Genomic DNA, 461373 nt, shown 5'->3' with positions numbered 1-461373 from the left:
TACTTCATCCAACACTTGATAATAAAGAGGCGAGAAGCTTTGTCGTTGGTGTCGGTATTAATAATAATCAAGTGTATAATTTTCCTTTGACAGATCGCGAATTCTCAAGGCCGTATGGTTCAATTAAGGTGCCAGAATAGCAAGTGTAATAAGTGTCCGCATTTATTTTTTTTGTAAATATATAGCTTAATCTTTTGTTTCCTGACGTTGGGGTGGCTAATAGATTGAAATTTTTCATCTTATTTCTGTTTGTTATCGTTGGTGTTCTATTTCTACCTGAGGCTTTTATTCACATATCTGTTAAGCCTTTTATTCTTATTAGTGATGATGAGAAATATGCGGTGGATAATTTTGAAATGATCTCACTGCTAATAAAGGCCTTTATGTACGCTGCCGGAGCTGGAGTAGTCATCACTCTTTTTTGTACTCGCTGAGTACCCCGATTAAACCTGCAATGTGCTCGTCGGCAATAGCGTCATGGACAGCAGGTTATCCCATGGAGTCAATATCATGAGTCTGACCGATACGCTTAAAAATACCCTGTCTGCATTAACTGAAAGTGGGCTGAACCGCTACCGCCTGGATATTCCATCCTGCACAGCAGCACTGGATGTGGAAAGTTTCACCGGCAAGGAGTTTATGAGTGAGCTTTACTACTATCAGGTTATCTTTACCAGCAGTGACCTGAATATCAGTTCAGCGCAACTGCTGACCAGGCCTGTCACGCTGACCATTGGGACAGGGCCGCTGATGGGGCTGACCGGGCAGAAAGTGGTACATGGCGTGGTGACGCATTTTAAGCGTATCAGTGGTTCACGTGACCAGGCGACATACCAGATCATTATTGAGCCGTTCTTGTCGCTGCTGCGCAAACAATTCCGTACCCACCGCTTTTTCGTCAATAAGTCGGTCCCGGAAGTTGTCACCGAAGTATTGCAGGAACATGGCCTGAAAGGCTGGGAGTATGAGTTCACCCTCAAAGCCGATTATCCGAAGCGTGAGCAGATAAACCAGTACAAGGAAAGTGACCTCGCTTTCATAGAGCGCCTGCTGGCCGAAGTGGGGATTTTCTACTTCTTCAGCCTGCAGCCGGAAACGCAAACCGAAGTGGTACACTTCGCGGATAAACAGAGTGCATGGACCTTCGGTAAAACGCTACCTCTGAACAGCCCGTCAGGGATGAATGACAATAAAGCCGATTCTGTATGGGGCGTAAACGTCCGGCAAAATGTGGTTGAGCGATCTGTCACCGCCAGTGATTACAACCACCGTGAAGCCCAGAATGTCCTGAGCTCTGTACCGGCGGACATGACCCGTGGTGAAGGTGATGGTGTGACTTACGGCGAGGTTTATCACTACCTGCCGCGTCATCTTGAACGTGGCGACAAAATCACACCTTCAGCGGAAACCGGCAACTTCTGGGCCCGCCTCGAGCACGAGCGTTTTCTGTCGGGGCAAACGACTGTCAGCGGATGCAGTAATGATGCCCTGCTTTCTCCGGCTCAGGTGCTGACCATCAGTGAACTGGCGATCCCGCCGACTTTACCCTCAGAAACGGATAATGGCATTATCATTACCCGCACGGGTTATATTGCCAGCCGTAAGAATGCTCTGTTAGTGACGTGGGAAGGTATGCCTTATTACGAAAACCGTTGCTGGCGTCCGGCTCCTAAAAAACGCCCTGTGGTTAGCGGTACCCTGATGGCGCGCGTGACCAGCGCCAAGGATAACGACATCTACGCCTGGCAGGATGCATCTGGCATGTACCGGGTGAAATTCGATGCTGATCGCGACGATAAACGCCAGGGCATGGAAAGTATGCCCGTACGCTTTGCCAAACCTTACGGTGGTGACAAATACGGCTTCCACTTCCCGCTGATACAGGGTACTGAAGTCGCCATTGCGTTCCACGAAGGCGATCCGGATCGACCGTATATCGCCCATGCCCTCCACGATTCCCGCCACGTTGACCACGTCACTGAGGCCAACAGCACGCGCAATGTTATCCGCACAGCTGGCCTGAACAAGCTGCGAATGGAGGACAAGCGCGGCGAAGAGCACGTTAAACTCAGTACTGAATACGGAGGTAAAACGCAGCTCAATCTGGGGCATAATGTCAATGCAGACAAAGGATTACGTGGTGAAGGTGCAGAGCTGCGAACTAATGACTGGGTCAGCGTTCGTGGAGGCAAGGGGGTTTTGCTTTCTGCAGATGCTCAGCCTGACGTCGGCAGTAAAATGCTTGAAATGGACAGGGCTGTAGAACAACTGGAGCAGGCACTCACGCTGGCAAGAAGCCTCCAGGCTGCTGCGAAAGGGGCACAGGCGACAGTATCTGACATCGACAGCCAAAAGACGCTAAACAGCTCACTGAAATATCTGAAAATGCCAGGATTGCTGGCAAGTGCTCCCGCTGGAATAGGCATTCTCAGTCCTGAGGCTGTCCGGCTTGCTTCAGGCGGGGCAAGTATTGGCCTCATGTCAGGTAAAAACACGGATATCAGTACCGGGCAATCATTCACTGTAGCGGCAAGCGAAGCTGTAAGTTTGTTTGCACAGGCCGCAGGAATGAAAATGTATGCTGGAGCTGGGAAGGTTGATATTCAGGCGCAGGCGGATGCCATGAATGTCTCAGCATTACAGGACATTGCTGTCGCCAGTGGTCAGGGGAGCGTGAAGGTAAATGCCAGCCAGGGACTGGTTTTAAGTTGTGGGGGCGCTTATATAAAGCTTAGCGGCGGGAATATTGAACTGGGATGTCCGGGGAATATCTTGCTGAAAGCGGCCAATGTTAACCAAACAGGACCTGCCACACTTGATACTCCACCTCTTACTTTCCCTAAGGGGTATGGCGGAACGTTTACTGTTACCGATCCTGAATCAGGTGATATCAAACCATTCACGAGTTATAGAGTCATCTCTTCAGATGGTGAGGTATATGAAGGAATATCTGACTCGTCAGGGAAGACTGCACCTTTTTATTCATCGACACCTGGTAATGTAAAAATTGAGTTTCCACGTGAGCAAAAGGATGAAGGTCTAGGTCATTGGGTTACCGTAGAACATGATTATCATGGTTTGAAAAATGCTGCCATCATGTCTATCAATCGACTTACATCAATGGGTGATTCTGGAAGGGCATTTTTTACTGAAGGTAAAGATTTTATGCATACAAAACGGGATAAAATTCAAGAATGGAGTCCGTTACCTTCTGATGCTGATGAAAATACGATAAATAATTCGGCGGTTCATCGTTATGGAGAGCAGAGACGGATAACGCAAACATTTCTTGAGGGGGATGATGCATGGCAAGTTAGTGGGACATCATGGCACTGGATGCCAGTTGTTGCAGATGAACTCTATGAGATCAAGGATAGCAAGTGAAACTAAACTTCAGTAAAGTCTGTTTATTCTGGGGGGGGATGGATGCTTTTTATGTCATCCGTTTTATTTGGTTAAACATAGAACAAGGGCTTATTCCTTTTGCTGATGATATTGTAAATTTCAATCAGCTTTACTCAGAGTATGGAGGTGGGGGTTGGATTTTATTAATGTTTGTTTTATCAATGATGTTAAACATGTCTATAGTGGTGTCTGCTATTCTTCTTATAATAAGTTGGAGTAAAATACGTTTTTTAGTGTTTTTGCAAATACCATTTAGAGTGCTGTTGATTGTCCCATCTATTTCCGTTATTCCTTGGCTATTGAAACAGTTCCATGTTAATAGCATAGTGTTTATTATTATTTTGCTTGTATTCTCTGAATCCACTAAATTTTTATCTTTTATGTTAACCAAGAACATAAAAAAGTAAGGGGGGCTCATGTCCAATAATTTTTTGATCACCTCTATTACTCATAGTAACGCTGTTGCGGTGTCTGGAAAGCAGAAACCGTATTGGGTCGAATTTCAATTGGTTGATGAGCAGGGTGACCCCGTGGCGAATATGCCATGGACTGTTGAAAGTTCGCATCCTGTTTCCGGACCAGTCGATAACTTTACGTATACAGGTCAAAGTGACTCAGATGGACTTATTCGAGTTGATATGCCCCATGGACTAGAATTGGTTCTGAAATTAGAATCGACTGCTTTAGTAAATGAAATGGAGAAGAGAGCGCTTCGCCCAAGTAGAGATGCAGAAACCGATTCTTTAGTTAGACAGCCTGCAGTAGATGCCGGTCATATCTGGCATTACGCCGTAGTCGGTGAACTTAGTACAGGTTATCCTAATATCGAATTACATAAAGGCGAAACCTTACCATCCTTCCATTTTCCACCTAACAAGTCTTTCAAAGGGCTTACCGTCCGGACAAATGAACTTGAAAAGCGGCATATTATTGAAATTTGCCCTTTTAGAGCATGGGAGTTGTTATTGCATCACCAGAATGAATATTCAATGGCAAATGCCATCAACCTCGGAGCAAGTGCCTCTCTGGCTTATGCCGATGATAAAGCACTCCGGCCGGAATCAATAACACGATTTTATATAAACCAGTGCCAAGATTTATCGCGTTTACCTCTGACCTGCCCCCAGGATTAGATACAAGGCTCAGTTAGTAATGTCGGATCCTTCACTCTCAGAATTACCCTTTCTCCAGCTCGCTGCAAATTCAGACGGCGTCTGATAATTCAGCGTGGAGTGCGGGCGACATTCGTTATAATCCTGACGCCATTCGCTGATGGTTTTCCTGGCATGATTGACGTCGCTGAACCAGTGTTCATTCAGGCATTCATCGCGAAAGCGTCCGTTAAAACTCTCAATAAATCCGTTCTGCGTCGGCTTGCCGGGCTGGATAAGTCGCAGCTCCACTCCATGCTCAAAGGCCCACTGATCGAGCGCGCGGCAGGTAAACTCCGGGCCCTGATCGGTTCTTATCGTAGCCGGATAGCCGCGAAACAGCGCAATGCTGTCCAGAATACGCGTGACCTGCACGCCTGAAATCCCGAAGGCAACAGTGACCGTCAGGCATTCCTTTGTGAAGTCATCGACGCAGGTAAGGCACTTGATCCTGCGACCAGTAGCCAGCGCATCCATGACGAAATCCATCGACCAGGTCAGGTTGGGCGCCTCCGGGCGGAGCAGCGGCAGACGTTCTGTTGCCAGCCCTTTACGACGACGTCTGCGTTTAACGCCCAGCCCGTTCAGATGATAAAGGCGGTACACGCGCTTGTGATTAACCAGAAGCCCTTCACGGCGCAGTAACTGCCATATGCGGCGGTAGCCAAAACGCCTGCGCTCCAGTGCCAGTTCAGTAATGCGCCCTGATAAATGGGCATCAGCCGCCGGACGCTGAGCGTCATAGCGGCAGGTCGACAGGGACAAACCTGTGAGTCTGCAGGCACGACGTTGCGACAGACCGGTCGCATCACACATCAACACCACGACTTCGCGCTTCTGGTCTGTCGTCAGTACTTTCGCCCAAGAGCCACCTGAAGCGCCTCCTTATCCAGCATGGCCTCGGCGAGCAGCTTCTTGAGTCTGGCGTTCTCTTCCTCAAGCGACTTCAGGCGCTTAACCTCAGGCACCTCCATGCCGCCATACTTCTTACGCCAGGTATAAAACGTGGCGTCGGAAATGGCGTGCTTACGGCAGAGTTCACGGGCAGAAACTCCGGCTTCAGCCTCGCGGAGAATACTGATGATCTGTTCGTCGGAAAAACGCTTCTTCATGGGGATGTCCTCATGTGGCTTATGAAGACATTACTAACATCGCGGTGTATTAATCAACGGGGAGCAGGTCACCTCAGCTCCATAAAGGCGGTTTTAGTTACAATACACTAGTGCAGGATGTACCATTTAGCGAGCGATATAATCCTCCTGTTTTCATGGATACCTCTAGAGACACGTCGAAGACTGATAATAAAAGTGGCAGCACCTCTGAAGGGGGGAATTCAGCAAAACCAGAGGGTGATACTCAATTGTATTATGTTTACAATACAGATAAAGTCATTGTCGCATGGAGAGGGACTGCAGGCTTGTACGATGTCGGAACGGATCTGGCATTTAGTCCTGTTAGCACTGAGGTATGTGATGTAAATAAAACTATGTGCACAAACTTGAGTCCTGCTGGAAAAGTGCATGATGGATTCCTAAGTGGATATAGTAGATCTGAACGGCTTTTTCTTCTGAGTTTGATGAGCTCTTAACTTTGATTAGAGCACGAAATTTATTTGTATGCGGCCATAGTTTGGGTGGAGCGCTTGCATTAATTTACTCTGCTGCGCTAAAGTCCGAAAAACCTTTGCTCTATACATATGGTATGCCCCGTACCTTTACCAAGGCGGCAGTACAGCAGTTATCAGAAATCACCCATTTCCGTCATGTAAATGATAATGATCCCGTTCCAGCAGTTCCACCCGAAGTGAGTCTAGATAATGCATTATATAACCTCTGGGGACCACTTGGGAAAACTTTAGGGATGTTGTGGTCTGTAGGAGAACTTCTGGCTTATCAAGCTATGTCTTGGGGGGATTGCTTCTGGCACCATGGTAATCCAGTTGTATTTCTGACTGCGACACAAAGTCGTGAGTGGCAAGAATGTAAAACAAGTTTGCCCGTACCGGCTGGTTGCATAAATTTAAAAAGGCTTCTTCCGATAAAAGCTAAATTATATCTTGTTCCTTCTTTTTCAGACCAAGAGATGCAAACTGCAGGCCGTAAACAAAAGGAGTTCAGAAAGTCCCTAACGGCTAGCAAGTTGGAAGAGATTTTTCCTGACGGACAAAACCCCGACCGTGGAGTAGATTTAACGTTTGGCGATCATTTCATGACTTCGTATATGCCTTACATGAATAATAAATTATTGGAACTAATAGATAACGAAGGATTGGTTGAAAAGCGGAATTTTACTGAGCATCTATATAATGTAGATCGTTTTAAAGAGCAAATGTTGGTACATAAAGATGAAATCCCTGAAAAGGAATATGAAAGAAATGAGATATTCCTTGATATAGAAGGGTTATTGAAAGCATCACTATCACCCACTCTCTCTGAATCTTATGGGAATGATGCGCTAGTTCGATTTGCCATTTATGGTGATGAGGTGATTGAAAATGCGTAATAAAAATAAATTCATTTTTTTACCGCTTGTCTTTTTTATAGTCGGAGGTTGTAGTCATGCCACAAGCAATGCAATTTCCCCTCCAGCGGATACCAAATGGGTAACTGTTGAGGTTAGTAATCCTTCAAAATACACAAGACCATTTCCTCTTGAAGTTAGATATATTTCACGTGAGTGCCAGAAAAAAAGAGTGAACGGATTTGATGGTTCTGTGGATGCGGAATCAAGCTATAACATTATTAAAGTACCTTTGCAACAGCAGAATGGTGATAAATGGAAAGGTACAGTCGCTATGACTGGCGGGGGGGAGTGTGTATGGAGCTTAAGCGCAATCAATGTGGGTATTGAATATATAGATGCTACACATCTTGGGAATGATTTAGTACCTGGGACTGCGGTTGGTGTAACTATTGCTTTTGATGCTGATGCTGCGCGGAATGGACAATTTGATACAGTGGCGGGGAATGATTTTAATTACACTCCAAAATACTATCCTTTTATAAAAAAATGGAATGATAGCCCTCAGTCTACTATGCGGGATAAATTATATCTTTTCGGTAAGGAAGAGGCGTTTTGGAAAGTGAAGTTGGACTATAAACCTAACGAAAATGTTTTAATAAATTACAATCCCTCTATAGACGAAAGTAAAAAAGTAATGATGATATTCCCTAATAAGAAGGGGAAAGATGCCATGTACTCTTTTGTCTATCCAGATGGGAGCGTCATTTCATCAAAGAACACAGCACCTGATTTTAACAAAGTCAACGGTTCTGGTGGGAAATAATCTGCGAATCAACTTTGTTTTTTCTCTTTGGAAGAGACGTGATTTTGCTTACCAGAATAAAATTAATGATGCTGCTTCTGGCGATTTTTATGGCAGGAGGGTGCAGTCGAGTGACCAATGGAGCACTCTCGCCGCCTGTAAATGCCAAATTTATAGCTATAGAAATCGCAATCCCTCTCATTACACTAAACCGTTTCCGCTTGAGGTCAGATACATCTCGTATGAATGCATGAAAAAGAGAATCAGTGGATTTGATGGCTCAGTTGTTACAGAGCCAAGCGATAATGTTATTGGGGACCTCATGCGGCAAGATAGCGGGGAGGCCTCATTCAGGTAAAAACAGGGATATCAGCACCGGGCAATCATTCATAGTAGCGGCAAGCGAGGCTGTAAGTTTGTTTGTACAGGCTGTAGGAATGAAAATGTATGCAGGGGCAGGGAAGGTTGATATTCAGGCACAAGCTGACGCCATGAATGTCTCAGCATTACAGGACATCACTGTCGCCAGTGGTCAGGGAAGCGTGAAGGTAAATGCCAGCAAGGAACTGATTTCAAGTTGCGGTAGTGCTTATATAAAGCTTAGTGGTGGGAAGACTGCACCGTTTTACTCATTGACACCTAGTAATGTAAAAATTGAGTTTCCACGTGAGCAAAAGGATGAAGGACCTGGGCATTGGGTTACTGTTGATCATGATTATCACGGGTTGAAGAATAGTGCAATTATGGCAATCAACCGCTTAACTTCTATGGGAGATGAGGAGCGTATTTTTAATTCTGAAGGGACGAATTCCATTAATGGATGATATATTTCCTTTTTACGGTATTTATCCTCAGCAAAAGGCATATTCGCTAGTCCTTTTTTCATTTTCATTACTATTGAATATATCGATTGTATTTGTCTGCTATTATTTTTTAAAAAAGTGGAAGTATGTGAATTGGATAGTTCATTTTCAAACACCATTCAGATTGTTCTTCATAGTTCCCTCTATTTCGATATTGCCATGGATGTTCAAAACTATGTCAATCAAAGTCGGAACGATATTTATTGTCGATGTATTCTTATTAGATGTAATTAAGGTTGGAACATTTTATCTTACAAGAAATAAGAGTTTGTGATTTTTTATCAAACCTGAATAAAGAGGGAGATTTATGGCAGGTAATTCATTAGTGACATCTGTGACACATACTGAGGCAAAAGCTACTGCGGGAAAGCAAAAACCTTATTGGGTCGAATTTCAATTAGTTGATGAGCAGGGCGATGCTGTGGCGAACATGCCATGGACTGTGGAAAGCGCTCATCCTGTTTCCGGGCCGGTGGAGGGGTTCACTTATTCTGGTCAGAGCGATGCTGACGGGCTAATCAGAGTTGATATGCCGTATGGTCTTGAGCTGAAACTGACACTTGACAGTAACCAACTGACAAAGGAAATGGAAAAGCGCTCTCTTGGCGTGGGTAGAGACCCTCTAAAAGACTCGATTGTTCGCCCAAAAGCCGAGGGAAGAGGCTATGTGTGGCACTACGCTGTTGTGGGCGAATTATGTCATGAAAAACCTGGTTTAGAGCTAAGAGACGGGGAAGAGTTACCCTTATTTCATTTTCCAGTCAGTAGTTCATTTAAGGGCGTTAAGGTCAGAACAAATGAACTTGAAAAACGCCATGTGATCGAAATTTGCCCGTTCAGAGCCTGGGAGCTAGTGCTCCATCACCAGAACGATTACTCTATGGCCAATGCCATCAATTTAGGGTTGGCCTCTGATTTAGCATATGATGATATAGATATCATTACGAAGTATTTTATTAATAAATGTCAGGACCTGTCGACGATACCATCCAGAAAAATCGGCAAATCGACAATTAATGCTTTAGTTGTAGATGTTCCCTATTCTAATAGATATTTTCTTCCAATAGATATTGATTCGACCAAAGCTGATGATCCTGAAGGAGATACGCAGCTTTATTATTTCTACAACAACAATAAAATAGTCATAGCATGGCGCGGGACTGCCAGTCTGACTGATGGGATAACTGATGCTTCTTTCAGGCCAGTAGAGTCCGATAGTTGTAATATCAAATCTGAATGTACTTCATTAGTTCCTGCTGGGAAAGTACATACGGGATTTTGGGCAGGCTATACCTTAATTGAAAGAATGTTTGAAAATCAGCTTAATGAACTTAGCAATAAAATAGAAGGTAGGGATTTGTTCATTTGTGGTCATAGCTTAGGAGGAGCGTTGGCATTAATCCACTCGGCAAGATTAAAGGAAAGCAAACCGCTTCTTTATACTTATGGTATGCCAAGAACGTTCACTAAAAATGCTGTAGATGCATTATCAAGTATTACTCACTATCGGCATGTAAACGATCAAGACCCAGTGCCATCAGTTCCACCTGAAGCTGATCTGGATAATCAGTTATATAAATTATGGGGGCCTTTGGGAGCAACGCTTGGTTTTTTATGGTCTGTCGCTGAACTTACTGCCTGGCAAATTGTAGAGTGGGGTGACTGTTTTTGGCACCATGGTAATACGGTCGCATTTTTAACAATAACCCAAAGCAGAAAATGGCAGCAGTGTAGTATTGAGCTTCCTTACCCAAGAAATTGTATGACCATTCAGGCAAGACTTCCTGAAAAAGTTAAGCTCTATCTTGTACCGTCGCTGGCACTCCAGGAAGCTAAGCAATCCGGGCAAGATCAAAAGGCTTTTAAAGCTTCGCTTACTAAGGAGGATCTTCAAGAATTTTTCCCCGAAGGCATGAATTCAAATAGAGGGATGCCTGCGAATGTTGGAAATCACCTTCTGACATCATATATGCCCTATATAAATAATAAATTGTTAGGCTTAGCTTATGAAAAAGGGTTTAGCGATGGAAAGTCCTTCACTGAACATGCCGAGAAAGTAGCATCCTTTAATTTACAAATGGCCCACTATTCAGGTGAAATCCCTAAGAATGAGCTTGACAGAAATAAAAAGTTTCTTTCGATCGAGGATTTGCTAAAAAATTCGCTTAGCTCAACCCTCTCAGCAGCATCCGGTTCTGATGCTCTTAAAAGATTTGGCCATTATGGTGAAGAGGACATGGAAAATGTTTAAGAGATTAAATTCATTCGTCTTGCTCCAGTTTGCTTTATTGCTAAATGGATGCGCTCAGGCAACTGACAGAACATTATCACCACCATCGAATTCTGATTGGGTTAATATTGAGATAAAAAATCCATCTTCGTATACAAAGCCTTTTCCTCTTGAAGTGCTTTACACATCAACGACGTGTAAACGTGAGTTGATGAGTATGCGGGATGGCAAACAATATGAGAAGGTGGGGTATAATCCAGTGAAAATCCCACTTCAGAATCAACATGATTCAGATATTTGGATCGCAAAAATAGCAAAAGATGGTGGTGGAAAATGTAACTGGAAACTGAGTGAATTCAATCTGGGTATTGAATACGTTGACGCTACTCATCTTGGTAAGGGGCTAGTGCCAGGAACCGCGGTTGGCGCGACAATGGCGTTTGATGACAATGCAACAAAATGTGGTCGATTTGATATATTTAAAGGTTCGGAACTTATTTTGGCTCCTGCGTATTACCCTTTAATAGATAGTAATAAAGATATCAGTGTGGATGATACCTTAAATTTATTTGGGAAGGTAAATTTTATACAAAAGAAGATAGTATCTTCTGCCAAAAATCTTCATATAAAGTTTGCGCCAACTCTTGATGAGTCTAAAATAGTCAGGATGATTGCTCCAACAGAACAAAAAGTTGGGGTGTACTATAAAATTATCTACCCTGATGGCACGATTGTGTCTGATGGAACAACTCACCCTGATGTAAACAGATTGAAGGATTAATATCAGCAGCATCCGGTTCTGATGCTCTTAAAAGATTTGGTCATTATGGTGAAGAGGACATGGAATATGTATAAGAGATTAAATTCACTCGTCTTAATCCAGTTTGTTTTATTGCTAAATGGATGCGCTCAGGCAACTGACAGAACATTATCACCACCATCGAATACTGATTGGGTTAATGTTGAAATAAAAAATCCTTCTTCGTATACAAAGCCTTTTCCTCTTGAAGTATTGTACGTATCTACGACGTGCAAGCGTGAGTTGATGAGTATGCGAGATGGTCAGCATTATGAGAAGGTGGGACTCAATCCAATAAAAATACCTCTTCAGGAAAAGAACTCATCCGGTGTATGGATCGCAAAAATAGCAAAAGATGGTGGTGGTAAGTGTAACTGGAAATTAAGTGAGTTCAATTTGGGTATTGAATATATTGATGCTACTCACCTAGGGAAGGGTTTAGTTCCGGGAACTGCAGTTGGCGCAACAATTGCGTTTGATGACAATGCAACCAAAAATGGTCTATTTAAAGTATTTGAAAATCCTGAACTTCTTTTATCTCCAACGTACTATCCCTTGGTACAAAATAATAAACGCATCAATGCAAACGATATGTTGAATTTATTTGGTGAGAAGGATTTCATGCAAATAAAAATGGTTTCTCCCGCCAAAGTTATTCAGGTGATATTTAAACCAACTCTTGATGAATCTAAACTTGTTAAGATGATTGCTCCAAAAGAGCATAAAGTCGGAGCGTTTTATAAAATCATCTATCCGAATGGAACTGTCGTATCTGATGGAACGACTCACCCTGATGTAAACAGATTAAAGAATTAATTTATGCGTAAGTGTATAAGTAAGGTATTCCTCAGCACGCTGACGTTCTCTATTGTTGGCTGTGTCAATGCGGATGATCGTACACTGTCACCCCCTGTGAATACTCAGTGGATTAATGTTGAAGTAAGGAATCCCTCATCATATACACAACCATTTCTTCTTGAGGTTTTGTATGTTTCGACTTCATGTAAGCGTAAGTTTATGAGTATGCGGGATGGTCAGCATTATGAGAAGGTGGGGTATAATCCACTTAAAATCCCATTTCAGAAACAAAGTGATTCAGATATATGGGTCGCAAAAATAGCTAAAGATGGCGGTGGTAAGTGTAATTGGCAATTGAGTGAATTCAACTTGGGTATTGAATATATTGACGCAACTCACCTTGGTAAGGAAATGGTGCCGGGAACTGCAGTTGGCGCAACAATTGCGTTTGATGATAATGCAACAAAAAATGGTCTATTTAAGACGGTTCATGGTGATATTAATTTGTCTCCGATATATTATCCATATATAAGGGAGGGAAGATTAAACTCTACAGAAACTACTTTGTCACTTTTAGGTGAGAAAAGTTTTATTTCCTTGAAGGCTGATGGTACTAATAAGATTAGTTTTATTCCTAGGTTAGATGAATCAAAAGTTACTCGGTATATTGGAGTGGCAAAGAAGGAGCCTGGCTCATACGCGAAGATAATTTATCCGGATGGAAGCGTAGCGCCAGAAGGTACAATAATTCCTGGTTTTAATAAAATCAATGCAAAGTAACTGCTAAATAAATATAGGTGTTTATTATGTCCAATGGCATCGTATTGATCGGAGACAAAAATTCTCACGGCGGAAAAGTGATCTCCGCCTCTTCCAATATTACTGTCGACGGGAAAAAAGCCGCATTGGTGGGTGATATGGTGAGTTGTCCGGTAGATAGGCATGGAACTAATCCTATCGTGGAAGGATCACCGCACCGGACATTTAACGGCCGGGCTGTTGTCGTCGATGGCTGCAAATGTCAGTGCGGTTGTACTGTAATTTCAAGTGCTCAGAACAGCACGGTAGGATAATCAATGGGCTGGGAAAGGACGAAAGCAACAACTATGGAGTTGCCTCCTGAGCCATCCTTTATGGGATGGCTGTTAGCAGGAGGTGTTGCCGCAGTTGTGGGTGTTTTGCTGTTTATCCTGCATGCGTCAGGCATGGTTAAGGCTCTGGCTGCATTCAATATCTGGTGGCTGGCATCCAGCCCGGTTCTTGGCTGGTTTTTCCTGTTTTGTTTACGGGGGTGGCTGTGGGGCAGAACCGTCAATGAACATCAGTTTTTGCAGAAGGAAGCTGAATATGGACAGCAACAGTGGGAGGCCTGGGCTGGACGCTATCTGACCGTACTTGGAAGTAGCATACTGCTACCTTCCGGAGTGACCTCTGACGCTATTGCTAAATCAGATGCTGCAGATGCACCGCAATTTCTTTCACTGACCAGCCATTTTGATGCGAAATCGACAGCGTCCACCTTCTTGCTCGAACTGGGTCTGGCCGGTGTACAAAATGCGATTGCGATCTTGCCTGCGGCAGTGCCGTTCAACGTCACCATTGTGAGCGACATGATTTCGTCTGACTTCGAGACTCAGTTTCGCGAATCATGGGGAAAAATTTACCCGGGGCATGAGGTAACAGGCTCGGTTTCATGTTGTGAAACTCTTTCTTTTGCCTGGGTCGAAGAGCGCCTTAAAAATCCCGTTTTCGATATTGATTTAATCCTGATATTGCAGCACCAGGGTGCTGAACAGTATTCCGATGCACTCGCAGCGATGGTAATTACCAGCGATGATGTTGCTGAAAAATATCACCTTCCTCACTCTGCCCGCATATTGCGACCGATGCCACTGGACATGGCAAATTTCAAGGCTGATATGGGATTGTTCCTTGAAACACAAACGATCGCCTGTCAGACATCAAACGTGTTTTGTGACTACGGGCACTGGAATGACGGGTTTGCTGATCTAATGACTGCATCTCAATCGCATCTGACACCGTGGGTGCCGCAGGAAATTGATGTACTGGAAAAATATAACGGTATTCCAGGGGCCGGGAGTGCGTGGCTTTTAGCCACATTACTGGCCGACATCGTGTCCGTCAGCAACAAACCTGTTTTAGGGTTGTTTACCTCAGGTACTGATCGTTTTGTCAGTACTGTTACCTCAGGGAGTGGAAATAATGATGCCGGGTAGTACATGGAGCAGAGGGGGACTTGCCGGCATAATAGCCTGCATCTCAGCGATTATAGTGGCCGTGATCCTTCATTTCGGCCCCTCGCATGGCCTTGATACCCGACTGAAGCAAGTGCTAGCATTTGTTGCCGTATGGATAGTCTTGCTGATTGTTTTCTATACGCCGTTTATGTTCCTGTTTATGAAGGAAAAGTACCATCGCTGGCGGGAACAGAAGAACAATGCGTTGCCTTCTGATGAATCAAGAGTTGCCCGGACTCTGCCACGCAATGTCACCGTTGATTCCATCCGTGACGCCATGCGTAACCTCTACGGTCGTCGCTGGGGGCGTAAAACACGCATCCTGCTGGTCACTGGCACCGTCTCTGAGGTGGAGCAACTGACTCCGGGTCTCACAGCTCAGTTCTGGCAGGAAGATCGGGGCACGCTGTTGCTGTGGGGCGGAGACCTCAACACGCCAGCCGACAGTGCCTGGCTGACCGCGCTGCGCAAACTGCGACGCCGTCCGGTGGATGGTCTGGTGTGGGTCACTTCGGCCTTTGACCAGCTCTCAGCACCAGGGCTGGAACAGCCGCTGCCGGTACCATCAGAAAGCAACATGGATTCCCTGTCTCATGCCATCAGTGCACGTATGGATAAGCTTGGCTGGCAGCTCCCGCTGTATGTGTGGTCCCTACACTCTCGCGCCGGTAAGCAGGAAGGGCGCATTACTCAGGCGACCGGTTGTCTGTTGCCTGCCGGTTGTCGTACCGAAGGGCTGGCAGAGCAACTCACTGCCCTGACGCCTGATTTGACTTCACGGGGGGTGCAACAGACCTGCAGCGAGGTGAAACATAACTTCCTGCTGATGCTTGCTGACCAGCTTATTCGCGAGCCACAGAGCGTGACTGCGCCGCTGTCGGTGATGCTCAATCCGTATCGCCCGCTGCCACTGGCTGGCGTGCTGTTCAGCCAGCCTTCTGCGGGTGCTGAACGTGCTGTGACGCATCACTGGGGCATGGATAAGCGCTGGGATATTCTGCCTGAATCTGTCCGGATGCTTCCTGCTGGACTGCGTCCGCGCAAACCGGGCATTCCATGGCGTAAAGTGTTTGCATCGGTTGTCGCCCTGGCGATGGTGGGCTGGGCTGCGTGGATGGGCATCGCGTATGTCACCAACCGCAGCCAGATAGATGGCGCTAATGTACAGGCCTCGACGGCTGCTCGACAGAATCAGCCCCTGGAGCAGCGTTTGCATGCCCTGTCGGAACTGCAGAAAACCCTGGCCCGCCTGCAGTACCGCTCACAACACGGCGTACCCTGGTATGAGCGTGCCGGGCTAAGTCAAAATGATGCGCTACTGGCCGCACTCTGGCCGCGTTATCAGGACAGCGCGCAGCCCCTGTTGCGCGATGCCGCAGCCCGCCATTTGCAGGCGCAACTGAATACCTTTAATGCCCTTCCACCAGGCAACCCGCTGCGTGAGCAGAGGGCTAAAACCAGCTATGACCAGTTGAAACTTTACCTAATGCTGGCCCGTCCGGAGCACATGGACGCCGCCTGGTTCAGCACGGCGCTGCTGAAAGACTGGCCAAAGCGTGACGACGTGAAAGACGGTGTCTGGCAGGGCATGGCCCCGTCACTGCTGTCGTTCTGGGGCGCGCAGCTGGCAACGCATCCGGAGTGGAAGCTCCGTGCCGATGATAGCATGGTCAGTCAGGCCCGCTCTCTGCTGGTTCGCCTGATGGGGATGCGTAACAGTGAATCGACCCTGTATCAGAAGATGCTCGCTCAGGTTGCTCATCTGTATGTCGATATGCGTCTGGAAGACATGACCGGCGACACCGATGCCTCCCGCCTGTTCAGTACCACCGAAATCATACCGGGGATGTTCACCCGCCTGGCCTGGGAGCAGGCCGTGCAGCCCGCCATCGAGAAAGTGGTGAAAGCGCGCCGGGACGAGCTCGACTGGGTGCTGACTGACAGTAAACGTCAGGCAACGACACAGGATGAAACCTCGCCGGAAGCGCTGAAAAAGCGTCTGATGGAACGTTACTTTGCGGACTACGGCGGCGCATGGCTTGAGTTCCTCAACAGCCTGCGCTGGAACCAGGCCACTACGCTGTCGGACTCCATTGACCAGCTGACCCTGATGGCCGACGTACGTCAGTCACCTCTGGTGGCACTGATGAACACCCTTAACGTGCAAGGCCGCACCGGGCAAACAGGTGAGGCGATTTCAGATTCCCTGGTGAAATCGGCGAAGAATCTGCTCGGGGGTGATAACAAGGATGCCATTGACCAGAGTGCCGGCGTTCACGGTCCGCTGGATGCAACCTTTGGTCCGGTCCTGGCGCTGATGGATAAGAACCGCACGGGAGCGCAGGAGCAAAGTCTGCAGTCATACCTGACCCGGGTGACACAGGTGCGTCTGCGTCTGCAGCAGGTGACCAATGCTGCCGACCCGCAGGCCATGACCCAGACCATTGCCCAGACCGTATTCCAGGGTAAAGCTGTTGATCTGACCGAAACCCGTGACTATGGCAGCCTGATTGCCGCCGGACTGGGCCAGGAGTGGAGCGGCTTTGGCCGCACGGTGTTTGTGAACCCGATGGAGCAGGCCTGGCAGCAGGTTCTGACCCCGGCGGCCGACAGCCTCAATGCCCAGTGGCAGCAGGCGGTGGTGGCTGAGTGGAACAGTGCCTTTGGTGGACGCTATCCGTTTAACAACTCCAGCAGTGATGTTTCCCTGCCTCTGCTGGCCAAATACCTTAACGGGGATTCCGGGCGTATCGCCCAGTTCCTGCAGACCCGCCTCAAAGGTGTGCTGCACAAAGAGGGTAACCACTGGGTACCGGACAGTATCAACTCGCAGGGGCTGGCGTTTAACCCGGCGTTCCTCAATGCCATCAACACGCTAAGTCATATCTCGGATGTCGCCTTCACCGAAGGCAGTGCCGGCATGAACTTCGAGCTGCGTCCGGGGACCGCCGATGGCGTGATGCAGACCGACATGATTATCGACAGCCAGAAGCTGACCTACGTGAACCAGTTACCTGCATGGAAGCGCTTCTCGTGGCCTGCGGATACGGAGGCTCCTGGTGCGAACCTGAGCTGGATCAGCACCCAGGCCGGAACCCGTCAGTACGCCGATATTCCTGGCGCCTGGGGCTGGATCCGCCTGCTCGATAAAGCCGCGGTCAGTGCTTACCCGGGTGTGGGCAGCAGCTACAGCCTGAGCTGGAAAGCCGAGGACGGCCGCATGCTTAATTACACTCTACGTACCGAAGCGGGAGAGGGGCCGCTGGCACTGCTGAAGCTGCGTAATTTCCGTCTGCCGGAAACCATCTTCAGCACTACCGGAGTTGCACCGTCAGACCAGGTTGCCAGTGCGAACAGTGATGCAGAGGAGGTCTACTGATGAGCACGCTCAATACCTTACTCAGTGCCTGCCAGACAGAACAGGAACCATTACTTGTAGCAACCCGTGAGCGTGTGGCGCAGTGGGACAGATGGCTTCAGCCGCTGTCCGGGCAATCGCCCGCTGGCGAAGACCCGGTCTATGACGATGACTTCCAGCAGATGCGCGAAGAGGTCAACAAACTTTCCGGTGCAGATACAGAACTCATCTGCCGGCTGGCAGAGAAGCTGCTAACTACCACCGCCAAAGATATCCGTGTTGCCACCTACTACTGCTGGGCGAAGCTGCATCGCGAAGGTGAGCAGGGCCTGGCCGAAGGACTCGAACTGCTGTGCGGCTTGCTGGAGCGCTTTGGTACTCAACTGCACCCGCAGCGTGACCGCAGTCGTAAGGCGGCGCTGGAATGGCTGGCGGGTTCGCGTATGACGGATTCGCTCTCACTCTACCCGGAAGTGGTCAGGATCGATGCGATGCGCACCACAGGCGCGCTGCTGCTGATAGCACAACTGACCGAAAATGAGCCGGAAGAAACCCATCCGGAACTTAACTCGTTATATGGCGCGCTTGAAATTCGTCTGCAGAAAGCGGGGGGCGTGGATGCGGTGGTACCGCAGAACGCCAGAACCAGCGAACCTCCTTCGTTTGCCAGTCACGACGATGGCCCGCCTATCGGGCGGATCACCTCTGGTCAGGATTTGCTGGCTCAGGCCCGCACACTCACCGAATATTTGCGTGAGCAGCCGGACGGCTGGCTGTCAGCACACCATCTGATGAAAAGCCTGCGCCATGACACCCTGCGGGCCATCCCTGCCCCGGATGCGCAGGGTCGCACGCGCATCGAGCCACCAAGGGCGGATCAGCGTGCGTTACTCAAACGCCTCTACCTGCAGCAGAACTGGGCTGAGATGCTGGAAGCGGCCGATAGCACCTTCTCCCGCGGTGCCAATCACCTGTGGCTGGATCTGCAGTGGTATATCCATCAGGCGCTGACGAAGTCCGGCCAGGAAACGCTGGCCGACATTATTGCCGCTGACCTGAAAGGGCTGCTGTCTCGCCTGTCCGGGCTGGAGACGCTGGCGTTCAGTGACGGTACCCCGTTTGCGGACGAAGTGACGCTGAACTGGATCCATCAGAGCGTGCTGGACAGCGTCGGTGGTTGGGGCAATAGCACCTCATCTGCCCCAACCACCGCCGATAACGATGGCATTCTGGCGCTGGAGCCGGAAGCCGTGGCACTGGCCGACAGTGAAGGACCGGATGCCGCGCTGGGCTGGTTACAGACCCGGCCGGGTATAACCACCGATCGTCAGAAGTGGCTGTTGCGTCTGCTGATGGGCCGCATTGCTGAGCAGTACGGTAAAAATGAGTTGGCGGTGCATCTGTTTGCAGAGCTGGGCGAGCGGGCCGATGAGCTCACTCTTACGAACTGGGAGCCTGAGCTGCTGTTTGAGGTTCAGGCCCGCCATCTGAAACTTCTGCGGCTGAAAGCCGGTCGCAGTGAGGCTGATAAGGTCCGCCTTACACCGGTAATGGATCTGCTACTGTCCGGACTTATTCACCTTGATCCGGCACGAGCTGCTATTTTATGTGGATGATGAATAACGAATCAAAGTGTAGGGACACGTTACCTGGATGGGTGGAAAAAAACATTTATCTATAAAGGGAATGCAACGCGTCAGGATTTTTGGTCTTTCGCTCTAATGAATGTAATTGTGGTTTTAATTATTGCTGCAGGAAGTTACTTGATCTTGGTTGAGGTTATCGCTGATTATACCAGTAGAGGTGGCATGGCGCTGGTGTGGATTTATTTTGTTTATCTACCTCTTTGCAGTATTGTTCCATTGATTTTATTTCTGCCCATTCTGTCTCTTGGTATAAGGCGTATGCATGATATTGGGAAGTCAGGATGGTGGTTTGGTGGTGCATTACTCTTTGAATTTGTGGGATGGCCCATCATTATTTCTGCTATTAATTATCTTTTGGTAAAATTTCTCAGTGAAGAAATAACTCTGTTAATGTTAAATGTAATTAATATGATATCTTCAGCCATTATTGTCCTTGGCGTTCTTTGGTTATGTTGTCAACCAACCAACCAAACAAGACCTTTCTGTATCACATACTGAATTGTAAATTTTTAGTGTTTCTCTTGAAAGTTAATTTTTTGTTGATAAGGATATTTACATGATTCGCAAGAACAGAATTTTGGCATTGTAATTGGCATTTTTTTTTGGTTTCTTAGGTCTGGATCGTTTTTATCTAGGTAAGATCAAAACTGGAATATTAAAACTCATAACCTTAGGCGGCTTTGGCATTTGGTGGTGTATTGATGCCACCCTGTTACTTTTGGATGCATTCCTTTATTCCTTGGGAAAAGACCGTGGGTTTGTGAAGGATAAACGCGGACAGGATCTTAAATATGGTCTTTCTGCTTATCGCTTTAAAGAGGGGTCATTCCAGCAGGACTGGTTTGCAGATGATTCAAATACTGGAGATAAAGAACCTATAGTCTCACATGGGGATGCTCAGTCTAAGGCGATACCTAAAAACTGGCTGGGGAGAAACTGGAAATGGGCAATTCCCTTTACCTTTGCTTGTCTGATGGCTGGTGTCTTTAGTGGCATAATATCAATGATGAAAAGTAGCGAAGTATACAAAGTGTCTATGGCGGCAGTGAAAGATGATTCCCGTAGTACGAATTTACTGGGTACCGATATCTCTGATGCATTTTTAGTTTCCGGGGAAGTCAGCGACAGTGCAGCCAGCATAAAGATCCCGGTCAGTGGAAGCAAAGGCAAAGGGAATGTTTATGTAAAGGCCACAAACACCACCGGGCATTGGAAATACCAGATTCTGACGCTGCATACTGAGAATGAAGACATCGATCTTCTGACAAAAAAATAATTCCTGACGTAATGTCAGTGAAGTGACATTCCCGGCGTTATTTAATCACGGGATCTCAAAGAAGTTGATTTCTACGGAAATACAAATGAAAGACCTTACCCTGCGTTATTACGACGCGGAAATGCGCTACCTCCGAGAAGCGGCCAAAGAATTTGCTCTGACCCACCCGGACCGGGCCGCGATGCTGGATCTGGATAAGGCCGGCACACCCGATCCGTATGTAGAGCGCTTGCTTGAAGGCTTTGCTTTCTCAATGGGGCGACTGCGCGAAAAGATTGATGACGACCTGCCGGAACTGACCGAAGGGCTGGTCAGTATGCTCTGGCCACATTACCTGCGTACCATTCCGTCACTCTCAGTGGTGGCGTTCACACCTGCGCTTCAGGCCGTGAAGATGGCGGAAGTGATGCCCGCGGGTCTGGAAGTGTACTCCCGCCCGGTGGGGTCAAAGAACACGGTCTGCCGCTACCGCACCACCCGCGATGTGATGCTCAACCCACTGAACATCTCAGGGGTGACCATGACCACTGAGCCCGACGGGCGCTCGTTACTGCGGATGCGCTTTGCCTGCAGCCCCCAGGCGGACTGGTCACATGCGGACCTCAGTCACCTGAGTCTTTATCTCGGCGCGGATGCGCCCGTCAGCAGTCAACTGCATCTGATATTGACCAAACGGCAGGCTGCTTTGTATATGCGTCTGCCCGGGCAGACCGACCGTATTCGCCTCGACGGATACTTCTCGCCGGGGGGATTTGCGGAGGAAGACGGGCTGTGGCCAAAAGGTGATACCGCGTTCAGTGGTTACCAGCTGCTGCTGGAGTATTTCACCTTCCGCGACAAGTTTATGTTTGTCCACCTCAACGGCCTGGACGGCATTGCGCCACCTGCCGGAGCAGAGTACTTCGACATTGAAGTTGTGTTCAGTACGCCGTGGCCATCAGACCTGCCGGTCACCGATGACGCGGTTCGTCTGCACTGTGTGCCGGTGATTAACCTGTTCACGCTGGAAGCTGACCCGCTCACCATCACCGGCCTTGAAAGTGAGTATCTGCTGCGCCCTAAGCGTCTGCAGGATGGGCATACTGAAATTTATGCGGTGGATTCGGTTACTGGCTCAAACCGCACCAGTGATGCGGAATACGTGCCGTTCAGCAGCTTCCGCCACAAAGGAGGGATGATGCGTCGTCATGCACCCCCGCGTTATTACCACACCCGTGTTAAGCGTGGCGTCACCGGTCTGTATGACACATGGCTTATCCTCGGCGGGCACCAGTGGGAAGATGACCGTTTGTTTGAGCGTGAGGCCGTGTCGCTGCAAATCACCGGCACCAACGGTCAGTTACCGCGTCGGGCATTGCAGAGCACGCTGCTCGACCGCTGTGAGCAGGTGGTGCAGACGCCGCTGACGGTAAGAAACCTCTGCAAGCCGACGCTGCCGGTTTATCCGCCTGCGGAAGACCGTTTCCACTGGCGGGTGCTGAGCCACCTCGGCTCCGGATTCCTGAACATGATGAGCACCGCCGAAGTGCTACGCGGCACGCTGGCGCTCTATAACTGGCAGGAAGATGAACTGAACACCCGCCGTCTGGAGGCGATTCAACATGTGGCACATCATCGCCTGCAGCGATTCGAACAGGGATTCCTTCTGCGCGGCCTGGATATTGAGGTGACCCTCGATAGCAACGGCTTCATCGGTGAGGGCGATATTCACCTCTTTGGTGAAATGCTCAACCGGTTCTTTGCACTCTATGCCGATATGAATCAGTTCAACCAACTTACCCTCATCGTACAGCCAGAAGGAAAATGCATCCGGTGGAAAGAGAACCACAGTCCACGTCTGCCCGGCTGATAGCGCAGCTGGGGGACCGGCTGCCACATATCAACTTTTACCGCTTCTGTCAGTTGCTGGAGCAGAGCCAGCCGGACAAACCGGTTACGGGCAGTACCTGGCAGGTACGTCATGAACCGGTACGTTTTCGGCCACACCCGGGGATGGGCTTCCCGGCATCTGAAATCAAAGGGATTGAGCAGCCTGAGCATTCGCACTTGCCGCCGACGGTACGCATCACCTTTATGGGGCTCTACGGCGCGGAGTCCCCGCTGCCGACGCACTATATCGATGACATTACCCAGCGACGGGAAGGGTATGAGGCCACCGCGGATTTCCTCGATATCTTCAACCACCGGCTGATTGCCCAGTACTACCGTATCTGGCGTAAATACTCATACCCGGCGAGCTTCGAAGCTGGCGGTAAGGACAATATCTCGCAGTATCTGCTGGGGCTGGCAGGGCTTGGTATCGACGGCTGCACGGACAGCATCGCGACCCCGGTTTCACGTTTTCTGGCACTGCTGCCGGTCATGTTGCTGCCCGGACGTACCGCAGAAGGTATGGCCTCGCTGGTGCGTCTGCTGGCACCCGGCACGCAGGCGAAAATCTGGCACCACGACAAACGCCGTGTGCCGCTGAAGAAGCTCCTGGCCATGAGCGTGCGCCAGCCTGTCACCCTGACAACCCGGCCGGTGATGGGCAGCTATGCCACCGACGTAAACAGCCAGGTACTGATGCGCCTGACTACCTCTGACCCAGCTGAAGTGCAGGGCTGGTTACCGGGCGGGGAGCTTCACATGGATCTGACGGCGCTGCTGCACGTGTATCTTGGGTCTCGCCTGGATGTCCGCCTGCAGTTGTGTGTCGACCGTAGCCTGCTGCCGGATGCGACAATGAGCGCTAAACCCAACGACGGAGCAGTGCAACTGGGCCGCACCGCCGTGATGCGGCCGCTGAATACAGCGAACACCGTCACGCACGCCAAAACTATAACCATCAATCTTGGCCGCTATGAGCGGGTACAGGAAAATATTCACCGCAGGGAGACCGATGAAGATGGCGATTACCGCTGCTAAATTTCCTCTGGCTGCGCTGGCCGTCGGTATCACATTGATACTGGCTGGCTGTGGGCTGACTCAAAAAGTAACAGATGGCACTGTTGCTGTGACCAAATCGATCTTTTATAAGCAGATAAAAACCCTGCATTTGGATATTCGCGCCCGCGAGGCCGTCAACAGCAATGCTGGCGGGGTGGCGTTGTCCACCGTGGTGCGTATTTATCAGCTTAAAGACCGGAAAACATTCGACACGACGGACTACCCGTCACTGTTTAAGGCTGACAGCCAAGCCATTAAAGCAGACCTGGTGGCAGAGAAAGATATCCGCCTGCAGCCGGGCGGGGCGGTCACGGTCGATATGCCGATGGATGAAAATGCGCAGTACGTGGCGGTGGCCGGGATGTTTATGTCCCCGGACCAGGCGAACAACACCTGGCGGGTGGTGCTGAGCCGCGATGACCTTGATCCGGATAAGGCACGCGTCATCGAAGCGGGCAACAACAGGCTGACCCTGCAGGCGCTGAAAAATGAGTGAGTCACCACGTCCGTCCCTGTATGAAATCCTGTACGGCAATTTCGCCGGCGGTCTTGATCTGCACAGCGTCAGCGAGGAAAACCAGGTCATTCTGTCGGTACTGGATAATATGCAGCGCATCCTCAACTGTCGCGCCGGTACGCTGGCGCATCTGCCTGACTATGGCCTGCCAGACATGACAAAAATCCTGCAGGGAATGCCGGGTTCTGCGCATCAGCTGATCACCACGCTGTCGGCGGTACTTCTGAAGTACGAACCGCGCCTGAGCAGAATTACGGTGGTTATGCTTGATCAGACCCAGCCCGGCGAACTGCGCTACGCCATTGACGCGGAACTCAAAGGCATCGGCCTGGTGCGTTACGGCACCGAATTTATGCCCGAAGGCCGGGTACTTATTCGCCATCTGAAACAGCAGCAGTATCTGGATGCCCGCTCCGCAATATAGTCTTTACTCTGGCTGAACCATCATGATAACTCTCTCTGAACGTCACCTTAAAACCGGTGGCGACCCGCGCACGCATGCGGATTTTGCCGCTTTGCGTAATGAAATGAACAAACTGACTCATCCGGCGCGTCCGGATGTGAACTGGCAGCAGGCGGAAAACCTCTGCCTGGCGCTGTTTGAACACAACGGTGTAGACCTTCAAACCGCCGCCTGGTACACCCTCGCTCGCGCACACCTGGCCGGGCTGTCTGGTCTGAATGATGGGCTGTCGATTCTGGTGGCGCTTATCACCCGACAATGGAGCAATCTGTGGCCGCAACCGGTGCCTGCCCGGATGGATATTCTCGGCACGCTCAGTAACCGGGTGCGTTGAAAGTACGTATGTTCCTGAGCCTGAACCGCTTCCGGAATACCTGCCCCCCGCGAAACCCTGGAAGCCTTTTGCTGCTGGTATGGCGACCATGCTGGTGCTGGCTGGAACCCTGGCATGGGGATGGGAGACGATGCGCCAGCCTGACCCGGTCCAGGAACAGATTGCCACAACGCTTTCTGCCGATCGGCGACAGCCGCCTCAGTCACCTGAGGCTGTTATTCGCCAGACACAGCAGTTATTGCAGTTAAAGCCGGACTGGGCTCTTAGCTATGGCGATAGCCTCGTGCAGCAGTTACTCATGCAGTGGCCTGAACAGGGCAAAGCCCTGGCGCAGCAGTGGCAACAGCAGAAGGCGGCTATTGCCCTGGCACCGGAAAACCTGACCGGCTGGCAGCAGGGAATGACACAGCTTGAGCAGCTGGCGAACCGGCTTAACGCCCTGGATCAACAGAAGGGTAAGTATATGACGGTCAGCGAACTGAAATCGGCGGTGTTCGCCATCATGCAGTCGCTGAATCGCACCGTACCGGTAGAGGAGCAGTTGCGTCAGCTCTCTGAGATCCCCGCAGAGCAGGACAATAACGCCGTCCGGCAGCGCCAGGTGGAACAGCATCTGCAACAGCTGATTGCCTCCTGGGCTGCGCTGAAATCAATCCAGACTGAATAAAGCCGAAAAGATGACAAGGACGACAACGTGTCAGCCAGAGAACGTTTTTTTAAAAAAGTGCAGGATAAAAACAACAGAGTTACGTCGGGCAAAAAATCCGCTGACGCAGAAGTCAGGGCATTCTGCTCACGAATGGATGAGCTTGCGCAGCAAATAAGCCAGTGGTTTGCGGGTTCAGGAATTGAGGTGACATTTTCCACCAGACACCTCCATGACCTGAGCGCGGTGGGCTACAGCCTGAACAGCGGGATATATCGGTATGACATCACCGCGATCCAGTTAAAAAACGGTGACCGTAGCGTCCGACTTCTTCCCGAGCAGCTCTGGAATGGCACCGAGACGGGTCTTGTGATCCTGCAAGTCGATGCGCCCGGTATCAGGCAGGTCTTTTATCTGAGCATGGCGCCAGAGACCGGATGGTTTATTCGGCGTCAATATCAGAGCGCAAAAGATAACGTCATCATGACGGAAGCGCTGTTTTTTGAGGCTGTTGACAGGCTGGCGTGAAGCCCGCGAGCCTGTCAACTCACTGACTGGCCTACTTCTGCAACAGTTCAGCAAATTTCGCCAGCCACTGCGGATGCGCAGGCCAGGCGGGGGCGGTAACCAGATTATCATCGACATACGCCTCATCGATACCGATGTCGGCATAGTACCCGCCGCTGAGTCTGACTTCCGGCGCACAGGCTGGATAGGCGCTGCAGGTGCGACCCTTCAGAACATCAGCGGCAGCCAGTAATTGCGCGCCATGGCACACGGCGGCGATCGGTTTACGCGCCTGGTCAAAGGCCTGCACCAGTTTGATGACCTGCTCGTTCAGCCGTAGATATTCCGGCGCCCGTCCGCCCGGAATTAACAGGGCGTCATAATCCTCTTCTTTCACATCAGCGAAATTGGCGTTGAGAATAAAGCGATGGCCTGGCTTCTCGCTGTAGGTCTGGGCGCCGTCAAAATCATGGATCGCCGTCATGATAAAGTCACCTTTGGCTTTGTCAGGACAGACCGCATCAACCTGATGGCCAATCATCTGCAGTGCCTGAAACGGCACCATCGTTTCGTAATCTTCAGCGTAATCCCCGACCAGCATCAAAATCTTCTTGCTCATCTTAACCACTCCTCAAGGAATATATTGAAAGACAGATGGCGACATCACGCCGCCAGCACTTTATTACGACCATCATTCTTGGCGCGATACAGCGCATCGTCCACGCGCTTAAACAGATCGTCAATACTCTCATCAGGGTTATGCCGCGCCACTCCAATGCTGACGGTAAAGCGGGGCAGGCCGGGGATGGTAATGCGGGCGATCGCCGCACGCAGGGTTTCTGCGATCTGCATTGACGCGTCCAGCGACGTGCGGGGCAGCAGCAGCACAAACTCCTCGCCACCCCAGCGGAAAACGTAATCGTCCTTCCGACAACAGCTTTCCAGCATCCGCGAGAGGGCAATCAACACCTCATCCCCTTTTTGATGCCCAAACAGATCATTAATACGCTTGAAATGATCCGTGTCCACCAGCAGCAGGCTGAACTCCTGCTGGGCCGGAAGATGATTCGGTGAGGCCTGATCGGTAAGGTGATAAAACTGGCGGCGATTGAGCAGCCCGGTTAACGAATCGCGTAGTGCGGCGTGTTCCAGCTCCTGCTCGAGCCGTTTTTGCTCGGTAATATCGTGAATGATGCACAGCATCAGTTTATCGCCGTAGATCTCAATCGGGCCGGCATAGGTCTGAACATGCCGGGTGGTGCCGTCAGCAAGTCGATGGACAAAGTTGAGCGGCTTATGGCCGCCGGGCAGGCGTGAGATCTCCGTCATCACCGGCATAATATTGCGCCCGAGGGTATTGATCTCCCAGGTGTGCTTGCTGCACATCTCCTCATGGGTGTAGCCATAAAAATTGAGCGCCGCGAGATTGGCATCAACCAGCAGACCGTCCCGGGCGGGATCGATTAACAGCATTGGCGCACTGTTGGTCTGGAAAAAGCGGGCGTAGAACCCCTGTTTTTTGCGTTGATAGGTGCCAGAGCTGGTGGCCTTGAGGCCCGTGACCGGCTGTCGGGCAATGCCTTCAAAAATAATCACCTCACCACAGCTGTCAAACACGGCCAGCGAGAGTCGACAGCTGAGGCTGGTCTGCTGGTTATTGACCAGCACGCTCCAGATCTCGATGATCTCTTGCTGGGTTTTTAAGTCGGGCACATACATCGCAAGCGTTGCCTGGGCATGTGCCGAGCAGACCCCTTTGCGCAGGCTGTCCAGCGTCGCGTCCTGCATGATCTTTTTTGCGGCTGTATTGGCGAACAGGACATCCTCCGTAACCGGGGATACCACCCATACGGGCGTTTTAAGCATATCCAGTGCAGCAAACCCTGTAGGCGACATAGCTCAGTCTCATTTATCGGCACATCAAATGTCTGAGAACCACGGCGGAGCGGAACGCGTGGGCTTCTTTGAAACATACTCTACTTCATTCGCTCAGGCAGGATTTTTTTGTGATATTCGTATGAAATTCGTATTAATTTTACCAACTGGAATAGTTTTATTCTCAACGGGTCGGCAGCATTGATTAAATTAATTTTCCTGTCTGCCCGAAGGAAAGGTAGTGCTGTTTTATACGAAAATGTGTTTAGTATCGGATTGAGGTTAAGAAAACATTAGGCTTTTTTTCAAAAAAATTATAAAAAGCATATTCGACACAAAATAGTTTAAGCCCGGCTAACGAATACAGCCTTAAAGCGTGCGTGCGGCTTAAGTGTATAATTAATCAGGGCCACTACTTTTCAAGGCATTAAGCATGCAATCTTCTTATTGTCAGATGTTAATGCATGGGAGTCCCGATCAAACAGGTTTTATCTCCTCCTTAAGGTAAATTCCAGAGCCTTTAAGATTAATAAATTGTCTCTACGAAATGAGGGTGAAAAATTAAAATCAGAATGCTATATATTCCCTATCATATGAAAATACCGCTGTGGGATATATTATGCTCAGAAACATTAGCGTAAGAACCTTTATTCTTTCTTATCTATTAGTCGTGCTTCTGGTAATTGATGGAATAGTCATTCTTTTAGCACCGCAAACATCTTTGTTAATTGCACTTAATATTTTATTCGTCGTCGCGTTCGTGCTCCTGCGGGTTTACATGACCCAATACCTGGTCGTGCCCATCAATACGGTTAAGAGAAGCATAGAAGAGGTGGTCTCCGGCAATCTGGGTGTCACGATCCCGGAATTTGGTGATAACTGCGCGGGGCGATTGATTCCGGGCATCAACACGCTGTCGAGCAACATCGCCACGCTGGTGCGCGAGATCCGTTCTTCCTCTGCGACCGCAATGAGTCTCTCTGAACAACTGGCCGCTCGCAGCTCAGCTCTGGCGGCAAAAACAGAGCTGCAGTCCGCATCGCTGATCCAGACCTCTGCCAGTATGGAACAGATGGCCGCCACCACTAAAAACACTGCCGATAACACCCGCCTTGCTAACGAGAAGGCCAACGTGGCGACCCGACAGGCGCAGAAAGGCGGGGAGCTAATGGGGCAGGTCGCCACCAACATGAACTCCATCACCGAATGCGCTCAGCAGATGACCGAGATCATCACCATGATCGACGGTATCGCCTTCCAGACCAATATTCTGGCGCTCAATGCGGCGGTCGAAGCGGCCCGCGCCGGTGACCATGGCAAAGGCTTCTCGGTCGTGGCCGGGGAAGTGCGCAGCCTGGCGCATCGCAGTGCCGAGGCGGCAAAAAGCATCAAATCCCTGATCGCCGTTACCAGCAGCAACGTTAACCAGGGGGCGATGGTCGTCGCTGAAGCCGAGAAGAACATGCAGGAGATCGTTAGCGGCTCCGGGCAGGTCAGCAAACTGATGGATGAGATCTCCACTTCAACCTATGAACAGGAGAAGGGCATCGCGCAGATCACTCAGGCGTTAACCGATCTGGAAAACGTCACCCAGAGTAACGTGGGGATGGTGGAGGAGCTGTCCGGCTCCTCGGCGGTGCTGAAAAATCAGGTAGTTGAGCTGCAGGCCCGCACGCGAAACTTCCATCTGGAACCGGCATCACTATACGATGGGCAGTTCAAACCCGCGCGAGCCTGATATCACAAGAGATATAAGAGCCTGGTTCGCCAGGCTTTTTTGTGCGTCAGGGTCCATTCAGGAATAGTCTCTTTTATGAATAAATTCAGCGCGATGGCGAGGTAAATGGTTGCTTAACCTGCCGGGGTGGCTAGACTGACAGCAAAGAACAGCTACTGGCGGAGGCGCTGTGGAAGGCTTAAAAGGATCGGAAGTTAACGTTCCTGACGCAGTTTTTGCGTGGATACTCGACGGTAAGGGCGGGGCAAGACCGCTCACCAACAATGATGTTATCGATCAGCAACATCCCTGCTGGCTGCACCTGAACTATACCCAGCCGGAGAGCGCTCACTGGCTGGCCTCAACCCCGTTATTGCCCAATAACGTCCGCGACGCGCTGGCCGGAGAAAGCCTGCGCCCGCGCGTGACCCGCATGGGCGAGGGGACGCTCATTACCTTGCGCTGTATTAATGGCAGCACCGATGAGCGGCCGGATCAGCTGGTGGCGATGCGCGTCTATATGGATGAGCGGCTGATTGTCTCCACCCGTCAGCGCAAAGTGCTGGCGCTGGACGATGTCGTCGGGGATTTAAAAGAGGGCACCGGCCCGGGCGATTGCGGTGGCTGGCTGGTGGATGTTTGCGACGCGCTCACCGATCATGCCAGCGAGTTTATCGAAGAGCTGCACGACAAAATTATCGATCTGGAGGATAACCTGATCGATCAGGTCATTCCCCCTCGCGGCTTCCTCGCGCTGCTGCGCAAACAGCTGATCGTTATGCGCCGCTACATGGCCCCGCAGCGCGATGTTTATGCCCGACTGGCGAGTGAGCGTCTTCCCTGGATGAATGACGATCAGCGCCGCAGAATGCAGGATATTGCCGACCGGCTCGGACGTGGACTCGATGAAATTGACGCCTGTATTGCCCGTACGGCGATACTAACCGACGAAATCGCTCAGGTCATGCAGGAGTCGCTCTCCCGCAGAACCTACACCATGTCGCTGATGGCGATGGTCTTTCTGCCCAGCACCTTCTTAACCGGGCTATTTGGTGTCAACCTCGGGGGGATCCCCGGCGGGGAGTTCCGCTTTGGCTTCTCACTGTTTTGCATCATGTTAGTGGTTTTAATAGGTGGTGTTGCATGGTGGTTACATCGCAGTAAATGGTTGTAAATTTGCACAATTTTGTCGTTCTGACAGGTCTGAAACGCCATTTTAATTGAGCGAGGTCAATAAACCCTTTACCCATAAGGTGCAATATCTCTTCCGCAGGTGAATGCAACGTCAAGCGATGGGCGTTGCGCTCCATATTGTCTTACTTCCTTTTTTGAATTACTGCATAGCAAAATTGATTCGTACGACGCCGACTTAAATAAGTCGGCTTTTTTTTGCCTGCAACCCAGCAGCGACTACCCTAAAAGAGTCATCCCGCTCTTCTGGAGGGTAATATGAGCATGCTTTTAACACTGCTGCTGCAACAGACGCGGCAATCGGACCCGGTCCCCACCGATCCGGTGCCTGTTCCCGAACCGATCCCACGCCCACAGCCGATGCCGGATCCGCCACCGGATGAAGTGCCCATTAAAATGTCGCATCAGAGGCGGAGATCTGCGAGGATACGCGCCTGCTGACTGTGTGTCTTTTACCGCGAGAATAACTGTGACTGCTTTTTCAACGCTGAACGTACTGCCTGCCGCCCAACTCGATAACCTTAACGAGTTGGGTTACCTGACGATGACCCCTGTACAAGCTGCCGCCCTGCCAGCGATCCTGGAAGGACACGATGTCCGCGTACAGGCGAAAACCGGCAGTGGCAAAACGGCAACGTTTGGCCTCGGGCTGTTACAGCATATCGACGCCACCCTTTATAAGACCCAGTCTCTGGTGCTTTGCCCGACGCGCGAGCTGGCGGATCAGGTCGCGGCTGAGTTACGTCGTCTGGCGCGTTTTCTGCCCAACACCAAAATTTTAACCCTCTGCGGTGGTCAGCCGTTCGGCGCCCAGCGCGACTCGTTGCTGCATGCGCCGCACATCATCGTCGCCACCCCGGGGCGTTTGCTCGATCACCTGCAAAAGGGCACCGTCTCCCTCGAGGCGCTGCAGACGCTGGTGCTGGATGAAGCTGACCGGATGCTGGATATGGGCTTTAGCGAGGCCATCGACGAGGTGACCCGCTTCGCACCGCCGTCGCGTCAGACCATGCTGTTCTCTGCTACCTGGCCAGAGGCGATTGCCGCCATCAGCGGCCGCGTGCAACAAAACCCGATCGCCATCGAAATCGACACCGTCGACGCGCTGCCGGCAATTGAACAGCAGTTCTTCGATACCACCCAGCGAGGCAAAATCCCGCTGCTGCAAAAGCTGCTCAGCGTGCATCAGCCGGCCTCATGCGTGGTGTTCTGTAATACTAAAAAAGATTGCCAGGCGGTATGTGATGCCCTGACCGAAGCCGGACAGAGCGCACTGTCGCTGCATGGCGACCTGGAGCAGCGCGATCGCGATCAGACCCTGGTGCGTTTTGCCAACGGCAGCGCCCGCGTGCTGGTGGCGACCGACGTGGCCGCCCGCGGTCTGGACATCAAATCCCTCGAGCTGGTGGTGAACTACGAGCTGGCGTGGGATCCGGAAGTTCACGTTCACCGTATCGGCCGTACTGCCCGTGCCGGTAACAGCGGTCTGGCGATCAGCTTCTGCGCCCCGGAAGAGGCGCAGCGCGCCAATATCCTGGCGGAAATGCTGCAAATTAAGCTCAACTGGGTCGATGCTCCGGCCAACGTCAGCGTTGTGCCGCTGGTTGCCGGGATGGTGACGCTCTGTATCGACGGCGGTAAAAAAGCCAAAATGCGTCCGGGTGATGTGCTGGGTGCGCTGACGGGTGATATTGGGCTGGATGGTGCCGATATCGGCAAAATCGCGGTGCATCCGGCGCACGTGTATGTGGCGGTGCGTCAGTCAGTGGCACAAAAAGCGTGGAAACAGCTGCAAAACGGCAAGATTAAAGGCAAAACCTGCAAGGTTCGTCTGCTGAAATAAGCGGGCGGGAGAGCGTCTCAGCGCGATCGCTGAGACGCTTAACGATTACTTCACTTCAATAACGTTCAGACGCATCTCGTCCAGCTGAGTGTCATCTTCTTCCGGCTGCCAGCCCGCTGGCTGCATCGGGATCTCTTCGCGATCGAATGCCAGATCGCCACCGTTCACCACTTCTGAACCGTGCTTAATGCCTTTGAAATCAAACAGGTTAATATCACTCAGGTGCGAAGGCACCACGTTCTGCATCGCGCTGAACATGGTTTCGATGCGGCCCGGGTAACGTTTGTCCCAGTCGCGCAGCATATCGCCAATCACCTGACGCTGCAGGTTTGGCTGGGAGCCACACAGGTTGCACGGAATGATCGGGAAGGCTTTCGCCTCGGAAAAACGCTCGATGTCCTTCTCGCGGCAGTAGGCGAGGGGACGGATCACAATGTGCTTCCCGTCATCGCTCATCAGCTTCGGTGGCATGCCTTTCATTTTGCCGCCGTAGAACATGTTCAGGAACAGCGTCTGTAAGATGTCATCCCGGTGGTGACCGAGAGCAATTTTGGTCGCGCCCAGCTCGGTAGCCGTGCGATACAGAATGCCACGACGCAGGCGGGAGCAGAGCGAGCAGGTGGTTTTGCCTTCGGGGATCTTCTCTTTGACGATGCCGTAGGTGTTCTCTTCGACAATTTTGTACTCAACCCCCAGCTGCTCCAGGTATTCCGGCAGGATATGTTCCGGGAATCCTGGCTGCTTCTGATCCAGGTTGACGGCAATTAATGAGAAATTGACCGGTGCGCTTTGCTGAAGATTGCGCAGGATTTCGAGCAGGGTGTAACTGTCTTTGCCGCCAGACAGGCAGACCATGATGCGGTCGCCTTCTTCAATCATGTTGTAATCCGCAATGGCTTCGCCTACGTTACGGCGCAGACGCTTTTGCAGTTTGTTGAGGTTGTACTGGTCTTTCTTGGTAATTTCTTGATTTTGCGACATTTAATAGTGGCTCAATTCGTTTGTGGCTAAAGCCGCCCAGGCGGCCCACCGTTAAGATGGGGGGCAGCAGGTCAACATGAAAAAGTATGGCGTGTATGGTACGGATTACGGCGGTGAATGTCAGCACGTTTTACAGCAAACGCCTGCCGCCTGGCTGGTTTTAAACAATAGACGCTATAGTTGTAGTCCATCCATAAAACGGGAGGTAGTCATGCAGTATGTTGAAAAAGATGACCCACGCGAGGCCCCGGAGTCGGGCGATAAAAAGCCCCAACCCGTCAAAAAATAGCTGACCGTGCGTCATGCCCACGCCACCGGCATTTGCTGGTGGCTTTTTTATGCCTTCACCCGCCCGCGCCACCCTGACGGCGCTCAGTAAGTAGTGCTGTATCGTCCTTGCGTACTCATCAAAAAGGCCCATGTGTTGTTGAAGATCAATTCTGTACGATAGAGAAGAGACAGGTACTGAAGGCGATAGTCAGCAAAAACACGACTGATACGATGAGGTGCTAACGATGGGTAAACAGTGGCAATTACTGATAGGTATGTTTGTTTTACTGGCAGTATTTTCATCCGCAAAAGCAGATACCACGGCGATGGGACTGACGTTAGGTAAAACCACGCTGCAGCAGTTCATTAAAGCCTATCCTTCCGCCCAGCATGAGGGGCGTAGTAAGTGGAGCGACGGTGATATTTTCTCTATTCCCAATAATGAACTGGGATTAGAGGGCGCAAAAAATAATGCGGTTATCTTCAATCAAGCGGGAAGGATCACCGCGATTATGCTTGAGCTGGATAAGACACGATTTGATGAAGTTCAGAGTATGCTCGAGCATAAATATGTGGCGCTGAAAAAACAGATCTCTTTCGCCGGTGACAAATACGCCAAATACCAGAATGAAAATGATTTAATCGAGCTCGATGCCCCGTATTTAGCACCCGTCATGAAACTCACCTACTCAGAACAACTCTTCCAGGAGGCCTGGCTGAAAAAGAGCGCGCAGGAATTTAGCCGCCGCTGATAACGGCGCAGGGGGGGAGGCTGGCTTACACTTAGCCGGTACGCGGCGTTCCGTCACGCCGTTCAGGCGAGTCATGCTTATCGGAAAGGAGCCAGTTATGGCAAATAAAGTCTCTGGCCAGTGCCACTGTGGTGCGGTCAGGTTTACCGTTGAACTCTCGGACGGGTTCAACACTATCCGGCGTTGTAACTGCTCGTTCTGCCGGATGCGCGGGGCAATCGCGGTCTCCGCGCCGTTATCCGGGCTGGACATTATTCAGGGCGCGTCGCTGCTGACCGAGTACCGGTTTAACACCCGGGCGGCAGTGCACTATTTTTGTTCGGTCTGCGGGATTTACACCTTCCACCAGCGTCGTTCAACGCCAGATCAGTATGGCGTCAACGTCGCCTGCCTTGAGGGCGTCTCGCCGTTTGATTTCCCGGAGGTGCTGGTGATGGAGGGAAGAGACCACCCTAACGACGGGGGTGGCGGTGTGGCCGGTGTGCTGAGCTATCGCGCTACCGACTGATAGTGCAGACATTTATCAGGGCAGGTCATGAGCACAGGGGATGTGCGATCAAGCAATTTTTCTCTCTTTGAATTTGCCTTTCACTACCCCGTCATAGAAACGTCCCTTTGAAACCACACTCAGGAAATCGTTAAAAATACGCACAGGCACGGACTGATATTGCCAGGCGCTGTGATCCCGAAAACGGACTTCCAGCGTCTCGTTGCTTGTATCGTAGGCAATCGAGGCGATGCGCGAAGATTTAACAGAATGGTGGTTCACGATAGCGAGTCCTCTACAGCCGGGCAGACATGAGATTTATCTTGTATCAGAAAGGTTAAGCGGCGCAACAAAATTTGAAGGCAAGGCGGCAAGGGATATAAAGCGTTAGCCCGCGCCGTAACGCGGGCTAATTTCATCAGAACTGGTAAACCAGACCGACGGCGACGATGTCATCGGTGCCGATGCCATTGTCTTTGTAGAACTGCTCGTCTTCATCCAGCAGGTTGATTTTATAATCAACGTAGGTAGACATATTTTTGTTGAAGTAGTAAACCGCACCGACTTCAGCATATTTAACCAGATCCTGATCGCCCTGACCATTGCCCAGGTCTTTACCTTTAGACTGCAGGTAAGAGACCACCGGACGCAGGCCGGAATCAAACTGGTACTGAGCCGTTACTTCGAAGTTCTGGGTTTTGTTTGCTACCGCGTCATCCTGGTTGCCGTACGGGGTCATGTTACGGGTTTCAGAGTACATGGCTGCCAGGTAGATGTTGTTGGCGTCGTATTTCAGACCAGTAGTCCATGCGTCCGCTTTGTCGCCGCCTGCGGTGGTTTCGTTAACCTGTGCATTGGTACGGTCAGAAGAGGTGTAGGCCGCCGCCGCGCTGAAGCCCATACCGAAGTCGTAGGAGGTGGAGATACCGAAACCGTCACCGTTCTCATGACGTACGTCACGGCCATTGTTGGTGCCTTCGTTACCGTTACCGCTGTCTTCGTTGTTACCCTGGTACTGCAGGGCGACGTTCAGGCCTTCAACCATGCCGAAGAAATCGCTGTTACGGTAGGTCGCCACGCCGTTCGCACGACCGGTCATGAAGTTATCGGCTTTGGTGTAGGTGTCGCCGCCGAATTCTGGCAGCATATCGGTCCAGCCTTCCACGTCGTACAGCACGCCGTAGTTACGGCCATAATCAAATGAACCGTACTGGTCGAATTTCAGACCAGCAAACGCCAGACGGGTCCAGGACTGATTTGATGAACCTTCGGTGTTGTTTGCCTGAATATTATATTCCCACTGTCCGTAACCGGTGAGCATATCGTTGATCTGGGTTTCGCCTTTGAAGCCGATACGCATATATGTCTGGTCGCCATCAGCACTGCTATCGTCGGAGAAATAGTGCAGACCGTCAATTTTACCGTAAAAATCTAATTTGTTGCCGTCCTTATTATAAATTTCAGCGGCATTTGCTGCGCCTGCCATTAACAGGGCAGGGATTATCAGAGCCAGTACTTTTCTTTGCATTGTGACTATTCCTTATGCTGTTTTTATATTTAATATTTTTAAACTTTCCATTGAACTTTCTGCGTTGGAAAGTGGTCTCATGCTAAATCACTCTTCCTTCCAGCGATAAAGCATAATTGTTACCAATTAAGTGAAATCTCAAGTATTTGCTGCCAGTGAAACAGTCATAAGTTCAGTGAATGCATTAAATAAAACTATATAAAACAAAAATTACTCATTTCTCAATAAACTCAGTAGACTCTGGTTTGTTATATGCCTGTAGTATTTTGTCCGTTTATTTGATAAATACTTTTCTGATTCATAACTGATATTTATTGCTGAACAGGATCACCCGCCAGTACTTTCCTGGCGGGTTTTTTTATAGCCAAAGAAAAGCCCGGACATGCCGGGCTATATATGTTATTCGCTGACCGACTTTTCGGCTTTCCCGGCTAGCTGCGCCAGGAAGTCGTAGCGTTTTTGCAGATCGGCGGCGGCATCCTTCCACAGCTGCTCTGCCACTTCGGGCTGCTGGGCGTTGAGGCGACGGAAGCGTTGCTCCTGCATCAGCGTCTCTGCCAGCGCATCCGACGGTGGACGGGAGTCCAGTGCCAGCGGCAGCTTACCCTCATCGGCACGACGCGGATCGAAGCGGTACAGCGGCCAGAAACCGGTAGCCGTCAGCTGGCGCATCTGATCGTGGCTCAGGGCCAGATCGTAGCCGTGCTCCTCGCATGGGCTGTAGGCGATGATCAGCGACGGACCCGGATAGGCTTCTGCCTCCTGAATCGCCTTCACGGTCTGGTTCAGCTGTGCCCCCAGTGAGATCTGCGCCACATACACATGACCGTACATCATCATGCTGACCCCCAAATCTTTGCGCGCCTTGCGTTTGCCGTGCTCGCCGAACTTGGTTACCGCCCCCAGCGGCGTCGCTTTTGACGCCTGGCCGCCGGTATTGGAGTAACACTGGGTATCCAGCACCAGAATATTGATGTTCTCGGTCAGGCTCAGGACATGATCCAGCCCGCCAAAGCCGATGTCATAGGCCCAGCCGTCACCGCCAATCAGCCAGATCGATTTCTCGACCAACGCATCGGCATCGGTTAACAGCTGCTCAGCGCCATCAACGCCCGCCAGATGCTGACGCAGCTCCGCCACCTGCTGACGGCGCACATCCGGCGTGGCCTCGCTGTGCAGGGTGCTGTTGAGCTCTGCCGGGATGTTGTCGGCAAACTGTTCCAGCAGACGCATCACGCGCACCCGGTGCTGATCCACCGTCAGACGGAAGCCCAGGCCAAACTCGGCGTTATCCTCGAACAGCGAGTTCGCCCACGCCGGCCCGCGACCGTTAGCATCGGTGGTGTACGGCGTTGACGGCAGATTGCCGCCATAAATCGACGAACAGCCGGTGGCGTTGGCGATCAGCATCCGGTCGCCATACAGCTGGGTCAGCAGCTTGATGTACGGCGTTTCGCCGCAGCCGGAACAGGCCCCGGAATATTCGAACAGCGGGGTGATCAGCTGCGAGGTACGAATATCAATGCGCTCGAGGCTGTTGCGATCGATTTCCGGCAGGTCGAGGAAGAAGTCATAATTCACCTTCTCCTCTTCCACATGCTCAAGGCGCGACATCATATTGATGGCCTTGATCTCCGGGTTCTGGCGATCTTTCGCCGGGCAGACTTCCACGCACAGGTTACAGCCAGTGCAATCTTCCGGTGCCACCTGCAGAACATATTTCTGGCCGCGCATGTCGCGGGATTTCACATCCAGCGAGTGCAGGCTGGCCGGGGCGCTCTCCATTGTCTCAGGCGAGACGACTTTGGCGCGAATAGCGGAGTGCGGGCAGGCCGCCACGCAGTGGTTACACTGTGTGCACAACTCCTCTTTCCAGATCGGGATCGCTTCGGCGATATTGCGTTTTTCCCAGCGGGTGGTCCCCATCGGCCAGGTGCCGTCCGGCGGCAGGGCGGAGACGGGCAGGGCATCGCCCAGACCGGCCAGCATCGCGGCGGTAACGGTTTTGACAAAATCCGGCGCGGCATCGGAAACTACCGGCGGGCGGTTCGGGCTCTGAGCATTCACCGGCTGCAACGGCACTTCCGCCAGCGACTCCCGCGCCAGGGCCAGCGCCTGCCAGTTGCGTTCCACCAGCTCCTGGCCTTTGCTGCTGTAGCTTTTGGCGATCGCGCCTTGCAGTTCCATCAGGGCGCTGTCGCCTGGCAGGATCTTCGTCAGATGGAAAAACGCCATCTGCATAACGGTGTTAATACGTGCCGCCAGGCCGCACTCACGGGCGATTTTTGCCGCATTAACGATATAGAATTTGGCTTTTTTCTGATTCAGCACCGCCTGTACTTCCTGCGGCAGCCGCCCCCAGACCTCATCGGCACTGTAGGGGGTATTGAGCAGGAATATGCCGCCCGGTTTCAGGCGCTCGGCCATCTGGTATTTGTCGATAAACTGCAGCTGGTGGCAGCCGACGAAATCGGCCTGCGACACCAGATATGCCGAGCGGATCGGCTGCTCGCTGACGCGCAGGTGGGAAACCGTCAGGCCCCCGGCTTTCTTCGAGTCATAGACGAAATAGCCCTGGGCATACCACGGCGTGGAGTTACCGATGATCTTGATGTTGTTTTTGGTGGCCGACACGCTGCCGTCGCTGCCCAGACCGTAAAACAGCGCTTCAAGCTTCGCGGTGGAGGGCAGGGTATTTTCCGGCAACGACAGCGACAGATTGGTCACATCGTCATAGATACCGACGGTGAAACGCGGCTTCGGCTTCGCGGCGCTCAGCTCGTTGAAGATCGCCAGCACGCACTCCGGACCGAACTCTTTGGAGGAGAGGCCATAGCGTCCGCCAATCACCCGCGGCAGGGTCTCGCGCTCGCCGCCGTTGAAGGCCTCGGCCAGGGCGGTCATCACGTCGAGATAGAGCGGTTCGGCCTGGGCGCCCGGCTCTTTGGTTCGATCCAGCACCGCCACCGACCGCACGCTCTCCGGCAATACCGCCAGCAGGTGTTTCGCGGAGAACGGGCGATACAGGCGCACCTTCAGAACCCCCACTTTTTCACCCCGGCTCAGCAGCTCGTCCACCACCTCTTCACAGGTACCGATGGCCGACCCCATGATCACAATCACGCGCTCCGCCTGCGGATGGCCGTAATACTCGAACGGTTTGTACTCGCGTCCCGTGGCGGCGGCAAAGTCGGTCATCGCCTGCTCTACGTGGTCATAGACCGCGTTGTACCACGGGTTGGTAGCTTCCCGGGACTGAAAGTAGGTATCCGGGTTGGCGGAGGTACCGCGGATCACCGGATGTTCCGGATTCAGTGCGCGGGCGCGGTGGGCGTCAATCTCCGCCTGCGGGAGCAGGCTGCGGATGGTGTCGTCGGAAATTGACACGATCTTGTTAATCTCGTGCGAGGTACGGAACCCGTCGAAGAAATGGATAAACGGCACCCGGCTTTTCAGCGTCGCCATATGGGAGATGAGGGCAAAATCCTGCGCCTCCTGCACGCTGGCGGAACAGAGCAGAGCGCAGCCGGTCTGGCGCACGGCCATCACATCGGAGTGATCGCCAAAAATCGACAGGGCGTGGGTGGCGATGGTGCGCGCTGCGACGTGCAGCACGAAGGGGGTGAGTTGTCCCGCCAGCTTGTACAGCGTCGGGATCATCAGCAGCAGCCCCTGCGACGAGGTGAAGGAGGTGGACAGCGCCCCGGTCTGCAGCGCGCCGTGGACGGTGGCAATCGCCCCGGCTTCTGACTGCATTTCGACCACGCGAGGGACATCGCCCCAGACGTTCTTCAGCCCGTTTCCGGCCCAGGCATCCGCCTGTTCAGCCATGGTTGAGCTGGGTGTAATGGGATAAATGGCGATCACTTCACTGGTGCGAAACGCGACGGACGCGACTGCGCCATTCCCGTCAATAGTTTGCATATGACACCCTTACATTGCGCAAAGAAAAAGGGACCCGTGACACGTCGACGCGTCCTGTTGTTATCTTTTTATTTTAGCAAAGGCCCGCTGAAACGATTTTCGCTTTTGTGTCCTGCTTATTAATGCCATCAATGGTTTGATCAAACTTTTGCCTGAAAATAGTCTGCAATTGTTTTGACAGCGCAGAAAACCGCGCTTCGGCTCTCGACGGCAGAGCGTGGGATGCCTATTATGCATAGGTTTTGCAATTCAATATGGGGAGAGAATATGCGCGCAGCATTTTGGGTAGGGTGTGCCGCTTTGTTACTGTCGGCCTGTAGCAATGAACCAGTACAGCAGGCTACCGCCGCGCACGTCGCGCCGGGGATGAGAGCGGCAATGTCCAGTTCCGGCGAGGCGAATTGCGCCATGATTGGCGGGTCGCTGTCCATTGCGCGTCAGCTGGATGGCTCAGCCATCGGCATGTGTGCGCTGCCTAACGGCAAACGCTGCAATGAACAGTCGCTTGCCGGCGGTTCGTGCGGGACTTACTGATTACTCAGCGCGCTTAAAGACCAGCGTCGTCTCTGCCGTCGCCAGGGTTAACACGTCTTCCGTCAGATCGACCTGCGTACCGTTACGCAGCATCGTGCCGATCGCGTGGTCCAGGTCATTGAGCTGTGGCTCGGTACACAGTTTTCGCGTCATGGCGAGCGCTTTTACCTTGAGCTCGCCATCTGACAGCTTGCCCTGTCCGCTGAAGCGGTTACACATCGCGCCGGATACGGCCAGGTCTTCCCCAAAGGCGATTTCTGGCGGGGTAGTAGCCGGGTTGATGGCGGTGCCATTGATGCTTTGCAGCACAAAGCGGTGCTGCTGAAGCTGTTCTTCCTGAACAGAGGCTTTTCCTGGATTGACACAGCCTGCCAGCGCCATGCTGAGGATCGTTACTGCGACGAGCGTTTTCATGGTTCTTCTCAATATATTCACTTCATAAATATCTAATGCATAGTCTATTGCGCTGGCGGGAATTGTCTTGCGGGAAAATCTGAAAACCGGGCGGGGTTTGTTCCCTCTCCCTTGAGGGAGAGGGGGAATTACATCACTCAGAACAACGCATTCGGACTCGCTTCGCCTTTCTCCAGCTGGCTCAGGTTCCCCAACGTGGTCTCCGAAATACTGATCAGCGCCTCGGCGGTCAGGAACGCCTGATGGCCGGTAAACAGCACGTTGTGGCAGGCGGACAGGCGACGGAACACGTCATCCTGGATCACGTCATTAGACTTATCTTCAAAGAACAGATCCCGTTCGTTCTCATATACGTCCATCCCCAGCGCGCCGATTTTTTGCGTTTTCAGCGCTTCAATGGCCGCCTGAGAGTCCACCAGGCCACCGCGGCTGGTGTTAACAATCATCACTCCATCTTTCATCTGGTTAAATGCGCTCTGGTTAAGCAGATGGTAATTGTCTGCGGTCAGCGGGCAGTGCAGGGAGATGACGTCTGACTCGGCATACAGGGTCGCGAGGTCGACATACTCCACGCCCATCTCCAGCGCGGCAGCGCTTGGATACGGGTCGAACGCCAGCAGGCGCATACCAAAGCCTTTCAGGATCCGCAGCGCGGCGATACCGATTTTACCGGTGCCGATCACCCCTGCAGTTTTGCCGTACATGGTGAAACCGGTCAGCCCTTCCAGCGAGAAGTTGGCATCACGGGTACGTTGATAAGCACGGTGAATACGACGGTTTAAGGACATCATCAGGCCGATGGCATGTTCAGCCACAGCTTCCGGGGAGTAGGCCGGTACGCGTACCACCTGCAGACCCAGCTCTTTGGCCGCGTCGAGGTCAACATTGTTGAAGCCCGCGCAGCGCAGCGCGATGTACTTCACGCCCTGTCTTTTTAACTCTTCCAACACTGGGCGACTGCCGTCATCGTTAACAAAAATACAGACCGCATCGAAGCCGTGGGCGGTTTTGGCTGTTTTTTCGTTAAGCAGAAAGTCGAAAAATTCAAGTTCGAATCCATATCCCTCGTTAACATGTTGCAGATACTTTTTGTCGTACTGCTTTGTGCTATATACCGCGAGTTTCATAAGACTTTCTCCAGTGATTTTGGAACTACGTTAGCATGATTAAAATAATCATACAAATTATAAAATATTATTGAATTCAATAAGTTCTGAGAATGATTTTACACCATCCCACCTCCCGCAGGTGAAATAGAGAAGGCGCGCTTTTCATCTCACAATAAAGCTAAATAAAACAAAAGCATAAAATTAATTTACTGCCGTCTCGCTCGATATAACTATAAGCGTAACTTATAGTTTCAGGGTGGCGACTTGCTGCATCTACAATCGGAGTTTCAAAATGAAATCCACCGCACAACATGTCTCAAAAGAACAACCTAAGCAGCCGCAAAAGAATCAAGATGAGCAGACCAAACAGAAACCAGGTAAATCGAAATAACCTCTCATAACGCAGTTTGACGGAGGCTTTATGGCTGATCGTCCCGACTATATTGATCCCATTCCTGATGATGAACCACTTCCTGGTGGCAGCGATCCCCTCCCGGGTGACACCGATCCACTCCTCCCGGGTGATGACATACCTGATGTGAATGACCCGCTGGATCCTGATGACCCTGATGTGATCAGAAGATAGGGTCAGAAACTGCTTTTCAAAACCGCCTCCGGGCGGTTTTTTGTTGCCCTGAATGGGCGTGGGCGGAGATTAAAAACGCTCACATTCATAATTAACACATCTATTCTTAAACAGGCCTTCGCTTCACCTGCCTGACGAAACATGCCACAATATTCCATACTGTCGGCTAATTTTTTGGCTAAATCAGGATATTAACTGCCCATGAGGGGTAAATACAAAGCCGCAATCGCGCTACTGCTGCTGATCGTTCTTTTGCCGCTGACGCTGCTGCTGACCCTTGCGCAGTGGGTCCCTACGCTTGCCGGGATCTGGCTGCCTGCCGGTACACGGATCGCGTTTGAAAAAAGCCCGCGCCTGACCCGCAACGCGCTGGTGATCGCCGATCTGCGCTATCTGGTAGACGACTGCGAAATCGCCCGCATCGAAGACGCTACCCTCAGCCACCCGAGCCGCTGGAAAATCGACATCGCCGGACTGGATCTCAACAGTGCCTGCCTGAGTAAAATCCCCGCCAGTGAATCCACGCCCGCCGCACCGCGAACGCTGGCCGAGTGGCAGTCGCTACTGCCCAATACCTGGCTGACCATCGATCGCCTGACGCTCTCTCCCTGGCAACAGTGGCAGGGGAAGCTAACCGCCTCGCTGACTCCGACGCGACAGGAGATCGCTTACCACGGAGATCAGTTTAGCCTGCGTGGCACACTCCGGGGACGTTCTCTGACCGTCAGCGACGTCACGCTCAATTTGCCCGATAACCCGCAGCCCGTGACCCTGGTGGGGGAATTTACCCTGCCGCTGGTGCCGGACGGCCTGCCGGTGCAGGGACATGCGGCAGCGACCTTCTCGGTGCCGCAGCTTCCGTCGCTGGTGGATGCCGATCTGGCGTGGCAGGACAATCAGGGCCAGCTGGTGATGGTAGAACGGGATAGCGGCGAGCCGCTGCTGGATCTCCCCTGGCAGATCACGCCCGACCAGTTGACCATCAGCGACGGGCGCTGGCGCTGGGATCGCGCGGGTATTCCGTTGAGCGGTCGCCTGGGGCTGAAGATCGATAACTGGCAGCAGGGCACGGAGCGCGCCGTTATCAGCGGGCGGATGAACGTCCTGACTCAGGGGGATGCCGGGAAAGGCAACGCGGTACTCACCTTTGGCCCCGGCAAGCTAAGTATGGATAACAGCGCCATGCCGCTGCAGCTCACCGGCGTGGCCAAACAGAACGATCTGATCCTCTATATCGGGTTGCCCGCCATGCTGACCGGTAGCCTGGCCGAGCCCCGGCTGGCCTTTGCGCCAGGGGCGCTGCTGCGCTCCCGCGGGCGAATTATTGATTCCCTGAATATCGATGAAGTGCGCTGGCCGCTGGCCGGGGTAGCGCTGACCCGCAAGGGTATCGACGGTCGCCTGCAGGCCATTTTGCGCGCCCATGAACAGGAGATGGGGGATTTCACCCTGCACCTTGATGGCCGGGCGAATGATTTCCTGCCGGATAGCGGCTTATGGCAGTGGCGCTACTGGGGTGAAGGCAACTTCACCCCGATGCAGGCCCGCTGGGACGTGGCGGGCAGGGGCGAGTGGCGCGACAGCGTGATTGAACTCAGCGAACTCTCAACCGGGTTCGACCAGCTGAAGTACGGCTCGATGCATGCCAGCGCCCCGCGAATGGTGCTGGACAGCCCGATCCGCTGGCAGCGCGATCCCGCCCGGACACACTTCAGCGGCGCATTATCCTTTGACGCCGGGGAAACCACCTTCACCGGCGGCAGCGTATTACCGCCGTCGACGGTCAAATTCAGCGTGGATGGCAGCGATCCTACCCTGTTCCAGTTCAAAGGCACCCTCAACGCCGAAGCGATCGGCCCGGTGCAACTGAACGGGCGTTGGGATGGGGAGCGTCTGCGCGGCCAGGCCTGGTGGCCGAAGCAGTCCCTGACCGTCTTCCAGCCGCTGGTGCCGCCGGACTGGAAAATGACGCTGCGCGAAGGAGAGCTGTACGCTCAGGTGGCGTTCTCCGCGGCGGCCGATCAGGGCTTTGAGGCCGGGGGCCACGGAGTAGTAAAAAGCGGCAGCGTCTGGATGCCCGATAACAAAATCAATGGCGTCGATTTCGTTCTGCCGTTCCGCTTCAGCGAAGGCACCTGGTCGCTGGGCACCCGTGGTCCGGTGACGCTGCGGATCGGCGAAGTGATCAATCAGGTTACGGCCCACAACATCACCGCCGATTTGCAGGGCGACTACCCCTGGAGCGAAGCGAATCCGCTCCTGCTGACCGACGTCAGCGTGGATCTGCTGGGGGGCAAAGTGACCATGCAGCAGCTCCGCATGCCGCAGCACGACGCGGCTCTGCTGCGGGTGAATAACATCTCCTCCAGCGAGCTGATTAGCGCCATCAATCCGAAACAATTTGCCATGTCCGGGCCGTTCAGCGGGGCGCTGCCGTTCTGGCTGGACAACGAGAAGTGGATCATCAAAGATGGCTGGCTGACCAATTCTGGCCCGATGACCCTGCGTCTCGACCAGGACACCGCTGATGCTCTGGTTGCCGATAACAGTGCCGCAGGGGCGATTAACTGGCTTCGCTATATGGAAATTTCGCAGTCGTGGACGACACTCAATGTAGATAATCTGGGTGAATTAACCCTGGCATCGACCCTCCGTGGCGCCAGCCGTTCCGGGGGCCAGACGCAAGCCGTTAACCTTAACTACACCCATCAGGAGAACCTGTTCACCCTCTGGCGCAGCCTGCGTTTTGGCGACAATCTGCAGACCTGGCTGGAGCAACACTCAGCATTACCGGATAACCGCTGCCCGACAGGCAAGGAATGTAAGGAACAACCATGAAAAAGCTGGCCGGTGGGTTCACCGCGATTGTGATCCTGACGCTGACAGGCTGTACGCCGAGGATCGAAGTGGCGGCGTCGAAAGAGCCAATCACCATCAACATGAACGTTAAAATTGAACATGAAATCCATATCAAAGTGGATAAAGACGTCGAGACGCTGCTGAAATCACGCAGCGATCTGTTCTGAGGTAGCCATGAAAAAATTCATCCCGCTGATGATATTGACGCTGGGGCTCTGTGCGCCCGCGCTGGCACTGACCCTCAACGAGGCCCGCAGTGCCGGACGGGTCGGTGAAACCCTGAGCGGTTATATTGCGCCACGGAGTCAGGATCGCGAGACGCTGGCGCTGGTGGAGCAGATCAACAAGGCCCGTACCGACAGCTATCAGAAGCTTGCCGACAGCAATAACCTTCCGGTGGATGAAGTGGCGAAAATGGCCGGGACAAAGCTGGTATCGCGCGCTAACGCCGGCGAATATGTCCAGGGGATAAACGGCAAGTGGATGCAGAAGTGATCAGCGGTGGCGTTTGCGGTACTCGCCAGGCGACACGCCAAAACGCTGCTTGAAGGCCGTGGAGAAGTGGCTGTGATCGGTAAACCCCCAGCTGTAGCCAATGCCCGCCAGCTTTTCATCGTCGCCGGTGGCGCGCAGCATCTGCGCGCACAGATCCAGACGGCGATTTTTAATGTACTGCGCCACCACCAGCCCTTTCTCGGCAAACATCCGGTACAGGCTCCGGACTGACATTCCGCACTCCGTGGCAATCCACTCCGGACGCAGGTGCTCGGCCTGAATATGGTCGTCGATCAGGCTCAGCACATGGGTGAACTGACGTTCCTTGCGCGGCGTCACGCTGTCACGCTGCTGCAATACCGGGCGCAGCAGGCAGACCATCGCTTCGAGGGCGGCTTCGCTTTCGGTTTCGCTTAATGCCGGGTTGTTCATGCTGTCCTGCAGCAGGCGATAGCTGAGCTGGACGGTGGGCAGGCTGCGGGAGAGCTTTTGCGCGCAGGTCACTTCCTGAAAGCGAAAGTGTTGCTCAAGGATCTGACGTGGCAACAGGAGCGAGATCTGACGTGATTTTTCCGGCCAGTAGATTGAGCAGGGGCGGGAGGCGTCAATCAGGGTGATATCCCCGGCGTTGAGCACAATCTGGCGGTCATCCTGCTCCAGTCCCGCTTCGCCTTCCAGCTGAAACACGGTGTAGAACCAGGCGTCGTTGCTGGTCTTGATCTCCTGACGGGTACGAAACAGATTCACACCGCCGGCAGTAACGGTGCTCAGTTTCAGATTGCCGGTCCAGGTCGACTCCAGCTCGCCATAAAACTCGCCGCTCATCGGCCGGGCAGCAAAACTGCCGCAAACCTGGTTAATCTGCGCCAGCCAGCGCTGGTAGTTGTCCTGTTCGTCTGCAAACATGTCATACCCGCTACGTCGTCAATGTTTAAACATTGTTGCATTTATGTTTCGAATTACCCGTGACATGGGGCGAAATCCAGGCAAAAACTCCGCTGCCCAACAGAGCGAAACGGCGGTATTGTCGCGTTTTGCGGTGCCTGTCACAGCGGACAAAGCGAATGTCACAGAGATAAAAGCGCATTCGGCAAAGCCATCTTAGACTGCGTTGACACCCTGCGAATAATAAGGAATCGCTATGTCTGATACACAGGTCGACGTACTGCCCAGCGTGCAGCAATTTCTGGATCGCCAACATGGCCTCTGGATTGAGGGACGCCAGTCCGCCTCCGACAGCGAAAAGCGTCTGGAGATCTTTAACCCGGCCACCGGCCAGGTAATTGCCTCGACGGCCGATGCCAGCGCGCAGGATGTGGACCGCGCGGTGATGTCCGGCTGGCGCGCTTTCGTGGCCCGCAGCTGGTCAGGTAAACTGCCTGCGGAACGTGAACGTATTCTGCTGCGCTTTGCCGATCTGGTGGAGCAGCACACCGAGGAGCTGGCCCAGCTCGAGACCCTGGAGCAGGGTAAATCCATTAACATCTCCCGCGCCTTTGAAGTGGGCTGCACCCTGAACTGGATGCGCTACACCGCCGGGCTGACCACCAAAATTTCCGGCAAGACGCTGGATCTCTCCATTCCGATGCCGCAGGGGGCCCGCTATCAGGCCTGGACCCGCAAAGAGCCGATTGGCGTGGTGGCCGGGATCGTGCCGTGGAACTTCCCGCTGCTGATCGGCATGTGGAAAGTGATGCCCGCCCTGGCCGCTGGCTGCTCCATTGTGATCAAACCGTCGGAAACGACACCGCTGACGTTGCTGCGCGTGGCCGAACTGGCTAGCGTTGCCGGGATCCCGGACGGCGTCTTTAACGTGGTGACCGGCAGCGGGGCGGTGTGTGGCACCGCGCTGACCAACCATCCGCATATCGCCAAAGTGAGCTTCACCGGCTCGACCGCCACCGGTAAACAGATTGCACGCGCGGCCGCCGATCGCCTGCTGGGTGTGACCCTGGAGCTGGGAGGTAAAAACCCGGCCATCGTCCTGAAAGATGCGGATCCGGCGTGGGTTATCGAAGGGCTGATGACCGGCAGCTTCCTGAACCAGGGCCAGGTCTGTGCGGCAAGCTCGCGCATTTACATCGAAGCGCCGCTGTTTGATACCCTGGTGAGCGGCTTTGAGCAGGCGGTAAAATCCCTGAGCGTCGGGCCAGGTATGTCCCAGGAGGCGCACATCAACCCGCTGGTCTCCCGTGCCCACTGTGACAAAGTGCAGACCTTCCTCGACGAGGCGCAGTCGCGTCAGGCCGAGCTGATCGTCGGTAATCGCGGCCCGAACGGTGAGGGCTACTACGTTTCGCCGACGCTGGTGGTCAACCCGGACGCCAGCCTGCGTCTGACCCGCGAAGAGGTGTTTGGTCCGGTGGTGAACCTGGTGCGCGTCGCCGACGGCGAAGAGGCCCTGCGCCTGGCGAACGATACCGAATACGGCCTGACCGCCAGCGTCTGGACGCAAAACATCAGCAAAGCGCTGGAGTACACCGACCGCCTGCAGGCCGGCACGGTATGGGTCAACAGCCATACCCTGATCGACGCTAACCTGCCGTTCGGCGGCATGAAGCAGTCCGGCACCGGCCGCGATTTCGGCCCGGACTGGCTGGATGGCTGGTGTGAAACTAAATCGGTGTGCGTGCGATATTAGGTAAAAGCAAAACGGTCACCTCGGTGGCCGTTTTTAGTGTTTGCGCCCTCTCCCTGTGGGAGAGGGTCGGGGTGAGGGCATCAGGCCGCACAATGCCCGTAGGCCGGGTAAGCGCAGCGCCACCCGGCAATTTCTCCGGAAGTAAGTTACGGTGTCACAATATTGAACCAGAACTCAAACTTATCCATATAACCCAGCATGGTATCCAGTTTCGTCCCGTCCCCGGTTACCTTCACCGCACCGCTCTCCTCAGCCTGTTTCAGGGTGGTCTCCTTGAGGATGATTTTATTTAGCGTATCGCGGTTAAGCGTAATGGTGGCGTCAGCATCGGTGGCTTCGGCATTGGCGGTGTGGTTCAGCACCCCGTTCTCCAGCTCCAGCTTGTACTTCCCGCCGTCACTGCCCAGATCGATATTAAATACCGATTTCGCCGTCCCGGCTTTGTCGCCGTTAATATGCACCGCCAGATAGTCGAAGAACATCTCCGGCGTCATCGCCCGCACTGTATCCGGGCTGGCAGTATTCGGGGTCGGGCCTTTCACCACGCCGTTACGCAGTTCCTGCGCCCCGGTGAGATAGAAGTTACGCCACGGGCCAGACTCCGCCTGATAACCCAACTGCTCCAGCGCATCCGCCTCCAGATTGCGTGCCGCCTGGTTGTTCGGATCGGCAAATACCACTTTACTCACCACCTGCGCCACCCAGCGATAGTTCCCCTGGTCGAAGTCGGTTTTGGCCTTCTGCAGAATGGCATCCGCGCCGCCCATATACTCAACGAATTTCTTCGCGCCTTCTTCCGGTGGCAGCTCGTCCAGAGTCGCCGGGTTGCCGTCGAACCAGCCGAGATAGAGCACGTAGGTGGCCTTCACGTCATGGCTCACCGAGCCGTAGTAACCGCGGTTCGCCCAGGTGTGCGCCAGCGAATCCGGCAGCTTAAAGTTGGCGGCGATTTCGTCCCGGGTCAGCCCCTGATTCGCCATACGTAAGGTCTGATCGTTGATATAACGGTAGAGATCGCGCTGGCTTTTTAGCAGATTATTGACGTTCTCTTTGCCCCAGGTCGGCCAGTGGTGTTGGGCCATCAGGACTTCTGCTTTATCACCCCAGCGCACAATGGCTTCGTTGATATATTTCGACCACGGCAGCGGCTCGCGGATCTTCGCCCCGCGCAGGGAGTAGGTGTTGTGCAGGGTGTGCGTCACATCCTCGGCAGTCTCGATCAGCTTTTTCTCTTCGATAAACCACAGCATTTCCGACGGCGCTTCCGAGCCCGGGGCGAGCATAAAGTCATAGGTCAGGCCGTCGATGGTCTCCTTCTGGCCATCTTTTTCGATGATATTGGTCGGCGCAAGCAGGGTAACGGTCCCGGCGGAAGTGGTGGTACCCAACCCGGCACCGACCTGGCCTTTGGCATCCGGTTTCAGCAGGTTGCCGTACATGTAGCTGGCGCGGCGGCTCATCACGTTCCCGGCCATAATATTCTCTGCCACCGCGGCTTCAATAAAGCCAGCCGGGGCGTAGATTTTCACCTTCCCGGCTTTAACATCGGCCTCATCCACCACCCCGCGCACGCCGCCGTAATGGTCGACGTGGCTGTGGGTATAGATCACCGCTACCACCGGCTTCTGCCCGCGGTTTTTAAAATAGAGATCCATCCCGACTTTCGCCGTTTCCGCCGATACCAGCGGGTCAACGACGGTCACGCCGGTGGTGCCTTCGATAATGGTCATATTCGACAGATCGAGGTTGCGGATCTGATATACCCCGTCCGTCACCTCAAACAGGCCGCTGATATTAATCAGCTGCGCCTGACGCCATAAGCTGGGGTTGACGGTATCCGGCGCTTTGTCGCCCTCTTTAATAAACGCGTATTGTTGCGGATCCCAGACCACGTTGCCTTGTTCACCTTTGATCACCTCCGTGGGGAGCGGGGCGATAAAGCCTTTATGAGCATCGGTAAAGTCGGTGTTATCGGAGAAGGGCAGTTGACTAAAGAGGGCGTTATTGGCTTGTTGGGTGGCAGCGGCGGCGTCTTTTGGCGCTTCTGCGGCAAACGCAGGAGTGCCAGCAGAAATAAAAAAGCCTGCAAGCGCAAGGCTTCTTGCTATCAGATTGAATCTCATCCTGAAAACCTCTCAATGTGCATACAGCGGCGTAGGGGAAACTTCGCGTGATGACCAGAAAAACGTTTTAAGAAAGGCAACCCGGACGGCATGGGTATGATTAACTATAAGCAGGCAAATACATTCAGCAAATAAATCCGTTAATGATAATTAATTATCGTGCGGCGGAATTGCCCGGCAGCAAGGTAAAAGCAAAACGGTCACCTCCGGTGACCGTTTTTTGTGTTTGCACCCTCTCCCTGTGGGAGAGGGCCGGGGTGAGGGCATCAGGTCGCACAGTGCCCCGACAATGCCCGGCGGCGCTATGCTTGCACGGGCCTACGGGTTTACTGCCCCTCTTTCTTCTTGCCCAAAGACGGCGTTTCGTCGAAGAAGTTCCAGGGTTTGAGCAGGGTATGCACCCACTCGGTTGGCATGATCGGCCACTCCTCCGCCCGCGCCACGTGGGTCGTACCGGTGGTCATCCACACCACGTTATCCTGCTTATCCAGCGACTCGTTATCCTTGCTGAACTGGCCCAGCCCCTGATCCTGGCTGGAGCGGTTCGGGAATTTCCCTTCCGGGTACATCTCGTTCGGATGGTATCGGGTCACCCACAGCTGTTTATCCATAAAGCTCAGACGGTGATAGATCCACTCGTCCGGAGCGAACTTCGCGCCGGTGGCCACCGGGTGCGTACCGCCCGCATACGGGATGATCTGGTAGGAGACCGGGTTGCCCATGCGGTTCTCCTTGCTGGTGTTGCTCAGCAGACGAATGGTGCCCGGGTCAAATTTTTGCGCCGCCTGCTGCTCGGTATCGATGTTGTACTGGTTGATTTGCAGGGTACTGGTACGTGGGCCGCCCGCGGTGTTCGGCTTCACCTCCGGATCCATCGCCACCAGGCTGTTGCTGGTGCCATCCACGTCCATATCCAGACGGAAGTTATAGATGTGCTGATGGGTGGTCCCGACGATGTTGTGGTCGATCAGGGTCCCGTATTTGGTATCCTCTTTGGCGCTCGGGTCGTGCATGGTTTTCGCCGTCACCCCTTTCACCGCTTCGATACCGGTCGCCCCGGCATCGATGCCGATGGTGCCGTTTTCGTGGAACACCCAGTCGAAGATGTAGTCGTAGTTGCCGACGGTACTGATCCAGCGCACTACCAGCTCACGACGCTCGGTGCTGACGTTCGGCTGATTCATCTCCTGATGCTTATACTCCGGCCCGGCGTAGCGTTCGAAAATCGCCATCGCCCGTGGGATCTCCATCGGCGCCCCGGTGTAATCCGGGATGGTCTGATTCAGCAGCACGGCATTGGACGGCACATCTTTGCCGCGCACCAGCGGGGAGGTCAGAGTGCCCATCCCGTAGTCGCCGGAGTCGAGATAAGCTTTGAAGTACCAGCCCACGTCCGGGTCGCCGTAAGGCACGATCATCCCCCCCAGCGATCCTTCATACATCACCTGGCGTTTTTTGCCGTTGTCGTTAAAGGTCACGGTGGAGATGATGGGCCCGACGCGGGAGTCGAGGCTCAGATGGAAGTCCCAGTTCTGCCAGTGGATCATATTGCCGGTGATGGTGTAGTTCTTGCCTTCCGGCTCGGTGATCTCCAGCGGTTTATGGGCGACCGGCTCGCGGTCGCGGCCGTCATAAGGACGAGGTTCCATCGGTACCGGGACAATCGCACCTTCTTCGATTTTGACGATCTTCTTCTCGATCAGATCCACCACCGCCACCAGGTTTTCAATCGGGTGCGCCCAGTAGTTACCGTCGCCCGTGTCCAGATAGCTCACCACTTTCAGCAGGCGATCTTCCTGCTTCAGGCCATCTTTGCCGTCAAAGTAGCCGACGGTCAGCGGGGTGGTCATCACCTTGCCCGGGTCATTGATCCCGCGTGTTTTCAGCGCGTCGGCATACTCCTGGCTGCCGGTGACGATCTTCTGTACCGCCATAAAGTCATCCAGCAGCACCATGCCGTGGGCATCTTTAATCGGCTCCCAGTGCATGATTTTCTTATCTTTCAGATCCACCAGCGCTTCGATAACGAATTTGCCGTCCAGCATGGTGACATTGGCCTGACGCGGCGCATCCACCGCCGTGCCGTTCAGCACGAAGTCCCACACTTTGGCTTTTTCCGGCTCGGCCAGAGCGATCTGGGTAAAGCGGGTATTGGGTTTAAAGTCCGGCGAGGCTTTCACAATCTCGACAGCCTGTTTAATTTCATCTGCGGACAGGGCGTTCAGCGGGTGCGGGGTCTTCTCCACCTGGAAGGTCTGGTCGAGGCCGGACTGGAACACATCGTTGACAAAGGTATCGGCGATCCAGGCCTTATTGTCCTTCATCACCACCGGTGCCTGTAGGGTGAGCGGTTTACCGTTGACGATGGCAGTGGTTGCGCCCGGCTTCACTTTGATGAAGGCCCCGTCTTTGCTGATGGTGTAGATCCCGGCATAGTCGTCCCATTTCACATCAGCGCCAAACTCGGCCAGGGTTTTGTCCATCTCGACCATATGCGCCGCGCTACCGTGAGCCAGCACCTGACCGGAAAAGAGACAAGCAACGGCCAACGCCAGCGCCGTTTTACGTGGAGAAAAGATTGAGGAGCTTCCCATGATTAACCTCTGTTGTATGTGTTGTTATCCACTCGGGACCGCTGTTCTGCGCGCGGTTTATTCATAGCCAACATAGCAATATCGCTGTGCGTACCGTTTGCCTGCATTTGCCAGATGTTTTGTCAGATGTGCCAGAAGCCGGGTAACGTGCGCGACGTTACCCGGTGGGAGGGGGATCAGGCGTCAAAATCGCCGTGCTGGCGGGAGACGAGGGTCAGAATCGAGTAGAGCGCCACCGGCTGCTGGTGCTGGTTGACGATCTCAACCGACCACTCGACCACGCCGGTCGGTTTCTCTTCCGCCGTGCGCTGTTTCTTCAGGGTCTTGCGCTTACAGGTCAGACGCACCTGGATGGTATCGCCCGGTTTCACCGGCTCGATAAAGCGCAGGTTCTCCATGCCGTAGTTGGCGATCACCGGCCCGACGCCCGCATCGACGAACAGCCCGGCGGCGGCGGAGATCAGGAAGTACCCATGCACCACGCGCTCGCCAAAAATCGACTCCGCCGCGCCAATCTTGTCCATGTGGGCGTAGAAATGATCTCCGCTCAGGCAGGCAAAGTTAACGATATCGGTCTCGGTCAGGGTGCGGCGCGGGGTCAGCAGGCTGTCGCCCGGCTGCAGCTCTTCGAAGTATTTGCGGAACGGATGGACGCGATCCTCCTGCACTTTGGCGCCACGCACCCACTGCTGGCTGATGGCGGCCAGCATGCTCGGGCTGCCCTGGATCGCGGTGCGTTGCAGGTAGTGTTTCACCGCCCGCAGACCGCCCAGCTCTTCGCCACCCCCGGCACGGCCCGGACCGCCGTGCACCAGCTGCGGCAGCGGGGAGCCGTGGCCGGTAGACTCTTTGGCCGACTCTTCGTTGAGGATCTGGATACGCCCGTGGGCCCGCGCGGCCCCGGCGATGAACTGACGCGCCAGGCGCAGATCGGCGGTCACCAAAGTCCCGGCGAGGCTGCCTTCCCCGGCGCGGGCCAGGGCCATGGCGTGTTCGCGGTCCTGATACGGCATCAGGGTGGCAACCGGGCCAAAGGCTTCGGTGGCGTGTACGGCCGGGGTTTCGTCCGGCTGCGGGCAGAACAGCAGCGTCGGCGGGAAGAAGGCCCCGGCGGCGTTCAGGTCGGCTTTACCGCCCAGACGGATCTGACAGCCTGCCGTCACTAAGGCATCCACCTTCTCCTGCACGTCAGCGCGCTGGTCGGCGTTGACCAGCGAACCCATCTTGATCCCTTCCTGGGCCGGGTCACCCACGGCCACTTTCTCCAGCCGGGCGATCAGCGCCTGGCTGACGGCTTCCACCTGCGCCTGCGGCACAATAATGCGGCGGATGGCGGTACATTTCTGTCCGGCTTTGGCCGTCATCTCCCGCACCACTTCGCGGATAAACAGGGCAAACTCCGGCTGCTCCGGAGTGACGTCATCCCCCAGCACGCAGCAGTTCAGGGAGTCGGCTTCCATGGTAAACGGAATCGATCGGGCGACGATGTTCGGGTGGACGCGCAGCATCTGGCCGGTGACGGCGGAGCCGGTAAAGGTCACCACGTCCTGATGATCGAGCTGGTCGAGAAGATCCCCCGCGCCGCCGCAGATCAGGCTGATGGCGCCGTCCGGCACCAGGCCGCTGTCGACAATCGCTTTTACCATCGCCTGGGTCACCTGGGCGGTGGCGGTGGCCGGTTTGATGATTGCCGGCATCCCCGCCAGCCAGGTTGGAGCCAGTTTTTCCAGCATTCCCCAGCAGGGGAAGTTAAAGGCGTTGATGTGGACGGCCACGCCGGATTTCGAGGTCAGGACGTGACGGGCGGCAAAACCGCCTTCTTTCGACAGGGGGATCAGTTCATCTTCCGGCCACAGGGTATCGTCCGGCAGTTCGCGGCTACCGAGGCTGGCGAAGGTGAACAGCGTCCCAATCCCGCCCTCGATATCTACCCAGCTGTCGGCGCGGGTCGCTCCGGTCTGCGCGGAGAGGGCATAGAACATCTCTTTCTGGCTCATCAGATGTTTTGCCACCGCTTTCAGCATTGCGGCGCGCTCGATAAAGGTCATGGCGTGAAGTGATTCACCGCCTTGCTCAATGGCGTAACGACGCGCGGCGGCCATATCCAGCCCTTCGCTGGTGACCTGCCAGAGGGTTTCGCCGCTGATGGCGTGCTGAATAGTGCGCTCACGGCCCCGGCCAGACTGCCAGGTGCCGGACAAAAAGCTGGCTAACTGCTGCATTTTTCTCTCCGAGTGGTTCGTAATTTCACTATAGATAGTTTGATTATGAATCATAAAATGCAAGGGATGTTTTAATGATTTGTTAACAGTGTGATCTTGTCTGACTATTCCTGCTTCCTGTTTTCCGCCGCAGAAGGGGCTCAGCAAAAGCCTTGCGAGCCACATCACAAAATAAACAAACACTCCTTGGGGTTATATTTAACCTTTGTGTAACTTTTAAGAAACTAAGTGATTCATCATTGAATGAAATTTACCAGTTAAACGAATCATAAGGGTGATGACGTGACGGAAGAACAACGCTTTGAACAGCGAATCGCGCAAGAGACGGCCATCGAGCCGCAGGACTGGATGCCTGACGCGTACCGCAAGACGCTGATCCGCCAGATTGGTCAGCACGCCCACTCCGAAATTGTCGGCATGCTGCCGGAAGGGAACTGGATCGCCCGCGCCCCGACGCTGCGCCGCAAGGCCATCCTGCTGGCGAAAGTGCAGGATGAAGCCGGACACGGCCTCTATCTCTACAGCGCGGCGGAGACGCTGGGCTGCGCCCGGGAAGACATCTACCAGAAGATGCTCGACGGCAAGATGAAGTACTCCTCGATCTTCAACTACCCGACCCTGAGCTGGGCCGATATCGGCGTGATTGGCTGGCTGGTGGATGGTGCGGCCATCGTTAACCAGGTGGCGCTGTGCCGTACATCGTATGGTCCTTATGCCCGGGCGATGGTGAAAATCTGTAAAGAAGAGAGCTTCCACCAGCGTCAGGGCTTTGAAGCCTGCATGGCGCTGGCTCAGGGCAACGAGGCCCAGCGGCAGATGCTGCAGGACGCCATCAACCGTTTCTGGTGGCCAGCGCTGATGATGTTCGGGCCAAACGACGACAACTCGCCGAACAGCGCCCGCAGCCTGGCCTGGAAGATCAAACGCTTTGGTAACGACGAGCTGCGTCAGCGCTTCGTCGATAACACCGTCCCGCAGGTGGAGATGTTGGGGATGACCGTCCCGGATGCGGATCTGCACTTCGATGCTGAAAGCGGTCACTACCGTTTCGGCGAGATCGACTGGCAGGAGTTTGACGACGTTATCAATGGCCGTGGGATCTGCAATCACGAGCGTCTGGCCGCCAAGAATAAAGCCTGGGAAGAGGGGACGTGGGTGCGCGAAGCCGCCCTGGCGCACGCAGAAAAACAACACGCCCGCAAGGTTGCGTAAGGGGAATCACGATGAGCAAAACATACTGGCCGTTATACGAAGTGTTTGTCCGCAGCAAACAGGGGTTGTCTCACCGTCACGTCGGCAGCCTGCACGCCGCCGACGACCGCATGGCGCTGGAAAACGCCCGCGATGCCTACACCCGCCGCAGCGAAGGCTGCTCCATCTGGGTGGTGAAGGCGAGTGAAATCGTTGCCTCGCAGCCGGAAGAGCGCGGTGAGTTTTTCGATCCGGCGGAAACCAAGGTTTATCGTCATCCCACTTTCTACACCATCCCTGATGGCATCGAGCACATGTGAGGTCCGGGATGAAAACGTTAACGCACTATGTTCTGCGTCTGGGTGATAACGGCCTGGTGCTCTCTCAGCGTCTGGGGGCCTGGTGTGGCCACGCCCCGGAGCTGGAGATTGACCTCGCGCTGGCCAATATCGGCCTCGACCTGCTGGGCCAGGCACGCAACTTCTTAACCTACGCCGCCGAACTGGAAGGGGCGGGCGATGAAGATACGCTGGCCTTCCAGCGCGACGAACGCCAGTTCAGCAACCTGCTGCTGGTGGAGCAGCCGAACGGCAACTTCGCCGACACCATTGCCCGACAGTACTTTATCGACGCCTGGCACGTGGCGCTGTTTACCCGTCTGACGAACAGCCGCGACCCGCAGCTGGCCGCCATTGCCGCCAAATCCATCAAAGAAGCGCGCTATCACCTGCGCTTCAGCCGTGGCTGGCTGGAACGCCTGGGGAACGGCACGGCGGTTTCCACGCAGAAAATGCAGCAGGCGATCAACGACCTGTGGCGTTTCACCGCCGAGCTGTTCGAAGCCGACGAGATCGACTTAGGCCTGGTGGCCGAGGGTATCGCCGTCGATCCGCGCAGCCTGCGTGACGAATGGGAAGCGGAAGTCTTTGCCGGGCTGAACGCGGCGACGCTGAGCGTGCCGGAAGCGTCGGCCTATCGCAGCGGCGGCCGTAAAGGGCTGCACACCGAACATCTGGGACCGATGCTGGCAGAGATGCAATATCTCCAGCGCGTCAATCCCGGCCAGCAGTGGTAGAGCAGGAGAGCACCATGCAACGTTTCGCTGAACCCGCACCCGCCGCCGTCCCGCAGATCTGGTCCCTGTTAAGCCAGATCCCGGACCCGGAGATCCCGGTGCTGACCATTACCGATTTAGGGATGGTGCGCAGCGTTACCCCGCAGGGTGAGGGCTGGGCCATCGGCTTTACGCCAACCTATTCCGGCTGCCCGGCCACCGACCACCTGATGGGGGCGATCCGCGACACGTTGACCGCTCACGGCTATGGACCGGTGCAGATCTCCATCCAGCTTGACCCGGCGTGGACCACCGACTGGATGACCCCGGACGCCCGGGAGCGTCTGCGCCAGTACGGCATCAGCCCCCCGGCCGGTCACAGCTGCCACGCGCATCTGCCCGCCGAGGTGACCTGTCCGCGCTGCGCCAGCACCCGTACCACGATGATCAGTGAATTTGGTTCTACGGCCTGCAAAGCGCTCTACCGCTGCGACAGCTGCCGGGAACCCTTCGACTATTTCAAATGTATCTGAGGTCGCCATGACAACGTTTTATTCCTTAACGGTGGCAAAAGTAGAACCCGAGACCCGCGATGCGGTGACCATCACCTTCGCGGTTCCCCAGGCGTTGCAGGAGGCGTATCGCTTCCGTCCGGGCCAGCATCTGACCCTGAAAGCCCATCTGGCGGGCGAAGAGTTGCGCCGCTGCTACTCCATCTGTCGCAGCGTTCAGCCGGGCGAGATCAGCGTGGCGGTGAAAGCCATCGACGGCGGGCGCTTCTCGCGCTATGCCCGGGATGAGATCACACAGGGGATGGCGCTGGAGGTGATGGTGCCCCAGGGTCACTTTGGTTATCAGCCTCAGGCGGAACGCGAAGGCTGCTATCTGGCGATTGCCGCCGGTTCCGGCATCACCCCGATGCTGGCGATCGTCTCCAGCACCCTGAAAACCGAACCCACCAGCCAGTTCACCCTGATCTACGGCAACCGCAGCAGCCAGAGCATGATGTTCCGCCAGGCGCTGGCCGATCTGAAGGACAGCTATCCGACCCGCCTGCAGGTGGTCAATATCTTCAGCCAGGAGACGCTGGACAGCGAGCTGCTGCAAGGCCGCATCGACGGCGAAAAATTGCAGGCGCTGGCGAAACATCTGATCGACTTCAGCCAGTTTGACGAAGCCTTTATCTGCGGCCCGGCGGCGATGATGGACGAGGCCGAGCAGACTCTGAAAGCGCTGGGCATGCCGGAAAAATCCTTGCATCTGGAACGCTTCAACACCCCGGGCACCAGCGTAAAACGCGCCCACACCGTGCAGGTGGAGGGCCAGAAAGTGACGGTGCGCCAGGACGGACGCGACCGCGAGATCACCCTTACTGCCGACGACGAGAGCATTCTCGACGCCGCCCTGCGTCAGGGGGCGGATCTGCCGTACGCCTGCAAGGGCGGAGTCTGCGCCACCTGCAAATGCAAAGTGCTGCGCGGGAAAGTGGATATGGCGACCAACTACAGCCTCGAGCCGGACGAACTGGCGGCGGGCTACGTTCTGAGCTGTCAGGCCCTGCCGCTGACCAGCGACGTGGTGGTGGACTTTGACGCGAAGGGGATGGCATGAGCGACCTGATTGTTACCCGTCAGGGTCGGGTGTTGCACCTGACTCTCAACCGCCCGGCGGCCCGTAACGCCCTCAACAATGGATTGCTGAGCGAGCTGGCAACTACTCTGGAAGCCGCAGCTGACGACCGCGAGATCTCGGTGTGTGTGATCTCCGGCAACGAACGCTTCTTTGCCGCCGGGGCCGACCTCAATGAGATGGCCGAGAAAGATCTGGTCGCCACCCTGAACGATATTCGTCCCCAGCTGTGGGGGCGCATCAACGCCTTCAGCAAACCACTTATCGCCGCGGTCAACGGCTACGCGCTGGGCGCAGGCTGCGAACTGGCGCTGCTGTGCGATGTGGTGATTGCCGGGGAGAACGCCCGTTTCGGCCTGCCAGAAATTACGCTGGGCATCATGCCCGGCGCGGGCGGCACCCAACGCCTGATCCGCAGCGTGGGCAAATCACTGGCCAGCAAAATGGTGCTGACCGGAGAGAGCATTACCGCCCGTCAGGCGCTGGCCGCGGGTCTGGTGAGCGACGTTTATCCCGAATCTCTGACCCTGGAATATGCTCTCCAGCAGGCGGCGCTGATGGCGCGTCACTCCCCGCTGGCGTTGCAGGCCGCGAAGCAGGCCTTACGCCAGTCTCAGGAAGTGGCCCTGCAGGCCGGGCTGGCCCAGGAGCGTCAGCTCTTTACCCTGCTGGCAGCCACCGAGGATCGCCGCGAGGGCATTGATGCCTTTCTGCAAAAACGCACCCCCGACTTTAAAGGACGCTAACCATGGATTTCATTCTGAGTCACGTTGAGCAGGGGGTAATGACCATTACCCTGAACCGCCCGGAGCGTCTCAACAGCTTTAACGAGGAGATGCATCTGCAGCTGGCGGCGTGCCTGACCCAGGCCGAGCGCGACGACAGCGTGCGCTGCCTGCTGGTGACCGGTGCCGGACGCGGTTTTTGCGCCGGACAGGATCTCAACGACCGCAACGTCGACCCGAACAGCCCCGCGCCGGACCTCGGGATGTCGGTGGAGAAATTTTATAACCCGCTGGTTAAGCGCCTGGCAAAACTGCCCAAGCCGGTGATCTGCGCGGTGAACGGCGTCGCTGCCGGGGCCGGTGCCACCCTGGCACTGGGCTGCGACATCGTGATCGCCGCCCGCTCGGTGAACTTTGTGATGGCCTTCAGCAAGCTGGGTCTGATACCAGATTCCGGCGGGACCTGGCTGCTGCCGCGCCTCACCGGCCGCGCCCGGGCGATGGGCCTGGCCCTGCTGGGGGAGAAGATCAGCGCTGAACAGGCGCACGCCTGGGGGATGATCTGGCAGGTGGTGGATGATGCTGAACTGAACGACACCGCCCACCAGCTGGCGTTGCATCTGGCCGCGCAGCCGACCTTTGGCCTGGGGCTGATCAAGCAGGCGATCAACTCCGCCGAAACCAACACCCTGGACGTACAGCTGGATCTGGAGCGTGACTATCAGCGCCTGGCCGGACGCAGTGCCGACTACCGGGAAGGCGTCAGCGCCTTCCTCAACAAACGCGTGCCGCAGTTTACGGGGAAATAAGATGACGACAATTCATACCGTGGCGGTGATTGGCAGCGGCATCATGGGGGCGGGGATTGCCGAAGTGGCGGCCAGCCACGGGCATCCGGTGCTGGTGTATGACATCAATGCCGGGGCCATCACCCGCGCCATTGACGGCATCCGCACCCGTCTGGAGTCCCGCGTGGCGCGGGGCAAGCTGAGCGCCCAGGCCTGCGAGCAGACGCTCCAGCGACTAAACCCGGTCACCGACATTCACGCCCTGGCGGCGGCCGACCTGGTGATTGAAGCGGCCTCTGAGCAGATGGAAATTAAAAAAGCGCTCTTTGCTGAACTGGCAGAGATCTGCCCGGCCAACACGCTCCTGACCAGCAACACCTCCTCTATCTCGATCACCGCAATTGCCGCCGACCTGCGCCACCCCGAGCGCGTGGCCGGGCTGCACTTTTTTAATCCGGCCCCGGTGATGAAGCTGGTAGAGGTGGTGAGCGGGCTGGCGACCTCGGAAGAAGTGGTGGCGCAACTGAGCGAGCTGGCGGTGAACTGGGGTAAACAGCCGGTGCGCTGCCAGTCCACTCCGGGCTTTATCGTTAACCGCGTGGCGCGTCCGTACTACGCCGAAGCCTGGCGGGCGCTGGAAGAGCAGGTGGCCGCCCCGGAAATTATCGACGCGGCGCTGCGCGACGGCGCGGGCTTCCCGATGGGGCCGCTGGAGCTGACCGACATGATCGGCCAGGACGTCAACTTCGCCGTCACCTGTTCAGTATTTAACGCCTTCTGGCAGGAGCGCCGTTTCCTGCCGTCGCTGGTGCAGCAGGAGCTGGTGCTGGCCGGGCGCTTCGGTAAGAAAAGCGGCCAGGGCGTCTACAACTGGCGCAGCGAGAGGCCTGCCGTGAACTGGCTGGAGACCCTTGGCGACACCTGGAGCGCCATGAGCGTGCAGCGAAGAAGTGACGGTGTCACCGAAATTGACGGCCTGCTGCTGATCGAGACTCAGGGCGAGACTGCCCAGGCGCTGGCAAACCGTCACGGCCAGCCGGTAGTGGTCATCGATCGGCAAGAAGGGGATGTAGCGGTGATTGCCGCCGCGGCCAGCAACCCGGCCTCCGCTACCCTGAAAGCGGTCCGGCATCTGCAGCAGCAGGGCAAGCGCATCCTGCAGGTGGCGGATTATCCCGGCCTGCTGATCTGGCGCACGGTGGCGATGATCGTCAACGAAGCCCTCGACGCCCTGCAAAAAGGGGTTGCCAGCGAACAGGATATCGATACCGCCATGCGCCTCGGGGTGAACTACCCGCGCGGCCCCCTGGCGTGGGGAGAACAGCTTGGCTGGCAGCGTCTGCTGATCCTGCTGGAAAACCTGCAACGCCACTACGGCGAAGAGCGTTACCGTCCGTCATCCCTGCTGCGCCAGCGCGCGCTTCTGGAGAGTAGCTATGAGTCATAACGCCTGGCGCAACGCCCGCGCCATGTATGAAAACGATGCCTGCGCCCAGTCCTGTGGCATCGACATTATTGAGATGGATGACGGCGTCGCCGTGCTGACCATGACCGTCACCCCGCAGATGCTCAACGGTCACAAAAGTTGCCACGGCGGCCAGCTGTTTACCCTTGCCGATACGGCCTTCGCCTACGCCTGCAACAGTCAGGGGCTGGCGGCGGTGGCCTCGGGCTGCACCATCGATTTTGTGCGTCCGGCCTTTGCCCATGACAAGCTCACCGCCACCGCGCAGGTGCGCCATCAGGGGAAACAGACCGGCGTGTACGACATTGAAATTGTTAACCAACAGCAAAAAACCGTTGCCCTGTTCCGTGGGAAATCCCACCGCATCGGCGGCACTATTACAGGAGAAGCATAATGCGTGACGCCTTTATTTGTGACGGGATCCGTACCCCTATTGGCCGCTATGCCGGGGCATTATCCGGCGTGCGCGCGGACGATCTGGGCGCCATCCCGCTGCGCGAGCTGCTGGTGCGTAACCCGGGTCTGGATGCGGAACGCATTGATGATGTGATTTTTGGCTGTGCCAACCAGGCGGGGGAAGACAACCGCAACGTGGCGCGCATGTCCCTGCTGCTGGCCGGGCTGCCGCAGACCGTCTCCGGCACCACCCTCAACCGCCTGTGCGGCTCCGGCCTGGATGCGCTGGGCTTTGCTGCCCGCGCCATTCGCGCCGGTGATGGTGACCTGATGATCGCCGGGGGCGTGGAGTCGATGTCCCGTGCGCCCTTCGTGATGGGAAAAGCCACCAGCGCCTTCCAGCGTCAGAATGAAATCTTCGATACCACCATCGGCTGGCGTTTTGTGAACCCGCTCATGGCGCAGCAATTTGGTTCTGACAGCATGCCGGAAACGGCAGAGAATGTAGCGGAATTGTTAAAGATTTCCCGTGAAGATCAGGACGCCTTTGCTTTCCGCAGCCAGCAGCGCACCGCTCAGGCTCAGGCCAACGGCATCCTGGCCCAGGAGATCGTCCCGGTGATGATTAAAGGCAAAAAAGGGGCGGTGACTGAAGTGATGCATGATGAACATCTGCGCCCGGAGACCACCCTCGAGATGCTGGCCGGGCTGAAAGCGCCGTTCCGCGCCGGTGGCGTGGTCACCGCAGGTAATGCCTCCGGCGTGAACGACGGTGCCGCAGCGCTGATTATCGCCAGCGAGGAGATGGCCGCGGCGCAGGGCTTAACCCCGCGTACCCGCATCGTGGCGATGGCCACCGCCGGGGTGGAACCGCGTCTGATGGGGTTGGGCCCGGTGCCGGCCACCCGCCGCGTGCTGGAGCGCGCCGGGCTTAGCATCAACGATATGGACGTTATCGAACTGAATGAAGCCTTTGCTTCGCAGGCGCTGGGCGTGCTGCGCGAGCTGGGGCTGCCGGACGATGCTCCCCATGTGAACCCTAACGGCGGCGCGATTGCTTTAGGCCATCCGCTGGGGATGAGCGGGGCCCGTCTGGCGCTGGCCGCCAGCAACGAGCTGCACCGTCGGAAAGGGCGTTATGCGCTCTGCACGATGTGCATTGGTGTCGGTCAGGGCATTGCCATGATCCTTGAGCGTGTCTGAACAATTATAAAAATGTGAGTACCCTACAATGAAAATCACAACGACAACGAAGCTGGATCCGATCGAAACCGCGTCCCTGGATGAACTGCAGGCCCTGCAAACCCAGCGCCTGAAGTGGACCTTAGAACACGCGTATAACAACGTCCCGATGTACAAACGCAAGTTTGATGCGGCGGGTGTCCATCCTGACGATTTCAAAGAGTTAGCGGATATCCGCAAGTTCCCGTGCACCACCAAACAGGATCTGCGCGACAACTATCCCTTCGACACTTTCGCAGTACCGATGGAGCAGGTGGTGCGTATTCATGCCTCCTCAGGCACTACCGGCAAACCGACCGTGGTCGGCTACACACAAAACGACATTGATAACTGGGCCAACATTGTGGCGCGCTCTCTGCGGGCTGCAGGCGGCAGTGCGAAAGATAAAATTCATGTGGCTTATGGCTACGGACTGTTTACCGGCGGACTGGGGGCGCACTACGGTGCCGAGCGTTTAGGCGCGACAGTGATCCCGATGTCCGGCGGCCAGACCGAGAAACAGGCCCAGCTGATCCGCGATTTCCAGCCGGACATGATCATGGTGACGCCATCCTACTGCCTCAACCTGATTGAAGAGCTTGAGCGCCAGATGGGCGGCGATGCCAGCCAGTGCTCCCTGCGGGTCGGCGTGTTTGGTGCCGAACCCTGGACCCTGGCGATGCGCCGTGAAATCGAAAAACGCCTCGGGATCACCGCCCTCGACATCTACGGCCTTTCGGAAGTAATGGGCCCGGGCGTGGCGATGGAGTGTATCGAAACCGCCGACGGCCCGACCATCTGGGAAGATCACTTCTACCCGGAAATTGTCAACCCGAACGATGGCACGCCGCTGAACGACGGCGAGCAGGGCGAACTGCTGTTCACCACCCTGACCAAAGAGGCGCTGCCGGTGATCCGCTACCGCACCCGCGACCTGACCCGCCTGCTGCCGGGTACCGCCCGCACCATGCGCCGTATGGATCGCATCAGCGGCCGCAGCGACGACATGCTGATCATCCGCGGCGTGAACGTCTTCCCGTCCCAGCTGGAAGAGGAGATCGTCAAGTTCGAGCACCTGTCGCCGCACTACCAGCTGGAGGTAAATCGTCGGGGCCATCTTGATTCGCTTTCGGTGAAGGTGGAGCTGAAACAGAGCAGCTTAACCCTGACCCACGAGCAGCGCTGCCACGTGTGCCATGAGCTGCGCCACCGCATCAAGTCGATGGTAGGGATCTCCACCGACGTGACCATTGTCAACTGCGGCAGCATCCCGCGTTCCGAAGGCAAAGCCTGTCGCGTCTTCGACCTGCGTAAGGCCGCTGCCAACGGCTAATCCCGGCCTGCTGACCCTCTCCGTATTGGGGAGGGTCAGGCTTTTGGGGCTATGCTATGATTCATCCGACATAATAATCACAACAGAATGAATCACATGAGTAAACTCGACGCCTTTATCCAGCACGCGGTCAGTTCCGTTCCCGTCAGCGGCACCTCGTTGATCTCCTCCCTGTACGGTGATGCGCTGTCGCATCGCGGCGGCGAAGTCTGGCTGGGAAGCCTGGCGGCACTGCTGGAGGGAATGGGATTTGGTGAACGCTTCGTGCGCACCGCGCTGTTCCGCCTGAACAAAGAGGGCTGGCTGGATGTGGTTCGCATCGGCCGACGCAGCTTTTACCGCCTGAGCGACAAAGGGCTGCGCTTAACCCGTCGCGCCGAGGCGAAAATTTACCGCGCAGAACTACCGGCCTGGGACGGCAAATGGTTGCTGCTGCTCTCCGAAGGAATGGACAAAGCCACGCTGGCGGATGTGAAAAAGCAGTTGATCTGGCAGGGGTTCGGCACTCTGGCACCCAGCCTGATGGCCTCGCCGTCGCAGCAGCTGGCAGACGTGCAGACGTTACTGCACGAAGCGGGGGTGGCCGAGAACGTCATCTGCTTTGAGGCGCATTCGCCGCTGGCGCTCTCCCGCGCCGCGCTGCGCTCCCGGGTGGAGGAGTGCTGGCAGCTCAGCGAGCAGAACGTCATGTATGAAACCTTTATCGACTCGTTCCGTCCGCTCCTGCCGCTGCTGCGGGAGGCCACCCCGGATGAGCTGACGCCGGAACGCTGCTTCCAGATCCAGCTGCTGCTGATCCATTTTTATCGCCGGGTGGTGCTGAAAGATCCGCTGTTGCCGGAAGAGTTACTCCCGTCGCACTGGGCAGGCCAGACGGCCCGCCAGCTGTGCATCAACATTTATCAGCGCGTCGCGCCGGGTGCGCTGGCGTTTGTCAGTGAGAAAGGCGAGACCAGCGTCGGCGAACTGCCGTCGCCGGGCTCTTCTTACTGGCAACGCTTCGGCGGCCTGACGCCTGCGTAAAGGAGGTAGTGTGCCTGTATATCAAATTGATGGGATGACCCCGGTTGTTCCGCCAGAGAGTTATGTCCACCCGACCGCGGTGCTGATTGGCGATGTGATCCTCGGCAAGGGGGTTTACGTAGGGCCCAACGCCAGCCTGCGCGGTGATTTTGGCCGTATCTTGGTGAAAGACGGAGCCAACATCCAGGATAACTGCATCATGCACGGTTTTCCGGAGCAGGATACGGTGGTGGAGGAGGAGGGCCATATTGGTCATGGCGCGATCCTGCACGGTTGCATCATCCGCCGCAATGCGCTGGTGGGGATGAATGCGGTGATCATCGACGGGGCGGTGATTGGCGAAAACAGCATTGTTGGCGCGGCCGCGTTTGTGAAAGCGAAGGCGGAAATGCCGGCCGACCATCTGATCATCGGCAGCCCGGCCAAAGCGATCCGGGTGCTGAGCGAGCAGGAAAAGGAGTGGAAAAAGCAGGGCACCCGGGAGTATCAGACCCTGGTGGATCGCTGCAAACAGACGATGCATCAGGTGGAGCCGCTGCACGAGGTGGAACCGGACCGTAAGCGGCTGGTGTTTGATGAAAATCTGCGGCCCAAATCCGCCGGTTGAGCGGCAAAACCCGCTTCATAACGAGATTGGGATCACGTAAATATCTGTTTTTATGATATTAAACAAGAAAATATAATAGGCCTCAATCTGAGGGTTGACACTGCGTCTATAATGAGTAAATTAGAACTCAGCACCACAGAGAAATAAATGTTTCACGGTGCGGTAATAGAGCAGTAACGAGATGCGATAAAGGCCACGAAGTAGTGTAGTTTGGGTCCTGGTAATAAGTAAACGCCAGCGTGAACACGCTTTCAGGCCATGCAGTAAATCAGTACGATCGCATGATGGGGAAGTTAACGCGATGATGTAAGGCCTTGTTTCAAAGAGTAATGGTCGCGACTTGGGTACGTAAGTATGGCGTTAAGAATATCGCGACGCAATTAAGGCAACGCATCAAGAGTATATATCGCGTGGGTGATGTACACGACAGGAAAAAATGTTATTTCACATACTTATCGAAGGAGGTAGCGTTAACTGGTTTAAACGGTAATCCTGTGAGAATAAGTACATCTTTGAAGTTGTAGTGTGTAATTAAGTTGATGAATGTTAATTATTAATTTGGTAGTACCCTAAAAGCCCCGGCAAAATATTGCTGGGGCTTTTTCATTTCTGTGGAGCTAATTCCCGTCCCGCTGTTGATGGTGTAAAAACGACCATTAATGTGCAGCCAGTTCGTAAAAAAAGAAATGCTAACTCTACGAGGCGTCTCGTAAAGATGCGGGAGAAGGCAGGGGAAATAAAAAACTCCCACCGGGCGGTGGGAGTGGGAAGTCTTATGCAGCGACCAGACCGTCGATCGCGGCTTTAGCGTCGGACTGGGCTTTGGTTGCCACTTCCGGACCGTATGCGATACCTTCAGCAAACACGAAGTTCACGTCGGTAATGCCGATGAAGCCCAGGAATACGGACAGGTACGGGGCAATCAGGTCAGTTGGGGTATCTTTGTGAATACCACCACGGCTGGAGAGCACAACCGCACGCTTACCGGTAACCAGACCTTCCGGCCCTTTCTCGGTGTAGCGGAAGGTGACGCCAGCACGGGCAATCAGGTCAAAATAGTTTTTCAGCTGCGTCGGGATGTTAAAGTTATACATCGGGGCGTTAATCACGATCACGTCGTGCGCCTGCAGCTCAGCAATCAGCTCATCAGAGAGCGCCAGCGCTTCCTGCTGACGTGGGGTCAGCGGCGCATCGCCTGGACGCAGAGCACCTACCAGTTCACCATCCAGTACCGGGATTGGCTGAGCGGCCAGATCGCGGACGGTGATTTCGTCACCGCTGTGCTGTTCACGCCACTGTTCAACGAAATAATCAGACAGCTGACCAGACTGAGAGTACCCTGCCAGAATACTGGATTTAAGAACTAATACTTTGCTCATGGGTGATTCCTTTTATGTATTTGATGAGGGGGGTTGCCCCGTTGCTTGCTGACACTTTATTCACAATCCTGTCGCAGGGATAGCGCAATATATCGAAGCCTATGTTCGAATTTTTTGAATAAGGCGCAAAAAGCACCGATGTGGTACTCTATATCAATCATTAAAAAGAGATTTTATCCGGCAGTGCACTGCCCGTTAACGCTATGACAGAACAACAGAAATTAACCTTCCCGATGCTGATGCAACAGTTGGAATCGCTGATGCTGCGTGACAAACAGCGGTTTGCCCGCCGTCTGCACGGGGTCAAGAAGGTTAAAAATCCTGATGCACAACAGGCTATCTACCAGGAGATGGCGAAAGAGATTGAACAGGCTGCCGGTAAGGTCGTGCTGCGCGAAGCCGCGCGTCCTGCGATCACCTACCCGGAAAACCTGCCCGTCAGCCAGAAGAAACAGGAGATCCTCGAAGCCGTACGCGATCACCAGGTAGTGATTGTGGCGGGGGAGACCGGCTCGGGTAAAACCACTCAGCTGCCAAAAATTTGTATGGAGCTGGGCCGCGGGCTCAAGGGCCTGATCGGCCACACCCAGCCGCGGCGTCTGGCGGCGCGTACCGTGGCAAACCGTATTGCCGAAGAGCTGCAAAGCGAGCCGGGCGGCTGTATCGGTTATAAGGTGCGATTCAGCGATCACGTCAGCGACAACACCATGGTCAAACTGATGACCGACGGGATCCTGCTGGCGGAAATTCAGCAGGACCGGCTGCTGATGCAGTACGACACCATCATCATCGATGAAGCGCACGAGCGCAGCCTGAACATCGACTTCCTGCTGGGCTATCTGCGGGAGCTGCTGCCGCGTCGTCCGGATCTGAAAGTGATCATCACCTCGGCCACCATCGACCCGGAACGTTTTTCGCGCCACTTCAACAATGCGCCAATCATTGAAGTCTCCGGTCGAACCTATCCGGTGGAAGTGCGCTACCGTCCGATGGTGGAAGAGGCCGACGACACCGAGCGCGATCAGCTGCAGGCCATCTTCGATGCGGTGGACGAGCTGGGCAACGAAAGCCCGGGCGATATCCTGATCTTTATGAGCGGCGAGCGCGAAATCCGCGATACTGCCGACGCGCTCAGCAAGCGCGACCTGCGCCATACCGAAATTTTGCCGCTGTATGCCCGTCTGTCCAACAGCGAGCAGAACCGCGTGTTCCAGTCCCACAGCGGCCGCCGCATCGTGCTGGCGACCAACGTGGCGGAAACCTCCCTCACCGTGCCGGGCATTAAATATGTCATTGACCCCGGCACGGCGCGTATCAGCCGCTACAGCTACCGCACCAAGGTGCAGCGCCTGCCGATTGAGCCGGTATCCCAGGCCTCGGCTAACCAGCGTAAGGGCCGCTGCGGACGCGTCTCGGAAGGGATCTGTATTCGTCTCTATTCGGAAGACGATTTCCTGTCGCGCCCGGAATTTACCGATCCGGAAATTCTGCGTACCAACCTCGCATCAGTCATTCTGCAGATGACCGCTCTTGGGCTGGGGGATATCGCCGCCTTCCCGTTTGTCGAAGCGCCGGATAAACGCAATATCCAGGACGGCGTGCGCCTGCTGGAAGAGCTGGGGGCAATTACCACCGACGAGCAGGCCACGGCCTACAAGCTGACCACGCAGGGTCGTCAGCTCAGCCAGCTACCGGTGGACCCGCGTCTGGCGCGGATGGTGCTGGAGGCGCAAAAACACGGCTGCGTGCGCGAGGCGATGATCATCACCTCGGCGCTCTCCATTCAGGATCCGCGCGAGCGTCCGATGGACAAGCAGCAGGCCTCCGACGAGAAACACCGACGCTTCCACGACAAAGAGTCCGACTTCCTCGCCTTTGTGAACCTGTGGAACTACATCGGGGAGCAGCAGAAAGCGCTCTCCTCGAACCAGTTCCGCCGCCAGTGCAAGCTGGATTTCCTCAACTACCTGCGGGTGCGCGAGTGGCAGGATATCTACACTCAGCTGCGCCAGGTGGTGAAAGAGCTGGGTATTCCGGTGAACAGCGAACCGGCGGAGTACCGCGAGATTCACATCGCGCTGCTGACCGGTCTGCTGTCGCATATCGGGATGAAAGATGCCGATAAGCAGGAATTTACCGGCGCGCGTAACGCCCGTTTCTCCATCTTCCCGGGCTCCGGCTTGTTCAAGAAGCCGCCGAAGTGGACGATGGTGGCCGAGCTGGTAGAGACCAGCCGCCTGTGGGGACGCATTGCTGCACGCATCGATCCGGAGTGGGTCGAGCCGGTGGCCCAGCATCTGCTGAAGCGCTCGTACAGTGAACCGCACTGGGAGCGGGCGCAGGGCGCGGTGATGGCCACCGAAAAGGTCACCGTCTACGGCCTGCCGGTGGTGGCCGCGCGTAAGGTTAACTACAGCCAGATCGACCCGGCGCTGTCCCGCGAGCTGTTTATCCGCCACGCGCTGGTGGAGGGCGACTGGCAGACCCGTCACGCCTTCTTCCGCGAAAACCTGAAGCTGCGCAGCGAAGTGGAAGAGCTGGAGCACAAAACCCGTCGCCGCGACATCCTGGTGGATGACGAGACGCTGTTTGAGTTTTATGACCAGCGCATCAGCCACGATGTGGTCTCGGCCCGCCACTTCGACAGCTGGTGGAAAAAGGTCAGTCGCGACACCCCGGATCTGCTCAACTTTGAAAAGAGCATGTTGATCAAAGAGGGGGCGGAGCAGGTCAGCAAGCTCGATTACCCGAACTTCTGGCATCAGGGCAACCTCAAGCTGCGCCTGAGCTACCAGTTTGAACCGGGCACCGATGCCGACGGCGTGACCGTTCACATCCCGCTGCCGCTGCTTAACCAGGTGGAAGAGAGCGGTTTCGAGTGGCAAATTCCCGGCCTGCGCCGGGAGCTGATTATCGCCCTGATCAAATCCCTGCCGAAGCCGGTGCGGCGTAACTTTGTCCCGGCCCCGAACTACGCCGAGGCGTTTTTGGGCCGCGTGACGCCGCTGGAGCTGCCGCTGCTGGATTCGCTGGAGCGCGAGCTGCGCCGGATGACCGGTGTGACCATCGACCGCGAAGACTGGCACTGGGATCAGGTGCCCGATCACCTGAAAATCAGCTTCCGCGTGGTGGACGAGAAGAACAAGAAATTGCAGGAAGGCCGTTCCCTGACCGACCTGAAAGACGCCCTGAAAGGCAAAGTGCAGGAGACCCTCTCCGCCGTGGCCGACGACGGGATCGAACAGAGCGGGCTGCATATCTGGAGCTTTGGTCAACTGCCGGAAAGCTACGAGCAGAAGCGCGGCAACTACAAGGTGAAAGCCTGGCCGGCGCTGGTGGACGAGCGCGACAGCGTGGCGATCAAGCTGTTCGATAACCCGCAGGAGCAGCAGCAGGCGATGTGGCGTGGGCTGCGCCGTTTACTGCTGTTGAACATCCCGTCGCCGATCAAGTATCTGCACGAGAAGCTGCCGAACAAAGCCAAGCTGGGACTCTACTTTAACCCGTACGGCAAGGTGCTGGATCTGATCGACGACTGCATCTCCTGCGGCGTGGACCAGTTGATCAACGCCGCGGGCGGGCCGGTGTGGACCGAAGAGGGCTTTGCGAAGTTGCACGAAAAAGTGCGCGCTGAGCTTAATGAGACGGTGGTCAACATTGCGAAGCAGGTCGAGCAGATCCTCACGGCAGTGTTCAATATCAACAAGCGCCTGAAAGGGCGGGTGGATATGACCATGGCGCTGGGGCTGTCGGATGTGAAGGCCCAGATGGCCGGGCTGGTCTATCGCGGGTTTGTCACCGGCAACGGCTACAAGCGTTTAGGGGATACGCTGCGTTATCTGCAGGCGATTGAAAAACGTCTGGAGAAGATGGCCATCGATCCGCACCGCGACCGGGCGCAGATGCTGAAGGTGGAAGCGGTGCAGCAGCGCTGGCAGCAGTGGCTGAATAAGCTGCCGCCGGCCCGTCGCGATGACGAAGATGTGCAGGAGATCCGCTGGATGATCGAAGAGCTGCGCGTCAGCTTCTTTGCGCAGCAGCTGGGAACGCCGTACCCGATCTCCGACAAGCGTATTTTGCAGGCGATGGAGCAGATCTCCGCCTAAAAAACGCCGGGCGGCGCATTCGCTTGCCCGGCCTACGGAGTCCTGTAGGCCCGGTAAGCGCAGCGCCACCGGGCATTTCCTCAGCCGTTGACCACTGCCAACGTAAACCCATCCCACCCCTTTACGCCCACCGTCTGGAGCGCCGTGGCGGTCAGGCGCGGGTTATCGCCAATCATCTCAATAAAGCGTCGCACGCCGTGCACCCGGGCATCATCGCTCTGGCCGTTAATCACCTCCCCGTCACGCACCACGTTGTCACCGATGATCAACGTTCCCGGTCGGGAGTAGTGTAGCGCCCACTCCAGATAGCCGGGATTGTTTGGCTTGTCGGCATCAATAAAAATCAGATCGAACGGGGGAACCTCGCCAAGCTGGTCGAGGGAGAGCAGCGCCGGGCCTTCAATCAGCTCAATGCGAGAGTCCAGCCCTGCCAGGTGGATGTTCTGGCGCGCGACCTTCGCGTGAACCGGATCGGCCTCAAGGGTAATCAGCTGCCCGTCCGGCGGCAGGGCGCGCGCCATCCAGATGCTGCTGTAGGCCCCAAGGGTGCCAATCTCCAGAATGCGCCTGGCCTGGGTCATGCGCACAAACAGCGCCAGCAGCTGCCCCTGATTGGCGGTGACGTCGTGCGCCGGTAAACCTGCGCGCTGGTTATTTTCCAGCACCTGCTGAAGCACCTCATCCTGAGGAATAAGCTCGGAAATCATGTAATTATCTACGGCAGACCACTGTTGTTGCATAGATTGACCCCTTAGTGAGAGTTTTGCCCGGCGGCGCTACGCTTGCGCGGGCCTACGATCCGATTATGCCGACCACCCACCCCCCAGCGCCTTATACAGATCGATCTGCGCCAGCAGCAGATTATTTTTCGCCTGCACCACGCTGGTCTGCACCGAGAACAGCGTCCGCTGGGCGTCGAGCACGTCCAGATAGGACGAATAGCCGTTGTTATAGCGGTTCTGCGCGATCCGCAATGTCTCCTGGGCGACCTCCTGCTGGGCCACCAGTTCGGTCAGCTGCTCGCCGTAGCGGGTGATAGCATCCAGACTGTCATTCACCTCTTTAAAGGCGTTGCGCACGGTTTTTTCATAGCTGTAGAGCGCCTGATTACGCTGCGACTGGCCGATATCCACCTGGGCATTCAGCGCCTGGCGGTTCAGGAGCGGGGCCAGAATACTGCCGCCGATGCTCCACAGCTCCAGCGGGTTGTCCAGCAGGCCGGGCAGGGTACGATCCTGGATCGAACCGGTTGCGGTCAGGTTGATCGACGGCAGCAGGCTGGCGCGCGCGGATGCCAGGGAGGCATCCGCAGCGATCAGCTGGCGTTCCGCCTGCACAATATCCGGGCGGCGATTAAGCAGCGACGAAGGCAGCTGCGATGGGATACGCAGCGGGGTCAGGGTGTCGAAATCCGCGCTGCGGGCGATGGCTCCCGGGTTGCCTCCCAGCAGCAGGGTCAGGGCGTTCTCCTGACGGGCAATCTGGTTCTGCACCTGCGGGATCTGCGCCCGCGTCGAGCGCAGCTCGGAGTCGGACTGCATCAGCTCCAGACGCGAGCTGTAGCCGGTCTGATACTGCCGTTGCGCCAGGTTGAAGGCCTCTTCCCGCGCTTTGAGGGTCGACTGCGTCACCCGGAGCTGCTCGTCCAGCGCCAGCAGGGTGACATAACCCGAGGCTACCGAGGAGGCAACGGTCAGATCCGCCGCGGCCGCCGCCGCTTTTTGCGCCTCGAGCGAGGCCCGGGCGGCATCGGTGGTGCGGCGGTTCACCCCCCAGATATCCACATCATAGCTGGCGGTCAGGCTCCCTTTGTACAGCGCGCCGTAGGTGGGCAAACCGGTGGCCGCCGACTGGGACCGGGCGCGACCCGCATTCAGATCGGCATCGAGGGTCGGAAACAGGTTGCCCTCACTGGCGTACACCCGGGCCTGATACTCATTGATCCGCTCCCGGGCAATCAGCACATCGCTGTTGTTGCGCAGGGCCTGATCCACGTAAGCGTTGAGAGGATTGTCGTGAAAATTGCGCCACCACATCTGCTCTGCCGGGCTGGCGGGGCCGGTGCTGGCCCGCCACTGGGCGGGGATCTGCAGGGTGGGTTTCGCCGGGGCGACATCCACCGACTGGCAGGCGCTCAGGGCGGTGGCAATCAGCAGGGCGATGAGCGGGCGGCGGATCATTCTGCCTCCCGGGTATCAATCGTCACCTGCACCGACATTCCCGGGCGCAGCCGTGCCGCGTCTTCGGCCTTGCCGAGCACCTCTATGCGCACCGGGATCCGCTGGGCAATCTTGACGAAGTTGCCGGTGGCGTTATCCGGGGTAATAGCGCTGAACTCTACCCCGGTGGCGGGGGAAATGCTCTGCACCCGGCCTTCATAGGCCTGGTCGTTCAGGGCATCGACGGTAAATTTCACCGGCTGGCCGACACGGAGGTTCGCCAGCTGAGTCTCTTTGATATTGGCGATCACCCAGTGCTGCGGCGGCACCAGGGTGGTGAGGTGGGTCCCGGCGGTAACGTAGGCCCCCAGACGTACGGCAATCTGCCCCAACTGGCCGTCGCGCGGCGCAACGATGCGGGTGTTCTGCAGGTCGATCTGCGCCAGCTCCAGCGCCGCCTTCGCGTTTTCGACATCGGCCTCCAGCGCAGCGCGGTTAACGATCGCGGTCTGCAGATCCTGGCGCGACATCTCCAGGGTGGCTTTCGCCTGGTCGATGTCGGCGCTGCCCTGGGCGGCGCTTGCCAGCGCGGCATCCCGCTCACGGATCGACAGCGAACCGTCGGCGGTAAGGTCCTTCACGCGCTTTAAGTCGGCCTGGGTTTTCTGGCTCTGGGCCCGGGCGTTTTTCAGCGCCGCCTCGTTACGCTGGATCACCGCTTCGGCGCTTTTGCGCTGTTGCAGGTTGTTGTTGAGGGTAGCGATTTTCATCGCCAGCTGGGCTTCGGCCTGATGCACCCGCTGGCGGTAGATGCGATCGTCGATCTGCAGCAGCAGGTCGCCTTTCTTCACCTGCTCAAAATCCTGCACCTTCACCTCGGTGATGTAGCCATTCACCTGGGGGCTGATAAAGGTGGTCTGGCCGCGCACGTAGGCGTTATCGGTAAACTGAACGTGGCGGGTAAAGGGCGGTAGCTGCCAGGCGTACAGGATCACCAGCACGCCAACGATACCGATCGCGGCGGCGGCGAACACTGACACCACGCGCAGATTATTACGGGTATTGGCCTGCTCTTTAGCGGCATCCTGCTGACTCATAACTTCTCCAGAAACATCATTAATTTTTATCCATTACTGACTGCCGGTGGCCTTTTTCAGCGCCAGACGGGCAGTGATGCGCAAGCGCAGCAAGCGCCATAAAATCCAGACCAGCGTGGCGGTGGCAATGCCAGCCGTCAGAAGATAAGTATCGTTGTAAGCGAGAATATTTGCCTGCAGCGTGCTGGCGGTTTGCAGCTGGAGCGCCGACTGGGTGCTCAGCAGGGCGCTGTCGCCAATCTGACTCTGGTACATCTGGCTGTACATTTGCAGCCGTTCAGTCACCAGCGGGTTGAGGCTGGTGAGCTGTTCAGCCAGCAGGCCAGAGTGGTACTTCTCGCGCCAGGTCTGAAAGGTGCCCAGAATGGCGGAACCCAACAGGCCGCCGAGGTTCTGACTCATGCCGAACAGCACCGAAAAGCTGACCAGGTTACGCGGGTCAGCAATGACGCCCCCAATCCCGGCCAGCATCGCCGGGGCGAGGAAGAAGGCGCTGCCGAACCCGAGCAGGAACTGGCTCAGCATCAGCTGATCCGGGCGGGTGAGGCTGGTGGACTGGCTGTCGAGCAGGGAGGCGATAATCATCAGCACCAGCGAGGTCACTATCGGCCAGGCCAGTCGGGTCGGTTTGATGGTCAGGCAGCTGACGGCGATGCCGCAGGCGATCCCGGCAAAAATCGCCCACGCCAGATGGGTCATCTGTTCGTTCTGCAGGCCGACATACTGCAGCCAGCCAATCACCCCAGTGTTCTGCTCCGCCAGCACGATGCGGATCAGCAGCATGATCAGCCCCAGGCGCAGGATGCTGCCGCTAGAGAGCCAGCGGGTGTTCAGCAGCGGGTTGCTGCGGTTATGCTCGAAGAAAATCGCCGAGACGATCAGCACCAGTGAACCCGCCAGCGCCCAGCCGATCCACGGCGCTTCAAACCACCAGTCGACGCGCCCGAGCGACAGCACCGCGCACAGCAGCGCCATCCCCGGGGCCAGCAGAATAAAGGTGATAAAATCTTTCTTCTCGAACACTTTGCGCCGGTCGCCGGGAGGCAGCTTGAGGGCGATCACGCAGCCCAGTGAGATCAGCGCTAGGCCGAGTTCGAAGAGGTAGAGCCCGCGCCACTCGTCCAGCTGCAGCAGCTCGGTAGAGAACAGCCGCGCAATGGGGATCGCCAGCGACGAGCCGGTGATGCCGATGGTCAGCGCCTTCAGGCGATGTTTCGCCGGCCAGGCCTGGATCTGATAGTAGATGCCCAGCGAACTCAGCGCTGCAGCCACCATGCCGTGGGCGGCGCGCACCATCAGGGCCGAGCTGAGATCGTTGACGAACAGGTGAAAGAAGGTGACCAGCACATACAGAACCAGAAAGCCTTCGGTGAAGGCGCGCAGGCCAAACTGCTGGCGAAACTTCACCAGCAGCAGGTTGATCGACACGTTGGTCATCACGTACACCGCCGGTAGCCAGGCGATCTCGGTGGACCAGGCGGAGAAGGTGCCCTGCAAATTTTGCAGGTTGGCCGCAACCATCGCATTGCCCAGCGCCCCGGTCAGGCAGACCAGCAAACCCACCACCCCATAGGCGATGCGTTTCGGGGTGCTGTGCACCGGCGTGGACGGGGAGCCTAACAGCATCGGCTTTTCGTGAGGCTGCCACTCGCGAGGAGCATAGGGGTCGCGTTGGGGCAGTCGCATAGCGGTAATTACCTGTCGCATTAATGAATGGTTAGTGGGCTAATGATTCTACGTCTGACGTAAAGACTGTTTCAAGTGAATATGATCATGCGAGGTTACGCAAATGTGAGCGAAAATATTTCAGAGGGATCCTCTGTTAACCCGTAGCCTATGCGTTACTCTGAACTTACTTGCTGGAAGGAGGTAACGATGAGTCTCACAATCTTCCCATCTCTGCCGGATAAAACCCTGGCTGCGGTCAATACCGTCGGGGCCTGGCTCGCTGAGGATAATCTGCCCTTCAATCCACCCGCGCTGCAGCCGGATCTGGTGGTGCTGGCCGGTAATGCGGTGATCCCCTCCATCGACGCGGCCTGTCGTCTGGCGTCGGAGCTGGCCATCCCTTTGCTGATCAGCGGCGGCATCGGCCATTCAACCACCTTTTTATACGCCGCCATTGCGCGACACCCGCGCTACAACAGGGTGCGTACCACCGGCAAAGCCGAAGCCACCATCCTGGCGGAGATCGCCCGGGAGTTCTGGCATATTCCACCGGAGCGTCTGCTGGTGGAAGATCAGTCCACCAACTGCGGTGAAAATGCCCGATTCAGCGCCGCCACCATCACCCATCATCACCTGACGGTGAAGCGCGGAATTGTGGTCCAGGACCCCACCATGCAGCGCCGTACCATGGCGACCTTTGCCCGGGTCTGGCGCGATAAGCCCGATGCTCCGGCGTGGACCAGCCATCCCGGCATCGTGCCGCAGCTGCAGAACAGCGAGGACGGGCTGGTATTCCGCGGCGGCGGTGAGGGGCTGTGGCCGGTGGAACGCTATCTCTCCCTGGTGCTGGGTGAGCTCCCGCGCCTGCGCGACGACATCAACGGCTATGGCCCGCTCGGCCGCGATTTCATCGTTCATGTCGATATTCCTGCTGAGGTTGAGACCGCCTGGCAGATCCTGCGCAACGACGTCATTCTCACCGAGGCGCTGGTCAGCCGCTCCCTGCTGTAACGCGTTGCCCGTTTGCGATGACTTTCCCGCAAACGGGCACGCTTTTGTTGTCGACTTGTAATAATTTCCGCCTGCTGACCCGTTTCTTTTATGAGATATCTCACAAAAACAGCGCGATAGACTGGGATTGCGGATCGGGAACTGTAGTTTTTAACAATAATTTTACTTGTTAAAAACAGTGCAATTACAGGAGCAGGTCATGACAGTACCCGTACAACATCCTATGTATATCGATGGACAGTTTGTAGCCTGGCAGGGTGATGCCTGGATTGATGTGATCAACCCGGCCACCGAAGAGGTCATTTCCCGTATTCCCGACGGCAGCGCCGAAGAGGCCCGCAAGGCCATCGACGCCGCCGAGCGCGCCCAGGCTGACTGGGAGGCGCTGCCGGCCATCCAGCGTGCGGGCTGGCTGCGTAAAATCTCCGCCGGTATTCGTGAGCGCGCCAGCGAGATCAGCGCTCTGATCGTGGCCGAAGGCGGCAAAATTCAGCAACTGGCGGAGGTGGAAGTAGCGTTCACCGCCGACTATCTCGACTACATGGCCGAGTGGGCGCGCCGCTACGAAGGCGAAATTATCCAGAGCGATCGCCCGGGTGAAAACATCCTGCTGTTTAAACGCGCCCTCGGCGTGACCACCGGCATTCTGCCGTGGAACTTCCCGTTCTTCCTGATTGCCCGCAAGCTGGCCCCGGCGCTGCTGACCGGCAATACCATCGTCATTAAGCCGAGCGAGTTCACGCCGAACAACGCCATCGCCTTTGCCAAAATCGTCGACGAGATTGGCCTGCCGAAAGGGGTCTTTAACCTGGTGCTGGGCCGCGGCGAAACCGTGGGTCAGGAGCTGGCGGGCAACCCGAAAGTGGCGATGGTCAGCATGACCGGTAGCGTGGGCGCAGGCGAGAAGATCATGGCCGCCGCGGCGAAGAACATCACCAAAGTGTGCCTGGAGCTGGGCGGTAAAGCCCCGGCTATCGTGATGGACGATGCGGATCTGGAGCTGGCGGTCAAAGCGATTGTCGACTCACGGGTGATCAACACCGGGCAGGTGTGTAACTGCGCCGAGCGCGTGTATGTGCAGAAGGGCATCTACGACCGCTTTGTGAACCGTCTTGGCGAGGCGATGAAAGCCGTGCAGTTTGGCAACCCGGCCGAGCGCAACGACATCGCCATGGGGCCGCTGATCAACGCGGCGGCGCTGGAGCGCGTGGAGCAGAAAGTGGCCCTGGCGGTGCAGGAGGGGGCGAAAGTGGTGCTGGGCGGTAAAGCGGTAGAGGGTAAAGGCTATTATTACCCGCCAACACTGCTGCTCGACGTGCGTCAGGAGATGACCATCATGCACGAAGAGACCTTCGGACCGGTGCTGCCAGTGGTGATGTTTGACTCTCTGGAAGAGGCGCTGAAGATGGCCAATGACAGCGACTATGGCCTGACGTCATCGATTTACACCCGGGATCTGAACGTGGCGATGAAAGCCATCAAAGGGCTGAAGTTCGGCGAAACCTACATCAACCGCGAGAACTTTGAAGCGATGCAGGGCTTCCACGCCGGCTGGCGTAAATCCGGGATCGGTGGGGCGGATGGCAAGCATGGCTTGCATGAGTACCTGCAGACTCAGGTGGTCTATTTGCAGTCCTGAGCCTGAAGATGCCCGGCGGCGCTTCGCTTGCCGGGCCTACAAAACTCACAAATCGGCACCGATCCCGTAGGCCGGGTAAGGCGTAGCCGCCACCCGGCGTTACAGGCTACACCTTTGTCGCAATCCAGTTCATCATCAACTCTGGCCAGACGGCCACCGGCAACCCCTGGGCATCGCGGATGCCGAACCCGTGTTTTCCTCGCTCGAAGATATGCATCTCCACCGGCACCCCCAGGCGGCGCAGGGCGTTGAACATCCCCAGGCTATTCTCAACGTTTACTGCCGGGTCGTCGGCGGCGTGCAGCAGGAAGGTTGGCGGCGCATCGCGGGTGGCGCGCTCCTCCAGCGAGTAATGGTGGATCTGCGCCTCTGTCGGGTTATCCCCGATCAGCTCATGACGTGAACCCGAATGATGATGCGCCTCGCGCATGGTGATGACCGGATAGACCAGCGCCATAAAGGCCGGACGGGCAGGGAACGCATCGGCGGCGTCCATTGGGGCATACACCGCTTCATCGTGCCGGGTGCCGAGGCTCGCCGCCACGTGCCCACCCGCAGAGAAACCCAGTACGCCAATGCGGGCCGGATCCAGCTTCCACTCCTGAGCCCCGGCGCGGATCACCCGCATCGCCCGCTGAATGTCGGCCAGCGGCGCGTCGGCCCCTTCTTCGTGACCATCCCCCGGCATACGGTAGGTCATCACAAACAGGGTATAACCGCGGGCATTAAAGAACGCGGCCAGCGCGCTGCCCTCTTTATCCAGCACCACGCGGCGATAAGAGCCGCCGGGCGCCACCAGAATACCCACGCCGTTAGGGCGGGCAGGGGCGTACACGGTGATCTCCGGCGCGCGGATGCCAGTAACGGCGCGATCGTAGTCGGAGGTCCCGGTATGGCGGGGTTCAGGGGTAAAAACGGCGTCGCTGGTGCGTGCGCCAGGGGCTTCATTATCGGGCCAGATGGTAAAGGTGGTCGATCGACCCACGGCTTGCGCCATCTGTTGTTCTAATGTGTCGCGGCTCAGTGCTTCCATGATAAGGCTCCCTCTCTGGAAAGCCTTTGTTATATCAGGGTTAACAAAATGAAAACCAGCACCGACTCACAGGTTGCGGACAGCAGGGCTGTCCGCGGCGTGTTTACAGGGCAGCGAACTTATCCAGAGTACGCACCAGCTGGGTGACAAACCCATATTCGTTATCGTACCAGGCCACGGTTTTCACCAGCTGGACGTCGCCCGCGTCGGTGACTTCCGTCTGGGTGGCATCGAAGATCGAACCAAAGTTTGAGCCGATCACATCTGACGAGACTATCTCTTCGTCGGTATAGCCAAAGGACTCGTTGCCTTCGGTGGCTTTTTTCAGCGCCTGGTGGATCTCATCCACGCTCACCTTTTTCTCCAGAATCGACACCAGCTCGGTCACGGAGCCGGTTTTGACCGGCACGCGCTGGGCATGGCCCTTCAGTTTGCCGCTCAGCGCGGGGATCACCAGCCCGATGGCCTTCGCCGCGCCCGTAGTGTGCGGGATGATGTTTTCCGCTGCGGCGCGTGAGGCGCGCAGATCTTTCCCGCGCGGGCCATCCACCAGCGCCTGGGTGCCGGTGTAGGCGTGGATGGTGGTCATGGTGCCGGCTTTGATGCCAAACGAATCGTGCAGCACTTTCGCCAGCGGTGCCAGGCAGTTGGTGGTGCAGGAGGCAACCGAGATAATGGTATCGCTGGCCTCGATGGTGTCGTCATTGACGTTAAAGACGATGGTTTTCATCTCCCCGGCCGGGGCGGAGATCAGCACTTTTTTGGCACCGGCATCCAGATGCGCCTGCGACTTCTCCTGGGAGGTGTAGAACCCGGTGCACTCCACCACCAGATCCACCCCGGCGGCTTTCCACGGGATATGTTTCGCCTCTTTCTCGGCGTATACCGAAATGGATTTACCGTCGACGATCAGGGAGTCTTCCGTAAAGTCCACGCTCCAGGGGAAGGGGCCATAGTTGGAGTCGTGTTTTAACAGGTAGGCCAGCACTTTCGGTGACGTTAAATCGTTAATTGCCACGACGCTGTTACTGTCCTGAGTTTCCAGTAACCGACGAAGAACCAGTCGGCCAATGCGACCAAATCCGTTAATGCCAATCTTACTCATGATCTTCTCCTGTGTGATGGACGGGACGTTGAACTCATCCAGGATTAGACCATGAAGCCCAGCGAGGCAATTGAAGATGGCTCATCTGCGCGGAAGTTTTTGAAAAGGCGGGGACAATAAATAATGAATTTTTAACTGAAGCTGGTTATTTTACCTTTTTGTTAGCCTTCTATTCAGGAAAGACTATGCGCAATAAATACACCGGCCTGCAGATTGCAATTCACTGGCTGGTTTTTCTGCTGGTGATTGTGGCCTACTGTGCCATGGAGTTTCGCGGCTTTTTCCCGCGCAGCGACCGCCCGCTGATCAACATGATCCACGTCTCCTGCGGTATCTCAATTCTGGTGCTGATGGTGGCACGCCTGCTGGTACGTCTTAAGTATCCTGCGCCGCCGATCGTGCCGAAGCCAAAACCGATGTACATCGGCTTATCCCATCTGGGCCACCTTGCCATCTACCTGCTGTTTATTGCCCTGCCGCTGATTGGCCTGGTGATGATGTATAACCGGGGCAACACCTGGTTTGCCTTTGGCCTGGGGATGCCGCACGCCGCCGAGTCCAATTTCGACCTGGTGGACACGTTGAAAGCCTGGCATGTCACCCTGGCGAACCTGGGATACTACATCATCGGCATTCACGCTTTTGCCGCGCTGCTTCACCACTACTTCTGGAAAGACAACACCCTGCTGCGCATGATGCCGAAAAAGCGTTAAGGGCAGCCGGTGTCTCATCAACAGCGTAAGGTGCTGGTTGCCACCGGCATCGGCCATTTTGTCGAATGGTTCGATTTTGGGCTCTACGGTACGCTGGCAACTATCATTGGCATGCAGTTCTTCCATACCAACGACCCGGCGACGGCGCTGCTCTCATCGTTTGCCGTGTTTGGCGCCGGGTTTGTGATCCGCCCGCTGGGCGGGCTGTGGTTTGGCTCCCTCGGAGACCGGATCGGGCGGCGCAAGGTGCTGGCCACCGTGATCCTGCTGACCTCCGGCGCCACCTTTACCATTGGGTTACTGCCCACCTACGCGCAGGCCGGGCTTTTCGCCACGGTCCTGCTGGTGCTGGTGCGGATGATCCAGGGGTTTGCCGCCGGAGGCGAAAGCGCAGGCGCCACCACCTTTCTGGCCGAATTTGCCCCCGCCAGTCGCCGGGGCTACTTCACCTGCTGGACCGACAGCTTCGGCTTTATGGCCTTTGTCGCCGGATCGGGCCTGGTGCTGCTGCTGACCGCACTACTGGGGGAGGCGGCGATGAACGACTGGGGCTGGCGCATTCCGTTCCTGCTGGCCGGGCCGCTGGGCTGGATTGGCCTCTATCTGCGCAACCATCTTCAGGACTCCCCCGAATTTGAGGCGCTGCGGAAAAGCCATCAAACGGAACCTGCGCCGCTGCACAGAGCCTTGACCACCGGCAGGCGGGCGCTGGGCTTCTGCATCGGGTTTGTGGCGATCAAGGCGGTGGTGCACTGGATGCTGCAAACCTTTATTCCTGCTTACCTGGTGGCGACGCTGCACTTCCCGGCGCTGGATGCGTATACCATCACCACCCTCGGGCTGTTGGCCGTCGCCGTGCTGGTGCCTTTTATGGGCTACTTGTCGGACAGGGTTGGCCGTAAGCCGCTGATGCTGGCGGGATGCCTCGGGTTGATCCTCTTCGCCTGGCCAGCCATGAAGCTGATGGCGAGCGGGGAGGTGTTCCCGGCGGTGCTGGGGCTGCTGCTGGTGGGGCTGTGCATTGCCGCCTTTGATGGGGCCAGCAATGCGGCGATGGCGGAGCTGTTCCCGACCCGGATCCGCTATGGCAGTATGGCGATCGCCTATAACCTTGCGGTGGCGTTGTTTGGCGGGATAACGCCGTGGTTGCTGGCCTGGCTGCTGACCGCGACCGGCAATCCGCTCTCGCCGGCGCTGTACGTGATGGCGGCGGCGCTGATTACCCTTCTGACGGTGCTGCGTGCCAGAGAGACTGCCGGGCTGCCGCTGCGGGCATAAAAAAGCCCGGCGGGGAAGGCCGGGCGAACAACAAAGCACAACAAGTTTTGCATCACTTAACAGATACTTACTTCAGGTCGCGGCGCGCCATGGCGTTGACCAGATACGACTGACGCTGGCTGAGCCTCACCTCACTGCTGGCGTCATTATCTCTTCTGAGCTGGAGTGCCGGACCGCTATCCGGTGAACGGGTACGCTCAGCGTCTCCCGGAATTATCCAGCCGACATCATCACTGGTGCGATGATTATTACGGGCATTGCGAACTCGTCTTCTTAAATGCAGCATATAACCTCCGCATAATTCATCGAACTGCCTGTTAATGGCGCGGTATTTATACCGCTCTGTTCGCCTCAACTATATTGTCTGACAAAAGAGGTCAGACCGAGAATATATTGTGAAACTTACGCCGCGGGTTTACGACCACCGCCCCGGCTATTTTGTCCGCCTTTTTTTCCCGCTTCGGATGCGCGCTGCGGGTCATTTTTAAAATTCCCGCCGCTGCTTTGTCCACCTTTGCGGCCGGCCTGGGATGCACGCTCCCGGTCTTCTGCGAAATTGCCGGAACCGCCTCGATGTTTAGTCATAACATGTCTCCAGTGTTTCGTTGAAAATATTTACTGAGAGGAAATTAACCTCTTCAAATGTGTGCACAAATAAATGTAGACAGAACGGCAGAAAGTTCAATAAGCCATTCGGCGCGATTTTATTCGCGGTCTGCATATATTTTAGGCGATTTCGGCGGTGGGGGAGAATATATCGGCGCTAATAAATAAGTTAGCAAAAGTTACATGCGGGCCGAATAATTTCAGCCTTAATTTTTACTGTGATACAGATCCGGAAAAATAAGCCTTATGGACATAATTAAGACAACTCTTAATAAGCCAGACCCTGCTTAACGGCTCTGCTCCAGCTCCACCGCCGCGCGGACCTGCATTAACGCCTGGCGTAAATTATCCACCGTCACCGACCCCAGGGCGATGCGGATCGCCTGCGGCACCGTGCCGGAGGTGGAGAACGGCTCGGCGGTCGAGACGGAGATGTTGTTGTCCATCAGCGCTTTCACCACCCGATCGGCTCGGGCCTCGTCCGCGAGGGGCAGCCACGCAAAGTACGATTCGGGATGGGTGATGCAGGGCAGATCCCCCAGCACCGCGTTGAGGACGGCTTGCCGCTGCCGGGCGTCGCGTCGTTTCAGGGTTTCAAACCGGGCCACGGTGCCGTCCTGGATCCAGTGACAGACCATGGCGGTCATGACCGAGGGGGTATTCCAGGTGGTGGCCCGGATAGCTCTCTCCAGCGCCGGGCGCAGATCCGGCGGACAGACCACCGCCCCGACCCGCAGACCGGTCGCCACATTTTTGGAAAAGCCGGTGACGTAGACCGTCCGTTCCGGAGCGAAGCTGGCGACAGGGGGCGGCGGGCGGCGGATCAGCCAGCCGTAGGCGGTGTCTTCGACGATCAGCAGATCGTGCTGCCGCGCAATCTCTGCCAGCGTCCTGCGCTGCTCCCGGCTCAGCACCCAGCCCAGCGGGTTGTGCAGGGTGGGCATGGTGTAAACCGCCCGCACGTGACGCCGCTGACAAAGCTGGCGTAGCGCCGTCAGGTCCGGGCCGGTTTCCGTGCAGGGAATGGCGAGCAGTTCCAGATGATAGAGCGCCGCCAGGGCCTTAAAGCCCGGGTAGGTGAGGGCATCCACCGCCACCACGTCGCCGGGCCGGAGCAGCCCCATCACGGTGACGGTCAGGCCATGCTGAGCCCCATTCACGATCAGCACGTTATCCCCCGAAGGTTGAAAATGTGGCCCCGCGAGGTGCGCGGCGACAATCTCCCGCTCGGTCTGCCTCCCGGCATGGGGCTGATAGCGCAGATGCGCTTCAATATCGCCCCCGGCGGCGACCTGCCGGAGCGCCTCCCGCAGCAGCTCACCCTGGCCCGGCAGGGCGGGATAGTTGAAGTTCAGATCCAGCACATCGCTGGCAACCGCATGCTGATCGATCCCCTGACCCGACGGCAACAGGATCTCCCTGACGAAGGTGCCGCGCCCGGTTTCCCCGCTCACCAGCCCCATCTTCTCAAGCTCGGCGTAGACCCGCGTCGCGGTGGCGAGGGAGATATGTTCCCGGGTGGCGAGCGTGCGGTGGGTGGGCAGGCGAGTACCTGCCGGGATCTGCGCCGAGCGAATCAATCCGGCGTAGCGATCCACAATCTCTTTGTAGCGCGCTTTCATCAAATGTATCCATGACAATAATTTGATTGTATTGAATGGGCGAGACTACCATCGGCTCCACAGAGGCTCAAGATCGGGAAGATAAGGGTAATGAATATTGCAGTAGATAAAAACGCGCTTTCAGGCTGGCTCAACGGCCTGCTGGGCGTCGTCATTTTCAGCGGTTCCTTGCCCGCCACGCGGGTTGCGGTGCAGGATTTCGATCCCTTTTTCCTGACCTTTGCCCGGGCCTCCCTTGCCGGGATGGTGGCCCTGATCCTGATCCTCGGGTGGCGGGAAAAACGCCCGCCAGCCGCGCGGATTGTGCCGCTGATGATGGTCTCCCTGGGCGTGGTGGTCGGTTTTCCGCTGCTGACCGCCCTGGCGTTGCGGCATGTCACCGCCGCCCACTCGATTGTCTTTCTCGGGCTGCTGCCGCTGATGACCGCCATTTTCGCGGTGCTGCGCGGCAAGGAGCGTCCTGCCCGGGCTTTCTGGATCTTCTCGGTGCTGGGCAGCCTGCTGGTGATGGGATTTGCCCTTACGCAAGGCGCATCGCTCTCCCTGACGGGCGATCTGCTGATGCTCGCGGCGGTGATCGTCTGCGGCCTGGGCTATGCCGAAGGGGCCGCGCTCACCCGCGAGTGTGGCGGCTGGCAGGTGATCAGCTGGGCGCTGATCCTGGCGCTGCCGTTTATGGTGGTGGCCTCCCTGCTGATGATGCCTGTATCCTTCAGCGACATCGGTATTCCAGCCTGGGCCGCGCTGGGTTATGTGTCGCTGTTCAGCATGCTGATCGGGTTTATCTTCTGGTACAAAGGGCTGGCCCAGGGCGGGATCGCCGCCGTCGGGCAGCTGCAGCTGCTGCAGCCGTTTCTCGGGCTGGCGCTGTCCGCTACGCTGCTGCATGAGAGGGTTAGCCCGCTGATGATGTTTATCACCCTGGGTGTGATTTTGTGTGTGATTGCCTCGCGGAAATATGGCCGCTGAAGGTAGAGCTGCTCCCTCTCCCTGAGGACTATACGGGCCGGGAACATGCGACCTCGCTGTTTTGCGAGACACCTTCCGGTAATGTTTTTCCTGGCTTGTCGCCTCGATCTTCCCGCAGTATCTTTTTGTTGCGCCTGCAAAGGACGCTGTCATTTGGTGGTTCCTCTCGTTCCTGGCGTAACTTGTCGGTTAGCCATTTGTCAAAGGCTATGATTTATTACTCATATCCCAATATGGGACTAAAGGATTGCTGAAGTCCCATATTGGGACTATCATTTGTGCATGAAGATCATCTCGGTGAAAATATTAAGGGATTTCTGGGCGGAGAACCCCGATGCTGAACAACCGCTAAGGGCTTGGGTGGATGAGGCTACAAAAGCTGACTGGAAAACCCCAGCAGAAATTAAAGTACAGTACCGCAGTGCCAGTATTCTTAAAGACAGGCGAGTGGTCTTCAATATCAAGGGAAACAGTTACCGGTTAATAGTTGCAATTGCCTATCAGCGTGGATGGATCTTCGTTAAGTTTATCGGAACGCATAAGGAATATGATGCAGTAGACGCGGATACGATTGACCTGGAGTAAACGATGAACATTAAACCTATCCGAACTGAACAAGACTATGAAGCGGCCCTGCGAGCGGTCGAACCGATGTTTGAAAATGAACCTGCACTGGATACACCAGAAGGTGACTATTTTGAAGTGATGTGCCTTTTAATCGAAGATTATGAGAAAAAGCACTATCCGATTGAGCCACCTTCCCCGGTTGAGGCCATTAAGTTCCGCATGGAACAGCAAGGTCTGAGTGCTAAGGATCTCGAGCCGGCCATCGGTAAGTCGAATCGTGTTTACGAAATTTTGAACGGAACGCGGACTCTCACTTTACCGATGATCCGCCGTTTGCATGCTCAACTTGGCATTCCTCTTGAAAGCCTGGTGGGTGTGTAACAGCGCAGTAGAAGCAAAAAACTAAGGTGCATGGAGCCGTCCCGTTCATGCAGGTGAGGGGATACCTCCATGCAACGTCCTGAAATATTTACAAAATCAATATTGTTAAACACATTAATCACTTATAAGCGAAGCGGTTAAGCAATAAACAGCTGCCGCTGCCCCATGACTTGCCTGCGCCCCTCGCTACGACTACTGTATATAAAAACAGTATTCGAGGAACGAATCATGGTGTTTTACCAACTTGCAGCATTGCGCGAGGTGATCGCGCTACCCCTTTTCAGCGATGTCGTGCAGTGCGGCTTCCCCAGTCCGGCGCAGGACTACGTGGAACAGCGTATCGACCTGAACAAATTGCTGATCCAGCACCCCAGCTCAACCTATTTCGTAAAAGCCGCCGGGGATTCAATGATTGATGCCGGCATTGGCGACGGCGATCTGCTGATTGTCGACAGCGGCAGAACGGCGCAGCACGGAGATATTGTGATCGCCGCGGTGGAGGGGGAGTTTACGGTAAAGCGCCTCCAGCTCAGACCCCGGGTGCAGCTTAACCCGATGAACAGCGCCTATTCACCGATTGTCGTGAGCAGCGAAGATTCGCTCGATATTTTTGGCGTGGTGACCTATATCGTCAAATCGGCGGATTAGCCTGCATGCAACGGCTCTTGCCCATCGCATATCGCTAAAATTTGCTCCCTCATCCACAGATGCCCGGGTGAGTTACCCAGCGCAGGACTGTAATACGCCTTCAGGGTGTACTGCGGTGTCGGGAAGGGGGGAGCAAAAACCACCAGATCTTTCATATCAAAGACCGACGCTATACCTCTTTTCGGCAGGGTGATCACCAGATCGGAGCGGGAGACAATAAGCGGGGCGATCATCAGGCTGGGCAGTTCAACAACGATCCGACGGCGGACCTGCTGACTTTCCAGATAACGATCGATCATCCCGCGAGTTTCCATCCACGGCCGCACCACCACATGCCCGGCACTCAGATAATGCTCCTGCGTCAGTGAATCCTGAATATCCGGGTGACCATGGCGCACGGCAACCACATAATCATCGGTAAAACAGGTCATGGATTCGATGCCGCGCCGGGGGGGTTTTTGCTCCTCTTCGAAACCCAGGGCGAAGTCGACCTTACCTGACAGCAGATCGTCGTCGGCATTAAAATCCCGCGAATAGACAATCTTAATGGTGATGCCCGGTGCCAGCCGGTTTACGCGCGCCACCAGCGCGGGCAAGATCACCGCGGCGGTGTAGTCCGTTGCGGCAAAGGTGAATGTCTCCCGGCTTTTTCCCGCCTCGAAGTGCCCGGGCTCGTGCAGGCAGGAAGAGAGGCTGCCTAACGCCGCGGAAACCTTCGCCGCGATGCTCTCCGCTCTGGCGGTGGGCACCATCCGGCCGCCGGTACGCACGAACAGTTGATCCTCAAGCGCCATTCGCAGGCGATTCAGGGCATGACTCAGCGCCGAAGGGCTAAGGGCCAGCTCATTGGCGGCATCCGTTACGCTGCCGTGACGGTAGAGAGAGTCGAAGACCAGCAGCAGATTCATGTCGATCTTACGTAAGGGCGAGTACATGTTTTTCCTGAATTCGGTTAACTGCATGTTATGCAGTTAATTATTGCATAACATGCAGCGCAAACATGCCAGGAACAAAGTAACCTGTCGCCCACAAAATAATGAAAAGGCAAAAACATGACCACTCCCGTATTCCGACAGGCAACCCCAGCTGACGTCGATCGTTGCTATGAAATTGAAATGACTTCCTATGAAGGGGATGAAGCGGCAACGCGCGAAAAAATTGCCACCCGCATTCACCGCTATCCGGAAGGCTTCCTCTGTATGGAGCTGGAGGGCAATGTCATCGGATTCATTAATGCGGGCTGTGCATGGGAAGTGGTGATGTCCGACGAGGAGTTTAAAGAGCTGGTGGGCCACGATCCGGATGCGCCAAACGCAGTGATCATGTCCGTGGTGGTTCACCCGGATTATCAGGGGAAAGGCTACTCGTCGCTGCTGATGCGTGAGTTCGTGTCACGCCTGAAGGCGATGAACAAAAAGACAATTCACCTGATGTGCAAAGATCGCCACGTCGATCTGTATGCCCATTTTGGCTACCGCTATATCAAGCCGTCGGCGTCCGATCACGGCGGGATGGCGTGGCATGAAATGATGATGATGCTCTGATTTAAACCGCCCGGGACGAGTATCACGCGATCCCGGAGGAGGATCACGTCAGGGAGAATTTTAATTTATCAATAAAAGTACTCACCCGGAGGGGAAGGTAACGTGTTGTCGGTAAAACGGCCCACACGGATAGATCCTGAGGACGGGCATCAGATAATTCAATTTCAACCAGCGTGCCTTCCTGAATCTCTTGCATGACATCCCAGCGAGTTAATTGCGCGATACCCAACCCCAGAACACACATCTCTCTGACACCTTCCACATTATCTGAACTGAAACGACCCTCAACGCCGACGCGCAGAATATCGCCATCACGCTCGAGGATCCATTGCGGTACGCTACTGAGTCTCAGACAGTTATGCTGCGTTAAATCCTCCACCGTCACAGGCTTACCCTTCGCGGTCAGATAGGCGGGTGAAGCACAAATGATCCGTGGATTATCGGTGATTTTGCGCGCGATAAGGGTCGAGTCCTTCAGCGGTGCAATACGGATAGCAACGTCGATACCTCTGCCAACGATATCAACCACGTCTTCGCTTAACTGCAGGTCGATGCTGAGCTCCGGATTCTCTGAGAGAAGTTCAGGGACCAGCGGCAAAATATTACGCCGCCCGAAGCCCGAGGGGGCTGTTATCCGCAGTAACCCTGAAGCCCCTTGCGTTGATGGCGAGAACAATGCCCTGGCGCCGGTCTCCGCATCAATGAGCGCCCGGGCATAAGGGATAAACTCCATACCCTCCTGAGTTAACGACACCGAACGGGTGGTTCTTTGTAAAAGGCGCGTTCCGAGCGCCTGCTCAAGCGAGGCGAGTCGTCTTGAAACGGCCATCGCTGAAATACCCTGCCGTTTCGCCGCCTGTGTCAGGCTGCGCATTTCGGTGATAACCAGAAAGAGGGACACATCCTGTAAATTCATGGCGACTCCGGTAGCGGAAACACAAAATAAAAAAACCACATTATAACTAAAATCGTTATACAGCCTTATCATTTTGGTCTGTTTATGGCCTTGCATACAATCATTATATTGTCTTTATGATTTAAACCTGTTCAGGAAAACCCATGAAGACATTGTCCTTATTCACGCCCGGTCATATCGGGAACGTCGCCTTAAAAAACCGCCTCGCGGTCGCCCCAATGACCCGCGTAACAGCGTCAGAAGAGGGCATAGCCGGTGAGCGCATGAAGACCTATTACGAAGATTTTGCCCGTGGCGGTTTCGGCCTGGTGATATCGGAAGGGATTTATATTGATAAAGCCTGGTCCCAGACGTATGCCTTTCAGGCGGGATTGACCAGCCCGGAACAGGTTGCGGGCTGGCGCAAGATTACTGACGCCGTCCATCAACAGAATGGCCGGATTTTTGCTCAAATCCAGCATTCTGGCGCGCTTTCTCAGGGGAACCATTTTCTGGACGGGACCGTTGGTCCCAGTGCCGTTCGCCCTGTTGGCAAACAAATGACGTTTTATCGTGGGGAAGGTGAATATCCCGTTCCACGAGAACTCAATGAAGAAGAGATTCAGAGCATTATTGATAGCTTTGCCGATGCCGCATCCTATGCTGTTTTCGACGCGGGCTTTGATGGCGTGGAGATCCATGGCGCAAATGGTTACCTGCTTGATCAATTTTTTACGGATTACACCAACCAGCGTACTGACTACTGGGGCGGAGACATTGCAGGACGTCTGCGCCTGAGTCTTGAGGTTATCAAGGCTGTCAGAAAGCGTGTAGGTCAGGCGATCCCGGTGGGTATTCGCATCTCGCAGGGAAAAGTGAATGACTTCTTCCATAAATGGGCGAACGGTGAAGACGATGCGCGAGTCGTATTTACGTTGCTCGCTGAGTCCGGGATTGATTATCTGCATCTGACTGAGTTTGAAGCATGGCAGCCAGCATTCCCTGAGAACCCACGCTCACTGGTTGAGCTGGCACGGAAATATGCGCCGCGGTTAACCATTATGGCTAACGGGAGTCTGCATGATGTATCCCGGGCACAGCAGGTTATGGATATGGGAGCGGATCTCATTTCACTTGGCCGCGGCGCGCTTGCGAACCATGACTGGCCTGAACGCGTGGCTGCCGGTGAAGCGGTACGTGAATTTGATAGCGCCATTCTGGGGCCCATAGCCGATATCAAAGATGCCGAACTTCCTGGGTGAGAGTAAATCCCTGGCCGGGCAAGCCACGCGCCGCCCGGCAAAAGGTGTTACTGAATACCGCCACCGAGCGACTGCCACAGGGTGATACGGTTTTCCAGGTCGGTTTGTTGTAACGCGATCAGCGACTCCTGAGCCGACCATAGCGACCGCCGCGCGGTAAGTACCGTCAGATAATCCCCCACGCCTGCCTGATAGCTGCGCGTTGCCACATCCAGCGTTTTTTGCTCCGCCGCGACATATTCGCGCTGGGCATCCAGCTGCTCGCTCAGGGTTTCACGACGGGCCAGCGCGTCGGCCACGTCCTTAAACGCGCTCTGGATGGTCTTCTCATAGGTGGCGATCAGCCCCTTCTTCTCCGCTTCCGCATAACGCAGTTGTGCCATGTTGTTCCCGCCGCTGAACAGCGGCAGGGTGATGGACGGCGCGAATGACCAGACCTTCATGCCGTGGCTGAACAGGGACGAGAGCGAATCGCTGCCGACGCCCGCGCTGGCGGTGAGCGAAATCGTCGGGAAGAAGTTAGCGCGTGCCGCGCCAATATTGGCGTTGGCGCTCAGCAGGTTATGTTCGGCCTCCTGAATATCCGGGCGACGCAGCAGCGTGCTGGAGCTGACGCCCGCCGGGATCAGCGTGATGGCGTTATCGCTCAGGCTTTCCAGCGTGCCGGGCAGCAGGTTGTCCGGCACCGTGTCGCCCGCCAGCAGATTGAGGGCATTTTTGTCCTGCATCACCAGCGTCTGATAGCTTGCCACGCTGGCGCGTGCCTGCTGATAAACCGCCATCGCAGAGCTGACGTCCGTGGCCGCCGCCACGCCGACCGCCTGCTGGCGCTTCACAATCTTGAGCGAGTTCGCCGCGCTCTCCATCGTTGATTTTGCCAGCGCCAGGTTGCTGTTATCGGCCGCCAGCGTCACCCAGGCGGTGGTCAGCTCGCTAACCAGCGTCAGGCGCGTATTCTGCGCGGTGAACTCGCTGGCGAGCCAGGTTTCGCGCGCCGCGCGCGACAGGCTCTGGTTGCGGCCAAACAGATCCAGCTCGAAGCTGGATACCGCGCCGTTGGCTTCATCGCTGGTCGCGACGCCGCTTGCCAGCGTGCGGCTGCGGGTGTGGCTCAGCTCCGCGTCCACCGTCGGGAACAGGGACGATCGCGTTTCGCCGTACTGGGCGCGGGCGGCGTCGATATCGGCAATCGCTTTTTGCAGGTCGCGGTTGCTGTTGAGCGCCATCGTCACCACGCCTTTCAGGCGTGCATCGTTCATCACCTGCTGCCACTGGCTCACCACGGCGGTGGCTTCGCCGTGTGCGCCGGGCAGGGTGGCCGGGACGGGGGCGTCCGGGCGCTGATACGTCGGGTCTAACGACACGCAGCCTGCGCTCAGCAGGGCTAAGACTAAAACAGATACACGAAACATTATGACCTCCGGTTTGCGTGCTTACCGGAGAACAGACGTTTCACCAGTACAAAGAATAAGGGAACGAAGAAGATCGCCAGCAGCGTAGCCGCCAGGGTTCCGCCGATGATGCCGGTTCCGATCGCCACGCGGCTGTTGGCCCCGGCACCGGTAGCAATCGCCAGCGGCGTGACGCCTGCAATAAACGCCAGCGAGGTCATGATGATCGGACGCAGACGCGTCTGGGCCGCTCGCAGGGCAGCCCGCGTCAGGGAGTAGCCTTCGGCGACTTTGGCCTCGGCAAACTCCACGATCAGGATGGCATTTTTCGACGCCAGGCCGATGGTGGTCAGCAGTGCTACCTGGAAGTAGACATCGTTGTTCAGGCCGCGCAGGGAGGCGGCCACGGCCGCACCCAGCACTCCAAGCGGGATCACCAGAGTGACCGAAATCGGCACCGACCAGCTCTCATACAGCGCCGCCAGACAGAGGAACACCACCAGGATCGACAGGGCGTATAGGCTCATCGCCTGACCGCTGGCCAGTTTTTCCTGTAACGACAAACCGCTCCATGCCCAGGTGCTGCCCGCCGGCAGGTTGTTGGCCAACTGCTCCATTTTGCTCATCGCCGTACCGGAGCTGGCGCCGCTGGCGTTCTCACCCTGGATTTCATACGCCGCCGAGCCGTTGTAGCGCACCAGACTTTCCGGGCCATACTCCCAGCGGGTGGTGGCGAAGGCGGAGAATGGGGTCATGGTGCTGTCGCTGCCGCGCACAAACCATTTATTGAGATCCGACGGCACGGCGCGGGTGTCGCTATCGCCCTGGATGTAGACCTTTTTCACGCGACCGCGATCGATAAAGTCGTTGACGTAGGTCCCGCCCCAGGCGCCGGAGAGGGTGCTGGTGACGTCACTCAGGGAGAGCCCCAGCGACACGGCTTTGTTGTTATCGATATCCACCTGCAGCTGCGGCATCTGCGGCAGATCGTTGGCGCGGACCGCGTGCAGAGAGTCATCCTGATTCGCTTCGCCAATCAGCTGGTTACGCAGCTTCAGCAGGGCGTCGCGGTCGGTGGTGCCGCTGGCCATCAGCTCAAAGGTGAAGCCATTGCTCTGGCCTAAACCGTCCACCGCCGGTGGCGTCATGGCAAAGATGGTGGCATCGCGGATGGTGCTCAGCTCCTGGGTGGCGCGCAGGGCAATGGCCTGGGCGGTGTTTTCGTCACCCTTACGTTCGGACCAGTTTTTCAGGGAGACAAATGCCATCCCGGCATTCTGGCCGCTGCCGCTAAAGCTGAAACCCTCGACGGTAAAGATCACGTCGGTATTGGCTTTCTCTTTGTTGAGGAACCACTCGCGCACCTGACGGCTGACCTCGGCGGTACGCACCGCGGTTGCGCCTGCGGGCAGGGTGTACTGCACCATGATTTCGCCCTGATCTTCCGTTGGCAGGAAGCTGCCCGGCAGTTTCAGCATGGCGAGCCCCATCGCGCCGCAGAGCAGGGCGTAGACCACCAGCATGCCGCCGGAGCGGCGCAGGGCGCGCAGCACCTTGTTCTGATACCCGTGCTCGGTTTTACTGTAGAAGCGGTTGAATGCGCCGAAGAAACCTTTTTTATGCGGGGTCGTGTGGCTCAAAATCGAGCCGCAGAGCGCGGGCGTCAGGGTCAGGGCTACCACCACAGAGAGGAACATCGCCGAGATAATAGTGACCGAGAACTGACGGTAGATCACCCCGGTGGAGCCGCCGAAGAAGGCCATCGGCAGGAACACCGCCGAGAGCACCAGCGCAATGGCGACCAACGCCCCGGAGATTTCGCCCATCGATTTCTCGGTGGCTTCCCGGGCGGGCAGCCCTTCGTCGCGCATAATACGCTCGACGTTTTCCACCACCACGATGGCGTCATCCACCAAAAGCCCAATCGCCAGCACCATCGCAAACAGCGTCAGGGTGTTGATGGAGTAGCCGAACAGCGCCAGCACGCCGAAGGTGCCCAGCAGAACCACCGGTACCGCCAGCGCCGGGATCAGCGTCGCGCGGATGTTCTGCAGGAACAGATACATCACCACCACCACTAAAATGATGGCTTCGAACAGGGTCTGAATCACATCCTCAACCGAGATCTTGATGAACTCGGTGCTGTCTTTCGGGTAGGCCACGTCGTAGCCTTCCGGCATCGACTTTTTGAACTCGGCGATTTTATCTTTCACCGCCGTGGCGGTGTTGAGCGCGTTCGCACCCGGTGAAAGCATCACCGCCATACCCGCGGCCGGATGACCGTTGAGCTTCGCGGTAGCGGTGTAATCTTCGCTGCCCATCTCCACGCGGGCCACGTCGCTGATGTGCACCACCGCGCCGTTGGACTGGCTCTTCACGATGATGTTTTTAAACTGCTCCACCGTCTGCAGGCGCGACTGGGCGCGGACCGTGGCGGTCAGCTGCTGCGCGTTAGAGGAGGGCAGTGCGCCGATTTTGCCGGCAGAGACCTGTACGTTCTGCGCTTCAATGGCGCTTTGCACGTCGGACGGCATCAGCGCGTAAGAGGCCAGCTTCGCCGGGTCGAGCCAGATGCGCATGGCGTATTCTGCGCCAAATACCTGCAGGCTCCCCACGCCCTCCACGCGCGCCAGCGGGTCCTGCATATTACTCACCAGCCAGTCGGCGATATCCGAACTGCTGGCCTGGTCCGTTTTGTCATACACGCCCATGATCAGCAGGAAGTTACTTTGAGATTTTTCCACCGTGATGCCGGACTGCTGCACCTCGGTCGGCAGGCGCGACTCCGCCTGCTGGACTTTGTTCTGCACCTGCACCTGGGCGGTGTCCGGATCGGTTCCCTGCTCGAAGGTGACGTTAATGCTCACCGACCCGTCCGAACTGCTGGTGGAGCTGAAGTAGAGCAGGTTATCCAGCCCGGTCAGCTGCTGCTCGATAACCTGGGTGACGCTGTTCTCCAGCGTCTGCGCGGAGGCACCGGTGTAGGTGGCGGAGATTTTGATCGACGGCGGGGCGACGTCCGGATACTGCGCCACCGGCAGCGAGCGGATCGCCAGCATCCCGGCGAGCATAATCAGAATGGCGATCACCCAGGCAAAAACCGGGCGGCGCACGAAGAAACGGGAAAACATCAGGCGTTTCCTCCCGTGGTTTTCATCTCTTCGGCTTTCACTTCCTGACCGGCGGTGACTTTGTCGGTGCCCTCCACGATCAGCTTATCGCCCGCCTTCAGGCCGCTCAGCACCAGCCATTTGTCGCCGTAGGTATCGCCCGTTTCCAGCTGACGCTGTTCCACTTTGTTACTGGCATTCACCACCAGGGCAGTGGCCGCGCCTTTGGCATCGCGGGTGATGCCCTGCTGCGGCGCGAGGATCGCCTCGTTCATGATGCCTTCGTCCACCTTAGCGCGGACAAACATCCCCGGCAGGAGCTGATGCTGCGGGTTGGGGAAAACGGCGCGCAGGGTGACCGAACCGGTGGATTCATCCACTGCCACTTCGGTCAGCGCCAGACGGCCCTTTTCGCTGTAGGCGCTGCCGTCTTCAAGGGTTAACGTCACGCCCAGCGTATCGCTGTTGGTGGCCAGCGTTTGTTTGCGTAATCGCAGCAGATCGGTGCTGGAGCGCGTCAGATCGACATACATGCGGTCCAGCCCGCGAACGGTGGCCAGCGCGGTCTCCTGCTGAGCGGTGACCAGTGCGCCCGGCGTGACGGAGGAGATGCCGATGCGCCCGGCAATCGGCGCGGTGACGGTGGTCCAGTTGAGGTTAATGCGGGCGCTCTCCTGCGCGGCTTTCTTTGACTCGACGCTGGCCTTGTCCTGGGCGCAGGTGGATTTTGCATCTTCTGCATCCTGACGCGACACGCCGTCGTCTTTCACCAGCTGCGCATAGCGCCGGGCTTTCTGACAGTCGGCCTGCACCAGCGCCTGGGCCTGTTTCAGCGCGGCCGCTGCTTCGTTGTACGCGGCGCGATAGCTGGCGGGATCGATCTGATACAGCGCCTGTCCGGCTTTCACGGTATCGCCTTCGGTAAAGAGCCTTTTTTGAATAATGCCGCCTACCTGCGGGCGCACTTCGGCGCTCATGGCGGCGGCGGTGCGACCAGTCAGCTCGCTGACCACGGGCACCGGCTGGCTCATGAGGGTGACAATCCCCACTTCCGGAAGCGGGCGATGGGGAGCAGACGTTTGTGCATTATCGCACCCGGTCAGGAGGAGTAATGCTGCGATGGAGGTTGTTATGGTCTTCATAATCTTTTTCCAGGGTGAACGAAGCCTGCCCTGCTAATGGCTTAACAGGGAGGAGGGCTATTTAAAGGCACAGCGATCCCGCATCTCCGGCAGCGCCGGAAATGACAAAAGGGGAAATTATTTATTTCCGCTAATTATTCACATGCGATTACTTCGCAGAGAAAAGTAGTTTTAAAATATTCTGATAAATGGGCTCTAATTGTTCTGAAGGGACTTTTAACGGCGTGAGTCGACGGTAAATGGTCCCCTCGATCATCACCGCGGTGATTTCCACGCAGCAGCGAATATGTTCATCGCTCAGGTGGGGAAACTGCTTTTTCAGGTGCACGCAGGCGTTGGCAAACATCCTGGCTTCGGCTTCAACCAGCATCGATGCCACCTGCGGGTTGCGCGTGGCCTCGGCGGACATTTCAAGCATCAGGGCATCATCGTCTTCGTTGAGGGTCTGTCGCCAGGCAAGCGCCTGCGGCATCCCTTCCACCAGGGTTTTGCCCTGCATCTCCTCGATGCGCGAGTCGATGATGCGGCGGATCATCTCTTCGATAATCGCATCTTTATTACTGAAATAGCGATAGATTTGCCCGACGCTGAGCTTCGCTTCGCTGGCGATTTGCGACATGCTGGCGGCATGAAATCCGCTGGCGCGAAAGCAGCGGCGCGCGGCAACGATGATCTCGTCCTGACGCTGTTTCTGTCGTTCTTCCAGCTTTGTGCTCATAAGGGCTGCCCTGTAAAAGTGAGAATGATCGTTCTCATTATGCATTTTGGGAGCCTATTGGAAAGACTTTTTTTATTTGCATAATGAATGAATATTTCCGGATTTAAAAAATGGAAGAAATAAGGATTTGTTATGAAGGTTAAGCCAGAGGGCAGGAAGAATATGAATAAAGTATGGGCATTAATAATACCGGCAGCTGTATAAGTTTGCGTTGAACTTAACGTAAGGAGTTAATGACAATGGCCTTAATAAGGGCGGCAGCGTTAAAAGACATTCCCTCCCTGCAAACGCTTTTTCTCCAGTTGGGCTACCAGACAGACCCTGAGAATCTGACGCGACACATTACCGAAGCGAATACCAGCTTCAACCTGTTAGTGGCTGAAGCAGAGCAGGACGTTTGCGGCGTAATTGTGGTGAACTTTATCACCCCCGTGCATGAGAGTGGCCTGTGGGCATTGATCTCCGCCCTGGTGATCAATGAGTCTGCGAGAGGAACAGGCATAGGCCAGAAACTCCTTATCGCCGCTGAGCAGCACGCCCTTGATAAAGGCTGTACGCAGATGGAGCTTTCAAGCAGTGAGAGACGCGTCAGGGCGCACCATTTTTATGAAAATAACGGCTATAAGGAGGTCAGGAAGCGCTTCGTCAAGTTGCTTGCTGATCCTCCTGCTGTGTGATTCCGGACGACTACGCCCCAAACGCCCCGTCGATGGTGTGCATCGCCCCTGTGACAAACGACGCCTCAGGGCCTGCCAGCCAGGCGACCATGCCCGCTACCTCTTCAGGACGCCCATGCCGTTTGATGGCCATAAAACTGTGCATCAGTTCCTTCATCGGGCCACTCTCTGGATTCGCATCGGTATCGATGGGGCCGGGCTGTACGACGTTGACCGTAATGCCGCGGGCGCCCAGGTCCCGCGCCAGGCCGCGCGCCAGCCCCTGCAGTGCGGATTTGCTGACGGCATAAGAGGCCATTCCCGGAACGGGCATACGATCGCCATTCACGGAACCGATGACAATAATCCGTCCGCCGTCCGGCATTTGCCGGGCCGCCTCGACCGCAGCATGGTAAGGGGCGTGAATGTTGATACGGAACAGACGATCGACGGCATCGCTGTCCTGCTCAAGCGCATCACCGAACAGAGCGATGCCCGCGTTAACGATCAGCACATCCAGCGGCCCGCTGTCACGCACCAGCTTTATTACCGCCTCCCGGTCGGCGCTGTCGGTCTGTACCGCTACGCTTCCGGTTTCAGTGGCGAGTTGCGCGGCGGCCTCTGGCGAGCCGGCGTAGCTGAAGACCACCGACGCGCCATCGGAAACAAAGCGCCGTACGATAGCCGCGCCAATCCCACGACTCCCGCCTAAAACCAGTACCGCTCTCTTTTGTAATGCAGCCATAATCTGTTCCTCATGATATTGTAGTGAGGATTACAATATTCGTCGGCAACGCATGCCGTCAAGGAGTAATGTAGTGATCACTACAAAAAATAGCCGTACCCCAGGGCGGCCTCGTCGGTTTGATCCTGAGCAGGCCGTTGAAACCGCGCAATATCTCTTTCATTCCCGAGGGTATGACGCGGTCAGTATTGCGGACCTGACTAAAGCGTTCGGTATCAATCCGCCCAGTTTCTATGCGGCCTTTGGCAGTAAATTCGGGCTCTATACCCGCGTGCTGGAGCGTTATAACCATACCGGCGCGATCCCCTTTACGGCGCTGTTGCGTCGCGATCGTCCGGTGGCTGACTGTTTGATAGACGTTCTGAACGAGGCGGCAAGACGCTACGTTGCCGATCCAACCGCCGCCGGGTGCCTGGTGCTGGAGGGCACCCATTGCAACGATCCCGAGGCGCGCGAGGCGGCGTGCGATCTGCATACTGCTGCTGAAAATAGTATTCGGGCTTATATCGCCGAACAGCACCCGCAGGACGCCGTTCGGCTGACTGACTTTATCAGCACGCTGATGTCGGGTCTGTCTGCGAAAGCACGGGCGGGGGATAGTCTCGAACGCCTTCAGGAAACCGTTCGTCTGGCAGGGCTGGCCCTGAAGCAATTACTTCCGCGCTGATGTGGGGAGATGGCTGGGAACCGCGTTTAACGACCTGCCCGGCACATTTAACGGTTATCCGACATACTGATCTTATTCCCGATCATGTTATTGCAGGAGACCATCATCAGCGGCTTCCTCTCTGTGGCAGTAATGCTGACAACATTGCTGCTCTTAAGCTTTCATGAGCCTGCGCACGCCGCGGACAAGTTGGTTGTGGCCGCAGCCTTTTTGCAAAGCGGCACAACATCCGATCCCGTTGCGCGCGCGCTGCAACGTTTTGCCCAACTTCAGTCTTACCAGGTGATGGTGCGCTCCGTCTCCTCGCAGGATGAAACCAAAGTCATTCGCTATAGCTACCGTAAACCGGGTCATGTGCGGATGGATTTTTCCACTCCACATGCCGGAGCGGCGCTCATCTATAATCCGGGTAATGGCAAGGTGAAGCTCTGGCCCTTTGGCGTAGGGACGTTCCCGGTTCTGAATCTGTCGCCCACGGATTCACTGATAACGGATGAAAATGGTCATCGGGTGGATCAATCCGACCTTGGCGTGTTGCTGAATAACATTCGGCATCTGCAACAGGGAGGCACAACCACCACCCTCGGGGAGGCGATTATCGCCGGGAAACCAACGCTGCATTTGTCGGTGGTCGGCCCCGAAGGAAAGACCGTCGATGCGGTTCATCACTATGAGATTTGGTTCGATAAGCAATCCGGATTGCCCATCAAAGTGGTCAGCTATGGACTGGCGGGCAAATTACTGGAAACCGTCCTGATGGAGGCCATGGCGATCAACGTGCGTTTCCCTCCTGATTTCTTCGCACCCTGACGGGAGACGAACGCTATGGCTGACTATCAGTTTTCCACCATCTGGCGGGTTGAGGCTTCTGTCCAGGAGGTATGGGATATTTTGTGTCATCCGGATTTGTGGCCCGAATGGTGGGAAAGCCTGGTGCAGATCGTCGAGTTAAAGAAAGGCGATGTGCGGGGGATTGGTGCTCTGCATCGCTATACCTGGAAGGGCGCGCTCCCGTATCACATCACCTTTGATATTCATGTCTTAACTATTCAGCCGCTGTCGCTTCTGGAAGGAGAAGCCAGCGGAGAGGTAGTCGGGCGCGGCGTGTGGTCGTTGTCCGATCACGGGCAAGAGACGATTGTCCGCTATGACTGGGATATACGTACCAACACCCGCTGGATGAACCTTCTTGCGCCGCTGGCTGGGCCCGTTTTTCGCTGGAACCACCATCAGGTGATGCGCGACGGCGCTAACGGGCTGGCCCGGAGATTAGGCACGCGTGTTGAAGTGTATGCCGGATGAAAGACCAGTGAACCGTATCCTTCCGGATACACATCGGCGGGCGAAGTTGCCCGCCAGAAACGACCGACTATGTGCAATAAATTACAGGCCGAATACTGCCTCAATTTCAATTGAGAGGTCGGGTGAGAAGAGGCGGCTGACTTCCACAAGCGAACTGGCAGGCAGGTGATCGCCGTAATTTCGGTATAACACTTTACGTAGCGCGTCGATCTCCGCAAAAGAGGTGATGAATATAGTCACTTTAATCAGGGCGGAAAAATCAGCGCCTTCTGCACTGACGATTTTCCTGATTTGGTTGAATATTTCTTCAGCCTGCTCGGTAATACCTTCATGTTGAGCCGCTGTGCCAAAGGCAGTAAGGCCGGAAATATAAAGCGTATTGCCATGCTTTACTGAATGGACATAAGGCGCCTTTACTTCCCCTAATTCAGGATAATTCTTTCTTATTACATTACTCATGCGGCAGGCCTTCTTAAAAGTGAACAAGCCACCACCTTAGCAGAAAAAAATCGCCAGATTGGAAAGTAAGGTCTAGATTGAATTCAGTTGCCACTGGTATGACCACATAGATAAGGCTCAACGCATGAATTCAATAATAATACCCGTAAATGAAGGCGGATTTCTGGCGGCCACGATATGGGAAAGAAGCGATGCCAAAGCGATGGTTATCCTTCACCCCGCAACGGCGGTTGTGCAGACATTTTATAAAGGATTTGCAGAGTACCTTTTTAACAGGGGATTCAGTGTCCTCACGTACGATTACCGTGGCACGGGCCTTTCAAAATCCGGGAAAGTCCGGAGCTACAGCGTCTCAATGTCAGACTGGATCGAGCAGGACGTCGGATGCATCACCGCCTGGGCTAAAGCGCGCTGCCCCGGTCTTAGCCTGCTGGCGGTAGGGCACAGTGTGGGTGGGCACGCCGTTCTGCTTTCGCCAGCTACGCACGCCCTGCAGGCCGCGGTGATAGTGGCCTCACATGCCGGGGTGACAAGCACCATAAAACAGACGACAGAAAAGGTGCGAGTCTGGTGCTTATTGCGCGTTCTGGCCCCGGTTCTTTGCCGACTCTTCGGGTACATGCCTGCCAGGCGTCTTGGGCTGGGCGAGGATTTGCCGGCGCCAGTGATGCTTCAGTGGGGGCGCTGGAGCGCAATGCCGGGCTATTTCTACGACGATCCAGACTGGGATGCACGCCAGCGGGCAAGCGAGATAACCTTACCCGTGCTGGTGATGGGGTTTGATGACGACCCCTGGGCTAACCCTGAAGCCATTACGCGGCTGATGGCGCCAGTGCGAAACGCCAAAATCGAACGCCGCGAGATACGGCGCGCCGATTTCGGTATTCCGGCCATTGGCCATATGGGCTTTTTCCGTAGCCGATGTGCGGAGAAATTATGGCCCGTCGTCGGTCAATGGCTGGAGAGACAGTGCCCGGATTGAACGATGCGGGCAGGGGGGCTCTGCTACCAGCGTGTCGCCTGCATATCAATCACAAAGCGATACTTAACGTCCCCTTTCAGCATGCGGGCAAAGGCAGCCTCAATATCCTCGCCGCCGATCGTTTCAACCTCGGCGGTAATATTGTGTTCGCCGCAAAAGTTCAACATCTCCTGGGTTTCCTGAATGCTGCCAATCGACGACCCGCTGATGCTTAAACGTCGGAACACCATGGGGGTAATATTCGGCGAGTTGTGTGGCTGGTCCGGAATGCCGACCAATACCAGGCGGCCATTGGTTTTCAGCGTTGCCAGATAAGGGTCCAGGTCGTGCGGGGCCGCTACGCAGTCGATGATAAAATCCAGCGAGGTCTGGCAGGCAGCCATTTGCGCGGCATCCCGCGATACCACGACCTGTTTTGCCCCCAGACGACGGGCATCGTCGCCCTTCCCGGGGGAGGTGGTAAACAGCGTCACTTCCGCCCCCATCGCACTGGCAAGCTTCACGGCCATATGGCCTAATCCACCCAGGCCCACCACACCCACACGATCGCCTGCTTTGACGTTGAAATGGCGCAGCGGCGACCAGACAGTCACGCCTGCACATAACAGCGGTGCAACTCCGGCAAGCGGCAGGTTTTGCGGTACAGAAACAACAAAATGTTGATCGACAATGATGCTCTGGGCATAGCCGCCCCGGGTTCTGTCGCCGGTATATTTATCAATGCCATTGTAGGTTGCCGTAAACCCCGCCTCACAGTACTGCTCTTCGTGGTGTTTGCAGAAATGGCACTCGCGGCAGGAGTCGACCATTACCCCCACACCGACGATATCACCGGGTTTAAAATGGCTGGCTTCGTCTCCAGCCTCCACCATGCGTCCGACGATTTCATGCCCCGGTACCAGGGGATACTCACTCACCGCCCATTCGTTACGCGCCATATGGAGATCGGAGTGGCACACGCCGCAATAGAGGATCTCGATTTTGACATCCTGCTTTTGTAAGGCGCGCAGCGAAACCTGGCCTGATACTAAAGGTTGTGCCGCGTCATGTGCGACTAAAGCGTTGATTTTCATCTTACCTCAGGAATGTGCTGGTGTTGGTTAACTCAAGGGGGCAGACTATAGTCAACAGGGTTCCATATTGATAGTAGTTACCATTTGGTGACCATAAGCAGAGGGAAGAACAATGCCAGCCTGGGTTGAGGGTAAACTCTTTTTCTATGCGGACTCGCCGCCGCGCCGCCTGATGGAGCTCTTTTCAGTGAAATGGAGCACGATGGTGCTGCACGCGCTGTACCACTGGCCGGATGAACGTGCCCGCACGGGTGAGTTACAGCGCAGCCTGCAGGGGATTTCGAAGAAAATGCTGTTCCAGACGCTGAAAGAGCTGGAGCAGCGAGGGTTGATCGCCCGCCATGTGTATGACGTAATCCCCCCCAAAGTCGATTACCGTCTGACCCCACTTGGCAGAACCTTTGCCGAACCCATTGAGCAAATGTACCAGTGGGGGTTAGAAAATCAGTCCGCGCTGGATGAAATGGAAGCCTGTTATCAGGCGGCGACGTCCAGCTGACTGCTTTGCAACAGCGGCCTGCCGCCTGGTGGGCTTATTTCAGTTTGAACCCCCGCGCCATCACCGTGTCGCGCAGGTTCTCTCTTCCCCCCATGTAATCGATGCTGGTTGCTGATTCCACCACCGAGCCCTGCCAGGTTTTCGCACGCATATGTTGTCGGACGCGGAAAGCCTGCCAGGCCTCCTCATAATCTTTAAGGTAATCGCGATAGCGGCCCTGATCGTACTGATTGTAATGCAGGATCATTGGCTGAGCAGGTCGGGGACGAATGCTGCTGGTTCGGCTTGCATCGGGTCGTCCTACAGCCATACCAAAAGTCACATAGCTAAGTGGCGGAAGATTGATCATCTCTGCGATCTCTTTCGCTATGTTGCGCATCACGCCCAGATAAACGATGCCTAATCCTGCCGATTCTGCCGCAACGGCGGCATTCTGCGCCGCGAGCGCTGCATCAATGGAAGACATCAGGAACGAATCAAGGTAATCGAAAACAATGGGCTCTTTGCCAGCCTCTTTAGTGATGTCGGCACCGCGGGACAAATCGGCTACCCACAGCAACAGGGCAGGGGCTTCTTCAATCCACGGGATCCGATCGACCGGCACTGAGCGAGCTACCCTGTCTGCAATACGCTGTTTTAACGCCGCATCCGTTACGGCAACCAGGCTCCACTGATTCAGGGCCGAGGAGTTAGAGGCCGACTGTGCCGCTGCGACCATCGTCTCAATCGCCCCCTCAGGCAGAGGATCAGGCAAAAATGTTCTGACAGACTTGTGGCGCAGGAGCGCTTCGACTTGTGGGGTCCAGATAATATTGTCTGGCTTCTGTTGCGCTGCGCCATAGCGTTCTTCCAGTAGTGCCTGCAGCTCGTTTTTCGTGGCGGTCATAATGTCATCGTCCTCATACGAATGTGATGACCGCAGAATACTGAGATTACGCGTGCAGATAATCCCTGTTTTTCCGACTTCAGTTTCCATGTGTGTGCACAATCCAGAAGCCTGGGATAGAATGGAGGGATGGATCATCTTCTCGCAATACGTACATTCCAGCGCATCGTTGAAACGCGCTCATTCACTAAGGCCGCTGCACACCTGGGGTTGCCACGCTCTACTGTCAGCAAAGCGCTCAAGGATCTTGAAGCGCACCTTGGCATCAAGCTGATACAGCGCACGACGCGATCGGTTACCTTAACGATTGAGGGCGCTGAGTATTACCAGAGAATCAGCAGGCTTGTCGCCAGGCTGGATGAGACTGAAACTGCCATGCGGGACAGGGGCGCTGCGGCTAAAGGAAGGCTGCGAATCGATCTTCACTCTTCACTCGCCAACTTTGTGTTGCTCCCCATTCTCGACGAGTTTCGGGAACGCCATCCTCATATCCAGCTCGCGCTGGGGATCGGCGACCGGCCAGTAAACCTTATTGAGGAGGGAGTAGACTGCGTTATTCGCGCAGGCGAGCTGGCGGATTCGTCTCTGATTGGCCGAACCTTATATAAAGATCGCTTAGTGACCTGCGCAAGCCCTGACTATCTTGAAAAGTTTGGTGTACCCAGGCGTGTCGCTGACCTTGAAAACGGGCACAGGGTGGTGGGTTACTTCAGCGCGGCGACAGGAGAAGCCTGGCCTCTTCGTTTCCGGAACCGGGGCGGTGAAAAGCAGGTGCTTAACTTCGATATCGCCACGAATGACAGTGCTGCGCTGATCAATATGCTTGTGCGCGGCATGGGAGTAGGGCAAACACACGCTTCTGTAGCAAAAAACTTTCTTCAGTCAGGACAGCTCGTTCCCCTTCTTGAAGACGCGACCCATACACGATTTCCTGTATCAATAATTTATCCGCCAACCAAGCAATTGAATGCGCGTCTCCGGCTTTTTATTGACTGGATGGTAGAGAGACTTTCCGGGTATCACGCCTGAAAAGCGTATCCGGCAACCATACCTCCCATAAAAAAAGCCGCGAGCGGTTTCCCACTCACGGCGACAGGTTCAGTGATGATCTGTTCTGGCGATCAGGCTGCTTTAACGGCTCTGATTTTTTTACTGCCAGCGGTATCTGCATCTGACTCTGTTTTATCTGTTGCAGGGGCGGCATTCAGCTCAGGGAGCTTGCTGGTACGCAGAATATGTTGCACGGCCTCTTTCTGCTCGGCCAGATACAGCCCAAGATTCTCAGCCTGGGTTTCATCCATCTGCATTTCGCTTTGCAACAGCCAGTCGGTGAACGCTTCTGCCAGGTCGAGCAGTTTGTCGTGAGCGTCAGCCTCTTTCTTACTGGCAAATGTCATTTTCTCTTCACCTTTTCTTACGACAACAAATTTTGTTTCAACAGCCATTATGCGCCCTCCGTACTGTAATTATATACAGTATAACAGCTCCGGGTTTTAGTTGCAGCAAAAAATGACATCGTCAGGTAGAAGGTGAGGAGACCGCTTGGGTTGGCATTCCTTTACAAATTGCCGCTTGCCCGCAGGCGTGCGGCTCACTATTCTCATTGCCCATGAATATCCTGACGGGTTCGGCTCATCAAAAAAACAGGCAACTGAAAGCCATCGTGCTTCTGGTGGTTGCCTGTTTTGTCATGCTGATCTGCCTGACTCAGCGGGCGAGTATCCTGCATAACATGCAGGTGAAAGCCGCCGCGCTCTCCCTGAGCGCTGAAAACAGCGTGCAGGAGCGCGTGTCGCCCGCCTTGTCCCCCTGTGAGCTCAGCGCCCACTCGCTGCTGAACGCCCAACCCCTCCATTTCGATACGCTTCTGCTGTTACCCGGTCTGCTGGTTCTGGTATTAGCGGTGCTGATCAAAATCAGCGTCCTGCCGAGACCGGTGATCCTTTTCCGACCTCCTTTACTTCGAATACACCTCAAAAACTGCGTTTTCCGTGAATGACTGAACTGGACGTTCCTGTTTAGTTAATTTTTTACGGAGAAAATAGATGAAAACCTTTTTCAGGAGCCTGTGGTTCCTGTTATTCAGCTTGTCTGCGGCCTCAGCTGCGGTACCGGGCTGGTCGATGAAGCCTGAAAATTCCCATGCTCAGGTTCACGTCTGGCATGATGCGCCCGCAGAGGGGAAAGTTCGTCTGCTGCTGGACGTGACCCCTAATGAAGGGTGGAAAACCTACTGGCGTACCCCCGGTGACGGCGGCTTTCGGCCGGTGATCGCGTGGGAGCCGCAGGCCAAAACGCAGTGGCACTGGCCCCGGCCTGTCCGCTTTGATTCTGCTGGCTTCAGTTCAGTCGGCTACGATCGCCGCGTTGTGTTTCCGCTCGAAGTGGCCACCGATGAGCAGCAGCGATTACGCGGGAAACTGACGCTTTCGCTGTGCAGCACGCTCTGCGTGGTCAATACCTTCCCGCTGGATATCAACCTGGCTTCCGGTCCGTCAGCGCAGTTTGCCGATGCCTGGGACAACGCGATGCGCGCGGTTCCGCCAGATAACGGCCCTGTGGCGGTCAAATCCGTCGCCGCTGACAATGACACGCTGACCGTCAAACTGACCTCCCCGGAAGGCTGGTCCCATCCCGATCTCTTTCCTGACAACCCGACGGGGGTGAATCTGTCGTCGCCGCAGACCGCGATCCTCGGTGACACGCTGACCGCCCGGTTTAACGTCAGCGATAGCCAGGGAAAACCGCTGGAGGCCTCCGGGTTGCAGCCGCTCTCTCTGCTGGTCAGCGATGGTGCGCAGAGCCAGCAGCTCAGGGTAGATATCAGCCCGTCCACCACGCTGTGGCAGATCATGGCCGTGGCGTTAGCGGGTGGCCTTATCCTCAACCTGATGCCCTGTGTTCTGCCTGTCCTCGGGATAAAACTCGCTTCGCTGATGACCCTGGCAGAAAGCAGCCGCCGTCAGACGCGGGTGCGTTTCCTGGCAACGGCGGCCGGGATAATGTTCTCGTTTCTGGTGCTGTCGGCGGTCATTACCGGCCTGCGGTTATCCGGGGCCTGGATTGGCTGGGGGTTTCAGTTCCAGAGCCCATGGTTCATCGCCGCTATGGTGCTGGTGACCTGGATTTTTTGTTTCAGCCTCGCCGGCCTGCTTGAAATTCGCCTGCCTTCCACTCTGTCCACCCGGCTGGCTACCGCCGGTGGCAACGGTATCGGCGGGAGTTTTCTGGAAGGCGCCTTTGCGACCCTGCTTGCCACGCCCTGTACGGCGCCATTCCTTGGTACTGCCGTCACCTTCGCGTTAGCGGCACCGGTGCATCAGCTGTGGCTTATCTTCCTGGTGCTGGGGCTTGGGATGAGTCTTCCCTGGCTGGCGATCAGCATTGTTCCCGGCGTGGCGCGCTGGCTGCCTAAACCCGGCCCCTGGATGGGAAAACTGCGTCTGGGGCTGGTGCTCCTGATGCTGGGCTCCTGTATCTGGCTGATGTCGCTGTTGGTAAAGGAGTGGGGCGCACGCTATGTGCTGATCGGCGGCGGCCTGATGGTGGCATTTTTCCTTTTCCGTTGCGCGAAGGCCATGCCGAACCACAAAGAAAATCTGCGCAGTCTGATGTTTAGCGTGCTGTTTGGCGCGGGGCTGTATGCTTTTCTGGCTCCCCAGCCCCAGGGGAAGGACGACTCCCCCCTGAACTGGCAACCGCTCAGCGAAGCGGCACTCAGTGAGGCGCTGAATGCCAGAAAGCGCGTGCTGGTGGATATCACCGCCGACTGGTGCCTTAACTGCCGGGTGAACGAAGTGCTGGTTCTTCATCGCCCTGAGGTGATCGCTGCCTTAAACCGCGACGACGTTGTATTGCTGCAGGGAAACTGGAGTCAGCCTTCTGCTGAAATCGAACGATTCCTGCGCCGCTACGGCGCCAGCGGCATTCCTTTTAACGCTGTTTTTGGCCCTGCAATTCCGCAGGGGCACGTGCTGCCATCCCTGCTTAGCAAAGACGCGCTGCTGACCACCCTGATGGGTGCGAATGCGGCTACATCACCTGATTACACTGAGGAAAAATAATGAACAAGATCCTGACCCTGTTAATTTTACTGATAAGCGCCACCACGCAGGCGCAGACCACTGATTTACCTGAACCGGTTAAACAAATGCAGAAGCAGGGCATTGAAATTATTAAGCCGTTCAGCGCCCCCGGTGGCGTGGAAGGCTGGGTGGGTAAATATCAGGACATGGGCGTCACGCTTTATCTTACCCCGGATAAAAAGCATGTGATTTCAGGCTATATGTATGATGCCGAGGGAAATAACCTGAGCGAGAAAATCATTAATGATGAGATTTATATTCCCGCCGGGCGCGAGATGTGGAAGCAGCTTACCGCCGCGCCAGGGATCGCCGAAGGCAGCCCGGACGCGAAGTGCCAGGTGGTGGTATTTGCCGATCCCTTCTGCCCCTACTGCAATAAGTTCTGGCACCAGGCCCAGCCTTTTATCAAGGATAAAAGCATCAACACCAAAACCTTGCTGGTTGGCGTGATCCGCCCGGACAGCGCCCAGTATGCAGCGGCAATTCTCTCCGCGAAGGATCCGGCTAAAGTCTGGTATGACCTGGAAAGCAGCGACGGAAAAACCAAACCGGCGCTGCAGGGCGACACTCCGCCTGCTGTGTTTAAACAGATCCAGCACAGTCAGCAACTGATGGAAAAACTCGGTGCCAGCGGCACGCCTGCCATTTATTACCTGAATAAGGCGCAAGTTCTGCAACAAATCATCGGCATGCCTGATGCTGCGCAAATGGCCGATCTGGTGGCCTGTAAATAAGCCACTCTGGCCATACGTCCTGTCCGCGCCAGAAGAAAGGTTGCGGACAGGACCTTGATTTATCCATCAATTCATGAATACTGTATAGATATACAGTTAAATGGATTTGATATTATGCAACTCATCTTTTCGCGCGTTATCGCGCCAGTCAAAGCGCGCCAATAATCATGTTTGCGCTGGTAGACGTGAATAGCTTCTATGCCTCCTGCGAAACCGTGTTTCGCCCGGATCTGAAGGGGCGCCCGGTGGTGGTGCTGTCGAACAACGATGGCTGCGTTATCGCCCGCAGCGCCGAAGCGAAAGGGCTGGTGACGATGGGGGCACACTATTTCAAGCAGAGAGAGATTTTTCGCCGCCACGGGATTGTCACCTTCAGCAGTAATTACGAACTGTACGCCGATATGAGCCACCGGGTGATGACCACCCTGGAAGAGATCACCCCAGGGGTTGAGATCTACTCCATTGATGAGGCCTTTTGCGATCTCACCGGCGTCAGCAATTGCCTCAATCTGGAGGCCTTTGGCCGTGAAATTCGACAAACGCTGCTGCAACGTACGCACCTGACCGTTGGGGTGGGTATTGCCCCCACCAAAACCCTCGCCAAGCTGGCGAATTTCGCGGCCAAGAAATGGCAGCGGCAGACCGGCGGCGTGCTCGATCTCTCCAGCGTCGAGCGGCAGCGTAAGCTGATGGCGGCGCTGCCCGTCGAGGAGGTATGGGGCGTTGGGCGGCGGTTGAGTAAAAGGCTGGATGCCATGGGGATTAAAACCGTGCTGGATCTGGCCGACACCCATACCGCCGTGATCCGCAAGCATTTCAGCGTAGTGCTTGAGCGCACCGTGCGGGAATTGCGCGGCGAATCCTGCCTGGGGTTTGAAGAGTTTGCCCCGCACAAACAGGAGATTATCTGCTCCCGCTCGTTTGGCGAGAAGGTCTCAGACTACGAGGCGATGCGCCAGGCCATCTGCAGCTATGCCGCCCGCGCCGCCGAAAAACTGCGGGCCGAGCACCAGTACTGCCGGTTTATCTCCGCTTTTGTGAAGACCTCGCCGTTTGCGCTGAACGAGCCTTACTATGGCAACAGCGCCTCGATTAAGCTCCTGACGCCCACCGAAGACAGCCGGGATATTATTAACGCGGCGACTCGCTGTCTGGACGCCATCTGGAAAGAGGGGCTGCGCTATCAGAAAGCCGGGGTCATGCTGGGGGATTTCTTCAGTCTTGGCGTCGCGCAGCTTAATCTGTTTGATGAAAATCCTCCCCGACGCAACAGCGCAGAGCTGATGGCGGTTATCGACCAACTCAATAAAAAAGAAGGGCGCGGAACCCTCTGGTTTGCCGGGCAGGGGATTGAACAGCAATGGCAAATGAAAAGAGAGATGTTATCTCCCCGATATACCACGCGTTTTTCTGATTTATTGCGGGTGAGATAAATCCTTATCCCAAAATTAGTCTGCTTATAAAAAAGAAATATAGGTGCAAAGAAAGTTATTTATACGATATATCCCTGTTCGATTAATAATTACTGTATGGTGGTGTTTCTACTCACTTGCCCGGAGGGGCTATTCCCAACCTAAAATTTGAGTGCCCGGTTTGCACAAGTACGCGATTTCGTTTTACCACGTTTAGCCCAACGCAAACCCAACCTCATGGTGCTGTTTGTTCCGTTTGTGGAACCCGACTCACCCCTCACTCATGCGTGCCACTCCCGAAAAGGAGACGCTGGCCAAAACAGGTTGTTTAAGTGTAAAGCGGGGGCCCAATCTGGGCCCTCCTGGATTATTTTTTACCGCTTCGCTTACGGCACTTTTATATTAATTGAGTGTTAGTAAATTCCAGTAAATAATAGTAACAAGTCATCCGCTTTATTTTACGCGTCGCTGATGTCATCAATTAATTCTGGCCCCTGGTTTTTTACATTCCCCACGGCCTTTGTAACGGCATGCCAGTGGAATGCGTCCGCGGGAACTGCACCCGTCTGCGCAATCTCTTCTGCTTCTTGCCCGCTCACCGACTCGCGCAGCCATTCCCGTGCTGCCTCTGGCGTTAACACCAGCGGACGCCGATCGTGAATATCCACCAGCCCTTTATCCGCCGCGGCGGTGACGATCAGGAATCCTTCCGCCTCATCTCCACGTTCAAAGGGCGTGCTGCCGATGGCCGCCATAAAGATGGGTTGTCCGTCGGCGCGACAGATAAAGTAAGGCTGCTTTTTATCCCCCTCTTTTTTCCACTCGAACCAGCCGTCGGCAAAGACAATTGCCCGACCATGGTTCCACAGCGGTTTAAACATCCGGCTGCTGGCAGCGGTCTCCTGCCGGGCATTGATCAGCGGCGGCTTGTCCCACCAGCCAGGGGCGTAACCCCAGAATACCGGGTCGAGATGCAACAGATCCTCGCGCTCGCTGAGCAGTAACACTTTGGTGCCGGGCGCCACGTTATAGCGGCCGATGGGTTGCGGGTCGTAGGGGATGTCGCAATCCGCTTCATCGGCCAGAAAGGCAAGATACTCTTCCCGGGTCTGCGCCTGGGCAAAACGTCCACACATAGTCACCTCCGGTGGTATATGTAAGTATTATAGGTTGTCTATTTTCCGGAAACGGGCAGGTTGCACTTGTGAGAGAGGGTATGACAGGAAAAATAATACTCACCATGCTGGCGTTTGCGGCGAACTCCGTCCTGTGCCGGGTGGCGCTGACGGACGGGCACATCGATCCGGCGACCTTCAGCGATGTGCGGATCGTCAGCGGCGCACTGTTCCTGGTGATGCTGATGAGCGTCAGAAAAAAGCCAGCATCGAAAATACATTATGACTGGCGGAGCGGTCTGGCCCTGACGCTGTATGTGCTGGCGATGTCCTGGTCCTATCTGCGGATCGATACCGGGACCGGGGCGCTGTTACTGTTCGGGACCGTGCAGACGGCAATGGTCATCTATGGCTGGCGGCAGGGAGAAAAAATTGGTGTGCTAAAGGGCGCGGGGCTGTTGCTGGCTGTCGCTGGAACCCTGCTGTTGCTGCTCCCCGGCGCGCATGCCCCGGAACCAACCAGCGCGCTGATGATGATCGGCTCCTGGCTGGCCTGGGCGTACTACTCGGTGAAAGGGAAAAGCATGCCGGAAGCCATACCGGCGACGACGGGGAATTTTATTCTCGCCGTCCCTTTCACCGTTGTTCTCTCGCTCTTGCTGTCCGGGGAAAGGTTTACCAGTACACCCGGACTGTTATTAGCCATGACGTCCGGGGCACTGGCATCAGGCGCGGCTTACGCCCTGTGGTATACGCTGCTGCCGAAGATGAAAGCCATGACCGCAAGTACGGTGCAGCTTAGCGTTCCCTGTCTTGCCACTCTGGGCGGCGTGGTACTGCTCGGCGAAACCTTCAGCCTGCGCATGCTGGTGTCGATGTGTGCCGTGCTGCTCGGCATTACGCTGGTCATTCGGGCCCGTGATGCTCGCTGATGGCCTGCGCCGCGCAGATGAGGGCGAGATGGCTCAGGCCCTGGGGCATATTGCCCACCCATTCGCCGGTGCGGGTATCAAACATCTCATTGAAGGTTTCAACGTTGCCGCGGTGGCACAGCGTCTCCAGAATTTCCTCCATCATCTCCTCGCCAACTGCTGGCTCGTCCATCGAGGCCCAGGCCTCTGCCAGCCAGAATGAACAGGCGATGAAGGTACTCTCCTCCTGCTCGACGCCGCTGTACCGGTAGACCATCGCGCTGTTATGGCCCAGCTCGCGATGGATAGCCTCATAGGTCAGCTTCATGCGTTTCGGGTTCACTTTCATGCCGTAGCGTGAAACCAGCGCCAGGGAGGCGTCCAGCTGCCCGCCGTCCCCGACGTAAAAGCAGTAGGACTGATGGGTTTCGGACCAGCAGTGCTCTTCAACCCAGTCGCGGATGCGGTCCCGCTCGCGTTCCCAGCGCGCCTTCCATGTCGGTTCGATATGGCTGTGCTCCGCCAGCACCACGGCGCAGTCCAGCGCCAGCCAGCAGGACATTTTCGAGTGGGTATAATGACGCTCTTCCGGCAATTCCCAGATCCCGGAGTCCTTCATGCGCCAGCGGTCGGCGCACTGATTGGCAAGATGCCCGAGGAAGCGCGAGGTGCCCGTATCCAGAATATGGCCCGCTTCGACAAACAGTTTTGCCACACCAAGCATATCGGCATACATGCTCAGTTGACGCTGGTCGCGGGCGTTATTGCCAATGCGTACCGGCTGCGAACCCCGGTAGCCCTGGAGTTCCGCGTAACGCTCTTCCGGTACCAGCTCGCCTTCGAGGGTGTAGCAGGCCTGCATCTCCGGGCCGTGTTTGATAATGGTTTTCGACAGCCAGGAAAACGCCGCCTTACACTCCTCAAGGGTGCCGAGGAAGGTAAAGGCTTTAATGATCAGGCAGGCATCTCTCACCCAGGCGAAGCGGTAGTCGTAGTTTTTCTCGCCGCCGATCCCTTCCGGCAGGGAGGTGGTGGCCGCCGCGGCTAGCGCGCCGGTTGGTGAATACCAGAGGAACTTCAGCGCCAGCGCGGAACGGATAACGTGATCTTTATAGAGGCCGTCGTATTTGAGCCCCTTCACCCAGTCCTGCCAGGCGGTGTGGCTGGTTTCAATGCGGTTATCAATCGCCTGAATGTCCGGCACCGCCAGCGGCTCGCTCTGGGTGACGAGCAGGGCGACAACTTCCCGGCTTCCCTTTTTGAGGGTGATCTCCGCTTCGATCTCTTCGTCATCAGCGTGAGTAATAACGACGTTTTCGCTGGTGTGCAGCATCGCCATCAGATCGCCGATATGGTAAACGCTCCCCTTGAAGGTATCTGACCGCCAGGGGGAGCGCGTTTCGACCATCGTCCCGAAGCGCAGATGGAGCCGGAAAGGCACGGTGCCGCGGACGCCTTCCAGCCGCCGGGCCAGTTCACTCCAGGGCAGACGCCCCGCCAGGGTGCTGTTAATCGATTCGGTTAACAACACCGTGCCATCTTTGGTCTCAAAACGGGTTTCCAGCACGTTGCTGTCCTCGCGATAGGCGCGCGAGACGGAATAGTCCACCGCAGGGGTCAGGCTGAAAAAACCGCCGATGGTCGGGTCCAGTAGTCGATCGAAAAGGGGCGGCGAGTCGAGATTGGGCGCGCTCCACCAGTCGATCGAACCATCCGGGGCGATGAGCGCCACCGAGCGGCCCTCACCGATCGCGGCATAATCCCCCAGACCAATAAATCCTTCCTCGCGCAACGGCATAGTGTATTTAGCATTTTTCAAATGAGTCATCCCTTCGTCTGGCGCAGCAGGCCGCGTTGTCTTTTCGTTACGGATAATTAAAGCGTGCCGTTGCCACCGTCTGCGCACCATACCTGGCCCGAACAATAGCTACTTTCATCGGAGGCAAGGGTCACGTAAAGCGAGGCAATTTCTACCGGTTGTCCCGGGCGATCCATCGGTGTGCCGGAGCCCATGCTGACGATCTTCTCCTGCGGCTGGCCGCCACTCACCTGCAACGGCGTCCAGTAGGGGCCTGGCGCCACGGCATTTACGCGTATGCCTTCGCTACCCAACTGTTTGGCCAGCGATTTGGTAAAGGCCACGATAGCAGCTTTGGTCTGGGCATAGTCCAGCACGATAGCGTCAGGATCGAAGGCCTGAACGGAGGAGGTATTCACAATCGCCGAGCCGGCCGAAAGATGGTTGAGGGCGGCGCGGGTGATCCAGAACATGGCATAGACGTTGGTTTTGAAGGTGGCGTCAAAGTCGGCGGTAGAGAGAGTGCGAATCGAGGTGGAGAACTGCTGACGCCCGGCATTGTTCACCAGGATATCAAGCCCGCCCAGCTCTGCGGCCGCGCGCTCCACAAGGGTTTCGCAGAAGGACTCGGTGCGAATATCGCCAGGGATAGCGACGGCTTTACGGCCTTCCGCCTGGATGAGTTTGATCACTTCCGCCGCGTCGCTCTCCTCTTCGGGCAGATAATTAATGGCCACGTCTGCGCCTTCACGAGCATAGGCAATCGCCACCGCCCGGCCAATCCCCGAATCACCGCCGGTGATAAGCGCTTTGCGGCCTTTGAGTCTGCCAGTGCCGCGATAGCTGGTCTCGCCATGGTCGGCCTGAGGCGTCATCTGCGAGGCGAGCCCCGGCCAGGGCTGAAGTTGCTCGGGGAAAGGAGGGCGAGGGTACTGATCCGGTGAGGTGTGATGCGACATAGCAGGCTCCTTATATTTCGGTGATGAATATAAAGCCTGGCATAATGTGATGGATATCGCGCTTTCAGGGGGAACATTTGAGAATTCAGCCCGTTAACGGGCTGAAGTTCAGGCGGGTTATTTATCTGCTGCCATTTTCATCTGCTCGGCAGACTTCAGATGCTGCTCAACCACCGGCGTATGTGCATCCGCCAGGGCCTTCACATCGGGATCCTTGATGTTTTTGGCGTCACTTTGCAGTTTCGACAACACCATCTTGTGGTCTTTGGTGCCGGCATTCTCCATATACATCTTGTCAAACGCGTCGCCGCTCTCTTTTTCCAGCTTATCGGCCATGGCTTTATGGGCTGGATCCGGCTCAGTCGGGAGTGTCACCCCTTTTTGTTGGGCGACCGCCTGGACTTTGGTCAGGGCAGCGCCGTGGTCATCGACCATCTTCTGGGCGAAGGCTTTGACGTCGCTGCTGTCTGCCTTGCTCAGCGCGATCTTAGCGGCGGCAACTTCATTGATATTAGCCTGCGCCATGTCCTTCAACGCTTTTTCGTCCCCGGAACTGAGCTTAGCCATGGAGCCGGTGGAGCTGGTCTGGGCTGCGGCGTCACTCTGGGCGGCGCTCGTCGACTGGGCCTGCACGCCGACAGTGCCGAACATGGCGGCGACTGCTGAGGCAATCAGCAGCACTTTCAGGTTGTTACGCTTTTGCATGTTGTTCTCCTGATGGTCATGGGTAGGGTTGATGTCAGATCATTAACCGTGCATTTCCTGCTGTCCAAATTACAACTGCAATGGTCAGTATAGTGGATGGGTGGGGTGTGGCAGCAGATTAAGCTATTGTCCTGGTCGGCGGGCGGCAGGAAATGACGGAAGGGAGAGGGCGGGAATAGCGTAGTGCGGCGTTCAGTGATTTAGTTCACATTTTTAGGGATGCTTGTTGTATTAAAAATCTGTCGAATTATATTTTGTAATCGATTACTTTTTAATGAGAACGATAATGATTAAAAAAACGCTTTTTTGTGGTGTCCTTATGATGGCAAGCATGGTGGGGTATGCCCACACCGAAGCACAGGACGATATAGCTCTTCAGATGTACACACTCAGAAATGTTGGTGATGTAGATACGCAGTTCGCAATGGCCAGAAAAGCGGGATTTTCACAGGTAGAGCTTGTCGGTGATCACCACCTGGATTTACCGACAATGCAGAAAATGCTAAAAAAATACCAGCTTAACGTTATTGCATCGCATGTACAGCTATCTGATCTTGAGAGCGACCGCGAAAAAATTGTTGCGTTTAACAAAGGCATAGGAAACTCTCACCTCGTTGTTCCATGGATTGAAGCTAATGAACGACCCACGACAAAACAAGGATGGATAGATTACGCCATGAGGCTTGATCGTATGGGAGAGACGTTAAGAAATGAAGGAATGTCGTTGTCTTACCATAATCATAACTTTGAGATGAAGAAGTATGATGATATGACAGCCCTGGATTTGATTATGAAATATACCCACCAAAACAATCTTAGCCTTGAGCTCGACGTGGCATGGGCTGCACGTGGAGGACAGGATCCTGGGTCAATAATTACAAGGTATTCAGGACGCATTTACGCGATTCATGCAAAAGATAACGCTGCTATCGGGATTCGTGATGACGAAATGAATTTCACTCCGGCGGGTGAAGGGTTGCTGGAATGGCGCTCAATCATCAATGCGGGGAGACGCAGTGGGGTTGAGTGGTATATTGTCGAGCATGACGCGCCAAAAGATCCCTGGGCTATCATTACGACATCACGTCATAACCTTAAGGAAATGCTTCAAAAACAGCCATAACAGGTTATGAAATACAGGCTCAGGTGATTTGCGAATCCCTGAGCCTGATTCAGGCTGAAACTGCATGTGTTAGTTCTATTTCTTCTCGCAGAATTTCGATGAGTTCCTTGAGCCCCTGGGGAACAAGGTTCAATCATTTGATGCTGTTCTTCCTTTAAGGAAAGCGACGGAAATCACTCTGCCTCGTAAGGGGCGTGAATAACGTCGCGTTAATTGTCTATATTGCTATCTGCCGTTCCGCGAGAGCATGTCTTGCTGCACTTGATGCCCATTCATCGGATTGGTCCAGGTGTTCAATCTCTGACTCTGCTATCGGCGTTACACGAATGAGCGGAACGGAACCGAAAGGCAAATTATCAATCCTGCGGCTATCACGGTTGAGGATGATTCGGGTCATTGGTTTATATTCGTCTGTAAGAGTGCAAAACAGGATTGCGCCATTTTTTTCTACATCAGCCGCAACCTGATATCCATCGGCAATGAGATCCCCCAGGTTAATCAAGAGATGAGCCCAGTCATCAATCTGCTGGCTGGTAATACTCGAAGCGTCTAATTCCATGAAAAGTTCGCATCCTACGCCATTTTCCGGGTCTGCAATGCCAGCCCAGGGCGTTGAGAGGCCATCAGTGGCCAGCGTTAATGTGGTGTTCCTCTTAATATTGAGCACCCGGCGATGGGGCCCGAACCATTTCGTCTGGTTGTGTACGTTCGCGTCATCTCGTTCAACCGTAAAGCCATCTGAGACGCTGCCATACCTTTCCCAGAAGGCTCGCCTTGCTACAGCAGCAACCTCATAAATCGGGTCATGAGGACCACGCGGCACAATTGTCTCATCGAATAATGTCTCAACCGTAACGCGCCCCCGTATTAACGGTATTTTAGACCTTGTCCAGTGAACGATAACCTTATTGAAGGGCTGTACCCGTGCTGCTTCGAGTTTCTCGACAACCTCCCGGACCTTCTGTAAGGCGTGGTTACCCTCTGCAACGTGACTCCCGTCGGCATACATGTAACCTCCGGTTTGTGAGGAGACGCCTGCCTGTTCGGTGATAAAGAACCATTCTCCTTTCACCGCACCAGCGGGCGCCTTGTCTAAGGCCGGGCGTAAGTCCCTTGCCGCATCAGAATTGGAATATGCTGTCATGTCTGTCCTTTAGCTTTATGTCTTATGCTCAGCCGATGCTTTCGTCAGCGTTGCGTCCGGCAAGATGAAAATCCGACCAGCCGTAGCCCTTTCGCAACCACTCTTTTAAATTCTTCGCAATCGGTATGCTCTGGCTGCGTACACTGCGCAACATGCTTAAGCCCTCGACTTAAAAGCTGCAGTTTGCGAATGGTCGCGTCAATCTCCCTCGATCGTTGATTAAGTTGCTGGCGATCTAACGCTATCTTACCTTCCGTCCCGAACATCGAGGCAATTTCATCCAGAGTAAACCCAGCAGCCTGTCCCAACGCAATCAGTTGCAGTTTACCAAGCACATTTTCATGGTACTGCCGTCTCAGACCATTACGGCCAACAGGTTTGATTAACCCTTTTTTTTCGTAATAGCGCAACGCTGAGGGGCTAACCCCGGAGAGCTCCGCAATTGCTCCGATATCCAGCTCTTTCATCATTGACTTAAACCACGCTTTAAGTTGCACACTGGCAACCAGCTTATCATTTCACGGAAAAAAGGGATCAGGCATTGGATATGATGATTATTGTTAAAACTGTCATCGTGGGCATTGGCGCAACGCTGGTGATGGATTTGTGGTCATGGTGTCAAAAATACATCCTTAAGGTTCCGCCACTGAACTATGGCCTGGTGGGGCGCTGGATATTAACTTTGCCCGAGGGAAAGTTTTACCATCATACGATTGCCTCAACGTCGCGAATGCCGGGGGAGTTATTGACTGGCTGGGGTTTCCACTATCTGATCGGGATAATTTTTGCTTTTATACCGCTTTTGCTGAACGGTACTCTCTGGCTCAGCGAGCCCTCTGTGTCAACAGCACTCCTCACAGGTCTGTTGACGTTACTGGCACCTTTCATGATCCTGCAGCCCGCGTTTGGTTTTGGCATTGCCGCGTCACGGACACCCCGCCCGTGGCTGGCACGCTTGCTTAGTCTGCTCACGCATATGGCATATGGATTCGGGCTGTATGTCGCGGCCTTTGCGATCGCTGCCTGACTTTTCGGGGAACAGCCGGGGGCGCTTCGCTTGCCGTTAGCAACCTGGCGGGATAACGGCGCCATTCCGCAGTTGGTCGGCGGGCGGCAGTAAATGACGGAATGCACCGGTTAATCGGGTTTGTACATATATTTATGAGCACTGTCAGCCCATTGGTGAACAGTTTTTTGTTGGGTGATTTCTCTTTATGCAAAGCATTAGCAAAGCAGCACAACACACTGATAACAATGGAACAAGCAGCGTCATTTTAAACCCTGCTACTTGCGCCATCAGACCGGCAATACCATTGCCAGTCATCATGCCTGTGCGCATGGCATTGGAGTGAAATGCTGATGCGAAGCCGCTACGTTCAGGCAACGCGTCCTGAATAAGAGAAATGCCTAAGCCGACAAAAATACCAAAGAATAATCCGTTGAAAAGTTGCAGCACAATCAGTTCGGTCATGTTAGTGGCCAGCTGAAGCAGGCTGTAATAGACGGCAGCAAAGAGAAATCCGACCATAATCAGTGGCTCTTTCCCTGTTTTCTCTGCCAGATGAGCTGCGGCAAGCATAACGGGAATCTCCATTATCGCGGTTGCACCCAGCAGAAAGCCCGGAAACGAAGCGGGTAAATTAAGCTCGTGTACCAGGTAGAGCGGCATAATGGTCAGGTACATGTTATTGGATAAATTTGCCAGCATCATTACTGCGCCCAGGGCCCAAATCATAGCCGTGATAGGGGCTTTACTGGCTTGAGCTGTTTCTGTTCTGCCTGTACTGACAGTTTTTTTATCCTTCGAAAGCAGAAACTGGCTTGCAAGTAAGGTTATGGCCGCAAGCAGGGCAGAGGCCAGAAAATTAAAGGTGAAGCCAAATCGGTCGGCGAAGACAAATGCCAGAGCCGGTCCGGCAATCCATACAATTGACACGCCTGAACGCATTTGCGTATTGAGTCGCGTAGCGTTAAGCCCTGCCGTCAGTGAATGCTTTCGGATCATCGACAGAAGTAACGGGATAGACGCATTGCCTGGCCCCATCAAGAAAATGCCGATGGCCAGCGCCTCAATAGGTTCACGACAGAAACTGAAGGCTAAACCCGCCAGAAAAAGCGACGTAACAGAAATCATGAAAAGCTGCCTGACTGAATGTCCCTTATCTGCAAGAGATCCCATCAGCTGGCTGAAAAACAATCCTGACAGGGCAAACCCCAGGCTGTAGAAAGTGATAAAAATTGGGCTAGCATGTAACCCATTTATTAAAAAAAGACTCATTACAGGCAATATGAAGGCGTATGAAATGGCGGTCATTACGTTAATGAGGAACAACCGCCCAGTGATTCCGGAAAAAAAAGCCATAAATAACAACATCTCCATGTAAGGTAATCTTCTTTTTAACACGGAAACGTCTCAGGATAGTGCACTATTTCACTTCATATGAGATGTGATGGTTTTGGGCTCTTAGAGCTTCGTCAGAAGATTTGTGTCCAGCTCCTGAGATATGCTGACTGAATGTCCGCTTGTCGCTCACAGCGGACATTCATGGTTTCTCATACGCAAAAATGGCTGTTGTCAGCTTACAAAATCTCGAATACCAGAACGTTCCAACCCTAATTCATTACATAAGGTTATTTCAGACTTTGCGAGGACCCTTTCAGAAAATCCATGCCAGGAGGCATTTAATTTCGGTCTGAGCGCGTTGCCAGAAAGACCACCGCTGCCCCAAGGGCGACGATAAGCGTGTCTTCAATCAGGCCACTTCGGGTCTGGCCTATCTGTGCCATGGCTTTTTTACGTGCCGCAAGCGTTGCATAGGCCATTGGCACCGCGGCAGAGATGGCGATAGCGGCCCCGATTTTTTCTTCTCCTCTGGGTGCCAGCGCAGCCCCCGCAATCCCTGCGCTGGCCACGCGTGCGGACAAACCCAAAAAGACGGTGCGGTCTGGCGCTGACTTCATCTTGTCGCCAAAGAGTTCACCTGCACCCATCGCTAATGCGCCAAATTTGAATAGCGGACGGTCCAGCAGCAAGAGCTTGCCCGAGGTGTCGCGCCCACTAAGGCGTGCTGCAGCAATGGCCGCCATCGGCGTCATGGAACGGCAGCTGGCGACAAGGCCAATCAGGGCGGAATAAACAAATTCGGTCATTTTCATCAGTGATCTCCCGGATAAATAAGATTTTTGTATTCCTTAAGCTTTTGAGGTGTCAACCAGCCACGATTTGCTTAATGAGCGCATCCACACGTCCCCATCATTCCAACGCGTTTTGTTTTTAGTGATTTATTACTGCTCAAGATATTTAAAGAGTAGCCATCCGCGCCAGGATGGCTATTTTTTTAATGGAGTGAAATACGGGCTACGCTGTCCGGCCCTTTGGTGGTGTTATCTTCGTTGAAATCCTGCTTCACGGTGACGTAAAGGGTGTCGCCATTAGGGGAGACGAGCAGGCTGTTCGGATGGTTGTCGAATTGCCAGGTGTTTTTCACCGCATAGCTACTCGCATCAATCTGGAGCACCTTTTTCGACTCGCGCTGGCTGATATAAATCTCATTGCGCTTAGCGTTAAATTTAATGCCGAGGGCATCTCCTGCCAGGCGCTTGATCACCTTGCCGCTCTTTTCATCAAATACCAGCGTAGTTTTCGCTTTCGAATCATCCGTTACGAACAGACGCCCTGAGGCAGGGTCTTCCGCCATGTTGAGAAACAGATAGGTGTTGTTGTCCCCTGGCGTCCAGCGCTGTTCAATTTTGTGCGAGTGGGGGTTAATCACCAGAATTTCGCCGCCGCCGTTTGCTGCATAGATACGATCGTTAAACGATGAGTAGATTATCCCGGTAACCCACTTACCCGCATTCTCAATGCGCGTTTTTAGCGTCATGGTGTCGGCGTCCACAACCGAGATAAAGCCCGGATCGGCAACCCCACCAATAAACAGTTGGCCCTTGTGAAACAGGATTTCACGTGCGCCGACGGGGTCACCGTCTTTATCCTTGCCTTTAAACATCAGGCGTTGCAGCACTTTACCGCTCTGGGCATCTACTTTTGAAACCCCGCCGTCCAGAGTGTTTGTGGTGTAGTAAAGTTTGCCGTTGTCATCAGCGGCCATACCAAAGTTTTTCAAGTCGGTGTGGGTTTCACCTTTCGTGGCGAGCGTTGTTGGGTCCAGCTGATAAAGCACGCCACCATTGACGCCCTTATAACCCTGTGCGCTCGCGACATATACCGCGTTTGCCGCCGGGGAGTACACCATTTCATACAGGCCGTCTGACACTTCTCGCTGGGTAAGGGAAGCGGGAGCCATTGCCACAGGTGTCGCGGCCAAAGCCATCTCTGACACCATGCCTGCACTCAGGGTTAACGCAGCGGTGAGGGCGCTGACAGCTAAAACCTTGCCTTTAATATGTTCAAACCTGTTTCTCATCTTCTTCCTGCCTGTGCAACGTGCTGAATTACGATAAATATACATTTGCTTACATTTCATTGACAAAACCACCTGCACATAATAAAGCAAATAATTATCATTACCATTCCTATTTAAGGGACTACATTACATAAAACAACAACATTCAACAGGTTAAATAATGACAACTTCTGGCAAGGATATCCGTGGGACATCGCCCGCAGCGGCGTTGCGTAAACCGTTTTCTCTTTCACTTTTGGCGCTGGCAATGAATGCCGTGCTCTCGCCTGTTCATGCGGCGCAGGACACCAGTGAACAGGAAATCGTGGTGAACGGTGAGGGGAGTGGAGGCGGCGATACGCAGCAGGATTACACCGTGAAAACGACCCGTGCCGGGACGAAAATGCTGATGGCGCCGCGTGACATTCCGCAATCCGTTAGCGTAGTGACACGACAGCGTATTCAGGACCAGGATTTGCAAACGGTCGATGAGGTATTAACCAACGCCACCGGTATCTCATCCCAGCAGGTCGACAGCGAACGCTCCAGTTATTTTTCCCGTGGCTTTGGCATTACCAATTTCTCCTACGATGAAATTCCCACGTCCATGGGGGATGCCTGGAACTACGGTGATGCCGCGGAAGATACGGCAATTTATGACCGCATCGAAGTCGTACGTGGTGCGACTGGCCTGATGACGGGGGCAGGCGACCCCGGTGCCACGGTGAATATGGTGCGCAAACGCGCTGACAGCAAAAACGTCACCGGCAATGTGAGTGCCAGCTACGGCAGCTGGAATAAACAACGCTACGTGGGTGATGTTTCTGCCCCGCTAAATTCAGACGGCAGCCTGCGTGGACGCGTGGTGGCGGGTTATCAGGACCAGGACAGCTGGCTGGATCGATATGGTAAGCGCAAGAAATTTCTCTATGGCGTCCTCGAAGGCGATCTCACAGAAAATACCACCGCTTCACTGGGGTGGGATTATCAACAAACGAACACAGCTAACCCGACCTGGGGAGGATTACCCAGCCTGTACAGTGACGGAACTCGCACCCATTACGATCGCAACGTCAATACGTCGGCGAACTGGACCGGTTACGCCGTCGAGTCGCGTAAGGTATTCGCTGACCTGACGCACAACTGGGATAACGGCTGGTCTTTCCGCTTAAACGGTACGCATGGCGAACAAACCTTTAACGATACCTTGCTCTACATTATGGGCAATCCGGATGCCGGTACCGGGGAAGGAACTACCGGCTGGGGCAGTAAGGATCGTGGCAAGCGCACCGTGGATTCCTTCGACTCTTACGCCAGTGGTCCATTCGAACTACTCGGGCGTCAGCATCAGCTCATGGCAGGAGCCAGCTACAGCCGACAGCATAATGCGACGTTCAGTAAAGATGGCCCGCTGGACAGCGACCAAATCGGCATATTTAACAATAACTGGGACGGCAGTGTAGCGGAACCTGAGTGGGGTGACTGGTACCGAAATGCAGACGATATTGTCAGGCAAAAATCGGCCTACACGGCAGTGCGTTTTTCGCTGGCCGATCCGCTGTCACTGATTGTCGGGGCTCGCTATACCCAGTACAGCTCAGACGGTAGCAGCGGTAATATGCGCAAGTACAACACCACGCCTTATGGCGGGCTTGTTTACGATATTAACGACACGCTTTCCGCTTATGCGAGCTACACCTCTATTTTCGCACCACAGACGAAACGGACCAAAGAGGGAGCATGGTTGTCGCCGGTGACCGGCAAAAACTATGAAAGCGGTCTTAAGGCCGACTGGGTGGATGGTCGCCTGACCACTAACATCGCTCTATTCCGTATTGAACAGGAAAATGCGGCGCAAGCCATCAGCGGCGAGTTTGTTAATGGCTCCAGTGAGCAGGCTTATCGCGCGACAAAAGGGGCGGTGAGCAAAGGGGCTGAATTTGAAGTGAACGGCGCCGTCACCGACAATCTGCAACTGACCTTCAGCGCCACCAGGTACGTCGCCAGCGATTCTGATGGGCGCTTTAATAGCTTCGCTCCGCAGACGCAGCTGAAGCTCTTCAGCCGCTATCGGGTGCCGGTGCTTCCTGAGCTCACCGTGGGCGGCGGCGTTAACTGGCAGAACCGTGTTTATAAGGATGTCTCAGGCCCGGATGGTGAGACCCAGCGCTTGTATCAGGGAAGCTACCCGCTGGTCGATCTGTTCGCGCAGTATCAACTGACTAAACAGCTGGCGGTGCAGGCGAACATCAGCAACCTGTTCGACCGGGAGTATTACGCCTACCTGGATAACTCGGCAGTTTACGGCGAACCGCGTAGCGCCTCGGTCAGCATGAGTTACACATTCTGATTTTTGAACATCTATTCGTATGCCTCTGAGACGGAAAATCAGGGGCAGATTTGAGCGAGAGTTGGACCTGATGTTGAACGATTGAGTTAACCGACGAATGACAAAACGCCGGAGTCATAATGTCCGCTTCGTGCCAGGAGCGGACGTCGCTGATGTCGTTCTACGAGCCCTATTGCTTTCTGTTAATAATCCAGTCAAATCTGTTGTCGGAGATCCGTTATCAACACGAAGTGAGATCAGTACGATCTCCGCGAGTTGTCGGATGAGAGATGACAATAAATTCTACGGGTGATTGGCTGTCGTTTCTGGCTTGATGTTTTGCTCCCGGGGGGATCTCAATCCCCTGCCTGGTCTTGACTTCATGTTTATCACCTTCCAGTTCCATCGTCAGGTTTCCTTCAAGAACGTAAAAAAACTGTCTGGCAATAGAGTGAAAATGTCGCTTTTCATGCGTACCTGGAGGCATTTTTTCATGAATAATTAACATGTCCTGCCGGTTAACCAGATACCAACCGTCGCAATTATCACCCCAAATATAATGCTCGGCATTGTCTTTTGAAATCATCGTTTTTGTCCTGTGCAATCGTTTCTTATTTATGGTCCTTTAGATACAGGCAGACTAACGCGATAAAGCCAGAGAGCACTACCACCATATTTAGAGTTGACTGCACTGGTTGAGATACCCGTCAGGAGAAGAACGGGGCAGAGGCAAGCAGAAGCGGACGTAAGCAATATCTGTATATATTTGTCGTTGGTGAGAACGGCGAAATTATCACCAACGATTTTTAATACCCCTAAATCAGGGTGTATCCTGACACCAGGCAAGTTGTTACAATCTTTTATGAATCAAGTTCCCCAGCGTCACTCGTTTTTAATGAGCCAGGAAGGCCCTGGAATAACGATGTCTCACAGCTTGCAGTTTCTCTTACCCTTAATGTACACAACCAGTCTGGCAAACTATGGTAAGTACGGCGCAAGTTGCGCCATGCCTGTTGCTGGATTCAAACTGTTAAAGAAACCTTCATAATGAATAAAATTTTGCTTCTGATCGCTGCACTTTTGGTCAGCAATTTTGCTCTTTGCAATGTCAACACCAGAATTCATCTTAAGACAGGTGTTAACAACTTTGATTTAAACAATGATGGTATAGCTGACTCCATCTTTATGGCGACTTATGACAACAATACATCTCATCCCAGTGAAACGCTTACCGTTTTTGTAAAAAGTGGAAAAAACTGGTTCATCGTACCGGTTCCTGATGATGATGGTTTCACGCTTGCAGATTTCAAATTGTCTGGCTCAGCTCTCAGGGTAAACAGCGTCGAACTGCACCGGTTTAAAGGAATTGCTTACCTAATCAGAGGGGTGAAATACGCCGGTAATGGCGATATTAGCGACAGGTCAAAAGTGAAATTTACTCGTTACAGGTTAGTAAGCAACAATGATGATCCTGGAACGTCAGCATTTTACTGGGAAGCAGCGGGTAGTTATTTCACCGCACAATTATTCAACAGTGTTGATGATGCCTTTCAGACGCTGAGTATGGAGACGTTTCGTTGAAACGCATGACATGGCTTATATTATTTTTAATAGCGCCTTGCTGCATGGCAAATAGCGAAAAAGTGTATCGCAGGCTTATAGAGAAATCTTTAAACCAACAGCCTCTGTGTTTGGGTGAAAAGCACTGGCCGGTATCTATAAAGCCTGGCAGTGACCAGTGGATTAATGCAAAAATGGAGGCGCTTGTCGATGCTGGATTAATAACACCCCATATAGAAACGGGAAAAAAGATTTGGAACTTAACAGAGTATGGACGCAGATTATTCAGTAAAAAGCATGATTTTTGCTATGGAACAATACGGGTGAGAGCAATATCTAAAAATCAGACAGGGAAGGGCGGAATAACTCTGGTTGAATTTACCTATTATATTGATGCTCTACCAGCCTGGGCAAAAAACCATTCAATACGTGTTGCTAACACCGATCTTGACAACCTTGTGACTGGGATTGACTCAGTGCGCTACATGGCTAAATTTTCACAGGATAGCCGGGGTAAAATGAAAATGCTCAACGAACCAGAACAACTGGATTTGTATTATTGAAGATGTAAGAAATTTTTCTTCCTCCCGGTCTGGCTAACAATTTTCTATTAAATACGCAACGGCAATGCCGTTCACTCACTGAAGGAGTTAATGGTAATGACTGTTTCTATAGGTGTGCTCGCAGGTATGGGACCCCGGTCTACGGCCCCGTTCATTGATATGCTCGTGACAGACTGTCAGATCGGCTATGGCGCGAGATACGATATGGATTTTCCTAAAATGCATATTATCTCGTTACCAACCCCTTTCTGGCCCGGTAAGGAAATTAATGATAATGCGATGATCGCTGCGCTGAAACAGGGGATAGATGAGCTCGTCAAGGCGAAGGTAAGTCTGATCGTCATTCCCTGTAATCTGGCACACTGCTACTTTACCGAAATGGAAGAGGTAAGCGCAGGTACCCCACTTCTGCATATCGCAGATAGCGCACTTGAATCTCTGCCGACTGATGCAACTAAAGTAGCCGTACTTGCTACAGAACCTACCCTGGCGGCCAGATTTTACCAGACGCGGATAGAAGCTTCTGGCAAAGAAGTTATTGATTCCCTGGCGCTGCGTGAAATGACTACATCGCTTATTGAGTTTGTTAAAACAAAGGGCTTTGGTGACCCCGGTGTACAGTCAATGTGGAGAAACTTAATGTCGTTAGCGGAAAGCCATAAGGTGGAGGCTGTTCTTGTTGCTTGTACAGATCTCAGCCCCCTGATAACTGAAAATCCCTTTAGCTTTGTCATCGTTGATACGGCGGCAAGCCTTTCCAGAGCGACCATTCAAAACTACAGGAGACTCGTCAACGGCAGTGAAAAGCGACAACAGTAACATCTGCCAACCTGTAGTCCGCTTCTCGCTCAAAGCGGACCCTTAGCGCCACATCCCCGTCCGCTCAATAACCATGAGAAGATCTGACCGACGTTATTCCACAAGATCGCCAATCCGTTTTTTCAACCTGGTCGACAGATAGGGCGCGCTGCAGCTCCCGGGCAAGCTTAATGCGCTGGCATTCACCGCCGGACAGCTCGGTGGCCGGCTGGCCAGGCTTCAGGTAGCCGAGGCCGGGCGAGGCAAGGGAGCGCTGGATGGTGTCGTTACAGATTTGAACGCGGCGTACGTCCGATAGGCCGTTGATCGATACTGACCAGACAATAGAACTTCAAGGGTAGACCTGAGAAGCGCATCGAACAATTGTCTGTTCCGGTAATACAGTCGTGACGAAATGGAATGTAAAGAAAAGCCGGGCGCGCTTCGCTTGCCCGGCCTACGTTCGAACTAAATCTTACAGCTCTCTGCGAATAATCTCCGCGCCGGCGCTTAACGCATTGAGCTTGCCGTTAGCCACCTGGCGGGACAACGGCGCCATTCCGCAGTTGGTGGAAGGGTAGAGCTTGTCAGCATCAACGAACTGCAGCGCTTTACGTAAGGTATTGGCAACCTCTTCCGGCGTCTCGATGGTATTGGTTGCCACGTCGATGGCGCCCACCATCACTTTCTTACCACGGATCAGCTCCAGCAGATCCATCGGTACGTGGGAGTTATGGCACTCCAGCGAGATGATATCGATATTCGAGGTCTGCAGTTTCGGGAACGCCTCTTCATATTGCCGCCACTCTGAGCCCAGGGTCTTTTTCCAGTCGGTATTGGCTTTGATGCCATAGCCGTAGCAGATATGCACCGCCGTTTCGCATTTCAGCCCTTCGATGGCGCGTTCTAATGCGGCGATGCCCCAGTCATTGACCTCGTCGAAGAACACGTTAAAGGCCGGTTCATCAAACTGAATAATGTCCACACCCGCCGCCTCTAACTCTCTGGCTTCCTGGTTGAGGATCTTTGCGAACTCCCAGGCCAGTTTTTCGCGGCTTTTATAGTGGTTGTCATAGAGGGTGTCGATCATCGTCATCGGACCCGGCAGCGCCCATTTAATCGGCTGGGTGGTGAGCTGACGGAGATATTTAGCATCCTCAACAAACACCGGCTTCTGGCGGGCGACAGCACCCACCACCGTCGGCACGCTGGCATCATAGCGATTACGGATCTTAACCACTTCGCGCTTCTCAAAATCGACGCCGCTGAGGTGCTCAATAAACGTGGTGACGAAATGCTGACGCGTTTGCTCACCATCGCTGACGATATCAATCCCCGCCCGCAGCTGATCGTCGAGGGATAAACGCAGCGCATCCTGCTTACCGGCGAGTAATTCCTCGTTTTCCAGCTTCCAGGGGGACCACAGGGTCTCAGGTTGGGCAAGCCAGGACGGTTTAGGCAAGCTGCCGGCTGTAGACGTGGGGAGCAATGTTTTCATAACAGGTGACCTTATATTTTTAATGAATCAACGAGCGTACTGAGCAGACCATTGCTCAAGAATATTCTTGTACGGGGTGATGAAATGTTTCTCAGTAAATTTGCCCTGCTCAATCGCTAACTGGCTACGCTCTTCGCGATCGTAAACAATCTTGGTTAAGGAGTGATCCTGGTTCGTCAGGCTGGGCTGGTAATAGTGCCCGGCAACCGAGTTCGCGTTATAAATCTCAGGCCGGTAGATTTTCTGGAACGTCTCCATGGTGCTGATGGTGCCGATCAGCTCAATAAAGCTGTAGTCATTCAGTAAATCGCCGATGAAAAAGAACGCCAGCGGGGCGGCACTGTTTGGCGGCATAAAATAGCGCACCTGCAGGCCCATTTTTTTGAAGTACGCTTCCGTCAGGGAGGACCCCTGCTGCTGATATTCGATGCCTAACACCGGATGTTCATTCCCGATGCGTTGATAGACATTTTTATTGGAGACGCTAAGGCAGATCACCGGCGGCTTGTTAAAGTTCTGCTGGTACGCTTCTGAATTCACGAAATGCTTGAAGATATTGCCGTGCAACGCGCCAAAATCCTGCGGAATGCTGAACTCGGTCTGCTGCTTATTGTGATCCGGCAGCAAGACGCTGAAATCATAATCCCGGACGTAGGAAGAGAAGTTATTCCCGACAATACCTTCAATACGCTCGTTGGTTTGTTTATCGACAATATTAGTTTTTAATATTTCGATTGCCGGGAAGGTGAAGCGGTTATCTTCCGCAGCAATATTCATCTCGACAGAGATAATGTCCAACTCAACGCTATAACGATCGCCTTTGGGGTTGTCCCAGTGGGCGAGGGCGTTAAACCGATTATCGATCATCGCTAAGGTATTACGCAGGTTCTGCTGGCGGTTGTCGCCCCGGGCCAGATTGGCAAAGTTAGTGGTAATGCGCGTGTTTTCTGAGGGATTGTAATTCTCATCGAACCGACTGCGTTTGATCGTAAAGGTGAAGTCTTTATTCATCGTCATCTCACTTCCTGAGCTCTGGCATAAAGAGTGAAACGATTTCATGTCACTCTTTATGTTACTGATACATTAATGCATCTTTTATGCCAGAGCCCCGGAACGAGTGAAAGCGACTAAATTTCACTACAACATGAGCCATCTTCATGATCGCTGAACCGATCAGTCAATTTTCTCCGAACGCTGCTCCAGATCCAGCGAGCTGGCGCTGGCCGGATCGAATAATGAGAGACTTTCAATTTGATCCAACATAATCACTTTTCGAAAGGCCATCGCGCTTCGGGGCTGGGAGTCGAGGGTAACGTCATGGTCGGCATACCACTTGCTGTAGTTGTGCTCAATGCACAGGTTTAGCGTCGTACCGTCACGGTAGCCGCTGAGCATCGGGATCAGCACGATATTGGCCGTCTTTTCGTATTCCAGCGTCGCGGTATGGATCATGCCGACGTAAATACGTCGCGACTTGAGGGTCACCAGCGCCAGCTCACCTTCCTCCATACACTGATACAGCAGCTGCTCAATACCGCTTGATTGCGACAGGCGTTTATACAGCTGTTTCCGGCCTTCGCCGTCCAGCCTGGCGCTGCCCGCCCAGTTAGAACGATAGAGACAAAACAGGATGGCAAAGGCCAGCATTACTACCACCGGCGCCTGGATGCCCAGAAAGCTCCAGTTCATAAAATCCACTTGCCAGTTAGCGTCGGGCTGCGCAGTAAGATGGAAGGTATTGGCAGCCCAGGAGGCACCGAGCAGCAGCAGCCAGAGCAGGCCGGTGGCGATCACCCCCTGCAGGACGAAAATACAGCCATACAGCGCGACCAGAAAATAGACATCCCAGCCAAAAGAACGCTTAATTTTAAACCGGGTGGAGAGGTCGCGGCTGGTGTACCAGTACCCGCACACCATCAGCACCATAAATATCGCCGTTCCCATTTCAGGCCCTCTTCAGCGCGTTAACATGGCGCAGAAAGTCCTCACGCACCTCTTTGCTCTTGTAGTTGACCGAGGCGTTACCGTCCTGATCGATAATAATACGGTCGCCGTCCTCGACGGCTTCAATGATTTCCTGCTGACTCATTACCTGCAGCAATGACTCCGGGCTGGAGAAGATCGACATGACCAAACGTCTCATCGCGGGGCATCCTTATAAACAAAAAGGTTAAGTCTGGCCGATCCCGGCTGCGGCTGCCTTAAGGTTATGCTGAAAATTTTCCTTACGGGCACACCTGAATAAATCCCGCTTCACACCCTCATGACGCGCGAAACCCACCATAATTAGTAGGGTTAAACAACACCAGGGGATAATCATGAAGGTCACAATCGATGAATTTAAAACGCACTTCCAGGGGGAAGTGCTTCTTCCGGACGATGCCGGCTACGACGAGGTGCGCCAGATCTGGAACGCCATGGTCGACCGCAAACCCGCAGTAATCGCACGCTGCGCGTCAACGGAAGATGTTATTCGGGCCATTCAGTTTGGTCGCACGCAACATCTGCTCATTTCGATCCGCGGAGGAGGACACAACATCGCCGGCAACGCCGTGTGCGACGACGGGCTGATGATCGACCTCTCGCTGATGAAGGACGTGCAGGTGGACCCGACCACCCGAACGGCCAGCGTCGGGCCAGGCTGCACGCTGGGAGATTTTGATCGGGCGGTGCAGGTCCATGGCCTCGCCACACCGCTGGGCATCAATTCGACCACCGGGGTGGCCGGCCTGACGCTCGGGGGCGGTTTTGGCTGGCTGAGTCGCAAGTACGGTATGACCATCGACAACCTGCTCTCGGCAGAAGTGGTCACGGCAGATGGCCGACAGCTTTATGCCAGCGAATCAGAAAACGCGGATCTCTTCTGGGGCCTGCGCGGCGGGGGCGGTAACTTCGGGGTGGTAACGCGCTTTGACTTCAAGCTCCATCCCGTTGGGCCGGATGTGCTGAGCGGGCTGATCGTCTTTCCGTTTAAAGAGGCAAAGCAGGTGATCACCCAGTTTGCCCGCTTCACCTGTAGCATGCCGGAAGAGCTCAATGTCTGGATGGTCACCCGCAAGGCACCACCGCTGCCTTTCCTGCCTGAGGCGTTTCACGGGAAAGAGATGGTGGCGCTCGCCCTGTGCTATGTCGGCCATCCTGAAATGGGAGAGCAACTTATCGCCACGCTGCGCGACTTCGGGACGGTGATTGGCGAGCACGTCGGCGTGCAGCCCTATGTCGCCTGGCAGCAGGCGTTCGATCCGTTGCTGGCGAAAGGGGCGCGCAACTACTGGAAGTCACACAACTTCACGCAAATCAGCGACGGGGTGATCGATGCCATCGTCGACTACGCGGCCAGACTGCCGTCACCGCACTGTGAAATATTTATCGGGACGATTGGCGGTGAGACGACCCGCATCGCCCCCGAAGCCATGGCCTACTCCAGCCGGGATGCGAATTACGTGATGAACGTACATGGCCGCTGGGAAACCGCCGCCGAGGATGAGCGCTGCATCGCCTGGGCGCGGGCGTTCTTCGCCCAATCCCAGCCCTTTGCTAGCAGCGGGGCCTATATTAACTTCCTCACTCAAGAGGAGACCGACCGCATCGCCTTCGCCTACGGTGCAACCTGGAACCGGCTGGTGGAGATCAAGAGCAAGTATGACCCGACAAATCTGTTCCGGATGAATCAGAACATCAAGCCGGTATGAGGTCGGTCAGAATGTATCAGCTAAGCCAGTCCGCAGCGAGTCGGACTGGCGTTTAGCGTTAACCGGGATCAGTTCTCTTCAGATTCACTTTCCGCGTCGTTATCGCCACCAAAACTGAGCAGTTCGGAGACTTTCATATTGCCGATCTCCTCCGCTTTCTGCTTAACGCTGTCGATTTGCTTGTTCGTCTCTTCCGACAGGGTAGAGGTGAGGGCGCTCTGTTTAGCTTTTTCCATTTCGCTGTTCACGGAGTGGGTTAACGCCTCTACCGAGGCATTCGCCTCTTGGGTCGTCTCTTCAACTTTGGATTTCGCTTCCTGCGAGAGCTCCATATCACAGCCCGCGAGGAGAACGCTTCCCGCAAGAAGGAGTGCCGGGGTAAGTTTGATCATAGTGGTGCAGGCCTTTTTCATTATCCGGACGTGTCGCAACGTCGTGGTGGTGGTATTTGCCAACATGATGACATGCCGCTTTGATATTTATTCGAGCGATAAAGTAAGAAAGCGCAAAGTTGGGTAAGCCAGTGGGACGCCACCTTTACCGGGCTGCGCAGAGATCACGGTTTACATCGCTGTAGCAGATCGCATACCATACCCCCCTACAGTATCCAGGAGCCCCTCCCATGCCACATTCACCTGAAGATAAAAAACGTGTCCTGACGCGCGTGCGCCGCATTCGCGGGCAGGTCGATGCCCTGGAGCGGGCGCTCGAATCCGGCGAACCCTGCCTCGCCATCCTGCAGCAGATCGCCGCGGTGCGCGGGGCGGCAAACGGGTTGATGGGCGAGATGGTTGAAATTCACCTCAAAGATGAGCTGGTGACGGGCGAGACTACCGCCGATCAGCGGGCCGTCAGAATGGCAGAAGTCGGTCATTTGCTGCGCTCTTATCTAAAATAAACACCTGACATCACTAAAAGGAAAGCAAGATGAAATCACGTGCAGCTGTTGCATTTGGCCCAGGCCAGCCGCTGAAAATTGTTGAGATTGATGTGGCACCGCCAAAGAAAGGCGAAGTGCTGGTCAAAATCACCCATACCGGCGTGTGCCACACCGATGCGTTTACCCTGTCGGGTGACGATCCGGAAGGCGTTTTCCCGGCGGTGCTCGGCCATGAAGGCGGCGGCGTGGTGGTGGAAGTCGGTGAGGGCGTCACCAGCCTGCAGCCGGGCGATCACGTCATCCCGCTGTACACCGCCGAGTGTCGCGAGTGTAAGTTCTGTAAATCCGGCAAAACCAACCTCTGCCAGGCGGTTCGCGCCACCCAGGGTAAAGGCCTGATGCCGGACGGCACCACCCGTTTCTCCTATAACGGCGAGCCGATCTATCACTACATGGGCACCAGCACCTTCAGCGAATACACCGTGTGTGCAGAAATTTCTCTGGCGAAAGTGAACCCGCAGGCACCGCTGGATAAAGTCTGTCTGCTGGGCTGCGGCGTCACCACCGGGATTGGTGCCGTACACAACACCGCTAAAGTAAAAGAGGGCGATACCGTCGCGGTATTCGGTCTGGGCGGGATCGGTCTGGCGGTGATCCAGGGTGCGGTGCAGGCGAAAGCCGGACGCATTCTGGCCGTGGATACCAACCCGGAGAAATTCAAGCTGGCCGGGGAAATGGGCGCGACCGATTTCATCAACCCGAACGACTACGACAAGCCGGTGCAGGAGGTGATTGTTGACCTCACCGACGGCGGCGTCGACTTCAGCTTCGAGTGCATCGGTAACGTCAACGTGATGCGTGCGGCGCTGGAGTGCTGCCACAAGGGCTGGGGCGAAAGCGTCATCATCGGCGTGGCCGGAGCCGGGCAGGAGATCAAAACCCGTCCGTTCCAGCTGGTCACCGGTCGCGTCTGGCGTGGTTCTGCCTTTGGCGGCGTCAAAGGCCGCACCCAGCTGCCGGGCATGGTAGAAGATGCGATGGCGGGCAAAATTCAGCTCGATCCGTTCATTACCCACCGCCTGCCGCTCGACCAGATCAACGAAGCGTTCGATCTGATGCATGAAGGTAAATCTATCCGCACCGTTATCCATTTCGGCGATAACTGATCCATCTTCTCTCCCGCTGTGCCTTTATGGGCAGCGGGACGACATTTCTTTAAAAATCATGCGAAAGTGTGACCAGTGTTGCGATTTTAGCCGTAATCAAATTCCTTGTAGTGCCGATGACTATTTTACAGGCGTGTTTGCACGCATCTTACCTCTAAGAGAGTCAACGGCTATGGACAAAACAACAACAGTTCGGGCGCAACATAAGCTGGGCTTCCTGCATCACATCAGGCTGCTTCCGCTTATCTCCTCGATTTTGGGTGGTATTATTTTGCTGTTTGCCCTGAGCGCCGGGCTGGCAGGCTATTTTTTACTGCAGGCCGATAAGGATCTGCGGGATGTGACCGCTGAAATCCAGGTGCGTACCGGGTTATCCAACAGTTCAAACCACCTGCGCACGGCGCGTATCAACATGATCCACGCGGGTGCCGCCAGCCGTATCGCGGAAATGGAGGCGATGAAAAAGAACATCGCCGAAGCTGAACAGCGTATTAAACAGTCCCAGGCAGGCTTTGCCGCCTATATGGATCGCGGCGTTCGTACTCCGGCGGATGAAGCGCTGGATGGCGAGCTGAAATCCAACTATCAGGCCTACATCGACGGTCTGCAGCCGATGCTGAAATATGCCAAAAACGGCATGTTCGAAGCCATCATTAACCATGAAAATGAGTCGGCGCGTCCGCTGGATGACGCCTATAACGTGGTGCTGCTGAAGGCGATCAAGATCCGTACTGACCGCGCAAATATGTTGACCGAAGAGGCGCACACCCGCACCCAGATGGGGCTGATCTTTATGGTCGGTGCCATTGGTCTGGCGCTGGTGATGACGGTGCTTACCTTTATCGTGCTGCGTCGCACGGTGATTAACCCGCTGCAGCGCGCGGCGAATCGCATTGCCCATATCGCCAAAGGCGACCTGACCCTGGCCGACGATCTCACCGGACGCAGCGAAATTGGCCGTCTGACCCACGACCTGCAAACCATGCAGCGTTCACTGGTGGGCACCGTTGGCACCGTGCGTCAGGGCGCGGAAGAGATCTACCGCGGCACCAGCGAAATCTCCGCCGGGAACACCGATCTCTCATCCCGTACCGAACAGCAGGCTGCGGCCATTGAGCAGACGGCAGCCAGCATGGAGCAGCTGACCGCCACCGTGAAGCAGAACGCCGATAACGCGCATCACGCCAGCAAACTGGCGGAAGACGCTTCCGGTAAAGCCAGCCGTGGCGGCCAGATGGTCTCCGGGGTGGTGAAAACCATGGGCAACATCTCTACCAGCTCGAAGAAAATCTCTGAGATCACCGCGGTGATCAACAGCATCGCTTTCCAGACCAACATCCTGGCGCTGAACGCCGCGGTGGAAGCGGCCCGCGCCGGTGAGCAGGGCCGTGGGTTTGCGGTGGTTGCCAGCGAAGTCCGTACGCTGGCCAGCCGCAGCGCCAACGCTGCGAAAGAGATTGAAGGGCTGATCAACGAGTCGGTGTCGCTTATTGACCAGGGCTCCGGGGAAGTGGTTGCTGCCGGTAACACCATGAGCGAGATCGTGGAAGCGGTGAAACGCGTGACCGATATTATGCTGGAGATCGCCGCCGCCTCAGACGAGCAGAGCCGTGGCATTGTGCAGGTCAGCCAGGCGATTTCGGAGATGGATAAAGTGACCCAGCAGAACGCCTCGCTGGTGGAAGAAGCCTCCGCCGCCGCCGCCTCGCTGGAAGATCAGGCTGCCCGTCTGACCGAAGCCGTGGGTACCTTCCGTCTGCACGGTATGACCCAGACCCGCAGCAGCAGCACAGTTGTCCCGGCCACGGCAGCTGCACCGCTGCGCCCGGCCGTTGCCGATGGGGATAACTGGGAAACCTTCTGATCCCAGCGCGTATCCTGCCCGGTGGCGGCTACGCCTTACCGGGCCTACAAAACCGTAGCCCGTGCAAGCGAAGCGCCGCCGGGCAAAAAGGGTTCATGTTTCGACATGAACCCTTTTTTTATTCCCCGCTATGCTGGTTGTAAGGGCTGAAGAGGAACAGGCGATGAGACAATGTATGCAGGTGGTTTGCGCCGCGTGGCTACTGGCCGGATGCGCATCAGGCGGCAGCGTGGGGATTGGCGGTGTAGGGATCGGCGGAGGCGGGGGGAGCAGCGGCGTAGGGGTTGGTCTCTCTTTTCCGGTGGGCGGCAGCACGTCGACCGCAGACAGCGGCCAGGCGGACTGCGACGGCGATGTTTATCGGGTACAACCTCGCTATCCAGAGCAGGCCGCGGCGCAGAACTACTCCGGCAGAGTCACGGTGTCGTTTAACGTCAAGCTGAACGGACGGGCGGCGGACTACGAGGCGGCGGGGGATAAACCCTTCTTCGACGAGACAAAGCGGGCGGTGATGCGCAGCTGCTGGCCAGCCGGGGTCAGGCAGAATCTGGTGGCAAGTTACCAGAACGGCAAGACGGCGATCTGGGTTGAGAACTCTCTGTCCGGCACACCGTAAAGACAAAAAAAACCGGCCACATCAGTGGCCGGTTTCACAATTACTGCTTATCAGGCAACGCGTACGCGATGATGTAATCCCCGCGATCCGGTGACTGACGTGCGCCACCCGCATTGATGATGATGTACTGCTTCCCGGTTTTCGGTGACACATAGGTCATCGGCCCGGACTGGCTGCCCACCGGCAGACGGTCTTTCCAGATCTCTTTCCCGTTGGCGGTATCGAACGCGCGCAGGTAGAAGTCCTGAGTTCCGGCGAAGAACAGCAGGCCGGACTGGGTGGAGAGCGACGCGCCCAGGGTCGGCATGCCGATTGGGATTGGCATATGCATGCGAATGCCCAGCGGACCGGTATCTTCCACGGTACCCACCGGAACCTGCCACACCAGTTTGCCGGACTTCAGATCGACCGCAGACATAGTGCCGAACGGCGGTTTCTGGCACGGAATACCCAGCGGCGACAGGAAACGCTCACGCATGGCGCCAAACGGTGTACCGTCCATCGGGACGATCCCCATCTCAATCCCGCTGGCGTTTTTAGCCACATTGGCGCGCGGCACCATGTAGTTCGCCAGCCCCAGACGCATATCGTTGACGAACATCAGGCTATTGTTCGGGTCCACCGACACGCTGCCCCAGTTCATCCCGCCCAGCGAGCCCGGGAACTGCAGGGAGCGATCCAGACCCGGCGGGGTATAGACGCCCTGATGGCGCATCTCTTTAAACTGGATGCGGCACAGCAGCAGGTCAACCGGCGTCGCACCCCACATATCCGACTCGTGCAGGGTCTGGTTGCCAATCATCGGCATGCCCACCGAGTACGGCTGGGTAGGGGAATAACGCTCGCCCTCGACATTCCCGGCAGGCACCGGACGCTCTTCCACTTTTGCCACCGGCTCGCCGGTTTCGCGGTTGAGCATAAAGATCATGCCCTGTTTGCTGGTCTGCACCAGCACCGGGGTCGAGCCGCCTTTATCATCCGGCAGATCGTACAGCAGCGGCTGAGAAGGCAGGTCGAAATCCCACAGATCGTGGTGGGTGGTCTGGAAATGCCAGCGGACCTGACCGGTTGCGGCATCCACCGCCACAATCGAGGAGCTGTATTTATCGTCCAGCTCGGTACGTTCGCCCGCGTAGAAGTCTGGCGTAGCGTTACCGGTCGGGAGGTAGATCAGGTTCAGCTTCGCGTCATAGGACATCGCTGACCAGACGTTCGGCGTCCCGCGGGTGTAGGTCTGGCCTTCCGGCGGCAGGCCGGTGAGGTTCGGGTTGCCTGGATCCCAGGCCCACGCCAGTTTCCCGGTATGCACATCATAAGCACGGACCACACCCGGCGGTTCACCGGTGGAGAAGTTATCCGCCACGCGTCCACCCACGACCACCACATTACCCGCCACCAGCGGGGTGGAGGTCTGCTGATAGTAGCCAGGCTTGATTTCACCCATGCCCACGCCAAGGTCAACCACGCCGTGGTCGCCAAAGTCGTCGCACAGCTGGCCGTTATCGGCGTTAAGCGCAATCAGACGGGCATCGGTGGTCGGCAGGAACAGACGGCGCGCACAGGCGGCAGGCTGAGTCTCTGTCGGTGACGTTGTCACCTTCGTAGTCTCTTCGAAATAGCCCAGCCCACGGCAGCGCTGCCAGTTGGGCGCAGTGGCTTTCGAATCGTAACGCCACTTCTCTTTCCCGGAGTCCACGTCCAGCGCCAGCACTTTGCTGTACGGGGTACAGACAAACAGCGTATCGCCAATCTGCAGCGGGGTGTTCTGGTCTTCCGCGCCGGAGCCGTTGCTCTGCGGAATGTCGCCGGTATGGGCAACCCAGGCCACCTTCAGATCGTTTACGTTCTGCTTGTTAATCTGGTCCAGTGCGGCAAAACGGTCGCCGTGGGTGGTGTTACCCCAGTGCGCCCAGTTCTTCTGCTGTTGACCTTCGGCGACCGGTTTAACCGGAACAGGTTCGTTAGCCGCGACCAGGGTTTGTGGCTTAAACATCCAGCCGATGCTCACCAGCATCACCACCGCCAGCACGGCAGCAATGGTGAACGCCGGGGCTTTGTTCACCGGTTGATCTGCGCCACGCAGGAACGGCCAGACGATGGCGGCGAGGAAGGCCAGCACCGCAAAGGTGAACAGGCGCGAGAACAGCGGCCAGAAATCCCAGCCCGCGTCGCTCACGGCCCAGACCAGCGAGGCGATAAACGCCACCGCGTAAAGGATGATGCCGCTGGCGCGAAGGCGCGCAATGAGGAACGCGGCGATCAGCATCACCACACCCATGATCAGGAAGTACCAGCTTCCCCCTACGGTGGCGAGCTTAAAGCCCAGCCCACCGACCGCCAGCCCGATGAGTGCCATCAGACCGACCAGCAGCCACAGCAGGATCCGGGGGAACCCACGTAGCGAATTACCTAAAGCCATTTCTGTCTCCTGAAATAATCTTGTCTTCGCTGGCCAGACAGCATTGCATCTGAACCAAATGGGTAACAGGAGAGAAGATTCATGATGAAAAAGTCGGACATAACGCCTTTAAAGCGTCTTAGAGATCACCGCTGCGTTATTTGAATGAACCATTTGGTGAAATCGGCGGGTATGATAAATCTGTTAAATTGTTTTGCGCAATTGTTAATGAATGATTTCGCATTATTTGAGTAACGGAAACAAAAAGCCCGTCATCAAGACGGGCATAGAGGAAGTGTGATCACACCGGCATGGATTTACGTATCGCGCTAAGCAGCGTCTGGGTGGCGGTGGAGAGTGGGGCCTCCACGCGGGTTAATACCCCAATCGGTTCGCCGGGGCTGGAGGTGGTTACCGGCAGCGCCACCAGCGTGCCCTGGCGCAGATCCTCTTTCACCGCCCCGGAAGGCACGAACCAGACATAGTCATAATCGACGGTCAGCTGGCGCGACAGGGAGGCCGACAGGGTTTCGATACAGCCCGACGGCAGTTTACACCCCTGCGTTTCCAGCAGTGTTTCTGCGGTCTGGCGCGGAACGGTGCCTTTCGGGGAGACCACTACCGGCCACTCCATCACCCGGCTGAGGGTCACGGTATCATTGAGGATCGGATGACGCGGGCGGACCACCAGCTTCAGGGATTCGAGAAACAGCAGCTCATAGTTGAGGCCGCTCATCAGCTCCGGGTCCGACATTCTGCCGATCCCCAGATCCAGCTCCCCGGACTTCAGCCCCGCCAGCAGCATGGTGTTATTCATGGTCGCCACCTGCAGCGTGATGTTGCGCTGCTGCTTGTGGAACTGGCCGATAACCGCAGGCAGAATGCCCAGCGCCGCGGTAGGGAGGGCCCCAATGCGCACCACATCCCCCGGCACGTCGTTGCGCCGCGTCAGGGACTGGCCCGCCGTATTCAGGGCATCAAGCACTTTAACAGCGTGGGTGAGGAACTGCTCGCCCACCAGCGTCAGCTGTGCACCCAGTCGTCCCCGGTCGAACAGGCGGGTACCGGTCAGCTGCTCCAGCTCGTTCAGCGTTTTGGAGAGCGCAGGCTGGCTCAGGTTAAGCGTCTCAGCCGCACGCCCCAGCGTTCCCTGTTGAGCGACGGCCACAAAAGTGTGCAGATGGCGCAGACGAATGCGCTGACTAAACAAACCATTTTTTTCCATAGGCGATGTTAAAAACAGAGGTAGCGAAGTGACAAGTAAAGTTGTTTAATTTTGATAACCTGCTAGCAAAATATTATTAACATTCAATCTAATTGAGTAACAAGCATTTTTTGAAGATGTCCATAAAGAGTTGTGCAGACGCCTGAATCGGTTAACGTCGTCACCACTCAGGAAATGAACAGCGCTCCATCTGGATCACAAATCGTAAATTCTTCCCGACGGCCGCAATGGCCTTCTCTACACTCCAGGTAATATTCACTGGAGGCATTAAATCATGGCGAACAACATCACGGCTGATGATATTCGGGAGAACTTTTCACAGGCGATGTCGGCAATGTATCAGCAGGAAGTTCCGCAATACGGAACGCTGCTGGAGCTGGTCGCAGATGTGAATCTGGCGGTACTGGAAAATAACCCGAAACTGCATGAGCAACTGGCCAACGCGGATGAACTGGCTCGCCTCAACCTCGAACGCCACGGGGCAATCCGTGTCGGTACGGCCCTGGAGCTGGCCACCCTGCGGCGGATGTTCGCCATTATGGGGATGTTCCCGGTCAGCTATTACGATCTCTCCCAGGCCGGGGTGCCGGTCCACTCCACCGCGTTTCGTCCGGTTGACGATGCCGCCCTGTGCCGTAACCCGTTTCGAATTTTCACCTCGCTGCTGCGCCTCGATCTGATCGACAACGTTTCCCTGCGCGAGAAGGCGGCAGAGATTCTGGCCCGCCGCAACATCTTCACCCCCCGTTGTCTGGAGCTGATTACCCTGCACGAGGCGGAAGGGGAATTCACCCCGGCGCAGGCTGAGGAGTTTGTCCATGAGGCGCTGGAGACGTTCCGCTGGCACCGCCATGCCACGGTGGATCACGACACTTACCAGGCGCTGCACAACGAACACCGGCTGATTGCCGACGTGGTCTGCTTCCCGGGCTGCCATATCAACCACCTGACGCCGCGCACCCTGGATATCGACCGGGTGCAGGCCCTGATGCCGGAGTATGGCATTGAGCCGAAGATGCTGATTGAGGGGCCGCCGCGCCGGGAGGTGCCGCTTCTGCTGCGTCAGACCAGCTTTAAGGCGCTGGAGGAGCCGATTCTGTTTGCAGGCGAACATCGCGGAACTCATACCGCTCGCTTCGGTGAGATCGAGCAGCGCGGCGTGGCGTTAACCCCGAAAGGACGCGAGCTATACGATCGCCTGCTGGCCGAGTCCGGTACCGGCAAGGATAACCTGACTCATCAGCTGCATCTCCAGGAGGTCTTCCGGGCCTTTCCCGACAGCGATATCTTCCTTCGCCGTCAGGGGCTGGCATGGTTCCGCTATCGCCTGACCCCGGCGGGCGAGTCGCACCGGCACTCTTTTGGCCCCGGGGACGATCCTCAGCCGCTGATTGAGCGCGGCTGGGTGGTGGCCCAGCCCATCACCTATGAAGATTTCCTTCCGGTGAGCGCCGCCGGGATCTTTCAGTCGAATCTCGGGAATGAAACCCAGGCCCGCACCCACGGCAACGCCAGCCGCGATGCCTTTGAGGAGGCGCTGGGGTGCCCGGTGCTGGATGAGTTCACCCTCTATCGGGAGGCGGAGGAGCGCAGCAAGCGGCGTTGCGGTTTGCTCTGAAAACGGTACTCTGCGGGGATGAGTCAGCAATGTAAGGTCAGTATGGAAAACGCCTCATCTCAGATAATTACCACGCGCCAGGGGGCGCTAAACGGCATCACGGATGGCGATGTGCAGAACTGGCGCGCCATTCCCTACGCCGCGCCGCCGGTGGGCGCATTGCGCTGGCGCTCGCCGCAGCCAGTTGAAAGCTGGCAGGGCGTACGTCAGGCCACCGCATTTTCACCGTCGAGCTGGCAGAGCAGTGAGTATTGCCAGCAGCTGGGCGGGGGCGATCCGGGGCGTTTCTCGGAAGATTGCCTCTACCTGAACGTCTGGTCGCCGGTTCAACGTCCGGAACCCCTCCCGGTGATGGTCTGGCTGCACGGGGGCGGCTTTACCATCGGCGCGGGCGGGTTGCCACCCTATGACGGGAAGGCGCTGGCACAGCGCGGCGCGATAGTGGTGACGCTGAACTACCGGCTGGGCCATCTGGGCTTTTTTGCCCATCCGGCGCTGGAAGGGGAAGAGGAGCGGGTGGTGCATAACTTTGCCCTGCTCGATCAGATCGCCGCCCTGGAGTGGGTGCGGGACAACATCGCCCGGTTTGGCGGTGACCCGCACAACATCACCCTGTTCGGCGAGTCCGCCGGCGCGCGCAGCGTGCTGTCACTGCTGGCCTCACCGCTGGCAAAGGGTCTGTTTCATAAGGCAATTGTTCAGAGCGGATATACTCTGCCGGATACGCCCCGGGAGCAGGCACTCAGAAAGGGCGAGGCGCTGGCGGCCCATTTTGGGCTGCAAAACGCTACCGCCGAGCAGCTGCGGGCGATCCCCCCGGAGGCGCTCTGGCCGCTGACGGCCCCGCTGAACGTGGCGCCTGCGCCCATCGTCGGGGATTGCGTGTTACCCGAGCCGATGCTGGAGGTCTTTTTCGCCGCCCGCCACCATCCGGTGCCGATCATGGTGGGCTCCAACAGCGACGAAGCCAGCGTGATGGCGGTGTTTGGTATCGATCTCGCGGGGCAGATTCAGAAGCTGCGCCGGGAGCGGCGGCTGGGGCTGGGGTTAATCAAGCTGCTCTATCCGGGGGTTAAGGATGATACCGAGTTAGGGCGCCAGGTGTGTCGGGATATGGCCTTCACCACCCTGGGGTTTGTGGTGATGCAGGCGCAACGGCGGGTAGGGCAGCCATGCTGGCGCTACTGGTTTGACTATGTCGCCGAAGCCGAGCACGCCACCTACGTTAACGGCGCATGGCACGGCAACGAGGTGCCGTATGTGTTTGATACGCTTACCCTGGCCGAGCCCGCCCGGCACTACGTGAATAACAACGACCTGGCGTTCTCAGCCCAGGTTGCCGATTACTGGGTTAACTTCGCCCGCCATGCCAGCCAGACGTGCGATATCCTGGATGGCCCGACGCGCTGGCCTGCCTGTCACCACGGGCGGGACGTACTGCTGCGCATCGGAGTGAATAAACATGCGGGATTTAAGCTTGAAAACCGCTTTATGCGCGCCAGGATGGGGCTGTTTAAACGGGTGATGAAGCACCACGTCAGCCTGGATTAAGCAGACACTCGCGAAAGGCGGCCAGTCCGGCCGCTTTGTCGCGCGACTCCCGCAGCACCAGTCGGTAGCTGGCCCCGGTTCTGACGCTGCTGGCGTAAGGCCGCACCAGCCGCCCGGCGCGGATGTCTTCCGCCACCAGCGTCTCGTCGGCAATCGCCACCCCGAGCCCCTGAATGGCGGCGGTGATCGCCAGATCCATGGTGTCGAAGTGTTGATTTTTGTGCATGACAGACGGCTGTGCGGTCTGTTTTTCCAGCCACAGCGACCAGTCGGTCTTATCCCGGGTCGGGTGCAGGAAGGTGAGCGACTCCACCGCTGAGCCCTGGCGCAGGGGGCTTAACACCGGGGTTAACGCCTCCTCAAACAGCAGATCCCCGGCGCTGAGCTGAGTGCCAAACACAATGGCGGCATCATAGGATTCGGTTTTGAAATTAACGCTGTGCTCGTTGGTGGTGGTCAGGGCGATCTGCAGCTCGGGCTGCTCGCGCTCCACCTGCAACAGCCGCGGCACCAGCCAGCGCATGGCGCAGGTGGGGACTTTAAGACGCACCACGGTTTGCTGGGCGCGGGCCTGATCCACCACCGTCAGAATCTGTTCATACGAGGCGCGCAGATCCGGCAGCAGGGCGCTGCCCTGGGAGGAGAGGCGTAACCCGCGGGCGTGGCGCTCAAACAGCGGAAAGCCGAACCAGCTTTCGAGGGCGGCAATCTTGCGGCTTACCGCCCCCTGGGTGAGGCACAGCTCTTTGGCGGCATGGGTCAGATTCAGATGCCGCGCGGTGACGATAAAGGCCTCAACGGCGGTAAGCGGGAACGAACGTCGCGACACGGAACCTCCAGGTATGATTTTTTGTCATGGCTATTATGACAACAATTCGATTGTCGCCACAATAGCCTTCGGGTTGAATAGTTATGCACTCTCTACCAGAGGAATTTCCGATGACGCTGCGTACTCCGATACAACCCCGTTCCAAACTGCCGGACGTTGGCACCACCATTTTTACCGTTATCGGTCAGCTCTCCGCTGAGCACAATGCCATCAATCTTTCCCAGGGTGCGCCGAACTTCGAATGCGATCCGGCGCTGATTGCCGGCGTCCACCGGGCGATGCAGGCGGGCCATAACCAGTATGCGTCGATGACCGGGCTGGCACCGCTGAAAGCGCGCATCGCCGATAAAATCGCCTCGCTGTATGGCACGCAATACGATCCCGCCAGCGAAGTGTTGATCACCGCCAGCGCCAGCGAAGGGCTCTACTCGGCCATCAGCGGGCTGGTGCATCCCGGCGACGAGGTGATCTACTTTGAACCTTCGTTCGACAGCTATGCGCCGATTGTGCGTCTGCAGGGCGCGACCCCGGTCGCTATCAAGCTGACGGTGCCGAATTTCGCGGTGAACTGGGATGAAGTCCGCGCCGCCATTACCTCGCGCACGCGGATGATCATCATCAACACGCCGCATAACCCGAGCGGGCAGGTCTTTTCTGCCGAGGATCTGCAACAGCTGGCAGCCATCACCCGCAACACCGATATCATTATTCTCTCTGACGAAGTCTATGAGCACGTGGTGTTTGACGACGTGCCGCATCACGGCATGGCGACCCATCCCGGGCTGGCGGAGCGCAGCGTGATCGTCTCGTCGTTTGGCAAAACCTATCACGTTACCGGCTGGCGCGTTGGCTACTGTGTCGCTCCGGCGGAGCTGATGGACGAGATCTGCAAGATCCATCAGTTTTTAATGTTTTCAGCCGATACGCCAATGCAGTACGCTTTTGCCGAGCATATGGCCGACCCGCAAACCTGGCTTTCGCTGGCGGCGTTTTACCAGCGTAAACGCGATCTGCTGGTTAACCTGATGGCGGATTCACCCTTCCGTCTGCTGCCGAGCGCTGGCTCGTTCTTCCTGCTGGCGGATTACAGCCACTTCAGCGACGAGCGCGACAGCGAGATGGTGAAACGGCTGATTGTTGACCACGGCGTTGCCACCATTCCGCTGTCGGCGTTTTACACCGACGGGACAGATAACAAATTAATCCGCCTCTCTTTTGCGAAAGATGAGGCAACATTACGGGCAGGTGCGCAGGCCCTGTGTCGGGTAACACCACGCTAAGGAGTTCAGTTATGAAATTAAAAGCCTTCGTTGTCGGCCTGGGATTGCTGTGTTCGTTCTCTTCCATCGCCGCAACAGAATTACGTTATGGCGTAGAAGCCGAGTATCCGCCGTTTGAGAGCCGTAACGCCTCGGGTGAGCTGGAAGGGTTTGATATTGAGCTCGGGAACGCCATTTGCGCCGCCGCCGCGCTGAAATGCAGCTGGGTGGAGACCTCGTTTGACGCGCTGATCCCGGGGCTGGTGGCCAAGAAATTCGACGCCATCAACTCGGCGATGAACATCACCGACCAGCGTCGTCAGAGCATCGACTTTACCCAGCCGATCTATCGTATTCCTTCCCAGCTGGTGGGCAAGACCGGCACCGCGGTCGATGCCACACCGGAAGGGCTGAAAGGCAAGACCATTGGCGTGTTGCAGGGCTCCATTCAGGAGACCTACGCTAAGGAGCACTGGGAAAAGCAGGGCGTTACCGTGGTGTCCTATAAAGATCAGAACATGGCCTGGGGCGACCTGCTGAACGGGCGTATTGACGCCTCGCTGGTGATGTCTGCCGCCGGGCAGGCCGGATTCCTCAGCAAGCCACAGGGGAAAGGCTTCGGCTTTATCGGCAAGCCGGTGGCGGATGACACTATCCTCGGAAGTGGGATCGGTTATGGTCTGCGTAAAGGCGACGAGGCCACTAAGAAGCAGCTTGATGCCGCCATTGATAAAGTCCGCGCTGACGGCACTATCGATAAGCTGGCGAAGAAGTACTTCCCGGGTATCGATGTCAGCGTAAAATAACAACAATTTCATCTTTTAGCCCCTGCCGACGATGTCCGGCAGGGGCTTTTTTATACTTTTCTTTACCTCCGTTTCGGGCAATTCTCCTCGACAGAAAAATCTTTCCCCCTTTGGGCAGATTCTCACCTGTCAATAATTGGATTCTTAATCATTTTTGTTTAGGCTGTGCCCTCTTAATGATGTTCTTTCTTGCCGTTGTTTCGCCGATGCGAAACCCACTCCCCACGACCATAAGGACGTTTTCCCAGGCATGAATCGCAGACGTTTTTTAAAAGGCTCAATGGCCGTTGCCGCACTGAGCGGGACTTCCGGACTCGCCGCGCTCTTTTCCCGGGCGGCCAGTGCGGCTGAATCGGATATTGCGGACGGTACGAGCCGTCGTTTCGACTTTTCCGTGCTGCAGTCCATGGCGCACGACCTGGCGCAAACACCGTGGGGCGGTGCGCCGCGTCCGCTGCCGGATACCTTAGCGACCCTGACGCCGCAGGCCTATAACAGCATCCAGTACGATGCGAAGCAGTCGCTGTGGAATAACATCGAAAACCGCCAGCTCGACGTGCAGTTCTTCCACGTCGGGATGGGCTTCCGCCGCCGGGTGCGCATGTTCTCTCTGGACAGCCAGAGCGCCCAGGCGCGTGAGATTCACTTCCGCCCGGAGCTGTTCAACTACCATGACGCGGGCGTCGACACCAAACAGCTGGAAGGCCAGAGCGATTTAGGCTTTGCCGGTTTCCGCGCCTTTAAATCTCCGGAGCTGGCGCGTCGCGACATCGTCTCCTTCCTCGGCGCCAGCTACTTCCGCGCGGTGGATGATACCTACCAGTACGGCCTCTCGGCGCGTGGCCTGGCGCTGAACACCTACGCCGATACGCAGGAAGAGTTCCCGGACTTTACCTCGTTCTGGTTTGAAACCGTCAAACCGGGCGCGACCACCTTTACGGTCTACACCCTGCTCGACAGCCCAAGCATCACCGGGGCCTATAAGTTTGTGATCCACTGCGAGAAGACTCAGGTGATCATGGACGTCGAAAACCATCTGTATGCCCGCAAGGATATTCAGCAGCTGGGCATTTCGCCGATGACCAGCATGTTCGCTTGCGGCAACAACGAGCGCCGCATGTGCGACACCATTCACCCACAGATCCACGACTCCGATCGTCTGGCGATGTGGCGCGGCAACGGGGAGTGGATCTGCCGTCCGCTGAATAACCCGCAGAAGCTGCAGTTCAACGCCTATACCGACAAGAACCCGAAAGGGTTTGGTCTGTTGCAGCTCGACCGTGATTTCTCGAACTATCAGGACATTATGGGCTGGTACAACAAACGCCCAAGCCTGTGGGTCGAGCCGCGTAACCAGTGGGGCAAAGGCACCGTGTCGCTGATGGAGATCCCGACCACCGGTGAAACCCTGGATAACGTGGTCTGCTTCTGGCAGCCGGAAAAACCGGTGAAAGCGGGGGATAAGCTGGACTTCCAGTACCGTCTCTACTGGAGTGCCAAACCGCCGGTCCGTTCTCCGCTGGCCAACGTGCTGGCGACCCGCACCGGGATGGGCGGTTTCCCGGAAGGCTGGGCCCCGGGCGAGCACTTCCCGAAAGTGTGGTCGCGCCGTTTCGCGGTCGATTTTGTTGGTGGCGATCTGAAAGCGGCTGCGCCGAAAGGGATCGAGCCGGTGATCACCCTCTCCAGTGGGGAAGCGAAGCAGATTGAGATCCTCTACGTGGAGCCGTTCGACGGGTATCGCATCCTGTTTGACTGGTACCCGACCAGCGACTCCACCGATACGGTGGACATGCGCATGTTCCTGCGCTGTCAGGGCGAGGCGATCAGCGAAACCTGGCTGTATCACTACTTCCCACCCGCAGCGGATAAACGCCAGTACGTCGATGACCGGGTAATGCGTTAAGCCTTTTGCGCCCTCTCCCTTGAGGGAGAGGGCTGGGGTGAGGGGGAGCATGCAGCTCCGGTATTACATTGCCGGGTGGCGGCTACGCCTTACCCGGCCTACAAAGGCTGACCGATGAACACCATTACCGAAGAAGAAATTATCCCCGTCAATGCGCATCTCGAACTGCGCGCCACCGATGAGCGTTACACCACCGAGCTGCACAATCTGGTGGTCAAAAACCGGGCGTATCTGCAGGACTACCTCAACTGGCCACAGTTCGTTGGCTCAGAAGAGGACACCCGCCAGAACATCCTCAGCAACCAGATGCTGCATCAGCGCGGTTACGCCAAAATGTTCCTCATCTTCAGGGATAACGTCCTAGCAGGCGTGCTGTCGTTCAATTCCATCGAGCCGCTGAACAAAACGGGTTATATCGGCTACTGGCTGGATGAAGCGCATCAGGGGCAGGGGATTTTATCTCAGGCGCTGGAGGCGTTTATCCGCCACTACGCCAGACGCGGCGAGATCCGCCGCTTTGTGATCAAGTGCCGGGTCGACAACCCCGCCAGTAACCAGGTGGCGCTGCGCAACGGCTTCCTGTTGGAAGGGTGCCTGAAAGAGGCCGAGTTCCTCAACGGGCGCTATGACGACCAGAATATCTACGCCCGGATCTGCACCTCATAATGCCCCGAGCAACGGCGTGCGCGTAATGTGCTGCGCGCCGTTAATCATCTTCTCGCCGCGCAGGTGAATCACGTCTCCGTGTGACGCTTCAATCACCGCGTCATCGGTAATTTCAATATGATGCTCGATCAGCACTTCCCCGTGAATGCGCGCCCGACCCTGGATCACCACTTTATCGTCAATCAGGATCGGCCCGCCGCGCAGCCAGGCGTTGCCGCCAATCAGGACGTGATGTTTGATCACGCAGTTACCCTCGACCAGCGCGTTTTCCGCCACCTGGGAGCTGTAGCGCAGGGTGGGGATGGCATCTTCTTCCAGCCCGGCGAGCAGGCGGGCGTTGCCATACACTTTGGCGCAGTCGCACACCCAGACGTTATTCACCTCGTTGCCCTCGAGCAGCGCGTTCTCAAACACTTCGGCACGATGCTCGACAAAGGCATAGCTGACGATGGCATTGCCGTAGATCTGCGCCTGGTGCACCACCCGCGACTGGCTGACGGTGGCCTCGCCGAAAATGCGCAGGATCTGATGCGGGTCTGGGGTCAGGCCTTTGGCGGCAATCACCATGCTGTTATGCAGGATGCGGGCGTTGTCGAACAGATGACACTCCCCGCGAACCACCGAAGACTGCACCGTGACGTTGTCACTTAATCGGGCGCCATAGCCGATCTCAGCCCCATCCACCCAGACGTTATCGCTTACAAAAGCCTGATGGCTGATAACGCAGGGCTGGGTGATCCGCGCATTGCCGCTGACCTGCGCGCCGGCGAAGACCACGCTGTTCTCATCGTAGATCCAGCAGTCGTGCTCGTGAGACAGGGCCGATTCGTCATCGATCCAGCCACCCCGGGTGCCTGATTTCACATCGCTGAAATCACGTTCGGCGATAATCTGGCGCACCTTTACCGCTGTTTTGGTCTCACCGTCCTGCCAGTGGTGCAAACGGCTTTCATCGCTAAGTCGATATTTTTTCATCACTGTGCCCGCAGTTGTCGTCTCCACTAAACGTAGCAAACTTTAGCTTGATCGAAACAGTGGCATCCGCAAATGAAACACCTTAAACTAGTATTTCAAATATATTTTATAGATTAAAATTTATGTATAAAACGCAACCGACTGAACGCGTTCTTAATTTACCCGCGGGTTACTACGGGATGGTGCTGGGAACCATAGGTATGGGCTTTGCCTGGCGTTACGCCAGCACCCTCTGGCCGGTGACGCGTTGGCCGGGGGAGATCCTGGTGACGCTGGCGATGGTGATGTGGCTCCTGCTGACCGCGGCGTTTCTCACCCGCGCGATACGCTTTCCGCGCAGCGTACTGGCGGAGATGCGCCACCCGGTGATGAGCAGCTTTGTTAGCCTGTTTCCGGCTACCACCATGCTGGTGGCAATTGGCTTCGTGCCCTGGTTTCGTCCGCTGGCGTTGGCCCTGTTCACCGTCGGGGTGGTGGTGCAGCTGAGCTATGCGGCGTGGCAGTCTGCCGGACTCTGGCGCGGCAAACACCCGGAGGAGGCGACTACACCGGGCCTCTATTTGCCGACGGTGGCGAATAATTTTATCAGCGCCATGGCCTGCGGGGCGCTCGGGTTTCACGATGCCGGGCTGGTGTTCCTCGGGGCCGGGGTTTTCTCCTGGCTGAGCCTGGAGCCGGTGATTTTGCAGCGTCTGCGCAGTGCCGGCGAACTGCCTTCGGCGATGCGCACCTCCCTTGGGATCCAGCTTGCACCCGCGCTGGTAGCCTGTAGCGCCTGGTTGAGCGTCAACGGCGGCGAAGCCGATACCTTCGCCAAAATGCTGTTTGGCTACGGCCTGCTGCAGCTGTTATTTACCCTGCGCCTGATGCCCTGGTATCTGTCGCAGCCGTTTAATGCGTCGTTCTGGAGCTTTTCGTTCGGCGTCTCGGCGCTGGCCACCACCGGTCTGCATCTGGGCCAGAGTAGCCCGTCCGGTTTTTTCCACGCCATCGCCATCCCGCTATTTATTTTTACTAACGCCATCATTGCGCTATTACTGGTGCGCACGTTTATCCTGCTGATGCAGGGGAAACTGTTGGTCCGTGCAGACAAAGCAACGCTTATGCAAGCTGAGGAAAGAGAATGACTGTGTTTGATGAGAACTACTTCACCGAAAAATATGGCATGACCCGCACCCACTCTGAGGTGGTGTATAGCGCAGGGATGGTTAAACCGGGCAAAACCCTGGATCTCGGCTGCGGCAACGGGCGCAACAGCCTCTATCTGGCGGCGAACGGCTTTGATGTCACCGCATGGGATAAGAATGCGGCAAGCATCGATAACATCGAGAGCATCAAGGCGAAAGAGGGCATTACCAACCTGCAGACCGCGATTAAGGATCTCAACACCCTGCGTTTTGACGGCGAATACGATTTTATCCTCTCGACCGTGGTGCTGATGTTCCTGCAGGCAGAAACCATTCCTGGCCTGATCGACAATATGCAGCGCCGCACCAAACCGGGCGGCTATAACCTGATTGTCGCGGCGATGGATACCGAAGACTATCCGTGCAACGTCGGCTTCCCGTTTGCGTTTAAAACCGGGGAGCTGAGCGGCTACTATGCGGGCTGGGAACAGCTGAAATATAACGAGGACGTCGGCGAGTTACACCGCACCGACGCCCAAGGGAATCGTATTAAACTGCGATTCGCCACGCTGCTGGCGCGTAAACCGGCTTAACCCTCTTTGCTCCCTCTCCCTTTGGGAGAGGGTTGGGGTGAGGGGATCAGGCCGCACCGATTCCTCTGCGGCGTTAACGCCCGGCGGCGCTTCGCTTGCACGGGCCTACAAGGTCACTACGTAGGCCGGGTAAGGCGAAGCCGCCACCCGGCTTAACGTGCCGCCAGCAAACAGAGCTGTAGCGCCGTATTATACGAGGCCTCGAACGATTTCAGCGGTAAAAACTCAAACTTCGAATGGAAGTTATGGGCACCGGTGAAGAAGTTCGGGGTCAGCAGCCCTTTTGCCGAGAGTGCCGCGCCGTCGGTGCCGCCGCGCATAGGGGTCGGTTTCGGCGTGATGCCTAAGCTCTCCATCGCCTCAAACATCAGATCTATCGCGCGACGGTCTTCACCCACCGCGTTACTGATGTTGCTGTAGGTATCTTCAATGTGCCAGCTCACCTTTGCGGTAGGGTGCTGTGCGGCAATTTTCTCCGCTACGTCGCCAATCTGCGCCTTGCGGGCGGCGAAGCTGTCGCGATCGAAATCACGAATATTGGCTTTCAGCACCGCCTCGTTTTGCCCGGCCTGGATGCCGTTAAACCAGATGTAGCCTTCGCGGCCTTCGGTGTGCTCCGGGGTTTGCAGGCGATCGAAGTGGCTGATGTAGTCGGTGGCCATCAGCAGCGGGTTCACCAGCACGCCTTTGGCCGACATCGGGTGCGCCGTCACGCCGGTAAAGCGAATTTCTGCCGCCGCGGCGTTGAAGTTCTCATAAACAATCTCTCCCAGCTCGCAGCAGTCGATGGTCCAGGCAAAATCGACGTCAAAACGCGCCAGATCCAGCGCTTTCGCTCCGCACAGACCAATCTCTTCGTCCGGCACAAAAGCCACCACGATATCGCCATGCCGATGCTCTGCAGTGAGGTTTTCCAGCACCGTCATTACCACGGTGACGGCCGCTTTGTTGTCGGCACCCAGCACGCTGGTGCCGTCGCTGAAGATGATCGCTTCGTTGGGGTAGGCCTGAATTTCCGGGTGCTCGCTGACCCGCAGCCAGATATCTTTTTCGGCATTCAGGCAGAGATCATCGCCTGTAAAAGTGAGGATCTGCGGATAAATATCCGGTGACAATCCCACGTCGACGGTATCGATATGGGTGATAAAACCGACCCGCGGCGCGCCGGGCACGTTGCCCTTTTTGACCGCCGTAACGGTGGCAAATTCGTCGATCACAATGTCGTCCAGACCCAGCGTTTGCAGCTCCATCGCCAGTGCCCGAGCCATCTCGTGCTGGCCGGGTGTGGAGGGCAAGGTTTTCACCTTCGGATCGCTCTGACTGGTGATAGCCAGATAGCGAAAGAAGCGTTGGGTTAATTGACTGGCGAGCGCGTGAGCCATGGTTGATCCTTCTTTATTTGTGTTATCAGGTGTTTGCACAATCACTTTAATGATATTTATGGTTTGGCACGACAAAAATTCATTAGCCGTCAAATTAAAAGACAGGAAAACGCGATGAAAAGCAACCTCACAACGTTGGCACTGACCGTCGCCGCGCTGACGGTCAGTTCCACCGTCGCCGCTAAAACGCTGGTCTATTGTTCGGAAGGATCGCCGGAGAACTTTAACCCGCAACTCTATACCTCGGGCACCAGCGTGGATGCCAGCGCCGTACCGGTGTACAACCGGCTGGTGGATTTTACTCCGGGCACGACCGATCTGGTGCCGAGCCTGGCCGAAAGCTGGGAGGTCAGCGAGGATGGTAAGGTCTATACCTTCCATCTGCGCAAGGGCGTTAAGTTTCAGAGCAACAAGCTGTTCACGCCGACACGAGACTTTAACGCGGATGATGTGATCTTCTCGTTTATGCGGCAGAAAGACGCTAATCATCCGTATCACAACGTCTCCAATGGCAACTACTCCAACTTCGAGAGCCTGGAGTTTGGCAAGCTGATCACCGCCATCGACAAAGTCGACGACCATACGGTGCGCTTCACCCTGGCCCACCCGGAAGCGCCGTTCGTGGCTGACCTCGGCTGGTATTTCGCCTCGATTCTCTCTGCCGAATATGCTGACGCGATGCTGAAAGCGGGCACCCCGGAGAAGGTGGACATGGAGCCGATCGGCACCGGGCCATTTAAGCTGGCGAAATACCAGAAGGACTCGCGGATCCTCTATACCGCCTTCCCGGAGTACTGGCAGGGCAAAGCGAAGCTGGATCGGCTGGTGTTTACCATCGTGCCGGATGCCTCCGTGCGTCTCGCCAAGCTGGAGAAAAACGAGTGTCAGGTGATGCCATTCCCGAACCCCGCCGATCTGCCGCGGATGAAGGAAAATAAAGACATCAACCTGATGAGCAAGGCGAGGCTGAATACCGGTTTCCTGGCGTTTAACACACAAAAGCCGCCGCTGGATAACGTCAAGGTGCGCCAGGCGCTGGCGATGGCGATCAACAAACCGGCCATTATCGAGGCTGTCTTCCAGGGCACCGGCACCGCCGCCAAAAACCTGCTGCCGCCGGGTGTCTGGAGCGCAGACAGTTCGCTGAAGGACTACGATTACGATCCGGATAAAGCCAAAGCGCTGTTGAAGGAGGCCGGGTTTGCCAACGGGATGACCATTGACCTGTGGGCCATGCCGGTGCAGCGTCCGTATAACCCCAATGCCAAACGGATGGCCGAGATGATCCAGTCCGACTGGGCAAAAATCGGCGTGCAGACCAAAGTGGTCACCTACGAGTGGGGGGAATATCTCAAGCGGGTGAAGGGCGGGGAACATCAGGCGGCGCTCATGGGCTGGACCACGGCGACCGGCGACCCGGATAATTTCTTCGGCCCGCTGTTTACCTGCACCTCGGCCAACGGCGGTTCCAATTCCGCCAAATGGTGTTATCAACCATTCGATAAAATTATTGCTGAAGCGAAATCTATTACCGATCACGATAAACGCGTGGCGTTATATCAGCAGGCGCAGCAGATGATGCACGATCAAATGCCTGCGGTAATGATTGCGCACTCAACAATATTCGAGCCGGTGCGTAAAGAGGTGACAGGCTACGAAATTGATCCGTTCGGTAAACATTTATTCTGGCAAGTGGATATAAAATAAACGTTTAATTCTGCCCGTCATTAAGACGGGCAATTTTTTTTCAATTTGTGCTGTCTTCATCATTTTTTGTCACTTTTCTTTCAGCCAACTTTTGCTATAACTTCAATTGCATATTTGCACTTAACAGGGATACACCCATTATGCGTACTAATACTTTATTTAAAGTTGCCGCGCTCTCCGGCCTGTTGCTTCTTGCTGGCTGTGCATCAAAAGTGGCTGCGCCTGAACAATATTCAGGTTTTTTAAAAGACTACTCCGGGCTCCAGCAAACCACCTCTGCTTCGGGTAAACCGACACTGCGTTGGGTTGATCCGTCTTATAACGAATCAAACTACGACAGCATTATCTGGAACAATATCACCTATTATCCAACGCCAAAGCCAACCACCCAGATCGGTCAACGCACGCTGGATGAACTGTTAAATTACACCAACACCAAAATGAAGACCGCAATCGGTCAGCGCAAGCCGATTGTGACCACGCCAGGCTCACGCAGCCTGATCTTCCGCGGTGCCATCACCGGTGTGAGCTCGCAGAAAGAAGGCCTGCAGTTCTATGAAGTTGTTCCTGTGGCGCTGGTCGTAGCCGGCACGCAAATGGCAACCGGTCACCGTACCATGGATACCCATCTGTTCTTTGAAGGTGAGCTGATTGACTCTAAGACCAACAAGCCGGTCATTAAAGTGGTCCGTAAGGGTGAAGGGAAAGAGCTGAATAACGAAAATACGCCAATGACCTTCGCGACGCTGAAGCAGGTTGTTGATGACATGGCGACCGATGCCACCATGTTTGATGTCAATAAAACCAAATAACAACAGACCGGCCTGCATCGAGCAGGCCGGTTTTTTTTACGCCATTCGCAGCCGCTTAAACCAGTTCTCCGGCCGGGCAAACATCACCAGATTCCCGGTTAAGATCAGCAGAAGCCCCGCAATCCCGTTGCTGTGCCAGACGTACCCTTCGTACATCGTCGAGAACGAGAGCGCCACCAGCGGGAACAGCAAGGTGCTGTATGCCGCTTTGCCCGCGCCAATTCGTCCGACCAGCGTGAAGTAAGCGCCAAAGGCAATCACCGAGCCAAACAGCGCCAGATAGAGCAGGGCGCCCATATAGCTCACCGACCAGACCGGCGTAAAGTCATCCCCACGGATCAGCGCAATCGCCCCCATCACCAGGGTGCCGTACAGCATCGCCCAGGCGTTGGTGGTCATGGTTTCCAGTCCGTTGCGCTGGTGACGCAGACTGATCATATTCCCGAGTGAGAAGCCGTAAGTGCCCAGCGCCGACAGGGCAATGCCGAACAGCAGACCGGCGCTCCAGCCGCTGGCTAACAGGTCGTTCCAGAACAGGGTAATAATGCCGAGCAGCCCCAGCGCCGCCGCCAGATAAAAACGCGTCGGCGGGCGCTGGCCAAAGAACAGGAAGCTGTTCAGGGCGTTATACAGCACCGCCATCGAAAAAATCACCGATTCGAGGCCGGTGTTGATATACCCCGCGGCGGTATAAAAGCACCAGAAATTAAAGCAGAACACGCAGCAGCCCTGCAGGGCGCAAAACAGGTGGTCGCGCAACGCCAGCGGGCGCAGACGGCGCAGGATTAACAGCACTGTCATGATGGTGGCGGTGGCGACGGCAAAGCGCCAGAAAATCGAGACCGGGGCGGGCACCGGCCCCTGTTGTAAGAAGATGGCAATCCACGTCGTTCCCCAGATAACAACTACCAGCGCGTACAGTAATGCGTTCATCGTTTTTTCTCTTATCAGCAAAGTCTGGAACCAGTATGGCGGCAGGGAGAACGGCCTTCTTTCACAGACTTGCGCCGGACTTGCATATTCTTGCGCTTTTTTCCCGCCGGGAAGTCAACAGGGCTGGCACTGAAGGGAAGATCTTTTTAGACTCAATGGTTCTTATTTATCAGGGTGTGAGTCGCTATGGCTGAGATGTACGGTGCCTTTGAAAATCTGCGCAAGCATAAAGCGGTATTGCACAATGCCGTGGCGCTGAATTCGGGTATCCAGCTGGCGGCCTGGTCTAATAAACGCGACACCATCACGCAATATTGCGATCACCATACCCTGAGTCTCTATATCGCCGACGGCTACGAGAGTTATCACAAAACCAGCGCGGGCTGGAAAAACGGCGGCGGCCCGGACCGTTTCTGTCTGATGCCGAAAGAGAGCGAGTCAAGCTGGGATATTCGCGACGATCTGTCGTTTATCCACCTCTACTGTACCGACGATCATCTGCGCAACGTCGGGGAGCAGATCTGGGACAAAAGCCCTTACAGCTTCACCCTCAACGAAAATCTGTTCGGCGATGATGCCAGCATTACCGCCCTGTACCGCCATTTTATCCTCGGCTGCGACTGGCAGCAGCCTGCCAATCAGCTCACGCTGAGCACCGCCTCCACACTGTTGCTGACCCATCTGGTGCAGCGGTACAGCAACGTGCAGTGGACGCTGCCAACGGTCACGGGCGGCCTGTCGCCTTTTGTGCTGCGCAACGTGCTCGGGTTTATCGAAGAGAATCTGGCCCAGCCGCTGACCCTGGCGGATCTGGCGGGTCAGGCGAGCTTAAGCGAGTTTCATTTTGCCCGCATGTTCCGGCAATCGATGCAGATGGCACCTCACCAGTATGTCATGCAGCGGCGGATGGAGAAGGCCAAAACGCTGGTGCGCTACACCCGCCAGCCGCTGACCGAGATCGCGCTGGCCTGCGGATTCAGCTCTGCCAGCCACTTCAGCAACCGCTTTCGCGTCGCCACCGGGCTGACGCCGTCCCAGCTACGCGCGTCGGGTGCGTAACAGCAGGGCATAGCAGACGCCACCCGCCACTAATCCCCAGAACGCCGAGCCGATCCCGGCAAGCGTCGCGCCGCTGGCGGTGAGCAGAAACGTCACGATTGCCGCATCGCGTTCGGCCTCATTGTGCAGTGCCTGATGCAGGCTACCGCCGATGGTGCCCAGCAGCGCCAGCCCCGCCAGGGTCTGGATCCAGCTTAACGGCAGGGCCGCCATCAGCCCGCTAATCGAACCGCCGAAAATCCCTGCCATTAGATAAAAGACGCCTGCCGCCGCCGCGGCCAGCCAGCGCTTGCTGGCATCCGGGTGCGCATCCGGGCTCTGGCAGATGGCGGCGGTGATTGCCGCGATGCAGATCGAGTAGACTCCAAACGGCGACAGCAGCAGCGCCAGCCCACCGGTAAAGACCATCAGCGGCGATACCGCTACCGGATAACCGGAGGCTTTAAGCGTCGCGAACCCCGGCGCATTCTGCGAGGCCATGGTGACCAGGAAGAAGGGCAGACCGATACTTACAAGCGTGGTCATATTAAAGGTTGGGGCGATAAATTCGGGCATCACCACCGCGAAGCTGAGCTGCTCGGTGACAACGTCACCTTTCAGCGCCGCCACCGCGCCTCCCACCAGAAGGGTTGCGACGATCGCATAGCGCGGCGCAAAGGCTTTAGTCACCAGCCAGGCCAGCAGCATACTGCCGCACAGCAGCAGATGCCCCTCGAGGTTGCTGAAGGCCTGCAAACCAAAGCGCAGCAGGACGCCTGCCAGCATTGCCGCCGCCAGCGAATGAGGAATGATCTTCATCAGCCGGGCAAACAGACCGCTGATGCCGCAAATCAGGATCAGGGCATTGGCAAAGATAAAAATGCCAATGGTCTCTGAGAGCGTTACTCCCTGCAAGCTGGTCGCCAGCAGGGCGGCACCGGGCGTCGACCAGGCGGTGAGCACCGGCGCTTTATACCACCACGACAGCGCCAGGGTGCTGATCCCCATGCCGATCCCCAACGACGTCATCCAGCCGGCAATCTGCGGTGCCGTTGCGCCTGCCGCCGCCGCGGCCTGCCAGATGATGGCCGCAGAGCTGGCGTAGCCCACCAGAACGGCAACAAAACCGGATAACAGGGTGGGAAAGGTGAGCGAGGATGGGCGCATGGGAACTCCGCTGTGCGTTATAACAGCCGCAAATGTATCACTGTGCGTTATAGCATACAAGTGCTACACTCGCGGCAACGGGAGGGACCATGGACATCACACAACATCTTGCCATCACACTGAAAACGCTGCGTCAGGCCCGCGGCTGGAGCCTGTCGAAGCTGGCTGAAGAGACCGGGGTGTCGAAAGCGATGCTCGGCCAGGTGGAACGCAACGAATCCAGCCCGACGGTCTCGACGCTATGGAAGATCGCCACCGGTCTGAACGTGCCGTTCTCCACCTTTATCAGCCCCGAAGCGGATAACCCGCCGGTGTTTGACCCGCAGCAGCAGGCGATGGTAGTCAAACCGCTGTTCCCCTGGGACGACACGCTGAAGTATGACCATTTCTCAATTACCCTCGCGCCGGGGGCACTCAGTGAATCCACGCCGCACGAAGCCGGGGTGATTGAGCACGTGGTGGTGATCAGCGGTGAGCTGGAGATGCAGATCGACGGCATCTGGCAGACGCTGGCCCCCGATACCGGCCTGCGTTTTGCCGGAGATAAACCGCACGCCTACCGCAACCGCAGCGGCCAGACGGTGCACTTTCACTCGCTTATCCATTATCCCCGCTAAAGGCACGCAAAACTGTTTCACTGGCCCATACTTCTGACTACAATAGCCGCCATTTTGACCATAACGGATAACGACGAAGTATGCGCCTGCCATCCCATCATCTTGAACTCTTAAGCCCGGCTCGTGACGCCGCCATTGCCCGTGAAGCGATCCTTCACGGTGCCGATGCGGTCTATATCGGCGGCCCTGGATTTGGCGCCCGCCATAATGCCAGCAACAGCCTGCGCGATATCGCCGACCTGGTGCCATTCGCCCACCGTTTCGGGGCGAAGGTGTTCGTGACCCTGAACACCATTCTTCATGATGATGAACTGGAGCCAGCGCAGCGTCTGATTACCGACCTGTACCAGACCGGCGTTGATGCGCTGATCGTTCAGGATATGGGTGTCCTCGAAATGGATATCCCGCCGATTGAGCTGCACGCCAGTACCCAGTGCGATATCCGCAGCGTGGAGAAAGCGAAGTTCCTCTCGGATGCCGGATTTACCCAGATCGTGCTGGCCCGCGAGCTGAACCTCAATCAAATCCGCGATATTCGCCAGGCGACCGACGCGACCATTGAGTTCTTTATCCACGGCGCCCTGTGCGTGGCCTACTCCGGACAGTGCAACATCTCCCATGCCCAGACCGGGCGCAGCGCCAACCGTGGCGACTGCTCTCAGGCCTGCCGTCTGCCGTACACCCTGAAAGACGATCAGGGCCGCGTGGTGGCCTTCGATAAACATCTTCTGTCGATGAAAGACAACGACCAGACCGCCAACCTTGGCGCGCTGATCGACGCCGGCGTGCAATCCTTCAAGATTGAAGGTCGCTACAAAGACATGAGTTACGTGAAGAACATCACCGCCCACTATCGTCAGATGCTGGATGCCATTATCGAGGATCGCGGCGGTCTGGCGCGCAGCTCAGCCGGGCGCACCGAGCACTTCTTTATTCCGTCCACCGACAAGACCTTCCACCGCGGCAGCACCGATTACTTTGTTAATGCGCGTAAAGACGACATCGGCGCCTTCGACTCCCCGAAATTTATCGGCCTGCCGGTAGGGGAAGTGCTCAAGGTGACGAAAGAGTATCTCGACGTGGAAGTGACCGAACCACTGGCGAACGGCGATGGCCTGAACGTGATGATCAAACGTGAAGTGGTGGGCTTCCGCGCCAATACGGTTGAGAAAACCGGCGAAAACCGCTATCGCGTCTGGCCGAACGAAATGCCCGCCGACATGTATAAAGCACGTCCAAATGCGGCGCTGAACCGCAACCTCGACCATAACTGGCAGCAGGCGCTGATGAAAACCTCCAGCGAGCGTCGTATCGCGGTGGACATTGAGCTGGGTGGCTGGGAAGAGCAGCTGATCCTCACCATGACCTGCGAAGATGGCATCAGCGTGACCCATACCCTGGACGGGATGTTTGAGGTAGCTAACAACGCCGAAAAAGCGCTGAACAGTCTGAAAGACGGGGTGGCAAAACTGGGTCAGACGATCTATTACGTCCGGGACATTCAGGTCAATCTGGCGGATGCGCTGTTTATCCCGAACAGCCTGCTGAACCAGTTCCGCCGTGAAACCGCCGAAATGCTCGACGAAGCCCGTCTGGCGAATTACCCGCGCGGCAGCCGCAAAGCGGTCTCTGTACCGCCGCCGGTTTACCCGGAAACGCACCTCTCATTCCTGGCGAACGTCTACAACCATAAAGCGCGGGCCTTCTATCAGCGCTATGGCGTTGAGCTGATCGATGCCGCCTATGAAGCGCACGAAGAGAAGGGCGACGTGCCGGTGATGATCACCAAGCACTGTCTGCGCTTCGCCTTTAACCTCTGTCCGAAGCAGGCGAAGGGCAGCATCAAGAGCTGGAAGGCGACCCCGATGCAGCTGGTGAATGGCGATGAAGTGTTAACCCTGAAGTTCGACTGCCGTCCGTGCGAAATGCACGTCATCGGCAAGATGAAAAACCACATCTTGAAAATGCCGCAGCCGGGCAGCATTGTGGCCTCGGTCAGCCCTGACGATCTGCTGAAAACGCTGCCGAAGCGTAAAGGCAGTTAATTAACGAAAGTGAGTATCCGGTTTGCGCGACTTCTGCCAGTGGTGGTGTTCGCGCAAACCTTCTGCTGAATCCTCTACCACCGCACGCAGCTCATCGCTGTCGGCTTCATGACGTAACTGCTGATCCACGTTCTTCACCCAAAAAAACTCATGTCCCTTGTGTCCTGCCATCAGCTGACCGGAAAATAACGCACAGGTCAGTAACACTATCGATAACGCTTTCGTAAACATTCTGCCACCACCCGGTTACGTTGAGCGGTCATCATGCCGATAGTTCAGTTAGGTTATTATTAGGATCTTCAAAGGCGCGAAAAGGTTTTGTCAGATTATGTCGGTGAATGGCGCACCGGACTATTCCCTCTCCCCTATGGGGAGAGGGTTAGGGTGAGGGGAAACATGCGGCTGTAGAGGTGGTTCCGTTCACCTTACGGTCCTTGCTTTTCTGTCACTACAGAACCGGTGAACGTGCTAAGGGGGCTCGCCGCCGCCCCCTTAGCAATCCCGGCTCCCGGCAATGAAAATCGCCGCTTCGCGGTGCCTTCGGCTTATTCCCTTCGGCTATCGGGTCGGGCGTGATCCTACATCCCTGTAGGTCACGCCCTCTCGGCGCATCCATGCGCCTCGCCCCGGCCTGCGGTCAACGCCTCAGCGATTTTCAGCCGGACCAGGGAACCGCTGTAAGTTATTTATTATCCTTGAATTTCTTTATTGCTTTATGGGTAAGTAACTCATGATTAATGCGCCTTGAACCCCGCTGCGGTCATCAGCACACGGAAGAACATCCCGACCAGCGTCAGCGCCAGCACGCTCCCGCCCCAGATAATCACCATCCACATCAGACGTTTCCAGACAGGTTGATTCATCAGTGATAGCCCTCCCCAGGCTGGACTTTGCCGCGAAACACGTAATAGCTCCAGAAAGTGTAGACAAGGATGATCGGGATAATGAATAACGCCCCCACTAACATAAAGCCCTGGCTCTGCGGAGGTGCCGCAGCCTGCCACAGGGTAATCGACGGCGGAATGATATGTGGCCAGATGCTGATCCCCAGCCCGCTAAAGCCGAGAAAGATCAACCCGAGGGTCAACACGAACGGCAGATGGTGGCTGCGCGGGTTACTCAGGCTGCGCCACTGCCACAGGCCCAGCACCACCACCAGCACCGGAACCGGCAGCAGGAAGAAGAGGTTCGGCAGGCTAAACCAGCGGTCGGCAATGGCGGGCTGGGAGAGCGGCGTCCAGATGCTGATCGCCGCGATAATCCCCAGCAGCGCCAGCAACAGACGTTTCGATACCTGCCGCATCCGCCCCTGCAGCGGGTTTTCGCTTTTCATCACCAGCCATGTGGCGCCTAAAAAGGCATAGGCCACCACCAGCCCCAGACCGCAGAACAGGTTGAACGGCGTGAACCAGTCGAACGGACCGCCGGCAAATGCGCGTCCGCTGACCGTAAAGCCGTTGATCACCGCTCCCACCACCATGCCCTGGGTAAAGGTGGCCAGTACCGAGCCGCCGATAAAGGCCTTATCCCAGAAGGGCCGGTGCGCGGGTGTGGCCTTAAAGCGGAACTCAAAGGCCACGCCACGGAAAATCAGCCCAATCAGCATTAAGGTCAGCGGGATGGTCAGGGCATCGATGATCACCGCATAGGCCAGCGGAAACGCGCCAAACAGTGCCGCTCCCCCCAGCACCAGCCAGGTTTCGTTCCCGTCCCACACCGGGGCGACGCTGTTGACCATCACATCCCGGTCGTCCGCGTCCTGGATGGCGGGAAACAGAATGCCAATACCCAAATCAAACCCGTCCATCACGATGTACATCAGGGTGGCGAAGACGATTATCACAAACCAGATCAGGGAGAGATCGATACCCATTATGGTGTCTCCTTGGTAGTAAATTCAGCGTTCGCTGCCGAGAGCGGGCGCGCCGGGCGACCATCGTTTTCGGTCGGGAAGGACTCTTCTTCCTGCGGACCCTTTTTAATCAGGCGCACCATGTAGCTGTATCCGACGCCAAACACCGAGGTGTAGACCACAATGAAGGCCAGCAGGCTGACGCTCATATGCAGATTGCCATGGGCCGATACCGCATCTTTGGTACGTTGTAGACCGTAGACGACCCACGGCTGACGGCCCACTTCGGTCGTCACCCATCCGGCGAGAATGGCAATTAATCCCGATGGACCCATCAGCAGGGCAAACCACAGGAAAGGCCGGGAGTGGTAAAGCCGCTGCTTATAGCGCAGCCACAGGGCGACGGTGCCCAGCAACAGCATCAACATCCCCAGCCCGGCCATAATGCGGAACGACCAGAAAACAATGGTGGAATTAGGTCGATCCTCTTTCGGAAATTCTTTCAGCGCCGGAACCTGCTTATCGAGGCTGTGGGTGAGGATCAGGCTGCCGAGCGCCGGGATCTCCAGACCGTAGCGGGTGCGTTCCTGCTCCATATCCGGCCAGCCAAATAGCAGCAGCGGAGTAGGTTCGCCGGGCGGGTTCTCCCAGTGACCTTCGATGGCGGCGATTTTGGCGGGCTGATGTTCCAGGGTGTTCAGGCCGTGCATATCCCCGACCATCGCCTGAATGGGGGCGACGATCAGCGTCATCCACAGCGCCATGGAGAACATGCGGCGAATGGCGGAGGTGTTATTGCCCCGCAGCAGGTGCCACGCCGCCGAGGCCGCAACAAACAGGGCGCTACTGAGAAACGCGGCAATCGACATGTGCAGCAGGCGATACGGGAAGGAGGGGTTAAACACCACCGCAAACCAGTCCACCGGCACCACCTGGCCGTTGACGATCTCAAAGCCCTGCGGGGTCTGCATCCAGCTATTGGAGGCGAGGATCCAGAAGGTCGAGATGATGGTGCCCAGCGCGACCATGCAGGTGGCAAAGAAGTGCAGCCCAGGTCCGACTTTGTTCCAGCCGAAGAGCATCACGCCAAGAAAACCCGCTTCGAGGAAGAAGGCGGTCAATACTTCATAGGTCAGCAGCGGGCCGGTAATGCTCCCGGCAAACTGAGAAAATCCACTCCAGTTGGTGCCAAACTGGTAGGCCATCACCAGCCCGGAGACCACGCCCATGCCAAAGTTGACGGCGAAGATCTTCGACCAGAAATGGTACAGCGACCGCCAGACGGGGTTTTTGCTTTTCAGCCATAACCCCTCCAGCACCGCCAGATAGCTGGCGAGGCCAATGGTGATCGCCGGGAAAATAATGTGGAAGGAGACAGTAAAAGCAAACTGGATCCTCGCCAGGTGAAACGCATCTAAACCAAACATGCACAACCTCAGGGTAAAACGGTGTGGCTGTTATGGTAAAGGGGCGGGAAGTCGAGTATCAGAGACAGTAAAGGGGAATTTAGCTATAACAGTTTGGGAGAATAGTATTAAAATACAACGCTGTTATGTCTTTGAAGCCCATGCTTGTAAATGTTTACGCCTTATTCAGGCCTGAGAATGTAATAATTCAAGGAGATGACGGGGCTAAAGCCCCGTCATAGTCAGCGGGCTAAACGCTTATGCTTATAACGGGCGAAAAGCCATATTAAAAAAGTCGTTAACAGCAGAGACAAAACCGATAAAGTGAAAATATAACGGTCGTACCATTGTGCTTCTGTCAGAAAACCAAACTTATCCGTGTAAATGTCATAGAGATAAATATCGGGCATAACGATGCATAACAACGAATAAACAAGGCACAGAAGCGCTAACTCCATCAGCCATATAACGACGCTTGTGCTAGGTTTCATCAATATACCTGTATAGTACCAAATGCTTTAAGCTCAGAGGTAATGAGTAAAGAACCGTTGCTTAATAATGCATGATGAAGGATTCGATAATGAGAATGGTTTGGCAATGTAATACAGCCTTCACTGATTCCAGAAGTGCCAGCAGGATGTAGACGAAAAGCACCACGTTCCACGTTACCAATAAACGTTGAATCATCTATAGCCCCATCATCCCGGTAAAGCGCAAACCAAAAGTCACGATTTGAACCGCTCTCCAGTTCTTTGAGCATATCGTGCCATCGGGACCCGGTGCCTCCGCGCGAACGGGTTACGATGAAATATTTTCCGGGAGGCAAGGGACCTTTCTTTTTCAGGGCAATAGCATCCGGATTATTTCTGTTGGCACCGGCATGTCCAGAATATGCCGGAAAGAATCCCAACCCAGGACAGCTTAAGGTAGACATCTGCCCACCGTTTAAATGAAAAGTGCAGCGGATCATCTCTCATTCCACGCATCAGAAAAAATAATATTTCCATCACAATGCTTCCATGTGATTTTTTCGTAGCGCAAAGCGATAGACTCGAGATGATTATGTTTTTCAGTGGAAGGATTTTTCACATCATGCATAAGAGGACAAACGGAAACGACCTTCACCCCTTCGAGGAGCATATTAAAGTACTCTTCTTCAAATCCGGCATCATTTATACGATACCATTTAAATTCTGCTGATTTGAGCGTTTGCCCGTGAGCAACGGCTTTATAGAGGTATGGACTGGAAGAGTCGAATTCTTTCTCAAAAACAAGTGCGCTATGAATGCGTGTACCGGTTATCTTTCCAGTATTGCTGTCCGTAGGTAAATGAAGCCCGTGACCAAATCCAAATATCTCAATACTTCCTTCACGTTCCTGAACATCTACAGAACCACGGATATCCGCGCCACCATCATCCTTTAACCACAGATAGGCCGGTATTGCCATGTCAAACTCCTTTTGTCAGTTAGCTTAAAAAACAGGCATTACTTAACAATGGTTTTATGACAAAGGCCAGGCATAACGTGCCATAGTTATTGTAAATATTTCATGTAGTTATATGCGAAATAATGATTGGGGGTAGTAAACGTCTCGCATAATATTGCCTACACGAGACGTTATTCCTTTATTCGTCGCGCCAGCCCATAGCGGGTGCAACATGCTTCAGAATCGACTCAATCACGTGCACGTTATACTCCACGCCCAGCTGGTTCGGCACGGTGAGTAACAGCGTATCCGCTTCGGCAATCGCTTCGTCCTGTTTCAGCTGAGCAATCAGTTTGTCAGGTTCGGCGGCATAGCTGCGGCCGAAAATGGCACGGGTTTTCTCATCCAGGTAACCCACGCTGTCGCTTTCGTTACGGCTGGAACTGAAGTACATCCGGTCGCGATCGTCCATCAGGGCAAAGATACTGCGGCTGACCGATACGCGCGGCGTGCGGGTATGACCCGCTGCGGCCCAGGCGTCGCGGTAGGCGCGGATCTGTTTTGCCTGCTGGATGTGGAAAGGCTCGCCGGTTTCGTCGTCCTTCAGGGTTGAGCTTTGCAGGTTCATCCCCAGCTTCGCGGCCCACACGGCGGTGGCGTTCGAACCCGCCCCCCACCAGATCCGATCCCGCAGTCCTTCGGCGTGCGGCTCAACGCGCAGCAGGCCCGGCGGGTTAGGGAACATCGGCTGCGGATTGGGTTTGGCAAATCCTTCGCCGCGCAGGGCGTCTAACAGCACTTCGGTGTGGCGACGCGCCATATCAGACTCGTTTTCACCTTCGCCTGGCACGTAACCAAAGTAGCGCCAGCCATCGATCACCTGTTCCGGAGAGCCACGGCTGATCCCCAGCTGCAAACGTCCGCCGGAAATTAAATCGGCAGAACCCGCGTCTTCCGCCATATAGAGCGGATTTTCATAGCGCATATCGATAACGCCAGTGCCGATCTCAATCTTGCTGGTTTTCGCGCCAATTGCCGCCAGCAGTGGGAAGGGGGAGGCGAGCTGGCGAGCAAAGTGGTGCACGCGGAAGTAAGCGCCATCTGCGCCCAGCTCTTCGGCGGCTACCGCCAGATCGATGGATTGCAGCAGGGCGTCGGCGGCGGTACGGGTGCCCGACTGCGGCGACGGCGTCCAGTGACCAAATGACAAAAAGCCGATCTTTTTCATGTCGGGTTATCCTGGTTTCAAATGATAAGCGTGGCCTTTACTTTACGGATTGCCTGAGGAATGAAAATGGGCTTTATTTCACAGAAGCCATCAAATAATTTGACCGATAACAATGACAGTTGGCTAAAGCACAGAATTTTATCTTTGAAAAGCGCTTGCATCCTTCCATCGGTTGTGCGTAAATGGATTTTCGGTTTGAATGCCAAAAGAATATCCGTCGCAGTCCCTTAAAGCATCTCTCAACACGTTGTGCCTCTCCGCAGCCTCTCTTGGGTTTTTTCTTTACGCTCTGAACGCTCTGATTAGTTTTTGTCTCAGACCTCTAATGCCGCTAAGGCCCAATTTAGTATTTGACGTTTTTACGTTCAGGAGATTTACATGAGTTCACATATCCATTTTCGTTGTCCTTGCTGTCATGGTTCGCAGTTCCGTACTTCCGCTTTCGACGTGTCTGAAAAAAATCCATTCGGTGCGAAGTGCATTTTCTGCAAATCCTCGATGATCACGCTGGATCATTTAGCGGCCTCCCGCCATGCGCGTCAGGTGCCGTTTGAGTTGCGTAAGTAAGTCAGTCGGGCGCCGTCACGCCTGCTGAAATCCTCACTACTATCTATAACAGTTTATTAATCCTACCTTTTTTCTCCTGCTGATATACACTGTGATGCAGCAAGGAGAACCCGATGAAAAAATACCAGCGCCTGGCGCAGCAAATCATTTCGCAGATCGAGCTCGGTGTCTGGCAGCCCGGCGATAAGCTGCCCTCCCTGCGTGAGCAGGTGACCAGCAGCGGAATGAGCTTTATGACCGTCGGTCACGCGTATCAGATGCTGGAGAGCCAGGGGCGCATTGTCGCGCGCCCGCAATCAGGTTACTACGTGGCGGCCCGTCCCACCGGGCAGCAGCCGATGCCGCCAGCGCAGGTGATGCGCGATGAAGCGGTGGATATCAATACCTATATCTTCGATGTCTTACAGGCCAGCCGCGATCCCTCAGTGGTCCCTTTTGCCTCGGCCTTTCCCGATCCGCGTCTCTTCCCCTTACAACAGCTGAACCGCTCTCTGGCCAACGTCAGTAAAACTGCCACCGCCATGAGCGTCATCGAGAATCTGCCGCCGGGCAACGTCGATCTGCGTCATGCCATTGCCCGCCGCTATGCCCAGCAGGGGATGAACATCTCCCCGGATGAAATTGTGATTACCGCCGGGGCCCTCGAAGCGCTGAACCTCAGCCTGCAGGCGGTTACCGAGCCGGGCGACTGGGTGATCGTCGAAAACCCCTGTTTCTACGGGGCCTTACAGGCGCTGGAACGTCTGAAGCTCAAGGCGCTGTCGGTGGCCACCGACGTGCGCGAGGGGATCGATCTCAACGCGCTGGCCCAGGCGTTAAACGACTATCCTGTGAAAGCCTGCTGGTTAATGACCAACGGCCAGAACCCGCTGGGCTTCACCCTCAGCGCCGACAAAAAAGCGCAGCTTATCGCCTTGCTCACTGAGCATAACGTCACCCTGATCGAGGACGATGTTTACAGCGAGCTCTACTATGGACGCGAAAAGCCGCTCCCGGCGAAAGCCTGGGATCGCAGCGACATGACGCTGCACTGCTCCTCTTTCTCTAAATGCCTGGTCGCCGGGTTCCGCATTGGCTGGGTGGCCGCCGGGAAACATGCCCGCCGCATTCAGCAGCTGCAGCTGATGAGCACCTTATCCACCAGTTCCCCGATGCAGCTGGCGCTGGTGGATTATCTCGCCACCAAACGCTACGACGCCCACCTCAGACGTCTGCGCCGCACGCTGGCGGAACGTAAACAACAGGCGTGGCAGGCCCTGCTGCGCCATCTGCCCGCAGAGGTGAAAATTCACCACAGCGACAGCGGCTACTTTTTATGGCTTGAGCTACCCGCGCCGCTGGATGCCGGGGAGCTTAGCGCCCGGGCGCTGGAGCATCACATCAGCATTGCCCCGGGGAAAATGTTCTCCACCTCCGATACCTGGACGCCGTTTTTCCGCTTTAATACCTCCTGGGCCTGGGGAGAGCGGGAAGAGCTGGCGGTGATCCAGTTAGCGCAAATAATTAGCGCCATGTTGAAAGGACAAAAATAGTATTTTCTCGCTATTGAACACCGCGCCTGAATAATTGTTTCTTATCCCGTTAATAACGCCGCAATTAATTTGCGGCGTTTTTTTATTATCGCTCATAGGAAATATGCATAACCTCTGCGCCAGCTAACCCCTTGTCTATAATCCACTTACCGGGGAATGCGCCCCCGGTCACAACCTGGTGAAATTTCTGCAGACCGCCGGGTGCGCGGCAATAGCGCGGTCTACGTTTAATTAAGGAGATATTCTACCGGCACGGCTGCCTTCTGATTTCATTACGACAGGAGTAATACGTATGAGCAAAAAATTTGCCCGTAGCAGCCTGTGTGCGCTCGGCATGACGGTGTTGACTGCGCAAGCGGCGGAGCCGCCAAAAGAGATCGGTCAGGGCGAAGGACGGCTGGATATTATTGCCTGGCCGGGCTACATCGAGCGCGGCGAGACCGATAAAGCCTATGACTGGGTCACCGCTTTTGAAAAAGAGACCGGCTGCAAAGTGAACGTCAAAACCGCCGCCACCTCTGATGAGATGGTCAGCCTGATGGCGAAAGGCGGTTATGACCTGGTGACCGCCTCCGGCGACGCCTCCCTGCGTCTGATCATGGGCAAACGCGTTCAGCCCATTAACCCCGACCTGATCCCCAATTGGAAAACCATTGACCCGCGGATCGTCAAAGGCGAGTGGTTTAACGTCGACGGCAAGGCGTACGGCACGCCGTATCAGTGGGGGCCAAACCTGCTGATGTACAACACCAAAACCTTCCCGACCCCGCCTGACAGTTGGGGCGTGGTATTTAAAGAACAAAACCTCCCGGACGGCAAAAGCAACAAAGGGCGGGTTCAGGCCTACGATGGCCCGATCTACATCGCCGATGCGGCGCTCTACGTCAAAGCCACCCAGCCCGATCTGGGGATCACCGATCCCTATCAGCTGACGGAGGCGCAGTACGCGGCGGTGGTGAAAGTGCTGAAAGATCAGCGTCCGCTTATCCACCGCTACTGGCACGACACCACCGTGCAGATGAGTGATTTCAAGAACGAAGGGGTGGTCGCCTCCAGCGCCTGGCCGTATCAGGCTAACGCCCTGAAAGGCGAGAATCAGCCGATTGGCACCGTCTTCCCGAAAGAGGGGGTAACGGGCTGGGCGGACACCACCATGCTCCATGCCGACGCCAAACATCCGATGTGTGCCTACAAGTGGATGAACTGGTCCCTGACGCCAAAAGTGCAGGGCGATCTGGCGGGATGGTTTGGTTCACTGCCGGTGGTGGCGGAAGGCTGTAAAGCCAGCACCCTGCTGGGCGACAAAGGCTGTGAAACCAACGGCTACAACTATTTCGACAAGATCATGTTCTGGAAAACGCCTGTCGCCAACGGCGGCAAGTTTGTGCCTTACAGCCGCTGGGTGCAGGACTACATCGCCATCATGGGCGGTCGTTAAGCGCCAGGGAGCGGATTATGACGTACGCAGTAGAGTTTAACGATGTCTCGCGCCTGTATGGCGACGTGCGTGCGGTGGACGGGGTAACGATCCGCATTCGTGACGGGGAGTTTTTCTCCATGCTGGGGCCTTCGGGCTCCGGCAAAACCACCTGCCTGCGCCTGATAGCAGGTTTTGAACAGCTGAGCGGTGGCACCATCTCAATTTTTGGCAAAGACGCCAGCGAGCTCCCGCCCTGGGAGCGCGACGTTAACACCGTCTTTCAGGACTACGCCCTGTTTCCCCATATGTCGATCCTCGAGAACGTGGCCTACGGGCTGATGGTCAAAGGGATCAACAAACCTACCCGTCAGGCCCAGGCGCGGGAAGCCCTGGACAAAGTCGGCCTTAGTTTCGCCGAGGCACGCAAACCCTCGCAGCTTTCCGGCGGCCAGCGTCAGCGGGTGGCGATTGCCCGGGCGCTGGTCAATCAGCCCCGGGTGCTGCTGCTGGATGAACCCCTCGGTGCGCTGGATCTGAAGCTGCGCGAGCAGATGCAATTTGAACTGAAAAAACTGCAGCAGGAGCTGGGCATCACCTTTATTTTCGTCACCCACGATCAGGGCGAAGCCCTGTCGATGTCGGACCGGGTGGCGGTATTTAACAACGGGCGGATTGAGCAGGTGGATACCCCGCGCGAACTCTATCTGCGCCCGCGCACACCGTTTGTGGCCAGCTTCGTCGGCACCTCGAACGTTTTCACCGACGCCCTGGCGCAGCGCGTCTGCGGCCTGACGGGGAGTTACTCCCTGCGCCCGGAGCATATCCGCCTCGACGGGGAGGGGGAAATCCAGGTTCAGGGCCGGGTCCAGGCCGTGCAGTTCCAGGGGGCCGCCACCCGTTACGAGCTACGCCTTGCCGAGGGGGAAAAGCTGCTGGTGAGCCAGGCGAACCTGACCGGTTCCGGGCTGGCGACAGGCGTGGAGCCCGGGCAGATGGTGACCGCCTCCTGGGCGCGCGACGCCATGGTGCCGCTGCATGAGGAGGGGTGATATGGACATGAGCGTTTCGCCTCCTCCGGCATCGCACGGCCTTGCGGGCCGCTTGTCAGCGCTGTTCTGGCGCAGACCGGCCCTGGGGCTGTTCTTACTTCTGCTCGGCCCGCTGATGTGGTTTGGCATCGTCTATCTGGGGTCGCTGTTTGCTCTGCTATGGCAGGGGTTCTACACCTTCGATGACTTCACCATGTCGGTGACGCCGGACCTGACCTTCGCCAACATCCGCGCCCTGTTTAACCCCGCCAACTACGACATCATCCTGCGAACCCTGACGATGGCGATCGCCGTCACTATCGGCAGCGCAATCCTCGCTTTCCCGATGGCCTGGTATATGGCGCGCTACACCCGCGGGAAGTGGAAAGCCTTCTTCTATATCGCGGTGATGCTGCCGATGTGGGCCAGCTATATCGTTAAGGCCTACGCCTGGACGCTGCTGCTGGCGAAAGACGGCGTGGCGCAGTGGTTTCTCAGCCATATGGGGCTGGAAGGGGTGCTGACCTCGCTGTTGACGGTACCCGGCATCGGCGGCAGTACGCTCTCCACCTCCGGGCTGGGACGTTTCCTGGTGTTCGTCTATATCTGGCTGCCGTTTATGATCCTGCCGGTGCAGGCGGCGCTTGAGCGTCTGCCGCCGTCTCTGCTGCAGGCTTCTGCCGATCTGGGCGCGCGCCCGCGGCAGACCTTCCGCTACGTGGTGCTACCCCTGGCCATTCCGGGTATTGCCGCGGGGTCGATCTTCACCTTCTCCCTGACGCTGGGCGACTTTATCGTCCCGCAGCTGGTGGGCCCGCCGGGGTACTTTATCGGGCAGATGGTGTACTCCCAGCAGGGGGCGATCGGCAATATGCCGATGGCGGCCGCCTTTACGCTGGTGCCCATTGTTCTCATCACTGTCTATCTGGCGTTCGTGAAGCGCCTGGGAGCGTTTGATGCACTCTGAACGCGCGCCGCTGTTCCTGAAAATTGCCACCTGGGGTGGGGTGATCTTCCTCCACTTCCCGCTGCTGATTATTGCCATCTATGCTTTTAATACGGAGGACGCCGCGTTCAGTTTTCCGCCCCAGGGGCTGACGCTGAAGTGGTTCAGCGCGGCGGCGGGGCGCAGCGACATTATCGAAGCGGTGACGTTGTCACTAAAAATCGCTGCGCTCTCAACGGTGATTGCGCTGGTGCTGGGCACCCTGGCGGCCGCAGCGTTATGGCGGCGGGAGTTCTTTGGTAAGAACGCGGTGTCGCTGATGCTGATCCTGCCGATTGCCCTGCCGGGGATCATCACCGGCCTGGCGCTGCTGACGGCGTTCAAGACCATCAATCTGGAGCCTGGTTTCTTCACCATCATTCTCGGTCATGCCACATTCTGCGTGGTGGTGGTGTTCAATAATGTGATTGCCCGTTTCCGACGCACCTCATGGAGCCAGGTGGAAGCGTCAATGGATCTGGGGGCTAACGGCTGGCAAACCTTCCGCTACGTGGTGCTGCCCAACCTGGGCTCGGCACTGCTGGCGGGGGGCATGCTGGCCTTCGCGCTGTCGTTCGACGAGATCATCGTCACGACCTTTACCGCCGGACATGAACGCACCCTGCCGCTGTGGCTGTTAAACCAGCTCGGCCGCCCGCGTGATGTCCCGGTGACCAACGTGGTGGCCCTGCTGGTAATGCTGGTGACCGCGATACCCATTCTGGGGGCCTGGTGGCTCACCCGTGACGGCGAAACCATTGCCGGCAGCGGGAAATAACGTTGATTTCAACAGGACAATACTATGCAAACTCAACTGCTGATTAATGGTGAACTGGTCAACGGCGAAGGGGAAAAGCAGCCGGTCTATAACCCCGCGACCGGCGAAGTACTGCTGGAGATCGCCGAAGCCTCCGCCGAACAGGTCGATGCTGCCGTGCTGGCCGCCGACCGGGCCTTTATCGAGTGGGGGCGTACCACCCCGAAATCCCGCGCCGAGTGCCTGCTCAAACTGGCCGACACCATCGAAGCCAATGCCGACACGCTGGCCCGGCTGGAGTCGCAAAACTGCGGCAAACCGCTGCACTGCGTACTGGGAGATGAGATTCCGGCGATAGCCGACGTGTTTCGCTTCTTTGCCGGGGCGGCGCGCACCCTGCACGGCTCGGCGGCAGGGGAATATCTGGAGGGGCACACCTCGCTGATCCGCCGCGACCCGGTGGGGGTTGTCGCCTCGATTGCCCCCTGGAACTACCCCCTGATGATGGCAGCCTGGAAGCTGGCCCCGGCGCTGGCCGCCGGGAACTGTGTGGTGCTTAAACCTTCTGAAATCACGCCGCTCACCGCTCTCAAGCTGGCGGAGCTGGCAAAAGAAATTTTCCCTGCCGGGGTGCTTAACGTGCTGTTCGGGCGAGGTAAAACGGTCGGCGATCCGCTGACCGGGCATGAAAAGGTGCGGATGGTATCACTCACCGGCTCTATCGCCACCGGGGAACACATCATCGGCCATACCGCCTCGTCCATTAAGCGCACCCATATGGAGCTGGGCGGCAAAGCGCCGGTGATCGTTTTTGATGACGCTGACCTTGACGCGGTGGTGGAGGGGGTACGCACCTTCGGTTTCTACAACGCCGGGCAGGACTGCACCGCTGCCTGTCGCATCTACGCGCAAAAAGGCATTTACACAAAGCTGGTGGAAAAACTGGGTGCCGCAGTCGCCAGCCTGAAGATCGGCGCCCCGGATGATGAGAGCACCGAACTCGGCCCGCTAAGCTCGCAGGCGCACCTCGACCGGGTGTGTAAAGCGGTGGATGAGGCCAAAGCCCTGGGTCATGTGCAGGTGATCGCCGGTGGCAGCAAGCACGACGGCAAAGGCTATTACTTCCAGCCGACCCTGCTGGCAGGCGCGAAGCAGGAGGACGCCATCGTCCAGCGGGAGGTGTTTGGCCCGGTAGTCAGCGTCACCGAATTTGACGATGAGGATCAGGTCCTGGAGTGGGCCAATGAATCCCAGTACGGGCTGGCCTCCTCGGTCTGGACCCAGGACGTGGGCCGCGCGCACCGGATCAGCGCCCGCCTGCAGTATGGCTGCACCTGGGTGAACACCCATTTTATGCTGGTGAGTGAAATGCCTCACGGCGGGATGAAAATGTCGGGCTACGGCAAAGATATGTCGGTGTATGGCCTGGAGGATTACACCGTGGTCAGGCACGTGATGTTTAAGCACTGATAAGCCTCACCGCCGGTTCAGGGAGACTGAGCTGGCGGTGATTTAATATATTCTCTAAGCGAATATATTAAATATTTATCTTTTATATCCCCGCGAGAATATATCGTCAGCTTTTTTTAACTATTACCCTAAATTAAATCGCCAGGCCGCCGATACCGAAGTAAATCCATAATAAAATCGCCCTGACCATGCTTGCAATTAATCATAACGAGATTGCCGGGCTCTCGCTTAAGTCCCGGAATACCAACAGTACTTTACTGTCCCAGACCATTGAACGGCTGTCGTCCGGCTTGCGTATTAACAGCGCGAAGGATGACGCAGCCGGGCAGGCGATTGCCAACCGCATGACCGCCAACATTAATGCGGATGGGGTGATATCCCGTGGGCTGGATGACGCGATAAGCCTGGCGCAGACGGCAGAAGGGAGTCTGAGCGATATCGGCGCTATGCTGATCAGAGCCAAAAGTCTGGCCATTCAGGCGGCAACTGGCACTTTATCGCAGTCTGACCGCAACAGTATCAATCAGGAGTATCAGCAGATCCTCGGGACGATTACTCAAGTCTCTGAGCAAACTGAAATATTTGGTCAATATCCGCTGGCAACGGATAAACCGGTATTACCGCCGCAATTAATTGGCGATGTTGCACCGCTGGACCGTAAATTCCCGGTGGCCGGAACAGATTACTCTTTCAGTTCCGGTGTTATTCCGCTGGCCTATATTCCCGCCGGATCGACCAATATCAAGATTGATATTGATTCACTGGGCCTGGATGACGATCTGCAGATATTTACCCGGGATGGCAAACATCTCGCGGGCACGCCTTTATCCGGCCCGGACGCGGACTATACCTGGGTCAGCCGTGGCATTACCGATGGCGCCAAAGCCACCGCTTCGGTGCTGACGGCCAAAAACGGATTCGACAGCGGAGCGGCGTATGACGACTCGCAGCTGATTTCTGGCGGAGCCAGCTGGAGCCTCAGCGGTGAAACGCTCAACTATAACGGGATGAACATAACCTACAGCGGGGATGGGGATCGTTATGAAGATGTGGCCTCCGGAGCCTGGAACGACGGCGCTAACGGCTCAAACCGCATCGAACGCGTTACGCTGGATACCGTTACGGAAGATTTGCTGGTGATGGTGGTCGGGAGCGGCTCCTTTACCAGCAATATTACCTGGGGAACCTTGCCGACACCGACGATCACCCCGGCAGTTCCGCCGAAGCAGAGCCGCCCCGTTGAGATAGTGACCAGCGCCAATTTCGGTGAAGCCATGCAGTCCACGACCATCGAGCCAACGCCGACAGATCTGAAGACGCTGCAGCTGGACAATACCGACATGATCACCGAGGCGGGCGCTCGCAAGTGCATGGGGTTACTGGATGCCGCGCTGGAGAAGGTGAGTGGCTATCGCGCGCAGTATGGCGCGGCGATCAACCGGTTCGAATCCAGTAAGGCGGTGCTGTCCCAGCAGAGCATCTCCCTGCAAACGGCCCGCAGCCGCATTCAGGATGCCGACTACGCCGCCGAGGCCAGCCAGCTTGCCCGGGCGCAGATCCTGGAACAGAGCCAGAATGCGGCCCTGAAAATGGCGAATCAGGTGCCGCAGACGGTGCTTGAACTGCTCAAAATGTAACGGGGGGCGGCTACCAGCCGCACACCTCGTGCTCATTCTCTGTGTCGTAGGCGCGCACCGTATTCACCAGGTCTTTTACTACCTGAGCGGCGACGTCCGGGATCATCAGCTCCATCGGGGCGTCCGTCTCGTAATCCACCGATACGCCGTTGCTGTTGTTGGTCACGGTGACGGTATAAGTTGCTTTGCCCATGATGTTACTCCTTCTCTATTTGCGACGTCTCAGTACGTCGGGTTCAACAAAAAAGTCGATATTGAAATACGTATCGTCGGTCATCACTTCGATATGGTGCCAGCGTTCAGGCGGGAATACGCCGAAATGCCCGGCTTCAATGATCAGAACGTTGTCGGGATCGGGCGAGGTTTCGTCAGCATAACCGAGGTAACGCACCGCACCCTGCATCACGCTGAGACGAGGATAGACGCCGGGCTGCGTCCCGGTATCGAGATGGCGTTTAAAAATCCCCGGCGGGGCGGTCTCTTTGGTCCAGAATGGGGTGGAACGGGTGTGAATACAACTTTGCGGAATACGCAGCATAACGTCCTCCTTATAAAAAGTGAGGATATTACAGCACGGATCGCCTACCGGGACTTAACAGAAAGTGCATTTAAAATGCGGCTTTAAAGTAGTACTCCTCAGTTGGGCTATACTTACTCATTCCGAAGGCCATAAAGGAGAGTCTTATGCTACACGTCGATAAAGACAAATCCCGTAAAGTACCCGACTCGGGGAACAAGAAGCCTCAGCCGGTGAAGAAGTAGTCCCGGAAATCAGGGCCGCATAGTGCGGCCCTTTTAGTTCAAAGCGTCACGCCAGAGATGTAGCTAAAGCTACTCAATTGTTAGTAACCATAAAATATATGTGGCTAATATGTAACAAAAAACTTGATCTGGTTCAACATTTGCCGCATATTGCGCGCGGTTATTGAACAGCAGATTGGGTGAATGAGATGACGTTGTACCAGAAAATGTTAATGTTTTACGCCATCATGGCGACCATCTGTGCGCTTATCACCTGGTTTCTCTCTAAAGATCGCAAACGCATCCGCTTCCTGAGCGCCTTCCTGGTGGGCTCCACCTGGCCGATGAGTTTCCCGGTTGCGCTGCTGATCTCTCTCTTCTAAAAGCCGCCCCTGCGCGGCTTTTTGCCGGATGCGGTGCAAGCACCTTATCCGGCCTACAAAATCTGGCAATGGTATTCCTCTGCGAAGAACTGTATAAATACACAGTCATCTGAAAAGGAGTGCATATGAACAGCTTTTATTCTCAACAGGCTTGCTGCGCTGTGCGCTGGCAGGATCTTCCAGGACACGGCGAACCGCTGGTATTTATTCACGGGCTCGGCTGTGCCTCTTCTTACGAATATCCCCGTATCGTCTGCGACCCTCAGTTCGGTTCCCGCCGGGCCATTCTTATCGATCTTCCCGGCAGCGGTTACAGCGATAAGCCTGAGACCTACGGCTATCAGACTTCAGCCCAGGCACAGGTCGTTATCGAACTGCTCAATCATTTAGCCATATCGTCATTCTGGCTGTATGGGCACAGCATGGGCGGCAGCATTGCGATCGAAACGGCAGAACTGGCCGGTAATCGTCTGCTGGGCCTGATCGTGTCCGAACCCAATTTCCATGCTGGCGGTGGCGCGTTTAGCCGGAATATTGCCGCCCAGACGGAAGAGGATTTTGTCACTACCGGATATCAGGCCATGCTGGAGGCTGAAACTTCATCCTGGAAAGGGAGCCTGCAAAGCAATGCCCCCTGGGCGGTATGGCGCGGAGCAGCGAGTCTGGTTAAAGGTGTACAGCCCAGCTGGAACGAGCGATATCTGCAATTAGCTTGTCCGGTATGGCTGATTTTTGGTGAGCTTTCACTTCCCGACAGCGATATGAAGGAGATGCGCCAGCAGGGTATTGAGGTAAAAATTATCCCCGATGCCGGACATTCAATGTCGTGGGAAAACCCGTCGGCGCTGGCGAAGGTGCTGGCTGATTGTATCCAGCAGGGTCAGGCGGGCCGATGAGGTTGCCGGATGCGGTGCAAGCACCTTATCCGGCCTACAAACTGCATGGTCCGTAGGCCTGATAAGCGCAGCGCCATCAGGCGAGCATGGCCTGCAACGCCTTGCGATCCTCCATCGACATATCGTGCGGATGCTGATACCCGATGTTATCAATCGCCTGGGTGTACAACGCCACCAGCCAGTCATAGACATAGGCCGTGGCCGCATGCACAGGCTGCTCGCCGAGGCGGGTCAGGCGGGGCGCACTGCTGTTGACCGTTGGGGTTACAAACACCGGCTGGCCTTTACGGATGCGGCTGGCAGGGCGGTCAGAAGCGGGCGTTTGCGCATAGCCGACCCAGCCCACGAAATTCCCCAGCGCGGCATGCAGTTGCGCGGCACTGCTTTTATCGGTATCGACAATCTTCTTCAGCTGAGCGAGCAGGTTCAGTCGATAGCTGGCGATCACCAGCACATCGCTAATCTGCTGTAACACCGCATTATCGAGACCCAGACGGCTGGCGACGGCTTCATCGCGGCTCCACTGTCGCAGGTGATTCACCCAGACCTGATGGGCGAGGCGGGCTTTGTCCGTCGGCTGCCAGATCTCATCGGCATCCTGGGCGCTGTCGGCAAACAGGTCGATGGCGTCGGTAAACAGGCCGTTGACCTGCTCTTCGCGCGGTTGTTGCACTGCGAGTAGCGTTTCAAAGGCGCGCAGCGGCGGGAGTAACCCTTCCAGCAGCTCGCCGTGACGGGCGGCGCTTCCCTGCAGGGTACGCACCATCGCTTCGGCGGCACCGCGCTGGGCTGCAGGATCCTGAGTCAATGGCGCCAGATACCCCTGCATCAGCTGATGCAGGTCGCGCTGATGGTGCTGGCGGAGGGCCAGCAGACGCGTTTGGCGCTGGGATGGCAACGTCGCCTGGGACAGCCACTCGATCACCCGCTGCATGCTGCTGCTGTCCAGCGCCTGCAGGGTGCCCCAGTGCTGACCGGGTTTGCCGAGCAGCTGCTGCACCGCTTCGTCGAGATTAGTCCGGCGGGTAAAGCGCGCATCCTGTGGGGTGATCGCCCACACCAGCCCCGGCAGGGCGGCGTCATCACCCGGCTGGGTCTCTTTCACCCAGTTGAGCAGCGTTTTTGCGGTTTTTGCCGTCTCGCCGTGGTGGGCGGTAGCGTTGCAGATCACCAGCACGTCCGGCTGGAGATGCTGGCGATAGTGCTCCAGCAGCCACTGCTGTTTGGCCTGGGCCAGGGGTAAATCAGGCTGGGTTGACGGGGCCGGAATATCGATAATATCCACTCCGGCCAGGGCGCTGTTTTCTACCGGCAGGATCAGCTCGCGGGTCAGCAGGGCCAGCACGTCCAGCGGGATGCTGATGGCGTTAAGCAGCTCGCCGTTGTGCAGCGGGTGCAGCACGGCCTGCTGCACGTCCGGCAGGGCCATGTCGCCCCGGGTGAGGAAGCCCTCGGTCGGCAGACCAAAGTTATCCACCAGCAGGCTCAGCGGCGCGGCCAGCGCCCGGGCATGACTGGTCTGATGCAGAATATGCGCCAGCTTCAGCCACTGCTGAGTCAGCTCCTGCTGTTCGCCCCACAGCAGCGACCAGACGCTGGCGCGGGTGCTCAGATCCAGCGACGGCAGCAGCAGGGCAAACTGGTGCCACAGGGCATCGTCCATCTGCTGGGCTGCGGCGGGCACCGTATCGCGCCAGTAGTGGGCGATGGTGCCAACCTCGGCGGGCGTGATCCCCGGTACGCTCTGGGGCTGACGCAGGGCGCGCCACTTCTCCAGCCGGGCTTCAATCACGGTTTTGTCTACCGCCGGCAGCGTGGCACGGGCCAGGAAGACCTGCACCAGTTCTGCCTCGGTGAGCAGACTCAGGCGCAGCGGAAAGGCGTCGTCCGCGATCTCTGCCGCGTTCGGGCTGAAGCGCAGCGCCATGTTGGTCAGAGCATGGCCGGGGTTGATGTGTGAAAAATAGTCAAAGGTCCGCTGGCCGACAATCACGTTCATGCGCTGATTGTCGCTGCCGCACAGGGTGGCGAGCAGGTGGGCTTTTGCCGCCTGGGCGTGACCGTACAAGCCGATGGTGCTTCCTGAGGAGAGCGCCCGCTCGATGGCGTGCTCCCGCGCGTCGGCTATCGCCAGTCTGGCCAGCAGGGCGTCGGCGTCGTTATCGAGGATCGGGGCGTGCTGGCGCGTTGTGTTGATCCACCCGATTAACGCCTGAGTTGTGGTCGTCGTGGCTATCATTTCAGGTATACGCTCCCGCTGTCGATCCAGTAGTGGCTACCGCTGTGTCGGCGGTCGGCCAGGGTATTCAGTTTAAAGGTCAGGGCATCGGGTGGCACCGGGGTGCCGTCCTGCAGCCAGGCATCGCTTAGTTCAAAGGCTTCCGGGCCATCATGTTTGTTCCCGCCGCACAGCTTCAGGCGCACGTTCAGAACCCCATCCCCGGCGATGGATTTCGCCAGTTCCGCCGAGTTGATGCTCAGGGTGTAGAGCGGGGTGGCAGGCCAGCGGGCATTCGCCAGCTGACGGAAGCCGAGAGTCACGTTACCGCGCAGCGGGAAGTGCAGGCGGGTATCCAGCTTCGCCCCCGGTTTGTCGAGATCGATATCCTGATACCAGACGTTCTCGTCGCGCAGGGTGTTGACGGTATTATCCAGCACGCCGAGATAACGCACGGTGGAGTAGGCCCCGATATCCGCCGCCTTAAAGTTGAAGCGCGGCAGGCGCAGATCCAGCGCCAGGCTACAGAGCATCGCCCCAACCGCGGCGGTGGATTTCGGGTTGCCGATCCGTCCCTGCTGGCTGAACGGATACCACTCGTGTACCCGGTACTTATCCAGCCACACCATCCGGCTGACCGGCACCGGCTGCAGATGGCGGATCAACGCCTGAACGCCCGGCAGACAGCCCGGACGCCCGGTGATCAGCAGGATATCGCAGGCGTAGTGGGAGATAGCTTCCGCCACCGCATGCAGTGGCGCGGCGAGGGTAAAGTGCCCGGCCAGCATCGCATCCTGCATCTCGCGGAAGTTAACGTGCAGCGGCACGGCGAACAGGTCGAACGGCTCAGATCCCGCAGGCAGAGCGTGTTCGATGGCCTGCTGGAGATAGTTCATCACATTGCGCGTCGGCTTGCGGGTGAGCAGATCGCCAAAGGTGGCGTGCAGCCCATCGAGCGGATTATCGATATCGCTGGCTTCCCACGCGGCGAGGATCGCATGCCCAATCGGCATAAACAGCTGCAGCGCCGTCTGCTGGCGCAGCACCGCCTGGGTGTCGATACGCCCGGAGTCGCCAAACAGCGAGGCCATCAGCAGTGAGGCATCGGCAATGCCGGACTTCTGCAGCTGCGTCTGCAGGGCCGGCAGGACATAACGCTGGATCACATCCAGCAGGGTGTCATCGCCCGCCACCTTAAAGCCTTCGCGGAACAGCAGTTGGGGGGTGATTTTGACGTTACTGCCCGAGCCATCGTCGAGCTGGTAATGGGTGATCGCCATATCGGTGGTGCCACCGCCGATATCAATCGAGGCCACGCGCAGGGCGCGACCCGTGGCACAGCCTGGCTCCGGCTCGCGATCCGGTCGGGCTACCGCCGCGAAGAAGGCTTCGGTCTGGCCGTTGTAATGGGAAATCGCTTCGTTATAAAGCCATACCAGCTGGCCGCAGCTGGCTTCGTCCCACTCCATCTGGATCTCCGGCACCGGCACCACGCTTTTCTCCTGCTGCTTACGGCTGGAGAAGTCGTCATCCTGCGGATGCCAGCCCATCGCTTTCCAGACGATGGCGATGGCTTCGAACATGCGGCGGCGGAAGATCTCGCGCTCCTGCTTCGGCATTGCCGACGGCAGGGTGAGGATCAGGGTGCGCAGCTGACGCGGCGACGCCGGGAAGCCCAGACGCAGACGGGTGGCGACGCTGTTGATCTGCCCCAGCGCCTGCGCCAGCAGTTCGCACAGCATGTGGGTCATCAGGGTGCTGCGGCTGTACTGCGGCGAGAAGACCGGCAGACGCTCATCCTGCGGCAGGGTGAACAGCGGCTGGCCGTCATCGTTCATCAGGTTCATCAGCGGGAAGGCGGTCGCCAGCGGTTCGCGCTGGGTTTTGCTGTTCATCTGGCTAAAGCGCCAGTCCTGCACCACCGGGGTTTCATCCCACAGGTAGCGGCGCGGGCTGGAGATGCCGCTGTTACCTTCGGTGCCCAGTCGCTGGGTGGCCAGCTTCCGCGCTTCGTCGCCGACGCGCACGATGGAAGGCCAGACAAAGGCGTCTTCCCGACCGCTCTCCACCGAGAAGTGCTGCTTGCCGAAGCGGGCTTCGGAAAACTCCAGACGGCTGGTAAACAGCGGCTCGTTGAGGAACTGCGGTTCGCTCAGTGAACGCACCTGCAGCTCGGCGGTCTGGCGCAGGCCGTCGTTGGCATCGCCGTGGTCTTCAATGATCACGCCGCAGGTGTGGGTATTGCCGACATCCAGAATCAGATCCACCGGGATCGCCGGGGTGCTGAGGGTATGGGTGACAAATTTCACTTCCGGCACGGTGAGCTGTTCGCCCAGCATCGCCATAATGTTCAGCCAGTGGGCCTGATACTCAAAGTTACGCATCGCCAGCTGGAGATCGCGCTCGGCGCGGTTCTCTACCCCCGCGGCATACTGGGTGAAGGCCTCGCGCAGCCAGCTGTCAATCCAGGTCTGGTCGAGGAAGTTCGCCACTTCGTCATCGCGCCAGGCCAGCGCGAAGCGGGTCCCGTTAAGAATGTCGTTCTCCACCGGCGACAGAGGGCTGGTGGCGTGGGCGGCAATCTGGCTGTCCAGCGCCAGGGTCACGCGGTGGCTGTTCCCGGCGTTGTCCGGAGTCTCCAGCTTGCGCACCTGCACCCGCGCCCAGTTATCCGGACCATCAACAAAGGTGCGCGGCGGGTTAAAGCGTAAAAACGGCACCGGCAGCCAGACGCCATCCAGCACCGCCAGCGACTGCTGGAGCAGAATGGTGCTTTCGGGTTTGACCACCTCCGGCTGTCCGCCGCCGGTGGTGGGCAGGGTGTAGCGGCCATTCACCAGATCGAAGTTCAGGCGCAGCAGGGGGCCGTTCGCGGTTTTACGCACGAAACGTCCGCTCTGGGCGGAGTCCTGTGGCGTCAGGCCAAAATCAAGAAACTGAACGCCGCTGTTCGCAATCAGCGTGACGCTCTGTTTGTAGTCGCAAAGGTTTACCAGCATAGGATCACGCACCTGCCTTCCTGAATGTCAATGGAACTACGGTTTTCGCGTCGTAGCGCGCGCTGCATTCCGCCACGTCGTTGGTACCGGCTTTACAGGTAATTTCCGGCATCGGGTAGCGCGAGCCGTCGGCGCAGCGGGCGTTGCCCCGGGTCTTGATCAGCAGCTCACCGTTGCTGTGCAGGCCGGAGAAGACCTCCACCCGGCAGACCACGTTGTCGCCGTGAACGACGCGGGCCGTCCCTTTATTGTTCTGGATCTGATAGCGCAGTGACGGCGGTTTGCCGGTGATCGGATCGGTTACATCCAGCATGACGCGCCAGCTGCCGTTAAGAAAACGGGTGGAGCCGGATTTCACCTGACCGGCCTCCATCACCATCGCCTCTTTCGGGATCGCGGCAATCACCACCGGTTCGGCCGCGACCGGGGCCGGGGCTTTCACGGCGGCGACTTCAGCCTGGTGCAGCGGTAAATTCAGCGGCAGAGGTTCGACGGCGGCAACCGGTTTTGGCTCGATCGCCACCGGGGCGGCCGCCACGGCTTTTACCGGCTCAGCGGTAGGGGCGTGCTTCTGCCACAGCAGCGGGCCGGCAACGGCAGCAACCACGACGGCGGCAACCGGCAGCGGCCAGAGTGGAAGGCGGCGTTTTTTCGCGGCCACCACCACCGGGGTTGGTTCCGGCTCAGGCTCGCTGGCGGTCATCACCGGAGCGGGATGGGCCTCGTACAGATCGTCGGCGGTGATATGCACCGTTGAGGGGGCAGCAACCAGCGGTTCATCGGCTTTTTCAAAGACGATGGCCGGTTCCGGCTCGGATTCAGGCTCGGGCTCAACAACCGGGGCAGGCATCGGGGCCGGCAGCAGGGAGGCGCGCAGGCAGTCGAGGATATCCTCCCGCGCATTTTCATTGAGGTTCACAAACCCCCAAAAGGTGATCACCGGCTTGCCGTCCACCAGGAACAGGAAGTTCTCGCCGGGAAACTGAAACGCTTTAGACAGCAGGGAACCAAACAGCTGCTGGGCGGTTTTTGGCGACTGGAGCGATTTTTTGCTCAGGGACTCGACGCTGGACAGGGTGCTTTCCAGCAGGCGCAGGGCCCGGAAGCGCGCATCTTCGTCGGCGGCTTTCCAGCTGGTCACGGTGCCTTCCGTGGGCGAGTACCAGTCTACCCGGTCGCCTTCATCATTGACCTGCGGGATCGCCAGGCAGTCAACAATCGACTGCTGTTTGCGCAGGCGCAGGGCCTCACGGATTTGCAATGCTGATTCAAAAACGGCCTGTCCGCCGCCGCCAACGGCCTGAAAATCATCAAGATTGCCGCTGCGTAAAAGGGTTTTTGCCACGATTTGGTCCCATAGACTTTTTCACGCGTCTACTTTACGAAATCTGCGGGCAAGCAAACGGCAGAAGAGACGGCAAAAGCGGCGATTTCTTACAGCATTGAGGCAGCGGAAAGTGCTTGACGTTGAATGTACCTTAAGGCAAATCACTCTCCCGCGGCTGGTGGTAAAATCAGCGGAAATAACTGCTTTAGAATAACCTGATAGTGTTTCGTTATTTGCCAGGGGAGAGGGGCTGTGCTGTTATTACCCTTCTATATAATAAAACCAAACAGGTAATAAACATGTCTACAGGGAAAACGCTCCTCGCGCTGGCATTAAGCGCGTTGTTACCGGCAGGTGCCGCCTCGGCGGCGAAAAACGACACCATTATCTATTGCTCAGAGGCTTCGCCTGAGTCATTCAACCCGCAGATCGCCAGCTCCGGCCCGACCTTTGTCGCCAGTTCGCAAGTACTGTATAACCGCCTGATTAACTTTGATCCGGTCAAAAATACCCCGGTACCGTCGCTGGCAGAATCCTGGACCATCTCGCCAGATGGCAAAACCTATACCTTTACCCTGCGCAAAGGGGTGAAGTTCAACAGCAATAAATTCTTCAAACCGACCCGCGACTTTAATGCCGACGACGTTATTTTCTCGGTGCTGCGTCAGAAAGACCCTAATCACCCGTACCACAAGGTCTCACAGGGCAACTATGAATACTTCAATGACGTCGGGCTGGATAAGCTAATCCAGGAGGTGAAGAAGGTAGATGATACCCACGTTCAGTTTGTATTGAGCGAACCGAATGCCGCGTTCCTCGCTGACTGGGGGATGGACTTTGCCTCGATCCTCTCTGCGGAATATGCCGACGCGATGCTGAAGAAAGGCACCCCGGAGAACGTCGATACCTGGCCGATCGGTACCGGGCCGTACGTGCTTCAGCAGTACAAAACCGATTCCCAGATCCGCTATCTGGCTAACCCGAATTACTGGGATGGCGAGGTGCCGACCAAACATCTGATCTTCTCCATCACGCCAAACGTTGAGACCCGTCTGGCGAAGCTGCAGACCAACGAGTGCCAGATTATCCCTGCGCCATCACCGGTGCAGTTTGATGTGATTAAGAAAAACAACGATCTGACCCTGCATTCGGTGGATGCGCTGAACGTCGGTTATCTGGCGTTTAACACCGAGAAAAAACCGTTTGATAACGTACTGGTGCGTCAGGCGCTGAACTACGCCACCGATAAAAAAGCGATTATCAACGCAGTGTTTATGGGCTCTGGCACGGTGGCAAAATCGCCGATCCCGCCGAATATGATGGGCTTTAACAAGGATCTGCAGGACTACGGTTACGATCCGGAAAAAGCGAAAGCGCTGCTGAAACAGGCCGGGCTGGAGCAGGGGGCGGAAGTAACCCTGTGGTCGATGCCGGTGCAGCGTCCCTATAACCCGAACTCACGCCGTATTGCCGAGATGATCCAGAGTGACTGGGCGAAGATAGGGATTAAAGCGAAGATCGTCTCCTATGAGTGGGGCGAATATCTCTCCGGGATGCGTAAAGGCGAGCACGACAGCGCGCTGTTTGGCTGGATGTCGGATAACGGCGACCCGGATAACTTCGCTGATGTACTGCTGGGCTGCAACAGTATTAAAACCGGCTCCAATGCTGCGCGCTGGTGCGACAAGGGCTATGATGACCTGGTCCAGAAAGCGAAGCTCACCAGCGACCCGGCTGCCCGCGCGAAGCTCTATAGCCAGGCGCAGGAGATCTTCTACCAGCAGGCGCCGTGGATTGCGCTGGCGAACGGCAAAACCTTCTATGCTACCCGCAGTAACGTCAGCGGGTATAGCGTCAGCCTGATGGGAAGCGATTTCTCGAAGGCGAAGCTTAACTGAGTCTGGTGCGGCCTGAGCCCCTCACCCTGACCCTCTCCCCATAGGGGAGAGGGAAAAAAATATAAGGAGTGACAATGTCACATTTAGAGGAAGTGATCGCCCGCGTTGATGCGGCGGTTGAGGAAAGCGTGATCGTTGATATGAACGAGCTGCTAATCGAATTAAGCGAAGATACCGAACTCAGCCGGGAAGATCGCTATACCCAGCAGCAGCGGCTGCGCAATACCATCGCCCATCACGGTAAACACTATAAAGAGGAACAAGAAGCCCGCGAGGAGAGCCTGACCAAAGGCGGAGTGATCCTCTGATGTCAGAATGAGCGCCTTGCCACCAGCCAGGCGCCAATGACCAGCAGCACCGCGCCGCAAACCGGGCCGATCAGCGCCTTCAGCGGCACCCCCTGACTGCGCACCACGTCCATTACCAGACCGCCAATCAACTGGCTGGCAACCAGCACCGCAATGGTCGTCGCGGCCCCGACATACTGATACCCGCTGATGCTGGCAAAAACGAAAAACGACCCCAGCAGGCCAGGGATTAAGGTCCACCAGCGCACCGTATGCACCAGCTCGCTGAACCCGGCCACGCCGTTTTTAATCAGCAGGATCGACACAAACAGCACAATCCCCACCAGCGAGTTGAGCAGCATGGCGATAAGAATGGTGCTCGAGGTCTGGGTAATGCGCACCATCAGGGTGTTCTGCACCACCAGGCCAATGCCTGCCGCCACCAGAAACACCAGCGTCAGGGAGTGATTCATCCGATGTTATCCGGGTCACTGCGCTCGTCGAGCTGTAACTGCATGAAGGTCAGATCCAGCCAGCGGCCAAACTTGGTGCCCACCTGCGGCATCTGTCCGGTGGTGACAAAGCCCAGCGTCTCATGCAGATGAAGGGAGGCGCTGTTCTGCGCTTCAATGCCTGCCACCATCACGTGTTTGCCAATGCGCCGCGCTTCTGCGATCAGGACCTTCATCAGCTCGCGACCAATGCCTTTGCCCTGGTGGTCCGGGTGAACGTACACCGAGTGCTCCACGGTATGACGAAAGCCGTCAAAGGCGCGCCAGTCACCGAACGAGGCATAGCCCGTCACCACCTCATTCTCCTCGCTTACCAGCACCGGATACCCCACCAGCTGGCGCGCTTCGAACCATGCGATACGGTTATCAGTATCCACCGTGGCATCGTTCCAGATCGCGGCGGTGTGCAGCACCGCGTGGTTATAAATTTCACCGATGGCGGCGCAATCCTCTTTGCAGGCGTGACGAATAATCATAGGGATCCTCGGGCTGAATGTGTTCACTATAGTGGTACGTATTGTCAAAATATTACACAGAGTGGCTGACTTAGCACTATGCTATAAGTCATATCTTTTTGTTATGTAAAAAAGCGCCTTGTAATCCATTACTTTCACTATAGTATTACGCGATGACAACTATGCCAGACAATATCAATCAACGGATCAGCGCCCGCATCCGGCTGGAGCGTGAAGCCCGCGGCTGGTCGCTGAGCGAGCTCGCGGAACGCGCCGGTGTTTCACGAGCGATGATCCATAAAATTGAACGCGCAGAGAGCAGCCCGACGGCCACGCTGCTGGCCCGTCTCTCCGGCGCGTTTGGCATCAGTATGTCAACGCTTATCGCGCGCGCTGAACTGCAGGAAGGCAAGCTGTTACGCTTTGCCAACCAGCCGGTCTGGCGCGACCCGCAAACGCACTATCTGCGTCGTCATGTCTCACCTCGCAGCGATCTGCCTATTGATATGGTGCAGGTTGAACTTCCCGGGGGGAGCGATGTACCGATGCCTGCCTCCTCTTATGCCCTTGCACGCCAGCTGATCTGGCTGCAGTCGGGTGAACTGGTCTTTCAGGAAGGCGATACCCGCCACGAAATGCGCGCCGGGGATTGCCTGGAACTGGGGCCGCCGAACGACTGTCGTTTTATCAACGAGAGTCGCGAACCCTGTGTGTATCTGGTGGTACGGCTCAATCAATCCGGCTCGTAATGCGAAGGCAGGCTGGAGGATATGCAGCTAGTCTCTAAGGACATTTGTGTAATCTGGAGTCATATATGAGTCAGCCTTCTACACCAAACCGTCGTTGGGTTCTCGCTTCGCGTCCAAAGGGCGCCCCGGTTGCCGATAATTTTCGCCTGGAGGAGCGTTCTGTTCCTCCGCTGGCTGAAGGGCAGATCCTGCTCCGTACCATCTGGCTGTCGCTGGACCCCTATATGCGTGGCCGCATGAGCGATGCGCCATCCTACTCGCCGCCGGTGGAGATCGGGGCGGTGATGGTGGGCGGCACGGTCAGCCGCGTTGAGCAGTCTAATCACCCGGACTATAAAGCCGGTGAATGGGTGCTCGGCTACAGCGGCTGGCAGGAGTATGACGTCTCCGACGGCAAGGATCTGGTCAAGCTGGGCGATAACCCTGAGCGTCCCTCCTGGGCGCTGGGAGTGCTGGGAATGCCTGGCTTTACCGCCTACATGGGGTTGCTGGATATTGGCCAGCCTAAAGAGGGCGAAACCCTGGTGGTGGCGGCCGCAACCGGTCCGGTGGGGGCTACCGTCGGGCAGATTGGCAAGCTGAAAGGCTGCCGGGTAGTCGGTATTGCCGGGGGCGCGGAGAAATGTCGCCATGCGACCGAGGTGCTGGGCTTTGACCAGTGTATCGATCACCATGCCGCCGATTTTGCTGACCAGCTGGCTAAGGCCTGCCAGACGGGGATCGACGTCTATTACGAAAACGTGGGCGGGAAGGTGTTCGACGCCGTACTGCCGCTGTTAAACACCGGGGCGCGGGTGCCGGTGTGTGGTCTGGTGAGTGGGTACAACAACGACGCCCTGCCGGACGGCCCGGACAGGCTGCCACTGCTGATGGGGACGTTGCTGAAAAAACGTATTCGCATGCAGGGCTTTATCATTAACCAGGACTATGGCCATCGCATCAAAGAGTTTCAGCAGGAGATGGGCCGTTGGGTCAACGAGGGCAAAATCCACTACCGCGAGCAAGTGGTTGATGGGCTGGACAATGCCCCGCAGTCGCTGATTGGTCTGCTGGAAGGTAAAAATTTCGGCAAAGTCGTGATACGCGTCGCGAAGGATAACTAATAGTACTTGTAAGGGCGGGTAAAACCGCCCTTACGGACTATGCAAAATTCTGAATAACGTCTTTAATAATACATGTCTACAATAACTCAGCCGCAAAATTGACGGATGAGATACCTAAAGAAATCAATTAATTTTAGTTCTGTTTTTATGCGGTCAAGAATACCAGGCATGCCGATACAGGATATATCATCACGCGTCGCTTCACGCCTTTTGCCCATTTGGCAAAGCGCGTTTTGCATCTGTTACAGGAATTGAACATGCTTGATTTGGATAATATTGAAAAAGCGCAGCGCATGAGTCTGACGACTCAGGTGGAAGTGGCGCTAAAAGGGGCGTTAATTGCCGGTTCGCTTAGGCCAGGGTCACGTCTTGTGACGAAAGAGATTGCCGATAAATTAGGCACCAGTATTACTCCGGTTCGTGAAGCACTACTGCGGTTGGTCTCCGCAGGCGTACTGCACGCTGCACCGGCTCAGGCCTTTCTGGTGCCTGAAGTGACACAGGTAGGGTATGACGAGGTCAACCGCATCCGTCGGGAGCTGGAGATGTTGGCCGTTGCCGCCGCCTGCGAACGCATGACGGACAGCAAGCTAGAGGAGTTGCGTAAACTCAGTGAGGCGTTTCACGACGCCATGAGCAACAACGATGTGGAGAAGTCTCTGGAGGCCAACCGCATCTTCCGCTTTACCCTGTACAAACACGCAGAAATGCCAACGCTTTGTACCCTGATCGAACAGCTGTGGATGCGGATCGGTCCCTGCTTTAGCTACTGGTACGATCAGGATATCGAACTTCCTGCGACCACCTATCGCTATGATGAATTGATCGACGCGCTGGAGAAACGCGATGTTGAACGGTGCCGCGCCGCCGTCGCTGAGGTCGTGGACAAAGCGAATAACCTGCTGCTGCAACAATATTTAGCTTAATATTTAACCGCCAGCGAAACGCTATATTTTTTAATATTACCGCTTCGCTTGTTTATACCCGGCAGACGAATGCCTGCCGGGTAGTTTAATTACTCAAAGCGGTAAGAGATTGATAACCCAACGCCATAATTACGTCCTGGCGCCGGTTCGTAATAACGTCCATTGGATTCATTAACGATCACCGACCCGATATATTCTTTATCGAACAGGTTATCCACGCGACCAAAAACATCCATCCCCCAGTTACCCAGATTCATCTTATAGCCGGTGTTCAGACCCACGACGGTATAAGAGGGCGCTTTGGCGTTATTCTCGTCATCGGCCTCGATGTCACTCATGTAACGCACATCCGATCCCGCATACCAGCCCTCTTCAGGCTGCCAGCCAAACGAGGCATAGCCCATGTTGCGCGCAATGCCTGGCATCCGGTTGCCGTTACAGTCTGCGTCGCCGCAGACGTTGCTGCGGTAGGTAGCATCCAGGTAGGTCCACGCCATTTTCAGCTTCCAGTTCTCGGCAAACTGCTGGTCAAGGCCGAGCTCCACGCCCTGACGACGGGTTTTCCCGGCGTTTTTGTAGCTGGTGCGTCCGCCTGCGCTGGCGTCCACCACGATCTCATCGTCAGTATCGGTACGGAACAGTGCCGCGGTGAACAGGCCGTTGCCGATCCGCGTTTTGCTCCCCACTTCATACGTGTTGTTGGTGGACGGCTTGAGGCCGAAGTTCAGGCCGCTCTGATTATCGGTGCGGTAGGAGAGTTCGTTGATGGTCGGGGTCTCAAAACCACGGCCTGCGGCGGCATACAGGTTCCATGCGTCGGTCACGCGGTACTTCAGCGCACCTGCCGGGAGCCATTTGTGATAGCTGGCTTCGCCGCTGTCATCGCCGTTGGCACCCTGCACATAGTGGTCGTTCGAGTCGAACCATACGGAGCTGTAGCGCACGCCTGCGTCGAGGGAGAGCTTATCCGTCAGCTGCCAGTTGGTTTGCAGGTAGGGATCGACGTTCCACATCAGGTTGCGCTCGTCGCGGCGTTTCGCCCCTTTCACGCCGTAGTCCGGAGTCCCGTTGTTCATCACGTAGTTTTCATAGCCGCGACGATCTTCACTCAGGTTTTCGTAGTTCAGGCCGGTGGTGAAGGTCATCGGTACCAGCAGCTCCCCGCGGTGGGTCCAGCGGGTGTCGATCCCCTGGTAGTGGCGCTGCATGTCGATCACGCCGCCCGCGTGGGTAGGACGCAGCTGGGGCTGGTACGGAATCGACTGGTACTGAGTCATCTCGCGTTCGCCCGCATAGGCCATCACGCTGAGGTCGTCCTGCGCGCTCAGCTGGCGCTCATAGCGCAGGCCAGCCTGGGTCTGCTTGATGGTCTTACGGGTGTTGTACTGATCCCCGCGCGGGGACTGGCGCGGGTTATCCCGCCACTCCTGATAGTCCAGGCCGCCGGGATCGTTGGCTTTCATATCCACGCTGTTGAAAATCAGGGTCAGCTTGCTGGCGTCGTCGATACGCACGCCCAGTTTGGCGTTGGCGAGGTTTTTACGCGCGCCGCTGTGATCGCGATAACCGTGGGTGGTGAAGCGGGTGGTGGAGACGGTGTAATCCACATCCCCTGGCTGAGTGCCGTCGCCCATCGCGCCGGTGGCCTTCATGCCGTAGCGCCAGCTGCCGTAGCTGCCGTAATAGCTGCTGGCCTCCACGGTATTAGGCTGGCGTCCGGTTTCGGTGGTCATGTTTATCACGCCGCCCGAAGCGTTGCCGTACAGGGCGGAGAACGGCCCGCGCAGGACCTCGACGCTCTCGATGCTGTTAAGATCGATATTGGACGTTTGCCCCTGGCCGTCCGGCATGGTGGCCGGGATCCCGTCGACATAGAGGCGAATACCGCGCACCCCGAAGGTGGAACGCGCACCGAAACCACGGGTCGATAACTGCAGATCCTGGGCGTAGTTCTGTCGGTTCTGGATTTGCAGTCCCGGCACGCTGCCAAGCGTTTCAGAGAGATTAATACGCGGGGTGGCGTGGCGCATATCGTCGCCGTTGACCACGCTGACCGCAGCAGGGGTATCCAGCTCAGAGAGCGTTTGTGGCGACGCGCTGACGATCATGGTCTGCTCTTCTGCCGCCAGGGTGGTGACAGGAGACAAAATAACAGGAACCAACAGCAGGGGAAGCGTTGCCTTACGGGCAGAAAAGATTTTCATTAATAAAAGCCGCTTAAGGAAATGACGAACCAAATGGAACATGTGCTTACATGGTAAATCTTTTGTAAATGTTTTGAAAACCATAACAGCACATAGCGTTAAGCAAAGTGTAGGTTAAATCGGCGGATCGTCCTGACGCGATCAAGAATTACTCCACATTGCGATAAATAATGATTACTATTCTCATCCATAATCAGGCGAAGCGATGACTTTGCCAGCCGGAAGCGATGTCAGCGATACCATTTACGTTAAAAGGGAGTTGTTATGAATTTACGTCACCTGTGCTCGCCGCGTCTGCGTGGCTCACTGCTGTTAGGTACTCTGCTGGTCGCCGGGACCTTTAATGTTCACGCTGCAGAAGAGATGCTGCGTAAAGCGGTTGGTAAAGGCGCGTATGAGATGGCCGTCAGCCAGCAGGAGAACGCGCTGTGGGTCGCTACCACGCAGAGCCGCAAAACCGATAAGGGTGGGGTGGTTTACCGTCTCGATCCGCTGACGCTGGAAGTGACCCAGGCGATTCATAGCGATCTGAAACCTTTTGGCGCGACCATCAACAACGCTACCCAGACGCTGTGGTTTGGTAACACCACTAACAGCGCGGTGACCGCAATTGATGCCAAAACCGGTGACGTGAAGGGCCGTCTGGTACTTGACGATCGTAAGCGCAGCGAAACCGTTAAACCGCTGCAGCCGCGTGAGCTGGTGGCCGATGACACCACTAATACCGTCTATATCACCGGCATCGGTAAAGAGAGCGTGGTTTGGGTAGTGGATGGCGAAACGCTGAAGCTGAAAGAGACCATTACCGGCACCGGTAAGTTCAGCACCGGTCTGGCGCTGGACGCGCAGGCGAAACGTCTGTACACCACCAACGGTGACGGCGAGCTGCTGACCATCGACACCGCGACCCACAAAATCATCGAGCGCAAGAAACTGCAGGACGACGGGAAAGAGCACTTCTACCTGAACCTGAGCCTCGACGTGAAAGGCCAGCGCGCGTTTATTACCGACTCTAAGCAGCCGGAAGTGCTGGTTGTCTCCCTGAAAGATGGCAGCGTCATCAGTAAAGTGGCCGCGCCGGAATCACTGGCTGTGCTGTTTAACCCGGCACGCAATGAAGCCTACGTGACCCACCGCGAAGCGGGCAAGGTGAGCGTGATTGACGCGAAAACCTATAAAGTGACGAAGACTCTCGACACCCCGACCTTCCCGAACAGCCTGGCGCTCTCCGCCGACGGTAAAACCCTGTTCGTGACCGTGAAGCAGAAGTCTTCCCGCCAGCAGGAAGCCACCCAGCCGGATGATGTGATCCGTATCGCGCTGTAAGGTGAGTGCCGTGCCGGGTGGCGGCTTCGCCTTACCCGGCCTACAACACCACGTAAACCCCAGGCCCGTGCAAGCGCAGCGCCGCCGGGCAAATGTGTTATTCCGGACGCTGGCACAGGCCGCTCGCCAGCTGCGTAAATACCGTAATAATGTCCGGCAGCGCTTTCTGTGGGTCCTGGCTGGCCGCTATCCACAAGGCAGCGCTCATGGCGGCGCTGTTTAACATATAGGCCGCGGCAGCTGCGTCCACGGGGTTTATCACGCCGCGTTCGAGCATTCTGATGATGCTCTGACGGGTCGACTCCAGGCAGCTCAGCTGACCCGGCCACTGGGCGGGATCGCCCAGAAACGCCGGGCCATCGAGCAGAACGATGCGTTGCACCTCCGGATCCAGCGCCATTTTGATATAGGCGACCCCTTCGGCTAACAATCTTTCCCAGTCATCAACCACTCCAGAGGCCTCAGCCTTAGCCCGTTGCGCCATTTCTCCATCAATCTGGTCGACAACTGCCGCGAGAAGTCCCTTTTTATCGCCAAAATTGTGGTACAGCGCCCCACGGGTCAGGCCGACGCTGGCCGTGAGTTCATCCATTGATGCCGCGACAAAGCCCTTTTCGGCAAAGGCTTTACGCGCTGCCGCGATCAGTTTTTCGCGGTTCTCTTCCATCGTTTCGCTGCGGCGTTTGGCCATCACAGGTTCTCCATCTTCATTTGACATACGCGGCGTATGTGTGATTAATTTGACATACGCCGCGTATATTAAATCATCCCTACGCGTTTTTCACCCTTAATACAGTACAGGAGACGCTATGATCCAGCGCGAACCGGTTTTCCCTGCCAACCGACATGCTCTCTATGAGGAGCACGGTTATTCTGCCGCGATCCGTTCCGGCGATTTGCTGTTTGTCTCCGGTCAGGTGGGCAGCCGCGCCGATGGCACGCCGGAGCCGGATTTTGCAGCTCAGGTGCAGCTTGCCTTTGATAACCTGAAAGCGACCCTTGCCGCGGCGGGGTGTACGTTCGATGATCTGATTGATGTCACGACCTTCCACACCGATCCGCAAAATCAGTTTGCAACGATCATGGAGGTCAAACAGGCTATTTTCCCCCAGCCGCCTTATCCGAACTGGACCGCCGTTGGCGTGACCTGGCTGGCAGGATTTGATTTCGAAATTAAGGTGATCGCCCGCATTCCGCAGTAACCGTAGGCCCGGGCAAGCGTAGCGCCGCCGGGCAAAAAGGTAGGTGCGGTCTGATGCCCTCACCCCGACCCTCTCCCACAGGGAGAGGGAGCACAGATAAAAAAACGGTCACCTGAGTGACCGTTTTGCTTTTACCTTGAGGTCTCTTCCACCAGCGGACCATCGCGCTTTTCATCGTCCGGATGAACCGGCGCGGTGCTGTGGATCTCATGCACGCGCTTACGCACGCCAAACCAGCCAGCCACCAGCAGGACTGCCAGCAGAGGGATCGTGGCGATGGTGTAAGTGCCGTTCGGGTAGTCGAACGCCATCAGCACCAGCACGCTGAACAAGAACAGGAGGGTCAGCCAGGAGGTGACCGGTGCGCCCGGCATTTTGAAGCTCACGTCAGCCGCGGTACCTTCTTTAATCGCTTTGCGCAGACGCATCTGGCACACCACGATAAAGGCCCAGGAGGCGATAATGCCCAGCGCCGCCACGTTAAGCACGATCTCAAACACCTGCGACGGCACCAGATAGTTCAGGAACACGCCGAAGACATACACCACCAGGGTCGCCAGAATGCCCGCGTACGGCACCTGCTGCTTGCTCATCTTCGACATAAACTTCGGCGCAGAACCGCCCATCGACATGGAGCGCAGGATACGGCCAGTAGAGTAGAGGCCGGAGTTCAGGCTGGAGAGCGCCGCGGTCAAAACCACAATGTTCATGATGCTGCCCACGTACGGCACGCCCAGCTTCGAGAAGAAGGTCACGAACGGACTCTGACCCGCCTGATAGGCGTTCCACGGCAGGAGCAGAACCAGCAGCACCACGGAGCCAACATAGAACAGGCCGATACGCCAGATCACGCTGTTGATCGCTTTTGGCACCATGTTCTCGGGATCTTTACATTCCCCCGCCGCCGTACCCACCAGCTCGATGGAGGCAAAGGCGAACACCACGCCCTGAACCAGCACCAGCGCAGGCAGCAGGCCGTGCGGGAAGAAACCGCCGTTATCGGTGATCAGGTGGAAGCCGGTCATGTTGCCGTCCAGCGGTTTACCGGTGCCAAGGAACACCGTACCCACCACCAGGAAGATGACAATCGCCAGCACCTTAACCAGCGCAAACCAGAACTCCATCTCGGCGAACCACTTCACGCCGATCATGTTCATGGTGCCGACAATCGCCAGTGCGCCAAGGGCAAACACCCACTGCGGCACATCGCCAAACGCGCCCCAGTAGTGCATGTACAGGGCCACCGCCGTGATATCCACGATCCCGGTCATCGCCCAGTTAACGAAGTACATCCAGCCCGCAACATAGGCGGCTTTTTCACCGAGGAACTCACGAGCGTAGGAGACGAAGCTGCCGCTGGACGGACGGTGTAATACCAGTTCGCCTAGGGCACGGAGAATGAAGAAGGAAAAGATCCCGCACACCAGATAGACCAGGGCGAGGGCCGGGCCAGCCATCTGCAGACGGGCGCCTGCACCTAAAAACAGCCCCGTACCGATAGCGCCGCCGATGGCGATCATCTGCACCTGACGGTTGCCCATCGCCTTGTGATAGCCCTCTTCGTGGGCGTTCAGCCAGCGACGTTTCGCGGCCTGATGATCGGCTGCGCTTTTATTGCTTGTTTTCATTGAGTTACCTGTTTACCTGTCAAAATCACTTTCATGATGTCCGTACCCGGCAGTCGCAATACAAACGATTGCTCTTGCACGGAAATGTGCTGCCTTTCCAGTCATTCTGCGTATGGATAAGGCAAAACATGGCGAAGCATCCTACCTGCAATTAATAATCGACGCAAAAAATAACGGGGCGAAAGTGATGTGTGTCGACGTAAATATCAGGCGCTGGAGATTGGCTGGAAAAAGTTACTGACGACCCGTATCCGCAGCCGTAAACCATCTCTTTTTAATCAGGTGCAGAAGCGACACGTCCGTGGGGTGAACCACCGCATGCAGCGCCCGGGTATAGTCCAGCACCAGCCCGGGTGTCCAGGCCATATTAGTGGCGCGCTTGCGCAGTTGCGCGGCGATCCACAGCTCCGGAATAAACAGCAGTCGCACAAAACCGCCCCGGGAGCAGCGCTCTTTTAAGGCCCCGTCGAGGGCCGCTTCGAGGGCATACGCCACGCTGCTGGAACAGTTGCGCCGGGTCAGATTGTAGGTTTCGGTTTGTCGGTACTGGGTCCAGAAATGGGTTAACGATGCCACATTGAAGGTGGAGAAGTGGATTTTGCGGTCAGACTCGCACCACATATTGGCTTCAAAGCGGTAATCCGGTTGATACTTGCCCGCCACCGTATTCGCTTCTACCGCTTTCAGAAGGTTGAAAAACTCCGAAGGCGAACGGTCGATCTCCGCCGCCGGATAGAGACTGATATAGAGGGCAGGAGGAACCTCAAGCGCCGCATGGCCGGTTGAGATCACCCCGTTGGCGTCGACAGCGGCGATATAGCGGTTGATCACCGGGCGCGGCAGGGTTTGCTGTTTAGCCGAACCTTCCGGGGTCCAGACGTGGACGATCAGCTGATGGCCCGGGGTGTTCGCTACCGCCTGGGGCAGCGTCTCACGCCGGGCGGTCATCAGCGTCTGCGGGGCGAGAATATCGAACACCGAGCGACCCTGGCGGATCTGGCGCATCCGCAGGGAGAGGATCACCGATTGCAGCCCGCCGGTGAGCATCACCATGCCGATAAACTGTGAGACGGTGCCGTCATGTTCGGTCGGAAAGGGCAGGAACAGGAAAATGGCAAACAGGATCTGTAACACCCCGGACAGCAGGGCCCGACGCCAGTGGGTAAAGCGCACCACCACCGCAGAGGCGATGGTAAACAGGCCGGTGATGAAGTATGCAATCCCGAAGACGATTGCCAGCACCAGGGTGCCATCGTGGCGACCTGACAGGATCAGAATGGCGATTAGCAGGAACACGCCGCCCTTGAAGTAAAAAATGCCGCGCTGAGTCCCTTTGGCCGCCGAGCCCAGTGTCAGCGACACCAGGCTGTCGAGCAGCAGAAACAGGCCAAAGACGTGTAGCGGGAAATGCAATCCGCCCTGCAGGCCATCAATAAAAATGGCTAGCCCCAGCCCGCCCCAGAGCATGCCTGCCACCATAAAGAAGGGGGCCGCTTTGCGGACAAACGCCGCCCCGGCGAGTAAAAAGGCGATCTGCAGCATGGTTATCCCTCCTCCTGCGGTGCGGGCTGAAACAGGCTTCCCTGGTCCTCAGACCAGAATGCGACAATCACCGGGCGATCCTTATCGCTCATCATCAGCATATTTCGCTCTGTTAAGATGATGGGCGGGTGGCCTGCAATCGCCAGCGTAAAACGAAACGTCTCTGCAACGGGCTGGTTGTTCGCCACCGCCTGCCAGCGGGCGGCCATCCGGGCCTGCTGTTGCGGATCGGGCACAAGGGCCAGCAGCGCTTCCCGGTGGGTGACCGGGGCTAACGCGGCGGCGAGAGTTGGGTCCGCATGGGGATCCCAGCTCATCCGGCCCGTTTCGGGATCGAGGGAGTAGGCCATCGCCCGGGAATGACGATCGGCCGTGCCGTGCATTTTCTGAGCGCGGATAAACACCAGCAGCAGGGCGGCGGCAGAAAGATAAGATTGCGCCAGTAGGACCGACTCTTCCGGCGTCAGACGGGCAAAATAAAAGGGGCCGGTTTCCCGCCAGGAGGCATAGATCACCCCGGCGCTAAACAGGATAAACGCCAGCGACGCCAGCCGATTCCCGCAGATAACGGTGGCGGCAGTCAGCAGAACCAACGGCAGGCAGGCCAGGGCGTAAATCACGGCGACATTGTCGCTGGGATCGGGCACGTCGCTGAAGATATACAGGGTCGCCAGCAAGACGGCGAAAACTAAACAGACACCCGCCAGCGACTCACGCCGCGCCTCTTTATCAGCCGGGGCCAGCAGACCCATCAGCGGCGGAGTAACAAACAGCGTGCCGGTGACGTTGGCGCTCCAGGCGATCCACAGCCACTGCATCTGCACGCTCCCGGCCAGCAGGGAGAGCCAACCGACCCCCGCCAGCGCCGCCAGGGCGCTGATGACAATCGTCGAGATCACCCAGGTAACGATTTTGTGCAACTGGTCGTAGCCCCGGGAAAAGTAGCGCACGCACCAGGCAATCCCCATCTGGCTGGTAAGCGAAAACAGGGCCACCACCAGCGAGACGTGAAACGTATGATGAAAGGTCAGCCCCAGCGCCAGGCGAGCGAGGAACAGGGTAAACCACAGCGCGAGCCACTGCTTTCGCGTAGCGATCAAAAAGGCGGCGACAGCCACGCCCGAGGGCAGCCAGATAAAAGCCACCCGACTCTCCGGGCCGTCGAGGAATAAGGAGATCCAGCCCAGCAGATAGTAGAGCGCCCCCCAGGCGAGTAACGAGACCGCAAACGTCAGTTTATCTGCTTTCATCCAGGCTCCCGGCAGCGACCGTCGCTTTAAAAAAGATATGACCTTTTCGCCGGGTTAGCCATTTTGCCGCGGCGTCAGCCGTTAAACACCGCAATCGCCTGCTGCAGGCGGGTGGTGCGCTGGGTAAGATGGTTGGCCGCCTGGGTGACGTGCTCCACCATCCCGGTGTTGTTATGGGTCATCACTCCGATACGGGAAATGGACTCATTAATCAGGGTCAGCGCCTGGGTCTGCTCCTGAGTGGCGTGGCCGATCTCTTTAATCAACGCCGACATGTTCAGCACGTTGCCGATCATGGTGGTTAGCTGGGTTTCAGTTTGCTCGACCATATTGACCCCGGCATTGACGCTGGCGACGTTCTTCTCGATAAGCGATGCGATCTCCTTCGCCGCCGACGCTGAGTGCTGGGCCAGATTACGCACTTCGGCGGCCACCACCGCAAAACCGCGGCCTGCTTCCCCGGCGCGGGCGGCTTCCACCGCGGCATTCAGCGCCAGGATATTGGTCTGGAAAGCGATACGGTCGATCACCGCGATGATATCGACTATCTGGCCGTTATCCCGCGACACCGACTGCATCACGCCGATGGTCTGCTTCATCACCGCTTCGCCGCTGTAAGCGCTGGCGCTGGTCTGGTCGGCCATGCGGATTGCGTCCTCCGCCGTCTGGGCCGTCTGTTGAACCGCGCTGGCAATCTCTTCCACCGCCGCGGCGGTCTGCTGCAGATCTCCCGAGGTCTCCTCCGAGCGGGCCTGCAGAGCGTCGCCTTCTTTAGCGACCTGCTGACTGATGGCGCGGATGCCGCTGATTTGCGTCCCGACATCATCCACCAGTGAATTCAGGTTTAATCCGGACTGATTGACCAGCCGCATCATCAGGCCAATCTCATCGACGCGATCGAAGTGGTAATAGTCGGTCTTGCGGCCCGAGACGACGCGCTGCATCTGTTTAACAATGGTTTTCACCGGGCGGCAGATCTGGGCATTAAGAAATATCGCCAGCAAAATAAACAGCACCGCCAGACTACCGGACTGCATTATTTCATCAGGAAGTAATAAAGGAAGGGCGAGGGCAACCAGGGCGGTAATACCAAGGGAGTAATTAACCCGTTTTGCAGTGCTGAGTCGTTTGAAAATAGAGAGAAAGGAGAATATACCCCGACGCACCAGCACACCTTTATAAAAGCGATGGCTTTTTAATTCGTTATTTCGTACCCGCTGATAAAGCGCTTCACTGGCATCGACCTCACGACGCTCAGGAATATTCCGCACCGAAATATAACCGGTCAAAGTGTCATTCTGGTAGACCGGTGTAACGTTGGCCCGCACCCAGTAGTGATCCCCGTTGTGGCGGCGGTTCTTTACCAGCCCGGTCCAGCTCTCGCCCTGCTGGAGGGTAAACCACATATCGCCAAACGCCTCCGGAGGCATATCCGGATGGCGGATCACATTATGCGGTTCACCAATAAGATGTTCTTCTTTATAACCACTGGCATCAATAAAGGCCGAGTTCGCATACGTAATATGACTCAGGGTATCGGTGGTCGACATTAAGGTCGACCCTTCGTTAAGCAAATACTCGTTTTGTGTAACGTGATTGTTACGCCTCATGAATAACTCCATGGTGATGTCTGTGTAAAAGAGTAGCCGCCCGATAAAAGAGTCAGGCAAGATTGTATATTTATTCTGTAATATTACGGCTGGCGTATTCTCCACAAAAAGTAATGAATTAGAAAGCGCCGCAATTAACTATTTTTTCGTATTAATGAGTATCCAGGTCATAAAAATGCAATCAGCGGGATGCAGAAAGTAAAGCAGGCGGGAAATAAACCGCCTTAAGGTAAATATTAAGAAAATAATGAATCCGTGGCCTAAACCATACCGCCGAAATCGTGTTTCATTAACAATGATAAAACATTATCATTGTTAGCCCGTTTTCCCCAACTCATCAGGAAATGTGATGAAAATCAATCTGGTTGGTACCAGCGGCAGCGGCAAGAGCACGCTTGCCCGCCGGATCGCCGCCGAACTGGCGCTACCCTGTATCGAAATGGATACCCTGTACTGGCGTCCCGACTGGCAGGGCACCCCGGACGACGTCATGTTCGCCAGGCTGGAGGCGGCGCTCAGCGCCACGCCTGGCTGGGTGCTGGACGGCAACTACAACCGCACCCGTCCGATAAAATGGCGCCACGTCGATCTGGTGGTGTGGGTTGATTACGGTCTGGCCCGCACCCTGCGTCAGGCGGTGACGCGGGCGGTAAAACGCGCCTGGACTCAGCAGGAGCTGTGGCCCGGCACCGGCAACCGGGAGAGCTTTCGCCGCACCTTTTTTAGCCGCGAGTCGATATTACTGTGGACGATCAAGACCTGGCGCAGCAACCGCGCACGCTATGAAGCCGACATGCAGAATCCGGCTTTTGCCCACATCCGCTTCGTGCGCATCACCTCCCGGCAACAGGCCGATGCCCTGATCGCTGAGCTTCGTGCAACGCTGTAATCTGACGCCTTATATCTGAAATCCGGCAAACCAAATGTAAATTAATTGTTTCTCAGCGGTGAAATCGCCCCTTAATAATGGCGACATGTTTAGTCAAACGAGATTGCAACATGTCCTGGCGAATCAGCATTCTGGATAAAAGTCCTGTCGCAGAAAACGAAACGGCCGCCGATGCGCTGGCGCGCACGCTGAGCCTGGCGCAGCAGGCCGAAACCCTGGGTTATCACCGCTTCTGGATTGCCGAACACCACAACACCCCACAGCTGGCGAGCCCGTCACCCGAGCTGCTGATTGCCTGGATCCTCGGGCAGACGAAACGCATTCGCGTCGGCTCCGGTGGGGTAATGCTGCAACACTACAGCCCCTACAAAGTGGCAGAAAACTTCAACCTGCTGGCGGCTATCGCCCCTGGTCGTGTGGATCTGGGCGTCGGCAAAGCGCCGGGCGGCCTGCCGCTCTCGACCCGGGCATTACAGCTCGGCCTCAGCCAGCAGGAGAAGGGCGACTTCGCCACCCAGCTGGCGCAGCTGAATGGCTGGATCAACCCAACATCACAGGAGGAGGCGGTTCGTGCCACCCCGTTACCGCAGGTGGCGGCGGCTGGCTTCCTGCTGGGGGCCAGCGCGGAGAGCGCGCGTCTTGCCGCCAGCCTCGACTGGGACTTTGTCTTTGCCGCCCATCTGAATGGCGACCCGGAACTGCTGCGTGAGGCGATCGTCACCTGGCGCGCCCATAGCGCCCGGGAGGTGATTGTCGCGGTGCAGGCCATTGTTGCCCCAACCCAGGCCCAGGCTGATGAGTTGGCGAAATCAGTGGAAGTGTGGGGCGTTGAGCTGGCCAACGGCCAGCGGGTCACCGTGGCCAGCGAAGAGCAGGCTTACGCCTTTGCCCGTCAGGCAGGCAGCGAGCCGCTGCGTATCGCCCGTCGCGCCCAGTCGCTGCTGGCAGGTACCGCCGAGTCGGTGCTCGCACAGCTGGAGGCGCTGCATCAGCAGTGGGGCATCGACGAGTTCATCATTGATACGCCGGTCGCGGAGGGCACCGCCCGGGTGCAGTCCCTGCGCCTGCTGGCCCAGGCCCGACAGCCGCGGGAGGTGGCAGTATGAGCCTCGAACAACAGCTGATCGCCTGGCGCCGCGAGCTGCACCAGAACCCGGAGCTCTCCGGGGAGGAAGTCCAGACCACCGCCCGACTGCGTCAGTGGTTAGGCGACGCCGGTATTAAGGTTCTGCCTTACGATCTGGCCACCGGCGTGGTCGCCGAGGTGGGGAAGGGTGATAAACAGATCGCCCTGCGAGCCGATATCGACGCCCTGCCGATTGAGGAGCGCAGCGGCGTAGCCTTTACCTCTCAGCGCCCCGGCGTGATGCACGCCTGCGGCCACGACATCCACACCAGCGTGATCCTCGGCGCGGCCCTGAAGCTGAAAGAACGGGAAGCCTCGCTGAACGGCCGGGTGCGGATCCTGTTCCAGCCCGCAGAGGAGAATTTCGGCGGCGCCAAAAGCCTGGTGCGCGCCGGGGCCCTGCGCGACGTCAGCGCCATCTTCGGCATGCATAACGAACCCGGTCTGCCGGTGGGCAGTTTCGCCACCCGTGGCGGACCGTTCTACGCTAACGTCGACCGCTTCGTGTTCCGCATCACCGGCAAAGGGGCGCACGCCGCTCGTCCGCATGAAGGCAACGACGCCATCCTGCTCGCCAGCCAGCTGGTCACTGCCCTGCAAAGCGTCGCCAGCCGCAACGTCAATACCCTCGATTCGGTGGTGCTGAGCGTGACCCGCATTACCGGGGGCAACACCTGGAACGTGCTGCCGGAGAGCGTCGAGCTGGAAGGCACCCTCAGAACCCATCGCACCGAAGTGCAGCAGAACGTGAAGGCCCGGGTGGCCGAAATCGCTGCTGGCTTTGCTGCCGCCTTTAACGCGCAGATCGACATCACCTGGTATGCCGGGCCTACCGCGCTGGTTAACGACGCCAACTGGGCCGAGTTTGCCACCTCGGTGGCTAGCGAAAGCGGCTATGAAACCCGGCATGCAGAACTGCATATGGGCGGGGAGGATTTCGCCGTCTACCTGCAGCAGATCCCCGGGGCTTTCGTCAGCATCGGCAGCGCCAGCCAGTATGGCTTACATCATCCGGCCTTTAACCCGGACGAAGCCTTAATCGAACCCGCCGCGCGTTACTTCGCCCGACTTGCGGAAAAAGCACTGAATCAACTTTAAGGGTAAGGAGGGAATATGTCCGCACCACGACAGCTGCGCCTGGGCACGATTTTGCACGGCGCCTCGGGGAATATGTCCGCCTGGCGTCATCCGGCAGCCCCGGCCGATGCCAGCATCAATTTTAACTTTGTCAAAGAGACGGCCCTGAAGGCTGAAGCGGGCAAGCTCGACTTTATCTTTGTTGCCGATGGTCTCTACATCAACGAGAAGTCGATCCCGCATTTTCTCAACCGTTTTGAGCCCCTGACCGTGCTGTCGGCGCTGGCGACCGTCACATCACGGTTGGGGCTGGTGGGGACGTTGTCCACCTCCTACAGCGAGCCGTTCACCGTGGCGCGCCAGTTCGCCAGCCTCGATCATCTGAGCAACGGCCGGGCGGGCTGGAACGTGGTGACCTCGCCGCTGGAAGGGTCAGCGAAGAATTTCTCCCGCGACAAGCACCCGGAGCACGCCCTGCGTTACCGCATCGCCGATGAGTATCTCGACGTGGTGAAAGGGCTGTGGGACTCCTGGGAGGGCGACGCCTTTGTGCGTAACAAAGAGACCGGGCAGTTCTTCGACCCTAAAAAGCTGCACACCCTCGATCACCACGGGGATTTCTTCAAGGTGGCCGGGCCGCTGAACATTGGCCGCACGCCGCAGGGCAGGCCAATCGTCTTCCAGGCCGGGGCCTCGGACGATGGCAAAAAGCTGGCGGCGAAACATGCTGACGCCATCTTTACCCACCATGAAACCTACGAGGAAGCCCAGGCCTTCTGGCATGACGTCAAAAGCCAGCTGAAACAGCATGGTCGAAGCGAGGACGAGCTGCACATCTTCCAGGGGGTGAGCGTGATCGTCGGAAAAGACGCCGACGACGTGGAGGCGCAGTACCAGACCACTGCCGCGCTGGTCTCCATCAACGATGCCCTGAACTATCTCGGTCGCTATTTTGAGCACCACGATTTCAGCCAGTATCCGCTGGATGAAGCCTTCCCGGACATTGGCGACCTGGGAAAAAACAGCTTTCGCAGCACCACCGATGAGATCAAGCGTAACGCCCGGGAACGCAACTTAACCCTGCGTCAGGTGGCACTGGAAGCCGCCTCACCGCGCCCGCGTTTTTCCGGTACCCCGGAACAGGTGGCCGACGGCTTACAGCAGTGGTTTGAAGGCTATGCCGCGGACGGTTTTATCATCCAGGGCGGCACCCCGGATACCTTCCCGCGCTTTGTGGATCAAGTGGTGCCGCTGTTGCAGGCCCGCGGCCTGTTCCGCACCGAATATCCCGGCACCACCCTGCGTGAGAGCCTGGGGTTAGACCAACCAGCAAATCAGTTCACACAACAATAAGAGAACCTGCCATGCAAAAATCATCGCTTATTCTGGCGCTCGCGCTGGCCTTTACCCCTGCCGTCTGGGCAGAGAACGTCAATATTAACGGCACCGGGGTCAGCCTCGAAGCCAACAAAACGCCGATCAATACCGCGAAAAACCCGCAGGCCATCGCCCAGCTTCCCGCGAGCTTTAAGCCGGTGGTACCGGGGAAATTCACCGTGGCGATTTCTGCGCAGAGCCAGCCGCCGCTGACGGTGTTTGCCGATGACAACAAAACCCTGATCGGCAGCGAGGCCGATATCGCCCGTCTGGTGGCCGACAGCCTCGGGCTGGAGCTGAACGTGGTGCCCACCTCCTGGGAAGACTGGCCGCTGGGCGTCGCCTCCGGGAAATACGATGCGGCGATCAGCAACATCACCGTCACCAAAGAGCGCAAACAGAAGTTCGATTTCGCCACCTACCGGAAAGATTCCCTGGGCTTCTACGTGAAATCCACCAGCCCGATTAAGAAACTTGAGAAGGCGGAAGATATCGCCGGTCTGCGGATTATTGTCGGCTCCGGCACCAACCAGGAGGCGATCCTGCTGGCGTGGGATGCAGAAAACCAGAAGAAGGGGCTGAAGCCGTTCACCCCGATCTACACCAAGGATGATGCTGCCCAGACGCTGGCGCTGCAGTCCGGTCGTGCGGACGCCTACTTCGGCCCGAACGTGATTGGCGCGTGGAAAGCGGCTCTCACCGGCAAAACCAAACTGGTGGGCAGCGTTGACGGTGGCTGGCCGAAAGCGGCGCACATCGCCGTGACCCTGAAGAAAGGCAGTGGTCTGGCCGAACCGGTGCAGACCGCCCTCAATGGGGCGATCAAGAATGGCGACTACGACAAGGTGCTGAACCGCTGGGGTGAAGGCGTGGAGCGCATCCCGAGCTCAGAAGTGAATCCGGCTGGCCTTGGCGACTAAGGAGAACCTATGAGCGACCTTTTTCGTGACGTTTCGCCGGAGGATGCCGAACTTCAGCCCATCATCGAGGGGCTGTTCGGGGAATACGCCGCGCGCTACGGGGACTACTTCTCCAAAGATGCTGAGATCGAACTGACCGAGTGGTATCTGGCGCCGCAGGGGCTGTTTATTGTGCTGGAGCGCGACGGGAAAATCATCGCCACCGGGGCGTACAAACCCTTCGATGATCACACCGCCGAGATCAAACGGATCTGGACCGACAAATCCCTGCGCCAGCAGGGGCTTGCCGCCCGGGTGGTGCAGGAGCTTGAACGCCGGGCGGTGCTGGCCGGTTACAGCCAGATCTACCTCACCACCGGTTTCCGTCAGCCGGAAGCGGTGCGGCTCTACCTGAGCCAGGGCTACGCGGCGCAGTTCGATCTCGACCGCGACCCGGAAGAGTACAGCCAGCCGCCGTTCGACGGGCGGCTGCGCTTCACCAAAACGCTGGTACGCGAAGCGTTCAGTAAATCGGCATGAGGAACGACCATGAACAACGTTGAAACCATCAAAGTGGTCCCGGCGCGCTACCCGCTGCGCACGGTGGGGGCGATTGTGGCGCTGTTTGTACTGGCGGTTGTCGTGCAGTCGGTGGCTTTTAACCCCCGCTGGGAGTGGAGCGTGTTCGCGCGCTGGTTCTTCGACCCGGTGATCCTTGAAGGGGTGGGGCAGACGTTACTCCTGACCCTGATCGGCACCGCGCTCAGCGTGGTGATCGGCGGCCTGTTAGCCCTGGCCCGGCTGTCGTCCTCGTGGCTGCTGAGTAGCCTCGCCTGGGGCTATATCTGGCTATTCCGCTCCCTGCCGCTGATTGTGGTCCTGATCATCCTCTACAACTTCTCCTATCTGTACGACACGCTCTCCCTCGGCGTGCCGTTCACCGGTATCACCTGGGGCAGCTTTGAGACCATCAACGTGCTGGGGCAGTTCTCCACCGCGGTGGTCGGGCTGACGCTGGTGCAGAGCGCCTATACTGCAGAAATTATCCGCGGCGGTTTCCTCGGGGTCGATCACGGCCAGTATGAAGCCGCTGCCGCGCTGGGTTTACCGGCCTCGCGCCGTACCCTGCGCATCATCCTGCCTCAGGCGCTGCGCACCATTCTGCCGGCCGGGTTCAACGAAATTATCAGCCTCGCCAAGGGCACGGCGATGGTTTACGTCCTCGCGATGCCGGAGCTGTTCTACACCATCCAGATGATCTACAACCGCACCCAGGAGGTGATCCCGCTCCTGATGGTGGGTGCCGTCTGGTATCTGGTGATCACCACTGTGCTCTCCGCAATCCAGCATCTGGTGGAACGTGCCCTGGCCCGCAGCGAGCGCCGCTCGGCGGTGAACACCACCCGCGCCACCCGCACCCGTTCCGTGACCACCCAAACCACACAGGAGCCTGTCCATGCAAGCCTCTCCTGAAGGACATATTTCCATTACCGGCGTGAGCAAGTTCTTTGGTCGCCACAAGGCGCTGGATAACGTCTCGCTGGAGATCCCGCCGGGCTCGGTGACGGTGATCCTCGGCCCGTCCGGCTCCGGTAAATCGACCCTGCTGCGCACCATTAATCACCTCGAACGCGTTGACGAAGGTTTTATTCAGATTGACGGGGATTACATCGGCTATCGCCGGGAGGGCAACACTCTGTATGAGCTGAAGGAGAAAGCGATCCTCAAACAGCGCATCAACGTCGGGTACGTATTCCAGAACTTCAACCTGTTCCCACACCTGACGGTGCTGGAGAACCTGATCGAAGCGCCCATCGCCCACAAGCAGCTGAGCCGTAAAGCGGCGGTTGAACGGGCCTACGATCTGCTGGACGTGGTAGGGCTGCGCGATAAGGCCGACGCCTGGTCCCGGCATCTCTCCGGCGGACAACAGCAGCGCATCGCCATCGCCCGCGCTCTGGCCCTGCGCCCACGGGTGATGCTGTTTGATGAACCGACGTCGGCGCTGGATCCCGAGCTGGTGGGCGAGGTGCTGGACGTGATCAAAAAGCTGGCCCGCTCTGGCACTACCCTGGTGGTGGTGACCCATGAGATCGGCTTTGCCCGGGAAGTGGCGGACCAGGTGGTGTTTATGGTTGATGGCAAAATCGTCGAACAGGGGAGCAGCGACGAGGTGCTGAACCGTCCGTCACATGCGCGAACGCGGCAGTTCCTGTCGAAAGTGCTGTAAGGAGAGAAGATGAAAAAGGGATTACTGGCGTTGTTGTTGGTGGCCTCTGCGAGCCACGCCGCGATTGATTTACAGGCTAACGAGCAGCCGCTGCCGGTGACGGTGGATAAGCAGGCGGTGGCGAAGATCCCCGCGAACTACAAGTTTGTCGAACCGGGCACCTTAACCGTCGCTATTTCGGCCCTCAACTCGCCGCCGCTGGCGCTGCTGGCCAGCGATAACCGCACCCGCATCGGCAGCGATCCGGATATCGCCCGGCTGCTGGCGGGCAGCCTGGGTTTAAAACTCAAGCTGGTGCCGACAGCGTGGGAGGACTGGCCGCTGGGCATCACCTCCGGGCGCTACGACGTGGCGCTGGTCAACATTGCGGTGACCGAGCAACGCAAACAGAAGTTTGATTTTGCCACCTATCGCGTCGATAACCTGGCCTTCTCGGTGAAATCCACCAGCGAGGTGCAGTCGATCAACAGCGCTGCCGATCTGTCCGGTAAAAAGGTGATTGTCGGCTCCGGCACTAACCAGGAGCGCATTCTGCTAGGCTGGAACGAGGAGAACAAAACCGCCGGACGCGAGCCTGCGCTGCCGGTCTACCTGACCGACGACGCCTCCGGCAATCTCTATATTCAGTCCGGCAGGGCGGATGTGTTCTTCGGCCCGCAGTCGGTTTCCGCCTACAAAGAGGCCCTGACCGGCAAAACCCGGGTGGTGGGCTTAGGGCCGAAGAAGGCGTATGTCGCCACCACCACCAAAAAAGGCAACGAGCTGGTATATGCCCTACAGGCCGCGCTCGACGGGGCCATCCAGCGGGGTGACTACCAGAAGGTGCTGGCCCGCTGGGGCGAGCAGGGCGAAGCGGTGGCGCAGTCGGAGGTCAACCCGCCCGGGATAACCTACTGAGGCTGCTCTACACTTAAGGCTTTGACCGAGGTATAGCCGATGATCAAAGTCTATGGCGTTCCCGGCTGGGGCTCAGCCATCAGCGAAGTGATGCTGACCCTCGCCGACATTCCGTATCAGTTTATCAACGTCGACGGGTTCGATAAGCCTGGCGAAACGCGTGAGCTGCTGGAAAAACTCAACCCGCTGTGTCAGGTCCCGACGCTTGAGCTGGAAAATGGCGAGATCATGACGGAAACGGCGGCGATTGCCCTGATGATCCTCGATCGCCGTCCCGATCTGGCCCCTCCGATCGGGAGTAGCGAGCGTCAGCAGTTTCAACGCCTGCTGATCTGGCTGGTGGCTAACGTCTATCCCACCTTCACCTATGCCGACTACCCGGAACGCTGGGCACCGGATGCCCCGGAGCAGTTGCAGCATAACTGCCGGGAGTACCGTAAATCGCTCTACCTGTGGCTGGATAACCACCTCAAAGCCACGCCGTACGCCTTTGGCGAGCAGATCACCCTTATCGACTGCTATCTGTGCGTGATGCGCATCTGGGGACCGCGTCCGGACTGGTTTGCCGCCAACACGCCGAAGATCACCGCCATTGCCGATAGCGTGGGTAAGCTCCCGAAACTGCACAAGGTGCTAAAAGACAACGACATACTCTGCTAGTCTGGAACCATTACTCAAAAGGAGCCCTGCCCATGCCACACGTTGATATTAAATGTTTTCCCCGCGATCTGAACGACGAGCAAAAAACCGCCCTGGCGGCGGATATCGCCGAGGTGATTACACGCCATCTGAACAGTAAAGATCGCTCTATTTCCGTGGCCCTGAACGAAGTCCAGGAAGCCGACTGGAAAGCGCAGGTCTGGGATACGGAAATTGGCCCGAAGCTGGATGAGCTGATTAAGAAGCCGGGTTATTCGATGTAAAAGCGTAAGTTATTCCCTCATCGTTGCGGTGAGGGAATAAAGACTGATTAAACCGTACTGGTATTTACCCGCTTGCCAATATCTTTCAGCTGAGAATATTTTTCCAGCAACTGCGGTCCGTCATCCAGACTCATTGCAAACATCCACATATAGGTCATTACCGAATAGATATGACCGGCATCCAGTCCGCCTTTGAACGACATGGTCAGGATGGTGCTGGCGAATAAAATGGCGGTCACCGTGCCGATGGCTAAATAGCCAAAAGCTTCCCGATCTGACAGTTTAACTCTGAGTCGCGCCAGCACATCGTAGTGCCTGGAGAGCGATGTCCTGGAGGCGTTGTTCACAAACGCCACCTCTTTTTCCAGCCGGTCGTTCAGTCTCAGGAATAACGCTTCGTTCCTGCGGGTAAATCCCGGTAAAAACAGGGCAAAGAAGACCAGGATAAGCAGACAGGCGACGCCGGTCCAGAACTGCAGCAGGAGCAACATCACCGCAGCGCCGATGATGGACGCGACAGAGGTCACCAGCACCGGCAGATGTTTCTCGAAGAAATCGACAAATTCACGCGACAGCGCCACGCGGGCAGCAATCGTCGACGCGCTGTGCTGCTCTTCACGTTGCGCAAGGATGACCGGAACCGCCAGTTCGGCATAGATGCGCGCAAAGGTGCGGGTGTCGATACTGCGTCTTGCCGCGCCGATCGCCCACATCACAAACACCATCACCGCATACAGCACGGCATGTAACGCCTGGCCGGAGATGATGGCGTTGATCGCAAACCCAGCCAGCAGGGGATAAAGCAGCATGGTGATGTTTTCAGCTGCCACCAGTAAGAAGGTCAGGACGAGTTTTCGGCTATGGCGTTGGCCCAGCAGTTTGAGCGTTTTGACCGCACTATTTGAGACTGCGGCAGGAGCCGCATTTTTTAAGGTAAGCATACAATTTTCTGTTAAGATAAATTTGAGCGGTTGCTCAAATTTGTAGGGCGAGTCTATTTGAGCACTTGCTCAAAGTCAACGTGGGCGTGTAGATGAAAGAAGCAAAAGAGGCGGTAAAAGCCAGGATTCTGGACGGGGCGATCGCATTATTTCTGGAGAAGGGGATCGCTAACGTCACCACGCGTGAGTTGACCGAGTCGTTAGGGATCTCTCGCAGCCATATTTACCATTACTTCAGCAACTGGCAGGCCCTGTGTATTGCCGCGCTGGATCGTTTTATGCGCGACGAACTGGAGACATTTACCCGTGAGGTGGCGTCGTTACCCTCCACGCAAAAAATGGAGCGCCTGGTGATCGATTTTTTACCCTTTGAGCCGGATGCCGCCTGGCAGCTGTATGGGTCAACGTGGCAGTTAGCGCTGCATAATGACGTTTACGCTGAATTTGTGGAATCCATCACGCAAGCATGGAACGAAATCGTCCGCGGCATTATTGAGGAGGGCGTAGCGAATGGGAGCTTTCGCGAGTGTGACGTCAGCCGCACCACGCGACAGCTGATTTCACTGTTGAATGGTTATGACGAGTTTCTCGGGGTCAGGCCTTCGGCAGAAAAGTGCGCCATGGTTGAAGCCGATATCGCCGATTTTATCCAACGATTTATTTATAAGGCGTAGGTCCGTGCTCTCGTAGGCCGGGTAAGGCGCAGCCGCCACCCGGCATTGCTGACCGCACACCACTAAACATACAGCTCCGGATGCGCCTCCAGCATCGCCAGCATATTATCCCGAATCTCATCCTGCGCGCCGGCCATCCACACCGCCTCGAGCGGCATCCCCATCTTTTCCGCACCGTTCAGCTTCACAAATTTCACTCCCGGCATCAGATAGCGGCTGCTCCAGGCCGGGACAATCGCCAGCCCAATCCCCGCCGCCACCAGGTTGATGATGGTCTGCTTCTCGTCCGCCATCTGTGACACTGTCACCTCAATCCCGGCGGTATGAAACAGATTCATGGTCAAATCATGGCTGTGCGGGCGGGAACGCCGCTCCGGCAGGATCATCGGCATGCCTTCCAGCTCGGCAATATCGACGGTTTCCCGGTCGGCAAACGGGTGGCTGGCAGGCAGAGCCAGAATCCCCGGCTCATTGCAGAGAAACGCCCGGCCAAACTGAGCGTCGAGCTGCGCGGGAGGGCGAATAAACACCAGATCCAGCCTGCCGCTTTTCAGTTTCGGCAGCAGATGGACGGTCTTATCCTCAAAGAGCTGGATCTCCACCGTCGGGTAGTGCTGGCGGAACAATTGTAGCAATCCCGGCAGCAATCCGATGGCCGCGCTGTCGATGGTGCCGACGCGCAACAGCGGCTGTGAACGGCGAGGATTTTGACGAAATTGCAACATAATCGCGTCGGCATGAGCGAGCAGTTTACGTGCCTCTTCCCGCAGCAATACCCCGTTCTCGGTGAGCGCCACCCGGCGGGTCGAACGGGTAAACAGCCGGGTGCCAAGTGTCTCTTCTAAAAGGCGAATATTCCTTCCCAGGGCAGAGGGCAGCATATCCAGTTTTTGGGCCGCCTGACCGAAATGCAGGGTTTCGGCTACCGCCAGGAAACAGCGCAGGTGTTTTAGTTCCATTTTGGCTCGCTCGCGATTATTGCATTTTTTTGTATAAACCGATGCGCATGATCATGCAAGAAATATCAGCATACTCATCAAGGCAGCCCGACTGCGTACCCTACAAAATAATTATGAGGAACACCTCACATGACCTGCACAATCGAACAACGGGTAATGCGCAAGATCACCTTGCGCATCGTCCCCTTCATCATGCTGTTGTACTTCATCGCCTTCCTCGACCGCGTCAACATCGGCTTCGCGGCGCTGACCATGAACGCCGATCTCGGCTTCTCCCCGGCGGTCTTCGGCTTTGGCGCCGGGATTTTCTTCCTCGGCTACTTCCTGTTTGAAGTCCCGTCCAACCTGATCCTGCACAAGGTCGGGGCCCGCATCTGGATTGCCCGGGTGATGATCACCTGGGGGCTGGTCTCCGGTGGGATGGCCTTTGTCCAGGGCACCACCAGTTTCTACACCCTGCGTTTCCTGCTCGGGGTGGCGGAAGCAGGCTTCTTCCCGGGGATCATCCTCTACTTAAGCTACTGGTTCCCGGCGCAAAAGCGCGCCCAGGTGACAGCAATCTTTATGGCTGCAGCGCCAATCTCTACCGCGCTTGGCTCGCCGATCTCCGCCGCACTGCTGGAGATGCACGGCCTGATGGGCTTTGCCGGCTGGCAGTGGATGTTTGTCCTCGAAGCGGTACCGGCGGTGATCCTCGGCGTGGTGGTGCTGTTCTGGCTCACCGATCGCCCGGAAAAGGCGAAATGGCTCAGCGAAGAGGAGCGCGGCTGGCTGATTTCCACCCTGCAACGTGAGCAGGCCGCTAAACAGGGCACGGCGCAGCACAGCGTCTGGAAAGGGCTGCTGGATAAACGCGTTCTGGCCCTGTCGCTGGTCTACTTCGGCACCTCCGCCGGGCTCTATACCCTCGGCATCTGGTCGCCGCAGATCATCAAAACCCTCGGCGTCTCCTCGATGACCGTCGGCCTGCTGAATGCGATCCCGGCGGTGATGGCGGTGGCGGCGATGGTGCTCTGGGCGCGTCATTCGGACAAAACCGGCGAACGCTCGTGGCACGTAATTGCGGCCTGTATCGTCGCGGCGGCCGGGCTGTTTATGGCGGGCAGTACGGCGAGCATCGTCGGGGTGATCCTCGCGCTGACCATCGTTAACTGCGGCATCAGCGCCTCTAAACCACCGCTGTGGAGCATGCCGACCCTGTTCCTGTCCGGGTCGGCGGCCGCGGCGGGTATCGCCACCATCAACTCACTCGGCAATCTGGGCGGCTTTGTTGGTCCGTTCATGATTGGTCTGATTAAGCAACAGACCGGGAGTTACACCTGGGGGCTGTGGTTTGTCGCCGGGCTGCTGATCCTCTCTTCACTCGTGGTGCTGTGGCTCTCGGCGTCCAGCCGCAAGGCGCAGGCCAACGACACATTAATTCAGTCAAAACATTAATTCAGTCAAAACATTAATTTAAGGAATAACAGATGAAAGATTACGCCATTGCAGCTATCCCCGCAGACGGTATCGGCCCGGAAGTGATCACCGCGGGTGTGGAAGTGTTACACGCGCTGGCCCAGCGTCAGGGCGATATGCGTTTCTCGGTGCATACCTTCGAGTGGGGCTCGGATTACTACAAAACCCACGGAGTGATGATGCCGGAAGACGGGCTGGAGCAGCTGAAAGCCTTCGACGCCATCTATTTTGGCGCGGTGGGGGCTCCGGACGTACCGGATCACATCACCCTCTGGGGGCTGCGCCTGCCTATCTGTCAGGGCTTCGATCAGTATGCCAACGTCCGTCCGACCAAAATCCTGCCGGGCATTCAGTCTCCGCTGCGTAAGGCGGTGCCGGGCACCCTCGACTGGGTGATTGTGCGTGAGAACTCCGAGGGGGAATATTCCGGCCATGGCGGTCGCGCGCACCGCGGCCTGCCGGAAGAGGTGGGCACCGAGGTTGCGATTTTCACCCGCACCGGGGTGACGCGCATCATGCGCTACGCCTTCCGTCTGGCGCAGACCCGTCCGCGTAAGCTGCTAACCGTGGTCACTAAATCCAACGCCCAGCGTCACGGGATGGTGATGTGGGACGAGATCGCCGCCGAAGTGGCGCGCGAGTTCCCGGACGTCACATGGGACAAAATGCTGGTGGATGCCATGACCGTGCGCATGACCCTTCATCCGGAGTCGCTGGACACCATCGTGGCGACCAACCTGCACGCCGATATCCTCTCCGATCTGGCCGGTGCCCTGGCGGGCAGTCTGGGGGTGGCCCCGACCGCCAACATCGATCCCGAGCGCCGCTTCCCGTCGATGTTCGAACCGATCCACGGCTCGGCGTTTGATATCACCGGCAAAGGCATCGCCAACCCGGTCGCCAGCTTCTGGACCGCGGCGCAGATGCTTGAGCATCTGGGCGAGGGCGAGGCCGCCATTCGCCTGATGGCCGCGGTGGAAAAAGTATGTGCTGAGGGCATCATGACCCCGGACGTGGGCGGCACGGCCAACACCCGCGAGGTTACCCAGGCGGTGATCCGCGCCATCGCAGAAGGCTGACCTATGGCACAACACGACGACAGCGCCCTGCGAGGGGCGCTTACTGAGATCTTCATGGCGGCGGTGAAAAGTGCCGACCCCCATGAAGCGCTGCTCAAAGCCCTGCCGGAGAAACCGCGTGGGCGTTGCATCGTGGTCGGGGCAGGGAAAGCCAGCGCCGCCATGGCTGCCGCGCTGGAAGCCGCCTGGCCGGATGTCGATCTGCAGGGCGTGGTGGTCACGCGCTACGGTCATGCGGCACCGACGCAAAAAATCCGCATCGTCGAGGCGGCGCACCCGGTCTCGGATGCGATGAGCGAAGTGGCCTCGATGCTGATGATGGAGCAGGTCAAAAATCTTACCGCCGACGACTGCGTCATCGCGCTGATCTCCGGCGGCGGCTCATCGCTGCTGGCTCTGCCGCGCAAGGGGATCACCCTGGCCGATAAGCAGGCGGTGAACAAAGCGCTGTTGAACAGCGGGGCGACCATCCACGAGATGAATACCGTCCGCAAGCAGTTGTCGGATATTAAAGGCGGACGGCTGGCACTGGCGGCCAGACCCGCCCGGGTGATCACCCTGATTATCAGCGATGTGCCCGGCGACGATCCCCAGAGCATCGCCTCCGGCCCGACGGTGGCGGACAGCTCCACGGCGGAAGAGGCGCTGGAGATTATCGCCCGCTATGGCCTGGAGCTGCCGGAGCCGGTGTTGCGGGTGCTGAACACGCCGCGCGCGCCGGTGACTGCTAAGGAGATAGACGACGATATCCGCCTGATCGCCACTCCTTCCGGTGCGCTGGCCGCCGCTGCAGCCGTAGCGCAGCGGATGGGCTACACCCCGTTGATTCTGGGGGATGCCCTGGAGGGCGAAAGCGCTCAACTGGGGATTATGATGGCCGGGATCGCCAAATCGGTGAAGCAGCACGGCCTGCCGGTCAAAGGCCCGGCGGTGCTGCTCAGCGGCGGAGAAACCACGGTCACGATTGGGAACGCAGGTGCCGGACGCGGCGGGCGTAATACCGAGTTCTTGCTCGCGCTGGCCTGCGCCCTGAAGGGCGAGGCGGGGATTTACGCCATCGCCGGAGACAGCGACGGGATTGACGGCACCGAAGATGCGGCGGGAGCGATTGTCACCCCGGATACGCTGGGTCGTACTTCGCTGGATGCGAAGGCGATGCTGCGCGGGCATGACAGTTACAGCTACTTTGCCGAAGCGGGCGATCTGGTGGTGACCGGCCCGACGTTAACCAATGTGAATGATATTCGGGTGATAGTGATCACCTGACGTGGGTTATGCCGGGCGGCAGCTGCGCTTTGCCCGGCCTACCACACCGATCCCGTAGGCCGGGTAAGGCGTAGCCGCCACCCGGCGTTGTTGTTTCGGAGCGGCTTGTTCCCCCTCACCCTAACCCTCTCCCTCAAGGGAGAGGGAACCGTTTGTGCCTCACCCGGCGTTGCAGCGCGGCCTGGTTCCCTCTCCGTAAATCACCCGTCCCCCCTTTGACAGGGCACTACACTGATCTACATACCTGCACGCGCTACCCCAGCGCGTGATTGTCATGTCCATTGAATAAGGATGCATCATGATCCGGTCCATTCCTCTCGAGCGTTATCGCAACATCGGTATCTCGGCGCATATCGACGCCGGTAAAACCACCACCACCGAGCGCATCCTGTTTTATACCGGGGTGAGCCATAAGATGGGGGAGGTCCACGATGGCGCGGCGATCACCGACTGGATGGCGCAGGAGCAGGAGCGGGGGATTACCATCACCTCGGCGGCGGTAAGCTGCTTCTGGTCCGGGATGGACCGCGGGTTTGAGCCGCACCACATCAACATCATCGACACCCCCGGGCACGTCGATTTCACGATTGAGGTGGAGCGCTCCATGCGGGTGCTGGACGGGGCGGTGATGGTCTATGACTCCGTCGGCGGGGTGCAGCCACAGTCAGAAACCGTCTGGCGGCAGGCCAATAAGTACCGGGTGCCGCGCATCGCCTTTGTCAACAAGATGGACCGTCCGGGGGCTGACTTCTTCCACGTAGTGCAGATGATGATCGACCGGCTGAAAGCCCACCCGGTGCCGATTGTGATCCCTATCGGTGCCGAGGAGCACTTCACCGGGGTGGTGGATCTGATCCACATGCGGGCCATCATCTGGGATGACGCTACTCAGGGGATGACCTTCAGCTATGCCCCGGTGCCGGACGATCTGCAGGCCACCGCCAAAACCTGGCGGGAGAAAATGGTCTCAGCGGCGGCGGAAGCCAGCGACGAGTTAATGGATAAATACCTCGAAACCAACGAACTCGACGAAGCGGAAATTATCCGCGGCCTGCGCAAACGCACGGTAGCCGGGGAGATCCAGCCGATGCTCTGCGGCAGCGCGTTTAAAAACAAAGGGGTGCAACGGATGCTGGATGCGGTGATTGAGCTGATGCCATCCCCCCTCGACGTGCCCGCCATCGACGGCGTGGATGAAAAGGGGCAACACGCCGAACGTCACCCCAGCGATGACGAACCCTTCTCAGCGCTGGCGTTCAAGCTGATGTCCGACCCCTACGTCGGGCAACTGACCTTTATCCGCGTCTACTCCGGGGTGCTGAAAAAAGGCGATGCGGTGTTTAACCCGGTGAAGGGTAAGAAAGAGCGCATCGGGCGCATCGTGCTGATGCATGCCAACGATCGCCACGACGTCGAGGAGCTGCGGACCGGGGATATCGCCGCCTGCGTCGGACTGAAGGATGTCACTACCGGTGACACCCTGACCGACCCCGGGGCAGTGATCACCCTCGAGCGGATGGAGTTCCCGGACCCGGTGATATCCCTCTCCATCGAGCCGAAAACCAAAGCCGATCAGGAGAAAATGGGCATCGCCCTGCACCGGCTGGCGGCGGAAGATCCCTCTTTCCATCTGCATACCGATGAAGAGTCCGGCCAGACCATTATCTCCGGGATGGGGGAGCTACACCTGGAGATCATCGTCGACCGCATGAAGCGCGAGTTCGGTGTCGAGGCCAATATCGGCCGTCCGCAGGTCACCTACCGGGAAACTATCCGCAAAGGGGTGAGCGACATCGAAGGTAAGTTTGTTCGCCAGTCCGGCGGGAAAGGGCAGTACGGCCATGTGGTTCTGAGCCTCGAGCCGCAGGCGCCGGGCAGCGGTTTTGCCTTTGTCGATGCCACCAAGGGCGGGGTGGTGCCGCGGGAGTACATTCCATCGGTGGAAAAAGGACTGCGGGAGGCGATGAACAGCGGCGTGCTGGCGGGTTATCCGGTGGTCGATATCAAAGCGACCCTGACCTTTGGCTCCTATCATGACGTCGACTCCTCGGAGATGGCCTTCCGCATGGCGGCGATCTTCGGCTTTAAGGACGCGGCGCGCAAAGCCGATCCGGTGATCCTCGAGCCGATGATGCACGTCGAGGTTGAAACCCCGGAAGAGTACGCCGGGAATATTATGGGGGATCTCTCCTCCCGACGCGGGCTTGTGCAGGGGATGGAGGAGCAGTTCGGCAGCCAGATTATTCGCGCCGACGTGCCGCTGGCGGAGATGTTCGGTTACGCCACCACGCTGCGTTCCATGTCTCAGGGACGGGCCACCTACAGCATGGAGTTCCACCATTACGCCGAGGCGCCGCGTGTCGTGGCTGATGAGATCATCGCCGGGCGGTCGAAAAAGTAGATCCTGGGGTGAACCATGAAGCGTCTGCATCTTGCTCTCGCCGCACTCATGGCACCCCTTACACTGCTGGGGTGCGTGGTGATGTCCGGCACCAGCCGCACTGACTTTTCCGCCACGAAGCAGGCGGATTTAGTCTTTATCGGCCTGCCTGCGCCACTGAACTGGCTGGCGGCGGGGATGCAGGGCACCACCTTTCCGGTCTCAAGCCAATTTTCCCTTACCGCCGCCCATGTCGCCGTGCCGCTGCTCAAGCCGGTGAGGGCGCAACATCCTGTTTGCGATGTGGCGGTGATTGGCGATAACAACCGCGGCAAGATCGTGCATCAGCTGGCGTACGCCAGGGTCGGGCGCAACGTGACTCTGTTCGGCTACAGCGCCATCAACAGCCTGCCCAAATCCAGCATGGGGAAAATCGACGGCTTCGTGAAACGTGACGGCTGTTACTACGGCATCATCACCGGCGCGGGGGCGGTATCCGGCATGTCCGGCGGGCCAGTGGTGGACAGCATGACCGGGGAGACGGTGGGGATCATCACCAACGTCATCCCCGGCAAAGGGGCGGTGGCATTCGTCGCGGTACAGGATTTTACTAACCTGCTGGACCGGCTGCGTATTCCCTATAAGAGTTACTGACCCGGCGCTTTGACCTGCTTCCCGCTGGTCACAAAGGTTCCCGCGCCGAGATGGTGCAGGGTATTGCGCTTATCGTCGTCAAACTGCCATCGCCCGTTTACGAATGCCCGTTCATCCGCTGCGGCAGAGACCACCTCGCCAAACAGGGTGTCATACTTTTCCGCCGCCGAGGTGGCAGGCAGCAGACGGCACTCCATCCACGCCAGACACTTCTCCTCAATCACCGGTAGCCCCAGCACCGGGCCGTTGAACGCCGGAATGCCGTAGCAGTTGAACTTATCCTCATCCCGGCCGCTGACGCTGCCCACTGCATACGTCCAGTTGGTGGCCGCCACGCCGGGAATGACGATCCCGAACCTGCCGCTGCGCTCGATCAGATCCCGCGACCAGGCGCTTTTATCCACCACGATGGCGATCCGTGGCGGCTCGAACTCCACCGGCATTGACCAGGCGGCGGCCATCACGTTGCGGCGGTCGATGGTCTCGTCGCGGCTGGTGATCAAAACGGTCGGGCCGTGATTCAACAGGCGGCTGGCGTGCATTAACTCAACGGGGCGGAAGTGGCTCATCGATTTTCCTCATAAATAGCGTCAGAGCATTAAACGGCTGAAAGCCATTGGAAATCAAGCTGCAACAAATGCGTAATTTATTCGTCACACAAGCTGCCTACAGTGGCGAGCATCAAATCCCAAAGAGGATAACAATATGCTCACTTCCATCACGCTCAAAGGCGTCTCGTACGCTTTTGGCGCGAACACCGTTTTGAATCAAATCGATCTGAATATCGAGCCGGGTAGCGTGGTTGCGCTGCTGGGGCCGTCGGGCTGCGGCAAAAGCACCCTGTTGCGTCTGCTGGCGGGGTTAACCCAGCCCGCAGAAGGGGAGATCCATTTTGGCGATCGCCTGGTGGCGAAAACCGGATGGGCCTTACCGCCGGAAGCCCGGGACATCGGCATGGTGTTCCAGGATTACGCCCTCTGGCCGCACATGACCGTGGCACAGAACGTGTCGTTCCCACTGCGAATGCGCCATATCCCGCGTCAGGAATGCGACCGCCGGGTAGCGCAGGCGCTGGCCCGCGTCGGGTTAAGCGATTTCGCCGACCGCAAACCGGCCGGGCTCTCCGGCGGCCAGCAACAGCGCGTGGCGCTGGCCCGGGCGATTGTCGCCGAGCCGCGGGTGCTGCTGTTTGACGAGCCGCTATCCAACCTCGACAGCGAACTGCGTGGCACCTTGTGTCACGAGATGGCCACGCTGCTGCGCCAGCTCGGCACCACCGCCGTCTATGTTACCCACGACCGCCGGGAGGCTGAAATTCTGGCCGATCGCATCGTGCATTTGTCTGCTGGCAGCGTCGCTGCCGATCGTTTGATTACATCCTCAGGGGAGTTCGCATGAAAGCTGCAATGTCCGTTAAAAAAGGAGTGCTGTTAGCCATGGCGTTATCGTCCGTTATGATGTCCAGCGCCCACGCGCTGACCGTCTACACCGCAGGCCCGGGGTCGCTGGCTAAAAGCCTCGCCAGCGGTTTTGAAAAGAAAACCGGCGTGAAGGTGGATATCTTCCAGGCGACTACCGGCAAAGTGATGGCCCGCCTTGAGGCGGAGCAGGCGAATCCGCAGGCCGATATTCTGATCTCCGCCTCCTGGGATACCGCAGAAGATCTGCATAACCGCGGCTGGCTGCTGCCGTACCAGAGCGCCAATGCGGCGAAGGTGCCTGCGGATCTGAAATCTGACGACTACGTCGCGCAGGGCATTTCGGCGTTGGGCATCGTCTGGAACACCAAAAGCGGCACCCCGGAGCCGAAAGAGTGGCGCGATCTGACCACCGGGGCCTTCAAAGATAAAGTCACTACCCCGGACCCGGCGCTGTCCGGCGCGTCGCTCGATCTGCTGATCGGGCTGCAAAATGGGATGGGCGATAAGGCCTGGACCCTGTTTGATGAGCTGAAAAAGAATGGCATGGTGGTCAGCGGCCCGAATGCCCAGGCGGTGACGCCGGTGATGCAGGGGGCCAAAGCGGCGGTGTTTGGCGCGGTGGACTATGTGTCGTATGGCAACATCAGCCAGGGCGAATCCCTGAAGGTGATCTTCCCGGCCAGCGGGACGGTGATTGCCCCGCGTCCGATGATGATCCTTAAATCCACCCAACACGCGGAGGATGCCAAAGCCTTCGTCGATTACGTCCTGTCGCCAGAAGGCCAGGCGATGGTGGCCGATGCCTGGCTGATGCCGGCCCGTGGCGACGTGCAGGCTAAACGCCCGCTGCTCAACGATTTGAAAATCCTGCCGACCAAAAGCGACGGTACCAGCGAACGCAGCGATATCCTCAAGCGTTTCAACACGCTCTTCACCTTATAATCACCTGACGGGGGCAACCCCGTCTTCAGGACTGTTTTGTGAACCCTAAATTCTTGTCGGTGACGACGCTGGCGCTGCTGGTGATCCTGGTGGCGTCTCCGCTCACGTTTATTCTGCTGCAGGCGGTATTTCCGCAGTTCAGCGCCGGCGTTTTCGCCGGGGCCTTTAGCGGCGTCGCGACGCTGCTGACCGAGCCGCAACTGCCCACCATGCTGGGCGGTACGCTACAGGTGGCGGTCGGCGTGGCGCTGGTCAGCGCATTGATCGGTTTTCCCCTCGGCGTGGCGCGCGGGCTGCTTAATCTGCCGCTGCCCCGGCTGTGGGATCTGCTGTTTCTGATCCCGTTTTTAACCCCGCCCTATATCGCCGCGCTGTCGTGGATGCTGGTGCTGCAAACCAACGGCTATCTGCAACAGCTTACCGGCCTCAACCTGAATAATCTGCTGTTCAGCCAGACCGGGATCGTGCTGGTGATGGCCCTGAATATCTTCCCGGTGGTCTATTTTGCGGTGTCGCGTAGCCTGCTGGCCAGCGGACAACGGCTGGCGCTGGTGGCGCGGGTACACGGGGCCAGCCCTGGCCGGGCCTTCTGGCATATCACCCTGCCGATGCTGTCGCCGTCGCTGGCGGCGGGGATGCTGCTGGCCTTCACCCTGGCGATTGAAGAGTATGGCGTGCCCGCGGCGCTCGGGACCCGTGCCGGGGTACTGATGCTCACCACCGATATCGAGAAAAAACTCGCTGAATGGCCGATCGATCTGTCGGGGGCGTCGATGCTCTCGGTGGTGCTGGTGACCATCGCCCTGAGCGCCTGGTGGCTGCAGAAAAAGCTGACCGGCAATCAGGACGTGACCAGTATTACCGGCAAACCGACGGAGAACATGGGCGCGGATGCGGGGGGCTTTACCCTGCCGATAGTAGCGCTGCTGGCCCTGACCGGGTTTATCGCGGTGATCCTGCCGGGAGCCTCCATGGCCTTGTCCGGGGTGCTGGGCACCTTATCGGGCGGAGTGACGCTCGCCAATCTGACTACCTCCCACTATGCGGCGTTGTTCAGCCAGCAGGGGGATGCCCTGTCGGCGCTGGGCACCAGCCTGTCGCTGGCCCTTGGCGCGGCCTGTATCACCGGCCTGCTCGGGCTGCTGGCCGCCTGGCTGGTGGTGGTGCAGAAGATCAAAGGCCACGGGCTGGTGGATGCGCTGTCGCTGATGCCTGCCGCGCTGCCCGGCGTGGTGGTCGGGGTGGGGCTGATCCTGCTGTGGAACCAGCCGTTCTGGCCGGTCTCACCTTACAACAGCTGGGCGATCCTGCTGCTCTCCTATTGTTGCCTGCTGCTGCCGTGGCCGGTGCGCTATGTCGGCAGCGCGCTGCGCCAGCTGGGGGGCAACCTCGAGCCTGCCGCGCGGGTGCATGGCGCGTCGGCATTGCAGGCATTGCGCTTTATCGTCCTGCCGCTGGTTTCTCCGGCAATGCTGGCGGCGATGCTGATGGTGTTTGCCATCGCCTCGCGGGAGCTGGTTACCTCGCTGCTGCTGGCCCCGGCGGGGACGCAGACCGTGTCGGTATTCATCTGGCGGCAGTTTGAGCAGGGATCGGTCGGGCAGGGAATGGCGATGGCGACCCTGACGCTGCTTACCGGGCTGGTATTAATGCTCACGGCGCTGGGGATCATGCAGCGCTCGGCTCGGGGATAAAAAGCACTTTTGCGACAGTGGACGGGTAAAAATAGTTTATAAACAAGGGAGACTGTAAAAGGAAACTGATTATGACCCCGTTTTTAAGCGCCTATTTCGCCCGTACCGGCTGGCAGCAGCCGGTCTCTGTGGACATCAACACCCTGCGGGCGCTGCATTTGCAGCACAACAGCGCCATTCCGTTTGAAAATATCGATGTGGTGCTGCCGCGGGAGATCCAGCTCGATGAGCAATCCCTGGTGGATAAGCTGGTCACCGCCCGACGCGGGGGCTACTGCTTTGAGCAGAACGGCCTGTTTGAGCGGGTGCTGCGAGAGGTGGGCTTTAACGTCCGCAGCCTGCTGGGCAGGGTAGTGCTGGCGAATCCGCCCCACATGCCGCCGCGCACCCATCGTCTGCTGCTGGTGGAGCTGAACGATGAACGCTGGATCGCCGATGTCGGTTTTGGTGGGCAAACGCTGACCGCGCCGATTCGGTTGATCGCCGAGGAGGAGCAGGCGACGCCGCACGGGGTCTACCGGCTGATCAACGATGGCCAGGACTGGGTGCTTCAGTTCCGCCATCATGACAACTGGCAGTCGATGTATCACTTCGATCTTGCCGCCCAGTATCAGACCGATTACGTGATGGGCAACTTCTGGTCCGCACACTGGCCGCAGTCCCATTTTCGTCATCATCTGCTGATGTGCCGCCATCTGCCGGACGGTGGCAAACTGACCCTTACCAACCTGCACTTTACCCACTGGCAGGACGGGCACGTAGTGGAGCAGATTAATTTGCCGGATGCCGGGGCGCTGTATCAGCTGATGCAGGAGCGGTTCGGGCTGGGGGTTGACGATCCGAAGTACGGTTTTTCGCTGGCAGAACTGACGGCGGTGATGGCCGGGTTTGAAACCCATCCGCAGGCGGGGAAATAGGGCGGGAAGGGGCGTTAGCCCCTTTCTGTTAGCCGATTAAAACCTTAGCGCGCATTCTCACGGCATCCAGTTCTTCGGCGGTTGCCGTTCCCTTTTTCACCGCGTTACGCGCCCGCCAGTCCAGATTTTTAATCTGATCGGCGAGGGCGACGTTGCGGCGTGAACCGCTAATAACCACTTCGAAGGGATAATTTTTGATCTGCGACGTGAGCGGACAACAGAGCATTAAACCGGTACGTCCATTGTAGGTGGCGGGTGAAATAACCAGCGCCGGGCGATGTCCTGCCTGTTCATGTCCTGACTGCGGATCAAAATCCAGCCAAACGATATCGCCCGCTTCCGGGATGTAGTCCATTACAGCAGCTCCTTACCTTGCGGTTCCCCGAAGGTGACTTCGTGATGCAGATTGTCGTCGGTGATCGCCGCGAGCAGCGATTCCAGCGTCGGTTCGTCCTTTCTGACCGGTGTCAAAATAATACGTCCTTCTTCGTCTACGTTAACGTTCACCACATCGTCAACGTGCAGTTCTGCCTCACGCATAACCGCGACAGGGAGCCTGACGGAAGGGCTGTTACCCCATTTTTTAACGGTGACCTGCGGCATAAAAACACTCCAGATGTTGATACAAAGTATCGCCATCTTAGGCGGGGTCATTCTGGTGTGTCAACATTGTCGATACAGTGGAAATGTTGCAATGCCGGGCGGCGCTGTTGTGCGGTTTGATGCCCTCACCCTAACCCTCTCCCACAGGGAGAGGGAACAAACATCAAAAACGGCAACGGGGTTGCCGTTTTGCTTTTACCTCCGCCACCCGGCGGGATGTATTGACCCGGACCTCCAGCGAGTATCTCTTCGCATGTCGCTGATGTTGAGTACAATAATGCCGCCTGGATAATAAACCAGGACGCTTATACTCATCATCACAAGGCATATTGATATGGAAATCTTGTCGCAGAATAAATTTAGCTCACTGGGCATGTTGCTGGGCGCTATCGCCCTGGTGCTTGGGATAGTGCATTTCTCTTTTGGTCCTTTCTCTTCACCACCTCCATCCCTGGAAACGGTGGTTGCTGAGCAGGTCGCTGCCGTTAAAAAGGGCATTATTGCTGGCATAACCGGGAAAACGCCTGCAATCGCAGAAAACCGCACTCTGGATGTTGACCGGCTTCTCCATAATGGTGGGATTGTTCTTGCCATCGCCGGGTTGGGGCTCGCGTTCATCGGCGGTATGCGAAAGGAGAATCGCTGGGGCATACGTGGCGCTATGGCGTTTGCCGGAGGCACCTTGATCTTTCATACCGTACTGTTTGGCATCGGGGTTGTTTGCGCCATTATTGTGCTAATGGTGATCCTTTCCATAGTGAGTGGTGTTTTGCCGGGTATCTAGCCAGTCGGTAACGCCGGGCGGCGCTGTCGCTTGCCCGGCCTACGGTGTAACGCGGTTTGTAGGCCGGGTAAGGCGTGGTTGTGCGGTCTGATGCCCTCACCCTGGCCCTCTCCCACAGGGAGAGGGAACAAACATCAAAAACGGCAACGGGGTTGCCGTTTTGCTTTTACCTCCGCCACCCGGCGTGGCTTAGGCCTACCGTCGGGATCTCACCAGCTGATAGCGCCGGGTGATGTATTCGAACGGCGCACTCCAGACGTGGACCAGTCGGGTGAAGGGGAAGAGCAGGAAGATGGTCATCCCCAGCACCAGGTGGACGCGGAATATAAATGCTACCCCGGTCAGCATTTCAGACGAGCCCCCGCGGAAGGTGAAGATCCCCTGCGCCCAGCCGACCAGCTTCAGCATTTCGCTGCCGTCCGGGTATTGCGCCGAAAACGGAATGGTCGTCAGGCCGAGCACGCACTGGGTCAGCAGAATGCTCATGATGATAATATCCGGCGTGGTGGAGGTGGCGCGCACCCGCTGATTAAACAGGCGACGATACAACAGCATCGAGCCGCCAATCAGGGTCAGCACCCCGCAGATCCCCCCGGCAATCATCGCCAGCTGCTGCTTGACCGCCATCGGCAGGAACCAGGCGTACATCCAGTGCGGGGTTAACATCCCGAACAGGTGGCCGAAGAAAATCCCAATAATGCCGATGTGGAACAGGTTAGAGCCCCAGTTCATGCCGCGCTTGTCCAGCAGTTGGCTGGAGGAGGCGCGCCAGGTGTACTGGCCGTAGTCATACCGCAGCCAGCTGCCGAGGAAGAAGACCGCGGCGCAGATGTACGGATAAATATCAAAGAAAAAGACGTTCAGATGGTGTGTCATTTTGGGCCTCCGGCGCTGACGTCTACGTACTGCGGCGCGACGTCCTGGCTAAAGCGTCGTTGATATTGCTGCATGGGCGAGCTGTCGCACGCCGTGGCGTTATCCTCAATAAATTTCACCTGCTCCTCTTCCCAGACCGCATCCAGCGCCTGGCGGGTATCGTCCCGTTTTTCACCTGCCACCTGCTGCGTGACACTGTCACTGGAGAGTTTGCTGCCCGCGAACCTGAGCAGGGCGTCGAACAGCTGATAGTGCGCCACCTGGCGCTGTTTCAGCCGTCCGCCAATCAGGGCCAGGATCGGCGCGACGTTCTGCAATCCCTCCCGGGCCTGCGCCTCTGGCACAATGCTCAGATACTCCAGATAGAGCGGCAGATAGTCCGGCAGCTCGCGGCAGTCGAGCTGAAGCCCGGCCTGCTCGTACTGATTCATCAGGTCGACCATCGCCTGACCGCGATCCCGGGATTCGGCATGCACATGTTCAAACAGCAGCAGCGAGGTGGCGCGCCCACGTTCGAACACCTCGCACCACTCCGCCTGGCGATCGAGCAGCGGGGCATTAAGGTACTGCTGCGCAAACGGCAGCAGCCCCGGCGCGTCCTGCGCCACCAGTGAGATCGCCTCGTCGCGGCTCTCCCACAGCGCCTCGTCCGGATACTCAATCAGCAGGGCGATAATTTTGAGGATCTGCATCACTCTCCCTCCCCGTGTTCGCGCACCTCGGTGATGTTGATGGCATCGATGCGGCTGCTGTTGAACAGGTTGAATTTAGTGTCGGAGCCGTGGCAGCCGTCGCCGAAGGTAAACCCGCAGCCGTTTTTCTCCGGGAAGGCGTCACGGGCCATCTCCCGGTGGCTGGTCGGGATCACGAAGCGGTCCTCGTAGTTGGCGATGGCAAGATAGCGGTACATCTCCTCCACCTGCTCGACGCTGAGGCCCACTTCCTCGATGGCGCGGGTATCGGTCACGCCTTCCACGGTCTGGGAGCGTTTGTAGTGGCGCATCGCCATCATCCGTTTCAGGGCGCGCAGCACCGGGCCGGTATCGCCCGCGCTGAGCATATTGGCCAGATACTGCACCGGAATGCGCAGGCTTTCGACCGCCGGGAGAATGCTGTCGGTCTGCGGCAGACCACCGGCATCGGCATAGGACTGGATCGGTGACAGAGGTGGCACATACCAGACCATCGGCAGGGTGCGGTACTCAGGGTGCAGCGGCAGGGCCAGCTTCCAGTCCATCGCCATTTTGTAGACCGGGGAACGCTGCGCCGCGTCAATCACATTCTGCGGAATACCTTGTTTAACCGCCTCTTCGATGATTGCCGGGTCGTGCGGGTTGAGGAACACGTCGCACTGACGCTCATAGAGATCGGTTTCGTGTTCAGTGCTGGCCGCCTCTTCAATACGGTCGGCGTCATACAGCAGCACGCCGAGGTAGCGGATGCGTCCGACGCAGGTTTCCGAGCAGACGGTCGGTTGACCGGATTCGATACGCGGGTAGCAGAAGATGCATTTTTCTGACTTGCCGCTCTTCCAGTTGAAGTAGATCTTTTTGTACGGACAGCCGCTGATGCACAGACGCCAGCCGCGGCACTTGTCCTGGTCGATCAGTACGATGCCATCCTCTTCGCGCTTGTAGATCGCCCCGCTCGGGCAGGTCGCCGCACAGCTCGGGTTCAGGCAGTGCTCGCACAGGCGCGGGAGATACATCATGAAGGTGTTTTCGAACTGACCGTACATCTCCTTCTGCATCCGGTCGAAGTTGCGGTCCCGGGCGCGCTTCTCGAACTCGCCCCCCAGCAGCTCCTCCCAGTTCGGCCCCCATTTGATTTTGTCCATCCGTTTGCCGTCAATCAACGAGCGCGGGCGGGCGGTGGGCAGGTGATTGCCCTCCGGGGCGCGGTGCAGATCCTGATAGTCAAAGGTAAAGGGCTCGTAGTAGTCGTCGATCTGCGGCATCTGCGGGTTGGCGAAGATTTTTGACAGCACCCCCAGCTTGCCGCCGAGGCGCGGGGTCAGCTTGCCGGAGATGCCGCGGATCCAGCCGCCTTGCCACTGCTCCTGGTCCTCCCAGTTTTTCGGGTAGCCGATCCCCGGCTTGGTTTCGACGTTATTAAACCAGGCGTACTCCATGCCTTCGCGCCCGGTCCAGACGTTCTTGCAGGTCACCGAGCAGGTGTGACAGCCGATGCATTTGTCGAGATTGAGCACCATGCCAACCTGTGAGCGTATTTTCATTTTTTCGCCTCCTGTACCTGATCCCGACCTTCGCCATCCAGCCAGTTAATGTTTTTCATTTTGCGGATCATGATGAACTCGTCGCGGTTCGACCCTACGGTGCCGTAGTAGTTGAAGCCGTACGCCAGCTGGGCGTAACCGCCAATCATGTGGGTCGGTTTCGGGCAGATGCGGGTGACCGAGTTGTGGATCCCCCCGCGTCGTCCGGTCACTTCTGAACCCGGAATGTTCAGAATGCGCTCCTGGGCGTGGTACATCATGGTCATCCCCGGCGGCACGCGCTGGCTGACCACCGCGCGGGCGGTGAGGGCGCCGTTGGCATTGAAGCACTCGATCCAGTCGTTATCCTCAATGCCCAGCTCGCGAGCGTCGGTTTCGCTGATCCAGACAATCGGCCCCCCGCGCGACAGGGTCTGCATCAGCAGGTTTTCGCTGTAGGTGGAGTGGATGCCCCATTTCTGGTGCGGCGTCAGGAAGTTCAGCGCCTTCTCCGGGAAGCCGTTAGGTGGGATCTCGCGCATGTGGGTCACGCTGCGGGTATCAATCGGCGGACGATAGGCCACCAGACTCTCACCAAAGGCGCGCATCCACTGGTGATCCTGATACAGCTGCTGACGTCCGGAGAGGGTGCGCCACGGGATCAGCTCGTGGACGTTGGTATAGCCCGCGTTGTAGGAGACGTGCTCGCTCTCGATGCCGGACCAGGTCGGGCTGGAGATGATTTTGCGCGGCTGGGCCTGAATATCGCGGAAGCGGATCTTCTCGTCTTCCTTGTTCAGCGCCAGATGAGTGTGCTCGCGGCCGGTGAACTCGGCCAGCGCCTCCCAGGCTTTCACCGCCACCTGCCCATTGGTTTCCGGGGCGAGGGCGAGGATCACCTCCGAGGCGTCAATCGCCGTCTCGATGCGCGGACGGCCTTTCGCCGGGCCGTCGAGCTTGACGTAGTTGAGCTTGCCGAGGAAATCGACCTCGTCCTGAGTGTTCCACGAGATGCCTTTCCCGCCGTTGCCGAGCTTGTCCAGCAGCGGCCCGAGGGAAGTAAAACGCTCGTAGGTGTCCGGGTAGTTTCGCTCCACCACGGCAATGCCCGGGGCGGTTTTGCCCGGGATCAGGTCGCATTCTCCTTTGCGCCAGTCGGCAATGTCGAACGGCTGGGAGAGCTCCGCCGGGGAGTCGTGCTGCAGGGGCTGCAACACCACGTCGGTTTCGGTCCCCAGATGCCCGACGCAGACCTCGGAGAAGACTTTGGCGATGCCCTTATAGATCTCCCAGTCGCTGCGCGATTCCCAGGCCGGGTCCACTGCGGCGGAGAGCGGATGAATAAACGGATGCATATCCGAGGTATTCATATCGTCCTTCTCATACCAGGTGGCGGTCGGCAGGACGATATCCGAGAACAGGCAGGTGCTGGACATACGGAAATCGAGAGTTACCAGCAGATCCAGTTTCCCCTCGATGGCGGCGGTCTGCCACTCCACCTCTTCCGGCTTCACGTCATCGGTATTACCAAGGTCATCGCCCTGGATACCGCTCTCGGTGCCCAGCAGGTACTTGAGCATGTACTCGTGGCCTTTCCCGGAGGAGCCGAGCAGGTTTGAGCGCCAGACGAACAGGTTGCGCGGGTGGTTTTTCCCGTTGTCCGGCTGCTCGCAGGCCATGCGGATATCGCCGGATTTCAGCCCCTGGGCGGTGTATTCTTGCGGCGATATACCTGCCGCCTCCGCCTGGGCTTTGATGTGCAGCGGGTTAAGGTTCAGCTGCGGCGAAGAGGGCAGCCAGCCCATGCGCTCGGCGCGCACGTTAAAGTCGATCAGGTGTCCGGTGAATTTTGAGGCGTCCGCCAGGGGAGAGAGCAGCTCCCGGGCGGTGAGTTTTTCATAGCGCCACTGGCTGGCGTGATTGTAGAAGAACGAGGTGCTGTTCATCTGGCGCGGCGGACGGTTCCAGTCCAGCGCGAAGGCCAGCGGCAGCCAGCCGGTTTGCGGACGCAGCTTCTCCTGGCCGACATAGTGCGACCAGCCGCCGCCGCTTTTGCCCACGCAGCCACAGAAGACCAGCATGTTGATCATTCCCCGGTAGTTCATGTCCATGTGATACCAGTGGTTGACCCCGGCACCGAGAATGATCATCGACCGGCCATGGGTTTTGTGCGCCGTGTCGGCGAACTCCCGGGCGATCTGTTCGATGTGGCGACGCGGCACGCCGGTGATCTGCTCCCCCCAGGCCGGGGTATAGGCTTTGATCTCGGCGTAATCTTTTGCCGCGAGCTCATCCCCCAGGCCACGATCGAGGCCGTAGTTGGCCAGCACCAGATCGTAGACGCTGGCGACCTGCAGCTGGCGGCCATCGGCAAGGGTCAGGGTTTTCACCGGCAGCTGGCGGACCAGCACCGGCTCCTGCTTCACGCTGCGGAAATGCGGGTTCTCATTGCCGCCAAAGTAGGGGAAGGCCACGCCGGCGACGCTGTCGTGGGTGCCGAGCAGGGAGAGCGTCAGCTCGGTCTCCTGACCTGCCGCCTGGGGTTCGAGGTTCCATTTGCCTTTTTCGCCCCAGCGGAAGCCGATAGAGCCATTCGGCACCACCAGATCGCCGGTGGCGGTAAAGGCGACGGTTTTCCACTCCGGGTTATTGGCTTCGCCCAGCCCGTCGGCGAGGTCGGAGGCGCGCAGCATTCTGCCGGGTACCAGGCTGCCGTCCTCACGCGGATCGAGCATCACCAGCATCGGCATGTCGGTATAGCGACGGCAGTAGTTGAGGAAGTAGTCGCTCGGGTTATCGAGGTGGAACTCTTTCAGGATCACGTGGCCCATCGCCATCGCTAAAGCGCTGTCGGTACCCTGTTTCGGTGCCAGCCACTGGTCGCTGAGTTTCGCCACTTCCGAAAAGTCCGGGGTGATGGCGATAGTTTTGGTGCCTTTGTAGCGCACCTCGGTAAAGAAGTGGGCGTCCGGGGTACGGGTCTGCGGCACGTTGGAGCCCCAGGCGATGATGTAGCTGGAGTTGTACCAGTCGGCGGACTCCGGCACGTCGGTCTGCTCGCCCCAGGTCATCGGCGAGGCGGGCGGCAGGTCGCAGTACCAGTCGTAGAAGCTGAGGCAGGTGCCCCCCAGCAGGGAGAGATAGCGGGTGCCGGCGGCGTAAGAGACCATCGACATCGCCGGGATCGGCGAGAAGCCCGCCACCCGGTCCGGGCCGTAGTGTTTGATGGTCCAGACGTTGGCGGCGGCGATAAGCTGGTTCAGCTCTTTCCAGTTCGAGCGGATAAATCCGCCGTGACCGCGCGCCTGCTTGTAGCTCTGGCTCTTCTGCGGGTCATTCTGGATGGCATTCCAGGCCAGTACCGGATCGCTGTGCTGGGCCAGCGCCTCGCGCCACAGCTCAATCAGCTTGCGGCGCACCAGGGGGTACTTCAGGCGGTTGGCGCTGTAGAGATACCAGGAGTAGCTGGCCCCGCGCGGGCAGCCGCGCGGCTCGTGGTTCGGCAGGTCGGGGCGGGTGCGGGGGTAGTCGGTCTGCTGGGTTTCCCATGTCACCAGGCCATTCTTGACGTAGATCTTCCAGCTACAGGAGCCGGTACAGTTTACGCCGTGGGTGGATCGCACAATTTTGTCGAACTGCCATCGCTGGCGATAGCTATCCTCCCAGTCGCGGTTGGTGTGCATCACCTGACCGTGTCCATCCGCGAAGGTCTCGCCTTTGAGTTTGAAATAACGAAAGCGATCCAACAATTTACTCATGACGTTTCTCCTGACGGAGCGACTCCCGCCCCGTGGTTACACTGCTCACAAAAAATTGAACTACTCGTTATGATTTGACGTGCTTCTGACGACGGCCATACACCAGCCAGGTGATGAACACGCAGACGATGTAGAACACCAGGAAGACCTTCATCGCCCCTACCGGCGAGCCGGTCATTGCCAGCGAGGTGCCGAAGGCTTTGGGGATGAAGAACCCGCCGACGGCGCCGATGGCCGAGATAAAGCCCAGCGCAGCGGCGGTGTCGGTAACAGCCTCTTTCTGGGCCTGCTCGTCCGTGCCGCCGTGCAGTTTGACTCTATAGACGGTGATTTGCCGGAAGATGACAGCGATCATCTGGAAGGTGGAGCCGCTGCCGAGCCCGGCGGTGAGGAACAGCCCCATAAACACCAGATAAAAGGCGGTAAAGTTGCCGGAGCCGGTGCCCGGCAGGGTGAAGAACAGCAGGGCGCTGAACACCGCCATAAAAACGAAGTTCACCAGCGTGACGCGCACTCCGCCGAGCTTATCGGAGATCACCCCGCCGGCAGAGCGCGCCAGAGCGCCGATCAGCGGGCCAAAGAAGGCCAGATGCAGGATATTGACGTCCGGGAACTGGGTTTTCGACAGCATGGCGAAGCCGGCGGAAAATCCTATAAAGGAGCCGAAGGTTGCCAGATAGAGCAGGCTCAGCAGCCACAGGTGCAGGCGCTTCAGCACCGGCAGCTGGCTGGCTATGGTCGCCTTCGAGCTGGCGATATCGTTCATGCCGAAGAAGGCGGCAAGGGTCGCCAGCAGCAGCAGCGGGGCCCAGATCCAGGCGGCATTGGCGAGGAACAGCGTCGAGCCATCCTCCTGCGGTACGCCGTGGACCCCGAGGAAGGTAAACATCGGCAGGAAGATCACCACCGGGGCCGCCATCTGCATCACGCTGACGCCCAGATTGCCCAGCCCGCCGTTAATGCCCAGCGCGCTGCCCTGTTTGGCTTTGGGGAAGAAAAAGCTGATGTTGCCCATGCTGGAGGCAAAGTTCGCCCCGGCAAAACCGCACAGCAGGGCGATAGTGATAAATACCGCATAAGGGGTAGCCGGGTTTTGCACCGCAATACCGAGCCAGACGCAGGGAATAATCAGAATAACGGTGCTTAATACTGTCCAGTAGCGGCCACCAAATATGGGCACCATAAAGGAGTAGGGGACGCGTAATATGGCCCCGGAGAGTGAAGGCAGGGCGGTTAACATAAACAGCTGATCGGTGGTGAAATTAAAACCCACCTTATTCAGATTTACCGCCACCGCGCTAAATAACATCCAGACGCAAAATGCCAGCAGCAGACAGGCAACCGAAATAACTAAATTTCGTCGCGCAATCGGTTTGCCTTTATTTTCCCAAAATGCCGCGTTTTCCGGTTTCCAGTTGCTTAACAAATAATGATTATTCTTCTCAGCTTGTTGTGACATATTACCCTCTTGCGTATCCGTAAATGGCAGAAAGAGAAATACAATCAGGCAGTTGCCTGAATTTTTGATGAGAAATTATTAGATGTGTTTTGGGAGTCTTCTGAAAGGATAGAGAAAAAAAGCGAACCCATGAGTTTATAAGGGAGAAGAGGGTCCGCTTAATGTGTTACAAATCGTAACAGTTAAGTAAGGCTGATGATTAACCCAGTTCCAGGGTAATAAGCGTCTCAAGATGTCGATTAAACGCGGCGTCATCCATTTCCGGCATGGATAAAACGTATAAGCCATCCAGCCCGCAGACCAGACCAATCAGCCGCCAGGCAATGTTTTCAGGAGTGTCTTTCAGCCTGAAGGCGTTCTGTTGTTCACCCGTCCGTATGATGGCGACCGTCTCCTGATGCCACATCTCCATGGTTAACACATAAGCGCCTTTTATTTCTGCATCGCGGGCGGCTAGCAGCTGGGCTTCCCGCCACAGACGAATATAGGGTTCAAAACTACGGTCGTCGCTGCCGAGCATGGCATGCAGCTTTTCGCGCCAGCTGGCGTTTTCTGCCACCACCTCAGCATCCAGCAGATCGCGGATCAGGCGGATAAAGGCCTGTGACTTGAGTTCGCCTGCGGAGGCAAAATGGTGATGGACCTGACCCGTCGCCACTTTCGCTTCGGTGGCGATCCGTCTTACGGTCATCGCGGTAAAGCCGTCGCTCAGCGCCACGCGCATCGCCGCCTGCATGATCTCTTCCCGCCGCTCGACCTTGCTCAGATAGCTCATTCTTTTCACTCTCAACTGGGGGACAACGAGTGTAACAAAAAAGCTGGACACGCGTTCAACTTTCCGTAGGATCGCAAACTGGACATGTGTCCAGGTTTGGAAAATAAGGATAGTTATGTTTCGTCAGTGGTTAGCGTTAGTGATTATTGTGCTGGTCTACATCCCGGTTGCGATTGATGCCACAGTGCTCCACGTCGCCGCCCCGACGCTGAGCATGACCCTGGCTGCCAGCGGCAATGAATTGCTGTGGATCATTGATATCTACTCGCTGGTGATGGCCGGGATGGTATTGCCGATGGGGGCGCTCGGGGATCGCATCGGCTTTAAGCGGCTGCTGATAATGGGCAGCACCCTGTTTGGCCTCTCGTCGCTGGCGGCGGCGTTTGCCCCGACTGCGGGGTGGCTGATTGCCGCGCGGGCCTCGCTGGCCATCGGGGCGGCGATGATCATTCCCGCTACGCTTGCCGGGATCCGCACGCTGTTTCCGGATGCGCGCCAGCGCAATATTGCCCTTGGGGTCTGGGCCGCGGTGGGGTCCGGCGGGGCGGCTTTTGGCCCGCTGGTGGGCGGGATGCTGCTGGCGCACTTCTACTGGGGATCGGTATTTTTGATCAACGTGCCGATTGTGCTGCTGGTGGTCTCCCTGGCGGCGCGGTTTGTTCCGGCCCAGCAGGGGCGACCTGAGCAGCCGCTGAACATCACCCATGCCCTGATGCTGATCGTGGCTATTTTGCTGCTGGTCTTCAGCGCCAAAACGGCCCTGAAAGGGGAGCTCTCCCCGTGGCTGGTGGCGGGCACGCTGCTGATCGGGGCGGCCATGTTGTGGACCTTTGTCCGCATCCAGCTGCGCGCCCCTACACCGATGATCGACATTCGCCTGTTCGGCCACCGCATTATTCTCAGCGGCGTGGTGATGGCGATGACGGCGATGATCGCCCTGGTGGGGTTTGAACTGCTGATGGCCCAGGAGCTGCAGTTCGTGCACGGCTTCACCCCGTTTGAGGCGGGGATGTTTATGCTGCCGGTGATGGTTGCCAGCGGCTTTAGCGGCCCGATTGCCGGGGTGCTGGTGGGCCGTCTGGGGCTGCGGATCGTGGCGACCGGCGGCATGGGATTAAGTGCGCTCAGCTTTACCGGGCTGTCGACGCTCGATTTCAGCACCCAGCAGTGGCAGGCCTGGTGCCTGATGGTGCTGCTGGGCTTTAGCGCGGCGAGCGCGCTGCTGGCGTCGACCTCGGCGATCATGGCCGCCGCGCCGAAAGAGAAGGCCGCCGCGGCTGGGGCGATTGAAACCATGTCCTACGAGCTGGGAGCCGGGCTGGGGATCGCGATCTTTGGTCTGCTCCTGACCCGCAGTTTCTCGGCGTCGATAGCATTGCCGTCGGGGCTGGATGCTTCACGGGCGGAACAAGCTTCATCTTCCATCGGTGAGGCGGTGAAGGTGGCTCAGGATCTGACGCCGTCGCTGGCGGAGTCGGTGATAGAAGCGGCGAAAACCGCGTTTATCACCTCGCACAGCGTGGCGCTGGGCAGCGCAGGCGCGATGTTAACGGTGCTGGCGATCGGGATTTGGTTTAGCCTGGCGAGGGTCGCGCAGCGGTAAAAACCTGCCCGGCGGCGCTGCGCTTGCCGGGCCTACGGTGTGCTCCCTCTCCCTGTGGGAGAGGGCTGGGGTGAGGGCAACCGGCCGCACAAAATTACGAATCGTAGGCCGGATAAGCGCAGCGCATCCGGCGTTTTATTCCGGGAAACTTCAGACCATGAATACTTCAGGTCCTTTTACATCAATGATATTGATGATACGTAGGGCCGCTTTGTTGGGCTTACTTTCATTGCGCTCCCATTTGGACACGCTTTCAACCGACATTCCGGTTGTTATTGCCAGGGCCGCCTGAGACATGTTGTAGCGCGTTCGGACTTCTTTAATCTCTCCACCGGTCATTTCGCGTACCGCCGGGATGTTACGGGCAGCCACTGCGGCATCGATGGATGCCACCGTCTCATCTTTCACAACACCTAATTTGTTGTAACGCTGAGCCATGCCCTGAATACGTTTCAGTCGTTCAGTCATCACAAGTTACCTCTAATCATGAAAAAACACGATTGCCCGCGTGCAATCATGCAGACTGACGCCTGGCAGGGCAAGCCGCTTTTTATAATTATATTTACTTAAACAGTGATACGTTTTTTGCCCGGCGACGCTGCGCTTGCCGGGCCTACGAAGGCAGAAACGGCGCGAACTGTAGGCCGGATAAGCGCAGTGCATCCGGCGTTTTTTTACGGCTCCTGCGCTGCGCTCAGCACGCTATGCAGCAGCACATTGGCGCCTTTCTCTGACCATTCCGGCAGGATCTTTTCCGCTTCGTTATGGCTGATGCCCTTCACGCAGGGGATAAAGATCATGCTGGCCGGCGCGATTTTGCTGATATAGCAGGTATCGTGCCCGGCACCGGACACCATCGGTTTTGCCGAATAGCCTAATGCAGCCACTGCCTGCTCGCTGCGCGCCAGGCAGGCGGCATCAAAGTTGATGGGCGCATAATCGAAAATACGCTCCACCTCTGCCGTGATGCCGCGCGCGGCAAGGCTCTCCGCCGCCTGGTGCAGGGCGGCTTCCATCGCCACCAGCGCCTCGCTTTGCGGATGACGGAACTCGACGCTGCACACCACCCGGGACGGAACCACGTTGCGCGAGTTCGGGGTGATTTCCGCCATCCCAATCGTCGCCCGACCGTCAGGCGCATGCTGATAGCCAATAGCTTCCACCTTCAGCGCCAGCTCCGCAAAGGCGGTTAAGGCGTCACGGCGGTTGTGCATCGGTGTGGTACCCGCATGGGCAGCGAAACCGTCGAGGGTGATGGTAAACCAGCGCTGGCCCATTGCTGCACGCACCAGCCCGATATCCACGGCTTCATCTTCCAGGATTGGCCCCTGTTCGATATGCAGCTCGTAGCAGGCGTGGATCGGGAAGGCGCGGGCAGGGCGCTCGCCGCGATAGCCGATAGCTTCCAGCGCTTCACGCACCGTGATTTTTGCGCTGTCGGTACGGGCATAAGCAAACTCCTGCGAGAGTTGCCCGGCCCAGACGCCGGAGGCCAGCATCGCCGGGGCAAAACGCGCCCCTTCTTCGTTGGTCCAGTTCACCAGCACGATATCGCGCTCGGTTTCAACCTGATGGTCGTTCAGGGTGCGCAGCAGCTCCAGCCCGGCCAGCACGCCGTAGATCCCGTCATAGTTACCGCCGAGGGGCTGGGAATCCACGTGCGAGCCGGTCATCACCGGGGGGAGAGTGGGATTCTTGCCCGCACGGCGGATAAACATATTGCCCATGCTGTCGACGTCACAGGAAAACCCCGCCTCCCGCGCCCAGTCGCGCAGCAGGTTGCGGGCTATCCGGTCTTCATCGCTTAACGCCAGACGGGTGACGCCTCCGGCGGGGGTGCCGCCGATGTGCGCCATCCTCTCCAGCGTCGACCATAGCCGGTCGGCGTTCACGCGGATCATGCTTTGTCCTTCGTGCTGCGGTAGCGGAAGTCACAGCACTTGCCGCCCTGCATGATGGTGGTGGTGCGGGTCAGCTCCACGTCCGGCGCGTAACCGACGATGAATTTCTCATCACGGGCGCACGACAGCAGGTGGCCGATCTCGCCCAGGCCCATCTCGTGATACATCTCGGCATAGCGGCAGCGGGTGACGTTGTAGTTGTACTGCTGGTCGTCGGCGTCGATCACCTTCACGTCCAGCGCGTTATCTTTCTCCCACAGATATTGCAGGGCGATAAAGCTCTTCACGTCCGCGCCGTTCGGCTCCTGGTTGGCAAATTCTTTGCCGGCGTTAATGGCGGCCTGCTCAAGGGCCTCACCAATCACCGCCTGGGCGCGGGTCTTGCCGATCTCGCGCACCAAGATCTCGTAAATTGGCTTAATAATTTCTGCTTCAATTTTGCGGCGGGCGAGAATGCCCAGCTCATTATTATCACTCATCACATTGCCTCACTGCGTTACTTAGCTTTTGCGCCGCCGAGTACGGTTTGCGGCTGCCATTTGCCGTCGACCACTTTATAGACGGTGAACGACGGGGCTTTCAGGTTGCCCTGATCATCAAAGGCGATCTGCCCGGTGACGCCGGAATAGCTGATGGCGCGCAGGGCCGGCAGGTACTCGGCCGGATCCACCGAGTCGGCTTTCTCCATCGCCGCCACCAGCACGCGCGTCGCGTCATAGGCGAACGGGGCGTGCAGTTCGATATGGGTGTGGTAGCGGGACTGATACGCCTGTTCGAACGCTTTGCCGCCAGGCATCTGGTCCACCGGCAGGCCCGGCTCCAGCGCCACCACGCCTTCACCCTCTTTTTGCGCCAGCTGCAGGAAGGTCTGGCTGACAAAGCCGCCCGCGCCCATCAGGGTGGCGTTCATCCCCAGCTGTTTGATACGACGCGCCAGCGGTGCCGCCTGGCTGTCCACGCCGCCGAAGAAGATCAGGTCGGCGTTTTTGCTGCGAATGGCGGTCAACACGGCGCTAAAGTCGACGGTTTTGTCGTCAACGTACTGGCGGTCGACAATCTTCACGCCCTGAGCTTCCAGGGATTTAATAAACTCGTCGGCCAGCCCCTGACCGAAGGCGGTACGGTCGTCGATCACCGCAATGCGTTTGGCTTTCAGGGTGTCGATGGCGTACTGCCCGGCAAACTGGCCGCCGTCATCGTCGTGGCCCATCACGCGGAAGCTGGTGTCGAAGCCCTGTTTGGTATAGGCGTGACCGGTCGCGACTGGAGCCACCTGGGCGATACCAGCATCGTGATAGACGCGTGCCGCCGGGATGCTGGTGCCGGTGTTCCAGTGTCCGACCACGCCCGCCACGTCACTGTCCACCAGACGCTGGGCCACGGCCACTGCGGTACGGGGATCCGACTGGTCATCTTCGGACTGCAGTTTGAAGGTCACCGCTTTGCCGCCGATGGTCGGGTGCTGCTTGTTGATGTCGTCAATCGCCAGCTGGGCGCCGTTCTCCAGATCCTTACCGATACGGGCAGACGGGCCGGTGAGCGGGCCCGCCAGGCCAATCACCACGGTTTCGCTGTCGGCGGCCCAGGCTCCGGTTGAGGCAAACCCGCTGAGCAGAATAGCGGCGCTGAGGGCGCTGATTTTTACGGTTTTCATTGTTATTCCCTGATGTTGGTGTGTTAAACGGGCATTTCGCCCAAATAAATCTGTGCAATCTGGCCATCGTCGAGCATCGCTTTCGATTCGCCATGATGAACGATGCTGCCGCTGTCCATCACCCACGCCTGGTCGGTCACTTCCAGCGCCAGGCGGGCGTTCTGCTCGATCAGCAGCAGGGCGACGCCGCGCTCGCGCAGCCCGGCGATCACCGCAAAAATGTTCTCCACCATCTTCGGCGCGAGGCCCATCGACGGCTCGTCGAGGATCAGCAGGCGCGGTCGGCTGAGCAGGGCGCGGTTTAGGGCCAACAGCTGCTGTTCCCCGCCGGAGAGCAGCCCGGCCAGCTGGTGCTGACGTTCGCCGAGGCGCGGGAAACGGTCGAAAATCTCGTCCATCTCCTGCTTGACTGTGACAGTGTCACGGCGCAGCCAGGAGCCCATCTGCAGGTTCTCCAGCACCGTCATGCGTGCGAAGATGCCGCGGCCTTCCGGGACCATCACCAGCCCGTCGCGCAGCAGCGCTTCGGCTTTCTGTTTGCGCACCGGCTTGCCGTTAAATTCGATATTGCCGCCAAAACGCTCCAGCCCGGTGATGGCCCGTACGGAGGAGCTTTTACCCGCGCCGTTAGCACCGATCAGCGTGGCCTGTTCGCCTTCACGCAGGCTAAAGGAGACGTCGCGGACCGCCTGGATCCCGCCGTAATGCACGTCGAGACGTTCCACTTTGAGTAATTCAGACATGGGCATTGCCTCCCAGCCAGGCGGCGATCACCGCCGGGTCGCGTCGCACGCTGTCCGGGGTGCCGCTGGCCAGCGTTTTGCCGTAATCCAGTACCGTCAGGCGATCGCAGATGCCCATCACCAGCTTCACATCGTGTTCAATCATCAGCAGGGTTTTACCGTCATCACGTATGCGGATCAGCAGTTCGCCGAGGGTGCCTTTTTCGGCGGCATTCATCCCAGCGGCGGGTTCATCCAGCGCCAGCAGCAGCGGATCGGTAGCCAGCGCCCGGGCGATCTCCAGCCGCCGCTGATGGCCATACGCCAGATCGCAGGCGCGGTAGTGGGCGAACTTCGCAATGCCGGTGTACTCCAGCCAGTGCCAGGCCTGCTCCAGGGTCTGCGCCTCTTCTTCCCGGGCGCGCTTGTGACGGCTCAGCGCCGCCCACAGCCCGTTGCGGGTCCGCACGTGGCGACCCACCATCACGTTTTCCAGCACCGACATCTCGTTAAACAGCCGCACGTTCTGGAAGGTGCGGGCGATGCCTGCGGCGGTAACTTTCTCGATCTGCGTCGGGAAGTAGGGTTTATCGGCAATGGCGAACTCCCCGCTGTCGGCCGGATAGAGCCCGGTGATCAGGTTAAAGCAGGTAGTTTTGCCCGCGCCGTTAGGGCCAATCAGGCCGTAGATCTCGCCCTTGTTAATCGACAGCGAGACGTTATCGACCGCCGTCAGGCCGCCAAAGCGTTTGGACATATTGTTTACGGTTAACAGGCTCATGCTTGCACCTCCTTGTGGCGCTTCGGCCAGATTCCCGACGGGCGAACCAGCATCACGCCCACCAGTGCCAGGCCGTAGAACAGCTGACGCAGGATCTCCGGGTCAATCAGCACCGAACCAAACAGCGCCTGCTGCACCGGGGCCGCCTGGCTGCGCAGTAGCTCCGGCAGGGCGGTGAGCAGCACCGCGCCGAGGATCACGCCCGGGATATGGCCCATCCCGCCCAGCACCACCATCGCCAGTACCGCAATGGACTCCTGTAACGTGAAGGATTCCGGGGAGACAAAGCCCTGGAAGGCACCGAACAGCGCCCCGGCCACGCCGCCAAAGGAGGCACCCATGGCGAAGGCCAGCAGCTTAAAGTTGCGCACGTTGATGCCCATCGCCCGGGCGACGTCTTCATCTTCGCGGATGGCGTGCCACGCCCGGCCAATGCGCGAGTGTTGCAGGCGCAGGCAGACAAAAATGATCCCGACAATCACCAGCATCAGCAGGTAGTACCACAGCCACAGGGCCGGGACTTTGACGCCGAACCAGTGGTAAACCCCGCTGAACTTGAGGCCGAACAGGTTGAGGGTATCGACACCGGTAATGCCTTTGGCGCCGTTGGTGATGTTCACCGGGCGGTCGAGGTTACGCATCAGGATGCGGATGATCTCCCCGAATCCGAGGGTGACGATGGCCAGATAATCCCCGCGCAGCTTCAACGTCGGGGCACCGAGCAGAATGCCGCACACCGCCGCGACCAGCGCCGCAATGGGGATAATCAGCAGATAAGAGGTGTGCAGCCCGTCCGGGAACCAGAGGTTGAGGATCGGGAACACCTCCGCCAGATGCGGGGAGGCCAGCAGCGCCGCCAGATAGGCCCCGACGGCGTAGAAGGCGATAAAGCCCATATCCAGCAGGCCGGTGTAGCCGACCACGATATTCAGCCCCAGGGCCAACATGATGTAGAGCAGGGCGAAGTCGATCACCCGCACCCAGTAGTTGCCGCCCAGTTGGGTAGCCACTACCGGTGCAAGGATCAGGGCAAGGACAAACAGCGTCATGCCGGACCAGAGTTTACGGCGGGTTGCCGGTGTTTTGAGTTCAATGGCAGTCATATTTTTCCCTTACGCCCTGTGCGCCACGCGCTCGCCCAGCAGACCCGCCGGACGGAAGACCAGCACCAGAATCAGCACGATAAAGGCAAACACATCCTGATAATTACTGCCGAACACGCCGTTCGTCAGCTCGCCCAGATAGCCCGCGCCCAGCGCTTCGATAATGCCCAGCAGGATCCCGCCAATCATCGCCCCGCGAATGTTGCCGATGCCGCCAAGTACCGCTGCGGTAAAGGCTTTGATCCCGGGCAGGAAGCCCATCGAGAAGCTGGCGTTGCCGTAGTTGCTGGCCATCATCACCCCCGCCAGCGCGGCAAAAATGCCGCCGATGGCAAAGGTCAGGGTGATGATCGCATTAGGATTGACCCCCATCAGGGTGGCGACCCGTGGGTTTTCCGCCACCGCGCGCATACCGCGGCCGAGGCGGGTGTACTCCACCAGCAGCCACAGGCCGGTCATGACGATCAGGGCCAGCGCCACGGTCACGATGCCGGTGACGGTGACAATCGCCGGAGGATGCGCTTCGCTGCCCGCGGTGATGGCAATCGGGTCCATCGGCAGGATCTGCGGGAACATCAGCGGATTACGTGACCAGACAATCATCGCCACGGTTTGCAGCAGCACCGATACGCCAATCCCGGAGATCAGCGGTGCCAGCCGTGGGGCATTACGCAGGCGGCGATAGGCAAAGCGCTCAACCGCCATCGCCAACAGGGCGCAGACCGCCATGGCGATCAGCAGCGCAAAGCCGAGCTGCAGCAGCTGCGGCATGGCCGGGAAATAACCGTTGAGGAGATTCAGGGCCGACAGGGTGGTCAGCGCCCCGACCATCAAAATATCGCCGTGGGCGAAGTTAATAATGCGCAAAATGCCATACACCATGGTATAGCCCAGCGCGATCAGCGCGTAGATGCTGCCCAGCATCACACCGTTGATCAGTTGTTGTATGAGAGTGTCCAACGTTCCTACCCGACAAATTGCTCTTTTCAGCGGGTAACATCTAATAATTGAATTAAATTGTGAAATACGCATATATTCTTTCTTATTATTTTTGGAGCTTGCGTTATCTGATTGATTTTCAAGGTAACGCTAAATGGCTGAATAACCTGATTATCCATAACAGATCAATATATGAATAAAACAGAACAATCCCTGGCGTTGTCAGCCTTTGCCGAGAGCCGACTGGCGAACGATCCGCCGCTGCGGGCAGTACGGGCCTTCGAGGCGATAGCCCGGCTGGGCAGCGTGACCCAGGCGGCCCAGGAGCTGGCCATCTCGCCCTCGGCAGTCAGCCATCAGCTGAAAGTGCTGGAAGGGTATTTGCAGATGCCGCTGACCGAACGCCAGGGACGTGGACTGATCCTCAGCCAGCAGGGGCGGGACTATTACCGCTCCATCCGCGCGGCCTTTAACGTCCTGCGTCAGGCCACCGGGCATCTGCTTGAGCAGGTGCAGACCCGCCAGGTGACCATCAGCCTGATCCCGCTGTTTGGCATGGGGTGGTTTATCCCGCGCCTGCCGGGGTTTATGCGGGCGAACCCGCAGACCGAAATTAACGTGGTCTACGCCAACCACCGCAACTACCTGAGCGATGCCTCGGATATGTCGATCCGCTTTGGTAACGGGCAGTGGGCGGGCTATCAGAGCGAGAAACTGATCTCCGGGCAGATGGTGCCGGTCTGTAGCCGGGCCTTTTTGCGCCTGCACGGGCATATCGATACCCCCGAACAGCTGCTGCAGATGCCGCTCCTGCACGACGAGGAGCGCACCACCTGGCAGCAGTGGTTTATCCAGCAGGGGGTAAAACGCCCCCTGCGCCGCAGCGGACCGATGTTTGAAGACGGGCTGTTAACCCTGGCGGGGGTGCAGGCGGGACTGGGCTGCGCGTTGATGCGCGAGCCGCTGATTGCGCCCTATCTGGAGAGCGGTGAAATGGTGAAGATTTTTGACCTGCCGATCGACGATGGCCGGGATTACTACCTGTGCGTGCGTCAGGACGGCGAGATGAGCCAGGACGGCAAGCTGCTGCAAAGCTGGCTGCGGCGGGTGGCGGGGCAGGAATAGTTACACCACCGGTGCAACAACGCCGGGTGGCGGCTACGCCTTACCCGGCCTACAAATCAACAAACGGTACCAAACCGTAGGCCGGGCAAGCGCATGCGCCGCCCGGCGTTGCCCTCAACCCCTCCGCGTGCGGGTAGCGTACCAGCACAGCAGCGACCCGGCGCACACCATCATCGCTCCCTGCCAGAAGCTAAACGACAGGGGCGCATTGAGTAGCACCGCCGCCAGCGCCGCTGACAGCACCGGGGTAAAATAGGAGGCCGCTGCCAGGAGCGTCACGTTGCCGTGCAGAATGCCGATATTCCACGACGCATAACCAAACCCCAGCGCCACGCCGCACATCAGCAGCTTGATCATCACCGGCACGCTGAACACCATCTCCGGCTGATCGCTGAAAACATATTTAACCCACAGGGTCAGGGCCGTCAGCAGCACAAACAGCGTGATCCCGTTCTGCCCATTCGCATATTTACTGGTCACGGTGCAGTAGGCCGCCCAGATAAAGGCCCCGACAAAGGCCAGGCCGTAACTCAGCGGGTTGGAGATGACGTTGCGGGCAATCTCCGTCGGATTGAGCCCATTTTCGCCGCCCAGTACCCAACTGACGCCCAGCAGGGAGATAAGCAGCCCCGGGATCACCCACAGGGTCGAGCGCTGGCGGTTAAACAGAATGGCAAACACGATGGTCAGGCTCGGCCAGAGATAGTTAACCATGCCTACCTCAATCGCCTGGTGCCGGGTAGTGGCGTAGCCTAACGACAGGGCGAGACAGATCTCATAGCTGACAAACAGCACGCTACCGGCGATCAGGTAGCGGGGCGAGAAACGTCGCAGATTGGGAAACCCGACCGTGACCAGACAGAGTAAACCGCTGAGCGTGTAGATCATCGCCGCGCCGCCTACCGGGCCCAGCCCCTCACTCACTCCCCGGATCAGGCCGACCATCGTGCTCCAGAGCACAATTGCGGCCAGCCCGATGAGTGTGGCTTTCTTTCTGTCCATCTTATTTCCACAGTCTTTACATTTTCAGGGGCAAATTTATAGCACTGTTTCAGTACCTTCCGCGAATTAATCTCCTCAACGCTACTCCTTAAGCAGTAACAAAACGGCTTCCCGCTGACTATTAAGAGGGCGAAGTTTTCCGATATTGATTTGCCGCAAAAAAAACAGGGGCTTTGCTGTTAGTTTTCCGCCGGAATTCTCATAGTTCTAACGAGGACAACGATGGACGTCAGCCGCAGACAGTTTTTTAAAATCTGCGCGGGCGGTATGGCCGGTACGACAGTGGCTGCTTTAGGGTTCGCTCCCAAAATGGCGCTGGCTCAGGCGCGCAACTATAAGTTGCTGCGCGCGAAAGAGATCCGTAACACCTGCACATACTGCTCCGTGGGATGCGGGCTATTGATGTATAGCCTGGGTGATGGCGCGAAGAACGCCAAAGAGTCGATTTATCATATTGAAGGCGACGCGGATCATCCGGTCAGCCGTGGGGCGTTATGCCCGAAAGGGGCGGGGCTGCTGGACTATGTCCACAGCGAAAACCGTCTGCGTTACCCGGAATACCGCGCGCCGGGTTCCGACAAATGGCAGCGACTCTCCTGGGATGAGGCCTTCACCCGGATTGCGAAATTGATGAAAGCCGACCGCGACGCCAACTTCGTCGAGACCAACGACCAGGGCGTGACGGTGAACCGCTGGACCTCCACCGGGATGCTGTGTGCCTCGGCGGCAAGTAATGAAACCGGCATGCTGACGCAAAAATTTGTGCGCTCCCTCGGCATGCTGGCGGTAGATAACCAGGCGCGCGTCTGACACGGACCAACGGTAGCAAGTCTTGCTCCAACATTTGGTCGCGGTGCGATGACCAACCACTGGGTTGATATCAAAAACGCCAACGTCGTGATGGTGATGGGCGGTAACGCCGCTGAAGCTCATCCAGTGGGATTCCGCTGGGCGATGGAAGCGAAAAACAATAACGATGCGACGCTGATCGTCGTCGATCCGCGCTTTACGCGTACGGCATCGGTGGCTGATATCTATGCGCCCATCCGCTCCGGCACGGACATTACGTTCCTCTCCGGCGTGCTGCTGTACCTGATCGAAAACAACAAAATTAACGCCGAGTACGTTAAGCACTACACCAACGCCAATCTGCTGGTGCGGGAAGATTTTGCCTTCGAAGACGGGCTGTTCAGCGGCTACGACGCCGAAAAACGCCAGTACGATAAATCTTCCTGGAACTATCAGTTCGACGAGAATGGCTATGCCAGACGCGATGAAACCCTGACCGACCCGCGCTGCGTGTGGAACCTGCTGAAACAGCACGTCTCCCGCTATACGCCAGAGGTGGTGGAGAACATCTGCGGCACGCCAAAAGCCGATTTCCTGAAAGTGTGCGAAGTGCTGGCCTCCACCAGTGCCGCGGACAGAACCACGACGTTCCTGTACGCGCTGGGCTGGACGCAACACACCGTCGGGGCGCAGAACATCCGTACTATGGCGATGATCCAGTTGCTGCTCGGCAACATGGGCATGGCCGGTGGCGGGGTCAACGCCCTGCGCGGACACTCCAACATCCAGGGTCTGACCGATCTCGGTCTGCTGTCGACCAGCCTGACCGGCTATCTGACGCTGCCGTCCGAGAAACAGACGGATCTGCAGAGCTATATGACGGCGAACACGCCGAAAGCGACGCTGCCTGACCAGGTTAACTACTGGAGCAACTATCCGAAGTTCTTCGTCAGCCTGATGAAATCTTTCTACGGCGATGCGGCACAGAAGGAGAACGACTGGGGCTTTAACTGGCTGCCGAAATGGGATCAGTCTTACGACGTCATTAAGTACTTCAACATGATGTCGAAAGGCCAGGTCACAGGCTATATCTGCCAGGGCTTCAACCCGGTGGCATCGTTCCCGGATAAGAACAAGATTGTCGCCAGCCTCAGCAAGTTGAAGTACATGGTGGTAATCGATCCGCTGGTGACCGAAACCTCGACCTTCTGGCAGAACCACGGCGAGATGAATGACGTGGATCCCGCCTCGATTCAGACCGAGGTCTTCCGTCTGCCGTCCACCTGCTTCGCGGAAGAGGACGGCTCTATTGCTAACTCCGGCCGCTGGCTGCAGTGGCACTGGAAAGGACAGGATGCCCCGGGCGAAGCGCGTAACGACGGCGAGATCCTGGCCGGGATTTACCATCGCCTGCGCGAGATGTACCGCACCGAAGGCGGCAAGGGCGTTGAGCCGCTGCTGCGGATGAGCTGGGATTACAAACAGCCGGATCATCCGGAATCGGAAGAGGTGGCGAAAGAGAACAATGGCTACGCGCTGGCGGATCTCTACGACGCTAACGGTGTGCTGATCGCGAAGAAAGGCCAGCTGCTGAGCAGCTTCGCCCAACTTCGTGATGACGGTAGCACCGCGTCGTCGTGCTGGATCTACACCGGGAGCTGGACCGAGCAGGGCAACCAGATGGCCAACCGCGATAATGCCGACCCGTCAGGGCTGGGCAATACGCTGGGCTGGGCCTGGGCGTGGCCGCTCAACCGCCGCGTGCTCTACAACCGCGCCTCGGCGGACATCAACGGCAAGCCGTGGGATCCAAAACGGATGCTGATCCAGTGGAACGGGACCAAGTGGACCGGGAACGATATTCCGGACTACAACACCGCCGCGCCGGGCAGCAACACCGGGCCGTTTATCATGCAGCCGGAAGGGCTGGGACGTCTGTTTGCCATCGACAAACTGGCAGAAGGGCCGTTCCCGGAACACTACGAGCCGATGGAAACGCCGCTGGGCACCAACCCGCTGCACCCGAACGTGGTCTCCAGCCCGGTGGTGCGTGTCTACGAGGAAGATGCCGTGCGGATGGGCAAGAAAGACAAGTTCCCGTACGTCGGCACCACCTATCGCCTGACCGAGCATTTCCACACCTGGACCAAGCATGCGCGACTGAACGCTATCGCTCAGCCGGAACAGTTTGTCGAGATCAGCGAGACCCTGGCACAGGCCAAAGGGATTGCCAACGGCGATCGCGTCAAGGTCAGCAGCCAGCGCGGGTTTATTCGTGCCGTGGCGGTGGTTACCCGTCGTCTGCAGGCCCTGAACGTTCACGGTCAGCAGGTGGAAACGGTGGGTATTCCGCTGCACTGGGGTTTTGAAGGGGTGGCGCAGAAGGGCTATATCGCCAACACCCTGACGCCTGCGGTAGGGGATTCCAACTCGCAGACGCCGGAGTATAAGGCGTTTCTGGTCAACATCGAGAAAGCATAAGGAGCGAATACATGTCGATGGAAACACAAGACGTCATCAAACGCTCCGCCACAAACGGCATTACGCCCGCGCCTCGCGCGCGGGATTACAAAGCTGAAGTGGCAAAGCTTATCGATGTCTCCTCCTGCGTGGGCTGCAAAGCCTGCCAGGTGGCCTGTTCCGAGTGGAATGATATCCGCGACGAAGTGGGCCATTGCGTCGGGGTGTACGACAACCCGGCAGATCTGAGCGCCAAATCCTGGACGGTGATGCGCTTTAGCGAAACCGAGCAGAACGGCAAGCTGGAGTGGCTGATCCGCAAAGACGGCTGTATGCACTGCGAGGATCCGGGCTGCCTGAAGGCCTGCCCGTCCGCCGGGGCGATTATTCAGTACGCCAACGGCATCGTCGATTTTCAGCAGGATAACTGCATCGGCTGCGGGTACTGCATCGCCGGGTGTCCGTTTAACGTGCCGCGCCTCAATAAAGAGGATAACCGGGTCTACAAATGCACCCTGTGCGTGGATCGCGTCAGCGTCGGTCAGGAGCCGGCGTGCGTGAAGACCTGTCCGACGGGCGCCATTCACTTTGGCACCAAGAAGGAGATGCTGGAGGTTGCCCAGCAGCGGGTCGATAAGCTGAAAGCGCGCGGCTACGCCAATGCGGGCATCTACAATCCGCAAGGGGTGGGTGGGACGCACGTGATGTATGTCCTGCACCATCTCGACCAGCCGGAGCTGTATCACAATCTGCCGAAAGATCCGGCGATCGATACCTCCATCAACCTGTGGAAAGGCGCGCTTAAACCGCTCTCTGCGGCGGGCTTTATCGCCACCTTTGCCGGGTTGATTTATCACTACATTGGTATCGGGCCGAACAAAGAGGTGGATGACGATGAGGAGGAACACCATGAATAAGTCAAAGATGATCGTGCGCACGAAGTTTGTTGACCGCGCCTGTCACTGGACGGTGGTGATCTGCTTCTTCCTGGTGTCACTGTCGGGGATTTCGTTCTTCTTCCCGACGCTGCAGTGGCTGACGGAGACTTTCGGCACACCGCAGATGGGGCGCATTCTGCATCCGTTCTTTGGGGTGCTGATTTTCGTGGCGCTGATGTTTATGTTCGTGCGTTTCGTACATCACAACATCCCGGACAAGCAGGATATTCCCTGGCTGAAAGGGATTGTGGAAGTTCTGAAGGGCAACGAGCATAAAGTAGCGAAGGTGGGTAAATACAACGCCGGACAGAAAATGATGTTCTGGACCATCATGAGCATGATTTTTGTGCTGCTGGTGACCGGGGTCATTATCTGGCGTCCGTACTTTGCGCACTATTTCCCGATGCAGGTGGTGCGTTATAGCCTGCTGATCCACGCTACCTCGGCCATTATTTTGATCCACGCCATTTTGATCCATATGTATATGGCGTTCTGGGTCAAAGGCTCGATTAAAGGGATGATCGAAGGGAGGGTGAGCCGCCGCTGGGCGCAGAAACACCACCCGCGCTGGTATCGGGACGTGGAACGTCTGGAAGCGAAAAAAGATGTTAGTGAAGGGATGAAGTAAGTGCCCCCCCGCTCCGGACGATGTTTCGGAGCGGGTTTTTGGGAGGTCAGGTGTTGGTGACTAAGGCATCGATTGCAGCAACCACCCGGGCCCTCGCACTTTGCATATTACTGACGAAATATTTACTGGTGAGCTTCTTTTTCTCCACGCTGGTAATGCCAGGCGTATTCATAAATAACGTCTGGAAATCGATATTAATGACAGCGGATGCCGGATTAATATGCCCCGATAGATTATTCCGATAACTTAACGGCAGGATTAAACGGGTCGATAAATCATCGTAATAATCATGCTGAATCACCATCAAGTAGGGATGTAATTCACTGGTTCTGCCCGATGGGTTTCGGTAGACGTCAAACTGAAAGCACATTAAATCCCTCCGAAAAAGGGATCGTCAGACAGTAAGCCGGCCTTAGCAACAAACTCATTCATAGCTTGCATGAATTCCTTATCGCGTTTGCGTTGTTCGATAAGTACTTCTGTCGTGAGTGCCGGACGTTGTACCACACCGGTTAAATGCTCGTTGACTGTGCTGCTCTGCGGGGTGTTCCGTTTCATTGTTATTATCTCCTGTGTTGGTGCAGCCATTATCAGTCGCCAACAATAAAAAACAATACCGAACCGCCTGGTAATTCAGGAATTGCGAGCATGCTTCCAGACAAAAGCAATACGGTGAAATCAGGCAAGATTATTGGGGAACACCCTCCCGATAAATAACCAGGAGGGCAGTAAGAGTCAGAACTTCTCTTTAATATAACGGAACGGATAAGCGGTTGGTTTAATTTTGCCGATTTTACGTTTCGGTAATTTGACCTCTTCTTCTGGCAACTCTTTATAGGGAATTTGCGTCAGCAGATGGGAGATAATATTCAGCCGCGCGCGCTTTTTATCCTCGGAGCGGGCAACAAACCACGGTGCCCAGGCGGTGTCGGTGGCGGCAAACATCGCATCGCGCGCCTCGGTGTACTCATCCCAGCGATTAAAGGATTTGATGTCCATTGGCGACAGCTTCCAGGTTTTGCGCCCGTCGTTGATGCGGTCGCGCAGACGCCGCTCCTGCTCTTTCGGCGTCACTTCCAGCCAGTATTTGATCAGAATAATGCCCGCATCGACCATCGCTTTTTCGATGATCGGCGCACCGTCGAGAAACTTCTCGACCTGGTCTTCCGTACAAAATCCCATCACGCGCTCCACGCCCGCGCGGTTGTACCAGCTGCGGTCAAATATCACGATCTCGCCCGCTGAGGGCAGATGCGGTACATAGCGCTGGAAGTAGAGCTGGCTTTTCTCTTTCTCGGTCGGGGCCGGCAGTGCCACCACCCGGAACACGCGCGGGCTGACGCGTTCGGTCAGGGCTTTAATGGTGCCCCCTTTACCCGCGCCGTCGCGCCCTTCGAAGACGACGCACACTTTCAGGCCCTTACTCACCACCCAGCGCTGCAGCTTCACCAGCTCCACATGCAGGCGGTGCAGCTCTTTCTCGTACTCCGTACGCTTAAGCGGGGCGGGGGGCGTTAGCTTCTCTACAGGTTTGGTTTTCTTCTTATCTTTATCTGCCATGATGCGTTCCTTTACAGGGGATCTGACGGTACGGTGCGACATAACACTTTGAAGTGTAATCAGGGCTGAGCTAGCTTGCGGAAAATATTCACAGCTCATCACCGTAACGTGAAAGATATCCTCTGCATCATTTACTTTTCCCGCGAGCGGATAGTTGTTCTTTGGTCGCCTTGGGCGGCACGTATCCCACATCCTCCACCAGTTTTTGCCCCTGCGGACCTAAGAACCAGTCGATTAGCGCCTGCGTCCTGGCCGACGGCGGGTCAATAGTGACCATATAAGCGTCCACCGTGAACGGATAGCTGCCGTTGCGGATATTCTCCAGGGTAGGGGCCACACCATCGACAGAGAGCAGACGCAGCCCCTCTTTTTTGTCCATCTGGCTGGCGTAGTAGCGGAAAGAGTAGCCCAGCGCGTTGGTGACGTTTTGATAGTTGGCGACGCGGCGCACCAAGCCGCCCATGCCGCTAACTTGTTCGCTCTGCATCGGTCTGCGCATCTCGAGTCCCTGCATCACCTTAGAGAGCATGACGGTCTGGCTGCCGGAGTTGACCGGGCGCTGGAAAGGAATGATGCGCTCATCCCGCCCGCCGACCTCGCGCCAGTTGTTGATTTTCCCGCTATAGATATTGCGGATCTGCTCGACGCTAAGATTACTCACCGGGTTGTCCTGACTAGCGACAAAAACAAACGCTTCCCGGCTAAAAGGGATCTGCTTCAGCTTAAGATTCTTATCGGCTGCGTCTTTCTTTTGTTCTGCCGACGGTTGCGCAACGAAAATCAGGTCGACTTTACCGTCAATCAGCCGTTGCCAGGCCTCCGCCGTTCTGCTGCTTTTAAGGTATTTATTCGCCGAATCCGCGTCCAACCCCTGATAAATCGCCTGCGCGGCAGATGCGTAAACTGGCCAGGCCGCCGTCGCGCCATCCAGGCGCGGCCATGCCTTGTCAATTTTCAGCGTCGGCTTGGTGACCGGTGTTAGTAGGTTGTTGTCAATAAACGGCCGATAGTCTTCCAGCGCAAAGTAGTCATGAATCGTTTTCTCACTCTCTTCAGCGATCAGGATGTTCTCACGGTGATAACCCTGATAGCCGACAACCAGAAGCAGAGCGCAAAACAAGCCGAACGAATTCCTGTACGCCTTGTAATCTCCCAGCGACTTACCGGCGCCTGCAGCGCCAGAAACGAACGCCACCATAAACAACGTGTATGTCACCAGAGGAACACAGAGCACAATCCACATTTTTCCACCGAAAAATGCCAGAAAAGTCGAGACAACGAACGGGATCGTGCCTATTCCCATCCAGACAAAGGCTTCATGGGTGAAGTCTCCGTCGCTGATAAACATGACCATGATCCAGAAAAGCAGGATATAAAAAATGGCAATCAGTATGGGCGTATAGCGTGGCCAAAAGCGGTCAGGCAGATGCATATATCGTCCCCATAAATATCCCACCGGTAAAATGCAGGTAGCCGCCGCGATCAGGGCAGAAATGACAGCCCCTCCCAGGTGCAGCGATTGAAGGATTAACATCCAAAGTAGCGTTCCAGCCTGGGCTAATGCAGGCAATACGATAAGGATCATAAGCAGAGAAAGTAGCCAGTATTTATATTTTTTGTTCATCGTTAAACATCCCTGTGGCGCTGTAAAAAATCAGAATCGAATTTATCTCACCCCTCCTTAAAAACGTCACTCAGAACTGTAATGAAGACGATGAAAATAAGAAAAATGCTTTCAGGCATCCATCATGTGCGCTGAATGTATTCACAAACCAGTGCGAATAAATGGAGAAATTCGCCGGACTACTGTTTTGAACTGGCTCACCATACAAGATTGTTCAATAATGCTGGTTGCAATTTTTTAACAACTGGTTGTGGTATGAAAAAGACGGTGTTTTCGTTAGCACTTGGCACCTTTGGCCTCGGCATGGCCGAATTTGGCATTATGGGTGTGTTAACCGAGCTGGCGCGGGATGTGGGGATCACCATTCCCTCCGCCGGAAATATGATTTCGTTTTACGCCTTCGGGGTGGTGATAGGGGCGCCGATCATCGCGCTGTTCTCCGGTAAGTTCTCCTTAAAGTCGATCCTGCTGTTCCTCGTAGCGCTGTGCCTTATCGGTAATGCGATTTTCACCTTCTCCACCTCCTATACCATGCTGGCGATTGGGCGGCTGGTTTCGGGTTTTCCCCACGGGGCGTTCTTTGGCGTCGGCACCATTATCCTGTCGCGTATTGCGCCGCCGGGCAAAGTGACGCTGGCGGTGGCCGGTATGGTCGCCGGGATGACGGTGGCTAATCTCGCGGGGGTGCCGTTCGGGACCTGGCTCGGGCATCATTTCAGCTGGCGCTACACCTTCTTCCTGATCGCCGCGTTCAACCTGTTGGTCATGCTGTCGATTGTCCTCTGGGTGCCGCAGACGTTTGATACCACCCAGCGTCGTCTGAGTGAGCAGTTCCACTTTCTGAAAAAACCGGAGCCGTGGTTTATCTTCGCCGCCACCATGTTCGGCAACGCCGGGGTCTTCGCCTGGTTCAGCTTCGTGAAGCCGTTCATGATCAACGTGTCGGGCTTTTCCGAAGGGGTGATGACCGCCATCATGATGCTGATGGGGCTGGGGATGGTGCTGGGCAACCTGTTCAGCGGCAAGCTCTCCGGGCGCTACAGTCCGCTGCGCATTGCGGCGATCACCGATCTGGTGATTGTCCTGTCGCTGCTGCTGTTGTTTGCCTTCGGTCAGATGCCTGCGGCCTCGCTGGTGATGGGCTTTATCTGCTGCGCCGGGCTGTTTGCGCTGTCGGCACCGCTGCAGATCCTGCTCCTGCAAAATGCGCAGGGCGGGGAGATGCTCGGAGCGGCGGGGGGACAGGTGGCGTTTAATCTCGGCAGCGCTATTGGGGCGTACTTTGGCGGGATGATGATTACCCTGGGCTTCAGCTGGAGCTACGTGACCTTGCCTGCGGCGGCGCTGTCGTTCTGCGCCATGTCGTCGCTGTTGATGTATGGGTATCTGAAAGGCCGCCGTGCTGGGGGGAATGCCCAGGCGTTAGCCTGAGAGTGAATTGCCGGGTGGCGCTGCGCTTACCCGGCCTACAAAATCAGTAGGCCCGTGCAAGCGCAGCGCCGCCGGGCAAAAAACACTCACATCACGCTTTCAAGATTGTGCAGGAAATCGTCGATCTGATCTGACGAGGCGGTATCTGCCTGATAGAGAATATCCAGCCTGACGTTCTTCAGGCCGCAAAAACCAAAAACACCTTCGACTAACTGGGTGCGTATCGCCGTCGAATAACCATGTTTATCGAAACCTGTAAGATCGCTACCCCCCGTCGCGATCAGGCGGACCGGAACATCGCGTAAATTTCCCACAATCCGGCCATCTTCCGCCACTTTGTAGGCCCAGTTCAGGGTGAGCACCCGATCAAACCAGCCTTTCAGCAGGCCAGGCACCGACCACCAGTACACCGGGAAGACAAACACCAGCATATCGGCCCGCTCCACACGCTGTTGTTCACGCAGAATATCGGCGGGAAGGGCACTGGCATCCCCGTGATACAGCGCAAGATCGGCACGTTGCATAGCTGGTGTAAAGGCTTCGGCATGCAGATCGGCCATCTCGACCTGAGTACCTTGTTCACGCAAGCGCGCAGCAATGCGCGCCGCCAGGGTGTGGGATAACGAATTTTCGACAGGGTGAGCCGTAACGATCAGCGCATTATCTATGACATCTGTTCCAGACATAACCACCTCAGCACGGAGTTAACGTGCTACCTATATTACTATTGGTAACTTATGTGTCAATCCGTCGGCAGCACTCATTTTGTGCTATTGGTACAGGTGTTCAGTACGCCAAACATCGCGCCGCTGAGCGTATTCTCCGCGACGTTACGCGCCAGTACGCCGTTGCTCGCGGCGGTGCTGAGCGCATCCGCTGCACCAATGATGGCCGTCAGCGCCGCTTCACCCTGCACCCCTTTCAGGGTGATATAGGGGGACAGCGCCATGCGCAGGCAGTCTGCACAATCGGCGACGCAAGCCTCGCGAAAGGTCTGCAGCGCCCGGGAGCCGGAGAGTGCAGCGGCGATAGGCCCGGTCTCTGGCCCGGCGCTGATCGCGCAATCAATATAGGCGGCACTGAAAAAGCGGACAGTCTTTTCCAGCGTTTTGTTATCGACCTTCAGCGTCTCACGGAATTTTTTTAACTGTTGGTCGCTGTAATCCTGATACAGCGCCATCAACAACCCTTCACGGTCGCCAAAGTGATCGTAGGGGATAGGCTTGGTGACATTCGCCCGCTCGGCCAGATACCCCAGCGTCAGTGCCTCGGTGCCTTGTTGACGCACAATCCCACGAGCAACCTCCAGCAGCTGCACCCGGCGATCCTCTTTTCTTAACCGCTTAACAACCATATTTCCCTCGCGCCCGTTGTCTACTAAAAGTAGTTTACACGGTTTATTGGCGAGGCTGAATTATAAAAGGCTCCCGTAGCGGGAGCCTGAATGCATTCATGGCAGCGAGGGCTCACCCAACGTTAACATCAGCCGGTTAGCCCAGGCGAAGAACGCTGCGGACTGGACCAGATCCAGCTGGGCGAGGGTATCCAGCCCCTGACGTTCCAGCTCGGCCAGATGCCCTGGTGTTACCGCAGGCGGGGTGACCGACAGCGCGGCAGCAAAATCAATTCCCGCCTGCCAGCGCGGGGACTGCCCGCTGCTCAGCGACTGCCCCGGCTCGACCGCCAGCAGCCTCTCCACGGCAGCGTTGTCCTTCGACAGCTGGCTGGATTTCCGCGCATGAACGGACGCGCAGTAGATGCAGCCGTTAATTTTACTGGTCACCGCGGCGGCCAGCTCTCGCTCCGCCCGGGACAGGCCGCCCGAGGTATAGAAAATGCCTTTATCGGTTAAGGTGCGCTGCTCCAGCACCGGCAGGTTGCGTCCCAGCAGGCGGAAATAGTCCGAGTCGGTATGGCCGAATCTGGCAAGGATCGCCTGCTCATCGGGGGTAAATTCCGCCAGCGGTTTGGGGGCCAGCCACGGCTCCCAGCCTAACTCCAGCTGAGTAAATTCCACCGGGGCCGCTTTGCCGTTTTTGGTCAGCGGCACGGTGTGCCAGTGGCCCGCGACCACCGGGGCATCGCTGGCCGGCACCGGTTTGTCATTGAGCAGACGCAGGCCGACAATCAGGCGGCTCTGGAAGCTGACAAAGGCGATCAGCTGCGCAAGGGTAACAATGCCTTCTTTGCTCCAGCCCGCCAGAGTGAGGGCGTTGATCGCCCCTGGGGTAGCCTGAACCGGCGAGAAGGTCAGCAGCCGGGCAAAGGTCAGGGCGGGGGTCAGGCGCACGGACGTCGGATCCGCCAGGCCAAACCCGGCGTAGTGGGCCGCCAGCGCGTCGGCGTTGTGCCATTTCGCCACTTTTGCTGCCACCGCAAAGCGCTCGTCCAGCGCAAAGTCGGCGTCCTGCTGACTGAATAACGTTTCGTAGCTCCCCTGCGCGTGACGCGTTGCCGCCTCGCGGGTGAGTCGTGCCTGTGCCAGCGGGGAACCCGGGGCGATCTCCGCCAGTCCGGCGAGAATATCCTGACTTAAAGCCATGGTGACTCCTTATAAAAGATGAGGGGCGATCTGCTCTGCGATTAACTCAATCGAACGCAAGGTGTCCTGATGCGAAGGCTCAACCGAATGCACCTGGAACGAAATGTCGGTGGCGCGCGTCAGGACTGAATCCTGCGCCAGCGAAGCGAGCACCGTTTGCGGCGCGCCAATATGGGCATCGAACTGGCGGATATAATCCGTGACAGTGTCACCAGTAAGGGCGTGCCCGGCGGCCTGATGCTGCTGCGCCTGACGGGTCAGCCCCGGTTCGGCGACCTTAAGGGCATAGGCATCGCTGTCGGCGACAAACGCGGTGCGCGAGGCCAGAATGCGAGGAGCAATCCCGGACGGCAGGGCGTCGAGATAGGCGTCGATTATCGGGTTCTGGATCGCATCCAGCGGCAGCGCAAGATTGTCAGCCGGGCGCGGTTGGGTGCGGGAGAGCATCAACCCATGGCCCTGCCGGGCGGCACGCACGGCGCCCTCCACCGAGAAGGTGGCGATCCATACCCGCTCCGTCAGCCCGGGCGCAGGCGGATAGAGATGGTTATCCGGATGGGCCAGGGAATCCCCGCGCCAGGCGCTGTTGATCAGGTGCAGGTGATCGGCAAAGGTGGCCGCCCGCTCGTTAATGGTCAGCCCGAACGGCAAAAACGAGGTCGGCGTCCCGCCGGAACCAAACCCCACCTCCAGCCGCCCGTCGGATAAGAGATCCAGCACCGCGGTGTCTTCCGCCACCCGCAGCGGGTTCTCCAGCGGCAGGGTGATAATGGCGGTGCCCAACCGAATGCGGGTGGTGTAGGCCGCTATATGGGCGAGGAACACCAGCGGCGATGGCAGGCCGCCCTCACGCTCGTGGAAGTGGTGCTGGGCGATCCAGGCGGTATCAAAGCCGTAGCGCTCGGCATGGCGGATCTGCTCTGTCGCCAGGCGATAGCGTTCTTTGGCTGGCACATCGTCCAGCAGACGGGTGAAGAATCCCAGGCGTTTACGCGTCATGCGTACTCCTTCTGTGAAAAGTGGGGAATGGCGGCGATCAACTCGCGGGTGTAGTCGTTCTGCGGGGCGGCGAACAGTGATTCCACCGCGCCGTGCTCCACGACCTGACCGCTGCGCAGCACGGTGACGCTATGGGCAATACGCCGGACGGTCGCCAGGTCGTGGGTAATAAACAGATAGGTCAGGCCCAGCTGCTGTTGTAACTGCTGGAGCAGGGCGAGGATCTGCGCCTGTACGGTGACGTCCAGCGCCGAGGTGGCCTCGTCCAGCACCAGAATGGTCGGCTCGAGGATCAGGGCCCGGGCAATGGCCACGCGCTGCCGCTGTCCGCCCGACAGTTCCCGCGCGGTGCGGGTTAACAGCTCCGGCGGCAGGGCCACCCGCCGGGTGACGCTCTCCACCCGTGCGGCGCGTTCGGCCTTGCTGACTGGGGCAAAATTTTTCAGCGGCTCTTCGATGATCTCAAACAGCGTCTGGCGCGGGTCCAGCGAGGCAAACGGGTTCTGATAGACGAACTGGATCCTCTGCCGCAATTGACGACGCGCCTCGTGGCTGAGGGTAGTGGCGTCGATGTCATCGATAATTACCTGGCCGCCGTCGGCCTGCTCAAAGCCGAGCAGGATCCGGGCGAGGGTGGTTTTACCCGAACCCGACTCACCTACCAAAGCGTGGGTGCTGCCGCGCTGCACGGCAAAGCTGACGTCATCCAGGGCCTGCAACTGATGACCTTTGCCCAGCGCAAAGCGTTTGCTGATCCCAATAGCCTGGATGGCCGGAGAGGCCAGAGCACGACCCGACACCGGGGCGATGGTTAACCGCTGGCCGTTCAGATCGCTCAGTAGCTGGCGCGTATAGGCGTGCTGCGGGGCGCGCACCACGTCGGCGGTAGCACCATGCTCCTGCACCTCGCCGTGGCGGAACACCAGCAGCCGATCGGCCCGCTGGGCCGCGAGGGCGAGGTCATGGGTGACAAACAGCACCGCGGTGCCGGATTCCCGCCGCAGGACGTCCAGCAGATCGAGAATGCGTTTCTGCACCGTGACGTCCAGGGCGCTGGTGGGTTCATCGGCAACGATCACGTCCGGGCGCAGGGCGATGGCGATAGCAATCAATACCCGCTGCTTCATGCCGCCGGATAGCTGATGCGGAAACTGCTTCATCCGCTGCTCCGGGTGGCTGAGCCCGACCTTAGTCAGCAGAGCCAGCACCTGTTTATCGCCCTCGGCCTTGTTGATTTTTTGATGCAGACGCAGGATTTCGCCCACCTGGGCACCGACGGTTTTCACCGGATTAAGGGAGTTACCCGGATCCTGCGGCACCAGGCTGATGCGCGCCCCGCGCAGGCTGTCGAGGCGTTTGGCCGACCACTGGCTGAGATCTTCCCCGTTCAGGCGAATGCTGCCCCCGTCGCGGCGGGCGTTATCCGCCAGCAGGCCGATAATCGCTTGCGCGGTGGTGGTTTTGCCCGAGCCGGACTCGCCGACAAAGGCCAGCATTTCGCCGCGCCCGAGGGTAAAGCTGACGTTGTGCACCACCTCGCGCCACTCCCGTCCGGTGCGGTAGCTGAGGGTCAGGTTTTCCACTGATAACACGGTCATGAGCGACCTCCGCTTAACTGACGGCTGATACGGTTGGTGGCCAGCACCACGGCGATCACCACCAGGCCGGGGAATGTGGTTAACCACCAGGCGGTGGAGAGATAGTTACGCCCTTCGGCAATCAGCAGGCCCCACTCCGGGATCGGCGGTGGGGTGCCGTAGCCGAGGAAGCTGAGGGTCGACAGCGCCAGGATGGCCTGACCAAACTGTAAGGTGGCAAAGGCCAGCACCGCGGTAAGGGAGTTGGGCAGAATGTGGCGCCACAGTACCGTCCAGAAAGTGCCCCCGCTGCCAAACGCTGCTTCGACATAATCGGTGTGGCGGATACGCACCACCTCTCCACGCGCCAGGCGGGCAAAGCTGGCGATCGACGCCACCCCAACGGCGATGGCGGCGTTAACCGTGCCAAAGCCCAGAAGAATGATCACCGTCAGCGACAACAGCAGCGAGGGGATGGCGAGCAGAACGTCCACCAGCCGCATCAGCACCGACTCCACCCGTCCGGCAAAGGCCCCGGCAATCACGCCGATAGCGGTGCCAATAAACAGCCCCATAGACACCGCCACCAGCGCGGCGCTCAGGGAGTGCGAGGCACCGTAGACGATGCGGGTATACACATCGCGTCCCAGCTGATCGGTGCCGAGCCAGTAGTCCGCCTGGGGAGCCAACCGCTGCGCCCCGGCAATGCCCTCAATTGGGCTGAAGTGGGTGAACAGACCCGGCGCGATGGCCGCCAGCGCGGCGGCGGCAATAATGGCCCAGGCCGGCCATAATCCCGGCTGCCAGCGCACTCCGCGCCAGGCGGGAATGCGCTTACGCGCCGCGGCAGCATAATCAACAAGGCTCATGCAGCACCTCCGGTAACGGTTTGCAGGCGGGGATCGAACAGCGGCATCAGCAGATCCACCAGCAGGTTAATCAGCACAAAACCGAGGGCAGAGATCATCACCACCGCCTGTAACACGGCGATATCCTGGTTATTCACCGCCTGCTGGGTCAGTAGCCCCAGCCCGCTGCGGCCAAACACGGTTTCGGTGATCAGCGCTCCGGCAATCAGCTCGCCCAGCAGCAGCCCGGCGATGTTCAGCACCGGCAGCAGGGCATTGCCGGTGACGTGTCGCCAGAGGACGGCGGTTTCGCTCAGCCCTTTGGCCCGCGCCACGGCGACAAACGGCTGGGCAGCCACCTGATCCAGACAGCGCATCAGGATCTGCGCCAGCGGGGCTGAGATCGGAATGGCGACGGTGATTATCGGCAGGATCAGCCCCTGCAATGGGGTCGGGTTAATCACCGGGATCAGCCGCAGCTGGAAGGAGAACAGCTGAATCAGAGCAATCCCCAGCCAAAAAGTCGGCAGGGAGATAAACAGCACCGGCAGGGACTGAATAGCGTTGCTGAGCCAGCGCAGCCCTGGCAGGCGCGAGGCCAGCGCCAGGGAGAAGGCCAGCACCACCGCCAGCGCAAAGGCGGGCAGCGCCAGGCTTAAGGTATCCGGCAGATTGGTGGCGATAAGCTCGCTCACCGCCACCCCCGCCTGAACGGAGAAACCAAAATCGCCGCGCAGCATCGCCCCGAGGGTGTGCAGATACTGTTGCCACAGCGGGCTGTCGGCCCCGTAAGCAATCCGCATCTCTTCGATTTGCGCCGGGCTCAGACCCAGATCCGGGTTCTGAAACTTGATCAGCACCGCGTCGCCCGGCAGCACCTGAAGCAGCACGAAGGACAAAGTAAACGCCGCCCAGAGCACCAGCAGCCCCAGCCCGGCCCGTCGCAGCAGATAATGGCTCATCATTGTCCCCTTAGTGTTTTTCGAGCCACGCGCCGTAGAACGACGGGCGACCGACCGCTTCAAAACTCACCCCTTTCAGCCAGGGCGCACCGGCAAACACCTGAGGCTCCTCGAAGATCGGGATCACGTAGGCGTTATCCAGCAGGTAGCGCTGGGCATCGCCGGTGAGCTGGAGGCGCTTCTGCGGGTCCACTTCGGCGGAGATGTTCACCAGCAGGTCGTTGAGCTTGTCGTCGCGGAAGCTGTTGACCTTGTCGCTGGAGCCGCCTTTTTGCAGCAGGGCGTCGCGGTTATTTGGGTAGAACATGCTCTTCACCACGTCCGGGTCGGCACGGCCCACTTCCGAGACGGTGAGCGGGGTTTTCAGCGGATCGAGGTTATCGAGAACGTGACTCCCGGCATCACCGGCCTTCACGTTGAGGGCAACGCCCACCTGACGCCACTGCTGAGCCACCAGCTGCAATACCTCTTTATTCTGCGGCTGCGGCAGGGATTCGTAGATGGTCAGGGCCAGACGCTGACCGTCTTTAGCGCGGATGCCGTCGCTGCCTGCTTTCCAGCCTGCTTCATCCAGCAGGGCGCTGGCTTTGGCCGGGTCGAAGGTCAGCTTGTCGCTGAGATCGACATACCCAGCGGCGGAATCGGCAATCACCGATTTGCCCTGCGGGTAGTTCGGCGAGAACAGGGTCTCAACCACCTGCTTCGCATTGGTGGCGTGGAGCAGCGCCTGGCGTACCCGCAGGTCGGCCACCAGTGGGTTATCCGGGCGGAAGCTGATGCTATCGTTTACCCCGCGAGTTGGGGCGGCATAGATGTGATATCCCTGCTCGGTGGCCTGTTTTTCGTCATAGGCCTGCACCTGACGGATAAAGTCGGCCTGTCCGGCCAGCAGCGCCCCGACGCGAACGCTGTCTTCCGGGGTCACCAGATAGGTGATGCCATCGAGGTTAGCCGGGCCCTGCTGGGCGAGGTTTTTCGGGCCCCAGGCGTAGTCTTTCCGCGCCTGAAGATTCACTTCCCGGCCCAGCTTCTCATCTTTCACCACAAACGGGCCGGAGCCGATGATATGTCGGGCGTCGCCCAGCTCTTCAAAGTTACGTTGTAACGTGCTCAGCGAGACCAGTCCCGAGCCAATGGTGGCGGTGCCCTGCAGGAAGCCCGGGGATGGTTTTTTGAAGTAGAACTTCACCGTCTGTGGGTCGATCACTTCGCTGCGATCGTAGTTGTTGATCACTTCAGACACCGGCAGGCGCTGGGCCTTATTGCCTTTTCCGTAGGTATCGAAGTTCTTCGCCACCGCGGTAGCATCCAGCGGCGTGCCGTCGGAGAAGGTCACCCCCGGACGGATTTTAAAGGTGTATTCGGTTTTATCGGCGTTGGTGGACCAGCTCTCGGCGATCCACGGCTCCACTTCCAGGGTCTTCGGGTTCTGCCAGGTGAGCTTGTCAGTGATTTGATTCAGGATCCCGCCGTTGGGGTAAAACCCGCCCGCCGGGGGATAGAGGTTGGTGTGCGCCTGCTGCTCCAGATAGACCAGCGTGCCGCCTTTAACCGGCGTATCGGCAGCATAAGCTGCCGTTGTCGCAAGAATAAGCGCCGTCAGCAGCGGCAGGCGAAATGGGGTTTGCATGGTGAATTCCTTATGTTTTTTCTTGTTAGCGTCGAAAGCATCTTCGGGCGGGGAAGAACAGAAAGGAACCAAGGAATTGAGCTAAGGATTTGCGGAAAGTGGAAATAATAAAACCGCGCCGGGAGTGGCGCGGTTTACGTAGGCCCGGCAAGCGTAGCGCCGCCGGGCATGCAACTTATGAACGGAAATCAATCACCATACGGCCGCGGATCTGGCCTTGCTCCATCTCTTTGAAGATGGCGTTGATATCCCCCAGCGGACGCAGCGCCACTTTCGGCACAACCTTGCCTTCGGCGGCAAACTGGAAGGCTTCGGTCAGATCCTGACGGGTGCCGACCAGCGAGCCCACCACCTGAATGCCGTCCAGCACCAGACGTGGAATATCGAGGCTCATCGCTTCCGGCGGCAGACCGACCGCCACCACGCGGCCACCGGCACGAACGGCATCCACCGCCGAGTTAAAGGCCACTTTCGCCACCGCCGTCACCACTGCCGCGTGGGCACCGCCGGTTTTTTCCTGAATGAATTTCGCGGCATCGTCGCTGCGGGAGTTAACGACCAGATCGGCCCCCATGCTGGTGGCCAGCTTCAGCTGTTCATCATTGACGTCAACGGCGATCACTTTGGCGTTAAAGACATTTTTGGCGTACTGCAGCGCCAGGTTGCCCAGCCCGCCGAGGCCATAAATGGCAATCCACTGGCCGGGTTTAATCTCCGACACTTTCACTGCTTTATAGGTAGTCACCCCGGCGCAGGTGATACTGCTCGCAGCGGCGGACTCCAGTCCATCCGGCACTTTTACCGCATAGTCGGCGGTGACGATGCACTCTTCGGCCATCCCACCGTCCACGGAATACCCGGCGTTCTTCACCGTACGACACAGGGTTTCGTTGCCGGAGTTACAGTATTCACAGTGGCCACAGCCTTCGAAGAACCACGCCACGCTTGCGCGATCGCCCGGCTTCAGCGAGGTCACGCCCGGGCCGATCTCCTTGACGACCCCAATGCCTTCATGGCCGAGGATCACCCCGGTCTTATCGCCAAAGTCGCCGTTCTTAACGTGAAGATCGGTGTGGCAAACGCCACAGCACTCCATCTTCAGCAGCGCTTCGCCATGTTTCAGCGGGCGCAGGGTTTTCTCGGTCACTTCTACCTGATGGTCTTGAGTCACGACAGCAGCTTTCATATGTATCTCCATTTTCATATTGAGGATCTGCGGGGCAGGTATGCGTCCAACAGCGCGACATACTCCTTAAGGATTAATTTTTTTAATGGTTGAGGCAAGGGCTGTGAAACATAATGTCATCATTTAAATGAGGTTTAGCGGAACGGTGATAGCAGAATAAGTAATAGCCTTAATGAGTGCGTGGGCAATATTTCTGCAGTAAATCTGTCATGTTTCTGACATTTCGAAACCGTAAGGTGTTGTCTTCTTAAAAACCGAAGAGTTAACAAGACAATGCATCTGGTAAAAAAACTTCTCGCTGTTAGCGTCCTCCTGTCCGCTTCTGTGCAGGCGCAGAATATCCTCGAATTTCCACAGCCTGATAACAACCCGGAAGAGTTTTATGCCGTCACCGAAATTCCGGCGGGTGGGATTATTAAATATGAAACGGATGCCAAAACCGGTTTTATCATTGCCGACCGCTTCCAGTCGATGCCGGTGGCCTACCCGGCGAACTACGGCTCGCTGACCCAGTCGCTGGCGGGGGATGGCGATCCGCTGGACGTGATCTTCTATACCCGCGCCCCGATGGCCCCGGGTACTCTGATTAAACTGCGCGCCATTGGCGTGCTGAAGATGATCGACGGCGGTGAGAAAGACGACAAAATTGTTGCCGTTCCGGCCAGCAAAATTGACCCGACCTATGACGACATCAAAGAGCTGAGCGATCTGCCGAAAATTGAGCAGCAGCGTCTGGAGTCGTTCTTCCGCGTCTACAAACAGCTGCCGGAAGGGCGCAAGTCGGTGGAGCTGAACGGCTTCAATGATGCCGCCACCGCGAAGCAGGAAATTAAACAGGCATGGGATGCCTGGAAAACGAATCAGCCGAAGTAAAAAAAATGGCCCGGCGGCGGCTACCCACCGGGCGATTTCCTACAGCTGCGCCGTCAGCGCGGCAATCTCCTCCTGCCACTGGGCCTGAAGCTGCGGCTTCTGATGCTTAGGCTTACGCAGCCGATCTTCTTCCAGCAACGTCTCCAGCATAATCAACCGTTCCAGCAGATCCTCATGTGACTCGGGTTCCTCTTGCCGCACGGCCTGAACCGGCACGGCGCTGACCCCGCTGCCATCCCGCAGGCGGGTAAACACCGCGTCGGCATCGTGCCATTCGCTGAGCTGGCCATGTTCAATCAGCCAGAAGCGGTTGCAGCTCTGGGTGATTAACTGCCGGTCATGGCTGACCAGCAGCACGCCGCCTTCGAACTGTTGCAGCGTTTCGGCCAGCGCCTCTTTGCCTTCCATGTCCAGATGGTTGGTCGGTTCATCGAGCATCAGCAGGCTAAAGCGGGCCAGCGTTAAGCCAATAAACAGCAGCCGGGATCGTTCACCCCCGCTGAGGGTGCTGACCTTTTGCCCGTGCCGGGCCCAGGCGAATCCGGCGGAGATCAGCGCCATCTTGCGATGCTGCGGGTCAGGCGCGAAGGGCTCAAGGGCGTCGATTAGTGTGGCGTCATCCGCCAGTTGATGCAGGGTCTGGTCGTAATAGCCCATGGCCACGCGTGGGTGGATCTTCAGCCCGGCATGCGTTTCGCTGGCAATACACTGCCGCCAGATCAGCCGCATCAGGGAGGATTTCCCGCAGCCGTTGCGCCCGACAATCGCTACCCGATCGCCGCTTTTAAGCCGGAGGTTTTCTGCCGAGAACAACGCTGGCAGGCCCGGCGCAGGCGGAACGCTGAGCGTGTCGATCTCCAGCAGCCGGTCCGCCCGCAGCGCATCGCCGCGCAGGGTCAAGGTCCAGGGCGTGCCGTTTGTCAGCGCCGTCTGGCTCTCCTTCAGCCGCTCCACCTGACGTTCCATCTGCTTGGCTTTGCGGGCCAGATCCTCGTTATCGTAGACCTTGCCCCAGGTCGCCAGCCGTTTGGCGCTGGCGGTGACCCGGTCGATCTCCTTTTGCTCGGCTTTATGGCGCAGGGCGTCGCTCTCGTCCTTCTCCGCCAGGGCCTGACGCGCCCGGGTGCAGGGAAGGGCGAAGTAGTGCAGGGTTTTATCGCGCAGGATCCAGCTGCCGTTGGTGACGGCATCAAGCAGTTGTCTGTCGTGAGAAACCAGCACAAAGCTGCCGGACCAGTTTTGCAGGAACTGCTCCAGCCACAGCAGCGTCGGCAGGTCGAGGTGGTTGCTGGGTTCATCCAGCAGCAACAGATCCGGCTCGTTAATCAGCGCCCGCGCCAGCAGCAGTCGGGTGTGCTGTCCGCCGCTGAGGGTAGCCGATTGCAGGCCGGTGTCCTGCGGGGTAAAACCCATGCCCGCCAGCAATGTTTCTGCCCGCCAGCGCAGGCTTTCGCGCTCGGCCACCGGCAGCTGGGCCAGCACCGCGTCGATCATGGTCAGCGGATAGACGGATTCAGGGAGATGTTGCTCAACCCGTGCCATCAGGCAGTGCCCGGCCAGCGCGACCGTCCCGGAGAGGGGCGTGTCTGTGCCGTCGAGGATCTTCAGCAGGGTACTTTTGCCGCAGCCGTTATCGCCCAGCAGACCAATGCGGTCGCCTTTTTTCAGGCTAAAGGTGAGGTCGTTGAATAGCGTGTCAAAGGCGGTATCAACACGGAGAGAAAGTGCAGTCAGTAATGTGCTCATTTGCTTACTCAAGAGTTACAGTCATGAAAATGCCTCGTCATACATCGCTGACGATAACCCGGTAAGCCCGAGAGAAGGGATTCAGTCTTAGGTGTCTTCGCTCAAGCCGAAGTTATCGCAGCACGAAACCGATAACGCTTGAGCAGGTGCGATCACCAAGGTGAAGTGAAATTTCAAAGATTTCACAGCACAGCATAATTAGCCTCCTTTTATATTCAGTGGGTTGATGAATGAAAGGAGTGTAGCGGGGTTTTGTATGGCCAGCAAGGGCACCAGCATAAAGCTGGTGGTTGCATTTTAAAACCACCTGACCTACCTTTAAATGGTTTTATTTTGAAACCATGTTACAGGAAGCTAACAGCATGAATGTGCAACCGAGCGCGCGTATATCACCCAGCCTGGTGTGGCTGTTCGCCATCGCCAGCGGCCTGAGCGTGGCGAATGTCTATTACGCCCAGCCGCTACTCGACGCCCTGGCACGGGATTTTGGCATCAGCCAGGCGGCGGTGGGAGGGGTGATCACCGCCACCCAACTGGGTTGCGCGCTGGCGCTGCTGTTTCTGGTGCCATTGGGGGACCGGGTGGATCGCCGTCGGTTGATGGCGATACAAATGGTGGCCCTGATTGTCGCCCTGATTGCGGTGGGGATGGCGCAGTCCGCCCCGGTATTGCTGGGAGGTATGCTCGCCGTTGGGCTGCTCGGCACGGCGATGACCCAGGGGCTGATCGCCTATGCGGCCAGCGCCGCTGCGCCTCATGAACAGGGGCGGGTAGTGGGAACAGCCCAGGGCGGGGTATTCATTGGACTGCTGCTGGCGCGGGTCTTTGCCGGGGGCATCAGCGACCTCGCGGGCTGGCGCGGGGTCTACTTCTGCGCCGCGCTCCTGATGCTGGCGATTGCGATCCCCCTGTGGCGACGGCTGCCGGTTCTGCCTCCGGCCTCGCGTACGCTGAGTTATCCCCGTTTGCTGGCCTCGATGCTGACCCTGCTACGTGATGAGAAAGTGTTACAGGTGAGGGGCATGCTGGCCCTGCTGATGTTCGCTGCCTTTAACATCTTCTGGAGCGCGCTCGTCCTGCCCCTGAGCGCGCCGCCCTACAGCTTTTCGCACACGGCGATTGGTGCGTTCGGGCTGGCAGGCGTGGTCGGCGCGCTGGCCGCGGCCCGGGCCGGGGAGTGGGCGGACAGAGGATATGCCCGGCGCACCAGCGGGATAGCGCTTCTGGCGCTGGTGCTGGCCTGGTGGCCGCTGTCGCTGATGGAGGTCTCACTCTGGGCGCTGGCGATCGGCATCGTGCTGCTGGACCTGGGCGGCCAGGCGCTGCATGTCACCAATCAGAGCCTGATCTTCCGCACCCGCCCGGACGCGCATAGCCGGCTGGTGGGGCTGTACATGCTATTTTACGCCGTCGGCAGCGGACTGGGCGCCATCGGCACCACCGTCACGTATGCGCATTTTGGCTGGCAGGGGGTATGTCTGCTGGGGGCTTTAGTCAGCCTGCTGGCGCTGGTGTTCTGGTGGCTGACGCAGCGTCAGGTCGCAGAAACCATGGTCTGCGCCACTGAACGCAGGTGAAATCCCGGCCGTACTGACGTAAAATTAGTTTTTTGCCACAGGTAACTTCAGCAATGGCTCTGATCCCTAAAAACTACGCGCGGCTGGAAAGCGGCTACCGCGAGAAAGCACTTAAAATCTATCCGTGGGTATGCGGACGTTGCTCGCGGGAGTTCGTTTATTCGAACCTGCGTGAATTAACGGTTCACCATATCGATCACGACCATACCAACAACCCGGAAGATGGCAGTAACTGGGAGTTGCTGTGTCTGTTCTGCCACGATCATGAGCATTCCAAATACACGGAAGCGGATCTGTACGGCACCACCGTGGTAGCCGGTGAAGACGCGCAAAAAGATGTCGGTGCGGCGACCTACAACCCCTTTGCCGATTTACAGGCGATGTTGAATAAGAAGAAATAATTGTCGAAACGCCGGGTGGCGCTGCGCTTACCCGGCCTACGAAAAATAATGCGCTGGTATTCCCGATTATTCTCGTTATTTTTTTTCGGGTCGTCGGTATGGCTAAGATAAATTTGCTTATTGACACTGGACGTGCATTAATAAAATCTTCGGTTCGACATACAAACGAACGTAAAAATTTTACTAAGTAGTTCTCATAACCTGGCGCTATCGCTGATATCCCCTCCCTTTGAGCCCAGACGTTTAATCCATTACGTTTATTATGAACGCTCACCTCTATTGATGCTCAACAGGAGTCAGTATGTCCGCAAGAATTACAGGCCTGGTAAAATGGTTCAAAGAAGACAAAGGTTTTGGTTTTATCTCCCCGCTGGACGGGAGTAAAGATGTCGCCGTACATTTTTCTGCGCTGGAAGATGATAACGTCGAAACGCTCTTTGAAGGGCAAAAGGTTGAATTTACCATCCGCAGTGACGACAAAAGGCCTACCGCCACCAGAGTAAGACTGTGCGACAGATAAACCGCATCACAGGTCTGCTTTAGCGATCGAACGTGAGTTATATTGCCAAATGAGCCGGTAACGCAACGAATGCATCCGGAGCATTTGGCAATTGCTGATTTTTAAATTCGCTGAGTGGATTTAAATAAGGTACTGCAGTACGGGCAGACAAGTTGAGCCCCTTTCTGTACGCGGCTAAAGCTATGTTCAGAATCTTTTGAACAGCCTGGGCATGGGCATTTTACTAAGTAATTACGACGGGCTTGCGTGTTTTTACGTCCGGACATAGGCATCTCCTGATTTAAGGGATTGCCACCTTACACGCTTAATCACCCCGATGCTTGTATTTATTTTTTTTGTCGGGCATTTAGCCATCCGGGTGGTTAAGTGGTTAAGATAAAAAACATAAACATTGCATAACTAATTTGCCTGTGTCTAAATGGCTCATCGGTTTGGAAAGCAGACCTTATGAAAGCAATTTTAGTAAAGCAGTCCTCAGTTCAAGTGTTATCACCCGATACCCTTCTTCATGAGCCTCCTCCTATAGTGCCTAATAAGTCACTCTAAAATACAGGCCACCATCGCCGCGGTTAAGTGGCTCATCAATTAAGGAAGTATTTATGTCTAACAAAATGACTGGTTTAGTAAAATGGTTTAACGCTGACAAAGGTTTCGGTTTTATTACCCCTGACGACGGCAGCAAGGATGTATTCGTACATTTCTCTGCGATTCAGAGCGATAATTTCAAGACCCTTGATGAAGGCCAGAAAGTTTCCTTCACTATTGAAAGCGGCGCTAAAGGCCCTGCTGCCGGAAACGTATCAGCGCTTTAATTTGCGCTTGATAATAAAAAACCCGCCTTGAGCGGGTTTTTTTTATTTTATATCGAGGTCCGACGGTAGCTACGATATTCCGGCTGCCAGAAGTTCTCGTCAATCGCCTGCTGCAACGCATCGGCAGAGGTTTTCACCGCCACGCCTTGCTGCTGCGCCATCTTACCCACGGCAAAGGCAATCGCCTTCGACACCACGTGAATATCCTTCAGCTCCGGCAGTACCAGCCCTTCACCGTTATTCACCAGCGGGGAGTGCTTGGCCAGGGTTTCGCTGGCGGACATCAGCATCTCATCGGTAATGCGTGAGGCGCCGGAGGCGATGACCCCCAGGCCAATTCCCGGGAAGATATAGGAGTTGTTGCACTGGGCGATCGGGTAGGTTTTATCCTTCCATACCACCGGGGCAAACGGGCTGCCGGTTGCGACCAGCGCATTGCCTTCGGTCCAGGCGATGATGTCCTGCGGGGTGGCTTCCACGCGGGAGGTTGGGTTCGAGAGCGGCATCACGATTGGGCGCGCGCAGTACTTATGCATCTCGCGGATGATCTCTTCGGTGAACAGTCCTGTCTGCCCGGAGACGCCGATCAGGATATCCGGCTTGACGTTGCGCACTACGTCGAGCAGGGAGAGCACTTCGTTGTCGGTATCCCAGTTTTTCAGGTTCTCGCGCTTTTGCACCAGTTTGGTCTGGAACGGAAGCAGGTTCGGCATCGCATCGGTGAGCAGGCCAAAGCGGTCCACCATAAAGACGCGCGAGCGGGCCAGCTCTTCGCTTAAGCCTTCCCGCTGGGTCTGGGCGATGATCTGCTCAGCAATACCGCACCCGGCGGAACCGGCGCCGAGGAAGACGATCTTTTGATAGCTTAACTGGTTGCCCGCCGCGCGGCTGGCCGCAATCAGCGTGCCGACGGTCACTGCCGCGGTGCCCTGAATGTCGTCGTTAAAGGAGCAGATTTCGTCGCGATAGCGATTCAGCAGCGGCATGGCGTTTTTCTGGGCGAAGTCTTCAAACTGCAGCAGCACGTCCGGCCAGCGATGTTTCACCGCCTGGATAAAGTCATCCACAAACTGGTAGTACTCGTCGTCGGTGATGCGCGGGTGACGCCAGCCCATATACAGCGGATCGTTGAGCAGCTGCTGGTTATTGGTACCCACATCCAGCACCACCGGCAGGGTGTAGGCCGGGCTGATGCCGCCGCAGGCGGTGTACAGCGACAGCTTGCCGATCGGAATGCCCATCCCGCCGATCCCCTGGTCGCCCAGACCGAGAATACGTTCCCCGTCGGTCACCACGATCACCTTGATGTTGTGGTTCGACACGTTCTGCAGAATGTCATCCATGTTGTGACGGTTCTGATACGAGATAAACACGCCGCGGGAGCGACGGTAAATTTCGGAGAAGCGTTCACAGGCGGCCCCGACAGTCGGGGTGTAGATCACCGGCATCATCTCGTCGAGATGGTTTTGCACCAGCCGGTAGAAGAGGGTTTCGTTGGTGTCCTGGATATTGCGCAGGTAGATGTGCTTATCGATTTCGGTTTTGAAGCCCTGGTACTGGATCCATGCGCGCTCGGCCTGTTCTTCGATGGTTTCCACCACTTCCGGCAGCAGGCCCAGCAGGTTGAAGTTACTGCGCTCTTCCATGCTAAAGGCGCTGCCCTTGTTCAGCAGGGGGAACTCCAGCAGAACCGGACCGGCATAAGGGATATAAAGGGAACGATGTCGGGTTGCTTTGTTTTCCATGTCACTCACTTAATTTTTGGAAATCCGTCCCTGGCACTGGTGTTAATCATTGTTGCTGTCGTGCCCGCAGGGGATGTCAGGCAGGTATTATAGAGGAGGTGGATGTTAAAAACCGCAACATACAAATAAAAACACCACCGGGATTAACGGTGGTGTCAGGTATGCTTTAGCGAACTTACTTAGGTTCGTGGCGTTTTCTGCCAGTGGCGTTGGTGACCTGCGTTTCGCTGTCACCCTCAATCACCACTTTACGCTGGTTAGAGAGCTTGTAGTTCAGTCCCAGAATATGGCGTGCCTGACGGTTCGATTTCATATTAACTCCTCAATCCTGTTGATAGTGATAAGGCGAACGAAATGTAACCCCTAAGGTTGCTGATCCAGCATAGCAGATTTTCAGAAACTGGCGTGCTGGCCACTGACGACGTAGTTAATGGTCTGCTGGTAGATGTCACTGAGGATGTCATTATCTGAGGCTTCCACCCATTTGGTGAGTTCCATCAAAATGTCATCTTCGGTGACAGCGCCCAGTTCTGCGCGTAAACCCTGTGCAATTGCATTTACCAGCTCCGGCTGTGCGGATGGTGTGGTTGCTGAAGTATAAGTAAACATAGTGCCTCCGTGTCGTTTTCTATTTAGTGTTCCGGTTCGCAATGACGTAATGCACATTCAGAATGGCAAAATTTTATCGTGCTGTGTGTAAGACTCGTCCTGGAAATAAAAATATCATAATCCCTGTTGTTTTAAGGATATATCATGGCTTCCAGCGACGCAGGTCCGTGTATTTTTCATAAGGCATAGGCGAGGGCCAGGATATCAATTCAATCACGCTTCCCCAGGGCGTTTTACCATAGCAAAAAGCATTGCCTTCTCCCTGTTCCGCCGGGAAGGAGAGCGGCTTAGGCTCGGTAAACATTTCGCCGCCCGCCGCCGTGAAACGGGCTATCGCCTGTGCGAAATCATCGACATAGAGAGCGAAATGCTGCAGGCCAAAATCACTTGGCCGCGCCGGGGGCTGCTGCTTCGGGCCGTGCATCTCAAACAGTTCAACGCCCGGCCCGTGAGGCATCGCCAGCATGCGAATGGCGCGAACCTCAGTTCCCGGGAATAAGCGCAACGTCTTCTGCTGGGCATCAGGATCGATATTTCCGTCCCCGGGTTCAACGGAACGATATATTTCTTTCGCGTTAAACGCCTGCTCAAAAAATAGCGTGGCCTGCTTAATATCCGGTACGGTAATACCGATATGGTCAATACCTCTTACGGGTGAATTCATTCTGTCCTCCTTTTTAAAAATTCAAATATAGCAGGTGAATATCTGCGCAATGGGATGAGAATGTTCCGTCTTGGCCGCAAAGCGCGATCTCTCTTCTATACTTAACCCCTTGTAAGCCAAAAGGAGAGCAATTTATGACAATTCACAAGCACGGTTCGGCACACTGGTCTGGCGATATCAAACGCGGCAAGGGGACGGTTTCCACCGAGAGCGGCGTCCTTAATCAGCAACCTTACGGCTTTAATACCCGCTTTGAAGGGGAAAAGGGCACCAACCCGGAAGAGCTGATTGGCGCGGCGCACGCGGCCTGTTTCTCAATGGCGCTTTCATTGATGCTGGGCGAGTCTGGTTACACCGCTGATTCCATCGACACCACTGCCGATGTGTCGCTGGATAAAACCGACAGTGGCTTTGCCATCAGCAAAATTGCATTGCAGAGTAAAGTGACCGTCCCGGGCATTGACCCGCAGCAGTTTGACGGCATCATTCAGAAGGCCAAAGCCGGGTGTCCGGTGTCGCAGGTGCTGAAAGCTGAAATCACCCTCGACTACACTCTGAACTAATCCTTTTGCCGGGCGCGATGCCCGGCTATCCCTTCACCGCCTGCGGAAAAACCTCCCCCAGCCACGCGATAAATACCCTTAAACGCTGCGTCACATGCCGGTTCTGTGGATACACTACGTAAAACGGGTAGTGCGGCGGACGCCATGTCGCCAGAATTTCCACCAGCGATCCCGCCTCAATCAGCTCCCTGACGGAGTAGCGAAAGGTCTGGATAATCCCTATCCCGGCAACGGCCGCCGCCAGATGCGCATTGCTTTCGTTGATCCCGATATGGTGCTGCAGGGTGATGTCCCGGGTTTCATCGCCGTGGGTAAAGCGAAACGGCACCGCGCGACCGGACACCGGAGAGAGATAGCTCACCAGCTTATGACCATTACGCAACTCCTCCGGGTAGGCGGGGATCCCGTGCTGCTTCAGATAGCCCGGTGTGGCGCAGGTGACCATCTCCGCATTGCCGATATGCCGGGCAATCAGGGATGAATCCCCCAGCGCGCCGCCGCGGATCACGCAGTCGACGTTACCGCTGATTAAATCCACTGGCCGGTCTGCCACCCCCAGGTCGATACGGATATCGGGATAGCGACGCATAAAATCCGGCAGCAGCGGGATCAGCACGTCCCGCGCTGTCGAGCCGCCCACATCGATTCGCAAATGCCCCTGCGGCTGAAGTTTTACCGCGCTAAAGGAGGTGTCGATATCTTCGATATCAATCAGCACCCGCCGGGCCTTGTCGTAATAATCCTCTCCTTCCGGTGTCGATGTCACCCGGCGGGTAGTGCGCTGCAACAGCCGCACGCCCAGATGCGCCTCCAGGGCTTTCACCAGCTTGCTGAGCGTAGCGATGGGCATGTTCAGGGAGTCCGCCGCCCGGGTAAAGCTGCCGGTTTCCACCACGCGCGTGAAAGCGCGCATTGCCATTAACTGATCCATAGAGCGGGCCCTTACAAGCGAGGATTATTTACGTGAGGAAAAAGTGATTTCCATTTTTGCTGATTTTTCGCTAATGCCGCAAGCGGTAGAGTGCGTCCACACCCACAACGCACAAGGTAAATCACATGAACTCAGCATTAGCAGGCAAAATCGCACTCGTCACCGGCGGCACCAGCGGTATCGGTCTGGCAACCGCAAAAGAGCTGATGGCTCAGGGGGCGAAGGTGTACATCACTGGCCGCCGTCAGGCTGAACTGGACAACGCCGTCGCCAGTCTGGGCGGGCAGGTGACCGGTATTCGCGCCGACGCGTCACGTCTTGCCGATCTCGATACGGTGTATGCGCAGATCGCCGAACAGGCCGGACGGCTGGACGTGCTGTTCGCCAATGCGGGCGGCGGGGATATGCTGCCGTTGGGCGCCATCACCGAAGAACACTTCGACCGCATCTTCGCCACCAACGTGCGCGGGGTGCTCTTTACGGTACAAAAGGCGCTGCCGCTGCTGGTTGCCGGGTCGTCGGTGATCCTCACCGGCTCGACCGTCTCCGTGAAAGGTACCGCTAATTTCAGCGTCTACAGCGCCAGCAAGGCGGCAGTCAGAAACTTTGCCCGCTCCTGGGCGCTCGATTTGCAGGGGCGCGGGATCCGGGTCAACGTCGTCAGCCCGGGTCCGATTAAAACCCCGGGGCTGGGAGAGCTGGTGCCGGAAGAACAGCGTCAGGGGCTGTTCGATGCCTTAGCCTCGACGGTGCCCCTGGGACGCATTGGTGAACCGGAAGAGGTGGCCAAAGTCGTGGCGTTCCTCGCCTCCGATGCCGCCAGCTTTATCAATGCCACCGAGCTATTCGTGGATGGCGGGATGGCGCAAATTTAACGCTGATAGAGCAGGGTGAGATTGCCGCCGAGGCGGCGATCCTCTGCTGGACGGCTGGCTTGCAGGCGTGACAGCGTGTCTGAATCGCAGTGAGTCATGGCGCACCAGGGCTCCAGCCACTCCAGATGAGCCTCATTCTGTCGCAACACATACCCCGCCAGCCGCGCCAGCGCACCATTGTTCTCTTTTATCACATCCACCTGATTGGCTCTGGCGAAACTGGCGATCATCACCAGCGGCTGCAGGGCATAATTGTGGTAGGCCTGCGCCCGCTGGCCGCGGCGCTGTTCATTTGCCAGCGTGCCGTCGGCAGCAATTTGCCCCGCGGCGATGCGATACTCTTTTAACGACCAGTCGAACAGATCCCGCCGGTCGAGCGCCACGGCGCTGGCTATCACCGCCCATGCTGCCCAGTAGCTGTGATTATTGGTGCTTTTCAGCGGCAGGTCGTCCCACTCCTGTACCACCCGATCCGCCAACTGGCCCAGCCAGCGTTCAGTGTCCTGTTGTCCGCCAGAGGATGTATCCGGCGTAAACTTTAGCTCCAGCCAGCTGCTGGCCAGCGTCGCCAGCGCCCATTTGCGCATGGCGCGACCGGTGTGGCTGGTCTCCGCGGAGAGTAACGCATCTGCTTTAGCCCAGGCCGCGTAGCCGTCCAGAATACATTTCAGGGTGTGCGGATCCCCGCTCTGTTTATAGCGCCACACCATCGTCGAGATCCCGCGTTCAAAGCCGACGACAGGTTTGATTGCCGTGCGATATGCCTGTTCGGCCTGCGGGTTGAGGGTGGCGCGGGCGCTGTCGGACCCCTCATATTTACTGCGCAGCGTCAGTGGGCCGGTATAGGGCGCGGGCAGGGGAACGCAGCCACCTTTTCCCGTGTGCGGTAGCGGCTGGGTAAAACCGGCGGGCGGCACCAGCGGAGCGGCGAGGGCGTACACCGGTAAACAGAGCAACAGCCGCAGCGTACGTTTCATTTTCATCTCCGCCAGAATTAAACATTCATATTGATTGTTTTTGAGCCGAATCGCTTCTTTCCTGATATATCCTTTTAATACTATTAGTCGATAAATGTAATTTATGTTAAACAATAGTTTATAAGGCCTAACACTCTATCGGGAACAATGACTGTGCTGACGACACTCATTTACAAAAGCCAGTTAAATCCATCCTGCAAATCTTTATCCCTCCTCACACTTGTTGAAAAGGCCAGGAAAAACAATACCGCGCTGGATGTCACGGGTATTTTGCTGTTTAACGGTCATGATTTTTTGCAGATCCTCGAAGGCTCTGAAGAGGTCATTGAGACCTTGTTCGCAAAGATCGGCCAGGACAAGCGCCATGACAGCGTGGTGGAGTTGATGCGTGATTACGGCCCGCGCCGCCGCTTTGAAAACGTCGGCATGCTGCTGTTCGCTCTGCGGATCGACACGCCAAAATCGGTGCTCTCATCGGTGTTGCGTTACAGCAAGCTGGATAATTATCTGGCGGCGGAAGACCGGGTCTTTAAATTTATTAAGACGTTTATCACGCAGCCCAAAAGAACGTCGGGCGGATCTCAGTTCCGGCCGGAGAGGTGGACACTGGCCGCGGAGCATAACCCCTTTGGCGATGCCATCGCCGGGCTGATTGATAATCAGGTCTGTCAGTTTGCCCTGCAGCCTATCGTGCAACCCACCGAGGGCAAAATTTCCTCGCTGGAGGCGCTGATCCGCAGCAACGACGGCGGGAGCCCCGAGCGGTTTTTTAGCACCCTCGATCAGGACAAAGTCTATGAAGTGGATCTGCTGACCAAGGCATACGCCTTTGCGCTGGCAGAAAAGATTGGCATTGGCGATCATAAAATTGCCATTAACCTGCTGCCGATGTCGCTGGTCAATGTGCCCGGCGCCGTCGATTTTCTGATGGATCAGATCCTCGCCCACCGGCTACAGCCGGAGCAGGTGGTGATTGAAGTCACCGAAAACGAGATGATCTCCGGCTTTAACCAGTTCAACAGCGCCATCAAGCAGTTAAGGGCTGCGGGGATTGGCCTGGCGATTGATGATTTTGGCTCAGGCTATGCCGGGCTATCGCTGCTGACCCGCTTCCAGCCGGATAAACTGAAAATCGATCGTGAGATTGTCAGCAACATCCATTTAAGTGGCCCGAAGCAGGCGATTGTGAAGTCGATCATCAGCTGCTGCACCGATATGGAGATTGCGCTGGTGGCAGAAGGCATTGAAAAAATTGAAGAGTGGTGCTGGCTGGAGTCGGCAGGCATCAAACGTTTTCAGGGCTTTTTATTCGCCCGCCCCAAATTAAACGGTGTGGGCGAAATTCACTGGCCGCAATTTCACCACGCTTAATATTTAGACGATTAACTATGCAGCAAATAATCATCCGCTAAACAGATAAAAAATTTCCATCTATGGCAGGGCCAAAATATCAGGTCCTGCTGTGCAATGTGATGATTTAAATAACTATTCACAGCATTATTAATATCTCTATAAATAAATAACTTTAATTCAATATTAAGGGGTGGATGCCGATAACACTTCAGACCGTTTTATTTCTGAGGTAGTTATGTCGTTAAAAAAGTCGTCCCTTGCCATTCTGCTAGCCCTGCTGTTTTTCTTTGTTGCCAGTGCCGCCAGTAATGTCTGGCTGGCCATTAAAAGCAATGATTCTCTGGATAACGTGAATAAAGAAATTCAGGTGGTGTTATCCATTATCGATCCCATTAACCACAGCCGTACCCTGCGCGTGCGGGTCATGGAGTACATGAAGCAGGTGGAGAGCGGTGACACCGCCGGTCTTGCGGAGAAGCTGGACTCGGTGAAGCTGGCGCTGACCAAAGCGGATGGCGCCTTCGCCGCCTTCAATGCCGCGCCGCGTCTGCCGGATGAAGCCCCGTTAGTGCAGGCTTATGATGATGCCTGGCTCGCCTACCGCAATCAGGGGCTGTCGCCGCTGATCGACGCGGCCTCGGCGCAGGATGCGGCAAAATTTGATGCCCTGATCCCAAAGATTTCCCGTCTCGACCGTCAGTATGAAATCGTCCTCGATCAGGTTCTGACGGTGCATCAGACATACGCGAAGCAGCTCAATGACGATGCGCGGGCGCATTTCGCCTCTGGCTTAACCATTATTGCCGCCTTTGCCGCGCTGTTTGTGGTGGTGATTATTGGGGTGAGCGTTCTGATGAAGCGCTTTGTCTTTGCCCCGATTAACCTGGCCCGGGAACACTGCAGCCAGATCGCCGCCGGTCAGCTGACGGAAGCCGTACCGCAGAAGGCGGGTTCAAACAATGAAATCGATCTACTGATGGGCTCGATGGAGCAGATGCGTCTGGCCCTGCTGGATACCATCTCCCAAGTGCGCGAAGCCTGTCGTACCGTTAATTACGCCTCGCAGGAGATCGCCTCGGGCAACATCGACCTCGCGTCACGTACCGAGCAGCAGGCGTCAGCCCTGACGGAAACCGCCGCCAGCATGGAGCAGCTGAGCGCCACGGTCGCCAATAACACCGACAATGTGCATCAGGCCGGTAAGCTGGTGCAGGATGCGGTGAACAATGCCCGTACCGGGGAGGCGGTAACCCGCGAGGTGATCGAGACCATGAACACCATCGCCGCCAACTCCCAGCGCATCGAAGATATCACCAGCGTGATCAACAGCATCGCCTTCCAGACCAATATCCTGGCCCTGAACGCCGCGGTTGAAGCCGCTCGTGCCGGTACCCAGGGCCGCGGTTTTGCGGTGGTGGCGACCGAAGTGCGTACCCTGGCGCAGAAGAGCGCCGTGGCGGCGAAGGACATTGAAAACCTGATTGCCCAGTCGGTCTCCAGCGTCAAAAACGGTTCGCAGCTGGTAAATCGTTCCGGAGAGGTGATTCATGCCATCATCAATTCGGTCAACAAAGTGAATGCGCTGATGGAGCAGATCTCGGTGGCGTCGGAAGAGCAGAGCCGCGGCATCGGCCAGGTCGGCCAGGCGGTGACAGAGATGGACGGTGTGACCCAGCAAAACGCCGCCCTGGTGCAGGAGTCCGCCGCCGCGGCCGCCTCGCTGGAAGAGCAGGCGAAACACCTTACCCAGAGCATCGCCAGCTTCAGACTGCCGGAACCGGCATAACACGGGGGAGCGCTCCGGTCTGCTGGTGCGGCCGGTTCCCCCTCACCCCAACCCTCTCCCTCAAGGGAGAGGGAGCCGATAGTGCCCAATAGTTATCTTCTCCGCACCCTTCGCAGTGACCCATCTCACATTAATTTCCTGGTCTATGCTTGATGTTCATGCGCGGTTTAACACCAGCGCATTTTCTCTTTTTCCCTCTGCTTCGCGATAAACGCCGGGCAACCCGAGGATCATGGGTCAAACGAGGTGGTGGAATGACTGCTAAATCTATTAGGTATTGGGGTTGTGAATATAGCGATGCGAACAGCGTTCGCTTTCATCTGTGGGCCAGCGGTCAGCATCACATTGCCCTGCGCCTGAACGACGAAACATTGCCGATGAACCCGACCGGCGACGGCGGATTTGAACTGACGGTCAACAACGTTGCCCCCGGTTCAGCGTACAGCTTTATCCTGCCTGACGGCACAACGGTGCCCGATCCGGCCTCCCGCGCTCAGCAAGGGGACGTTAACGGCCCGTCGCTGGTGTGCGATCCTCACAGCTATGTCTGGCGCAACACCCACTGGCAGGGCCGGCCCTGGGAAGAGAGCGTGGTCTATGAGCTCCATATCGGGACCTTTACCCCCGAGGGCACCTTCCGCGCGGCCGCAGACAAACTGCCGTATCTGGCCTCGCTCGGCATTACCATGATTGAGCTGATGCCGGTCTCCCAGGCCGGGGGCAATCGCGGCTGGGGCTACGACGGGGTTCTGCTGTATGCCCCGCACAGCGCCTACGGCACGCCGGACGAGCTGAAAGCCTTTGTCGATACCGCTCACGGGCTGGGGCTGTCGGTGGTGCTGGATATCGTCCTTAACCATTTTGGCCCGGAGGGTAACTATCTACCGAAACTGGCCCCGGACTTTTTCCATCCGGAGCGCATGACCCCGTGGGGGAACGGCATTGCCTATGACCTCGCCCCGGTGCGTCAGTTTATTGTCGAGGCGCCGCTGTACTGGCTGACGGAGTTCCACTTCGACGGCCTGCGCTTTGACGCTATCGATCAGATTGAAGACTCCTCCGACACCCACGTGTTGATTGAGATCGCCACCCGCATCCGCGCCGCTATCACCGACCGGCCGGTGCATCTCACTACCGAAGACAGCCGCAACGTGGTGTTTCTCCATCCGCGAGAGGAGGACGGCAGCGTGCCGCTGTTCACCGGGGAGTGGAATGATGACCTGCACAATGCCGTCCACGTGATGGCCAGCGGAGAAACCCACGCCTGGTACCAGGATTTTGCTGAAAAACCAGAGCAGTGGGTGGCAAGGGCGCTGGCTGAAGGCTTTTCTTATCAGGGGGAACGTTCCCCGCAAACCGGTGAGCCCCGTGGAGTGAAAAGTATCGCTCAACCGCCAACGGCCTTCGTCGATTTCATCCAGAATCACGATCAGGTAGGTAATCGTGCTCAGGGCGATCGCCTGTTGAGCCTGATTGGGGAGGATCGCACCCGGGTGCTGATGGCCGCGCTGCTGCTCTCCCCGCATATCCCACTGATGTTTATGGGCGAGGAGTTCGGTGAAACCCAGCCGTTCCTGTTCTTTACCGATTTCCACGGCGATCTGGCCCGCGCGGTGCGGGAAGGGCGCGCGAAGGAGTTCAGCGATCACGACGAGACGGTGCCGGACCCCAACGCGCCGGAGACCTTTGCCCGGTCGAAACTGGACTGGGACAAACTCAATCAGCCTGATGGCCAGAACTGGCTGCGCTTTACCCAGCAGCTGTTGCAGTTGCGCCAGCGGGCGATTGTCCCGCTGCTGGCCGGCGCACAGGGCGGTACCGGCCGGGTGCTGAAAACCGCGCCGGGCTGCGTGGTGGTGAGTTGGACCTTTACACAGGGCACGTTGTCGCTGGCATTTAATACGGGTGACCAGCCTCAGGTGATGCCCGATATCGCAGGTGAAACGCTGTTTGCCTGGCCGGAAGGCCGCACGGAGCTGCTCGCGAACACCGTTATTGTACGTTTTGCACAAGGAGAACCAACCTGATGATCCCCACAGCGACCTGGCGTATTCAGTTTCGCAATGGCATGACTTTCGATCGTGCCGCCAGTCTGGTGCCGTATCTGCAACAGCTCGGTATCAGCCATCTGTATGCTTCTCCAGTTTTCACCGCCGCCCGGGATTCGACGCACGGTTATGACGTCACCGATGCTAACGAGATTGACCCCACAATCGGCGGTCGCGCCGGATTTGATCGGATGGTCAGCGCCCTGAAGGCGGCCGGACTGGGGTTGATCCTCGATATTGTGCCGAACCACATGTCCACCTCGCTGGAAAATGGCTGGTGGCGGGATGTGATTGAGCATGGGGAGAAGAGTCGCTACGCCCATCATTTTGATATCGACTGGTCCCGACGGCTGACGCTGCCGTTTCTGGGGGATGATTTTGATGTCGTGCTGGCCAACGGCGAAATTAGCGTCCAGCGCGACCCTGAAACCGGTAAACCGGCGCTGGCCTATTTCGACACCTTCTACCCGCTGACTCCCGAGAGCTGGGAAGGGCGGGAAGAGGAGGTGCTGAGCCTTCGCGATCCGGCTGCCATTACGAAGCTGCACGACCAACAGCCGTGGCGGCTCACCAGCTGGCGCGATGCTCCGCGCGATCTCTCCTGGCGACGCTTCTTCGAGATCACCGGTCTGGTAGGCGTGCGGGTTGAGGACGACGCGGTGTTTGATGACAGCCACAGGCTGATCCTGGAGCTGGTGCGTTCGGGGGCGGTGGACGGGCTGCGTATCGACCACGTGGACGGCCTTGCCGACCCGCGCGGCTACCTGCAGCGTCTGCGGAATGAGACGGGGCCCGACTGCTATATCACGGTGGAGAAGATCCTCAGTAAAGGCGAGAATCTGCCCAAAGACTGGCCGATCTCCGGTACCACTGGCTATGAATTTATCGCCTCGCTGTCGGAAGTGCTGATTGACGACGATAAAATCGACGGCCTGCGCCAGGCCTATGACAGGGTGATGGGCCGCCCGGTGGATATGGATGCCGAACTGCGCGACGCCCGTCTGCTGATGGTGGACCGAAACTTTGCCGGGGAGTTTTCCACGTTGCTGAAGCTGGCGGCAAATCTTGCCCGGACCGAAGGCGTAAACCTGGGAGAGGAACCTCTGCGGCTGGCGCTGCGCGAACTGCTGGTGGCCTTCCCGGTTTACCGCACCTACGGCACCGCGCAGGGGATGTCTGCCGCGGATATGCGGCTGCTGAACCACGTGGTGTCGACGGTCAACGCCGATCCCGACGCCATCGCGCTGCTGATGCGTATTCTGACCGGCGAGCTCTCTGAGGAGGCGCGTGATACCGCCACTAATTTCCGTACCCGTTTCCAGCAATTGACCGGGCCGCTGATGGCGAAATCGGTGGAGGACACGCTGTTCTTCCGTCAGCACATGGATCTGGCCCTCAACGAGGTGGGAGCCGAACCGGTACCGCGCGCCTTCTCGCTGACGCGTTTCCACACCGAGATGGCCGCGCGGCGGGATCGTCAGCCGGACGCGCTCTCCGGCACCTCGACCCACGACACCAAGCGCGGGGAGGACGCCCGCGCCCGGCTCTATTCCCTGACCGAAGCGCCGGAGGTCTGGGCCGAGTGCGTGACCCGCTGGCAGCAGCTGAACCAGACTCATGTCCGCTTCCTGAATGACGGTACAGCACCGCGCGCCGCCGACACCTGGATGCTCTATCAGGCGCTGGCGGGGGTCTGGCCGCCGGAGCTGGATACGCAGGATGTAGCGGGGCTGAAGGCACTGGAAGCGCGTTTCCTCGCCTTTGTGGAGAAGGCGCTGCGCGAGGCCAAGCTGCGCACCGACTGGGTGGACAGCAACGAAGCCTATGAGACGGTGGTGCTGGAGTACGCCCGCCATCTGCTCTCACCGGACAATCAGGATTTCCTGCAAGACTTTACCTCCTCGCTGCGGCCGTTTATCCGCGCCGGGCTGGTGAACAGTCTGAGCCAGACGGTGATTAAACTCACCGCCCCGGGCGTGCCGGATGTCTATCAGGGCAGTGAGGGGCTCAACTTCAGCCTCGTCGATCCGGATAACCGCCGCGAGCCCGATTTCGATCAGCTCCGCCAGCAGATGGAAACGGCGGATCGGCAGATTGCTACACGCGCAACAAGCTGGCTGGATGGGCAGCTGAAGCTCTCCGTCACCCGCACGCTGCTGCATCTGCGCCAGCGCAAACCGGCGCTGTTCCGTCTGGGTAGCTATATGGCGCTCCTGACCCGTGGCGAACGGGCGGATAAGGCGATCGCCTACGCCCGCGTTGATGACGATGACGTGCTGATCGTAGTGGCACCGCGGCTGGCCCTGGCGAACGCCGCCCAGGCGTTTCCGGTAACCGGAGCGGCCCTGTGGGGGGCGACAGAGGTGGTGCTTCCTCCCGAGCTTGCCGGACGCAGCTACCGGGACTGTTTCAGCGGTGAAACCCTGACGTTGGGCGAAAGCCTGCAGTTGAGTGATGCACAGGATTGCTGGCGGGTGTTACTTGCCTGCGGCTAATGATTATTACTGTTCGAGGGAAAGACATTATGGCTTATGACAAAATTTATGAAATTCAGCCGGGGCAGAGTTATCCCCTTGGGGCGAATTACGATGACAAAGGGGTGAATTTTGCCCTCTTTTCGGCCTGCGCCGAACGCGTTGAGCTGTGTCTGTTTGACCCGAGTGGTAAATCTGAAATTGCCCGTCTGGAGTTACCGGAGTACACCGATGAAGTCTGGCATGGCTACGTCCCGGATCTGAAACCGGGGGCGCTGTACGGCTATCGCGTGTATGGCCCTTACGATCCGGAAAACGGGCACCGTTTCAATCCGCATAAGCTGCTGATTGACCCCTATGCAAGAGCACTGACCGGGGAGCTTATCTGGAACCCTTCCCATTTTGGCTATGAGCTGGGGCACGAAGAGCTCGATCTCAGCTTTGATACCCGGGACAGCGCGCCCTATACCCCGAAATGTCGGGTCATCGACCCGCGGGTGTTTGACGGCCAGGATCCGCATCGCCCGGCGGTGCCGTGGTCCAGCACCATTCTGTATGAAACCCACGTGAAGGGCTTTACCCAGCTCAACCCGGCGATCCCGCCTGAACTGCGCGGCACCTTTGAGGGGATGGGGCATAAAGCTACGGTGGACTACATCAAGAGCCTCGGCATCACCTCCGTTGAGCTGCTACCGGTACACGCGTTCCCGGACGACCAGCATCTGCTTGAGCGGGGGCTGAAAAACTTCTGGGGTTATAACACCCTGAACTTCTTCTCCCCGGCGTCGCGTTACGGCGGCCCGAACGGTATTCAGGGCTTCCGCGACATGGTGCGCGCTTTCCATGATGCCGGTATCGAAGTGATCCTCGACGTGGTTTATAACCACACCGCCGAGGGTAACGAGTTAGGCCCGACGCTGTCGTTCAAGGGGATCGACAACTTCTCTTACTACCGCACCATTGCCGGGCAGCATCGCTACTATGTGAACGATACCGGCACCGGCAACACGGTGAATACCTCGCACCCGCGTGTGCTGCAGATGGTGATGGACTCCCTGCGCTACTGGGCGGAATCGATGCATATCGACGGCTTCCGTTTTGACCTCGGCACCATTCTCGGGCGCGAGCCGGAAGGGTTCGACCAGCGCGGCGGCTTCTTCGATGCCATGATGCAGGATCCGACCCTCTCAAAGCTGAAACTGATTGGCGAACCCTGGGACATTGGTCCTGGTGGCTATCAGGTAGGGGGCTTCCCGCCGGGCTGGTGCGAGTGGAATGATAAGTATCGCGATACCGTGCGGGAGTACTGGCGCGGGGATAACGTGTCGTCCGATTTTGCCGCGCGTCTGCTCGGCTCCGGGGATCTGTATGACCAGCGCGGGCGTCGCCCGTGGGCGAGCATCAACTTCATTACCGCCCACGACGGTTTCACCCTCAACGACCTGGTCTCATTCAACGAGAAGCACAACGAGGCGAACGGCGAGGATAACAACGACGGCCACAATGATAACCGGTCATCGAATTACGGCGCCGAAGGTCCGACCGATGACGAGCAGATCAATGCGATACGCGAACAGCAGAAACGCAACTTCCTTACTACGCTGCTCTTCTCCCACGGTACGCCGATGCTGCTGGCCGGGGATGAGTTTGGCCGCAGCCAGATGGGTAACAATAACGGTTACTGTCAGGACAGCGAGATCAGCTGGGTGCACTGGGAAAATCTCCCGGAAAGCGCCGAGACGCTGCGTAACTTCACCCGCCATGTGATCGAGCTGCGTACCAGCCAGCCGCTGCTGCGCCGCGAAAGCTGGCGTGACGGGATGGAGATCACATGGTTCAATGCCGGCGGCGGGCCGCAGCTGCCAGAGCACTGGGATGAGGGCACCACCCTGGGACTCTACCTCACCCGGCCCGATCTGCATGGGCAGAAGGGGATCTGGCAGGAGGTGCTGCTGTTAATCAATCCGTACGAAGGGGAGGTACCGTTCCGTATCCCGGAATGCGGTGAAGAGGGCTGGGTGCTGGAGCTGAGTACGGCTGGGGATGAGGACCAGGGGCAGTCGGTGAGCCCGGATACTGATTTTCCGCTGCCAGGCCGCAGTATCGTGCTGTTACGGCGGCCATAACGCGGGGCGTTACTTGTTGGCCCGCGCTCTGTCCCACGGGCTGGTGGATTCGGCGTCAGTCGGCGCGGGATCCTCCAGCGAGTCCAGATAGAGGGCTTCGACTTCGGCGCGGGCCCACGGGGTACGGCGCAAAAACTTGAGGCTGGATTTGACGCTGGGAACGCTGTTAAAACAGTTGATTTTAATCAGTTTTCCCAGCTGCACCCAGCCGTAACGCGCCACCAGGGCATTGATCTGCATCTCAAGCGTGACGCCATGCAAAGGATCTTTCGAAGGGTGAGCTGTCACAGGCATCCTTTTATTATCTGGAAAGGGGCGGAAAGCGGGGAAGGTTACAAGAAAAGCAGGGGGCCAGCAAGCGCCTTAACGGGCTCCCGAACCTAAGGAAAACGCGATGTTGATAGCCCAGATTTCAGATATTCACGCCGCTCCCGACAACGATCATCTGGCCCGTTTTGACCTGGTACTCGGGTGGCTGGCACAACTCCAGCCTGACGTACTGGTGCTTTCCGGGGATTTAACCGACGACGGCTGGCTTGAGGGGTATCAACAGATCGCTGCCCGTCTGGGTAAGGTGCCTTATCCTTCCTTAATACTGCCGGGTAACTCAGACGATCGTCGTCTGATGCGTTCGGTATGGGGAGAGGACGCCTGGGCGAAGGATGCCTGCGACGGCGCGCTGCATGCCGTTTATGAGGTTGATGGTCTGCGTCTGATTGGGCTTGATTCAACGGTGGAAGGGCATGAGCACGGTTCTGTGACGGACCATTCTGGCTGGCTGGAGATGCAGCTAAACCGGGCCGACGCTTTGCCTTCGATACTGTTCCTGCATCATCATCTTTTTGCCTCCGGAATACCGACCCTGGATCAGACCCTCTGCAGGGGAATTGATCGTCTGGAAGATATCATCAGCAGCGCTGTGACCAGACCGCTTGCCCTTGCTTCAGGGCACGTACACAGACCGATAGCAGGAATGTTTGCGGGCATTCCGGCACATATTTGTGCCTCCGTGTGTCCGGCCAATCCGGTCTGGTTTGGTATCGAACGGGTTCCTCCCGCTGAGGATGCGCCGGGTCTGATGATCCACCGTTACGTGAATAGTGTGTTGACCAGCCATCATGTGAGGGTTTAACCGCCCGGGATGTTTTTGAAACGCTGTTCCTATATACTCTCTCTCCCGATCCCGCAGCTATTGACCCGATGAAAACAGATCATAAAAACCGTCGTGCCTTTCACTTCTCCGCCTTTCGCAATCTGTTTGCCGCTCGCTTCCTCACCGTGCTGGGCAATGGCATTGCCCCCATCGCGCTGGCTTTTGCGGTCCTGGATATTGGGGGATCGGTTTCTGATTTAGGTGTCGTTGTCGCGTCCCGGTCAATCTTCAATGTACTGTTCCTGCTGCTGGGCGGCGTCCTGGCGGACCGCTATTCCCGCAGCCGGGTGTTAGTTTCGTCTTCGCTGGTGGCAGCCGTCTCGCAGGCGATAGTGGCCTGGTCGGTACTGGACGGTTCCGCCACAGTGATCGGGCTGGCCTTGCTGGGGGCGCTCAATGGCGCCGCCGCCGGGATCGCCTTGCCGGCTTCGTCGGCGCTGATCCCTCAGACGGTTCCCGCGCAGAAATTGCGTGAGGCTAACGCCTTTCTGCAGGCGGGTATTTACGGTGGAACGGTGATCGGCGCGTCGCTGGGGGGTATTCTGATCAGCTACGTCGGCCCCGGCTGGGGGCTGGCCATTGATGCGCTGGGCTTCGCTGCCGCGGCGCCGCTCTACTCTTTGATCCGCGTGACGCGACTGGATGCCGGGACATCGCAAAGCAACATTCTGCAGGACCTGAAAGAGGGATGGAAAGAGTTCGCCAGCCGGGCCTGGGTATGGGCTATCGTCGTCCAGTTCACCATTATTAACGCCGCCTTCAGTGGCGTAATGATGGTGCTCGGGCCGGTGATTGCGGATGCCTCCTTTGGGCGGGCGCACTGGGGGATGATTATTGCGTCCCAGAGCGTGGGCCTGATCGTCGGGTCATCTCTCGCCCTGCGCTGGCGTCCACGTCGAGACCTCTTCATTGGGGTCATGCTGATGTCATTCTGCGCCTTACCCATCTTCATGCTCAGCCAGCTTGCCGCTACATCCTGGCTTATGGCCGCGTTCTTTATGGCTGGCGTCACCTTTGGTCTGTTTGGCGTGGCCTGGGCTCAGTCGCTGCAAACCCACATTCCCCCGGAAAAGCTGGCGCGTGTCTACGCCTACGATGCGGTGGGGTCGTTTGTGGCCATTCCCTTCGGTGAGCTTATCGCTGGCCCGCTGGCGATCCAGTACGGCACCAGCAACGTGCTGCTGGTCTCCGCCGTTGCGGTGGTGATCGCCACGGCAGGGGCCTGCCTGGTGCCGGCTATCAGACGGCTCGAGAGTGGTTCTCAGGTGACATCGCGCACTATTGCCCCGGAAAACCACCCGTAGGCCGGGCAAGCGAAGCGCCACCGGCATTTACTTTCTGAAAGACGCAGCATCGGCATGCTATTCTTGTACGCGCAGGGCATTAAGAAGTTCCCTGAAAGCCGGTGAGGCCTGATGACGATGAGGATAATAGAGATAAAACCCGTCCCAGAAAGGGGAATAAGTTTCCAGAACCCTTATCACTTCACCTTTTTCAATCCAGGGCTGGGCAATTTCTTCAGGGACATAGGCTAGCCCCAGCCCGGCTAAAGCGGCATCAAGCACATGATGTATGTCATTGAATACAAGCTGGCCATCCACACGTATTTTTAGCTCCTGTCCATTCTCCATAAATTCCCAGGCGTATAGCCCACCGCCGGTAAGAAAACGGTAGTTGATACACGTCTGGTTGATTAAATCCTGTGGCGTAGAGGGCTGCTGGTGGTTGGCGAAATATGACGTTGAACCTATTACTGCAAAACGAAAATCCGGGCTGATACGCGCGGAAATCATGCCGTTGGCTAACTGATAACCCATTCTGACGCCCGCATCAAATCGTTCGGTCACGATATCGGTTAAACCATTATCCTGTACCAGCTCAACGGTGACCTCTGGATAGCGCAGGATAAATTCCCGCAATTTGGGCAGCAGCACGCAACTGATAGCAAAATCAGGGGCATTAATTCTTATGGTTCCGGATGGGGTGTCTTTAAACACGTTGAGCGCTTCGAGCTGCGTTTCAATACCATCAAAATGTGGACCGATCCCCTCCAGCAAACGCTCTCCGGCCTCAGTTGGCGTCACCGCACGGGTAGTACGGGTCAGCAACCGGACGCCAAGTCTTTTTTCGAGGTTAAGTATAGTGTGGCTCAGAGCAGACTGAGAAATGCTCATTTTTGCCGCTGCCTTTGTGAAGCTACGTTCCCGTGCGACGGCAAGAAACGCCACTAAATCATTTACGTTATTTCGTACCACCAGCAACACCTCTTAATGACTTAAACACGGTTTTAATTGATGAAAATACTTCATGATTCTAACCCATATTACACCGCTAATTTTCTTAGCCTCGGGACTTTATAGTTATGTCATCCCTGTATTGTCTCAAGGTTTAACTATGAAATTCCTCACCACCCCATTGCTGACTGCCGTAGCGCTAATTGTTAGCGCTACGAGTTTATTCAGCGCGTCTGCTCTGGCAAACAACGCCACACTGCGCGAAACCGCTTCTGGCCCGGTTATCGGCACGGAAAAAGAAGGTGTTATATCGTGGCTAGGTCTGCCTTATGCCGCCGCCCCGATTAAGCAACTGCGCTGGCAACCGCCGCACGCCGTTGCATCCTGGACCACACCGAGGACAGCCAACACGCTGGCAAGCCAGTGCGCGCAAAATGCCGATCTCGGTGATTTTGCAAGGGCTGGTGGCAGTGAAGATTGTCTCTATCTCAACGTTTATCGCCCTGCTGAACTGAAAGATACAGATAAGAGGCAGCCTGTTTTTGTCTGGATACATGGCGGTGCACTGCAGGTAGGTCAGGGGGGAGATTATGATCCTTCCAGACTTGTCAGACAGGGACAATCCATCGTGGTCACGCTGAATTACCGTCTGGGTACCTTTGGCTTTCTGTCCGTGCCAGGCCTTGATATGGAGGGGCATGAATCGGGTAACTACGGACTAATGGATCAACAGGCCGCGCTGCGTTGGGTACAGAAAAATATATCTGCATTTGGCGGCGATCCCTCAAACGTGACCATCGCCGGAGAATCTTCAGGGGGCAATAGCGTCATGGCGCACATTGCCGCGCCAGGTTCAGCGGGGTTATTTCAGCATGCAATCTCCATGAGTGGTGCAGCCATTATGTCTCGCTATCCGGCTTTCGGCGCGCCACGTCCTCTTAGCGTGGCGCAGAAGACGGGGTCAGACTTTGCCCAAGCGCTGGGTTGTAGTCCTGAAGATAGTGCCTGCCTGCGTGCGGTTCCGACGCGGCGGGTACTGGATGTGCAGGGTGCCTATCTGCATAACCAGCTCATCATCGATGGCCGTGTTATCCCCGTCCATCCTGCAGATGCCTATATGAGCGGCAACATTAATCCTGTCACGCTGATTAACGGCACAACGCGTGACGAAGGCCATTTCTTTGTGGCCTTACCTGAATTAACCCATGGAAAGCCTCTGCAGGCAAAAGACTGGCCCGAGTGGGTCGGCCACCAGTATGGCGAGACGCTGAAGTCCAGGGTCCTGGCTGAGTATCCACTCAGCAATTATGAGAACCCGAGCGAAGCCTTTGCCGCCACGGTCACAGACAGCCTGTTCTCGTGCCCGGCGCGAGCGCTGAACCAGGCGCTTTCGGACAAAATTCCCGTATATGCTTATGAGTTCAGCGATCGTACAGCCCCATCTTATATCGGACCGACGACATTCCCCCTGCTTGCGGCGCATACCTTTGAACTGGCCTATCTGTTTCCAGGATTCCATGGCGCAAGTACAACCCGTACCAAACTGAATCCTCTACAGGAAAAGTTATCGGCCGACATGGTGAGCTACTTTGTGGCGATGGAAAAAATGACATCATGCAAAGACGCATGGCCTCAATTCCGCTCGCAACGCGATAACTACATGACCTTCGCCTTGCCCACGGGGACGATGGTGTTGGGACGTTTCTCAGATGATCATCACTGCGCATTCTGGGATCAACAGGGCATCTATTGACCGTCATTTATTCAACAGACCACAGAAGGAAACCATCATGAAAGACAACATCAAAGATAAAGTCATCGTTATTACTGGCGCGTCAAGTGGTATGGGCGAGGCGGCCGCGCGCCATCTGGCGCAAAAAGGCGCCCGCGTTGTACTGGCCGCCCGACGCGCTGATCGCATCAAGGTTATCGCTAATGATATTAACGGAGAGGGAGGTGAGGCGCTTGCAATGGTGACGGATGTTACCAGCCTGGAGGACGTTAAAAAATTGGTCGATACCACAGTGGCTAAATGGGGACGGATTGATGTGCTCATTAATAATGCCGGCGTGATGCCGCTTTCTTCCCTTGATCAAGCGAAGGTGAATGAATGGGATCAGATGATTGACGTCAACCTGAGAGGGGTACTGCACGGTATCGCTGCGGCTTTACCAATAATGAAAGCCCAGAAATCTGGTCATATCATTAATACGGCTTCGGTTGCCGGCCATCTGGTCTTTCCTACCTCAGCGGTCTATTCAGCCACCAAGTTTGCGGTACGAGCCTTAACTGAAGGCTTGAGAAACGAAGCCAGTGCCTGGAATATTCGCGCCACGATCATTTCACCGGGAGCCGTATCAACGGAATTACTTGAACATATCAGCGATAAGGATGTGCAGGCCGCTAACCAGGAGTATGTCAGTAAGGTGGGCGTCCCCCCTGAGACCTTTGCCCGGATGGTCGCGTTTGCCATCAATGAGCCGGAGGATGTGGGCGTTAACGAAATTATTTTCCGTCCAACCGCTCAGGAACTGTAAGAGAGGGGATGTTTATAACGAACCCTCTCAGACCGGGAGGGTTCGACTAATGACTATTATCTTCTGGCAGAAACTACGACCCCCAGCGGGTTCGCAGATACCGCACCGCCTCCTGCGCCTGGGGCTGATTCAGGTTGTTCTCTCGGAACAGGATAGTGCCGTCGATCTGCGGCTCGGATTCGTTCAGATCCAGCTGTTTTTTCAACTCCGGCACGCCACCTTGCACCGTCCAGTCGGGCTCCTTGCTCGACGGCTCGCCCACCTTATACAGCGCGACACCAATGTAGAGCCGGGTATGGGTTGGTTTCACCACGCCAGCCCACCATTTCGCCAGCACGTCATAGCGCGCCGCATCGCGGGAAAACGGCCAGTAGATCTGCGGGGCGATGTAGTCCAGCAGACCCTGCTGCACCCAGCGTCGGCTATCGGCGAAAGACTCGTCGTAAGCTGCGGCACCCCGGGTATCGGACCCGGCCGGATCGTGAGAGCGGTTACGCCATACTCCTGCCGGACTCACGCCAAATTCAACGTTGGGATTGATCTGCTTAATGGTCCGCGACACCTGGGTAATCAATTGTTGGGTATTATCACGTCGCCAGTCAGCTTTCGAGTCAAAACTCTGCCCATACTGGCGGTACGTCTGGTTATCGTTGAGCGTTGAGTTCGGGGATTCCGCATAGAAGTAATCATCGAACTGCACGCCGTCCACCGGATAGCGCGATACCACTTCCGCCACGATGCTGGTGATCCATTCCCGGGCTTCCGGAATACCGGGGTCGAGGACATAGCGATCGCCTGCGGTGCGGATCCACTCCCGATGCAGAACAAACACGCTCGGCGGGTTGAGCGACAGGGTACGGTTCAGCTCCGCGACCGTGCCGGGCCGGGTATTGGTTGTCACGCGGTACGGATTAAACCAGGCATGGACCTTCATCCCACGCTTGTGCGCTTCATCGAGCATAAACTGCAGAGGGTCGTAGCCCGGATCCTGACCGATTTGGCCGGTCAGCATATCCGACCATGGCAAAATCTTTGATGGCCATAACGCCGTGCCGTCCGGTTTGACCTGGAAAAACACGGTGTTAATCCCGAGACTTTTCAGGTTATCCAGCTTATCGGTCAGGGCCTTTTGCTGCATGGCGATCCGCGGTGCGGCAGGGCGACCGTTCACCGACGCCAGCGGTGGCCAGTCGAGACGAGAGACGGTCGCCAGCCAGACGCCGCGCACCGGCTCATGAGGTCCTGTTTTATCCGGCAGGGGCTGTTTAGCGACCGGCGGAAGCGGGGTGACCAGTGATTTGGGTGGGGTAGAGCTGCAACTGACCAGTAACAACGCCCAGGCGATCAGCGCGCCGGAGCGTTTAAGGTTGGTAGCAAGCTGAGAATGACGTGAGCAGGCGATGATAGACTCCATTTCTACAGTGTGTCGCCGGGAACATTTATTTTGGTTCTATTCGGAGGTAAGTCAATCTCAGCGAGGGGGGGGCAGATAATAATCATCCCGATTTTGTTGCGCTATTCTTACCGGCCGTTGGCTGGTGGCCTCATAACCGAGCCACATCACGGATCAAACTATCTTATCAATAGTTACAACATACAATGCTGTTATTACATTATGGCACCTTAACATTGTGCCCGTTGACCGTAGCCTCGCAGAAAAGCGGGGCCGTTTGCGACCGACGTAGGATCAATACGTTAGCGCAAACGGCGACGGCTGAACAGGTTAATCATCTTACCGTCAGGAAACAGAATGCCGGTAAGCTGACCCCCTGACTTTCTCAACGGCGACTTTCCCGGCGATAAACGCATGGTCCGAATTGTAGTATTCCCATTCGCTGTAACGTCCGGCGAGGGTGATGCCATGCAGCAACAGCCATTTGCGGATCGTTTCTACGTTCTCCTTCCTGCTCTGATCGTAAATCACGTAGGCGTAAGGGATGTCGATTTGGTTGGCGGTGATAATCTCATCCTCGGCCGAAATGATCCCGGATTCGATGCACTCCTTAATGCAGCGGTCGATCAGCGCCTGGCCATCGACCGGCAACGGTTTATCCGGTGAGTAACTGATTTCGCAGGTCAGGCCGCAGCTGCCGGGTGGACTGCAGAAGGGACTGGCGTTGCCCTGAACAAAAATGCGGTGGAATACCGTCTTACTGGCGTAGTAGATCCAGTGTTTGTCGGTAAGATTGTCGCGGCCAATCCCCAGATTGACGCAGCGAACCGAGACGTGGCGCAGGCCTTTCGCTGCTTTACGGACTTCTGGCGGCACCTCATCCCCCATCAGGCGAATCAGTTCCGGCAGCACCAGGGTGCTGATCATCCGTTCATAGCGATACTGCCGTCCGTCTGCGAGGGCAACAATATGCTGATTGGCGTAAATTTTACTGACTTCAGCCCCGGTCTCGATCCGGCCTTTGATGTGCGGCAGGAACCCGTTCATCAGCGCCTGGAAACCACCCTGTAGCGGATAACCGAAGCGGGCATTTGGCCCCATCGGCTTCGCAGTCTCGTTCAGGGCACCCTCGATAATCTGCTCCAGATCGGGCAGGGGGACGCGACCACCCAGCCAGGATGTCTCCATTTCCGACAGCGGTACCGTCCAGAGCTTTTTGTTGTAAGGAATGGCGAAATGCCGGGCGATCCCCTTGCCCCACGTCTCATAGATGAAGGCTTCAAAACTGTCTTTACGGGGGGCTTTTTCTGCCGGATCGGCGCTGATGTAGTCCGGCACCGCGCCATCGGCACAGCAGTCGTGGTGATGCTTACCCTGACCGGTTTTCTCTGTGCAGTTCGTCATGCTCTGTACGTCAGAGCCTGTTCCGTAGCGCGCCTCGATAGCCCCCAGAATGCACTCTTTAACAACCGTGGCCGGCAGACCGTAAAGCGATCCCTGGAACGGGTAGCGGGTATAGACGCCGTCGGTATAGACCCAGGCTTCGCGGATCTGCCAGTGGATATTGTCCCCCAGTAACGTCTTGTACAGCGCCAGCACCTCTTCGTCCGCGGAAAACATAATGTGGCCCGCATAGTCGAAGGTAAAACCTTTGTCCTGAATCGAGCGGCAGAGCCCTCCAACCGTGGTATTGCGCTCAAGTAACGTCGCCCCTTCACCATAGTGATAGGCCGCGCTCAGGCCGGTAGGCCCGGCCCCGAGGATCAAACACTTTTCGGTTTCCGTATGGGCCTGTTTCGCTGGTATCAGGCGTAAAACCGGCTCGGAAGAGGCGTCCTCCGGGTTGCTATCCGCTGCATTGACCGTCGCAGCGGAGGCATCCAGATAGTGTGAAAATGCGCTCTCAATCAGCTCGTGCATGCTCTGCACGGTTTTATCCCAGGAGGTGCTGGCGATAATACGCTGCATCATCTGCTGCTGCGCTTGTCGGGTCTCTTCCGGCAGCGCCAGCGCCTGTTCACAGGCGGCGATAAACGCTGACTGGTCGTGAGCGACGGCTACCACGTGGCTATAGGGTTTTTCGACATCGGCAATGGCGGTGCTCACCACCGGAAGCTGCGCGGCCATGTATTCGAGCACTTTTGTCGGGCTAATAAAACGCGTGGATTCGTTCAGCGCGAACGGCATCAGGCACACATCCCAGCCGGCAAGAAACTGGGGCAGCGCCTGATACGGCTGCATGCCGGGATAATGGATGTTGCTGCGTCTGGGCAGGGTGGCGGGATCGATCTTCACCACCGGGCCGACCATCACGATCTGCCACTCCGGATGTGAATCCGCCAGGGCGGCAATCAGCGATAAATCCATCCGTTCATCAATGACCCCGTAATACCCCAACCGCGGATGCGGAATGTCGTCCTGCAGCGGATGATGATTCCCGCGATCCAGTGCCTGTTCAAAATGGACCGCATCGACGCTACTGGCAAAACAGTGAATGTTCGGGTGACGTCCTTTTCTTGCCTCATACAGGCTCGGGCCGCCGGTAAAGACAATATCCGCCCGGGTCAGGAGGGCTGACTCACGCTGCAAAAGCTGGCGGGGGGCTTTCTCAAAGGCGGCGAGCTCATCCATGCAGTCGTAAATCACGATTGCCGGAGTAAATACCTTCAGCAGCGGAAGCGCCATCGGTGTATAGAACCAGACCACCGGGGTTTCGTCCGGCTCCCGAAGCTCTGTCAGGAGCGTTTCCAGAAAAGCAATCTGCTCGTCATGGAATCCTGGCGTCGTTGACGGGGTGTGCGGCTGAACCACGGTGACGTTCGGTGCGGGCCGGGAGAGCTTCAGCTCAGGTTTGTCCGCTGAATACAGCGGCTCTTCGATAAAGACGATGTGATAGTGCTGGGCAAGACGTGTCATCAGATGCTGTGGACGCTGAAAGACAAAGTCCCAGCGCAGGTGACTAAACACATAGATTTTTTTCATATCTGATACCTCTGTGCCGTTGCAGGTAAAGGCGCCTGATGGCTGTTGAAAATATTCCAGCCGGGACTGGGTTTGCTTAAGCGCGCGTGCATAAACGGTATTAAGATGTCGCTCTTTATCCGGGGAAATGTCCCATAAACCGCAGTGATGCCAGACGGCATTATTTTCCCAGTCGGGGCGGTCAATAATGGGGTAAAGACAAATTCCGGAGAGCTCAACGCCCGCCAGCTGAGCCTGAGCCACCTCAGAGGCGACGTCGTTAATCCAGGCTCCACGTCCACTGCCAACATGGCTTGTTTCGGCAAGCAGAATAGGGCGGTGATAGCGTTCATAAAGTTCCTGCAACATCTCGTGTAATCGTCGTCGTCGGCGATCGCCAAGATGCCAGGGAAGGCGCTGGTTGTTTCCCGTTATCCACTGGTTGTCGTGGTAATAATTGGCCCCGATCAGATCCAGATAACGCGGGTGGCCACCCAGCTCTGGCTCATGCCGTCCCGCTAACATGTCCCACGCCTGGAACTGCGCGGTACGCAGTGCCTCGGTTTCCTCTTTGGTCGTGGGGTCGTCGTCGGGAGAAATCAGATGAACAATTGGGTCACAGTGCAAAATTCTCGCCCGGGGATCGGCCGCCCAGATGGCATCGCAGCCAGCCAGGGTGGCGCGAACCAGTTGCCGTTTGATTTGTATACCGTTTATGTCTGCAGGAAGGGCGGCAGGAAACAGGCCCACGGCAATACCCCAGGCGGTGAAGGAGATTTCGTTGACCGGGGAGTAGACCGGCGGCTCCTGATACCAGGGGCGCAAGAAGGCGGCCAGCGCGCCGCACAGCCGGGCGAAACGCGCCACAAATTCATCTGAGAAAAAATCGACATCGTCTGGCCAGCCGTAATGACAAATCGTCCAGCAAATCTGGATACCGTTCTCCTTTGCCGACACCATTTTTGCGGTGACAGTGCTAAAATCGTAACCGCCTGATTTATCAGTCAGTCGCCAGCCAACGCTCTCTCTGACCGTGGCGATATTAAAAGGGCTAAGCGCCCTGTAATCATCGTGATGTCTGCTGTCATGGCCCGTTTCATGATCCATGGATAGGGCATGACCCTGCCGTGTAACAAAATCCGCACCCTCAAACCCCGCCTGCCAGAATGAGTGAAAAATAGGCATCTCACTGCTCCCGTATGGATAGTGCTAATCAATAAAAAACAAACCGGCATGGTATTTAAATGGGAAAATTAATTATCCCTTTCAGGATTCAATACTCGGCACAATAATAAGAACCTCACTACGTTTTACTTCAAGTCCAGGCATATTTATCCCCTCCACTTATTTGATTAAACGCGAAACAGAGTCAAAAAAAACCACCCGGAAGTACCAGGTTTGTTTCAACATCCCTTGCAGAAATAAGTGCGAACCAGATTTACCGCTCTCTTATCTTTAAATCATAGACGGGAACGCTGATGAACAGCGGGGTCTTTTCATGGGGTGTCGGCTTCGGTTTACAAAAAGATGATTAAAATCATTGGTGGATAGCGATGCTTTTTTTACATGTCACGCTTCGGTTAAGCGACATTATTTTTTATTGTCCGCGTAAAGTATTAGATGCCGGTACGTTAGTTTCCCGTCACCGCGTGTTTTACACGCCTGAATTAACGGACCGGCAACTCAGCCTCTACGGTTAATTATTTTTGGCGGGCTCTAATTACGGGGTGAATATAAAAACAAGAACCTTCTAAGCGCAATAAATAAACTACTGCAATATAAAAGCTATTTGTAGTTACAACATACAATACATCCTCTTTTAAAGATAAACCTCAGCATAGTGCTCATTAACAAAGTCTGGCAGAACAACAGGGCGGGAGCGGACACGTATCCTTTACAGAGGATAAATTGCACTTAACCCCTGAAGGGGTTATTCTCATTTTATCCCCTGTAGGGGATTTTCTCTAAATATCCGCTATGGGGGATAATCATGAAAGTGACATCAGCAGACGCTCTGGCACAGGCCGTCCGGGATCAGCGTAAGGTCAATAAGTTAACCCAAACGGCGACGGCTGAACAGGTTGGCATCAAACAAACCACCGTATCGGATTTCGAGAACAAACCGGGCTCAACCAAGCTGGAAACCTTGTTCAAAATTCTCGCGGCGCTGGATCTGGAGCTGCACTTGGTGAAACGCGGTGCTTCGCTTCCGGATAACAACGCCTGGACGAAGGAGTGGTAAGGGTGCGCGCACAACGTCTGACTGTCGCGATGAATGGCGACGTAGTGGGTACGCTGCATCGTGACGGCAGCGGGGCGATGTCATTTCAGTATGCCCCGGAGTGGCTGGCAGAGCCCGGTTCACGCGGAATTTCCCTCTCACTGCCGCTGCAGCACAGCAGGATCAAAGGCGCGCAGGTCTTTAATTTTTTCAGTAACCTGCTGCCTGACTCCGAGGCGATTATTGCCCGGATGCAGGCCCGTTTCCAGGTTGAGACCGCCCATCCCTTTGATCTGCTTGCCAGCGTGGGGCGGGACTGCGTCGGCGCTATTCAGCTCTATCCGCCCGGGCAGGAGATCCCTCCGGTAAAGAATATGGTGGCTGAACCGCTGGATGACAAGCAGATTGCCGCGCTGCTCGACGGATATCAGATGGCACCGCTGGGGATGACAGAGGAGGGGGCCGATTTCCGCATTTCGCTGGCCGGGGCGCAGGAGAAAACGGCGCTGCTGTGGTATCAGGATCGCTGGCAGCGGCCCCAGGGCAGTACCCCAACCAGCCATATCTTCAAGCTGCCGATCGGCAGAATCGAACAGAACAACATCGACCTGAGCGAAAGCTGCGAGAACGAATGGCTGTGCCTGCGCATCGCAAAAGCCTTTGGTTTCCCCGTTGCGCATGCCGAAATGGCGCGGTTTGGCGGCAAAAAAGTGCTGATTATCGAGCGTTTCGATCGGCGCTGGGCCCGTAGCGGCTGGCTGATGCGTCTGCCGCAGGAGGATTTTTGTCAGGCCCAGGGCGTCTCACCGGCGCTGAAATATGAGTCGCATGGTGGGCCCGGGATCGCCGACGCCATGAAGCTGCTGCTTGGTTCGCGCCTGGCGGGACAGGATCGCGAGATGTTCTTTAAGACGCAGATCCTGTTCTGGATGCTGGCCGCTATTGATGGCCACGGTAAGAATTTCAGCCTCTTTATTGAGGCGGATTCCTCATTTCGCATGACGCCGCTGTACGACGTGATCTCCGCGTTTCCGCTGTTCAAGGCCGGGGGGATCCCCATCAAAAAGGCCAAGATGGCGATGGCGTTGCAGGGTAAGAACCGGCAGTACCATTTTGCGATGATCCAGCCGCGTCACTTTATCAGCACCGCGGCCTTTGCAGGTTTTTCGCAGGAGGCTGCCCGCCGTTTGATGACGGAGATGGCCGAGCGCACCGACGAGGTTATCGCCTCCGTCAGGGCTGAACTGCCGTCAGATTTCCCGCCGCAGGTGAGCAAGGCTATTTTCGACGGTCTGGCCAGCCAGGCGGCAAGGATAGGGCGTTTCAATGGGTTGGCCACGTAATCTCAAGGGATATCAGTACCAAAAATGGTAGGTAATTGAGATATATTTACAATTGTAAATGATATTTATTTTCATTATCATTTTTCTTTACGTAAGCAACTGTAAAGAATAATGACATGAAAAACGCCTCTGCCGTAAAGAACAAAACCCTGTGTGCCCTCGCCATTTGTCTGGCTATGCACTCTGGCTCGCTATTCGCTAAAGAGTTCACTGAGAAGGATTTTCTCGTCCAGCCGCTGGGGCCGGGAGTCTATGAGCTGGCCTATGATAAAGGCCAGAATACCCTCTATGCCGCCTCTGCACCCTCGTTTGATAAAGACAAGACGGCAGGGCTGGTCTTCCAGCTGGCGGCATCCACGCTGAACATTGAACACCAGATCCCGACCGAACGTCGCACCTTTGCCGTCGCGCTGGATCAGGAGCAACACATTCTCTATCTGGGCAATGCCCTGGAAGGGTCGGTCACGCTGCTCGACACGCGTAACAATAAGGTCATCAAAACGATCCAGCTGAGCGACGATTCAGATCCGAATAAGAAAGCCCACGTTCGGGAATGCCGGGCTCACGGAGTATCTGTCTGGTGTACTGAACCTGCTGGCAGAAAAGGGGTTATGGGCAGCAACGTTCGGCACCGGCTTCCTGACCGCGTTCCTGTCGTCGGTGATGAACAATATGCCGACGGTGCTGATTGGCGCGCTGTCGATTGACGGGAGTACGGCGACTGGCGTCGTCAAAGAGGCAATGATTTATGCCAACGTGATTGGCTGCGATTTAGGCCCGAAAATCACCCCGATTGGCAGTCTGGCAACCCTGCTTTGGCTGCATGTGCTTGCCCGGAAAAATATAACGATCACCTGGGGTTATTACTTCCGCACCGGCATTATCATGACTCTGCCCGTGCTGTTTGTCACTCTGGCCGCGCTGGCGTTGCGGCTTTCCATCACTTTGTAATGAGATAAAGATATGAGCAACATTACCATCTATCACAACCCGGCCTGCGGCACTTCACGCAACACGCTGGAGATGATCCGTAACAGCGGTAACGAACCGACCATTATTTATTATCTCGATACGCCACCGACCCGTGATGATCTGATTAAACTTATTTCAGATATGGGAATTACGGTGCGTGCATTGCTGCGTAAGAATGTTGAGCCTTATGAACACCTGGGCCTTGATGAAGAGAAATTCAGTGATGAGCAGTTGATTGATTTTATGCTTCAACATCCGATCCTGATTAATCGGCCGGTAGTCGTTACGCCGCTTGGCACTCGTCTTTGCCGCCCTTCAGAAATAGTGCTGGATATTCTACCTGAAGGTCAGAAAGGAGCGTTTACCAAAGAGGACGGCGAAAAGGTCATTGACGAAACGGGGAAGCGGGTTAAGTAACCTGTTTTTTTCGTCTCATTTTTATCGTATTCGGGTGTCTGTCTGTACCATGCAGACGCTCGCTTTTTGTAATGCCAGCTAAAGAAACAGGCTTAACGTAGGATATTTAATGAGATGGTCACTCCCTCCTTCCCGGTACTATGCTGAGGACAGGCTTTCATTCGGAGAACTATCATGGAAAACATTGCGCTCATTGGTATCGATCTGGGTAAAAACTCTTTCCATATTCATTGCCAGGATCGTCGCGGGAAGGCTGTTTACCGTAAAAAATTTACCCGGCCAAAGTTGATCGAATTTTTGGCGACATGCCCCGCTACAACCATCGCAATGGAAGCCTGTGGCGGTTCTCACTTTATGGCACGCAAGTTGGAAGAGTTGGGGCATTCCCCAAAGCTGATATCACCACAATTTGTCCGCCCGTTCGTTAAAAGCAATAAAAACGACTTTGTCGACGCCGAAGCTATTTGTGAAGCTGCATCGCGTCCGTCTATGCGTTTTGTGCAGCCCAGAACGGAATCTCAGCAGGCAATGCGGGCTCTGCATCGTGTCCGTGAATCCCTGGTTCAGGATAAGGTAAAAACAACCAATCAAATGCATGCTTTTCTGCTGGAATTTGGCATTAGCGTTCCCCGAGGAGCTGCCGTTATTAGCCGACTGAGTACCATTCTTGAGGATAATAGTTTGCCTCTTTACCTCAGCCAGTTATTGCTGAAATTACAACAGCATTATCACTATCTTGTTGAGCAGATTAAAGATTTGGAATCCCAGTTGAAACGAAAGTTGGACGAAGATGAGGTTGGACAGCGCTTGCTGAGCATTCCCTGCGTCGGAACACTGACAGCGAGTACTATTTCAACTGAGATTGGCGACGGGAAGCAGTACGCCAGCAGCCGTGACTTTGCGGCGGCAACAGGGCTTGTACCTCGGCAGTACAGCACGGGAGGTAGGACGACATTGCTGGGAATTAGTAAGCGAGGTAATAAAAAGATCCGAACTTTGTTGGTTCAATGTGCCAGGGTATTCATACAAAAACTGGAACACCAGTCTGGCAAATTGGCCGATTGGGTCAGGGATTTACTGTGCCGGAAAAGCAACTTTGTCGTCACTTGTGCTCTGGCAAACAAGCTGGCCAGAATAGCCTGGGCCCTAACGGCACGACAGCAAACTTATGTAGCATAACGGCAGAAATACACCGGTTTAAAGAATTACTGATCTGGTTTTGCGAATACTGATATTGATGATACTAACGGCCCACCGGCCTGTTGAGGAACCTGTAAAACGGAAAGGCTCATTGAAGCCGTATATTTTCTGGAGGTTCATCAGGCGCGGAACTCATCAAGGCGCGGGAATAAAATCCCATTCAGACGCCGGATAGATTCAAGCAAGCCAACTTGTCGTCAAAATCGGTGTTGCAAAAACGGGAGTGACCATAGATTCCGTTTTCCAAGCGGACCCCGGGAAGTGGTGCTGGATAAGAAGCATCAGCGTCTTTATGTCTCCGGCATTGGGCGCAAAGGTAAAGGTTTGCTGTGGGTCGTGGATACACATAAGCAGGCGCTGGACAAGACGCTGGAAAAACTGGAGCCCGTCGGTTTTGCCGTGGATGGGGCAGGCGACAAGGTTTACGTTGTCTCCGGCGCCGGGGAGCTGATCACCCTGGATGGTAAAACCTCGCAGCCGCTTGCCCGCGTAAAAGTCGATCCTGCCGATCCGGAACATTACTTCCTCAACATCGCGCTCAACACCGCGAAAGGGGTGGGGTATATCGCGGACACCAACACCAAAGATGTACTGGTTGTGGAGCTGAATTCCGGCAAACTCCTGCACCGTGTCCCGACACCTAATTCCGTTGCCGTGCTCTACAACGCCGCGCGCGATGAAGTCTATGTCACCCATCGCAACGATCGTCAGATTAGCGTGATCGACGCGACCAACAACCGCCTGAAACACACCATTAAAACCGCGGCGATGCCTAACAGCCTCGCGCTTTCTGCCGATGCACGCACGCTCTACGCCAGCGTCAAGCAGGATGAGAAAGCAAATAACGCTGATTACGTGCTCAAGATTGATTTAACCCAGTTCTAAGGATCCTGTTGTGATAAAGCAAACACGCATGGCCGTGGCGGTTTCGCTCGCCCTGGCTAACCTGCCGGTGGCCGTTTTCGCCGCAGAAAACACCGCTGTGAACGAAGATGAACTGGTGGTAACCGCGACCGGTTTTAGCCAGGAACGCCGCGAAGCACCAGCGACAATCTCCGTGGTGAATGAAAAAGAGCTGAACACTCGCTCGAATCAGAACGTCACCGAAGCCCTGCGCGAAATGCCGGGCGTGCTGGTCGGTAACGGTCACGGCAGCCTGGCGACCGGCGATGTGCAGATGCGCGGGATGGACTCTACGTATACTTCATACATGGTGAACGGTATCAAACAGGCCACCCGCGAATCTCGCCCGTATGGACACCATATCGGCACTGAAGCCGCCTTTATGCCGCCGCTTTCCGCCATCGAGCGGATCGAAGTGATCCGCGGGCCGATGTCCTCCCTGTATGGCTCTGACTCCATCGGCGGTGTAGTAAACGTTATTACCAAAAAAGCCTATAACCTGGAGACGTGGACCGGAGTCCTGGAGGATAACTACTTTCTGCAGGAGAAGAGCGAATACGGCAATACCAACCAGACCAACCTTTTTTTAATGGGGCCGGTGATCCCGGGCAAGCTCGGGGTGAGTGTGGCTGCCGATTATCTCGATCGCCGAGATGATGACAGCATCAACGATGAACGCTTTGTGAAGCATCAGTCCGGGAATCTGGACGCGACCATCTCCATGTCGCCGACCGATACCCAGCTCTGGGATCTGAATGCCACCAAAGGCAACCAGGAGAAGACCCATAACGACAAGCAGTGGTACTGGGGATTTGATCGCGATGCGGCCTCGCTGTCGCAACATGCCTGGTATGGCGATATTCTGGAAGTGAAGAATTTCGTCAGCTACGAAAAAGCCAAAACCGAGTACCGCGTCCCGGGGATGTCATCGCAGTTTATTACCCAGAAAAACTACGAGGCCAACAGCGCCAACACCTTTACGCTGGGCGATCACAAGCTGACGCTGGGCGTGAACTTTACCCGCAACGAACTGGACGATGAGTTCGGTATCAAGGATAAAGAAGCCCCGGGCGTTACGCCGGTGAGTGAAATTACGCGCGACGGCTGGGCGGTATTTGCTGAAGATGCCTGGATGATCGTTCCGGACTTCACCCTGACCACCTCGGCGCGTCTGGATCACGACAGCTATTTCGGTTACCACGTCACGCCTAAGCTCTACGGCAACTGGACCATCGATGAAAGCTGGGCGCTGAAGGGCGGCGTCTCTGCCGGCTATAAGAAACCGGATCTGCGCCAGAATAACGAAGGCTTTACCAGCGTATACGGGGCTTATCCTTACTCGGAAATCGGTATCGGGAATGACGATCTGAAGCCGGAGGAGAGCGTCAACACCGAGCTGGGCCTGTACTGGCAGCAGGATGCGCTGGCGCTGGACGCGACGCTTTTCTACACCAAATTCAAGAACAAAATCAGCGACCATCTCATTTGTACCGCGTCGGACACGCAGAAGTGTACCTATAACGGGTATGTCGCCGATACCGTCTTCCAGTACGCCAACGTCAGCGATGCGCAGATCTACGGTCTGGAGCTGAACGGCGACTGGCAGGTTACCGCTTCCCTGAAAGCCAACGCCAACTATACGTACACGCACAGCGAACAGCAGAGCGGGGAGTATAAAGGCTATGCCCTGAGCGATTTCCCGGAAAGCATGGCCAACGTCTCCCTGACCTGGAACGCGGTGAATGATCTCGAGCTGTGGACCAAAGCCAGCTGGCGCAGCAGTTCCCCGGACATTGGCAAATCGAGCGAAACGGACGCCTACGCGCTGGTCGACCTGGGCGCGCGTTATCATCTGAACAAGAACGTGACGCTGATGACCGGCATCTATAACCTGTTTGATGTGAACCCGATCTATCGCACCTCTTACAACCAGTCTTCTATGCTGGAAGGTCGCCGGTATAACTTTGGTGCCCGTATCGAGTTCTGATCCCACTGCCGGAGCCTGCGGGCTCCGGTCTCTTCGGCTGGTTAAAACGTTCTACATGTGATACTTAAACTGGGATACAACAAACCAGGATAATAAAAGATGTCGCAGAACAAAATTGCCCACAAAGTACAAAACCTCCAGTCATCCGCGATCAGAGAATTATTAAAACACAGCAAGATGGAAGGGGTGATTTCACTCGGCGGGGGCATTCCCAATCCGGATCTTTTCGATCGTGAAGGGCTGGAACTGGCTATGGAGAAGGTGCTCTCCAGCACCTGGAAAGAGGCGTTTCAGTACGGTTTGAGCGAGGGCAGCCCGGAGCTGCGCGGTGCCATCTGCCAGTTGCTGAGCGGCAGGGGGATTAACTGCGGCGTGGATGACGTGGTGGTGACCTCCGGCTCCCAGCAGTCGCTGGATATTCTGGCGCGGGCGCTGATTAACCCGGGCGACATCGTGGTCGTCGAACGCCCAACTTATCTTGCTGCGCTGCAGGTGCTGCAGTTAGCGGAAGCTAACCTGATGTCGGTGGGGACCGACGGCGAAGGGATGATCATCGATGAGCTGGAAGCGCTGGTTAAGACCACGCGCGTCAAAGCCGTCTATATTGTGCCAACGTTCGGTAACCCGGGCGGCGTCACTCTGGCCGAGCAGCGTCGTAAGCAACTGGTGGAATTATCCCAGCGCTACGATTTCGTCATCATCGAGGACGATCCCTACGGTGAAATCAACTTCACCGATAAGACCTTCACGCCACTGAAAGCCTGGGCGGCAGAGATGGGCTGCAGTGATAACGTCATCTACACCTCCACCTTTTCAAAAATCCTCGCGCCGGGCGCAAGGGTTGGCTGGTTAGTGCTGCCGGACTGGATAAAGCGTCAGGTGGTGATCCTCAAGCAGGCGACCGACCTGCACACCAGCTCGTTATCGCAGTCGCTGACGTATCACTACCTGGAGAGCGGCCGCCTGGCCGGGCAAATCGACCTGATCCGCGAGGCTTATAAACACAAATGCCAGATCCTGTGTCAGCACGTAGAGAGTGAGCTGAGCGATCATCTGACCTTCCATAAACCGATGGGCGGCATGTTCCTGTGGGCGAAATTCAAATACGAGATGAACACCACGGAGTGGCTGAAAAAGACGCTGAACAACGGCGTGGTCTATGTGCCTGGGGAGTTCTTCTACTGCAACGAGCCGGATCATGCCACGCTGCGTATGTCTTACGTCAGCGTCACGGATGAGAACCTGAAAGAAGCAGTGGCGCGGTTAAAAGCCTCCCTGTAAGTTCCCGGAACGGGTGGCCCAGGCCACCCGTTTTTAACTTATCAGCTGCGAATAAATTCCAGTAAATCTTTGTTGATGGTATCTGGATGTGTGGTGTGCATCCCGTGCGGATAGCCCGGATACACTTTCAGGGTGCTGTTGCTGAGAAGTTCATCCTGGAGCAGGCTGGCGTTCTTGTAAGGCACAACCTGATCGTCATCCCCCTGCAAAATAAGCACCGGCAGGGTGATCGCTTTCAGATCGGCGGTCTGATCCGTTTCTGAAAACGCTTTAATGCCTTCATAGTGCGCCTTCGCGCTACCAATCATCCCTTGTCGCCACCAGTTCTGGATGGTGCCCTGCGAAATTTCAGCCCCGTCACGGTTAAAACCGTAGAACGGACCTGTCGCCACGTCGAGATAGAACTGCGCCCGGTTTGCCGCCAGCGCTTTACGGAACCCATCAAACACCTCAATTGGCGTGCCGCCCGGATTGTCTGGCGTTTTGACCATCAATGGCGGTACGGCGCTGATCAATACGGCTTTCGCCACCCGCCCCTGCGGTTGACCGTATTGCGCCACATATCGCGCCACCTGGCCACCGCCGGTGGAGTGGCCGACATGTACCACGTTGTGCAGATCCAGATGCTCAACAATGGCAGAGACATCGGCCGCGTAATGGTCCATATCATGGCCGTCGCTGACCTGATCGGAACGGCCATGCCCACGACGGTCGGAGGCGATGACCCGGAAACCTTCCGCTAAAAAGAACAGTAACTGGTTATCCCAGTCATCCGCGCTTAATGGCCAGCCGTGATGGAAGAAGATAGGTTGTGCATCTTTGGGGCCCCAATCTTTATAGAAGATACTGACATTATCTTTTGTGGTGACAAATGACATGGTAGACCTCTCGGGGAGTGAAAAAACCTGAGTGAAGTGGCTGAGCCGATACGTGACGACGAACAGCCGCTTAGAAGTCTAGTTGAGATAATTAGCGATTGCCTCCAAATGAGTAGTTCAGCGATTTGCGCAGTCGGCTCAGGCTGAACACCACCGATGCGACAGAGGCGGCGACGGCGATCCACAGGGCAATATTAACGGCTTCAGTCGACATAACGGCCAGCAGGATCCCGACCACCGCAGCGCCCAGGCACTGCCCAAACGTCCGCGCGATGGACAAGATCCCGGAGGCATAGCTGGCATACTCCCGGGAAACATTCGCCAGCATCTCCCGGTTGTTGGGGCTTTGGAAACAGCCGAACCCAATCCCGCACACCAGGCTACGTAAGCAGATATCCCACATGGCAGGCGTGGCGGGCAGCGTCGCCAGCAGGATCAACCCGACAACAAAAATCACCAGCCCAAGGGTGGAGATCAGCGGCGCGGAAAACGTATCGGCCCAACGGCCTGCATGGGGGGCAATCAGCACGATGCCGATCGGCCAGGGGATAAACAGCAGTGCGGACACGACAGGGCTGTAGCCATACACAGTCTGAAACAGGAAAGGCAACGCGATGAAAGTAATGCCCTGGCTGATAAAAGAGGCCAGCGATGTTAAGGCGGCGAGGGTAAAACGCCCATTGTGGAAAATGGCGGGCGGCAGTAACGGCGCGCGGACGCGGCGGATATGCCAGATAAACACAACCGTGCAACCCAGGGCGAGGAGCCCCCAGCAGAGCGCCTCGTGAGGGCGGGAAAAGCTGTTGGCCATCATGATCGTTGAACCCAGAAGCGTCGCCGACAGCACTGCTCCGGGTAAATCGAACCCAGCCAGGCCGGACGTGACGTGTCCCGGTAATGCCTTGCCTGCCAGCACCAGCGCGAGGGTTCCCGGAATCAGATTAATGGCAAACAGCCACTGCCAGCTCAGGATATCGAGGATGGTGCCGCCCAGCACGGGGGCGATCGCCGTACTGGACGCAATCAGCAGGGCGTGCAGACCCAGAACGCGCCCGAGCAGTCGCCCCGGAAAGACGGAGCGCAGGATCGCCGGGGCGATACTCAGTGTGGCCGCGCCGCCGATCCCCTGCAGAATGCGCATTCCGATGAGCATCTCCGGCGTTGTTGCCAGCACGCAGCCCAGTGATGTCAGGGTGAATGTCGCCAGGCCCGCCAGAAAAACAGGCCGCGTTCCGTAGCGGGCCGCAAACGCGGCGAAAATGAGCAACGTCATGGCCGCAGAAAGCAGATAACCGTTGGCGAACCAGACGGCAAGACCCGCGGGCACCTGCATGGCTTGCGCCATCGAGGGCAGGGCAATGTTAATCATCGTGCCATCGAATACGCCCATCAGCGTGGTCATCATCACGGCGATCATAACCCGGGCGCGCGCCTGGCCTGGCAGCCCTTCGTCACCGGGTTGGTTTGAAAATAGCGTCATCATCTGGAATCCTCGAGGGTGTTGAAATGAAGAAACTATATTCCTGGGGTATAGAGTGCGGAAGATGCAGCGTTTACACTTAATCATTGCACCGAACGCCTTATCTAAGCTCAGAGGTTCTCATGTCCGATCCTGATTTTAACTTGCTCGTCGCGCTCGACATTCTGCTGGCAGAGGCCAGCGTTGCAGGGGCAGCGCGGCGTTTAAACCTGAGCACATCAGCCATGAGCCGCACGCTCAGCAGGCTACGGGAAGTAACGGGGGATCCGATCCTCGTGCGGGCAGGACGCAATATGGTGCTTACGCCCTGGGCTGAAGCGTCCCGGGATCGCGCCCGGAACGCGGTGCATGAGGCGAGGGCGGTGCTGCAACCTTCAATGGAAACGCTTAACGTGCAAAATCTGGCGCGGTTTTTCACTATCAGAGCCAATGATGGATTTGTCGTCGCGTTCGGTCCGGCGCTGATTGCCGCCGTGGCTGAAGTGGCTCCTGACGTCTGCATCCGCTTTGCACCGAAACCTGAAAAAACATCCCGCTATCTGCGCGAGGGCCTGGTGGATCTGGAGATTGGCGTGCAGAGCAATATGGGCCCGGAAATTCGTCTCCAACGACTTTTTCAGGACAGATTTGTGGGTGCGGTTCGTAAGACGCATCCGCTGGCATCGTTACCCAGCATCGGCCTCAACGACTATGTCTCCTGGGGCCATGTGGTGGCCGCGCCTGACGGATCGTTACACGGGTTTGTGGATGATGCGCTGGCAGAGGCAGGGATGACGCGAAAGATTGCAAGCGTGGTGCCCGGATTTCCGACAGCGTTGTCCGTGGCGCTGGCGTCCGATCTTGTCGCCATGGTGCCGGCGCTCTATCTGCAAAACCCGCACATGACAGAGCAACTGCATGTTTTTGAGCTGCCCTTTAAAACCCGCACCATAACGGTATCGCAGATGTGGCATCCCAGAATGGAAAACGACCCCGGCCATCGCTGGCTGAGAGAGAGGGTGATTGCGGTGTGTCGGACGGTGGGACAGTGAATCCGCGCGCCGAATCGCACATCTTCGATTCGGCGCGCCAGACTTTAAACGTGCAGTTCAGCGACGACCTCAGCAACACTTTTCACGCTGCGAATGCTGCCAATGCCTGTACCGAGGGAGATATAGCCCTCGTCAGTATTGCCTTCAAGCATCCCCAGACGCAGACCACGTAATCCGCCCATCACCTTCGCCAGCTCCTCTTTGCTGGCGCCTGATTTATCCAGCGCCACCAGTTTGTCGGCCAGTTTGCCCGGCAACGAACGGTAGTAATCCGGCAGCGTGCGGAACAGGCGCATATCCAGTCCATTAGCGGCGATAATTTTGTCTTTCACGGATTGCGGCACGCGGCTTTCAAGGGTGCTGATAAATACCGAACCGGCAAACACACCCTGTGCGCCCAGGGCATGCGCGGCTCTGGCGGTTCGGTGATCGGTGATCCCGCCTGCGGCCAGGACAGGGACATTTTTCACCGCGTCGGCAATCAGCGGCACAATGGAGAAGGTGCCTAACGCAACGCCAGGCAAGGTGCCACCTTCATCAAATCCTGTCGCCACAATAATATCGGCTCCAGCGGCTTCCGCGTCCCGGGTGTTTTCCGGGGAAGGGTTGATATCCCGGTAGATGATTTTGATCCCTGCGGTTTTCAGCTCATCAAACAGGGCAGGGATAATGGAACCTTCGCCGTAGCCGGTGTAGACAACAGCATGCACCGCTTCCTCTGTGATGACTTTGACAATGGAAGGAGTCCAGATGTCATTTTCTGCCGTCGGGATCAGATTCACGCCGAAGGGTTTCTCGGTGAGCATTTTGGTTTTACGGATTTCTTCGCGCATTTTCTCGGCGGTCGCTTCCGGTGTTGAGACCGCGGTTTCGGCCGTTAATCCGGCATTTGGCCCGAGTACCCCCATACCACCGGCGTTACTGACTGCCGCCACCAGGCGGGCATCTGTCAGCCATGACAGTGGCCCCTGAATGACGTTTTTTTCAATCCCCAGAATATGACTAACACGTTGATTTTGCATAAGGCGTTTCCTTTAACTAAGACGGTCTGTAACTGGAATAGCGTTAGTCTACTCGCCGAATTTGTTCCAAAAAATAGCGAATATGCTTCATCACTTTTACAAAATCAGTAACAATGAGGGCGTTATCCACTACGGCAAAAGTGCGCGCTATGCAAATCAACGTTTACGAACTGATGCGGATCTTTATTGAGATCGTTGAGTCAGGCAGCTTTTCCCAGACATCAGAAAACCTGCAGATCCACCGGCCCGCAGTGACCAGGGCCATCAAGCAACTGGAACAGCACACAGGTGTGCGTTTGCTTCACCGCACGACCCGACGCATCAGCCTGACACCCGAAGGGGAAGAGTTTTACCGCAGCAGTAAGCCATTGCTGGAACAAACCGATAATTTATTAGGCTCTTTCGTTGCAGGCCGTTCATTGTGTGGCCAGCTTCGGGTGGATATGCCCGTGTCGATTGCCGCACAACTGGTGGTGCCAAAACTGCCGGATTTTTATCGCCATTATCCCGGGATTGAAGTGGTGCTGAGCAGCTCAGATCGGCGTAAAGATATGCTGCGTGATGGCCTGGACTGCATCGTGCGCGTCGGTCCGCTGGATGAAGGTGATTATGTGGCGCGATCGCTGGGTAAGATTAAACTGGTGACCTGCGCCAGCCCGGCATACCTGGCGGAGTATGGCGTACCTGAAACGCTGGACGACCTGCAGAATCATCAGGGCGTGAACTGGTTCAATGTTAACAGCCGACAAATTATGCCGTGGGTGTTTCAGTCGGCGTCAGGCATCGAGGAACTTAATCTGCCGGGGAAACTGGTGCTGGATAACTCTGAGGTTTATATTGCAGCGGGTCTGGCCGGGCTGGGGTTGTTGCAGGGCATGGATTTCTTTTTACGTCCGTATATCAATGATGGGCGTCTGGTCGAAGTGCTGCCAGGTCATCCGGTTCCGGCACGACAGTTATCCGTGCTTTATCCGCATCGACACATTTCACCGAAAGTGCGAGCCTTTACGCAGTGGCTGGAGACGGTGTTGAAGGCGCATACATAAGGATGTGAAAAGCGGAGGAGGAGAGAACCGTCCTGAATAGCGGGAGTTATTAAAGCGGTAAATGCCGGGCGTGGTACTGAGGAGATGGCTGACCTGAGTATCGCAATATCGCATTTAACATAATATACATTATGCGCATTGATGTTGTAATGGCTCAATAGTAATGTCCGCCTGTGGCTCAATTCAGATGTCCGCGCTATGGTAAGCTTCACTGGTCCGTTTAAACTACCGGGAGGCATATCATGAGCGCAGAAAGCTCAGGAGTGTTTACTTTGAAAGAGATCAACCGGATCAAGATTATACAGGACGTCATTGAACGTCGCATCACAACGCGCCGTGCGGCCGAGCACCTCGGTATCAGCGACAGGCAATGCCGCAGACTTCTTGCCCGTTACCGTGAAGGCGGACCGCTTGGTATGGCCAGCAGACGATGTGGCATGCGTGGTAACCGCCAGTTGCCACCCGGGCTCGCAGATCAGGCTCTGGAACTGATCAAGACGCGTTATGCTGATTTCGGTCCGACTCTGGCGCGTGAAAAGCTCGAAGAACTCCACGGACTGTTTCTTGGCAAAGAAACTGTCCGGCGCATCATGGTGCGGGCTGGCTTATGGGTTCCCCGTAAACAACGTGCCGCAAGGATCCCTCAACCACGGTACCGGCGTCCGTGTACTGGTGAGCTGATACAAATAGATGGCTGTGATCACGACTGGTTTGAAGGCCGTGGCCCGGCCTGCACCGCGCTGGTCTATGTTGATGATGCAACCAGCAAACTGATGGAACTGTTGTTTGTTAAATCGGAGTCCACGTTTTCTTACTTCGAAGCCACGCGGCGCTATATCGATAAGCATGGTAAACCGCTGGCACTGTACAGCGATAAAGCCGGTGTTTTTCGTGTTAACAATAAACACGCCACAGGCGGAGACGGGCATACTCAGTTTGGGCGAGCCATGCATGAACTGAACATCCAGACTATCTGTGCAGAAACCAGTTCCGCCAAAGGGCGTGTAGAACGAGCTCACCTCACTTTACAGGATCGTCTGGTCAAAGAGCTGCGGTTACAGGGCATTTGTTCAATGGAGGCTGCAAATGACTTCGCTGAGGCCTATATGGCTGACTATAACCGCCGTTTTGGCAAAGTACCGCGACATGATTTTGACGTACACCGTGCTGTAGAACATGATGAGGACCTGGGGCTTATTTTCACTGTTCGTGAAAAACGTAAAGTCTCAAAATCGTTGACGATACAATATGATAAAATGTTGTACCTGATTGAAGACAGCGAACTGAGTCGCCGTGCAATAGGTAAATATATCGATGTGTATCACTATCCTGATGGCAGAAAAGAGCTGCGCCTGAACGGTACGCTACTTCCCTACTCTACCTACGACCGACTGTCAGAAATCGACCAGGGCGCGATTGTCGATAACAAGCGTCTTGGCCGAACCCTGGAGTTTATCAGTCTGGTGCAGAGCAAGCGGGATAACACGCGCTCTCAGTCAATTCCCGCTGGAGATGGCCCTTCCCGACGACGGCCAAAGCAGGAAGGGAAGAAATCCCAGCGCTCACTGGATAATGATGACATGCTCGAAGCACTCAAACAGCTTCAGTCACGTTCAGAGGACATTTTTGGTAAAAGAGCCCGCTGATGGTACTCACTGGCCGGACAGTGGTTGCTCACCAGTTGATATTGTCCGGCCAGACCCATGATGTATTATTCATTTCGTTCAGCATCTTTATGTCCTGCTTTTCACGGGCATACTTACCCCATAATGAATGAAAAGAACGAACAATACTGATTAACTGCTTTTTTCTTTGCTCCGGAGATAGGCTGATAAAATAGCAGCACCTGCTGTCAATATTATCCTCAATGAAATTAAAATCAGAGTCTGATGCATATTTTACTGTTAGCATAATATCATTCGACGTTGTTCTCTCAGACTCTGTTAATGCTGATTCTATCAGGTATTCAAAGGCATACATGACAGACAGCTGGTTTTTGTCTGTCTGAATATAACCCATTGAGTTTCTGAGTATTGAGGACTGTACCAGGACCAGAGGCCATAAAAGCTCAACACCATAAAGCTTATATGTATCATGTTGATCATACTGATGTTGCTCAACACGACGATTACCTTCCCGTGCTTTACGAATATCATAGGCAAGGGATAACATAAATCCGTCTTTAACTTTAATCAGTGGGCTTTCATCCACGATGTAATGAATGAGTTCATGTAATTCATTCAGGGCTTCTGAATCTCCCCACAGTATAAAACCTGCATTGTTCGGCGTTAACTCGTATCGAAGCATGGGCTCAATCATCCTGTTGTTTCAGTCGGAGGAAAGTCTATCAGTAAAGAGAATGAGAGATCAAAGTGGTCATTTTAATTGAGCTGGATAACGGACATTTCAATTGAGCCTTGACAGATGTTTATAACCGCGAAATAGTCCTGTCTGCTCAGGACTAAGAGACTTAAGATGTCAGACACGTGAATTCGCCAACATGGGATTCAGACTCGCAGACCAGCTCGATGTTCATCTGGCCCAGGATACCGTCCGGTCGCGTCTTTTCTATATTTTGTAGGCTGTGTGAAATTACGCTGCAGACTATGATACTTGTTGCTGATCACCTGTCGTTTCCGCAAAGGATAACTGTATGACTGATGCGCACCCGGATGAAGAAATGATTAATCGGTCTGCCAGAAATGGCTGGCTGATCGTTTCCGCCCGCTTTATCTCCGATTTCGGCGCTTTTTTAAACATGGTGGCATTATCCACCTATGTATACGTGCTAAGCCAAAGTGTGATGCAAGTGAGTATTTTTCTGGCCTGTCGCGTTACCGGCGGAATTTTAGCAAGCTTGTTTGGCGTCCCTTATTTCAGACGTTTCACCGGACGCCTGCCCCTGGTAATACTGGATGTTCTTCGCGCGGCGCTGCTGGCATCATTATTAATTTTTCCTTATTCCGTACAAATCTATCTTTTGCCTTTTATCGCTCTGGGAATTGGCATAGGCAATTCGATGTTTGCAATTGGGCTAAACAGCCAGTTGCCATACTGGGTGGATGATTCCCGCCGGGTTGCGACTAATGCCTGGTTAACGTCAGCATCTGCGACCGGTGCGGTTACGGGTAGTATGGTGTCGGGTATTTTGCTGGCTGCAAACGGTTATGAGCTGGTATTCATCACCAATATTCTCACTTACCTCCTTGCGGGTTTATCTATTATGCCTTTACGCTTTCTGGTTACCCCGGCGGGCGTAGAGAAGAAAAATCAGCGTAAAGAGTGGAGTAATCTTGTTAAAGGGCTTAAAACAGCACCGCTGATGGCAGGCATGTTGCTGGTAACTATGGCTGATACTCTCGGGAGCGCTGCCCATAACGTAGGGTTTCCTGTCATTTCAGAGCTTCTGACGTCTGAATCGCCAGGAAAAACGATGGGTCTTCTGCTGGCAGTCTGGGCCGGTGGGAAATTTGCAGGTGCAAGAGCGGCAAATTATCTTTTGCTTAAGCGAGGGATACGAACTGAGCGTTTATTCTTTTATGGTGTGGCATTAATGTCGCTGGGGTTTATTTTAACGTTCCAACAAAACGCCGTCTCTCTGGCATTATTCTTTATTTTCTTCGCAGGCACTGGAGATGGACTTGCGGATGTTAGCCTCATCTCACGCATCCAAAGTGAAGTTGAATCATTAAGGCTACCTATTTTTAGCCTGATCACGCTCTTACAGATGACAGGTTTTGGTGTTGGAATGCTGATAGCGGCGCCCTTCTATATCTGGCTAGCCCCCTCAGTCGTCATTATTATTTTCCATGGAATTCCATTACTCACGTTGGCCTTTGTGTGGCTATATATCCGACGAAAACAGCGCTCACATTAAAATAAAGCCTGAGGATCCTCAGGCTTTATGTTCCACGCTGGCTATCATCACCATCAATCCTGCAAACGCACCAACATCCTGACCCGACAAGCATAAATAATCGCGCACAGCAGCAGGCTCAGTAATGCAGTGCTGATAAATACGCCCGCCCCGGTCATGGCCAGCATCACGCCGCCGATCAACGGCCCGAGAGCTACCCCCAGCGTCGTTAATGTTGAAGCCCCCAGATAAGCACCGCGATGCTCAGCCGGTGCCAGTTGATCGAGCAGAATATTCAGGTTCGGCATCAGAATCGCCTCCCCCATACTGAACACGACGGTGACCGTCAGCCATGGCCAGACTTCCGTCGAACGCGTGGCAAACATGCAGAGCTGCGACAAAGCAAAAATGGCGCCACCCAGCAGAATGCGTTTTGGCAGGTTAATCTGCGCCAGAAACCGCATAATAAAACTCTGGAACACCAGCACGGTACAGGCATTGGTCACCAGTATAAGGGTAATCAACTTAACCGCCGCGTTGCCGTCAAGTAACATCAGGTATTGCGGCAATACAGCTTCGTAATGGATAAACACAATGCTGCATAAAATGCTGCACAGCAGTGCCGCAATATAGATTTTGTCCCTGGCAATGATTCCCATTACCTGATGCAGCTTAATCGCCGGTGCGCTGGCCCCCTGCTGTTCCCGCACCAGTTTACCCGCCGGGATAAACAGCAGCACGTAGACAAAAAACGGCAGATAGGTCAGCCCGGTGATCAGGAACGTCCCCTTCTGGGATGTCAGGCCAAAGACTATCCCGACCAGCGGACCAAATACTGCCGCGACGTTGATCAGGTAATAACGCATTTGCAAAGCAAGTGCACGGCGGCGGCGATCGCCAAGCAAATCGCTCATCAGAGCACGCACCGGAGGATCAACCCACGCAAAGCACACGCCAATGATCATCAGGCCGGTAATAAACAGCCCCATCCCGGTGGCCTGCGCCAGGGTGATATAGCCTACGGCAGAAAAGCCACAGCCCAGCAGAAGAATGATCCGGCGCCCTAACCTGTCCGAAATCTGCCCGCCATACATGCCGAGCGCCACCGATAACAGCGCACTGCTGGTCATCGCCACGCCAATGGCAATCGGCGACATATGGTAATTCTGCGTCATGATCACCGCGATAAACGGCCATGCCATAAAATAACTAAAGCGAACAATGAAGGTAAAAAAGAGCAGCGCATGGACAGTTGCCGGGAAGGTTTTTAGCGTCTGAAACAGACCCGGTACCGCACTCACTTCAGCGGCAGGTTTTGTCGTCATAAGTTATCCTGATAATTATTTTTATTAACATGTTGGATCGCTATGAAATATAAGCGCCTAAATATTATTAAGATTATTCATCAGCAGCTGCAATATAAATGTTAACAAAATGTATAATTTGCCAGCTTATGATGTGAGGGCTATTGGTCGCAGAGAAATATAAGGGAAAGGATGAATCAGGCTATGGAACGCGGTAGTTAATCCTAAAAACGACCGGCAACCCGCTGCAGGCTACCGGTCTGAGAAGACGCAAAATCAGCTGGCGACCGTCCCACCAGCAAAACAGTCTTCGTCCAGCGTCAGGCTGGCAATTTTATGCACCGGGCCAGACATGCTGACCTGAAAATTGTCATCAAAGCTGATTTGCAGCTGCCCACCGGGCATATTCACGCTGACCCGATTATCGACCCGGTCTAATTTGCGCATAACGCTGGCTGCTGCACAGCTGCTGCTGCCGGATGCCATCGTAAAACCGGCGCCCCGCTCCCAGATACCAATACGCAGCGTAGTGCGATCGACGACCTCAACCAGCTGGACGTTGGTGCGTTTCGGGAACACGGGATGATTTTCTATTTGCGGCCCTAAGCGGTGAACCAGCGCCAGATCGAGCTTATCCACCAGCACAACACAGTGTGGATTGCCCATTGAGACCAGCGATACCAGGATAGTTTCATCCGCCAGCTTTAAGGGATGATTCAGCACTTCAGGTTGGTCAATCAGCGCGGGCAGTGCCGCCGGACTGAAATTCGCCTGCCCCATCTCCACCGTGATCTGATGCGGATCGTCATGTACCCGGCAACGTACATCCCCACCTGCGGTGTGCACTAAAAACGGCTCGTGTCCGACGCGGCCAATATCGAAAAGATAGCGAGCATAGATGCGCAGACCGTTACCGCTTTTCTCGGCTTCTGAACCGTCCGGATTGATGATGCGTAAGGTGGGCTGATGTTGATCCCCACTGTCAATAAGCAGACCGTCAGAGCCTACACCATAATGGCGATGGCACAGGATACGAATCTGCTCAGTGCTCAGCTGCTCTGCGACAGAACGGTGGCACACCAGGTAATCATTACCGAGCCCGTGATATTTATGGAATAACAAAGGTGTCATGGATAGCGTTCTGAATTTGTTTATTTAACAAATACATTACCGTATTTTTTAGCCCGCAGGACAAAAAAGTGAACGCTGCTTTCGTTCATGTTCAATAAGCCACTCTTTACGTGCGATCCCTCCCCCGTAACCGGTCATTGCCCCCTCTTTGCTGATAATCCGGTGACATGGAATTACAATGGCTATCCGGTTAGCGCCATTTGCCGCAGCCACCGCGCGCACGGCAGTCGGTTTTTCAATCTGCCCGGCAAGAGATTGATAATAGGATGTCTGACCGTAAGGAACGTCGCGTAACGCCTGCCACACGGCGCGCTGGAAATCCGTGCCGGGGGCATCCAGCGTGAGATCAAAATGTTGCCGGGTACCAGAGAAGTACTCATGTATCTCTCTTACCGCCTGGCGGGTATGACTATTTTCCCCCGCCATGATCCTCGCCCTTAACAGACGCTGGAGATCGCGAAACTCTGTCTCCAGCATACGACGATCGGTAAATTCCAGCAGACACACGCCCCGTTCCGTGGCGCACACAAACATGGGGCCAAGCGTGGTGGTGAAACGGTGAATAACGATCACCCTGGTCTTTTCGGTTGGCGCGACGCCCGTAAGACGTTTACAGGTATAGCCAAAACCGCTTAGTGACTCGTAACCACTGTCAAAAGCGACATCGGTCGCGTTACGCCCACCTTTTAACTCCTGCAGGGCAATATTAATCCGCTGCATTCGTTGAAATGCCTGAAAAGTAATACCGTGATTTTGCAGAAACCAGCGTCGTACCCGCTCGGGGCTAATGTCATGGTTACGTAGAGCCGTATCGCTTATCCGGGTTTTAGGATCGGCACGAACAAGCTCAAGCGCCTGTTCGATGAACGTCGGCGCACTGTGCGCATTTTCAGTGGGTCGACACACTTTACAGGGACGGTACCCGGCATCGAGGGCAGATTTAAAATCTGTATAAAACTCTACGTTCTCACGTTTCGGTTTCCGCGCCCGACATACCGCAATACAGAATACCCCTGTCGTTTTGACGCCGACATAAAATACGCCGGTATACCCGGAATCACGCTCAAGTAATGCCTGATACCAGAGATCGCACTGCTTACTATCGAGCACTTTCATCAATAAAGACCTCTGCAAATGACTGCTGCGCCTGGATACGTTCCAGCAAATTCTTCAGCTGCAACTGAATAGCCGAATGTACAACGTTCCCCATTGAGATACGGCTTACTCCTGCTTGCTTCAGTCTCCCGAAGGTCGCATCCCAGACATTAGCGATAACTAAGGGTGTGTGTTGATGGTGAAGTTCAGCGAAGGTCATGATTCTCTCCTGTAATAAGGTACAGGGTGAATCTAAGGGATTCGATGAATCCCTCACAACCGAAAATCGGACGACCACTTTTTAAGGGGCATACCCCCTGGCCGTTATAAAGCTTTGTCTGTAAACAGCGGTACGTTACAGGCCGAGGAAATATGGTCCAGATAAACGCGCAGCGCCTCTGTGTACGGGAAGCCTTTCACAATCGTCAGCGAATTCAGGATCGGGAAGAGATAAAAATCGGTGATACTGACAGGATGTCGCCCTTGCAAATACGCCTCGATTTTACCGAGCGCTTCCACCAGCGTGTCGATGTAGGTCTGGCTATTCGCCATCAACGTATCCAGATCGCCAAAGGCGTTAATCTCGCGCTGAGTATAGGCCTCGCGCGCGGCGGGTGTGGCGAGTTCTTTAAAATCGGCGCGGGTAAAACGCGGGATCGCCAGATTGAATACGGCACGCGTATTCTCTTTGCACCAGGCGTCAATGACCGGATTGCACTCCCCGGTAATAACCGGCGCGCCATCAAGCTGGTCAACGTAGTGAACGATATCCATGCTTTCCGGCATGTATACGCCCTCTTCTTTCTGCAGGATCGGCACAACCTTTTTACCTACCATGCGGGTTGGCGTCTCCGCATCCCCTTCCATGATCACGCCCAGCTCAAAAGGCACTTTTTTGAGGCCGAAGATCATTCTCGCGCGGATACAGAACGGGCAATGCTCATACACATATAATTTCATAGCACTCTCTTTTCAGAACAGTTCGATAACAGGATGTCTATGCCATAGCATCTGGCAAATCGGGTCAAGGTTTCCAGCCTAACTTTAGTAGGTTGAGTCAGTTGCAGGCTGGAAATGAACGTTATTATCAGTACAATCGATGTGACAATAATGTTAATGAGAGCGCGACATGAAGTTATTCTCCACCGAAAGGACGGACGTTTATCTGCTGACGTCCGATCTGGCAGACAGCCTCCTGCTTTTCCTGCGGGAAAACCGATCGCATTTCGCGCCCTTTGAGCCCTTGCGCAATGAAGAATATTTCACGCTGGAGAGCGTATCTCAACGAATTGAGAGTGCGCAGAGCGATTACAACGCTAGAAAATGCCTGCAACTGGTTTTCACCTTAAAAGGCGAGAATAAAATAATCGGCAGCATTAACTTCACCAACTTTATCTTTGGTGTTTTCCAGGCGTGCTATCTCGGCTTCTCGCTCGATCGCGCTTATCAGGGGCAAGGACTGATGCAAGAGGCGCTGAAGGAATCGCTGAGTTATGTGCAGGTCAATTACCGCTTTCATCGGATTATGGCAAACCACCTACCTGATAACGCACGCAGCAGTAAAACCCTGGCCAGCCTCGGCTTCGTTAAAGAGGGGTATGCGCCCTCTTATCTCAAGATCAATGGGGTCTGGCAGGACCACGTGCTCACCTCCCTGGTGATTCCAGAAGTGGATTAAGATGACCGGACCCGGGTAACGATCCACATCCCGGCAAGCATCGATAAAACAAACAGCAGCCCCTTGCCGATGCCCGCCCCCAACAATATCAGCGACGGCCCGGGACAAATGCCTGCCAGCCCCCAGCCCAGACCAAACAGGATCGCGCCCACCACCAGTGTGCGGTCAACGGTGTTATTCTCTGGTAGCAGAATCGGCACCCCGCAAAACGCTGTTTTTCTGCCTTTCACCAGCGCAAAGCCAATTATCCCCACCGCAATCGCCCCAATCATCACGAAGGCAAGTGAGGGATCCCAGGCCTGAGACAGATCCAGAAAACCAAGCACCTTTTCAGGATTCGCCAGACCGCTAATCAGCAAGCCGGCGCCAAAAATCAGACCACACAGAAACGCCATAATTACCAGCATCATATTTTCCTCAGCCCAGCCATAAACCGGTCAGCGTTGCGGTAACAATGCCGACAACCATAAAGGTCAGCGTGGCGACCAGAGATCGCTTAGAAAAGCGCGACAGTCCGCAAATGCCGTGCCCGCTGGTACATCCCGAGCCGAGACGTGTCCCGATGCCCACCAGCAAACCGGCCACGATAATCACCGGCCAGGAGGCCTGAACGTTAATGTCCGGCAACGGGAAAAACAGCATAAACAGCAGCGGCGAGCCAATCAGACCGGCTATAAAAGCGATCCGCCACCCTTCTTTCCAGGTCTGCTTCGTCAGCATGCCCGCCAAAATGCCGCTGATACCGGCGATACGCCCACAAAAGTGAATCAGCAGTATGGCGGCAAGCCCGATTAACAACCCGCCGCCGAGGCTACTCAGCGGCGTAAAGTGAGTAAAATCAATCGACATGATTGTCTCCTGCCTGTGGGCAATAGAGGTCATACAGGGTATTGAGCAGCGCGAAGATCCGCGGATCCTCAATCCGGTAGAAAATCTGTTTGCCGGTGCGTCGGGTTTCCACCAGCTTTAAACGGCGTAGCACCCCCAACTGCTGGGAGAGCGTAGGCTGGTGGATCCCCACCGCCTCTTCGAGTTGCGCGACGCTCGCTTCCCCCTGACTTAACTGACACATCAACAGCAGCCTGTCCGCATTGGACAAACCGCGTAAAATCTCCGCGGCACCTGACGCCGCCTGTTTCATTGCATCCTGAATATCAGTATCTGCCATCACAGCCATGGTTTGCATCCATCAATATATAATTTTATATAATGTAATTTAGTATATTGTATGCCGGGCCGTGCTGCAAAAAAAAACCGGCAGGGATCCTGGGATCGCTGCCGGTTATTCCTGGCAAAAGTTTATATTTTCAGTTCAGGCACCAGGGCTTTTTTGTCCGACATACAGGTCTGCCACGCCTTGCCCGGCTCGCCGTTATCCAGCACCGAGGAGGTACGATACTCCACCGTGCGGGTATGCTGGCCAGGCACCACATACTCTATGGTCGTCCAGCGGGTATTGGCATCCTGTCCTTCGGCGGTGAGTTCGATGGTCTGGTTTTTCACAATCTCGGCGCACTCGCTCGCCGCGGACTCGACTTTGCGAAACTTCTTCTCTTCGGGGGATGTGCCCTCATTGGACATACACCCGGTAAACAGCAAACAGGCGAGAGAGATCAGGCTGATTTTTTGCAGCATCATGCAGTCCTTTTATTAAATAAGCATTAGCTGAAGCGTAGCTTATGCGGCTGCGCTCTTCCTCTGTTTAGCGGAGCTGGCTGATGTTTGCATCCAGTTTTTATATTCAGCGCCTCGCCTCGAGATTTGAAACCGTATTCACTCCCACGCCAGCCCGTTGCGCCAGTTCGACCTTGGTAAACTGGCGTCAAATACGCTCCAGGCGTAACCGCTCACACATTGACTTGACGATCTCATCAGGCTTTTTGAAGTCTAAATCCATTATTTTGTACCTTAACCGGGCATTAAGGTGTTAAACCACATAATACTGTAATTAAACCTTAATCACAGAAACACCTTGCCCACCGACCGCCTCCACCCAGCGGCTGTCGGTATCGGCCTCAACCACCACAGTATTAATTAGCGATAGCTCACCGATCCTGAAGGATGATGCAGTGTTGATTTTTTCCGGGGAGGCCAGCACTACCGTTTCTGCAGCTCTGCCGGAAAATGCACGTTTGATGCACGCTTCTTCATAATCCCCGGTGGTTAACCCGGCGTCAGGATGTATCCCGGTCACCCCCATGAAAAACAGATCGGCATGGATATGCGCAATACCTTCTATGGCCGCAGCACCTACCGTGACCACCGAGTGGCGGAACAGCCGCCCGCCAATCAGGATCACCTCCACCTGCGGACAGTCCACCAGCGCCAGAGCAATGCCCGGGCTATGGGTCACGGCGGTGAAAGAGAGATCTGCAGGCAGGCAGCGCACCAGCTCAGCGGTGGTGGTCCCCCCGTCGATAATCACCACCTGACCCGGGGAGATCAGCTCCGCGCCCTTCTTCGCCACCCGCTTTTTCGCCTCAATACCCAGACTGCTGCGCTCGGCAAAACTGGAGACCGCCTGTGATGCCGGTAGTGCGCCGCCGTGGACTCGCTGTAAGCGGCCGTCAGCCGCCAGCTCGCGCAAATCCCGACGAATGGTATCTTCCGACACCTCAAATTCCAGGCTGAGGTTTTTTGACAGCACCTGCCCTTCGGAACTCAGTTTTTCGAGGATCAGCTGTTTGCGTTGACGAGTGAGCATGGGTCTTTTCCTGATGTTGCATGTTTAATCTTGATATTGCACGAACGTGCAGTTTATGATGTCCACTCTACGTAAACAGGAGGCACCGTGCAATCAAATCGTGCAGAAGTACGCATTCTCGACAGCAAAACGCTGTCAGATGACTGGTACACACTCAAAAAATATACCTTCGATGTGCGCCGCCGTAACGGGGAATGGCAACGCCAGAACCGGGAAGCTTACGACCGGGGTAACGGCGCGACCATTCTGCTCTACAACCGCGACAAACGGACGGTGATCCTGACCCGCCAGTTCCGCTTTCCGGTGTACATCAATGGTCACGACGGCTATCTGATTGAAACCGCCGCCGGTCTGCTCGATAACATGGCGCCGGAACAGCGGATTAAAGCCGAAGCCGAAGAAGAGACCGGGTATCAGATCGACCGCGTGGAGAAGGTTTTCGACGCCTTTATGAGCCCCGGCTCAGTCACCGAGAAACTCTACTTTTACATCGCGGAGTATCGTCCTGCCGATCGCAAAGGCCAGGGAGGCGGAATTGAAGCCGAAGGTGAAGATATCGAGGTGCTGGAGTGGCCTGTTGACCAGGCGTTGCAGGCCATCGATGACGGCCTGATTGTCGATGGCAAAACCATCATGCTGCTGTATCACGTTGCCCTGAAGGGGATCCTCTAGCGAATCACACCGACAGAAACGGATTTCTGTCATCATCATCTACACTTCTGGAAAGAACAAACCGGAGATGACTGCATGACCGACTGGAACCCCGCTCTCTATCTGCAGTACGGCGCCGAACGTACTCGCCCCGCCTTAGAGCTCCTCTCCCGCATTGCGCTGGATGAGGTCACCGATGTGGTCGATCTGGGCTGCGGGCCCGGCAACAGCACGGCGCTGCTGCAACAGCGCTGGCCTTCGGCACATATCACGGGCGTCGATACCTCACCCGCTATGCTGACAGAAGCCAGAGCCGCCCTGCCGGGCTGCCATTTTGTTGAGGCCGATATTCGCCACTATCGCCCGGAACAGGCGTTGAGTGTGATTTACGCCAACGCCTCATTGCAGTGGGTGGAAAACCACTACGAACTGCTGCCGCATCTGGTCTCGCTGCTAAAACTGCACGGCGTGCTGGCGATCCAGATGCCGGATAACGATCTCGAGCCAACCCATGTGCTGATGCGGGAGGTGGCATCTGAACAGGATTATCCGGATCGCGGCCGCGCTGCCCTGCTGGGCGTCCATGCGTATTACGACATTCTGACCGAGGCGGGATGCGAGGTGGATATCTGGCGTACCACTTATTATCACCAGATGAGTTCACATCAGGCCATTATCGACTGGGTAAGCGCCACCGGCCTGCGCCCCTGGCTGCAGGAGCTGAATGAGCGCGAGCAACAACGCTATTTGCACCGCTATCATCAGCTGCTGGAGGAGCAGTATCCGCTGCAGGAGAACGGGCAGATACTGCTGGCTTTTCCGCGGTTGTTTATGGTTGCCCGACGCGAACCGTAACTACGCTTTCGCCTCTTTCAATAGCTGCTGGATCACCTGCTCCTGCTTGTCGTTATTCCCCTCCCCAAACGAGGCGTAGCGCAGCTGGCCTTTGGCATCGAAGAAGTAGTGCGCTGGCCAGTAGCGATTACCGAAGGCCGTCCAGATCCTATAGTTGTTGTCGGTAACCACCCGGTACGGGAGTTGCCATTTGTTGATGGCCTGCTGCACCGACGCCAGCGGTTTTTCCCACGGATACTCCGGCGTATGTACCCCAATCACCACCAGTCCCTGGGCCTGATATTTGTTGGCCCACTCGCGAACGTGCGGCAGGGCGTGCTGACAGTTGATGCAGTCCCAGGTCCAGAAGTCGATCAGCACCACGTTGCCTTTTAACGACGCCGGAGTGACCGGCTCACCGTTCAGCCACCCGGTACCGCCCTCAAGCGACGGCATAGCGCTGGTGGTGACCGGTTGCGCGACCGGCTGGAGGGTCGGCTGAGGCTGACTTTCCGGCGCCAGCTGCAGCAGCGTTTTCTCCAGACGGTCGGCCACGCCGTTTGCCCCCTGAAAAACGCTATTCAGCCCGAACGCGGTAAAGGCGACCGACATCAGCATCGCCACCCCCGCCGCTTTTCGCAGCCCGTCCATCAGTCCTGATTTGCTTTTCAGTCGCGCAATCAGTGCCTGCCCGCTAAAGCCGAGCAGCGCGAGCATCACCGCACAGCCGCTGCCGTAGGCCGCCAGCAGGCTACCAGTAGCGACGGGGTTATGCCCTGCGATACTCAGACTGAGAATGGCCCCTAACACCGGCCCGGCGCACGGCGACCACAGCAGCCCGACCGCCAGCCCGGCAAGCATCGCCGAGGTTATCCCCCGGGTGCGGGTGCTGCGGGAATTAATCGTATTACCGAGGCGTAATGCCGGGCCAGCAATGCGCTGCGCAAAAGTCGGGAAGATCAGGGCCAGCGCGGTAAGGCTCAACAACCCCTGCGCAATCCAGCGCCCGACCAGGGTCGCGCTGACCACCCAGTCGCTGGCGACGGTGATCAGGCTGGCGACCAGGGTAAACATGAGCACCATGCCGAACAGCATGGCGATAAGCTGGCGCTTCTGCCCACGAAAGCCGGCGAACAGCAGCGGAATAACCGGAAGCGTACAGGGGCTGAGCAGGCTGACCATGCCCCCTAAAAATGCGATCACGAGAAACATAACAGACCTCACTAAAGCGGTTGGCTGCGACGAGTGCAGTGAGGCTATTACAGCGTGGGGATGTGTCTGGCATATGCGCAGGATTGGGGGTTTTGTCAGATGGTGTATTTGTGTAACGGGGGGATACAGTACGGTACAAATGGCGGGTTGCGTGCGGACTGACTGCCCGGCGGCGCTACGCTTGCCGGGCCTACCAGGGCAAAGGAAAGGTTTTGTAGGCCGGGTAAGGCGCAGCCGCCACCCGGCAATTCACACCACCGGCAAGGTAATCCGTGCGCAAAGCCCGCCTTCAGGCAGGTTCGCCAGCTGCAATTGACCATCAATCTGGGCGGTGAGCTGAACGGCAATCGCCAGCCCAAGTCCGGTGCCGCCAGTTTCCCGGTTGCGGGAGGATTCCACGCGGTAGAACGGCTGTAACACTGCCGCCAGCTCATGTTGCGGAATACCCGGGCCGTTATCCACCACGGCGATTTGCACTCTGTCGTCGTGCACCGTCAGCGTCACCTCTGCGGCGTCGCCAAACTTCAGGGCGTTATCCAGCAGATTGGTCAGGATGCGGTGCAGCGCCTGCGGACGGGTAGCAAAAGGGACGGCAGTACGGGTCGCGTTAAACTGCACGTTTTTACCCGTATCGGCGTAATCACAGACCAGCGTATCAATAAAGTTATAGAGATCGACCTTGCGCAGCGGCTCGGGTGATACCCCAGACGAACGGGCGTAGTCGATCCCCTCCCGCACCAGCCGAGTCATGCTGTCCAGATCCTGAGTCAGTTTGTCGCGCAGCTCCGGCTGGTCGGCCATCTCCACCCGCAGCCGCATCCGGGTAATGGGGGTCTGCAAGTCATGAGAAATGGCGGCGAGGATCTGCGCCCTCTCCTTCAGGGAGGTCTGGATCCGGTCCTGCATCGCATTGAACGCCCGCGCGGCGTGGCGCACCTCCAGAGGGTCTTGCTCAGTGAGCGTCAGCGGATTGGGGCTGGTGGGCTCGAGGGTATCCACTGCCCGGGTAAAACGTGTGAAGGGACGCACCACCTGGCGCACCGCCAGCCAGGCGCAGATCACTACCAGGAGCAGCTGAATAATAAACACCACCGGCAGCCAGCGGGCCACCGGCGGCATCCGGGGAGTAAGATCCAGCGTCAGCGGCGAGCCGTCGCGCAGCGTCAGGTGCGCCTGAATATGCGAAACCGGCCCCGGTACCGCCGTGAAACGCAGCGGATACTGGGTCGCCAGCGTCTCCGTTAACGTGCGGACTGCATCCCGGGAACGGGCGTCAGCGGGCGGAGCCCCCGGCTCCCCCGGCCCCAGCAGATAGTGATAGTTATCCCGATCGAGGCGCGGAAGCCACTGCGCCCGCTCATTCGCCGGCAGCCGATCCAGAATCGCCACACTGGTGGAGACATCGTCCTGCAGATTGCCCAGCATCACGTTGCGCACGCTGCTCATGCGCTCGGCCATCACCAGGGTCAGGCTCAGGCCGTTGGCAAGCAGCAATCCCAGCAGGACGATCACCAGCAGACGATAGTGCAGCGAACGCGGCCAGAGCCTCACTCTTTAGCCTCAAGAATGCTTACCGGCATGGAAAAGACATACCCTTCGCTGCGTACTGTTTTTATATACAGTGGGGTGCGCGCATCCTCATTCAGACGCTGACGCACGCGGCTGACCAGCAGATCGATGGAGCGCTCAAAAAGCTCGGCATCCCGCCCCTGGGTGAAGTTAAGCAGCTGATCGCGGGTTAATACGCGCTGGGGATGATCGACAAACACCCGCAGCAGACGGTACTCCGCCCCGCTCAGCGCCACGATGGTGCCGGAGGCATCCAGCAGATGACGGGCGCTGGTGTCGAGCTGCCAGTCGCCAAAGGCGATGATCCGCCCGGCTTCGGTCACCTGGAGGTTGGGCGGCAGCGTGCGATGGCGGCGCAGTATGGCTTTGATCCGCGCCAGCAGCTCGCGCGCTACAAAGGGTTTGACCACATAGTCGTCCGCACCCATCTCAAGGCCCAGGATGCGATCCATGTCGTCGTGGCGCGCGGTCAACATCAAAATCGGCAGATCTTTATGTTGGCCGCTGCGCAGCTGGCGGCACAGGGTCAGTCCGTCGTCGCCGGGCATCATGATATCCAGCACCACCAGATCGACCGCCTGTTTATCGAGCACGGCGCGCATCTCTTTGCCGTTGGCGGCGCCGGTGGCGCGGTAGCCCGATTTCACCAGATAATCGACGACCAGCTCGCGAATATCCCGGTCGTCATCAACGACAAGAATGTGATCGGTTGTCTCCACCCTAAGCTCCTGTTTATCAGCAATGCGCCAAAAATAGCATAGATTGCTTACAACTTATCCGCATCCACCACCGCCTTAACGAAGTCCTGCGGATCTTCCTGGGCCGGGTTGTGGCCAATGTTGCCGGTAAAGGTGCGATGCTGATATTTACCGGTGAATTTCGCCGCGTACACCTCAGGTGCCGGGTGCGGTGCACCGTTATTGTCGCCTTCGATGGTGATGGTCGGCACGCTGATGGTCGGGCCAGCCGCCAGCCGTTGTTCATAGCTGTCGTAGCGGCGCTCGCCTTTTTCCAGTCCCAGGCGCCAGCGATAGTTGCTGATGGTTACCGCCACGTGATCCGGGTTATCCAGGGCTTTGGCGCTGACGTTAAAGGTGGCATCACTGAATTTCCAGCCGGGCGAGGCCAGCGTCCAGATGAGTTTGGCAAAGTCATGGGTGTTGGCAGCATAGCCCTTCTCGCCGCGCTCGGTGGCGAAATAGAACTGATACCACCACTGCAGCTCGGCCTGCGGCGGGAGCGGTTTTTCCCCGGCCTTCTGGTTGCCAATCAGATACCCGCTCACCGAAACCAGCGATTTAACACGCTCCGGCCACAGCGCCGCCACGATATCCGCCGTTCTGGCGCCCCAGTCATAACCGGCGAAGACCGCACGTTTGATTTTCAGGGCATCCATCAGGTTAATGACATCTTTTGCCATAGCCGCAGGCTGACCGTTGCGCGGCGTGTCTGCCGACAGGAAATGCGTGGTACCGAACCCGCGGTTGTACGGGACGATCACCCGGTAGCCTTTGGCAGCCAGCGCGGGAGCGACCTGGGCGTAACTGTGAATGTCGTACGGCCAACCGTGGAGCAGGATCACCGGCTCGCCGTTTTTTGGGCCGATATCGACATAGCCAATATTCAGATCGCCCGCGTCAATCTGGCGGATTTGTTTAAAGGCGGCGGCATAGTCAGGGCCTGCCGCTTCGGCCTGACAGGCAGAAACGGTGGCGAAAGAGAGCGTCAGAGCGAGGGTTGAGTAAGCCAGTTTGTTCATCATGGTGGTATCTCCGGGTTATGAATAACACCCGCTTATCTCACCACCATGATGTATGGCGAATATGTGCAAAGTTGCCGGTTTTGCAAGGTGCTGTATCCTGCTCCGGCGCAGATACACTGGGATACAAACTCCTACGTCAGCTGGTAATACTTGTCCGGCATTTTGCGCGCCGGGATCTCCTGCTCATCATTCATCTGCAGCAAATCAATCTCCATCGCATTGCAGATGGCATCCAGCGGCAAGTCGTTATTCTCGACGCCGAACGGCTCCTCCAGCTCTTCCGCCAGGGTATCCAGCGAGATAAAGGTGTAGGAGATCAGTACCGACACAAACGGCGTCATGTAGTGCAGGTCGCTGACCAGGGCAAACGGCAGCATGATGCAGAACAGGTAGACGGTGCGGTGCAGGATCAGGGTGTAGGCAAAAGGCACCGGGGTATTGGCGATACGCTCGCAGCCGGCCAGCACGATCGACATATCATTCAGACGAATATTCAGGCTGTGGAACAGAATGTCCGACAGCTCCCCTTTCCGGCGTCTTACCGCCAGCCACTCTCCCATGATCAGCAGGATGCGGTTGGCAGGCGAGCTGGAGTCCATCGCCAGGCGCAGGTTCTCCTCGGAAAGATAGGCCGACAGCTGGTCGGCCTGCGGCTGTTTGCGCAGGGTCATGCGCAGGCAATGGGCAAAGGCAATTTGCAGGCGAACAAACTCACCCAGCGCCGGATCGTCCGGCAAGGTGTTTTTGACTTCGCGGAACAGCGAGCGCGAGGCAATCATCAGCTGGCCCCACAGCAGGCGCGCTTCGACATAGCGTGCGTAGCAGGCGTTGTTGCGGAACCCGAGGAAGATCGCGATGGCGACCCCGAGAATGCTGAACGGCGCTACCGTCAGCCGGATGCCCAGCGAGGTATACCAGGGCAGCATCAGGATCACGACGATAGAGAGCAAAAAGTTAAGAAACAGGCGGGAAAAGATTTTGGTCAGCACGGAACCGTGCCAGACAAAAATCAGGCGCAACCAGTGCTGTTGAGGACGAACAATCATAGTCAGCTTCATCGGGAAAAAAGAGCGGTGACTATTAAACGTGATCGTCGTCACGGTTGCAAGTATGTTAAAAAATGATGACGTTTTTGCGAGGCGGATGGCAGGCCGCACGGGGGCTAAGATGTGGCGTAACAGGAAGAGGTTAAAGTATGTTGTAACTAATACGGAGAAGAAGAAAAGTTATCTGCGGTATGCTCCCCCTCACCCCAGCCCTCTCCCACAAGGGAGAGGGAGTCAGCCCTGTAGGCCGGGTAAGCGCAGCGCCACCCGGCAAATTCTAAAGGATTAACACAGCGGTTTAACCGCTGCGCGCATCCCTTTCAGCACAATGGCATCCAGATCCAGCGCAACCTGCTCTACCAGGCCATTGACCTGAGTCAGGTCCTGCTCCCAGTGCTCGCTGACGCTCAGCACCGCCGTCACCAGCTCACGGGTGGTGATCTGCTGGTCATGATGCTGGGTCCACAGCTGCTGGAAACGGGTGATCCAGTGTGCATCGTCCTGCACCGGATAGCTTTCGCCGTTACGTTCTGCGCGGTAGAAGGCAATCAACGCCGCCAGGGCAAAGGTCAGACGCGCCGGGAGTTTGCCGCTGGCCTGCTGCCCTGCCAGAAGCTGCGGCAGAATGCGGGTGCGGTATTTGGTCATACCGTTAAGGGCGATCGACAGCAGCTGGTGTTTGATATACGGATTGCGGAAACGGCCCGTCACGGCGCTGGCGAAGGAGGCCAGCTCATCACGCGGCAGATCCAGCACCGGGATGATCTCTTCATGGATCGCTTTTTCAACAAACGCACAGATCTCGGTGTCGTTCATCGCCTCACCCACGGTATCCAGCCCGGCCTGGAAGGCCACCGGCACCAGAGCGGTATGCGCCCCGTTGAGGATCGCCACTTTGCGCTCTTTGTACGGCTTGATGTCATCAACAATCAACACGTTCAGCGCCAGCTTATCGAGACGCAGCTCCTGCGCCAGTGATTTCGGCCCCTGGATCACAAACAGGTAGAAGTGTTCAGCGGTATCGAGGAAAGCATCGTGATAGCCGAGAGAGGCTTCGAGCTGGGCCACTTCGTCGCGTGGATAGCCGGTCACGATACGGTCAACCAGGGTTGAGCAGAAGCTGTTAGCGTCGTTCAGCCACTGGGTAAAGGCCGCTGGCAGCGCCCACTCCTGAGCATAACGCAGCACCAGTTCGCGCAGGGCGTCGCCGTTATAGTCAATCAGTTCGCAGGGAACGATCACCCAACCTTTATCGGCGGCACCGTTGAAATGGCTGAAACGCTCGAACAGCAGACGCGTCAGTTTTGCCGGATAGCTCACCGCAGGCGCATCCTCGAACTTATCCCCGGCGTGATAGCTGATGCCCGCTTCGGTGGTGTTGGAGAAGACAAAGCGCATCTCCGGGTTGTGGGCCAGTTTCAGGAACTCATCGTACTGGTCGTAAACGCTGATTTCGCGGTTAACTGAGCGGATCAGACGCGCGTCGCTGACCGCTTCGCCCTGCTCGTTCAGACCACGGATGATGGTGGTATAGAGGCCGTCCTGGGTGCTCAGTGAAGGCGGGAAATCGCTTTTGATCGGGCGGACAATCGCAATACCGGCGTTGAGGTCGGTATGTTCATTGAGCAGGTCAATCTGCCAGTCAATAAACGCGCGCAGGAAGTTGCCCTCACCAAACTGGATGATACGTTCAGGATAGAGAGCACCGGGGAAATCACGACGGTTCAGTGTGTTCACAATGGGGTCCTTGTAATGATTAGTCATACAGCCTGATAAGATTGGTACGATAACTTATCAAAACTTAACGACCACAAACCCCGGTCTGGATCAAACCCGGTGCGAATTGTGACAGGATCTATAAGAATTTGTAGAAGACTGAGGTAGCCGTCATCTCACCGTCGGGCATCAGGGCATAGCGCGGGATCTCCCCCACTTTTTGCCATCCCGCCCGTTGATAGAAGGTCTCCGCCCCGCTGCCGGTGGCCGTATCCAGCACCAGCACGGTTTTACCCTTGTCGCGGGCCACGTTTTCCAGAGCCTGCATCAGTCGTCCGGCATCACCGTTGCGGCGCGCGTTCTGGTGAACCAGCAGTTTGGCAACATCTGCCCGGTGCGGCTGGTTGTCGGGCTGATCGGTGATCAGCTGCACGGTGCCGGTGATGTCGCCTTCGGCATTGGTCGATATCAGCAGGGTACGCTCCCCGCGCCCGACGCTGTCGGCCACGCCACGCCAGAATGCGCTGGCCTGCTCATGGCTGTAGGGCAACATAAAGCTCACCGACGCGCCGCCGGTGACACAGCTGTGCAGGATGTCAGCTAATTGAGGGTGGTGCGCAAGGATATCCTCACGCGAAAAGATCTGAATAGCAGGTGATGGCATCATTATTCTCCTTTTTATCAACGGCATCACCATGCGCTTTACATTTTTGTAACACAAGGGCCTGTGTCAGAGGATTTTCTTATCTCAGCATCCGGTGCCGCGCTGCTGTTTCATGGAGTACATCATCTCATCGGCCGTGGTCAGCCAGCTGGCCAGATCGTCGCGATCGTGATCAAACTCTCTGACGCCCCAGGAGAAAGAGAGCGCCCACGGATACTCGGCATGCTCATTCCACACCGCGGCCTGCTCGGTCAGATACTGCATGGCGATCCACGCCCCCTTCTCGTCGCTGTTGGCAAACAGGATCGCAAACTCATCCCCGCCGTAGCGCGCCAGCACGTCGGCCTGGCGGAAGGTGGAACTCAGCAGACCGGCCATCGCCTTCAGGGCGTTATTGCCATCGGCACGACCGTACCGGGCGTTAATCTGTTTGAAGCGGTCGAGATCCAGCCAGGCGAGGGTCAGCGGCTCAGCCCGACGGCGTGCGGCGCTGATGGCGTAGGTAGCAAGATGATGTAAACCACGGCGGTTATACAGCCCGGTCAGGTCGTCGACGATGTTGGCGCAGATTGCCGCGAACTCAGCCTCCACCAGCGCCGCCAGATCGGCCAACGCCTCAACGTCAGAGGACGAAAACTGCCGCGGCTGGTGGTCGATAATGCACAGCGATCCCACCGTCGCACCGTTGGGCAGATGCAGTGGATGACCGGCATAAAACCGGACAGGATTATCGTCGGTCGCCAGCGGATTATCCGCAAAACGGGCATCGTCGAGGGTATCAGGCACTACCAGCGGGGCATTACTGAGCACGGTATGGCCGCAAAAAGAGAGATTTCGCGGCAGATTGGTGGCGTCACCGCCATCGGCGGATTTAACCACCACCACATGCTCGTCCACCAGATTGATCATCGCCACCGGGACGGAAAACAGGCGTTTTGCCAGCCGGGTCACACGGTCATAGCTCGGGTGATTCTCGATCTCCAGCAGCCCGGATTCGCGCAAGGCGCTGAGACGCTCCACTTCATTGTTGGGTCGTGAGGGTGATTTCATTGGGGGCTCCGGACATCAGGCTTTTTAAAAGCTTAGCGCATCCTGACGCCGCTTAGTGGGCAAAGATGCGGTTTTTCCCTTCACGTTTCGCCTGGTACAGCGCAATATCGGCCGCCTGTAACCAGTCTGTAACATTTTTCATTTCCCGGGTGGCGATGGCGATGCCAATACTCATCGTACACTGGACCACGTCTTCCGCTACGCCATCGATCACGGCGGCAGCATCCATAATGCGGGTCGCGACAACGTGCGCCTCGTCCAGGGTCGTATCCGGCAGCAGGATCACAAACTCATCCCCGCCCAGCCGCGCCGGGGTATCGCTCTGGCGGGTGGCGATATGCAATATCTGTGACACTGTCACTAAAAGCATATCCCCTACCTTATGGCCGAAGCGATCGTTAACCTCTTTAAAGTTATCGATATCAATAAACATCAGCGCCGATTCGCTGCAGGTCTGCCGCAGCTTGTGCAGCTCATGATCGATACGCTTCTCCAGCAGACGCCGGTTAGCAATGTCGAGCAGCGGGTCCATCATCGCAATGCGTTCCAGCTCGCGCGATTTAAAGCGCAGCCGCATGGCGATACTGTTGGTGAGCACGCTCAGCGCTACAGTATAGATGCCAATCAGCGGCAGCGTGGCGTACATCGTACGCTCCGACACCCAGGGAACCAGCGCCATCCCCTGCGTCAGCCAGCTGGCCATGAAGACCGCCAGCATCACCGCTCCGGCTTTTTTCATCAGCGGGAACCCCCCGGCCGCCAGCCGATCGGCCAGTAGGATAGTAGCAATGGCGACGGACGGCAGCGGGTTCGCCGACATCATGGCGATCCAGAACCCGCCCGCGCCGGCGTCCAGCACCAGGTTTTGGTGTTCGGTACTCAGCGGCGCGGCAGAGCGACGTGCACGCCAGAAGGCCAGCGTCGGCCAGATAAAGGCGTTGATCGCCAGAAGACCCATAAGCCAGGGTGAACGTTGCTGTTCCACCAGAACCGAAAGAATGGGGAAAAAGCAGAGAAATGTTCCAAGCACTCGCATCAGGAACATGCGTTTGATAAACCGTCTGCCAGGCACGCGAGGGGATTTACTGAGTCTGTCAGATGCGTTCATCACACGAATTTTCCGAAATAATCACCCCATTATATTATTGACGTACAAAATACGTATCAAGGCATTTATCAGTTTCGTGAATATATGCTACTGGCCCATGTGCCGTGCAGGCAAACGATTACAGCGGTTCCGATGCCGCAGCCTTTTGCGCAGCAGACGTTATCTCTGTCATTCGGGCGCTGGTGCGATTTCGCCCTGCTTTTTTCGAGCGATACAGATAATCATCCGCTTCGCTCATCAGACGATTGAAAACGTCCGTCAGCTGCCACGACTCCGATTTTCCGTTGCCCAGACCAATGCTGACGGTCAAAAACAGCGCCTGCCCGCGCCAGTTGAACGGATACTGTTCAATGGTGGTACGGATACGTTCCGCCAGGGCGTAACCCTGCTGTGCCGACGTGGTATTAATCACCACTGCAAACTCCTCCCCACCCATTCGCGCCACCAGCCCCTCGCTCCCCACTGTCTCCTGCACTTTACGGGCAAAAGCCGCCAGGACCGTATCGCCGCACTCATGACCGAAGTTGTCGTTGATGCTTTTGAAATAGTCGATATCCAGCAGCATGACGGTTAACAGCGGGCTTTTGCGTGTTCCCTCATCACGCTTCAGCGCTTCATACAGCCCGGAACGGGAGTAAACCTGGGTTAAAAAGTCATAATCGGCACGCAGGGAGACCTGTCGGATCAGGGAGTTGATGGCCGCCATGCTGACCGACACCATTATCGGGCAGATGGCCATGGTGGCGATCCCCAGACGGGCGGAGAACATCATCGGGGTGGTGAGCGGCGTGGTCGCCACGATGGTAATAATGGAGTTGGCGACCAGGGTGATCTCCACCGCCCCGGTGACAAAGGTCAGCAGGCAGGTTGCCGGCAGCGAATAACGTACGGCGCACCAGATCAACGCCGGCATCGGAAACGCCAGCGCACCGGCCCCGCCGATCGCCACCGAGGCCACGACAGAGATCACCAGTAGTACCACCGGCATCAAATGGCTGGCGCGCAGGGTCCGGGTGAACGCGGGCCAGGTGATGGTCAGCAGACAGGGAACGATTAACACTCCGGTGGAGAACTGTTCGCTAAACCAGTCGGCGACCAGCGGCCAGAAGGTGCGATTGTCCAACCCGACTGACGACAGCGCCCCGACCAGGGCGCACAGTAGCGCGGCCAGCAGGCAATAGTTAAACAGTCGCAGGGCATTGACCGGATCCGGGGTACTGTTTTTCAGCCGCCTGTCGCGCTGAACCAGCAGCGCAACGGTGACAATAAACATCATATTCGAGAGGTTAATGCCCAGCGAGGTGATACCCCAGTTGGTGGTGATGAGGTCGTACAGCAGCATGGCAATGTACGATATCGCATAGTAGTGCAGCCGGTTGAGGTAAGCATAACGGGCAAACACCCCCGCCATCACCCCATTCAGCGGCCAGAACATCGACAGGGACTCCACCAGACGTAGCTGCGCGCCAATAAAATAGAACAGCGTGGTCAGGACAAATATGCCCACCGCATTACGTAAGGGACTTTGCGGCTGAAAAAGCGCGAAGGTTCTGGTGGAGGCAGAAGACATGCAATATCAATCCATAGGGTTGCTTTTAACAATGATTTTCACCCGCGCGGGTGAATGTTAAAAGTTTGGGATTAATGTATATCACATTAGGGGTATGACAATCACCACCCCGTTAAGGGGGGGTTAACGGTCCGGCGGTCAGCCCCCGCCGCAGGAGCCGCTTAATAGACCGAACGCCCCAGCTTCTGGCTCAGACGCTCCAGCACCGCGACGCCCGCCAGAGAGTTACCCGTCTCGTCCAGCTCCGGGCTCCAGACCGCAATGGCCATCTCGTGCGGCACAATCGCCACCACCCCACCGCCAACTCCTGATTTAGCAGGCAGCCCCACCCGCCAGGCGAATTCACCGGCGCTCTGATACATGCCGCTGGTCGCCATCAGGGCATTCACCTGTCGGGCCTGCATAGAGGTGACCACGGGCTCAGAGAGATGCGGCGCATAGCCCTGCGCGGCCAGAAACAGAAAGGTGTCAGCCAGTTCGACACAGTTCATCTTCAGCGCACAGTAGTGAAAATAGTTTTGCAGAACCGTCGGCACGTCGTTATGGAAATTACCGAACGACTTCATCAGCCAGGCGATCGCCGCATTGCGCGCCGAGTGTTCGAACTCCGATCGGGCCACGGCAGCATCGTAGGCGATATCACTCACCCCGGAGAGCTGACGCACGATCTCCAGCATCCGCTGTCGGGGTGCGCTAAGACGACTCTGCAGCATATCGCACACCACCAGCGCCCCGGCGTTGATAAACGGATTGCGGGGCTTGCCCTGTTCGATCTCCAGCTGTAGCAGGGAGTTAAACGGCTGGCCGGAAGGATCTTTCCCCACCCGCTGCCAGATCTCATCCTCGTCATACTGGCGCATGGCCGCCACCAGGCTGAGGACTTTCGAGATCGACTGAATGGAAAAACGCTCGGTGGCATCCCCGGCCTGGAAGTGCTGGCCGTCGACGGTACGAATGGCGATCCCAAGCTTGTTGCCGTTAACCGAGGCCAGCGCCGGGATGTAATCGGCCACTTTACCCTGGCCCAGTAAGGGACGTACTTGCGCCAGAATGGCTTCCAGCATCTGATTATTGATGTTCGCAGCCATCGGTTGCTCCTTGCTCACAGGCCAAAAACGGCCTGCGAGTATAACAGAGGCTTATGGATGACGTCAGGCAGGAAGTCGGAAACGCGAGACCGCCTGTAACAGCAGGCCGGATTCATCATGCAGCCGTTGGGAAGCCATGGAGGCGGTGTTAACCAGGTCGTCGGTCTGGCGCGCCACCTGATTCAGGGCCTGCAGCTGGCCGGTCATCCGGTGAATGCTGTCGCCCTGGCTGAGGGTGGCGGCGGAAATCTCATTCAGTAAGCTGCAGAGATTGCCCACAAGACCGATCACCTGCTGCAGGTTATCCTCCAGCCGGGTGACCGCTTTCGAGCCATCTTCAATACCCTGCAACGAGTGGTTAATCAGCTGCTGAATGGTTTGCGTCGAGTGGCTACTTTTGCGCGCCAGCAGGCCCACTTCCCGCGCCACCACTGCAAAGCCACGCCCCTGATTCCCGGCATGCGCCGCTTCGATGGCCGCATTCAGCGCCAGAATATTGGTCTGAAACGCCACGTTATCGATGATCGCCACAATGCCGCGCATCTCGGAAGAGCGCTCCACAATTGCCGCCATCGAAGCGTTCACCGTCTCCATCATCCGATCCCCGCCAGCCGCCATCGCCCGCGCCTCGTCCGCACGGGAGCTTGCCAGCCTGGCATAGCCGCTGTTGCCCTCGACGTGGGTCTCCAGATCGGCAATGTGCGCGGTGACCTCTTTCAGCTCCTGCGCCTGACGCGCCGACTGGTGATAGAGCTTCTGATTGCCCTGCGCCAGGGAACCAATATTGGTCACCATCGAGGTGGTCGCCTCGCTGACCTGGGTCACCAGCTGCTGCAGGCCCTGCTGGAGGGTATCGACGCTGTCACCAAGCTGCGCCATCTCGCGGTTGAAACGCTTCACGCCCGGCGGCGGCGCGGAGAGATCCCCCGCCGCCAGCAGATTGATATGGGCGATCAGGCGACGCAGGGGCACGATCACCCAGCGCGACATCGCAAACCACACCGCCACGGCGATCGCCACCAGCACCACCGGAGCCAGTAGATAGAGGAACTGCAGACTGGAGAGGCTGGCGGTCAGCAGTTGACGCCCTTCTGCGGCGCGCTGGGCGCTGGCCTGCTGATAGCGGGCGTAGTTGTCATTGAAATCGGCCTGGAAAGCCTGGGCGGGTACGGCAAAAAAGGCGTCAATCGACTGGCTGTTGACCAGGCCGTCAGCCTGTTCGCGGATGGCATCGAAGAACAGCTGATAGCTGTTGAGCAGCGCCTCATCCCGCGGCGGCTGCATCGCCTGCCACGCCTGCCAGGCCTGCTGAGAATCCCGTAACGCCTGCTGGGCCTCATCCATCAGGCTGTGCCAGCTTCCGTCCGAGCCGGTCTCTTTATCCTGCATAAAGTAAACCCCCGCCCGGTTAAGCAGATCGCTGGCCGCCAGCAGGGATATCCGCGCCTGATCGACCTTCGTCTGTTGCAGGTACGCCATCTGATTGCGCTGTTCATTGCGCTGGGCATCACGCAGCGAGACGGAGAGTAAAACCGAAGAAGAGATTTGCAGGGCGGAAAAGAGCCCGATAATGCAGAAGATCCCCGCCAGCAAACCAAACTGCCGGGGAGTAAAGCGGCGGAAAATTTTGGTTAAGTTCATAATTGTATTCATTAACAATGCCTTAGACGTGGGCCAGTCTACGCAGTGAAAATGACAGAACTATTTCAGAATCATGACAGGCGCCCGGCGGCGCTGTTCCCCTCCACTCCAGCCCACACCCTGAGGAAGAGGGTTAGGGTGAGGGGGAATATGCGACTCAGGTGGTGGTTCCGTTCACCTCACGTTCCTTGCTTCTCTGATACGCCAGAACTGGTGAACGTGCCAGGGTGGCTCAATCGCCACCACCCTGGCGACCCAGGCTCCCGGCTAAGAAAATCGCCGCTTCGCGGTCCCCTCAGCTTATTCCTCCAGGCTTTCGGGTCGGGCACCAGCCTGCATCCCTGCAGGCTATGCCCTCTCGGCGCGTCCCTGCGCCTCGCCCCGGCCCTCCGGAAACGCTTCGGCGATTTTCAGCCGGACCAGAGAGCCGCTGTAAGTCATTTATTAGTATGTAATTATTACATTGCTTTAAGGCAATAAAATAATCGGGGTTTCCTCAGTCTTCAGGGAGAGGAAGTAACTCCTGTAGGCCGGGTAAGCGCAGCGCCACCCGGCACAACACCGACGCTAGATCACACCCGGTCTTTCCACACCGTCTGCACATTACAGAACTCATGCAGGCCAAAGCGCGACAGCTCCCGGCCAAAGCCGCTCTTCTTCACGCCGCCGAAGGCCACACGGGCATCGCTGGCGCTGTAGCCGTTGATAAACACCCCGCCGCACTCGAGCTGGCGGGCAAAGCGATCCGCCGTTGCAGCATCGGCGGTAAACACCGTCGCTGAGAGGCCGAAATCGCTGTCGTTGGCCAGCTGAAGGGCATGATCCGCATCGTTTGCCACCGTGATGGCCGCCACCGGGCCAAACAGCTCCTGGCGAAACGCGGTCATGTTCGGGGTGACGTTGCCCAACACCGTCGGCGCATAGTAGTTCCCTGCCCCCGCCACCTTCTCGCCGCCCAGTAACAGCGTCGCCCCTTCGGCCAGCGTGGCCTGTACCTGCTGATGCAGCTCGTCACGCAGATCGTAGCGCGCCATCGGGCCGAGGTAGTTTTCCTCTGCGTCCGGCGCACCCATTTTCAGGACCGCGGTGGCCTCTACAAACCGCCGGCTGAATTCATCCGCAACCCCCGCCTCGACGATAAAGCGTTTGGCGGCGGCACAGACCTGTCCGGTGTTCTGATAGCGGCCGGTGACCGCCGCTTTGACCGCCAGATCCAGATCGGCGTCATTCAGAACGATAAAGGGATCGGACCCGCCCAGTTCAAGGACGCATTTTTTCAGCGCCGCTCCGGCCTGAGCACCAATCGCCGCTCCGGCACGCAGGCTGCCGGTGACGGTCACCGCCGCAATGCGCGGATCGGCAATCATCTGGCTTACCCCATCGTTAGTGGCATTCAGCTGGCTGAACACCCCCTGGGGGAAACCCGCATCGTTAAAAATCTGTTCGATCAGGTTCGCGGCACCCAGCACGTTCGGGGCGTGTTTCAGCAGATAGCTGTTGCCCGCGAGGATAATCGGCACCGCGCCGCGCAGCACCTGCCACAGAGGGAAGTTCCACGGCATCACCGCCAGCACTGGGCCCAGGGGGCGATATTCGATCACCGCGTCCGCTACCTGGGTCGCCTCGGTAGAGAGCATGGCCGGGCCGTGGTCGGCATACCAGTCGCAGAGACCGGCGGATTTCGCCACCTCTGCGCGCGCCTGGGCGATGGGTTTGCCCATCTCCCGGGAGATCATCCGGGCCATCTCTTCGCCGCGGCTGCGCAGGGCGTCGCCCAAATCACGTAATTTTTGCGCACGCGCCGCTACCGGCACGCTGCGCCACTGACGAAATGCGGCATCGGTTTGCGCGAGGGCATGTTCAACCTCGGTGACGGTCGCCCACGGCCACACGGCCAGGGTTTCACAGTTTGCCGGGTTGATGGACAGGGCATGGTTAACAGAAGGTGTAGTCATGATCGGCTCCGTGTAATAACAGTTGCTTCATTGTGGCGCACTCTGCTATTTCTTAAAAATGAATAATAGTGACCACCTTATTCACGAAACGAGAACGATATGGATCTGACCCAACTGGAAATGTTTAACGCCGTCGCCCAGACCGGCAGCATCACCCAGGCCGCGCAGAAGGTGCATCGCGTGCCGTCGAACCTGACTACCCGCATCAAACAGCTGGAGGCCGATCTCGGCGTGGAGTTGTTTATCCGCGAGAATCAGCGGCTGCGCCTCTCTCCGGCGGGGCATAATTTTTTGCGCTACAGCCGACAGATCCTCGCCCTGGTGGATGAGGCCCGAATGGTAGTCGCGGGCGATGAACCTCAGGGGCTATTTACCCTCGGGTCGCTGGAGAGCACCGCCGCGGTGCGTATCCCGGCCTCGCTGGCGCAGTTTAACCAGCGCTATCCGCGGATTCAGTTTGCGCTGGCGACCGGCCCTTCCGGGACGATGATCGACGGGGTGCTGGAGGGCACGCTGAGCGCGGCGTTTGTCGACGGGCCATTAACCCACCCGGAACTCGAAGGGATGCCGGTCTACCGGGAGGAGATGATGCTGGTGGTGCCCGCCGGGCAGCCGAAGGTGGATCGGGCGCTGGCAATCAGCGGGCGCGATATCTATGCCTTTCGCGCCAACTGCTCCTATCGCCGCCATTTCGAGAGCTGGTTTCATGCGGATCGCGCCACGCCGGGGCGCATTCATGAGATGGAGTCCTACCACGGCATGCTGGCCTGCGTGATTGCCGGGGCCGGGATTGCGCTGATGCCGCGCTCCATGCTGGAAAGTATGCCCGGCCATCATCAGGTGGAAGCCTGGCCGCTGGCAGAGAACTGGCGCTGGCTCACCACCTGGCTGGTGTGGCGCCGGGGGGCGATGACCCGCCAGCTCGAAGCGTTTATAGCACTGCTAAACGAAGATCAGCCACCAGCGCCTTCTCCATAAAAAGGCTCAATGGATCGGGGGCGTATGGGGGAAAGGCCTCGCACATCTGGTATCCGCAACGCTCATACAGGCGCACGGCTGCCAGCTGCTTGATCCCGGTCTCCAGCCGCAGGGTATGACAGCTCCGGCTGAGGGCTTCATCTTCCAGCGCCGCCAGCATTTTTTCCCCCAGCTTTTGCCCACGATGGGTCGGATCAATATAGACCCGCTTCATCTCCCCGCTGCCGTCAGCGTTCAGCACCACGGCTCCGCAGCCGACGGCGTTAAGCTGGCGATCGCGGATCACCATCATGATCAGGCTGTGCTCCGGCAGCCCGGTCAGATCCAGCAGATGGTTGCTTTCCGCCGGATAGAGCGCGCTCTGGTAACTGTCGAGGTCGGCAATCAGGGTGGTGATATCCGGATGGGCGGGCGATTCTGAGGTAATGGAATACATGGCAGGCTCCTTTTGTCGTTTTTCTCCACCATAGCGCCGGGCGGCGAAGGAACAGGCATATTTTTAACTTATAGCTGCCGCCAGCCATTGCGCGCCCTGCCGTCGGGGGGTAAGTTTGGGCACAATCACGGTTAAAACATCAGGAAAAACAATGAACACCAAAGCCCGCAAAGTGATGATTATCGGGGCCGGAAACGTCGGTACCTCCGCCGCGTACGCCCTGCTGAACCAGAATATCTGCGAAGAGCTGCTGCTGGTGGATATCAACCAGCCGCGCAGCGAAGGCCACGCCTGGGATCTGTCAGATGCCGCGGCCTATATGCCCGGGATGATGACCATTTCCACCCGCGAGGCCAGCGACTGTGCCGATGTGGATATAGCGGTGATCACCGTCTCCGGCGGCGCGCTCAAACCGGGGCAGACCCGGCTGGATGAGCTGACCGCCACAGCCCGCATTGTGAAAAGCATTGTGCCGCAGATGATGGCGGGCGGGTTTAACGGCATTTTCCTGATTGCCACCAACCCGTGCGACATCATTACCTGGCAGGTGTGGCAACTCTCCGGCCTGCCGCGCAATCAGGTGATTGGTACCGGGGTGTGGCTGGATACCACCCGTTTGCGCCGCACCCTGGCCCAGGCGCTGGATATAGGGGCACAGAGCATTGACGCGTTTATTCTGGGCGAGCACGGGGATACGCAGTTCCCGGTGTGGTCCCATTCGTCGGTCTACGGCTCGCCGATTGCCGAGGTGTATCAACGCCACACCGGCAAAACGCTGGATTTTGATGCGCTGGCGGAGCGCGTGCGCAAACAGGGGTTTGAGATCTACGCCCGCAAGGGTTGCACCGAGTACGGCATCGCCGCCACCATCGCTGAGATCTGCCGCAATATCTTTACCGGCAGCCACCGGGCGCTGGCAATCTCCTGCATTCTGGACGGGGAGTATGGTGTGGACGGCGTGGCGATCGGGGTACCAGCGGTGCTGGCCCAGAGCGGCGTCCAGCAGATCATTGAGCTGAAGCTGGCAGAGGATGAACTGCAAAAATTCCGCCATTCGGCGGAGGTGATCAAAGCTAATATCGCCCGCCTGCCCTGAGCCTTAAGGCGCCAGGGTCAGGGTGGCATCCAGCTGGCTTAAGGTCTGCTGCACCCCTTCGTCCAGCCGTTTGTCGGTGACAATATCGGTCAGGGTGTTGAGGTGAGCCACGTTAAACAGCGACCAGGCGCCATATTTCGAGCTGTCGGCCAGCAGCACGCGACGCCGGGCGTTAGCAATCAGATCCCGCTTCAGGGCCGCTTTCTCTTCCGTCGGGGAGGTAATGCCGCGCTCCAGATCCCAGCCGTTACAGCTGACAAAAGCGATATCCGGCCAGACGTTCTGCAGCAGGCGGCGACCGTGCTCGCCAATACAGGACTGGCTGGAGTCATCGATGCGCCCGCCAATGATCGTCACCTCAATCTGCTTAAACTCCGACAGAAACAGGGCGATATGAAGATCGCTGGTGATGATGCGCAACGGCAGATGGGTCAGTTGGCGAGCGAGTTCAATCATGGTGGTGCCCGCATCGAGCACCACCGCGTCACCAGCTTTCACAAAGCTGGCGGCCGCGCAGGCGATGGCGTGTTTCTCCGCCAGGCTACGCTGCATTTTTTCGCTGGTGGTGGGCTGGGAAGGAATAAACCGGTTCAGGGTCACGCCGCCGTGGGTGCGGCTGATGACCCCCTCCTGATCGAGCTTAATCAGATCCCGGCGAATGGTCGCGGGCGAGGCATCCGTTGCCGCCACCAGCTGATCCACCGTCACCAGATTGTGCCCTTTCAGGTAGTCCATTATCTGTTCTAACCGGCTATATCCCTTCATATTATTCCCGTGTGATTTGCATCGCTAACTGGATAGAGACCGTCATGCTCTCAGACTTCGCTTTACCTGTCCACGCAATGTCAAACGCGGTGCCATGGTCGGCAGAAGTACGGATAAACGGCAGCCCGGCAGTGATGTTCACTCCGTCATAAAACCCAAGTAATTTCAACGGAATGTGACCCTGATCGTGGTACATCGCCACCACCATGTCGTACATCCCTTCATGGCACTGCATAAACACCGTGTCCGGCGGGCACGGCCCTGACACATTCAGCCCTTGTGCCTTCATCGCCTGTACGGCCGGACCGACAATCTTAATCTCTTCGTCGCCAAACAGACCGTTCTCTCCGGCGTGCGGGTTGACCCCGGCCACGGCGATGCGCGGATTCTTATATCCCACGCGCTTCAGGAAGGTATCCGCAATGCCAATCACGGTTTTTACCCGATCCTGGTTGAGGGTATCAAGGAATTTGCGCAACGCGATATGGGTGGTGATGTGGATCACCTTCAGCTGATCGGTATAAAGCACCATGGCGTAATCTTTACTGTCGGTGAGGTGCGCCAGCAGTTCGGTATGGCCCGGATAGTGATGGCCCGCCAGATGCAGCGCCTCTTTGTTTAGCGGCGCGGTGGCAATGGCCTTCACCTCGCCCGCCATCGCCAGCCCGGTGGCGCGACGCACGCAGCGATAGGCCAGATCCCCGGCCTGGGCCTGCACCACGCCGGGCTGCAACGCCTCGGGATCCGCCAGGGGTTCATCCAGCACGTTAATAATGGCCGGGCCAAACTGCGCCTCGCTGACGCGGCTAATCACGCGTAACTCCGCCGGGGCGGTGATGCCTTTTGCCAGCACCCGTTGCAGGGTTCTGGCACACCCCACCACCACCACCTCCGCGCCGGACAGTTCGCCCTCGGTCAGGGATTTAATAATGATCTCCGGGCCGATGCCCGCCGGGTCGCCCATGGTTACAGCAATGATATTAGTCACTCATCTTCTCCTCGATAAAATGCAAAACCTCAAGCAGCGTGGATTCAGTACCAAAACCGCCCGCTTTGGTCATGACTGGCCCCTGCCAGTGACAACCCAAAAACCGACCAAACGGCACGCAATGCGCCACTTGTCCGCGAATGGCAAACCCTTGCGCGTTGAGCGCGCGGGCAACCGCCATCGCCACATCGCCGCCGGAGACATACAGCGCCGCCGGGTTGTGGCTCTCAAGCACGTTGCGCGTTAACGCCCCCAGAAATGCGCTGATGGTCTCCCCCAGTGCAGCGCGGCTTAATTCGCGCTGCTGACACAGGGAGTCGATCTGATGCCGGGCCTGAGTATCGGCGCAGGTATGCACCACGCAATGCTGGCGCGCCGCCAGCGCCGCAGCGATCTGCTGCTGATAACCCGCCAGCGCACCGTTAAACACATCATTAATATCAATCAGTACCGTACTAACATCAGGGTGGCTGCGGATGAGCTGGATCTGCTGTTGCGCAATCTCACTCATCGAACCGATTACCGCCAGCAGCTGACGCGGGGTAGCCAGACGGCGCGCCAGGGCATCGCACAGCCCGGCGGAGCCTACCAGCAGCGGACGCTCAATGCTGGCAAAGGCCGCACTGACAATCTGATCCAGTTCGTCGTCGCTCTGCGCATCCACAATCATCAGTTGCGCATCGCCCTCTAGAGCCGCTGCCAGCTGCGCCGGGGTAACCACCACGCTTTTCAGCCCAGTTTGCTCCGCCAGCACTGCCGCGATATGGGCATGACGCACCGGGGTTTTCGGGTCGCTGGCAAATTCGGTCTCCGTGACCGGCACGCCCTTCACCAGGCAGACGCCGTTTTGCGTGGTACGTCCCGCTGCCGGGAATGCCGGGGCGATAATCGCCTGACGCTGACCGCTAAGACGCAGCAGCGCCTCGACTTCTGCCCCCGGGTTGCCGCGCAGGGTGGAGTCGATTTTCTTCACCAGCCATTTTGCGGCATCAATCTCGGCGGCAAAGCGCGCCAGCTTTTCAGCAGCCTCTGATGCCGCCAGCGCCCGACTGTCGCTATTAATAACCAGCGCATCGGTGTCGCCGGTAAAGGGAGTCTGAAACGCCACGCTGACTTTTTTGCCGCTTAACGCCAGGCTGACGCCCGCATCGTTAGCGCCGGTAAAGTCATCGGCGATCACCACCACTTCTCTGTTCAGGTTGTTCACTTACATCCTCAAAGGTTCGCATTTTCCGTTAATGATTATATTCAATCATGATTGATTATATGTGAGCAAGATCAAGTTATTCAGTTTGCGAATAAATTATAAATTTAGACACACGATGACTGTGATTGCCTTTTTTGAGCGAAATTAATCACAGACACAGCAACAGGAGAGCAATGTGTTAACCATTAACAGTACGATTATCAGCGGTGCAGGGGCCATCCCGGCCCTCGCGCCCCTGCTGGCCGGCAAGACGCGCCTTTTACTGGTCACCGACGGCAATATCGCCCGTCTGGACGCGGCCCGCGCTATCCGCACTCTGCTGGAAGCGGACAACCGCCACGTCAGCGTGATCGACAGCGTGCCGCCGGAGCCAACCGATCATGACGTTCGCGCCCTGCTGACCGGGATCAACGACACCGACGTTGATCTGGTAGTGGGCGTGGGCGGCGGCAGCGTACTGGATGTGGCGAAGCTGCTCTCCGTCCTGTGCCATAACTCTTCTCCGGGGCTGGACGCCCTGCTTGCGGGAGAAAAACCGACCGTTCGCCTTCCCTCATTATTGATTCCGGCCAGCGCCGGCACCGGTTCTGAAGCCACGCCGAACGCGATCCTCGCCATCCCTGAGCAGAGCACCAAAATCGGCATCATCTCCCCGGTGCTGCTGCCGGATTACGTGGCCCTGTTACCGGAACTCACCACCAGCATGCCGCCGCACATTGCCTCTTCGACCGGGATTGACGCGCTGTGCCACCTGATCGAGTGCTTCACCGCCACCGTGGCGAATCCGGTGAGCGATAACGCGGCGCTGATTGGCCTGCGCAAGCTGCTGAACAACATCGAAACCGCCTGCGCCGAGCCGCACAACCTGGCGGCGAAGCTGGAGATGCTGTGGGCCTCGTACTACGGCGGCGTGGCCATTGCCCATGCCGGTACCCATCTGGTGCACGCCCTTTCTTATCCGCTGGGGGGCAAATACCACCTCCCGCACGGGGTAGCCAACGCCATTCTGCTGGCGCCCTGCATGCGCGTGGTGCGCCCGAACGCGGTCGAAAAATTCGCTCAGGTGTGGGATCTGGTGCCGGGCGCCGATACCTCCCTGTCGGCAGAAGAGAAATCTCATGCGCTGGTGGAGTGGTTTGCCGCCCTGGTGCGTCGCCTGAATTTACCGGACAACCTCGAAACGCTGGGCGTGCCGCGGGATGACATCGCCTCCCTGAGTGATGCGGCACTGAACGTTAAGCGCCTGATGAACAACGCCCCGCGTCAGGTCAGCCATGCCGAGGTGCAGGGCATTTACCAGACCCTGTTCCCCGAAATGTAAACATCGAAGGAGTGAGAAATGCGTAACAAGATTGAAGGCGTGCTGACGGCGATCGTCACCCCCTTTAGCGAGGATGGCGGTCTGCATCTGCCGGGCCTGAAACGCCAGATCCAGCGGCAGCTCGCGGCGGGGAACGGTATTTTCTGCGGCGGCACCAACGGTGAGTTCTTTGTCCTGACCGAAGAGGAAAAAGTGGCCGTCACCCGCACCTGTGTGGAAGAGGTCGCCGGACGCGCGCCGGTGGTGGCGCACATCGGGGAGATCTCCACCCGGGCCACCATTCGCCTCGGCAAGCAGGTTGAAACGCTTGGCGTGGATGCCGTTTCGGTGATCACCCCGTGGTTTGTCCCCCTGACGCAGGCGGAGCTGATTACCCATTACACCGCCATCGCCGATGCCCTGACGGTGCCGGTCTTCCTGTACAACATCCCGGCGCGTACCGGCAATACTATTGAGCCGCAGACCGCGCGCGCGCTGGCCTCGCACCCGAACATCATCGGGATTAAAGACAGCGCGGGCAGCTATGAGAGTCTGAGCGGTTTCCTGAAGGCCGCCCAGGATATCGATGGTTTCGACGTGCTGAACGGCCCGGACTCGCTAATCCATCAGGGCTTTGTCGAAGGTTGTTCCGCCTGTATTTCCGGGCTGGCCAACGTCGCACCGGAGGCGATCAACGCCATCTGGGCGCGTTTCCATGCGGGCGATATCGACGGCTCGCGTCAGGCGCAGGAAGGGGTGACTGAACTGCGGACCCGTTTATACAACGTGGCCTTCTCCCCGGCAGCCGTGAAAAAGGCGCTGCAGGTGATGGGCGAAGAGGTGGGTGAAAGCCGCTACGCGGTGGCTTTCGATGCGCAACAGACTGAACAGATCCGCCAGATAGTGACAACGTCACTTCAGTAACCGGCGTTTGATTTCGTCCATAAGAATACCGGGTGCCGCTGGCGCCCAGGTTTCCTACGCCCTGAAGAGAGGCAAAGATGAACAACTTTACCGCTGAAGATACCCTGATCATCGTAGGCATTGTGATTGTCTACATCCTGTTTACCACCTGGCTGACCTTCCGGTTGCGCAGTAAAAACTCCGGCGATTTTATGGAAGGCTCCCGCGCAATGCCGGCATTTATCGTCGGGATTTTGCTGATGTCGGAGTACATCGGCGCCAAATCCACCATCGGCACAGCGCAGGCGGCGTTCGAGGATGGCTTTGCCGCCTCCTGGTCGGTGATCGGCGCAGCCATTGGTTTCCCGCTGTTTGGCCTGCTGCTGGTGAAGCGCATCTATAGCACCGGCAAAATCACCATCTCCGGGGCGATTGCCGAGAAGTACGGCAACAGCACTAAAAACATCATCTCGATCATCATGATCTACGCCCTGCTGCTGGTGAACGTCGGCAACTATGTCTCAGGTGCGGCGGCGATCTCCACCGTGCTGAAGGTTAACCTGCCGGTCGCGGCCTTTATTACCGCGATTGTCAGTACCTTCTACTTCGCCTTTGGCGGCATGAAGGGCGTGGCCTGGGTCACGCTCCTGCACAGCGCCCTGAAGTATTTCGGCATCCTGGTGATCATGGGCTTTGCGCTCTCCAAAACCGGCGGTTTTACGCCAATGATTGAGCAGATGCCTTCTTACTACTGGACCTGGGATGGCAACATCGGGGCCAGCACCATCTTTGCCTGGCTGATTGGCACCATCGGCTCCATCTTCTGTACCCAGTTTGTGATTCAGGCGATTTCGTCCACTAAAGATGTGAAATCGGCTAAACGTTCGACCTGGGTGGCCTTCTTCTTCTGTCTGCCGATTGCGCTGGCCATTGCGGTGATTGGCGTGGCGGCAAAATATCTGCACCCGGAGATCGACAGCCTGTACGCGATGCCGATCTTCCTGCAGGACATGAATCCGTGGCTGGCCGGTTTAGTGACAACGTCACTTGTGGCTTCGATTTTCGTTAGCGTCAGTACCGTGGCGCTGGCTATTGCCTCGCTGGTAGTGAAAGATTTCTACGTGCCTTACCGCAACCCAACCCCGGAGCAGGAATTTAAAGCGACCCGCTGGATATCGCTGCTGATTGGTTTCCTGCCGCTGATTTTCGTCCTGCTGGTACCGGAGGTGCTGAAGCTGTCGTTCTTCACCCGCGCCATTCGTCTGTCGATTACGGTGGTGGCAGTGATCGCCTTCTATGCCCCGTTCTTTAAGAGCGCCCGCGGCGCGAATGCCGGCCTGATTGGCGCCTGCGTGGTGACCTCGGTGTGGTATCTGCTGGGCGACCCGTTTGGTATTAACAATATGTATATCGCGCTGATCACCCCGGCGGTGATTATGGTTCTCGACCGCCTGATCCCAAATAAAGCGGATCGTAAAGCGCCTGCCCCTGTTCAACATAATGGAGTCTGATATGTCTGTAACCGTAACCCGTGACGGGATTGTTCGCCAGACGCCGCAGGATGCCCGCGTGGAAACGGCCATGCTGCCCTCTTCCTGCCCGCAGAATCATGCAGCCAACCTGCTGCCGCTGCCGGATGGCTCCCTGATGTGCGTCTGGTTTGGCGGCACCCAGGAGGGGATCGCTGATATTTCGGTATGGGGATCGCGTCTGGCCGCCGGTAGCAACCAGTGGAGCGAGGCGGTGAAGCTGTCGGACGACGCCAGCCGCTCAGAGCAGAACCCGGTGCTGTTCCTCGCCCCGGACAACGTGCTGTGGCTGCTGTGGACCGCGCAGCTCTCCGGCAATCAGGATACCGCCATCGTGCGCTACCGTAAGTCTGAGGATCTAGGCAACAGCTGGGGCGAGATCGCCACCCTGCTGGATAAGCCTGGCACCTTTATTCGCCAGCCGATTACCGTGCTGGAGAACGGCAACTGGCTGCTGCCGGTCTTCTACTGCCGCACTCAACCGGGCGAGAAATGGGTGGGTAACGACGACATCAGCGCGGTGAAAATCTCGGAAGACCAGGGAAAAAGCTGGCGCAACGTCGAGGTACCGGAGAGCCTCGGCTGCGTGCACATGAACATCACCGCCCTGAACAACGGCCATCTGGTGGCGCTGTACCGCAGCCGCTGGGCGGACAATATCTATATCAGCCAGTCGCTGGACAATGGCGAAAGCTGGTCGGTGCCGGAGCCGACTGAACTGCCGAACAACAACTCGTCGATTCAGGTCACCACCCTTGCGAGCGGCGAGCTGGCGCTGGTGTTCAACCACATGAGCGCAGCGGGTGCGCTGGAGCGTCGCGCCTCGCTGTATGACGAAATCGACGACGGCGACGGGCGCAAAGAGCCGGAAGTGAAGGACGGTCGCGCCGCTTTCTGGGGCGCACCGCGCGCGCCGATGACGGTGGCCATCTCTGCTGACGGCGGCAAAAGTTGGGCCTGGCAGCGCAACCTCGATGAGGGCGACGGCTACTGCATGACCAACAACTCGCTGGAGAAACTCAACCGCGAGTTCTCCTATCCGAGCATCAAACAGGGTGCCGACGGGTCGCTGCATATCGCCTATACCTACTTCCGTCAGGCGATCAAGTATGTGCGCGTGTCGCCGGAGTGGGTAAAGGAGGCGCAGCAGTGATTATTGGTCATCTTAATGCCCTGCCGCTGGCCGGGCTTCCGACGGTGCTGCGGCAGATCCTCGATCGCGCCGACTGTACGCTTACGGCGCTGTCCGCCCGGGACGATGGACGCTGGCAGCCCGAAGGCTGCCCGTGGTTCTGTCATATCGGCCCGGCGCAGACCCAGCCACTTGCCGACAGGCATACCGAGTATCACCATCAGTGGGCTGATATTCAGGTGGTGCTGGCGGGAGAGGAGACGATCCGCGCCGGGATGCAGTCTGTCGCGCAACCTGGCGACGAAGAGCGCAAACCGGATCTGTTTATTGCTCCTGACGCGGTGCACCCGGTGAGCATCACCCTGAAGCCCGGTGATTTCGCGGTGTTTCTGCCCGGGGAGCCGCATCAGGCGCTGTGTGCCGTTAACCAACCCATGACCGTGCGCAAGGCGGTGTTCAAGGTGCCGCGCGCCCTGCTGGAGGTGTGATATGTGCCATGCGATTATCACCGGGGCCAGTTCGGGGATTGGCGAAGCTATCGTAACCCGCCTGCTGGCAGAAGGCTGGCAGGTGACGGGGTTAAGCCGACGCGGTGTGGAATGCGGACATCCGAATTTTACCAGTGTAAGCGTGGATCTTAGTGACAGTGTCACGCTAGCAGCCGCGCTGAATACCCTGCCGGTGCCACAGGCGATAGTGCATGCCGCTGGCATGATGGCGGCTGCCCCGCTCGGCGAGCTGGACCCGGCGGTCAGCGCCCGGCTATGGGGGCTGCATATTCATGCCGCGGAGATCCTGTTCAACCATTTTGCCCCGCGGATGACAGCGGGCGGACGGCTGGTGGCGATCGGGAGTCGTACCTCACGGGGTGCCGCAGGACGTTCGCAGTATGTGGCGACCAAAGCGGCGCTGGTGGGCATGGTACGCAGCTGGGCAGCCGAGCTGGCCCCGCGCGGGATCACCGCCAACGTGGTGGCCCCGGGGGCGACGGCAACACCGATGCTGAGTGCGCCAGGACGGGAGGCGTCACCGCCAAACGTGCCGCCAATGGGGAGGCTGATCGCCCCGGAAGAGGTGGCGGCGATGGTGAACTATCTCCTGAGCGCCGAGGCCGCACCCATCACCGGGCAGGAACTGGTGCTGTGTGGTGGGGCGTCGTTGGGGTGATGTGCGGCCTGATGCCCTCACCCCGACCCTCTCCCACAGGGAGAGGGAGCAAACACTAAAAACGACAACCTTCGGTTGCCGTTTTGCTTTTACCTCCGCAGGAACACGGTGCCTTTGAGATAAAGCGCTGCCTGGCCGCCAATCAATACCCGGTCACCCTTCAGCTCGCAGCGGAGATCGCCGCCGCGGGGGGAGACCTGCCGCGCCTGCATCGCCGTTTTACCCAGCTTCTCGCTCCAGTACGGGATCAGCATGCTGTGGGCGGAGCCGGTGACCGGATCTTCCGCCACCGACTCGCCCGGGCAGAAGAAGCGGCTGACAAAGTCATATTCATCCCCCGGAGCGGTGACGCAGACCATCTTATCCAGCGGCATCATGCCGTCGATGTCCGGCGTTAATGCCTCAACCTGCTGCTGGTTTTCCAGCACCACCATGTAGTCGCGCCCTGCCCGTACCTCTTTAGCCCCGGTGATGCCCAGAGTGCTGAACAGTAACGCTGGTGGGTTGTCTACCACCTCACTGCTCCATGCCGGGAAGTTCAGGGTCAGCCAGTCGCCGCTGCGGGTGACTTTGAGGTCGCCGACAAAGCGTGTGGAGAAGACAATCTCGGTGTGCGGATAGTCGAGATACTCAAAAATCACATGGGCGCTGGCGAGCGTGGCGTGACCACAGAGGTTAATCTCGTACTGCGTCGTAAACCAGCGCAGCTCAAAACCCGCATCGGTGCGCACGAAAAACGCGGTCTCCGACTGGTTATGCTGCTGGGCCATCTTTAACAGTACCTCATCCGGCAGCCACTCCTCGAGCGGGCAAACGGCTGCAGGATTCCCACCAAACGCGCGGTCGCTAAACGCATCGACCAGATAAAATTCGATTTCTTTCATTGGGTTAACCCTTATCGTTAGCGTAAAAACAGATGACCTTTCATATACAGCGATGCCCTGCCGCTCATTAATACCCGGTCGCCCTTCAGTTCACAGCGCACATCGCCACCGCGGGCAGAAACCTGTCGGGCGAAGAGCGAGGTTTTATTTAACTTTTCACTCCAGTATGGGATCAGCATAGTGTGGGCCGAGCCGGTGACCGGATCTTCCCACAGGGCCGCGCCCGGGGAGAAAAAGCGGCTGACGAAATCGTATTCACCCTCGCCGCGGGCAGTGATCGACACCTTATGCTCCCCGGGGGTCATGGCATTAATATCCGGCGTGACCGCCTCAACCTGTTGACGACTCTCCAGCACAATCACCCAGGCGCGCCCTTTGCGGGCTTCGACGTAGTGTTTGACCCCTAGCGCGGCAAGCATCTCTGGCGGCGGGGTCTGCGGCTCGCTCGGGCAGGCAGGGAAATCGAGAGTCAGCCAGTCGCCCTCGCGGGTGACGGTCAGCCTGCCGGAGGCGGTATCAAAATGGATCCGGGCGTCGGAATAGTCCAGCTCGTTAAACAGTACCCAGGCGGTCGCCAGCGTGGCATGACCGCAGAGGTTGACCTCGCCGTTAGTGGTGAACCAGCGCAGCTCGATGCCGCCCTTGTGGCGCACAAAAAAGGCAGTCTCGGACTGGTTGTGCTCCCGCGTCATGCGCAGCAGCGTCTCATCCGGCAGCCATTCCGGCAATGGACACACTGCCGCCGGGTTGCCGCCAAACGAGACCTCACTGAACGCATCCACCAGATAAAACTCAATTTCCTGCATCGCCTGACCCACTGTTAACGTTATGTTGCATCCTATATTTATGGAAAATAACCGGTTTCACCAGCTATTAGTTTTAGGATGGAGTGAGATCCAGATCACAAAACGATTGTATTTCCACCAGGGAAGGATTTAAGATCGTCCCACTTCATTGACGTAACGACTCCCGGACATCCCATGACAACTCACACCGTTTCCCGCAGGGTCGCGTGGCTACGCGTGGTCACGCTCGCCGTTGCGGCCTTTATCTTTAACACCACTGAATTTGTTCCCGTCGGCCTGCTCTCGGATATCGCCAGCAGCTTCGGCATGGAGACCGCGCAGGTGGGGATCATGCTCACCATCTATGCCTGGGTGGTGGCGATGATGTCGTTACCCTTTATGCTGCTCACCAGCCAGATGGAGCGGCGCAAGCTGCTGATCGGGCTGTTTGTCCTGTTTATTGCCAGCCATGTGCTGTCGTTCCTGGCGTGGAACTTCACGGTGCTGGTCATTAGCCGGATCGGGATTGCCTTTGCGCACGCTATTTTCTGGTCGATAACCGCCTCGCTGGCGATCCGCCTGGCCCCGGCCGGGAAGCGCGCCCAGGCGCTGAGCCTGCTGGCTACCGGCACCGCGCTGGCGATGGTGCTCGGACTGCCGATCGGGCGCATCGTCGGGCAGCTGTTCGGCTGGCGCACCACCTTTTTCGTTATCGGGCTCGGGGCGCTGTTCACCCTGCTGTGCCTGATCAAGCTGTTACCGAAACTGCCGAGCGAGCACTCCGGATCGCTGAAAAGCCTGCCGCTGCTGATGCGTCGTCCGGCGCTGATGAGCCTCTATCTGCTGACGGTGGTCGTGGTCACCGCGCACTACACCGCCTACAGCTACATCGAGCCGTTTGTACAGACCATCGCCGGGTTCAGCGCCAGCTTCGCCACGATACTGCTGTTGCTGTTGGGCGGCGCGGGGATTATCGGCAGCCTGCTGTTTGGTAAGCTCGGCAACCGTCACGCCTCGCTGCTGGTGAGCAGCGCTATTGGTCTGCTGCTGGGGTGTCTGCTGCTGCTGCTGCCCGCCTCGGGTAGCGAGACCAGTCTCGCGCTGTTGAGCGTCGTCTGGGGTGTGGCGATTATGATTATCGGCCTTGGGATGCAGGTGAAAGTGCTGGCCCTGGCGCCGGATGCCACGGACGTGGCGATGGCCCTCTTCTCCGGGATTTTCAATCTGGGGATTGGCGCAGGCGCGCTGGTGGGGAATCAGGTGATCCTGCATCTGTCGATGGCGTCGATTGGCTATCTGGGGGCGATCCCGGCGCTGGCGGCGTTAATCTGGTCGGTGTTGATCTTCAGGAAATGGCCTGTCGCTCTGGAAGAGCAGCCGCATCACGGCTAGAGAGGTGACCGGGTGGCAGCGCGCCACCCGGCTTTGTTAGTTAGGGTAGGTTTGAATAATTTCCAGCACGCCGTTAATAATAAACTGCACGCCCATACAGACCAGCAGGAAGCCCATCAGACGGGAGATCGCTTCGATACCGTCTTTGCCCACCCAGCGCATAATCGCGCCCGAGCTACGCAGACAGCCCCACAGGATCACGCCGATAATGGCAAAAATCAGCGGCGGGGCAATCATCACCACCCACTCCGGGAAATCAGAGCCACTGCGCACCGTCGAAGCGGAGCTGATGATCATCGCAATGGTCCCCGGGCCCGCAGTGCTTGGCATCGCCAGCGGCACGAAGGCGATGTTCGGGGCCGGTCTGCCCTGCTTATCTTCCAGCGCGTCCTGGGCGTCAGCAGCATCCGGTGATTTCGGGGCCGGGAACAGCATCCTGAAACCGATAAACGCCACGATCAGACCACCCGCAATGCGCAGCCCGGGAATGGAGATCCCGAAGGTGTTCATGACCAACTGCCCGGCGTAGTACGCCACCATCATGATCGCGAAGACGTAAACGGAGGCCATCAGCGACTGATGATTACGCTGTTCACGGTTCATGTCGCCCGCGAGGCCGAGGAAAAGCGCAACCGTGGTTAACGGGTTTGCCAGCGGCAGCAACACCACCAGCCCAAGGCCAATTGCTTTAAATAAATCAACCATTTTATAGAGTTGTCCTTAGCAAAATTTTACCAGCCAAGTATAGGGTTAAAACGACCGTAACAACCATGCTCACATCGTAAGTATTATTTTCGCCCCGCAATCAATTTACCCCAGTGATATGACGTTCCGTGAAGCGGGCAAAAATGTGATCTGAATCGCTTTAGCAAATCGTGTCATAAGCTAATGCATTCAGTTGACTTATAGTTGCCTGAGCAATAATATCTGCCGTGATTAAACTACTTGCCAGGGCAACCATTGTGAAAAGCACCAGTGACCTCTTCAACGAAATCATTCCGCTGGGTCGGCTTATCTATATGGTTAACCAAAAGAAAGACCGCCTGCTCAATGACTATCTGTCACCGCTGGATATCACCGCAACCCAGTTTAAAGTGCTCTGTTCTGTGCGCTGCGAAGTGTGTATCACCCCGGTTGAGCTGAAGAAGATCCTGTCTGTCGACCTCGGTGCGCTGACGCGCATGATGGATCGTCTGGTCTGCAAAGGGTGGATTGAACGCCGCCCGAACCCGAATGACAAACGCGGCGTACTGGTGCAACTGACCAGCGACGGCGCGGCAATGTGTGAACAATGTCATCAATTAGTAGGACAAAAACTGCACCAGGAACTAACAAAAAACTTAACGGCGGACGAAGTGGCAACGCTTGAGCATTTGCTTAAGAAGATCCTGCCGTAAACAGAAAGAGGTATGACGATGTCCAGACGCAATACTGACGCCATCACTATTCATAGCATTTTGGGCTGGATCGAAGATAACCTGGAGTCACCGCTCTCACTTGAGAAAGTGTCCGAGCGTTCAGGTTACTCAAAATGGCACCTGCAACGGATGTTTAAAAAAGAGACCGGCCACTCATTAGGCCAGTACATCCGCAGCCGCAAATTAACGGAAATCGCACAGAAGCTGAAGGAAAGTAACGAGCCGATCCTGTATCTGGCTGAGCGTTACGGGTTTGAATCGCAGCAGACCCTGACCCGCACGTTCAAAAACTACTTCGACGTTCCACCGCATAAATATCGCATCACCAATATGCGCGGGGAATCCCGGTATCTGCTTCCGATCAATCACTGTAACTGTTCATCGCCTGTATAAAGACGTACCGAGGAAATTATGAAATTATTCGCTTCCGCTGTTTTCACCGCCCTGGTGCTGGTCTCCGGCCAGAGTTTTGCGGAGCAAACGCCAGGTGTTTCGCCGCAGAACAGCCGCGACACCATGATCCTGCCAACGGCTAATGGCCAGTCGCCCCACGATTTAAACCATATGGGCGCAGGCAGCGACAAATCCGACGAATTAGGCGTGCCCTATTACAATCAGGGCGTCTGATTCGTTTTGGCCCCGCCCGTGCGGGGCTTTTTTTACCCTTTGACCCGTGCCGCCCGACGCATCCGCAGGCCGAAGACGTTAATATAGAGCCCGGCCATCACCAGCAGCGCCCCCACCAGCTGCAACGCGCCCAGTTTTTCATCCAGCAACAACGCCGCACTGGCGATACCCACTACCGGGACCAACAGCGACAGCGGTGCCACCCGCCAGGTTTCGTAGCGACCGAGCAATGCCCCCCAGATGCCGTAACCAACAATGGTGGCGACAAAGGCCAGATAGAAAAGCGACAGAACAGTAGTCAGATCGAGGGTGACCAGGCTATGCAGCATTACCGTCGGGCCATCCAGCAGATATGACGCCGCCATAAAGGGCACAATCGGGATCAGGGCGCTCCACACCACCAGGGACATCACCGCCGGACGCGTCTCAAGCTGCATGATCTTTTTGTTGAAGATATTGCCGCTGGCCCAACAGAACGCCGCCGCCAGGGTCAGTAAAAAGCCCAGCAGCGCGACGTGCTGCCCGTTGAGGCTGGCTTCAGCCAGCACCAGCACGCCGACCACCGCGAGGGCAATTCCTGCCAGCTGTTTGCCCTGCAGACGCTCGCCAAACACCAGCGCCCCGAGGATGATGGTGAAGAACGCCTGAGCCTGCAGCACCAGCGACGCCAGCCCGGCGGGCATGCCGAAGTTAATGGCGCAGAACAGAAAGGCAAACTGACCGAAGCTGATGGTCAGGCCATAGCCGAGCAGCAGACGAAACGGGATTTTCGGGCGGGCAACAAAAAACAGCGCCGGGAAGGCCACCAGCAGAAAGCGTAAACCGGCCAGCATCAGCGGCGGCATGTTGTGCAATCCGACTTTGATCACCACAAAATTCAGCCCCCAAACCACCACCACCAGCAATGCCAGCAGCCCGTCTTTGCGTGTCATACCCTGCCCCTGTTTATTAAATTTTTGTAAACACTCTTCAAAGTAACGAAAAAAAACGCCGACGAACAGATCATTAATTCTGGCAGTCAGGCGAAGCACTTAGGGATAAATTTGGAGCTATACAAGCCTCTTATGCCGTGATAATCCTGATAAGACATAACAAAAACTTCACACGCAATTGTCGGGCAGGAAAATGAAATCATCACTCAGGCGCTCAACCGCAGCGCTGCTGGCGTCGTCGTTGTTACTCACCATTGGGCGCGGCGCGACGTTGCCGTTTATGACCATCTATCTCACCCGCGTCTACAACATGAGCGTGGAGAATATTGGTTATGCCCTGACGGTGGCGCTGACTATCGGGGTGGTTTTCAGCCTGGGCTTTGGCATCCTGGCCGACAAGTTCGATAAAAACCGCTACATGCTGATCGCCATTACGGCGGTGGCGCTAGGCTTCCTGGCGATCCCGCTGGTGGATAACGTGGTGCTGGTGGTGCTGGCCTTCGCGCTGATCAACTGCGCCTATTCGATCTTCTCCACGGTGCTGAAAGCCTGGTTTTCCGATGTGCTGAACCCGGCGGAAAAGGCGCGGGTCTTCTCGCTTAACTACAGTTTCCTCAACATTGGCTGGACCATCGGGCCACCATTGAGCACCCTGCTGATGATGTACAGCCTGCAGCTGCCGTTCTGGATGGCGGCCTTCTGCGCCGCCTTACCGCTGGTGCTCATTCAGGTTTATGTGCAGAAGAGCGTGGTGGCAGACAGCGAACAGGCCCCGGTGCCGTGGCAGCCGTCGGTGCTGCTGCGGGATCGGGCGCTGTTCTGGTATACCCTCTCCGGGCTGCTGGCCTCCTACGTGGGCGGCTCCTTCGCCAGCTGTATTTCTCAGTACGTGCTGGCTGCCGATTACGACAGCGATTTTGCCCAGAACGTGGTGGCGGTGGTGCTGCCAGTGAATGCCGCAATGGTGGTGTCGCTGCAGTACATCATTGGCCGCAAACTGTCGGCGCGTAACATCCGCCCGCTGATGACCCTGGGCACCCTGTTCTTCGTCCTCGGTCTGGCCGGGTTCATGCTCTCCGGGGAGAACCTGGTCTACTGGGGGCTCGCCGCGGCGGTCTTTACCATTGGCGAAATCATCTATGCCCCGGGCGAGTATATGTTGATCGACAACATCGCCCCGCCGGGGATGAAAGCGAGCTACTTCTCCGCTCAGGCGCTCGGCTGGCTGGGTGCGGCCTTTAACCCGATGATCACCGGGCTAATCCTGACCCATCTCCCGCACTGGTCGCTGTTTGTGATTATGATGGTCGCTATTGTGCTGGCGTGGATGATGATTTTGCGTGGAATGCGGGTAAAGGCGTGGGTTGATATGCCTCGTGTAGCTTAAGAGCAGTGCCCGGCGACACTTCGCTTGCCGGGCCTACCTGAACTTCACCAAATGTCGACATTCGCATTTTTACGCGAAAACACGGTGGTTCCAGCTATCTTCGTAGAGAATGTTGCCATCGATATACTTCCATAGAATTTTTTCATAACGCAATTCAATATCTTCAAGGTGTTTGCTTGTTACACCACTGGGATGCAAATTTGGAGTAATGGCGGTAATTTTGACGTTCTCCATGACAATATTGAAATATTCCACTTCCAAACCAGCGTCATTGGTTTGGTACATTTTTATTGTTGCTGTTTTTAATATGCGACCTTCACAAAGTGCTCGAAACAACAATGGTGTGGTTCTATCAAACTCCTTTTGCATCTTCAAAGGGGTATGAAGTCTGGTTCCAGTTAGTTTGCCAGTATTAGGATCTGCAGGTAACCAAACATGGTGGTTAACAAAACGTAACTCGATAGAGCCAAGCCGGGCTGGCATAACACAGGACCCTACAATGGGTGAGCCATTCTCATCTGTTAACCATAAATGTGCTGGATTGGACATGCTTTTTATCCTCTTTATTATTTTTTAAATTTAAACCAGAGAAAAACGTGCAAACAAATAAGAAATAAAATAAATAATCCTGTCAACTTGATTGCAGCATCTGGAAAGAAGGAGACTGCGAGCATAGCAAATAAAATAATAGCCAAACAACATCCCCACCCCCATATAAACAAGATGAATTCTTCTTTTAACCATTTTTTTAAGCATCCCATCATCTACCTCACTAGCCTGACAATCAAATCCACCAGTTCATCATCTGATATAAGCATGGGATTTAAATAAGGGCTACGCGTAATTAATGGCTCGATAATAAAATACATCATTTCAAGATTTCGTTCATACAGCGCCTGATAATAAAAAGCATTAAACTCCTTAAGATTATCAGCGCAATTTGCAGCTTCATGAACTATACCATACACGCTGAATGATATTGCTGAAGCTGTTACACTTCCTTTAAGAATGAGCGTTCGGACCTGACTTAAACGCCCATGCACGATGGTCTGAAAACTATAGCTTTGACATACAGCAGTTGCCACAGAAATGATCAGTAGTCGATTGGTGGTTCCTGTTGTTGATAGATAAACACCAGCACCTACAAGCTTACGAAGGATATTCTGAATACGCCCTTCTGTTTTATTTTTAAAATGAACTTCTATATACAGACGAATCATTTCAAAAATAACATCACGATCTTTATACAATTGTATAAGACCTGAAATAAACCTTAAATCTTCATTTTTAAGTTTCGTGCAAACATCCTGGTAATTTTCCATAAAACACGAAGTGTAATACGATGCACGGGTGACACCATCTCCCATCTGTTTGAGAGTTGAAGCGACGTTGTCCTTTACGCCTGCCAGTGCCTTATCTAACTTGAGAGCAATAATTCTATCAGCTTGCACAGAAGTAATGATTGAATCATTGAAATGCATATTCACTCCCTCCAGTTGATCATCTTTTCATATGTGTTTTACAAATGGGATATAAGCACACATAAAATGAAGGGGGTATTAATGAATTCCGAAAGATTTTGTAGGCCGGGTAAGGCATAGCCGCCACCCGGCACACATGCCGCACCGAATTAATGGTGCAACATCTCCTCCACCACCTGCTTTGTATACATTTCGTTTGGATAATAGGTCGGCCAGTTATCCATCTCTTTTAATAACGCCTCGTGGGAGGTGTTGCCCATAAAGATATGGAAATGGGCAGACTGGCGCGGGCCGATGGTGTGGTCGCTGAACTGGACAAACTTCGGTGCCTTGCTGCTGGCATCCTTACATTCAAACAGGTAACGCACGCCCTTCTTGCCGGAGGCATAGGTCAGGATCTTGTAGCCGTTAGAGACATATTCACAGCGGCTGACGTTTTTGCCGGTGTGGAACTCCATCACATTGTTCTCAATGCCGATGGTCTCTACGTCGGTGGCGTAGCCGGTGCGATAATAGGCTTTCACCTGGTCAAAGGTTTTGCTGTTGTCTATCCCGGCTTTCTTTTTGAATACCGGGTCGAGATCGCCGCTCAGCAGGAACGGATAGACTGACTGCCAGACGCCGTCCCAGTTGGAGAGCGGCCGATCCTTCACCTCTTTGTCGTCAAACACGCCGTTGGCCGCTTTTTGTTCCGCCTCGGTCATCTGATGGCCGTGCGAGTGGGCATACAGCTGGCCGCTGACCAGCAGCGCCCCCAGAGTCATTGCATATTTACCAATAGGTCCTGCCAAGATAACGTCCTCACTCCATTTTAAAGAGTTTTGGATGTTATATTATAACATACCGCAAAACAACCCCGTTATATTGCCACCAGGCCGCGAACGCCCTCCTGTTCCATATTTTCCCCGCGGCCGCGCTGGATGATGCTGCCCCGGGACATCAGCAGATAGCTGTCGGCCAGCTCGGCGGCAAAGTCGTAAAACTGCTCCACCAGCAGGATCGCCATGTCGCCCCGATTCGCCAGCTGACGGATCACCTGACCAATCTCCTTAATCACCGAGGGCTGGATCCCCTCCGTCGGCTCATCAAGAATCAACAGCTGAGGACGGCTCGCCAGCGCCCGGCCAATCGCCAGCTGCTGCTGTTGCCCGCCCGAGAGATCGCCCCCCCGGCGCTGCTTCATCTCCTGCAATACCGGAAACAGTTGCCAGATCTCCTCCGGCACCTGCTTCGCCTCGCGCGCCGGAAAACGTGACAGCCCGAGCAGCAGATTCTCCTCCACCGTCAGGCGGGGAAAGATCTCCCGCCCCTGGGGCACATAGGCCACCCCCGCCTGCACCCGCTGATGTGGTCTGGCGTGGGTAATGGGTTTGCCCTGCCAGAGGATCTCCCCGTTACGCGCCGGGATCAGCCCCATCAGGCATTTAAGCAGCGTGGTTTTGCCCACCCCGTTACGCCCGAGCAGACAGGTGATTTCTCCGGGCAGCGCTTCAAAGCTGACCCCGCGCAGGATGTGGCTCCCGCCGTAATACTGATTCAGTTCGTTAACCTGTAGCATCCGCGCTCCTTAGCGTCCGAGATAGACTTCAATCACCTGCTCGTTGGCCTGCACCTCGCGCAGCGAACCCTCCGCCAGCACCCGCCCCTGATGCAGAACGGTGACGTGATCGGCAATGGTTTCGACAAAGCCCATGTCATGCTCCACCACCATCAACGAGTGCTTCCCCGCCAGAGTGCGAAACAGTTCGGCGGTGTACTCGGTTTCAGCATCGGTCATCCCGGCGGCCGGTTCGTCGAGCAGCAGCAGATGCGGCTCCTGCACCAACAGCATGCCGATCTCCAGGAACTGCTTCTGACCGTGCGACAGCAACCCGGCCCGACGATGCCGCTCCGCGCCGAGGCGCAGCAGGCTCAGCATCTCGTTGATCCGGTCCCCCTGCTCGCTGCTCAGCCGGGCGCGCAGGCTGGCCCACACCGATTTATCCCCCTTCATCGCCAGCTCGAGGTTCTCCCACACCGTCAGGGCCTCAAACACCGTCGGCTTCTGAAACTTGCGTCCGATGCCCTGGCGGGCAATGGCGATCGAATCGAGGGTGGTGAGATCCGTGGACTGATCGTATATCGCCCGCCCGCTCTGGGGCCGCGTTTTGCCGGTGATGACATCCATCAGCGTGGTTTTTCCCGCGCCGTTGGGGCCTATTACGCAGCGCAGCTCGCCTACGCCGATATTGAGCGACAGGTCGGTCAACGCTTTAAAGCCGTCAAAGCTGACGTTGATCCCCTCCAGCTGCAGCACCGGGTCGGTCTGGTCGCGGTAGCGGTCCCCGGGCAGCTGACGGGTAAATAATTGCTCGCTCATTACTGGTCTCCTTTGCGGAACAGTCCCGTTACGCCGCGGGGTAAAAACAGCGTGACCGCGATAAAGATCAGCCCGAGGAACAGCTGCCAGTATTCCGGCATCGCCACGGTAAAGATGCTTTTTGCCCCGTTAACCAGCGCGGCGCCCATCACCGGGCCGATCAGCGTGCCGCGTCCGCCAAGCGCGACCCAGATTGCCGCTTCGATGGAGTTAGTCGGCGACATCTCGCCGGGGTTGATGATCCCCACCTGCGGGACATACAGCGCCCCGGCCAGCCCGCACAGCACTGCGGATAAGGTCCAGACCAGCAGCTTAAACCCGCGGGGATCGTAGCCGCAGAAGGTCAACCGGTTTTCCGCGTCGCGCACCGCGGTCAGGATGCGGCCAAACTTACTTTTTGCGAGCGCGTAACCCACTCCCAGCGACGCCGCCAGCAGCAGCACGGTGGCAATAAACAGGGCGATACGCGTCGAGGTGGCGGTGACCGAAAAGCCCAGCAGCGTGGTAAAGCCGGTGAAACCGTTGTTGCCGCCAAAGCCGGTTTCATTGCGGAAGAACAGCAGCATCCCGGCGAAGGTCAGCGCCTGGGTCATGATCGAGAAGTAGACCCCTTTGATTTTTGAGCGGAAGGCAAACCAGCCGAACAGCAGCGCCAGCAGGCCGGGGACCATCACGATCAGCACCAGCGCCCAGGCAAAATGCTGGGTGCCCCACCAGAACCAGGGCAGCTCGCTCCAGGAGAGAAACGACATAAAGGCCGGGAGTCCGTCCCCCGCAGCCTGGCGCATCAGGTACATCCCCATCGCGTAGCCGCCGAGGGCAAAGAACAGGCCGTGGCCCAGAGACAACATGCCGGCGTAGCCCCAGACCAGATCCAGCGCTACGGCGACAATCGCATAGCAGAGGATTTTGCCCACCAGGGTCAGCATCCAGGTGGAGACCGCCAGCGGATGGGTGGCGGGCAGCAGGGCCAGAAACGGCAGCACCAGCAGTGCGGCGAGAAGCAGGCCGAGGAGTATCGGTACGCTGCGCGGCGCTCTCCGCGCCAGGGTTAAGGTCAGTGGCTGGCTCATCAGTCGATTACCCTCCCTTTCAGTGCAAACAAGCCCTGAGGACGTTTCTGAATAAACAGAATGATCGCCACCAGAATTACGATTTTGCCGAGTACGGCCCCCATCTGCGGCTCGAGGATCTTATTGAAAATCCCCAGCCCAAAGGCCGCCGCCACGCTGCCGGCCAGTTGACCCACGCCGCCGAGCACCACCACCAGGAAGGAGTCGATGATATACCCCTGGCCCAGCTCCGGCCCGACGTTGCCCAGTTGCGACAGCGCCACCCCGCCGAGACCGGCAATGCCGGAACCCAGCCCGAAGGCCAGCATATCGACACGTCCGGTGGGCACCCCGCAGCAGGCCGCCATGCTGCGGTTTTGCGTCACCGCCCGCACGTTAAGCCCCAGCCGGGTTTTGTTGAGGATCAGCCAGGTGAAAAAGAGCACCAGCAGCACAAAGCCCAACACCACCAGCCGGTTCCACGGCAGGATCAGGCTGGCATAGACCTGCACGCCGCCGGAGAGCCACGCCGGGTTAGCGACCTCGAGGTTTTGCGCCCCGAAGATCATGCGCACCAGCTGGATCAGCATCAGGCTGATCCCCCAGGTCGCCAGCAATGTTTCCAGTGGGCGGCCATAGAGGTGACGAATCACCGTGCGCTCCAGCGCCATGCCTACGCCTGCGGTAAGCGTGAACGCCACCGGCAGCGCCACCAGCGGATAGAAGGTGAGCCACTGCGGGGTAAACTGCGCCATCGCCTGCTGCACCATCCAGGTGGCGTAGGCCCCGAGCATCAGCATTTCGCCGTGGGCCATGTTGATCACCCCCAGCAGGCCGTAGGTGATCGCCAGGCCGAGCGCGGCCAGCAGCAGAATGGAGCCCAGCGACAGGCCCATAAACGCCTGGCCCAGCAGGTCGCTGATGGTCTGACGGTGTTGCATCTGACGCAGGCTTTCCGCGGCGGCTTCCCGCACGCCGGCGTCCGGCTCGGTCTGCGCATGGGTATATGGCAGCAGTCGGGACTGCACCTCCGGATCGCTCGACTCGCCCAGCAGCGTGACGGCCTGCTGGCGCACCGCTGGCTGGGTGCTGGTCAGTTGCAGGCTGGCAACGGCCAGGCTCAGCACCTGACGCACCGCGTCATCGCTCTCGCTTGCCAGCTGACGCTGTAAAAAAGGCAGCATCTGCGGCTGGGGATCGCGCTGGAGCTGTTTCGCCGCCGCCAGCCTTTCAGTGACACTGTCACCTGCCAGCTGATGGGTGGCGAGCGCCGTGGCGGCCAGCACCCGCAGGCGGTTGGTGAGCCGCACGGCTTTGGTGGCCCCCTCGGGCTGGGCGGCTTCACCGAGAGCGGTTAAGGCGCCGTTTTCCCGGGTGAAGGCCTGCTTATGGCTATCGATAAAGACATTTTCCTGCTGCAAGGCGCGCAGCAGCGCCAGCCGGGCGGGATCGGGTGCGGCGGCCCACTGCTCGAGCAGCACCGCCTGCTGGCTGCGGCTGGCAGCCACAAAATTATCGGCGTCCGTTGCCTGTGCCATCCCTGGCAGCAGTCCGGCAAGCCATACGAGAGCGAAGATCATGCGCATGACGTTCATGGCTTTACCTCTTTATGATCCGGATTCAGTTGCTGGCGGTTTTGATCGGGGTGTCGGGCTTTTTGTCATTCCCGGCGATGTACGGGCTCCACGGCTGGGCACGCACCGGGGCTTCGGTCTGCCACACGACGTTGAACTGGCCATTACCCTCGATCTCGCCAATCATCACCGGCTTATGCAGGTGGTGGTTGGTGGCATCCATGGTCAGGGTGAAGCCCGACGGCGCTTTGAAGGACTGACCGGCCATGGCGGCACGCACTTTATCCACGTCGGTGGTACCCGCTTTCTCTACCGCCTGGGCCCACATGTGGATCCCCACGTAGGTAGCTTCCATTGGATCGTTGGTCACCACCGTGCCGGCGTTCGGCAGCTTCTGCGCTTTGGCCCAGTTTTTATACGCGGCGACGAAGGTCTGGTTGGCCGGGTTATCCACAGACTCGAAGTAGTTCCAGGCCGCCAGGTTGCCCACCAGCGGTTTGGTATCGATGCCGCGCAGCTCCTCTTCACCCACCGAGAAGGCGACGACCGGCACATCGGTGGCTTTTACGCCCTGGTTCGCCAGCTCTTTGTAGAACGGCACGTTGGAGTCACCGTTGATGGTAGAGACCACCGCGGTTTTGCCTGCGGCAGAGAATTTCTTGATGCTGGCGACGATAGTCTGGTAATCACTATGGCCGAACGGGGTGTAGACCTCTTCGATGTCTTTATCCTGAACGCCTTTCGAGTGCAGGAAAGCGCGGAGAATTTTGTTGGTGGTGCGCGGGTAAACGTAGTCAGTGCCCAGCAGGAAGAAGCGTTTCGCTTCGCCGCCGTCTTCGCTCATCAGGTACTCCACCGCCGGGATGGCCTGCTGGTTAGGTGCGGCCCCGGTGTAGAAGACGTTCGGTGACATCTCTTCCCCTTCGTACTGCACCGGGTAGAACAGCAGACCGTTCAGCTCCTCAAACACCGGCAACACCGATTTGCGCGACACCGAGGTCCAGCAGCCAAAGACCGCCGCCACCTTATCCTGGCTCAACAGCTGACGGGCTTTCTCGGCAAACAGCGGCCAGTTGGAGGCGGGATCCACTACTACTGGCTCCAGTTTTTTGCCCAGCACACCGCCTTTGGCGTTGATTTCGTCGATGGTCATCAGCGCCACGTCTTTCAGCGGCGTTTCAGAGATCGCCATCGTGCCGGAGAGCGAATGCATGATGCCAATCTTGATGGTGTCGGCTGCCTGCACGCTGAAACTCATCCCCATGGCCACTACGGAGGCCGATAAAGCAAAGGCTTTGATTAAGGTACGACGATGCATAATTTTCACTCCTGAAAAACAACGCTGTGCGAAATCGTCCGTTACGGCGTGGACGCAGAGAAAGCATTCAGGATTAGTCAGAGCAAAAAGGATGCCAGAATGAAAATTCAGTGGGATCAGGGAGCTGGAGAGGGTTTTAAACGCGGATGCGGATCAGAATGGCACAGCGTTGCACTTTATTAATGCAACGCTGTGGACAAGCACTTACCAGACTTCGCTGGCGATTTGCGTGACCAGGCGAACCTTATCCCACTGCTGGGCTTCGGTCAGGGCGTTGCCCTCTTCGGTGGAGGCAAAGCCGCACTGCGGGCTGAGGCAGATCTGCGCTTTCGCCACATACTTCGCCGCCTCTTCCAGACGTGCTTTCACCCCTTCCGGGTTTTCCAGCTCGCCGCTTTTGGTGGTGATCAGGCCCAGTACCACCTGCTGTTTGCCCGGACGGACAAAGCGTAACGGGGCAAAGTCGCCGCTGCGATCGTTGTCGTATTCGAGGAAGAAAGCATCAACGTTAACGGTGCCAAACAGGATTTCAGCCACCGGCTCGTAGCCCCCTTCGGAGATCCAGGTCGAGCGGAAGTTACCGCGACAGACGTGCAGCCCGATGGTCAGATCGTCCGGCTTACCTTCCAGGGCCTTATTCAGCACGCGAGCATAGGTGCGCGCCAGCTGGTCCGGGTCATCTCCGCGCTCGCGGATCTGGCGGCGCTGATCGTCCGAGCAGAGGTAGGCCCAGACGGTGTCGTCCAGCTGCAGGTTGCGGCAACCGGCGTTATAGAAAGCGTGGATCGCATCGCGCCAGGTTTGCGCCAGGTCATCAAAGTACACATCCAGATCCGGATAGACGGTGGCGTCGATATCCTTACGCCCGCCGCGGAAGTGCAGCACGCTCGGGCTCGGGATGGTCATCTTCGGCTGGGCGGTACCGCTGACGCTCTGCAGATAGCGGAAGTCGTCCAGCATCGGATGGCTGCCGAACCCCAGCTTGCCGGTGACGCGCACGCCGTGGGCTTTGGTCTGCACGCCGTTGAACTGGATCCCCTGGTTCGAGTCGTAACGCTCTACGCCCTGCAGGCCATCGAAGAAATCAAAATGCCACCAGGCGCGGCGGAACTCACCGTCAGTCACCACCTGCAAGCCGCAGGCGCATTGCTGCTCCACCACATGGCGAATCGCCTCGTCTTCTACCGCACGCAGCTGCTGCGCGTCGATCTCACCGCTGGCAAATTTCACCCGCGCCTGTTTGATGGCGTCGGGACGTAAGAAACTGCCTACCACATCGGCGCGGTTCGGGGCGTGTTGTCGCTGCATGCTTATCTCCTTTAACTGTCGCCAGGTAATTGCCGACAGTGATAATTCATTATGTGAACTTTAGCCTTCTGGATGGCTATATGTCCAAAAGATGTCATAGCGCCCGCCTCCCGGCAAACGAGAAAAATTCATGGGTGATGAAAAAAATTCATGTTGAGCGAAAGACAAAAAAAAACCGCCAGAGACTGGCGGTAAATGCTTGCATGGATAGATTTGTATTTTGATATCTACGGACCCGGTATTCCATACCGGGCTGCGGATCCTGACCAGGTTAGCATGAGCAAGATAAATGAAGGTTAAACGAGGTTTGAGCTGGTGGACGATGTCCGATAACGCGCAACAAGCCAGACGACTGTGCAGGCCGCGACCGGCACCAGCCAGTCGAGCAGGCTGGCCAGGTTCCAGACCTGCCAGTCAAACCCGCCCCACCACGGCATGTTGGCGCGCTTGCCGTGACCAAACAGGGCGATCCAGCGGTATTCCGCCTGAGTCTGTTCCCGGGCGATAAACCACAGACAGCCCATTGCTCCGCCGATGCCCCATTTGCCCAGTCTGAGGCCGCAGAGGCACTGGAGAGTTACGGCGGCTAAGGCGTGCAGTAGAGGGGAGAAATCCATTATGGTGTCCATAGCTTATTGTTTGGGCAAAAACATGCAAGATTAGCTCTTATCTTTGGCGAAACCACATTGTAACTGTTTCAAGACCTCGTTGATCCCTCTGCTGACAATCCTGTCCTCCCGCATGATCGTTCCGAGAGTGCGATAATGCGGGGGGACCATCGAATGCAGGCTAAGCCCCTCTCGTTCTTCCATGACGTCGACTGCCATGCGAGGAACGATACTGTAACCCAGCCCAGCACGAACCATCCGTTTAATAGCTTCAATGCTGCCAAGCTCCATTACAGGGCGGGCAGCATATCCGGCATCGCGGAACCACTCATCAATCAGGGAACGGGTTCCGCTTCCGGGCTCAAAGATAATCAATGGCAGCGGCAACAGGTCGTCCGGAGAAAGCGCTTTTGCGCTCCGCCCGGAGAGATCTTTTTCCATGATCACCACAAACTCATCCGTGCCCAAGGGGCTAACGCTCAGGCATTTGCCTGCTGCCGGTAGTGTAACCAGACCAATATCGATACGATTTTCTTCCACGCCCCGCACGATATCTGACGTATTGCCTGTGCGGACATCCACTTTCAACAGAGGATGGCGGAGTCGCAACTGTTGCAGTAAGGGCGGCAGCAGGTGAATGCAGGCCGTTGCGCCTGTCCCGACAACAACTGTGCCAGTGATTTCGTCCGAATGCAGGGATACTGATTCAACAGCAGCGCCGACGGCTGCATCAATTTTCATGGAATGCTCAGAGAGAGTCATGCCAGCAGGCGTGGGCTTTATTCCCCGGCTGGTTCGCTCAATAAGCCGAACCTGAAACACCTGCTCCAGTTGTCTTATCTGCAGACTGACGGCGGGTTGCGATATTCCAAGCGCTTCAGCCGCCCCGGAGAAACTCCCCCGGCTGATGACCATCCTGAAGGTCACAAGGTGATCGAGGTTAAGGGTTGCCATCTCAAAGTTTTCCTTATGCCGCAGATAAGCTCCACGGTCTGTCTGAAATTATTCATCGGGATTAGGCTCTTTTTATGATTAGAAGAGGAGTTGTACCAGTGAAAATAATTGAAGCCGACGAACAACATATTCCTGCCATTCAACAGATTTATGCTTATCACGTATTACATGGCACTGCCAGCTTTGAAACCACCCCACCAGATATCGCTGAAATGGCAAATCGCCTGAAAAAGGTACGTGCTGCAGGATTGATTTGGCTCGTAGCGATTGATGAAGGCCAGGTCTGCGGATATTGCTATCTCTCCTTTTACCGGGAACGACCTGCATATCGCTTAACCCTGGAAGACTCGATATATATCGATCCTACGTTTCTGGGCCGGGGTATCGGCAAGCGGCTATTAACCCATGCGATAACCTGGGCAGAAACACAGGGTTTTCGTCAGCTCGTGGCCATAGTGGGTAACAGCGAGAATGACCCCTCTATTGCCCTGCATAGTGGCGCAGGCTTCAGCATGACGGGCACACTCAGATCGGTCGGATTCAAACACGGACGTTGGCTTGATACGGTCCTCCTGCAGCGCACGCTCGGACAGGGCGATGCCACGCTTCCGGAGAGACAATATTGAAAAACGGAACTCTGTCAGGCCGCATCGTTTTTTGCATCGGCATGACGCAGCTTATCAACTGGGGGATTACGTTTTATATGCCCGGAGCGCTAGGGAATGCCATCATGGCGGAGAGGGGCTGGACGCCTGTGATGACTTTCTCCGGTTTGACTGTCGCCATGCTGGTTATGGGGCTGGTTTCGCCGCTCACAGGTCATGTCATGGCCCGCATCGGCGGACGCGCGATGATGATGACGGGTACCCTCGCTATTATTGTCGGCTGTTTTCTTATGGCTTTTGTTCATACCAGCACAACGTGGATTGCGATATGGGTGCTGACGGGCATCGGTATGCGGCTTTCCCTTTATGACGCCGCGTTTGCCATGCTGGTGGAAACCGCAGGTACAGGCGCCCGGCGGACAATCTCTCACATTACCCTGCTCGGCGGTCTGGCTTCAGCAGCGTTCTGGCCGATAGGCGATGCCCTGTTACATTTCACCGACTGGCGACATGCCCTCATCGTTTACGGTTGTGCGGGCCTGGTAAGCCTGCTCTTTCTGTACGCCGTTCCGACAGGCGATCCGGTATCACCGCCCACTACCGATCGGCTCACAATTGCGACGACAAGGGAAGTGGAGAGTCGAAAAGCGTTCATCAGCGGCCTGTGGTATGCGGCCCTGATTGCGTTGCTCAGTTTTGTCTCGACCGGCGTATCGACACAGTTTCCCCGCATACTGACCGCGTTTGGGCTGCCTGCACTGGCTGGCATGCTCTGGGGTCTGGGACAGGTCACCGCCCGTCTTCTGGATGTCATCGCCGGTGCGCGCATCTCCGCGCTAAACCTTAACCTTATTATCGGCATCCTCTTGCCACTCTGTTTTCTTGCTGGCCTGATGGGTAGCACGACTCCCCTGGCTGCCATCTCCTTTGTACTGGTTTACGGTGCCGTAAACGGCCTGAGCACGATTGTGAAGGCCCTCCTTCCGCTCGCCTTGTTTGAACCGCAGCAGTACGCCCGAAGAACAGGCGTATTGCTGTCACCGGGCTTTTTCCTCGCGGCGCTTGCTCCGGGTGTCTATGCCATGCTGATAGAAAAATATGGCATATCCGGTATGCTGCTTATTTCCGCTATTATAACCCTGTGCATTTCAGCAATTTCCGTGGTGCTCTGGAAACGACATATTGCTGAGCAATTGATCCAGCACCGTTGATGTCGCGCGATTTATCGGAAAATTGATCATAGCTAAGCAATGGTTTTTGAATCAGCCAATCTTCCAGAACGGGCGACTGCAGATTTTTTTAACATTCCAGTATCTGACCGGATTATTGCTGTATTTGTTGACTATTTCATCGGAATTGACGGAAGCATCAGGAACGAAGTCAGAAGGGACCTGCACAGCCTTGTTTCCTGAGACTATATAGTAATATTTCCCGGCTTCTGGAATGAGTGAAGAGTTAGTACTTTGAATAAATCGTCCGGAACTGTTGATCTGCGATACAGAGTACAGAACATCCGGTTTCACCTTGCTTACTATTATATTCCCTTTAGCCTGAAAAACGTTAGAGTCAAGTTCATAGCGATCGGACATATCGTAGCAATTGTCTTTGCTGTTCATGGTGTATGAACCCAGATAGATGGTCCCTACATTGCCCTCACGGTTAAGAACATACAACGTCGCAGCATCACTTCCATTGTAATTATCATAATCAAGTGGTAATACCTTGGCACACCCTGTAAGTCCAATTGAGATCATTGCTAATATCAGGGTTTTATTCAATTTCATATCGTCCTTTATTATGCATAGTTTGTTGTCCATATTAAATACAATAATTTGTCAGCGTTTTCAAAGAGTAATTCTCATGGAGCGTATGACTTCCCCTCGCTCATAACGGCCAGGCATGCCCTCGCCACCAGTGCCTTGCTGGTGACGTACAATGTAGAGAGTTTGTTCAGGGCACGGGTATGGAGGTGGAAGAACAGAGTGCCTTTAGGATTATCCTTAGGATTAATTATACAGTGCATTTGCCATGCCATCATCCGTGGCCAGAAGATGTTCCCGAAGTTGCGATTATGTCAAAGGGATTACATATAATTTTTAGCCATTGGCTACTTAATAAACTCCCACTCGACTGGTCTAATATGTAGCGTTCATTAATCATGTCATCATTTTTTCGAATTATACAAACAACAGGGTCATTTATGAAAAAGTTAATCATGGTAGCGCTGATTGCAGGTGCAGTTTCCGGCTGTGCTCAACAATCATTTTCGGTAAATAAAGGAACAACGTTCGCGCCACAGAAAGTCACAACGCACCATTTCTTCGTTAGCGGTATCGGCCAGTCTAAGCAAATCGACGCAGCTCAGGTGTGCGGCAGTGCAGACAAAGTCGTTCGCACTGAAGTGCAGCAGACTTTTGTGAATGGCCTGCTGGGCGTTGTTACCTTTGGTATTTATACGCCGCGTGAAGCGCGCGTTTACTGCGCCAAATAAAGTTTTCGTCGGCAGGGATTATTCCTGCTTATACGGAAAAAGAGCCGGGCATTGCGCCCGGTTTTGTTAGTACACTGCCTTACCCTACCCAGATTCTCGACTTCTTTCGCCCCGCCCTCGATAGATTCGCTGTAATCCATGATTAACGCCATACGTCTGAGTATTGCAAACTGCGTTCAATCGAAAACAAGGATAAGCAGCACCTGTCCTGTGTTACCGGTGACCAGCTCGATAATTTCAAACCCTGCCGATGTTTCGAGAATACGGGTGTCCATGCCCACGCTGCAGATAGTGTCAGGACAGAGCCAGCGTTCTACATAGTCCGTTGCCAGTAATACGAAGCCGATTACAAATCTTCGTGCCGACTGAAGAGCATGAATGTTCGGCCTGGCCCTCACAGGTCAAAATATCTTCAAATGTCGAGACCTGGATTTCAATCAAGTCATTGGGCACAGGCAAAAGGGTGTTGACACTAGCAACGATCCAGCGGCCAACAGTAACTGCCCCCTTACACAGAGAAATTTCATACCCAATTTTAATCATTCAGTTAATTTTTCTTCATAAAGCTACAGGGCGGAGCGCTGAGATTCATCAACAAATGATCCACCATTTAGACGAAAAGTGATGACTTTTTTCTGAGTTTCCAAATTTGGAGGTAAACACCACCTTTCCACCGAACGTAATGTTTCTCCTTCAAAAAAACCGTTTGGTACAGCTGAAATGATGCGGACATTTCTTGGATGTCCATCAAAACCGACTGTATAAGACACTGTTACCACCCCTTCGACCCGAAGCGCCTGAGCTTTTGCTGGGTAGTATGGGTATTGCATGCTTACTAACCCATTGCACGATTTAATTTTACTTCCAGAATCATCTTCTCTTTGGTTGAAATTATGGTGGCATGCGGTAGCAAAAATTAGCACTGATATAGCAATGAATTTTTTCAAATTAAGACCTGATCGATAAATTTTGAACGGAATTTATAATTGCTTTGGTATTGCGGTCACTGAGCAAAAGGCGCTCATTGAGCGCCTTTCATACATTACAGGGGGCTGTTTTCATCAAGCATAGTAACTTTCCATATTGGCTGGCTGGTATCGTCAATTCGCCAGAATGTCTTGCTACCTGCAGTGCCGCTTAATGAATACCCCACCAGCGCCAACACATTTAGCTGATTGCCATTGTTGTCTAAATAAGAATAATAATCTTTTACTCTGTAGCCCGTATCTTGTACCGTCGAAACCGCCTGATCGTCGTTATAAGTCAGATCGGGTGTAAAGTCCTGAATCGTTTTATTGGAAAAGTCGCGTTGTATTGTCTTCGCTTCATAATCACTAACGACAAAGGCCGCATTAGCCGGGAAATGCTTCAGTACGGTAGGCAGGTCAGGCGCTGCGGCATTAACTGTCATCATGCCATGTTTAATGACATACGCATTGAGCCAGCAGCCAAACAAGGCAGATTTGGCATCATGGAAATCAGGATCTGAAAGCCCTGGGAGCTCCTTCACTTGCTTACCTGCCATGCGTAGAGCCACAAAATCGGTACAGGTTGAAACATTTGCCTGATTCCCGTCATTAAGAATCAGCGTAAGCGGCGAATTATTAACCATCAACTCGCCACCGGCAATGCTATATGAGCTGAAAATTAATCCTGTAATAATATAAGCGACGCGCTTCATAAAAACCCCTACAGAAACAATGCCTATATCATCAAATATCTCAGACTTGATGACAAGACAATAGAAACAATAAAGTCCTGCAATTGAGCCGGGTTTTGAATAAAAGTGAGGGCTGATAGTATGCGGCGTCAGGCCTTCCTGCTTAGCGCGAAAATGTATGGCCATTAGCTCTTTGGTGAATTTAGTCATGGGTGAGTCCTCAAATCCGTCTGAGGTTAATTTCTATGCAAATCAACAATTGCTTACAGCGCATATTTAATCGTCTCACTCGTTACTATGCAGGGGCAGGCGTGGTATGTCCCCTCTTTCATCAGGCTTGTTTTACCGCCAGTTCGATAGTGGTAGTGATTAAGGATTCATTTTGGGGAGGAGTTTTGGGGAAGAAAAAATCGGTCAAAAAACCGGGCATCTCGCCCGGTTCTTTTTCCAGCCTGAAAAAATCCCTTACGCACTCAACCCACGATTCACCAGCATCGGCTCAATCTGCGGATTATGCCCGCGCCACTGGCGATAAAGTTCCGCTAAATCACTGCTATTCCCACGGGACAAAATCGCCTCGCGGAATTTCTGTCCGTTTTCACGGTTCAGTCCGCCCTCTTCCACGAACCACTGATAGCCGTCATCGGCCAGCATTTGCGTCCACAGATAGGCGTAATAGCCCGCCGCATAACCGCCACCGAAGATATGGGCAAAGTAGCTGCTGCGATAGCGCGGCGGTACGGCGGCGAGATGGAGTTGTTCCCGCTCCAGGGCTGCGGTTTCAAAGGCCTCGACATCCTCTGGCGCTTCGTTGGCGGTTAATCCGTGCCAGTTCATGTCCAGCAGCGCGGCGCTGAGCAGCTCGGTCATGTCATAGCCTTTATTAAACTGGGTGGCGCTGAGCATTTTCTCCCGCAGGGCGTCTGGCATCGGCTCCCCGGTTTCATAGTGGCGGGCATAGTGGGCAAAGACCTGTGGATGGCTGGCCCAGTGCTCGTTGATTTGCGACGGGAACTCGACAAAATCGCGCGGTGTGTTGGTGCCGGAGAGCGTGGCGTAACGCTGGCTGGCAAACAGCCCGTGCAGGGTATGACCAAACTCGTGGAACAGGGTGATGACATCATCCCAGGAGATCAGCGCCGGCTGGCCTGCCGCCGGTTTTTGGTAGTTGCAGACGTTATAGATCACCGGACGCGTACCAAACTCATGGGACTGCTCGACAAAATTCCCCATCCACGCCCCGCCGCCTTTGGAGTCGCGGGCGAAGAAGTCGCCGTAAAACAGCGCCATCCCTTCTCCGTGGTGGTCGAAGATCTCCCAGACGCGCACATCAGGATGGTAAACCGGGATGTCGCTTCGCTCGACAAAGGTAATGCCGAACAGCTGGGTCGCCGCCCAGAAGACGCCGTCGGTAAGCACCCGATTGAGGGCAAAATAGGGCTTAACCTGCGATTCATCGAGGGCGTACTTCGCCAGCCGCACGCGCTCGGCGTAAAACGACCAGTCCCAGGCCTGTACCTCAAACCCGCCCTGTTCGTCATCAATCACCTTCTGGATATCGGCCTGCTCCTGCAGTGCGCGCCCGCGCGCAGCTGGGACAATCCCGTGCATAAACGCCAGCGCAGCGGCGGGAGTTTTGGCCATCTGATCGGCAATTTTCCAGCTGGCATAGCTGTCGAAGCCCAGCAGTTCCGCCTGACGCGCCCGCAGCGCAACCAGACGCCGTACCAGCTCGCGGGTGTCGTTGGCATCGTTTTTTTGCGTACGCAGCCAGCCCGCTTTAAACAGATTTTCCCGGGTCTGGCGATCGCGCAGCTGTTGCAGGGCCGGTTGCTGGGTGGTGTTCAGCAGCGGAATCAACCAGCGATCGCTGAGCCCTTTATCCGCCGCCGCCTGGGCTGCCGCAGCCAGCTCTGCCTGGCTGAGCCCATCCAGTTGATGAGGATAATCCACCACCAGCCCGCCCGCCTTATCGGCTGCCAGCAGACGCTGGTTAAACTGGCTGGTGAGCGCGGCAGACTCGGTATTGATGCTTTTCAGTTCCTGCTTTTCAGCCGCTCCCAGCCGGGCTCCGGCGAGAATAAAGCGCTGATGCAGCTCCTCAATCAGGCGCAGGGACTCCGCGTCCGGGGCCATCGTCTGCCGGGCATTATAGACAGCATCAACCCGGGCGAAGAGCGCATCATTCAGCCAGATATCATTGGCCAGCGCCGCCAGTTCGGTAGAGATCGCCTCTTCTAACTGCTGCAGATAATCATTGGTATGCGCCGAGGTCATGGCGAAGAAGACGTTGCTTACCCGGCTCAGCAGACCGCCGCTCTTCTCCAGCGCCAGCACGGTATTGGTAAAGTCAGGTGCCGCCGCAGACCCGGCGATCGCGGCGATCTCCTCGCGCCTCTGGCGGATAGCCTCGTCAAAAGCCGGACGATAGTGGCTGTCGTCGATCAGATCAAAATGCGGCGCCTGGTACGGCAGCAGGCTGGTTGCGAAAAAGGGATTAGTGCCAGACATATCAGACTCCTGAATACGATGAATTTCACCAGAGTAGGCCAGCCCGGCAGTGGCTGCAATCTCTGTCACCATCAGGGGTCGAAAAGTCGCCTTACTCTGCGTCAGATCACATGCTATGGTAGTACTACACAAAAAGCGTTGAGGAACAGTGACATGATTATTTTAGTTACCGGGGCGACAGCAGGTTTTGGTGAAAGCATCACGCGTCGCTTCGTCGCTAACGGGCATAAGGTGATTGCCACCGGCCGTCGTCAGGAGCGTCTGCAGGAGCTGAAAGAGGAGCTCGGGGACAGCATTCTGACCGCGCAGCTGGACGTGCGTAACCGCGCATCCATCGAAGAGATGATTGCTAACCTGCCAACTGAATGGCGCGACATCGACGTGCTGGTCAACAATGCAGGGCTGGCGCTGGGCCTTGAGCCTGCGCATAAAGCCAGCGTCGAAGACTGGGAAACGATGATCGATACCAATAACAAAGGTCTGGTGTATATGACCCGCGCCGTGCTGCCTGGCATGGTCGAGCGCAACCGCGGTCATGTCATTAACATCGGCTCCACGGCGGGCAGCTGGCCTTACGCGGGCGGCAACGTCTACGGTGCGACCAAAGCCTTTGTGCGTCAGTTCAGCCTGAATCTGCGCACCGATCTGCACGGCACCGCTATTCGCGTGACGGATATCGAGCCGGGTCTGGTTGGCGGGACGGAGTTCTCCAACGTGCGCTTCAAAGGCGATGACGACAAAGCAGGTAAAACGTACGAGAACACCACTGCCCTGACGCCGGACGATGTCACCGAGGCGGTCTGGTGGGTGGCTACCCTACCGAAGCACGTCAACATCAACACCGTTGAAATGATGCCGGTCAGCCAGAGTTTTGCTGGTCTGAGCGTCCATCGCGGATGATTTTTCCGGACCTGGCCTGCGGGCCAGGTCTGGGATGCCCGGCAAAAGAATGGTAGTATTTACCGGTTAATTCTCTGAGAAATCACAACCAATGGCCGCTGAATCGCAACTTAATCCGACCCAACCCGTTAATCAGCAGATTTACCGTATTTTGCGCAGCGACATTGTGCATTGTCTGATCCCTCCCGGAACGCCGCTCTCGGAAAAAGAGGTGTCGGTCCGCTTTGATGTCTCCCGCCAGCCGGTTCGCGAAGCCTTTATTAAACTGGCTGAAAATGGCCTGATTCAGATCCGCCCTCAGCGCGGCAGCTACGTGAATAAGATCTCCCTCACCCAGGTGCAGAATGGCTGCTTTGTCCGTCAGGCCATCGAGTGCGCCGTGGTCCGTCGCGCGGCAAGTCTGGTGGACGATCATCAGTGCTATCTGCTGGAGCAGAACCTCCACCAGCAGCGCATCGCCATTGAACGTAAGCAGCTGAATGACTTTTTCCTGCTCGACGACGAGTTTCACCAGAAGCTGGCGCAGATTGCCGGCTGTCAGCTGGCGTGGGATACCATAGAGAACATTAAGGCGACGATGGATCGGGTGCGCTACATGAGCCTTGACCACGTCTCACCGCCGGAGATGTTACTGCGTCAGCATCATGATATTTTCACTGCGCTGGAAAAGCGCGACGCCGATGCGGTCGAAAAAGCGATGACCCTGCATCTGCAGGAGATTGGCGAGTCGGTGCAGTTAATCCGTCAGGAAAACAGCGACTGGTTCAGCGAAGAGTAAGAGATCCGCATCCCGTCGAATGCCAGGGATGCGGGAATGCATTTAGCGCACCACTAATACCGGAATTTTGGCATAGCGTAATACCGATTCGGCATTCGAACCCAACAGATGCGTTGTTACCCCCGGCTTTTTCGAGCCGATAACAATGATATCGAACTCCCCTTCTTTACCCAGCGCGATAATTTCATCGCGCACGCTGCCAAACCGCACCAGGGTATGAATATTCTCAGCCGGAATATCAAACAGCCGCTTTAACGCATTCATCTTTTTGTTGGACTCTTCGGTCATATAAGCCTCGAATTTGACAATATCCGAGGAGAAGCCCCGCAGCATGGCGCGACTGTTGACCGGGAGAACATTTAATAACGTAATTTCAGCATTATCCGCCCGCGCCAGAAATGCCGCGTGACGCACCGCCTTATCGCTTAAATCCATTTCAAATACATCGACAGGCATCAATATCTTCTTATACATACGCCTTTCTCCTTATATCGATAATATGTTGCTTAACGATATTCAGAGTGACATGACTTTATCAAACGAAGGTTAAACGACTGGGTCAGGAAATAAGCGGTATGAGTAAAGAAATGTGGGAATACGATCATGCCGCCGGAAACGGCGGCATGTGGAGGGGGTTAAATCTGCGCGGCGTAGTGGGCGACGGTGGCTTTCGCCCCGTTCCTCAGCAACGCAGCGTAAGCGTTCATCACTGCTTCCACAAAGACGCTGTCGTGCGGCAACTCCTGACCGAAAATGGTCTCAATCCCCAGCAGGGCTTTCACGCGGCTTTCACCTTCGGCACTGCCCTGTACCGCCGCCTGGATCACCGGCAGCAGCGGATCGCATACCTCGATAGCTTCGCCGCGTTCATCGACGCCACCGACATAGCGCATCCAGCCCGCAATGCCCAGCGCCAGCAGTGGGAAGCTGCGCTGGTGCACCCGGTGCCAACGCACGGAGTCCAGCATACGCTGAGGCAGTTTCTGGCTACCGTCCATGGCGATCTGCCAGGTACGGTGGCGCAGCGCCGGGTTGCTGTAGCGGTCGATCAGCAGATCAGCGTAACGGGCCAGGTCCACCCCGGTGACTTTCAGCGTCGGGGCCTGCTCGTTTAACATCAGCGCGTGGGCGGCACGCTTGTAGTTCGCGTCTTCCATGCAGTCGTTGATGTGCTGATAGCCCGCCAGATAACCCAGATAGGCGAGGAATGAGTGGCTGCCGTTGAGCATGCGCAGCTTCATCTCTTCGAACGGGATCACGTCGGCCACCAGCTCGGCACCCGCTTTCTCCCAGGCCGGACGTCCGGCGACAAAGTTGTCTTCGATGACCCACTGACGGAACGGCTCGCAGGCCACCCCCGCCGGATCGCGCACGCCGGTAATCTGTTCGATTTTGCTCAGCGTGTCGGCGGTGACGGCAGGCACGATACGGTCGACCATGGTGGACGGGAAGGTGACATTGGCTTCGATCCAGTCGGCCAGCTCGCTGCTAACCGCCCGGGCATAGGCACAGGTCACATTGCGCATCACATGGCCGTTCTCCGGCATGTTGTCGCAGGACATCACGGTGAAGGCAGGCAGACCGGCATTTTTACGTCGCGCCAGCGCTTCCACCACCACACCCACCGCAGAAACCGGCTGATGTGGATTCTGCAGATCGGCGGCGATCAATGGGTGATCCAGCATCAACTGCCCGGTGGCTGGCGCATGGCAGTAGCCTTTCTCAGTGATGGTCAACGAGACGATCGCCACCTGCGGTTCGCACATGGCTGCCAGCACCGCTTCCAGCCCATCCACCTGGGCGTGCAGCGCTTTTTTCACCACCCCAACCACCCGCGCCGTCCAGGCATCGGCTGACATTTCGGCGACGGTGTAGAGGTTATCCTGAGCCTTAAGATCCGCGATCTGCTGCTCGCCGCCGATCAGGTTAACTTCGCAGTATCCCCAGTCGCTGCCGTGATCTGCTGCCAGCATATCGGCATACACCGCCTGATGGGCGCGGTGGAAGGCACCAAAACCCAGATGCACGATGCGCGACTGTAAGGCATCGCGGTTGTAGTGAGGAAGCGTGGCTTGCGCATGTAATAACGGATTTTTCATGATAGTACTCGTTAAAAGTGATTAAGCGATGGATCCGGGCGGGTAGTGCTTACCCGCCCGGCTTACTAACCCAACTAGAATGGTAGGTGGCATAAAAAATTCTCTGCCGTTAACCATACTGATTGTTGATATGTCGATATTGATTTACGTTAACTTTTCACCATCTGGTGTGACATCAATTGCAAGTTGTGTGACAGCATTAAAATGCTGTAAACCACTCACCCGTTCGTGGTGACGCTTTCCCGCGGTTGGGATGCGACCGGAGTCAGCTCCGTCCAGAGCCTGTCATAGTCATGGCCCGTCAGGTCCTCCACGATGCGCCGCACGTGGGGTTCAACCGCCGCTTTAGAACCATTGGCCCGCAGTCGCTCCACCTCTTCCACGAAGATCTGGTGAGTCTGTTTATTCAGACGGAACGTCAGTGCCTGCCAGAGGGCGAGGATCAGCAGCCCGGCGGTACCGATAAACATCAGCATGGCGATCATATGAATCGCTTCCGGCGGCTGGACCTGACTCCCCTTCACGAAGCCCCCGGTTTGCAGCAGAAAACCGACCACAAAGGTGGCGATGGCAACGGTGGTTTTGCGCGAAAAAGTCATCACCGCGGCGAACAGCCCTTCCCGGCGCTGACGGCTGACCATTTCGTCAATATCGGGAATGAACGGGAAGACGTTCCACGGGGTGAATTCCAGCACGCAGCGGCCCACCTGATACAGCCCGGCCAGGATAAACAGCGTGAAAACGGTATTCAACGCCGGGATCTGGTACACCGCCAGGAAACCGGCCAGGCACAGCATCATCACCAGATAGGCAAAAACGTACAGCCGGGCCGGACCGTATTTGATGATCCCGAGGCCAGCAATGAGCGTCACCGGCAAACCAACGATACTCATCGACAGCAGGCTGCCCGCCAGGGATGACGAGACGTTCAGGCAGTAGACGCAGAAGAAGACAAAAACGGTGTTGTAGACATCTTTGCCGGTGAACGACAGCAGATAGATCGCCAGATGCTTTCTGAAAGCGCGGATTTTCAGCGTCGAGGCGTAGGATTTGAACAGCTCTACAACCATTCGCAGTTTGTCAGAGAAGCTGGTGGGCAAGGCTGACTTTTCCAGCTCGGCCTGCATCTCCGGGGTGAGCTCCCGCTCCCAGGTCACTTTCCACGAGATAAAGACGCAGACCATGAACAGCACCGCGAAGATCACGCCGTTAATCAGGTAGGCATTGGCGCTCTGCTCGCCAAAATAGCCGATCAGCAGCCCGGGGATAAAGGTTGCCAGGAAGGTGCCGGAGGCCGAGAGGAACATGCGGCAGGTGGAGAGTTTGGTGCGGCCGTTAAACTCTTTGGTCATCTCTGACGGCAGCGTTTCCCACGGGATCAACACCATGGCGGCAATGATTTCAAACGCCAGATAGACCGCGAGGTAGAAACCGTAACTCATGCCGTCGAGCCACAGCAAGGCGTAGACCAGCATCAGCGGCGCGCCAATCAGCAGGAAAAAGCGCCGACGGCCAAATTTCTTACCAAAATAGTTCTTATAGAAGTGGTCGGTCAGGCTGCCCATAAACAGGCTGACTACCGCATCGACAATACGGGCGATGGCAACGATCGAGGCCGCTTCCATTGGGGACAAGCCCACAAAGGTGGTGTAGAAAAATAGCAGCCAGGCGCCGATGACGGTAAAGGCGCCGCCGCCCATAATATCGGTTAATCCGTATCCAATACTCACCGGTATGGTGATGTTTTTCTTTGCACGAGACATACAGTTTCCTTACCTGAAAAAAATCCAGTTAATTCCCGATGCTTCCCTGAAAAGGTTGGTAATAGCGTTGTGTTTTGCGAGGGATAAAAAAAGACTCCCCTGCGTTGGCAGGAGAGTCATCAGGGTCAGGAGATAGCGCGATGTTTATTGTTGATGCCCAGCGCGGCAGATTTGTCTTCTGCGGCATCCTCCAGGATGCTCAGATCGCGGTCGCGCACTTCCGGCATCAGCAGGGCTGAGATTAGGCCGATGAAGGAATAGAGCATCACCATCACCACAATTGGCCACCAGGAGCCGGTCATGTTGCAGAAGATCCCCGCCAGCACCGGACCAAAACCAACCGCCACCAGACCGCCCGCCTCTTTCGATATCGCCATTCGGGTGAAACGATTTCGTGAACCGAACATCTCAGCCATGGTGATATTTTCCAGGGCAAAGAGTCCCAGTACCGCGAAGTTATGGATCACGATAATCGACAGCATAATCACGCCAGGCGTATAGGATTTATCGACAATAATCGACAGCATCGGGTAGGCCAGAATAATGGCAGAAATGCTCAGCAGAATATAAGGCAGACGACGGCCATATTTATCCGACAACCAGCCCAGCAGTGGGATAGTAATAAAGCCGAGGATCGAGCTGATCATTAAGGCGTCGGTCGGGATAGCTTTATCAAACAGCAGCGTCTGTACCAGATAACCGGCAAGGAACGTCTGGATCAGACCGGAGTTACCCGCCTGGCCGAAACGCAGGCCGGTTGCCAGCCAGAACGATTTGCTCTTCATCATCGCACCCAGGGTGCTTTCCTGCACAGCCGCCTGTACCGGGGCTTCTTCGGCATTAACCTGCTCGAAGACCGGGCTCTCTTTCAGGTTCATACGCAGCCAGATGGCAAAGATCATTACTACCACGCTGGCAAGGAACGGCACGCGCCATCCCCAGGCCAGCAGTTCTTCGCGGTCGAGGGCAAAGAACATCACCGCCCAGATCGCCGTGGCGCTCAGGGTGCCGCAGTTAGTACCCATCGCCACCAGCGAGGAGATAATGCCGCGTTTTCCTTTTGGCGCATATTCCGCCAGCATGGTGCCCGCGCCGGAGATTTCCGCCCCTGCGCCCAGGCCCTGGATAACACGCAGTGTCACCAGCAGCACCGGCGCGAAGATACCGATCTGTGCATAGGTCGGCAGCACGCCGATCAGCGTGGTACAGATCCCCATCATGGTGATGGTGATAAACAGTACCTTTTTGCGCCCCACGCGGTCGCCCATTTTGCCGAAGATAAAGGCCCCGACGATACGGGCGATATAGCCCGCGCCGTAGGTCCCCATCGCCAGAATCAGCGCCATCGCCGCCGATTGTTCCGGGAAGAAGATCTCGTGAAAGACTAACGCTGCGCCCAGCGAGTAAAGCTGGAAGTCCATGAACTCTAACGCGGTTCCGAGCCATCCTGAGACGGCGGCTTTGATCAGGTCAGATGTGGATCTTTCATGTTGTACTTGAGTCATAATGGCTATCTCAACAGGGTAAGATGCGTACCGCTAAACCGCATTCATAGTTATTAGAACGTCAGCAACACCTTGCAGCACTGCCGCTGGTCTTTTTCAAACAGTTCGATGGCGTCTTTTACATGCTGATACTCAAAGGAGTGAGTAATCAGTTTGTCGGGATCGATAAGTCCCTTCGTCAGCCAGTCGATCACCACCGGGAACTTATTGGCGTTCAGTCGTGAGGAGAAAATCGACAGCTCTTTGCCGGTGATCCCCTGCTGCACGATCTGACTCGGCTCGCTGGAGAAGCCCATCAGCACGATGCGCGCCGCCGGTGCGGCCAGAGTGATGGCTTCCTGCAGAATGGACGGATGGCAGGCCGCATCAATAATCAGCGTTGGCTTGATGCCCTTCTCTTCCAGCAGCGCCGGCAGGGACTGGTTGCCATTGTTAATCACCCAGTCCGCCCCGCTGCGCTGGGCCATTTCCAGACGCTCGTCGATGCGATCGACCACAATCACCTGTTTCACCTTATAAACGCCCTTCAGCGCCTGGACGGTGACCAAGCCCATCGGACCGGCACCGTAAATCAGCGCTACGTCCTGCTCGGTCGGACTAACGTGTCCGGTAACGTTGGCGGCGATGGTGAAGGGCTCAATCATCACCGCGTGCTTGTCGCTGATGGAGTCCGGAATGACCTTCGCATTTTTAGCCGGGACCGCGGCGTATTCGCTGAAGCCGCCATCGCGATGGACGCCCAGCACCACCAGCGAGGCGCAGACGTTCGGTTTACCCACCGAACATTGATAGCAATGTCCGCAGCTGATAACCGGATCCACCGACACGCGCTGCCCCAGGCGAGCAGTATCAACGCCGTCACCAACGGCATCAATCACGCCGAAAAACTCATGGCCGATGACACGCGGGTATTTGGCGAACGGGTTATGGCCGCGATAGATATGGCTGTCTGAACCGCAGATCCCCGCCAGCTTCACCTTGACGCGCACCTCGCCCGCTGCGGGGGTCGGTAATGGGCGATCTTCGATAACCAGCGTATTCGGTTGTTGAATAACGATACTTTTCATCTTCTGCTCCTTTACCAGTTCCACAGCGTGCCGTCTTCCAGACGGGCAACCGGCAGGTAGGCTGGATCGTAGGGATATTTTGCCGCCAGTTTTTCATCAAACTCGATGCCCAGGCCCGGCTTATCGCCCGGATGCATGTAGCCGTCTTCGAAGGTCCAGTTGGTGTTGAAGACCTCGAGCATCTGCTCGGAATAGCCCATGTACTCCTGCACGCCAAAGTTCGGTACCCACAGGTCAAAGTGCAGCGCCGCCGCGTGGCAAATCGGGGAGAGATCCGACGGGCCGTGAGAGCCGGTACGCACCTGATACAGCGAGGCGAAATCGGCAATCCGACGCATCCCGGTGATGCCACCCGCATGGGTAATGGTGGTGCGGATATAGTCGATCAGCTGCTCTTCAATCAGCTGTTTGCAATCCCAGATGCTGTTAAACACCTCGCCCACCGCAATCGGGGTGACGGTATGCTGGCGGATCAGGCGGAAGCACTCCTGGTTCTCGGCCGGGGTTGGATCTTCCATCCAGAACATGCGGTACTGCTCGATGCTCTTGCCGAAGCGCGCGGCTTCAATTGGCGTCAGGCGGTGGTGCATGTCGTGCAGCAGGTGCTCATTAAAGCCATACTTGCTGCGCACGGCGTCAAACAGTTTCGGGGTAAAATCGAGGTATTTTTCGGTTGACCACAGCTGTTCATCCGGCCAGTTGCCTTTGGTGGCAGGTTCATACGCCAGCCCTTTTCCTTTAGACATGCCGTAAGTGGTTTTCATTCCCGGCACGCCGCACTGGACGCGGATGGCCTTGAATCCCATCTCTTTATGACGGGCGTAATCTTCCAGCACATCGTCGATGGTGTGGCCGGTGGTGTGACAGTAAACCATCACCCCTTCACGGGAGGCACCGCCCAGCAGCTGGTACAGCGGCATGTTGGCAGCTTTGGCTTTGATGTCCCACAGCGCCATGTCGATGGCGGAAATCGCCGACATAGTGACCGGGCCGCGACGCCAGTAGGCGCCTTTGTAGAAGAACTGCCAGATATCTTCGATACGGTGGGCATCCCGGCCAATTAACTGCGGGCAGAGATGATCTTTCAGATACGAGGCCACGGACAGTTCGCGGCCGTTTAAGGTGGCATCACCCAGACCGACGATCCCTTCGTCGGTGGTGATTTTCAGCGTGACAAAGTTGCGCCCTGGACAGGTGACAAATACTTCAGCCCCTACAATCTTCATTTTCCGGTTCCTTACATCTCTTGTTGTGATGCAGGAAATTTACGCAACAACCCTACTACCATACAAGTATGAAGATCGAAAAATCCCCGCTTGATCACAGATTGGGCGCTTAAGCGCGCCCCCAGCCTGCTACGATAATCATCATGCCGCACAGCGCGATGGCGGCGCCAGCCCAGTCGTACGGGCTTAACTTAACGCCATCCACCACCCGCAACCACAGCAGCGCGGTGCAGACATATACCCCACCGTAGGCGGCATAGACGCGTCCGCTGGCTGCGGGATGGAGCGTTAACAGCCAGACAAACAGCGCCAGGGCAACGCCCGCGGGAATTAACAGCAGCACCGACGCGCCTTTCTTCAGCCACAGCCAAGGCAGAAAGCAGCCGATAATTTCGCACAGCGCGGTGGCAAAAAAGAGCAGAGTTGTTTTAAACATATTTAACGTTGTCTAAGGAGTGATGCGGTATCATACCCGAATGTGAAAGGATCCTTTCCACATACCCGATATGGGTTTGCCCTCAAAATGGACTGTTATAGAATCTGCGGTGGGATTCGAATTTCCACCATTCATAAGGAAATCGCTATGCGTAAATTGAGCACACGCCTCTGTCTGGTTGCCCTGCTGGCCTCGGTCTTCGTCGCGCCAGTATCCGCCAACACCAGCAAACTGATTATTGAATCCGGCGACAGCGCCCAGAGCCGCCAGAATGCCGCCATGGATAAAGAGCAATGGAACGACACCCGCAACCTGCGCCATAAGGTGAACACCCGCGCGGAGAAAGAGTGGGATAAAGAAGATGTGGCCTTTGATGCGCGGGATAAATGCCAGCAGAGCGCAAACGTCAATGCCTACTGGGAGCCGAACACCCTGCGCTGCCTGGATCGCCGCACCGGCCGCACGATGGCCCCCTGATTTCAGTCCAAACGCACCGCGCAGTCTGCTGCGCGGTGGTTAGTAATACTCAATGCTGTTTTTGATGGTGTACTTCCGCGACACCGCAGGCTTCACGCTCGCATCCACAATCACCAGCTCGCACTCCTCCGGGTTGTTATGCCGGTCGTACTCGCAGGTCTGCTTCACATTTCCCAAGGGTTTATCGTTCAGCAGACTGACCGCGGTATAGTCCATTCGCTTGCGCTTGTCGGCCGACGGGGTCGCCGTAATCGTCAGGTGTTGCTCCCCGGCCACGGTAGTTTTACCCAGCGGATAGCCGTCGGTATCGTAGCGATAGCGTATTTCCATATCTTTGCCGTGGGCGCTCACGATAAACCCGTTGTCATCGGTATCCCATGAGACGCCCGAGGCAGGCATCTCCGCCAGCTGGCACTTACCCTGCAACCGCAGCTTTTTCTGCTGAGTCTGGGCATCGAGATAGTAGTTGGCATCCAGCACCAGAGCGATGCCGGAGTTCGACTCCAGATCCTGCATTTCCAGGCTGTCAAAACACCCTTCTGCCGACAGCGTCCCGCTAACGCGCTTCGCCACTTCCCCTTTGTCATTGAAAAGCGTCTGGCTGAAATCCTTCACTGGCCCACGAAGCGGATCAAAATCGAATTCGTTAGAAAAGCTGGCCATCTCTGGCGTAAACGACAGCGGTGCGCTGGTGTTGTCACACCCCACCAACAGACCCGCCAGGAGAAGCATAAGCGCGTGTTTATTCACATGACCTACCGATAGATGAAGATAATTGCCCGTCATAGTAGCAAATACAACCATTTACATTAACCCTGCTAATATTATAGTCACACACAGTCGTAAGGAGGCAGATATGACACGGTTACCTTGGATTACTGCACTTTTGCTGGCGGGCATTGCCCCGGCCGCGCTGGCCGCGCCCGACAACTGCGAGCGGATCAAAAGCGATATTCAGCAGCGAATTATCAACAATGGCGTCCCGGAATCCGGCTTTATGCTGAACATTGTGCCGAACGATCAGGCCGATAAACCCGACGCCGAAGTGGTGGGTCATTGCGCCAATGACACTCTAAAAATCCTCTACACCCGCACCAGCAGCGGAAACTACCCGGTCAGCGGAGGCGGCACCCAGGCCCCGGCACCGCGCGAGCCACAGTAAACGTTCTCCCCCGTTAAGGCGGGGGAATCCCCTTTGTTTTGATATACATTAAGATTATCTCCCCCTTAATGGGTAACACTCTCACTCCATTAGCCCGATCCTAATCACGGCTGAAAACGTTCATTAATAAAGAACATAATGGAGTGAGCCATGTCAGATAATGCGCAAAGCGGCGGGATCAGCCGCCGCACCCTCGTCAAATCCACCGCCATCGGGTCGCTTGCGCTGGCCGCCGGCGGTGTGTCATTACCCTTCGGTTTACGCCCTGCCGCTGCCGCACTCAACACGTCGCTTAATTCTGGCGCGGATAAAGTGGTGTGGGGAGCCTGCTCGGTGAACTGCGGCAGTCGCTGCGCGCTGCGGCTGCACGTCCGGGATGAGGAAGTGTACTGGGTCGAAACGGACAATACCGGCGACGATGTTTACGGCAACCATCAGGTGCGCGCCTGCCTGCGCGGTCGCTCGATCCGTCGACGGATAAACCATCCCGACCGCCTGAATTACCCCATGAAACGCGTCGGTAAACGCGGCGAAGGCAAGTTCGAACGCATCAGCTGGAATGAGGCGCTGGATCTGCTCAGCAACAGCCTGCGTGACGTTGTGGCTAAATACGGCAACGAAGCGGTCTACATTAATTACAGTTCCGGAATTGTCGGCGGTAATATCACCCGCTCCTCGCCCTACGCCTCTCTGGTGGCGCGTCTGATGAACTGTTACGGCGGATTTCTTAGCCATTACGGTACCTACAGCACGGCGCAAATCGCCTGCGCCATGCCCTACACCTACGGCAGTAACGACGGCAACAGCACCTCCGATATCGAGAACAGCAAGCTGGTGGTGATGTTCGGCAACAACCCGGCGGAAACGCGTATGAGCGGCGGCGGGATCACCTATTACCTCGAACAGGCGCGGGAACGCTCGAATGCGCGCATGATCGTCATCGATCCTCGCTACACCGACACCGCCGCCGGGCGCGAAGACGAGTGGATCCCGATCCGGCCGGGCACGGATGCGGCGCTGGTAGCCGGTATCGCCTGGGTGCTGATAAACGAAAACCTCGTCGATCAGCCGTTCCTCGATAAATATTGTGTCGGCTACGACGAAACTACGCTCCCCGAGGGCGCGCCTGCCAACGGCCATTACAAGGCCTACATTCTGGGCCACGGCGAAGATGCAACGGCCAAAACCCCGGACTGGGCCGCGGCTATCACCGGTATTCCCGCAGACCGGATTATCAAGCTGGCCCGGGAGATCGGTACGGCCAAACCGGCGTACATTTGCCAGGGCTGGGGCCCGCAGCGCCAGGCCAACGGCGAGCTAACGTCAAGGGCCATCGCCATGCTTCCGATCCTCACCGGCAACGTCGGGATTAACGGCGGCAACAGCGGCGCGCGTGAATCGACCTACACCATCACCATCGAGCGGATGCCGCTGCCGGATAACCCGGTCAAAACGCAGATCTCCTGCTTCAGCTGGACCGACGCCATCGCCCGCGGGCCGGAGATGACCGCTACTCGCGACGGGGTGCGCGGCAAAGATAAGCTCGACGTGCCGATTAAGTTCATCTGGAACTTCAAGGACTTGAAGCGGACCCTTAGTAGGCCTGAGGTCCTGCATTGAGTCAAGACCTTGTGTCATTCTTTGTGCCAGACTTGTGTCATTAGACGGGATGTCTAGACGGCTGGTCAGGACCCCCGGTGGCCTCGGTCTGGACTTGAGGCGGGCTATGGGGGGAAGTCTGCTGGCTTAATGTATTAGATGGTCATTCACATTTTTCTGTCAGAAACCATCGGTCCCACTGTGAGTCCAAACCTAAGCCCCCAGAAGCCCACCCACAGCCTTAGACAGAGTGTCGAATACATTTACACCGAGTCGACCGGAGAGGACCATATAGAGGCCCACAGAGAGGAACACGAGTTTATAGACCAGAGTCAGGAGGGACCTTAGGTCTGCGGAAGTCATAGACATTGGCTCCTCCTTCGCCTGTATACTACCATACCAGTAATAAGGCCCAGACCATTAGTCCAGACCGTAGTTAGTTAATCACAGTGACAGGCCACCACCTGAAGTCCTGCTGATATTCAGTCCAGACTTACCCCTGCTCATGGTCTTACCTCCCTCGGTCTCCTGACCTTGGGTATCGACTACAGCTTGCTGAGCGTCATCTGGAGGAGCTACAGGAGGAGCTACAGGAGGCGGGACCGAAGCCCCACCTTGAGTCCCACCACCACCTGTCAGGCCCTTGGCGATGGACCTGAAGCCTTTACTAATGCTCTTACCCATTGGTCTTACGCTTCGGTCTTGGTGAACTTCAGGCGTTTGACTACAGGCAGGACGGCAGTAGCTGAGCCAGTGCCCATCTTGATGGTCGTAGCAGCTTCAGCGACAACGAACACTTTACCGAGGATTTCCAAGTCGTGGGACTGAGAGTCGCCATCACGTGAAAGGACGACCGTAATATTCTCACCGTCGTGACGGAAGCAGCCGAAGCTCAGGGCCGTGAAGCGTTTAGCCAGCATGAACACACCTTTGTCCTCACCGTTGTAATACGCGATGTCGGTACCCAGCATATCCACGATAGCGTCTTCACCAGAGAAGCCCTGTTTAGCAGCCAGACGGGACAGCGCTTTCAGTTGGGACTCATGGGCGATGATGCCGTAATCAGACACTTCAGAGCCGAAAGAGGACTCGGTGTTCTCAAACAGAGCGTCCATGATAGCGTCTGCCTTAGTGGTCAGGCTTCCAGTCAGGACTGGCAGCTCTACGGTCTTCAGCAGCTTGGAGGACTCCAGAACGTCAACCATGCGAGCGTTGATGGTACGGACCACATTCTCACAGATGTTCATAGCGTCCTGCTGGAGTGTGCCATGAGTGAAACCAGTGGAGGACTTGGCGTCCCACAGTTTAGTTTGCTCCGAGATGAGGATTGCCTGTTCGATAGGTTCGACGACAATCTCCTGACCAGACGGAACGGTCACGACTTCAGGTCGCTCACCACCGCGTACAGGGACGACCACAGAGCGGTCAGACAGAGTGTGGGCGATGATTGGGGTAGGCAGGCTATTGCGGGTAGGCAGGACTTCTACAGGGAACGGAATGTTATCCTGAGCGTCTTTAAGTACACCGTTCAGCATAGCCTTAACCGTCTTAGCTAACTGGAGGGCATAGACCTGTGGGTCAGCGTTAGTTGGCAGACCTTCGTTAACCTGAATGTTGTCGGTGTCGGTGATACGTACTGGCTCAATGCCGAACTGATAGCTATCTTTAATCATGGTCATAATAATCAATCTCCTAAATTAGTTTTAGATACTGTGGGTCCCGACATCAGGTCAGGACCACTTGTGTGTCTGTCTTAGAGGCTGTCCATCCAGTTACCGCCTGACTCAATGTCAGCGACGATAGCGGCACGGGAGCGACCAGCGGAATGGGTAGCACTGCGCAGGTTCTCACCATAGGTCCGGCGTTCAGCTTTGACCTGTTCGCGGCGCTGTAGCTCTTTCTGCCACTCTGCATCGGTCATGTTCTCTTCACGCATACGCTCAGCCTGAATGCGCTGCTCTTTAGCGATACGCTCAGCCTCGGCTCGCTTGTTCTGCTGGCGACGTTGGTAGGCGATCATCAGGTCATTACTGAAGAAGTTACCAATAGCTACGCCAGCTTCAGCCAGAGCTTCCAGTAACTCCATAGACTCACGGCTGGTAGACGGCAGGCCTGACAGGTAGCCCGGAATGAGGGTCTTGATAGCGAGCGACAGCGGATAGGACTGACCGTCCAGACTCACAGTATTTTCATAGAGATTGATGTCGGTGACTGACAGTTTCCAGTCTTGGTTATTGAATAACATAGTAATTACTCCTCTTGAGAGTTGAGACTATCGGTACCGCAGACACAGTTATGCCTACGGGTCTCCCCGCATCGGTCATCTCAAAAGGTTTTAAATTAGGTTTGGTATGGTCAAAGACCTTGCGTGGGAATTTCCACTCAAGACTCCAGCTCACTACGGGCGGTCCGGAGATTTCCGGAGCGGTCATCAGACGATAGGTTTATGCGGCGGTCTTTTCTGCCCCATAAGGTTAAGACTCTAGTTTGGCGAACGCCCGACGTAACTGATTATTCAAATCACGGTCGACCAGCATCGCTATAAGTTCGTCTCGACTGTAGTACGGGCGCTCAGAGTCAGCGACTCCAAGTCTCAGCAGGGACAGGAGGTGACGAGTGGGAAGACCACGGTAACGAAGGGTCGCTTTGCCAATAGGTGTACGAGGGTCAATCATCATCTTAGAGTCCCTCCACTCGTGCAGCCCAGGCGCTACCTGCGGGGAGCAGACTCAAGGCCTTATCCTTGGTCACGTGACCAGCTTTGACAGCCTTATACAGGCGCTCAGGCTTGCGTCCGTCCGCTTTACTAAACAGGGTAGACATCTGGTGATGGGCGTAGTCTCGGTCAGCGTTAGAGTGTCGCTCCAGTAGCTCAGCTTCGGCGTGATAGCCCAGCTCCACCATCTTGTTGACGACAACGGTCTGGACTTCAGGCATCGCCAGAATGGACTCAAAGGCAGCGTAGACCATATCCTCAAAGTCATAAGACACCCATCCAGCGTACCGGAGCGTAACTTGCTTATTAGAGAAGATGTGCTGTGTAGAGCCGACCCGCTCACTCCGCAATTTTACCGGAGTGGCTGCAAATCGTCTCGCCTCTTTGGTCTTCCACTCGGAAGGGGCCTTACCCCTCGGTAGCTTCAGGGTCTTCCAGATTTCGGTCAGGTTCCACATCCCGTCCTCATTCGCTTTGAATGGTTGACCGTCGATGTAGATGATGTGGTTAGCGTTAAGGTTTGACATATCGTTGTACTCCTTTTGTTATGCCTCCTGAAGTCACACCCTGAGAGCCTACTCAAGCCCCCAACGATAGGGAGACTCACAGGCAACAGGAGACATACAGAAAGACTTGAGGTGATGATGAGGTCGTGTGAAGACCAGAGATGATGGTGGTGGTGGTGGTGACTGCTCAGTTTTGAGCGGTAACGCCCTGTCTTCACGGCCCGCATTTTTTGCGGGACGGTAGAGAATCGCTTAGCGTCTTTGGTCCTCCACTCGGAGGGAGACTTCCTCGCCAACCAGCTCAGTTTTGAGCGCGTCAAGTCCACTACCAGACGGTAGGAAAGTTTTCCGTTCGGTTGCAAAGTTTTGCATCTGGTGTCTGGAGTGACCCGGTGTCTCTACATGTACATATAAAGGTGAGACCGCATGTCAGGACGAGCTGTAAGGACCCCAGATGGTGAGCGGTGATAGACTTAAGCCAATGAGATGACTGAAGAACGCTAACGAGCTGGAGGTCGATACAGGAGGTCTGACAGAGGCTGTCTTGCCTTGGGATGTCTTCTGAGAAAGACTTAATGTCGGGAGAGCTTCCGCATAACTTGACGCATCAAGACCGGAGGCGGAATGCATGGTCCCTATAGTGAGGGTATAAGATTTGCGACCATGTTTACTTTGGCTGGCTGGACTTAAAGTTCTTCTTATGGGAATTGTGATAACACAATCCATAACAAGATAAACTCATGGTCTCCTCCAGCCTGCTGGTCAGGACTCAAAGCCCAAACCTCAGACACCACTGGTCTAACCTCTTTGAGTTTCCGCCTGTCCTCAATGGATGGCAGACCTCAGCAATGATGTCTTGGTTCTTCAGTTATCCGCGCAGCGATTATCGCAGAGCCAACTTAAAGTCGGATGCGGTCTTCTGCTCCCCGCCTGTCAAAAGGGAAGATAACCTACGTTAAAGAGAATGGTCTCAGGCGCAAGGTGATTTAACACTAGGCGTCTGCGGATGGTTTCCAATCGGTCCGCTACCGGAAGCCTGAGACTAAATGAATGTGTGTATGGGTCGAGGGCTAGGGGTCCCCTATAGTGATAGTTTAGTCCCCTTCCCTATAGTGAAGGTATAATGCCCGCTAATTGTAACCCTTGTAAACTATATCAATTATAATATTTCGCAGAACCATATCTATCCTTAAAATGCTAGTTAAGCCCCTACGTTCAGACGCTAGGCCACATTGACACCCCACTGACCCCGAAAGCTAACATCAGGTTTCTACGCTCGGCTGCCGGAAGGTCCTCTTCAGAAGGCCTGTAACCGTTATCATAAATCTCATGGTCAATATGCTTTGCCATCTCAATGTATTTCTTAAGGAGGTCGGCAGTTAATCCCCGGAATTGTTCGGAGTTTACCGCCAAGACACCTCTTGCAATATCGTCTTGGTTATCCAAATGATCCGCTGAGAAATTATAGCTGGAAGTGTACGAATCGCCGTGAGCAATTGCATCTCTTACCTCAAGACACTCTTTGATAATTTGATAAGGTTTTGTCCCCATATAATTAGTAAAGCCGCACAATTTTAACGTTTTCTTGTGCATTGTCTTTCTGCACTCTGGTTTCGTCTTATCGTAACCGGGGTCAACCTGTTTTCTATAGAAGATGAACATAGCCTCAATAGCAAAGGCAGTGAATATGATACCTGTACGATAATGGTGCTCACGCTCCCACTCCTCGGTCGCCAGACCTGCTAACCCCAAACAGGTTTCAGCAGTAATCATACATTCATATGACGGCTTATTTTCTTTACGGACTTTAAACTCTTTAACCATTACGATTCTCCACTCACATCCCTACCAGTGCCAGATTTAGCGCATCAGCCAGACGTCCTACCGCGTGCCCCTTCCCGTACAGGTCGTAAGTGATTGACTGCGAGCTATGACCTAAGATGCCCTGAGCGTCCACCAGATTGACACCACGCTCTTTCATACGGGTCGCCAGCCAATGCCTCAGACTATGAAGCGAGACGTTATCGGCGTCTGGCAGGGCCTCAGTCAGGACCCGAGAGTTAAACCAGCTAGAGTAGGCGCTCGGTGTCATCCCGAAGAGAGGACCATCATCAGGCTGAGCGTCTACCCACGACAGGAAGGACGTCAGGTCAAACCCATAAGCGCCATCGGTCAGCGGTACAAGTCGGACTGAATGCTTGTTCTTTACGGACTTCCCGTCCCCATCTTCATTAATGTCGATACAGACCAGTCCATTGTCCAAGGTTACAATGTCACGTTTAATCAGGTGGCAGACCTCAGCAGACCTAGCTCCAGTGACCACAGATACCAGAGTCGCCCATCTGCGAGCCTCAGAGGTCGTGTGAGCGGTGTGTCGCGTGAACTGATACTCAGCCTCTACCCGGACAAGAAGTCTCTCCAGCTCCTCGTCAGTGAATGCTCTACGCTTGGAGTCTACATCCTTAGTTAACTTCATGCGCTCAATCGGGTTGCGGCCCTCAAGTTGCCCATTCATCAGGCCATAGTCCAGACACATCTTCGCCTTGGTCAGTAGCTTGTTAATCGTCGATGGTCTCACCTCAGCAGACAGCATAGCGTCCCTCACTGCCAGCCACTCAGAGCGGGACATCAGGTCCATGCCAGAAGTAAGGAACCGGGAGACGGTATTCAGTGAGGACGAGAGGTCCTTGTAGCTGGATGTCTTCAAGGTCTGAACCTTCTCAGCCAGCAGTGAGGACACAAGCTCAGAAAAACTACAGATAGCGACCTCAGGTTGGCGCTCCTGCGTGAATACTTCTGGGCTGACTCCCTGCTCGTTACTCAGAATTGCCATAGAGTCGCATATAGTTGAGTAATCCGTAGGGTTATTCATCACAATATCAATCAGGCCAGAGGTATCACCAGTGTCTACCCTCTGCTGTGCTGCGGTCAGGACTTCAAGCGCTAACCTTATGCCCTTCTGCTGGTCCAGACTCAAGGCTTGCGTAGCGGCTAGCTCCCTCAGGTTGGACTTCTCGTCGACCAGAGTAGCGACCTCAAGTCCATTCCAGTAATCGTCACTAGCGTCTGTCAGAAACTGCTCAGCCATAGACCGGAGATGCTCTGTAAGCTCCTGTAGTGAGACTTCAGGCCTATCCAACATGAAGGTCTTAGCTGTGGCTGCAAGCTCTCTCTGACGCATTGTGGCTACTCTCCTGTCTGTGCTGCGGGTCGATACTGAAAGAAACGGGATGGTCTGTCCCTTGAGTCTGAAGCGGATAGTATATCGACCATTGGCTCTACGGACTAACTGAGGCGTAGCCAATAGGTTGATTTGTGTCAGCCTTGTGTCAGGACTTGAGGTGTAGACTTGCTGATACAGATAGGGAGACCCAGAGAAAGAACTGGATGGATATACAGTATTGTCATGGTTAATGTCAGTCATATCAGGACCTTAAGTAGCGTTGAGTCAACTACTTCAAGTCCGTCCATCCGTCTGACAGTGGAGTCCATCTGGAACTACGCCGGCAACACCATCATCAACCAGCACTCGGACATCAACAAAACCCACGACATTCTGCAGGACGAGAGTAAGTGCGAAATGATCGTGGTAATCGACAACTTCATGACCTCGTCGGCGAAATATGCCGACCTGCTGCTGCCCGATCTGATGACCGTCGAGCAGGAGGACATTATTCCCAACGATTATGCCGGGAATATGGGCTACCTAATTTTCCTCCAGCCGGTGACCGCGCCAAAATTCGAACGTAAACCTATCTACTGGATCATGAGCGAAGTGGCGAAACGCCTCGGGCCAGATATCCATCAGCGCTTTACCGAAGGCCGTACTCAGGAGGAGTGGTTGCAGTATCTGTACGCCAAAATGGTGGCGAAAGATCCGCAGCTCCCCTCTTACGAGGCGCTCAAAGAGATGGGCATCTATAAGCGAAAAGATCCCAACGGTCACTTTGTGGCCTACAAGAAATTCCGCGACGATCCTGAGGCCAACCCGCTGAAAACCCCGTCGGGCAAAATCGAGATCTACTCCAGTCGGCTGGCAGAGATCGCCCGCACCTGGGAGCTGCAGGCGGATGAAACCATCAGCCCGCTGCCGGTGTATGCCTCCACCTTCGAAGGCTGGGACTCGGACGATCGCGGCCAGTTCCCACTCCAGCTGTTCGGCTTTCACTATAAAGCCCGCACCCACTCCAGCTACGGCAACGTGGACGTGCTGCAGGCCGCCTGCCGCCAGGAAGTGTGGCTCAACCCGGTGGATGCCCGGGCGCGCGGCATCCAAAACGGCGACATGGTGCGGGTCTTTAATACCCGGGGCGAAGTGCGCATTGCCGCCAAAGTCACGCCGCGGATCATGCCGGGGGTCAGCGCCATGGGCCAGGGGGCGTGGCATCAGGCAGATATGCAGGGCGACCGCGTTGACCACGGCGCCTGCATGAACACCCTGACCACGCACCGTCCGTCGCCGCTGGCGAAGGGCAACCCACAACACACCAATCTGGTGCAAATCGAGAAGGCGTAAGGAGTAGCCGATGACCACTCAGTATGGATTTTTTATTGATTCCAGCCGCTGCACCGGGTGTAAAACCTGCGAACTGGCGTGCAAGGATTACAAGGACCTGACCCCGGACGTCAGCTTCCGCCGCATCTACGAGTACACGGGCGGCGACTGGCAGGAGGACAACGGCGTCTGGCAGCAGAACGTATTTGCCTACTACCTCTCCATCGCCTGCAACCACTGCGAGGATCCGGCCTGCACCAAAGTCTGCCCCAGCGGGGCGATGCACAAGCGCGAGGACGGCTTTGTGGTGGTGAATGAGGATGTCTGCATCGGGTGTCGCTACTGCCATATGGCCTGCCCGTACGGCGCCCCGCAGTACAACGCCGCCAAAGGCCATATGACCAAGTGCGACGGCTGCCATGAGCGTGTCGCCGACGGTAAAAAACCGATCTGCGTCGAGTCCTGCCCGCTGCGGGCCCTGGACTTCGGCCCGATTGAGGAGTTGCGTCAGAAACACGGCAAGCTGGCCGCCGTCGCCCCGCTGCCGTCGGCGCACTTCACGAAGCCGAGTATCGTCATTAAACCCAATGCCAACAGCCGACCCACGGGTGATACCACCGGCTATCTGGCCAATCCAAAGGAGGTGTGAGATGGGAAATGGATGGCATGAATGGCCGCTGGTCATTTTTACCGTGTTCGGTCAGTGCGTCGTCGGGGCATTGATAGTGGCAGGCGCAGCCTGGATCCGCGAGCACGACCCGGTGGTACGCTACCGCCTGGTGCGCAGCATGTTCTTTTTATGGCTGGTGATGGGGTTGGGTTTTGTCGCCTCGGTGCTGCACCTCGGCTCGCCGCTACGCGCCTTTAACTCCCTGAATCGCGTCGGCGCCTCCGGCCTGAGCAACGAAATTGCCAGCGGGTCGCTGTTCTTTGCCGTCGGCGGCTTCTGGTGGCTGGTGGCCGTCCTCGGCAAAATGCCGGCAACGCTGGGCAAGATCTGGCTGGTGCTGAGCATGGTGTTGGGGCTGGTGTTTGTCTGGGCGATGACCCGCGTGTATCAGATTGATACGGTGCCCACCTGGCATAACGGCTACACCACCCTGAATTTCTTCCTGACGATGCTCCTCGGCGGCCCGCTGTTTGCGGCCCTGCTGATGCGGCTGGCGAAGGCGCATTTTAATGCCCATGTGGCGGCAGGGATCGCCGTGGTGGCGCTGCTGATCGGCGTGGCGGCAGTGGTTATGCAGAGTCATGATCTCGGGAACATCCACACTTCCGTCCAGCAGGCCAACGCCCTGGTGCCGGATTATGGTTCCCTGCAGGTGTGGCGTATCATACTGCTGGCGGCCGGGTTGGGCTGCTGGCTCTGCGCGCTGGTGCGGCGCAAAGTCCCGACGTTACCGGGACTCACGTTGGGGCTGCTGCTGGTGGTGGCCGGAGAGCTTATTGGCCGTGGCGTCTTCTACGGCCTGCATATGACCGTAGGTATGGCGATTGCCGGATAATGTGTCAGCGCGGGGCAACCCGCGCCGTTCAAGGAATGCAGTAATGAATGAAGGTTTTGCGTTTACCGCCCGGGTCCTGGGCGCACTGTTTTATTTTGCCCCGGACAGCGAGCAGGCTGCCCCATTGGTGACAGCCCTGACTCAGGGCGACTGGCAGCAGGACTGGCCGCTGCCGCCCGGGCAGTTAGCCCCCCTCGCCGACGCCCTGCGCCAGCCGTCTGACGAACCGCTCCCCGATGCCTGGCAGCGGCTATTTATCGGCCCCTGGGCGCTGCCCGCCCCGCCATGGGGATCGGTCTGGCTGGATCGCGAATCGGTGCTGTTCGGCGACTCCACCCTGGCGCTGCGTCAGTGGATGCGCGACAACGGCATTGTCTTTGAGATGGCGCAGAACGAACCGGAAGATCACTTCGGTACCCTGCTGCTGCTGGCCGCCTGGCTGGCAGAAACAGGGCGTGATGCGGAGCGGGATCAGCTTCTGGCCTGGCATCTTTTGCCGTGGAGCACCCGTTTTCTCACCGTGTTTGTCGAAAACGCAGGCCACCCGTTCTACCGGGCGCTGGGACAGCTGGCCCAGCTGACGCTGGCCGACTGGCAATCCACGTTGTTGATCCCGGTGGCAGAGAAGCCGCTCTACCGGTAACCTTATTCCTGGCTGCTCACCGCTGGTGAGCAAGCCAGGCCCGCCAGCCGCCAAACGAAGTGATATCTTTTGCCCCCTGCAGACCATACGCCTCGCAGATAAATCCCGTTAACCAGCGTCCGTCCTCCAGTTCAACTTTGCCGAGCCCCAGTGGTGCCGGGATCCCGGCCAGAAACGATCCCACTTCGGTATGGGGCAGATCCCACACCTCAACGGCGATGGCCACCCCCTGTTCGCGGTCGCGCACCATGCCGGGGCGTTTACCGTCGGCCAGAGCATACAGCCGATAGTGCGGTGCGCTGCGGGTGGTCTCGCGGAGCGTTGCCCCCCGCTGACGCAGCTGATGGTTCAGCGCCAGCCCGTCGAGGTGTGCCCCGCAGACCACCACCGACAGGCGATCGTGGCTGGCGGTGGTAACGGGTGAAGCCGCCTGAATCTGGCGATCGCCGGGCAAAGCCAGCTTCAGGTGACGTTGTAACGCCCCGGCAAGGCTGAGCAGATACTGGTCGGTAAAAGCCCGCCCAAACAGCGTCACGCCTGACGGCAACCCATTCCCCATCACGCCCGCAGGCACCGCCACGGCAGCATAGTCCAGCAGGTTCATAAAGTTGGTGTAGACCCCCAGCTCGGAGTTGCGTTTTACCGGCTCCTCCGCAAGTTCCGCCAGGGTCACCGGACGCGGATAGGTCGGGGTTAACACACAGTCCAGATCCGCCATTATCCCGTCGCAGAGCGTTTTGAAGTGCTGAAGTTTGTACTGGGCATCAAACGCCGCCACCGCGTCAGTTCCGGGGGCTTTGCGCAGTACATCGCGGATCACCGGCAGAACCGCCTCCGGCTGCTGCTCAATCAATTTCCCCGCAACGTGATAGCGCTCGGCGACCCACGGGCCGTCGTAGAGTAGCGTTGCCGCGGCTAAAAACGGAGAAAAGTCGATGGTCACCGGGATGCCACCCAGCGCGATTAAACGGTTTTTTGCAGAGTGATATAGCGCTTCGCTCTCAGCGCAGCCGAGAAACTCCAGCCGGTCCGGCACGCCAAAGCGGAAACCTTTTTCAGGTACGCCGAACGCCTGCGCCCCGTTCCATGCCGGATTAGCGCGGCTGTAGTCATCCCGCGAGTCTTTCACCGCCGTTAGCGCCAGCAGCTGGCTGGCTTCGGCGGCGGTGGCGGTAAAGAAGGTCACGCAGTCCAGAGTGCGGCAGGCTGGCACGACACCCGCCGTAGAGATTAACCCTTTGGTTGCCTTTAGCCCGACCAGATTATTCAGCGCGGCCGGCACGCGGCCACTCCCGGCGGTATCGGTGCCAAGGGCAAAGCTGGCCAGCCCGAGCGCCACCGCCAGGGAGGAACCCGCGCTGGAGCCTCCAGACGGATACTCCGCATTAACGCTGTTGCGACAGGCGCCCCAGGGCGAGCGGGTGCCGTTTAAGCCGGTGGCGAACTGGTCCAGATTGGTTTTACCCAGCGGAATGGCCCCCAGCGCAATCAACTGGCCGACGATAGTCGCATCCTGTTCTGCCCGGTAGGCAAACGCCGGACAGGCGGCAGTGGTCTCTATCCCCGCCAGATCGATGTTGTCTTTGATGGCAAAGGGCACGCCGTAGAGCGGCAGCGTCTGCGGTGACGCGCCCTCCAGTGCGGCCAGATAGGGCTCCAGCTCTTCGGCGGTAAGCAGATAAATAAAGGTGTTGAACTCCGGGTTCAGGGCCTGCGCCCGCTCGCGCAGAGTGGTCATCACCTCCCGCGGCGTGAAGCGGCCCTCGCGGTAAGCCTGCGCCAGTACATCGAGGCGTAAATCAAAGGGATGCATCATGCTGTTTTCTCCAGAACCACCACACACTGACCCGCCCGCACCGAGGAACCAGGCTGGACGCGCACCTGACTAACCACGCCGTCCCGTGAGGCCACCAGCGGGATCTCCATCTTCATCGACTCCAGCACCACCAGCACATCACCTTCGCGCACCGGGGTACCGACCTCAACGTTCACCTGCCACAGATTGCCGGATATCGGGCTGTCGATCCCGGCCTGTCCCGGCTGAAGCGGAGCATCCTCGCCCTCCTCCGCCAGCACGTCGCTGCTGTCGAAGTGCGCCTGGCCGTTGGCGATCCAGCGCTCACGCTCGGCGTTAAATGCCCCCTGCTGATGAGTGCGAAACGCCTCAATGCCCTGGGCTTCGTCAGCGAGAAATTGCTGATATTCGGCAAGCTTCAGGGTGGTCTGTTCGATGCGCAGCGGGTAGCGCCCGAGCGGGAAATCGCGGCGGATGGTAAGTAGCTCGTCGGCGGAGACCGGGTAGAAGCGGATCTGATCGAAGAAGCGCAGCAGCCAGGGCTTGCCGCCAAAATCCTCTACCGCATGATAACGGCTCCACATCTGCAGCGTGCGCCCAACGAACTGATACCCGCCCGGCCCCTCCATACCGTAGACGCACAGATAAGCCCCGCCGATCCCCACCGAGTTCTCCGCCGTCCAGGTGCGGGCCGGGTTGTATTTAGTGGTGACCAGTCGATGACGCGGATCGAGCGGCGTCGCCACCGGCGCGCCGAGATAGACATCCCCCAGCCCCATCACCAGATAGCTGGCGTCGAACACCGTTTTGTAGACCTCGTCGATATTCGCCAGATCGTTAATGCGACGAATAAATTCGAGGTTGCTTGGACACCAGGGCGCGTCCCGGCGCACGGTGGTCATGTATTTGTCGATGGCTTTCTGGCAGGCCGGATCGTCCCAGGAGAGCGGCAGCCAGACGACGCGCGACGGCACCTCCAGCGCATCCTGCAGGCACACGTCCTGCCACAACCCAGCGACCACCTCCAGCAGCGCTGTCAGGCTGAGCGCCTCAGGCTGATAGTGTATTTGCAGGGAGCGAATGCCCGGCGTCAAATCAATCACCCCGTCCAGGGCTCGCGCTTCCAGGGCCTGCATCAGGGCGTGAGCGCGAAAACGCAGGACCAGATCCAGCTCCGGATCGCCAATCTCCAGCAGCAGATGGGTATCGCCGGAAAGCCGCGCCACCAGCCGTTTATCGCCCTGCCCCTGCTCCAGCACTACTGGCGAGGTGATTTTGGCTGGCTGCCAGTCGACCACCAGCGGGTGCAGGCTGGCGATTTGCGCCTCCTCTGCCTGCGCCAGACGTCGGGCGGTAGCAATGTCGACGGGCACAAAGCGCACTTTATCCCCCGCTTTCAGCTGCCCGACCGCGGGCAGATCGGCCTCGATAATCGTGACCGGGCAGACAAACCCGCCCAGGCTCGGGCCATCCGGGCCGAGGATCACCGGCATATCGCCGGTAAAATCCACTGCGCCGATGGCATAGGGGTTGTCGTGAATGTTCGACGGATGCAGACCCGCCTCGCCGCCGCTGTCGCGCACCCACTCGGGTTTAGGGCCGATGAGGCGCACGCCGGTGCGGCTGGAGTTGAAATGCACTTCCCAGTCGGTGGTGAGGAAGGTCTGCATGTATTCAGGAGTAAAATATTCCGGCGCGCCGTGCGGGCCGTAGATCACCCGCAGTTCACGCACCGCGCCCAGGGTGGTACGCAAGGCCTGAGGCAGGTGCTGTTCCGGGCATGGCGCGGTCAATGGCGCAACGTGCAGCACATCCCCGGTACGCAGGGCGCGTCCGGCGTGACCGCCAAACTGCCCGAGGGTAAAGGTGCTTTTGCTCCCGAGGTAATCCGGGACGTTAAATCCGCCGCGCAGGCACAGATAGCTGCGCACGCCGTCGTTAATGATATCTCCCATTCGCAGCGTCATGCCGCGCTGCACGGTAAAGACCCGGTTGTTTTCCAGCGGCTCGCCGTCGAGGGTAAGGTCAATCTCTGCCCCGGTCACCACCAGCTGGGCATCGCAGTTAAATTTCAGCGTCGGGCCACTGAGGGTGATCTCCAGCGCCGCGGCGCGGTCATCATTGCCCAGCAGACGGTTGCCGAGACGCAGCGCCCGGCTGTCCATTGGTCCCGATGGCGGCACCCCGACCGCCCAGTAGCCAGTGCGCCCTGGGTAATCCTGCACCGTGGTTTGCGTTCCGGCGCTCAGCACCTCCAGGGTAGAAGCCTGGTAGGTTAGCCCCTCCAGACAGCGGGTCCAGGGCTCGCCGCTGGCGAACGGGGTAAAGGTTAAGATCTGCTGCAGGTAGCTGCGGTTAGTCTCCACGCCGTACAGATGAGTGTTACCCAGGGCGGCATGCAGGGTCTCCATCGCCGCATCGCGCGTGGGTTGCCAGGCGATGATTTTCGCCAGCATCGGATCAAAAAATGGCGGGACTTCACAGCCGGACTCTACCCAGGTATCGATGCGCAGAGAGCGACGGTCATCCGCCGGGAACACCACCTCGGTGAGCAGGCCCGGCGAGGGCTGGAACTGACGACCGGGATCTTCCGCATAGACTCGCGCCTGAATGGCATGGCCGTCAGGTTGCAGGCTATCGCGCAGTTCCGCCAGCGGCGGCAAGGTTCCGGCTGCCAGCTCAATCATCCAGCGCACCAGGTCCACGCCCCACACCTGCTCGGTGACGCCGTGCTCCACCTGCAAACGGGTATTCACTTCGAGGAAGTAGAACCGCTCTGCGTTGCTGTCGTAGACAAACTCCACGGTGCCCGCGCTGCGGTAGTTGACCGCTTTACCCAGGGTGATCGCAGCATGGCACAGGGCGTCCCCCATCCCGTCGGGCAGGTTCGGCGCAGGGGTCTCCTCAAGCACCTTCTGGTTACGTCGCTGCACCGAGCAGTCGCGCACGCCGAGGGCGATCACCTCACCCTTGCCGTCGCCAAACAGCTGGACTTCGAGATGCCGTGCCCGCTCGATGTACTTCTCAATAAACACCCCCGCATCGCTGAAGTTGTTTTTCCCCAGCCGCACCACCGCATCGAAGGCCTCGAAGAGTTCGGCGGCGGTAGAGCAGACGCGCATGCCGATCCCGCCCCCGCCCGCGGTGCTTTTCAGCATCACCGGGTAGCCGACCTGTTCGGCGGCTGTCAGCGCCTCATTCACATCCGCCAGCAGTTCGGTGCCTTCCAGCATCGGCACCCCGTGGGCCCTGGCCAGCGCCCGGGCGGTATGTTTCAGGCCAAAAAGTCGCAGTTGCTCCGGCGTGGGGCCGACAAAGGCAATACCCGCGGTCTCGCAGGCTTCGGCAAAGGCGGCGTTCTCCGAGAGAAAACCGTAGCCCGGATGGATCGCCTGAGCACCGCTGGCTTTCGCCGCGGCAATGATTTTTTCACTGACCAGATAGGTGTTCGCCGCCGGGCCGTCGCCCAGGCTCAGGGCCTCGTCGGCCTCGCGAAGATGCAGGCTGCTGATATCCGCTTCGGAATAGACCGCCACGCCGCCGATGTTCATGGCGCGCAGCGTGCGCAGAATGCGGCAGGCAATCGCCCCGCGGTTGGCAATCAGGAGTTTCGTCAACATAGTTCAGACTCAATCGTGGCGGGTCGTCCCGCCGAAAATTGGCTCACCGCATGGTCGTCCACGGGGAAAAAACGTTTACGGCAGGATGCGTCCGGCGCGCACCTCGAACAGGCGGTAAAGCATCTGGCGCAGGCGCTGCCAGCGGGTGGGCGTCAGTTCCATACCAGTACCTCCGCCGGGGTCGGGTTCCAGCCGTTGCAGGGGTTATTCAGCTGCGGGCAGTTGGAGATCAGCACGATGACGTTGCACTCCGCGCGCAGTTCGACATATTTCCCCGGGGCGGAGATACCGTCGGCAAAGGTCAGCCCGCCCTCCGGGGTGACCGGCACGTTCATAAAGAAGTTGATGTTGGCCCCGATATCGCGCTTTTGCAGGCGGCCATCGTGCAGACAGGCGCAGAGGAAGTTGTCCCGGCAGCTGTGCATATGGCGCTTGTCGAGGGCATAGCGCACGGTGTTACTCTCCTGGGCGCAGGCCCCGCCGAGCGTATCGTGTCGTCCACAGGTATCAGCCACGATGGTCAGCAGCGGGTTGCCGAGATTGGAGTAGAGCACGCTCCCGCTGGTCAGATAGGCGTTGTTCTGCCGACGCAGCGTGCGCTGAGCGTCGTAGCGCTCCCGCGGGTTTTCGGCGCTATAGAACAGGGTATCCACCGCCTGGTTACCCTCCAGATCCAGCAGGCGCAAGGTCTGGCCCTTTTTTACTTCAAACAGGTAGGGCTCGCCCGCCGGGATCACGTGGCGGAAGGTCGCCTCTTCAGGCTTTTTTTCGCTGACAATGGTCATCTTGCGGCTCCTTACAGGGCGAAAAGTTGGGTGTTGGTGATGGCGCGGCCGTTTTCCGGGCGCGTGAGGAGTGCGTTAATGGCGCCCTCCTCGTCCTCTGCCTGCCGCCAGCTCAGCTGCACCGGGCGCGGGGCATACTCGGTGGACGGGTCCATCGGATGCTGTAGGGCGGTCATCACCATCAATGTGTCCATCGGGGCGAACAGCTCGACGTAGCTGCCCGGTTGGGAATGGTCGCGGTGGAAGCTGAACTGCCCGTGATCGTCCACGGTCACTTTGCTGAAGAAGTTCACCACCATCAGCAGGTCTTCGAGGTTGAGATCCCACTTGCCCATCTCCACCAGTAGGTTGTCGGTGCCGTTACGGTAGAAGCCGTTGCGCAATTCCTGATAGCGTCCCTGGCCATATTTTTCCGTCACTTCGGCGGCATTGAGCACCCCGCCAAAGGGATCGTGCCAGCCTGCGGTATCAGCGGTAATGCCCGCCAGCACCCGGCCCATATCGGAGTAGAAGCAGTGACCGGCGGTCAGGCGCGCGGTGTGCTGGCCTTTCAGAGTGTCCGGCAGGTTCAGGCGTTCGCTCTTCTCGTGCGGATTGAGCATCATCAGGCTGACGTTCGCCCCGCCGTCGAGGTCGGTCATACGCAGGATCTGTCCGCGCTTAAGCACAAATGAGAGGTGGCCGCCGCCAGGCAGGATCTCTTCACGTAAAGTCGTCATAGTGTTAACCCCTTAAGGCATAAACGTTGTCGGGAGCCGAACCGCTCAGCGCGGAGAGCCGGGTCTCGTTGAGCGGAATGTCGTAGGCAATGCGCGCCCCGTAGGCGTTCGGAGCCTGCGGATCGAGGCGCACCTTGTCGAACACCAGCAGGCGGGTGCCGAGGTTGAAGCCTTCGGAGAGATCGTGGGTGACCATAAACACCGTCATGCGGGTTTCGCCCCACAGCTGCAGGAGCAGCGCGTGCATATCTTTGCGGATGCCGGGATCCAGCGCGCCAAAGGGTTCGTCCAGCAGCAACACTCGGGGCTGCATAATGAAGGCCTGGGCGATAGCTAAACGCTGCTGCATCCCGCCGGAGAGCTGGGCGGGATATTTGTCGAGGGCATGGCCGAGACCGACCTTATCCAGCATCTGCGCGGCCTGCTCCCGCGCGGCGCGTTTTTTCGCGCCAAACAGTCGTCCGAACAGCGGGGATTGCGGCAGTTCGAGGCCGATAGCGACGTTATCCAGCACGCTGAGGTGCGGAAAGACCGAGTAGCGCTGGAACACCACGCCCCGGCGGTTGTCCGGTTCGGCGGTGAGCGGTTTACCGTCCAGAGTGATCGTTCCCCGGCTCGGCGTCTCCTGCCCGAGCAGCAGACGCAGGAAGGTCGATTTCCCGCAGCCGGAGGCGCCAACCATCGAGCAGAACTCACCCTCGTTGATCTGCAGATTCAACCGCTCCAGCACCACATGGTCGCCGTACTCCTGCCAGATATTGTTGATGGTGATAAAACTCATGCTTTACCTCCTTCTGCCCATGGGAAACAGCGTTTGTGCAGCTGGCGCAGGGCCAGATCCATCAGCCAGGCCAGCAGCGTGATCCACAGGACATAGGGGATAATCACATCCATCGCCATATAGCGGCGGACGAGGAAAATGCGATACCCCAGCCCGGCGGTGGAGGAGATGGCCTCCGCCGAAATGAGGAATAGCCAGGCCGAACCAAGCAGCAGGCGCAGCGAGGTGAGCAGGCGCGACAGCAGCTGCGGCAACACCACCCGCAGCACCAGCGTCCAGCTGTTAGCCCCCAGGGTCTGGGCTTTGATCAGGATCTCGGGTGGGATTTCACAGGCACGATGCTCCAGATCCCGGGCCAGCATCGGGGTGATGCCGATAACAATCAGCATGATTTTTGACAGCTCATCCAGCCCGAAGACAATAAACAGCACCGGTAAAATCGCCAGCGGCGGGACCATCGACAGCACCGTCATCAGCGGCGACAGCGACGCGCGCCACAGGGGGAACACCCCGGCGGTGATGCCGATGCACAGGCCGATCAGCGAGGCGATCGAAAGCCCCACCAGCAGACGGGCCAGGCTCACCAGGGTATCGACCCAGAACAGGTACTCGCCGCTGCGTTTATCCGGGGTAAAGGCCATCCGCGAGATCGCATCCAGCATCTGCTGCAGGCCGGGCAGCAGCTTGTCCTGGGGGTTGGCCTCGAGGCGCACCGCCGAGCCAAAAAAGTAGACGGCCAGCAGCAGGACAAAGGGCAGCATCACCAGCATCAGCCGCATGCCCGGGGTAGGATGACGATTAATTTGTCGCATGGAGACTCCGTCACTCATTACAGCTGGCCCGCGGCGGCCATCTTCACGAAGCTGTCGTCAAAGCGCAGTTTGACATTGCTGGCATCGCCCTGGGTTACATTGCCCGGGAAGCTCATCCCGATAAAATCAGCGCTCTGTGCGCCATCGCCCAGCAGCCCTTTATCGAAGGAGAACGCCGCCACGCGCTGCATGGTTTTCGCCAGATCCGCCGAGGTGACAAAGGCGATGTTGTCCTGCGGGGTGTAGAACAGGTGGGTGGTTTTCAGCTGCGCCTGATAGCCGGTGAGATCGGTGCCGGACGCCGCCGCCATCGCATTCAGGGCGTTCGCATCCTGGGCCTTCATCAGCCCCATCATCTCGTACCATGCCCCGGTCAGCGCTTTGCCCAGCGCCGGGTTGTCCTTCAGGGTTTCGCTGTTGACCACCATCATGTCGATCAGCTCGCCGGGCACCTGCGAGGAGCTGAACACCTCGGTGGTTTTCGGTGTGCCTTTGATAACCGAGAGCTGCGGGTTCCATGCCACGGCGGCCTGCACATTTTGCGTGGCGAAGGCCGAGACGATATCCGCGTCTGAAGTGTTGACCACGGTGACGTCTTTCTCCGCCAGCCCGGCTTTCTCCAGCCCGCGCACCAGCAGGTAGTGGGAGACGGACAGTTCCGGCAGATAAATCTTCATGTCTTTGAGGTCGGTAAGGGTTTTGCCCTCGCCTTTCATCACCACGCCGTCGTTACCTTCCGAGTAGCTACCAAGGATCAGCGCCGTGGTGTCCACCCCGCCCGCCGCGGGAATGGTCAGCGCATCCATGTTGGTCATGGTGCAGCCGTCAAACTGGCCAGCGGTGTACTGGTTGATGGATTCGATGTAGTCGTTGAGCTGCACGACGTTGATTTTGATGCCGTACTTGTCGGCCCATTTATCGATGATTTTGTTAGTGCTGATGGTGCCCCAGGGCATCCAGCCTGCGTAGATGGTCCAGCAGACGTTGAACTCTTTTTTAACGGCCGCAAAGGTGGGGAGACTGACCAGCATCGCCAGCGAAAGTACAAGAGAGCGGAGTAATGGCGTTTTGTTCATGCTTGACCTCTGAGTGGCACAAAATAAGGGGGCAGCGCGACACCGTCTGGTGCTGCTGTCTCCCGGGCTTTTGTCCCGCCGTGTAACCTCTCAGAGGTCGCCAGCTCTTGGACCAGCCATTCACCAAAGTGAACCGGAACCCTAGCCAGCTATTGTCATGTTGTGTGGTGCTGCCCTTCGTGATTGGTGGTTGCAAAGGGTGTGCCAGGAATTTTTTGTGATGTTTATTAGTGGTTTAGGGAAATTTGCGGATTGGGTCTCACTGTTTTGGGGAGGCGGTGCGGGGTGGGTGCACTGTGGTGGTGCTCAGGAAAGGCTGGTTAGATGGGAGTTGGTTAATCACGTATTTGGGCAAAGTTGATGAACTTAATGCCCGAAACAGAGGGTCCGCTTTGTGCCAATAGCGGGCGTTATTAGCATCGTTTTTTATTAACCGTGAGCAGTTCACAGGGTATGCGGTTTGCGCAATGAGGGCTGAGTCTGGAAGCCTTCCAGGCAAATCAATTGGCTTCACCCTTCAGCCGGTGCCGATAATATTTCAGGACAACGAGTGTCACGATCTGGCCGTAAATAAAGCCGCCCAGCCCGGCAAATATTACGGTGCCGACCATGCCGCCAAAATGCGCTCCAGCGCCGCTGAAGGCCCCGCAGATGGCGAGACCGCACCAGGTCTGCCAGTGCCTGAAGGCCGATTTATACGCGCTCCGCCACCGTCTTCCGCGCTCCCGAAAAGATAAGTCTTTTAGTTCGGTAATACTTTTTAGGGTCCAATAGATTTTCACGGTGATTTCCTTGTTCCGTTTCCTAAGTAAAGGAAAACATAAAACGTCGGCATAGGAAAGGATTGCTCAATGTCCACTGTTCGCTCAGAGCGGACCTACGCCCACTCCTCGCCCGTCCGCCACTTCCCGGGGCGGCTCGAATTCATCGCTATTGCGCGCTCATATCCTTAACAAACCAACCCTCAAAAACTGTACGTCACCTTCAAACTCCCCGTGGGCGACGTTTTGCGTTGAACAATGGGACTATCACCCGCATCCCCCGTCAACTGCGTTGCACCCGCTGAGGCAAGCACGCTCCAGCGCGAGGTGAGCCTGTGGGTCCAGTCCAGATTCATCGACCAGGCATAAATACCGGCTCCGGCGTCATGTCGGGCAAATCCCGATGCGCTCGACTGGGCGGAACTGACACCATAGTACGTCTGCATATACTTGTCGGATCCCCAACTACCTGTCAGCGCCAGCGTCACCTCATTTTTTGGTGAGGTATAGAGCGGGCTGATGATACCGAAATGCACCGCCTCCCCGTTGTCTCTCTCAGAAACCGGAACCTCAGCCTGCAGCTGCAGATGAAGCCAGTCGGTCACCTTATACCCCAGCCCAGGCACAACGATGGCCGAGCCTTTGATGTCGCCCATACCCCGAAGGTAATCGCTGCCGGAGCTGATCGAATCACTGCTCACGTCTTTATCTTTACGGCCTGTTCGATAGCTCACTGCGGCGCTGTAATCCAGGTTGCCGATGTTGTTGCCGTAACCAACACCTCGCGTGGTGCCGATAAAGAAGCCGTTTGCCATGGCGTAATCCACCACCTGCGCCGCACTGACGCGGCTTTTATCCGAACCCGAGTAGCGTGGCGCGACATCCACGCCTCCGCCCAGTGTTAAGACGTTACCCTGGCTCTGTTCTGCCGCCAGTACAGGCGTGGCCAGTAACGCCAGAACGACGCCCGGCACGATGTTTTTCAGGCTGCGGCCCGAGAGCAAGTGTGGGGACGTATGACGCAGTTCGATGTTTCTCATTAAAGAAGTCCTTCTGGATTCAAATGGTGACGATGCAAGCGGTTAAACGCCAGAACGCCCATTTTGAATACTGACCCTAAGGTTCTTATGAGCCGAAAATGAAGAAAGACTGAAGCGCGCGCGGGTGCTGTAAACCGGATAGATTTCCTGATACCGTTTTTTCTTAAGATGTTCTTCATTCACGGTTGATACAGTTACCAGTGTGAAAATTCTACTAATCGAAGACGACCTGGATTTGGGTAATGGCGTACGTATCGCCCTTGCCGATCAAGGATTTGACGTCATATGGGTTCGCCGTAAAGAAGATGCACTGCATCAGCTTGACGTCTGCGTGCCAGAACTTATTTTGCTCGACCTGGGGCTGCCCGACGGCGACGGCATGAGCCTCATGACGCGCTTACGCCAGCAGCTTAAGGGGATCCCCGTCATCATCCTGACGGCGCGAGGCACGCTGCAGGATCGCCTGTGCGGGCTGGATGCAGGTGCAGACGACTATCTCGTTAAACCTTTTGTTCTCGCCGAACTGCTGGCGCGGGTAAGAGCCCTTGCGCGGCGCAGTTACGGTTTCGAGAATGAGACGATAGAAATTCGAGGCTTATTCCTTCATATGCCGACGCGTCGCGTGACGGTAAACGCGCGTCACGTCGAACTGACGGCCAGTGAATACGCGCTGCTTGAAACGTTGATGCTGCGTGCTGACCGCGTGATAACGCGACGGTTTCTGGAAGAACGGATATTCGGCAACAAAGAGAACCTCAGTAATGCGCTCGACGTGCATATGGGGAATTTGCGGCGAAAGATCGGCGACGGTTACGTGCGAACGGTGCGTGGCGTCGGGTATGTTATTGATACCGTTGCTGTTCAGAAGGTAACGACTTAATGCGAAACGCGTGGTATCACCTGAGGCGCCCAACGCTGGTACGCCGAATTATCATCGCCCAGATGCTGCTGCTTACCCTGCTGTGGAGTCTTTTTTTAACCTTCATTCTCTGGGAGGACCTGCGCAGCCCTCCCATACTCACGGGCAGTAAGACTTACGAAACGCTTTTTACCCTGGTTGAGCGAATGGACGAGCGCCCGCAGGCGCGAACCGAAGTCCTGGAAGCCTTCAGCAAGGCGTTACGCGAAAGCTATGGCGGCGGTGAAGATCCCGCACTATCGATTAACCTCATCGTTCGCAAGAACGGTGCCGTTATTTTTTCATCTGCGGGCGCACCTGTGGGGGTAACCAACACCCGTCCCGGAGAAATGCAGCATGTTCAGAGTGAAGGTCGAGCCTGGACCAGCCGCACCCTTAAATCCGCTCACGCCGACGTGGAAGTCACCCTGTTCACCCCTGCCAGCGGCTGGAACTTCTTTATCTACCTGAACTCGCGCGGCTATTACATCCTGCCGCTGCTGGTCTGTTTCCCTTTTCTTCTGTTCCCCGCGTGGCTGTCAATTCGCATTGCCATGCGCCCCTGGAACAAGGTGGTCAATGAAATTTCATTGCGCACGCCAGACGATCTCTCCCCCTTAGAAGCTGTACCAAAACACAGGGAGCTTCGCCAGATGGTGGATGCAATTAACGACTTTCTCGCCAGGGTGCGAGAAAGCGCGGAAAGGGAGCGGGTTTTCATTGCCGATGCGGCTCACGAACTGCGAACGCCGCTGGCGGCGATGCGAATCAACGTGGAAGCGTTGCAATCGTATGTACTCAGCCAGAGCCAACAGGAATTGCTTGCAGGGATTGTTCGCAGCAATAGCCGTGCTGCGCGTCTCGTCAATCAGTTGCTGCTGATGATGCACAGTGAAGCACGCATTGACACAGTTATGGAGCCCGTACCGCTGATGTCCCTCATCCAGGATCGAATGGCTGCGCTGGAACCGTTAGCCTCTGAGCGCAGGGTTGAGCTGGAGTTCTTCGCTGAAGATGAAGTTTGGGTCTCAGGTATCCGGGAATGTCTGATGTCGCTGATCGACAATTTGATTGAAAATGCCGTGAAGTACAGCCCTGAGGGTGGGCGGATTCAGGTGGATGTTCGTTCATTAGAGAAATCCACTCAGCTACACGTTTCCGATGCAGGGCCCGGCATTCCGGTTGAATTACGCGAGCGCGTGTTCGACCGATTTTTCCGCGATCCCAATCAACTGCAAAGCGGGAGTGGACTGGGGCTTGCCATCGTTAAAGCGGTGGCGCAGCAGCACAACAGCTGTGTAAACCTGAGCACTTCCGCAGAAGGTGGCCTGATGGTGACGGTTGACTTCCCGAACCGCACGTTTAGCTAAACAGGAACAGGGGGTTCGATCGCAAATGCCGCAGATTGCTTCAAAATAATTACCGTATTTGTTATATTGTTGTTTATTGCTTATTCACCTCTGCGGCGCCAAAAAGAACAAGATTCACCGCAACCCAGGATACAAAAATGTTAGATTATCGCTTCCCGACAGCTTTGCAGATGGTTCTCAGCGTAGCAATGGCGGAGCAATTGGGTGAACGTTCGACGAGTGCGATTCTGGCCTACGGTCTGGAAGCAAACCCGAGCTTCATCCGCAAACTGATGGTTCCTCTCACGCGTGACGGTATTATCGTCTCCACGCTTGGCCGTAACGGCTCTATTCATCTTGGACGCCCGGCGGAAGAGATCACCCTGCGCGATATCTACCTCTCCGTCATCGAAGATAAAAAGCTGTGGGCATCACGTCCTGACGTACCGGCCCGCTGCGTAGTCAGCGCTAACGCCTGCTGGTACTTCAAGTCTATCTCCGAAGAAGCGGAGCAGGCTTCGTTACAGGTACTGGCGCGCCACACCGTGGCAAGCGCGCTGGAAGAAGTGAAAAAAGCCGATACCAGCGGCTGCGATCCGGTGCCTGAACTTATCGCCAAGTATAAAGAAGCCCTTTAACTTTCTTTAAATGCAAAAAAAACCGCCTTGCTATGAAGGCGGTTTTTTATTATCTGCAACATCCCTACGCGGGCAGAACATCCCTTTCCGCTTTTTTGCCGCGCGTCACAAACTTACGCAGCGTCACGTAGAACACCGGCGTCAGGAACAGACCAAACAGCGTCACCCCCAGCATCCCGGAGAAGACCGTGATCCCGGTAACGCCGCGCACTTCTGCGCCCGCGCCATGGCCTAGGATCAGCGGAATGGTCCCGGCAATAAAGGCGATGGAGGTCATCACAATCGGGCGTAAACGCAGGCGGCACGCCTCCAGCGCGGCTTCCATAATACCTTTGCCCTGAATTTCCAGCTCGCGGGCAAACTCCACGATAAGAATCGCGTTTTTACACGCTAGCCCCATCAGCACCACCAGCCCCACCTGCACGAACACGTTGTTATCGCCACCGGTCAGCCAGACGCCAAACAGCGCAGAGAGCAGAGTCATCGGCACGATGAGGATCACCGCCAGCGGCAGTGTCCAGCTTTCATACAGCGCCGCCAGCACCAGGAACGCCAGCAGCACCGCGACCGGGAAGACGATCAGCGCCGTATTGCCCTGCGTCGCCTGCTGGAAGCTCAGGTCCGTCCATTCAATGTTCATCCCGTTCGGCAGGATCTGCTTCGACATTCCGTCCAGCTGCGCCATCGCCTGCGAGGACGAAAGTACGCGCGGGTCGGCATCGCCAATCAGATCCGCCGCCGGGTAACCGTTGTAGCGAATCACCGGGTCCGGGCCGTAGGTGGTCGTGATATTCACCATACTGCCAATCGGCACCATCTCACCCTGGCTATTGCGGGTGCGCAGATTCGCAATGTCTTCCACGCTGTCGCGGAACTGCCCGTCGGCCTGAGCCATCACGCGCCAGGTACGCCCGAACTGGTTGAAGTCATTCACGTACGACGAGCCCAGATAGGTTTGCAGCGTACCGAAAAGATCGGTCAGCGACACACCCTGCGCTTTCGCCTTGTCACGGTCAACCTGCACGTCCAGCTGCGGAACGTTAGCCTGGTAGGTTGAGATCGGGAAGTGCATTCCCGGCGTCTGCATAATCGCACCGGACATGGTGTTTACCGCATTTTGCAGCGCGCCATAGCCCAGACCGCCGCGATCCTGAATGTACAGCGAATACCCCGACCCCTGACCCAGCCCTAAAATCGGCGGCGGCAGGATGGAGAAGCCAAAGCCCTGCTGGATTTGCGCAATTTTCGCGTTGATCTCCGCGTTAATTTCCGCCGCAGTATGTTTACGCTGGTCGAACGGCTTCAGGCCGAAGAAGACCGTCCCCGTATTCGGCGTATTGGTGAACTGCAGCGCGTTCAGCCCCGGGAACGCGACCGCGTAGTCCACGCCTTCGGTATTCATCCCGATTTCGCTCATTTTGCGGATCACCGCATCGGTGCGCGCCAGCGATGAACCTTCAGGCATCTTCACGCCGCCAATCAGGTACAGCTTGTCCTGCGTCGGAATAAACCCGCCAGGAACCGCTTTAAACATGACGCCTGCGGCACAGAGCAGCAGCAGATACACCCCAAACACCGCCCCGCGTCGGCCGAGCGTTTTGCCCACCAGCCCCTGATAGCCGTTCGAGCTACGATGGAAAAAGCGGTTAAACGGACGGAAAATCCAGCCGAACAGACGATCGATAAGCCGGGTCGGGAAATCTTTCGGCGCGCCGTGCGGTTTTAACAGCAGTGCCGCCAGCGCCGGAGAGAGCGTCAGCGAGTTAATGGCGGAGATGACCGTGGAAATCGCGATCGTCACCGCAAACTGCTTGTAGAACTGCCCGGTAACGCCCGAGAGGAACGCCATCGGCACAAACACTGCGCACAACACCAGCGCAATCGCGATAATCGGCCCGGACACCTCCCGCATCGCCTGATGCGCCGCCGCGAGCGGAGCAAGCCCCTCTTCAATGTTTCGCTCGACGTTTTCCACCACCACGATGGCGTCGTCCACCACGATACCAATGGCTAATACCAGCCCGAACAAACTCAGGGTATTCAGCGAGAAGCCCAGCAGATAGAGAATGCTGAAGGTCCCCACCACCGACACCGGCACCGCGATCAGCGGAATGATCGACGCGCGCCAGGTTTGCAGGAACAGGATCACCACCAGCACTACCAGCACCACCGCTTCCAGCAGCGTTTGCACCACTGCACGAATGGAGTCGCGCACGAAAACGGTCGGATCGTAAGGTGCCGCCCACTTCATATCTTCCGGGAAACGGGTCGACAGTTCGTCCATTTTCGCGCGCACCGCGTTAGACAGATCGATGGCGTTCGCCCCTGGAGACTGGAAGATACCAATCCCGACCGCGTCTTTGTTGTTCAACTGGGAACGCAGCGCATAGCTGCCGGACCCCATTTCGATACGCGCCACGTCGCGCAGGCGCACGACCGTACCGTCCTGCGTCGTTTTCAGGACAATATTGCCAAACTCTTCTTCGGTATGCAGACGGCCCTGGGCGTTAATGGAGATCAGGAAATCGCTCTCTTTCGGCAGCGGCTCGGCGCCAAGCTGCCCGGCAGATACCTGCACGTTCTGCTCCTGCATCGACGTGACCACATCCGAAGCGGTCAGCCCGCGAGCCGCCACCTTGTTGGGATCCAGCCATACGCGCATCGCGTATTCACCCGAGCCGAAAATCTGGATCTGACCGACGCCGGGCAGGCGTGCCAGCTCGTCCTTCACCTTCAGCGTGGCGTAGTTACGCATATAGAGGGAGTCGTACTTACCGTTGGGCGAAAACAGATGCACCACCAGCGTCAGCGTCGGGGACTGTTTCTGGGTGGTAATACCCAAACGCCGCACGTCTTCCGGCAGACGCGCTTCGGCCTGCGCGACGCGGTTTTGCACCTGTACCTGCGCCTGATCCGGATCGGTTCCCGGACGGAAGGTGACGGTGGTCACCAGCACGCCGTCGGAGCCCGCGACGGACTTCATGTACATCATGTTCTCAACGCCGTTGATCGCCTCTTCCAGCGGCGTCGCCACGGCCTCAGCAATCACTTTTGGGTTGGCCCCCGGGTACTCCGCGCGCACCTGCACGCTTGGCGGCACGACGTCAGGATATTCGCTCACCGGCAGCAGCGGGATGGCGATTAACCCTGTGATAAAAATCAGAATCGACAGCACCGCGGCAAAAATCGGCCTGTCGATAAAAAAGCGGGAAAAGTCCATGGGTCGGATTCTCAGGTAAGGGATCAGTTGAGGGTGCTGGTGGCGGTCATGGCAACGGTTTTGGCGTTAACCGGCATACCCGGCATAAACACTTTTTGTAAACCCTCGACGATCACTTTATCGCCTGGGTTCAGCCCCTGCCGCACGATGCGTAGACCGTCTGCCAGACGTCCCGGTGTGATATCGCGACGCTGTGCTTTGCCCTCTTTATCAACCACGTAAACATACTTGCGATCCTGATCGGTCAGCACCGCCTTATCGTCGATCAGCGTGGCTTTGAATTCCGCGCTGCCCGGCAGGCGTACGCGGGCAAAAAGGCCCGGCGTGAACTGACGCTGCGCGTTATCCAGCAGCGCGCGCATGCGGATAGTGCCGGTACTCGGCGTTAGCTGATTATCCAGAAAATCCACTTTGCCCTGATGGGGATATCCCTCCTCGCCCGTCAGGCCAATCTCGACCGGTAGCGCCGTGTGATTGCTGGACGCCCCCTGCCCGCTGCGGGCCAGATTTTGATAGTGAAGGTAGGTCGACTCATCCACGTCAAAGTAGACGTAAACCGTCTTCTGCGAGACCAGCGTGGTGAGGACGCTGGCGCTGTCACCCGCGGTGACAAGATTACCGCTGGTAATCAACGCGCGGCTGGCGCGGCCATCGATAGGCGCGGTGACTTTGGTGAAATCGAGGTTAAGTTGCGCGGCATCAACCGCCGCCTGTGCCGCGCGAATGTCGGCCTGCGCCTGGGTGGCAGCCGAACGACGTTGCTCCCACTCTTCGCGGGATACCACGTTGGTATTGACTAATTTATCGGTACGGTTCGCTTCACTACGCGCCAGGTTGGCCTGTGTTTTGGCTCTCGCCAGCGTGGCCTGCGCCTGTTCCAGTGCGGCGCGATAGGTTCTGTCATCGATAGTGAACAGCACCTCGCCCTTTTTTACCTCCTGGCCGTCGGTGTAATTCACTTTATCAATGTAGCCGGAAACGCGCGGGCGTAGCTGAACACTCTCCACCGCTTCGATTCGGCCGTTAAAGCTATCCCACTGGCTGATGGATTTCACGACCACGTTAGCTGCACTGACAGCGGGTGCTTGTGGCGCAGCGTTTTGCGCGACGCTGTCATCGCACCCGACGAGCAACACGGAGGCGAACATCGCCCCCAGTGCGCTCAGATGAAAGTTACCCCAGGTTTTTTGCAGGCTCATTATTTTTATTCCGGTAATTGTAGCCGCCGGGCAAGACGCAGGGGAGGCGCTGCGCTACTTCCTTTGTCCGGTGGCTGGCTTAAGGCCATTTGTGTCGTTCATCGCCACAAAACTGTAACAGTTGCGAATACACTATTCCCGGCGATTGTAGGAAGGCGCCTAACTAAGTGCAAGAATAATTGTTGCACTTAATGTGCTATTTGAGTCGATGTTAAAACACCCGTTTCGCTCAGGGATTTAAATGCAATAATAAAATTTGCAATTAACCGAAAAACGCGCCACCTTTAAATGCAACAGATAAAGATACCTTTATACAGGCAGCGTGAGGATAACCAGATGAACACTGGCGCATTTATGCATGATTTACTCGACTGGATCGACAACAACCTGGATAGCCGTCTGGATATTGAGTCCGTTGCCAGGCGTTCCGGCTACTCAAAATGGCATCTCCAGCGTCTGTTTAAGGAACATACTGGCTATCCCCTCGCTGGGTACATTCGCGCGCAAAAGCTGCAAAAATCGGTTGAGCGCTTAACCCGCAGCGACGAGCCGATTTTGAACGTGGCGATCGCGCTGGGCTTTGACTCCCAGCAGTCCTTCAACCGCAGCTTTAAGCGTCAGTATGGTCAGGCGCCTGGGGCATGGCGGCGGAGTATGGGTGGCCCGGAAACGCAGCAGCTACGCCAATAATGCATATTTTGCTGCAACGTCGATCTGTAGCCGCAACACTGTGTATAAACATAGTGCAGCGAGGTGCACAATGGCTGTTGCAAAGCGCAATGCAGATGGATGAAATGCAGGCTGAAAAGATCAGAAATTACTAACACTAAAAGCCATATTGGCTGAGCAATGCACCTCCACTGACTTGAGTTAGCATCAACTTAACCGAATTTTTAAGGAGTCTGTGACCAGACTCCGTTGATTATCACACTGACATGCTATAAATGCCCTCCGTGATTCAATTGCGAACTCCCGGGTAGCGGAGGGTTTACAGCAGGCGTTCACAGAGTGAAGAGCGTGTTGCGGGGTCGTCAGTTTCGAGCAGCACGCTGACCAGGGCGGCGCAGCGATCGGCAGCGCTGTAACTGCCCTACCCAGTGAATATCTCCCAACGCAAGGCAGCCAGTATGAAACGCGAGAGTGCATTAGTTTTAGAAGAGCTTAGATCCCAATTGCGGCCCGCGTCGGTGGCACAGGTCGGCGGTTTTCGCCCTGGTGCAGACCCTCTGACGTCCTGGTTTTTAAAAGGTGTTCATCTTCCAGGAGAAGGATTGCCCGTCTGGAAGGGTCAGCCGATGTTTCCACTTCTTCAGATCCGTACGGATGAGCTTCCGGTGATCCCTGAACAACTAAAGGGCATCGCCCTTCTGGTGCTGTTTCACAATAGGGAACATCATCCCTTTGACCAACCTCATGGCGAGGGGTGGCTCATTCGGGAATATGCCACGCTTGAAGGGCTTGAGTTATTACCCGAATTAGAGACGCCGTATCGCCCATTTCCTGTTCGCTGGGTGAGCGTTAATGATGATGCGCCGGGATGGGAGGACGCCTGGGATATTATCGACCTTTCTGAGGTAAATGATGATACGCAGGCCAGCGACAGCTTCTTTGATGATTTTAACCGCTACGGGGGAACGAAAGTCGGGGGGTATCCGATGGAGATCCAACATGGTGTGGGGATTGAGGACTTTGTTTTTCAGGTGGGTTCGGAAGAAAAAGTAAACTGGATGTGGGCGGACAATGGTATTGGCTACTTTCACCGCTCAGCTGAGGGAATTTGGCACTTTTCATGTCAGTTCTACTAGTAGTACAACGTTCGATACTCGCTTATAGCGAAATTGCACAATTGTCCGTAAGTGTCAAAAGCAGACGATGACGTGTTATGACGATTTCTGGATTATCCGTAAAATTGCTTATACCTGCCTCGCCCCAAAAACCCCATAAACATCAAGCCATTATAGAAACATTTTTTAACATTACCTGTTTACATTGTAATGATTATTTATATCATCTTGATAATCACTATCACCTTAGCGGGTGATGTTCTTGCGGTGCCGGGCATTAGCGCCTCCGACACCTCGTAAAATCAGGATGATCATAATAATGAAACCGCGTTACCTCTGGGCTTTAAACCCGTGCTTGTTAATGATGTTAGCCGCTAATGCCTCGGCTGAAGGACAAAAAGAAGAGTCGCTGGTGGTCTCCGCCAGCCGCACAAACCACAGCATTACCGATATGGCGCAGACCACCTGAGTCATTGAACAGGCTGATATTGAACAGCAGGTTCAGGGGGGTAAAGAGCTTAAAGAGGTGCTGGCGCAGCTGATCCCCGGGATGGATGTCAGCAGCCAGGGGCGAACCAATTACGGTATGAATATGCGCGGTCGTTCGATGATGGTGATGGTCGACGGCGTGCGGTTAAACTCCTCGCGCAGCGACAGCCGCCAGTTGGACTCAATCGATCCGTTCAATATCTCCCGCATTGAAGTTATCTCCGGCGCAACCTCCCTCTACGGCGGCGGCAGTACCGGCGGCTTAATCAATATCGTCACCAAAAAGGGCCAGCCGGAAACGGAAGTCGAGTTCCAGACCAGCCTCAAAACGGGCTTCAACAGCCATAACGATAATGACGAAAACATCGCGGCGGCGGTCAGCGGCGGCAACGACAACGCTTCAGGACGGCTTTCCGTCGCGTATCAACGCTTTGGCGGCTGGTACGACGGTAAAGGCAATGAGGTGAACATTGATAACACCCAGACCGGTTTGCAATACTCTGACCGTCTGGACGTGATGGGCACCGGTACCCTGAATATCGACGATCATCAGCAGCTGCAGCTCACCACGCAGTATTACAAAAGTGAATCCGACGGTAAGCACGGTCTCTATCTTGGCGAGAACTTCTCGGCAGTGACCGGTTCCGGCGACGCTTACAACAAAAACAATCTCGACTCCGACCGTATTCCGGGCACCGAACGCCACCTGATCAACCTGCAATATTCCAACACCGATTTCTGGGGTCAGGATCTGCTCGCTCAGATTTACTACCGCGATGAAAGCCTGACCTACTACCCCTTCCCTACGCTTGCAGGCGGCCGGGTCACCAACATTGGTGCATCCCAGCAAAAGACCGATTTCTACGGGGGCAAACTCACCCTCAACAGCAAACCGCTGGATGCGTTGACCCTGACATGGGGTGTCGATGCCGAGCATGAAACCTTCGACGCCAATCAGCAATTCTTCGACCTTAACAAAGCGGCAGCCAGCGGGGGTATGAAGCTGGATAATGCCTACAACGTGGGACGCTATCCGGGTTACAGCATCACCAACCTCGCTCCGTTCCTGCAATCGAGCTACGACTTCTCCGCGATCACCCTGAGCGGTGGCGTGCGCTATCAGTATACGGAAAACAAGGTCGATGACTTTATTGGTTACGCCCAACAGCAGGGTATTGCCACCGGCAGAGCCACCTCGGCAGACGCTGTGCCAGGCGGGAAAACCGACTATAACAACCTGCTGTTTAACGCCGGTATTCTGGGTCACCTGACCGAGCGCCAGCAGCTGTGGTTCAACTTCTCCCAGGGCTTTGAGATCCCGGATCTGGCGAAATATTACGGCTCCGGCACTTATCAACTGGTAAACGGCCATTATCGTCTGGTCAACAGCGTGAACGTGAACGACTCAAAACTCGACGGCATTAAGGTTGATGCGTACGAGCTGGGTTGGCGCTACACCGGGGATAACCTGCGCACGCAGATTGCCGGGTACTATTCGCTCTCTGACAAAACCATCAACATCAACAAAAGCGACATGACCATCAACGTCGAAGATGACGAGCGTCGCATCTATGGTGTTGAAGGCCAGGTGGACTATTTCTTCACCGACAGCGAGTGGAGCACCGGCTCAAACTTCAACGTCATCAAATCGGAAACCCGCGTCGACGGGAAATGGGAGAAGCTGACGGTAGACAGCGCCAGCCCGTCCAAAATGAGCGCATGGGTCACCTGGGCGCCCGGCAACTGGACGCTACGTCTGCAAAGTACGCAGACCTTTGATTTGTCTGACGAAGCCGGTAAGCGTATTGAGGGCTATAACACCGCTGACTTCTTAGGCAGTTACCTTCTGCCGGTGGGCAAGCTGAGCTTCAGTGTCGAAAACCTGCTGGATGAAGATTACACCACCGCATGGGGACAGCGTGCCCCGGGTCTGTACAGCCCAACCTACGGTGCTGAGAACCTCTATACCTACAAAGGTCGCGGCCGTACCTTCGGCCTGAACTACTCAGTCTTATTCTGATACGCATTAACTGCCGCCTGCATAGCGGGCGGCAGTTGACAGATGTCATTACCCCGGTAAGAATGCTGTACATTAAAACAGTATTTAAGGGGATGTGTGATGTTCGTTGAACTGGTTTACGACAAAAGAAATGTTGCGGGACTCCCCGGTGCAAGGGAGATCATCCTGGCTGAGTTAACCACCCGGGTGCACCGGATCTTTCCGGATGCCGAGGTGAAGGTAAAACCAATGCAGGCCAACGGCCTGAACAGCGATGCCAGTAAAAGCGATCGGGAGAAGCTGAACCGCATGCTGGAGGAGATGTTTGACGAAGCCGATATGTGGCTGGTTGCGGAGTGATTTAACGATCCGGAGACCGCTTCGTGGCAGAAGCAGACGTGATTAAAACCAGCGTCTATAATCCAGAACGTTTGCAAAAAAGCGCTGCTTTGAGGTTTCCGACATGACGACCTTCCATCAACTGACTGCCACCAGCCTGCGTGGCGAGCACATCTCTATGGCCGACTATGCGGGTAAGGTCGTTCTGGTGGTGAATACCGCCAGCCATTGTGGCTTCACGCCGCAATACGCCGGTCTTGAGATGCTCTACAAAAAATATGCCGATCAGGGGCTGGTAGTACTGGGCTTCCCCTGCAACCAGTTCGGTAAACAGGAACCCGGCGGTGCCGACGACATTGCGCAGACCTGTAACATTAACTACGGTGTGAGCTTTCCAATGTTCGGGAAAGTGGAGGTTAACGGCCCCGCTACGCACCCGGTGTTTCGTTACCTGAAAGAGGAACTGCCCGGCGTGCTGGGTGGTCGGATCAAGTGGAACTTCACTAAGTTCCTGATTGGACGCGACGGTAAACCGCTCAAGCGTTTTGCGCCGATTTCTACGCCGGAGAAAATTGAAGATTCTATTGTTGCTGCGCTCAAAATCTAAGTGGAAACCGGATGCCTGTTCACATTAATAAGTTAAAATAGCCTTACGGAGCAAAGCCAGTTTCTCTTTTAATACCTATAAAAAAATATAATTATGAATAAAAGTTATTACTTCGAAAATAAATACAAGAAATGGTCCATTACAGCCGTGACACTCATCATTGCGGGTTTATGGTGCTGGTATATGTTGTGGGCATCCCAGCCTCTCCCATAAAACCATTCTACAAAAATCGATACCTGAATGGTTAACGTATATTTCTTTCAGCATACTGATGGGAAGTTTCTCTTTTATCTACGCTTTTTATCGTCGCACTTTTAACAAAACATTAAAGTATCTTAGTAATGCATTTCTCGGCGGTTTTAGCCTGGGATTTTTATTGAGCTTAAACTGTTACGATGTCTATGTTTATCTCTTCCCGGACAACATAATTGGCTATGAATCGGAATATGAGGTTGTCTTCCCGGGGCCATCGAGAGGTAAGCATGGGCATTGTGAAGCAGGGATCTGGATAAAAGATCAGAACACTACCAGATGGATACAGCTTTGTACCAATAAAGAGTATCTGCGCAGCCACCGTAAGCAGGGAATGACAGGAGTATGGGTAACAGCTCGCGTAAATAAAATTGGGACGTATATCGTTAACTACGAATTTATTTACAGGTAAATGTAGTATTACTTCTCTTTCAGCCCGGGGAAATATGGCCTGGTAAAACTCATCTGAAGGTATCGCTCAATTTTTTAAGCAAAGACGTTCCAGAAAGGCAACGCCGGGGGCGCTGCGCTTGCCCGGCCTACAAAATCACATTCAGATTTTCAGGGTATCAATCACCGCCCTCAAGGCGGGTGATACGTTGCGGTGCGGATAGTAGAGAAACAGCACATCCATGCGCAGGCTGTAGCGCTGCAACACCCGGATCAGCGTTCCCCGCTCCAGATCGTCCGCCACCAGCTCGACCGGCACATAAGCCAGCCCCAGGCCGAGCCGCGCGGCTTCGGCTTCCATATAGCTGTCAGAAAAGGTCCACTGTCCTTCGGGGCGATGGGTAATGCTTTTGGCGTCCAGAACCAGCTCCCACTGATAGAGTCCGCCGTCGGCAAACTGATAGGCAATGCAGGGGTGGGCCGCTAAATCCGCGGGGATCTGGGGAAAGCCGTAGCGGCGCAGGTGGTCGGGCGTACCGACCACCGCCATCTCCATGTCGGGGGTAATGCGTACCGCGACCATCCCCTGCCCAACCTCAGGCCCCAGCCGGACGCCGGCATCGAACCGCTCGGCGATGATATCCACGAAGCGGCTCTCATTCATCAGCTCCAGGCGGATATCCGGGTAACGCTGTTTGAATATTGCCAGCTTTGGCAGGAGACACTTCTCGATAGCGTGCTGGCTGGCATTGATGCGCACCGTGCCGGAGGGCGTCTCACGATAATGCGCCAGAGTGGCGAGCCCGGTATCCAGCGCATCAAACCCGGACTCGGTGGTCTGATAGAGCTGCTCCCCGGCCTGGGTCAGCGACAGCCTGCGGGTGGTGCGCACCAGCAGCTGGACGCCCAGCCGCGCTTCGAGGTCGCGCACAGAACGGCTGATCCCCGACTGGGCCAGCCCCAGCCGCTGCGCGGCGGCGGTGAAGCTGCCCTCCCGCACCACCTGCATAAACAGGTACAGCTCGTTGTAGTTTTCCCGCTTCGCCATCACCCTCTCCCCTCAATAATTCATAACAATATGGTATGAATCTTAGCAGTATTCGGCCTCTAATCAGCACTATTACTGCTAACTATACTGGACTCCACACAACAACACAGCCCGGTGCCTCCTATGAAAACATTCACCCGAAAACTGACAACTGCCATACCCGCGATGCTGCTGTGCGCATCCTTAAGTGGAGTAACGACAATGAGTTATGCAGATACCACCAATCCGAACGCGCCCGTTTCGATGATCACGAAGTGGGACAAGACCTTTGCCGAAAGCGATAAGGTCGATCACCGCAAGGTCTCCTTCCAGAACCGCTACGGGATCACCTTAGTGGCCGATATGTACCTGCCGAAAGACCGGGGCGACCGCAAGCTGGCGGCGATTGCAGTAAGCGGGCCGTTTGGCGCGGTTAAAGAGCAGTCAAGCGGCCTGTATGCCCAGACCCTGGCGGAAGAAGGATTTGTGACCCTCGCGTTCGATCCCTCTTATACCGGCGAAAGTGGCGGCCAGCCGCGGAATGTCGCCTCTCCGGACATCAACACCGAGGACTTTAGCGCCGCGGTTGATTTCCTGGGATTACAGAAAGAAGTTGATCGCAACCGCATCGGTATTCTCGGCATCTGCGGCTGGGGCGGGATGGCGCTGAACGCGGCGTCTATGGATACCCGCGTGAAAGCGGTCGCCACCAGCGTGATGTACGACATGAGCCGCGCGATGGGCCACGGCGTGGGCGATGGCAAAGACCGCTACTCTGCGGCCGATCGCCATGCCGTGCTGACGTATCTGAACGAACAGCGCTGGAAAGATGCGGAAAGGGGCACCTTTGCCCACGGCGGCCACGATATTAATGTCGACCAGAACGGCAAAGTGACCGCGGCTGACCGCATTTTGCCCGAAGCGTTACCGGCAGATCCGCATCCGGTCCTGAAAGAGTTCTTTGATTACTACCGGGTGCCGCGCGGCTTCCACGAACGCTCCGTGAACTCCACCGGCGCATGGACCGCGACGATGCCGCTGTCGTTCATGAATATGCCGCTGCTGAGCTATGCCAAAGAGATCACCATCCCGACGCTGATCGTCACCGGTGAAAAAGCGCACTCACGCTATTTCGCTGAAGATGCCTACAAAGCCGTTGGCAGCAAGCAGAAAGAACTGGTGATTGTCCCGGGCGCTAACCATGTCGATCTGTACGACAACGTCGCCGGTAAGATCCCGTTTGCACAGTTTGAGCAGTTCTTCAAAACCAGCCTGAAATAACTCTCTACGCCGCCTGTCTCTGGCAGGTGGCGTTACCCCTTCCCTTCATGAAATCTGATTATGTCCACACTGAGCCAAACCACACAGACTAACGAACGCGCGTACTGGGGCGGCATTTTTGCCATGACCCTGTGCGTATTTGTCCTGATTGCATCGGAGTTTATGCCGGTCAGCCTGCTGACCCCCATTGCCAGCGATCTGGGCGTCACCGAGGGTCTGGCGGGCCAGGGGATTGCCATCTCCGGCGCGCTGGCGGTCATGACCAGCCTTAGCCTTTCGCATATTGCCGGGAATATGAATCGTAAAACCCTCCTGCTGGGCATGACGATTCTGATGGCGGTGTCGGGGCTGATTATTGCGTTTGCCTCCAGCTATCTGGTCTATATGGCCGGACGCGCCCTGATTGGGATTGCCATCGGCGGCTTCTGGTCCATGTCGGCAGCGACGGCCATTCGCCTGGTGCCGCAGCATCAGGTCTCCCGTGCGCTGGCGATTTTCAACGGCGGTAACGCCCTGGCGACGGTCGTGGCTGCCCCGCTCGGCAGCTATCTTGGTGCCACCATCGGCTGGCGCGGGGCCTTCCTGTGTCTGGTCCCTGTGGCAACCGCAGCGTTTATCTGGCAGTGGTTTAGTCTGCCCGATATGAATGGCAATAAAAGTCAGACCTCACGCGGGACCGTTTTTCGCCTGTTCCGTCTGCCGGTGGTGTCTACCGGTCTGCTGGCCTGCGGCCTGTTCTTTATGGGTCAGTTTGCGCTGTTCACCTATGTGCGTCCGTTCCTGGAGACCGTCACCCACGTCAGCGCCTCCGGCCTATCGCTGATCCTGCTCACCATCGGTATCGCGGGTTTTATTGGCACGCTGATCGTTGCCTTGTTCCTGAATGCCAGATTCTATCTGACGCTAATGGCTATTCCGCTTCTGATGGCCGCCATTGCCGGGCTGTTAATCCTGGTCGGGCACAGCCTCTGGATCGTCGCCCTGCTGTTGGGGTTCTGGGGTCTGCTGGCCACGGCGGCGCCAACGGGATGGTGGACGTGGATCGCCCGTACCCTGCCCGAGGATGCAGAAGCCGGTGGCGGGCTGATGGTGGCGGTGATCCAGCTCTCAATCGCGCTGGGCTCCACGGCAGGCGGAATGGTGTTTGACCATATCGGCTTGCAGAGCACCTTTGCGATGAGCGCTATTTTGCTGCTGAGCGCGGTGGTGCTGACCGGGTTCACCGCGCGGAAGAGCGCTACCGGGAAGTAGCCAGCCCCGACGGGTGGTGGATTATGTCGTTACACATCACCTGTAACTCATTGAACAGTCTTGCCACATGGAAACCATCGCACACGGCGTGATGTATCTGAATGGCGAGAGGCAACAAGACTTTCCCCTCATGTTCATAGTATTTCCCAAAGGTGAACATGGGGGCAAAGAAGTTCTGCATATTAGCAACGTTGATATTAAAGTTGGTAAAGGTCACCCAGGGAATTGAAGAAACGAAAAATACATTATCCGGCGACGCTCCTTTAGGCCAATAAGCAAGGTTATTCCCGTAGCGGGCAACATCTTCCGAATAAACCGTCTGGAAGTGTTGAATATTGCCATCGTATTGACTCCATAAGGATGAAAAGGTCTCGGTTTCATTATGGAAAATGGTATAGCTTGGATGAACTCTGTTCCATATAACCAGCTCATTGTTCTTCATGGCCATACGGAACTCCGTATGCCTGTTTACGATTTCAGACAGGAGGGAAATCACAGTAGGGTAAAATTTCCAGCCAACCTTTTTGATATGCTTTAACAGCGCAGTAATGTCTACCAGAACCGTTTGGTTAATTGTCGATTGAGCAAACGACTGAAATACCTCAAAGTGCTCCTTTCTTGCCCAACCAGATAGATCAACAGAGGTATATTCCGGGGTTGTTGTTTTCATTTTTAGCCTTTGATTAGCAAGAATATATACGATGTTAGCCTAAGCTTTTTCTTAAGTTAAGCAAACACTCGGGTGCCGGGGGCGCTTCGCTTGCCCGGCCTACGACTCTAAAGCCCGTTATCGGTTACTGAACGCCAGTTTAGCGGCAAAGCATAAAAAGAGTCCCCCGGTTGCACGATCCATGGCGCTGATAACACGGGGTCTTTTCAGGATAGCGGATGCAAAGTGCGTGGAGATGATTAGCGTGATTGACCATAGGGTGCCGATCAGGACATGAATGCCGACGAGGATAAATGTCCAGAGGACCGGTGAATGCCCGGCGGGGATAAACTGAGGTAGAAACGACACATAAAAAATGCCCATCTTGGGATTGAGTACGTTGCCGAGCATCCCTTTGACAAACCAGTTCCCGTGCGCAGTCGTGTCATCCGCGTTCTGACTGAAAGAGGTTCGGGGGCGCATCAGTAATTGCACGCCCAGCCAGCAAAGGTAAGCCGCCCCGCAGATTTTCAGTACTGTATAAGCGAGCGTTGAAACCGCCATCAGAGCGCCGAGACCGAGCGCGACAAGCGCTCCCCAGACGAAACAACCAGCATCAATTCCAAGCGCAGCCTGAAAAGCCTTTTTACCCCCTTCAGCACAGGCGGTTCGAAGAATGAGTGCCGTATCCAGGCCAGGGGTGAGAGTAAGCAAGAGTGCCGCGAGAGAGAAAGCGAGAAGTGAATCGGTAACCGACATTTTCTTTATCCGAAAGCGTGGATGTTACCGAGTTACTTTTTCCCAATCAATTCATTGAAGCTATTTTTGTTATAAAAAGTCCTGCATCAGGTCTGAAACAATCTCTGCCGCCGGACGAATGGATTTGATGACGGAAATACCTGTGCCGGTTGACACAACACCCCGATCAAAATTCCCCAGCCTCATCGCCTGCCACAGCGAGTGATAGCCATTCATGGCCTTAAACATGGTTTCACGATCCGTGTTCTGAGCATCTAACTCTGCCAGCTTTGGACTCAAATCGGTGGGCAAGCTACGGTAATAGGCTGGCAGTGTGCGGAACAACAGCAAATCCTCTGCCGTGGAGTCGACAATCAGACGTTTAACTTTTTCAGCCGCTGGGTTTTCAAGCGCAGTCAAAAAAAGAGTGCCCGCATAGACCCCTTCAGCCCCCAGAGCCATTGCGGCACGCACGCCGCGCACATCACCTATTCCACCCGCTGCGATGACCGGCACGTTCACGCTATCAACTATCATGGGAACGATGCTGAATGTGCCAATCACCCGGCTCGGTACGGTCCCACCTTCGTCAAAACCTGTGGCGACGATGATGTCGGCTCCTAATTTTTCTGCTTCTTTTGAATTAGCGATAGTGGGCGTCAGAGCGCGATAAAGGGTTTTTATGCCGTGGCTTTTAAAGAATTCAAATATCTCTGCATCCAGCACTTCATTGATAAGCACTACCTCTACGCCTTCTTCGACCAGCATCTCAGCAGTGGGCCGCCAGAAACTCATATCCGGACCGTTAATCAGGGTCGCAGCAAAGGGTTTATTCGTCAGTTTTTTAACTTTTCGGATCTCCTTCCGCATACGATCCAGCGCCACAAAGCGCGAGCCTGGCTGACTTTCTTGCCCGGCGTGAGGACCCAGCGTGCCCAGCCCACCCGCGTTTGACACCGCAGCAACCAGTTCCGCATTGGTCAGGAAATACAAGGGTGCCTGAATGAGTGGATAGCGAATGTTTAAGATGTTAGTGACGCGGTTATTCATTTTTAAATCCTGGAGAAAATCAGACTGGAGAATTTTACCCTTTGAAAAATGGAATGGAATCATCAAAAATAGGAACATCATTCCCAAAAATGGAAAGAACAATGGATTTTAATGCAACGAAATTGTTCATCGCGGTGATGAATGCCGGAAGTTTATCTGCGGCGAGTGACAAAACAGGGGTCCCCATCTCCACGTTAAGTCGAAAAATTAATGAGCTTGAGCAGGCCTTGAACGTTCAACTCCTGGAACGCTCACGACAGGGTGTTAGGCCAACCCATAAAGGACAACAGTTCTTTGAACAGGCTCGTCTGGGTATCGAATTGCTGGAGGATGCACAAAAGTCGGTAACCTCAGCCCACAACTTACAGGGTAAGTTACGTCTGTCCGTGCCCCCTAATTTCTCTATCTGGTGGGATTTACTGATCGAATTTCAGCAGCGCTATCCGGATATCAATGTCTTTTGTCATTCAAGCGAAAGAGTCGTTGATTTGTTTGAAGATGGCGTCGATGTTGCGCTAAGAATGGGCAACTTAAATACGGATGATGTAATTGCTAAACCTGTCATGACAGTGGAAGTTTTATTCGTGGCAAGTCCCTCATTATTGGCCCGACATGGTACGCCAACGTCACTGGCTGAAATGGGCCGACTTCCTGTTGCTGCCTGGGAAAGCCTGAATCAGAGTTCTTTTGAATGGGGGTCAGGAACGGAAAAAGTAAAATACGAACCCTTCTTTTCCACTAATAATGTCCAGGGATTAATACATTACGCACTGAGTGGTATGGGCGTCACACAGCTCCCCGATTTATTAGCCAGGCCCTGGCTGGAGAACGGTGAGCTGATAGCGCTTTTGCCCGAAACAGCCAAACAAGTCCTGCCATTGCACCTTGTTTACGCCCGTCATAAACATCCTTCAGCCCTTGTGCGGGCCTATCTGGATTTTTGCGAAGAATGGGTGGCAAAACTGCGTTAGCGTTTCCGGTGAAGGTCCATGCGCCTGTCAGGCAGAAAGCACCCTGTAGCTGCGCATAAAACGGGACCTAACTTCTCGACTGATCAGCCTCAACGTTTACGCTGACGTTAAGCCTTTTGGCTTCCATCGTTATTAACTGTTGGGCAACGGCCATATCGCCGCCATGAACGCGATCTATCAGGTTCTGGATGAGCGTCACCATCAAAAAACTCTGATTAGCAGGAGAGAAATCTGTTATATCAATCCCGCTGTCCTGGAGCTGCTGGTGTGCTGCTCTTTCTGTTTCTTCAACAATTTCAGCCGTTTTCTGTTTCATCTGGTCAAGGTGTGCAAAGACGATACGGTTTATCATGTCGATTTGTTCTGGCGTGAAATTTTTGTCCATTTTTATCCCTCATGACGGTTTGAAACGCAAAAAATTGCTGCTATCGGAATAAATATAATAAATGAATTAATCACTGCTTAAATAGTAAGACTTTCTTAAGTTTGAAAAGGCCAGAGGCCGCCGCTGGCATCTGGCCAGATGAGGGATTAACGCATGGTCAGGCCGCCATCAATAGAGATGGACTGGCCTGTGACGTAGGATGATGCGTCACTGGAGAGCCAAAGCACCACGTCAGCAATCTCCTCCGCCTTGCCATGACGCTGCATGGGCACGCCCTGCACCATCGCCTCCAGCGCCTCTTTTTGACCAGCGGCAACCATGGCGTCAACCATCGGGGTCCAGATCAGCCCCGGGCAGACGGCGTTGACGCGAATATTGCGCGCGGCATATTCAAGCGCAGCACTTTTTGTCAGGCCCAGCACCCCATGCTTGGCGGCATGGTAGTTAGCGCGTTGTGCCCCGCCCACAATCCCGCCGATCGAAGAGCAGTTCACGATAACGCCGCTCCCCTGGTTACGCATCTGCTGCAGTTCATACTTCATGCAGCCCCAGACCCCGCGCAGGTTTACCGCCGTGACGCGGTCGAAATCCTCTGCGGTGGCATCGGCGATCTCCGCCAGCACATTCTGAATACCGGCGTTGTTGAAGGCGATATCGAGACGGCCAAAGGTGGCGACAGTCTCCGCCACCATCGCCGCGACGTCATCCAGATCCGCCGCATTGCAGGTCACCGCTCTGGCGGTGTAGCCCGAAGCCACCAGCGACTCAGCGGCCTGCTTCACCGCCTCTGTATTGATATCCGCCAGCATCACGGAGGCGCCCGCCGCAGCGTAGGCTTTTGCGGTGGCAAGGCCAATACCCGAAGCTGCACCGGTCACTAAGGCAATTTTATTTTCGAGAGAATAAGTCATAAATAATTTCCTGATTGAAGACGAAGCGTGTTATTAAAGATTTTTACTGAAGAACGCAGCGAGTTTCTCTACCGCCGGATTAACGAACTGCGGTTTGTCATATAAATCAAAATGCGATGCGCCAGGAATAATCGTCAACTCCTTCGGCTGTTTGGCATTATCATAAGCCTGCTGACTAAATTTACGGGTTTCCGCTTTTTCTCCGGCAATTAATAATACCGGCCGGGGAGAAATATCCGCCATATGCTCGAGCGGATAATACGCCATATGTAGCCCCGGGCTGGTCACCACATACCGGTTGCGGGCATTCGGATGCGCGCCGCGTGGGGTGAGATAATACTCCGTCGCTTCGCGCACAAAGTCAGGCGTGCTGGCATTAACGCTATCCCGCGCCGGGAGCAGTTGTTCAACCCGCAGCGGAGCACCGGCGGCCTCTTTATTTAACTGGGCATCGACGCTTTGCAGTAATTTCACCCTGTCGTCAGCAGAGACCGGCGATCCCTCAATACCGTTACGGGTGGCATCCCCGATATCATAAGTCACCACCCCGGCAACCGCTTTAACCCGCAGATCGGTTTGCGCTTCGTGGAGGGTATAGCCCCCGCCAGCACAGATCCCCAGGGTTCCGATGCGGGCGGCATCAACCTGCGGGAGAGTGCTCAGATAGCCAATCGCGCTGCGGATATCCTGCACCCGGTCGGCCGGGTTTTCGAGGTCACGCGGTAAGCCTCCGCTTTCACCGTAGTGAGAGGCGTCATAGGCCAGGGTGATGAAGCCGCGTTTCGCCAGCTGTTGTGCGTACAGACCCGACGTCTGCTCTTTTACTCCGCCCCAGGGATGGGAAACCACAATCGCCGGGTATTTTTTCGCGCTATCGAAATTGGGTGGCAGGTAGAGATTGGCCGCCATGTTGATGGTGCCGTTCTGAAATGAGACTTTTTGCGCGTTCATGACATTAATACCTTCCGCAACGGTCGTTGGCTCTGTTTGTGCAGAGAGTGCCGTATTGGCAATAAGTATTGATGCCAATAATAATGAAACCTTAGATAAAGACATGAGGCCTCCCGACCGATATTATTATCAGTTTGATTGAAGTGTTTTAGGGTTAATTACAACAAAGCTATGGCGTGAATAATAATATTCACCAGAATCAACTTAATACAGTTAGACTATTTCCCCAATCACGCCCGGAGATATTTTCCCGGCTATCCGCATTTGCCTGGAGGTAAATATACATAACGTCATCAACCCCGACCAGCCCTGCCTGTTTCTTGCATTTATAAACAGAATTCATTAATCTTTTTAAGCCCCACTTATCCCCTTTATCGCTTCTTAGTGAGGAAGACATGGCTCGAGAGGGTTTCAGCGATCTATTAGCACTTATCGCGATAGCGCAGACCGGGAGTTTTACCCGGGCAGCGGCACAACTGGGCGTCACCCAGCCCGCCCTGAGTGCCAGCATCCGCGGTCTGGAGGAGCGGCTTGGCGTGCGCGTGTTGCTGCGCAGCACGCGCCGGGTCACCCTGACGATGGCGGGTCAACACCTGGTGGACAGGATCGTGCCGGAATTTGCATACATCGAGAAGGAGCTGGAATCCCTGAACGACCTGCGGGACAAGCCAACCGGCACCCTGCGCATCACCGCCATTGACTACGCCATCCGCCAGGTGTTGTGGCCTAAACTCACCCCTTTTTTGCAGCAGTATCCGGACATCACCGTTGAGCTGATCAGCGAGTATGCCAGCGTCGATATTGCCGCGAGAGGCTATGACGCCGGGGTCAGATTTGGCATGGAGCTGGCGCAGGATATGATCTCGGTGCGAATCAGCCCGGACGTGAAGAATACGGTTGTCGGTTCGGCAGATTATTTCACGCGCTTTCCCCTACCCGAGCGGCCTGAGGATCTCACTCAACACAGGTGCATCCGGCTGCGCACCTCCACCTACGGCGGCCTCTATGACTGGGAGTTTACCGAGGATCAGCGTGAGTTCGCCGTCAGGATCGGCGGCCCCGTCATCTGTAATAACGCCTACGACATTCTCGAGGCCGCAAAAGCGGGCCTGGGTCTGGCCTACCTGCCACAGGATATGGTTCAGCCCTGGCTGGATTCAGGCGAGCTGGTGTCGGTACTCGAAGCCTGGTGCCCGCTCTGGCCGGGCCTGCATCTCTACTACCCTAACCGACGCCAGCATTCCCGGGCGATGACGCTGATGGTTGAGGCGTTGCGGTTCCATGAGCAGCAGCCCTGACGGGGCTTTTAACGCATAAACGAGGCGGAATATGTCAGGTGAAATCTTCAGGGATATCGTGGCGTTTATCACTATCGCCCGGGAACGCAGTTTTACCCGGGCGGCCGCTGAACTGGGCGTTTCTCAGTCGGCGTTAAGCCACACCATCCGCAATCTTGAGGCGCGGCTGGGGCTACGGCTGCTGATCCGCACCACGCGCAGCGTCTCTCCTACGGAGGCAGGGCTGCGCCTGCTGGAGCGGGTGTCACCCCGCTTCGATGTAATTGCCGATGAACTGGCCTCCCTGAGCGAGCTGGGGAGCAAAATCGCCGGTACCGTGCGGATAACGGCGTCGGATTTTGCCTGGAATACCTTCGTCTGGCCGCGCCTTTCTCCTGCCTTGCGTCACTATCCTGACGTACAGCTGGAGGTATCCAACGATCCGGCCCTGACGGATATTGTTGCTGACCGTTTTGACGCCGGTATCAGGCCGGGCGACAGGCTCGGCAAAAATATGGCGTCAGTCCGCATATCACCCGACTGGCGAAACGTGATTGTCGCCTCCCCGGATTATCTCTCCGGAAAAGATCTCCCGCTCACGCCCGAGGATTTAGTCCGGCACGCCTGCATCAACACCCGATACTCTATGAAGGAGGGGATCAGCCCCTGGGAACTGAAAAAGGGAGACGGCGTTCAGGCCTGCCGTGTCGATGGTCCTCTGATCTTCAACACGGTGTATGCCGCCCTCGACGCCGCGCTGGCGGGATATGGCCTGGCTTATGTACCGGAGATACTTGCCCGCCCGGGGCTGGAAAATGGCCGTCTTCAGGTAGTGCTTGAGGCCTGGTGTCCGCCGCGTCAGGGGTTCCATATATTTTATTCCAGCGAGCGTCAGCTCCTGCCGGCACTCTCGATGATTATTGAGACATTACGTTATGAGCCAGGGTTCATGTAAACACGACATAAAAGGGAAGTTCAGATGCTATCGCTATACACACTCAATGACCTGCTCGGACTGCTTGTTTTTGCACGGAAATATCCCTTTCTCCGCAATGACCTGGACTGCCTGATCGTTGCATGGGCTGAAGATCAAATCACCGCAGGAAATGATTCACAGACGCTGTTAATCCTCGCTTCACTGGCGCTTGATAATCAACCTGAACGGGCCGAGGTTGAATTGTATTTGTCACGGTACTTGTCAGAGCAGCGGATAGATCTGCCCCCGCTCAAAACAGCGGCACTGGTCTGGCTCAAGCTATTTATGCGTCAACTTTCCCAGTGCACGTCCATCCATGAGGTAGAACAGAAAATGTATTTTCTGGTGTGTTACTGGCTTGAACCTGACGTAAAGATTTTCACGGCGGTGATCGATACCCTGAAATCGCTTTACTGGCATCTCTACGATGAATGGGAGGGCCCGGGCACAAGCGAAGCAGTAAGGATGAAAGAGTCAGAATGCCTGGCGCTGATTAACCGTGAGATGCTGCCCTGGTCCCGTAAAATTGAGAACCCAGACTGGCTGGTTTTGCTTGCGCGGTAATTTTTACCCGCATCCTGAAAGATGCCTTTCATGTGTGCATAATTTCATCAGATTCGAATTCCTTATCGCGTTCCGGAACCTGTATGCATGCCCCCCTGTATTCAGCGAGCCGCAGGCAATCCTTAAAAACCTGCCAGCAAACATCCAGCATTACCGGCAGGTTTTTCGTTACTCGCGCTGCACGTCAGCGAGGATTTTTGCCATCCACACGCGGTCAATTGCCCCCGTCTCGTAATGCGCGAGGGTAAAGATCTTGGCCTGACTCATCATTAGCGCCAGTTCGGGGGTGATATTGAAACTTGCCGCAACTTCATGGCGCTCAAGTTCTGGCCGACGCTTACGCCGTTCAATACGAAAGCGCAGCTGGTTGTATTTTGCCCAGCCGATCAGCGCCAGACTGATAAGACAGGCCACCAGCAGGTAGATACTCAGCGTACTGAGCGTGGTGTAGAACGGCCTGGTCCCTATAAAAGGATCATGTTCAATTGCGGTTATCAGACCATTGTAAATCAGCCAGCTAAACCCCAGCCAGGCCACGATCGTTAACAGGGCATCCAGCGCGCGTGGAAACAGCCGTTGTTCAGTAAAAATTAAAGGTTGGATCATGGTTTTAATCTCCCAATACCGCGATCGGGACTCACCCAACGAGCTCTGCTGCGTTTGCGGCGCAGCATGACTTTCGGGAAAGCCACAAGCGTAGTGAACAGGCTCAACATCCAGTACACCACCGGAAACCAGATAATCCAGAACAGAGACGCCGCAATACCTTTCTCGTAGCGTCTTTCAATAATCAGACTGACCGCGAACTGCAACAGACAGACCACGCCCAGCATCAGGCCAGTAAAAGCCGGTGGGAAAAGATGTTGAACATATAAAGAATCGGGCATCGGAATAAGCAGCCCGAAGAGGAACAACAGAATGCTGACGGCATAGGCAAAAGCCCATGCGGTTGACATACAAAACTCAATAAACAGAGGCCACATACGTCGGTACTCCCAGCTCCACAAGCGACGCATATTGACAATAAATACCTCCGCGCCCCCCTGTGCCCAACGCAGACGCTGCTTCCAAAGCCCTTTTAGCGTCTCGGGCATCAAAATCCAACACAGCGCACGAGGTTCGAAGAAAATTGACCAGTGGCGCAGTTGTAACTTCCAGCTGATATCAATATCTTCCGTGATCATATCCGGGCTCCAGTATCCCACCTCTGCCAGGGCGCGACGGCGATAAGCGGCAATGACACCGGAAACGGTAAAGACCTGACCATAGACGCGCTGGGTACGCTTGATAAGGCCGATGATAGATGAAAACTCCCCCACCTGGACTCGCCCCACCAGCGTTGAACGCGTACGGATACGCGGATTACCGGTCACCGCCCCCACGCGAGGGTAATTGAGCAGCGGGGCGACCATATACACTGCCGCATCCTTATCCAGCAGCGCATCACCATCAATACACACCAGAAAATCACTGCGTGCCGCCGCAGCACCCGCCTGCAGAGCTACCGCTTTACCCTGATTTTCCGCCAGGTGTATCACCCGCAGCCGCGAATATTCACTCGCCAGCTTGTCCAGCACGGCCGCGGTGCTGTCGATAGAACCGTCATTAATAGCAATCACTTCTATATTTTCATAACGTTGCGCCAGCGCCGCTTCGATAGTCTCACGGGCATTCAGCCCTTCGTTAAAGCACGGCACAAGAATGGAAATCAGCGGATTGCCTTCGAGTACAGGTGGCGGTGTGCCCGGCCCCCATGGCCAGTGGCGCTCGCGGTGAAACCAGAAGTAAAGTCCACCGCTAATCCAGAGGGCCGACATAAACAGCGGCCAGAAAAAGACGAAATCAAGGATCACTTCACCGGTAAAAATCACCGCCACGCCGAGCGGAAAACTGAACATCAGGCAAAGGATCAGGAAGGCGATGAGGCGATCGGTCATTTTTGCGGATACCAGTAGGAGGAAAAAGCAGAACGGATCTCTGCCATCCGGGGTTGATCGTTAATGAAATCGTCCGGGTAGTAGCCATAGTTTCTGGCACCGCTCAGCTTGAGCTGCCGCATCCACCCGTTAAGCATTTCACCGCTAATGCTGTCCTGCCCTGCCCCCTTACGCCAGTCGCGTGCCTGAAGTTCAAAAACCGTTTTATCCAGCGCGCCCGGGAAACGGGCTACCTGCCCGACGAGTCTGTCCAGCCAGGCATTGGCATCGTTGACCGGGACATTTTCCATCAGCGGCATCGCCATCGGGGCTGTCCAGTCGTAGGTGCCGAGAAAATCATTCAGGTTCTGCGCAAACCAGGTTTCGCTCTGCGGGTCCAGTATCGGCATGGCGTAAATGTTGCGGGCGGTTTTGATCTGTGGACCGCGCACCGCACGCACGGTTTGCGTGAGCTGTCGGGTAAAATCAATCAGGGCGCGACTTTTAAAGCGCGTCCAGCGCGCCAGCAGTTGCGGGTTGGCGCGGATCTGCGCAAGGTCTTCCGGGAAGCCTGCTGAACGATAGGCTTTGAGCGCATCCGGGGAGGCATCCTCAAAGTCGGTCAAAAAAGCGTCGTCATGGAACAGAATGCCGCTGAAGTTGGCATGCCGCGCCAGGTCCTCGTAGATGTCGTTGATTCTCTGTCGGGCAACCGCATTCCAGGGTGATAAGCGCAAGTACTGGCGATTATCTGGCGCACTTCGTCCGGTGTCTGACGACCACGCCGCCACGCGTGGCACAGAGGGGTCTAACCCAAACGCCAGGACCGGCATCCAGGCGTAAACCTTCACCCCGGCACGGGTCTGCAACTGCCAGGAAACGAAGTTAAACAGATCCGCCCGCATAGGTAGCCAGCGACTGCGGAAATAGAGCGCATTGACGTTGCCGTCCCCTTTCGGATCGGCATAGGCCTGTAAAAAGACATGGGTTATCTTCATATCGAAAACCCGCTGAATGAGCAGATCGATATTTTTACGCTGTTGAGTCGGGTTTTTGTCGTACACATAGTCGAGATCGACATGCATAACCCGCATGGTTTCAGGTTCCCTGACCTGAGCTATCTGGCTGGCGAAGCTACGCAGCGAAGGGTTATTGGAAATCAGCACCCGGGGAACATCTTCCAGATTTGCGGCATTCGCCAGCCCCTGGTTCAGGGTGAAAGCCATCTGGTAGCCCTGCTGATGCGCGATCTTCAGTGTGGTCCCGCTCGCCGCCCCGTAAGGCCAGACCCAGGCTCGCGGTGCTTTCCCGGTGACCTCTTCGATTTTGCCCGTAATGCGAGACAGGTCGGCACTCATCCGCTTTTCAAACTGCGCATCCGTTTCGTACTGTCCGCTGGTTTTATCGTAAAAACGGTTAGCGGCTGCGGGTTCCTTACTGCCTTGCGGATTGGCCTGATGGCCGTAATGGGAGGCCCAGGTGTGCGCCCCCACTTCCACGAGCCCCGACTCGCTGGCCTCGCGTACCATCTTCCAGGTGGCAAATTTTTCCCGCGGCGTTTTTAGTCCGCCAAAATCCACCAGCGAATGTTCCGGTGCATCCACCCAACTGCCGACAGGTGCCCACAGAGCAGGCCATTTGAACAACCGAAGCAGCGGCAGAACGCGCGTTGAGAAGCTACTGTATCCATCATCAAAGGTCAGCATCACCGCCTTTTCAGGCAAGGTGATTTTTCCGGCATGGGCATCCAGCACCTGCTGCACGCTAATCGGGTGGTAGCCGTTATCATGCAACCAGGCAAACTGGTCGTTCAGGGCGCTGGTGCGCACGGACAGATAACGCTGATCGGCGGCACCGTCCTCCACGTCATGCCAGCCCAGCACCAGAAAGCTGTTTGTGGGCCAACGCTGATCCGCATACAGCGCCGGCCGCTCGGCGGGAGGAAGATAACGCGGTGCCGCGGCCAATGCACACATGCTCATCATCATCCACCCAACTATTACCCTCGCGGCGAGAAGCCATCGTTTCATCATCAAGCGCCCTTAAAACCTGACATTCAGATCAAATGCGAGGGCAATATTGCGCTCCCGCTTACCGTCGTAAGGACGCTTATCCCAGGTAAGTGTCACCCCGGCATCCACTACGTTATTCCATTGAATACGTTGCCCGTAACCTAACTGATTGATGGCCCCAGCGCTGTACCCCTTTTGCCAGTATCCGCCCGCCCCCGCCTCAAACTGCTGCTTCCAGACCGTATCGTAATGGCGGTACAGCACATGTTCGGCGCGCAGCCCTGCTACCGCCGAAACATCACGTTTGGGGTTGTAATAAGGCACATTTTCTTTGCTGTTATGGCTGCCGCCGATGCCGGGGATAAAATCCAGCGTAAAACGTGGCAGCGTCCAGAGGCGTTCTTTACCGCTGATGCCATATTCCAGTCGATCGTTGCCGTCGGTGAAATGGGCGCCGGAAAGTGAAAGTTGATATTCGCGTCGTTCGTTCTGATACCAGCGTAACCACAGATCGCCACCATTGGCGTTTACCCCATTGCGCAGGGCACGCAGCGGCGTGTTACGTGATAGCCGCTCCGCCGAGCCCCCGACCCGCCAGCTGTCGCTGAAATCGTACCAGCCAGAGAGGCGTCCGCCGATTTTCTGATCGCTGCCATCGTTGCGCCCGGAGACCTCCATTTCGGCCCAGCTATCCCTTGACCTCCATTCCGCGCCCGCCAGCAGGTCCCGACTTATACCCTTCCCCTCCTCAAAATCGCCACGGGCAAAGTTGTAGCCGGTAAACAGTCGCCAGTTTTGGTTAATGGGTGGGCTATAAAGCGCCGCGTTGAGGGTAAAATCATTTTTGCCACTGACCGGACTGTCGGATGAGATGCCCTGAGACCCTGCTATCCGCAGTTCAGCTTTGTTATGCACCTCCATCAGTCGTTCAAGCTGCAACGTGGCGGCGTCATCCGGGCTGCGGGTGATCACATCCTTCGTCAGTTCGTCGGCCTGCTGCCACTCCTGAAGCTCCATGGCCGTCCATGCTTGTTGCCTTTCCAGCGCCAGGTTGCTGGGTTCCAGGACTTCGGCAAGCTTAAGTTCGCGCTCTGCGGCACGAGGTAATCCTCTCGCCAGCAGCACTGACGCATAGGCAATACGCAGTGCCTGGTTACCCGATCCTGTACGCGCCAACTGCTCCGCATGCGTCTCGGCTGCAGGCAAATTATTGACGGCCACCAGATATTCGGTTCGTAAGGTTCTGGCCAGCAGCCAGTTGTCATTGGGCTGCGGCGTGGGAGAACCATAGACCTTTTGCAGATAAGGGGTCTCTCTGGTGTAGGCATCCAGTTGCTGCTCCGCTTCGTCGAAATGGTTGTTATCGAGACGGGCAAACAGCAGTTCCTGTTGATCGTCCATGGTCATCGGCTGTGATGCCAGGGTCGAGCCACGTGGAAAATAGATGCTTTCAAGCAGCGACTCGGCTTTGTCCGGCTGCTTCTGCGCAAGATAGGCAGAAGCGACCCATCTTCTGGCGTAGTCAGGAACCGGCGTTCCGCTCGCCTCGAGCGATTCAAATTCGGCTATCGCCTCATCCATGCGTTTACGGATCACCAGCGCCCCCAGCCGGTCAATTCTGGCGCGTCGCACATCACCTTGCGCCTCGGGCTGTTGTTCCCACGCGGCAATCAGCGCGTCATAGCGAGCCAGGGCTTTATCGGCCACCAGGAATCGTTCATCTTCATTGCGGGTGGGCGTGAACGCAGCGCGGACGGTTTGCGCCGCCGCATCCAGTTCAAGTTGACGTGTAATGGCATCAGGCTGCGGGTAACGCTCTGAAAGGGTCAGCGCGGGGCCGGCAATGCGGTTGGCCGACATGGCAGCCAGCAGCGTGGGCACCACGTTTTTGTTGTGGTCTGAATCGGTATCGATTTGGCTGGCCGCCAGGACTGAATCCCAGTTTTTCCCCTGAGCATGATAAACATAAGCCAGCAGTGCCTCCCTCTCTGGCCCCGGCTCCTCGTCTGCCCAGCGTTGGGCTTCGGTGATGGCCTGCTCGTTGCGATGGGCATCTGCGAGCGTCATTATCCAGCCTGTGCGGGCATCACTATTGCCAGGCTCAGCGTGCAAAACGGTTTCCCAGACGGCCAGCGAGGCATTCCACTGCTTTTGGTTACGCAGCGCGCGGGCGGCAGCGATTTGCCCTCTGGCAGGGATGACCATGCTTTGGCGATAACGATCCCATACCGCCAGCGTCTCAACGTCATTATTGGCCCATGAGGAAACCTGAAGCCAGTCAGCAATCTCTCCCGCCGTTAACTGGGTCTGCTTTTCGCGAACGGCAAGGTATTGCAATAAAGGCTGGCGGTCGCCATCCCGCGCCTGAATAATAAGTTCGTCGTAGGTAGAGGTTTCGGCATATACCCATGTCGGGAATAACATGCTCACCATTAATAAGTATCGTCCTGAACGCAAGGGTTTAATGACGCAAGAGGAGCAGAAAACTCTGAACATAGCTAACCCTTTTTCTCTGTTTTAACGTGAGCTTTTCATTTATTCATGACTAGAAGATGACGAAAATTTAATAACTAAGCAAGCAACAAAAAAGCGCAGATGAATTTAAAATATCATGCTTTTTTCGTATTTATCATTATCAAGGCAAGGGCTACGTATTATCACGCAACACCTGGGCACCGCTCCAAAAGTTAGCAGCCACATTTACCTTTTACCAACCCATAAAATAAAAAAACACGCCGGAGCGTGCTTTTCATGTTAATTTCACCCTTTCGTATTAGACTTTTTCTGCATACTCAGTAAAAAGTGCTGGCCAACGTCTGTTAAAAATTCTTATCCAGAGAAAGCGTGACACTCCGCTGTCGATAATCATAGAAATCGATATTGCTATCGACCCGTTTATAGGTGAAATTCAGTTTCGGCATAACCCCAAAGAAATAAAGGTCGCGATGCCAGAGCGAGAGGTTATAGATCTGTTCGTTATCTTTCCGTCGTGTCGAGAAGATATCACTGTCGGCCTGGTAATTGCGTCTGGCAATGGCCGTGGTGGCGGCAAAGGAGAGTTGCCAGGGCATATCAACCTGCACCCCGCTGCGCAAACCTACCCGATGGTTAGATTCACTGCGAGTGAAGGTCTGCTGATCGAGCAGATCGAAGCCGGCAAATCCTGACACCCGGTTACTGAAGGCATGGGACAGGGTTGTGGAAGAGTAACGATTTTGTCCGCGCAAGAATCGATAATCTTCATCATCATAATCCAGTTTCTGATATTCCAGCGCCTGACTCACCTGCCAGGTAGGGGTAAGTAAATAACTGTATTCGCCGCGGACGCCAGGGCCAGAAGAGTACGCCTCGGTGCCATACCATCTTTTTTCATAAAAAGGCAACAGGGCAAACTGTTGGCGGAAATTACGCCATTGATATCCAGCATAAGCACGGGTGGTAATATCATCAAAATCATGATTATTCCAGTAACTCTTACCGTTTACCGTACCAAGGAATCGCAAGCCATGCTGATCGTAGAGTTGAACATCTTTTTGTAATGCGCCATTGAACCAGAAACCTTCTCCGCGCTGAGGGAAACTATCCTTATTACGAATAAACAGGCGATCGCCAACCCGAATGGTTTTACCTGATGAAGCATTATTCACATTGCTGTCATTCAGATAACTCACGCTGAATGAACCCGTTAATGCGCTGCCTTTCTGAATGCGCTCAAGATATTGTGCAATGACCTGCTGAATATTCTCAGGCGGATTGCTTTGTAATACACGACGAAATTGATAATCAGCGGCGTCAAACTGACGATTTTCAAACATGGCACGCGCTAAATCCAGACGCACCGCAGCAAAGTCAGGATGACTGCTCAGAATAGCGCGATAGTGTTCAATCGCCTCTGCATAATGTCCCTGACTGCGCGCCAGACCGGCTTTTGCAAAATGAATCAGGGTAGAATCCGGATTGGGTGACGCCGCATAGACCGGTAAAATGGCACGAACCATCGGCCATTTTTCTTCACGAATGGCCTGATCGAGCAGCGCCATCGCCAGCTCTGGCTGTTCCGCCAGTTGAGCATTGGTAACATGCAGCGTCTTTTCGCCAGGCACGGTGCGCTTGTCCGGCGTGGTCAGTCGTTCAAAGTGGGGAGCAGCAGGAATCGAGTCGGTTTCCGGCGGCGCAGCAAACGCAACGCTGAGCGGGCACAGCAAACTCAGTGCGCCAGTACGCAAAATATTCATAGAAAGGCTTACCATCTGAAGGTCCGGTCAGCCAGGCTGACCGGAAAACGATTTATTGACGTGTCGCGCCAAAGGATGCGTTTTTAGTCGTGTCTGCAAACTGCGCCAGACCGCCTAACTCTTCAGCCGTGGGGCCGTTGAAATGACCGGTGAAGGTCCCCGCCTGCTCACCGGATTGCGCACTACCGGTGAAACCACCGTTGGCAATGTTGCCCTGCATCGCAACTTCGCTACCAAAGACTTCATTTCCGGCAATGGTACCGTTGATGGTTTTCGCCGCGAAATCAATGTTAAAGCGAGCATCACTCAGGATATTTTCACGCATACCGTAACCCACATAGGTCGCCGTTCCCTGGGTTGGCACGTTAGCCGCCAGCGTGGCATCCCCGGTGTAGAAGACCTCATGCTGACCTTTTTCATACTGTGTCCAGGTACCAAACGTGGTGTAACTCATGCGACCGCAGCACCATGACGTTGAGGAGACCGGGGAATGGTCGTCACGGGTGAGCCGTTGGGTTTGCGTCAGGCCCGCAGAGATCCCGGTGCCGCGCATAACGTATTCACGGCCCTCTGGGGTGGTGTAGGTCCAACCAGAAATGGTACCCCCGGTGGTCAGACTGACCGGTGCCGTGGCAGGGGTTTCCGGTGTGGTGGCAGGAGTTTCCGGTGTGGCACCCGTATTGCCGTTATCCGTTTGCACAGGCGCAGTGGTTACCGGGGGCGTGCTGTCGCTACCGCCACCACCGCCACCACCGCCACCACATGCAGTCAGTACAAAAGCAGTCAGTAATAAACCAGGTTTTAAGATCCCCATACGCTAAACGTCCTTGGTTGTGAATAAATTCGTAGGATTTGTAACAAAATTTTTTACGAATAAATTTACGTCAAAACATTCAGCATCTCTAATGAATAGTTCTTATTTCCGGTAATTCTAAGATTAATCTTAGCCGCCGTTAATACAACGTTACGCCTACGGATCGGTTAATCAGCGTTAATTTGAGTTAAGTCGATTAATTAGCGCTTTTTGCACGCACTTTCTATTATGTGCCCTTATTCATCCTCTCTCTTGATCATGACAAATAATGTCACTTAGGACGTGCGGACTGCAGCCTGCATCAGAAAATTCATAACGACAGGCAAGGCGATGTTCAGACACCAAAAGGACTTAAGAATGTTTGGTTCGTTGCTTAATAAATCCGGATTCAGTTACTCACTAAAATAAATTCACAATGAATCCGGATTCATTTTTTACAACATAGGCTTAGTCTTTTTTTGTTTATCCATGTAATTTATGACGGCATTCTGCCATGCAGGATCAATCAGCTCTATTTTCGTGTTTCCCATAGAAAGGCTTGCCGTACCGCTCTCACAGCCCATTCCTGAGGTAGGCATTGGTTTTTCACACCAAACAGGAAATACACCACCAGTTGATACCGGCCCGTACTTATTCAAGGCAGCCTCGACCATATTTTTTTCATTTTCTTTCGTCCAAGGTATTTCATAGAGGACCTGCGAAACAGCCATCGGATTAGATTTGTTATAAGGAACTCGGGGTTGGAAATTCACCTGCATACGGGTTCCATTATCTTCGTATACCAGGTGCATAATCTGCTGACTCCCTGTAACGATACTTGGAGTCTGACTTTCCATCGACTTTGATGCCCTTATTTGAGCAGGCTTTATACCAAAGTTTTTCTGCATTGCAGCTTGCGCTTCTTCAATGCTCATTCCCGTTTTAACACCACCAATGTCAAATGATTTAACATCTACGGCCTTAACAGGAGGAATTGCATTTGCTGATACAGACATAAGTGAAGAAGATAAAGCTACTAAATATAAGGGGTATTGCAGGCGAATTTTCATTTTCCCTCTGATAATTGCAATGAATTTAAGATTGTAATTTACATCCACAAAGTTTGCTTTGCAACTTAACGGGAAAATTCTCATCTGGTTAATTGTGAATATGCCAACAAACTGCGGTCATTATTTTATTTTAACAATATTACTTGCCTATTTTTTGACAATTTCCTCGCGTTTGGCACGGCGACACTATCGCTCCGGCTCCACCCGACCATCCATCAGGATATACTGCGCCGCTTTACGCGCATATTGATCAATTAAAGGAACAAGCCGAGTGAAATGCTCGCTGGCACAATGCGCATCGAGTGCTGCGCGGTCGGGCCACTCTTCAATGAAAATAAAATGCCCTGGATCTTTTTCATCCCGGTACAAATCATAAGCAATACACAGGGGTTCTTTCTTCGTCGCCGCGATGAGTTCGCGGTACAAAGGGAGAACGACGTCGACGAACTCGGGTTTGATAAAATCTTCGGCGATAACTTTTAACATGTTTAATAAACTCAGAAGTACTCTGTTTCGTGATTAGAAATCCACAGGAAGAAAGAACCGCGGTAGTCGTCATCAGTGGAGGTTATCAGTGAGCATTTATCTGCATTGCCATCTGGGGTGTAAGCACAGCTCTGCTTCACCCGGACAGTGCGCTCCTCTCCTTTTGACACTATTTCTGAATCAATAAATTGCGCGCTTCCGGATGGGTAAAAGATCCGCTTGTCCAGTCGCTCTTTGTAGTTTCTTACCCGTACAGGGAACTGGCTATGTTGATATTCATATCGCTCTACAACCTCTCCCGTACTTTTATCAACCATCGTTTCAAGCAACCCGCGCACATTATAGCTGAGCAAAAACTTGCCCTTTTTATTCTCAAGCTCGGTAATTTCGCAGCGTTTATTGATTTTTCCAGTAATACGCTCGCCTTTGAATGAGCTCAGTACGCCATCCTTGTTTACCAGATGGAATTCCCGGGGAGTGGCCCTGTCGATCATATTGATGTGGGTAAAGCACCCGCTGGGGTCATATCTCACTTCTGTCATAACCTGCAATTTACCCTCAACGTCCCGGACCCACTGAAGGCTATGTTTAACGTTGCCGGTTGTTGCATCATGCTGGAACAAAAGCGCAGCATTTAAGACCGCAGGTTTGAACTGCGTATAGGCAGCGGCATGAGATGACATTGCCAAAAAACAGAGACTGAAAAGCACCCTTGCTTTCATTAACCATTCCTTTATTAATCCGATTGCACGCTAAGGTGACAGGAGACTCATGTTACCAAATTCTTTGCAAATAGCCGCGAAAAATCAAAATCTTAACTTAGTCTAAGTGGTAGATTCCTGCGCTCCAGTAACCCTTACCCTGCCGACGAAGCTCTTTCCAGCCCAACGATATGAGTACCCTTGCAATCAGCCGATTCATCACCCCATGCCCCATAAGCAGCACAGGGCCGTTTGATGCTTTTGCACATGTTACGAGGATATCCGCAGCCTGAACGGCGCGTTGTTTAGCTGTCGCCAGGGGCTCAACATGAGGGGAGATGCCACACAGCCACATAATACGGAAAACTGACGCCCATAAAGTGGGGGCTAACCTAATACCGGGTATATGGAATGCGGGCAGGTCAGCTTCTCTGAAGACGTCATCAATGCGATCCGGTGTACGCCCTAATGCGTGCAGGGAGGAAATCGCTCTGGGAAGAGGACTGCTCAGGATCTGCAATGCGCTGGATGCTAACGCCTGACTGGATTGCGGAGGCATATCGCTGCCCGTATCTGAGAGATTATAGTGTGAAATCCACTCTGCCATCTCCAGGCTTGTTACTCTTGAAGCACCTGTAAAAGCAGGCCTTCCATGACGCATCAAAATAATTTCCATACCGTGCTTCTTGTTGTGGTCCTTTTGTCGTAAACAGACTAACGCGATAAAGGCAGAAGGAACTACTACCCTATTTAGGGTTGACCTGCTCTTAAACACTCTTAAAAAGGACGCATGCACCATGCTTAAAATCCTCGGCAAAACCACCTCCATCAACGTGCGCAAAGTACTCTGGACCTGTGAAGAAGTCGGTCTGGACTATCTGCAGGAAGATTACGGCAGCGGCTTTGCCTCGACGGAAACCGACGCCTTCCGCAAGCTGAACCCGAACGCCATGGTGCCGGTGCTGATCGACGGTGACTTTGTGCTGTGGGAATCCAACGCCATCTGCCGCTATCTGGTGCGCAAAACCGGACGCGATGACCTGCTCCCCGCAGATCCGCAGGCCTGCGCCAATATAGAGCGCTGGATGGACTGGCAGGCAACGGAATTCAACAACGCCTGGCGCTACGTCTTCCCGGCGCTGGGGCGCAAAAACCCGGAATTCAACGATCCAGCGCGGATTGCGGCGGGAATTAAGGAGTGGAACCACCACATCATGATCCTTGAGCAGCAGCTGCAACACACCGGGGTGTGGGTGGCGGGCGAGACCTTTACCCTTGCCGACGTGGTGCTGGGGCTGTCGGTGAACCGCTGGAAGATGACCCCGTTTGAGAAGCCGCAGGTTCCCGCCATAGAGGCATGGTTTGAACGCTTAAACCAGCGCGAGGCGTTTTTACGCCACGGGAATAATGGAATGCTGTGAACATAGCCCGCCCGATGCTTAATAATCGCTTTCTTAGCAGGGTTATTTTAATTAATTACTAAATCCACACAGGCCTCCGGTGCCGTAATAATTAAGCGCTATCCTGGACAACCCGTGAATTGTCTTTGCTAGCCTGATTATTCAGGCAAAGCTCAAACCGGAGGTATTCTTTGCTGATTAAACTCAAGAAAGAACGAACGCATCAGGAGGATCGTCGGCTTGCCCTCTGGCTGGCTACCTCCGCAGGATTACTGAATGCCATTGCGCTGGGGGCCTTCGGTTTTTTTCCTTCCCATATGACCGGCAACACCTCACAATTTTCCAGCGAAGTCTCCTCAACGGATCTGAACGATATTATTTTCTTTGCCACCATTATTCTGTCATTTGTGACGGGCGCAATCATTGCGCGAATTATTGTTTTATGGGGCATCATGCATAATGTGCGGCTCATTTTTTGTCAGGTTCTGTTTATTGAAGGGTTATTACTGGCCGGCGTCTCTCTGTATGAGATGTTTTTCCATACCTTCACCACCAATCGGGAAATTATTGTTTTCCTCTGTGGCCTGATGGGGATCCATAATTCAACCTCCACCCAGCTTTCCGGCGGTCGGGTAAGATCCACCCACATAACCGGCACCTTAACCGATGCAGGCATTTCGCTGGCCTCCGTGGTGGTAGCGATGCTACGCCGGGATTACTCCAAAGATACGGCAGCTCAGAGAAGCCAGCTTAAAACCCATCTCACCACCCTTTTCTCCTTTATCACCGGGGGTATCGCGGGGCTGATACTGTTCAGGTGGTTTGACTTTCATGCGATGCTGGCGCTGGGGCTGATGTTGGTTTTCGTGGCCACCTTCTCCATCATTAATACCTCGCTACGGGTGCGAAAAGTCCGCGCTGCGTTTAGCAAATAACGGCCGCCGCCCATTCATTAAGTGACGGTGTCACTTAATGAATTTATCTTTAAGACTATTCTGTCTGCCCCTGACCAGGCCTTATCCCATAAGGCTTAACCGTGGGTTTCCCTCACTTTCATAGGGTTACAGATTTTACCGCTTCGCTGGAACCCTTCCCAAACGCTTGCTATAGCTCAATTACCCCTGCCGATTCATGGCATAACAACAGGCAACCGGTGGTTGCTATAACGCATGCGCACAGGGAGACACATCGCAATGCATCCATTATTCAAACGTTCGCTGCTTTTTGTCGGCGCGATTATTGTGGTCGTCGCCCTCCTCGTCTGGGGAATTGGGCTCGAGACGATCAAAGCGCGCCAGGTTGACCTGGTCTATCTCGGGCAACAGCATCTGATTTTAGTCTTCTCGTCCATGTTCTTCGCTCTGCTGGTCGGTATCCCCAGCGGTATTTTGCTGAGCCGTCCGGCCGCGCGAGGTATCGCCGAATACGTGATGCAGATCTTTAACGTCGGTAACACCCTGCCACCGCTGGCCGTTCTGGCTCTGGCGATGGTGGTGCTTGGCATTGGCGATACCCCGGCGATTATCGCCCTGTTCCTGGCCTCGCTGCTGCCGATTGTGCGTAACACCTATGCCGGGCTGTGCTCGGTGCCTGGGTCGTTACTGGAAGCGGCGAACGGGATCGGGATGACCAAATGGCAGCGTCTACGCCAGGTCGAAATTCCTAATGCCTGGCCGGTGATGCTCTCCGGGATCCGCATCGCTACCGCGATTAACGTCGGTACTGCCCCGCTGGCCTTCCTGATTGGCGCCAGCAGCTATGGCGAGCTGATTTTCCCGGGTATTTACCTGAACGACTTCCCGACCCTGATCCTGGGCGCGGCGGCCACCGCCCTGTTCGCCCTGATTCTGGATACGCTGCTGGCGGCGCTGGGTCGTCTGATGAGCCCGCATCTCGCGCGATAATTATAACAAGGAGCTTCTATGAGACTGTTTACCGGCCTGACGGCGCTGTGCGCCGCCGCGCTCTTCTCCAGCCAGGCGCTCGCCGCACCGCTGATTCTGGCGACCAAGAGCTTTACCGAGCAGCATATTCTCTCGGCCATGACCGTGCAGTACCTGCAAAAGAAAGGATTCCAGGTGCAGCCCCAGACCAACATTGCGACGGTGATTTCCCGCAATGCGATGATTAACAAGCAGATCGACATGACCTGGGAGTACACCGGTACGTCGCTGATCATCTTTAACCACATCAACAAACGCATGTCCCCGCAGGAGTCTTACGAGACGGTGAAACGTCTTGATGCCAAACATGGTCTGGTGTGGCTCAACCCTGCGGACATGAACAACACCTACGCCTTTGCCATGCAGCGTAAGCGCGCCGAAGCGGAAAATATCAACACCATGTCGGAGCTGGTCGCTAAGATCGAGCAGGTGCGTAAAACCGACCCGGACAACAACTGGATGCTGGGTCTGGACCTCGAGTTTTCCGGGCGCAGCGACGGCATGAAGCCGCTGCAGGCCGCCTATAACCTGGAGCTGGATCGCCCGCAGATCCGCCAGATGGACCCCGGTCTGGTCTATAACGCGGTGCGCGACGGCTTCGTTGACGCCGGGCTGATTTACACCACCGACGGGCGCGTGAAGGGCTTCGACCTGAAGGTACTGGAAGATGACAAAGGCTTCTTCCCGAGCTATGCGGTGACCCCGGTGGTGCGTAAGGACACCCTGGAAGCCAATCCGGGTCTGGAGGAGGCACTGAACACGCTCTCCGCCCAGCTCAATAACGACGTTATCACCGAGCTCAACAAGAAGGTGGATATCGATCATCAGTCACCGCAGCAGGTCGCCCGTGATTTCCTGCGTAGCAAGCAGCTGCTGTAAGGAGGCGCTATGGATACGGTTCACTACATTATTGATAACTGGGGCTATCTGTTAAGCCTGACGCTGCAGCATCTGTGGCTGGTGGCGTTAGCCGTGGGCCTGGCCATCATCATTGGCGTGCCGCTGGGCATTCTGATTGTGCGCCACAAATGGCTGGCGACCCCGGTGCTGGGGATTGCCACCATCGTGCTGACCATCCCGTCGATTGCTCTGTTCGGCCTGATGATCCCGCTCTTTTCCATGATCGGTCAGGGTATTGGCGCCCTCCCCGCCATTACGGCGGTATTCCTCTACTCGCTGCTGCCGATTGTGCGTAACACCCACACCGCCCTCGACAGCCTGCCGCCAGGTCTGCGCGAAGCGGGTCGCGGGATCGGCATGACCTTCTGGCAACGTCTGCGCTGGGTAGAGATCCCTATGGCGCTGCCGGTGATTTTTGGCGGGATCCGTACCGCCGTGGTGATGAACATCGGCGTGATGGCGATTGCCGCCGTCATTGGCGCGGGCGGGCTGGGCCTGCTGCTGCTTAACGGCATTGGCGGAAGCGATATTCGTATGCTGATTGCCGGTGCACTGATGATTTGTCTTTTAGCGATTGTGCTCGACTGGTTACTGCACCGTCTGCAGATCGTTCTGACTCCAAAGGGGATTCGATAATGATAAAACTGGAAAACCTCACCAAACAATTTTCACAGAAACAGGGCCAGACCTTTAAGGCCGTGGACAACGTCAACCTGAACGTGCCCGAAGGGGAGATGTGCGTCCTGCTCGGCCCGTCCGGCTGCGGCAAGACCACTACCCTGAAGATGATTAACCGCCTGATTACCCCAAGCAGCGGCAAGATCCTGATCAACGGTCAGGATACCAGCGACATGGATACCGTCACCCTGCGCCGCAACATCGGCTACGTGATCCAGCAGATTGGTCTGTTCCCGAACATGACCATCGAAGAGAACATCACCGTGGTGCCGCGAATGCTGGGCTGGGACAAAGCCCGGTGCAAAACCCGCGCCGAAGAGCTGATGGATATGGTGGCGATGGACCCGCATAAATTCCTCAACCGTTATCCGCGCGAGATGTCCGGCGGTCAGCAGCAGCGTATCGGCGTGATCCGTGCTCTGGCGGCGGATCCTCCGGTACTGCTGATGGATGAACCATTCGGTGCGGTTGACCCGATCAACCGCGAGGTGATCCAGAACCAGTTCCTCGAGATGCAGCGCAAGCTGAAAAAGACCGTGATGCTGGTGAGCCACGATATCGACGAGGCGCTGAAGCTCGGCGACCGCATCGCCGTCTTCCGCCAGGGGAAAATTGTCCAGTGCGCCAGCCCGGACGAACTGCTGGCCAAACCGGCGAATGAGTTTGTCGGCTCGTTTGTCGGCCAGGACCGTACCCTGAAGCGCCTGCTGCTGGTCTCGGCGGGAGATGTGACCGATCAGCAGCCGACCCTGACCGTGCGCCCGGCGACGCCGCTGCCTGAAGCCTTCGCTATCATGGATGACAACGACATCCGCGCGGTCACCGTGGTGGACGAAAACGGCAAGCCGCTGGGCTTTGTGAAGCGCCGCGAAGCGCGTCATGCCAACGGCACCTGCGCCGATCTGATCCACCCGTTCCGCATGACCGGCAAGGCGGAAGACAACCTGCGCGTGGTGCTGTCGCGTTTGTACGA

Annotated in this window: 422 protein-coding genes, 10 pseudogenes and 1 riboswitch (2 of these 433 cut by a window edge); of the genes and pseudogenes, 218 read left to right on the top strand and 214 right to left on the bottom strand. The window is 56.5% G+C overall.

All coding sequences use genetic code 11. The features are described 5' to 3' along the window. The 4 genes from G7090_RS12545 to G7090_RS12530 all read left to right on the top strand — a co-directional run. Positions 1-140 carry the end of a putative T6SS immunity periplasmic lipoprotein gene (locus G7090_RS12545; RefSeq protein WP_242685320.1) on the top strand. The gene continues 328 nt to the left of window position 1, outside the view, so 140 of the gene's 468 nt are visible here — the last part of the coding sequence; its start codon lies off the left edge, out of view; it ends in the stop codon at positions 138-140. A 370-nt stretch (positions 141-510) separates the two neighbouring features. Beyond that, a complete protein-coding gene (locus G7090_RS12540; protein WP_242685319.1) occupies positions 511-3384 on the top strand; it encodes a type VI secretion system Vgr family protein in 2874 nt (957 codons plus the stop codon). Continuing rightward, positions 3381-3812, top strand: a complete 432-nt coding sequence (locus G7090_RS12535) for a hypothetical protein (RefSeq protein WP_166182649.1) — start codon at positions 3381-3383, stop codon at positions 3810-3812. Before G7090_RS12540 ends, G7090_RS12535 begins: the two co-directional genes overlap by 4 nt. Positions 3813-3821: 9 nt before the next feature. Continuing rightward, positions 3822-4538: a hypothetical protein gene (locus tag G7090_RS12530; protein ID WP_207630071.1), complete on the top strand. Its 717-nt coding sequence runs from the start codon at positions 3822-3824 to the stop codon at positions 4536-4538. Positions 4539-4547: 9 nt separating this feature from the next. Here G7090_RS12530 and G7090_RS12525 read toward each other — a convergent pair. After that, positions 4548-5668, bottom strand: a protein-coding gene (locus G7090_RS12525; protein WP_118929462.1) for an IS3 family transposase whose coding sequence is annotated in 2 segments (ribosomal slippage) — positions 4548-5410 and positions 5410-5668 — 1122 coding nt in all. Because the reading frame shifts where the segments join, the coding sequence is not laid out codon by codon here. A gap of 478 nt (positions 5669-6146) precedes the next feature. Between G7090_RS12525 and G7090_RS12520 the strand changes: the two genes are divergently transcribed. The 19 genes and pseudogenes from G7090_RS12520 (at position 6147) to G7090_RS12425 (ending at position 26465) form a co-directional block, all read left to right on the top strand. Further along, entirely contained in the window at positions 6147-7058 is a 912-nt protein-coding gene (locus G7090_RS12520; protein WP_242685318.1) for a lipase family protein, read from the top strand. After that, complete coding sequence (locus tag G7090_RS12515) at positions 7051-7842, top strand: hypothetical protein (RefSeq protein WP_166182648.1); 792 nt, start codon at positions 7051-7053, stop codon at positions 7840-7842. Before G7090_RS12520 ends, G7090_RS12515 begins: the two co-directional genes overlap by 8 nt. A 254-nt stretch (positions 7843-8096) precedes the next feature. After that, the gene (locus tag G7090_RS23775; protein ID WP_242685317.1) at positions 8097-8645 is read left to right on the top strand and encodes a DUF2345 domain-containing protein; all 549 of its coding nucleotides are present in this window, start codon (positions 8097-8099) and stop codon (positions 8643-8645) included. A gap of 346 nt (positions 8646-8991) precedes the next feature. Then, positions 8992-10935, top strand: coding sequence for a lipase family protein (locus G7090_RS12505; protein WP_166182647.1), 1944 nt, complete (start codon positions 8992-8994; stop codon positions 10933-10935). Continuing rightward, positions 10928-11695, top strand: coding sequence for a hypothetical protein (locus G7090_RS12500; RefSeq protein ID WP_166182646.1), 768 nt, complete (start codon positions 10928-10930; stop codon positions 11693-11695). The genes G7090_RS12505 and G7090_RS12500 overlap by 8 nt, the downstream gene beginning before the upstream one ends. A gap of 66 nt (positions 11696-11761) precedes the next feature. Next, positions 11762-12529: a hypothetical protein gene (locus G7090_RS12495; RefSeq protein ID WP_166182645.1), complete on the top strand. Its 768-nt coding sequence runs from the start codon at positions 11762-11764 to the stop codon at positions 12527-12529. A 3-nt stretch (positions 12530-12532) separates the two neighbouring features. Then, complete coding sequence (locus G7090_RS12490) at positions 12533-13291, top strand: hypothetical protein (RefSeq protein ID WP_166182644.1); 759 nt, start codon at positions 12533-12535, stop codon at positions 13289-13291. Between the two features lie 26 nt (positions 13292-13317). Then, positions 13318-13584 (top strand): PAAR domain-containing protein, encoded by a 267-nt coding sequence (locus G7090_RS12485; protein WP_166182643.1) that lies wholly within the window; start codon positions 13318-13320, stop codon positions 13582-13584. Positions 13585-13587: 3 nt separating this feature from the next. After that, positions 13588-14748 (top strand): hypothetical protein, encoded by a 1161-nt coding sequence (locus tag G7090_RS12480; RefSeq protein ID WP_166182642.1) that lies wholly within the window; start codon positions 13588-13590, stop codon positions 14746-14748. Continuing rightward, positions 14735-18148, top strand: a complete 3414-nt coding sequence (locus tag G7090_RS12475) for an ImcF-related family protein (RefSeq protein ID WP_166182641.1) — start codon at positions 14735-14737, stop codon at positions 18146-18148. The genes G7090_RS12480 and G7090_RS12475 overlap by 14 nt, the downstream gene beginning before the upstream one ends. Beyond that, entirely contained in the window at positions 18148-19743 is a 1596-nt protein-coding gene (gene tssA, locus G7090_RS12470; RefSeq protein WP_166182640.1) for a type VI secretion system protein TssA, read from the top strand. Before G7090_RS12475 ends, tssA begins: the two co-directional genes overlap by 1 nt. Positions 19744-19746: 3 nt before the next feature. Continuing rightward, on the top strand, positions 19747-20271 hold the full coding sequence (locus G7090_RS12465; RefSeq protein ID WP_166185284.1) for a DUF805 domain-containing protein: 525 nt from the start codon (positions 19747-19749) through the stop codon (positions 20269-20271). Between the two features lie 91 nt (positions 20272-20362). After that, complete coding sequence (locus tag G7090_RS23655) at positions 20363-21049, top strand: cytochrome c oxidase assembly factor Coa1 family protein (RefSeq protein WP_207630070.1); 687 nt, start codon at positions 20363-20365, stop codon at positions 21047-21049. Between the two features lie 85 nt (positions 21050-21134). Beyond that, on the top strand, positions 21135-22898 hold the full coding sequence (gene tssF / locus G7090_RS12450; RefSeq protein ID WP_166182639.1) for a type VI secretion system baseplate subunit TssF: 1764 nt from the start codon (positions 21135-21137) through the stop codon (positions 22896-22898). Then, positions 22853-23956, top strand: coding sequence for a type VI secretion system baseplate subunit TssG (gene tssG / locus G7090_RS12445; protein ID WP_166182638.1), 1104 nt, complete (start codon positions 22853-22855; stop codon positions 23954-23956). The genes tssF and tssG overlap by 46 nt, the downstream gene beginning before the upstream one ends. Further along, positions 23937-24473: a type VI secretion system lipoprotein TssJ gene (gene tssJ, locus G7090_RS12440; protein WP_207630122.1), complete on the top strand. Its 537-nt coding sequence runs from the start codon at positions 23937-23939 to the stop codon at positions 24471-24473. The genes tssG and tssJ overlap by 20 nt, the downstream gene beginning before the upstream one ends. Further along, positions 24466-24918 (top strand): type VI secretion system baseplate subunit TssE, encoded by a 453-nt coding sequence (gene tssE, locus G7090_RS12435; protein WP_166182636.1) that lies wholly within the window; start codon positions 24466-24468, stop codon positions 24916-24918. Before tssJ ends, tssE begins: the two co-directional genes overlap by 8 nt. A gap of 22 nt (positions 24919-24940) precedes the next feature. After that, positions 24941-25958: pseudogene (locus tag G7090_RS12430) on the top strand (VasL domain-containing protein). A gap of 27 nt (positions 25959-25985) precedes the next feature. Further along, positions 25986-26465, top strand: a complete 480-nt coding sequence (locus G7090_RS12425; protein WP_166182635.1) for a hypothetical protein — start codon at positions 25986-25988, stop codon at positions 26463-26465. A 31-nt stretch (positions 26466-26496) separates the two neighbouring features. On the opposite strand, the gene G7090_RS12420 is transcribed toward G7090_RS12425, so the two are convergent. Together G7090_RS12420 and G7090_RS12415 are read right to left on the bottom strand one after the other, a co-directional pair. Beyond that, positions 26497-27063: a DJ-1/PfpI family protein gene (locus G7090_RS12420; protein WP_166182634.1), complete on the bottom strand. Its 567-nt coding sequence runs from the start codon at positions 27061-27063 to the stop codon at positions 26497-26499. Positions 27064-27107: 44 nt separating this feature from the next. Then, positions 27108-28340 carry a sensor domain-containing diguanylate cyclase gene (locus G7090_RS12415; RefSeq protein WP_166182633.1) on the bottom strand — a complete coding sequence of 411 codons (1233 nt, stop codon included), beginning with the start codon at positions 28338-28340 and terminating at the stop codon, positions 27108-27110. 598 nt (positions 28341-28938) lie between these two features. Between G7090_RS12415 and G7090_RS12410 the strand changes: the two genes are divergently transcribed. The 4 genes from G7090_RS12410 to dbpA all read left to right on the top strand — a co-directional run bounded on the left by G7090_RS12410 (position 28939) and on the right by dbpA (position 33070). After that, positions 28939-30057 (top strand): methyl-accepting chemotaxis protein, encoded by a 1119-nt coding sequence (locus G7090_RS12410; RefSeq protein WP_166182632.1) that lies wholly within the window; start codon positions 28939-28941, stop codon positions 30055-30057. Between the two features lie 169 nt (positions 30058-30226). Next, positions 30227-31210, top strand: coding sequence for a zinc transporter ZntB (zntB, locus tag G7090_RS12405; RefSeq protein ID WP_106993091.1), 984 nt, complete (start codon positions 30227-30229; stop codon positions 31208-31210). A gap of 281 nt (positions 31211-31491) precedes the next feature. Then, positions 31492-31668, top strand: a complete 177-nt coding sequence (locus tag G7090_RS23900; RefSeq protein ID WP_269468323.1) for a hypothetical protein — start codon at positions 31492-31494, stop codon at positions 31666-31668. A gap of 28 nt (positions 31669-31696) precedes the next feature. Next, on the top strand, positions 31697-33070 hold the full coding sequence (gene dbpA, locus G7090_RS12400) for an ATP-dependent RNA helicase DbpA (protein WP_166182631.1): 1374 nt from the start codon (positions 31697-31699) through the stop codon (positions 33068-33070). Positions 33071-33115: 45 nt separating this feature from the next. On the opposite strand, the gene ttcA is transcribed toward dbpA, so the two are convergent. Continuing rightward, complete coding sequence (gene ttcA, locus G7090_RS12395; RefSeq protein WP_106993087.1) at positions 33116-34051, bottom strand: tRNA 2-thiocytidine(32) synthetase TtcA; 936 nt, start codon at positions 34049-34051, stop codon at positions 33116-33118. Positions 34052-34125: 74 nt separating this feature from the next. Further along, positions 34126-34230, bottom strand: a pseudogene (locus tag G7090_RS23935) (hypothetical protein); the annotation flags it as partial. Between the two features lie 32 nt (positions 34231-34262). Here G7090_RS23935 and G7090_RS23770 point away from each other — a divergent pair. The 3 genes from G7090_RS23770 to G7090_RS12385 all read left to right on the top strand — a co-directional run bounded on the left by G7090_RS23770 (position 34263) and on the right by G7090_RS12385 (position 35581). Continuing rightward, a complete protein-coding gene (locus G7090_RS23770; RefSeq protein WP_225759512.1) occupies positions 34263-34340 on the top strand; it encodes a hypothetical protein in 78 nt (25 codons plus the stop codon). Between the two features lie 226 nt (positions 34341-34566). After that, positions 34567-35073, top strand: coding sequence for a hypothetical protein (locus G7090_RS12390; protein WP_166182630.1), 507 nt, complete (start codon positions 34567-34569; stop codon positions 35071-35073). 97 nt (positions 35074-35170) lie between these two features. Then, a complete protein-coding gene (locus tag G7090_RS12385; protein WP_166182629.1) occupies positions 35171-35581 on the top strand; it encodes a GFA family protein in 411 nt (136 codons plus the stop codon). 48 nt (positions 35582-35629) lie between these two features. Here G7090_RS12385 and G7090_RS12380 read toward each other — a convergent pair whose 3' ends face one another. From G7090_RS12380 to nifJ, 3 genes are all read right to left on the bottom strand, one after another. Next, positions 35630-35842, bottom strand: a complete 213-nt coding sequence (locus tag G7090_RS12380) for a KTSC domain-containing protein (protein ID WP_106993083.1) — start codon at positions 35840-35842, stop codon at positions 35630-35632. Between the two features lie 136 nt (positions 35843-35978). Next, a complete protein-coding gene (gene ompC / locus G7090_RS12375; protein ID WP_166182628.1) occupies positions 35979-37088 on the bottom strand; it encodes a porin OmpC in 1110 nt (369 codons plus the stop codon). Between the two features lie 399 nt (positions 37089-37487). Continuing rightward, a complete protein-coding gene (nifJ, locus tag G7090_RS12370) occupies positions 37488-41012 on the bottom strand; it encodes a pyruvate:ferredoxin (flavodoxin) oxidoreductase (RefSeq protein ID WP_166182627.1) in 3525 nt (1174 codons plus the stop codon). A 267-nt stretch (positions 41013-41279) separates the two neighbouring features. Here nifJ and G7090_RS12365 point away from each other — a divergent pair, with 267 nt between their 5' ends. After that, positions 41280-41546, top strand: coding sequence for a DUF333 domain-containing protein (locus G7090_RS12365; RefSeq protein WP_166182626.1), 267 nt, complete (start codon positions 41280-41282; stop codon positions 41544-41546). Here G7090_RS12365 and hslJ read toward each other — a convergent pair whose 3' ends face one another. Both hslJ and G7090_RS12355 read right to left on the bottom strand, forming a co-directional pair. Beyond that, positions 41547-41960 (bottom strand): heat shock protein HslJ, encoded by a 414-nt coding sequence (hslJ, locus tag G7090_RS12360; protein WP_166182625.1) that lies wholly within the window; start codon positions 41958-41960, stop codon positions 41547-41549. A gap of 137 nt (positions 41961-42097) precedes the next feature. Next, positions 42098-43087, bottom strand: a complete 990-nt coding sequence (locus G7090_RS12355; protein WP_166182624.1) for a 2-hydroxyacid dehydrogenase — start codon at positions 43085-43087, stop codon at positions 42098-42100. 403 nt (positions 43088-43490) lie between these two features. On the opposite strand from G7090_RS12355, the gene G7090_RS12350 reads away from it, so the two are divergent. The 4 genes from G7090_RS12350 (at position 43491) to G7090_RS12335 (ending at position 47009) form a co-directional block, all read left to right on the top strand. Continuing rightward, positions 43491-43655 (top strand): hypothetical protein, encoded by a 165-nt coding sequence (locus G7090_RS12350; protein ID WP_166182623.1) that lies wholly within the window; start codon positions 43491-43493, stop codon positions 43653-43655. Positions 43656-43856: 201 nt separating this feature from the next. After that, positions 43857-46493, top strand: a complete 2637-nt coding sequence (locus G7090_RS12345; RefSeq protein WP_166182622.1) for a YdbH family protein — start codon at positions 43857-43859, stop codon at positions 46491-46493. Next, positions 46490-46681, top strand: a complete 192-nt coding sequence (locus tag G7090_RS12340) for a YnbE family lipoprotein (protein ID WP_059307766.1) — start codon at positions 46490-46492, stop codon at positions 46679-46681. The genes G7090_RS12345 and G7090_RS12340 overlap by 4 nt, the downstream gene beginning before the upstream one ends. A 7-nt stretch (positions 46682-46688) precedes the next feature. Then, positions 46689-47009 carry a YdbL family protein gene (locus G7090_RS12335; RefSeq protein ID WP_166182621.1) on the top strand — a complete coding sequence of 107 codons (321 nt, stop codon included), beginning with the start codon at positions 46689-46691 and terminating at the stop codon, positions 47007-47009. On the opposite strand, the gene feaR is transcribed toward G7090_RS12335, so the two are convergent. Further along, positions 47010-47915, bottom strand: coding sequence for a transcriptional regulator FeaR (gene feaR, locus G7090_RS12330; protein ID WP_166182620.1), 906 nt, complete (start codon positions 47913-47915; stop codon positions 47010-47012). It abuts the gene before it with no gap. 235 nt (positions 47916-48150) lie between these two features. On the opposite strand from feaR, the gene G7090_RS12325 reads away from it, so the two are divergent. Further along, entirely contained in the window at positions 48151-49650 is a 1500-nt protein-coding gene (locus tag G7090_RS12325; protein WP_166182619.1) for an aldehyde dehydrogenase family protein, read from the top strand. 146 nt (positions 49651-49796) lie between these two features. Here G7090_RS12325 and G7090_RS12320 read toward each other — a convergent pair whose 3' ends face one another. The 3 genes from G7090_RS12320 to paaZ all read right to left on the bottom strand — a co-directional run bounded on the left by G7090_RS12320 (position 49797) and on the right by paaZ (position 56589). Beyond that, a complete protein-coding gene (locus G7090_RS12320) occupies positions 49797-51773 on the bottom strand; it encodes an alkyl/aryl-sulfatase (protein ID WP_166182618.1) in 1977 nt (658 codons plus the stop codon). Between the two features lie 326 nt (positions 51774-52099). Continuing rightward, positions 52100-54367: a primary-amine oxidase gene (gene tynA / locus G7090_RS12315; protein ID WP_166182617.1), complete on the bottom strand. Its 2268-nt coding sequence runs from the start codon at positions 54365-54367 to the stop codon at positions 52100-52102. A gap of 176 nt (positions 54368-54543) precedes the next feature. Further along, positions 54544-56589, bottom strand: a complete 2046-nt coding sequence (paaZ, locus tag G7090_RS12310) for a phenylacetic acid degradation bifunctional protein PaaZ (protein WP_166182616.1) — start codon at positions 56587-56589, stop codon at positions 54544-54546. Positions 56590-56871: 282 nt separating this feature from the next. Between paaZ and paaA the strand changes: the two genes are divergently transcribed. The 13 genes from paaA to paaY all read left to right on the top strand — a co-directional run bounded on the left by paaA (position 56872) and on the right by paaY (position 68021). Then, on the top strand, positions 56872-57801 hold the full coding sequence (gene paaA, locus G7090_RS12305) for a 1,2-phenylacetyl-CoA epoxidase subunit PaaA (protein WP_166182615.1): 930 nt from the start codon (positions 56872-56874) through the stop codon (positions 57799-57801). Between the two features lie 11 nt (positions 57802-57812). After that, positions 57813-58100, top strand: coding sequence for a 1,2-phenylacetyl-CoA epoxidase subunit PaaB (gene paaB, locus G7090_RS12300; RefSeq protein WP_106993070.1), 288 nt, complete (start codon positions 57813-57815; stop codon positions 58098-58100). 8 nt (positions 58101-58108) lie between these two features. Beyond that, complete coding sequence (gene paaC / locus G7090_RS12295; protein WP_166182614.1) at positions 58109-58855, top strand: 1,2-phenylacetyl-CoA epoxidase subunit PaaC; 747 nt, start codon at positions 58109-58111, stop codon at positions 58853-58855. A gap of 14 nt (positions 58856-58869) precedes the next feature. Then, positions 58870-59367, top strand: coding sequence for a 1,2-phenylacetyl-CoA epoxidase subunit PaaD (gene paaD, locus G7090_RS12290; protein ID WP_106993068.1), 498 nt, complete (start codon positions 58870-58872; stop codon positions 59365-59367). A 7-nt stretch (positions 59368-59374) separates the two neighbouring features. Continuing rightward, complete coding sequence (gene paaE, locus G7090_RS12285; protein WP_166182613.1) at positions 59375-60445, top strand: 1,2-phenylacetyl-CoA epoxidase subunit PaaE; 1071 nt, start codon at positions 59375-59377, stop codon at positions 60443-60445. Continuing rightward, positions 60442-61209 (top strand): 2,3-dehydroadipyl-CoA hydratase PaaF, encoded by a 768-nt coding sequence (gene paaF, locus G7090_RS12280; RefSeq protein ID WP_166182612.1) that lies wholly within the window; start codon positions 60442-60444, stop codon positions 61207-61209. Before paaE ends, paaF begins: the two co-directional genes overlap by 4 nt. 2 nt (positions 61210-61211) lie before the next feature. Continuing rightward, complete coding sequence (gene paaG, locus G7090_RS12275) at positions 61212-61997, top strand: 2-(1,2-epoxy-1,2-dihydrophenyl)acetyl-CoA isomerase PaaG (RefSeq protein WP_166182611.1); 786 nt, start codon at positions 61212-61214, stop codon at positions 61995-61997. 1 nt (position 61998) lies between these two features. Next, positions 61999-63423 (top strand): 3-hydroxyacyl-CoA dehydrogenase PaaH, encoded by a 1425-nt coding sequence (gene paaH, locus G7090_RS12270; RefSeq protein WP_166182610.1) that lies wholly within the window; start codon positions 61999-62001, stop codon positions 63421-63423. Beyond that, positions 63413-63835 (top strand): hydroxyphenylacetyl-CoA thioesterase PaaI, encoded by a 423-nt coding sequence (paaI, locus tag G7090_RS12265; protein WP_166182609.1) that lies wholly within the window; start codon positions 63413-63415, stop codon positions 63833-63835. Before paaH ends, paaI begins: the two co-directional genes overlap by 11 nt. Next, positions 63835-65040, top strand: a complete 1206-nt coding sequence (gene pcaF / locus G7090_RS12260; protein WP_166182608.1) for a 3-oxoadipyl-CoA thiolase — start codon at positions 63835-63837, stop codon at positions 65038-65040. The genes paaI and pcaF overlap by 1 nt, the downstream gene beginning before the upstream one ends. 34 nt (positions 65041-65074) lie before the next feature. Continuing rightward, the gene (gene paaK, locus G7090_RS12255; RefSeq protein ID WP_166185278.1) at positions 65075-66391 is read left to right on the top strand and encodes a phenylacetate--CoA ligase PaaK; all 1317 of its coding nucleotides are present in this window, start codon (positions 65075-65077) and stop codon (positions 66389-66391) included. Positions 66392-66478: 87 nt separating this feature from the next. Continuing rightward, positions 66479-67414: a phenylacetic acid degradation operon negative regulatory protein PaaX gene (gene paaX / locus G7090_RS12250; RefSeq protein WP_166182607.1), complete on the top strand. Its 936-nt coding sequence runs from the start codon at positions 66479-66481 to the stop codon at positions 67412-67414. A 10-nt stretch (positions 67415-67424) separates the two neighbouring features. Beyond that, positions 67425-68021, top strand: a complete 597-nt coding sequence (paaY, locus tag G7090_RS12245; protein ID WP_166182606.1) for a phenylacetic acid degradation protein PaaY — start codon at positions 67425-67427, stop codon at positions 68019-68021. A 773-nt stretch (positions 68022-68794) separates the two neighbouring features. Here paaY and azoR read toward each other — a convergent pair. Continuing rightward, positions 68795-69400 (bottom strand): FMN-dependent NADH-azoreductase, encoded by a 606-nt coding sequence (gene azoR / locus G7090_RS12240; RefSeq protein WP_166182605.1) that lies wholly within the window; start codon positions 69398-69400, stop codon positions 68795-68797. Positions 69401-69603: 203 nt separating this feature from the next. Here azoR and hrpA point away from each other — a divergent pair, with 203 nt between their 5' ends. After that, positions 69604-73506, top strand: a complete 3903-nt coding sequence (hrpA, locus tag G7090_RS12235; RefSeq protein ID WP_166182604.1) for an ATP-dependent RNA helicase HrpA — start codon at positions 69604-69606, stop codon at positions 73504-73506. A gap of 80 nt (positions 73507-73586) precedes the next feature. On the opposite strand, the gene G7090_RS12230 is transcribed toward hrpA, so the two are convergent. The 4 genes from G7090_RS12230 to G7090_RS12215 form a co-directional block, all read right to left on the bottom strand. Further along, positions 73587-74246: an O-methyltransferase gene (locus tag G7090_RS12230; protein ID WP_166182603.1), complete on the bottom strand. Its 660-nt coding sequence runs from the start codon at positions 74244-74246 to the stop codon at positions 73587-73589. A gap of 63 nt (positions 74247-74309) precedes the next feature. Further along, positions 74310-75686 carry an efflux transporter outer membrane subunit gene (locus G7090_RS12225; RefSeq protein ID WP_166182602.1) on the bottom strand — a complete coding sequence of 459 codons (1377 nt, stop codon included), beginning with the start codon at positions 75684-75686 and terminating at the stop codon, positions 74310-74312. Further along, on the bottom strand, positions 75683-76762 hold the full coding sequence (locus G7090_RS12220) for an HlyD family secretion protein (RefSeq protein WP_166182601.1): 1080 nt from the start codon (positions 76760-76762) through the stop codon (positions 75683-75685). Before G7090_RS12220 ends, G7090_RS12225 begins: the two co-directional genes overlap by 4 nt. A gap of 33 nt (positions 76763-76795) precedes the next feature. Beyond that, positions 76796-78448 carry an MFS transporter gene (locus tag G7090_RS12215; protein WP_166182600.1) on the bottom strand — a complete coding sequence of 551 codons (1653 nt, stop codon included), beginning with the start codon at positions 78446-78448 and terminating at the stop codon, positions 76796-76798. Between the two features lie 189 nt (positions 78449-78637). Here G7090_RS12215 and G7090_RS12210 point away from each other — a divergent pair, with 189 nt between their 5' ends. Both G7090_RS12210 and aldA read left to right on the top strand, forming a co-directional pair. Then, complete coding sequence (locus G7090_RS12210; RefSeq protein ID WP_166182599.1) at positions 78638-79441, top strand: YdcF family protein; 804 nt, start codon at positions 78638-78640, stop codon at positions 79439-79441. A gap of 199 nt (positions 79442-79640) precedes the next feature. Further along, positions 79641-81080 carry an aldehyde dehydrogenase gene (gene aldA / locus G7090_RS12205; protein WP_166182598.1) on the top strand — a complete coding sequence of 480 codons (1440 nt, stop codon included), beginning with the start codon at positions 79641-79643 and terminating at the stop codon, positions 81078-81080. Between the two features lie 106 nt (positions 81081-81186). On the opposite strand, the gene G7090_RS12200 is transcribed toward aldA, so the two are convergent. Together G7090_RS12200 and gap are read right to left on the bottom strand one after the other, a co-directional pair. Beyond that, positions 81187-82113 (bottom strand): alpha/beta hydrolase, encoded by a 927-nt coding sequence (locus G7090_RS12200; RefSeq protein WP_166182597.1) that lies wholly within the window; start codon positions 82111-82113, stop codon positions 81187-81189. A 103-nt stretch (positions 82114-82216) separates the two neighbouring features. After that, positions 82217-83218: a type I glyceraldehyde-3-phosphate dehydrogenase gene (gap, locus tag G7090_RS12195; RefSeq protein WP_106993049.1), complete on the bottom strand. Its 1002-nt coding sequence runs from the start codon at positions 83216-83218 to the stop codon at positions 82217-82219. 185 nt (positions 83219-83403) lie between these two features. Between gap and cybB the strand changes: the two genes are divergently transcribed. Together cybB and G7090_RS12185 are read left to right on the top strand one after the other, a co-directional pair. Then, a complete protein-coding gene (gene cybB / locus G7090_RS12190) occupies positions 83404-83931 on the top strand; it encodes a cytochrome b561 (protein WP_106993048.1) in 528 nt (175 codons plus the stop codon). 9 nt (positions 83932-83940) lie between these two features. Next, complete coding sequence (locus tag G7090_RS12185) at positions 83941-85209, top strand: MFS transporter (protein ID WP_242685315.1); 1269 nt, start codon at positions 83941-83943, stop codon at positions 85207-85209. A 67-nt stretch (positions 85210-85276) separates the two neighbouring features. On the opposite strand, the gene G7090_RS12180 is transcribed toward G7090_RS12185, so the two are convergent. The 3 genes from G7090_RS12180 to G7090_RS12170 form a co-directional block, all read right to left on the bottom strand. Beyond that, positions 85277-85495, bottom strand: coding sequence for a hypothetical protein (locus G7090_RS12180; RefSeq protein WP_166182596.1), 219 nt, complete (start codon positions 85493-85495; stop codon positions 85277-85279). A gap of 116 nt (positions 85496-85611) precedes the next feature. After that, the gene (locus G7090_RS12175) at positions 85612-85794 is read right to left on the bottom strand and encodes a general stress protein (protein WP_039028538.1); all 183 of its coding nucleotides are present in this window, start codon (positions 85792-85794) and stop codon (positions 85612-85614) included. A gap of 308 nt (positions 85795-86102) precedes the next feature. Then, positions 86103-87437 carry a PLP-dependent aminotransferase family protein gene (locus G7090_RS12170; protein WP_166182595.1) on the bottom strand — a complete coding sequence of 445 codons (1335 nt, stop codon included), beginning with the start codon at positions 87435-87437 and terminating at the stop codon, positions 86103-86105. Positions 87438-87527: 90 nt separating this feature from the next. Between G7090_RS12170 and G7090_RS12165 the strand changes: the two genes are divergently transcribed. The 4 genes from G7090_RS12165 (at position 87528) to G7090_RS12150 (ending at position 90002) form a co-directional block, all read left to right on the top strand. Continuing rightward, positions 87528-88406, top strand: coding sequence for a DMT family transporter (locus G7090_RS12165; protein ID WP_166182594.1), 879 nt, complete (start codon positions 87528-87530; stop codon positions 88404-88406). A gap of 282 nt (positions 88407-88688) precedes the next feature. Continuing rightward, on the top strand, positions 88689-88991 hold the full coding sequence (locus G7090_RS12160; RefSeq protein WP_166182593.1) for a type II toxin-antitoxin system HigB family toxin: 303 nt from the start codon (positions 88689-88691) through the stop codon (positions 88989-88991). Positions 88992-88994: 3 nt separating this feature from the next. After that, positions 88995-89354 carry a type II toxin-antitoxin system HigA family antitoxin gene (locus tag G7090_RS12155; RefSeq protein WP_106993044.1) on the top strand — a complete coding sequence of 120 codons (360 nt, stop codon included), beginning with the start codon at positions 88995-88997 and terminating at the stop codon, positions 89352-89354. Between the two features lie 228 nt (positions 89355-89582). Next, complete coding sequence (locus tag G7090_RS12150; protein ID WP_166182592.1) at positions 89583-90002, top strand: translesion error-prone DNA polymerase V autoproteolytic subunit; 420 nt, start codon at positions 89583-89585, stop codon at positions 90000-90002. On the opposite strand, the gene G7090_RS12145 is transcribed toward G7090_RS12150, so the two are convergent. Next, positions 89999-90937, bottom strand: coding sequence for a LysR family transcriptional regulator (locus tag G7090_RS12145; protein ID WP_166182591.1), 939 nt, complete (start codon positions 90935-90937; stop codon positions 89999-90001). The two genes, G7090_RS12150 and G7090_RS12145, sit on opposite strands and share 4 nt — an antisense overlap. A 117-nt stretch (positions 90938-91054) precedes the next feature. Here G7090_RS12145 and G7090_RS12140 point away from each other — a divergent pair, with 117 nt between their 5' ends. Further along, entirely contained in the window at positions 91055-91546 is a 492-nt protein-coding gene (locus G7090_RS12140; protein WP_166182590.1) for a GNAT family N-acetyltransferase, read from the top strand. 43 nt (positions 91547-91589) lie between these two features. On the opposite strand, the gene G7090_RS12135 is transcribed toward G7090_RS12140, so the two are convergent. Further along, on the bottom strand, positions 91590-92462 hold the full coding sequence (locus G7090_RS12135) for a LysR family transcriptional regulator (protein WP_166182589.1): 873 nt from the start codon (positions 92460-92462) through the stop codon (positions 91590-91592). 143 nt (positions 92463-92605) lie between these two features. On the opposite strand from G7090_RS12135, the gene G7090_RS12130 reads away from it, so the two are divergent. Then, the gene (locus G7090_RS12130; protein WP_166182588.1) at positions 92606-93703 is read left to right on the top strand and encodes an NADH:flavin oxidoreductase; all 1098 of its coding nucleotides are present in this window, start codon (positions 92606-92608) and stop codon (positions 93701-93703) included. 47 nt (positions 93704-93750) lie between these two features. On the opposite strand, the gene G7090_RS12125 is transcribed toward G7090_RS12130, so the two are convergent. From G7090_RS12125 to G7090_RS12110, 4 genes are all read right to left on the bottom strand, one after another. After that, positions 93751-95115 (bottom strand): efflux transporter outer membrane subunit, encoded by a 1365-nt coding sequence (locus tag G7090_RS12125; protein WP_166182587.1) that lies wholly within the window; start codon positions 95113-95115, stop codon positions 93751-93753. Further along, positions 95115-98225 carry an efflux RND transporter permease subunit gene (locus G7090_RS12120; protein WP_166182586.1) on the bottom strand — a complete coding sequence of 1037 codons (3111 nt, stop codon included), beginning with the start codon at positions 98223-98225 and terminating at the stop codon, positions 95115-95117. The genes G7090_RS12125 and G7090_RS12120 overlap by 1 nt, the downstream gene beginning before the upstream one ends. Continuing rightward, positions 98225-99346, bottom strand: a complete 1122-nt coding sequence (locus tag G7090_RS12115) for an efflux RND transporter periplasmic adaptor subunit (RefSeq protein ID WP_166182585.1) — start codon at positions 99344-99346, stop codon at positions 98225-98227. Before G7090_RS12115 ends, G7090_RS12120 begins: the two co-directional genes overlap by 1 nt. A 148-nt stretch (positions 99347-99494) precedes the next feature. Then, positions 99495-100064, bottom strand: a complete 570-nt coding sequence (locus G7090_RS12110) for a TetR/AcrR family transcriptional regulator (protein WP_166182584.1) — start codon at positions 100062-100064, stop codon at positions 99495-99497. A gap of 239 nt (positions 100065-100303) precedes the next feature. On the opposite strand from G7090_RS12110, the gene G7090_RS12105 reads away from it, so the two are divergent. After that, positions 100304-100741: a GNAT family N-acetyltransferase gene (locus tag G7090_RS12105; protein WP_166185272.1), complete on the top strand. Its 438-nt coding sequence runs from the start codon at positions 100304-100306 to the stop codon at positions 100739-100741. 10 nt (positions 100742-100751) lie between these two features. On the opposite strand, the gene bdcA is transcribed toward G7090_RS12105, so the two are convergent. Then, positions 100752-101465 carry an SDR family oxidoreductase gene (gene bdcA, locus G7090_RS12100; RefSeq protein WP_166182583.1) on the bottom strand — a complete coding sequence of 238 codons (714 nt, stop codon included), beginning with the start codon at positions 101463-101465 and terminating at the stop codon, positions 100752-100754. 76 nt (positions 101466-101541) lie between these two features. On the opposite strand from bdcA, the gene G7090_RS12095 reads away from it, so the two are divergent. The 3 genes from G7090_RS12095 to G7090_RS12085 all read left to right on the top strand — a co-directional run bounded on the left by G7090_RS12095 (position 101542) and on the right by G7090_RS12085 (position 103434). Further along, on the top strand, positions 101542-102132 hold the full coding sequence (locus G7090_RS12095; protein WP_166185269.1) for a TetR/AcrR family transcriptional regulator: 591 nt from the start codon (positions 101542-101544) through the stop codon (positions 102130-102132). Between the two features lie 90 nt (positions 102133-102222). Then, positions 102223-102942, top strand: coding sequence for a DUF1571 domain-containing protein (locus tag G7090_RS12090; protein WP_242685314.1), 720 nt, complete (start codon positions 102223-102225; stop codon positions 102940-102942). Between the two features lie 15 nt (positions 102943-102957). Beyond that, positions 102958-103434, top strand: a complete 477-nt coding sequence (locus tag G7090_RS12085; RefSeq protein WP_106993037.1) for an SRPBCC family protein — start codon at positions 102958-102960, stop codon at positions 103432-103434. Between the two features lie 81 nt (positions 103435-103515). Here G7090_RS12085 and G7090_RS12080 read toward each other — a convergent pair whose 3' ends face one another. Beyond that, a complete protein-coding gene (locus tag G7090_RS12080) occupies positions 103516-103893 on the bottom strand; it encodes a RidA family protein (RefSeq protein WP_166182582.1) in 378 nt (125 codons plus the stop codon). Between the two features lie 124 nt (positions 103894-104017). Between G7090_RS12080 and G7090_RS12075 the strand changes: the two genes are divergently transcribed. After that, positions 104018-104875 carry an alpha/beta fold hydrolase gene (locus tag G7090_RS12075; protein ID WP_166182581.1) on the top strand — a complete coding sequence of 286 codons (858 nt, stop codon included), beginning with the start codon at positions 104018-104020 and terminating at the stop codon, positions 104873-104875. A 23-nt stretch (positions 104876-104898) separates the two neighbouring features. Here the strand turns inward: G7090_RS12075 and G7090_RS12070 are convergent, their stop codons facing one another. Continuing rightward, positions 104899-105948, bottom strand: coding sequence for an NAD(P)-dependent alcohol dehydrogenase (locus tag G7090_RS12070; RefSeq protein ID WP_166182580.1), 1050 nt, complete (start codon positions 105946-105948; stop codon positions 104899-104901). Between the two features lie 112 nt (positions 105949-106060). On the opposite strand from G7090_RS12070, the gene G7090_RS12065 reads away from it, so the two are divergent. After that, positions 106061-106447 carry a helix-turn-helix domain-containing protein gene (locus G7090_RS12065; RefSeq protein ID WP_106993034.1) on the top strand — a complete coding sequence of 129 codons (387 nt, stop codon included), beginning with the start codon at positions 106061-106063 and terminating at the stop codon, positions 106445-106447. A 34-nt stretch (positions 106448-106481) separates the two neighbouring features. Here G7090_RS12065 and G7090_RS12060 read toward each other — a convergent pair whose 3' ends face one another. After that, on the bottom strand, positions 106482-107333 hold the full coding sequence (locus G7090_RS12060) for a nitroreductase family protein (RefSeq protein WP_166182579.1): 852 nt from the start codon (positions 107331-107333) through the stop codon (positions 106482-106484). Positions 107334-107462: 129 nt separating this feature from the next. On the opposite strand from G7090_RS12060, the gene G7090_RS12055 reads away from it, so the two are divergent. Continuing rightward, complete coding sequence (locus tag G7090_RS12055; protein WP_166182578.1) at positions 107463-108362, top strand: LysR family transcriptional regulator; 900 nt, start codon at positions 107463-107465, stop codon at positions 108360-108362. Between the two features lie 92 nt (positions 108363-108454). On the opposite strand, the gene G7090_RS12050 is transcribed toward G7090_RS12055, so the two are convergent. Further along, positions 108455-108778, bottom strand: coding sequence for a YebG family protein (locus tag G7090_RS12050; RefSeq protein WP_166182577.1), 324 nt, complete (start codon positions 108776-108778; stop codon positions 108455-108457). Positions 108779-108996: 218 nt separating this feature from the next. Between G7090_RS12050 and G7090_RS12045 the strand changes: the two genes are divergently transcribed. From G7090_RS12045 to G7090_RS12030, 4 genes are all read left to right on the top strand, one after another. Continuing rightward, the gene (locus G7090_RS12045) at positions 108997-109332 is read left to right on the top strand and encodes a copper-binding protein (protein ID WP_225758681.1); all 336 of its coding nucleotides are present in this window, start codon (positions 108997-108999) and stop codon (positions 109330-109332) included. Between the two features lie 46 nt (positions 109333-109378). Next, positions 109379-111397, top strand: coding sequence for a protein-disulfide reductase DsbD (locus G7090_RS12040; RefSeq protein ID WP_166182575.1), 2019 nt, complete (start codon positions 109379-109381; stop codon positions 111395-111397). Beyond that, on the top strand, positions 111397-112152 hold the full coding sequence (gene dsbG / locus G7090_RS12035) for a thiol:disulfide interchange protein DsbG (RefSeq protein ID WP_166182574.1): 756 nt from the start codon (positions 111397-111399) through the stop codon (positions 112150-112152). Before G7090_RS12040 ends, dsbG begins: the two co-directional genes overlap by 1 nt. Before the next feature lie 167 nt (positions 112153-112319). Further along, a complete protein-coding gene (locus tag G7090_RS12030) occupies positions 112320-113585 on the top strand; it encodes a Y-family DNA polymerase (protein ID WP_166182573.1) in 1266 nt (421 codons plus the stop codon). Between the two features lie 437 nt (positions 113586-114022). On the opposite strand, the gene G7090_RS12025 is transcribed toward G7090_RS12030, so the two are convergent. Beyond that, the gene (locus G7090_RS12025; protein WP_166182572.1) at positions 114023-114700 is read right to left on the bottom strand and encodes an SOS response-associated peptidase; all 678 of its coding nucleotides are present in this window, start codon (positions 114698-114700) and stop codon (positions 114023-114025) included. 80 nt (positions 114701-114780) lie between these two features. On the opposite strand from G7090_RS12025, the gene G7090_RS12020 reads away from it, so the two are divergent. Beyond that, entirely contained in the window at positions 114781-115611 is an 831-nt protein-coding gene (locus tag G7090_RS12020; RefSeq protein WP_166182571.1) for a DMT family transporter, read from the top strand. On the opposite strand, the gene G7090_RS12015 is transcribed toward G7090_RS12020, so the two are convergent. The 3 genes from G7090_RS12015 to G7090_RS12005 all read right to left on the bottom strand — a co-directional run bounded on the left by G7090_RS12015 (position 115586) and on the right by G7090_RS12005 (position 119052). Next, positions 115586-117418 (bottom strand): glycoside hydrolase family 15 protein, encoded by a 1833-nt coding sequence (locus tag G7090_RS12015; protein ID WP_242685313.1) that lies wholly within the window; start codon positions 117416-117418, stop codon positions 115586-115588. The genes G7090_RS12020 and G7090_RS12015 overlap by 26 nt on opposite strands. 47 nt (positions 117419-117465) lie before the next feature. After that, positions 117466-118347 carry an SDR family oxidoreductase gene (locus G7090_RS12010; protein ID WP_166182570.1) on the bottom strand — a complete coding sequence of 294 codons (882 nt, stop codon included), beginning with the start codon at positions 118345-118347 and terminating at the stop codon, positions 117466-117468. A 117-nt stretch (positions 118348-118464) separates the two neighbouring features. Then, positions 118465-119052: a DUF4142 domain-containing protein gene (locus G7090_RS12005; protein WP_166182569.1), complete on the bottom strand. Its 588-nt coding sequence runs from the start codon at positions 119050-119052 to the stop codon at positions 118465-118467. 286 nt (positions 119053-119338) lie between these two features. Here G7090_RS12005 and G7090_RS12000 point away from each other — a divergent pair, with 286 nt between their 5' ends. Then, a complete protein-coding gene (locus tag G7090_RS12000) occupies positions 119339-120175 on the top strand; it encodes a sugar phosphate isomerase/epimerase (protein WP_166182568.1) in 837 nt (278 codons plus the stop codon). 217 nt (positions 120176-120392) lie between these two features. On the opposite strand, the gene G7090_RS11995 is transcribed toward G7090_RS12000, so the two are convergent. Next, a complete protein-coding gene (locus tag G7090_RS11995; RefSeq protein ID WP_166182567.1) occupies positions 120393-121319 on the bottom strand; it encodes a hypothetical protein in 927 nt (308 codons plus the stop codon). A gap of 44 nt (positions 121320-121363) precedes the next feature. After that, positions 121364-121786, bottom strand: a complete 423-nt coding sequence (locus G7090_RS11990) for a helix-turn-helix domain-containing protein (protein ID WP_166185260.1) — start codon at positions 121784-121786, stop codon at positions 121364-121366. A gap of 80 nt (positions 121787-121866) precedes the next feature. Between G7090_RS11990 and G7090_RS11985 the strand changes: the two genes are divergently transcribed. Then, positions 121867-122346, top strand: a complete 480-nt coding sequence (locus G7090_RS11985) for a DUF2938 family protein (RefSeq protein ID WP_166182566.1) — start codon at positions 121867-121869, stop codon at positions 122344-122346. A gap of 144 nt (positions 122347-122490) precedes the next feature. Here the strand turns inward: G7090_RS11985 and G7090_RS11980 are convergent, their stop codons facing one another. From G7090_RS11980 to G7090_RS11970, 3 genes are all read right to left on the bottom strand, one after another. After that, the gene (locus G7090_RS11980; protein ID WP_166182565.1) at positions 122491-123699 is read right to left on the bottom strand and encodes a sugar efflux transporter; all 1209 of its coding nucleotides are present in this window, start codon (positions 123697-123699) and stop codon (positions 122491-122493) included. Between the two features lie 302 nt (positions 123700-124001). Further along, a complete protein-coding gene (locus G7090_RS11975) occupies positions 124002-124475 on the bottom strand; it encodes a hypothetical protein (protein WP_166182564.1) in 474 nt (157 codons plus the stop codon). 182 nt (positions 124476-124657) lie between these two features. Further along, positions 124658-125743: a YncE family protein gene (locus G7090_RS11970; protein ID WP_166185257.1), complete on the bottom strand. Its 1086-nt coding sequence runs from the start codon at positions 125741-125743 to the stop codon at positions 124658-124660. Between the two features lie 160 nt (positions 125744-125903). Here G7090_RS11970 and fhuE point away from each other — a divergent pair, with 160 nt between their 5' ends. Continuing rightward, a complete protein-coding gene (fhuE, locus tag G7090_RS11965) occupies positions 125904-128072 on the top strand; it encodes a ferric-rhodotorulic acid/ferric-coprogen receptor FhuE (protein WP_166182563.1) in 2169 nt (722 codons plus the stop codon). Between the two features lie 220 nt (positions 128073-128292). On the opposite strand, the gene G7090_RS11960 is transcribed toward fhuE, so the two are convergent. Beyond that, on the bottom strand, positions 128293-128637 hold the full coding sequence (locus G7090_RS11960) for a cupin domain-containing protein (protein ID WP_166182562.1): 345 nt from the start codon (positions 128635-128637) through the stop codon (positions 128293-128295). 461 nt (positions 128638-129098) lie between these two features. Between G7090_RS11960 and G7090_RS11955 the strand changes: the two genes are divergently transcribed. The 3 genes from G7090_RS11955 (at position 129099) to G7090_RS11945 (ending at position 130993) form a co-directional block, all read left to right on the top strand. Then, positions 129099-129632: a CpmJ protein gene (locus G7090_RS11955; protein ID WP_166182561.1), complete on the top strand. Its 534-nt coding sequence runs from the start codon at positions 129099-129101 to the stop codon at positions 129630-129632. Continuing rightward, positions 129629-130174, top strand: coding sequence for a CpmK protein (locus G7090_RS11950; RefSeq protein WP_166182560.1), 546 nt, complete (start codon positions 129629-129631; stop codon positions 130172-130174). Before G7090_RS11955 ends, G7090_RS11950 begins: the two co-directional genes overlap by 4 nt. Before the next feature lie 96 nt (positions 130175-130270). After that, positions 130271-130993, top strand: coding sequence for an aspartate/glutamate racemase family protein (locus tag G7090_RS11945; RefSeq protein ID WP_166182559.1), 723 nt, complete (start codon positions 130271-130273; stop codon positions 130991-130993). A gap of 454 nt (positions 130994-131447) precedes the next feature. Here G7090_RS11945 and G7090_RS11940 read toward each other — a convergent pair whose 3' ends face one another. The 4 genes from G7090_RS11940 to G7090_RS11925 form a co-directional block, all read right to left on the bottom strand. Then, positions 131448-132470 carry a methionine synthase gene (locus G7090_RS11940; protein ID WP_106993005.1) on the bottom strand — a complete coding sequence of 341 codons (1023 nt, stop codon included), beginning with the start codon at positions 132468-132470 and terminating at the stop codon, positions 131448-131450. 27 nt (positions 132471-132497) lie between these two features. Beyond that, complete coding sequence (locus tag G7090_RS11935) at positions 132498-133481, bottom strand: DUF1852 domain-containing protein (protein WP_166185253.1); 984 nt, start codon at positions 133479-133481, stop codon at positions 132498-132500. Between the two features lie 162 nt (positions 133482-133643). After that, entirely contained in the window at positions 133644-134414 is a 771-nt protein-coding gene (locus G7090_RS11930) for a hypothetical protein (RefSeq protein WP_166182558.1), read from the bottom strand. 1 nt (position 134415) lies between these two features. Continuing rightward, a complete protein-coding gene (locus tag G7090_RS11925; protein WP_106993003.1) occupies positions 134416-134613 on the bottom strand; it encodes a hypothetical protein in 198 nt (65 codons plus the stop codon). A gap of 175 nt (positions 134614-134788) precedes the next feature. Here G7090_RS11925 and G7090_RS11920 point away from each other — a divergent pair, with 175 nt between their 5' ends. Continuing rightward, entirely contained in the window at positions 134789-136162 is a 1374-nt protein-coding gene (locus G7090_RS11920) for an FAD-binding oxidoreductase (RefSeq protein WP_166182557.1), read from the top strand. 68 nt (positions 136163-136230) lie between these two features. On the opposite strand, the gene G7090_RS11915 is transcribed toward G7090_RS11920, so the two are convergent. After that, on the bottom strand, positions 136231-136554 hold the full coding sequence (locus G7090_RS11915) for a hypothetical protein (protein ID WP_146145505.1): 324 nt from the start codon (positions 136552-136554) through the stop codon (positions 136231-136233). Between the two features lie 230 nt (positions 136555-136784). Here G7090_RS11915 and G7090_RS11910 point away from each other — a divergent pair, with 230 nt between their 5' ends. The 4 genes from G7090_RS11910 to G7090_RS11895 all read left to right on the top strand — a co-directional run bounded on the left by G7090_RS11910 (position 136785) and on the right by G7090_RS11895 (position 140688). Continuing rightward, positions 136785-137060, top strand: a complete 276-nt coding sequence (locus G7090_RS11910; RefSeq protein ID WP_032610935.1) for a metal/formaldehyde-sensitive transcriptional repressor — start codon at positions 136785-136787, stop codon at positions 137058-137060. A 29-nt stretch (positions 137061-137089) separates the two neighbouring features. Continuing rightward, a complete protein-coding gene (locus tag G7090_RS11905) occupies positions 137090-138208 on the top strand; it encodes an S-(hydroxymethyl)glutathione dehydrogenase/class III alcohol dehydrogenase (protein WP_106993000.1) in 1119 nt (372 codons plus the stop codon). A 172-nt stretch (positions 138209-138380) separates the two neighbouring features. Beyond that, on the top strand, positions 138381-140072 hold the full coding sequence (locus G7090_RS11900) for a methyl-accepting chemotaxis protein (RefSeq protein ID WP_166182556.1): 1692 nt from the start codon (positions 138381-138383) through the stop codon (positions 140070-140072). Positions 140073-140235: 163 nt separating this feature from the next. Further along, positions 140236-140688 (top strand): energy transducer TonB, encoded by a 453-nt coding sequence (locus G7090_RS11895; protein WP_166182555.1) that lies wholly within the window; start codon positions 140236-140238, stop codon positions 140686-140688. Positions 140689-140728: 40 nt separating this feature from the next. Here G7090_RS11895 and G7090_RS11890 read toward each other — a convergent pair whose 3' ends face one another. Together G7090_RS11890 and G7090_RS11885 are read right to left on the bottom strand one after the other, a co-directional pair. Continuing rightward, positions 140729-143107, bottom strand: a complete 2379-nt coding sequence (locus G7090_RS11890; protein WP_166182554.1) for a glucose/quinate/shikimate family membrane-bound PQQ-dependent dehydrogenase — start codon at positions 143105-143107, stop codon at positions 140729-140731. A 280-nt stretch (positions 143108-143387) separates the two neighbouring features. Continuing rightward, positions 143388-144311, bottom strand: coding sequence for a LysR substrate-binding domain-containing protein (locus G7090_RS11885; RefSeq protein WP_106992996.1), 924 nt, complete (start codon positions 144309-144311; stop codon positions 143388-143390). A gap of 274 nt (positions 144312-144585) precedes the next feature. On the opposite strand from G7090_RS11885, the gene G7090_RS11880 reads away from it, so the two are divergent. Then, complete coding sequence (locus tag G7090_RS11880) at positions 144586-145929, top strand: VOC family protein (protein ID WP_166182553.1); 1344 nt, start codon at positions 144586-144588, stop codon at positions 145927-145929. A gap of 42 nt (positions 145930-145971) precedes the next feature. Beyond that, on the top strand, positions 145972-147480 hold the full coding sequence (locus tag G7090_RS11875; RefSeq protein WP_166185248.1) for a carboxylesterase/lipase family protein: 1509 nt from the start codon (positions 145972-145974) through the stop codon (positions 147478-147480). Here the strand turns inward: G7090_RS11875 and G7090_RS11870 are convergent. Next, positions 147467-148309 carry a LysR family transcriptional regulator gene (locus tag G7090_RS11870; RefSeq protein ID WP_166182552.1) on the bottom strand — a complete coding sequence of 281 codons (843 nt, stop codon included), beginning with the start codon at positions 148307-148309 and terminating at the stop codon, positions 147467-147469. The genes G7090_RS11875 and G7090_RS11870 overlap by 14 nt on opposite strands. A 110-nt stretch (positions 148310-148419) precedes the next feature. Between G7090_RS11870 and G7090_RS11865 the strand changes: the two genes are divergently transcribed. From G7090_RS11865 to rimL, 4 genes are all read left to right on the top strand, one after another. Next, a complete protein-coding gene (locus G7090_RS11865; RefSeq protein WP_166182551.1) occupies positions 148420-149589 on the top strand; it encodes a pyridoxal phosphate-dependent aminotransferase in 1170 nt (389 codons plus the stop codon). A gap of 11 nt (positions 149590-149600) precedes the next feature. Continuing rightward, positions 149601-150374 carry an ABC transporter substrate-binding protein gene (locus G7090_RS11860; RefSeq protein ID WP_106992991.1) on the top strand — a complete coding sequence of 258 codons (774 nt, stop codon included), beginning with the start codon at positions 149601-149603 and terminating at the stop codon, positions 150372-150374. 250 nt (positions 150375-150624) lie between these two features. Next, positions 150625-152280, top strand: coding sequence for a glucan biosynthesis protein D (locus G7090_RS11855; RefSeq protein ID WP_166182550.1), 1656 nt, complete (start codon positions 150625-150627; stop codon positions 152278-152280). Positions 152281-152394: 114 nt separating this feature from the next. After that, positions 152395-152946, top strand: a complete 552-nt coding sequence (gene rimL / locus G7090_RS11850; protein ID WP_166182549.1) for a 50S ribosomal protein L7/L12-serine acetyltransferase — start codon at positions 152395-152397, stop codon at positions 152944-152946. Here rimL and ydcK read toward each other — a convergent pair. Continuing rightward, positions 152941-153921, bottom strand: coding sequence for a YdcK family protein (gene ydcK, locus G7090_RS11845; RefSeq protein ID WP_166182548.1), 981 nt, complete (start codon positions 153919-153921; stop codon positions 152941-152943). The two genes, rimL and ydcK, sit on opposite strands and share 6 nt — an antisense overlap. A gap of 122 nt (positions 153922-154043) precedes the next feature. Between ydcK and tehA the strand changes: the two genes are divergently transcribed. Next, positions 154044-155048: a dicarboxylate transporter/tellurite-resistance protein TehA gene (tehA, locus tag G7090_RS11840; protein WP_166182547.1), complete on the top strand. Its 1005-nt coding sequence runs from the start codon at positions 154044-154046 to the stop codon at positions 155046-155048. After that, positions 155045-155641 (top strand): tellurite resistance methyltransferase TehB, encoded by a 597-nt coding sequence (gene tehB, locus G7090_RS11835; RefSeq protein ID WP_166182546.1) that lies wholly within the window; start codon positions 155045-155047, stop codon positions 155639-155641. The genes tehA and tehB overlap by 4 nt, the downstream gene beginning before the upstream one ends. 152 nt (positions 155642-155793) lie before the next feature. Here tehB and pepT read toward each other — a convergent pair whose 3' ends face one another. Next, on the bottom strand, positions 155794-157023 hold the full coding sequence (gene pepT / locus G7090_RS11830) for a peptidase T (RefSeq protein WP_166182545.1): 1230 nt from the start codon (positions 157021-157023) through the stop codon (positions 155794-155796). Between the two features lie 114 nt (positions 157024-157137). Between pepT and G7090_RS11825 the strand changes: the two genes are divergently transcribed. Both G7090_RS11825 and G7090_RS11820 read left to right on the top strand, forming a co-directional pair. After that, a complete protein-coding gene (locus tag G7090_RS11825) occupies positions 157138-158730 on the top strand; it encodes an ABC transporter substrate-binding protein (RefSeq protein ID WP_166182544.1) in 1593 nt (530 codons plus the stop codon). A 140-nt stretch (positions 158731-158870) separates the two neighbouring features. Further along, on the top strand, positions 158871-159542 hold the full coding sequence (locus G7090_RS11820) for a DUF3313 domain-containing protein (protein ID WP_166182543.1): 672 nt from the start codon (positions 158871-158873) through the stop codon (positions 159540-159542). A gap of 36 nt (positions 159543-159578) precedes the next feature. On the opposite strand, the gene G7090_RS11815 is transcribed toward G7090_RS11820, so the two are convergent. After that, positions 159579-160475 carry a DMT family transporter gene (locus tag G7090_RS11815; protein WP_166182542.1) on the bottom strand — a complete coding sequence of 299 codons (897 nt, stop codon included), beginning with the start codon at positions 160473-160475 and terminating at the stop codon, positions 159579-159581. A 186-nt stretch (positions 160476-160661) separates the two neighbouring features. Between G7090_RS11815 and G7090_RS11810 the strand changes: the two genes are divergently transcribed. Next, positions 160662-161534: a helix-turn-helix domain-containing protein gene (locus tag G7090_RS11810; protein WP_166182541.1), complete on the top strand. Its 873-nt coding sequence runs from the start codon at positions 160662-160664 to the stop codon at positions 161532-161534. On the opposite strand, the gene G7090_RS11805 is transcribed toward G7090_RS11810, so the two are convergent. Continuing rightward, positions 161514-162680 carry a benzoate/H(+) symporter BenE family transporter gene (locus tag G7090_RS11805; RefSeq protein ID WP_166182540.1) on the bottom strand — a complete coding sequence of 389 codons (1167 nt, stop codon included), beginning with the start codon at positions 162678-162680 and terminating at the stop codon, positions 161514-161516. The two genes, G7090_RS11810 and G7090_RS11805, sit on opposite strands and share 21 nt — an antisense overlap. An 89-nt stretch (positions 162681-162769) precedes the next feature. On the opposite strand from G7090_RS11805, the gene G7090_RS11800 reads away from it, so the two are divergent. Together G7090_RS11800 and G7090_RS11795 are read left to right on the top strand one after the other, a co-directional pair. Then, positions 162770-163297: a helix-turn-helix domain-containing protein gene (locus G7090_RS11800; RefSeq protein WP_166182539.1), complete on the top strand. Its 528-nt coding sequence runs from the start codon at positions 162770-162772 to the stop codon at positions 163295-163297. Between the two features lie 80 nt (positions 163298-163377). Beyond that, complete coding sequence (locus G7090_RS11795) at positions 163378-165342, top strand: U32 family peptidase (RefSeq protein WP_166182538.1); 1965 nt, start codon at positions 163378-163380, stop codon at positions 165340-165342. Here the strand turns inward: G7090_RS11795 and G7090_RS11790 are convergent, their stop codons facing one another. The 7 genes from G7090_RS11790 to G7090_RS11760 all read right to left on the bottom strand — a co-directional run bounded on the left by G7090_RS11790 (position 165343) and on the right by G7090_RS11760 (position 171256). Beyond that, positions 165343-165573, bottom strand: coding sequence for a DUF2554 family protein (locus G7090_RS11790; protein WP_166182537.1), 231 nt, complete (start codon positions 165571-165573; stop codon positions 165343-165345). A 503-nt stretch (positions 165574-166076) separates the two neighbouring features. Then, positions 166077-166205 (bottom strand): DUF2474 domain-containing protein, encoded by a 129-nt coding sequence (locus G7090_RS11785; RefSeq protein WP_106992974.1) that lies wholly within the window; start codon positions 166203-166205, stop codon positions 166077-166079. Continuing rightward, the gene (gene cydB, locus G7090_RS11780; protein ID WP_166182536.1) at positions 166205-167215 is read right to left on the bottom strand and encodes a cytochrome d ubiquinol oxidase subunit II; all 1011 of its coding nucleotides are present in this window, start codon (positions 167213-167215) and stop codon (positions 166205-166207) included. Before cydB ends, G7090_RS11785 begins: the two co-directional genes overlap by 1 nt. Further along, the gene (locus G7090_RS11775) at positions 167215-168621 is read right to left on the bottom strand and encodes a cytochrome ubiquinol oxidase subunit I (RefSeq protein ID WP_166182535.1); all 1407 of its coding nucleotides are present in this window, start codon (positions 168619-168621) and stop codon (positions 167215-167217) included. The genes cydB and G7090_RS11775 overlap by 1 nt, the downstream gene beginning before the upstream one ends. A 469-nt stretch (positions 168622-169090) precedes the next feature. Further along, positions 169091-169570, bottom strand: a complete 480-nt coding sequence (locus G7090_RS11770; RefSeq protein WP_166182534.1) for a DUF2778 domain-containing protein — start codon at positions 169568-169570, stop codon at positions 169091-169093. After that, complete coding sequence (locus G7090_RS11765; RefSeq protein WP_166182533.1) at positions 169567-170049, bottom strand: Hcp family type VI secretion system effector; 483 nt, start codon at positions 170047-170049, stop codon at positions 169567-169569. The genes G7090_RS11770 and G7090_RS11765 overlap by 4 nt, the downstream gene beginning before the upstream one ends. A 178-nt stretch (positions 170050-170227) precedes the next feature. After that, positions 170228-171256: an LLM class flavin-dependent oxidoreductase gene (locus G7090_RS11760; RefSeq protein ID WP_166182532.1), complete on the bottom strand. Its 1029-nt coding sequence runs from the start codon at positions 171254-171256 to the stop codon at positions 170228-170230. 378 nt (positions 171257-171634) lie between these two features. On the opposite strand from G7090_RS11760, the gene G7090_RS11755 reads away from it, so the two are divergent. The 8 genes from G7090_RS11755 (at position 171635) to G7090_RS11720 (ending at position 180652) form a co-directional block, all read left to right on the top strand. Further along, complete coding sequence (locus G7090_RS11755) at positions 171635-171823, top strand: cold-shock protein (protein WP_166182531.1); 189 nt, start codon at positions 171635-171637, stop codon at positions 171821-171823. 113 nt (positions 171824-171936) lie between these two features. Beyond that, positions 171937-173355 carry a PLP-dependent aminotransferase family protein gene (locus G7090_RS11750; protein WP_166182530.1) on the top strand — a complete coding sequence of 473 codons (1419 nt, stop codon included), beginning with the start codon at positions 171937-171939 and terminating at the stop codon, positions 173353-173355. A 292-nt stretch (positions 173356-173647) separates the two neighbouring features. After that, positions 173648-174793, top strand: a complete 1146-nt coding sequence (gene ydcS, locus G7090_RS11745; protein ID WP_166182529.1) for a putative ABC transporter substrate-binding protein YdcS — start codon at positions 173648-173650, stop codon at positions 174791-174793. A 17-nt stretch (positions 174794-174810) separates the two neighbouring features. Continuing rightward, a complete protein-coding gene (locus G7090_RS11740) occupies positions 174811-175824 on the top strand; it encodes an ABC transporter ATP-binding protein (protein ID WP_166182528.1) in 1014 nt (337 codons plus the stop codon). A 1-nt stretch (position 175825) separates the two neighbouring features. Further along, positions 175826-176770: an ABC transporter permease gene (locus tag G7090_RS11735; RefSeq protein WP_166182527.1), complete on the top strand. Its 945-nt coding sequence runs from the start codon at positions 175826-175828 to the stop codon at positions 176768-176770. Further along, positions 176760-177566: an ABC transporter permease gene (locus tag G7090_RS11730; RefSeq protein ID WP_166182526.1), complete on the top strand. Its 807-nt coding sequence runs from the start codon at positions 176760-176762 to the stop codon at positions 177564-177566. The genes G7090_RS11735 and G7090_RS11730 overlap by 11 nt, the downstream gene beginning before the upstream one ends. Before the next feature lie 24 nt (positions 177567-177590). Beyond that, positions 177591-179015 carry an aminobutyraldehyde dehydrogenase gene (patD, locus tag G7090_RS11725; protein WP_166182525.1) on the top strand — a complete coding sequence of 475 codons (1425 nt, stop codon included), beginning with the start codon at positions 177591-177593 and terminating at the stop codon, positions 179013-179015. Between the two features lie 188 nt (positions 179016-179203). Then, on the top strand, positions 179204-180652 hold the full coding sequence (locus G7090_RS11720; protein ID WP_166182524.1) for a flagellin: 1449 nt from the start codon (positions 179204-179206) through the stop codon (positions 180650-180652). 10 nt (positions 180653-180662) lie between these two features. Here the strand turns inward: G7090_RS11720 and G7090_RS11715 are convergent, their stop codons facing one another. Continuing rightward, entirely contained in the window at positions 180663-180845 is a 183-nt protein-coding gene (locus G7090_RS11715; RefSeq protein ID WP_059307860.1) for a DUF1869 domain-containing protein, read from the bottom strand. A gap of 15 nt (positions 180846-180860) precedes the next feature. Further along, positions 180861-181190: a DUF1971 domain-containing protein gene (locus tag G7090_RS11710; protein WP_166182523.1), complete on the bottom strand. Its 330-nt coding sequence runs from the start codon at positions 181188-181190 to the stop codon at positions 180861-180863. Positions 181191-181602: 412 nt separating this feature from the next. On the opposite strand from G7090_RS11710, the gene G7090_RS11705 reads away from it, so the two are divergent. Next, positions 181603-181776 (top strand): GhoT/OrtT family toxin, encoded by a 174-nt coding sequence (locus tag G7090_RS11705; protein WP_106993544.1) that lies wholly within the window; start codon positions 181603-181605, stop codon positions 181774-181776. A gap of 125 nt (positions 181777-181901) precedes the next feature. Further along, a complete protein-coding gene (locus tag G7090_RS11700; protein WP_166182522.1) occupies positions 181902-182672 on the top strand; it encodes an alpha/beta fold hydrolase in 771 nt (256 codons plus the stop codon). Between the two features lie 76 nt (positions 182673-182748). Here G7090_RS11700 and G7090_RS11695 read toward each other — a convergent pair whose 3' ends face one another. Genes G7090_RS11695 through G7090_RS11685 form a run of 3 tightly spaced genes read right to left on the bottom strand, consistent with a single transcriptional unit; the run spans position 182749 to position 189234 of the window. Then, positions 182749-184911, bottom strand: a complete 2163-nt coding sequence (locus G7090_RS11695; RefSeq protein WP_166182521.1) for a virulence factor SrfC family protein — start codon at positions 184909-184911, stop codon at positions 182749-182751. After that, positions 184908-187889, bottom strand: coding sequence for a virulence factor SrfB (locus G7090_RS11690; RefSeq protein ID WP_166185245.1), 2982 nt, complete (start codon positions 187887-187889; stop codon positions 184908-184910). Before G7090_RS11690 ends, G7090_RS11695 begins: the two co-directional genes overlap by 4 nt. Positions 187890-187893: 4 nt before the next feature. Further along, positions 187894-189234, bottom strand: a complete 1341-nt coding sequence (locus G7090_RS11685; RefSeq protein ID WP_106992959.1) for an SrfA family protein — start codon at positions 189232-189234, stop codon at positions 187894-187896. Positions 189235-189515: 281 nt separating this feature from the next. Between G7090_RS11685 and G7090_RS11680 the strand changes: the two genes are divergently transcribed. Next, the gene (locus tag G7090_RS11680; protein ID WP_166182520.1) at positions 189516-191114 is read left to right on the top strand and encodes an ABC transporter substrate-binding protein; all 1599 of its coding nucleotides are present in this window, start codon (positions 189516-189518) and stop codon (positions 191112-191114) included. 74 nt (positions 191115-191188) lie between these two features. After that, entirely contained in the window at positions 191189-191422 is a 234-nt protein-coding gene (locus tag G7090_RS11675; RefSeq protein WP_166182519.1) for a DUF2526 family protein, read from the top strand. 2 nt (positions 191423-191424) lie between these two features. Here the strand turns inward: G7090_RS11675 and G7090_RS11670 are convergent, their stop codons facing one another. Then, the gene (locus G7090_RS11670; RefSeq protein WP_106992956.1) at positions 191425-191874 is read right to left on the bottom strand and encodes a DMT family transporter; all 450 of its coding nucleotides are present in this window, start codon (positions 191872-191874) and stop codon (positions 191425-191427) included. After that, positions 191871-192389 (bottom strand): L-methionine sulfoximine/L-methionine sulfone acetyltransferase, encoded by a 519-nt coding sequence (gene mddA, locus G7090_RS11665; RefSeq protein WP_166182518.1) that lies wholly within the window; start codon positions 192387-192389, stop codon positions 191871-191873. Before mddA ends, G7090_RS11670 begins: the two co-directional genes overlap by 4 nt. A 152-nt stretch (positions 192390-192541) precedes the next feature. Between mddA and G7090_RS11660 the strand changes: the two genes are divergently transcribed. From G7090_RS11660 to G7090_RS11650, 3 genes are all read left to right on the top strand, one after another. After that, on the top strand, positions 192542-193117 hold the full coding sequence (locus tag G7090_RS11660) for a helix-turn-helix domain-containing protein (protein WP_166182517.1): 576 nt from the start codon (positions 192542-192544) through the stop codon (positions 193115-193117). A gap of 65 nt (positions 193118-193182) precedes the next feature. Then, positions 193183-194220 carry an NADP-dependent oxidoreductase gene (locus tag G7090_RS11655; RefSeq protein WP_166182516.1) on the top strand — a complete coding sequence of 346 codons (1038 nt, stop codon included), beginning with the start codon at positions 193183-193185 and terminating at the stop codon, positions 194218-194220. Between the two features lie 257 nt (positions 194221-194477). Continuing rightward, positions 194478-195146, top strand: a complete 669-nt coding sequence (locus tag G7090_RS11650) for a GntR family transcriptional regulator (protein ID WP_106992952.1) — start codon at positions 194478-194480, stop codon at positions 195144-195146. An 89-nt stretch (positions 195147-195235) separates the two neighbouring features. On the opposite strand, the gene pqqU is transcribed toward G7090_RS11650, so the two are convergent. Next, positions 195236-197350, bottom strand: a complete 2115-nt coding sequence (gene pqqU / locus G7090_RS11645) for a TonB-dependent receptor PqqU (RefSeq protein ID WP_166182515.1) — start codon at positions 197348-197350, stop codon at positions 195236-195238. Positions 197351-197614: 264 nt separating this feature from the next. Here pqqU and G7090_RS11640 point away from each other — a divergent pair, with 264 nt between their 5' ends. Next, complete coding sequence (locus G7090_RS11640) at positions 197615-198676, top strand: YncE family protein (protein ID WP_166182514.1); 1062 nt, start codon at positions 197615-197617, stop codon at positions 198674-198676. 97 nt (positions 198677-198773) lie between these two features. Here the strand turns inward: G7090_RS11640 and G7090_RS11635 are convergent, their stop codons facing one another. Continuing rightward, positions 198774-199367, bottom strand: a complete 594-nt coding sequence (locus G7090_RS11635; protein ID WP_371811837.1) for a TetR/AcrR family transcriptional regulator — start codon at positions 199365-199367, stop codon at positions 198774-198776. A gap of 118 nt (positions 199368-199485) precedes the next feature. Between G7090_RS11635 and G7090_RS11630 the strand changes: the two genes are divergently transcribed. Further along, on the top strand, positions 199486-199878 hold the full coding sequence (locus tag G7090_RS11630; RefSeq protein ID WP_106992948.1) for a RidA family protein: 393 nt from the start codon (positions 199486-199488) through the stop codon (positions 199876-199878). Between the two features lie 131 nt (positions 199879-200009). On the opposite strand, the gene ansP is transcribed toward G7090_RS11630, so the two are convergent. From ansP to G7090_RS11610, 4 genes are all read right to left on the bottom strand, one after another. Further along, positions 200010-201506, bottom strand: a complete 1497-nt coding sequence (gene ansP, locus G7090_RS11625; protein WP_106992947.1) for an L-asparagine permease — start codon at positions 201504-201506, stop codon at positions 200010-200012. Between the two features lie 234 nt (positions 201507-201740). Further along, entirely contained in the window at positions 201741-203048 is a 1308-nt protein-coding gene (locus G7090_RS11620; protein WP_166182512.1) for an HdeD family acid-resistance protein, read from the bottom strand. Positions 203049-203050: 2 nt separating this feature from the next. Next, the gene (locus G7090_RS11615) at positions 203051-204298 is read right to left on the bottom strand and encodes an MASE1 domain-containing protein (protein ID WP_166182511.1); all 1248 of its coding nucleotides are present in this window, start codon (positions 204296-204298) and stop codon (positions 203051-203053) included. 74 nt (positions 204299-204372) lie between these two features. Continuing rightward, positions 204373-205908, bottom strand: coding sequence for a methyl-accepting chemotaxis protein (locus tag G7090_RS11610; RefSeq protein WP_166182510.1), 1536 nt, complete (start codon positions 205906-205908; stop codon positions 204373-204375). Between the two features lie 349 nt (positions 205909-206257). On the opposite strand from G7090_RS11610, the gene G7090_RS11605 reads away from it, so the two are divergent. The 10 genes and pseudogenes from G7090_RS11605 (at position 206258) to pptA (ending at position 215326) form a co-directional block, all read left to right on the top strand. Continuing rightward, complete coding sequence (locus G7090_RS11605) at positions 206258-206797, top strand: adenylate kinase (protein ID WP_166182509.1); 540 nt, start codon at positions 206258-206260, stop codon at positions 206795-206797. Between the two features lie 110 nt (positions 206798-206907). Further along, positions 206908-207903: an LLM class flavin-dependent oxidoreductase gene (locus G7090_RS11600; RefSeq protein WP_166182508.1), complete on the top strand. Its 996-nt coding sequence runs from the start codon at positions 206908-206910 to the stop codon at positions 207901-207903. Beyond that, a complete protein-coding gene (locus G7090_RS11595) occupies positions 207900-209021 on the top strand; it encodes an amidohydrolase (RefSeq protein WP_106992939.1) in 1122 nt (373 codons plus the stop codon). Before G7090_RS11600 ends, G7090_RS11595 begins: the two co-directional genes overlap by 4 nt. Before the next feature lie 15 nt (positions 209022-209036). Then, positions 209037-211297, top strand: a pseudogene (locus tag G7090_RS23765) (NtaA/DmoA family FMN-dependent monooxygenase). A 9-nt stretch (positions 211298-211306) separates the two neighbouring features. Further along, positions 211307-211816: a GNAT family N-acetyltransferase gene (locus G7090_RS11580; RefSeq protein ID WP_166182505.1), complete on the top strand. Its 510-nt coding sequence runs from the start codon at positions 211307-211309 to the stop codon at positions 211814-211816. Between the two features lie 9 nt (positions 211817-211825). Next, complete coding sequence (locus G7090_RS11575; protein ID WP_106992935.1) at positions 211826-212749, top strand: amino acid ABC transporter permease; 924 nt, start codon at positions 211826-211828, stop codon at positions 212747-212749. Next, positions 212733-213506 carry an amino acid ABC transporter ATP-binding protein gene (locus G7090_RS11570; protein ID WP_166182504.1) on the top strand — a complete coding sequence of 258 codons (774 nt, stop codon included), beginning with the start codon at positions 212733-212735 and terminating at the stop codon, positions 213504-213506. The genes G7090_RS11575 and G7090_RS11570 overlap by 17 nt, the downstream gene beginning before the upstream one ends. 9 nt (positions 213507-213515) lie before the next feature. Further along, positions 213516-214403: a transporter substrate-binding domain-containing protein gene (locus G7090_RS11565; RefSeq protein WP_166182503.1), complete on the top strand. Its 888-nt coding sequence runs from the start codon at positions 213516-213518 to the stop codon at positions 214401-214403. Positions 214404-214442: 39 nt separating this feature from the next. Continuing rightward, on the top strand, positions 214443-215063 hold the full coding sequence (locus G7090_RS11560) for a glutathione S-transferase family protein (RefSeq protein WP_166182502.1): 621 nt from the start codon (positions 214443-214445) through the stop codon (positions 215061-215063). Positions 215064-215095: 32 nt separating this feature from the next. Continuing rightward, positions 215096-215326 carry a tautomerase PptA gene (pptA, locus tag G7090_RS11555; RefSeq protein WP_039028695.1) on the top strand — a complete coding sequence of 77 codons (231 nt, stop codon included), beginning with the start codon at positions 215096-215098 and terminating at the stop codon, positions 215324-215326. A 47-nt stretch (positions 215327-215373) separates the two neighbouring features. On the opposite strand, the gene G7090_RS11550 is transcribed toward pptA, so the two are convergent. Continuing rightward, on the bottom strand, positions 215374-216267 hold the full coding sequence (locus tag G7090_RS11550; RefSeq protein ID WP_166182501.1) for an ABC transporter six-transmembrane domain-containing protein: 894 nt from the start codon (positions 216265-216267) through the stop codon (positions 215374-215376). A 92-nt stretch (positions 216268-216359) separates the two neighbouring features. Here G7090_RS11550 and G7090_RS11545 point away from each other — a divergent pair, with 92 nt between their 5' ends. Then, complete coding sequence (locus G7090_RS11545; RefSeq protein WP_166182500.1) at positions 216360-216941, top strand: TetR/AcrR family transcriptional regulator; 582 nt, start codon at positions 216360-216362, stop codon at positions 216939-216941. Between the two features lie 62 nt (positions 216942-217003). Here G7090_RS11545 and G7090_RS11540 read toward each other — a convergent pair whose 3' ends face one another. After that, positions 217004-217900, bottom strand: a complete 897-nt coding sequence (locus G7090_RS11540; RefSeq protein WP_166182499.1) for a LysR family transcriptional regulator — start codon at positions 217898-217900, stop codon at positions 217004-217006. A gap of 129 nt (positions 217901-218029) precedes the next feature. On the opposite strand from G7090_RS11540, the gene G7090_RS11535 reads away from it, so the two are divergent. The 5 genes from G7090_RS11535 (at position 218030) to G7090_RS11515 (ending at position 224737) form a co-directional block, all read left to right on the top strand. Then, positions 218030-219337: an MFS transporter gene (locus tag G7090_RS11535; RefSeq protein ID WP_166182498.1), complete on the top strand. Its 1308-nt coding sequence runs from the start codon at positions 218030-218032 to the stop codon at positions 219335-219337. 32 nt (positions 219338-219369) lie between these two features. Next, complete coding sequence (locus G7090_RS11530; RefSeq protein WP_166182497.1) at positions 219370-220437, top strand: tartrate dehydrogenase; 1068 nt, start codon at positions 219370-219372, stop codon at positions 220435-220437. 3 nt (positions 220438-220440) lie between these two features. Continuing rightward, positions 220441-221703, top strand: coding sequence for a glycerate kinase (locus tag G7090_RS11525; protein ID WP_166182496.1), 1263 nt, complete (start codon positions 220441-220443; stop codon positions 221701-221703). 298 nt (positions 221704-222001) lie between these two features. Continuing rightward, on the top strand, positions 222002-224104 hold the full coding sequence (gene fusA / locus G7090_RS11520; protein ID WP_166182495.1) for an elongation factor G: 2103 nt from the start codon (positions 222002-222004) through the stop codon (positions 224102-224104). A 15-nt stretch (positions 224105-224119) separates the two neighbouring features. Continuing rightward, complete coding sequence (locus G7090_RS11515) at positions 224120-224737, top strand: trypsin-like peptidase domain-containing protein (protein ID WP_166182494.1); 618 nt, start codon at positions 224120-224122, stop codon at positions 224735-224737. Here G7090_RS11515 and G7090_RS11510 read toward each other — a convergent pair. After that, the gene (locus G7090_RS11510; RefSeq protein WP_166182493.1) at positions 224731-225306 is read right to left on the bottom strand and encodes a flavin reductase family protein; all 576 of its coding nucleotides are present in this window, start codon (positions 225304-225306) and stop codon (positions 224731-224733) included. The two genes, G7090_RS11515 and G7090_RS11510, sit on opposite strands and share 7 nt — an antisense overlap. A 136-nt stretch (positions 225307-225442) precedes the next feature. On the opposite strand from G7090_RS11510, the gene G7090_RS11505 reads away from it, so the two are divergent. The 4 genes from G7090_RS11505 to nhoA all read left to right on the top strand — a co-directional run bounded on the left by G7090_RS11505 (position 225443) and on the right by nhoA (position 229711). Then, positions 225443-226135, top strand: a complete 693-nt coding sequence (locus G7090_RS11505) for an ABC transporter ATP-binding protein (protein WP_166182492.1) — start codon at positions 225443-225445, stop codon at positions 226133-226135. Then, a complete protein-coding gene (locus G7090_RS11500; RefSeq protein WP_166182491.1) occupies positions 226132-227100 on the top strand; it encodes an ABC transporter substrate-binding protein in 969 nt (322 codons plus the stop codon). The genes G7090_RS11505 and G7090_RS11500 overlap by 4 nt, the downstream gene beginning before the upstream one ends. Positions 227101-227138: 38 nt before the next feature. Further along, on the top strand, positions 227139-228794 hold the full coding sequence (locus tag G7090_RS11495) for an iron ABC transporter permease (RefSeq protein ID WP_166182490.1): 1656 nt from the start codon (positions 227139-227141) through the stop codon (positions 228792-228794). A gap of 71 nt (positions 228795-228865) precedes the next feature. Further along, entirely contained in the window at positions 228866-229711 is an 846-nt protein-coding gene (gene nhoA / locus G7090_RS11490) for an N-hydroxyarylamine O-acetyltransferase (protein ID WP_166182489.1), read from the top strand. 28 nt (positions 229712-229739) lie between these two features. Here the strand turns inward: nhoA and mazF are convergent, their stop codons facing one another. Then, positions 229740-230066, bottom strand: coding sequence for an endoribonuclease MazF (mazF, locus tag G7090_RS11485; protein ID WP_106992912.1), 327 nt, complete (start codon positions 230064-230066; stop codon positions 229740-229742). After that, positions 230066-230314, bottom strand: coding sequence for an AbrB/MazE/SpoVT family DNA-binding domain-containing protein (locus tag G7090_RS11480; protein ID WP_059307895.1), 249 nt, complete (start codon positions 230312-230314; stop codon positions 230066-230068). Before G7090_RS11480 ends, mazF begins: the two co-directional genes overlap by 1 nt. A 334-nt stretch (positions 230315-230648) precedes the next feature. Between G7090_RS11480 and G7090_RS11475 the strand changes: the two genes are divergently transcribed. Beyond that, positions 230649-231098, top strand: a complete 450-nt coding sequence (locus G7090_RS11475) for a hypothetical protein (RefSeq protein WP_166182488.1) — start codon at positions 230649-230651, stop codon at positions 231096-231098. A 195-nt stretch (positions 231099-231293) separates the two neighbouring features. On the opposite strand, the gene narI is transcribed toward G7090_RS11475, so the two are convergent. From narI to G7090_RS11445, 6 genes are all read right to left on the bottom strand, one after another. Beyond that, entirely contained in the window at positions 231294-231974 is a 681-nt protein-coding gene (gene narI / locus G7090_RS11470; RefSeq protein ID WP_106992911.1) for a respiratory nitrate reductase subunit gamma, read from the bottom strand. Beyond that, the gene (gene narW / locus G7090_RS11465; protein ID WP_166182487.1) at positions 231971-232666 is read right to left on the bottom strand and encodes a nitrate reductase molybdenum cofactor assembly chaperone; all 696 of its coding nucleotides are present in this window, start codon (positions 232664-232666) and stop codon (positions 231971-231973) included. The genes narI and narW overlap by 4 nt, the downstream gene beginning before the upstream one ends. Continuing rightward, on the bottom strand, positions 232666-234210 hold the full coding sequence (gene narH, locus G7090_RS11460; RefSeq protein ID WP_142489509.1) for a nitrate reductase subunit beta: 1545 nt from the start codon (positions 234208-234210) through the stop codon (positions 232666-232668). Before narH ends, narW begins: the two co-directional genes overlap by 1 nt. Further along, on the bottom strand, positions 234207-237947 hold the full coding sequence (locus G7090_RS11455; RefSeq protein ID WP_166182486.1) for a nitrate reductase subunit alpha: 3741 nt from the start codon (positions 237945-237947) through the stop codon (positions 234207-234209). Before G7090_RS11455 ends, narH begins: the two co-directional genes overlap by 4 nt. A 67-nt stretch (positions 237948-238014) precedes the next feature. Continuing rightward, positions 238015-239406, bottom strand: coding sequence for a NarK family nitrate/nitrite MFS transporter (locus G7090_RS11450; RefSeq protein ID WP_166182485.1), 1392 nt, complete (start codon positions 239404-239406; stop codon positions 238015-238017). Positions 239407-239605: 199 nt separating this feature from the next. Then, positions 239606-240181 carry a TetR family transcriptional regulator gene (locus tag G7090_RS11445; RefSeq protein WP_166182484.1) on the bottom strand — a complete coding sequence of 192 codons (576 nt, stop codon included), beginning with the start codon at positions 240179-240181 and terminating at the stop codon, positions 239606-239608. 115 nt (positions 240182-240296) lie between these two features. On the opposite strand from G7090_RS11445, the gene G7090_RS11440 reads away from it, so the two are divergent. Continuing rightward, positions 240297-241784, top strand: a complete 1488-nt coding sequence (locus G7090_RS11440) for an MFS transporter (RefSeq protein WP_166182483.1) — start codon at positions 240297-240299, stop codon at positions 241782-241784. A 150-nt stretch (positions 241785-241934) separates the two neighbouring features. On the opposite strand, the gene G7090_RS11435 is transcribed toward G7090_RS11440, so the two are convergent. The 8 genes from G7090_RS11435 to G7090_RS11400 form a co-directional block, all read right to left on the bottom strand. Further along, positions 241935-242252, bottom strand: a complete 318-nt coding sequence (locus tag G7090_RS11435) for a DNA-binding transcriptional regulator (protein WP_166182482.1) — start codon at positions 242250-242252, stop codon at positions 241935-241937. 206 nt (positions 242253-242458) lie between these two features. Then, the gene (locus G7090_RS11430) at positions 242459-243685 is read right to left on the bottom strand and encodes a Zn-dependent hydrolase (RefSeq protein ID WP_166182481.1); all 1227 of its coding nucleotides are present in this window, start codon (positions 243683-243685) and stop codon (positions 242459-242461) included. Next, entirely contained in the window at positions 243682-244164 is a 483-nt protein-coding gene (locus tag G7090_RS11425; RefSeq protein ID WP_166182480.1) for an L-2-amino-thiazoline-4-carboxylic acid hydrolase, read from the bottom strand. The genes G7090_RS11430 and G7090_RS11425 overlap by 4 nt, the downstream gene beginning before the upstream one ends. Positions 244165-244181: 17 nt before the next feature. Next, entirely contained in the window at positions 244182-245339 is a 1158-nt protein-coding gene (locus G7090_RS11420; protein ID WP_106992902.1) for a branched-chain amino acid ABC transporter substrate-binding protein, read from the bottom strand. Positions 245340-245362: 23 nt separating this feature from the next. Continuing rightward, entirely contained in the window at positions 245363-246082 is a 720-nt protein-coding gene (locus G7090_RS11415; RefSeq protein WP_166182479.1) for an ABC transporter ATP-binding protein, read from the bottom strand. After that, positions 246075-246842 carry an ABC transporter ATP-binding protein gene (locus G7090_RS11410; protein ID WP_106992900.1) on the bottom strand — a complete coding sequence of 256 codons (768 nt, stop codon included), beginning with the start codon at positions 246840-246842 and terminating at the stop codon, positions 246075-246077. The genes G7090_RS11415 and G7090_RS11410 overlap by 8 nt, the downstream gene beginning before the upstream one ends. Continuing rightward, positions 246839-247945, bottom strand: a complete 1107-nt coding sequence (locus G7090_RS11405) for a branched-chain amino acid ABC transporter permease (protein ID WP_106992899.1) — start codon at positions 247943-247945, stop codon at positions 246839-246841. Before G7090_RS11405 ends, G7090_RS11410 begins: the two co-directional genes overlap by 4 nt. Positions 247946-247954: 9 nt before the next feature. Next, a complete protein-coding gene (locus G7090_RS11400; RefSeq protein WP_166182478.1) occupies positions 247955-248905 on the bottom strand; it encodes a branched-chain amino acid ABC transporter permease in 951 nt (316 codons plus the stop codon). 171 nt (positions 248906-249076) lie between these two features. Here G7090_RS11400 and G7090_RS11395 point away from each other — a divergent pair, with 171 nt between their 5' ends. Beyond that, positions 249077-250009, top strand: a complete 933-nt coding sequence (locus G7090_RS11395) for a LysR substrate-binding domain-containing protein (protein ID WP_166182477.1) — start codon at positions 249077-249079, stop codon at positions 250007-250009. Positions 250010-250123: 114 nt separating this feature from the next. Here the strand turns inward: G7090_RS11395 and yddG are convergent, their stop codons facing one another. Further along, complete coding sequence (gene yddG, locus G7090_RS11390) at positions 250124-251011, bottom strand: aromatic amino acid DMT transporter YddG (protein WP_166182476.1); 888 nt, start codon at positions 251009-251011, stop codon at positions 250124-250126. Positions 251012-251233: 222 nt separating this feature from the next. Between yddG and fdnG the strand changes: the two genes are divergently transcribed. From fdnG to fdnI, 3 genes are read left to right on the top strand one after another with little or no spacing between them, the layout of a single operon-like run. After that, entirely contained in the window at positions 251234-254281 is a 3048-nt protein-coding gene (gene fdnG / locus G7090_RS11385; protein WP_166182475.1) for a formate dehydrogenase-N subunit alpha, read from the top strand. 11 nt (positions 254282-254292) lie between these two features. Then, the gene (gene fdxH, locus G7090_RS11380; protein WP_106992894.1) at positions 254293-255177 is read left to right on the top strand and encodes a formate dehydrogenase subunit beta; all 885 of its coding nucleotides are present in this window, start codon (positions 254293-254295) and stop codon (positions 255175-255177) included. Beyond that, a complete protein-coding gene (gene fdnI / locus G7090_RS11375) occupies positions 255170-255826 on the top strand; it encodes a formate dehydrogenase-N subunit gamma (protein ID WP_166182474.1) in 657 nt (218 codons plus the stop codon). Before fdxH ends, fdnI begins: the two co-directional genes overlap by 8 nt. Before the next feature lie 46 nt (positions 255827-255872). Here fdnI and G7090_RS11370 read toward each other — a convergent pair whose 3' ends face one another. The 4 genes from G7090_RS11370 to G7090_RS11355 form a co-directional block, all read right to left on the bottom strand. Continuing rightward, on the bottom strand, positions 255873-256196 hold the full coding sequence (locus tag G7090_RS11370; protein ID WP_166182473.1) for a CcdB family protein: 324 nt from the start codon (positions 256194-256196) through the stop codon (positions 255873-255875). Beyond that, entirely contained in the window at positions 256196-256384 is a 189-nt protein-coding gene (locus G7090_RS11365) for a type II toxin-antitoxin system CcdA family antitoxin (RefSeq protein WP_166182472.1), read from the bottom strand. The genes G7090_RS11370 and G7090_RS11365 overlap by 1 nt, the downstream gene beginning before the upstream one ends. Before the next feature lie 177 nt (positions 256385-256561). Next, positions 256562-257386, bottom strand: a complete 825-nt coding sequence (gene ppk2, locus G7090_RS11360) for a polyphosphate kinase 2 (protein ID WP_166182471.1) — start codon at positions 257384-257386, stop codon at positions 256562-256564. 127 nt (positions 257387-257513) lie between these two features. Next, the gene (locus G7090_RS11355; protein ID WP_166182470.1) at positions 257514-259010 is read right to left on the bottom strand and encodes a substrate-binding domain-containing protein; all 1497 of its coding nucleotides are present in this window, start codon (positions 259008-259010) and stop codon (positions 257514-257516) included. 255 nt (positions 259011-259265) lie between these two features. Between G7090_RS11355 and araJ the strand changes: the two genes are divergently transcribed. Continuing rightward, positions 259266-260441, top strand: coding sequence for an MFS transporter AraJ (gene araJ / locus G7090_RS11350; RefSeq protein ID WP_166182469.1), 1176 nt, complete (start codon positions 259266-259268; stop codon positions 260439-260441). 86 nt (positions 260442-260527) lie between these two features. Here the strand turns inward: araJ and G7090_RS11345 are convergent, their stop codons facing one another. The 9 genes from G7090_RS11345 to adhP form a co-directional block, all read right to left on the bottom strand. Further along, positions 260528-261127 carry an NAD(P)H-dependent oxidoreductase gene (locus G7090_RS11345; protein ID WP_166182468.1) on the bottom strand — a complete coding sequence of 200 codons (600 nt, stop codon included), beginning with the start codon at positions 261125-261127 and terminating at the stop codon, positions 260528-260530. A gap of 74 nt (positions 261128-261201) precedes the next feature. Next, complete coding sequence (locus tag G7090_RS11340; protein WP_106992887.1) at positions 261202-261795, bottom strand: TetR/AcrR family transcriptional regulator; 594 nt, start codon at positions 261793-261795, stop codon at positions 261202-261204. A 96-nt stretch (positions 261796-261891) separates the two neighbouring features. Next, positions 261892-262983, bottom strand: a complete 1092-nt coding sequence (locus tag G7090_RS11335) for an alkylhydroperoxidase domain protein (RefSeq protein ID WP_166182467.1) — start codon at positions 262981-262983, stop codon at positions 261892-261894. Between the two features lie 9 nt (positions 262984-262992). After that, positions 262993-263982, bottom strand: a complete 990-nt coding sequence (locus G7090_RS11330) for a putative FMN-dependent luciferase-like monooxygenase (RefSeq protein WP_166182466.1) — start codon at positions 263980-263982, stop codon at positions 262993-262995. After that, entirely contained in the window at positions 263979-265580 is a 1602-nt protein-coding gene (locus G7090_RS11325; protein WP_166182465.1) for an ABC transporter ATP-binding protein, read from the bottom strand. The genes G7090_RS11330 and G7090_RS11325 overlap by 4 nt, the downstream gene beginning before the upstream one ends. Further along, entirely contained in the window at positions 265577-266428 is an 852-nt protein-coding gene (locus G7090_RS11320; RefSeq protein WP_166182464.1) for an ABC transporter permease, read from the bottom strand. The genes G7090_RS11325 and G7090_RS11320 overlap by 4 nt, the downstream gene beginning before the upstream one ends. After that, positions 266425-267369, bottom strand: a complete 945-nt coding sequence (locus G7090_RS11315) for an ABC transporter permease (protein ID WP_166185240.1) — start codon at positions 267367-267369, stop codon at positions 266425-266427. The genes G7090_RS11320 and G7090_RS11315 overlap by 4 nt, the downstream gene beginning before the upstream one ends. Positions 267370-267379: 10 nt before the next feature. Further along, on the bottom strand, positions 267380-268999 hold the full coding sequence (locus G7090_RS11310; RefSeq protein ID WP_166182463.1) for a TIGR04028 family ABC transporter substrate-binding protein: 1620 nt from the start codon (positions 268997-268999) through the stop codon (positions 267380-267382). A gap of 175 nt (positions 269000-269174) precedes the next feature. Beyond that, on the bottom strand, positions 269175-270185 hold the full coding sequence (gene adhP, locus G7090_RS11305) for an alcohol dehydrogenase AdhP (RefSeq protein WP_166182462.1): 1011 nt from the start codon (positions 270183-270185) through the stop codon (positions 269175-269177). A gap of 273 nt (positions 270186-270458) precedes the next feature. Between adhP and G7090_RS11300 the strand changes: the two genes are divergently transcribed. Then, positions 270459-271058, top strand: a complete 600-nt coding sequence (locus G7090_RS11300) for an inorganic diphosphatase (RefSeq protein ID WP_166182461.1) — start codon at positions 270459-270461, stop codon at positions 271056-271058. A gap of 39 nt (positions 271059-271097) precedes the next feature. Here the strand turns inward: G7090_RS11300 and G7090_RS11295 are convergent, their stop codons facing one another. Next, on the bottom strand, positions 271098-272804 hold the full coding sequence (locus tag G7090_RS11295; protein ID WP_166182460.1) for an ABC-F family ATP-binding cassette domain-containing protein: 1707 nt from the start codon (positions 272802-272804) through the stop codon (positions 271098-271100). A 362-nt stretch (positions 272805-273166) separates the two neighbouring features. On the opposite strand from G7090_RS11295, the gene G7090_RS11290 reads away from it, so the two are divergent. From G7090_RS11290 to G7090_RS11280, 3 genes are all read left to right on the top strand, one after another. After that, positions 273167-274381, top strand: coding sequence for an MFS transporter (locus tag G7090_RS11290; protein ID WP_242685374.1), 1215 nt, complete (start codon positions 273167-273169; stop codon positions 274379-274381). A gap of 53 nt (positions 274382-274434) precedes the next feature. Continuing rightward, positions 274435-274782: an HNH nuclease YajD gene (gene yajD, locus G7090_RS11285; protein ID WP_106992874.1), complete on the top strand. Its 348-nt coding sequence runs from the start codon at positions 274435-274437 to the stop codon at positions 274780-274782. Between the two features lie 301 nt (positions 274783-275083). Beyond that, positions 275084-275302: a cold shock domain-containing protein gene (locus G7090_RS11280; protein WP_106992873.1), complete on the top strand. Its 219-nt coding sequence runs from the start codon at positions 275084-275086 to the stop codon at positions 275300-275302. Positions 275303-275403: 101 nt separating this feature from the next. Here the strand turns inward: G7090_RS11280 and G7090_RS23760 are convergent, their stop codons facing one another. Then, complete coding sequence (locus G7090_RS23760) at positions 275404-275568, bottom strand: YnfU family zinc-binding protein (protein ID WP_219906973.1); 165 nt, start codon at positions 275566-275568, stop codon at positions 275404-275406. 333 nt (positions 275569-275901) lie between these two features. On the opposite strand from G7090_RS23760, the gene cspA reads away from it, so the two are divergent. Beyond that, entirely contained in the window at positions 275902-276114 is a 213-nt protein-coding gene (gene cspA / locus G7090_RS11275; RefSeq protein ID WP_166182458.1) for an RNA chaperone/antiterminator CspA, read from the top strand. A 47-nt stretch (positions 276115-276161) separates the two neighbouring features. On the opposite strand, the gene G7090_RS11270 is transcribed toward cspA, so the two are convergent. From G7090_RS11270 to G7090_RS11255, 4 genes are all read right to left on the bottom strand, one after another. Then, positions 276162-277859: an NAD-dependent malic enzyme gene (locus tag G7090_RS11270; protein WP_166182457.1), complete on the bottom strand. Its 1698-nt coding sequence runs from the start codon at positions 277857-277859 to the stop codon at positions 276162-276164. Between the two features lie 175 nt (positions 277860-278034). After that, a complete protein-coding gene (sra, locus tag G7090_RS11265; RefSeq protein ID WP_039028746.1) occupies positions 278035-278172 on the bottom strand; it encodes a stationary-phase-induced ribosome-associated protein in 138 nt (45 codons plus the stop codon). Positions 278173-278252: 80 nt separating this feature from the next. Continuing rightward, a complete protein-coding gene (gene bdm / locus G7090_RS11260) occupies positions 278253-278468 on the bottom strand; it encodes a biofilm-dependent modulation protein (protein ID WP_106992870.1) in 216 nt (71 codons plus the stop codon). A 142-nt stretch (positions 278469-278610) separates the two neighbouring features. Next, entirely contained in the window at positions 278611-279132 is a 522-nt protein-coding gene (locus G7090_RS11255) for a VOC family protein (protein WP_166182456.1), read from the bottom strand. A gap of 134 nt (positions 279133-279266) precedes the next feature. On the opposite strand from G7090_RS11255, the gene G7090_RS11250 reads away from it, so the two are divergent. Further along, entirely contained in the window at positions 279267-279695 is a 429-nt protein-coding gene (locus G7090_RS11250; protein ID WP_106992868.1) for an OsmC family protein, read from the top strand. A gap of 25 nt (positions 279696-279720) precedes the next feature. On the opposite strand, the gene G7090_RS11245 is transcribed toward G7090_RS11250, so the two are convergent. Then, positions 279721-280626 (bottom strand): LysR family transcriptional regulator, encoded by a 906-nt coding sequence (locus G7090_RS11245; RefSeq protein ID WP_166182455.1) that lies wholly within the window; start codon positions 280624-280626, stop codon positions 279721-279723. Positions 280627-280751: 125 nt separating this feature from the next. Here G7090_RS11245 and G7090_RS11240 point away from each other — a divergent pair, with 125 nt between their 5' ends. Then, the gene (locus G7090_RS11240) at positions 280752-281501 is read left to right on the top strand and encodes an SDR family oxidoreductase (protein ID WP_166182454.1); all 750 of its coding nucleotides are present in this window, start codon (positions 280752-280754) and stop codon (positions 281499-281501) included. Here G7090_RS11240 and G7090_RS11235 read toward each other — a convergent pair. After that, the gene (locus tag G7090_RS11235; protein WP_207630111.1) at positions 281498-282478 is read right to left on the bottom strand and encodes a mannuronate-specific alginate lyase; all 981 of its coding nucleotides are present in this window, start codon (positions 282476-282478) and stop codon (positions 281498-281500) included. The two genes, G7090_RS11240 and G7090_RS11235, sit on opposite strands and share 4 nt — an antisense overlap. A gap of 153 nt (positions 282479-282631) precedes the next feature. Between G7090_RS11235 and G7090_RS11230 the strand changes: the two genes are divergently transcribed. The 5 genes from G7090_RS11230 to glgX all read left to right on the top strand — a co-directional run bounded on the left by G7090_RS11230 (position 282632) and on the right by glgX (position 292265). Beyond that, positions 282632-283849 carry a diguanylate phosphodiesterase gene (locus G7090_RS11230; protein ID WP_166182452.1) on the top strand — a complete coding sequence of 406 codons (1218 nt, stop codon included), beginning with the start codon at positions 282632-282634 and terminating at the stop codon, positions 283847-283849. Positions 283850-284066: 217 nt separating this feature from the next. Beyond that, complete coding sequence (locus G7090_RS11225; protein ID WP_166182451.1) at positions 284067-285617, top strand: methyl-accepting chemotaxis protein; 1551 nt, start codon at positions 284067-284069, stop codon at positions 285615-285617. A gap of 254 nt (positions 285618-285871) precedes the next feature. Then, complete coding sequence (treZ, locus tag G7090_RS11220) at positions 285872-287644, top strand: malto-oligosyltrehalose trehalohydrolase (protein WP_166182450.1); 1773 nt, start codon at positions 285872-285874, stop codon at positions 287642-287644. After that, positions 287644-290160, top strand: coding sequence for a malto-oligosyltrehalose synthase (gene treY / locus G7090_RS11215; protein WP_166182449.1), 2517 nt, complete (start codon positions 287644-287646; stop codon positions 290158-290160). Before treZ ends, treY begins: the two co-directional genes overlap by 1 nt. Before the next feature lie 29 nt (positions 290161-290189). Beyond that, entirely contained in the window at positions 290190-292265 is a 2076-nt protein-coding gene (gene glgX / locus G7090_RS11210) for a glycogen debranching protein GlgX (protein WP_166182448.1), read from the top strand. 9 nt (positions 292266-292274) lie between these two features. On the opposite strand, the gene G7090_RS11205 is transcribed toward glgX, so the two are convergent. Then, the gene (locus G7090_RS11205; protein ID WP_166182447.1) at positions 292275-292553 is read right to left on the bottom strand and encodes a VF530 family DNA-binding protein; all 279 of its coding nucleotides are present in this window, start codon (positions 292551-292553) and stop codon (positions 292275-292277) included. A 106-nt stretch (positions 292554-292659) separates the two neighbouring features. Here G7090_RS11205 and G7090_RS11200 point away from each other — a divergent pair, with 106 nt between their 5' ends. Next, a complete protein-coding gene (locus tag G7090_RS11200) occupies positions 292660-293397 on the top strand; it encodes a metallophosphoesterase (RefSeq protein ID WP_166182446.1) in 738 nt (245 codons plus the stop codon). Positions 293398-293465: 68 nt separating this feature from the next. Then, positions 293466-294722, top strand: a complete 1257-nt coding sequence (locus G7090_RS11195) for an MFS transporter (protein ID WP_166182445.1) — start codon at positions 293466-293468, stop codon at positions 294720-294722. A 57-nt stretch (positions 294723-294779) separates the two neighbouring features. Here the strand turns inward: G7090_RS11195 and G7090_RS11190 are convergent, their stop codons facing one another. Next, on the bottom strand, positions 294780-295673 hold the full coding sequence (locus G7090_RS11190) for a LysR family transcriptional regulator (protein WP_166182444.1): 894 nt from the start codon (positions 295671-295673) through the stop codon (positions 294780-294782). 139 nt (positions 295674-295812) lie between these two features. Between G7090_RS11190 and G7090_RS11185 the strand changes: the two genes are divergently transcribed. Continuing rightward, positions 295813-297405, top strand: a complete 1593-nt coding sequence (locus tag G7090_RS11185) for a carboxylesterase/lipase family protein (protein WP_166182443.1) — start codon at positions 295813-295815, stop codon at positions 297403-297405. 37 nt (positions 297406-297442) lie between these two features. Further along, complete coding sequence (locus G7090_RS11180) at positions 297443-298189, top strand: SDR family oxidoreductase (RefSeq protein ID WP_166182442.1); 747 nt, start codon at positions 297443-297445, stop codon at positions 298187-298189. A gap of 73 nt (positions 298190-298262) precedes the next feature. Here the strand turns inward: G7090_RS11180 and G7090_RS11175 are convergent, their stop codons facing one another. Beyond that, a complete protein-coding gene (locus G7090_RS11175; RefSeq protein WP_166182441.1) occupies positions 298263-299603 on the bottom strand; it encodes a glycoside hydrolase family 10 protein in 1341 nt (446 codons plus the stop codon). A gap of 324 nt (positions 299604-299927) precedes the next feature. Continuing rightward, entirely contained in the window at positions 299928-303728 is a 3801-nt protein-coding gene (locus tag G7090_RS11170) for an NAD(P)-binding protein (RefSeq protein ID WP_166182440.1), read from the bottom strand. Between the two features lie 805 nt (positions 303729-304533). Between G7090_RS11170 and G7090_RS11165 the strand changes: the two genes are divergently transcribed. The 9 genes and pseudogenes from G7090_RS11165 to G7090_RS11125 all read left to right on the top strand — a co-directional run bounded on the left by G7090_RS11165 (position 304534) and on the right by G7090_RS11125 (position 312867). Then, positions 304534-304785 carry a helix-turn-helix domain-containing protein gene (locus tag G7090_RS11165; protein WP_166182439.1) on the top strand — a complete coding sequence of 84 codons (252 nt, stop codon included), beginning with the start codon at positions 304534-304536 and terminating at the stop codon, positions 304783-304785. 2 nt (positions 304786-304787) lie between these two features. Continuing rightward, positions 304788-306107, top strand: a complete 1320-nt coding sequence (locus G7090_RS11160; RefSeq protein WP_242685373.1) for a type II toxin-antitoxin system HipA family toxin — start codon at positions 304788-304790, stop codon at positions 306105-306107. A gap of 176 nt (positions 306108-306283) precedes the next feature. Further along, a pseudogene (locus tag G7090_RS11155) lies at positions 306284-306661 on the top strand (YncE family protein); the annotation flags it as partial. Then, positions 306660-307058: pseudogene (locus tag G7090_RS11150) on the top strand (ArsB/NhaD family transporter); the annotation flags it as partial. The pseudogenes G7090_RS11155 and G7090_RS11150, both read left to right, overlap by 2 nt. A 12-nt stretch (positions 307059-307070) precedes the next feature. Continuing rightward, positions 307071-307496 carry a glutaredoxin-dependent arsenate reductase gene (gene arsC / locus G7090_RS11145; protein WP_103793560.1) on the top strand — a complete coding sequence of 142 codons (426 nt, stop codon included), beginning with the start codon at positions 307071-307073 and terminating at the stop codon, positions 307494-307496. A gap of 174 nt (positions 307497-307670) precedes the next feature. After that, positions 307671-308675 carry an IS110-like element IS4321 family transposase gene (locus G7090_RS11140; RefSeq protein ID WP_000427623.1) on the top strand — a complete coding sequence of 335 codons (1005 nt, stop codon included), beginning with the start codon at positions 307671-307673 and terminating at the stop codon, positions 308673-308675. Positions 308676-308951: 276 nt separating this feature from the next. Continuing rightward, a pseudogene (locus G7090_RS11135) lies at positions 308952-309581 on the top strand (YncE family protein); the annotation flags it as partial. Between the two features lie 10 nt (positions 309582-309591). Next, positions 309592-311586: a TonB-dependent receptor domain-containing protein gene (locus tag G7090_RS11130; RefSeq protein ID WP_166182438.1), complete on the top strand. Its 1995-nt coding sequence runs from the start codon at positions 309592-309594 to the stop codon at positions 311584-311586. A 99-nt stretch (positions 311587-311685) separates the two neighbouring features. Next, positions 311686-312867 (top strand): PLP-dependent aminotransferase family protein, encoded by a 1182-nt coding sequence (locus tag G7090_RS11125; protein ID WP_106992853.1) that lies wholly within the window; start codon positions 311686-311688, stop codon positions 312865-312867. Positions 312868-312908: 41 nt separating this feature from the next. On the opposite strand, the gene G7090_RS11120 is transcribed toward G7090_RS11125, so the two are convergent. Continuing rightward, positions 312909-313745, bottom strand: a complete 837-nt coding sequence (locus G7090_RS11120) for an alpha/beta fold hydrolase (protein WP_166182437.1) — start codon at positions 313743-313745, stop codon at positions 312909-312911. 91 nt (positions 313746-313836) lie between these two features. Further along, positions 313837-315225: an MFS transporter gene (locus tag G7090_RS11115; RefSeq protein WP_166185234.1), complete on the bottom strand. Its 1389-nt coding sequence runs from the start codon at positions 315223-315225 to the stop codon at positions 313837-313839. Positions 315226-315347: 122 nt separating this feature from the next. Between G7090_RS11115 and G7090_RS11110 the strand changes: the two genes are divergently transcribed. Next, positions 315348-316256, top strand: a complete 909-nt coding sequence (locus tag G7090_RS11110) for a LysR family transcriptional regulator (RefSeq protein ID WP_166182436.1) — start codon at positions 315348-315350, stop codon at positions 316254-316256. Positions 316257-316300: 44 nt separating this feature from the next. Here G7090_RS11110 and G7090_RS11105 read toward each other — a convergent pair whose 3' ends face one another. Beyond that, positions 316301-317278 carry a nitronate monooxygenase family protein gene (locus G7090_RS11105; protein ID WP_166182435.1) on the bottom strand — a complete coding sequence of 326 codons (978 nt, stop codon included), beginning with the start codon at positions 317276-317278 and terminating at the stop codon, positions 316301-316303. A gap of 149 nt (positions 317279-317427) precedes the next feature. Between G7090_RS11105 and G7090_RS11100 the strand changes: the two genes are divergently transcribed. Both G7090_RS11100 and G7090_RS11095 read left to right on the top strand, forming a co-directional pair. Further along, positions 317428-318324, top strand: a complete 897-nt coding sequence (locus G7090_RS11100) for a LysR family transcriptional regulator (protein WP_166182434.1) — start codon at positions 317428-317430, stop codon at positions 318322-318324. A gap of 242 nt (positions 318325-318566) precedes the next feature. Further along, positions 318567-319970 (top strand): ISNCY-like element ISKpn21 family transposase, encoded by a 1404-nt coding sequence (locus G7090_RS11095; protein ID WP_057061543.1) that lies wholly within the window; start codon positions 318567-318569, stop codon positions 319968-319970. Positions 319971-319998: 28 nt separating this feature from the next. Here the strand turns inward: G7090_RS11095 and G7090_RS11090 are convergent, their stop codons facing one another. Continuing rightward, complete coding sequence (locus G7090_RS11090; RefSeq protein ID WP_001567369.1) at positions 319999-320631, bottom strand: hypothetical protein; 633 nt, start codon at positions 320629-320631, stop codon at positions 319999-320001. 346 nt (positions 320632-320977) lie between these two features. Between G7090_RS11090 and G7090_RS11085 the strand changes: the two genes are divergently transcribed. Beyond that, a complete protein-coding gene (locus G7090_RS11085; protein ID WP_242685372.1) occupies positions 320978-322201 on the top strand; it encodes an MFS transporter in 1224 nt (407 codons plus the stop codon). A gap of 53 nt (positions 322202-322254) precedes the next feature. On the opposite strand, the gene G7090_RS11080 is transcribed toward G7090_RS11085, so the two are convergent. From G7090_RS11080 to grxB, 5 genes are all read right to left on the bottom strand, one after another. Next, positions 322255-323505 carry an MFS transporter gene (locus G7090_RS11080; protein WP_166182433.1) on the bottom strand — a complete coding sequence of 417 codons (1251 nt, stop codon included), beginning with the start codon at positions 323503-323505 and terminating at the stop codon, positions 322255-322257. Between the two features lie 255 nt (positions 323506-323760). Continuing rightward, positions 323761-324615, bottom strand: coding sequence for a diaminopimelate epimerase (gene dapF, locus G7090_RS11075; RefSeq protein WP_166182432.1), 855 nt, complete (start codon positions 324613-324615; stop codon positions 323761-323763). A gap of 48 nt (positions 324616-324663) precedes the next feature. Next, positions 324664-325731 (bottom strand): bifunctional transcriptional activator/DNA repair enzyme AdaA, encoded by a 1068-nt coding sequence (locus G7090_RS11070; protein WP_166182431.1) that lies wholly within the window; start codon positions 325729-325731, stop codon positions 324664-324666. Continuing rightward, a complete protein-coding gene (locus G7090_RS11065) occupies positions 325715-325930 on the bottom strand; it encodes a hypothetical protein (RefSeq protein WP_166182430.1) in 216 nt (71 codons plus the stop codon). Before G7090_RS11065 ends, G7090_RS11070 begins: the two co-directional genes overlap by 17 nt. Positions 325931-326034: 104 nt before the next feature. Beyond that, positions 326035-326670, bottom strand: a complete 636-nt coding sequence (grxB, locus tag G7090_RS11060; RefSeq protein ID WP_166182429.1) for a glutaredoxin 2 — start codon at positions 326668-326670, stop codon at positions 326035-326037. A gap of 169 nt (positions 326671-326839) precedes the next feature. On the opposite strand from grxB, the gene G7090_RS11055 reads away from it, so the two are divergent. Continuing rightward, entirely contained in the window at positions 326840-327388 is a 549-nt protein-coding gene (locus G7090_RS11055) for a GNAT family N-acetyltransferase (protein ID WP_166182428.1), read from the top strand. On the opposite strand, the gene G7090_RS11050 is transcribed toward G7090_RS11055, so the two are convergent. The 5 genes from G7090_RS11050 to G7090_RS11030 all read right to left on the bottom strand — a co-directional run bounded on the left by G7090_RS11050 (position 327385) and on the right by G7090_RS11030 (position 330092). Continuing rightward, a complete protein-coding gene (locus G7090_RS11050; protein WP_166185227.1) occupies positions 327385-327795 on the bottom strand; it encodes a DUF6691 family protein in 411 nt (136 codons plus the stop codon). The genes G7090_RS11055 and G7090_RS11050 overlap by 4 nt on opposite strands. A 10-nt stretch (positions 327796-327805) precedes the next feature. Then, the gene (locus tag G7090_RS11045) at positions 327806-328237 is read right to left on the bottom strand and encodes a YeeE/YedE family protein (protein WP_166182427.1); all 432 of its coding nucleotides are present in this window, start codon (positions 328235-328237) and stop codon (positions 327806-327808) included. Continuing rightward, positions 328227-328565, bottom strand: coding sequence for a metalloregulator ArsR/SmtB family transcription factor (locus G7090_RS11040; protein WP_166182426.1), 339 nt, complete (start codon positions 328563-328565; stop codon positions 328227-328229). The genes G7090_RS11045 and G7090_RS11040 overlap by 11 nt, the downstream gene beginning before the upstream one ends. Positions 328566-328687: 122 nt before the next feature. Continuing rightward, positions 328688-329026: a hypothetical protein gene (locus G7090_RS11035; RefSeq protein ID WP_146145502.1), complete on the bottom strand. Its 339-nt coding sequence runs from the start codon at positions 329024-329026 to the stop codon at positions 328688-328690. A 310-nt stretch (positions 329027-329336) separates the two neighbouring features. After that, positions 329337-330092, bottom strand: a complete 756-nt coding sequence (locus G7090_RS11030) for a DeoR/GlpR family DNA-binding transcription regulator (RefSeq protein ID WP_166182425.1) — start codon at positions 330090-330092, stop codon at positions 329337-329339. Positions 330093-330179: 87 nt separating this feature from the next. On the opposite strand from G7090_RS11030, the gene G7090_RS11025 reads away from it, so the two are divergent. Then, positions 330180-330764, top strand: a complete 585-nt coding sequence (locus tag G7090_RS11025) for an NUDIX domain-containing protein (protein WP_166182424.1) — start codon at positions 330180-330182, stop codon at positions 330762-330764. Between the two features lie 75 nt (positions 330765-330839). Further along, the gene (gene tam / locus G7090_RS11020) at positions 330840-331598 is read left to right on the top strand and encodes a trans-aconitate 2-methyltransferase (protein ID WP_166182423.1); all 759 of its coding nucleotides are present in this window, start codon (positions 330840-330842) and stop codon (positions 331596-331598) included. Here the strand turns inward: tam and G7090_RS11015 are convergent, their stop codons facing one another. The 13 genes from G7090_RS11015 to sad form a co-directional block, all read right to left on the bottom strand. Continuing rightward, a complete protein-coding gene (locus G7090_RS11015) occupies positions 331599-332789 on the bottom strand; it encodes a cytochrome c biogenesis protein/redoxin (RefSeq protein WP_166182422.1) in 1191 nt (396 codons plus the stop codon). Between the two features lie 249 nt (positions 332790-333038). Further along, a complete protein-coding gene (locus tag G7090_RS11010) occupies positions 333039-334340 on the bottom strand; it encodes an ATP-binding protein (RefSeq protein ID WP_166182421.1) in 1302 nt (433 codons plus the stop codon). Next, positions 334337-335077, bottom strand: a complete 741-nt coding sequence (locus G7090_RS11005; protein WP_166182420.1) for a response regulator — start codon at positions 335075-335077, stop codon at positions 334337-334339. Before G7090_RS11005 ends, G7090_RS11010 begins: the two co-directional genes overlap by 4 nt. 47 nt (positions 335078-335124) lie before the next feature. Next, entirely contained in the window at positions 335125-336120 is a 996-nt protein-coding gene (locus tag G7090_RS11000; RefSeq protein ID WP_166182419.1) for an alpha/beta fold hydrolase, read from the bottom strand. Between the two features lie 131 nt (positions 336121-336251). Then, positions 336252-337166 carry a bestrophin family protein gene (locus G7090_RS10995; protein ID WP_166182418.1) on the bottom strand — a complete coding sequence of 305 codons (915 nt, stop codon included), beginning with the start codon at positions 337164-337166 and terminating at the stop codon, positions 336252-336254. Positions 337167-337451: 285 nt separating this feature from the next. Next, positions 337452-338903 carry a tagaturonate reductase gene (locus G7090_RS10990; protein ID WP_166182417.1) on the bottom strand — a complete coding sequence of 484 codons (1452 nt, stop codon included), beginning with the start codon at positions 338901-338903 and terminating at the stop codon, positions 337452-337454. Between the two features lie 118 nt (positions 338904-339021). Continuing rightward, entirely contained in the window at positions 339022-339549 is a 528-nt protein-coding gene (locus G7090_RS10985) for an N-acetyltransferase (protein WP_166182416.1), read from the bottom strand. An 81-nt stretch (positions 339550-339630) separates the two neighbouring features. Beyond that, entirely contained in the window at positions 339631-340596 is a 966-nt protein-coding gene (locus G7090_RS10980) for a sensor domain-containing diguanylate cyclase (RefSeq protein WP_166182415.1), read from the bottom strand. A gap of 52 nt (positions 340597-340648) precedes the next feature. After that, complete coding sequence (locus G7090_RS10975) at positions 340649-341641, bottom strand: sensor domain-containing diguanylate cyclase (RefSeq protein ID WP_166185222.1); 993 nt, start codon at positions 341639-341641, stop codon at positions 340649-340651. Positions 341642-341822: 181 nt separating this feature from the next. Then, positions 341823-343274, bottom strand: a complete 1452-nt coding sequence (locus tag G7090_RS10970; protein ID WP_166182414.1) for a GGDEF domain-containing protein — start codon at positions 343272-343274, stop codon at positions 341823-341825. A gap of 161 nt (positions 343275-343435) precedes the next feature. Continuing rightward, the gene (gene glsB / locus G7090_RS10965) at positions 343436-344362 is read right to left on the bottom strand and encodes a glutaminase B (RefSeq protein ID WP_106993870.1); all 927 of its coding nucleotides are present in this window, start codon (positions 344360-344362) and stop codon (positions 343436-343438) included. A 63-nt stretch (positions 344363-344425) separates the two neighbouring features. After that, positions 344426-346003 carry a methyl-accepting chemotaxis protein gene (locus G7090_RS10960; protein WP_166185218.1) on the bottom strand — a complete coding sequence of 526 codons (1578 nt, stop codon included), beginning with the start codon at positions 346001-346003 and terminating at the stop codon, positions 344426-344428. Between the two features lie 572 nt (positions 346004-346575). Then, positions 346576-347958 carry a succinate-semialdehyde dehydrogenase gene (gene sad / locus G7090_RS10955; RefSeq protein WP_166182413.1) on the bottom strand — a complete coding sequence of 461 codons (1383 nt, stop codon included), beginning with the start codon at positions 347956-347958 and terminating at the stop codon, positions 346576-346578. Positions 347959-348057: 99 nt separating this feature from the next. Between sad and G7090_RS10950 the strand changes: the two genes are divergently transcribed. After that, the gene (locus G7090_RS10950) at positions 348058-348936 is read left to right on the top strand and encodes a LysR family transcriptional regulator (RefSeq protein WP_166182412.1); all 879 of its coding nucleotides are present in this window, start codon (positions 348058-348060) and stop codon (positions 348934-348936) included. On the opposite strand, the gene G7090_RS10945 is transcribed toward G7090_RS10950, so the two are convergent. Further along, positions 348890-349372, bottom strand: coding sequence for a GNAT family N-acetyltransferase (locus G7090_RS10945; protein WP_166182411.1), 483 nt, complete (start codon positions 349370-349372; stop codon positions 348890-348892). The two genes, G7090_RS10950 and G7090_RS10945, sit on opposite strands and share 47 nt — an antisense overlap. Before the next feature lie 151 nt (positions 349373-349523). On the opposite strand from G7090_RS10945, the gene G7090_RS10940 reads away from it, so the two are divergent. Next, complete coding sequence (locus G7090_RS10940; RefSeq protein ID WP_106993864.1) at positions 349524-350468, top strand: L-lactate dehydrogenase; 945 nt, start codon at positions 349524-349526, stop codon at positions 350466-350468. A 3-nt stretch (positions 350469-350471) separates the two neighbouring features. Here G7090_RS10940 and G7090_RS10935 read toward each other — a convergent pair whose 3' ends face one another. The 3 genes from G7090_RS10935 to G7090_RS10925 are packed head-to-tail and all read right to left on the bottom strand — an operon-like array spanning position 350472 to position 353428. Beyond that, a complete protein-coding gene (locus tag G7090_RS10935; RefSeq protein ID WP_166182410.1) occupies positions 350472-351233 on the bottom strand; it encodes a DeoR/GlpR family DNA-binding transcription regulator in 762 nt (253 codons plus the stop codon). 1 nt (position 351234) lies between these two features. Next, positions 351235-352221 carry a D-threonate 4-phosphate dehydrogenase gene (locus G7090_RS10930; RefSeq protein WP_106993862.1) on the bottom strand — a complete coding sequence of 329 codons (987 nt, stop codon included), beginning with the start codon at positions 352219-352221 and terminating at the stop codon, positions 351235-351237. Then, positions 352214-353428, bottom strand: coding sequence for a four-carbon acid sugar kinase family protein (locus tag G7090_RS10925; protein ID WP_166182409.1), 1215 nt, complete (start codon positions 353426-353428; stop codon positions 352214-352216). The genes G7090_RS10930 and G7090_RS10925 overlap by 8 nt, the downstream gene beginning before the upstream one ends. Before the next feature lie 175 nt (positions 353429-353603). Here G7090_RS10925 and G7090_RS10920 point away from each other — a divergent pair, with 175 nt between their 5' ends. The 6 genes from G7090_RS10920 to G7090_RS10895 all read left to right on the top strand — a co-directional run bounded on the left by G7090_RS10920 (position 353604) and on the right by G7090_RS10895 (position 359459). Continuing rightward, on the top strand, positions 353604-354749 hold the full coding sequence (locus G7090_RS10920; protein ID WP_166182408.1) for an iron-containing alcohol dehydrogenase: 1146 nt from the start codon (positions 353604-353606) through the stop codon (positions 354747-354749). Between the two features lie 18 nt (positions 354750-354767). After that, entirely contained in the window at positions 354768-355652 is an 885-nt protein-coding gene (locus G7090_RS10915; protein WP_166182407.1) for a dihydrodipicolinate synthase family protein, read from the top strand. A 77-nt stretch (positions 355653-355729) separates the two neighbouring features. Then, positions 355730-357142, top strand: coding sequence for a sodium:solute symporter family protein (locus tag G7090_RS10910; protein ID WP_106993859.1), 1413 nt, complete (start codon positions 355730-355732; stop codon positions 357140-357142). A 1-nt stretch (position 357143) separates the two neighbouring features. Continuing rightward, complete coding sequence (locus tag G7090_RS10905; RefSeq protein WP_166182406.1) at positions 357144-358313, top strand: exo-alpha-sialidase; 1170 nt, start codon at positions 357144-357146, stop codon at positions 358311-358313. Beyond that, the gene (locus G7090_RS10900) at positions 358310-358780 is read left to right on the top strand and encodes a YhcH/YjgK/YiaL family protein (RefSeq protein WP_166182405.1); all 471 of its coding nucleotides are present in this window, start codon (positions 358310-358312) and stop codon (positions 358778-358780) included. Before G7090_RS10905 ends, G7090_RS10900 begins: the two co-directional genes overlap by 4 nt. A 1-nt stretch (position 358781) precedes the next feature. Continuing rightward, a complete protein-coding gene (locus G7090_RS10895) occupies positions 358782-359459 on the top strand; it encodes an SDR family NAD(P)-dependent oxidoreductase (RefSeq protein ID WP_166182404.1) in 678 nt (225 codons plus the stop codon). 89 nt (positions 359460-359548) lie between these two features. Here the strand turns inward: G7090_RS10895 and G7090_RS10890 are convergent, their stop codons facing one another. Then, positions 359549-360343 carry a PhzF family phenazine biosynthesis protein gene (locus G7090_RS10890; RefSeq protein ID WP_166182403.1) on the bottom strand — a complete coding sequence of 265 codons (795 nt, stop codon included), beginning with the start codon at positions 360341-360343 and terminating at the stop codon, positions 359549-359551. A 17-nt stretch (positions 360344-360360) separates the two neighbouring features. Continuing rightward, complete coding sequence (locus G7090_RS10885; RefSeq protein ID WP_166182402.1) at positions 360361-361149, bottom strand: PhzF family phenazine biosynthesis protein; 789 nt, start codon at positions 361147-361149, stop codon at positions 360361-360363. A 174-nt stretch (positions 361150-361323) separates the two neighbouring features. On the opposite strand from G7090_RS10885, the gene G7090_RS10880 reads away from it, so the two are divergent. Continuing rightward, positions 361324-362520 carry a sugar transporter gene (locus G7090_RS10880; RefSeq protein ID WP_166182401.1) on the top strand — a complete coding sequence of 399 codons (1197 nt, stop codon included), beginning with the start codon at positions 361324-361326 and terminating at the stop codon, positions 362518-362520. Between the two features lie 36 nt (positions 362521-362556). On the opposite strand, the gene G7090_RS10875 is transcribed toward G7090_RS10880, so the two are convergent. After that, positions 362557-363225 carry a MarC family NAAT transporter gene (locus tag G7090_RS10875; RefSeq protein WP_106993852.1) on the bottom strand — a complete coding sequence of 223 codons (669 nt, stop codon included), beginning with the start codon at positions 363223-363225 and terminating at the stop codon, positions 362557-362559. A gap of 257 nt (positions 363226-363482) precedes the next feature. Here G7090_RS10875 and marR point away from each other — a divergent pair, with 257 nt between their 5' ends. The 3 genes from marR to marB are packed head-to-tail and all read left to right on the top strand — an operon-like array spanning position 363483 to position 364565. Next, positions 363483-363917, top strand: a complete 435-nt coding sequence (gene marR / locus G7090_RS10870) for a multiple antibiotic resistance transcriptional regulator MarR (RefSeq protein ID WP_106993851.1) — start codon at positions 363483-363485, stop codon at positions 363915-363917. Between the two features lie 18 nt (positions 363918-363935). Next, the gene (gene marA, locus G7090_RS10865; RefSeq protein ID WP_166185214.1) at positions 363936-364331 is read left to right on the top strand and encodes an MDR efflux pump AcrAB transcriptional activator MarA; all 396 of its coding nucleotides are present in this window, start codon (positions 363936-363938) and stop codon (positions 364329-364331) included. An 18-nt stretch (positions 364332-364349) separates the two neighbouring features. Continuing rightward, positions 364350-364565, top strand: a complete 216-nt coding sequence (gene marB / locus G7090_RS10860) for a multiple antibiotic resistance protein MarB (protein ID WP_166182400.1) — start codon at positions 364350-364352, stop codon at positions 364563-364565. Between the two features lie 32 nt (positions 364566-364597). On the opposite strand, the gene eamA is transcribed toward marB, so the two are convergent. Continuing rightward, entirely contained in the window at positions 364598-365497 is a 900-nt protein-coding gene (eamA, locus tag G7090_RS10855) for an O-acetylserine/cysteine exporter (protein ID WP_166182399.1), read from the bottom strand. 193 nt (positions 365498-365690) lie between these two features. Here eamA and ydeE point away from each other — a divergent pair, with 193 nt between their 5' ends. Then, a complete protein-coding gene (gene ydeE / locus G7090_RS10850; protein WP_106993848.1) occupies positions 365691-366884 on the top strand; it encodes an efflux MFS transporter YdeE in 1194 nt (397 codons plus the stop codon). Positions 366885-366953: 69 nt separating this feature from the next. Here the strand turns inward: ydeE and G7090_RS10845 are convergent, their stop codons facing one another. The 12 genes from G7090_RS10845 to G7090_RS10795 form a co-directional block, all read right to left on the bottom strand. Continuing rightward, entirely contained in the window at positions 366954-367433 is a 480-nt protein-coding gene (locus tag G7090_RS10845) for a type VI secretion system tube protein TssD (RefSeq protein WP_166182398.1), read from the bottom strand. Between the two features lie 17 nt (positions 367434-367450). Continuing rightward, positions 367451-367645, bottom strand: a complete 195-nt coding sequence (locus G7090_RS23930; protein ID WP_371811836.1) for a hypothetical protein — start codon at positions 367643-367645, stop codon at positions 367451-367453. A gap of 3 nt (positions 367646-367648) precedes the next feature. Beyond that, positions 367649-368365, bottom strand: a complete 717-nt coding sequence (locus G7090_RS10840; RefSeq protein ID WP_166182397.1) for a hypothetical protein — start codon at positions 368363-368365, stop codon at positions 367649-367651. Positions 368366-368514: 149 nt separating this feature from the next. Continuing rightward, on the bottom strand, positions 368515-369156 hold the full coding sequence (zinT, locus tag G7090_RS10835; RefSeq protein WP_166182396.1) for a metal-binding protein ZinT: 642 nt from the start codon (positions 369154-369156) through the stop codon (positions 368515-368517). 68 nt (positions 369157-369224) lie between these two features. Further along, positions 369225-369923 (bottom strand): urea ABC transporter ATP-binding subunit UrtE, encoded by a 699-nt coding sequence (urtE, locus tag G7090_RS10830; protein ID WP_166182395.1) that lies wholly within the window; start codon positions 369921-369923, stop codon positions 369225-369227. Positions 369924-369932: 9 nt separating this feature from the next. After that, positions 369933-370724 (bottom strand): urea ABC transporter ATP-binding protein UrtD, encoded by a 792-nt coding sequence (urtD, locus tag G7090_RS10825; RefSeq protein ID WP_166182394.1) that lies wholly within the window; start codon positions 370722-370724, stop codon positions 369933-369935. Beyond that, positions 370724-371797, bottom strand: a complete 1074-nt coding sequence (urtC, locus tag G7090_RS10820) for an urea ABC transporter permease subunit UrtC (RefSeq protein WP_166182393.1) — start codon at positions 371795-371797, stop codon at positions 370724-370726. The genes urtD and urtC overlap by 1 nt, the downstream gene beginning before the upstream one ends. Continuing rightward, positions 371797-373371 carry an urea ABC transporter permease subunit UrtB gene (gene urtB, locus G7090_RS10815; protein WP_166182392.1) on the bottom strand — a complete coding sequence of 525 codons (1575 nt, stop codon included), beginning with the start codon at positions 373369-373371 and terminating at the stop codon, positions 371797-371799. Before urtB ends, urtC begins: the two co-directional genes overlap by 1 nt. A gap of 25 nt (positions 373372-373396) precedes the next feature. Then, complete coding sequence (urtA, locus tag G7090_RS10810) at positions 373397-374668, bottom strand: urea ABC transporter substrate-binding protein (protein ID WP_106993842.1); 1272 nt, start codon at positions 374666-374668, stop codon at positions 373397-373399. Positions 374669-374872: 204 nt separating this feature from the next. After that, complete coding sequence (locus tag G7090_RS10805; protein ID WP_166182391.1) at positions 374873-375976, bottom strand: cobalamin-independent methionine synthase II family protein; 1104 nt, start codon at positions 375974-375976, stop codon at positions 374873-374875. 296 nt (positions 375977-376272) lie between these two features. Further along, positions 376273-376593 carry a hypothetical protein gene (locus G7090_RS10800; protein ID WP_166182390.1) on the bottom strand — a complete coding sequence of 107 codons (321 nt, stop codon included), beginning with the start codon at positions 376591-376593 and terminating at the stop codon, positions 376273-376275. A 42-nt stretch (positions 376594-376635) separates the two neighbouring features. After that, positions 376636-377538: a LysR family transcriptional regulator gene (locus G7090_RS10795; protein WP_166182389.1), complete on the bottom strand. Its 903-nt coding sequence runs from the start codon at positions 377536-377538 to the stop codon at positions 376636-376638. 98 nt (positions 377539-377636) lie between these two features. Between G7090_RS10795 and G7090_RS10790 the strand changes: the two genes are divergently transcribed. Then, positions 377637-378164 carry a GNAT family N-acetyltransferase gene (locus tag G7090_RS10790; protein ID WP_166182388.1) on the top strand — a complete coding sequence of 176 codons (528 nt, stop codon included), beginning with the start codon at positions 377637-377639 and terminating at the stop codon, positions 378162-378164. Continuing rightward, entirely contained in the window at positions 378161-379354 is a 1194-nt protein-coding gene (locus G7090_RS10785; protein ID WP_166182387.1) for an MFS transporter, read from the top strand. Before G7090_RS10790 ends, G7090_RS10785 begins: the two co-directional genes overlap by 4 nt. A 51-nt stretch (positions 379355-379405) precedes the next feature. On the opposite strand, the gene G7090_RS10780 is transcribed toward G7090_RS10785, so the two are convergent. Beyond that, on the bottom strand, positions 379406-379927 hold the full coding sequence (locus tag G7090_RS10780; protein ID WP_166182386.1) for a hypothetical protein: 522 nt from the start codon (positions 379925-379927) through the stop codon (positions 379406-379408). Positions 379928-380343: 416 nt separating this feature from the next. Between G7090_RS10780 and G7090_RS10775 the strand changes: the two genes are divergently transcribed. Next, entirely contained in the window at positions 380344-380634 is a 291-nt protein-coding gene (locus G7090_RS10775) for a Bor family protein (protein WP_166182385.1), read from the top strand. A 566-nt stretch (positions 380635-381200) separates the two neighbouring features. Here the strand turns inward: G7090_RS10775 and G7090_RS10765 are convergent. The 3 genes from G7090_RS10765 to dcp form a co-directional block, all read right to left on the bottom strand. Further along, positions 381201-381581, bottom strand: a complete 381-nt coding sequence (locus G7090_RS10765; protein WP_166182384.1) for a TonB family protein — start codon at positions 381579-381581, stop codon at positions 381201-381203. Positions 381582-381676: 95 nt separating this feature from the next. Then, entirely contained in the window at positions 381677-382504 is an 828-nt protein-coding gene (locus G7090_RS10760) for a hypothetical protein (RefSeq protein ID WP_242685371.1), read from the bottom strand. 255 nt (positions 382505-382759) lie between these two features. Next, complete coding sequence (dcp, locus tag G7090_RS10755; protein WP_166182383.1) at positions 382760-384805, bottom strand: peptidyl-dipeptidase Dcp; 2046 nt, start codon at positions 384803-384805, stop codon at positions 382760-382762. A 153-nt stretch (positions 384806-384958) separates the two neighbouring features. On the opposite strand from dcp, the gene ydfG reads away from it, so the two are divergent. Together ydfG and G7090_RS10745 are read left to right on the top strand one after the other, a co-directional pair. Further along, a complete protein-coding gene (ydfG, locus tag G7090_RS10750; protein ID WP_166182382.1) occupies positions 384959-385705 on the top strand; it encodes a bifunctional NADP-dependent 3-hydroxy acid dehydrogenase/3-hydroxypropionate dehydrogenase YdfG in 747 nt (248 codons plus the stop codon). Between the two features lie 91 nt (positions 385706-385796). Continuing rightward, positions 385797-386483, top strand: coding sequence for a GntR family transcriptional regulator (locus tag G7090_RS10745; RefSeq protein ID WP_106993833.1), 687 nt, complete (start codon positions 385797-385799; stop codon positions 386481-386483). Between the two features lie 42 nt (positions 386484-386525). Here G7090_RS10745 and G7090_RS10740 read toward each other — a convergent pair whose 3' ends face one another. The 7 genes from G7090_RS10740 to G7090_RS10710 form a co-directional block, all read right to left on the bottom strand. Continuing rightward, positions 386526-386957, bottom strand: a complete 432-nt coding sequence (locus G7090_RS10740) for a universal stress protein (protein WP_166182381.1) — start codon at positions 386955-386957, stop codon at positions 386526-386528. A 161-nt stretch (positions 386958-387118) separates the two neighbouring features. Continuing rightward, positions 387119-388582, bottom strand: a complete 1464-nt coding sequence (locus G7090_RS10735; protein WP_166182380.1) for a mannitol dehydrogenase family protein — start codon at positions 388580-388582, stop codon at positions 387119-387121. 218 nt (positions 388583-388800) lie between these two features. Continuing rightward, positions 388801-390345 carry an MFS transporter gene (locus G7090_RS10730; protein WP_166182379.1) on the bottom strand — a complete coding sequence of 515 codons (1545 nt, stop codon included), beginning with the start codon at positions 390343-390345 and terminating at the stop codon, positions 388801-388803. Positions 390346-390470: 125 nt separating this feature from the next. Further along, positions 390471-391850, bottom strand: coding sequence for an MFS transporter (locus G7090_RS10725; RefSeq protein ID WP_166182378.1), 1380 nt, complete (start codon positions 391848-391850; stop codon positions 390471-390473). 53 nt (positions 391851-391903) lie between these two features. Continuing rightward, the gene (locus tag G7090_RS10720; RefSeq protein WP_166182377.1) at positions 391904-392917 is read right to left on the bottom strand and encodes a Zn-dependent oxidoreductase; all 1014 of its coding nucleotides are present in this window, start codon (positions 392915-392917) and stop codon (positions 391904-391906) included. Positions 392918-392928: 11 nt separating this feature from the next. After that, on the bottom strand, positions 392929-394143 hold the full coding sequence (manD, locus tag G7090_RS10715) for a D-mannonate dehydratase ManD (RefSeq protein WP_106993827.1): 1215 nt from the start codon (positions 394141-394143) through the stop codon (positions 392929-392931). A gap of 109 nt (positions 394144-394252) precedes the next feature. Next, positions 394253-394579, bottom strand: coding sequence for a YnfA family protein (locus tag G7090_RS10710; protein ID WP_166182376.1), 327 nt, complete (start codon positions 394577-394579; stop codon positions 394253-394255). Positions 394580-394726: 147 nt separating this feature from the next. On the opposite strand from G7090_RS10710, the gene G7090_RS10705 reads away from it, so the two are divergent. Continuing rightward, on the top strand, positions 394727-395056 hold the full coding sequence (locus tag G7090_RS10705; RefSeq protein WP_106993825.1) for a DUF1283 family protein: 330 nt from the start codon (positions 394727-394729) through the stop codon (positions 395054-395056). Positions 395057-395095: 39 nt separating this feature from the next. Here G7090_RS10705 and G7090_RS10700 read toward each other — a convergent pair whose 3' ends face one another. Further along, positions 395096-395806, bottom strand: a complete 711-nt coding sequence (locus G7090_RS10700) for a YnfC family lipoprotein (protein WP_181247261.1) — start codon at positions 395804-395806, stop codon at positions 395096-395098. 106 nt (positions 395807-395912) lie between these two features. Here G7090_RS10700 and G7090_RS10695 point away from each other — a divergent pair, with 106 nt between their 5' ends. Further along, the gene (locus G7090_RS10695) at positions 395913-396218 is read left to right on the top strand and encodes a DUF1161 domain-containing protein (protein ID WP_106993824.1); all 306 of its coding nucleotides are present in this window, start codon (positions 395913-395915) and stop codon (positions 396216-396218) included. A 150-nt stretch (positions 396219-396368) separates the two neighbouring features. Next, positions 396369-397793 (top strand): annotated as a pseudogene (locus G7090_RS10690) (molybdopterin-dependent oxidoreductase); the annotation flags it as partial. A 713-nt stretch (positions 397794-398506) separates the two neighbouring features. Here the strand turns inward: G7090_RS10690 and G7090_RS10685 are convergent. From G7090_RS10685 to G7090_RS10665, 5 genes are all read right to left on the bottom strand, one after another. Next, positions 398507-399496, bottom strand: coding sequence for a hypothetical protein (locus tag G7090_RS10685; RefSeq protein ID WP_094089516.1), 990 nt, complete (start codon positions 399494-399496; stop codon positions 398507-398509). Positions 399497-399570: 74 nt separating this feature from the next. Further along, positions 399571-400062 carry a hypothetical protein gene (locus G7090_RS10680; protein WP_094089515.1) on the bottom strand — a complete coding sequence of 164 codons (492 nt, stop codon included), beginning with the start codon at positions 400060-400062 and terminating at the stop codon, positions 399571-399573. A 434-nt stretch (positions 400063-400496) separates the two neighbouring features. Next, complete coding sequence (locus tag G7090_RS10675) at positions 400497-401060, bottom strand: hypothetical protein (protein WP_059326841.1); 564 nt, start codon at positions 401058-401060, stop codon at positions 400497-400499. A gap of 1194 nt (positions 401061-402254) precedes the next feature. Beyond that, entirely contained in the window at positions 402255-402863 is a 609-nt protein-coding gene (locus tag G7090_RS23650; RefSeq protein WP_199270884.1) for a hypothetical protein, read from the bottom strand. Between the two features lie 13 nt (positions 402864-402876). Next, a complete protein-coding gene (locus G7090_RS10665; RefSeq protein ID WP_166182374.1) occupies positions 402877-404463 on the bottom strand; it encodes a site-specific integrase in 1587 nt (528 codons plus the stop codon). Between the two features lie 57 nt (positions 404464-404520). Between G7090_RS10665 and G7090_RS10660 the strand changes: the two are divergent. From G7090_RS10660 to dmsD, 4 genes and pseudogenes are all read left to right on the top strand, one after another. Further along, positions 404521-405555, top strand: a pseudogene (locus G7090_RS10660) (molybdopterin dinucleotide binding domain-containing protein); the annotation flags it as partial. Between the two features lie 10 nt (positions 405556-405565). Then, positions 405566-406183 carry a DMSO/selenate family reductase complex B subunit gene (locus tag G7090_RS10655; protein WP_166182372.1) on the top strand — a complete coding sequence of 206 codons (618 nt, stop codon included), beginning with the start codon at positions 405566-405568 and terminating at the stop codon, positions 406181-406183. Between the two features lies 1 nt (position 406184). Beyond that, a complete protein-coding gene (locus tag G7090_RS10650; protein ID WP_166182371.1) occupies positions 406185-407039 on the top strand; it encodes a dimethyl sulfoxide reductase anchor subunit family protein in 855 nt (284 codons plus the stop codon). 43 nt (positions 407040-407082) lie between these two features. After that, positions 407083-407682, top strand: a complete 600-nt coding sequence (dmsD, locus tag G7090_RS10645) for a Tat proofreading chaperone DmsD (protein ID WP_106993820.1) — start codon at positions 407083-407085, stop codon at positions 407680-407682. A gap of 16 nt (positions 407683-407698) precedes the next feature. Here dmsD and atzF read toward each other — a convergent pair whose 3' ends face one another. The 9 genes from atzF to G7090_RS10600 all read right to left on the bottom strand — a co-directional run bounded on the left by atzF (position 407699) and on the right by G7090_RS10600 (position 419071). After that, positions 407699-409498: an allophanate hydrolase gene (atzF, locus tag G7090_RS10640; protein ID WP_166182370.1), complete on the bottom strand. Its 1800-nt coding sequence runs from the start codon at positions 409496-409498 to the stop codon at positions 407699-407701. After that, positions 409495-413097 carry an urea carboxylase gene (gene uca, locus G7090_RS10635; protein ID WP_166182369.1) on the bottom strand — a complete coding sequence of 1201 codons (3603 nt, stop codon included), beginning with the start codon at positions 413095-413097 and terminating at the stop codon, positions 409495-409497. The genes atzF and uca overlap by 4 nt, the downstream gene beginning before the upstream one ends. 152 nt (positions 413098-413249) lie before the next feature. Next, positions 413250-413882, bottom strand: coding sequence for an urea amidolyase associated protein UAAP2 (locus G7090_RS10630; protein ID WP_166182368.1), 633 nt, complete (start codon positions 413880-413882; stop codon positions 413250-413252). 11 nt (positions 413883-413893) lie between these two features. Continuing rightward, positions 413894-414601: an urea amidolyase associated protein UAAP1 gene (locus tag G7090_RS10625; RefSeq protein WP_166182367.1), complete on the bottom strand. Its 708-nt coding sequence runs from the start codon at positions 414599-414601 to the stop codon at positions 413894-413896. Positions 414602-414605: 4 nt separating this feature from the next. Then, positions 414606-415382 (bottom strand): ABC transporter ATP-binding protein, encoded by a 777-nt coding sequence (locus G7090_RS10620; RefSeq protein ID WP_166182366.1) that lies wholly within the window; start codon positions 415380-415382, stop codon positions 414606-414608. Then, a complete protein-coding gene (locus G7090_RS10615) occupies positions 415379-416194 on the bottom strand; it encodes an ABC transporter permease (RefSeq protein WP_166182365.1) in 816 nt (271 codons plus the stop codon). The genes G7090_RS10620 and G7090_RS10615 overlap by 4 nt, the downstream gene beginning before the upstream one ends. A 17-nt stretch (positions 416195-416211) precedes the next feature. After that, a complete protein-coding gene (locus G7090_RS10610; protein WP_166182364.1) occupies positions 416212-417270 on the bottom strand; it encodes a putative urea ABC transporter substrate-binding protein in 1059 nt (352 codons plus the stop codon). A 57-nt stretch (positions 417271-417327) separates the two neighbouring features. Next, positions 417328-417426, bottom strand: a riboswitch (guanidine-I (ykkC/yxkD leader). 344 nt (positions 417427-417770) lie between these two features. Beyond that, positions 417771-418052: a hypothetical protein gene (locus G7090_RS10605; protein ID WP_039032642.1), complete on the bottom strand. Its 282-nt coding sequence runs from the start codon at positions 418050-418052 to the stop codon at positions 417771-417773. 182 nt (positions 418053-418234) lie between these two features. Beyond that, positions 418235-419071, bottom strand: coding sequence for a MipA/OmpV family protein (locus G7090_RS10600; RefSeq protein ID WP_166182363.1), 837 nt, complete (start codon positions 419069-419071; stop codon positions 418235-418237). A 202-nt stretch (positions 419072-419273) separates the two neighbouring features. Here G7090_RS10600 and G7090_RS10595 point away from each other — a divergent pair, with 202 nt between their 5' ends. The 3 genes from G7090_RS10595 (at position 419274) to G7090_RS10585 (ending at position 421956) form a co-directional block, all read left to right on the top strand. Beyond that, positions 419274-419951, top strand: a complete 678-nt coding sequence (locus G7090_RS10595; RefSeq protein ID WP_106993811.1) for a response regulator — start codon at positions 419274-419276, stop codon at positions 419949-419951. Continuing rightward, on the top strand, positions 419951-421339 hold the full coding sequence (locus G7090_RS10590) for a HAMP domain-containing sensor histidine kinase (RefSeq protein ID WP_166182362.1): 1389 nt from the start codon (positions 419951-419953) through the stop codon (positions 421337-421339). Before G7090_RS10595 ends, G7090_RS10590 begins: the two co-directional genes overlap by 1 nt. A 137-nt stretch (positions 421340-421476) precedes the next feature. Continuing rightward, positions 421477-421956 carry an Rrf2 family transcriptional regulator gene (locus G7090_RS10585; RefSeq protein ID WP_010430601.1) on the top strand — a complete coding sequence of 160 codons (480 nt, stop codon included), beginning with the start codon at positions 421477-421479 and terminating at the stop codon, positions 421954-421956. Positions 421957-422020: 64 nt separating this feature from the next. Here the strand turns inward: G7090_RS10585 and oqxB are convergent, their stop codons facing one another. Both oqxB and G7090_RS10575 read right to left on the bottom strand, forming a co-directional pair. Beyond that, positions 422021-425176 carry a multidrug efflux RND transporter permease subunit OqxB gene (gene oqxB, locus G7090_RS10580; RefSeq protein WP_166182361.1) on the bottom strand — a complete coding sequence of 1052 codons (3156 nt, stop codon included), beginning with the start codon at positions 425174-425176 and terminating at the stop codon, positions 422021-422023. A gap of 23 nt (positions 425177-425199) precedes the next feature. Further along, the gene (locus G7090_RS10575) at positions 425200-426375 is read right to left on the bottom strand and encodes an efflux RND transporter periplasmic adaptor subunit (protein WP_166182360.1); all 1176 of its coding nucleotides are present in this window, start codon (positions 426373-426375) and stop codon (positions 425200-425202) included. A 336-nt stretch (positions 426376-426711) separates the two neighbouring features. Between G7090_RS10575 and G7090_RS10570 the strand changes: the two genes are divergently transcribed. The 6 genes and pseudogenes from G7090_RS10570 (at position 426712) to G7090_RS23750 (ending at position 432257) form a co-directional block, all read left to right on the top strand. After that, the gene (locus tag G7090_RS10570; RefSeq protein WP_023311528.1) at positions 426712-427065 is read left to right on the top strand and encodes a helix-turn-helix domain-containing protein; all 354 of its coding nucleotides are present in this window, start codon (positions 426712-426714) and stop codon (positions 427063-427065) included. 437 nt (positions 427066-427502) lie between these two features. Next, entirely contained in the window at positions 427503-428180 is a 678-nt protein-coding gene (locus tag G7090_RS10565; protein ID WP_166182359.1) for a DUF1963 domain-containing protein, read from the top strand. Positions 428181-428478: 298 nt separating this feature from the next. Then, a pseudogene (locus G7090_RS10560) lies at positions 428479-430668 on the top strand (TonB-dependent siderophore receptor). Between the two features lie 99 nt (positions 430669-430767). Continuing rightward, positions 430768-431007: a DinI family protein gene (locus G7090_RS10555; protein WP_106993802.1), complete on the top strand. Its 240-nt coding sequence runs from the start codon at positions 430768-430770 to the stop codon at positions 431005-431007. Between the two features lie 103 nt (positions 431008-431110). Then, the gene (locus tag G7090_RS10550; RefSeq protein ID WP_166182358.1) at positions 431111-431593 is read left to right on the top strand and encodes a glutathione peroxidase; all 483 of its coding nucleotides are present in this window, start codon (positions 431111-431113) and stop codon (positions 431591-431593) included. A gap of 93 nt (positions 431594-431686) precedes the next feature. Beyond that, positions 431687-432257: pseudogene (locus tag G7090_RS23750) on the top strand (hypothetical protein). A gap of 141 nt (positions 432258-432398) precedes the next feature. Here the strand turns inward: G7090_RS23750 and G7090_RS10545 are convergent. Continuing rightward, positions 432399-433283: a LysR family transcriptional regulator gene (locus G7090_RS10545; RefSeq protein WP_166182357.1), complete on the bottom strand. Its 885-nt coding sequence runs from the start codon at positions 433281-433283 to the stop codon at positions 432399-432401. 123 nt (positions 433284-433406) lie between these two features. On the opposite strand from G7090_RS10545, the gene G7090_RS10540 reads away from it, so the two are divergent. Next, a complete protein-coding gene (locus G7090_RS10540) occupies positions 433407-434543 on the top strand; it encodes an alpha/beta hydrolase (protein ID WP_166182356.1) in 1137 nt (378 codons plus the stop codon). Positions 434544-434603: 60 nt separating this feature from the next. Continuing rightward, the gene (locus tag G7090_RS10535) at positions 434604-435794 is read left to right on the top strand and encodes an MFS transporter (protein ID WP_166182355.1); all 1191 of its coding nucleotides are present in this window, start codon (positions 434604-434606) and stop codon (positions 435792-435794) included. Here G7090_RS10535 and catA read toward each other — a convergent pair. The 3 genes from catA to G7090_RS10520 all read right to left on the bottom strand — a co-directional run bounded on the left by catA (position 435781) and on the right by G7090_RS10520 (position 438231). Next, complete coding sequence (gene catA, locus G7090_RS10530) at positions 435781-436464, bottom strand: type A chloramphenicol O-acetyltransferase (protein ID WP_166182354.1); 684 nt, start codon at positions 436462-436464, stop codon at positions 435781-435783. The genes G7090_RS10535 and catA overlap by 14 nt on opposite strands. Positions 436465-436581: 117 nt before the next feature. Continuing rightward, positions 436582-437202 (bottom strand): LysE family translocator, encoded by a 621-nt coding sequence (locus tag G7090_RS10525; RefSeq protein ID WP_166182353.1) that lies wholly within the window; start codon positions 437200-437202, stop codon positions 436582-436584. Between the two features lie 69 nt (positions 437203-437271). Continuing rightward, on the bottom strand, positions 437272-438231 hold the full coding sequence (locus G7090_RS10520) for a nitronate monooxygenase family protein (RefSeq protein WP_166182352.1): 960 nt from the start codon (positions 438229-438231) through the stop codon (positions 437272-437274). A 41-nt stretch (positions 438232-438272) separates the two neighbouring features. Between G7090_RS10520 and G7090_RS10515 the strand changes: the two genes are divergently transcribed. Next, complete coding sequence (locus G7090_RS10515) at positions 438273-439202, top strand: LysR family transcriptional regulator (protein WP_242685370.1); 930 nt, start codon at positions 438273-438275, stop codon at positions 439200-439202. Positions 439203-439269: 67 nt separating this feature from the next. Here G7090_RS10515 and G7090_RS10510 read toward each other — a convergent pair whose 3' ends face one another. From G7090_RS10510 to G7090_RS10500, 3 genes are all read right to left on the bottom strand, one after another. Then, entirely contained in the window at positions 439270-439587 is a 318-nt protein-coding gene (locus tag G7090_RS10510) for a nitroreductase (protein WP_166182351.1), read from the bottom strand. A 146-nt stretch (positions 439588-439733) separates the two neighbouring features. Next, positions 439734-440498 carry an SDR family NAD(P)-dependent oxidoreductase gene (locus G7090_RS10505; RefSeq protein WP_166182350.1) on the bottom strand — a complete coding sequence of 255 codons (765 nt, stop codon included), beginning with the start codon at positions 440496-440498 and terminating at the stop codon, positions 439734-439736. A gap of 33 nt (positions 440499-440531) precedes the next feature. Further along, the gene (locus tag G7090_RS10500; protein WP_207630109.1) at positions 440532-441449 is read right to left on the bottom strand and encodes an alpha/beta hydrolase; all 918 of its coding nucleotides are present in this window, start codon (positions 441447-441449) and stop codon (positions 440532-440534) included. Between the two features lie 395 nt (positions 441450-441844). Between G7090_RS10500 and G7090_RS10495 the strand changes: the two genes are divergently transcribed. From G7090_RS10495 to G7090_RS10485, 3 genes are read left to right on the top strand one after another with little or no spacing between them, the layout of a single operon-like run. Beyond that, positions 441845-442747 carry a LysR family transcriptional regulator gene (locus G7090_RS10495; protein WP_166182348.1) on the top strand — a complete coding sequence of 301 codons (903 nt, stop codon included), beginning with the start codon at positions 441845-441847 and terminating at the stop codon, positions 442745-442747. Positions 442748-442778: 31 nt separating this feature from the next. Beyond that, on the top strand, positions 442779-443681 hold the full coding sequence (locus tag G7090_RS10490; RefSeq protein ID WP_166182347.1) for a LysR family transcriptional regulator: 903 nt from the start codon (positions 442779-442781) through the stop codon (positions 443679-443681). 24 nt (positions 443682-443705) lie between these two features. Further along, positions 443706-444266: a hypothetical protein gene (locus G7090_RS10485; protein ID WP_166182346.1), complete on the top strand. Its 561-nt coding sequence runs from the start codon at positions 443706-443708 to the stop codon at positions 444264-444266. A 168-nt stretch (positions 444267-444434) separates the two neighbouring features. On the opposite strand, the gene pgaD is transcribed toward G7090_RS10485, so the two are convergent. The 10 genes from pgaD to G7090_RS10435 all read right to left on the bottom strand — a co-directional run bounded on the left by pgaD (position 444435) and on the right by G7090_RS10435 (position 456155). After that, entirely contained in the window at positions 444435-444872 is a 438-nt protein-coding gene (pgaD, locus tag G7090_RS10480) for a poly-beta-1,6-N-acetyl-D-glucosamine biosynthesis protein PgaD (protein ID WP_166182345.1), read from the bottom strand. Continuing rightward, positions 444869-446203, bottom strand: coding sequence for a poly-beta-1,6-N-acetyl-D-glucosamine synthase (gene pgaC / locus G7090_RS10475; RefSeq protein WP_106993793.1), 1335 nt, complete (start codon positions 446201-446203; stop codon positions 444869-444871). Before pgaC ends, pgaD begins: the two co-directional genes overlap by 4 nt. Continuing rightward, positions 446200-448215 carry a poly-beta-1,6-N-acetyl-D-glucosamine N-deacetylase PgaB gene (gene pgaB, locus G7090_RS10470; RefSeq protein ID WP_166182344.1) on the bottom strand — a complete coding sequence of 672 codons (2016 nt, stop codon included), beginning with the start codon at positions 448213-448215 and terminating at the stop codon, positions 446200-446202. Before pgaB ends, pgaC begins: the two co-directional genes overlap by 4 nt. A gap of 9 nt (positions 448216-448224) precedes the next feature. After that, positions 448225-450690 (bottom strand): poly-beta-1,6 N-acetyl-D-glucosamine export porin PgaA, encoded by a 2466-nt coding sequence (pgaA, locus tag G7090_RS10465; RefSeq protein WP_166182343.1) that lies wholly within the window; start codon positions 450688-450690, stop codon positions 448225-448227. 323 nt (positions 450691-451013) lie between these two features. After that, entirely contained in the window at positions 451014-452429 is a 1416-nt protein-coding gene (locus tag G7090_RS10460; RefSeq protein ID WP_166182342.1) for a surface lipoprotein assembly modifier, read from the bottom strand. Positions 452430-452481: 52 nt separating this feature from the next. Next, the gene (locus G7090_RS10455; protein WP_166182341.1) at positions 452482-453243 is read right to left on the bottom strand and encodes a Slam-dependent surface lipoprotein; all 762 of its coding nucleotides are present in this window, start codon (positions 453241-453243) and stop codon (positions 452482-452484) included. Positions 453244-453677: 434 nt separating this feature from the next. Then, the gene (locus G7090_RS10450) at positions 453678-454292 is read right to left on the bottom strand and encodes a hypothetical protein (protein ID WP_207630108.1); all 615 of its coding nucleotides are present in this window, start codon (positions 454290-454292) and stop codon (positions 453678-453680) included. Between the two features lie 186 nt (positions 454293-454478). Further along, the gene (locus G7090_RS10445) at positions 454479-454778 is read right to left on the bottom strand and encodes a putative quinol monooxygenase (protein ID WP_106993787.1); all 300 of its coding nucleotides are present in this window, start codon (positions 454776-454778) and stop codon (positions 454479-454481) included. Between the two features lie 11 nt (positions 454779-454789). Continuing rightward, positions 454790-455500, bottom strand: a complete 711-nt coding sequence (locus G7090_RS10440) for a YnfC family lipoprotein (protein ID WP_166182340.1) — start codon at positions 455498-455500, stop codon at positions 454790-454792. Between the two features lie 97 nt (positions 455501-455597). Further along, complete coding sequence (locus tag G7090_RS10435) at positions 455598-456155, bottom strand: histidine phosphatase family protein (RefSeq protein ID WP_242685368.1); 558 nt, start codon at positions 456153-456155, stop codon at positions 455598-455600. A gap of 121 nt (positions 456156-456276) precedes the next feature. On the opposite strand from G7090_RS10435, the gene G7090_RS10430 reads away from it, so the two are divergent. The 6 genes from G7090_RS10430 to osmV all read left to right on the top strand — a co-directional run. Continuing rightward, positions 456277-456900 (top strand): glutathione S-transferase family protein, encoded by a 624-nt coding sequence (locus G7090_RS10430; protein WP_166182339.1) that lies wholly within the window; start codon positions 456277-456279, stop codon positions 456898-456900. 170 nt (positions 456901-457070) lie between these two features. Then, positions 457071-457814: a YoaK family protein gene (locus G7090_RS10425; protein ID WP_166182338.1), complete on the top strand. Its 744-nt coding sequence runs from the start codon at positions 457071-457073 to the stop codon at positions 457812-457814. Positions 457815-458072: 258 nt separating this feature from the next. Continuing rightward, the gene (gene osmY, locus G7090_RS10420) at positions 458073-458783 is read left to right on the top strand and encodes an osmoprotectant ABC transporter permease OsmY (RefSeq protein ID WP_106993783.1); all 711 of its coding nucleotides are present in this window, start codon (positions 458073-458075) and stop codon (positions 458781-458783) included. Positions 458784-458801: 18 nt separating this feature from the next. Next, a complete protein-coding gene (gene osmX / locus G7090_RS10415; protein WP_106993782.1) occupies positions 458802-459701 on the top strand; it encodes an osmoprotectant ABC transporter substrate-binding protein OsmX in 900 nt (299 codons plus the stop codon). 9 nt (positions 459702-459710) lie between these two features. Further along, positions 459711-460358, top strand: coding sequence for an osmoprotectant ABC transporter permease OsmW (gene osmW, locus G7090_RS10410; RefSeq protein ID WP_106993781.1), 648 nt, complete (start codon positions 459711-459713; stop codon positions 460356-460358). Further along, positions 460358-461373, top strand: partial view of an osmoprotectant ABC transporter ATP-binding protein OsmV gene (gene osmV / locus G7090_RS10405; RefSeq protein WP_166182337.1) — the 5' portion only. 133 nt of this gene lie beyond the right edge of the window; the window shows 1016 of its 1149 coding nt (coding positions 1-1016); its start codon is at positions 460358-460360; the stop codon falls past the right edge of the window. The genes osmW and osmV overlap by 1 nt, the downstream gene beginning before the upstream one ends.

Source organism: Leclercia sp. 29361 (genome assembly GCF_011290365.1).
Lineage (GTDB): Bacteria > Pseudomonadota > Gammaproteobacteria > Enterobacterales > Enterobacteriaceae > Enterobacter > Enterobacter tamurae.
Note: the sequence above shows the minus strand (reverse complement) of the source record. Positions and strands in the feature narration are given on the sequence as shown.

Coding starts and splice junctions, on each gene's coding strand:
- G7090_RS12540 (WP_242685319.1), top strand. CDS start 511: ATGAGTCTGACCGATACGCTTAAAAATACCCTGTCTGCATTAACTGAA.
- G7090_RS12530 (WP_207630071.1), top strand. CDS start 3,822: ATGTCCAATAATTTTTTGATCACCTCTATTACTCATAGTAACGCTGTT.
- G7090_RS12515 (WP_166182648.1), top strand. CDS start 7,051: ATGCGTAATAAAAATAAATTCATTTTTTTACCGCTTGTCTTTTTTATA.
- G7090_RS23775 (WP_242685317.1), top strand. CDS start 8,097: ATGGCTCAGTTGTTACAGAGCCAAGCGATAATGTTATTGGGGACCTCA.
- G7090_RS12505 (WP_166182647.1), top strand. CDS start 8,992: ATGGCAGGTAATTCATTAGTGACATCTGTGACACATACTGAGGCAAAA.
- G7090_RS12500 (WP_166182646.1), top strand. CDS start 10,928: ATGTTTAAGAGATTAAATTCATTCGTCTTGCTCCAGTTTGCTTTATTG.
- G7090_RS12495 (WP_166182645.1), top strand. CDS start 11,762: ATGTATAAGAGATTAAATTCACTCGTCTTAATCCAGTTTGTTTTATTG.
- G7090_RS12490 (WP_166182644.1), top strand. CDS start 12,533: ATGCGTAAGTGTATAAGTAAGGTATTCCTCAGCACGCTGACGTTCTCT.
- G7090_RS12485 (WP_166182643.1), top strand. CDS start 13,318: ATGTCCAATGGCATCGTATTGATCGGAGACAAAAATTCTCACGGCGGA.
- G7090_RS12480 (WP_166182642.1), top strand. CDS start 13,588: ATGGGCTGGGAAAGGACGAAAGCAACAACTATGGAGTTGCCTCCTGAG.
- G7090_RS12475 (WP_166182641.1), top strand. CDS start 14,735: ATGATGCCGGGTAGTACATGGAGCAGAGGGGGACTTGCCGGCATAATA.
- tssA (WP_166182640.1), top strand. CDS start 18,148: ATGAGCACGCTCAATACCTTACTCAGTGCCTGCCAGACAGAACAGGAA.
- tssF (WP_166182639.1), top strand. CDS start 21,135: ATGAAAGACCTTACCCTGCGTTATTACGACGCGGAAATGCGCTACCTC.
- tssG (WP_166182638.1), top strand. CDS start 22,853: ATGCATCCGGTGGAAAGAGAACCACAGTCCACGTCTGCCCGGCTGATA.
- tssJ (WP_207630122.1), top strand. CDS start 23,937: ATGGCGATTACCGCTGCTAAATTTCCTCTGGCTGCGCTGGCCGTCGGT.
- tssE (WP_166182636.1), top strand. CDS start 24,466: ATGAGTGAGTCACCACGTCCGTCCCTGTATGAAATCCTGTACGGCAAT.
- G7090_RS12420 (WP_166182634.1), bottom strand. CDS start 27,063: ATGAGCAAGAAGATTTTGATGCTGGTCGGGGATTACGCTGAAGATTAC.
- G7090_RS12415 (WP_166182633.1), bottom strand. CDS start 28,340: ATGTCGCCTACAGGGTTTGCTGCACTGGATATGCTTAAAACGCCCGTA.
- G7090_RS12410 (WP_166182632.1), top strand. CDS start 28,939: ATGCTCAGAAACATTAGCGTAAGAACCTTTATTCTTTCTTATCTATTA.
- G7090_RS23900 (WP_269468323.1), top strand. CDS start 31,492: ATGCTTTTAACACTGCTGCTGCAACAGACGCGGCAATCGGACCCGGTC.
- ttcA (WP_106993087.1), bottom strand. CDS start 34,051: ATGTCGCAAAATCAAGAAATTACCAAGAAAGACCAGTACAACCTCAAC.
- G7090_RS23770 (WP_225759512.1), top strand. CDS start 34,263: ATGCAGTATGTTGAAAAAGATGACCCACGCGAGGCCCCGGAGTCGGGC.
- G7090_RS12390 (WP_166182630.1), top strand. CDS start 34,567: ATGGGTAAACAGTGGCAATTACTGATAGGTATGTTTGTTTTACTGGCA.
- G7090_RS12385 (WP_166182629.1), top strand. CDS start 35,171: ATGGCAAATAAAGTCTCTGGCCAGTGCCACTGTGGTGCGGTCAGGTTT.
- ompC (WP_166182628.1), bottom strand. CDS start 37,088: ATGCAAAGAAAAGTACTGGCTCTGATAATCCCTGCCCTGTTAATGGCA.
- nifJ (WP_166182627.1), bottom strand. CDS start 41,012: ATGCAAACTATTGACGGGAATGGCGCAGTCGCGTCCGTCGCGTTTCGC.
- G7090_RS12365 (WP_166182626.1), top strand. CDS start 41,280: ATGCGCGCAGCATTTTGGGTAGGGTGTGCCGCTTTGTTACTGTCGGCC.
- hslJ (WP_166182625.1), bottom strand. CDS start 41,960: ATGAAAACGCTCGTCGCAGTAACGATCCTCAGCATGGCGCTGGCAGGC.
- G7090_RS12355 (WP_166182624.1), bottom strand. CDS start 43,087: ATGAAACTCGCGGTATATAGCACAAAGCAGTACGACAAAAAGTATCTG.
- G7090_RS12350 (WP_166182623.1), top strand. CDS start 43,491: ATGGCTGATCGTCCCGACTATATTGATCCCATTCCTGATGATGAACCA.
- G7090_RS12345 (WP_166182622.1), top strand. CDS start 43,857: ATGAGGGGTAAATACAAAGCCGCAATCGCGCTACTGCTGCTGATCGTT.
- G7090_RS12340 (WP_059307766.1), top strand. CDS start 46,490: ATGAAAAAGCTGGCCGGTGGGTTCACCGCGATTGTGATCCTGACGCTG.
- G7090_RS12335 (WP_166182621.1), top strand. CDS start 46,689: ATGAAAAAATTCATCCCGCTGATGATATTGACGCTGGGGCTCTGTGCG.
- feaR (WP_166182620.1), bottom strand. CDS start 47,915: ATGTTTGCAGACGAACAGGACAACTACCAGCGCTGGCTGGCGCAGATT.
- G7090_RS12325 (WP_166182619.1), top strand. CDS start 48,151: ATGTCTGATACACAGGTCGACGTACTGCCCAGCGTGCAGCAATTTCTG.
- G7090_RS12320 (WP_166182618.1), bottom strand. CDS start 51,773: ATGAGATTCAATCTGATAGCAAGAAGCCTTGCGCTTGCAGGCTTTTTT.
- tynA (WP_166182617.1), bottom strand. CDS start 54,367: ATGGGAAGCTCCTCAATCTTTTCTCCACGTAAAACGGCGCTGGCGTTG.
- paaZ (WP_166182616.1), bottom strand. CDS start 56,589: ATGCAGCAGTTAGCCAGCTTTTTGTCCGGCACCTGGCAGTCTGGCCGG.
- paaB (WP_106993070.1), top strand. CDS start 57,813: ATGAGCAAAACATACTGGCCGTTATACGAAGTGTTTGTCCGCAGCAAA.
- paaC (WP_166182614.1), top strand. CDS start 58,109: ATGAAAACGTTAACGCACTATGTTCTGCGTCTGGGTGATAACGGCCTG.
- paaD (WP_106993068.1), top strand. CDS start 58,870: ATGCAACGTTTCGCTGAACCCGCACCCGCCGCCGTCCCGCAGATCTGG.
- paaE (WP_166182613.1), top strand. CDS start 59,375: ATGACAACGTTTTATTCCTTAACGGTGGCAAAAGTAGAACCCGAGACC.
- paaF (WP_166182612.1), top strand. CDS start 60,442: ATGAGCGACCTGATTGTTACCCGTCAGGGTCGGGTGTTGCACCTGACT.
- paaG (WP_166182611.1), top strand. CDS start 61,212: ATGGATTTCATTCTGAGTCACGTTGAGCAGGGGGTAATGACCATTACC.
- paaH (WP_166182610.1), top strand. CDS start 61,999: ATGACGACAATTCATACCGTGGCGGTGATTGGCAGCGGCATCATGGGG.
- paaI (WP_166182609.1), top strand. CDS start 63,413: ATGAGTCATAACGCCTGGCGCAACGCCCGCGCCATGTATGAAAACGAT.
- pcaF (WP_166182608.1), top strand. CDS start 63,835: ATGCGTGACGCCTTTATTTGTGACGGGATCCGTACCCCTATTGGCCGC.
- paaX (WP_166182607.1), top strand. CDS start 66,479: ATGAATCACATGAGTAAACTCGACGCCTTTATCCAGCACGCGGTCAGT.
- azoR (WP_166182605.1), bottom strand. CDS start 69,400: ATGAGCAAAGTATTAGTTCTTAAATCCAGTATTCTGGCAGGGTACTCT.
- hrpA (WP_166182604.1), top strand. CDS start 69,604: ATGACAGAACAACAGAAATTAACCTTCCCGATGCTGATGCAACAGTTG.
- G7090_RS12230 (WP_166182603.1), bottom strand. CDS start 74,246: ATGCAACAACAGTGGTCTGCCGTAGATAATTACATGATTTCCGAGCTT.
- G7090_RS12225 (WP_166182602.1), bottom strand. CDS start 75,686: ATGATCCGCCGCCCGCTCATCGCCCTGCTGATTGCCACCGCCCTGAGC.
- G7090_RS12220 (WP_166182601.1), bottom strand. CDS start 76,762: ATGAGTCAGCAGGATGCCGCTAAAGAGCAGGCCAATACCCGTAATAAT.
- G7090_RS12215 (WP_166182600.1), bottom strand. CDS start 78,448: ATGCGACTGCCCCAACGCGACCCCTATGCTCCTCGCGAGTGGCAGCCT.
- G7090_RS12210 (WP_166182599.1), top strand. CDS start 78,638: ATGAGTCTCACAATCTTCCCATCTCTGCCGGATAAAACCCTGGCTGCG.
- aldA (WP_166182598.1), top strand. CDS start 79,641: ATGACAGTACCCGTACAACATCCTATGTATATCGATGGACAGTTTGTA.
- G7090_RS12200 (WP_166182597.1), bottom strand. CDS start 82,113: ATGGAAGCACTGAGCCGCGACACATTAGAACAACAGATGGCGCAAGCC.
- gap (WP_106993049.1), bottom strand. CDS start 83,218: ATGAGTAAGATTGGCATTAACGGATTTGGTCGCATTGGCCGACTGGTT.
- cybB (WP_106993048.1), top strand. CDS start 83,404: ATGCGCAATAAATACACCGGCCTGCAGATTGCAATTCACTGGCTGGTT.
- G7090_RS12180 (WP_166182596.1), bottom strand. CDS start 85,495: ATGCTGCATTTAAGAAGACGAGTTCGCAATGCCCGTAATAATCATCGC.
- G7090_RS12175 (WP_039028538.1), bottom strand. CDS start 85,794: ATGACTAAACATCGAGGCGGTTCCGGCAATTTCGCAGAAGACCGGGAG.
- G7090_RS12170 (WP_166182595.1), bottom strand. CDS start 87,437: ATGAAAGCGCGCTACAAAGAGATTGTGGATCGCTACGCCGGATTGATT.
- G7090_RS12165 (WP_166182594.1), top strand. CDS start 87,528: ATGAATATTGCAGTAGATAAAAACGCGCTTTCAGGCTGGCTCAACGGC.
- G7090_RS12160 (WP_166182593.1), top strand. CDS start 88,689: ATGAAGATCATCTCGGTGAAAATATTAAGGGATTTCTGGGCGGAGAAC.
- G7090_RS12155 (WP_106993044.1), top strand. CDS start 88,995: ATGAACATTAAACCTATCCGAACTGAACAAGACTATGAAGCGGCCCTG.
- G7090_RS12150 (WP_166182592.1), top strand. CDS start 89,583: ATGGTGTTTTACCAACTTGCAGCATTGCGCGAGGTGATCGCGCTACCC.
- G7090_RS12145 (WP_166182591.1), bottom strand. CDS start 90,937: ATGTACTCGCCCTTACGTAAGATCGACATGAATCTGCTGCTGGTCTTC.
- G7090_RS12140 (WP_166182590.1), top strand. CDS start 91,055: ATGACCACTCCCGTATTCCGACAGGCAACCCCAGCTGACGTCGATCGT.
- G7090_RS12135 (WP_166182589.1), bottom strand. CDS start 92,462: ATGAATTTACAGGATGTGTCCCTCTTTCTGGTTATCACCGAAATGCGC.
- G7090_RS12130 (WP_166182588.1), top strand. CDS start 92,606: ATGAAGACATTGTCCTTATTCACGCCCGGTCATATCGGGAACGTCGCC.
- G7090_RS12125 (WP_166182587.1), bottom strand. CDS start 95,115: ATGTTTCGTGTATCTGTTTTAGTCTTAGCCCTGCTGAGCGCAGGCTGC.
- G7090_RS12120 (WP_166182586.1), bottom strand. CDS start 98,225: ATGTTTTCCCGTTTCTTCGTGCGCCGCCCGGTTTTTGCCTGGGTGATC.
- G7090_RS12115 (WP_166182585.1), bottom strand. CDS start 99,346: ATGAAGACCATAACAACCTCCATCGCAGCATTACTCCTCCTGACCGGG.
- G7090_RS12110 (WP_166182584.1), bottom strand. CDS start 100,064: ATGAGCACAAAGCTGGAAGAACGACAGAAACAGCGTCAGGACGAGATC.
- G7090_RS12105 (WP_166185272.1), top strand. CDS start 100,304: ATGGCCTTAATAAGGGCGGCAGCGTTAAAAGACATTCCCTCCCTGCAA.
- bdcA (WP_166182583.1), bottom strand. CDS start 101,465: ATGGCTGCATTACAAAAGAGAGCGGTACTGGTTTTAGGCGGGAGTCGT.
- G7090_RS12085 (WP_106993037.1), top strand. CDS start 102,958: ATGGCTGACTATCAGTTTTCCACCATCTGGCGGGTTGAGGCTTCTGTC.
- G7090_RS12080 (WP_166182582.1), bottom strand. CDS start 103,893: ATGAGTAATGTAATAAGAAAGAATTATCCTGAATTAGGGGAAGTAAAG.
- G7090_RS12075 (WP_166182581.1), top strand. CDS start 104,018: ATGAATTCAATAATAATACCCGTAAATGAAGGCGGATTTCTGGCGGCC.
- G7090_RS12070 (WP_166182580.1), bottom strand. CDS start 105,948: ATGAAAATCAACGCTTTAGTCGCACATGACGCGGCACAACCTTTAGTA.
- G7090_RS12065 (WP_106993034.1), top strand. CDS start 106,061: ATGCCAGCCTGGGTTGAGGGTAAACTCTTTTTCTATGCGGACTCGCCG.
- G7090_RS12060 (WP_166182579.1), bottom strand. CDS start 107,333: ATGACCGCCACGAAAAACGAGCTGCAGGCACTACTGGAAGAACGCTAT.
- G7090_RS12055 (WP_166182578.1), top strand. CDS start 107,463: ATGGATCATCTTCTCGCAATACGTACATTCCAGCGCATCGTTGAAACG.
- G7090_RS12050 (WP_166182577.1), bottom strand. CDS start 108,778: ATGGCTGTTGAAACAAAATTTGTTGTCGTAAGAAAAGGTGAAGAGAAA.
- G7090_RS12040 (WP_166182575.1), top strand. CDS start 109,379: ATGAAAACCTTTTTCAGGAGCCTGTGGTTCCTGTTATTCAGCTTGTCT.
- dsbG (WP_166182574.1), top strand. CDS start 111,397: ATGAACAAGATCCTGACCCTGTTAATTTTACTGATAAGCGCCACCACG.
- G7090_RS12030 (WP_166182573.1), top strand. CDS start 112,320: ATGTTTGCGCTGGTAGACGTGAATAGCTTCTATGCCTCCTGCGAAACC.
- G7090_RS12025 (WP_166182572.1), bottom strand. CDS start 114,700: ATGTGTGGACGTTTTGCCCAGGCGCAGACCCGGGAAGAGTATCTTGCC.
- G7090_RS12020 (WP_166182571.1), top strand. CDS start 114,781: ATGACAGGAAAAATAATACTCACCATGCTGGCGTTTGCGGCGAACTCC.
- G7090_RS12015 (WP_242685313.1), bottom strand. CDS start 117,418: ATGACTCATTTGAAAAATGCTAAATACACTATGCCGTTGCGCGAGGAA.
- G7090_RS12010 (WP_166182570.1), bottom strand. CDS start 118,347: ATGTCGCATCACACCTCACCGGATCAGTACCCTCGCCCTCCTTTCCCC.
- G7090_RS12005 (WP_166182569.1), bottom strand. CDS start 119,052: ATGCAAAAGCGTAACAACCTGAAAGTGCTGCTGATTGCCTCAGCAGTC.
- G7090_RS12000 (WP_166182568.1), top strand. CDS start 119,339: ATGATTAAAAAAACGCTTTTTTGTGGTGTCCTTATGATGGCAAGCATG.
- G7090_RS11995 (WP_166182567.1), bottom strand. CDS start 121,319: ATGACAGCATATTCCAATTCTGATGCGGCAAGGGACTTACGCCCGGCC.
- G7090_RS11990 (WP_166185260.1), bottom strand. CDS start 121,786: ATGAAAGAGCTGGATATCGGAGCAATTGCGGAGCTCTCCGGGGTTAGC.
- G7090_RS11985 (WP_166182566.1), top strand. CDS start 121,867: ATGATGATTATTGTTAAAACTGTCATCGTGGGCATTGGCGCAACGCTG.
- G7090_RS11980 (WP_166182565.1), bottom strand. CDS start 123,699: ATGGAGATGTTGTTATTTATGGCTTTTTTTTCCGGAATCACTGGGCGG.
- G7090_RS11975 (WP_166182564.1), bottom strand. CDS start 124,475: ATGAAAATGACCGAATTTGTTTATTCCGCCCTGATTGGCCTTGTCGCC.
- G7090_RS11970 (WP_166185257.1), bottom strand. CDS start 125,743: ATGAGAAACAGGTTTGAACATATTAAAGGCAAGGTTTTAGCTGTCAGC.
- fhuE (WP_166182563.1), top strand. CDS start 125,904: ATGACAACTTCTGGCAAGGATATCCGTGGGACATCGCCCGCAGCGGCG.
- G7090_RS11960 (WP_166182562.1), bottom strand. CDS start 128,637: ATGATTTCAAAAGACAATGCCGAGCATTATATTTGGGGTGATAATTGC.
- G7090_RS11955 (WP_166182561.1), top strand. CDS start 129,099: ATGAATAAAATTTTGCTTCTGATCGCTGCACTTTTGGTCAGCAATTTT.
- G7090_RS11945 (WP_166182559.1), top strand. CDS start 130,271: ATGACTGTTTCTATAGGTGTGCTCGCAGGTATGGGACCCCGGTCTACG.
- G7090_RS11940 (WP_106993005.1), bottom strand. CDS start 132,470: ATGAAAACATTGCTCCCCACGTCTACAGCCGGCAGCTTGCCTAAACCG.
- G7090_RS11935 (WP_166185253.1), bottom strand. CDS start 133,481: ATGAATAAAGACTTCACCTTTACGATCAAACGCAGTCGGTTCGATGAG.
- G7090_RS11930 (WP_166182558.1), bottom strand. CDS start 134,414: ATGGGAACGGCGATATTTATGGTGCTGATGGTGTGCGGGTACTGGTAC.
- G7090_RS11925 (WP_106993003.1), bottom strand. CDS start 134,613: ATGAGACGTTTGGTCATGTCGATCTTCTCCAGCCCGGAGTCATTGCTG.
- G7090_RS11920 (WP_166182557.1), top strand. CDS start 134,789: ATGAAGGTCACAATCGATGAATTTAAAACGCACTTCCAGGGGGAAGTG.
- G7090_RS11915 (WP_146145505.1), bottom strand. CDS start 136,554: ATGATCAAACTTACCCCGGCACTCCTTCTTGCGGGAAGCGTTCTCCTC.
- G7090_RS11910 (WP_032610935.1), top strand. CDS start 136,785: ATGCCACATTCACCTGAAGATAAAAAACGTGTCCTGACGCGCGTGCGC.
- G7090_RS11905 (WP_106993000.1), top strand. CDS start 137,090: ATGAAATCACGTGCAGCTGTTGCATTTGGCCCAGGCCAGCCGCTGAAA.
- G7090_RS11900 (WP_166182556.1), top strand. CDS start 138,381: ATGGACAAAACAACAACAGTTCGGGCGCAACATAAGCTGGGCTTCCTG.
- G7090_RS11895 (WP_166182555.1), top strand. CDS start 140,236: ATGAGACAATGTATGCAGGTGGTTTGCGCCGCGTGGCTACTGGCCGGA.
- G7090_RS11890 (WP_166182554.1), bottom strand. CDS start 143,107: ATGGCTTTAGGTAATTCGCTACGTGGGTTCCCCCGGATCCTGCTGTGG.
- G7090_RS11885 (WP_106992996.1), bottom strand. CDS start 144,311: ATGGAAAAAAATGGTTTGTTTAGTCAGCGCATTCGTCTGCGCCATCTG.
- G7090_RS11880 (WP_166182553.1), top strand. CDS start 144,586: ATGGCGAACAACATCACGGCTGATGATATTCGGGAGAACTTTTCACAG.
- G7090_RS11875 (WP_166185248.1), top strand. CDS start 145,972: ATGGAAAACGCCTCATCTCAGATAATTACCACGCGCCAGGGGGCGCTA.
- G7090_RS11865 (WP_166182551.1), top strand. CDS start 148,420: ATGACGCTGCGTACTCCGATACAACCCCGTTCCAAACTGCCGGACGTT.
- G7090_RS11860 (WP_106992991.1), top strand. CDS start 149,601: ATGAAATTAAAAGCCTTCGTTGTCGGCCTGGGATTGCTGTGTTCGTTC.
- G7090_RS11855 (WP_166182550.1), top strand. CDS start 150,625: ATGAATCGCAGACGTTTTTTAAAAGGCTCAATGGCCGTTGCCGCACTG.
- rimL (WP_166182549.1), top strand. CDS start 152,395: ATGAACACCATTACCGAAGAAGAAATTATCCCCGTCAATGCGCATCTC.
- ydcK (WP_166182548.1), bottom strand. CDS start 153,921: ATGAAAAAATATCGACTTAGCGATGAAAGCCGTTTGCACCACTGGCAG.
- tehA (WP_166182547.1), top strand. CDS start 154,044: ATGTATAAAACGCAACCGACTGAACGCGTTCTTAATTTACCCGCGGGT.
- tehB (WP_166182546.1), top strand. CDS start 155,045: ATGACTGTGTTTGATGAGAACTACTTCACCGAAAAATATGGCATGACC.
- pepT (WP_166182545.1), bottom strand. CDS start 157,023: ATGGCTCACGCGCTCGCCAGTCAATTAACCCAACGCTTCTTTCGCTAT.
- G7090_RS11825 (WP_166182544.1), top strand. CDS start 157,138: ATGAAAAGCAACCTCACAACGTTGGCACTGACCGTCGCCGCGCTGACG.
- G7090_RS11820 (WP_166182543.1), top strand. CDS start 158,871: ATGCGTACTAATACTTTATTTAAAGTTGCCGCGCTCTCCGGCCTGTTG.
- G7090_RS11815 (WP_166182542.1), bottom strand. CDS start 160,475: ATGAACGCATTACTGTACGCGCTGGTAGTTGTTATCTGGGGAACGACG.
- G7090_RS11810 (WP_166182541.1), top strand. CDS start 160,662: ATGGCTGAGATGTACGGTGCCTTTGAAAATCTGCGCAAGCATAAAGCG.
- G7090_RS11805 (WP_166182540.1), bottom strand. CDS start 162,680: ATGCGCCCATCCTCGCTCACCTTTCCCACCCTGTTATCCGGTTTTGTT.
- G7090_RS11800 (WP_166182539.1), top strand. CDS start 162,770: ATGGACATCACACAACATCTTGCCATCACACTGAAAACGCTGCGTCAG.
- G7090_RS11795 (WP_166182538.1), top strand. CDS start 163,378: ATGCGCCTGCCATCCCATCATCTTGAACTCTTAAGCCCGGCTCGTGAC.
- G7090_RS11790 (WP_166182537.1), bottom strand. CDS start 165,573: ATGTTTACGAAAGCGTTATCGATAGTGTTACTGACCTGTGCGTTATTT.
- G7090_RS11785 (WP_106992974.1), bottom strand. CDS start 166,205: ATGAATCAACCTGTCTGGAAACGTCTGATGTGGATGGTGATTATCTGG.
- cydB (WP_166182536.1), bottom strand. CDS start 167,215: ATGGGTATCGATCTCTCCCTGATCTGGTTTGTGATAATCGTCTTCGCC.
- G7090_RS11775 (WP_166182535.1), bottom strand. CDS start 168,621: ATGTTTGGTTTAGATGCGTTTCACCTGGCGAGGATCCAGTTTGCTTTT.
- G7090_RS11770 (WP_166182534.1), bottom strand. CDS start 169,570: ATGATCCGCTGCACTTTTCATTTAAACGGTGGGCAGATGTCTACCTTA.
- G7090_RS11765 (WP_166182533.1), bottom strand. CDS start 170,049: ATGGCAATACCGGCCTATCTGTGGTTAAAGGATGATGGTGGCGCGGAT.
- G7090_RS11760 (WP_166182532.1), bottom strand. CDS start 171,256: ATGAAAAAGATCGGCTTTTTGTCATTTGGTCACTGGACGCCGTCGCCG.
- G7090_RS11755 (WP_166182531.1), top strand. CDS start 171,635: ATGAGTTCACATATCCATTTTCGTTGTCCTTGCTGTCATGGTTCGCAG.
- G7090_RS11750 (WP_166182530.1), top strand. CDS start 171,937: ATGAAAAAATACCAGCGCCTGGCGCAGCAAATCATTTCGCAGATCGAG.
- ydcS (WP_166182529.1), top strand. CDS start 173,648: ATGAGCAAAAAATTTGCCCGTAGCAGCCTGTGTGCGCTCGGCATGACG.
- G7090_RS11740 (WP_166182528.1), top strand. CDS start 174,811: ATGACGTACGCAGTAGAGTTTAACGATGTCTCGCGCCTGTATGGCGAC.
- G7090_RS11735 (WP_166182527.1), top strand. CDS start 175,826: ATGGACATGAGCGTTTCGCCTCCTCCGGCATCGCACGGCCTTGCGGGC.
- G7090_RS11730 (WP_166182526.1), top strand. CDS start 176,760: ATGCACTCTGAACGCGCGCCGCTGTTCCTGAAAATTGCCACCTGGGGT.
- patD (WP_166182525.1), top strand. CDS start 177,591: ATGCAAACTCAACTGCTGATTAATGGTGAACTGGTCAACGGCGAAGGG.
- G7090_RS11720 (WP_166182524.1), top strand. CDS start 179,204: ATGCTTGCAATTAATCATAACGAGATTGCCGGGCTCTCGCTTAAGTCC.
- G7090_RS11715 (WP_059307860.1), bottom strand. CDS start 180,845: ATGGGCAAAGCAACTTATACCGTCACCGTGACCAACAACAGCAACGGC.
- G7090_RS11710 (WP_166182523.1), bottom strand. CDS start 181,190: ATGCTGCGTATTCCGCAAAGTTGTATTCACACCCGTTCCACCCCATTC.
- G7090_RS11705 (WP_106993544.1), top strand. CDS start 181,603: ATGACGTTGTACCAGAAAATGTTAATGTTTTACGCCATCATGGCGACC.
- G7090_RS11700 (WP_166182522.1), top strand. CDS start 181,902: ATGAACAGCTTTTATTCTCAACAGGCTTGCTGCGCTGTGCGCTGGCAG.
- G7090_RS11695 (WP_166182521.1), bottom strand. CDS start 184,911: ATGATAGCCACGACGACCACAACTCAGGCGTTAATCGGGTGGATCAAC.
- G7090_RS11690 (WP_166185245.1), bottom strand. CDS start 187,889: ATGCTGGTAAACCTTTGCGACTACAAACAGAGCGTCACGCTGATTGCG.
- G7090_RS11680 (WP_166182520.1), top strand. CDS start 189,516: ATGTCTACAGGGAAAACGCTCCTCGCGCTGGCATTAAGCGCGTTGTTA.
- G7090_RS11675 (WP_166182519.1), top strand. CDS start 191,189: ATGTCACATTTAGAGGAAGTGATCGCCCGCGTTGATGCGGCGGTTGAG.
- G7090_RS11670 (WP_106992956.1), bottom strand. CDS start 191,874: ATGAATCACTCCCTGACGCTGGTGTTTCTGGTGGCGGCAGGCATTGGC.
- mddA (WP_166182518.1), bottom strand. CDS start 192,389: ATGATTATTCGTCACGCCTGCAAAGAGGATTGCGCCGCCATCGGTGAA.
- G7090_RS11660 (WP_166182517.1), top strand. CDS start 192,542: ATGACAACTATGCCAGACAATATCAATCAACGGATCAGCGCCCGCATC.
- G7090_RS11655 (WP_166182516.1), top strand. CDS start 193,183: ATGAGTCAGCCTTCTACACCAAACCGTCGTTGGGTTCTCGCTTCGCGT.
- G7090_RS11650 (WP_106992952.1), top strand. CDS start 194,478: ATGCTTGATTTGGATAATATTGAAAAAGCGCAGCGCATGAGTCTGACG.
- pqqU (WP_166182515.1), bottom strand. CDS start 197,350: ATGAAAATCTTTTCTGCCCGTAAGGCAACGCTTCCCCTGCTGTTGGTT.
- G7090_RS11640 (WP_166182514.1), top strand. CDS start 197,615: ATGAATTTACGTCACCTGTGCTCGCCGCGTCTGCGTGGCTCACTGCTG.
- G7090_RS11635 (WP_371811837.1), bottom strand. CDS start 199,367: ATGGCCAAACGCCGCAGCGAAACGATGGAAGAGAACCGCGAAAAACTG.
- G7090_RS11630 (WP_106992948.1), top strand. CDS start 199,486: ATGATCCAGCGCGAACCGGTTTTCCCTGCCAACCGACATGCTCTCTAT.
- ansP (WP_106992947.1), bottom strand. CDS start 201,506: ATGAAAACAAGCAATAAAAGCGCAGCCGATCATCAGGCCGCGAAACGT.
- G7090_RS11620 (WP_166182512.1), bottom strand. CDS start 203,048: ATGCTGCAGATCGCCTTTTTACTCGCCGGGGCGGCGTTTGTCCGCAAA.
- G7090_RS11615 (WP_166182511.1), bottom strand. CDS start 204,298: ATGAAAGCAGATAAACTGACGTTTGCGGTCTCGTTACTCGCCTGGGGG.
- G7090_RS11610 (WP_166182510.1), bottom strand. CDS start 205,908: ATGAGGCGTAACAATCACGTTACACAAAACGAGTATTTGCTTAACGAA.
- G7090_RS11605 (WP_166182509.1), top strand. CDS start 206,258: ATGAAAATCAATCTGGTTGGTACCAGCGGCAGCGGCAAGAGCACGCTT.
- G7090_RS11600 (WP_166182508.1), top strand. CDS start 206,908: ATGTCCTGGCGAATCAGCATTCTGGATAAAAGTCCTGTCGCAGAAAAC.
- G7090_RS11595 (WP_106992939.1), top strand. CDS start 207,900: ATGAGCCTCGAACAACAGCTGATCGCCTGGCGCCGCGAGCTGCACCAG.
- G7090_RS11580 (WP_166182505.1), top strand. CDS start 211,307: ATGAGCGACCTTTTTCGTGACGTTTCGCCGGAGGATGCCGAACTTCAG.
- G7090_RS11575 (WP_106992935.1), top strand. CDS start 211,826: ATGAACAACGTTGAAACCATCAAAGTGGTCCCGGCGCGCTACCCGCTG.
- G7090_RS11570 (WP_166182504.1), top strand. CDS start 212,733: ATGCAAGCCTCTCCTGAAGGACATATTTCCATTACCGGCGTGAGCAAG.
- G7090_RS11565 (WP_166182503.1), top strand. CDS start 213,516: ATGAAAAAGGGATTACTGGCGTTGTTGTTGGTGGCCTCTGCGAGCCAC.
- G7090_RS11560 (WP_166182502.1), top strand. CDS start 214,443: ATGATCAAAGTCTATGGCGTTCCCGGCTGGGGCTCAGCCATCAGCGAA.
- pptA (WP_039028695.1), top strand. CDS start 215,096: ATGCCACACGTTGATATTAAATGTTTTCCCCGCGATCTGAACGACGAG.
- G7090_RS11550 (WP_166182501.1), bottom strand. CDS start 216,267: ATGCTTACCTTAAAAAATGCGGCTCCTGCCGCAGTCTCAAATAGTGCG.
- G7090_RS11545 (WP_166182500.1), top strand. CDS start 216,360: ATGAAAGAAGCAAAAGAGGCGGTAAAAGCCAGGATTCTGGACGGGGCG.
- G7090_RS11540 (WP_166182499.1), bottom strand. CDS start 217,900: ATGGAACTAAAACACCTGCGCTGTTTCCTGGCGGTAGCCGAAACCCTG.
- G7090_RS11535 (WP_166182498.1), top strand. CDS start 218,030: ATGACCTGCACAATCGAACAACGGGTAATGCGCAAGATCACCTTGCGC.
- G7090_RS11530 (WP_166182497.1), top strand. CDS start 219,370: ATGAAAGATTACGCCATTGCAGCTATCCCCGCAGACGGTATCGGCCCG.
- G7090_RS11525 (WP_166182496.1), top strand. CDS start 220,441: ATGGCACAACACGACGACAGCGCCCTGCGAGGGGCGCTTACTGAGATC.
- fusA (WP_166182495.1), top strand. CDS start 222,002: ATGATCCGGTCCATTCCTCTCGAGCGTTATCGCAACATCGGTATCTCG.
- G7090_RS11515 (WP_166182494.1), top strand. CDS start 224,120: ATGAAGCGTCTGCATCTTGCTCTCGCCGCACTCATGGCACCCCTTACA.
- G7090_RS11510 (WP_166182493.1), bottom strand. CDS start 225,306: ATGAGCCACTTCCGCCCCGTTGAGTTAATGCACGCCAGCCGCCTGTTG.
- G7090_RS11505 (WP_166182492.1), top strand. CDS start 225,443: ATGCTCACTTCCATCACGCTCAAAGGCGTCTCGTACGCTTTTGGCGCG.
- G7090_RS11500 (WP_166182491.1), top strand. CDS start 226,132: ATGAAAGCTGCAATGTCCGTTAAAAAAGGAGTGCTGTTAGCCATGGCG.
- nhoA (WP_166182489.1), top strand. CDS start 228,866: ATGACCCCGTTTTTAAGCGCCTATTTCGCCCGTACCGGCTGGCAGCAG.
- mazF (WP_106992912.1), bottom strand. CDS start 230,066: ATGGACTACATCCCGGAAGCGGGCGATATCGTTTGGCTGGATTTTGAT.
- G7090_RS11480 (WP_059307895.1), bottom strand. CDS start 230,314: ATGCCGCAGGTCACCGTTAAAAAATGGGGTAACAGCCCTTCCGTCAGG.
- G7090_RS11475 (WP_166182488.1), top strand. CDS start 230,649: ATGGAAATCTTGTCGCAGAATAAATTTAGCTCACTGGGCATGTTGCTG.
- narI (WP_106992911.1), bottom strand. CDS start 231,974: ATGACACACCATCTGAACGTCTTTTTCTTTGATATTTATCCGTACATC.
- narW (WP_166182487.1), bottom strand. CDS start 232,666: ATGCAGATCCTCAAAATTATCGCCCTGCTGATTGAGTATCCGGACGAG.
- narH (WP_142489509.1), bottom strand. CDS start 234,210: ATGAAAATACGCTCACAGGTTGGCATGGTGCTCAATCTCGACAAATGC.
- G7090_RS11455 (WP_166182486.1), bottom strand. CDS start 237,947: ATGAGTAAATTGTTGGATCGCTTTCGTTATTTCAAACTCAAAGGCGAG.
- G7090_RS11450 (WP_166182485.1), bottom strand. CDS start 239,406: ATGTCACAACAAGCTGAGAAGAATAATCATTATTTGTTAAGCAACTGG.
- G7090_RS11445 (WP_166182484.1), bottom strand. CDS start 240,181: ATGAGCTATCTGAGCAAGGTCGAGCGGCGGGAAGAGATCATGCAGGCG.
- G7090_RS11440 (WP_166182483.1), top strand. CDS start 240,297: ATGTTTCGTCAGTGGTTAGCGTTAGTGATTATTGTGCTGGTCTACATC.
- G7090_RS11435 (WP_166182482.1), bottom strand. CDS start 242,252: ATGACTGAACGACTGAAACGTATTCAGGGCATGGCTCAGCGTTACAAC.
- G7090_RS11430 (WP_166182481.1), bottom strand. CDS start 243,685: ATGATCCGCGTGAACGCCGACCGGCTATGGTCGACGCTGGAGAGGATG.
- G7090_RS11425 (WP_166182480.1), bottom strand. CDS start 244,164: ATGAGTGATAATAATGAGCTGGGCATTCTCGCCCGCCGCAAAATTGAA.
- G7090_RS11420 (WP_106992902.1), bottom strand. CDS start 245,339: ATGAAAACCGTAAAAATCAGCGCCCTCAGCGCCGCTATTCTGCTCAGC.
- G7090_RS11415 (WP_166182479.1), bottom strand. CDS start 246,082: ATGTCTGAATTACTCAAAGTGGAACGTCTCGACGTGCATTACGGCGGG.
- G7090_RS11410 (WP_106992900.1), bottom strand. CDS start 246,842: ATGAGCCTGTTAACCGTAAACAATATGTCCAAACGCTTTGGCGGCCTG.
- G7090_RS11405 (WP_106992899.1), bottom strand. CDS start 247,945: ATGACTGCCATTGAACTCAAAACACCGGCAACCCGCCGTAAACTCTGG.
- G7090_RS11395 (WP_166182477.1), top strand. CDS start 249,077: ATGAATAAAACAGAACAATCCCTGGCGTTGTCAGCCTTTGCCGAGAGC.
- yddG (WP_166182476.1), bottom strand. CDS start 251,011: ATGGACAGAAAGAAAGCCACACTCATCGGGCTGGCCGCAATTGTGCTC.
- fdxH (WP_106992894.1), top strand. CDS start 254,293: ATGTCGATGGAAACACAAGACGTCATCAAACGCTCCGCCACAAACGGC.
- fdnI (WP_166182474.1), top strand. CDS start 255,170: ATGAATAAGTCAAAGATGATCGTGCGCACGAAGTTTGTTGACCGCGCC.
- G7090_RS11370 (WP_166182473.1), bottom strand. CDS start 256,196: ATGTGCTTTCAGTTTGACGTCTACCGAAACCCATCGGGCAGAACCAGT.
- G7090_RS11365 (WP_166182472.1), bottom strand. CDS start 256,384: ATGAAACGGAACACCCCGCAGAGCAGCACAGTCAACGAGCATTTAACC.
- ppk2 (WP_166182471.1), bottom strand. CDS start 257,386: ATGGCAGATAAAGATAAGAAGAAAACCAAACCTGTAGAGAAGCTAACG.
- G7090_RS11355 (WP_166182470.1), bottom strand. CDS start 259,010: ATGAACAAAAAATATAAATACTGGCTACTTTCTCTGCTTATGATCCTT.
- araJ (WP_166182469.1), top strand. CDS start 259,266: ATGAAAAAGACGGTGTTTTCGTTAGCACTTGGCACCTTTGGCCTCGGC.
- G7090_RS11345 (WP_166182468.1), bottom strand. CDS start 261,127: ATGTCTGGAACAGATGTCATAGATAATGCGCTGATCGTTACGGCTCAC.
- G7090_RS11340 (WP_106992887.1), bottom strand. CDS start 261,795: ATGGTTGTTAAGCGGTTAAGAAAAGAGGATCGCCGGGTGCAGCTGCTG.
- G7090_RS11335 (WP_166182467.1), bottom strand. CDS start 262,983: ATGGCTTTAAGTCAGGATATTCTCGCCGGACTGGCGGAGATCGCCCCG.
- G7090_RS11330 (WP_166182466.1), bottom strand. CDS start 263,982: ATGACGCGTAAACGCCTGGGATTCTTCACCCGTCTGCTGGACGATGTG.
- G7090_RS11325 (WP_166182465.1), bottom strand. CDS start 265,580: ATGACCGTGTTATCAGTGGAAAACCTGACCCTCAGCTACCGCACCGGA.
- G7090_RS11320 (WP_166182464.1), bottom strand. CDS start 266,428: ATGAGCCTTGTTGATTATGCTGCCGCGGCGCGTAAGCGCATTCCCGCC.
- G7090_RS11315 (WP_166185240.1), bottom strand. CDS start 267,369: ATGAGCCATTATCTGCTGCGACGGGCCGGGCTGGGGCTGCTGGTGCTC.
- G7090_RS11310 (WP_166182463.1), bottom strand. CDS start 268,999: ATGCAAACCCCATTTCGCCTGCCGCTGCTGACGGCGCTTATTCTTGCG.
- adhP (WP_166182462.1), bottom strand. CDS start 270,185: ATGAAAGCTGCTGTCGTGACTCAAGACCATCAGGTAGAAGTGACCGAG.
- G7090_RS11300 (WP_166182461.1), top strand. CDS start 270,459: ATGCATCTGGTAAAAAAACTTCTCGCTGTTAGCGTCCTCCTGTCCGCT.
- G7090_RS11295 (WP_166182460.1), bottom strand. CDS start 272,804: ATGAGCACATTACTGACTGCACTTTCTCTCCGTGTTGATACCGCCTTT.
- G7090_RS11290 (WP_242685374.1), top strand. CDS start 273,167: ATGAATGTGCAACCGAGCGCGCGTATATCACCCAGCCTGGTGTGGCTG.
- yajD (WP_106992874.1), top strand. CDS start 274,435: ATGGCTCTGATCCCTAAAAACTACGCGCGGCTGGAAAGCGGCTACCGC.
- G7090_RS11280 (WP_106992873.1), top strand. CDS start 275,084: ATGTCCGCAAGAATTACAGGCCTGGTAAAATGGTTCAAAGAAGACAAA.
- G7090_RS23760 (WP_219906973.1), bottom strand. CDS start 275,568: ATGTCCGGACGTAAAAACACGCAAGCCCGTCGTAATTACTTAGTAAAA.
- cspA (WP_166182458.1), top strand. CDS start 275,902: ATGTCTAACAAAATGACTGGTTTAGTAAAATGGTTTAACGCTGACAAA.
- G7090_RS11270 (WP_166182457.1), bottom strand. CDS start 277,859: ATGGAAAACAAAGCAACCCGACATCGTTCCCTTTATATCCCTTATGCC.
- sra (WP_039028746.1), bottom strand. CDS start 278,172: ATGAAATCGAACCGTCAGGCACGCCATATTCTGGGACTGAACTACAAG.
- bdm (WP_106992870.1), bottom strand. CDS start 278,468: ATGTTTACTTATACTTCAGCAACCACACCATCCGCACAGCCGGAGCTG.
- G7090_RS11255 (WP_166182456.1), bottom strand. CDS start 279,132: ATGAATTCACCCGTAAGAGGTATTGACCATATCGGTATTACCGTACCG.
- G7090_RS11250 (WP_106992868.1), top strand. CDS start 279,267: ATGACAATTCACAAGCACGGTTCGGCACACTGGTCTGGCGATATCAAA.
- G7090_RS11245 (WP_166182455.1), bottom strand. CDS start 280,626: ATGGATCAGTTAATGGCAATGCGCGCTTTCACGCGCGTGGTGGAAACC.
- G7090_RS11240 (WP_166182454.1), top strand. CDS start 280,752: ATGAACTCAGCATTAGCAGGCAAAATCGCACTCGTCACCGGCGGCACC.
- G7090_RS11235 (WP_207630111.1), bottom strand. CDS start 282,478: ATGAAACGTACGCTGCGGCTGTTGCTCTGTTTACCGGTGTACGCCCTC.
- G7090_RS11225 (WP_166182451.1), top strand. CDS start 284,067: ATGTCGTTAAAAAAGTCGTCCCTTGCCATTCTGCTAGCCCTGCTGTTT.
- treZ (WP_166182450.1), top strand. CDS start 285,872: ATGACTGCTAAATCTATTAGGTATTGGGGTTGTGAATATAGCGATGCG.
- treY (WP_166182449.1), top strand. CDS start 287,644: ATGATCCCCACAGCGACCTGGCGTATTCAGTTTCGCAATGGCATGACT.
- glgX (WP_166182448.1), top strand. CDS start 290,190: ATGGCTTATGACAAAATTTATGAAATTCAGCCGGGGCAGAGTTATCCC.
- G7090_RS11200 (WP_166182446.1), top strand. CDS start 292,660: ATGTTGATAGCCCAGATTTCAGATATTCACGCCGCTCCCGACAACGAT.
- G7090_RS11195 (WP_166182445.1), top strand. CDS start 293,466: ATGAAAACAGATCATAAAAACCGTCGTGCCTTTCACTTCTCCGCCTTT.
- G7090_RS11185 (WP_166182443.1), top strand. CDS start 295,813: ATGAAATTCCTCACCACCCCATTGCTGACTGCCGTAGCGCTAATTGTT.
- G7090_RS11180 (WP_166182442.1), top strand. CDS start 297,443: ATGAAAGACAACATCAAAGATAAAGTCATCGTTATTACTGGCGCGTCA.
- G7090_RS11175 (WP_166182441.1), bottom strand. CDS start 299,603: ATGGAGTCTATCATCGCCTGCTCACGTCATTCTCAGCTTGCTACCAAC.
- G7090_RS11170 (WP_166182440.1), bottom strand. CDS start 303,728: ATGCCTATTTTTCACTCATTCTGGCAGGCGGGGTTTGAGGGTGCGGAT.
- G7090_RS11165 (WP_166182439.1), top strand. CDS start 304,534: ATGAAAGTGACATCAGCAGACGCTCTGGCACAGGCCGTCCGGGATCAG.
- arsC (WP_103793560.1), top strand. CDS start 307,071: ATGAGCAACATTACCATCTATCACAACCCGGCCTGCGGCACTTCACGC.
- G7090_RS11140 (WP_000427623.1), top strand. CDS start 307,671: ATGGAAAACATTGCGCTCATTGGTATCGATCTGGGTAAAAACTCTTTC.
- G7090_RS11125 (WP_106992853.1), top strand. CDS start 311,686: ATGTCGCAGAACAAAATTGCCCACAAAGTACAAAACCTCCAGTCATCC.
- G7090_RS11120 (WP_166182437.1), bottom strand. CDS start 313,745: ATGTCATTTGTCACCACAAAAGATAATGTCAGTATCTTCTATAAAGAT.
- G7090_RS11115 (WP_166185234.1), bottom strand. CDS start 315,225: ATGACGCTATTTTCAAACCAACCCGGTGACGAAGGGCTGCCAGGCCAG.
- G7090_RS11110 (WP_166182436.1), top strand. CDS start 315,348: ATGTCCGATCCTGATTTTAACTTGCTCGTCGCGCTCGACATTCTGCTG.
- G7090_RS11105 (WP_166182435.1), bottom strand. CDS start 317,278: ATGCAAAATCAACGTGTTAGTCATATTCTGGGGATTGAAAAAAACGTC.
- G7090_RS11100 (WP_166182434.1), top strand. CDS start 317,428: ATGCAAATCAACGTTTACGAACTGATGCGGATCTTTATTGAGATCGTT.
- G7090_RS11095 (WP_057061543.1), top strand. CDS start 318,567: ATGAGCGCAGAAAGCTCAGGAGTGTTTACTTTGAAAGAGATCAACCGG.
- G7090_RS11090 (WP_001567369.1), bottom strand. CDS start 320,631: ATGCTTCGATACGAGTTAACGCCGAACAATGCAGGTTTTATACTGTGG.
- G7090_RS11085 (WP_242685372.1), top strand. CDS start 320,978: ATGACTGATGCGCACCCGGATGAAGAAATGATTAATCGGTCTGCCAGA.
- G7090_RS11080 (WP_166182433.1), bottom strand. CDS start 323,505: ATGACGACAAAACCTGCCGCTGAAGTGAGTGCGGTACCGGGTCTGTTT.
- dapF (WP_166182432.1), bottom strand. CDS start 324,615: ATGACACCTTTGTTATTCCATAAATATCACGGGCTCGGTAATGATTAC.
- G7090_RS11070 (WP_166182431.1), bottom strand. CDS start 325,731: ATGAAAGTGCTCGATAGTAAGCAGTGCGATCTCTGGTATCAGGCATTA.
- G7090_RS11065 (WP_166182430.1), bottom strand. CDS start 325,930: ATGACCTTCGCTGAACTTCACCATCAACACACACCCTTAGTTATCGCT.
- grxB (WP_166182429.1), bottom strand. CDS start 326,670: ATGAAATTATATGTGTATGAGCATTGCCCGTTCTGTATCCGCGCGAGA.
- G7090_RS11055 (WP_166182428.1), top strand. CDS start 326,840: ATGAAGTTATTCTCCACCGAAAGGACGGACGTTTATCTGCTGACGTCC.
- G7090_RS11050 (WP_166185227.1), bottom strand. CDS start 327,795: ATGCTGGTAATTATGGCGTTTCTGTGTGGTCTGATTTTTGGCGCCGGC.
- G7090_RS11045 (WP_166182427.1), bottom strand. CDS start 328,237: ATGTCGATTGATTTTACTCACTTTACGCCGCTGAGTAGCCTCGGCGGC.
- G7090_RS11040 (WP_166182426.1), bottom strand. CDS start 328,565: ATGGCTGTGATGGCAGATACTGATATTCAGGATGCAATGAAACAGGCG.
- G7090_RS11035 (WP_146145502.1), bottom strand. CDS start 329,026: ATGATGCTGCAAAAAATCAGCCTGATCTCTCTCGCCTGTTTGCTGTTT.
- G7090_RS11030 (WP_166182425.1), bottom strand. CDS start 330,092: ATGCTCACTCGTCAACGCAAACAGCTGATCCTCGAAAAACTGAGTTCC.
- tam (WP_166182423.1), top strand. CDS start 330,840: ATGACCGACTGGAACCCCGCTCTCTATCTGCAGTACGGCGCCGAACGT.
- G7090_RS11015 (WP_166182422.1), bottom strand. CDS start 332,789: ATGTTTCTCGTGATCGCATTTTTAGGGGGCATGGTCAGCCTGCTCAGC.
- G7090_RS11000 (WP_166182419.1), bottom strand. CDS start 336,120: ATGATGAACAAACTGGCTTACTCAACCCTCGCTCTGACGCTCTCTTTC.
- G7090_RS10995 (WP_166182418.1), bottom strand. CDS start 337,166: ATGATTGTTCGTCCTCAACAGCACTGGTTGCGCCTGATTTTTGTCTGG.
- G7090_RS10985 (WP_166182416.1), bottom strand. CDS start 339,549: ATGATGCCATCACCTGCTATTCAGATCTTTTCGCGTGAGGATATCCTT.
- G7090_RS10980 (WP_166182415.1), bottom strand. CDS start 340,596: ATGAAATCACCCTCACGACCCAACAATGAAGTGGAGCGTCTCAGCGCC.
- G7090_RS10975 (WP_166185222.1), bottom strand. CDS start 341,641: ATGTTCCTGATGCGAGTGCTTGGAACATTTCTCTGCTTTTTCCCCATT.
- G7090_RS10970 (WP_166182414.1), bottom strand. CDS start 343,274: ATGTCTTCTGCCTCCACCAGAACCTTCGCGCTTTTTCAGCCGCAAAGT.
- glsB (WP_106993870.1), bottom strand. CDS start 344,362: ATGGCTGCGAACATCAATAATCAGATGCTGGAAGCCATTCTGGCGCAA.
- G7090_RS10960 (WP_166185218.1), bottom strand. CDS start 346,003: ATGAACTTAACCAAAATTTTCCGCCGCTTTACTCCCCGGCAGTTTGGT.
- sad (WP_166182413.1), bottom strand. CDS start 347,958: ATGACTACACCTTCTGTTAACCATGCCCTGTCCATCAACCCGGCAAAC.
- G7090_RS10950 (WP_166182412.1), top strand. CDS start 348,058: ATGGATCTGACCCAACTGGAAATGTTTAACGCCGTCGCCCAGACCGGC.
- G7090_RS10945 (WP_166182411.1), bottom strand. CDS start 349,372: ATGTATTCCATTACCTCAGAATCGCCCGCCCATCCGGATATCACCACC.
- G7090_RS10940 (WP_106993864.1), top strand. CDS start 349,524: ATGAACACCAAAGCCCGCAAAGTGATGATTATCGGGGCCGGAAACGTC.
- G7090_RS10935 (WP_166182410.1), bottom strand. CDS start 351,233: ATGAAGGGATATAGCCGGTTAGAACAGATAATGGACTACCTGAAAGGG.
- G7090_RS10915 (WP_166182407.1), top strand. CDS start 354,768: ATGCGTAACAAGATTGAAGGCGTGCTGACGGCGATCGTCACCCCCTTT.
- G7090_RS10910 (WP_106993859.1), top strand. CDS start 355,730: ATGAACAACTTTACCGCTGAAGATACCCTGATCATCGTAGGCATTGTG.
- G7090_RS10905 (WP_166182406.1), top strand. CDS start 357,144: ATGTCTGTAACCGTAACCCGTGACGGGATTGTTCGCCAGACGCCGCAG.
- G7090_RS10895 (WP_166182404.1), top strand. CDS start 358,782: ATGTGCCATGCGATTATCACCGGGGCCAGTTCGGGGATTGGCGAAGCT.
- G7090_RS10890 (WP_166182403.1), bottom strand. CDS start 360,343: ATGAAAGAAATCGAATTTTATCTGGTCGATGCGTTTAGCGACCGCGCG.
- G7090_RS10885 (WP_166182402.1), bottom strand. CDS start 361,149: ATGCAGGAAATTGAGTTTTATCTGGTGGATGCGTTCAGTGAGGTCTCG.
- G7090_RS10880 (WP_166182401.1), top strand. CDS start 361,324: ATGACAACTCACACCGTTTCCCGCAGGGTCGCGTGGCTACGCGTGGTC.
- G7090_RS10875 (WP_106993852.1), bottom strand. CDS start 363,225: ATGGTTGATTTATTTAAAGCAATTGGCCTTGGGCTGGTGGTGTTGCTG.
- marA (WP_166185214.1), top strand. CDS start 363,936: ATGTCCAGACGCAATACTGACGCCATCACTATTCATAGCATTTTGGGC.
- marB (WP_166182400.1), top strand. CDS start 364,350: ATGAAATTATTCGCTTCCGCTGTTTTCACCGCCCTGGTGCTGGTCTCC.
- eamA (WP_166182399.1), bottom strand. CDS start 365,497: ATGACACGCAAAGACGGGCTGCTGGCATTGCTGGTGGTGGTGGTTTGG.
- ydeE (WP_106993848.1), top strand. CDS start 365,691: ATGAAATCATCACTCAGGCGCTCAACCGCAGCGCTGCTGGCGTCGTCG.
- G7090_RS10845 (WP_166182398.1), bottom strand. CDS start 367,433: ATGTCCAATCCAGCACATTTATGGTTAACAGATGAGAATGGCTCACCC.
- G7090_RS23930 (WP_371811836.1), bottom strand. CDS start 367,645: ATGGGATGCTTAAAAAAATGGTTAAAAGAAGAATTCATCTTGTTTATA.
- G7090_RS10840 (WP_166182397.1), bottom strand. CDS start 368,365: ATGCATTTCAATGATTCAATCATTACTTCTGTGCAAGCTGATAGAATT.
- urtE (WP_166182395.1), bottom strand. CDS start 369,923: ATGCTACAGGTTAACGAACTGAATCAGTATTACGGCGGGAGCCACATC.
- urtD (WP_166182394.1), bottom strand. CDS start 370,724: ATGAGCGAGCAATTATTTACCCGTCAGCTGCCCGGGGACCGCTACCGC.
- urtC (WP_166182393.1), bottom strand. CDS start 371,797: ATGAGCCAGCCACTGACCTTAACCCTGGCGCGGAGAGCGCCGCGCAGC.
- urtB (WP_166182392.1), bottom strand. CDS start 373,371: ATGAACGTCATGCGCATGATCTTCGCTCTCGTATGGCTTGCCGGACTG.
- urtA (WP_106993842.1), bottom strand. CDS start 374,668: ATGCATCGTCGTACCTTAATCAAAGCCTTTGCTTTATCGGCCTCCGTA.
- G7090_RS10805 (WP_166182391.1), bottom strand. CDS start 375,976: ATGCAGCGACAACACGCCCCGAACCGCGCCGATGTGGTAGGCAGTTTC.
- G7090_RS10800 (WP_166182390.1), bottom strand. CDS start 376,593: ATGGATTTCTCCCCTCTACTGCACGCCTTAGCCGCCGTAACTCTCCAG.
- G7090_RS10795 (WP_166182389.1), bottom strand. CDS start 377,538: ATGGCAACCCTTAACCTCGATCACCTTGTGACCTTCAGGATGGTCATC.
- G7090_RS10780 (WP_166182386.1), bottom strand. CDS start 379,927: ATGAAATTGAATAAAACCCTGATATTAGCAATGATCTCAATTGGACTT.
- G7090_RS10775 (WP_166182385.1), top strand. CDS start 380,344: ATGAAAAAGTTAATCATGGTAGCGCTGATTGCAGGTGCAGTTTCCGGC.
- G7090_RS10760 (WP_242685371.1), bottom strand. CDS start 382,504: ATGACTAAATTCACCAAAGAGCTAATGGCCATACATTTTCGCGCTAAG.
- dcp (WP_166182383.1), bottom strand. CDS start 384,805: ATGTCTGGCACTAATCCCTTTTTCGCAACCAGCCTGCTGCCGTACCAG.
- ydfG (WP_166182382.1), top strand. CDS start 384,959: ATGATTATTTTAGTTACCGGGGCGACAGCAGGTTTTGGTGAAAGCATC.
- G7090_RS10745 (WP_106993833.1), top strand. CDS start 385,797: ATGGCCGCTGAATCGCAACTTAATCCGACCCAACCCGTTAATCAGCAG.
- G7090_RS10740 (WP_166182381.1), bottom strand. CDS start 386,957: ATGTATAAGAAGATATTGATGCCTGTCGATGTATTTGAAATGGATTTA.
- G7090_RS10735 (WP_166182380.1), bottom strand. CDS start 388,582: ATGAAAAATCCGTTATTACATGCGCAAGCCACGCTTCCTCACTACAAC.
- G7090_RS10730 (WP_166182379.1), bottom strand. CDS start 390,345: ATGTCTCGTGCAAAGAAAAACATCACCATACCGGTGAGTATTGGATAC.
- G7090_RS10725 (WP_166182378.1), bottom strand. CDS start 391,850: ATGACTCAAGTACAACATGAAAGATCCACATCTGACCTGATCAAAGCC.
- G7090_RS10720 (WP_166182377.1), bottom strand. CDS start 392,917: ATGAAAAGTATCGTTATTCAACAACCGAATACGCTGGTTATCGAAGAT.
- manD (WP_106993827.1), bottom strand. CDS start 394,143: ATGAAGATTGTAGGGGCTGAAGTATTTGTCACCTGTCCAGGGCGCAAC.
- G7090_RS10710 (WP_166182376.1), bottom strand. CDS start 394,579: ATGTTTAAAACAACTCTGCTCTTTTTTGCCACCGCGCTGTGCGAAATT.
- G7090_RS10705 (WP_106993825.1), top strand. CDS start 394,727: ATGCGTAAATTGAGCACACGCCTCTGTCTGGTTGCCCTGCTGGCCTCG.
- G7090_RS10695 (WP_106993824.1), top strand. CDS start 395,913: ATGACACGGTTACCTTGGATTACTGCACTTTTGCTGGCGGGCATTGCC.
- G7090_RS10685 (WP_094089516.1), bottom strand. CDS start 399,496: ATGACCATGATTAAAGATAGCTATCAGTTCGGCATTGAGCCAGTACGT.
- G7090_RS10680 (WP_094089515.1), bottom strand. CDS start 400,062: ATGTTATTCAATAACCAAGACTGGAAACTGTCAGTCACCGACATCAAT.
- G7090_RS10675 (WP_059326841.1), bottom strand. CDS start 401,060: ATGTCAAACCTTAACGCTAACCACATCATCTACATCGACGGTCAACCA.
- G7090_RS23650 (WP_199270884.1), bottom strand. CDS start 402,863: ATGGTTAAAGAGTTTAAAGTCCGTAAAGAAAATAAGCCGTCATATGAA.
- G7090_RS10665 (WP_166182374.1), bottom strand. CDS start 404,463: ATGACTGACATTAACCATGACAATACTGTATATCCATCCAGTTCTTTC.
- G7090_RS10655 (WP_166182372.1), top strand. CDS start 405,566: ATGACCACTCAGTATGGATTTTTTATTGATTCCAGCCGCTGCACCGGG.
- G7090_RS10650 (WP_166182371.1), top strand. CDS start 406,185: ATGGGAAATGGATGGCATGAATGGCCGCTGGTCATTTTTACCGTGTTC.
- dmsD (WP_106993820.1), top strand. CDS start 407,083: ATGAATGAAGGTTTTGCGTTTACCGCCCGGGTCCTGGGCGCACTGTTT.
- atzF (WP_166182370.1), bottom strand. CDS start 409,498: ATGATGCATCCCTTTGATTTACGCCTCGATGTACTGGCGCAGGCTTAC.
- uca (WP_166182369.1), bottom strand. CDS start 413,097: ATGTTGACGAAACTCCTGATTGCCAACCGCGGGGCGATTGCCTGCCGC.
- G7090_RS10630 (WP_166182368.1), bottom strand. CDS start 413,882: ATGACCATTGTCAGCGAAAAAAAGCCTGAAGAGGCGACCTTCCGCCAC.
- G7090_RS10625 (WP_166182367.1), bottom strand. CDS start 414,601: ATGACGACTTTACGTGAAGAGATCCTGCCTGGCGGCGGCCACCTCTCA.
- G7090_RS10620 (WP_166182366.1), bottom strand. CDS start 415,382: ATGAGTTTTATCACCATCAACAATATCTGGCAGGAGTACGGCGACCAT.
- G7090_RS10615 (WP_166182365.1), bottom strand. CDS start 416,194: ATGCGACAAATTAATCGTCATCCTACCCCGGGCATGCGGCTGATGCTG.
- G7090_RS10610 (WP_166182364.1), bottom strand. CDS start 417,270: ATGAACAAAACGCCATTACTCCGCTCTCTTGTACTTTCGCTGGCGATG.
- G7090_RS10600 (WP_166182363.1), bottom strand. CDS start 419,071: ATGAGAAACATCGAACTGCGTCATACGTCCCCACACTTGCTCTCGGGC.
- G7090_RS10590 (WP_166182362.1), top strand. CDS start 419,951: ATGCGAAACGCGTGGTATCACCTGAGGCGCCCAACGCTGGTACGCCGA.
- G7090_RS10585 (WP_010430601.1), top strand. CDS start 421,477: ATGTTAGATTATCGCTTCCCGACAGCTTTGCAGATGGTTCTCAGCGTA.
- oqxB (WP_166182361.1), bottom strand. CDS start 425,176: ATGGACTTTTCCCGCTTTTTTATCGACAGGCCGATTTTTGCCGCGGTG.
- G7090_RS10575 (WP_166182360.1), bottom strand. CDS start 426,375: ATGAGCCTGCAAAAAACCTGGGGTAACTTTCATCTGAGCGCACTGGGG.
- G7090_RS10570 (WP_023311528.1), top strand. CDS start 426,712: ATGAACACTGGCGCATTTATGCATGATTTACTCGACTGGATCGACAAC.
- G7090_RS10565 (WP_166182359.1), top strand. CDS start 427,503: ATGAAACGCGAGAGTGCATTAGTTTTAGAAGAGCTTAGATCCCAATTG.
- G7090_RS10555 (WP_106993802.1), top strand. CDS start 430,768: ATGTTCGTTGAACTGGTTTACGACAAAAGAAATGTTGCGGGACTCCCC.
- G7090_RS10550 (WP_166182358.1), top strand. CDS start 431,111: ATGACGACCTTCCATCAACTGACTGCCACCAGCCTGCGTGGCGAGCAC.
- G7090_RS10545 (WP_166182357.1), bottom strand. CDS start 433,283: ATGGCGAAGCGGGAAAACTACAACGAGCTGTACCTGTTTATGCAGGTG.
- G7090_RS10540 (WP_166182356.1), top strand. CDS start 433,407: ATGAAAACATTCACCCGAAAACTGACAACTGCCATACCCGCGATGCTG.
- G7090_RS10535 (WP_166182355.1), top strand. CDS start 434,604: ATGTCCACACTGAGCCAAACCACACAGACTAACGAACGCGCGTACTGG.
- catA (WP_166182354.1), bottom strand. CDS start 436,464: ATGAAAACAACAACCCCGGAATATACCTCTGTTGATCTATCTGGTTGG.
- G7090_RS10525 (WP_166182353.1), bottom strand. CDS start 437,202: ATGTCGGTTACCGATTCACTTCTCGCTTTCTCTCTCGCGGCACTCTTG.
- G7090_RS10520 (WP_166182352.1), bottom strand. CDS start 438,231: ATGAATAACCGCGTCACTAACATCTTAAACATTCGCTATCCACTCATT.
- G7090_RS10510 (WP_166182351.1), bottom strand. CDS start 439,587: ATGGACAAAAATTTCACGCCAGAACAAATCGACATGATAAACCGTATC.
- G7090_RS10505 (WP_166182350.1), bottom strand. CDS start 440,498: ATGACTTATTCTCTCGAAAATAAAATTGCCTTAGTGACCGGTGCAGCT.
- G7090_RS10500 (WP_207630109.1), bottom strand. CDS start 441,449: ATGAACGCGCAAAAAGTCTCATTTCAGAACGGCACCATCAACATGGCG.
- G7090_RS10495 (WP_166182348.1), top strand. CDS start 441,845: ATGGCTCGAGAGGGTTTCAGCGATCTATTAGCACTTATCGCGATAGCG.
- G7090_RS10490 (WP_166182347.1), top strand. CDS start 442,779: ATGTCAGGTGAAATCTTCAGGGATATCGTGGCGTTTATCACTATCGCC.
- G7090_RS10485 (WP_166182346.1), top strand. CDS start 443,706: ATGCTATCGCTATACACACTCAATGACCTGCTCGGACTGCTTGTTTTT.
- pgaD (WP_166182345.1), bottom strand. CDS start 444,872: ATGATCCAACCTTTAATTTTTACTGAACAACGGCTGTTTCCACGCGCG.
- pgaC (WP_106993793.1), bottom strand. CDS start 446,203: ATGACCGATCGCCTCATCGCCTTCCTGATCCTTTGCCTGATGTTCAGT.
- pgaB (WP_166182344.1), bottom strand. CDS start 448,215: ATGATGAAACGATGGCTTCTCGCCGCGAGGGTAATAGTTGGGTGGATG.
- pgaA (WP_166182343.1), bottom strand. CDS start 450,690: ATGTTCAGAGTTTTCTGCTCCTCTTGCGTCATTAAACCCTTGCGTTCA.
- G7090_RS10460 (WP_166182342.1), bottom strand. CDS start 452,429: ATGAATATTTTGCGTACTGGCGCACTGAGTTTGCTGTGCCCGCTCAGC.
- G7090_RS10455 (WP_166182341.1), bottom strand. CDS start 453,243: ATGGGGATCTTAAAACCTGGTTTATTACTGACTGCTTTTGTACTGACT.
- G7090_RS10450 (WP_207630108.1), bottom strand. CDS start 454,292: ATGAAAATTCGCCTGCAATACCCCTTATATTTAGTAGCTTTATCTTCT.
- G7090_RS10445 (WP_106993787.1), bottom strand. CDS start 454,778: ATGTTAAAAGTTATCGCCGAAGATTTTATCAAACCCGAGTTCGTCGAC.
- G7090_RS10440 (WP_166182340.1), bottom strand. CDS start 455,500: ATGAAAGCAAGGGTGCTTTTCAGTCTCTGTTTTTTGGCAATGTCATCT.
- G7090_RS10435 (WP_242685368.1), bottom strand. CDS start 456,155: ATGGAAATTATTTTGATGCGTCATGGAAGGCCTGCTTTTACAGGTGCT.
- G7090_RS10430 (WP_166182339.1), top strand. CDS start 456,277: ATGCTTAAAATCCTCGGCAAAACCACCTCCATCAACGTGCGCAAAGTA.
- osmY (WP_106993783.1), top strand. CDS start 458,073: ATGCATCCATTATTCAAACGTTCGCTGCTTTTTGTCGGCGCGATTATT.
- osmX (WP_106993782.1), top strand. CDS start 458,802: ATGAGACTGTTTACCGGCCTGACGGCGCTGTGCGCCGCCGCGCTCTTC.
- osmW (WP_106993781.1), top strand. CDS start 459,711: ATGGATACGGTTCACTACATTATTGATAACTGGGGCTATCTGTTAAGC.